The organism is Vreelandella aquamarina (genome assembly GCF_020075495.1).
GTDB lineage: Bacteria > Pseudomonadota > Gammaproteobacteria > Pseudomonadales > Halomonadaceae > Vreelandella > Vreelandella aquamarina_A.
In genome coordinates this window covers 1-459547 of the sequence record NZ_JABYQT010000003.1, presented here as the reverse complement: position 1 = coordinate 459547, position 459547 = coordinate 1, and the positions used below count along the sequence as shown (strand labels likewise).

The following is a 459547-nucleotide window of genomic DNA, read 5'->3' as shown; positions in this document are numbered from 1 at the left end:
ATATTCAGGCAACCCTCTACGGCGGGGAAATCCAGCTCGACGTGCGTCTTGACCCGGCCCGCGACGAACTCGAGCTTAGCCTGCTCGAGCGGTTCATTCCGCTCAACACCCCGGTGCTGGGCATCTGCCGGGGTGCCCAGTTGATCAACGTACACCTGGGCGGCACCCTGGACCCTGATATCTACACCACCCACGAAGGGTTGAAGCGCAGGCGCACGGTACTGCCCCGCAAGACGGTGGACATTGTCGGCGACAGCCAGCTCTATCGGCTGCTGGGCGTGACCTGGTGCCGAGTCAACAGCCTGCATCACCAGGCGGTCAATGAGGCGGGCCAGGGCATTGCGATCGTTGCCCGCGACCGCGACGGGCTGGTTCAGGGCATCGAATCCCGGGAACACGATTTTCTGATCGGTGTGCAGTGGCACCCCGAGTGGCTGATCTTCAACCGCCCCCAGCAGCGCCTGATTCGTGCCCTGCTGGACGCGGCCAAGCAGCGCCAGAGAAACGCTAGGCGTTGAGGGCCGCAAGCGCGGCATCGTAATCGGGCTCGTTCTTGAGCTCGCTGACCAGCTCGCTGTGCAGCACCCGGTTATCGACATCCAGCACGACCACGGCGCGGGCGCAAAGCCCCTCCATGGGGCTGTTGCATAGTGCCACGCCCCACTGCTTTTGAAACTCCCGGTGGCGGAAGGTCGACAGCGTCTTCACGTTATCAAGCCCTTCTGCCCCGCAAAAACGCTTGGCCGCAAAGGGCAGGTCCGCCGATACCACCAGCACGACGGTATCGGCAAGCGTGGATGCCAGTTCATTGAAGCGGCGCGTGGACATTGCACAGGTGGGCGTGTCCACACTGGGAATGATGTTGAGCACCTTGCGCTTGCCGGCATAGGTATCAAGGGTCACATCTTGCATATCGCTTGCGGTCAACGTCATGGCCGGCGCGGTTTCGCCCTTGGCGGGCAGCAGGCCATCGACATCCATCGGCTCGCCGGCGCGGGTAATTTGCTGCATGAAGCCTCCTCACATGGTATAGGTGATAACTCATCAAAGCGCACTGAACGACACAATTCCTCCCGCGTAGCGGGCGTGTTTCCTTCATTACCAAGAGTATGCCATGCCGTCAGTATTGATCGTAAAAACGGGCGATGCTTTTCCAGAGGTCGCTGCAAAACACGGCGATTTCGGGGTCCTGTTCGAACAGCCCATGAAGCGTGTCGTACCCTATACCATCATCACGGTATGGGACCCGCGCGCCGAGTCTGATGCACCGGCTCTTGCTGGCCTGGATGGCATCATCATTACCGGTTCCAACAGCATGATCAGCAACGCTGAACCTTGGAGCGAGGCGCTCAAACCCTGGTTAAGAGAGGCTCGCAAACGCAATATTGCCATGCTGGGCGTGTGCTATGGGCACCAATTGATGGCAGAAGCTTTCGGCGGTTCAGCAGGCGACCATCCCGATGGCCGGGAGGCAGGCACTTTCGAAGTGGAGCGTACGCACGCGGCCGATAGCGATCCACTGTTCAGTCAGCTTCCTACGCGGTTCATGGCGCATCTAACCCACGGCCAGTCGGTACTGATCAAGCCATCTGACGCTGTCGTTCTGGCTTTCAATAGCCATGATCACCATCAGGCGCTGCGCTACGGCCCTCGTCAGTGGAGCGTTCAATTTCACCCGGAGTTCAATACCGATATTCTACGTGCCTACATCGAGCGCATGGAAGATGCGCTGATCGAACAGGGTGAGGACGTCAGCGCCTTGATCAAAAAGATAGCGGAGACACCCCACTCGACCAGCCTGCTTGAGCGGTTCATGACGTTCTTGTAGCCCTTTCCCGGCGTTTCTCGACGCGCCGGGAAGCCAGCCGGTCCGCCAGGCGGGTGGGCTCGGGCAGCTTGGTTCGCCCAAGGCACTGCATGACCCAGCTAAGCGATGTTTCAAGCGACATGCGGTGGCCTGGCGATACAAAGATAGGCTTCACCTTTTCCCGGGAGCGTAACACCGCACCGATCGTTTCTCCCCGCGCGGTGAGCGCCGTCCAGTCACCGCGGCGCTCCCCCACTTCTTCATGCTTGCCGTACAGTCGCGACTTGGCGACCCCGATCGTGGGCAGGTCGAGCCACAGCCCCAGGTGGGCGGCGATCCCGAGCCTTCGTGGGTGGGCGATTCCCTGGCCATCGACCATGACCAGTTCGGGCCTTGTGCTGAGCTTTTTAAACGCCCCGAGCGCGGCCGGAATCTCACGAAACGAGAGTAGCCCCGGAATATAGGGCATACGCGTGGGTTCGCGGTGGACGATCTGTTCGACGACAGCGAGATCCGGCGCCGTGGCCGGGTCCCACTTGAGCAGCACGACCGCTGCGCGCGTCGTGTCTCCATCATCTTCAAAGCCGATATCCATACCGGCAATATGGGTGACCGGATCGATACGATCGGTCAGTTCCAGACGCTGGGCAAGCTCTTTTTGCAGGGCAATGGCCTCCTGAGGGGCCAGATTCCATTCGTGTAGCGCGCTGTTCATCGTCGACTCCCTGTCGTGATATGACTGAATGCTCTTCAGGGTAGCAAAAAAATGCCCCCGCACCGTTTCCGGGCGGGGGCATCGGGCGCGGCGAGTGCCGCTAGCCAGCGTCTGGGCGCTTACGCTTCGCGACGACGAACCGGCGCATCGCCATCATCACGGCGGCGGCGCGGGGCGCGCTCAGGGCCGCTGTCTTCGCTGATTTCCAACGGACGGCCGGCCACACGGGCGCGCGCCATCTTGGTCAGGATCGTGGCGGGCAGACCGCTTGGCAGTTCAACGACCGAGAAGGCGTTACGGATATCGATACGGCCGATACGCGCACCTTCGATACCGCCTTCATTGGCCAGGGCACCAACCAGCTGGCCTGGCTTGACGCCGTCTTTATGGCCAACGGAGACGCGGTAGCGGGTCATGCCTTCGCTGGGTGTGCGCGGGCGCTCGCCACGCTCACGACGCGCACCCGGCCGGGCGCTGCCCCCATCACGCGTAGAGCGCTCTTTGCGCGGTGCCTGCAGGCGGCCAATCGGCGCCTCGTCAGCACGTGCCATGGCAGCAAATGCACAGGCAAGCTCGACCGCATCGTGGCCTTCTTCCACCAGACGCTCGACCAGCGCACGCTGCTCTTCGGCACCTTTGGTCAACGCCGCCACTACACGATGATGAAACACTTCATCGCGATGGGCGCGAATGGCCGCTTCGTCAGGCAGCGGCATTTCGGTCATTTTCTGACCGGTTGCCTGCTCGAGCCAGCCGATCTTGCGGCCTTCACGGAAACCTGCAAAGGTGATCGCCACGCCGCTGCGTCCCGCACGGCCCGTACGACCGATACGGTGCGTGTAGGCTTCGGAATCCTGGGGCAGGTCGTAATTGATAACGTGCGTGATGCGCGGCACGTCAAGACCACGGGCGGCAACGTCCGTTGCAATCAACACATCGACCTTGCTGCGCTTCAGGCGCGTGATCGTACGCTCACGCAGGCTCTGATCCAGGTCACCGGACAGGCCGGCTGCATTGACACCACGCGCAGTCAGCTGCTCGACCAGGGTGGTACACGCAGCACGGGTACGTACGAAGACGATAGCGGCATCGACCGGCTCGACTTCAAGAATACGTGCAAGGGCTTCCAGCTTGGCGCCGCCATCGACGCGCACGATGCGCTGTTCGATGTTTTCACCGGTGGTGGTGCGCGACTCGATTGCCACCTTGACCGGATCGACCAGGTAACGATTGACGATACGCTCGATTTCCGTCGGCAGTGTGGCCGAGAAGAAGACACGCTGAGCATCTTTCGGGGTATCGGCGACCACGCGCTTGACGTCGTCGATAAAGCCCATGCGCAGCATTTCGTCGGCTTCGTCCAGCACGAGTGCGGACAAGCCATCCAGCTTCAGGCTGCCACGATCCAGGTGATCGATGATACGGCCGGGAGTACCCACGACGACCTGGGCACCGCGCTTCAGCGCGCCCAGCTGCTCACGGTACTCTTGACCACCGCACAGGGTTGCCACTTCAAGGCCCTGCAGGTTTTGACCATACTTGCTGAATGAAACGGCAACCTGCTGAGCAAGCTCGCGGGTCGGCGCCATGACGAGTACCTGGGGTACGCGACGCTGGATATCCAGACGTGACAGTAAAGGAAGCGCAAAGGCAGCGGTCTTGCCCGTACCCGTTTGCGCCTGGCCCAGCATATCGCGGCCTTCCAGCAGCGCAGGAATGGTTTGCGCCTGAATCGGCGAGGGAGTTACATAGCCCTGTGCTTCAACAGCAGACAGAACGGCAGGCAATAGAGCCAGATCGCCGAAGCTCGGCGAGGCGACAGAAGTCGAGGTCATTAATCACACCTTGGTAGGCCGGCAGTACCGGCAAAAAGCATCGTAAGCGTCTCTGACTCTGTTATCGCTGCATAAAAAGCATCAATAAACAGACTCCGCCAGGCGGATAATGTCATCAGTGGAGTCGGAGACGCCGGTCGCACCTGGCATCCGGTCGGCAAACCTCTATATTTCAAATTCATAAAGGGCCAACCGCTGTGGCGACCTTCTGCGCCGATTTCACCCGTTTGGTGAAATGCTGGAGGCGCGCCATCTTCACAGCAATGAACATCTGCAGTTGGCTAGATGTTCCCGCAAGCCTTCCTACGTATCTGCAGTGAAACTATTTCATGATGAAACTATTTCACAATAAAACTACGTAGCTAAACGCTTATCGTCGTGATGGAGGGGTCAACACATGCGAGGAGCGCGCATCCTACCACCGCCTCAGCAGGAAAACCAGCCTTTTTACTTAACCAATAGTAAACTTTTTGGCTTGCAGCTGTGTAAATATAGTCTAAGTTAATAAATGTCCTTATACGTTCAGCAATGCAAGGAGCACCACATGAACTGGGATCAAATCGAAGGCAAATGGACCGAAGTGAAAGGCAAGGCACGCGCCAGCTGGGGCGAGCTGACTGACGATGAACTTGATCAGATTGGTGGCAAGAAGGACCAGCTGGTGGGCAAGCTCCAGCAGAAATACGGCCTTGAGCGCGAACAGGCGGAAAAGCGGGCCGACGATTGGGCTGACGGCCTGTAAGTTGCGCGTCAATCATATTGAGTACGTCATGCTCGATTGGTCTTGATCGGCATGAAACCATCGAATGTGGTGGCCTGTTCACCCTTGGCCACCACATCGTCAGTCACAGGGAGAGACGCTATGCGCAAGTCAATGCTTACAACTGCCATCGGTACCGTTCTGCTCGGTAGCCTCTCATTGGGTGTGCAGGCGGCAGAGCAGGAGCCACAAGGCATGTATTCTGCCGACGATATCCTCGGTGCGGATGTCTACTTTGCCAACGGTTCCGGTGATGAAATTGGTGAGGTAGACGATATTCTGTTCGATGAAGACATGCGTATCAGCGCCTTGGTAGTCGAAAGCGGCGCCGTGCTGGGCCTTGGCGGACGCGAACTGGTGGTCGGTACGGATTACTTCTCGCTCGAGACGCATACCGAAAGCGATGGCGATACCGAACACCGCATCATTCTCGATGCAACCACCGAGGAAGTGGCCGCCTTCCCTACCTATGATCGCGACTGGTGGGAACAGACTAAAGCCAACGCCCGCGACGCATGGCAAACCACTCGGGATGGGGCACAAAGCGCCTGGCAGTCCACGCGCGATGCCGTTACTGACAACCACCAGTAACCCCTTGGTGTCTCTCATGAAGCGTGTTTGACTACCTGCTGTTGATCGCAGCCTTGAGCAGGCCGCCCCACCGGGCGGCCTGTTTGTTTTTGGGTTTACTGGTGCGAGTTTACGCTTGGCATCACCGCTGCGCGTTACGAATGCCCTGCCCGCTCAGACGCTCACGATCATGGGGGCGATCAAAGTCGAGCCACGGGCCAGCCGGCACGATACGCGTCGGGTTGATCGTATCGTGGCTGTAATAGTAGTGGCGTTTTATATGATCCATATTGACCGTTTCCGCCACGCCCGGCCACTGATAGAGCTCGCGCAGATAGTTCGACAGATTGGGAAAATCCTCGATGCGCTTGTAGTTGCACTTGAAGTGGCCATAGTAGACCGCATCGAATCGAACCAGGGTGGTGAACAGGCGAATATCCGCCTCTGTCAGCCATTCGCCTGCCAGATAACGCTGATGTGACAGCCGTGTCTCTACTCTTTCCAGCGCTTCGAACAGCGCGTTGACATGCTTTTCGTAGACATCCTGCTCCGTGGCGAACCCCGTCTTGTAGACGCCATTATTGATATGGTCGTATACGTCGGCGTTGACGTCATCGATCACGTCGCGCAGATCATCCGGATAGAAGTCCAGGCGATTATCGGTCAGCTCGTTGAAGGCGCGGTTCAACATACGTACCTGGTCGGCCGACTCGTTATTGACGATCGCACTGCGTTTTCTGTCCCACAGCACCGGTACGGTCACTCGCCCCGTATAGCTCGGGTCCGTCATGGTGTAGAACTGGTAGTGATAGTCGACGCCGTTGAGCGTATCACCGCTAGAGCCTTCATCGCGGTTGTACGTCCAGCCTTTATCCAGCATCAAAGGACTGGTGTGCGATACCTCTATGAAGGACTCCAGCCCTTTCAGCTTGCGCATGATCAAGATACGGTGTGCCCAAGGGCAGGCAAGCGAGACATAAAGGTGGTAGCGGTTCTTTTCCGCCGGATAGACGTTGCCATCGGTTTCCGGCGCGCCACCTATCCAATCGCGCAGCTGCGCCGATTCACGCACGAACTCTCCACCGCTTTTTTTGGTGTCGTACCACTGATCATGCCATTTTCCGTCAACGAGCAGGCCCATCGGTCCATCTCCTGAAGCGTAAGAAGTATCAAGCATTTGCAACTGATATCAGCATAAGCGGATAGGCTGATTGCTCAAGCGGATGTTTTACCGGCTTTCATTCGAGAGAATCGAACTGTTGGGCGTGTTCCTCGTTCACGGCCTGTTTCAATGCCGCCGCCATGGCGTGGGCGGCAGGGCCTGCGCGATCACGATCACGGAAGATCATCTGAACAGGCACTTGGCGAATGCCACCCGCGGCCAGCGGCAAGGGTTTCAGATGACCGGCTTGAATCTCGTCGGCAATACGTGTTTCGGGCATCCAGGCAAATCCGAGTCCTCGCTTGAGCATGTCCAGCGACGTGTTCAGATGGCCCACCGTCCAGCGCTGTTCCGCCTTGAGCCAGCCGGCGTTGGCCGATTGACGCAGTGCAGAGTCACGCACCACCAGTTGGCGGTACTGGGCAAGATCGCGCAGGTCCAGGGCGCGCCCCAGCTGGTGAAGCGGATGCTCTGGGTGAGCCACCGCGATAAAGCGCACGGAAACCAGTGGCTCGCCCAGAAAACCTTGAGCTTCGATACCTGAAATCACAAGATCTGCACGTCCGTCGTAAAGCATCTCGATACCGCCGTTGAGGACGCTTTCATGCAGCTGAACGCGCACCTGGGGGTACATCTCCGAAAAGCGTTCGAGCGCCTTGGCCTGAGCGGACGCCGGAAAGACCTGATCGATCGCCAGCACTACTTCGGCTTCGAGACCAGCAGCCAGACGGCTTGCCACATCCTCAAGCGAGGCGGCGCTTTCGATGAGCTGGCGCGCACGACGCAGCAGCAGCTCACCGGCTTCGGTCAAGCGTACCTGGCGGCCGACTGGCTCGAGCACCTCGACCCCCAGTTGCTCCTCCAGCTTGTGCACTGCATGGTTCAGCGTGGAGGGACTTTTGTGTATGGCCTCTGCCGCGCGGGCGAATCCTCCATGATCAACCACCGCTGCCAGCATTTGCCATTGTGCAAGTGTTACCCGGGACATTTCGATTTCCTCGATGCTTTACAGCCACACGAGCCGCTTGATTTTCGAAAACATCGCTAGGATGCCAGCATTTTGCTGCGAGTACCGCATAGCGTGCCATATTTCTGATGTCCCGCTTGTCGCTCACGGCTGAATGATGCCTTCCAGGCGCTGTGCACACTCGCCACGCACCCACGCTGGATGGATGCTGCTCTGCGCAGGTGGCAACGTGAAGCGGCGTTTCCAGACCATTTTAACTTTTTGTTACAAAAATATGGGCGTCTTGGCTACGCGGCTTAAGTATGAGAGACACTTAGCGTCCTTAGGTTTATGCTCGGTCCGCGGTCAACAAAACTTGATCAACATCAAGAAAAATTCAAGTCGTTGTTTCGAATAACAAAAATAATACAAACTGCCGAGCCCCCTGCAGCTGTCTTTTACTCAAGCGTTATACAACCTTTACACGAAGGCGATATTGTCTATGATTGGGTCAGTAAATAGGCCATTATCAGCGCTGACGCTTGCTTTTTCATGCCTCCATCAGGCGACACTGCTGAGCGGGATCGTTTACTTTAGTTAGCAAACAGTGTTCAGAAATAGCATTCTTCTCTAGGGGGCTTCTACTTTTTACGTAGCCGCCTGGCGGGTGTATGGATATACAGTCTATGCACCCCCTGTTTCATGGGGTATGGTTCCGGGGTTTGCTCACTTTCAAGTTACTTTTTGATCACGAACTCGGCGGCCTATTTACCCATGTTGCGAATCCTTCATTCGCTGCCCCGCACGCATAAATTATTACTGTTACCCGTGGCCACGATGGTCACTGTGCTGGGCGCACAAAAATTAATTACAACGTATCAAGATCTGAACCAACCCCAAACTCCGCTTGAGAGCGTGCTGGTACCGCTTCCAAGCGACTCGGCTCCCGGCATCCCATCGCTTCATCAAGAGCGCACGCCGGTCGCCGACGCCATCAACCGTGCCTCCCGCGCGATCGATGCCACCCGCGATCATATCCCGCTCAGCGACCTGACGGCCAAGGAGATCGTTGATCTGGACGTTATTTCCAGCGCTGAAGCCTCCCTTGCCGACTATCCACCACCAAGCACCATGCTCGATCATGGCGCCCTGCACATGGCAGTGGTTGTTGGTACGCTGACAAGCGGCATGCTCGATGTCGACCCGACTTCTTCTGTCGAAATCGCCGATGCCACTTCCTACGAAGACTACGGAATCGACCTGTTCGATGACGTTTCCTTTCTCGAGCTCGAGCTTGCCGCCGAAGAGCCGTTCGTGCCCGAGTGGGAGACGCATATCGTCGAATCTGGCGAAACCTTCGCGGTGCTGGCCCAAAACGAGCTGGGGCTAGGTTACAGCGAAGTGCTGGCACTGCTGGACGACCTGCCCGAGCCGCGCATGCTGACCAACTGGCGCGCAGGCCACAGCTTCGACTACCAGCTGGACGAGAACGGTCGTCTGATGGCGCTGCGCATGATGAAAAACACCCGCGACGGCGTTATGATAGAGAGCGACGCTGACCATTTCGCCGTTACCGCCATCGAGCGTCAGGGCGAGCCGGTTCAGCGCCTCTATGCAGGTAGCGTCAGCGGTAGTTTCGCCCGCTCCGCCCAGGCCACCGGCTTGAGCAGCAGCTCGGTTACCGAGCTGACCAAGCTGCTGGAGAAGAAGCTGGACTTCCGGCGCGACAGCCGCCGCGGTGATGAGTTTCAGGTGCTGGTCGAATCCGACATGATCGATGGTGAAGCCCTCGATTCGCGCGTGCTGGCAGTCAAGTACAACGGCGAGCGCATGGACCTTACCGTGGTGCGTAACGCAACAGACGACCACTTTTATACGCCGGAGGGCAATAGCCTCGATCCTTCCTTTGCGCGCTACCCGTTTGAAGGCAGTTACCGCTTGAGCTCGAACTTCAACCCGCAGCGCAAGCACCCGGTGACCGGCCGCATCAGCCCGCATAACGGCACCGACTTTGCCATGCCGATCGGCACGCCGGTGATTGCCCCCGCCAATGGTCGGGTCGAGCGGGTGGCCAATCACCCTGCCGCCGGGCGCTACATCGTGATACGCCACGACAACGGCTACCGCACACGCTACCTGCATCTTTCCCAGCCGCTGGTCAGCCAGGGCGAACGCATCACCATGGGCGAGCGTATTGCGCTTTCCGGTAATACCGGCCGCAGCACCGGGCCTCACCTGCACTATGAAGTCATCGTCAACAATTCGCCAGTCAACGCCATGACCGTCGACTTGCCGGAGAACATGGGGTTGAGCGGCGATACGCTGATTGCCTTCCAGCGCCAGGCCGAGCCCATGCTGGCTGCCCTCGATAGCGGTGAGACAGGCACCATCAGCGTTGCAGACTACCGACCAGAGAGCAGTGCCGATTGACAGGTAATCGCCTCATCAAACAATAACGCCGCCCCATGGGGCGGCGTTATTGTTTTGAGCCAATAGCCTTGGCGGTATCGATGTTGGCTGCAGACTACACCGAGCGCTGCAGCGCGGCGAGCAGTGACGCATCGCGGTGGTAGATATCCGAGCGGAACTCCACCTCGCCTTCGGCATTCGGCCAGGCCGTGAGATAGTGCAGGGCCACCGGAATACGCTGAGGCAGGTTGACGTTGCGATCGCTGCCACCGCTATTCAACAGCGAGCTCAGCTGATAACGGCTGCCGCTATCCTGCAGCAGCAACTGGGCAAATTCCCGCACCCCTTCCACCCGCACGCAGCCGGAGCTCAGGGCCCGCTGGTCACGCTGAAAAAGCCCCTGGGCCGGGGTATCGTGCAGGTAGATCATGTCATTGTTGGGAAAGCGTACCACGACCCTGCCCAGCGGATTGCCGCCTCCCGCTACCTGACGCAGCATGACGCTGCCGGGGCGCTGCCAATCCACCTCGGCAGGGTCCAGCTGGGCACCGGACATGTTGATGACCTGCATGTTGTGCTGGCTCAGGTAATCGGTGTTCTGGCGCACCCTGGGCAGAACGTCTTCCCGCATGATAGTGGGCGGAATGGTCCAGCTGGGATTGACCGTCAGATGGCTGATGGAAGAGTGGATGATGGGCGTCTCGCGGCGCGGGGAGCCCACCACCACGCGCGCATTCCACTGCTGACCGTTTGGCCGGATGTAGTGCAGCTTAAAGCCAGCGATATCCACCCAGACTCGCGGTTCATTGGCCTGCAGCGGAGTAATCCAGCGGGCGCGCTCCAGGTTGACCCGCAACTGGTCCACCCGGGAAGCAACTGGCGCGTTGATCGCCAGGCGGGTCTTCTCGCCCACTATGCCGTCATCTGTCAGCTGATGGCGCCGCTGGAAACGTTTGACCGCCCGTTCAAGCTCGGCATCGAAGGTCCGCCGGTCGCCGGCAACCTGAACGCCGATCATCGGGTAGGCGCTGCTGTCTGCCGGCAGCAGGCCAGGCTCGCCCCATAGCGTCAGCCGCTGGCGCAGAATGGCCACGTCGTCATCCACATCCCCCGGACGCAACGACTCCTCCCGTGCGCCAAGATAGGGCGCGCTGCCCAGGGTCGCAATCTGACGGTAATGGCTGAGCGCGTCGCGTAGCTGCTGGTATTCGCTTGAAGAGGGCCTTGCCAGTGCAAAGGCACGCTCCAGGTCGTTGTCATCCACCGCGTGGACTACCCGGAGCAGTGAATAGCCGCGCTCGGGGCGCGCCACGTCCCAGTTGGGTTCCACATCACGCGGGTTCACCTTGCCGCGTTCCAGATGATCCAGCGCCAGCAGCAGCGCCTGAGTCGCCTGGATATCGAAGGCGGCCTGGGCGGAATCACCGTCGCGCTGGCTGCGCTGAAACTCGCCCACCAACCGGTCGGCACGGTAGTCAGCGGGATTCAAACCATCGTTTTCCAGCGTCTCGAGCGCAGCTACCAGCCCCTCGACGGCCGACTCGCTCTGCCACGCCGGTTTTTCGCTACGCAACCGATAAAATTCTTCCACCGGCAGACGTCCACCACGTTCTGCGCTCAGGTGCTGCGCAAGTGCCTGTTGAAGCGGCGCACTGTCCGCATATGCCGGTAGTGTACCGAAGGGCATTTGGGACAGCGTCAGACCTAGAGCGGCCCCTATCGCCCAATGTCTTAGTGTCTGCTTCTCGTTCATCGCCCTCTCCTTGCGTTACCATGAGTTCCCATTCGCGGCATGCTTACTTCTATCATAGCCGTTTACTTTTTTCCGTCGTTGCTATCGTCGGCAGGATTGCTCTTTATGGTAACCCGTTTGCGTCCTTTACCCCTGGTGTGCGGCCTGTCTTTCGCATTTGCCAGCCTCCCTGTTCAAGCCAGTAGTTTCTTTGCCAGTGTTGCGTCCACCCCGCCGCCAGGCGTCTCTCCCCTTCAGCATCAGCTGCTGCAACTGGCCCCGACCGCCACCCCCGAAGCATTGCGGCTCGCTGCCCAGGCGCTTAGCTGCGCAGACCCAAACGCCGAACGGCTGGCCGTGATCGACTACTCGCTGCCCTCTACCGAACCGCGCCTGTGGGTATTCGACCTGCGCCGCCATGAGCTGCTGTTCGAGGAGCTTGTCTCCCACGGACAGGGCTCCGGGGACGCTTACGCCGACGTATTTTCCAATACCCCCGAAAGCTATCAATCAAGCCTTGGGCTGTTTCGCACCATGAACAGCTACTACGGGCGCAATGGCTATTCGCTGCGTCTCAACGGGCTGGAGCCTGAGGTCAACGATCTGGCCTACGAGCGTGCCATCGTGATTCATGGTGCCGACTACGTCAGCGATGCGTTCATCGCCCAGACCGGTCGGCTTGGACGCAGCCACGGCTGCCCGGCGGTGCGCCAGGATATTACCTATCCGCTGATCGACAGCCTGCGCGAAGACCAGTACGTGTTCGCCTACTACCCCGACCAGGAGTGGCTTGCCACTTCGAGCTTTCTGCGCTGCAACGCCGGCGCAACGCACCTGGCGCAGCGCTAGCGGTCTCACTGGTTTGCAGGTCGCGGGGGCATTCTTGTGCCATGCTGGGTAAACGTCGCAGTGCAGCATAGTACCCATCTACTCAGGATGAGCGCCCATGACGCAAACCAAGAAGCTGGATCTCGCCTTGCAAGGGGGCGGCGCCCACGGCGCCTACTCCTGGGGCGTGATTGACCGCCTGCTCGAAGACGAGCGTATCGAGATCGAAGGCATCAGCGGTACCAGCGCCGGCGCCATGAACGGCGTGGTCATGGCCGATGCCTTTACCCGAGGCGACAAGACCCTTGCCAGGCAGGCCTTGAAGGCGTTCTGGCAAGCCGTCAGCCGCGCGGGAATGGCAAGCCCCATACGGCGCTCTCCCGTGGATATCTGGACCGGCAACTGGAGCCTTGATGGCTCGCCCGGGTATCTGGCCATGGACATCATGACCCGCCTGGTATCGCCCTACCAGTTCAATCCGATGAATATCAACCCGCTGCGCAAGATCGTTGAAGCCCATATCGATTTCGAGCGCGTGCGCCGCTGCGATCAGCTGAAGCTGTTCGTCACCGCCACCAACGTACGCTCCGGCAAGCAGCGCGTCTTCCGCCGTGAGGAGATGAGCCTGGATGCGGTCATGGCATCAGCTTGCCTGCCGCAGATCTTTCAGGCCGTCGAGACCGATGGCGAAGCCTACTGGGACGGCGGCTACATGGGAAATCCGGCGCTGTTCCCGCTGTTGGAGGAGTGCAGCGCACGCGATATCCTGCTGGTGCAGATCAACCCCATCAGTCGCGATACGGTGCCCACCTCGGCGGCAGCGATCATGAACCGGCTCAACGAGATCACCTTCAACTCTGCGCTGATCAAGGAAATCCGCATGATCGCGCTGCTCCAACACGCCCTGCAAGAGCAGGGTATCGAAAACTGCTACCAGCAGGCCCTGTTTCACCGTATCAGCGGCGAGAAGGCGCTGGAGGAGCTTTCAGTGTCGAGCAAGCTCAACTCGGAGTGGGCATTTCTCAGCCATCTTTTCGAACAGGGACGCGCCGCCGCCGGGCGTTGGCTTGAGGACAACTTTTCCGCCATCGGTCAGCGCTCGACGCTCGACATCGACTCGGTCTACCTGCACGAATAAACGGCACTCATCTGATGCATGTTGGCGCCCCGGCGCTCGTCCATGGCGCGCCGGGGCGCGTCTGCGCCCATGCCTGCCCACCCTTCTCATACCTAACCAAATGAAAAGAAAGATAAAAACATCCTCTGGCGAATTAATTGCTTGATCAGGTCTTGAAGCGGTAGGCGTGGACCAGGCCCGGATGGGTACGAGTGCGTCGAGCCTGACCTTCAACGACGAAGGCATGTTCTCGTAAACACGTGGCGCGACACAGCGGTTCGGCGTTACGTGATGCTCAACTGGTTCCCCATGAGGCCTTTCCATGGACATACGTAACAAAGCCAATCGTATTCGGTTGTTCAACTTCTCGACGCCACACATGCGCGCCTTCCATTTGTCGTGGTTTGCTTTCCACGTCTGCTTTTTCGGCTGGTTCGGCATCGCGCCGCTGATGGCAGTGGTACGCGAAGACCTGTCGCTGACCCAAACCCAGATCGGCAACACGATCATCGCCTCGGTGGCGATTACCGTAATGGTCAGGCTGCTGATTGGCCTGCTGTGTGATCGCCTGGGTCCGCGCAAGACCTATACCGGCCTGCTGGTGCTTGGCTCGATCCCGGTCATGGGCATTGCCTTTGCCGACAGCTTTGAAACCTTTCTGCTGGCGCGACTGGCCATCGGTGCCATCGGCGCTTCTTTCGTGATCACTCAGTACCACACCACGATGATGTTTGCCCCCAATGTCGTGGGTACTGCCAATGCCACCAGCGCCGGTTGGGGCAACCTGGGCGGCGGCACGACACAGATCCTGATGCCGCTCATCTTTTCAGGGCTTTTGATGCTTGGCGTCAGCGAAACACTAGGCTGGCGCCTGGCCATGGTAGTGCCTGGCGTCGTGCTGTTCGTGACCGGTATCGGCTACTGGTTTCTCACCCAGGATGCGCCGGACGGCAACTTCAGCGACCTGCGCGCCCGGGGCGAGCTGCCCGAGGCCACGGGTGAAAACGGCCCCATGCACAGCTTTCTGGCAGCGGCGAAGGACATTCGCGTCTGGGCGCTGTTCATCGTTTACGGGCTGTGCTTCGGCGTCGAGCTCACGATCAATAACATCGCCGCCATCTACTTTTTTGACCACTTCGAGCTGAGCCTGGCCACTGCTGGAATGATTGCCGGGCTGTTCGGGCTGATGAATATCTTTGCCCGCACGCTGGGCGGCGTGTTCTCGGACCTGTTTGCCAGACAAAACGGATTGAAAGGACGCGTACGCTGGCTGTTCATTGCCCTGGCTTGTGAAGGCATCGCACTGATCGCGTTTTCGCAGATGCACGTACTGAGCCTCGCCATCGGCATCATGCTGGTGTTCAGCCTGTTCGTACAGATGGCCGAAGGCGCCACGTTCGGCGTGGTGCCATTCATCAACAGAAGCGCACTGGGCGCCGTTGCCGGCATCGTGGGCGCCGGCGGCAACGTGGGCGCCGTCTTGGCCGCGTTTTTGTTTCGCAGTGAAAACCTGAGCTATCAGCAGGGCCTTTTCTATCTGGGGTTGACCGTACTGGTACTGGCCTCCTGCGTGCTGGTGGTTCGCTTCAGCGATGCCACGGAAGCTCGCGAAGCTCGTGCCTACCGCGATGCCGCAGGCAGTGACACAGGTTCAGGAGCGCTGTCATTACGTTAATGCCAACCACGACATAACACGCCCGCCCTGACCCGCGGCACGCTCGCCCCGGCCGCTTTGCGTGTCGGGGCACAGGGGTCACGGCGGCGAGCAGGAGGAAAACGCCATGTCACCCGCGCAAAAGCTGCTCTTGACCGCCATTCGTTGCGACATAGATAGCCTCACTCATTTGGCCACGACGTCGGAAATCGTCGGCGACATCAGCCGCTTCATTCATGGGCTTCAACGCGAGCGCGGCGCCTCGACGGTCTATCTCGCCTCGCAAGGCCAGCGTTTCCAAGCCCGCCGCCAGGCCTTTCTCAAGCACAGTCAGGAGGCCGAAGCGCTGATGCGCAAGCGCCTGGAAGCATTGAGCGAAGAGGCACGCCCCCAGGCCGCCGCCCGCCTTTTACGTCGCATTGCGGCGGTGTGGCGCGCCCTTGATGACCTGGGCGCTCTGCGCGGCGCCGTGGATGTATTTGCCATTTCCCCGGATGCAGCCACCCAGGCCTTCAATCACTTGATCAGTGGTCTGCTGGCCGTCGTGTTCGAAGCCGCCGATACCGCCGACGACCCGGAGATTACTCGCGCCCTGGTGGCCATGTTTCATCTGATGCAGGGCAAGGAGCTGGCGGGCCAGGAGCGAGCCTGCGGCGCATTCGGCTTTACCCTTGGACATTTTGATGACGCACACCGCAAGCTTCTGAACCAGCTGGGCGAGGATCAGCAGCGCTGTTTCGATACCTTCATCGAGTTTGCCACGCAAGAAGCCGAGCGCGACTGGCAACAGGCGGTTTCGAGCAGCACGCTGACCGGCATTCATCAGCTGCGCGAGGCGGCGTGCCACCCCGCCTATCGGCAAGCGGGTTCCAGCGCGCTGGGCGATACCTGGTATGAGCTGACCACACTGCGTATCGATGCGATCAAGAGCGTTGAAGAGGCTCTCCACAAGCAGCTCATCACCCTTTGCTACCGCAAGATCGCCAAGGCCCAGGTCGCCCTCGAGCAGGCCAGGACCCAACCACCTCACCACACGGGGACGCCCTGTGAACAGCTGCTCGCCCTGAGCGATGCCAGAGACGCTACCAAGGACCACGCTCAGCCGCTAGGCGACTTGACCGCCAGTGCGCTGACCTCGCCACTTGGCCGCTCGCTGATCGCGCTGACCCAGGCGCAGTCCAGCCGCCTGCGGGGACTGAGCGATGAGCTTGAAAGCACGCGCAAGGCGCTGCGCGAGCGCAAGCTGATCGAACGCGCCAAGGGATTGATCATGGCGCACCAGGCCATGAGCGAGGAAGAGGCCTATCGCTTTCTGCGCAAGACCTCCATGGATCAGAGCAGAAGCATGGCGGATATGGCCCAGGCGATTCTCGATCTTTCGCCCATTCTCGATAAAACGGCCTCAAGCGCCCGTCAGGCGGGCTGCTGATGCCGGACCCGGCGTATCACCGCTGGTTTGCAAGATCGCCCTGTATTAGCCATTCTGAAAGTTCATGTCTATGGCTTAGCAAGGAGTGCAACCATGCAACACGGCGTGTTACTGATTACCGGCGCCTCGAGCGGCATTGGTGCAGCTACCGCACGTGCCGCCGCACGAGAAGGTTATAAACTGGTGCTTGCCGCCCGCTCCATGGACAGGCTCGAAGCGCTTGCCCAGGAGCTTGGGCCGGAAAACGTCCTGACCTGCGAGCTTGATGTCACCGACATGAACCAGCAGCAGGCAATGATCGACCAGACGCTGGAAACCTTTGGTCGACTGGATGCCGTGTTTGCCAATGCCGGGCGCGGCGGCTCACCGGGTGGGTTCAGCGGCGCTGATCACACCGCCTGGCGAGACATGATCCTGACCAATATCTACGGCGTGGGCCTGACGCTTCAGGCAAGCCTTCCCGCGCTCAAGCGCAGCAAGGGCCATGTGCTGATGACAGGCTCTGCCGCAGGCCGCACGACCATTCCGGGCTCCATGTACAGTGCCACCAAATGGGCAGTGACCGGCATAGGGTATAACCTGCGTGAAGAGCTGCGCGGTTCTGGCATGCGCGTCACACTGATCGAGCCTGGCATGGTGGACACGCCCTTTTTCGACGACCCGCCGGAGCATGCCCTGGAAGATCGCGATATCGCCAATGCGGTGGTTTACGCGCTTGCCCAGCCGCCCCATGTCGATGTCAACGAGATACTCATTCGCCCCACTCCGCCAGGCGAGTGAGCTTTACGCACCAGAAAGTGAATGAGCCAGCCCGCGGTCGGGCTGCGCCTTGTATTTCACCTTTCCTGCCCGCATAAACGGGTTACCAAGCGTGCTAACCAACCACGCCGATGCGGTATCGCCCTTGCTGTCTGTTTTTTTATTACATTGCCTCGGCGCTGTATCCGGCACGCACTCTCCTTTCCACGAGCAGGTGAATCATGAGCCAACTAGCCTCTACGGCGCTTTCCGTTCTCGACCTTGCCCCCATTCGCCAAGGTTCAAGCGCTGCTGAAACGTTTCGCGACAGCGTTTCTCTGGCCCAGCGGGTCGAGCAACTGGGCTATACCCGTTACTGGCTCGCCGAGCACCACAACATCCCGGGTATCGCCAGTGCCGCCACGTCTGTGCTGATCGGCCACGTGGCCGGCCATACCTCGACACTGCGGGTAGGCAGTGGTGGCATCATGCTACCCAACCATCCGCCGCTGGTGATTGCCGAGCAGTTCGGTACGCTGGAAACGCTCTACCCTGGGCGTATCGACCTTGGCCTTGGCCGCGCGCCGGGTTCAGACGGCGTCACCATGCGCGCCCTGCGGCGCAGCGCCCACGCTGGGGTCGATGACTTCCCCGAGCAACTGACCGAGCTGCGCCGCTACCTGGGTGACGCCGAACCCGGCCAGCAAGTGAAGGCCGTTCCCGGTCAAGGTACCCATGTACCTATCTGGCTGCTGGGCTCCAGCGGCTACAGCGCGCAGCTGGCAGCCAGGCTCGGCCTGCCGTTCGCCTTCGCCGCCCAGTTCGCCCCGGGTTACCTGTTCGAGGCGCTACGGCTGTACCGCGACAACTTCCGCCCCTCCGAGCATCTGGACAAGCCTTACGCCATGGTCGGGCTGCCGGTCATTGCAGCCCAGAACGATAGCATGGCGCACTATCTGGCCACGTCGGCACAGCAGAAGTTTCTCAACCTCATCCGCGGCAAACCTACCCAATCGCAGCCGCCCGTCGAGCAGCTCGACTGGTCGCCCATGGAGCAGTCGCAGGTAAACCAGTTCCTGGGGGCGGCAGTGATTGGCGGCCCGGAAACCGTTAAGGCCGGGCTAGAGGAGTTTCAGGCGCGTACCGGAGCGGATGAGCTGATGATCAACAGCGATTTCTATGACCATGCGGACCGGCTGCGCAGCTACGAAATCGTGGCAGACGTGGCGAGATGAGCGCAACGCTTGACGCTCACAGAACGCTCATCGACTAGCGTGGCTCTGCTTGGCCGGGCGTTGGGCCTGGCGTTTGCCGCGCTATGGACTCTTTTGATATTGATCAGGTACTGCGCATGTCTGAACTCAGTTTTACGCCCATGACCGCTGATGATTTCGAGCTGTTCTGGCCCACTTTCAAGGCAATCGTATTAGAGCAGCACACCTACGCCATCGACCCGGACATCAATTACCAGGCAGCTTACACGCTGTGGTGTGAAGTCCCCCGCACGACGTTTGCCGTCAAGGATTCAGCCGGTGAGCTGGTGGGAAGTTACTACCTGAAAGCCAACGCGGCAGGCCCTGGGGACCATGTATGCAACTGTGGCTATATGGTGACCAGTGCCGCCCGGGGCAAGGGCGTGGCCCGCGCCATGTGCGAACACTCTCAGGAGATCGCCCAGATGGCCGGCTTTGAGGCCATGCAGTTCAATGCCGTGGTAAGCACCAATGAAGTCGCCGTGGCACTCTGGCAGCGACTGGGGTTCAGCATCGTCGGCACCGTCCCGAAGGCGTACCGCCATGCCTCGCTTGGGCGGGTGGACACCCACGTCATGCACAAAATTCTATAATTCATGATTTTTTCCTAAATCATTTTCGCTCCGCGCCGATAGAGTAGCTAACGCAGTGAACTAACGTGTTCATTGCGTTGGTCTTTTCCTACCTTCTGCTCCTTCTGTGCGAGATGTCGAGATAATGAAAGATTTACCTGTGAAATATGCCCTGGCTGGTGCATTAGGCTTGCTGGTGATAATGCTGATGGTCATAGCGGCGCTTGGCATACAAGCAGAACGGAATGCGGTCAAGAACCTGACCGCGCTGGATGAAGTGGCAGCCAGGCAGGTAGCCTACATCAATCGTGCCGAAGTCAACCTGATGGAGATTCGGGTACGTCTTGCACGCTATCAGGACTATACCGCCCAGGGCGATTCAGCGCTGGCCGCACAGTCACTGGAACTGGCCCAGGCAGCGTTGACGCGGGCCGATAATCGGTTCAACGAGTTCCGCTCGATTTCCATCCCTGGCGATTCGCCCCGCGCGCCGCTGGTGGCCTCGCTTGTCAGCGAGTACGAGCGGCTGATGACGCCGGCGTTTCACACCGACCTGCAGCGTGGCAACTTTACTGCTCTGATGGTTCATCGCGAACGCCTTAATGCAGATTTCGATGCATTCACGCAAGGCGTGCGTAACTTCAACGCCTACGCTCAGACGTTTGCCCAGGCGACCGCCTCCCAGGCCCAGTCCACGCTTAATCGCGATATGTTGATAAGCGGTACCTTGATCGCTATAGCATTGATCATGTACCTGCTGGTCCAGCTGGGCATCAATCGCCTGGTAGTCACTCCCCTGCAGCGCGCCGTCACGCTTTGCGAGCGAATTGCCCAGGGCGATTTGACCAATGATATCGAAGCACGCGGACGCAACGAGATTGGCAGGCTGTATAGCGCCATGCGCGACATGCAAGCCCAGCTTCAGCAGATGATTGCCACGCTTGGCCACAGCAGCCGGGCCGTGGCGGCAAGTTCCCAGGAAATCGCCAGCGGCAGCCAGGATCTTGCCTCGCGCACCGAACAGCAGGCGGCCGCCATTCAGCAGACCGCGGCAAGCATGGACGAGATTTCCTCCATCGTGCGCCAGAACGCCGATACGGCCACCCAGGCGGAAAAACTGACGGTAAGCGCCGCGCAAAAGGCAGAACAGGGCCAAAACGAAGCCCAGCGCTCCGGCGAGTGGATGCGTGATCTCGAGAAGGATTCGCAGAAGGTTCATGACATCGTTCAGGTGATTGATTCCATCGCCTTCCAGACCAATATCCTGGCGCTCAACGCTTCCGTAGAAGCCGCTCGGGCCGGTGAACACGGCCGTGGCTTTGCCGTGGTGGCGAGTGAAGTTCGCTCGCTGGCCACCAAGACCTCCAACTCGTCGAAGGAAATTCGCACGATGATCGAGGACATTGCCCAGCGCATTGCCGAAGGGGCGAGCCAGGCCATCCATAACGGTGAGAGCATGGGTCAGGTCAACACCGCCATTCGCCACGTGACGGACATGATGCAGGAGCTGGCGTTGGCAGCCAAGGAGCAGGAATCCGGAATTGCACAGATCAGTACGGCGATTGCCCAGATGGATTCCGTTACTCAGGAAAACGTCTCGCTGGTAGACGCGACCAGCACGGCCTCCGCCTCGCTTGAAGATGAAGCGACGCGGCTGGCGCAGCTCGTGGGCGCGTTCAAGCTGTCCCACGCCGGGCAGCCTGTCGCGCTAAAACCGGCTCCCGCCATCAAGCCGACCGCCACCTCACCACGCGGCAAGCCTGCCGCGCTCAGCAAGCCCGCAACGTCAGAGCCTGAGTGGGAAGCATTCTAGATTTTCCGGTAGTGTCAGCCCGGGCGGCTTGGGCTGCCCGGTGCCAATGCCTGGATATCTCCATCCTTTCAATCTTTTGGTACGCCCTGGGCCAGGGCGTCCTGCAAGTAGCGCTCGGCCTCATCGCCCCCCATGGCGGTCAGGTGTTCGATATTGCGCTCAGGAATCGCCGACGTGTCGCCATAGAATTCGATGGCCTTCTCCACGCTGGCCTCGCGCAATAGATGCACCATGGCGTAGGGGGAACGGTTGGTGTAGTTCGAGGCGTCGTCGGGTTCTGCTCCGTCGAAGCAGTAGTCAGGATGGAAGGTCGCCAGCTGGTAGATACCTTCATAGCCCTGCTCGACCAGGATGCTTTCAGCCAGCTCAACGTAATCCAGATAATGCTCGAAATCCCTGAACAGGGTAGGAAATACCAGCAGCGTGGTTTCGGTTTCAGGATGCTCATCCAGCCACTGAACTTCCGCCATCAGCTCTTCGAGCGCAACCTCGAGTTTCTTTGAACGCACTACTTCCACGCGAATGGCGCCGCGCTCGACTTCGCGCTGGGCAAAGGGGCAGATGTCGTGCGCCACGATAAACCTGCGCACCCAGCTCAATGTCTGCTCGGCCACTACCTCATCTGAATATTGCATTACGCCATACGCTCTCTATCGGGTTGGATGCGCGCCAGTGTACACCTTTCGACAAGCGTAACGCCCGAGCCGGTGCTCAGCGGCTGTGTGACAGAAAGCACTGCAGCGCCACATCGTAGGACGTGCGAATATGATCATCCAGTAGCGCCCGAGCGGCCTGGCCATCGCGTTTCATGGCAAGCGCTACCAGCTCGTGGTGCTGCTGGTCGAGCTCCTGGCGCACCGTGGGCATCCTGGGGCCCAGGCGGCGATAGCGATCAAACTGATCGTGAAGCTGTTCGATGAACCGCAGCAACCAGACAGACCCGCAAGGGGCCACCAGGGTGCGATGGAACTGGGTATGCAGGCGCTCCCACTCGTCATCCTTGTCGAGCGTCATGTCAGCGCACTTCAAACGGTGTTCGGCGGCGAGCAGGTCGGCCTCCCAGGCAGCATCGCCATGCACGATGGCTTGTTCGAACGCCATGCCTTCCAGCGCCAGGCGCATCTGGGCGATGTCATCGAGTTCATTGCGTGAAAGCGTCGGTACTCGAAAGCCACGCTGATTTTCCTGAATCAGCAGACCGTAGGCGGCAAGCTTGTTCAAGGCCTCGCGTAGCGGACTCAACCCTACCTGATACTGTTCCTTCAGGGCATTGATCGCCAACTTTTCGCCAGCGGCAAAGCGCCCTCCTACCAGATCCTTGCGTAAAATATCATAAATGCGACTCGATGCCGTGCTGGTAGGGGGCTGGATATGCTGGGTCATGATAGGGTCCTTTCGTCCACCTTGCGCGCCTGTAGATTATTCAGTGTTGACGCCGGCTAGCGGCCTCACCTATATTCTACGCCAAGTAAATAATCGATTTTTTACTAAATAAACGATAAAAGAGAAAAAATATGTTTTCCCTTCCGCTTAGCATGGGTGTATCGCACCAATGAAACAGACTTCCCTGTTCTGGGCTTTCTTTCGTGTCGGCATCTTTGGATTTGGAGGCGGCCCTTCGATGATACCGCTGGTACATGCCGAAGTCGTCGCTCGCTACAAGTGGCTCAACGACGAAGAGTTTGCCGATATCCTGGCCATCGGCAACACCCTGCCCGGTCCGATTGCCACCAAGATGCCCGGTTACATCGGCTATCGCGTGGGCGGCCCTCTGGGCTGTGTCGTTGCCGTCACGGCGGTCGCACTTCCCATGGTAGTAGCCATGATCATCATGCTGGGCATTTTCAGCCGCTACCGGGATGTTGCGTGGATTCGCGGCATGGGGCAAGCCGTGGTGCCGGTGGTAATGATCATGATGGGACAACTGGCATGGGATTTCTTCGATAAATCACAAAAGGCACTGGGCTGGCTGGTCAGTAGCCTCATGGCCGTTGTGTCAGGCGCACTGATTTACTGGCTGGGCGTTCATCCGGGCATCATCATCGGCGCGATTCTGATTGCCGCGTTCATCCCCTTCTCCAAACTCAAGAAAGCGGAGCGCTCGGCATGATCTACTGGGAGCTTTTTCTGGCGTTTTTCATTCCCAATATCGTGGGTTACGGTGGCGGCCCGGCCATCATCCCGTTGATCGAGGCAGAAGTCGTCGGCCGTTACGGCTGGATGACCTCGCAGGGCTTTGCCGAAACCCTGGCGCTCGGCAATGCCTTGCCAAGCCCCATTGCCACCAAGATGGCCGGCTACGTGGGCTATGAAGTGGCGGGCATTGGCGGTGCCTTCGTAGCAATCGCTGCAACCGTGGTGCCATCGCTTTTGCTGATGATTGCCGCTCTCGGGCTCTTGTATCGTCACCGCGAATCCCCTCAGGTCAAGCGCATGAGCCAGTGGGTGCGCCCGGTGATCGCCATGATGATGGCCTGGCTGACGCTTGGCTTTCTGCTCGAAGGCGTCAACGGTGCCGGCTGGCTGCACACGGTGATCATTGGTGTGATCGCCGCCATTGCGCTGGTGCGTTTCAATATTCACCCGGCCTTTGTGGTCATGGCAGCGCTTGTGTACGGCGCCTTTGTCATTGCCTGACCTGCGTTGCTGATGCCCTGCTGACTGCCGACAACTTCACATCGGCAGTCAGGCTGGCTATCCACGCCTTTCCATCGCATCATGGCACTCCCCTTTTTCTGGATGCCGCTTAGCCACGCCATGCAACCTCCCTCCCCCCACTCAAGCTCCTCACCGCTTAGCGGCTTTTTCAGCGTTTTTCGCTACAGTCAGCGTGCCCTTGGCCTGGTGTGGGAAACCTCGCGCTGGATGATGTTTGGCCTCGCCTTGTGCACGCTGGTGGCAGGTGTACTGCCCGCGGTGGCGGCCTGGGTGGGCCAGTTGATCGTGGATGGTGTGGTCAGCGCCATGGCGGCGCACCAGGCGGCAGAGGCCCCCAATCTGCTGGCCTCCATCACCCCGGTACTGAAGCTGGTGGGGGCCGAGGCATTGATCATTGGACTCATTGCCCTGGCCCAGCGCGGCCTTTCCGCCCAGCAGGCGCTGCTGCGCGCGCTGCTGGGACAGAAGGTCAACGTCATGATTCTGGAAAAGGCCGGCACGCTGTCGCTTGGCCAGTTCGAAGACTCCGAGCTTTATGATCAGCTCACTCGCGCCCGCCGGGAAGCCTCCACCCGGCCGCTGGCGCTGGTCAATAAAACCTTCGGCCTGCTGCAGAACGCCATTTCGCTCGGCAGCTTCAGCGTGCTGCTGATCCAGTTCTCGCCCTGGGCGCTGCTGATACTGATCATTGGCGCTTTGCCGGTGTTTATCTCGGAAGCCAAGTTTTCCGGCGATGCCTTTCGCCTGTTTCGCCGCCGCTCGCCGGAAACCCGCATGCAGGGCTATCTGGAAACCGTGCTGGCGCGTGAAGACAGCATCAAGGAGGTCAAGCTGTTCGGCCTTGAAGGGCTTTTTCTCCAGCGTTACCGGGATATCTTCACCCGCCTGTTTGCCGAAGACCGCCGTCTGACTCTTCATCGTGAAAGCTGGGGATTCGTGCTTGGCCTGCTCGGCACGCTGACGTTTTACGCCGCCTACGCCTGGGTCGTGATCGAAACCATCGCCGGTGCGCTGACCCTTGGCCAGATGACCATGTACCTGATGGTGTTCAAGCAGGGCCAGTCGGCGCTTTCGGCAAGTTTGACCGCGATCAGCGGTATGTACGAAGACAATCTCTACCTCTCCAACCTCTACGAATACCTCGAGCAACCCACCGAGCCCGAAGGCGGTAGCCTGACCCAGGGGACATACCCAGGCGACGGGCTGCGCTTCGAGAACGTAAGCTTCGCCTACCCGGGTGGCAAGCAGGTACTTCAGAATATTTCCCTGCACCTGGCGCCGGGTCAGAGCCTTGCGCTGGTCGGGGAAAACGGCTCGGGCAAGACCACCCTGATCAAGCTTCTGACGCGACTTTATCAGCCTACCCACGGACGCATCCTGCTGGATGGTACTGACCTGCGCGACTGGGAAACCGGCGCGCTGCGCAGGCGCATCGGGGTCATCTTTCAGGACTTCGTGCGCTATCAGCTGCAGGTGGGCGAAAATCTGGGGGTGGGCGATACCCATGCGTTCAATGATGAGACACGCTGGCAGCAGGCGGCCCACTACGGCATGGCGGATAGCTTTATCGAAAGGATGCCCAAGGGCTACCACACTCAGCTTGGCCGCTGGTTCAAGGATGGTCAGGAGCTTTCCGGCGGCCAGTGGCAGAAGATCGCGCTCTCCCGCGCGTATATGCGCGAAGGAGCCGATATCCTGGTGCTGGATGAACCCACCGCCGCCATGGACGCCGCCGCGGAAGCCGACGTGTTTACCCGCTTTCGCGCACACAGCCGTGACAAGATGACGATTCTGATCTCCCACCGTTTCTCGACGGTGCGCAGCGCCGATATGATTCTAGTGATTGACCAGGGGCGCGTGCTGGAGCGCGGCACGCACGAAGCGCTTCTTGCGCTTGACGGCCGCTACGCGGCGCTTTTTCGACTTCAGGCGCACGGCTACCGCTAGAACAGCAAGTGAGCCATACGAGCTTGCAGAGGCATTGCCAAAGCGCCATATCAGGCGGCTTGGCGATACCCCCGCAGGGCCTTTTTCCCTTTGCGGGAGTAGCTGCCTTTTCCCTTCTTGGGCGTTTGCTGCTGCATCTTGAACATGGGGGTGCGCAGCTGCGCCTTGAGCGCGTTATCACGAACCTTGTGCGATTTCATGGTGACTCCTTCAGGGCGTTTTTCACGAAAGAAACGGCGCCTGCAAAGGCAGGCGCCGATTACGACCCGTAAACCCCGGCGGGGTTCCTGAGCGTTAAACAATATTACTCATCCCAGGCCGGGGCGAAATCCGGGTTGGCGATGCGCTCGCCGCGCTCGAGCCTGGCGATGTCCGCCATTTCGGCGTCGCTCAACGTGATCTCGAAGGCCTTGATGTTGCTTTCGATATTGCGCGCCTTGGTGGATGACGGAATGGTGATCATGTCGCGCTGCTTGATCCAGGCCAGGGCGACCTGCGCGGGCGTGACCTCATGGGCCTTGGCGATATCCTGGAGCACCGCGTCGTCCATCACCTTGCCGACGGCCAGCGGCATGAAGGCAGTGACCGCAATGCCCAGCTTTTCACAATGTTCGGCGAGTTTGCGGTTTTGCAGGAAGGGGTGCACCTCGATCTGGTTGGTGAGAATTTCCCCCTTGCCCAGAATCTCCACCGCCTGGTCGAGCTGGGCAATGGTGAAGTTGGAGACACCGATGTGGCGCGTCTTGCCCAGTTTCTTCAGTTCCTTGAGCGCCACCAGGTAATCCTTCATCGGCACTTCGTCATTCGGCGACGGCCAGTGGATGAGCAGAAGATCCACGTACTCGGTGCCAAGCTTTTCGAGGCTCTCGTCAACGCTCTCTTGCAGGCGCGTGGGCTCGAGGTTATCGAACCATACCTTGGTGGTCAGAAAGATCTCGCTTCGCGGCACGTCGCTGTCGCGGATGGCTTCACCGACGCTTTTCTCGTTGCCGTAGAACTGGGCGGTATCGATATGGCGATAGCCCGCCGCCAGCGCCGCATGAACGCTCTGCTTCAAGGTGGCGCCTTCAAGACGATAGGTACCAAAGCCGGGGTTGGGAATCGTGTTGTGCATCGTCAGCATCCTTTCCAATGAATAGCGTGTTAATCAACATGGGGTATGATGAAGCCTTCTTCAACCGCGGGCTTGAAACGCAATCGCCGGTTTTCGCCAGTTTGCGCTTTTAACCGTGTGTGACGCTATCAACGATAGTATCGTTACCATTTGCCTGCTAACAAAGACTCCTCGCCATGTCTCAAGTTGCACCGACGTCTGACGCGCCGCTAGTCCCCATTCATCGCCAGCCGGGGTTTTTGAGCTTTCTGCTCTCGCGCCTGGCGGCGGTCTTTGCCATGCAGATCCAGGCCATCGTGGTCGCCTGGCAGGTGTATGCCATCACCCGTGACCCGATGTCGCTGGCCTATGTAGGCCTTGCCCAGTTTCTGCCCATGGTGGTGCTGCTGTTGCCGGCAGGTGATGTCGTCGACCGCTTTCCACGCAAGCGCATTCTTCAACTGAGCTGGGCGGTTCAGGCGCTCTGCAGTGCACTGCTGTTGATGCTGGCCCAGGCCAATCACGGCCGTGTGACGGAGTTTTACGCGGTGCTGGCGCTGTTCGGCTGCGCCCGCGCGTTTACCGGCCCGACCCTGCAAAGCCTGCTGCCCAACATCGTGCCTCGCGCCCAGCTCGCCCAGGCCATTGCGCTTAACAGCTCGATCATGAAAGTGGCGGTCATCAGCGGACCGCTGCTGGGTGGCGTCCTTTACGCCCTGGGTGGCGGACGCCTCGCTTACAGCGTGTGCCTGGGCTGTTTTGTCATTGCGCTTGCCCTGCTGGTACTGGTGCCGGTGCGCTACGTCGAGAAGGCCAAGGCGCTTGAAAGCACGGCCTGGAAGCGTTTCTCTGCCGGCATTCGCTATATCCGCTACCAGCCGATCATCCTGGGAGCGATTTCGCTGGATCTTTTCGCGGTGCTGCTGGGCGGGGTGGTAGCACTGCTGCCTATTTACGCGCAGGAAGTGCTGCACGTGGGCCCGGAAGGGCTGGGCGCCTTGCGCAGCGCCATTGCGGTGGGGGCGCTTCTGATGGGGCTTTACCTGGGGGTTCGGGGTATCAAGCGCCGCGCCGGGCACGTGATGTTTGCCGCGGTGGCCGTGTTCGGGGTGGCGAACCTGGTGTTCGCCTTCTCGACGCTGTTCTGGGTATCGATGATCGCCATGCTGGTGGCGGGCGCGGCGGACATGATCAGCGTCTATGTGCGTACCACCGTGATCCAGCTGGCAACGCCGGATGAAATGCGCGGCCGGGTCAACGCGGTCAATATGCTGTTCATCGGCTCGAGCAACGAGCTGGGCGAGTTTCGCGCGGGCAGCATGGCCGCCGGAGTTGGCGTAGTGCCCGCCGCGGTGATTGGCGGCGTGGGCACGCTGGCGGTAGTCGGCCTGTGGATGCGCCTGTTTCCCTCGCTACGTCAGGTCGACCGCTTCGATGATGCTCGCTAGGCCGCTGGCATTGGCAGGACTCTGAGCCACCAGATTGACCACGCTGCCTACCAGAATGACGCAGGGCGAAGGCAGCGGGTGCTCGGCAAGGCGCTTGGGCATATCGGCAAGCGTGCCCACCAGTGCCTGCTGTTCGGGCAGGCTGGCCTTGGCTACCAGCATGATCGGCCAGTCATCGGGAAGCCCGGCCCCGCGCAGGCCTTCGCAGATGGCATCCACCTTGGAAAGCCCCATGTAGAACACCAGCGTTTCATCGCGCCGCGCCAGGGTCTGCCACTCCGGCGCCCCGCCTTCACGGCAGAGCTGGGCGGTAATGAAGCGCAGCTGCTGGGAGTGGCCCCGATCGGTCAGCGGAATGCCGAGGCTCGCCGCGGCAGCGGAGGCCGCCGTGATGCCGGGCACGATCTGGGCGGGCACGCCAGCCTCGGCCAGGGCGGCAAGCTCCTCGCCCATGCGTGCAAAAATTCCCGGATCACCGCCTTTCAAGCGCACCACCGACTTGCCGGCGGCGGCCAACTTGACCATCAGCGCACCGATATCCGCCTGAGGCATGCTGTGGTGCCCGCTGGCCTTGCCCACGTAGTAGCGCTCGGCAGAAAGCGGGATCAGCCCCAGCACGTCGTCGCCCACCAGGCGGTCGTACACCACGGCGTCGGCCTGCATCAACAGCCGTGCGGCCTTGAGCGTCAGAAGCTCCATGTCACCGCTGCCGGCGCCTACCAGGTAGACCTGACCGTGACGGCACTCGCCCTTGAGCTGCAGCGAAGGCGCGCTGGATGAGTGGCGCGGCGCACGCTGAAACGGCACGCAGCGCTGCACGAGGCGCATCACCACCTCAGGCCACTTCTGTGTAAGACGCTTGCTTGGCACGCGCATGGGAGCGCTCCTCTTCAATCAGGGATTTCAGTTCAGGCAGGCAACTGCCGCATTGGGTTCCGCAGGCAAGCCGTGCCCCCAGCGCCTCCACGCTGTCATCGCCCGCGCGAATGGCGTTCATGATGACGCTCTGGCCTACCTGATGGCAGCTGCATATTACCGGGCCAGTGTCGGCACCACCGTCATCGCTGCCTGCCAGCAGCCGTCTTCGGTGCGTATCGCTCAGCCGGGTATCATTGAACCGCGCCTGAAGCCAGGCAAGCCCCGGCAACTCACTCGGCGGGCCGACCATCAGCCACCAGCACAGCTTGCCCTGCGCCACCGCGGCGGCGCGCAGGCGGCCATTACCACCATCTTCACACCACAGCGTGGCCTGTTCCGGCAACCACGACGCCATCTGCGCCAGCCAGTCATCTATCGGCTGACGACCGGCAAGCTGCCAGCGCTGGCAACCCTGCATGGGCACCCGCGCCCAGTACTCGTACCGACACCAGGGAGGCGCGCCCACCGGGCTATTATCCCCCACCGGCTGAGCAATCAACAGCGTTGCCTCCCAGGCCGCTGCCAGCGGCGCCAGCGCCACCGCACCGTGCTTGGCTTCCGGCTGGCCCGACACCGGGTCGGTAATCGCGGCAAGCATCGCCCCACTGCGCCCTGCGTTACTGAAGACGTCCGTCCAGTGCATGGGGATGAACACCTCGCCCCGGCGCTGGGCGTTGGAAATGCGCGCCCGGCCCCGGTACTCGCCGCTCGGGGCGGACAATACTGCCAGCTGCTGCGCCTCAATACCATAGCGCTCGGCATCATCCGGGTGGAGTTCGATGAACGGTTCAACGCGGTGATTCATCAACCGTGGTGCCCGCGCCGTGCGGGTCATGGTGTGCCACTGGTCGCGGATACGCCCGGTATTGAGGCGCAGCGGAAAGGCCGCGCTCAGCGCCTGCTCCGGGAGGCGCGGCGTGACGGCAATGAATCGGGCGCGCCCGTTGGGCGTGGCGAAGCGACCCTCTTCAAACAGCCGCGCCGTTCCGTGAGGTGCTGAATACGTCACCGGCCACTGAATTGGCGCCAGCGCGTCGTAACCTGCCCGTCCGAGCCCCGCAAGCCCCGAGATATCGAACAGCCGCTTGCCCTCTCCTTCATTTTCGTAGCCCGAGAGCCTGGCGTGCTCGTCGAAGATGTCGTGGGGGTGGGTGTAGGCGAATGCCTCCCCAAAGCCCAAGCGTTTGGCGGCTTCGCAGATGATCCACCAGTCGTGGCGTGCCTGCCCCGGGGCGGGCAGCAGGCCGCGCTGGCGTGAAATACGCCGTTCGGAGTTGGTCACCGTGCCATCCTTTTCCGACCACCCGGTGGCGGGCAGAATGATATCGGCGTAGGCCAGCAGGTCAGTATGAGCGGCACATTCGGAAACGATCACCAGCGGGCATTTTTCAAGCGCACGCCGCACGCGGGCGGCGTCCGGCAGGCTCACCGCCGGATTGGTGGCCATTATCCACAGCGCCTTGATCTCGCCACGCTCGATGGCCTCAAACAGCTCGATGGCCTTGTAGCCGGGCGCCTCGGGCAGCCGGGGAGTCAAGGTGTCCATCGCCCAGAAGCGCGTGACCCGTGCCAGCGCGCCGGGTGAGTGGTAATCCATATGCGCGGCCAGCTGGTTGGCAAGCCCCCCTACCTCGCGCCCGCCCATGGCATTGGGCTGGCCGGTGATCGAGAAAGGCCCCGCCCCCGGCAGACCGATCTTGCCACCTGCCAGGTGGCAGTTGATGATCGCGTTGCACTTGTCCGTGCCGCTGGACGACTGGTTGACCCCTTGGGAGTAGAGGGTGACCACGTGCAGCTGGCTTGCGAACCAGTAGTAGAAGGTTTCCAGACGCTCGGGGTCGATATCGCAGATGGCCGCCACGCGGTCGAGGTCAGTGTCGCGGGCGGTGGCCAGCGCGTCGTCGAACCCTTGCGTATGGCGCGCCAGATAGACGTTATCCAACTTGTGGTTTGCCGCCATCCAGGCAAGCAGGCCGTTGAACAGCAGCGCGTCGCTACCCGGCGCGATACCCAGGTACAGGTCGGCAATCTCGCAGCTGTCGGTCACACGTGGGTCGATCACCACCACGCGCATCAGCGGATTGCGCGCCTTGGCGACCTTCAGACGCTGATACAGCACCGGGTGGTTCCAGGCCAGGTTGGAACCGACCAGCACCACCAGCTCCGCCTCTTCCAGATCCTCATAGTTGCAGGGCACCGCATCGGCGCCCAGCGAGCGCTTGTAGGCCGCCACGGCAGATGCCATGCAGAGCCGCGAGTTGGTATCCAGGTGCGGCGTGCCCAGAAAGCCCTTAAACAGCTTGTTGGCCACGTAGTAATCTTCGGTGAGCAGCTGCCCCGAGAGGTAGGCGGCCACGGATTCAGCGCCGTAAGCCGTACGGGTTGCCTGCAGCCGCTCGGCAAGCGTGTCGAGTGCTGCCTCCCAACTGGTTGCCTTCCCATCTACCCAGGGCGTGGTGAGCCGGTCATGGTGGCCCAGGGTTTCGTGCAGCGCGGAGCCCTTGACGCAGAGCCGCCCGAAATTGGCCGGGTGGTCGCGGTCACCCTCGATACCGAGCGTGCCATCCTCGTTAAGCGTGGCGTTCACACCGCAGCCTACCCCGCAGTAGGGGCAGGTCGTGGCGGTACACGTCGAGCCTGTGGCCTGGGGCATACTGATTTCCTCCCGCTTAAAACGCAAAAGGCGTCCAAGCGAGCCTCATAAGAAGCCAGCCTGGACGCCGTTGTCTCAGGGACACCTGCACCGGTGCCAAATTTCGCACAAGCGGGGTCGGAGCACATTTGTTGATGGCATGTTGTCCCGGGGCATTAGCGTTGTTGTTTGCCCGTCAGACGCAATGATCACGTGTTGTTGTGCCGCTGAACCTGTCTGTGCCTTGTTGCTTGTTACATGACTAACTGCAAAGGCTGCGCCAACACTCGAAAATTGAAAATAAAGTTCAATATAAACATGGCATTAATCTTAAATAACTTTACGCCTACTTCCTCTTCAAGCCCCTCACCCTGGTGGTACTGGCTACTCACGGTGCACCCTTGCCCCCTAGCGCACCATTAGCGTGCGTCAGGCGCGTGGCGTCTTGCAATGCGAGCACTTGACCGCTCTGAATATTTACAACAAGCCTTTGATATGAATTGATAATTCAAGCAACCGCCGAACCTTGGCCAATAAATTGCCCCCTATAAAGTAGATAGGCAGGAGAGTAGATAACTTCAGCGTAGCGGGCAGCCAACGGTGGCTGTTCTGCGTTACCCCCCACAGGCGGGGTTGAGCTCAGCTGCCGGGCAATGGAGCCCCTGCAGGAATATTCAGGCGATACAGTCGCCCGGCTATCCCTGCAGGGGCTTTTTTGTCTGGCATTCCCGACGGCATAGCGGCTTGCATGGCCGCCGCGCAAAGAAGAAAGGAGCGACCCATGGAAACGACTTCCCGGTGCTCATCCCAAGACCACCTGGTAATCATAGGCAACGGCATGGCCAGCCATCGTCTGCTTGAGCAGGTGGTGAAAGCGCCCAACCGTCCTGTCCGTATCAGCGTGATGGGCGCAGAAACGTCGCCGGCCTACAACCGCATTCTACTGTCGCCGCTGCTGGCAGGCGAGATACAGCCTGAGGCGCTTTCACTGCGCGAGGCGGCCTGGTACGCCGAGCACGGCATCACGCTGTATCTGGACGAACGAGTCACTCATATCGACCGGGTTCGTCAGTGTGTAGTGACCTCTCGACGCACGCTCGCTTTTGATCAGTTGGTGATCGCCACCGGCTCCCGCCCTGCCCTGCCCGATGTGCCAGGCATGGCTCTAGAAGGCGTGCACGGGTTTCGCACCCTGGAAGATGCCGACACGCTTGCCGATATTGCCACTCGAGGTGGGCAGTGTGTGGTGATAGGCGGCGGCCTGCTGGGCCTGGAAGCCGCCGAAGGGCTTCGAAAGCGCGGCGCTGATGTCTGCGTCATTCAGCGCGGCAGGCAGTTGATGAACCGCCAGCTCGACGGCACCGCTGCCCGGATGCTGGAAGCTGCGCTGACCAGACGCGGTTTGACGATTCATACCCAGGCGCAGCTCAGCCACCTTGAAGACGACGGGCACGGCCATGTAGGCGCGGTGGTCCTCGAGGATGGGCGGCGCCTGTCCGCCCAAAGCGTGGTCGTGGCCGCGGGCATTACACCCAATGCGGAACTCGGCATTGAAGCCGGCCTTGAAACCCGCCGCGCCATTCTGGTGGATAACACCCTTGCCACCTCCGACCCGCGAATCCATGCCATCGGCGAGTGCTGCCAGTTCGAGCAGCACACCTACGGGCTGGTAGAGCCTATCTGGCGCCAGGTGGAAGTACTTGTCGATGTCCTGTGCGGTAAAGGCCGTGCCCGTTACCGCGAGGCGCCCACCGCCACCAAACTCAAGATAAGCGGTATTGCCCTTTACGCGTTTGGCCCCACCGAAGCCAGCGCCGAGCACGAGGTGCTTAGCTACCGCGACCCGGAAAGCGGCGACTACCGGCGCCTGCTGCTGCGCAACGACCGGCTGGAAGGCGCCGTGCTGTACGGCGATACCCGCATGGGGCCGTGGTACTTCGCCCAGGCGCTGGCAAACACCGATCTCGAGGCCTGCCGTCAGGCACTGCTGTTTGGTGAAGCCGATGCCGATGCCCTGCTCCATCCTGATACCCCGCCATCCCCCTCAACGACGCTGGAGGCAGCTTAGCCATGTCCACTTCTTCTAAACGCCACGTGGTGATTGTCGGTAACGGCATGGTCGGCCACCACCTGGTCGAACAGTTGATCGAAAGCGGCGCGCTGGCGCAGATGGATGTCACCGTGTTCGGCGAAGAGCGCCACCGCGCCTACGACCGCGTGCACCTTTCCGAGTACTTCAGCGGCCGTGATGCCGAAGCACTCGCCCTGTGTGACGCCGACTACTACGCAAACCACGGGGTAACCTTCAACAGCCGCGAAGCGGTGACATCCATCGACCGCGCGGCCAAGACCCTGACCACCGAGCGGGGTGACTACCCCTACGACCAACTGGTGCTGGCTACCGGCTCCTACCCGTTCGTGCCGCCCATCCCTGGCAACGACCGCGACGGCTGCCTGGTGTACCGCACCCTGGACGACCTGGATGCCATTCGCGAGGCGGCGCAACGTGCCGCAACCGGCGTGGTGGTGGGCGGCGGCCTGCTGGGTCTGGAGGCAGCCAATGCGCTGCGCGGCCTGAATCTGGAAACCGCCGTGGTCGAATTTGCCTCACGCCTGATGCCCATGCAGGTGGATGCCGAGGGCGGCGAGCTGTTGCGCGAGAAAATCGAGGCCCTCGGCGTGCAGGTACTGACCGAGCGGGCTACGGCGCGCATCGAGGATGGCGACGCCAGCCGCCACCGCATGGTGTTTCAGGATGGCAAGGTGCTGGAAGCCGACCTGATCGTGTTCTCGGCGGGCATTCGTCCCCGCGATCAGCTGGCCCGGTCCTGCGGCCTGGACGTCGGCGAACGCGGCGGTGTGGTGATCAACGACCAGTGCCAGACCAGCGACCCGGACATCCTCGCCATTGGCGAAGTTGCGCTCTGGAGTGAGAGCATTTTTGGCCTGGTGGCACCGGGCTACCAGATGGCCAAGACCGCGCTTTCGACGCTCACCGGCGGCGACGCTGCCTTTGCCGGCGCCGACATGAGCACCAAGCTCAAGCTTCTAGGTGTGGATGTAGGCTCGATCGGCGATGCCCACGGCAATCAAAATCCCGGTGCGCGGATGTTTCGCTATCTGGACCCGCTGACCCAGGTCTACCGCAAGATGGTGGTTACAAGCGACGGCAAAAAGCTCCTGGGCGCCATGCTGGTGGGTGATAATAGCGCCTACGATACCCTGCTTCAGTACTACGCCAATGGTATCGAATTACCCAAGGAGCCCGCTTCGCTGATTCTGCCGCAAAGCGGCGCGGCCCCCACACTTGGCCCGGACGCGCTACCGGCCACCGCCATGATCTGCTCGTGCCACAACGTTACCAAGGCCAGTATCTGCAGCGCCATTGAGACAGGCGCCAGCAACTTGGGCGCGGTAAAAAGCGATACCCGCGCCAGCACCGGCTGCGGCGGCTGCGCTTCGCTTTTGAAAAGCGTGGTGGACCATGAGCTGACCGCCCGCGGTGTCGAGGTGGACACATCCCTTTGCGAGCACTTTGCCTATACCCGCCAGGCCCTTTACGACATCGTGCGTGTAGAGGGTATCAAGACCTTCAGCGAACTGATCGAAAAGCACGGCGCGCCGGGGGCTCACCACCTGGGCTGTGATATCTGCAAGCCTGCCGTGGGCTCCATTCTTGCCTCCTGTTTCAACGAGCCGATTACCGACGCCGCCCATATTCCGCTGCAGGATACCAACGACACCTTCATGGCCAATATGCAGAAAAACGGCACTTATTCGGTGGTACCGCGCATTGCCGGGGGCGAAATCACGCCGGAAAAACTCGTGGTGCTTGGGCAGGTAGCGCAGAAGTACGACCTGTACACCAAGATCACCGGCGGCCAGCGGATCGACCTGTTCGGTGCCCGGCTCGAGGATCTGCCGGATATCTGGGGCGAGCTGATCGACGCCGGTTTCGAAACCGGCCACGCCTACGGCAAGTCGCTGCGCACGGTGAAGTCCTGCGTGGGCAGCACCTGGTGCCGCTACGGCGTGCAGGACAGCGTGGGCATGGCGATCAAGCTCGAGAATCGCTACAAGGGCCTGCGCGCACCGCACAAGATCAAGTTCGGCGTTTCCGGCTGCACCCGCGAATGCGCCGAAGCGCAGAGCAAGGATATCGGTATCATCGCCACCGAGAATGGCTGGAATCTCTACGTGTGCGGCAACGGCGGCATGCGCCCGCGCCACGCCGAGCTCTTCGCCACGGATCTTGACGACGAAGCCCTCTACCGCACCATCGACCGCTTCCTGATGTTCTACGTGCGCACCGCCGACCGTTTGCAGCGCACGTCCGTCTGGCGGGAAAACCTCGACGGCGGGCTGGAGTATCTGAAAGAGGTGATTCTCGATGACAGCCTGGGCATGGGCGAGGAACTGGAGCGCCAGATGCAAACCGTGGTGGATAACTATCAGTGCGAGTGGGCAGGCGCCATCAGCGACCCGGACAAGCTCAAGCGTTTTAGAAGCTACGTCAACAATGCTCGTCCGGACCCGGCCATCATCATGACCTCCGAGCGCGGCCAGCGTCGGCCGGCCTGACCACACCCACCTGAGGACACCTCATGACCGCTACCGCAATGAAACACTCCTCTTTCACACACGAAGGCCAGCAGGCCAGCCAGAAACTGTGCCGCAAGGCCGACCTGGTCGCATTTTCCGGCGTTGCCGCCTGGCTGGAAACGCCCAAGGGCCCGAGGCAGATCGCGCTGTTTTACCTGCCGGGCTACCCGCGCGAGCTGTATGCCATCGACCACCACGACCCGTTCTCCAATGCCAACGTGATTGCCCACGGCATAGTGGGCGATATAAAGGGCGCCGCCGTGGTGGCCTCTCCGCTCTACAAACAGCACTTTCGCCTGGAGGACGGCCAGTGCGTGGAAGACGACAGCGTCACGCTATGTACCTGGAGAGCTGAATTCAAGGGCGACGCCGTGTGGATCGTGGGGTAGGTGGTTTGCCCCGTTGCCATCAGGCGGCGGGGGCAACCGATGCGCCCTGAATGGCGTGTTTCTCCAGCAGGCGTGCCACTTCGCCCTCGGCCTTCATCTCTTCAATGAATGCCGAGAGAAACGCCGCTGCTTCCGGTGGCCGGTTCTTCGGCACGCCCATGGCCTGCTGAATGGTCATGAAGTGACCGGGTAGCAGCCTCATACCGCCAAACGTCTCGATGCCCGCCTCCAGCTGCTGCTTGACGCCGGCGGCGATATCCAACTGATGTTCCCTGAAGAACTCCACCACCTCTGGCGACGTGGGTGCGCGCACCAGCTCGGCGTGTTGTATGGTGCGGCTCAGGTAGAGATCATAAGCGCTGCCCTTGCCCACCACGATGCGCTGCCCCGGGCGGTCGACCTCTTCTTGATCGGTAATTGGCGACTCCTCGCGCACCAGATAGTAGCCTTCGATCAGCACATAGGGCGCCGTAAACTCGATGCTCTCGCCCCGCTTAGGGTCGAGCGCAAAAAATCCCATGTCGGCCTTTTCACCGCTCACGACGTCGACGGCCTCGCCGGCGGACGCGTATACCTGCAGTTCGAGTTCGACTTCCAGTCGCTGCGCAATCCGTTTTGCCAAGTCGACCGACACCCCATATGGCTGCTGCTCGGCGTCGAGCCCTGCCAGGATCGGATTGCCGACATTGATGGTAGCGCGCAGCACGCCGGTGGGGGCCATTATCTTTCTCATCATTGATGCTTCGCTCATCTATCTGCTCCCTGAAACGCGCGGTAACGCCTTGTGTGCGGGCTTAAAAAAACGCCGCCCAAGGGCGGCGCGACTGCAAGGGTATCGGTCAATCAGTCTTTGAGAAAATCGATCAGCGCCTGGTTGAACTCCTCGGCGTGAGTGGCGTTGATCGCATGAGGGCCGCCCTCGATCACATGCGTCTGAGCCTTGGGCAAAAATTCGGCGGCGCGCTTGCCGCTGACGTCGAACGGCACGATCTTGTCACCATCGCCATGAAGAATCAGGGTCGGCACGTCGATCTTGGGCAGGTCTTCGCGGAAATCGGTATAGCTGAAAGCCTTGACGCACTCGTAGGTGGCCAGGGGCGAAGCGAAAGCGGCAATATCGCGATGGTAACGCCGGTTTGGCTCGCTGATCAGGTCGCTACGCGACTCGGTCGAGAAGAAATCCTTGGTAAAGTCTTCCAGAAAGGCAATACGGTCGCCGCTGACGCCGGCCAGAAAACCCTGGATGGTGTCGTCATCCAGCCCCCCGTCCGGGTTATCGTCTGCCTTGTAGAGATAAGGCGGAACGGCGGCAGCAAATACGCCCTTGGTAACCCGGCTAGAGCCGTAACTTGCAAGGTAGCGTGCCACTTCACCGCCGCCCATGGAGAAGCCCACCAGCGTCGCATCGTGAAGATCGAGCGTATCGATCAGCTTTTTCAAATCGGCGGCCAGCGTGTCGTAGTCGTAGCCGCCATCTGCCTGGGTGGACCAGCCAAACCCGCGGCGATCATAGGTAATGACCTTGTAGCCCGCTTTTACCAGGGCAGGTACCTGCTTTTCCCAGGAACGGCCGCTCAACGGCCAGCCGTGAACCAGCACCACGGGCTTGCCTGCTCCATAGACCTCGTAATAAAGCTCTACCGGCGTACCCTGCTCCGTGCCGACGCTCAGCATAGGCATCGTTAAACCCTCCTGTTGGCTTAATGATTATCAATGACCTGCCTTGAGGTTAGTACAGTACAGCGGCAGGTACCAAACTCACCTGGCCGCTTGACTGGCCTGGGCGTGCATCATGCGCACTCCACTTCCTGTCTCAATACGCAGCGGTACACCAGACAGTCCAGACGCCTATCGGCGACCCGAGCATGGTCTGGAAGCTTGTCCACCGCATCAAACCCCGCCTTTTCGAGCACTCTTCTGGATGCCTGGTTCTCCACGGATACGACCGCCGTCAGGGTCTCCAGGCCATACATGCAGCGAGCTTCTTTCATTAGATGCTTGAGCGCTTTCTGGGCGATCCCCTGCCCACAGGCACACGCGGCCAACCGATAGCCGATACTGGCATTTTCACCATCGATATCGCGCAGATTGGCCCGGCCGATCAATACGCCCTTGTGCCGAATCAGCAACGGGCTCATACGCCCCTGGGCGTTCAGGGCCAGGCAGTCGATGATGTGTTGGGACACACCATGAGAAGAGTAGAACTGCTCCTTGCGCGCCTCGATATGCTGCTCGAACCATGCCCGCTCTGCCGTCTCGAATGCCAGCAGCTCGAAGGCATCTTCCGGTGTCAGCAGGCTAAAGGTTAAATCCCTGCCGTGGCGGTTACGTTCATCTCTGCGTGAATACATCGCCGTTCGTCCTTGTTGGCGCCACTATCATTAGTGAATGGGTCGTCAATATTGCTATGCTTTTGCGCTCGACCAATGGCGGCGGAGCCACCTTTCATGAAAACAGAAACACGTACGCTGGCCTTTTCCGCCCTCATGGCGCTCATGATCGGCAGTGCGGGTATTATCGCGACGCTCGCTTCCCACTCCCAGGCCATCTTGCTGGATGGTTTATTCAATCTTATATACTTTAGTGTAGCGTTGGTGACTATCAAGGTCAGCAAGCTGGCGAGCCGCCCGGATAGCGAATCCTACCCGTTTGGTTACAGCTATTTCGAGTCGCTGGTCAATCTATGTAAAGGACTCTTGATTCTGGGGGTCTCGCTCTTTGCTCTGGTGGACGCCATCGTTGCCCTGCTTACCGGCGGTCGCGAGATTGCCGCTGGCGTAGCGGTGATCTATGCGCTGTTTGCAACACTTGCCTGCTCGCTCACCGCCTGGGTGATGCATCGCAGCCAGCGCTATGTGCAAAGCCCCCTGGTAGCCGCCGACAGGCTCAACTGGATGGTCAACAGCCTTATTTCCGCCGCCGTGCTTGTCGCCTTCTGCCTGGTCATGCTCTTTGAGAAGCTGAACTTCGTTTCGCTGGTACCCTATATCGACTCGATGCTGGTGGTCGCGGTGGTCCTGCTGTGCCTGGGTGTTCCCGTGCGCATGGCCTCTCAGGCGCTGAAAGAGCTGCTCAACAAGACGCCCGAAGAAGCCATCGCGGTGCCCGTCCGCGAAGCCATCAAGCAGGCGCTGGCCGACACGCATACCCTTGAAGTGCGGGTACGCATGGTGCGCCCTGGCCGGCTTCTGTATGTCATGGTGCACGCGGTAATGCCCGAGGGCAGCGCCTGCGATTCGCTCAAGCGCCAGGACGCGCTGCGCGCACGTATCGATGATGAAGTGCGCCGCTGCCACTCGCCGGTGGTGTGCGATGTAGTGTTTACCGCCAGTACCCACTGGGCAGCGCCTTCCTGCGGGCTCTTGATCGATCAGCACACAAGTACTGCCTAGCAGCTGCTCTCACTGGCACGCCGCCCATACACGTATCGGGTTTAAAAGCAGAAGGACGCCCACGGGCGCCCTTCTTGCTACAACGCATGCCCCGACGCATTCAGGCATCATCTGGCTCCAGCCGATAGACACCGCCATCCTCTTCATCCGTGACTAGATAGAGAAAGCCATCGGGGCCTTGTCGCACATCGCGAATGCGCCCGATGGTATCTGTCAGCAGCATTTCTTCGTGGGTGACGCTGTCACCGTCAAGTACCAGGCGGTGCAGTTGCTCACGCTTGAGGGACCCCACGAACAGGTTGTTCTGCCATTGAGCCACGCCGTTGCCGGTATAAAACGCCATGCCCGAAGGAGCAATGCTCTCTTCCCAGACATGGACAGGCGGCGTTATACCGGGCGCCTCGGTACCCAGGCCGATATGGGCATCGGTAGTGTATTCCGTGCCAAAGGCAATCATGGGCCAGCCGTGGTTATTCCCCGCCTCTACATGATAAAGCAGGTCGCCGCCGTTGGGGCCATGGTCCACCGCCCACAGCTCTCCGGTTTCAGGGTGAAGCGTCAGCCCCTGGTTGTTGCGATGGCCGTAGGAGAAAATTTCCGGGCGCAGATTGCCCGGCGCAATACCGATAAACGGATTGTCAGGGTGGGCGCCGCCCTCTTGCTGAAGCCGAATCATCTTGCCACCCGGGTTGGTCAGATCCTGAGGCAGGTTTTGTACGTTTCTATCGCCAATGGGGAAGATGATCTCGCCATTGCCGGGAAATACGATACGCGACCCGTAGTGCGCGCCTGGATGGGTGCGCGGGACCTGCGTATACAGCGTTTCGACATCGCTCAAGGCGCCGTTTTCGACATCGATGCGCGCCCGCCCCACGGCAAGGCCCGTGCCGTAATCCGGCTCGTAGGTGCTGAATGCACGCGGGTCGCCCGGGCTTGAAAAGGTGAAATAGATCCAGCCATTGTCTTCGTAGTCAGGGTGAACGGCGACATCAAGCAGCCCGCCCTGCCCGCCTCCCTCCACCGGCGTTTCATCGTTGGCCGAGCTGGCGATATTGGGCAGATTGCCAAGCTCCATCACCTCCTGGTCATCGATCAGGTGCAGGCGCCCCGGGCGCTCGGTCACCAGCATTCGGCCATCGGGGAGCCAGGCCACGGCCCAGGGATGTTCAAGACCGGATACCACCCGTACGACCTTCAGTCTGGCCTCTTCGCTTTCGTAGCCATCTTCGATGACATCGCTGCCTGCCTGTACATCGGCATACGTGGCACCGGATACGCCCAGTAGCATGGCGGCCCATGCGCCACGGACAAGAGGTTTTGGAAAAAGATTGGCTTGTATCTTCTGCACAGCTGCACTCCTCGCTTGGCAATCACGTTGACGCTGGCTTACCGCCTCCTTAATCCAGATTAGAAGGATTAGAGGAAACGGCAACAGAATGCAGAACTTTATTGCGCAATTTATTTATAATAGCGTGTTTATTAGCTATTTAACGAATATATTAGGTTGATTATAAACTTAAGCTTCTTTTCATTAGTATATTATTGTGAGGAGCTTGAGTGGCTTGGTATACCGATTGTGCTGACAGGATGCCTTTACTTTAAACCTTGGGTTAGTGTCTTGTGATTGCCAACAGGAGTATATAAAAGCCCGATTATGAGCCCATGTATACGTTTTTCAGGTTAACACAAGCATCATTACCTCTTCGTTTATTGTGACGTCATTTACTTATTGGTTTAAAACGAAGATAAATCAGTTAATTGCTCACCTGGCTGAAAGCTATCAGGCATTGGTCCTGCCGCGCCATCCTTGACCTTACGGCAGAGTGAACATTAAAAAGACACCAAAAATTACATATGCTATGTCTGATTGCGGTATTGGGCGTAGGTATCCCTTGCCCGGCTAAGATGCTGGTGCATCTTTTGTCGGGCGGCATTTGCGTCTCTTGCCAGGATGGCTACAAGGATGTCAGCATGCTCTTCCTGCACCCGCTTCAAGTAACGTTGAGACGAAAGTGGATTGATATCATTACTCATCAGCTTAGCGCGAGGAATTACGTTATGGCTCCACTGCTCGTAGAATGATTTGAAAAAAGGGTTCTTGGTCGCTTGTGCAATGGCGAAATGAAAAGAATAGTCTTCCTCCCTTGCTTGGGCGTTTGCTGTATAAACCTTTATGAATTTCTGATGCTGAAGTTCCAGATTCTCTTTATCCTGTGCATCATATCGCAAAGCAGCAAGCTCCGCTGCTGCTGGCTCCAATGTTAGGCGTAACTCCAGAAGATAGAGAATGTCCTCGACAGTTGTGGGATTAACTCGTTCCGCCGGACGTGCTTCCACTTTAGAGGCGCGTAAAATTGTCGTTCCCACTCCACGACGTGTCTCTACCAAACCCAATGATTTGAGGTGCGTAATCGCTTCACGTATGACCGTACGGCTGACGCCAAAAGATTCGCAAAGACTGTTCTCGGTCGGGAGCTTATCACCTACGGCCACATTACCTTGAGTAATCAAGGTTTCAAGTTGATCAGCCACATGTACAGACAAGCTACCTGGTTGAGAAACCCTGTTTATCTTAAAAGGTATTTCCAGAGGCGTTTGAGTAGTCATTCCAAAACCCTTAATGAATATTAAACATGAAATTCTTATCGATAAAATTGATTGCAATATCGACAAGTAAAGATTGCAAGCCCACTAGCGATTCATAAAAAAAACAATATTTATATATTCCTTGCATTCCCAAGCGTCATAAAATCAAAGTCAATCAAAGGATTCGCAGACAGCCCTGAGACGTAAAACCTTTTTAAGGTCTTGATGCAAACAATTTAATCAAACCAATTACATTTACACTGGTAGAACTATTTAGCAAGTTCAAGAATTGCCTGCCATTGATCGTCGTCAATATTTATGGGCTGAGGACTTCGACGATCGTGAAACGTCGACTCTCCAGGCCAACGAACCGTCCGATGCCGATCAGCGGGTTTGGCTTCTTTAAGATGAGATTGGATTCCCTCGACAATAGCATCGCAGGCTGCTTGACCACCGAGCTGCCTTGGATCAAATACCATGAAGATTTGACAGCTACCGCCACCGCTCCCTTGTTGCACCTTATCAATCTCATGACTTGCGCGGCCCTGAGCCAGTAGTGCTGCCAGCGCATCCAGTAGTATGGCTAACCCTGAACCTTTCCAATAGCCGGCTGGCAACAGACGGCGAGTAGCCGCGATAGCGGCTGGATCACGACTGAGTTCTCCATGCTCATCGAACCCGCCATCAACCGGCAGCTTTTCCCCCTTCAACAGGGTGGTCTGAAGCTTCCCGTAAGAAAACTGAGACATCGCCATATCGAGCACTAGCGGACCCTCGCTATGAGGAACGCCCATTACCAGAGGATTGTTTCCGATAGATTGAGAGCTAGCCCCCCAAGCCGGCATGCACGATTCGGTATTAGTCCACATTATAGTAGCAAATCCTTGCTCTACGGCATGCCAGCCATAGCTTCCCCCGCGCATCCAGTGAGTGGTATTGCGCAAAGCCACCAACCCCATTCCATGCTCTCTCGCCAACTCAATGGCACGCTCCGTGGCATGAAGTGCATTAATGATGCCAATTCCCATATTGCCATCCAGAACCTCAATAGCTCCTAACGACTGAACAGGGGTGGGTAAAGCTTCAATATCGATGAAGCCTCGTTTCACGAAATCGATAAACCTCGGGGCTCTTCCTATACCATGAGAATGAACACCATCGCGCGTACTGTCAGCATGAATACGCGCGCAGGTTCCGGCGCGCTCCTCGCTCAAGCCGGCCTTTAAAAACGCTTTTTCGATGGTCCTACATAATGTTGCATGATTGACTTTAACCATAGCATCACCCCAAATATCATACATATTATTTTAAATTTAGTTTTTAGACATGCACGCTGCTATCCGTCTTTCGTCGCTAGCACTAAAAAGCCACCCGTAGGTGGCTTCTGTAGCAGTCATGCCGTTTTCGCAAACCGCTTACTGCTCGCGCTTGCCATCGACCAGACGACGCAGCTTCAGCGGATTATCGTTCTTGATCGCCTTTGGAAGCAGCGCCTCGGGCAGGTCCTGGTAACATACCGGACGCAAGAAACGATAAATCGCTGCGGTACCTACGGACGTCGTGCGCGAATCGGAAGTGGCCGGGAACGGGCCGCCGTGAACCATGGCATCGCAGACCTCAACGCCTGTCGGCCAGCCGTTGATCAGAATACGGCCTGCCTTGCGCTCGAGCGTCGGCAGCAGGTTACGCGCCGCTTCCAGATCGGCATCGTCCATCTGCAGAGTGGCCGTCAACTGCCCTTCGAGGTGCTCGGCGACCTGCTTGAGTTCTTTCTCGTCGGCGCACTCGATCACCAGCGACGTGGAACCAAACACTTCGTCCTGCAACGCTTCGTTATTCACGAAGTCCTGCGCACTGGTCGTGAACAGACCGGTCTGGCACTGGTTCGGCGTTTCGCCTACTTGCCCACGCGCCACTTCTTTTGCCTTGCCGCTCTCCTGAAGATTCTTGACGCCGCTTTCATAGGCCTCAAAAATTCCCGGTGTCAGCATGGTTTGAGCCGGGCTCTGCTTGACGGCGTCGGCGGCCGCCTCGATGAAGGCATCCAGACCTGCGCCCTTGATGGCAATCACGAGTCCCGGGTTGGTACAGAACTGGCCTGCGCCCATGTTGAGCGAGCCAACGAAGGCCTTGCCCATCTCGGCACCGCGCGTCTTGAGCGCTTCGGGTAGCGGGAAAACCGGGTTGATCGAGCTCATTTCGGCGTAGAACGGGATCGGTTCCGGGCGAGACTGGGCGGCATTCCAGAGCGCCATACCGCCGCTGCGCGACCCGGTGAAACCCGCTGCCTTGATGCGCGCATCCTTGACCAGCGCCGTACCGACTTCGCGACCCGAACCGAACATCAGTGAGAACACGCCTTCCGGCAGGCCACATTTTTTAACCGCGGCCTGAATCGCGCGGCCGACCAGCTCGCCGGTACCCGGGTGAGCGGCGTGCGCCTTGACGATGACCGGACAGCCCGCGGCGAGCGCAGACGCCGTGTCGCCACCGGCAACGGAGAAGGCCAGAGGAAAGTTGCTGGCACCGAAGACCACGACCGGGCCCAGCGCGATGTGGCGCTGACGCAGATCGGCGCGCGGCATCGGCTGACGATCCGGCATGGCCGGGTCGATGCGCACATCCAGCCACTCGCCGGCGCGAACGGTCTTGGCGAACATGCGAAGCTGGCCGCAGGTACGCCCACGCTCGCCCTGAATACGCGCCTGGGGCAGGCCTGATTCGGCGACGGCACGTTCGATCAGCGCATCGCCCAGCGCTTCGATTTCATCGGCGATGGTTTCGAGAAACGCCGCGCGATCTTCAAGTGACGTTTCGCGATACGTATCGAAAGCGTCCCACGCAAGCTGGCATGCCTGATCCACCTCGGCCTGTGTTCCGCCAGCATAAGCGGGTTCCAGACGCTCGTTGGTAGCAGGGTTGATAGCCTGAACAGCGTCACGAGAGCCCTTGACGGCTTTCTGTCCAATGAGCATTTCACCTGTAAGATTCATCTTGCCTCCTGCGATGCGAGTGGTTTATCTGGCTACCTGACCTCAAGCAGGCAGCCCCTGCGAGCTTTCGCTCCCCCTTGCGCCTTGAGGACACAAGTCGAACTCGATACCAATGGCATGTCACCAGAAAGGTTAACACACCACCGGGGGGGCTTTACGAGACCTAAGCGCTGCCCTCATCGGCGGGCGTGCGCTGCTGGTTGGAGCGGTAGTTCTGCCAAAGAGTCAATGCAAGTAGCCCAAAGGCTACCACCAGAAAGGCTACGCTGATCGGTCGGGTGAAAAAGGGTGTCCAGTCGCCCTGAAACGATTGCAGACCCCGGCGCAGGTTCGCCTCGGCGATCGGCCCCAGAATCAGACCCAGAATGACGGGGGCGGTGCCAAAGTTGTAACGGTTGAGAAAATATCCCAACACACCAAAGCCCAGCATCAGGTAGAGGTTGAAGACATCCCCATCGACCCCGTAAACGCCGATGAAGCAGAACACCAGAATGGCCGCTAGAAGCTGCTTTCTCGGCACCATCAATACACGGATGAACAACTTGATACCCAGGCACATGATCAAGAGCATGAAGATGTTCGCCATCAGGTAGGCGAGAAAAATGCCGTAGACCGTGCCGCTTTGATCGGCGAAGAGCAAAGGCCCGGGCGTGATACCCTGAATCATCAAGCCGCCCAGCAGTACGGCCGTTGCCGCCTCGCCGGGAATCCCCAGGGCAAGCGTGGGAATCAGCGCGCCGCCTAGTAATGCGTTATTGGCACTCTCTACGGACACGATACCCGAGGCGTGGCCTTTACCGAACTTTTCGGGTGTTCGGGAGAAGCGCCGCGTTTGATCATAAGCGACCAGCGAGGCAATACTGCCCCCGGCGCCGGGAATGGGCCCCACGACCGACCCCGACACCACCCCGATCACGACGGCCTTCCAGTGCCTGAGAGTCTCGATAAAGCGCGGGCGAGCAATATCGATACGATGGGTGCTCTCCTGCATGCGCTCGCTCGGGTCGTACTCGAAGGTATCCTTGAGCACTTGCGCCACCGCAAACAACCCAATGAGCGCCGGCAACAGATTGACGCCGGTCAAAAGCGACAACTCATTGAACGTAAAGCGGTCGACCCCCGTGATCGGATCGGTACCGATCGTCGAGATAAAAAAACCGATGATACCCGCGATGAGCCCCTTGATGAGCGACTTGCCGGCCACCGAGGCAATGATGACCAGACCGAAAATACTCAGGGAGAAATATTCGGCCGGGCCGAAGCGCAGGGCAAATTCGGCAATCGGCGGTGCGAGCAGGCTAAGGATCACCATACTAGCGACGCCACCGAAGAAAGAAGCAACGATGGCAAGGCCGAGCGCGCGTCCCGCCTCGCCTTTCTGCGCCATGGGAAAACCATCGAAGGTGGTGGCCACCGACGAAGGCGTGCCGGGAATGTTCAACAGAATGGCGGGGATCGAGCCACTGGCACCTGCGCCACACAGCGCGCCCAGCAGCATACCGATACCCGCCACGGGGGGCATACCGAAAGTCACGGGCAAGAGCAGCGCAATCGCCATTGCCGAGGTCAACCCCGGCAGCGACCCCATGACAATACCTAACAGCGTGCCGCCGGCAATCGCCAACAGGGTACTTAGCTGTAGCACCATTCCCAAGCCGTCGAGATAACCGGAAATCATGTAAGCCTCCTGAATATCAAATCAAGGATGTCCGGTCACGTCGGGAGCGGAATTTGAAAGAGATCGGTGAACACGTAAAAAATGGCGCCCGCCAGCACTACCGAGAAAACAAGCGCAAACAGGAGAGACAACCCTTTCTGGGCGGCCGATAGAGTCGACCACGCCCCACTAATGAGCGCCAGCCCCATCACACAGAAAAAGGTAAAGAGCGCCGTGCTGGCGATATACCCCAAGCGCTCGAACGCGTAGATATAAGCGACGAGCAGGACAATGGCGAAGCACCACTGAGCGATACCGCGCACCGGATTGACGGCGGCCGCTTTACTGCCCTCGCTACCGGCACGCCGCCACTCCTGCAAATCCTTGATCAGGCATGGAATGGCCAGTATGAAAACGAGCCCCGAGAGCAGTTTTGGAAAAAAGGCGGCGGAAAGATCGCCGGGTATTTCGATGTTGGGTAATGCAGAAGCCGCTACGAACGCGCTTGCTGAAGCAATCAACAGGAAAAGATTGAATAAAGGCTTTCCAATATCACGTTCCATACCAGTACCTAGTAACGTTTGTAGCTAAATGGAAGCACCGAGAATGACGGCCCTGCCAGGCACGCCGCGCCTGACAGGGCCGTCGTACCACCCTTATTTGGCCAGATCACCCGCCGCTTCACGCATGACCGCGGCCGACTCGTCGATGAAGGCATCGAGCTCTTCACCATAAAGCGGTGCCAGCTCCGTTCCCAGATTGTTCGCCGTTTGCTCGTAGGAGCCGTCTTCGACGATTTGCTGGATCGCGGCGACCCACGCCTCTTTTACTTCCTCGGGCAGGCCTTTCGGACCCACGATGCCGCGCCAAACGGTCAGCGTCAGATCAAAACCGGACTCCTGGAACGTCGGCACATCCGGCAGGTTTTCGCTACGCTCGGCGTAAGTCGTGGCAAGCGCGTTCAACCGGCCCGAATCGAGCGCCGAGCGAAGTTCGGCGCCCCCCAGAACGACCGCTTCGACGTGACCACCCATGGCAGCGGAAATCGCCTCGGACCCGCCCGGGTAGGGAATCAGGTTGAAGGTCGCCCCGGTACGGTTGGCAATGGCGTTGGCCGTGATGTAAGCCGAAGAGCCGACACCGGAAGACCCCACACGAATGGAGTTGGACGACGCCGCTTCGATCAGGCTTTCGATATCCTGATAGGGGCTGTCGCTACTCACGGCGACCAGATAGGGCTCCTCGACGATTTTAGCAATGAAATCGAAGTCGTCGTGGGTGAACGCGACGTTACCCATCGCCTCGAGGGTCAGCATCGCGTTGCTGGCCGCCAGCAGCGTGTAGCCATCGGCTGGCGAGGCAACGGCGCGCGACATACCGACCGCGCCACCGCCGCCGGCGATGTTACGAATGACCAGCGTACCATCCAGCTGCTCTTCGACCAGCGGCTGAAGCGCGCGCACGAACGTATCGTTACCCCCACCGGCCGAGAACGGAACGATCATGCTGATATTCTTGGTCGGGTAATCGGCAGCTGCCTGGCCTGCGACGACCATGCCAATGGCAAGCGTCAAACCACCTAGTAGCTTTTTCATTGTTCGTGTACCTCACACTCGGGTTCAGGAATCCGGACATCGAATTGGCGATATCCGGCGTAGCGCCGGTTAGCGAACCAGCGCGGGGCGCTTGGGATCGAACGTCCAGCCATCGATCAGATACTGCATGGCGGTCGCGTCGTTACGCCCGCCAGCGGGCAAGCTGCGATAGAGCGCGTGCGCCTTTTCGATTTCGGCCATATCGATCTCGACACCCAGCCCCGGGGCGTCGGTTACCGCCACCTTGCCACCGACGATTTCCGGCGGATTGTGCGTCAGGCGAGCATCGCCTTCCTGCCAGATCCAGTGCGTATCCAGCGCGGTCGTGCGCCCTACCGCGGCGGCACCGACGTGCGCGAACATGGCAAGCGAAATATCGAAATGGTTGTTGGAGTGGGAGCCCCAGGTCATGCCGTGATCCTGGCAAAGCTGTGATACGCGAACCGCCCCCGAAAGCGTCCAGAAGTGCGGGTCGGCCAGCGGAATGTCGACCGAGCGCAGCATCAGCGAGTGCGCCATTTCGCGCCAGTTGGTCGCGACCATGTTGGTGGCGACCGGCAAACCGGTGGCGTGACGGAACTCGGCCAGGATCTCGCGGCCGGAAAAGCCCTGCTCTGCACCGCACGGGTCTTCGGCATAGGCGATCACACCGTGCAAATCCTTGCACAGGCGGATGGCCTCCTGAAGCGACCAGGCACCGTTGGGGTCGATCGTGGTACGCGCCTCGGGAAAGGCGTTGTGAAGCGCCGTGACCGCCTCGATCTCCTGCTCGCCGGGAAGCGCCCCACCCTTGAGCTTGAAATCCTTGAAGCCGTAACGGTCGTGGGCCGCCTGGGCAAGCTCGACGACACGCTGCGGCGTCATGGCCGCCTCATCGCGCTGGCGATACCACTCATGGCTCAGGCCGTCGGTGCCGCGCCGGAAATCCAGCGGCGTTTGATGCCCGTCACCGATGAAGAAGAGATAGCCAAGCACCTCGACGCTATCGCGCTGTTTGCCATCGCCCAGAAGATCGGCAACGGGCACCCCCAGAAACTTGCCCATCAGATCGAGAAGCGCCGCCTCGAGCGCGGCCACGGCGTTGACCCGCAGCTCGAACGTCCAGGACCCCTTACCGAAATCCTCGAAGTCTGCACTCTGGCCTGCACGACTCAACGAACCCACTACCGAACGAAGCTTGCCGATGGACTGCCCCACGACCAGCTCGCGCGCCTGCTCGAGCGACGTTAGAATGGTGTCGCCACCGGGCGCCTCACCAACGCCAGTATTACCCGCGCTGTCCTTCAAAATGACCAGATTACGGGTGAAATAGGGCGAATGGGCGCCACCGATATTGAGCAACATGCTGTCACGCCCGGCAACGGGAATGACGCGCATGTCAGTAATAGTGGGCGTGTTGGGACTTGGCATACACTTCTCCATCAGTCTATCGACGCATAGACCATCATGTTCACGCGCCGGGCAACGCCGAACGAAAGGCCTTACCCGGCAAGGTGCTTTAAAGCGCTTACAACGACTTGGCGTTCTCGACCAGTTGTTTCAGCTGGTTCATCTGCTCGCTGGTGGGCATGGTCAAGGGCGCGCGCACGCTGCCGCCAGGATAGCCCACGATGTCGGCGCCGGCCTTGACCAGGCTCACCGCGTAGCCGGGGGTCGTGTCGCGCAGCGTTACAAAGGGAATGAAGAACTCACGAGTGGCCTTGCCAACGAACTCGCTGTCGCCCTGACGAAGCGCCTTGTAAAACTTGACCGCCATGTCGGGCACGAAGTTGAAGACCGCAGAAGAGTAGGTGCTGACCCCGATCGCCAGGTAAGCTTCGGCGATGATTTCGGCGGTCGGTACACCACCGACGTAGCCAAGACGGTCACCCAGAGTCTTGATGGTGATATTGAGCGACTGCATATCGCCCTTGCCATCCTTCAGGCCGATCAGGTTGTCGCAACGATCGGCAAGTGATTTGACCGCGTCGACATTGAGATAACCGTTGGCACGGTTGTAGTAGATGATGCCCAGATCGGTGGACTGGCAGACGCTGGCCGCGTACTCGACGATGCCTTCTTGCGAGCACTCGGTCAGGTAGGGAGGCATCAAGAGGATACCGTCGGCGCCCTCTTCCTGAGCGATGCGGGCGTGCTCCCTGGCAAGCTCGGCGCTCTGACCGGCGCTGGCGATGATGGGCACGTGACCGCCGATGGTGTCGACCGCGACCTTCACGATGTTACGGAACTCTTCCAGCGTCAGGTTGAAAAACTCACCCGTGCCGCCCGCGACGAACAGCGCGGAGACTTCGTACTCTTTCAACCAAAGCAAGCGCTTGCGATAGCTTTCGGCATCGAACTTGCCGTTGGCATCGAAATCGGTAACGGGAAACGACAGCAGTCCATCGGTAATGGACGCCTTGAGCTCTTGTTTGGAAAAGTTCATCTTGAATTCCTCTTGTTCGATTAACGGACCATCGTGACTGGCAGCGGCATACGAGAGTGAATACTGAATGACAGCGATACTCGCGATATGCAGATGATATTGTCATACATCATACAAAGGCGCTTCTAGACTTTAGGCTAAGCAAGAACGCGCTTCTGAAACGGCCTCTCGCATATATACGAGAGATCGATGCAGCCAACCTGATAATTGATTCGACCGGCGATCAAATCAGAATCGTTGCGGCGCTTTCATCAAAACTCCTTTGCTACCGCTACCCGCTTTTTCCTGATCGCCGAATAGATCGACCACACGACCAGCGCCGCGATCATGGCGAAGAAGGTGGCGCTCACGGGCCGTTCCAGAAACACCATCAAATCGCCCCGGCTGAGCAGCATGGCGCGGCGAAAGTTCTCCTCCATCATGGGCCCCAGGATGAACCCCAGGAGTAAAGGCGCCGGCTCGAAGCCCAGCAGCAAAAACAGGCAGCCGATGGCGCCAAACAGTGCTACCAGCATGATATCCATGTCGGAGTAGTTGATGCTGTAAACCCCGATCACGATAAACAGGATGATCGACGGATACAGAATCGGATACGGAATCTTCAGCAGCCGCACCCAGAGCCCCACCATCGGAATATTGAGGATCAACAGCATCACGTTACCGATCAGAAAGCTGATGACCAGCCCCCAGAAGAGATCCGGGTTATCGGAAATCACGTTGGGTCCCGGCGTGATACCGTGGATCAAGAGCGCGCCCAGCATCAGCGCCATGACCGCATCGCCGGGAATGCCGAGCGTCAGGGTCGGAATGAACGCCGATTGCGCGGCGGCGTTGTTGGCGCTTTCGGGGGCAGTGATGCCTTCGATGGCGCCCTTGCCGAACTTTTCGGGATTTTTCGAGACTTTCTTCTCGACCGCATAGGCGATGAACGAGCCAATCGAGGTCCCTGTCCCCGGCAAGACACCGATACCGGTTCCAATCCCCGTTCCCCTCAGCATGGGGAAGATGCTCTCCTTCAAGTCGCGCCTGGTGGGCAAAAGTGACCTGAACGTGATCTTCTGATCATTCTTGACCTGAACCACCTTGCCCACGTTGGCGACCACTTCGGTGACGCCAAATATGCCCATCGCGATCGCCACGATGTTGAGACCATCGTAGAGAAACGTTAAGCCGAAGGTGTAGCGCTGTATCCCGGTGCTGACATCGGTTCCCACGATCCCCAGCAGTAGCCCGAACACGACGGCCGCCAGCCCCTTGGCCGGGTTGCCCTGAACGAGTATGGCGGCGGCCACGAGCCCCAGGAGCATCATGGAAAAATAGTCGGCGGAATTGAACGCGATCGCGAAATCCGCCAGCGGCGGCGCGAAGGCGGCCAGGACGATCACGGTAATGAAGCTTCCCACGAACGACGCAATCGTGGTCATGAACAGCGCCACGCCGGCACGCCCCTGCTTCGTCATCGGATAGCCGTCGAGACACACGACCGATGACGAGGGCGTGCCGGGCAGGTTCAACAGTATCGCCGCGGTCGACCCGCCGTACTGGGCGCCGTAGTAGATACCGGCCAGCATGACCAGCGCCGTGGTCGCCGGCACGTAGTAGGTCAAGGGCAGCAGCATGGAGATCGCGGCTAGGTGCCCTACGCCGGGAATCACGCCGATGAGCATGCCGATCGTCACACCCAACGCGCAGTACATGAGATTTTCGATCGTGAACGCGACCGACACGCCCAGCGCCAGGTTATCGAGAATCTCCATTAGAAGCTCCAGGGAAAGAGGCGAATGGGCATGTTGAGGCCCAGGATGAAGATGAGATACGACATCACGCACAACGCCAACGCCAGAGCGCCAAGCTTCACGGGCCTGAACCGACGCTCACTTAGCCCGCAGATATAGACCAGGGCGATGGTCGCCAGAAACAGCCCGGCCGGGCGCATCAACAGCGCAAAGGCGATGATGCCGACCGTAATGCACACCAGCGCCCGGTAGTTGAGCACCGGAAACGCGGTCGCCGTTTTGGCCGAGAAAACCATGGTGATCGCACCCAGCCCCGCCAGTGAAATACCGAGAAACCGCGGTAGATAGCCAGGCCCCATGTTCCTCAAGGTGCCCATGTCATACGCGTACGCCTGCAAAAGCACCAGCGCCGCGATGACCAGGCATAAAAGCCCCGCCAGAAAGTCTCGATTGATGATTCTGTGCATGGTGTCTGTCTCATATCGTCAATGAGAACGTCCCGCCTTGAAAAAAGCGGGACTTGCTTTTGGACTCATACGGTGGAGTGGCGGCTGCGAGGTTACTGGCTGATACCGGCGCTTTCGATAAAGCTTGCCAGCTCGCTTTTCTGTTCGGTCATCCACGCGCGCAGCTCATCCGGCGATGCGGAAGGACGAGCCTGACCGCCCTGCTCGGCGATTTTTGCCTGAATGTCGTCCGTCGACAGAATGCTGGCAAGCTCGGTTTGCAGGCGCTCGACGACTTCGGGCGGGCTGCCAGCGGTGACCAGGATTCCCTGGTAGGTGCCATCGAGCTCGCCGGGCAGGCCCAGTTCACGGAACGTGGGCACATCGGGCAGCTCATCGAGGCGCTCCTCGCCGGTCACGGCCAGTGCGTTCATCTGGCCGCTCAATACGAAAGGCAACGAGGCCGTGGTGCCGTTGAGCAGCATGTCGCTTTCGCCGGAAACGACGGCCCGGGTGGCATCGGAGCCGCCACGGTAAGCGATGACGGTCCAGTCCACGTCCTGGTCCTGAATCAGGCGCTCGGTGGTAATGTGATTATTGGCCCCCACCCCGGAGGTCGCGACCGACAAAAGGCCCGGATTCTCACGCGAGTACTCGATCAGCTCATCGAAGCTCTCGAATTCGTTGCGATTCGACACCCCCAGCACGTAGGGCGAGTAGGACACCATCGTGACCGGATCGAGATCGCTTTCGATATCGTAGGCCACGCTCGGCAGCACGCTTGGCGCAGCCAGAAGCGCGGTGAGGTCGGAAAGTAGCAGCGTATGGCCGTTAGGGTCGGCCTTGGCGACGAAATCCGCGCCGATATTACCACCCGCCCCCGCCTTGTTTTCCACGATGACGGGCTGGCCGATGGCATCGGAAAGCTCCGGTGCGATGTAGCGCGCCAGAATGTCGGAGGTACCGCCTGGAGCAAACGGCACGACGATCCGGACAGGGCCTCTGAACTCCTGGGCCAGGGCGATGTTACCCGCCAGCAGAAGGGAAATCGACGTGGCGCCCACGAACAGCTTGTTGACCTTTTTCATTGTTATTGCCCTGATTGGTTGATGGCTATTCAGAACCGCTCTTTCCAAGAGAGTAAAAAGTCATATGTATTTCGTCATACATCTTTAAATTAGCCGTCACCGCCTGGATTGAACATACGACAAAGGTCCATACGTTTTGAACAATCGCTTTTTTAAGCTTTTGTATTAAAAGCTTAAAAGGCAGAAGGCTAATTAAAAGCCGACATATTCATGAAAGCTTCAAACGACAGGCAAGGACTCGAGAACATTCGAACTCGACGTCCTTGCCAGTGAAGGAGGGAATAATGGGTAGGCTTAACGCGCCAGCGCCGGGCGCTTGGGATCGAACTCCCACCCGGGTACCAGATACTGCATCGCCATCGCGTCGTTACGCTGGGTCACGTCCAGGGACTTGTAGAGGCGGTGCGCCTCCATCAGCTTCTCTTCATCGAGCTCGACGCCGAGTCCCGGCGTGGACGGTACTTTCAGCTTACCGTCACGAATCAGGAACGGCTCCCTGGTGATGCGCTGACCGTCCTGCCAGATCCAGTGGGTATCGATCGCGGTGATCTCCCCCGGGCAAGCCGCGGCCACGTGGGTCATCATGGCAAGCGAGATATCGAAGTGGTTGTTGCTGTGCGACCCCCAGGTCATGCCCCACTCGTTGCAAAGCTCACCGACCATGACCGCTCCCTGCATGGTCCAGAAGTGGCAGTCGGCCAGCGGAATATCCACCGCGTTGAGCTGGGCGGCGTACTGCAGCTGTTTGAAATCCGTCGCGATCATGTTGGTCGCGGTAGGTAGGCCGGTGCGCTTCTTGAACTCGGCCATGGTTTCGCGCCCGGAGTAGCTCTCCTCCTGGCCGCAGGGGTCCTCGGCGTAGCTCAAGAGGTTCTTGATCGGGTCGAGTACGCGCACGGCTTCGTCGAGCTTCCAGGCGCCGTTGGGGTCCAGCGTCAAACGCGCCTCGGGGAAGGCCTCGTGCAGCGCGCGAATGCAGTCCGCCTCTTCCTCGCCGCGCAGCACCCCGCCCTTGAGTTTGAAGTCCTTGAAGCCGTAACGCTCATAAGCTGCCTTGGCCAGGTTGGCGACCGCATCCGGCGTCAGCGCCTCCTGATAGCGCACTTCGTCCCAGGCATCCTTGGGGTCGGTCGCTTTCGGGTAAGGCAGGTCGGTCTTGCCCGGGTCGCCAAGCAGGAACAGGTAGCCCAGCGCCTCTACTTCATCGCGCTGGCGGCCGTACTGACCCAGCAGATCCGCCACCGGAAGTCCCACGGCCTGGCCGTATAGATCCAGAAGCGCCGACTCGATCCCGGTGATGACGTGAACCGCCACGCGAAGATCAAACGTTTGCCGGCCGCGCTCTTCGCGGCCGTTTTTCGAAAGCGCCACGCGCGCGCTGTTCAGCGTCTGTTTGAAGGCGTTGACGGTCGAGCCTTCGACGATGCCGCGGCACTGCTCCAGCCCCTTGAGAATGCCTTCGCTCGACGGGATCTCCCCCACTCCCTTGTTACCTGCGTCGTCTTCGAGAATGACGACGCAGCGAATGAACCAGGGCGCGTGGCCGCCGCTCAGGTTGAGCAGAAAACCATCGTAGCCGGCAACGGGAACGACTTTCATGGAGGTAATCTTGGGGAACATGGCGATTGACTCTCTTTGTTTAAAAACCAGATGAAACGATAAAAAGGCGCTAGGTCACGGGTGCCGGGTTGAACAGCACCAGATCGTTATGAATACCCAACCGGTCGGCAGATGCCTGCTTGCGACCGCTGGCGATATCGAGGATCAGGTGGAAAAGCTCCCAGCCAAGACCTTCGATGCTGGCCTCGCCGGTAGCGATACGCCCGGCATCCAGGTCGATGATGTCGTGCCAGCGCTTCGCCAGGTAGGAGTTGGTCGCCACCTTGAGCACGGGCACCATCGCAAGGCCATAAGGCGTGCCGCGCCCGGTGGTGAACACCTGAAGGTTCATGCCGGCAGCCAGCTGCAGCGTGCCGCAAATGAAGTCGCTCGCGGGCGTGGCTGCGAAGGTCAGCCCCTTGCGTCGCAGCCGCTCGCCCGGGCCGATGACATCGACGATCGGCGAGTTGCCCGACTTGATGACCGACCCCAGCGCCTTTTCGACGACGTTGCTCAACCCACCCTTCTTGTTGCCTGGCGACGGGTTGGCACTGCGGTCGGCCTGCCCTTGCATCAGGTAGTCGTCGTACCAGGCCATCTGATCGATCAGTGCCTGGCCTACCTCGCGGTCGATGGCTCGCGGGGTCAGCAGGTGGATCGCATCGCGCACCTCGGTGACTTCGGAGAACATGACGCTGCCGCCGGCGCGCACGATCAGATCGGTGGCAAACCCCACCGCCGGGTTGGCCGTGACGCCCGAGAAAGCATCGCTGCCGCCACACTGCATACCGACCACGAGCTCTGAGGCCGGGCAGGTTTCGCGCTGGCGCTGGTTCAAGCGCTCGAGATGACGCTCGGCCATGGCGAGAATGCCCTCGACCATGTCACCAAAGCCTTCGAAGCTCTCGTCTTGCAGGCTCAACACGTTGGCGTCCGGGTCGGCGGCCTCGGTGTTCTCGTAGATCTTCACCGGGCGGTCTTCGAGCAGCGTCGATGGCTGCAGCTTCTCGCAGCCCAGGCCGATCACCATGATCTCGTTGCCGAAGTTCGGGTTGAGCGCGATGTTCTTGAGCGTGCGAATCGGCACGACCGCCGCCGGCGCGTTGATCGCCACGCCGCAGCCGTAGCTATGGTTGAGGCCGACCACGTCATCGACATTGGGAAACCGCGGCAACAGCTCACGCTTGATACGCCCGACCACGTACTCCACGGTACCGGCCACGCATTGAACGCTGGTGGTGATACCCAACACGTTTTTCGTACCGACGCTGCCGTCCGGATTGCGAAAGCCTTCAAACGTATAGCCTTCGAGCGGCGCTTGCTCCGGCGGCTGACGTGTCGCCAGCGGCAGTTCTTCAAGCGCCGGGGCGGTCGGGAGTTGCACGTTGTTTTCGTTGACGTGCGCGCCCCGCTCGATCGCCACCAGTGCCGTACCGATCACCTCGCCGTAGCGAACGATCGAATCGTTTTCTGCGATCGGCTTTAGCGCCACCTTGTGCCCCTGAGGAATCGGCATCGTCGTGGTGCATTCGTCGTTGATCGTCACACCCGCCTCGAGGCCGCCGTGCTCGATCACGATGGCGACGTTGTCGCTCGGGTGTACCTGAATGACGCGGGAATTAGTCGTTACGTGAGTCATGGTGCTTTCCTGAGGCGGTGTGCGAAGGGTCGTGCATTTGACTCAGCTCCATCTTCTGACGCGCCCGTGACTTGAACCCCATCGCGATGGCAAACACCACGGAGGCGGCGATCAGTGCCCAGAGCACCAGCGCGATCGGGCTCTTGGTGAAGAAAATGCTATAGGTACCGAAGGATTCGAGACTCTTGACGAAGTAGACTTCTGCCTGGCTTCCGAGAATGAACCCGATGATCAGCGGCGCGACCTCGAGCCCGATCTTTTGAATCAGATAGCCCAATACCCCGAAGATCAGAAGCGTCCAGACGTCGAACATGATGCCGTAGTTGATCGCGTACGCCCCGACCACGCACATCATCACAATCAGCGGGTACAGGATATGCTTGGGCACCATGACCACCTTGGCGATGTGCTTGATGGCAAAGAACATCAGCACGAACATCACGAAGTTGGCCAGCACCAGCGCCGTCATCATGACGTACCAGGTGTCGTGGTTTTCCGGAATGAACAGCGGCCCGACCTGAATGCCCTGCAGCGTGAAGGCGCCGATCAGTACGGCGGTGGTGGAGTCGCCTGGAATACCCAGCGACAGAAGCGGAATCAAGGCGCCGCCGGTCAACGCGTTGTTGGCCGACTCCGAGGAGATCAAGCCCTGCGGGGCGCCCTTGCCCATTTGCGAGGAGTCCTTTGCAAGGTTTTTCTCCTGGGTATAGGCGAGTACCGAGGCCGCACTCCCCCCCACGCCCGGCAGCATGCCAACGAAGGTGCCAATGAACGAAGAGCGCGTGAGGTTGGTGAAGCTGCCCTTGAAGATCGAAAACGAAAAGGCGCTCTCCTTGCCGATCTTGACGCGCTCCCCGGCAACATCGCGCTTAACGCCTTTTTCAGCCTCGAGCAGGATGGTGGATATACCGAAAATACCGATCAGCACGGGCAGCAGCGAGAAGCCCTCGAACAGGTACGGCTCCATGAAATCGAACATCAGACGGGTATGGCCATTGCCGCCGTCGGAAATACTGTAATCACCGATCAGACTCAGCCAGACGCCGATCACGCCGCTGAAAATACCGATCAGCATGCTATTGGAAAGCGACGCGATGACGGAGAGCGCCAGCAGGATGATCAGAAACTTCTCCACGTAGGAGAACTTGATCGAAAAATCCGCCAGCAGCGGCGCGAACAGAAAGAGAACGGCCGCACTGACCAGCCCGCCCACCAGCGAGGCGATGACACAGATACGCAGCGCTTTTTCGCCCTCGCCCTTCTGGGCCATGGGGTAGCCATCGAAGGTGGTGGTGATCGAGGAAGGCGTGCCGGGTATGTTCAGGAGCACAGCCGGCACCATGCCGCCGGAGATGCCGCCGACGTAGAGGCCAAGCAGTAGCGCAAGCCCGTGATTCAAGCCCAGCGCGTAGGTCAACGGCAGGCACACGGCTACGGCCATGGTCGCCGTCATGCCGGGAATGGCGCCAAAGATGATACCGACCAGGGTACCGAATCCGACGAGCAGGAAAAAAGAGAGATCGAGGAACGAGAGAAATTCCATGGTGCTACCCTCGGGTCACGGCAAGGTGATAGTGAAGAGCTTGGCGAGCACGAACCAAACCAGCGCAGGCGCGACAACGGCGTTGACCGCGACGATCACGAGGGTTTTTCGGGTCCACTTGTGCAGATACAAAAGCGACATGAGCAGCACGAACGCCATCGAGACGAACAGAAAGCCGTAGCCCGTATACGGAAACAGATTGCCGACCACGTCCATCAGGTAGAAGTAGGCGATGATCAGCGCGAAGGTGCCAAAAAAACGCTTGTTGTCGCGGGATTCACCGATGATCGGCAGCGTACGCTCGCCTCGTCTGACCGCCGCCATGAAAGGTACCACTCGCGTCAGCAGGATCACGGCAAACAGAATTCCCAGAATCCAGTGAACGAGAGTGGGGAAATACAGGTGCGATGTTTCGAAATCGATCGAAACACTCAACAGATCTGACGCCATATCTGCTCCAGACGCATGAACTTGGCCTCCCCATCGACGTCGCCGGCAGACGCGTCAATGAGGATGCCCGGATAGTGAGAAGCTGGCGACAGTGAGCCGCCAGCGTCCAGCCGCTTAGTTGATGTTGGTGATGATCTCTTCGTAGCGCGACATCTTCTCTTGCAGGTACTCGGATGCTTCGGCAGACGGCTTGAAGTCGGGGATGAAGAACGCGTCCAACTGGGCCTGCTGGATCTCGCCCTCTTCATAGATTTCGGCCAGCGCCTCGTCGATCTGATCGACGATGCCCTGATCCATGTCCTTGTTGTAAAGGAAGAAGAATTCCTTATCGAAGGTGAAGCTCTCGTCGCCGCCCATGGTGACGTTCACGTTGGGCTCGACGTACTCGAGAAGCTGCTCGCGGGTGGTCTGACCAAGGCCCTCTTCCGGTGCCTGCTCGATGGTGTCCTGGCGCGCCGTCAGCCAGATGAAGCGCATGGCTTTCTGGTCGCTTTCGGGCAGGCGGGTATACTGCTCGTTGGCCTGTACGCTGCCGTTGATGACATCGGCCTGGCCGTCGAACAGCTGCTGGTTCTTGTCGGACTGAGAGCCGGTGTTGATCGCGACCAGGTTCTCTTCCTGGCCCGGATGTTCGATGGCGATCGCGTTCTTGAGGGCACTGTAGCCGATCTCGGAAACGCCGCCGGGCTGGATGGAGACGCGAATGGTTTCACCGTTGCCTGCGGCTTCGATAATGTCATCGAGCGTCTGGTACGGCGAATCCATGGGCACCAGGTAAGCGTTGCCGGGGTTGATGGCGATCGTCGGTCCGATGGTGTACTTCTCGAAGATGTCATCGTAGCCCTGAACGCCGTAGAGGTACCCAAGATAGGACTGATCGTGGAAGATCATCAGGGTGTTACCGCGGGAGTCCCGATCCAGCGTGCGAAACGCCGAGCTTGCGCCAACGGCATCCACTTTCATGTTCACACCAAGATGCTCTGTAAGGCGGTCGACCACGATGCTGGCATTTTGATACGTATCACCGCCGGTAGAGGTCGAACCGATCACGACGCGAACATTGCCGCGCAGCTCGGCGTTCTGGGCCATGGCGTAACCGGAACCTAAAGACAGCCCCGCCATGACTCCGGCGACACTCAAACTCATTAGCGTTTTCTTGGGTAGCATCATGGGTTCACCTTTGGCAGTCGTTATAAGTTATCGCTTTAAAGAGAACGTTTCTTTCGAGCAGGTTATACGAGTGCTCGGAAGCACTCTTGGCATGGCTTGATGCCTTACTTTAGAAGCTGTTTATAATACATCATACAAACAAGAGATTAAGAACAAGCGTAAGGCAGGACAAGACTACAAAAGTAGAACAAGACCAAAGTTCAAGTAGCAAGAAAAAAGAAAACTTTGGCTTCGCAGCTTACAGCCGAGCTGGCGGGCAAGTGAATGAAAAGACACTGGATTAGATCGTGATCGTCAAGTCTTCACGAAAACGGTATCGGCCGACTTCCTCAGGATAACCGCCCGGATTGGCCACGACCCGCGTGCCGTTTTCCTGCAGATCCACCGCTTCATGCACGTGTCCGTGGATCCATAGATTCATCCGGCCCATCAGGTAAGGAAGATGCGAGGCAAAGGCCGGGGAAAGTATGTCGCCCACGTAAGGCAAGGGAATGCACTCGCGAAGCGGGGCGTGATGGCTGATGACCACGGTAGGGCCGTCGAAGGGTTCATCCAGCGCCATGACCAGCCAGTCGAGCGCCTCGCGGTGCAAGGCCTGGCTCGCTCGGGGAGTGAAGGCCTCACCGTTCGCGTCGGTGATGATCTGAAAATCCGGCATGACGCGGACCGCCTTGTCCATGCTCGCCTGTGGAACGCAACCGGGGCTGCCGACGTAGAGCTGGAAATCGGTCCAGAGCGTGGTACCCAGAAAGCGCACCCCGCCCAGCATGACCGCGCGATTGTCTAGAAGCTCGATATCCAAACGTTCGGCCTCCAAAGCCAAGGCGCGGCGGTGCTCAGGCAGGCAGGTGCCGTAGAACTCATGGTTGCCGGGCACGAAGAGAATCGGCCTATCCGGAAAGCGCGCCCGCGCCCAGCCAAGCCCACGGGTGGTTTCGTGAATATCGCCGGCCAGCACGAGGGCATCTGCCTCGACATCGGGCAGCGCGCGCCCCTCGGGAAAGTGCTCGAGGTGCAGATCGGAGAGTACATGTAGGCGCATCGTCCTGCCCTTTTTTAATCCATTTTGAAAAGTTCAGCGCTTCAAGAAGTTGCTCTTCACCAGATGAACGACTTCATCCATGCGGCCGCTCAACACCGCCTTGGCTGAATACAGCGCGGTAGACGCCACCTGGCCGGCTTCCACCTTGGGCGGCATGACCAGCTCCATGGGGTTGGTCATCACGTCCAGCAGCGCAGGACCCGGCTGGGTGAGCCATTCGGTGATGGCAGCCTCAAGCTCATCCTCGCGTTCGACCCGCTTTCCCCACAGGCCCATGGCGCTGGCCACGTCGCCGAAGTTCGGGTTCTGCAGCTCGGTATAGGCGTCCAGCAGCCCTTCCACCTTCTGCTCCAGCTCCACGAAACTGAGCGACTGATTGTTGTAGACCACGATCTTGAGCGGGATCTTGCGTTGCACCAGGGTCAACAGATCGCCCATCAGCATGGAGAGCCCGCCATCCCCGCACAGGGCAATCACCTGCCTTTCGGGATAGGCCAGCTGAATACCCAGTGCCTGCGGGTAGGCGTTGGCCATGGTGCCATGTTGCAGGCTTGCCAGGGTGCGACGCTGGCCGCCGGCTTGAACATGGCGCAGCATCCAGACATTCACGCTTCCCGTATCCGCCGTGAACAGGGCGTTGTCTGCTGCCAGCCGGTTAATGGCCAGCGTCAACTCCTGAGGATGGATCAACGTGTCATCGCGGCTCTTGTGCGCTGATTTCTCCAGCGATTTGGCGTAGTGCTTGCGACACTTCTCCAGCCAGCGTGATCGCGGATTGGCTTCGACTACCTGGCAAAGTGCTTCACAAGTATCGCGTACGCTGCCGATGATGCCGACGTCGACCGGATAACGCTTGCCGATCTGGCCGGGGTCGCTATCGACCTGGATGATGGCGGCATCTTCAGGATAGAACTGCTTGAAGGCGAAGTTACACCCCAGCATCAGCAGCGTGTCGCACTCGGCCACTGCGTGATAGCCGCCTTCCAGACCGTACACCCCGGTCATGCCGACCTGATAGGGATTGTCGTGTTCGATAAAGTCCTTGGCGCGCGATGTCCAGGCGATGGGTGCCTGAAGCTTTTCAGCCAGCGCGATCACTTGCTCGCGGGCGTCACGGCAGCCTGAACCAGCAAAGATGGTGATCTTGCCCCCCTTGTTGAGCTGCTTGACCGCAGGTACGAACGATTCGGCGCTGGGGCGCAGCGAGTATTCGAAACGGTGGGCGCGAAATGCCAGCTGACTCTGCGGCACCTGCTTCATGACATCGCCGGACACGATCAGTACCGCCACACCGCCTTTGGCAAGTGCCGTCTGCGCGGCAATGGCCGTCATGCGCCGCGCTTGCTCGGGCGAGGCAAGCGTCTCGCAGAATACGCTGTACTGCTTGAAAATCTGTACCTGATCGACTTCCTGAGGAAAGCTGCCCCCGGTTTCTGCCAGCGGCACTTGCGTGGCGATCAACACGACCGGGGCGCCATTGCGATGGGCCTCGAACAGCCCATTCACAAAGTGGAGACTGCCTGGACCGCAGGAGCCTGCACAGAGTGCAAGCTTGCCGGTGAGGTAGGCTTCGCCGCCAGCAGCAAATCCGCCTACCTCCTCATGGCGAACGCCGATCCATTCGATATCGCTCTGGCGCAGAGCATCCGTAAATTGATTGAGCGTATCTCCGACAACGCCGTAACAGCGCTTGGCGCCGGCATTTTGCAGGGTATCGACCATGATTTCGGCAACAGTGGCGCTCATACGCGACTCCATTCGCAGAGGAAAAAAGCTCTTCCTAAAGCCTAGCGGGTTATACGGCTTCCTGCGTCATCCATTTCCAGCGTATGCAAAGACGCTCCATGCACCGCGCCTCTTGAGACGCCGCAATTCTTGCTGCAGCGCAGCGAAAAGCCACTATACTGACGTGTGTGTCCCAACAGGAGGACCACTCAATGCCTCTACAGCTCCCTCCCTACGATTGTGATTGCGACGTTCTTCGTTTCTGGTTCTTTCAAGCGCACTACCAGCGTGTCGCCATGGATACGCTAGCCAGCTACCTGGAATAATGAGCATCTTGCTGTCTTTTACATGTAAATAGCCTGTAAAGCCGGAGAACCTTCTGGCTTTATTTACTACCCATTTACTAACCGGAAATGCATGCTTATTCAATTAGCTAGATAAGCAGGTGCGCGCGCGTAAGCCATGGCTGACAGGGCGTGGCGATTTTCCTACATCTTTATGACTAGAAGCGAACTGAAAAAGCGCCTACCATTGGGCAGCGTCGCATTTTGCTGCGACGCACAACAAGACTTCTCATAACAACAATCACTACCTCTGACCCATAAGACAGGAGTGCATGCCATGCAACCCTCATCGTCTCTCTACCCGGCCATGCGTGACGATGTCATGCAGGTCTGGGCGCAGCGCGCTCTGCAACAGCGCGCGGCGTTCGACGCCTTGGCCAGCTACATGTGCAAGCGTTAAGGCACCCAATCTCAAGCTGCCATCTGGCAGCCCTGATCAGCGCCTCATGCTGAGGCGCTGTTTCCCCATGGCGTCAAATCCGCCGCCCTTCATTGCTTGTTCCTTTCCTTTGTCATTTTAGCCAATAGCCAGCATGGTATGGAGTTACGCAAAGTTTTCATCTAACATTAATTAGGCTAATCAGCGTATCTTATTAAACGCGCAAACCTTTCAGGTTATGCGCCGATGAATCAAGGAATCGATCATGCAACTCTCTTTTTTGGGGCGGAAAACATCCTGCGTACTTGGTCTGGCAGCCACGCTGGCGGTCAGCGGCTGCCAATCCGGTGCGGACCTGGGCGGCCTGATGTCTGCCGGAGCAGGCATGGCCGGCGCTGCAACGATGTCTGATCAACAGATGCAGCAGTTAGGCGACCAGACCATTGCCCAGCTCGATAGTGAAAACCAGCTGGTAGCCTCAAACAGCCAGTATGCACAGCGTCTGGAAGACCTCACTCAGGGCTGGGAAGTGGTCGATGGCAACACGCTCGACTTCAACGTCTACCAAGTTCCTGAAATGAATGCCTTCGCCGTACCCAACGGGTCCATTCGCTTATATAGCGGCTTGATGGATGAGATGACAGACGATGAAGTGCGCTATGTCATCGCGCATGAAATTGGCCACGTGGCGCTTGGTCACTCCAAGCGGGCCTTCCAGGTTGCCTATGCAGCCTCTGCGGCGCGTGAAGCCGCCGCTGCCAGCGGAAGTTCAACCGCCGCTGCGCTCTCAAGCTCCGAGCTTGGCGACTTGGGCGAGAAACTCGTCAACGCCCAGTTCTCCCAGCGCCAGGAGAACGAAGCCGACGATTACGCCATCGAGCTTCTAAAGGAGCACGATATGGATGCCGAGACTTCGATCACGGCGCTTCGTAAGCTCGAAGCCAAATACGGCAACGACAGCAGCTTCTTCTCCAGCCATCCGGCAGCCGGTGACCGTGCCAACCGCCTGCAGTCCACGCTCAACTAAAAGCTACTGCATGACCCGATAGCCAGACATCAAGCATAACCAGCGTTACGCCTGCCAACTGCCCTGCAGCTGGCAGGCATTACTTCATGATGGATGGCCCGATTGCCTGCCGGGCGTAAATGCAGCTTACCGGCAGGCGTCTGGCAGCCGTGGGGTCATGCCAGGTATAGGTGTGCAGGTTTCTGAAATACGTAGCGCCTGTTCCCCTTCGCGTCATCACTTGCCCAACTGAGCTAGATACGTCTCCTGCAGAATGTACATCCGCTTTACATCACGGTACTTGCCGTTAATGAAGAACTCCTGAACCAGATGTCCCTCTTCGATGAATCCGCTCTCTTCGTAAAGATGAATCGCCTTGACGTTCTCCACGGCCACGATTAGATACACCTTGTGAATATTCAGAATGGTAAACGAGTAGTGCAAGGCCTGGCGGATCAGCGAGCGGGCAAACCCCTTGCCCTGGTGGTCCGGCGTGATGATGATCTGGAATTCGGCGCTGCGATGGATGTAGTCGATCTCGATCAGCTCGACCAACCCGATAGCCGCGCCTGAACTATCTTCTGCCACGAAACGCCGTTCGGCGTTGTCATGGATATGCTTGTTGTAAAGCTCTTCAAGTTCATCAAAGGATTCGTATGGCTCTTCGAACCAGTACGACATGATGCTTTGATTGTTGTTGAGTTCGTGCACGAAACGCAGATCGCTGCGCTCCAGTGCACGCAAGTAAAGTTGATGCTCCATGGATACTGCTCTCGTTTTGCAGCAGGCGAGCGTAGCAGGGCTCGCTAGCCCACCGCAGGATTAAGCCCGGCGTTCAAAGGAAAACAAGTCTGCCAGTGGGTGCTTTTTGCCTTCGATCAGCGCGCGCACCAGTCTGGCGCCTATCATACTGTAGCTGATGCCGTTACCACCGTAGGCCATGGCAAAGTGTACGCGGTTACCGTGCGCTTCGTGAGGCCCGAAATAGGGCAGCCCATCTTCTGTCTCGGCAAAGGTACCGCCCCAACTGAACGTAGGGTTGATGGTCAGCGACGGCCAGAGCGTTTCCACCTTTTGCGCCAGCCCCCGGGCTTTTTCGAGCACCTGCTCGTCGCGGCGGCCTGGAATGTCCAGATCATCGTCATCACCGCCTATCAACAGCCGGCCATCCTGCGTTGCACGCAGGTAAAGGTAAGGTCGTGCCGACTCCCAAACCAGCGTTCGCTCAAGCTCACCCAGCATTTCAGCCGGTAGCGGATCGGTAACGAAAGCGTAGCTGCTGCGGTTTCTGGCGATCGTTTCAGGCAGCCATGTCTGGGACTCGTAGCCTGCGGCCATGACGACCTGGCGACAGGTGAGCGTAGCGCCGTTGGCCAGCGTCAGCACCATGCGCTCGCCGACCTGGACCATCCTTACTACCTGGGTGCGGTCATACACCTCGCCCTGGCGGCTTGCCACCTTGTTGAACAGTTGATAAGCCATTCGATAGGGATCAACGCTTGCGGCCAGTTCGGTCAAGATGGCACCGGGGGCCTTGAAGCCGTAGCGTGCAACCAGCGTCTCCTGCTCAAGCCAGCTGGCCTCGAAGCCGTTTTTCTGGCGCAGGGCGAGTTCCGCTTTCAAACCGGCCACGTCTTCTTCGCTACTGGCGAAGTAGAGGCTCTTTTGCCGCTCGAACTCGACATTGCCCAACTCACCGGCCAGGGCTTCAAGCTCCCGTATCGCGTCGGCGCACGCCTGGTAGGCAAGCACCGCGTTTTTCTCGCCATAACGCGTGGCAAGGTCGGTCAGGTGAGTATCGATTTCATACTGCAACAAGGCAGTGCTGGCCGACGTGCTCCCCCAGCCGATATCCCGTCGCTCGAGCACGATCACGTGATGGCCGTGTTCGCTCAGTTCGTTGGCCATCAGCGCGCCGGTAATCCCGCCGCCAATCACTGCTACGTCGCATTGATGGTCATGGGTGAGCTGTGGGAAAGTAGTCAATAGCCCATTTTTTACCGCCCAAAACGGATAGCCACTCTTTAAGTCCATTCCACTGCCTATGCTGGGTTGCTCATCACGTGTTTTAACAATAGTGAATTATCAGCGACCTGCCCGGCTTATCACAGATTATAAAAGGAAATGACATGATTGATTTGCGTAGCGATACGGTGACCCGGCCAAGTCCCGCCATGCTGGACGCCATGATGTCCGCTCCCTTAGGTGATGACGTCTGGGGCGATGACCCCACGGTAAATGCCTTTCAGGAGCACCTGGCCACACTGGCGGGCAAGCAGGCCGCGTTACTCTTTCCAAGCGGCACCCAAAGCAATCTGGTGGGTTTGATGGCGCACTGCGAACGCGGTGATGAGTATATCGTCGGCCAATCCGCCCACACCTACCGTTATGAAGGGGGTGGTGCTGCCGTGCTTGGCAGCATTCAGCCGCAGCCTATCGAAAACGCCAGCGACGGCAGCCTGCCGCTGGAGAAGATCAGCGCAGCGATCAAGGCCGATGACTTTCACTTTGCGCGTACGCGACTGCTGGCACTGGAAAATACGATTGCCGGCAAGGTATTGCCAGAAGACTATGTCCATCAGGCAACGGAGTTCGCCCGTTCACGCGGCTTGACAACGCACCTGGATGGCGCCCGGCTGTTCAATGCCGCCGTGGCAAGTGAGGTACCGCTCGAGCAGCTCTGCCGCCCGTTCGACAGCGTTTCCCTGTGCTTCTCCAAAGGTATGGGCACGCCGATCGGCTCGGCGCTGGTCGGCACGCGCAGCTTTATCGAACGCGCCCGCCGCTGGCGCAAGGTGGTGGGTGGAGGCATGCGTCAGGCAGGCGTTATCGCAGCGGCCTGCCAGTATGCGCTGGATCACCATGTCGATGACCTCGCGCTCGATCATCGCCGGGCGGCGCGCCTGGCAAAAGGCCTGGCCGCCCTGCCCGGCATACAGGTTACCTCCCAGGCAACCAACATGGTGTTTGCCCACGTGCCCGATGAACACCTGCGCCCCCTTTCCACCTGGCTCAAGGAGCACGACATCCTGATCGAGCTTTTATATGCCACGCGCCTTGTGGTGCATCGCGATATTGATGATGCCGACATCGACAAGGTGCTTGACGTGATGGGCGCCTATTTTCAGCAGCACGCCGCCTGATACAAGGCAGTGGCGCCTGCGGTATCCGGCCTACAGCCGTCGCAGGCCCCACATGAAATAAGCTCCGCCAATCAGCGATGCCACCAGGCCTGCCGGTATCTCGTAGGGGAACATGACCTGCCGCCCTGCCCAGTCGGCCAGCACCATCAGCAACATGCCGATCAGTGCCGCCCCTACCAGGTGCTCGCGGGCGCGGGAGAGCCCTGCAAGGCGCGCCATGTGGGGTGCCAGCAGGCCGACGAACGAAAGCGGCCCGACCACCAGCGTCGCGCAGGCGGTCAGCAGGGCCACCAGCAGCAGTAACCCAAGCCGCGCCTGAGTCAGGCCTACCCCCAGGGACTTCGCCATGGGCGCGCCCAGAGGCAGGATATCCAGCCAGCGAGTAAACGGCAGCGTGGCAAGGGCAAGCCCCGCCGCCAGCGCTCCCACCACCAGCGCACTGGTCATGTCCACGTGGTAGGTCGAGCCCGCCAGCCACGCGATGACCTGCTGACCGCGCGGGTCGCCGCCCGCAAGCAAAATGCTGCGCACCGCATCAAACAGCGCAGTGATTGCCACGCCGCTCAGCAAAAGCCGCTCGGGCACGAAGCCGCTGCGCCGGTTCAAGGCTACCAGCCCCAAAAGGGTCACCAGGGCCCCCGCGGTGCCGATACCGATCAGCGCCGCATTACTGGGGGCGGGCAGTAAATAGATACCCAGAATCAGCGCAATGGCGCAGCCCCCGCTGATACCCAGCACTTCAGGGCTTGCCATGGGGTTGGCAGAGAGCCGCTGCAACAAGGTTCCGGCGATGGCCAGCATCAAACCGCTGGCCGCGGCGGCCATGACTCGCGGCAAGCGCCATTCGGTAACGCTCCACTCAAGCGGATTGATCCAGGTCCAGCCACCGCCACCCTGGCCGACAAAAAGTCCCAGACAAGCAGTCAGCAACAGTGCCAGGAAAATCCCGGCTGCCAGGCGATAGGGCGCCGCGTGGCGGCCAGCCAGCAGGCTGGACGCCTGGGGCGGTCGGTCGCCCTGGAGCTTCAAACGGGGAATCAGCCATAAAAGCAGCGGCGCCCCCAGCGCGCCGGTCACCGCCCCGGTGGGAATCAACGTCGCCATCATGCCGGAAAATCGCTGGAGTAGAAGGTCCGTCGTGGCCAGCAACACCGCGCCAAGCAGCGTTGACCAGAGCAGCCGCGTTCCCAGCCGTCGCGCACCTGCCATCCGCACGATATTGGGCGCCGCCAGGCCGATGAACCCGATGATACCGACTACGCTGACCACGCTGCCGGTGATGAATACCGCAAGCCCCAGGCCTGCAAAGCGCAGATACTTGAGCGACACCCCAAGGCTTTTGGCGCTGGCCTCGTCAAGTTCGAGCACCGCCAGCGGACGCAACAGCAGCCAGGCCGCCAGTGCGCAGAGAGCAAGACGCGGCGCCAGGGCGGCAGCACCGCCCCACCCGTTCTGAGAAAGCGAGCCAGCCCCCCAGATGAGCAAACCCGCCAGGGTTTCATGGTTGAAAAGCAAAAGTGCCGTTGACAGCGCACCCAGGTAGAGATTGACCACCAAGCCGGCCAGCACCACCACCACCGGCGCAAGCCCGCGCCGCCAGGCCAGGGCAAACACCAGCCCCATCGCCACGGCGCCGCCGGCCAGGGCGACCCACTCGCGCCCCACGACCAAAAGCCCCGGCGCCATCAAGGTGGCGGCCATGAGTGCCAAGTTGGCACCACTTGCCACCCCAAGCGTGGTGGGCGCAGCCAGCGGATTACGCAGCACCTGCTGCATCAGCACACCCGCCAGGGCGAGCCCGCCCCCGGCCAGCAGCGCAACCGCCAGCCGCGGCCACCAGGTAAAGTGCAGCAGCAGCTCATCGACCTGGGTAACGTCCGGTCGCAACAGTGCCTGGAGGCTCTGCCCCAGGCCCCCTTGTGCCTGAAAACTCATTATCAGGAGCACGACCAGCGGAAGGCTGAGCAACAGACACACTTTGGCGGGAGACATGCCGCCTATCTTCTGAGCCAAAGGCACGCTGCCTGGCATGGTAGATACCTTACTGTATGGACGAAATAACGCAGTGCGCGTCTGGCACCAGCACAAGAGGGAATTTTTCAGTCCGGCAAAATAGATAGCGGTTGCATTGAAGCAAAATATTTTAAATGATAACGATTAACACTACAATTAAGCCTTTGACCTAACAGTGTTATAGGCGCCGCAAGGCAGACTGGCCAACCGCCGGGTATCCTGCCGAAACGGCGTTACCGCTCGGCCAAGACCGCTGGTAACGATTACCCGTATGGGTGATTGGCATTAAGCCAGATCAAACCACTAGAGACGAAAAACGATGCCCCTTATCACCAACCAGGCCTCTTTGACAGACACCCGCCCTTACTGGCGAGATAGCGCTACCCATTATGGCGTGATCAGCCGCGCCCTGCATTGGTTGACGGCGGCTATCGTGCTGTTTCAGTTCAGCGTAGTGCTGGCATGGCGCGGAGTTGGCGAAAGTGAATTTACCCTGATGCTGTCCAGCATAGGCCCGCACGGCACCTTGGGCATCTTGCTGCTGGGCATTACGGTGCTGCGCGCGGGCTGGGCCTGGCTCAATCGACATCAGCGGCCTTCACCCGCCGCTGGGCTGAATGGCGTGCTGGCGCGCGGGGTTCATATGACGTTTTATGCGTTGTTGATCGCCTTGCCTGCTTTGAGCATCTTGCGTCAGTACGGCAGAGGCGGTGCACTGGATGTCTACGGCATACCGCTACTCAGCGCGGCCGAACGCGATATTCCCTGGATGATCGAGCTGGCGAACCTGCTGCATAGCCCGCTCGCCTGGCTGCTGCTGACCCTGATAGGTGGGCACATCGCCATGGCACTTGTGCATCACTTCGGGTTCAAGGATAAGGTGATATCGCGCATGGCAGGCCCTGTCAGACCTTAGATGATGATAGCCTTATTCATTTCCGCATGACGATCAGGAGTTCCGCATGTTCGAGGTTAAAGGCGCTACCTTTGCCATCAACGGCAAACCGCTTTTGCAACCCATTGAGCATACCTTTCAAGAAGGCAAGGTCTACGGCCTGATCGGTCACAACGGCTCGGGAAAATCGACGCTCATCAAGCTGCTTGCCCAGCAGCAGGCGGTCAGTGAGGGCGAGATTCTTTTTGATCGGCGCCCGCTCGGCGCTTGGGGGAATCGGGAGTTCGCTCGTCAGGTAGCCTACCTGCCCCAGCACCTGCCAAGCGCTGAAAATCTCACCGGGCGCGAACTGGTCGCGTTCGGCCGCTACCCGTGGCACGGCCTGCTGGGGCGGCACAACCAGCAGGATACCGCGGCGATTGATCGGGCCATTGCCCTTACCCATACCGAAGCGTTTGCCGACCGGCTGGTGGATACACTTTCCGGGGGTGAGCGCCAGCGGGTGTGGCTTGCCATGCTGATTGCCCAGGGCAGCCGCTTCCTGCTGCTCGATGAACCGCTGGCCGCGCTGGATATCGCGCATCAGATGGAAGTGCTGGCCCTGATTCGCAAGCTCTGCGATGAGCTGGGCCTCGGGGTGATCATCGTTTTGCACGATATCAACATGGCATCACGCTACTGCGATGAGCTCATGGCCCTGCACAGCGGGCGGCTGCTGGCGCGTGGAACGCCGGATGAACTGATGTGCGGTAAAACACTCGAAGCCATTTATGGCCTTCCCATGCAGGTAATGCAGCACCCAAACGGTGGCCACCGAATCGCTGTGGCCCAGTAGGCTGTGCTGTAAAACGGACTTGTTCGCAACTAACACTTCAACTGATAAGCATTATCGATTAAGCTGAGGTGACCACTTTCAACCTGTGCTGTACCGGCGTATCACCATTGCCGATGTGCAGGTGTGCTTGAGCCGCCCATGGCTCACGTTCGGGAGTTCCGTTATGCCGCCGCTCGCGCTAGATCATTCAGCCAACGCCCCCACGCTTGCCGATTGCTATCAAGGCCAGCTGGTACTGTTTACGCCCCCGTTGATCGGCGGTACACCGCCAGCGGGAGCGGTCAAGGCGTCGCGCTGGCGTAATACCGTACTTCTGGAACAGGATCTATCACGCTACGCCGGGCGCTACCCGGGTGGCGACAAGCGCGCCATTACGTCGCTGTGGTCGAAGTGGCACTTCAGCGCGCTGACCGTTCCCACCATGGTCTCTCACCTGCTGCTCAATCGCGACTTGCCGGTGGAGCTCGATGAGGTGCACGTCATCCTCAACGAGGAAGGCTGTACCCAGCGGCTGTGGCTGCCTCATGAAGGCAAGCCGATGGGAACCGAGGCAGGCAGTGAACGTTTCGCCAAGCTGATCGAGCAGCACTGGGCGCCGCTGATCGAGCGCCTGGCAGCCATTTCCGGCGCAGCCCCGCGCGTGTTCTGGAGCAACGCCGGCGGCTACCTGGATTACTACGTGAATCTGCTGGCCGAGCACCCCGACGTCAATCATGAGGCGCTTGAAGCCGCCCGGGCGCTGTTGGAGTCACGCCACCTTGGCGGGCAGCGCAATCCGCTTTTCGAGCCGGTGCGCACCTACACCCCTGACGGCAGCGATGAAGAGAAGCGGGTACGCAAGCTCTGCTGTCTGCGCTACCTGCTCGATGAGTTCAGCGTATGCAGCAACTGCCCGCTGGAAGGATGTGACCGGGTGGCGCGCAAACGCGTCCCCTGATATCGCCTGTCGAGCTGCCTGGCTACTCAAGCACCAAGCCTGACGACTCAAGCACCTGGCTACTTCTCCTATCAAGTATTGATCCGGGCAACGGCGTCCTGGCTTGCCAGGTCGCGCTGGTCTCCGGTCAGCTCTCGGAGCTTGCCCTGAGACATCTCTAAAAGCCGGTCCGCGTGGGCGAAGTAGCTGTCGTCGTGGCTGATCGCAAAGACCGTCTTGCCCATATCCCGCAGGTGCGGCAGAAGCTCACGATAGAAAAGCCGCCGGAACTGCGGATCCTGGTCCGCCGCCCACTCATCGAGCAGCAGGATATCCCGCTCTTCGGCAATGGCGAGTAAAAGTGCCAGGCGCTTGCGCTGCCCCTGGGAAAGCTGGGTATTGATGATTCGGTCGCCTTCCCACTGCAGTTTCTGCTGCATCTGCAGCCGTTCGAGCCAGGTGGCGACCAGCGCAGGATCGGCTTTTTGCCCCTTCGGGCCCATGGCCAGGTCAAACTGATGAAAATCGGTGAACACACTGGCGAAATGCGCCCGAAAATCCTGCCACTGCGCCGGAGAGAGGACCTGGCCATCCACCTTGATCTGCCCGCTCTCGGGCCGATAAAGACCGCTCAACAGGCGCGCCAGGGTCGATTTACCACTGCCGTTGCCGCCGATCAGAAATATCTGCTCGCCGCGCGTGAGCGTCAAATTGATGGGGCCCACATGAAAACTTTCCCCCTGAGCGCTTTCCGGGTAGTGATAGGTCACGTCAACCAGTTCCAGGCGCTGCCAGTCGGGAAAGCTGTCCTCGACCCCAAAGCCCGGCTGATACTCGGCAAGCTCGAGGCTTGCGAGCTTGTCGAATGCAACCTGAGCGCTGATCAACGTGGGCCAGGCACCAATCGCCTGAATGAGCGGCGTGCGCAGGAACAGCAGCGTCAAAGCGAAGGTGGCCGCTACGGCAGGCGTGGCCCAGTTCAGGCCGTTGGCCATGAAGAACACCACGCCAATGGCGCCCAGCATCATGATATTGGACCAGTTGCCGGCGCTTAGATGGTAAGTATCGGCACGAATGATGTGATAGCGATACTCCCGCGCGTTCGCCGTGTAGGTGTCATCGAAGAAGCGTTGCGCCCGATCACGGTTGAGTGCCAGCTCCTTGCGCCCCTCGATTGCCGACTGGTAATCCTTGTAGAGGCGATCCTCGCTCTCGCGCACCAGGTTGAAGTGCCGGTACACCCGCGATACCAGTACCCAGCCGACCCACATGGTGAACGCGATCCACACCAGCGTGACCACCACCATCTGCGGGGAAAGCCAGGCCAGATAGGCAATCGAGGCCAAGGCGAGCACGACGCCCTGAACGAGTTCGGGCAGGCGCACGAAGCCGATGGTGATATTGCGCACATCGCTTGAAAGGCTTGCCAGAAGCGTGGCGTTGCCCAACTGCTCAAGGCGTTCGATGTCGGTATCCAGAATACGCTTGACAAGCCGCGAGCGCAGGTCAAAGACAAAATGGTGGCCAAGCAGGGTAAGCGCAAGCTGCGTGCCCAGCGTTACCGCCAGCAACACCGCCAGCAGGCCGAGAAACTGCGGCAGCGCAGAAAGCGGGCTGCCCACCTCGATCAAACGCTGGTTGATAAAGGCAATCACCCCGACACCTAGGCCCGCACTCAACAGGCTCAGGCCGATAGCGCCCAGAAACGGCCAGCGATAATGGCGAAAGACGACCTGCAACAGCTCCATGTGCATTTCCCTACGGCGTTGATAGGCGGGGAATTGTGACGCACTAACGTCCCAAGTCAATAAACATAGTGATTTTCATTTACCTTGAAACGTCTATGGTTCGGCGAAGACCAGCAGCAAGGTGCAGCCCACAACCCCCAGCGCGAACGGCCAGAACTGGCTGCGGCGATCCTCCGGCAACTCCTCTTTCAGCACATTCAGCACCACGCCGCCGGCGACAAAGGCATACAGCAGACCAACGAAGGCCTCGGTGACCTCAACGGCCACCCCCACCAGCCAGCCAATGATGACCGCGCCTGCCAACACCCACCGCCCGCGGGCCAGATAATGCTCGCGATGATGACGCACCAGCGCCTGGTCATTGACCAGAAAGTGCGCGCTCATGGCCAGAAAGAAGAACACCACGTCAGGAAACTGGTTGTCGCGATACACCAGCAGATAGCCAATCAGCGCGTTATAGAGCGAAAAGGAGCCTACGTGGATCCAGAAAACGCCTTCGAGCCTTTTGAAACGGGTCTTGGTGCCCTCGCGAAAAGGCTCTGAATGGTGCGAAGCCACCTGCTCGAGCCCGTAGAACACCGCCAGGCCGATGAGTGCAACGATATAGGCATTGTGCTCAAGCACCGCCAGCAGGCCATGCGCGTCGATCGTTTCGTGGGCCCTGCTCAGGGCCGGGAACACGTGAATGAACACATAGGCGACCGAAATACCGCCCGCCAGCGACAGCCAGGCGCTGCGTGGCACGGCGCTCAGCCTGCGAAGCTTGCTGGCGTACACGTGAACAGCAGCCAGGCCAATGATAAACGCTATTTGCTGGAGCATGGCGACGTTACTCCCTGCGCGCCGTACTGGTGATGTTTACAACGCGCCAGAAAGCGCCTGCTCAATCGAACAGGCTCATGCGCTTGGTAACCGTATCGTGCTTGATGCGCCAGTGAAACAGTGCACCTGCCACATGCAGCGCGGCCAGCACCACGATGGCCCAGCCAACGCGCCCGTGCCAGACATAGAGCTGGCTGGAAAGCGCAGGCCGTTCGTCTATAAGCCCCGGCAGGTGCCAATGGAAGAACTCGATGGGGTATCCGCCGGTAGCGGTGGCCGCCCAGCCAAGTAACGGCATGATGATCAGCGCCAGATACAGCAGGTGGTGCACGCTGGTACTGACGATACGCTCGAAGGCATTCAAGGGCGGATCATGGTCTGGCACCACGAAGGCGAGGCGGGTAATGATGCGCAACGTCATCAACAGTAAAAGGGTGATACCCAGCGTTTTATGGCTGGTGTACAGCAGGTTCGTCAGCGTATTGCCGAACAGCTCCAGCGTGCGCGCATACCCAAGCGTACCAAAGGTAAACCCGCTGGCAAGCGCCAGCAGCACGCCCCCGGCTACCAGCCAGTGAAGCACCCGGTGTGGGTAAATGTAATGGTCCAGCTCGTGCATGCAGCGCTCCTAGGGCAACGTTATATGGCGTTCAGTCTAGTGTAGTCGGGTCAAGGTGTGGCGCCGGGCCTCTCAACGATAGGCCGCTCGACACCGGGTATCGGGCAGTCTAGCCTCTCCTGGCGTTAGCTCATACCGCTTCGCTGGGTGCGGCCAGCTGCTCGCGGATCAGCTCACCGAGCCGTCGGGCGGGCTCCGAGGGCCGGTGAGGCGCGCGGTGAAGCGCCAGCTCGATCATGGGCAGCGCCGGCAGGCCGCTGCTTTCATCCAGCGGGCGCAGCGATGGGGTAAGCATGCTGCGCGTCACCACCACGACCGCCAGCCCGGCGATCACGATAGGCGCAAGCCCGGCCATCGACTGGCTGGTATAGGCCACCCGCCAGTTGCGCCCTGCCCCCTGCAGCGCCTGCTCGGCCACTTCTCGAAAGACGTCGGCGCCGGGTGAATAAAGCGCCAGGGGTATCGGGTCGCTCAGAAGCGGCTGCTGATTGACGCCCACGGCCCAGACCAGCGGTTCGCGGCGGATCACATCCCCCCCTGGGGAATTGCGCTGGCGGGTAACCAGCGCCAGATCAAGCTCGGCGGCCTTTACCTGCTCGACCAGATGAGCGCTCGTGCCGCAGATGACTTTCAATCCCACCGCCGGATAAAGCTGGTGAAAGTAGGCAAATACCGAGGGCAGAAGCGAGGCGTAATCCTCGGGTATTCCAAGCGTCAGGTCGCCGGTGACCTGCTGGGCCTGCATATCGCCCCAGGCTTCGTCATTCAGCGCCAGAAGGCGTCGCGCATGGGTCAGCAGACGTTCGCCGTCAGGGGTAAAACGCAGCCGGCGCCCGTCGCGTTCGTGAAGGCTTAACTCAAGATGCGCTTCCAGGCGCTGCAGCTGCATGCTTACCGTGGACTGCGTATAGGACAGACGCTTGGCCGCCGCAGTGACGCTGCCCGTATCGGCAATTGCCACCAGGGTCCGCAGCAGAGCAAGGTCCAGAGTAGGGGCGCGCATATATCACCTATCGTGATCAAAGTTATCAATAAAGATCGATATTGTGATGTTTTGTTGATGAGTATGCTGCCTTGTACATGTTCCAGGCAAGGAGACCGCTCATGCAACGCACTCACTCCCCTATCGTGTCCCCTCGTTGGTACAGCGTCGGTGCCGCCTTGGTGGCGGTCGTGCTGTGGAGCGTGGCGCCGCTGCTTGCCGAACGAGCCCATACGTCCTCGCCACTTCAGTTGACCGCCCTGACACTCCTGGCAGGTGCCCTGGCCACCATGCCGCTGAGCCGCCGCGTCAGCGTGGCAAGCTGTCGTCGCGGCTGGCAGCTGGGCATCTGGCTGGGCATTCCCCTGCTTATCCTGGGCGCGGTCAGTACCTATTTCATCGGCATGCGCCTGGCACCTGCTGCAGAAGCCGCGCTGATTACCTATACCTGGCCGGTGCTGTTCGTGCTGCTGAGCCAATGGAGTCGTTTCGGCAGGCTGCGCCTGGCAGGCGTGACGGGAGCGCTGATAGCCTTCTCCGGCGCGGCGCTGCTGCTGGTGCCACAGGCGTTGAGCAGTGGACTCGGTGGCGCAACCGTGGGTTACGGCCTTGCGCTGCTGGCGGCCTGCTGCTGGGCACTCTATTCATGGGTAAGCCAGGCGGCACCGGTTTCCATCACGCCGCTACTGCCGCGGCTGCTGTTGATTGCCTGCGCCATGACGACACTGGCAAGCCTGGCATTTGAAGGACGCCCGATATTGCCAAGCACCGAAGCGTTGCTGGCGGGGGTAGCATTGGGCCTTGGCCCCTACGGTATCGCCATGGTGGCTTGGGACAAGGCCCTGCGCTGGGGACATGCCAGCCTGGTGGGCAGCCTGGCCTACGGCGTCCCCATCCTGGCCGGTCTTCTGCTGGTATTGGCGGGCGTCAGCGTGCTGGATTGGCGCCTGCCAACCGCCGCGCTGCTCGTCGTGGTTGGCTGCCTGAACGCCGGCCGATAAGCCAGGCCTGAACACCACATTACCCGCGCTATCGGGCGCTACTGCCCCAGATAGCGCGGCTTGGCAACACCTTCAAGCTCTTCAAGGGGGATGAAGAGCTCCGGCTGACCAACCGCGTAAGGCGCAATTTCGTAGACGTTGAACTTCACCACCCAGCTATCTTCCAGCGGCGCCACGTTACGGCTTTCACTGAGCGGCCAGTTGATCACATACTGGTCGTCGTAACCCATTTCAGCCATCCACCGCCTGTGGGCCTGAAGCAGCGCTTGCTGAAACGCGCTTTCCTGGCCATCCAGCAGCATGTCATCCAGGCTTACCGCTCGCGACTGGCGCTCATCAATGACCATGAAGGCTGTTGAAGGCAGCCCGTGAGCCTGCCCCGCGTGATAGACATAGCTTGTCAGTTCGAGTACCAGCAGGCCGTCGTGCTGGGCGTATACGCTAGTCTCCATCTGCGCTTCGCTGGCCATGAACTGGGGCAGCATGTCGCTATCCTCGTCAGCTCTGGCAAAAAACGCTTCAGCATAGTCATCCCATTCTTGCGGAGGTACGGCTGCTGTGTCGGTCATGTCCATGGCAAGCGCCAAGAGGCGGCGTTGCAGCTCGTCGCTCAAGGCCGGGGCGTCGGGGAAACCGAGCGATGACACCTTCACTTCGGAGCAGTTTTCACGCTGACATCCAGGCTCCACATAGTGCTTTTCAAGCGGCTGATAGGCGAGTGAAGGCGGGGTGACCCTTTCCGCTTCGGGCGACTGACAGCCGCTGAGCACCAGCGCCGCGACAACAGCGCTACTTGACTTGCCATACATCATTTTTTGTCTCCCTGTCATACGGCTCGCGCCGCTCCTTGATCATTGAGCGTAGCCAAACATAAACGCCCCTGCCCACTATCGTGGGCAGGGGCGGTCAGGCAAGGCTGAAAGAATTACATGCTGGGCTGCATCTGGGTGGATTCAGCACTCACTTCAAGCTCGAACAAGCCGCTTCCCATCGCGCTGAATCCTCGCGCGATCACGTGATAAGTGCCGGGCAACAGCTGCTCTTGAAGACGTGCATCGGTGCCAGCGCCGCCGTCATCGTCGCTGAAGGCCACGCCTTCGCCTTCCAGTTCAAGGTAGGCATCGAAATCGCTGGAGCGCATATCGAGCGTCACCAGCGAGCTTTCCTCGAGTGCAAGCTCATAGACCAGCGGTTCACCGCTGTACCAGCCATTGAGGGTCTCATCCGGCGTGATGGCGCCATCATTGCGCAGCGTCACGTCATCGGGCAGCGCATGGGGCGCCATGGTGAGCGTAAACAGGCCACTGTCAGTTCCGTAAGCGGTACGTGCCGTCAGCTCGTAGGTGCCGGGCTCCAGGAAGTCGGCAATGCGCGCATCCAGATTGTCTCCACTGTCGTCATCTTCACGGTAGTAGCCATTGGGGCCTTCAAGCACCAGATAGGCATCCACTTCGCTTGACGTCATGTCGATCTGATACAGGCCGGCATCTTCGATCTCGACTTGATAGGTCAGGTCCTGGCCACTGTACCAGCCGTTCAGTGAATCGTCGGGCGCCAGGGCGCCGTCGTTGCGCAGCTCGCCATCACCAGGAAGCTCCCGCGGCTCGGCAGTCAGCGTGAAAAGACCGACGCCTTCACCGTAAGGCGCTCGTGCCGTCAGCGTGTAATCACCGGGGGCCAGGAAATCGGAAATGCGCGCATCCAGATCGCCGGCGCTATCGTCATCCTCGCGGTGGTAGCCATTGGGGCCATCAAGCTCCAGGTAAGCATCGAACTCATCGGAGCGCATCTCCAGCTGGTACATGCCCGCTTCTTCGATGGTCAGCGTAAATTCGCTGGGCGAACCGTCTAGCCAGCTGTCCAGCGGTGCATCAAGGTTCAATACATTATCGTCGCTGAGTTCGATGACCCGGCTGTTCAGCGTGTAGGGGCCGTAGCTGCTGCCGTCGGCGCCGCTGACCACCACCATGTAGTCGCCGCTTTCCTCGATGCGGTGCCGCGCGGTCGTGGCGCTGTCCAGGAACTGGAGCTGATCGTCATAAAGCGCGATGATGCCATTCAGCGCCCCGCGCAGGCTGAATTCGACCAGATCACCCTCTTCAAGACTGATCACGTAGCGGTCGTAACGGCTGCCGTCATTGCCATTGAGCATATCGCTCGAGGTGATCTCCCCGGACAGGCGCTCCCCCAGGGTGACGCTGTCAAGGCCTGCCAGCGCACCCGAGGCGTTGTCAGGTGCGGTAGTTTCAGTATTCGAGGCGGCAGAAGCGGTCGCGGTGGGCAGGGCCTGGGCCGTCAAGAAGCCGACAACGGCGCCGCCGATCGCCACCAGTACCAGTGCAAAGGGAGAGGACTTGGCCATGAGTACGTCCTTGATTCAGTGCATGAGAAAGTCAGGTCCAGAATCGACCGACAACGCTCAATAATAAGTAAAAGCGCTGATGAATGACATCAATTTAGTGTACCCGGCGCCGCCATGACAGGCCGCAGTTACGAGGCGCTAACCTCCTGAAATCCAAGGCCATAACTCAAAAGTTAAAAAACACGCAACTTGGGGCCTAATTGCGCCGAACGTCTTAAAGCTTGCTGCCCCTTGCTGAGCGCGTTACCATCCTCTCGCCTATATGGCACCTCATGGATGCTTGCGAGACTCTCGACACGAATAACTGAGGTACTCCAATGGGAGCCCCTAGACGACTATTGCCTAAACAACTGCTTCGAACGAGTTGTCTGGCCGTACTGTGTGTACTGTTTACGGCCAATAACGCGTTTGCCAACGATATTGATGCACAGGAAGGCGTTGCCTCCTACTACAGTGACCGCTTTCAAGGCGCCCTGACGGCCAGCGGAGAAGCCTTTGATCAGCAGGCACTCACCGCCGCCCACCCTAGCCTGCCCTTCGGGTCGAAAGTGCTGGTGACCCGCGCGGATACCGGTCAGGAAGTGGAAGTACTGATCAATGACCGCGGCCCTTTCGTAAACGGGCGCATCATTGATCTTTCAAAGCGCGCAGCACGCAAGCTCGGCATACTGCGCAGAGGCACGGCCCCCGTCATGGTCACGTTGCTGAATTAACGGATAACACACCCGATGAGTGTGGTACCCCTTAGCCGCTCAACGCCATTGCGGTCACTTACTACGTCCACTTCCAGATACGCACAAGACCCAATGGGGCGCTCGATCCAGAGCGCCCTATTTTTTTGTGCCGTCACGCGTTTAAAAAAGTAACGAACTTGCAAGCACGTTAATGATCTCTATGCTGCAAGTACATTGATCAGTCATGGCTTTGCAGGAGGCACCCATGCAATCACGTTATTTTACGCTTACCGACTACCCCAACGGCCTGCCGAAGCGCGAGCTGTTTTCCCTAAGAACCCAGGAACTCCCCGAACTCAATCCAGGCGAAGTGCGCATTCGCAACCGCTGGCTTTCCGTGGACCCCTACATGCGCGGGCGCATGAGCGGTCAGCACACTTACGTTGCTCCCTTTCGTCTTGACCAGCCCATGGAGGGCGGCGCGATTGGTGAAGTGATCGCCTCGAACGACGAGCGCCTGAAAGAGGGTGACATCGTAAGCCACATGGGTGGCTGGCGCGATATCGCGCAGATTTCAGCACAAGGCGTCTATCCACTGCCCAATGCCGAAGTACCCGAACAGGCTTATCTGGGCGTGCTGGGAATGCCCGGCATGACGGCCTGGACGGGTCTTAACCTGATTGCCGAATGCCGCCCCGGCGACAACGTCCTAGTCAGCGCCGCCAGCGGCGCGGTCGGCTCGCTGGTGGTTCAACTGGCCAAGGCCAAGGGATGCCATGTGGTAGGTATCGCCGGGGCGGCGCACAAGCTTGCCTGGCTTGAGTCGCTGGGCGTCGAGCCGGTCACTTATAAAGACCGTGGTGCACAGGAGCTAAGTGATGCCATTCGCCTGGCAAGCCCCGAAGGTATCGATGTGTATTACGAAAACGTAGGCGGCATCTGCCTGGAAGCGGCGCTGAGCCAGCTCAACGAAGGCGCACGCATTGCCGTTTGCGGCATGATCGACACCTACAATGCCGAAAAACCCGCGCCGGGGCCCAGCAACCTGTCACAAATGGTGGTTCGCAAGGCCAGGATGCAGGGCTTCATCGTGGCGGATCACTGGGAGCACTATCCCGAGTTCTTGAAGGAGGTGACTCCTCAGGTAGCGGCCGGTGATATCGACTACAAGGAAACGGTCAAGGAGGGGCTGGAAAGTACGCCCGATGCGTTTCTGGAACTGTTCGAAGGCGGTAATACCGGCAAGATGCTGGTCAAGTTGTCCGACTGACTATCGGCTGATAACGCCCCATGCGTTGACGTGTCATGCGTGAGCGCATGCCCCTCCCTCACCTTTCAGGGCCGTTTTACCTTTGTAGGGCGGCCCTGCTTTTTTGATTAATTTCCTGATATCCATTCGACCAAAAACGAATTGATTATTAAAATAAACTTCTTTCAATGTGTTTTAACCCATCGTTTGTACTGATCGATGGGTTAAAACACGTTACGACAGCTAGTCTGCAGGGTCTGCACCTAGCGTTTGATACGTTGCCAACAGGGGAACCCCATGGAAAAGAACACACGCGCCCACAGCAAGTGGCCAGCCATCGTGCTCGGCCTGCTGCTGGTGGCTGCCGGCCTTGCGCTCGCTATCGGCGGTGGCAAGCTGATCAGCCTGGGCGGTAGCGCCTACTACTTGATTGCCGGTATTGCCGTGGTGGTGGCCGGCATACTGCTGGCCCTGCGCAAGGGGGCCGCTTTATGGCTCTATGCGGCGATACTTTTTGCCACATTGGCATGGGCGCTATGGGAAGTGGGCCTGGACTGGTGGCAGCTGGTGCCCCGCGTGGCGATTCCCTGCCTGATCGCGATCATCATGCTGTTGCCCTGGTGGCGCAAACCGCTTCACTCGCGTGGCGGGAGCCTGGCGCTGACAGCCAGTATTGCCGCGGCGATCATAGTGGCCATTGCCAGCCAGTTCGACGACCCGGCCCAGATAGAGGGCACCCTGGCCGAAAACCGTGCAAGCGGTGAAGTGAACCCGGCCCAGGTGGCAGGCGATGACTGGCCAGCTTACGGCGGCACCAACGCGGGCACCCATTACTCCTCGCTCAGCCAGATCACCCCAGAGAACGTGGGCGAGCTCGAGGAAGTGTGGCGCATTCAAACCGGCGACGAGCCCGGCCCTAACGCCCCGCCCGAGATCACCAACCAAAATACGCCCCTGAAAGTCAACGACAGCCTCTACATCTGCACCTCGCACAGCCGTGCCATGGCGCTTTCGCCGGAAACCGGCGAAACCTTGTGGGAATTTGACCCCGAGATCAGCACCCAAGGCGCCGAGGACTTCTCGGGCTGGGCGCACATGACCTGCCGAGGGCTGGCCTATTACGATGCGGCCAACTACGCGGGTGATGCTGCGGATAGCGAAGATGACAGCGCCGATACCGCCGCTGCACCGTCACCGCTGTTTGCCGACAGCGACGTCTTCGCCATCGACGTATCCCTGCTGGAAGGTTTCGAGACTACCGCCACGGATACGGGTGAAAACGCTCCCTCGGCAATCATCAGCCAGACCGATGTCATGTGCCCGCGTCGCCTCTATCTGCCTACTGCCGATGCGCGCCTGATTGCGCTCAATGCCGACACCGGTGAGCGCTGCGCCGGGTTTGGCGATAACGGCGAGGTGGACCTGACGCGCAATATCGGTGGCTTCGATCCCGGTGGCTACTACTCCACATCGCCCGCCACCGTGACCGAAAACCTGGTGATTCTGGGCGGCCACGTGACCGACAACAGCTCGACTGACGAGCCTTCCGGCGTCATCCGCGCCTTCGATGTGCGCACCGGCGAGCTGGTCTGGAACTGGGATAGCGGCAACCCGGAAGAAACCGAGCCGCTCGCGGACGATGAAACCTATACCCGCAATTCGCCCAACGTATGGCCGCCGATCAGCGTAGATGAAGACCTGGGATTGGTTTATTTGCCCATGGGCAACGCTACGCCGGACCAGTGGGGCGCCGATCGCACCGAAAACGATGAAACCTACAGCGCCGGACTCGTCGCGCTCGAACTCGAAACAGGCCAGGTGGCCTGGGTCTACCAGTTCGTTCATCACGACCTGTGGGACATGGACATGCCGGCCCAGCCGGTCTTGATCGACCTTGCCACCGATGAAGGCACGCAGCCCGCGGTGATTCAGCCGACCAAGCAGGGTAGCCTGTACGTGCTGAACCGGGAAACCGGCGAGCCGATCGTGCCCATCGAGGAAATTCCTGCTCCGCAAGGCGCAGTGGAAGGTGACTGGACCGCAGAAACCCAGCCACGCTCGGCCCTGAACCTGCTGCCACCGCCGCTCACCGAGCGCGACATGTGGGGCGCATCACCGTTTGATCAGATGATGTGTCGTATCCAGTTCAACTCGCTGCGCTATGACGGGCAGTACACGCCGCCGTCGCTGGAAGGCAGCATCATCTACCCGGGTAACGTCGGGGTAATGAACTGGGGTGGCGTGGCGGTTGATCCGGAGCGCCAGGCACTGTTCACCGGCGCCAAGTATCTAGCCTTCGTTTCACGTCTGATTCCGCGCGACGAAGTGGAAGAGGGCCAGGGCTCGGCCAGCGAACAGGGCCTTCAGCCCAACGCCGGCGCACCCTATGCCGTCGAGCTTGGCCCGCTGCTCTCGATCTTCGACCTGCCTTGCCAGGCGCCCTCCTGGGGCGACGTGGCCGGCATCGATTTGCAGAGCGCTGACGTGGTCTGGAAACACCGCAACGGCACCACGCGTGACAGCATGCCGCTTGGCCTGCCCATTGGCCTGCCCGTCGGCGTGCCGGCGCTTGGTGGCCCGCTGACCACCGCAAGCGGTATTACCTTCATGGGCGGCACGCTGGACCAGTACCTGCGCGCTTACGACATCACCACCGGCGAAGAGCTTTACAGGGCACGCCTGCCGGCAGGGGGTCAGGCCACGCCCATGACCTATACCGGCGCTGATGGTCGCCAGTACGTCGTGATCACCGCCGGGGGGCACGGCACCTTTGGCACCAAGATGGGTGATTACGTGATTGGCTATGCACTGCCGGAGTAAATAGCGCCAAGGCAGCATGAAAACGGGCAGCCCATGGGCTGCCCGTTTCTTATGACCACACCGATGACGTCACGCGTTAAAAGCGCACCTCTACCCCACCGTAAACGCTGCGCCCCGGCGCTGGCTCGTAGTAGCGGCCGAAGGTGCCGTTCAGGCGCACGTTGGCGTAGTGATCCTCATCCAGCAGGTTGCGCACCCCGACATAGGCGTTCAAGCGCGTATCGCCCCCCAGGCGCCAGCCATCCCCTGCCCGCAGGTTGACCAGCCAGTAGCTGTCGATATCGGTTTCATTGGCATTGTCGGCCACCATGTCGCCGATATACTCGGTTTCGAGCGTTGCAAAGCGCTCGGACGCTCCCTGCCAGGTCAACCGGTTGATCCAGGTCTGCTCGGGCAGTCCGGGAATGCGATTGCCGTCAAAACGCTCGCTGGGGGTGGAGAAGCGGTCGAACTCGTAGCGCGCCAGCGTCAAGGCGCTGTTCAAGCGCCACTGGTCGGCAAGCTGCCAGCCCAGCGACAGTTCAAGACCGTCGCGGTCGGTATCACCAGCGTTCTGATAGAAGGTACGTCCACCATCGTCGTAGGGCACCAGCTCATCGCGCACGCGTACCGAGAAGAGCGCCAGCTCGTAATCCATGGCCAGGGGCTCGATATAACCGCGCATGCCTACTTCACGATTCCAGGCTTTTTGCGGCTCTATAGACGGATTGAAACCGCCGCCAGCCGGGTTGGCGAACTCGGCAAACGTCGGGGTTTCAAAGGCAGTACCGGTATTGACATACACCTGGTGCTGCGGCCGATAGCGGTAGCTAAGCCCGGCCGAGCCGCTCCACTCGGTAAAGGTTCGATCACCGCTTTGATCACCATCGGCCAGGTAGCGGTCATCCACGTCCAGATCGACCCGGTCGAACCGCGCGCCCAGCGAAAGCGTCAGCTGCTCGGTCAGTCCCAGATCCCCTTGCCCGAAGACCCCGGCCGAGGTTGCCTTCTGGGTTTCATCCGCCAACTGCTCGCCCACGCCCCCCTGAGCGTTGACCCGCCGCCGGAACCGGTCATCGTCCTGGCGGGCAATGTCCACCCCTGCGACATAGTCAAACGGCAGCTCGCCGAGCATGATGCCCTGATGATACTCGCCGCTTACTCCCATGTAGTCGCGCTGATAACCCAGGCGGCTGTCACCCACATACGGCAGTTGCTGCTCGAAATCGCGCCGGGCGATGAACCCCTTGAGGTAGAGTTCACCAGGGCCTGCCGCCAGGTCTTCATATTGCAGCCCCAGCAATTGCTGATCGACCTTCTGGCGAGCATCCAGCGCAAGCGAATTCGGGGCAGCCTGATGCCGTCCGCGCGCTACTTCACCGGCATTCAACGCACCGGGGTCCTCCGAGCGCGGGTTCTCCAACAGGTTCACGATCGCCGTCAACGCCCGTTCGCTGCCAAGCTCCCGACGCAACTTGGCATTGAGCAGGTACTTTTCCGTGGAACTCTGGTCACGATAGCCATCTACGTTCAGCGCCGACAGGCTGACGTGGTGCGACCAGTCGCCATTCTGGCCGCCGTTTTGCAGCGAAAGCTTCTGATAGCCATCGCTGCCCGCCTCGACGCGCACGCGGGAGCCTGGGTCGCTGCGCCCGTCGGCGGTGGTGATATCGATCACCCCGCCGGCGGCGTTGCCATAAAGCACCGATGCCGGGCCGCGAATGACCTCGATACGCTCGGCACTATCCAGGTCGATGGCATCCAGCTGCGCCTGACCGTCAGGTAGCGTATAAGGAATACCATCCACCATCACCGTGATACCGCGCACGCCAAACGGCGCCCGGGCACCAAAGCCGCGAATGGCGATGCGCTGCCCCTGAGCAAAGTTGTCGCGATTTTGCAGGAAGACCCCGGGCACTCCTGTCAGGGATTCATCAAGACGCACGCGCTGCTGGCCCTGGGCGATGGTGTCGCGGTCTACGGTGGACACCGCCGCCGGCGTGGCATAAAGCTCACGCGCCAGACGCGGTGCGCTGACCTCAACGGTCGGCAGCGCCTCGGCGGTGGCTGGCGGCGCGTTCTGCGCCCAGACTGATCCCGACATCGCCCAGCTCGCCAACATCAGCGAGGGTGGCAGTAGTTTGTACATGGTGTCCCTTTCCCCTTGTTTTGATAAAAAATCGACTGCCGATGAACTCGACGTGGATGCCAGTTCAGTCGCAGTGGCAGCGGTTCGCTAAGTTTGAACCCTGCAACTACACTTGCAAGTAGTAACGTACCAATCAAGCAAAGGAGGCTTTATGGCACTTACTGCAACGGATCCAATCAAGATGATTTTTGCCATCATCCTGCCGCCGCTCGGCGTATTTCTGGAGGTGGGCCTCAAGAGACATTTCTGGATCAACATCATCCTGACCCTGCTTGGCTTCATCCCCGGCATCATTCACGCGTTCTATGTCATCTTGAAGTATTAGTTGAAGTACTAGGGCTCTTTGCTCGGGCTGTCTGCATGGAAAAGATGGTAGCGGCTCAAGCCAGCGCATCTTCATTGGCAGCCCGGTCATCGAGCTGCTAGCCTTCGCTTCGGGCACATACCGTGGCGATCATGATGATTCCCGCCCCACAACATCATTCAGATAGCCACCGTTGGCTGGATTCAGATAGCTACCGTTGTCCGGCGGGCAAGCAACGCTTTGCTTCAAGGCCTGTTCTACAGATCGAACACCAGTGAATGGTGCGCTGCCTGACCTGCCAAGGTACCATCGCTGACCGCACGCGCCAGATTGCCCACGGGCATTGCAATGTCACCACAGGCGAAGATGCCGGGTACGGAAGTCGCCTTGGCAACGCTGGTCTTGATGGTACGTCCAAGCGGCGAGACCTCAAGCTCGCATCCCAGCTGCAAGGCCAGCGCGTTGGGCGCGGTCTGGGTGACGATAAACAGTCCCTCCAGCGCAAATACCCGGCTATCTGCCATTACCAGGCTCAAACCGTCGCCGGTCAGGCGTTCGACCGCCCCGCGTTCGACATGGGTGTCGCGTTTGGCGAGCTTTTCCAGCTGCTGGCGGTCAGGCTCGAACGCGTCGTTCAGAAACAGCGTGGTCTGCCCCCAGTCGGGGAGCAGCAGAGCCAGATGCATGGCCGCCTCAGAGGTGGCCAGTACGCCGATGCGCCCACGCTCGAGATCGAAACCATGGCAGTAAGGGCAATGGAAAACGGATTTTCCCCATCGCTCCTCCAGCCCAGGCAACGACGGCAGTTCATCTTTCACGCCCGCCGCGAGGATGACTCGGCGAGCACGAAGCGGCGTGGCCGATGCCGGTGACTCGGCAAGCGTGAGGGTAAAATTATCGTTTTCACCCGCCACCGCTGCTACGTTGCCTGGGCACCAGTCAACCGTCGGGTATTGAATGAGCTCAGCCTGGCCCACCTTCTCGATGTCATCAGGGGCATGGCCATCCTGAGTCAAAAAGCCCCGTGCACGGGCAGCGAAGCGATTACGCGGCTTGCCTGCATCGATGACGACCACCTTGCGCCGCGCCTGGGCCAGTTGCAGCCCAGCAGCCATCCCTGCGTAGCTTCCACCTACGATGGCAACGTCGTACATCACTTGCTCTCTATCCATTGAGCGCATATCGCGTATTTCCTTCAGGTATGAAAACCTTGCCGACAGTGTAGGTCAGCGTGAAGGTAACGCGGCAATAAGCCTAGAAATACAACATAGGTAGAAATACAACACAGGTAGAAATATGACCTAGATAGAAATACACCATGGATACTCCCGTCTGTAAGGATTGGCCTGTCTATAAGGCGTCTTCTTGCGGCACGGGCGAAGATGCCTGAAGCCATTGGTCGAAGGCGGTTTCTTGCGTCTTGCTGGCCGCGTAGTAGACCAGACGCAGGTGGCGGTCTTCGTCGATCATCAGCGAGACATGCTCAAAATCGATCGACCCCAGCGACGCCAGGTGAAGATGGCGAACCCCATGGCAAGGCCCATGAATATCCTGCCCGGCCCACCACGCCTTGAAGTCCTGGTCGACTTGGCCAAGCGTCTTGATCAATGCATTGATCGCCGCGTCCTCCGGTGCACGCGCTGCATCGCGCTTGAAACTGCCAAGCATCTGCTGCGCCTGCGCTTGCCAGGGGTCGAAAAGCGCGCGCGTAGCCGTATCCGTAAACAGCAGCCATAGCAGATTACGCTGCTCCGGCGGATGTTTCGAAAAACCAAACAGTCTGTCGGCGGCGTGGTTCCAGGCCAACACGTCCCAGCGCAAATTCAAAACGTATGCAGGCCGCGTGGGCAGGTCGCTCATCAGACGGTGCACCAACGGTGGCACGCTGCACCAGGTTTTGCCCGGTTCGGCGGGAAGGCGCTGATGCGCCAATAGAAACAGGTGGCGTCGCTCGGTAGCATCGAGTTTCAGCGTGCGAGCCAGGCGATCGAGAAAATCCGCCGAGGCGCGAATGTCACGCCCTTGTTCCAACCACGTATACCAGGTCAACCCGACCCCCGCGAGCGCCGCCACCTCCTCGCGCCGAAGCCCCGGCGTGCGACGCCGCTTACCTGCAGGCAAGCCGACCTCTTCAGGCGTTACCTGCTCACGCCGGCTGCGCAGGAACTCACCAAGCTCAGTGCGGGTGCGTTTCAACGAACGCTCTGACGCCATCTTGTTGCCTTTAGTAATAGTATAAAGGGTTAAATTGTACCCCCTCTGAACCCTCTCCAGAATAGCGCTTTCACCTCTTGGCAGTGCCTTTATCAACCAGCGCTGCCAAGCCGATCGCGAAACTGACTGGAGAACCTGATGGCGTTTTCTTCCCGACTGTCGATTTATCTCATTGCCCTGGGCGCCTTTTCATTAGGAATGGCTTCTTATGTCACCGCAGGGCTTATTCCCATGGTGACGTCGGCGTTTTCGGTATCCGAAGCCGTAGCGGCCCAACTGGTAACCGCCTTTACGCTGGCCTACGGTCTTGGCTCACCGCTCGTGGTGGCGCTGCTTCCCGGCCACCGCCAGCGAACGGGGCTGCTCGCGGCGCTGACCGTGTTCGTCATCGCCAATGCGCTGAGCGCCCTTGCCGACAGCTTTGCGGCACTGGCCGCCTGGCGGGCTGTCGCCGGTGTGGGAGCGGGTGTATATCTGGCGCTGGGGATCGCCGCGGCAACCGCGCTTGCTCCAAACGGTCAAGGTGGCAAGGCCATCGCCATTCTCATGGGCGGCATGGCCAGCGGCACCGTGCTGGGCGTACCGCTTAGTCTGCTGCTGGCCGAGCAGTTGGGTTGGGCATCGGCCTTGTGGCTCATTGCCGTGCTGGGCATGGTAGCACTTGGCGGCCTTGTTTGCCGACTGCCGCCCCTTCCCGCCGCCCCTTCCCTGCCATTGAGGCACAAGGCAACGATGCTGAAACATCCTGCCACCGTTGCCATCCTGAGCGTTTCGCTTTCAGGGGCCATTGCAAGCCTTGGCATGTACACCTTCATTGCCCCCTTCATGGCAAGCCCGGCCTTCGAAGGCGCGCCCCCCGTTGCGCTCTATCTATGGGTATGGGGGCTTGGCGGCATTGCGGGAAGCTTCTTGATCGGCCCGATGGTAGACAGGTGTTCAGCACCACGCGTAGTGATCGTCATCATGGCACTTCTTGCGATATCGCTTGGCGGGCTGCCCCTGGCCGCCTCCCTGCACCCCTGGCTGGCGCTTGTGCCTATCGCCCTCTGGGGTGCGGCGGGCTGGGCGCTGCAGGTGCCCCAGAACAGCGAACTGATGCGGGTGCGCAAGCCCCATGGCGATGGCAACCTGGCGGTTGCCCTCAACGAATCAGCGCTCTATCTGGGCAGCGCCCTTGGCGCGGTAGCCGGCGGAGTTATCATTTCCGGTACTTACCCCCTGTGGCTGCTCGCCGTCAGCGCCGCCGGGGTAGCCGTCCTTGGAGCACTGGTGCAGCTTATAAGTCTACGCGTGCCTGCCCGGCAAAGCCCCTAACGGGAAGGGGCCGAGCGTACGGACGCCTCTGCCCAGTAAATAAATGCAGAAAGCCTTTGACGTGTACGCTCAATCGTGACACTGTGGCGTCAGTTGGTTAGCAAGCAGCATGGTTTCAGAAGCGTACGATCTTTTTCGGCAGCCTGATATTGTATTCCTTGTTTCACCCGCTACTTAAATCTGGGTAATACCAGGAACTTCATGACAGCGCATCTGCGCGAAAGGATCTACACATGGCAACTGGCACAGTTAAATGGTTCAACGATACTAAAGGCTTCGGTTTCATCGCACCTTCCGATGGTAGCGACGACCTGTTCGCCCACTTCTCCGAAATTCAAGCCGACGGCTTCAAGACCCTGCAGGAAGGCGCTAGCGTCTCCTTCGACGTTACCCAGGGCAAGAAAGGCCTTCAGGCGTCAAACATCAAGCAAACTTCTTAATCTTGTAGATTAACAGTTTGTGCGGGCTCTAGCCCGCCCCACAAGGCCCGCTCATGCGGGCCTTGTGGCGTTTAGGCGTAGGCGAAAACCTGCCTGGCGTTCAGAAGCGACTGGGCTAGACGTTCCGAACCCACTTACTTAGCTTTACCTCTATGGTCACGCTCAACGTCTCGAGGGTGGCCGCCCGTGCTCGGCCCTCGGCCGTTGCCCGGTAAAGATGCGGCGTCATGGCCAGCAGATCGGCAATGGCGGCGTTACCTTGCAGTGCCAACGTGTAACGCAGCGTTTGCGTTGCGGACTGGGTAAACCCTGCGGGCACGGGTGCGTCATTGACGCGCTCGGGCTTGAGCGTCGGATAGATGATCTCGCGAAGCTCTCGCAGATGATTCGGCCCGGCTTCTACCTGCAGCCAGATACCTCCTGGCTTGAGTACCCGAGTGAACTCCTCCACTACCGGAAAGCCGAACATGCACAGCAGCCGGTCAAGCGAGCGCGCCTGCACCGGCAGGTTGGCATTGCTGCCGACGACCCAGGCCGCCCCAGGCAGGCCCTTCTGCCCGGCAATCCCCTGCCTGGCCGCCGCCTGTACTGCCCATTTGGAGATATCCAGGCCCAGCAGCTCAAGCGGGGCCGGGCCGGCCATCGCGGCCAGCTGACGCAGGTAATAGCCTTCCCCGCAGCCGGCATCCAGGCACGCAAGCGGTGTGTGTTCAGCACTGTCCTCAAGCACGGCGGCGCTTACTGCCTCGGCGATCGGCTGGTAATACCCCGCGTTCAGAAAGCGCTGGCGCGCGGCCACCATGGCCTTGCTGTCACCCGGATCACTTGAGCGCTTGCGCTGCACCGGCAGCAGATTCACATAGCCGTGGCGTGCAATATCGAAACTGTGCCCCGATGCACAGCGCCAGGCGCCCTGCTCTTGAGTGAGCGGGGCGCCATCGAGCGGGCAGGCAAGGGCGTCAAACGGGTGACTATTCATAAACGGCGGCAGGCTGAAGGGCGCGGTGGCAAATCATGAGAAATCTCAAGCATGGGTAAGAGAAATGGATAACGGTAAAGGCCTGTTCCACGGGCCGGGCCAGAGCGTACTAAAACACACACGCCCCCACTACCCTTCATTGCGTTATTTTTGCGGCGGCCGCGCGTAATCCTTGAACAGGCCATGTTGCCACTGGCGCACGGCCAGTACGGAAGTAGTACCAAAGCGCTGGGTGATGGGCAGCGCGCTTTCCCGCTCGCATAGCTCGTGAAACTCCTTGGCCAGGCGCTGCATGATCTGCTGCCACTCATCGTTGCCCGCTCGGGAGAGCAGGCCATTGAGCACCAGCAGCTTTTCGCTTTGGCTGTCAAAACGCGAGCGAAAGAACTCGTTGGCAATATACTGTTGGAAGAACTGCTGTATGGGCCCGCCAGGGCGCCAGCGGAAATTGGGCGCCACCCGCCGCCGAATCCGGTTGCCGGGCAACAGCTCGATCAGCGCCAGCCGCTCGAGCTTCAACAGCTGACGGGTACACTCGGCTTCGCTTAACCGGTACTGGCGGTGAATATCGGCAAAGCTGTAGCCGTTGAGTACGCATACCGCGACCAGAAACAGCTCATGATCGTCGGCGATGCTCTGCTCCTGGGCCTGTGTAAGCTCCTGCAGGCGCCGCTCGTCGGTCTGCATGGTCTGGACGAGTTCGGCAAATTCGATGTCGAGCCGCTCACAAATGCGTTCAAGGCGTGCTAGCGTGATATGACGCTCGGCAAACATGCGCTTTACCGAGGCTTCGCTTAGCCCAAGCCATTGGGCCACATCGGCATAGGTGTAGCCCTGAGCGCGAAGCTGGCGTTTCAGGGCAGCGAGCAGCGAGCCGGTTTGAGACACAGTGACCTCCTGGCTAAAGTATCCTATAACGATACTTTACCGCACGGATAACGCAACTTGTCTTGCGAAGGTTGCGCGAAATGCAGCCTTCACGGAAAGTCCTTCTGACTTCAAGACAACCACAAGGCTGACGACTCATGCAACGACTGCTCCGTACGCCGGGCGCCTGGCCCTATCTGATCGCCATTTTCCTCAACGCCTTCGTTGACCTGGGCCACAAGATCGTCATTCAAAACACGATTTTCAAGAGCTACGAGGGCACCACGCAGATCGTGCTGACCGCGCTGGTGAACGCCCTGATTCTCTTGCCGTTCATTCTGCTGTTCACCCCCGCGGGGCACGCGGCCAATGCCTACCCCAAGGTGCGCATCCTGCGTCTTTCCGCCTGGGCGGCGGTCGGCGTCTCGCTGGGTATTACCCTTGCCTACTATCAGGGGCTGTTCTGGCTGGCATTTGCCATGACGCTGCTGCTGGCTGTGCAGTCGGCATTCTACTCGCCCGCCAAGTACGGCCTGGTCAAGGGGCTGTTTGGCAAACCGCGCCTGGCCGAGGCCAACGGGCTTATCCAGGCAGTCACCATCGGCGCCATCCTGGCGGGAACGGTCGTCTTTACCGCGCTGTTCGAGCACTGGGTCATCTCGTTCGAACAGACGCCGGGCCAGATGCTTGGCCACATCGCTCCGCTTGGCTGGCTGCTGGTGGCCAATAGCCTCGTGCAGGCGCTCTTGCTGTATCGCCTGCCGCTGGACCAGGCGGCCACGACCCGGCAACCGCTTGCCTGGAAGCACTATTGGCGCGGCCAGACCGCTCGCAGGAACCTGGGTATCGTGGCTCGCCAGCCGGTGCTCCGCCTGTCGATCATTGGCCTGGCCACCTTCTGGTCGGTGGGCCAGGTGCTGCTCGCGGCATTTCCGGCCTATGCCAAGGCTACGTTGAACATCGACAATACGCTGGTCTTGCAAGGCATTCTGGCCGCCAGCGGTGTGGGAATCGCGCTGGGCTCGATGCTGGCCAGCAAGTTCTCGCGCAATCGCATTGAAACCGGGCTGATCCCGGTAGGCGCGCTGGGCGTGGCCGTGGGCCTTGGATGCTTGCCGCTGTTTTCCACGCCGCTGACCCAGGCACTCAATTTTGTATTTATCGGCCTGATGGGCGGGCTGTTCATCGTCCCCTTGAACGCCTTGATTCAGTTTCACGCCGCCGAGCGGGAGCTGGGTACCGTACTGGCCGCCAACAACTGGGTGCAGAACCTGGCCATGCTGGGCTTTTTGATCGTGACGGCGCTTTTCGCCCTTGCCGGTGCCGACAGCCGCTACCTGCTGGCCCTGATTGCGGCAGTGGCGCTGGTGGGCGGCGCCTACACCGTGATCAAGCTGCCTCAGAGCCTGGTGCGCTTTCTGCTCAGCTTCCTGCTCACCCGCCACTATCGGGTGGATGTCCACGGGCTCGAGAACCTGCCTTCCCAAGGGGGTGTGCTGCTGCTGGGCAACCACATCAGTTGGGTGGACTGGGCCATGGTGCAGATCGCAAGCCCCCGCCCGGTACGCTTTGTGATGCTCAAGAGCGTCTATGAGCGCTGGTACCTGCGCGGTTTTTTCAAGGCGCTGGGCTGTATCCCCATCGAACGCGGCGAAAACGCACGCCAGGCGCTTGAAGCCGTGGCCGAGCAGCTCAATGCGGGGGAAGTGGTGTGCCTGTTTCCCGAAGGCGCGATCAGTCGTACCGGCCAGTTGGGCGAGTTTCGCAACGGCTACCGGCGTGCCTGTGAAATGGCCAATCCGGATGTCAAGATCGTGCCGTTCTATCTGCGCGGCCTGTGGGGCAGCCAGTTTTCACGCTCCTCGAGCAAGCTGAAGGCGCTGCGCAATGCGCCGCTGCACCGCTCGGTCATCGTCGCCTTTGGCGAGCCGCTGCCCAAGGAGACACCGGCGGACGTTCTCAAACGGCGCATCTTCGAACAGGCCACGCGCTCCTGGCAGCACGCCATGGATGATTTGCAAACCCTGCCCGATGCATGGATCAAGAGCGTCAAGCGCCGCCCTGGGGAGCTGGCCCTGGCCGACTCGCTCAGCCGCCCGCTCAAGGCCGGTACGGCGCTTGCCGCCAGCCTGCTGATGGCCCGGCGAATCCGCAAGCTCAGCCCGGCGCAGAACGTCGGTCTGCTGCTACCGACCAGCAGTGCCGGCGTGCTTGCCAATATGGCGACACTGCTGGCGGGCAAGACAGTGGTCAACCTCAACTACACCGCCAGCCAGGAGGCACTGGCATCGGCCCTCTCCCAGGCCGAAATCAGCACCGTCTTCACCTCTCAGCGTTTTGTTGAAAAGCTTGCCCAGCGCGGGCTGGCAGTAGACGCCCTGTTGGCCAATCATCACGTGGTCTACCTGGAAACCCTGCAGGCCTCGATTGGCCGTGCCGAGCAATTGGCCATGTGGCTGGCCGTGCGCCTGCTGCCTACAGGAGTACTGCGCCGCTGCTTCAGCCATTCGCATCGTGGCGAGGCTACCGCGGCCATCCTGTTCTCCAGCGGCAGCGAAGGGGCGCCCAAGGGCGTCATGCTGAGTCACCACAACCTGATGGCCAATATCAAGCAGACCTCCGATGCGCTGAATACCGAGCACGACGATGTCATGATGGCGTCGCTGCCGCTGTTCCACGCCTTCGGGCTGACGGTGACCCAATTCCTGCCGCTCATCGAGGGTCTGCCGCTGGTGTGTCACCCGGACCCCACCGACGCCACCGGCATTGCCAAGGCCATTGCCAAGCACCGCGCGACGATCATGTGCGGTACGTCAAGCTTCCTGCGCCTGTTCACGCGCAGCCCCAAGGTTCACCCACTCATGCTGGACAGCCTGCGCGTGGTAGTGGCCGGGGCAGAGAAAGTCGATGACAGCGTACGCGACGCCTTCCAGAGAAAATTCCACAAGCTGATCTTCGAAGGCTATGGCGCCACCGAGACGGCGCCGGTGGCGGCGGTCAACCTGCCGGATGCCCTGGATATCAACTATCTGCAGGTACAGCGGGGCGCCAAGGTAGGCAGCGTCGGCATGCCGCTCCCCGGCACCAGCGTCAAGATCGTCGACCCGGAAAGCTTTGAGGAACTCGCCACCCATGAAGCCGGCATGGTGCTGATCAGCGGCCCTCAGGTCATGCAGGGCTACCTGGGCGATGACGCACGGACACACAGCGCGCTGCGCGAATTCAACGGCCAGCGCTGGTATGTCACGGGTGACAAGGGGTATCTGGATGACGACGGCTTTTTGACCATTGTCGACCGCTACTCGCGGTTTGCCAAGATTGGCGGCGAAATGGTGGGCCTGGCCTCGGTAGAACAGGCAGTGAAAGCCACGCTGCCAGACCCGGATACCCCGGTCATGGCCGTCAACGTGCCCGATGCCATCAAGGGCGAGCGTATCGTGCTGCTGTCCGAAACCCCGCTGGATACCCAGGCAACGCGCACGGCCATGCTGGAAAACGGCGCCTCGCCGATGATGGTGCCAAGCCACTGGTTCAGCGTTGAAGCGCTGCCCAGCCTGGGCTCAGGCAAACCTGATATTGCCGGGGCCAAGCGCCTGGCCCAGATGAAGCTTGCCGAAAGTACTGCGCCATCCGCGTCATGATAAAAATGGCGCTCTTGAAGCGCCATTTTGCTGGCCGTTTTCAGCAAAACTTGAGGCATGGAGACAAGGATTTTTTTTCACTTGAAACGCTGACATTTCTCCATGGTTTCCTTGCCCAAAGTAGTTTAGATTTTGCATCAATCCTGAGAGTCACTTTCTTCAGGGGTGATACCAACTATCGAGGAGGCGCTTGTGCCGAACTCCGCTATCAATATCTACAAGCAACGCCGTAGCCAGTACGTCATTGGCAAGGATCTTCCAATCAGTTCGACGGTGGTAACCGCGCTTATCAAGGAAGCAGTCAGACAGGCGCCGTCCTCTTTCAACTCGCAAAGCTCGCGGGCAGTGATCCTGTTCAACGACCAGCATGAGGCGTTCTGGCAACTGGTGATGGACACTTTGCGCAAGATCGTCCCGGCCGACGCTTTCGCCGCCACCGAGCAGAAGATCAACAGCTTCGCCGCCGGTGCTGGCACCGTGCTGTTTTTCGAAGATCAGGACGTGATCAAGGGACTGCAGGAACAATTCCCGCTCTACGCCGACAACTTCCCCGTCTGGTCAGAGCATTCGACCGGCATCGCCCAGTTTGCGGTGTGGACAGCACTCTCCGAGTCGGATATCGGCGCCAGCCTGCAGCACTACAACCCGATCATCGATGAAGCGGTCTTCCAGACCTGGGATCTGCCGGCGTCCTGGAAACTGCGCGCCCAGATGCCGTTCGGCTCTCACGAAGCGCCGATTGGCGAGAAGAGCTTCATGGACGACGAAGAGCGCTTCCGCGTTTTCTCTTGAGGCCCTGTTGAGGCCAGCACCGCACGCCAGCACTGTCTGACGCGGCGGGCAGCGGTGCAAACCTCGGCGGCTCAGCGGTTGGATGACGTGTCGTCATCGTCATCCGCCCGTTCGGGCTCGGCTTCTTGATCGTCGGTACTTGATGTTTTGCGCGCCTCGTCGTCGGCTTTCCCGCCGTCGTCGGGGCGCGTTTCCTTGGAGTGTTCGCTGTCTGAATGCTCGCTGTCTGCGTCATCCGAGTCCGCATCTTCCGAGTCCGTGTCTTCCGAGTCCGTGTCTTTCGATTTCGTGTCTTCCGAAGCCCTGGTGGTTTTGGGATTGTTCGTCCCATGGCCTTTAGCAACATCGCGATGGCTGATCACCATGACCTCGCGTGGCCACCACTCGGGATAATGGTCGCGAATGAACGCCATCAGCTTTTCGCGGACGTTCATTTCCGCCGCCCAGCCGGAAAGCGGGTCAGAGGTCATCAGGTAGCCGGTAACCGTTTGGGCATGGGCAGTCTGCCCGGTGACGTAAAGAAGCAGCTTGTGGTGCTCGACCACGCAGTCCTCCTGCTTGGCATACTCCAGAAACTTTTCCCGAATAAGCGACACATCCGCGCTCAGATGCACGATCAGTTCGAGGCTTCGATACATCTTGGCGCTTTTCACCGAGAGGTTTTCAAAGGGCTTGGAGGTGAAGTACGTCACCGGCACGACCAGGCGCCGGTCGTCCCATACCCTCAACCGGATAAACGTGTAGAAGATGCCTTCCACATAGCACCACTGGCCTTCGAATATCACCAGATCGCCGATCCGGATAGGCTTGGCCAGCGAGAGCTGAAAAGACGCCAGGATATTCCCCAGCACCGCCTGCCCCGCGATACCCACGAGCACGGCCAGTACGCTGGCCGAGGCCATGATCGACAGGCCCAGGGTTTCAAAGAGCTGGATCTGGCTGAGCACATAGACCGACACGCCAATGACCGTCAGCAGGATAATGCCGCGGCGCAGCGCATACAGCGTGGTCAGCAGCTTGCGCTCGTCCTTGGGCTTGGTGTCGTCGATTTCCCCCACCAGCCGGCGCGTCATGCGCAGCATGATGGTATCGACCAGACGCAAGGCGATCGTCCCCACCCCCCAGGCCATGATGGCAATCAGCACGACACGAAACGTCGTCGTGGCCACCGCCGAGAAGGACACGACATAATCCAGCAGCGTCTGCGTTACCAGCGACATGACGATCAGCGCCACCGGCCCCTTGATCCGGGCCGTGAAGATACTTCGCGCACCGGAAGGCACCACCTTCGCCACCAGCCCGACAAGGCTGTATACCGTCCATCCGATAAAGGAGATGAGCAGCACGAATACCGGAATGGCGATCCACTCCCAGAGGTTGAGCATGCCAAACGAGACCTTCAGGCGCTCGGGAATGTAAGACTCCAGCATGGAAGGCCCATACTCGTCATACAGCAGTGGAATGGCGGAGACGCTGTCCGGCATGACCAGCCAGATAGGATCATCATCCGCTACCCGGTAACGACCCAGGCGAATATCGTAGGCCTGACCTTCCGCCTCGAGCGATGCCACCTGGATATCACGACGCGGCTCGCCGGCCCGCGGGTCCTGGCCTGAAGGGTCTTCGATCGCCGCATCCTGGCGCCCGGAAAGATTCGAGGCATTCAGCCACTCGCCCCGCCGAAGCACCTCGGCAAGCTGCCTGGCAAGCTCTGTCCCCTGCTCCTGCTGCTCGCTGCTGGAAAAAGCGGAAAGATTGAGTACGTGCGCGGCGGCGGCGAACTCCTCGTCATCCGTCAGTTCCAGAAAGTTGCGCAGCGTTTCACGCGGCGTCGAGAGGCTCATGTCATCGGGCGCGGCGCCCAACCCTTCGTTGATCGAATCGACCGTGAACCAGCGAGTGTCATCGCTCTCTTCATCCTGAGCCTGCGCCAGGCTCAGGCTGGCAAAGCCGAGCACTAACGCGAAGACAATCCTCCAACATCGAGCACTGATTACGTTCATCATCCTGTATCCATATCCCTATAGTGCATTGTCAAGATACGCCACGTCCTCTGCGCATGCTCTCCGGGCTAGCCGTCTGTTTCTTTTCAACTCGCCAAAAGTGGCCCGGCCAAGGAAAAGACACAGTACAGCCTACCGCCACCAAGGACGCAAGGCGCAAAACCTGTCCGCCCGCATCGCATCCAGACGCTGGCTATCAGGGTAAACTGATGGGCAGCTGTGCCGGTCAAAAAACCTGACCATTTGAAAGATAACCGGCTACCCTTGTTTTTATTGTTACTAACGGCCACTTAGGAGCGTCATGGGCCTTCAGGAAATTACGTTCGGGGGCATTTTTCTCAGCCCGCTGCTGATCTTTGCCCTGCTTGGCTTCATCGCCACGCTGGTCATTCGCACGTTGCTGCACTGGCTTTTAGGGCAGCATACGCTGTGGTACGCCGCCTGGTTCGACCTGTCGCTGTTCGTCATCCTCACAGCGGGCATTACCTTCATGTTCACCATCGTGCTCGCGGGTTCTTGAATCAGCCTTTGAAAACGCCCTTAAGAGAGAACTTCAGATGCGTCATTCGCTTCGTATCCTGCTAACTCTGGTCATTGTCGCGATTGCCATTGCCGCCGGTATCTGGCTATGGCGCTACTACCTCTATACTCCCTGGACGCGGGATGCTCGCGTACATGCCGACGTCGTCACCATCGCCCCGGACGTTTCCGGCTGGGTGCGCACCCTCAACGTGGCAGATACCGACTACGTCGCTCAGGGCGACACGCTGTTTGAAATCGACGATGCGCGCTATCAGGCGGCGGTAGACAAGGCCCAGGCCACGGTGGGACATCGCCAGGCGACGCTGGAACTCAACCGCGCCGAAGAGGGCCGGCGCAACCAGTTGAGCAGCAATCGGGCGATCAGCGCCGAGGACCAGCAGATCGCCCAGGTCAATTCGCGCATTGCCGCCGCCGACCTGCAGCAGGCCGAGGCTGACCTGGCCAGCGCCCAGCTTGACCTGGAGCGCACCCAGGTTACTGCCCCCGTGAGCGGCCACGTGCTCAACGTGCAGTTTGCCGCCGGCAACTATGTCAATCGCGGCACCTCGGTACTGGCGCTGATCGCCGATAACTCCTACTACGTGGTGGGCTATTTCGAGGAAACCAAGATGGCCACGATCAGCGTCGGCGACCCGGTGGATGTCGTGCTGATGAACGGCGATACGCACTTGAACGGCCACGTGGCGGGCATTGGCCGGGGCATCGCCGACAGCAACACCAGCCTGAACCAGCAGTTGCTGCCTCAGGTAGCGCCTACCTTCAACTGGGTACGCCTGGCACAGCGCATTCCGGTGCGCATCGCGCTGGATGACCTGCCGAATGACACCCTGCTCAGCGTGGGCATGACGGCCACGGTACGCGTGCGCCCCGCCGCGCAACCCGAGTAAGCCATGCCGCCGCTCGTTCAAACCTACCTCATGCCCAGCGCCACGGCGGTCAAGTTTGCCATCAAGACCACCCTGGCGATGATGCTCGCGCTCTATGTAGCGCTCTGGTTTGATCTGGAGCGCCCCTACTGGGCGCTGATGTCCGCCGCCTTCCTGCAGGTTCGCCCGATGAGCGGCATGGTGATCGAAAAAGGTATCTGCCAGCTGGGCGGCACCTTTATCGGCGCCGTGGCGGGCATCGTCATCATGGCGCTGTTCGCTCAGGCTCGCATACCGGCGCTGATTACCCTGACGCTGTGGATCATGCTGTGTACCTACGTGGGTTCGCTGTGGCGCAACAACTACACCTACGGCTGCCTGATGGCGGCGGTAACCGCGATGCTGATCGTGGTGATCTCCAGCAACAGCACCCCGGCCGGCATTTTCGAGATTGCCGCCGCACGCCTTTCAGAGCTGGGGCTGGGGGCCATTTGCGCCATGCTGGTCAGCTCGCTGTTATGGCCAAGCCGGGTCGGCACCCACCTGGCGACCCAAGCCGACACGGTGATCAACCAGGCGTTCGAACACGCCGCCCTGCGCCTTGAAGCCAGCGACGATATTCCCGCCATGCAGGCGGCACTGCGCGAAAGCCTGGGCCCTTTGACGCTGCTGGAAACCGACAGCCAGGCGGCCCGTTTTGAAGGCCCCGAAGGCCCCGGCCGGGTGCGCGCCACTCACGTACTCACCCGACGCACGCTGCGCTTTTTTGCCAATCTCCAGGCGCTGCACCAGCTGATGCACGACCACGCCGACCGGCTCGACCCGCAGAGCCTCACGCTTGCCTGCCAGGTAGCCCAGGGCTTTCGCGAGGCAGAACATGTCAAAGGTGTAGCGGACGCCCGCAAGGCGCTTCAGGCGCTGCGCCACCAGGTGCACGAGTGTGATGATCAAGGCGCGCCCGCCCCGCTCGACCGGCGGCTGCGCCTGGGGCTGCGCGAATCCATCGGCCACGCCATGGTCATGCTCGATGCCCGCGAGGCGATTGCCTCCCCGGCCAGCCACACGCTTCGCTCAGCGCCACTGGCCTGGCACCGTGACCGCTTGAGCGCCAGCATCAACGGCCTGCGCGCGGGTATCGTGTTCGGCGTGCTGGCCGTGTTCTGGATCGTGACCGCCTGGCAAAGCGCCATGATTGCCATGATGCTCGGCACGCTGTTCTCGGCGTTCTTTGCCAGCCGTGAAAACCCGGTTGCCATCACCATGATGTTCTACAAGGGCATGCTGGCGGCCATTCCCAGCGCGTTTCTGTTTGGCCATGTGCTGCTTTCCCAGGCCCACGGCTTTCCCCTGCTGGCGATGATCTTCGGCGCGCCGCTGTTTCTGGGGCTACTGGGGGCCACCAGCCCGGCCACCATGGGCTACTGCCTTGCCTTTGCCATCTTCAACATTCTGCTGACCATGCCCGGCAACGGCATGGATTTTTCCTTCGACAGCTTTGCCAATCGGGTAGTCGCCGTCGTGATCGGGCTGACCTGCGTGGTGATGGGCTTTCGCCTGCTGCCCGGGCCCGGCGTACGGCTTCGGCGGCGGCGCCTGATCAAGGCAATTTCCAAGGATATTCACATGCTACGCAAACGCTCGATTCGCGCCGCCGACACCCGCTTCAGCGGCCATATGGCCGACCGGCTGCTGCAACTCGCCCAGCACGACGACATGCTGCCCGATGAACAGCGCCACCTGTTCATTCTGGGCCTGACCGGGCTGGACCTTGGCACCGCCATTCTACGCCTGCGCGACCGCCTGGACGATGCCTCTCACCCGCTTGTCCAGCGCGCCCATCAGCAACTGCTGCGCACCCTGGCCGAAGGCTTCGAGCAGAGCGCCAACGGCCAGATGCCCCAGGGCATTCACGCAGCGGGCCAGCAGCTGGATGAAGCCATCAAGGCCCATGGCAACGTCCCCGCCGACCGTCGGGTCCTGCTGGAAGGCCTGATCGAGCGCCTTGAGCTGGCGCTTGAGCGCCTGGCACGCATCATGGCAGAGCGCCCCAATCGCGTACCGGAAAAGGCAGCTAAAACCCAGGCCTTGTCGTGAAGGCAATCCCGGTGCGCAAGCGCTTACTTACCTAGATATCTACCTTGAGCGCTTCAAGCCGCTCTTCATCGATCTCGATACCCAGCCCCGGGGCGCGTGGCAATGCGAGGCGGCCTTGGTCGAGGCTTAAAGGTGAGGTCAACAGCGCTTCGCGCAGAGGGTTGTTTGCCGATACGTCAAACTCGACCCAGGTCGGCGTATGGTGGCGGTCGGGGTGTGGGTGCGGCGGCAGCGCGGCGGCGAAGTGGGCGGCGGCCATGATGCCTACCGCGCTCCCCCATACGTGGGGCGAGACTCTCAAGCCGTTCAACTGAGCCATATCGGCAATGCGCAGCGCTTCCACGTAACCGCCACACAGGTTGAGGTCCGGCATCAGCACATCGACACCGCCGGTGGCGGCCAGCTCGCGAAACTCGACCGCATTGACCGAGGCTTCCCCCGCCGCAATACGCCCCTCGCGGCGCGACGCCAGGCGGCGGAAGCCGGGAAGGTCTTCCGGCGCTACCGGCTCCTCGATCCAGTAAGGGCGCAGCGGTGCCAGGGCGGCCATGGACTCCAGGGCGATATCCGCCGTGTAGGCGCCGTTGATATCCGCCATGATGGCCACGTCGTCGCCCAGAATACGCCGGGCGCTCTGCATGCGCTCGATATCGCTTTGGATGCCGTGGCCAATCTTGATCTTGTAGCCGTCGAACTGCCCCGCCACGCGCTCGAGCTGCGCTTCCAGCGGCAGTGCCGCCGGCTCATGGAAATAGCCACCAGAGGCGTAGACCTGAATTGATGCCTGCTCCTCCCCGCCCAGAAGCCGGTAAATCGGCAGCCCCAGGAGCTTGCCGATGCCGTCATGAAGCGCAATATCCAGCCCGCTTATCGCTGCGGCAAGCTGGCTCTGGGCGCGCACGTGGTAGAGCACGTTGGTCATTCGCCGCCAGATCACTCGATGGTCGAAGGCGCTCTGCCCCACGTAGGCCTCGCGCAGAATATCCAGATAGGCAAGCGTGGTCTTGGGCGGCCCGTAGCATTCGCCAATACCGATAATGCCGGTGGCAAAGCGCACGAACACCAGGGTAGCCATACGCGCATGGCCAATTTCCCGCGCGCTGCCGTAGCCGCCGTCTGCCGGGAGGTAGCTGCCGATGGGTACCATGTCGATAGCCTCGATGATCGCATCGTGGGCAACAGAACGGTCATTGTGCAGATGATTCATGCAACTAAGTCTCCAGGCTAGATCAGGCTAGGCAGCCATAGCGTCAACGCGGGAATAAAGGTGATCAACAAAAGCGACACTAAAAGCGCGGCGATAAAGGGCAGCGTTGCCTTGACCGCTCGCGGAAACGAGATATCGCCAACACGGGCCAGAATAAACAGCACCAACCCCACCGGCGGCGTCAAAAGCCCGATCATCAGGTTCAGTACCATGATGATGCCGAACTGAACAGGGTCGACCCCGGCCTGTACGGCCAGCGGCAGCAGTACGGGCGTCAGGATGGTGATCGCGGCCACGGTTTCCATGAAGCAGCCAACGATCAGCAGAATCAGGTTGATCAGCAGCAGAATGACAATCGGGTTGTCGGCAACCGCCATGACCGCCCCGGCAAAGGCCGTCGGCACGCCTTCACGGGTGAGAATCCAGGCAAAGATCGAAGAGGCGGCCACGATCAGGAGTACCACCGAAGTCATTTCGATGGTTTCACGAAACACCGCCATGATCTGGCGCCAGCCGGCGCTGCGGTACACAAGCGTCGCCAGTACCAGCACGTAGGCCACCGCCGCAATGGCGCTTTCGGTGGGCGTAAAGATGCCCAGCACGATCCCGCCCACGATGATCACCGGAATCATCAGCGACAACGACGCGTGCATGAGCGATGACAGCAGACACGCCACCGAGAAGCGCTCGCCGATCGGATAGCCGCGCCGGTGGGAAATGACCGCCACCATCAGCATCAGCATCGCCGCAATCAAAAGGCCAGGCACAATGCCGGCAATGAACAGCTGGCCAATCGAGGCCGAGGCCACCACCCCGTACACCACCAGCGGCAGCGACGGCGGAATGATCGGCCCCACCGTCGAAGAGGCGCCAGTAATCCCCACGGCAAAATCGACGTCATAGCCCTGGTCGCGCATCGCCTTGATTTCAACGGCACCCAGCCCGCCGGCATCGGCAATGGCCGCGCCGGACATGCCGGCGAAGATGACCGAGGCGCCAACGTTGACGTGCCCCAGACCACCGCGGGTCCATCCGACGATCGAATTCGCAAAGCGGAAGATGCGCTCGGTCACGCCGCATACGTTCATCAGGTTGCCCGCCAGAATGAAGAACGGCACCGCCAGTAGCGGGAAGCTATCCACCCCGCCTACCATGCGCTGAATCAGGATAATGTCCGGAATCTTGCCCGAGACGAGCAGGTAAACCAGCGACGACCCGGCCAGCGCCACTGCAACAGGTGCGCCCACCAACAGCAGACACCCCAGCGCCACAAACAGCAGAATGATCATCCCCCCTCCTTGCCGCGCCAACAGGCAATGCCCTGGCGCGCCATACGAAATGCCATTGCCGCACAGGCCACGGCGATCACGGTGTAAAGCCACCCCTTGGAGATCGGCAGCGTGCTCATGCTGGAATTCCACACCCGCTGCCCTACCTGCCAGGCAAGCCAGGCCACGTAGCCAAAGAACGCGGCGCTCAGCAGGTTATTGAACCCGCGCAGCCAGCGCTTGGCCCTGGCGGGCAGCATCAGTTCGAGAATCTCGACGTTGATATGCGCGCCTCGCGAGGCAGCCCCCGCCGCGCCGATGAACACCAGCAGCACCAGCAGCATGCGGGCGCCCTCTTCGGTCCAGCCAATCGAGTGGTTGAACGCGTAGCGCGACAGAAACTGCGCAAACACCACACCACCCAGCAGGATCATGACGCCAAGCGCTATGTGGTCTTCGAGAACCCACTTCGGCGCCGGCGTAGTGTCACTCGCGGTGGGCGATAACCCGGATTCATCCCCGGCCGCACTTTCACGGCCGGGAGATACCGACATCGACGTCATCGCATCCCGACGCGTGTCTTTATCGGTTTGCATTACTCGATCGCCTCCAGGCGTTGGTATTGATCGGCGCTCCAGCCCACGTTCTCGCCAGTCAGGCTCGGCCTGACCTTTTCAGCGAACGCATCACGGTCCACTTCGTGCACTTCGGTACCCTGCTCCTGGAACCAGGACACCAGATCGAGCTCCTGCTGGTGAATATCCTGGCTGCCCTGCTCGGCCGCTTTCTGAAAGACACTGCGGAACAGCGCCTGATCCTCTTCGGAAAGCTGCGACCAGCTATTGCCTCCCATGATGATCGGCTGGCTGTCGAAGATATGGCCGGTCAGGGAGATGTCCGACTGCACCTCTTCAAACTTCATCGCCTTGATGATGGGCAGCGGGTTTTCCTGGCCATCCACGACGCCCTGTTGCAGCGCCAGATAGACTTCCGAAAACGCGATTGGCGTCGGGTTGGCGCCCACGGCTCTGGGGAACATCAGCAGCAGAGGGGCATCCGGCACGCGGATCTTCATGCCCTGCATGTCTTCCGGCGTGAGAATCGGCTTGTTGGCCGTGACGTGGCGCTGGCCAAAATAGATCAGACCCAGCGGTACATGGCCGGTGGTGTCTTCGTAGCCTTGGGTAAGCTCCTTGAACAGATCGCTTTGGGAATAGGCGATCCAGTGGTCGAAGTCGCGGAACACGAACGGCGCGCTGCCCAGCGCAATCGGCGGGTAGGCGTTGCCCGCAAAGGCGTTGCCGGTATAGATGATATCGACCGTGCCCAGATCCAGCCCTTCGTTGAGTTCAACTTCGTTACCCAGCTGGGAAGAGGGAAACACCTCGATATGGTGGCGGCCTTCGCTGCGTTTTTCGATCTCCTCCGCCGCCCACAAGGCCCACTTATGGTGGCTGTGGCTGGCCTCGTAGATATGCCCGAAAACGAAATTATCTGCCTGAGCGAAAGGGGTGATGGAAAGTGCCAGAAGCAGCGTGGTCAGTTGATGGCGAGCGCGCATTGTTGTCTCCTTATTGAGTGCTTGAACCAACCACCTCAGTACACGCTGGCCAAACAAATTTATCAATTTGTTTGGAATCAACTTTGCAAAATAACTTCAACAAATTGTTTTTAAATAAAAAAATACCAAATAGAGAGTTTGACAACGTGACAACAAAGACAAAGGTCGAAAAGGCGAAAGACCTGTACGACGACATGCGCAACTGGATTCTTCGCGGCCAGTATCTTCGCGGGGCCCGCTTGCCTACCGAGGCGGAACTGGCAAACCGTTACGCGCTCAGCCGCAGCGCGACACGCCAGGTGATTGCCCAGTTAAAGGACGAAGGCCTGGTAGTCTCCCGCCAGGGCTCCGGACTGTTTGTCGTCGCCCGGCCCACCACCGCGCTGGATGCGCCCAACTTCGTCAACAACTTCAGCGACCTTATCGCCCTGTTTGATTTCAGAAGGCTGATTGAAACGGAATCCGCGGCGCTGGCGGCAGCAAAACGCAGCGACAGTGATATGCAGCGCCTGGAAGAGAAGAGCCGTATTCTAAGAAAAGTGCATCAAAACGGCGGGCAAGGTACCCAGGAAGATTTCGATTTTCACGTTCAGATCGCCAAGATAGCCGGCAACAAGTTTTTACTGAGCTCGGTGCTGGCCCTGCAAACCGGCGTGGTCTTCTCGGTCAAGCTGGGGCAAAAAACCTCGGATCTTCCGCGAATACTGCAGTCCAGACAGGTCACGGAAGAGCATAACGCCATCACCGACGCAATTCGTGACGCCGACATCGACAAGGCCAGAGCGGCCATGCAGCGTCATATCGAGTCATCACTTTCACGCATTCTGCACGGTGATTCGTGAACGGCGCGCCCTTCACGCTATTTTCCGCGCTTGTTCTGAAACGCGTCACTAAACGCCGCCGCCAGAATGCCGGTAGGCATGGCGATAAGTCCAATGCCCGCCACCGCGGTTATTCCGGCAGACAGCTTGCCAAGGGCGGTCACTGGGGTGACATCGCCGTAGCCGACGGTAGTAAGCGTGGCGATGCTCCACCATAACGCCCGGGGAACGCTGCCAAAGGCATCTGGCTGCGCGGCGGCTTCCACCACGTAAAGGCAGCAGGAGGAAAACAGCAGCAATAGCCCGGCCACGCCGGCGCTTAGCCACAGCTCGTGGGAGCGGGATTTCAAGGCATCGGCCAGCGCCGACCACGCCTGACTGAACCGGCCCAGGCGAGCAAGGCGCAGCATGCGCGCCAAACGCAGCAGGCGAAGTAGAAACGCGTTGTTGTGGCTTAGAAAGCCCAGGAAATAGGGCAAGATAGCAATCAGATCCACCAGCGCCCAGAAGCTGAAGATATAGCGAATCCGCCCCTTCAAGCCGCGGTAGCGCGGGTCCTCGCCGACGGCATAAAGCCGCAGGCCATACTCCACGGTGAAGAGCGCCACAAACAGCGTTTCCAGTGCCATGAAAAGCCCAGGGGTGCGATCACGAAGTGTAGGCTCGGTTTCAAGAATAGCGGTCAGCGAGGCAAGCAGAATCAGCGCGCAGATGATCCGGTTGACCACTGAAAGACCAATCTGCTCACGCGCTTCCGGTGCCAGTTGCTGGTAAAGGCGGGCTCTTTTCATGACTTGCATAATCTCTTGTAAAGCTGCGTGGCCGCCAACACCATGACGCCCCCCCATGTAATGGCTGCCCATGTTAGAGCAATCCGCGCTTTATAGTGAGCCGGCAGTGGGGCGTCATGGTCTCATGACAATCGTGCCATCAAACGGTCGGCATCGCTTGGGCAAGGCCGCTGTGCCTCAACTATACTCCGCCCGAATGCTCATGGTTTTGCAGCTTATAACGGCGCGAAACTTCGCTTACTCAGCAAGGGAGAGAGCCTGCCATGGTGGCAACTACCGATCGCACCTATCGACGTGCGCTGCATCCGATTCACGCCGTACTGCTTGCAGGAACCCTGCCGCTTTTTCTGGGCGCCCTGTTAAGCGATTACGCCTACTCCACCAGCTACCATATTCAGTGGAGCACCTTTGCTTCCTGGTTGATCGCCGGCGGCCTCGTGTTTACGGGCCTTGCCCTGCTGTGTGCGGTGATCGGCCTGATTCGCGCCCACCGACGCGGCGTGCTCAGCTGGGTCTATCTGCTGCTGTTGCTGGTCATCTGGGCACTGGGGTTCATCAATGCACTGGTTCACGCCCGCGATGCCTGGGCCATGATGCCAACCGGCCTCATCCTTTCCGTCATCGTCTGTGTACTCACCTTCGCGGCCATCGTGACTGGTTTCGCCCGCCCCACTGCCGGAGGTAAAGCATGAAGCTTTCTCGCGTTCGTTATCTCACCCCGCTTTCCCTGCTGCTGGTAGCCGGTGGCGCCAGCGCCCAGCAGCTCTACGGCCCCAACCCGGACCTGCCCGAGCCCCAGCGCGGGCTGTTGCCGGAAATGACAGTGCCCGAGCCCGCCGAGTGGGGCGACCGCATGCCTACCGTGCCTGAAGGCTACTCCATCAGCATGATTGCCTCTGACCTCAAGGTGCCACGCCAAACCATCATGCTGCCCAACGGCGATATCCTGGTGGCCGAAGGCAGCGGCGGCAACGCCCCGGCGCTGAAACCCAAGGACGTGATTGCCGGCTACATCAAGGACCAGGGCAACACCGCCGTCGAAAGCGGCGACCGCCTGACCCTGCTGCGCGATGAGAATGGCGACGGCAGCTACGAACAGATGATTTTCGCCGAAGACCTGAACGCCCCCTACGGCCTGGCGCTGGTGGACGGTAACCTCTACGTGGCCAACCAGGATGCCCTGGTGCGCTTTGACTACGAAGAGGGCCAGACCGAAGCCAGCGGCCCACCGGAAGTGATTGCCCAGTTGCCGGCCGAGATCAACCACCACTGGACCAAGGCGATGACCGCCAGTGCCGACGGTGAGTATCTTTATGTGGGTATCGGCTCGAACAGCAACATCACCGAGCGCGGCATGGAAGCAGAAATCGACCGTGCGGAAGTATGGGAAATCAACGCCGAAACCGGCGCCTACCGCCCCTACGCCACCGGCCTTCGCAACCCCACCGCCCTGGCCATTCAGCCGGATACCGACCAGCTATGGGCGGTGGTGAACGAGCGCGATGAGCTGGGTCCGGACCTCGTACCCGACTACCTCACCTCGGTTCAGGAAGGCGGCTTTTACGGCTGGCCCTACAGCTACTGGGGCCAGCACGTCGACCCGCGGGTACGTCCCCAGGACCCTGAAAAGGTCGAAGCCGCCATTGCTCCGGATTACAGCCTGGGCTCCCACGTGGCGCCGTTGGGCGTGGCTTTCTCCACCCCGGCCATGGGTGAGGAGTACGCGGAAGGCGTGTTCGTGGGTGAGCACGGCAGCTGGAACCGCACCGACCCGGTCGGCTACAAGGTAAGCTTCATTCCGTTCAGCAACGGCCAGATTTCCGACGGCGACCCGATCGATTTCGTCACCGGGTTTCTGACCGATGACGACCGCGCACTGGGCCGCCCGGTCGGCGTGACCGTCGACCCACAAGGCGCGCTGATCATCGCCGACGACCTGACCAACGCCATCTGGCGGGTAACGCCGGATAACCCGCCGGCAGTGCAAGCCGATACTGCTGACAATGAAGCAGACGCGCCCGTCGAAGACACTGAGCAACCTTCAGACACCTGATAGGCTTACGCGCAGAACGCCGGGGGAATCGTCTCCCGGCGTTTTACGCTCTGTCGGTTTTACTGGAGAGAAAGGAGCAGCACATGATCGAAACAAAAGAAGAACTCGACGAGATCAAAAAGACCTGCCGCAGCATGGTCACCCGCAGTTCGAGCCTTTCGGCCGGGGCCGCCGTCGTGCCCGTTCCCGGCGTGGATGTCGGGTCGGACGTGGCCATCCTGTTGCGGCTGATCCCCAAGATCAACGAGAAGTTTGGCCTGACGCCGGAGCAGATCGACAGCCTGGACACGGAATCCAAGATCATGGTGATGACCGCCATCTCGAACGTGGGCAGCAAGATGGCCGGCAAGTACATCACCAAGAAGCTGATCGTCATGCTGCTGCAGAAGATGAGCGGCAAGATAGCGGCCAAGAACGTCACCAAGTACGTGCCGTTCATCGGCAGCGCCGTGGCGGGCGGTATCAGCTTTACCGCGATGAAGTACATGGGCAACAGCCATATCGATGACTGCTATGACATCGCTCTGGCCGCCATCGAAAGCAAGCAGCTCCCTTCGGCAGTTACACCTGCGTCCAAGCCTTCAGCGCTTGAGTAGCCCGCCTGCCTGCAGGTCAACCGCTAGCGCTGTTTCCCAGCCCTTCGCCTTTGCCGCTCGCCCACCCAGGGAGCGGCCTTGCCATTACCCCAGCCATAAACACTAAACGTTCTCAAGCGCATTTACATTTAAGAATCACTTTTATATGATCCTTGGCTATCAATATGCATAAAACTGCCAATTAGCGCGAGCTCAGCGCACCTCAAGGGATCTTATGAAAACGTCACCACATCATGTCTTGAACATGGCGCGCCACGCTGCGCCTGACCATGCGGTTGTTAGCGGCTCTCTCTTGGTACGGTGCGTGACGCTGACCGCCCTGGCCTCGGCCTGCGTGCTTGCATCAGGCAGCGCCTTGGCACAAACCACTGATTCTCGCGCCCAGACGCTGGAAACAGTGACCGTTACCGGCACCAACCTGTACGACAACATCGGCTATACCCGGCGCAGCACCAGTGCCGGCACCGGCCTTACGCTGACCCAGAAAGAGCTGCCTCAGGCGATCAGCATCGTCACCGAGCAGCGCATCCGCGACCAGAACCTGGACTCCATCGAAGAGGTGCTGCGCAACACGACCGGCATCTCGGCGCGCAATATCGATAGCGAGCGCGTCAGCTTTGAATCGCGCGGCTTTCGCATCAACAGCTTCCAGTACGACGGCATCCCCACGCTCAACCGCGATGGCCGCTGGTACTTCGGCGAAGGCCGCCTGAATACGGCCATTTATGACCGGGTCGAGGTGATTCGCGGCGCCAACGGCCTCGTGACCGGCTCGGGCAATCCCGGCGCCTCGGTCAACTTCGTGCGCAAGCGCGCCGACAGCCGTGAGTTCACGGGTTCCGTCTCCGGCACCCTGGGCAGCTGGGACAAGCGCGGCACCACCGTGGACCTCTCCACGCCGCTTTCCGCCTCCGGCGACGTGCGCGGGCGCTTTATCGGCGGTTACGAGGAAGGTGGCGCCCATCTGGATCGCGAAGACAAACGCCGCACCTTCGGCTACGGCGTGATCAATGCCGATGTGACCGACGCCACCACGCTCTCGCTGGGTTTTGATTACCAGGACAGCCACACCTCCTCGCCCACCTGGGGCGGCCTGCCGCTATGGTTCAGCGACGGCACGCCGACCAACTACTCGCGCTCGTTCAGCGTCGCGCCGGACTGGTCCTACTACGATTTCGAGTCCGAAAAGGTGTTTGCCGAAATCAGCCACCAGTTCGACAACGGCTGGCAGGCGCGCCTCGTGGGCACCCATGAAGAGACCGACATGGACGGCAAGCTGGCCTACCCCTACGTGGAAGGCGCCTTGCCCGACCGCGCGGATGGCAGCGGCGTGTTCTTCTATACCGGCTGGAACCGCGGGCACCGCGAGGTCGACTCCGTGGATGCCCAGGCAAGCGGGCCGTTCGAACTCGCCGGACGCGAGCATGAGCTGGTCATCGGCGCAAGCTACAGCGACCAGAGCAACGACTACGAGAACACCTTCATCGATGGCTTCCAAGTCGATGACTTCAACCATTGGAACGGCGCGGCCCCCAACGAAGGCTGGGCGCCCTTTACTCCCTCGGAAGCCTCCAGCACGCGGCAAAAGGCGGTGTACTCCGCCGCCCGCTTCTCGCTTGCCGACCCGCTGACGCTGATTGCCGGCGCACGCTATACCGAGTGGAACGGCATGACCGAGTTCCGCCGCCTGGATCGCCAGAGCCAGTATGAAGTCACGCCCTACGGCGGCCTGGTATTCGATTTCAACGACACCTACTCGGCCTTTGCCAGCTACACCGAAATCTTCGAGCCGCAGGATTATCTCGATATCAACGGCCGCTATCTGGACCCGGTAGTAGGCAAGAGCTACGAGACCGGCCTGAAAGCCGCCTGGTTCGACGGTCTGTTGAACGGCTCTTTCTCGATCTTCCGCATCGAGCAGGATAACGTCGCGGCAGCCCTGCCCTGCCGGGCGCGCCAGGCCAGACCGAAACGCTGTATACCGCCGCCGAAGGCATCAAAAGCGAAGGCTTCGAAGTGGAGCTGAGCGGCGCGGTCACCGACGACCTGGACATGACCGTCGGCTACTCCCACTTCACCGCCAAGACCGATGACGAGACGCTCAACATCAACCAGCCGCGCTCGCTGTTCAACCTGTTTGCAAGCTACAGCGTGCCCCAGCACCGCGCGCTGACGCTGGGCGGCGGGGTCAACTGGCAAAGCAGCCTGTTTGCCAACAACTTGACTACTCCAGCCGGCCTCCCCAGCGAGTTCGAGCAGAGCGACTACACACTGGTCAACCTGTTCGGGCGCTATCAGTTCACACCTGAACTCAGCCTGCAGGTCAACGTCAAGAACCTGCTGGACGAGAAGTACTACAGCAACGTGAATGGCTACGGTGTGTACGGCGAGCCAGCCAGCATCTCATCGACCCTGCGCTATGAATTCTGACACCAGGCGCTGGAATCGCTGACAAGACCGCCTCCCTTCGGCATTGGCCAGAGGGAGGCGCTCACTTCTTGAACGGGAGAACACGATGACCTGGCTGCCTGATCGTAAAACGCTCTGCCATACCGCGCTTGCCGCCCTCTGCCTTGCGCCGCCCCTGGCCGGCGCGCAGCAATTTCCGCTGGAAATCGAACACGCGCTTGGCACCACGGTCGTGGCTGAAAAGCCCGAGCGTATCGCGACCGTCGCCTGGGCCAATCATGAAGTACCGCTGGCACTGGGCGTGGTGCCGGTGGGTTTTGCCGCCGCCAATTTTGGCGATGAAAACGGCAATGGGCTGCTGCCTTGGGTAAACGCCCAGCTGGAAGCGCTTGGCACCACCGCCCCGCCGTTGTTCGATGAAGGTGACGGGATCGATTTTGAAGCCGTGGCCGCAAGCCAGCCGGATGTGATTCTGGCCGCCTACTCAGGCCTCAGCCAATCCGACTACGCTACCTTGAGCCAGATTGCCCCGATAGTGGCCTACCCACAAGGCCCCTGGGCCACGGATTGGCGCGACATGATTCGCCTGAACAGCACCGGCATGGGCATGGCGGAAGAGGGGCAGGCGCTGATCGAGGATATCGAAGCGCAGATTGCCGACACCGCCGACAACCACCCCGAGCTTGCGGGCAAGACCGCCATGTTCGTCACTCACCTCGACCCCACCAACCTGGGGCGTATTGCGTTTTATACCGACAACGACGCACGGGTTCGCTTTTTCCACGATCTAGGCCTGGTGTCGCCCGAGGTGGTCAAGCAGAACTCCACGCCGGGCAAGTTCTCCGGCGAGATCAGCGCCGAGCTGATCGATGAACTCGACGATGTGGATATTCTGGTCACCTACGGCGGCCAGGCGTTGATCGATCAGCTCAATGCACACCCGCTGACTTCCCGGCTGCCGGTGGTAGAGCGCGGCGCGATCGTGCTGCTCGGCAATACACCGCTGGGCACGGCGGCCAACCCCACGCCCATGTCGATTTCCTGGCTGCTGGACGATTATGCCGACCTACTCTCCGAAGCTGCACGTCAGTAACCGCAGCACAGCGTTTACTGGCGCAGCCATTGCCGCCCTTAAACAACACGCCGCGCGCCGGATGGCGGGCGGCGCAGTGCTGCTGGGGCTTCTGGCCCTGGCCGCCATGCTCTCCGTGGCGCTGGGTGCACGTAGCGTAGGCTGGGCGGAAATTACCGCGGCGCTGAGCGGTCAGGTGGACACCATGGGCGATGCCGCTGTGGCCAGCCGCCTGCCGCGCACGCTGCTGGCCATGCTGGCCGGGGCCGCACTCGGGGTTTCCGGCGGTGTGATGCAGGGGCTGACCCGCAACCCCTTGGCCGACCCCGGGCTTCTGGGTGTCAATGCCGGGGCAGCGCTTGCCGTGGTGATAGGCATTGCCTGGTTGGGTATCGACGAGCCGCAACACTATATCTGGACCGCCATTGCCGGCGCGGCGGTGGCGGCCTGCGCGGTTTACGCCATTGCAAGCCTGGGCCGGGGCGGCGCCACGCCGCTGCGCCTGGCCCTGGCGGGGGCGGCGATCACCGCCGCCCTCAGTTCGCTTACGACCGCCGTGGTACTGCCCCGGGGCGATATCGGCGGGCTGGTGCAGTCCTGGATGGTAGGCGGCGTAGGCGGCGCCACCTATGACCAGCTGCTGCCGGTACTGCCGTTTCTGGCAACCGGGTTGGTGATCAGCCTGCTCGCCGCACGCAAGCTCAACATGCTGGCCCTTGGCGACGACACCGCCGCCGGGCTGGGGGAAAAGGTCGCCACGGCCCGCGCCCTGTCGGCGGTAGGTGCTGTGCTTTTGTGCGGGCCGGTGACCGCCGTGTGTGGCCCGATTGGCTTTGTGGGGCTGGTCGTGCCCCACGCCTGCCGCCTGCTGGCCGGTAGCGACTACCGCTGGCTGCTGCCTTTCTCCGCGCTGGGCGGCGCGGTGCTGCTCACGTTTTCCGATGTCGCAGGCCGCCTGGTAGCCCATCCTGCCGAGCTGGATGTAGGCATCGTCACCGCCTTTATCGGTGCGCCGGTCTTTATCTGGATCGTGCGTAACCGCAAGGTCGGCTCGCTGTGAATACCTCCTCCTCCCCCTCTTCCTCCGGCGCAGCAGCCAGCTTCCGCCAGATACGCCGGGCAAATGCCCGACGCCGCGCCAGGATGATCTTCGTGCTCATGGCCTGCCTGATGGCGGGGGCCGCGCTTACCCTGATGCTCGGGCAGTCCTTCACACCGCTTACCACCGTGCTGCGCGTGCTGAGTGGGGCCGACGTGCCGGGCGTGGCCTTTACCGTGCGCGAGCTGCGCCTGCCACGAGCCGTGGTGTGCGTGCTGGTGGGCGCCTGTTTTGGCCTTGGCGGCATTGCCTTTCAGACCCTGCTGCGCAACCCGCTGGCAAGCCCGGACATCATCGGTATCAGTACCGGCGCCAGCACCGGCGCCGTGTTTGCCATCGTGGTGCTCTCGCTCAGCGGCCCGGCGGTTTCGCTGGTAGCCATTGGCGCGGGGCTGGGTGTGGCGCTATTGATCTACACGCTCTCCTGGCGCCAGGGCGTAACCGGCGCCCGGCTGATCCTGATCGGCATCGGCCTGGCCGCCATGCTGCAAAGCGTTACCGCTTACCTTCTGATGCGCGCGCCCAGCTGGACGCTGCAGGAAGCCCTGCGCTGGATCACCGGCAGCGTCAACGGTGCCCAGCTGGGCCAGGCGCTGCCGCTGTTCGCGGCCCTTTTAGTGTTCGGCGGGCTGCTGCTGAGCCGCCGCCAGGACCTGGAAACCCTGCGCATGGGCGACGACCTGGCCGCCGGGCTGGGGGTTCGCCTGGGCGTCACGCGAGTGGTAGTGATCATCACCGCCGTGGCGCTGGTGTCGTTTGCCACGGCGGTTTCCGGGCCCATTGCGTTCGTGGCGTTTCTCTCTGGCCCCATTGCCGCGCGGCTGATGGGCCGGGGCGGCTCGCTGCTGCTGCCTTCTGCCCTGGTAGGCGCCCTGCTCGTTCTCTGCGCCGACTATGCAGGCCAGTTTCTGCTGCCCGCCCGCTACCCCGTCGGTATCGTGACCGGCGTGCTGGGCGCGCCTTATCTTGTGTATCTCATCGTTCGCGACAACAAGCCCCGAGGCACCCTATGAGCGCTTGCTCACTACTCGCCCAAAACCTGCTGGCAGGCTACGGGGAACGCACCATTCTCGATGGCGTCAGCCTGAACGTACCCGCCGGCCACACCACCGCTATCGTCGGGGCCAACGCCTGCGGCAAGTCCACGCTGCTGCGCGTGCTTGCCCGCCTGCTTGCTCCCGCCAAGGGCAGCGTACTGCTCGATGATGCGGACATTCACCAGCTGCCCACCCGCCGCCTGGCCCAGCAGCTGGGCTTTCTGCCCCAGTCGCCCATCGCCCCGGAAGGCATCAGCGTGCTGGAGCTGGTCAGCCGTGGCCGCCACCCGCACCAGGGGCTATTCAAGCGCTGGAGCAAGGCAGACGAGGCGGCCGTGGCCGATGCCCTGGCCGCCACGCACATGAGCGAACTGGCCGAACGCCACGTGGACGAGCTTTCCGGCGGGCAGCGCCAGCGGGTGTGGATCGCCATGGCGCTTGCCCAGCAGACCGACGTGCTGCTACTCGATGAACCCACCACCTTTCTGGATATCAACCACCAGGTCGACGTGCTCGATCTGCTCACCGACCTCAACCGCGAACGCGGCACCACCATCGTCATGGTGCTCCACGAGTTGAACCTTGCCGCCCGCTACGCCGACCAGCTGGTGGCCATGGCGGGCGGCAAGGTATACGCCGCCGGCCCGCCGGAGCAGATTCTGACCGAGCGCATGGTACGCGACGTGTTCGGCCTGCAAAGCCGAGTGATAGAAGACCCGGTCACCGGCAAGCCGATGATGATACCGCTGGGGCGACATGGTGGCGGGAGAGCGGCTCAAAGAGGCTGATTGTCTTCAAACCCTCTTCCCAAGCCTATTGGTACGTCTTCCAAACGCAAATTGCGCAAATCCGCAAAGCATACAATTATTGTAAATCACGTGTATCGGAAGAGATTTGCCATGGCGGACTTCAAGCAGCGCGAATGGGTAAAGTGGAAATGGGGCGACAACTGGGCCGAGGGCCAGGTGACCAAGAAATTTCAGGAGACCGTCACTCGCAAGCTGAAAGGCAGCGAAGTGACTCGTAAAGGCAGCGAGAAGAATCCTGCCTACCTGATCAAGCAAGAAGACGGCACCCGGGTCCTGAAACTGCATACCGAGATCGAGAAGGCCTAGCCGGAGGGGAGCGAAAGTAGCTGCGAAAGCACTGCTCAAAAGTGCTACGCACAAGCACTGCTCAAAAGCACCGGGCAAAGGTACGTCGCAACGCCACAGCTTCTTTTTTTAACGAAGGATTTGCGTCACTGCCGGGTGTCCTTCACCCGGCGCACTCCGGCAGCAAGATGGTCCCTTGTAGATAGGGTGCTACGCGCCCCTTGATCACCACGCGCTCGCCTTCTACCCGGCAGCTCAGTTCACCTTGACGAGCGCCGCCCTGGCGAGCTGTGAGCAAAGGCTTGCCCAGGCGCTTCGCCCAGTAAGGCGCCAGCGATGTATGCGCCGAGCCGGTCACTGGGTCTTCCTCCACGCCGACCTTGGGGCCGAACCAGCGCGAGACGATATCGACATCCTGCCCCTGGGCCGTCACCGCGATGCCACGGCCAGGCAGCGCTTTCAACGTCTGCATGTCAGGGGCAAGTGTGGCGATCAGCGCTGCGTCCTTCACTACCGCCACGATATCATCGGCTATCCAGAGTTCTTCGATCTCGATGCCGCCAAGGGCCTCGCTCACCTCGTTGTATTGCTCCAGCGGCGCCAGTGCCTTCGCGGGGAAATCCATGGCAAGCTCATCCCCTTCGCGGCGCACCGTCAGCACGCCGCTGCGCGTCTCGAAATGCAGGGCATCGGCGCTATCGCCAAGCCGGTTGAAGATTACCCAGGCAGCGGCCAGCGTGGCATGGCCGCACAGGTCCACTTCCACGGAGGGCGTGAACCAGCGCAGGCGATAGCCTGCTTCTTCCGGTACGAAGAAGGCGGTTTCGGAAAGGTTGTTTTCCGCGGCGATGGCCTGCAGCCGCCCATCCTCCAGCCACTCATCCAGCGGGCATACCGCTGCCGGATTGCCCTCGAAGGGCCGGGATGCAAAGGCATCCACCTGATAAAGATCGATTTTCATGGGAACACCCGAAACACGAAGGAACAAGATTCAAGCACTCAGGGCGCCTCGACCGCGGCCCGCCCCTTGATGATCGAGCGGGCAAGCAGCAGGTATGCCACCGACCCGCAGGCGGCCATGGCAAGCACGACGGCTTCCAGCGTATGCGGCAACAGAGCGGAAAGTGCACTCAATATGCCGGCGATGCCGAACTGGGCCGCCCCCAGAAGGGCAGCGGCCGTGCCACCGCTGGTGGGAAAGAATTCCAGAAAGCAGGCCTGGATATTGGGTGAGATCGCCCCGACGGTGCCGATGGTCAGCATCATGGCGGCCAGGAACGCGTACAGCGGCCACTCCAGGAACGCCGCCATCAGCAGCAGCAAGATGCCGAGCGCCTGGCACCCCGTCGCCAGTTGAAGAATGCGCAGCGACGGCAGGCGGGAAAGCAGTATCCGGTTGAGGATGTTGAAGAACAGCATGGCAACGATGTTCGCCGCAAACAGCATCGAAAAGCTCGACGGCGACTGCTCGAAGTGCCCCTGATAGATAAACGACGCATAGGTGATGAACATCATCAAGGTAGAAAAGGACGCGGCCTGCCAGGCAATGAACGGCAGCGCCGGCTTGGTCGAAAGCACCAGCTTGTAACGCGCCAGGAGGCTCATCTGTGGGCTTTTCGCCCGCGGCACCCGGCCCTTGCCCGTAAACAGCACGCGTATCAGCAGCGGCACCAAGAGCACCGCGTAGGCCGCCAGAACGAAGAAGATATAGTGCCAGGAGCCCAGCGACAGAATCGCACTGCCCACGCTTGGCGCAATGCCCGGCGCCAGCACCATGATGAAGCCCATCATTGAAAATAGCTTCGCCGCGTCACGACCCGACACCCGGTCGCGCACCAGCGCCGGCACCGAAACAAGCGTCAACCCTGCGCCAATCGCCTGGATTGCCCGCCCGCCGAGCAGGGTGTTCAAGGAGTCCGCCATGCCGATGGCGATGCTCGAGAGCGCAAAGATCGCCAGCCCGCTCATCAACACCCGCTGGCGGCCGAAGCGGTCGGACAGCGCCCCGCCAATCAGTTGCCCCAACGCCATCGCAAACACGTATACCGACACGCTCAGCGATACCGCCTGCTGAGACACGCCCAGCGACTCACCGATGGCCGGAAAGGCCGGCAGATACGTATCCATGGAAAACGGGCCTAGCATCATGGTCAATGCCAGGCTCAGCACCACAATAAAAGGCGTTTTAGATTGGGTCATGAGAGCTCGCGGAAAGTAGCGTAATGAGGGACAACATCATCAATATGATAACGATTGTCGCCATTTTCGGCCAATGACCACCGATTTAAACCCAGATCCTTCGCGTATTGGCAAGCTCGGCTATGCTGAAGACGATGCCGAAAACCCTGACGAGGAGGCCAGCATGTCGACCTTAACGCCCGAAACCCTTCTGCTGGAGTGCGACGAATCCAGCGGCTATCCCAACTCTTCTTTGCCCGTGCTGATTTACCGCAAGGTGCTCGACACCGCAAGCCCAGACGAGCGCGCTGATGCCTTCGAGCGCCTGTTCCAGCAGCATGGCTGGCCGCCAGCCTGGCGCTACCACCTTTACGACTTCGATCACTTTCACTCCACCGCCCACGAGGCACTCGGCATCTTTCGTGGCCGGGCCCGAGCGCGGCTGGGCGGCCCTGACGGTCGCGAGGTCATGCTCAACCCCGGCGATGTACTGGTGCTGCCCGCCGGGGTCGGGCATGCCAGCCTGGAAGCGGACGACGACTTCTGCATGGTAGGCGCCTACCCACCGGGGCAAGACCCGGAAATCGAGCGCGGCGACCCGCAAGCGCTCGACGCTGCCCAGGCGCGGGTGGCCAAGGTGGCTATTCCCGAGACCTGCCCGGTGGGCGGCCCGCTCGAACCGCTGTGGCCTGGAAATTGACGCCTGCTAGACGACTGGTCTAATCAAGCGTAAGCTATGGGCATGAACACGACACCAGTTACCGGCGATGTCCGGCAGCGCATTCTGCATACCGGCCAGCTGATCATCGCGGGCCGAGGATTCACGGCGGTAGGACTCAACGAGATTCTCAAGGCCGCCGCGGTGCCCAAGGGCTCCTTCTACCACTACTTCGGCTCGAAGGAAGCGTTCGGTGAAGCGCTGCTGGAAGACTACTTCACAGGCTATCTTGACCAGCTCGACGAGCGCCTGGAACAGGGCGCCTCCCACGCCGAGCGGCTGATGAGCTACTGGATCCACTGGCGTGACACCCAACATCACGGCGACCCGCGCGGTAAATGCCTGGCGGTCAAGCTTGCAGCGGAAGTCAGCGATCTTTCCGAGCGCATGCGCCAGGTGCTGAAACGCGGCACCGAGCAGGTCATTGCCCGGTTGGCCCAGGCTATCGATGCCGCCGTCGAGGATGGCTCGCTTCCGGGCTTGACCACGACCCAGGGCAGTGCCGCCGAGCTTGCCACCACGCTCTACCAGCTGTGGCTGGGCGCCAGCCTGCGCGCCAAGATCACCCGCGACCGGGTGCCGCTGGATGCGGCGCTCAAAGCCACCTACGCTCTGTTAAATCTCTCTGCCCAATCCACCCAAGAAAGGACGCCAGCATGAAAATTCTTGTCGTAGTAACCTCGCACGACCAACTTGGTGATACCGGCAACAAGACCGGCTTCTGGCTCGAAGAGCTGGCCGCGCCCTACTACACCTTCCTCGATGCGGGCGCCGAACTCACTCTGGCCTCGCCGGAAGGCGGCCAGCCGCCGCTGGACCCCAGCAGCAACGCGCCAGACGCCCAGACCGAGGCCACCAACCGCTTCCAGGCAGACCTCGACGCCCAGAAAGCGCTGGCCAACACGCACAAGCTTGCCGACATGAACATCGCCGAATTCGACGCGGTATTCTACCCCGGCGGCCACGGCCCGCTGTGGGACCTGGCGGAAAGCGCCACCTCCGTGCGCCTGATCGAAGACGCCCTGGCCGCCGGCAAGCCCGTTGCCGCGGTCTGCCACGCCCCAGGCGTACTGCGCCACGTGAAAGGCAGCGATGGCAAACCGGTAGTGGCTGGCCGCAAGGTCACTGGTTTCAGCAACAGCGAAGAAGAGGCCGTTGGCCTGACCAAGGTAGTGCCGTTTCTGGTCGAGGACATGCTCAAGGAGAACGGCGGTGAGTACAGCAAGGGCGACGACTGGAGTTCTTACGTGCTCGTTGATGGCCTGCTGATTACCGGCCAGAACCCCGGCTCGTCCGAAGCCACTGCTGACGCCCTGCTCAAGCAACTCGCCTAAGGAGGCGCTCATGCCCGCTTATGTCGTACTGACCCGCGAACGTACCCACGACGCTGACGCCTTTTCGCGTTACGCCGAAAAGGCCAAGGCCGCCCGCGAAGGCCACGACCCCAAGCCGCTCGCTTTCTACGGCGACTTTGAAGTGCTGGAAGGCAGCGACATGGAAGGCGCAGTGATTCTGCGCTTCCCGGATATGGCCGCCGCCCGCGCCTGGTATCAAAGCGACGCTTACCAGGAAGCCCGACAGCACCGCTTCCAGGGCGCCGACTACCGCGTGTTCATCGTGGATGGGGTGGAAGAAGCGTAAGGCGCCTGTTTCGCACTGCACCACGTAGTAAAAAGGGCCGCTTGGTTGATGAGCGGCCCTTTTGCGTCATGCTTCCCTGCCCCTTATAAACCCCTACTGCTCGACCAGAGTAGACGCCCCCAGATAAGGCAGGAAAACCATCCGGTTACGCCCACCCGCCTTTGCCTGGTAAAGCGCCTGGTCCGCACGCTTCAACAGATGATCAACCCCGTGCCGGTTGAGATCCGGGCTGAAGTGATCGATCCCCGATACCCCGACGCTGATGGTGACACACGCAGCGGTGACCGACTTCTCGTTGGGAATGTTCAGGCCCTCGACCGCCTGGCGCAACTTTTCACCGATATAACGGCTCCCCGCCTGATCGGTGCCGGGCAGCACGACTGCAAACTCCTCTCCGCCATAACGCACCAGTAAATCGGAAGGCCGCGAGAGTACGCCTTGCAGCGCCGCGGTAATCTCGCGCAGGCAGCGGTCGCCGCCATCATGGCCGTAGTGGTCATTGAACAGCTTGAAGTGATCCACATCGCACATGATGACGCAAAGCGCACCGGGCCAGCGGGCCAGGCGGGCCCACTCCTGCGCAAGCGTTTCATCCAGCACGCGCCGGTTGGCAAGGCCCGTCAGGGGGTCGGTGTTGCTCAATGTTTCCAGATGCTGGTTGGTGCGCGTCAGCTCGTCTTCCGCCTGATCGATCTGCTTGCGAAAGAGGTAGAGAAAGACCCCCAGCAGCGCCAGCGCACCCGTCACGCTGCCGGCATACATGATATCGATCCAGGGTGAAGGCACCGGCGCCGGCACGGAGCCCGGCGAAAACAGAAAATGGGCACTCAAATAGAGCACGCCCAACAGCACCATCATGGGAACATACGTCGTTACGCGCAGGCGCTTAAAAAGAAACACCAGGATAGAGGCAATGGTGAAGTAGAACAGGTGTACGCCCGCACCGGCGCTGATGAAGAACGTCACCACGAACAGCTGACTGCACACGTTCACCAGCAAGACGTTTCTGGCCGCCCGGTGCCACCGCCAGTGATTCAACAGAAGCACCACGAGATAGACCGTCATGAAGAGCAGATTGAAAAGAAACACCCCGCGGTAAAGGGCGAAATCGTAGAAAAAGTAGAACAGCTGGTAAGGCGTGGTAGCAATGGCCCCGAACAACCCGACCTGATTGCAAAGCTCTATCTTTCGACGCAGCCTGCTCGGGTTTCCCGCAACGCCGGGCGACCAGGATCGTTTTATCACATTCAGCATCGACGGCCCTTTTTGCAATTTTAGAAAGGATAGCCCCCTTTTGACCCACTTACAGCGACCGCTCACCGGCGTTGCTGAGCGGATGATACGTGATATTCAGCGTTGGCAGACAACTGCCTTGTTCACGGTGAGGTTGACGCGAATCGGCCAGGCCATTTTGTCGGCCAATGCAGCCGGTCACGATGGACTTTCTGATCAGCATCGACTTCTTTCTGAGCCTGCTGGCCGTGGTGGGTTATGTGGTGGGGCTTTTGCTGATCACCCTGCTTATAGGTAAAGTGATCCGAGCGCTGCGCCGGCGCTTCGACCCAGGGTTCGATGAAACGCCGCACGAGAAAAGGTTGAGAGGGTAAGCGGTGGCGGCTGGCCATCATGACCCAAAAATCTCTTTCAGCTAATCTTTTGCCACTAACAAGGAGCCCTGCTTGAGCAACCACTCCCGCCCGCTGACCGCCCTGGAAAAGCACCACGCCCGCACGGTTTACCTGCGCGTGGTGTTCTTCAAATGGCTGCTGGTGCTGTTGGGCATCTTCTTTCTCGTGCTCAGCGTCGCGCTGCCGGTGGCATTCGTGATGGATGATATCCGCGCGCCGGTACTGCTGATCGGCTTTCTGATCGTGCTGGATCTGGTCGTCGCGGTACTGGGCGTCTTTTTCATGGCGCATGGCCTGGAGCGAGCCACCACGCTCCGGCACACGACGACCCAGGTGCGCGGTCGGCTGATCGAAGAGAAACGCACGGGCACGGCGGGCAACGGTGGCGGGCGTTATACCGTGTACACCTATTTCATCGATGACGTGAGGCCTGGACGGGCTCTGGCTGAATGCCGGCGTTGCCCGCCTTGGTCACGCCGAAGAGGTCACGCCGGCGGCGTTCGACCAGATCATCGGCGCCAACCTGAAAGGCCCGGTACTTCAGATGGCTACGCTGGCGAATCACCTGCACGAGGGCGCCTCGGTCGTGGTCACCAGCTCCACCTCCGTTTACGAAGGCGCCCCCGCCACGAGCCTTTACGCCGCGGCCAAGTCGGCCCTGGTCGCCTTGGTACGCGGCTGGGCCGCCGAGCTGGGAGCAAGGAACATTCGAGTCAATACGCTGATTCCCGGCCCCATAGACACCCGCTTTCGCGATTTCATGCCGGCTGCAGTGGCCACCTTCCTGCTTTCCGACGACGTCTCTTTCGTGACGGGCAGCCAATACGTGGTCGATGGCGGGCTGCTAAAGCGGTAACCGTGCGGCCGGCTTCACGGGCGGGTTACGGTCATGTCTCGGCCTCGAGGCCGGTCGCGAGAGTTCTCTGCGTTTCAAACACCTGAAACATGGCGAATAAAGCGCTCTTTGCCCGTTCCAAGCCGGGAGGCCCGATACCACCAGGCGCTGGCAGGGTGAGGCACCCCGCTCGAGGCGATCTCAAGATGCTTGCTCAAATGTCTTTTCGCTTTCGTGGAGACGAAGATCACGCGATCAGGCTCGATGATATCGATCACCCCATTGAGCGTCTGCCTGGCAACCTCCAGATCCTCTGGCTGGACGTTCAAGCTCTTTCCGGTGACGGCAGGTCGCTGAAACCCGTTCATGAAGGCAACGTATCGGAATAGATTGCCGTCTCCTTCATACCCCGCCTCCCCCAATGCTCGATTCAAGCGACGGTAGATCTCGTGTCCTCTCGCGACCCATTGGCCGTGCTCTTTATCGATGATCTTGCGGGTATATATCCAGCCAGGCTGATCATCGGTGCCAAGATCCGCTTGCGATCCGGCATACCAGCGTTGGGCGTCCAGGTGAAGCGAACTCTCCGGTGGCAGGTAGTGACTTTCAGCCACCAATAGAATCTTCGGGCCACAGTGGCCGTAGAGGCTCCCCACGAAAGGCGCCATACGCGGATAAGCCTTATAATGAGGCAGCTGCTCGAAAGTGTTATCGAACTGCTGTTGATGATGGTAAAACTCGGACATGGAACCATGACCCTTTTATATATAAAAAGAGATTAGAAGATGGTGCTATTCAATCACGGTATGTCAGATAAATCTTGCGAAGACCGGCAATGAAGCAACTAACCGGTGGCTGCCTGTGCGGCAAGGTGCGGTTCACAGCCAGTGGTGAATCACGGGGGGTGGGCATTTGCCACTGCATGGATTGCCGCAAGCACCACGGCACTCTTTTCTACGTCGCGGCGGACTATCCCAAGGGTACCGTTACCGTCGAAGGTGAGCCGCATAGCTATAAAGGGCGCTACTTCTGCCCGACCTGCGGCTCGTCGGTGTTTTCGGAAAGCGAAGACGAAATCGAGCTATACCTTGGCGCCCTGGATGAGCCAGACCAGCTAAAGCCAACCTACGAGCTCTGGAACATTCGTCGCGAGCAGTGGCTACCGCCCTTTCCGGTTGCGGAGCGCCATGATCGGGATCGAGAAGATTGACCACCCGGGACGTCAACGCTTGGGTCAGCTATTCTAGTTACCGAACGGTAACTTATGGATCAATCTTATCAGATTTGGCCTCACGAATTACCGCTCGGTAATCATGAAAGGCTCGCCAGGACAAAGAATGGCGCTTCTTCATACTCCAGCACTCGCCCAAGCGATGAGCCTGGCCAGTGGTGCGCCAACACCACACCGGTCAGGGCTTGCTGCAGATAGATCTGACAAGTATCGCCGGTAGAAGCGCAAGGCGAATCGTGCTCATCGCTCAACAACCGATGAAAGTTGATGAGCAAAAAGTTATTATCCCGCTAAATATTTTTTTTGCTGAAGTCATGCGCTTCAAGATTCTCTCACTGGACACCCCATGCATAATCTATGGATTCCCGTCGTCGCCATTTTTGTCGTGGCGGGTCTGATATTCGGCGGCCAGGCCTATTCCGAGGCCCAGCGTGATGCCCACATCGCCGAGACGATAGCGAAACGGCTCGATAGCCAGGCATTGGTCGAAATTTCCCACCTGAGGCAAGTCAACAAGGGCTATGGGGTGTGCGGCGACTATGCGCTTTCAGGCGCCGAGTCCGGGCGCTTCTACTACAACAGCAACACCAAGCGGTTGGCGCTCGGCACCGATGCCCCGCTGTATCGCGATAACTGCAAGCGCGGTTCTTATTGACCCCTTAGCATCTGGTCACGCGTTGTTAACCAGGCATGGGATTGCGCCCGGCGCTGCGCGGATTGTCGAGCAAATGAAGTTACGGCCGCCCCTATGCCGAATGCGTCTTCTTGGCAGGAATGAAGTGCAGCACACCCACCACCACCGAGCCCACCAAGAAGCCAATCACCGCTGAACACAGCGTATTGAAGCTCCAGCCCAGCACACCGCCCAAGGTGCCGGTTGCCTCGGCAATGCCGTGCTCGATATGGTGAACCCACTCATAGGGGGCGTTGAACCACCCCGTGCCATCCGCCCCCAGGTTGGCCATCAGGATATGCCCACCCACCCAGAGCATGGCCACGGTGCCCACTACCGAGATGGTCGCCAGCACCTTGGGCATGGCCGTCACCAGGCTACGGCCCAGTTTCTGTAGGCCCGAACTCTCCTGCTGGGCAAGTTTCAGGCCGATATCATCCATCCTGACCAGCAGCGCCACCACGCCATACACCAGCAGGGTGATGACAAACGCCACCACCACCAGGCTCACCAGCTGCGACCAGAACCCCTGATGAGAAACCGTAGAAAGCGCAATCACCATGATTTCAGCAGACAGAATCAGGTCGGTGCGCACGGCCCCACTGACGATCTTTTTCTCGGCTTCCGGCCCCTTCTCGACCGCCGGCTTGTCGTCATCATGCTTACCGGAAAGCTTGTGCCAGACCTTCTCCGCGCCCTCAAACGCCAGGTAGGTGCCGCCCACCATCAGGATGATCGGCAACAGCGTGGGCAAGAAGTGATTCAGCAGCAGCGCCACCGGCAGGATAATGATCAGCTTGTTGCGGATAGACCCCAGCGCGATCTGCTTCACGATCGACAGCTCACGCTCGGCCGTTACCCCTTGTAAATATTGCGGCGTTACCGCCGTATCATCCACCACCACCCCGGCCGCCTTCGCCGTCGCCCGCCCGGCGGCGGCGCTCACGTCGTCAAGCGATGCAGCGGATAACTTCGCCAGGGCGGCAATGTCATCCAGCAATCCAATCAAACCGCCTATGGCCATGGGGTTTTCTCCGTGAAGGGACGTTGCTGATAGTAAAGCACATAGCGGGTCGGGCGGATGCCCTATTTAGAACCAAGGGCACTGCCAAAAATCTCTCACTAAAAGCGATCCGCTTCGAGTAGATATGTGCCACTGACTGCATTGTCGCAAGCATCACGGAGCGCCTTTCTACGCGGCGACGGATTCCCCCCAGCAAGTCCTCACTATCGAAAATGGAAGGCGCAATCTCAGGGTTATGTGCCGCGCTGCGGCAATGACCACAAGGCGGACTGCGTTCATTTGAACACCCAGGAAGCCGTCGCCTTTTCTGCCAACTGTCGGGTCCCGTATGATTGACAAATCTTTTGTTAAACAACTCCGGCCGCCTGGTGCGACAACTACGCCCCGAGCAAGGCTTATTGCAGATTGATCTGGCGGGCCTTGCGGGCATCGGCAACCGCTTCATCGTAGTTCTGGAACGCGGCAAGCCTACCCTGCAATTACAGAAGGTACTGGACGTGCTGGATTTAATGGGGCTCGAAGTGGTGGTTAAACGCAAAGGGGTCAAGCGTCATGTCGGGTGATACCTGATCGGCTGGCTCTTCTTCAATCTATTGATTAAAGGCGTCTCACTCGCGCATTACATCAATGAATGCTCGCAGGCTGGGCGGCACATGCCGGTTGTTGGGGTAGTAAAGATGCAGGCCGGGTATCTCGGGGCACCATGCCTCCAGCACCGTCACCAGCATGGCATCACGCAGGTAAGGCTGGGCGTAGGGCTCGGGCACGTAGGCGATGCCTAACCCATCCGCTGCCGCTTCCACCATTAACTGGCTACTGTCCAGCGTCATCGCGCCCGGCACATCGACCGCCACTTCCTGTCCATGTAACTGAAACTCCCACCGGTACAGCTTACCGCTGGGCAGCCGCTGGCGAATGCAGCGGTGCATGGTGAGCTGTTCAGGGGTTTCGGGTATCGGCTTGCCCTTAAGGTAGTCGGGCGAGGCCACGGCGAGAAACCGCATGCTGCCACCTACGGGTATCGCGACCATGTCCTTGGGTACCGCTTCTCTTAGCCTGATGCCCGCGTCAAATCCCTGCTCGACGATATCCACCAGCCTGCTCTCCGCCACCAGATCCAGCTCGACACCGTTGTGACGTGCCAAAAACGCTGGCACCACACGTTGCAGTAATAAGCGAATGGCCGCTTCGCTGCCGTTGATGCGTAATCGCCCTGTCAGCCTGCCTTCAAGGCTTGAGGCCTCTTCCAGCAAGGTATCCAGCTCGCCCAGCAGCGGCCCCAAGCGCATGAGTAAGCGCTCACCACTGTGAGTCAGCGAAACGCTGCGTGTGGTGCGGTGTAAAAGCCGCGTGCCAAGCCGACGCTCCAGGCTTCGCAGCGTGTGACTTAATGATGATCGGCTGACGCCCAGCAAATCCGCTGCTCGACGAAAGCTCTGATGCTCGGCCACTGCCTTGAAGGCCTTAAGATCGGTAAGGGTCGGCTTACTCATTGGTGAATGCTCTTCACTGCCTCATCCCGATTGTTGAGTATTCTCTAAACAGTATTACTGGCCTAGCCTACTTCCTGCAACGCTCAACCACGTAACGGGAGAACCTCATGGCGCAAACCTGGATGATTACAGGCACCTCGACCGGCCTCGGCCGCCTGCTGACCGAACAACTCCTTAAACGCGGCGATCATGTAGTGGCCACGCTGCGGCGCAACGGCCCCTCGTCGACCTGCTCGCTCAATACGGCGAGCGCCTTCAAATAGTGAACTTCGACATAACCGACACAAGCGCCATGCGTGAAGCGGTGGCGCAGGCGTTTGGCAAATCGGGCCGGATCGATAGGGTAGTCAGTAATGCAGGCTACGGCGTGTTTGGCGCCGCCGAAGAGGCTACGGACGAACAGATCGAGCGCCAGATCGCGACCAACCTGACCGGCTCAATCCAGTTCATTCGCGCAGTACTGCCACACCTTCGCGCTCAGGGCGGTGGGCGTATCGTACAGGTGTCATCGGAAGGTGGGCAGATCGCCTACCCCTGCTTCAGCCTCTACCACGCCAGTAAATGGGGAATCGAAGGGTTCGTCGAGTCGGTCGCGCAGGAAGTCGCGCCTTGGGGCATTGATTTCATCCTGGCCGAACCCGGCCCCACCGCCACCTCGTTCGGCGACGCGCTGAATCACACCGAACCGATGCCAGAATATGAATCGACACCCGCCGGCGAGCTTCGCCACGCATTGGCCACGGGCGCGTTTACCGTCAAGGGTGATGCGCTGAAAACCGTCAATGCCATCATCGATGCCGCCGACATGGCCAAGCCTCCGCTACGCCTGGCGCTAGGCAGTACGGCGTATCACTCCATTCATCAGGCGCTGACAAACAGGATGAATGAATTGGAGGTACACAAAGCGGTTACGCTCGCGGCTGATAGTGATGCGTTTATCGAATAACCCGCGCCTAGCCCACGACGATGCTCATGAGCCGATTGCCTCACCTATTCAAATCAATTTATGAGCCGATTATGGTTTACCTTCGGCTCACGACTAGCAGCAAATGACCAAAGCGAGATGGGAGAGGGGTATCGCCTAAATCGAATCCAGAGAAGGAGACATGTCTAGCCCGACACGAATCCCCTCTCTCGGTTACACTAGCGCGACCGCCTCCCAGCCCCTTCCCGACCGGTGATGCATCCCATGTCCATTTCCCAACGCCCTTCGAAACTGAGCCTGCCTCAGGCCAATCCCGGTGTGTCGACGGTGCTTGAGTATCTGCTGCTCACGTTTCCGGCCATCAATGAGGCGACATGGCGTGAGCGCATGGCCACCGGCAAGGTGCATCGCGAGGACGGCACCTGGATTACGCCGGCCTCATTCTTCAAGCCCCATCTTCGCGTGTTCTATTATCGCGAAGTGACAAGCGAGCCGAGCATTCCCTTCCCAGAGCATACTGTCTATCGCGATGAGCACATTCTGGTGGCCTACAAACCGCACTTTCTGCCCGTCACGCCCGGCGGGCGCTACGTCAATGAGTGTCTGCAACAGCGTCTGCGTCAAAGCACGGGGATCGAAGCGCTGCAGCCGGTGCATCGTCTGGATCGAGTGACGGCAGGGCTGGTGCTTTGCTCACTGAATCCCGAGACCCGCGCGCTGTATCACCAGCTGTTCAAGTCACGACAGATTCACAAGACCTATCAGGCCATCGCCGAGGTAGACGGCGATACGTTATGGGTGGGTCGAGAGTGGGAGGTCAAGAATCGCATCGAGCCAAGCGAGCAGCGCTTTCGCATGCGGGTCGCCGAAGGCGCCGCCAACAGCCACTCGGTGATCCGCTGCGTGCAGCAAACCGACATCCAAGCGCTGTTCGAATTACACCCCGTCAGCGGGCGCCGCCACCAGCTTCGCCTGCACATGCAGTCACTCGGCTGGCCGATCTTGAATGACCGCTACTACCCGGTGCTGCAGCCGCTCTCGCCGGATGACTATACGCGCCCCTTGCAGCTGCTCTCCAAGGGCTTCGAGTTCATCGACCCCGTGACACATGAGTATAGGTGCATTGAATACGATGGCGTCCTGACGCTTGAATAGAACGGCGCCGGACTGTTCGCATTGGCATGCCTAAAGGGGGGCGGCCCTTTCGCGCCATATTATTGTTCTGGTTAACTATCCCGGGCCCTCATACTGCTTAATCAAGAGCGATACTGTCTGGTGCGGTACGATCATTCCCTTGCCAAACGTGCGGTGGTATAGGCATGCGATAATGGCGGCAGGCGGTGAGGAGAATAGGGAGCAAGCCTACTTTTACAGCACTTACTCGCTCATGCAGTGGATGCTCTTTAATTACGCGATTGATTAGCTCAAAAATGGCTTCGAGCGACTCGTTGAGCGGCAGACCTGGTACAGATAGACCATGTTCTTGACCACCACCCCAAAAGACCTCATCCGTTTGTCCATCAGGAATCCAGATTTGGTGTGTCATGTGAGGAGCGTGTTCAAGCAAAGTACTGCGCAGGCGCTCTGAACGCTCCTTATCTCCAATAATTTCAAGCCAAGCAAGTACGAAGATGTAGAGAATTCCCGCACGCGTATTCTCTTCGAAGTATGCGTCACTGCGATCTCCAGGATGGGCGAGGACACTTCGATAATCTGTAGTCGGCATAGGATAGTACTTGCGTGCTATAAGTCCGTTGCACAGGTGTTCGGACATGCCACGTATATAGTCGATAACGCTAAGAAGACGACCACGCACTGCCGCGAGACGCATGAACAAGGCTAGCTCAATAGCAAAATCGTCGCGTATAGGGAGGCAAAGCACCGGGTTTGCGTTAAGCATCTTAATCGCTATATCGAGCACATTATCCGCTTTTTCGCCCATTTCTTGCGCAAACACTTTGCCTTGCGTGGTACTGAAGGTATCTAACCATAGGCCATGAAGAGACAATCGCCCTAACGTCTCGAAAAGCGAGATGTTGATATCGACTGAATTGCGTGAATTGACGGCCATTGAAAGCGCGTAATGCTTATCGGCGAACGGCCCAATCTTTTCGACGAGAAGAAGATGAGCGATAATGATATGAAGATGTAAGACTTGGTCAAAATGAGTCATCCGCTCCTGTTGCGTCGCCCCCTTGCGTAGGCGGGTCATATCGCAATGCGGCCAGCTACGTAATAGTACCAGCTCAGATACTCGGTAAGCCGCATCAAGGTTGCCCGCATCACGAGCCCATACGAAAAGAATCCAGAGACAAAGATAGGCCTTGCGTAGCTGACGTGTACGTTCTGCGTGGTTCTTGGGCTTGTCGAATATTACATTCAGCAAGCTGCTGAAATGTCGATATGCGGCGTCGGGATGATCAAGCATCGCTAGTGCCTTCTGGAACATCCCCCTGCCCTCACCCTCAATTAATTCTGCACGCAGAACGCCGCTAAGGATCAAATCCGCGAGATGATCTCCATTCCACTCGGCGAAGTGCACCGTAGGCTTCTCGTTCATCCGGCAGAAGCCACTCCACTGGGCTCGAACATTCTCACGCATCTCGCCACCCATGCAGACACAAACGACGATGGGCAGATCCGATAGGTGGGGCGGGATGCGGTTCGGGATATAGTCATCCAGAACCTCGTTAAGTGACGGCCGCACGGCCTGCTGACCGGTATCCCAATGCTCTCGCGTCAAATCACCGGACTTGATTGTAAAGAGGAACAAACTTCGAACATTATCGCGATCAGGATTGGGTCCGATTGCAGCGACGTCGACACCGGCTTGCCCCGTGCCACGGCGTGGACGTGTTAGAACTTCGAACCCACTCTCAGCCAAAAGATCGGGCAAAATAGCGTCGAGTTCGTCGCGTTCGCGCAGCGAGCGCAGATAGTGCGTCAAGACAAGTTTCATCGCTGTGCTCGCGGTTCAAGCTTGAGGTGAACAAGTAAGTGGTCGAGACCGATCGGGTCAACAATGTTGAGGAAAGGCAACTCGGACGATATCGAGAACGATTTCATTTCGTTCTGGGTGAGATGAGTGGCACCCTCACCGGTATGAATCGGTGTCAGCGACGAGCGACCATACAGGATGTATTGTTTGGTGAAGAGATTCCCAAATATAGATTCCCGCTCCCCCTGTTCCATGCCCCTCTCCATCTGCTCGTTCCACTGAACACGCTCTGTCTCGCGCTGCCTTTCACTAGGGTGCAATTCGACCAAATATTCAATGCCTTCCATTGCGTCATTGAATGCAGACTTTCGTGCAAGCAGTTCCGTAATACCAGACCCGTTCGCTCCCCCGCTTTCAACGTAGCGCTCAAGGTAATCCTTCAACTTGCCGCCATAGCTCAGGAGCAGGGGGGCGTAGATCAGATTGAGGACTTCACTGGCGATATCCTGGCAGCCATCGCGAAGTACCGATAATGGTATGGCAACCGCTGCCAGCGGATCGATGAAGAACCATCCGACAGCCTTACGGCAAAGGAATAGCTGATCTGATGAGTCCGTGGGAAGAGAGGTCTTGGGAATTGAGAAAGGTGGGCCATCGTTCCCAACGCTACACACTTCATTCGCCACGCATTTACGAGTGTATACATCCCCATTGAGCAACCAATACACAACTGCACTACCAAGCACGTCAGAGCCTGCATGCGTCAACGCATGGTACGTACTTTGGAAGGCATCCAGCGTAATGCGCCCCTTTGAACGATCAATCAACTCGCCAAGTAGGCGGATCACCTGTTCAGCACGCCCATCCTTCACAAGTTGATATGAGGCATGATCGATGTGCGAGATGGTTCCAGTATTGTCTGGATCAACATCTGCAACGGCATAAAGACACAGATCTATGGCGTTTTCTGTGAGGCCTTCTCGATAACGCCACAGGAGATCTGCCGCCAAATGAATCGCGTATGGGCTGAGTGTCCGAAGGACGCGTTCGAGGTGTTCGTCGAAACTGCCTGGTGCATATACTTTTCGCTTTGCAGCAGCTCGGTAGGCCGCCTCAAGGAATCGAAGAGCAACGCCATCATCGTCGCTAGACGCTCCTTGGAGAAGTGTGTCGAGTACCTCACTGTAGCGTTCACCTAGTTCCATGGCGCCCAAAGCTGAGATGGCTGCGAGTTTCGCTTCCTGTTGGTCAGCGCGCACGAATATTAGGCTTTCCTCGACATCAGCATTCATTAGGAGAACTGTGAATATCTGACGAACAGCGAGGTTGTCACCGGTACGTGCTGCTTCATAGACCTTGGAAGATCTAGCAGGGTCCTTCTTCGTCCATTCCCCAAAAGCTGTACTCGGGCCACCAGCAGCCAGGTCATTGCCGCCTGTATCGAGCAGGCGCGTGATGAAGGCAAGAAGGACATCCAGGTCTACGTTCAGAAGAGGTATCAGATCGCATAGAACATGCTGGGCGAAGAAGAAGCGCGGTCCCTCCAACTCTGTCAGCGCGTCATCGATATGGAGGTCAATCGGTGGTGCATCGGTAGCGTTCAATATGGTTGCGAGAGTCTCAATCAACTCAGAACGGTTATCGTCTAGACGCCGCCTCCCCCGATCCGCAATAGTACGGATCAAACCGCGTGTACGAAGCTGAGTAGCTAATTCCGTCTCGTCTACGGGTGTTCTCTCAATTGCCATTAGTCTACCTATTTGCTTCTTCATTCCCAAAAGAGCTTACAAGATTCTCAGAGTCGATGGAATTTCCCAGCTTTGCAAAAAAGTTACTATATAATAGACTGACACTCGATTATAAATAAACAGCACCACGTACTCGCGCATGCCGAAATTCAGCGCAGACTAGCCTACTAACAGCTTCTTAATTCTCATTCCTAGAATCCGCGAAAAGAGTCGGCAGTAGAAAGCTTAAGTCGATTTTTTTGCTCCAGTAACCTCTATAGCTGCCACATCTTCAAAAGAGCAGCTTTCAGATATGTAACAACCTCCCTCTTTCATGAGGGTACTGATTGTGCATTTGGAGCCTTGGGTTTCCGGTTTCGGTCTTCAGCCGCCGTAACGATGGCTTGAGCAGACAATGAACACCACTTCTGATATTTAAAAAAGACAAGTAGCTAAGTCACTGCTTGTATCGCCCCTTATATTGACGACTGCATGCTAAATTAATTTTTATAATATTATGCCCTATTTAACCGTCTTTCACGTGCCCTTTTAGCCTTAGCTATAACAGCAACATATCCTACCACCAATTCAATACCTAATTCCCTACTAGAAATTTCTAATACATGCTTCCCTATCAACTCGGGGTCAAAATTTGATTTTATAGCATCCTCCGTCATTTCATCTAAACTCTTGGGGCATTCTTTAAAAGAGTTAGAAAAAAGCTCTCCTGATTTTTCAACTTCGCATTCACTTTCAACTAAAGAAGCACTACCATTTTTTTGTAAAGAATCGTCAACTATAAACCCAGATCGGACTTTACACAAAACACTTTGACCAAAAGGTAAATTAAACCATCGCCAAACTGCACCTTTTTGGTTTGATTGAAAAACTTCACTTTTTTCTTTTAAAACACCAAGCCCTAAAAGATGCAGCCCATCTGGAGATTTTTTTACTGCGTCAATCGCACTTTTTGGCCCTTCCCAATATAGTAAGTCTGGGTATTTAAATCCTGCAACTAATTCACCGAGACTGATTCGATAGCAACGCTCAGCTTCTGATATAAGGTAGTTTTTATCTTGTAAATCCTTGTCAAAAGTCTGGTAATTATTTAAATTAGCTCCCAACAAAGCACCAGCCATTGTAGCAATAGTATCAGTATCACTACCGAGCTGGTTTGCCATTAAAATTAGAGCATTTTCAATTCCATTTTTTTCTAGCAAGGATGCTCCTGCTAAAGAAAAAAGCGCACTCTTTAACCCTGAGCCTCTCTCACTTGAATTCATACCACCTAGAGCTTTTAATATTTCTTTATACGTACCTACTTCACTCTCGCTATAACACTCTAGTGATATCCCTACCAAGTCCGCCCATTCTTCCGCAACTTCTTCAGCAGCAGAAGAAAGGGTGAGATTGCTCTTTTCTTCCCAAACAGGTTTCCAAAAGATTGAGAGATCATAATCATTATCTATTATACTTGGTATTTTCTCAATAGCTTGGGTAAAATCTAACCACTCTTCTGGGGGTGGTATTTTATTGTACCGCATAACATAAATTAAGCACATTGCGTGCACTACAGCACCTGCTATTCCACGCAAGTGTCCATGTGTACATATCGAATTTCTGATAACGTCAGAGAGAATAGTATTTATATCAGTAAGATCAACAGCAGACCAAACATGGGGCTGTATACGCATTGCTGCACCATTACCACCACAGCTCACATAATCTACTGATTTATTTTTAAAAAAATTAGTGTACCAGTTAGTGTTTTTATTTGACAGCTCACTCGCTGCAGCTTTACTGCCTCGGCCAGCGCCTAATGCATAATTTAGCCAAGTAGGAAGCTCCACTTTAGCGAAGGACTCAACATCAAAACCTCCTTTAGAAGTTAATGCTCTAGAAGTAGCCAGTCTCAACTGAGTATCATCTGAATAAGCACCAGCTGGAAGTTCTGCATTTGCTCCAAACTTCCCACCTACTAGTCGCTTCCAAGGCTGTGTTGTTTCAATAGCGATTTGCCCAATACGTTTTTTTAAAGTATATTCGCTTGCCAATTCTGTAGGAAAACCTAAAGCATCACCATATGCAGCCCAAAGCGATGACGATAATACTTGATTAAACCGTTCTTTATTCATAATTAAAATCATCCCTAGAAGTTGCTTAATGTTGTCTAAACATAGAAGGAGCTACTTCAATCTCCACATCTACATGATTTACTGCTCTAATCTGGGCAAAAAGCTCATCAGCATGACTTTCTCCAGCAACATAAATTTTTGTTAAATATTCTGTGCTAAGCTTTTTAGGATAAAGTATTTCAGCTTGTTCACAAGTAGTAAAAGATTCATCGAGCTGAGCGCTCCTTCTAACAACATTACCACTCCACCGAGTGATACTATCACAAAACATATTTCTCAAGCCATCTTCACCAGTACAGCGCTTAACACTCGTATAAATATTATTTGTAGTAGTAAAGTAAACACCTGGATGCTCTAAAATATGCGGCGAAAAAGCAAAAATACACCACCAATAATCCTCATGAACATGCCACTTCTCGGAACAGATACTAAAAAAGCTAAGGTTGATTTTTGAAACTGATAGATTCACATAATCTAGCCATGCTAAGTCTTTATCTCTATTGCCAGCATTAGGCTTAAAAACATGCTCAAGCCTCTCGTCTGTATTTAGCCTTTTCCTCGATTTAACACATCTGCCGTCCAGGATCCCTAACGCACCTTTATTAGTGGTAAAGTGTAAAATTTCAGCAATACCTCTATTATTTATTATTTCTTTTATATTCACAAAACCACCTTCTCACACATATCCTTTTTAAAAAAATCAGCAATAACAGGTGGATCTTCAGGTTTATAACCAATAATTACGTTAGTCCTTGACCTACCTATAGCCATAGCAACTAACCGCTGAACCTTTTGTAAAAATTCATTTTCTTTACCAACCTCAAATTGTTCAACAGGTAAAGATTCATTATTCAAACCTAAAATGAACACATAATCAAACTCCAGACCTTTAGCCGAATGCATAGTACTTAGTGCAATATTTTCTTTCCCAGAAGGCCATGTTGAAAGCTTGGTTAAATCAATAAAATCAAGCTTCCTACGATCTAGTTCTTTCTTTAGATCTTTAAACCACCCCCCTCCTTTTGCTTGTAAAAAAGCAACTGACTCACTGTCCAAATCAATATTATCGTAAATAAATTTCAATGCATAACTTAACTGACTTGAGTAATTTCCTTCTAATATTAAAGGAAGATTCCCTTCTCGACTTGCTGTAGAAAAGTCAGGTATAGTTGTATCACTACCTGGACTTATCCCATCAAGAACAGAGGCAGCAAGCCTAGCAATTTGTTTAGTATTCCTATAATTCTTCACCAACTTGTAACTATTCTCAGGCCTAACTATTAATCCAACCTCGCTCCATGTAAAACTTCTAGCATAGATCCTTTGAGCGCCATCGAGTACAAAGCTTACTGTGTGTCCTTCAGACAACTGGTTCATAACAGCACGTATTTCATTTGCAGAAAAATCTTGGGTTTCATCTACAACTACTACATCATATGCAGCTTTTTTTTCATTAATCAAAGGAATAGCATTATCATGCCAATCAATGACATTTAACTTTTTCTTTAAAGCCAAATAAGGAAATATAACTTCTTTCAGAAGTTTTTCCCTAGTAGGCCTTTCCATTCTAGGAACACTCCCACGTCCATCTCTTCTGGAGTCCAAATAATCATCAAGATTTTCTTCTAAATATTTCCCTAGCACATAAGAAACTTCTTCTAATAAAAAATCCTGTGAGAGGGAGATATTTGAGCAAAGCTCTTTTATATATTTATTTGGGTAAGCAATATATTCACTATCACTTTCATTCAATGTACTTGCCCAACTTGCAAAAGTACTTACAGTTAAATCAATTTCACCACTTTTGCCTATCTGATTTCTGGCAAGCTCTTGAACATAGCCCCGTAATGTACGATTAAAGGTAAGAACTAAAACCTTCACTCTCTTATCATTATTATTTCTTTTCGATCTATTGATATAAAAGCCAACAGCTGCTCTTAATTTAAGTATTGCGGTTGTTGTCTTTCCACTTCCTGCCGCGCCTCGGATTACCTCAACACCAGAGCGAATCCTAGAGAATAGAGCAAGCTGCTCAGGTGTAGGTGTCACATCAACTAAAGCTTTCATAGTTCCCCTTGTTCAATTTTATAATACCCTAACCAAATTAGACTTTTTATAAATATCATTATGGCTAAAGTTGAACCTTATGAATAAGACAATTTTAATCAAAATTAACATAAAAAAGCCTACCATCGTAGGTAGGCCTATCAAAAAAACAAAATATCTAGGTAGTTGCTAGGTCACTCCCACTCAATAGTAGCCGGTGGCTTGCTGGAAACATCATAAGTCACCCGCGAAACCCCTTCCAACTCATTGATTACCCGGTTAGAAACCTTCTCCAGCAGCTCATAGGGCAGGTGCGCCCAGCGGGCGGTCATGAAGTCGATGGTTTCAACAGCGCGCAGGGCGATGACCCATTCGTAGCGGCGGCCGTCGCCGACCACGCCCACTGACTTGACCGGCAGGAACACGGCAAACGCCTGGCTGGTTTTTTCGTACCAGCCGGAGGCGCGCAGTTCTTCGATGAAGATGGCGTCGGCTTCACGCAGGATATCGGCGTACTCTTTCTTCACTTCGCCCAGAATACGCACGCCCAGGCCCGGCCCCGGGAAGGGGTGGCGGTACACCATGTCGTAGGGCAGGCCGAGTTCGAGGCCGAGTTTGCGTACTTCGTCCTTGAACAGTTCGCGCAGCGGCTCGACGAGCTTGAGCTTCATGGTTTCCGGCAGGCCGCCCACGTTGTGGTGGGATTTGATCACGTGCGCCTTGCCGGTCTTGCTGGCGGCGGATTCGATCACGTCCGGGTAGATGGTGCCCTGGGCCAGGAACTCGACGCCTTCGATCTTGCTGGCTTCTTCATCGAACACGTCGATGAAGGTGTTGCCGATGATCTTGCGCTTGGCTTCCGGGTCTTTCTCGTCTTTCAGTTTTTCCAGGAACAGGTCTTCGGCGTCTACGCGGATCACCTTCACGCCCATGTGCTTGGCGAAGGTTTCCATGACCTGGTTGCCTTCATCCTTGCGCAGCAGGCCGTTATCCACGAATACGCAGGTCAACTGGTCGCCAATTGCCTTGTGCAGCAGTGCGGCGACCACGGAGGAGTCCACGCCGCCGGAGAGGCCGAGCAGTACGTGGCGGTCGCCAACCTGTTCGCGAACGCGCTGTACCTGGTCTTCGATGATCTGGGCAGGCGTCCACAGCTTCTCGGCCTTACAGATATCCAGCACGAAGTGCTCGAGCATGCGCTGGCCTTGCAGGGTGTGGGTCACTTCCGGGTGGAACTGCACGCCGTAGAACTGCTTCTCTTCCCACACCATGGCGGCAATCGGGCAGCTCGGGGTGGAAGCCGTTACGGTGAACGCGGCGGGCGCCTGGGCCACCTTGTCGCCGTGGCTCATCCATACGTCCAGCAGGCCCTTGCCGGTTTCAGCGTCTACATGATCCTTGATGCCGTTGAACAGGGCGTTGTCGGCATCGATGCTGATCTGGGCGTAGCCGAACTCGCGCTTGTTGGAGCCTTCCACCTTGCCGCCGAGCTGCTCGGCCATGGTCTGCATGCCGTAGCAGATACCAAATACCGGCAGGTTCATCTCGAACACGCACTGGGGCGCACGCGGAGACTCAAGCTCGGTCACGGATTCCGGGCCGCCGGCCAGGATGATGCCGTTGGGGTCATACTCGCGGATCTCTTCTTCGGTGATATCGAAGGCACGAACTTCGGAGTAGACGCCAATTTCGCGCACCCGGCGGGCGATCAGCTGGGTGTACTGCGAGCCGAAGTCGAGAATCAGGATCTTGTGAGCGTGGATATCATTCATGGCGGTATCTCGATTGAGCCGTATGAAGGCTGCTGGTAAGGCTGAAAAGCAAGCGGCGGGAACAGTACCCGCCGCCGTTTAACTTTGAAACCTCTGATTAACTATTGCGCTTGGCCATACGGCGTTAAAAATCAACTCAAAATGCTCATTTACAAATTGTAAACTCCGCTTTTTCGTTGATTTTTGCCTTGTCTGGCCTGCGCTCATTACGTTAATCAAAGGCTTCATAATTCGCTGCCGGTTAGCTCACCCGGTAGTTGGGCGCTTCCTTGGTGATCTGCACGTCGTGTACGTGGGATTCGTTGAAGCCGGCGCCGGTGATTTGTACGAACTCCGGCTTGGTGCGCATTTCTTGCACGTCGCGGCAGCCGGTGTAGCCCATGGAAGCGCGCAGCCCGCCCATCAGCTGGTGAACGATGGCGCTCATCATGCCCTTGTAGGGCACGCGGCCTTCGATGCCTTCGGGCACGAGCTTCTCGGCACCGGCGTTCTTGTCCTGGAAGTAACGATCTGCACTGCCCTGGCTTTGCGACATCGCCCCCATGGAACCCATGCCACGGTAGGCCTTGTAGGTACGACCCTGGTAAAGCTCGACCTCGCCCGGCGCTTCTTCGGTACCGGCCAGCAAACCGCCCACCATCACGGCACTGGCGCCTGCGGCAATCGCCTTGGCCAGGTCGCCGGAGAAGCGCACGCCGCCGTCGGCGATCAGGGGAATGTCATACTCCTTGAGCGCGGCGGCCACGTTGGAAACGGCGGTGATCTGCGGCACACCCACACCGGCCACGATGCGCGTGGTGCAGATGGAGCCGGGGCCGATACCCACTTTCACACCGTCGGCACCCGCTTCGGCCAGCGCCTTGGCGGCGGCGGCGGTGGCGATGTTGCCGCCGATCACCTGGATGTTCGGGTAGTGCTCCTTGATCCAGCTGACGCGGTCGATCACGCCCTGGGAGTGGCCGTGGGCGGTGTCCACGATGATTACATCAACGCCGGCTTCGGCCAGGGCGGCTACGCGGTCCGGGGTTTCCGGGCCGGTGCCGACGGCCGCGCCTACCAACAGGCGTCCGTCGCTGTCTTTCGCGGCCATCGGGTAGGTGCGGGCCTTTTCGATATCCTGGAAGGTGACCAGGCCACGCAGGTGGAATTCGTCATCCACGATCAGCATCTTCTCGATGCGGTGTTCGCGCATCTTGGCCTTGCTGACTTCAAGCTCGGTGCCTTCGGCAACCGTTACCAGACGCTCACGCGGGGTCATGATATCGGCCACGCTGTCGCCCACGTTGGGCTGGAAGCGCATGTCACGTTCGGTCACGATGCCCACCAGCGTCTCGCCTTCCACCACCGGGAAGCCGGAGAAGCCATACTCTTTGGCCATGTTGAGCAAATCTTCGAGCTTGGCCTTGGGGCTGACGGTGACCGGGTCCTTCACGATCACGCTTTCGTGCTTCTTGACCTTGCGCACTTCCCCGGCCTGCTGGGCCATGGTCATGTTCTTGTGAATGATGCCGATGCCGCCTTCCTGAGCCATGGCAATCGCCAGACGCGCTTCGGTCACGGTATCCATGGCGGCAGAGACGAGCGGAATGTTGAGCGAGAGATTGCGGGTCAGGCGGGTTTTGAGGCTGACATCCTTGGGAAGAACGTCGGAGAAGCCAGGAACGAGAAGAACGTCATCGAACGTAAGCGCTTCTTGGGCCATACGTAGCATAGCGGCAACACCCAATATGATGTGGGAAGAAGGGGCGAGAAAAATTAATCCCCCATTATAGCGTTTTGAGGGCCGAGCCAGCAATGTAGGCATACGACCAATTATCCCTACCGCGTTGGTGGTAGGCTAGGCAGGCCACTTTCCTGCTGCTCCACCTGAGGGGATTTCCATGCCAGACGCCACTACCGCCCTTTCCGTCAGCGACCTCAACAAGCGCTCGCGCCAGGCGCTCGAGCGCGACCTGGGCGAGGTGTGGGTCGAAGGCGAGCTTTCCAACGTTTCCCGGCCCGCCTCGGGGCACATCTATTTTACCTTGAAGGATGACCGCGCCCAGGTGCGCTGCGCGCTGTTTCGTCAGCGGGCGCGGTTCGTATCCGCCCCCATGCGCAATGGCGACCAGGTCAAGCTGCGCGGGCGGGTGTCGTTGTTCGAGCCGCGCGGCGATTACCAGTTGATTGCCGAAGCGGTGCAGGCGGCGGGGCTTGGGGAGCTGCTGGCGGCGTTCGAGCGCTTGAAGGCCCAGCTGGAAGGCGAAGGCGTGTTTGCCAATACCCGCCCTCTGCCCTTCCCACCCCGCAAGCTGTTGATTCTAAGCTCTGCCACCGGCGCGGCCATTCGTGATGTGCTGGCGGTGCTGGCGGCGCGCTGGCCGCTTGCGGACGTGACGCTCATCCCGGTGCCGGTGCAGGGGGCGGAAGCGGCACCGGCAATGATTGCCGGGCTTGGGTTACTCAACCGCCAGGCAAGGCTGGACCCTGAACGCGATGTGGTGCTGATTACCCGGGGCGGCGGCAGCCTGGAAGATTTGTGGGCATTCAACAACGAGCATTTAGCGCGGGCGATCTTTCATTCCCGCCTGCCGGTGATGTCGGCAGTAGGCCATGAGGTGGATGTCACGCTTGCCGATTTTGCCGCGGATGTTCGCGCCCCTACCCCGTCAGCCGCCGCCGAGCGTCTGGTGCCGGATCAACACGCCTTGAAGCGCCAGCTGGCTGACCAGCAACACCGCCTGCACCGCGCCATAGAGCGGCGCCTGGAGCGTGATAGCCAACAGCTGGATAGCCTGCGCGCCCGCCTGCGCCATCCCGGCGAGCAGCTGAACCGTCAGCGCCAGCACGTGGCAACACTTACTCAGCGTTTAAACCGTGCCATGCAGCAAACCCTTACCCAGCAGCAAACACGGGTAACGCAGTTGGGCAGGCGCCTGGCGAGCCAGGACATGGCGCGCCTGTACCGCGCAGAAAACGAACGGGTTAGCCAGTTGAACCGCCGCCTGCATAACGCCATGCAGCGCCAGCTTCAACGCCAGCAAGCCCGCTTGACCAGCGCCGCGCGGGAGCTTAATGCGATAAGCCCCTTGGCCGTGCTGGGCAGGGGCTACGCGATTGCCCAGGATGACAAGGGTCAGGTGGTTCGCCGTGCCGATGAAACCCAGCCCGGCCAGAAGCTCTCGCTGCGTTTGGGTGAAGGCAGGCTGAGTGTCGAGGTAAAGCGGCGATTTAAGTAGGAATGCACTGAAGATATCTACGTGAGTGACTGCGTGGTATCGATCAGCCCGTAGCGGGGGTCTTTCGCCAAGGCCGGAAAACAGCTCCCGGCGTTTCCGGCATTCCCGCCATCCATGGCGGTCAGATGGCGAAAGTAGCGTCCAGGGAAGGGTTCACAGCGCCCCCGCGTAGGGCTGTTCGAGACCTTAGCTTGCTATACAGGCGGCGGCGTTAGTGAAAACAGTTCTGAGTTAGACCAGGCTTCTGCCTGAATGGCCTCATCAATCGGCGTGTCATAGGTCTTGAGTAAATAGCCTAGCACCGAGTAGAACCCCACCATCGCGATCAGGTCGATAACCGCGTGGCGCCCAATGGCGTCGGCAAGCGTTGCTTCCTGCGCTCGGGTTAGCTGATGCGTATCGAGCAGCGCATCCACCGCGTTGACGATCAGGCCATCAACGCCATTGCTTGTCTCGGGCACACCACGCACTGCGTTGATTCGCGCCTCGGAAAACCCGAGCGCCAGCGCACGGCTGACATGGTGTGCCCATTCGTAGACAGAGCCCAGGCGAAAACCGGCACGCAAAATCACCACCTCGGTCAATTCAGGCCCCAGGGCGTTGTCCTTTACCACGTGCTGGCGCAGAGGCGCCCAGGCGTTCAACAGAGCAGGATGATGCGCCATGGTGCGGTAGACGTTCAGCGCACCGGCAAAACCTTCGCGTAATTGCGCGATGTCATCCGGCCACTCGGCATCGGTGATCGGCGGGCAAGGAGATGGTTGCATGATGATGGCTCCTGTCATTCGGCAATCGCGGCGTCAATCGCCTGGGCAATCCGCTCGACCATCAGATCGATCTCAGCGGCATTGATGATATAGGGCGGCGCAAGCAGCACGTGATCGCCGTACACGCCATCGATGGTACCGCCCATGGGATAACTGATCAGCCCTCGGGCCATGGCTTGGCGTTTGATTTTGGCGTGAATCTTTCGGGCAGGATCGAAAGGCGTTTTTTGCTCGCGGTCTGCAACAAGCTCGATGCCACGGAAAAGGCCCCGTCCGCGAATATCGCCGACATGCGGTGACTCCCCCAGCGCCGCTTCAAGGCCCTGCTGCAAGCGCGCGCCCATGGCGTTGACGTTGGCAAGCGTCTCGGGTCGCGCAATGATCTCCACCACCTTGTTGGCCGCGGCCGCCGCCACCGGGTGGCCAAGGTACGTATGCCCGTGCTGGAAAAGGCCGGAACCGTTGGCGAAGCTTTCATAAATGGCGGATGACAGCATCACGGCGCCAATCGGCTGATAGCCGCCGCCCAGGCCTTTGGCAATAGTGAGAATATCGGGCGTGATGCCATCCTGCTCGCAGGCGAACATGGTACCCGTACGCCCCATTCCGCACATGACTTCATCAAGAATCAACAGCACGCCATGCCGATCACAAAGGCTGCGCACCCGTTTGAAGTAATCCGCTTCAGAAGCCACCGCACCGAGGGTCGCCCCCACCACAGGTTCGGCCACGAATGCCATGACGTTGTCAGGGCCCAGTTCGATAATCTTGGCCTCGAGTTCATCGGCAAGGCGCGCGGCGTAAGCTTCCGGAGACTCATCGCTGCCTTTATCCCGGTAGGCATAGCAGGGCGAGACATGATGCGTTTGGGGTAAAAGCGGCTGGAACTGCGCTCGCCGCATGGCGTTGCCACCGGTGGCAAGCGCTCCCAGGGTATTGCCGTGATAGCTCTGGCGCCGGGCAATGATATGCCGCCGCTCTGGCCTGCCGGTTTCCACGAAATACTGGCGGGCCATTTTCAACGCAGCCTCGACCGCTTCCGAGCCGCCGGATACCAGGTACACGTAATCCAGGCCTTGGGGTGCCAGGTTCACCAGCTGTTCGGCGAGCGCCTCTGCCGCATCGGTGGTGAAAAAACCGGTGTGCGCGAAGCAGACATTGTCGATCTGCGCGCGCATGGCGGCCAGCACTTCCGGGTGGCCGTGCCCCACGCTCGTCACCGCCGCCCCGCCCGAACCATCCAGGTAGCGGCGCCCCTGGGTATCCGTGATATACACGCCCTGCGCTGACGCCGCATGCGGCAAGGCCTGGCCAATATTGCGATGAAGAATACGCGCCATAGTACCTGTCTCTCCCGAACGTATTTTGAACGCTCTTTTGCAAGCCGCTGGAACCCACCTTGATTGAGTACAAGAGTAACACGACTTTACTCACTATCGCAACAATACAATCATTATATTAAATATTAAAACAAATGGATCATTGTTTTCAGTAAAATGCCGCGTTTACACTCATGCACCACCATTTCCAGCCCATGGCGCTTCAAGAGGCACTTTCCTATGTCCCAGAGCGATCCGCTAAGAGAGCAGATCATTGCTCGGTTCGACAGCATGTCTGCACAGCTGCAGCAGGCGGCGCGCTACGTGCTCGAACATCCAGAAGAAGTGGCCTTGGTGTCGATGCGCGAACTGGCGCGCTTGGCCGCGGTTCAGCCGGCGACCATGACGCGGCTTGCCAAGGTGCTGGGCTTTCAGGGCTACAATGACATTCGCGCCCACTATGCTGAAGCGGTGCGAAGTAAAAACGATGGTTTTGCGGCCAAGGTTCGCCAACGAGACGTTGAGGCGATCGATTCGCCGGGAAGTGACATCGCCTACCAGATGCTGCATGGGCTAAGCGCTCAAATGGCGGCTCTCTGTAAGCCAGAGCCGCTCGAGCGCCTGACGGCCATGGCCGATAGGCTCGCGGCAGCCAAAAAAGTCTATGTATTGGGGTTACGCTCGAGCCATGTGGTGGCCTGGCATTTTCATTACGTCATGTCGCTGTTAGGCGAGCGCTCAGTGCATCTGGATGGCCCGGCCGGAACGGGTGGCGATGCCTTGATGCGTGCCAAGCCGGGTGAGGTGATGCTCGTCGTATCCATCAAGCCCTACGCGCGCGATACATTGAGATTGGCGCAGTTGGCAAAAAGTAAAGGCCTGGAGATTCTCTCGATTACCGATAGCGAGGTATCACCGCTGGCAGGTATTTCCGAACATACGATTTATTGCCCCACGGAAAGCGACAGTTTCTTTCATACCCTGGCCCCTGCTCTGGCCATCTCGGAAGTGCTCTGCACGTTGCTGGCCGAGCATGACCGTTCTGCCACCTTGAACGCCTTGCAGCAGGCCGATGACCATCACTTATCCCTCGATACCTACGCGAGCACGCTTGCTCGGCGAGTGTGACCCATACAGCGCCAGCGCTAAGCAAACGTCATAAAAAAGTGCCCGACCAAAGCCGGGCACATGCCATTCATCGGTTAACGCTTGGGCGGCTCCAGCGTGTCGTCGCCTTGGGTGTTGCCAGAAGGGGTATTCGAACTCGCCAGACCCGGCGACCGGTTACCTACCGGCGGGTTAGCGACGGGGTTGGTGCTCGAGCTGATGCCGGAAGCCGAATTGTGCCCGGGGACCTGGCTACCGCTTGCAGGATTGTCGGGCGTCGGGCGAGCGCCGGATGAATGCGTGTCATGCGACGATGAGTGCTTATCATCACCATGCGTGTCGTTTTTCATATGCTCCGCCTTTTCATGAATTTTTTGCTGGGCTCTGTCCACCTGCTCATGGCCTGTCTCGGCGGCCTTGTGTAATGCGCGGTCGCGATATTCACCCAGGTACTCATCTTCCTTGCGCGTGGTCGGAAACAGGCTTGCCAGCGCGGCGCCCAGGGCAACGCCCAGCGCCCCTACGACCAGTGGATGCTCCTGGATGAAATCGCTTGAGCTGCTGCCCATGTGGCGGGCGCGGTCGGAAAGGTTATGCAGGTGATCCTGCGTGCCGTGCTGAAGATGAGACGTGGAATCGCGCATGCTACCTCCCATGTGGTGAGCCTTGTCGCCAAGGTTATGCGCTTTATCGCTTAGCTGATGCGCAACATCCTTGGCTTTTTCGCCGAACTGCTGGGCCTTGTCTTTCGCGCCCTCTGTCATGCTGCTCATACGGCCCTGATGGCTGCCGTGTGCTTGTGTACTGCCAGGTGACTGTGTACTGGTGTGTACCTGTGCGCTGCCCGGAACGTACCCCGGCGAGCTGGTGTAGCCCGGCGCGCTGCCCTGAGCATGCGTGCCTTCATGCACGGGAATGCCCGGCGTGCCGTGCGAGCGGCTGTAATGACCGGGTGCACGCGAGGGCTGCTGGCTGGAACCAGGATGGCGCTGGGCAAGCATCAGCCAGCCCAGGCCCGCGGTGGTCACCAGAAACGGCAGCGGGTTCTGCTTGATGGTAGTGCCCAGGTTCGAGACGAACTCGTTGGCACCGCCGTGGCGAATGTAGTCGTAGGACGTATTGAGCAGCTGCTGCGGGGAGAAACGCTCCTCGATCTCGTGCAGCGTGGAATCCAGGCGCTCGCGCGAGCGATGGATATCCTTCTCGATCTCTTCGGCACTGCGATGATCGTGCTGATCGTGATGGTCCGTCATTTCAACTCCTCCTTGACGTTATGCTGGTGCTCCTTGGCGAGCTGCTTGTCGGTCTGCAGGCTGTTCAGGGTACGGTTGGGCACCAGATTACGCGCCTGCAGCTTGGCAAGGGCAGCCTTGAGCATCACGATGCCGATGACCGTTACCACCACACCGACGATGATGGCCGAAAGCCAGGGCGTCATCTCCGGCGGCAGCACTTCGTTGAGCACGAACACCAGCGCTGCCAGCAGGGTAAGAAAGCCACCCAGCAGTATGGCGGCCGCCACCCCGATGGCCGCAAGCGCCAGCATGGCCTGGTGGGTCTTTTCCGACATTTCGGTCTTGGCAAGCTCGGCCTCGTTGCGCACCAACGAGGTGATTTCCTGCATCACGGTGGACAACAGCGAACCAACGGATGCGCCCTGCGATGACGCGGGCTGTGACGGGGTCGTATTGTGATCTGAATCCATTCCTGGCCTCCCTGCCCTTGAAGGGCTCTAATCTCTGCCTGGCCCGGTTACCCGCGCCAAGCCCTTTATGCATCGAGCGCCAACCAGCGCAGCCAACGCTCTACAGCGCCGTGCTGGCCGCTGACTCAGAGACGGCCAGGGCCGCCTGGCTTGTCTATCGAGCCCGCACCACCGGGGCTGCTGCTCGTGCCGGGCCGCGAAGACTCGGTGCCCGGCGTGCCCGTGCCCAGCGTACCGGAGCCGGTACGGCCTGAGCCGGACGTGCCCGTGCCTGGCGTACCTGAACCAGGCGTACCAGAACTTGGTGCACTAGAACCGCCTGGGCGCGTCGGGTCTTGCGTTGCGCTTGCTGGTGAGCCCTGCATGATGCCGTCGGAGGGGTTGCCCGGAGTAGGCGATGCCTGGTTGGAGTAAGCACCCGATGGCTGGTACGGCTGCCCCTGAGCAGATGAGTGCCCCTGCGAGGAGTGCGAGTGCTGGTTCGAGCTGCGCAGAAAGCGCGTTGCCAGAAAGCCTGCGGCAATCGCCCCGCCAAAGAACAGGGCCGGCTCGCGGCGGCTGAAGCTCTGGGCTTCCTGCCACAGGCTTTTCAGGTCCTGGTCGCGCAGCTTGCTGGAGAAGCGGTCGGTCGTGTCGGCCAGCCTTCTCGCCTGCTGGGAGAAGTAGGGCTGCTCTTGATCGTCGAACTCGTCCGCCATCTTGTTGATGACGCTTGAAAACTTGTGCGTCTGGTCGGCGGCGGTGTCGCGCTGCTGCTTGTAGAGGTTTTCCGCCTGCTGCTGCGCCGCTTCGCTGACATCGTGAACGGCATCCCGCCCCTGCTGCTTGAGATGCTCGGCATCCGCTGAACCTGAAGACGTCGCGCCTTGATGGGATGTGGAACCTGGGTCAGCCTGTTTTCCATGATCATTCATCTGTCATTTACTCCTTGTCGTTTCACGCGTTTCAGCATTGATAAATGCGTACTTGAAGTGAAACAAAACGAACTGGACCGCCAAGAATCAAACGTAATGGAAAAGCGATAATCGATCATCGTTATTACGACTATCCTTGTTTACGCTTAATATAAATCGCTTTTTCACTATAGTGTGCCTTACTACCTTGTCAATTTTCTCACGCCAGGCCGTCTGCAGGCGTCAGGAGATTTAATCAATATCAATTGAGCGCCAGTAAAAAACATTAAACGTGGCAGTATTTTTTTATTTCCAGCGTTTGCGCATCGCAGATGAAGCCACTACGCCCAGCGCCTCCTGCCTGCAGGTCTGGCACCCGAAGTAGCCCCACGAATCGCAACATAACAAGCGCATTAAATTCGCCCACCTTGATATAAAACGAACTTTTCAAATTATTTAAACTGCAATTAAGCGTTTTCTTTAAAAGCGACAAAGCATGTTTCAATTAATTAAAACTCATTAGTCGACTTATTCAGGCATGGAAGGTTTGGCTATCGTTAACAATTTAAATCAACAAGCATGAAAAGATAGGGCTAACAATGAAACTCTGGGGGCGTTACCAGTTTGGCCCTGGCAGGCTGCGTAGGCTAGGGTTAAGAGGCGAAAACGGGCGGGCGTTTATTTTCTCGCCCGCCTCATGAAGGATTAACGTGCCAACAAGGAGTCACTGCACATGAGCGAGCAACAGCAACCGCCCCAGCACCAGGAAAAGCAGCCGGGCGATGAGCATGAAATGCACCCGGAACCCGAATTTATCCGCACGAGCTACAAAGGCACCGAAAAGCTTCTGGATAAAGTCGCCATCATTACCGGCGGCGACAGCGGCATCGGCCGCGCCGTGGCGGTTCACTACGCCCGCGAAGGCGCCGACAGCGTGATCGTCCACTTGAAAGAGGACGAGGACGCCGAAGATACCAAGGCCCTGGTAGAAGCCGAAGGCCGCCGCTGCCTGGTGCTCAAGGGCGATGTGGCCGAGCCTGCCTTCTGCCGGGAAGTGGTGGACAAAACCGTTGAGCATTTCGGCAAGGTCAATATCGTGGTCAACAACGCCGCCGAGCAGTACGACTGGAGCGATCTGACCGAAATCCCCGATGAGCAGATCATGCGCACCTTTCAGACCAACATCTTCAGCCATTTCTATCTGACCAAGGCCGCGCTGCCGCACCTGCAACAAGGCGACACGATTATCGAGACATCCTCGATCAATGCCTTCAAGGGTAACGATACGCTGATCGATTACAGCGCCACCAAGGGCGCCATTCAGGGCTTCATGCGCTCGATGGCAATGTCCTTGATGGATCGCGGCATTCGTGTGAACGCCGTCGCCCCTGGGCCGGTATGGACGCCGCTGATTCCAGCGAGTTTCGATGACGAGAAGGTCGCGTCCTTCGGCGGGCAGGTGCCCATGAAGCGTGCCGGCCAGCCAAGCGAGATGGGCCCGGCCTATGTGTACCTGGCAAGCGAAGAGTCTTCCTACATGACAGGCCAGACCCTGCATCTCAACGGTGGCGTCATTTTAAACACCTGACGCCCTCAGGCGGGGCGGCTCGGGCCGCCCCGCCGTTTACTCGCCTCGCTTGCTCGTCGTTACGGTCTGGCACCGCCCTCGCCTGCCAAGGTCTTCATCAACACCTTGGATTTACGCGCGTGGTTGTAGGCTTCCCGCTTCAACGGCGGCAGGTCGTCGAGCGTGGCGGGCTTGAAGCCGTGCTCCACGAACCAGTGCGCGGTGTGGGTGGTGAGCACGAAGATGGCGCTCAATCCGCGCTTGCGGGCGCGGCGCTCCAGAGCTTCGATCAGCCGCTCGCCACGCTCCCCGCCGCGGTAGTTGCCGTGTACCGCCACACAGGCAAGCTCGGCCACGCGGGAGTCGGGGAACAGGTGCAGCGCAGCACAGCCGATCACCATGCCGTCACGCTCGATCACCATGTAGTCATCGATCTCGTGCTCCAGCCGCTCGCGGGAGCGGGCGACCAGCATGCCGCGCTGCTCAAGAGGTTCGAGCAGTTCGAGCAGGCCGGCGATATCGTTGAGCTTGGCCGAGCGCAGCTGCTCGTAGCGGTGCTGGGTGATCATGGTGCCCACCCCGTCGCGGGTGAACAGTTCGCCCAGCAGCGCATCGGGGTTGCGCCAGGAAAGCAGGTGGGTACGGGCCACGCCTTCGAGCGCTGCGTTGCAGGCCGCGTTCAGGTGGCGGGCAAGCTCGCTGCCAGGCTGGGCGCTGGCAAGCCGGGGGTCGGCCTCGGCCGGGCTTAGCTGGCGCAGCAGTTCGCCCTCGTCGTCCTCAAGCCCTTCTGATTCACCCAGCAGAATCAGCTTGTCGGCCTTGAGCGCCACGGCGGCGTGCTGAGCGACTTCTGCCGCATCCAGGTCGAACACCTCGCCGGTGCTGGAAAAGCCCAGCGGCGGCAGCAGTACCAGCGAGCCCTTGTCCAGAAGCCCTTGAATGGCGTCCGCCCGCACACGACGCACCTCGCCGCTGTGGTCGAAATCCACCCCTTCGCGCACGCCCAGGGGCTTGGCTGTAACCAGGTTGCCGGAAATCACGCTAAGTTCCACGCCGTGCAGCGGCGTGCTCGGCAGGCCAAGCGAAAGCCGTGCTTCGAGCCACAGGCGCTGGTGCGCCGCCACCTGCTCGACATGAGCCATGACGGCGCGGTCGGCCACCCACTTGCCGTTCACCCGAGTGGGCTCGACACCTGCCAGGCTCAGCGCCTCGTGCACCTGCGGGCGCGTGCCGAATACCACTACCAGACGCACACCCAGGGTGTGCAGCAGGGCCAGATCCTGAACCAGCTGCTCCCCGCGGCCGGACGCCATGGCTTCGCCCTCGATCAGAATGACGAAGGTTCGCCCCCGGTGCGCATTGATATACGGGGACGCGTTACGAAACCAGTCAACAAAAGGGAAGTGCTTATCCAAGGCCGCTCTCCGGCAGCAGGTGAAAAGAAGGCATCCGGCGATTGCCTCGCCGTGCGGGCTACTTTACCAGAGCATAAAAAACAGCGGCACCTTGCATTGCACGTTGTCGTTGCCAACCTGCATGAAGGTGCCGCTATGGGGCCAGGCGTTCAACGCGCTGGCTGGCGCGCGCTTGTCAGCCGAACATGCCCTTGAACATGAAGAAGAACACGATGGCAAGTCCCGCGCCGGCGGGCAGCGTGATCAGCCAGGAGAGCACGATGGTGCCGATGACACGCAGGTTGAGCGCCGCCATGCCGCGCGCCAACCCTACCCCCAGCACCGCGCCCACCAGCGTATGGGTGGTGGAGATGGGCAGGCCGGTACCAGAAGCCACGACCACGGTGGTGGCAGCGGCGAGCGTGGCCGCAAAGCCGCGGCTCGGGGTCAGTTCGGTAATCCCGGTGCCCACCGTGGCGATCACCTTGTGACCATAGGTGACCAGGCCAAACACGATACCGCTGCCGCCCAGCACCAGCACCCACCAGGGGACGAGGGCAGCGCTGTCGATCATGCCTTCACTGCGCACCACGCTGATGACCGCTGCCAGCGGGCCCACCGCGTTGGCCACATCGTTGGAGCCATGGGCAAACGCCATGGCGCAGGCGGTGAAGATCATCAGCACGCCGAACACGCGCTCCACGTTGGCATAGCCGAAATGGTCGTTGGCGCTCTTGGTGTACTTGATACGCTGCTGCATCACGAAGCCCAGCCCCATGATGATCACGCCGATCAGAATCGACAACAGCAGGCTCTGGCTGAAGGTCAGGTGCAGGCCAACGTGGGAGAGCCCCTTGGTCAGCGTGACCATGGCAACGATGAAGCCGACCAGGAACACATAGCCCGGCACGTAGCGCTTGGCGGCGGCAAAGGGGTCCTTGCTTTCAAAGATCAGGTGCTGCACGGATTTGAACAGTACAAAGGCGATGGTACCGGCCAGCAGCGGCGATACCACCCAGCTGGACGCGATCTGGCCGACCTTGCCCCAGGCCACGGCCTCGACGCCCAGGCCCACGGCGGCAAAACCGACGATCGCGCCTACAATGGAGTGGGTGGTGGAAACCGGCCAGCCGCGCGCCGAGGCCACCATGAGCCAGATACCCGCGGCCAGAAGTGCCGAGAGCATGCCGTACACCAGAAACTGTGGGTCGGCTTCGAGCAGGTTGGCATCAATGATACCGCCGCGAATGGTGGCAGTGACCTCGCCACCGGCAAGCCAGGCGCCTAGAAACTCGAAGATGACGGCGATGATGATGGCTTGCTTGATGGTGATCGCCTTCGATCCCACGGACGTTCCCATCGCGTTGGCCACATCGTTGGCGCCAACGCCCCAGGCCATGAAAAAGCCGAACAGGCAGGCCAGGATGATAAAAATCTCACCGTGCTGGGCAATAATTTGCATGGGGTTCCCTTAGCGTGCGGTCAAAATCTGCAGGCGGCTGCCCACGCGCTCAGCGCGGTCGGACACTTCACCCACCCATTCGATGATCTTGTATAAAAAGATGACATCGACCGGTGGTAATTGGCTTTCAAGCTGAAACAGCTGGCGACGAATCGCGACTTGCTGGCTATCGGCCTGATGTTCAAGATTATGCAGTTCGCGGATCATGTTCTGGATTACATCGGAGACGTGGCGGCCAAAGCCGGACTCCAGCAGCTCCATCAGTTCCTCGAGTGCCTGGCGCGCCTGGGCGACGCACGCCACACTGGTGGTCATGTAGTCGCGCATGGGTTCGGCCAGCTCGTCGGGCACGCGCATTTTACGTCCCAGCATGATGCCGGTAATGTCGCGTACCTTGTTGGCGATCTTGTCCTGAACGCTGATCAGGTCGAGAAGATCCGACCGGGAAACCGGCAGGAACATGGTGTTGGGCAGGTTGAGCCGCAAATCCGTCTTCAGTACGTCCGCCTCGTGCTCCAGGCGGGTGACGTTTTCGCGCAGCGCCGTTGCTTTGTCCCAGTCACCGGCAAGCGACGCTTCAAAAAACGGCAACAGCTGGTCGGCGCATTCATTGGCCTTGACGATGTGGGCCAGCAGCGGCTGGAATGGCGAGCGGCCGAACATCGCAGAAAAAGGGTTGGAGGTAACCATAAAGCCTTTAAGCCTGTTTTCGGGAAGCCTGGAAATGGCGACGCCAGTATAAAGAGTGCGTTCGCCGCCGTCATGAAAAGTTCATATCGGTACCGAAAAATTCATCAACACGTCATCATCTAAGGGTGGCTATTGTCATGGAAAATGCAACACCTATCGAAGTCGAGCTCAAGCTGGCGCTCGCGCCAGGCGGCGCCGAGGCGCTGATGCGCCACCCGGAGCTCATGGATCACCCGCCGCTTGTCCAGTCGCTGGCCAACCGCTATTACGATACGCCGGACGACGCCCTTGCCCGCGCTCGCATTGCCCTGCGTCTTCGCCAGGTGGATACCCAGGTGCTGCAGACGGTAAAGACCGCAGGCCAGGGCGGCGGCGGGCTCTCCAGCCGCCAAGAGTGGGAGTGGCCGGTCGAGCGTACTGAACTCGACCGGGAGGGCCTGGCCGCCCTGCCGCCTTTCAAGGGCGAGCTTGGCGGGCAGCTCGAACGCCTGGCTCCCCGGCTGCGCACCGATTTCACCCGGCACAGCTGGCAGCTTGAGTGGCAGGGTAGCCATATCGAGCTGGTACTGGATCAAGGCGAGATCGAGAGCGGCATGTACACCACGCCCATCTGCGAAGTGGAGCTTGAACTGAAAGCGGGCGCTCCCGAGGCACTCTGGTCGCTGGCCCTGGCGCTTGCCGAGCGCGTGCCGCTTCGACCTTCGGATAGCAGCAAGGCGGCGCGTGGGGCCGCACTGCGCGCCCAGCAGTGGCCGCTGCCGGACGCCCGCTCGCCAGGCCAGTGGCTGCATCGCGCCACGCTCGCCCTGGATGCCTTTCACGACAGCCAGCATGCTACCTACCTGCAAGACGCCCGCGAGGCGCTCGAACAACTGGCAGGCCACCCCGAGCTTGCCGATGACCTGAAGGCCCAGGCAAGCTGCCTGCCTGCCGCGCTCGATGACGATGGCCAGCCAGGTACTGCCTGTGGCGTGACGCTGCTCACGCTTTCCCATCGTTTGGCGCTGCAAAGCGCGCTAAGCTAACGCGGTCTTGACTCGCTGCCGATGCGTTTTCGGCCACGCGCTTGTCGGCACCGTACGCCGCAAAGGTAGACGTATTTCCATTTCGCCAGGACCCTTATGAGCTTTCATTTGACTCCGGCTGCCGAAGGACTTCGTACGCAGCTGTTTCACATCATTTTCGAATCCGATACGCCGGCGGCCAAGGGGTTCGATATCGCGTTGATCGCCATGATCCTGGGCAGCGTGGGGGTGATACTGCTGGGCAGTGTACAGGCGGTTTCCCAGGAGTATGGCTGGCTTTTCTACTATCTGGAGTGGAGCTTTACCATCCTGTTCACCGTGGAGCTTGCGGTCCGCATCTACTGCCTCGAGCGCCCTGCCCTGTACCTGAAGAGCTTTTATGGCGTGGTCGATCTGATTTCGATCCTGCCGGCCTGGCTGGTCCTGCTGGTGCCCGGCTTCCATGCGCTGGTGATCATCCGTTTTCTGCGCGTGCTGCGTATTTTCCGCATTCTGCGCCTGATGGAGTTCGTCGGGGAAGGACGCCTTCTGATCGAGGCGCTCAAGCGCAGCGTGCGTCAGGTACTGCTGTTTTTCTGCAGCATTTTCATGGTGGTCACCATGTTCGCGGCGCTCATGTACACCATCGAGTCACCGGAAACCGGGTTCACCAGCATTCCCATGTCGATCTACTGGGCGGTGGTCAGCGTGACCACCGTGGGCTATGGCGATATCGTGCCGGGTACGCCCCTTGGCAAGGCGATTACCGTCATGCTGATGCTGATCGGCTACTCGATCATCGCCGTGCCCACGGGCATCTTTTCGGCCCAGGTGATCCGTTCCATCCGTGAAGACCGCTACTCTGATGAAGCCTGCCCCGGCTGCGGCCATGACCGCCACGAAAAACGCGCCCGCTACTGCCTGCGCTGCGGCACCTGGCTGGATGAGAACAGCGAAGACCCACGCAAGAAGGACCAGGCAGACAAGAAGGACCAGGCAGAAGAGACGTGACGGCGCCAGGCACTTGATGCCCGCCATGCCCTTGCGGTCAAGGGCATGGCGGGGGGGTCAGCTGGCAAAGGGGGTGGTATCGCCGCGCCCTTCGCGCACGATTTTCGGCGGCAGCTCGCGCAGGTCGATCACGCTGGTAGGGTCCAGGTGGCAGGCGCCACCGTCGATGATCAGATCCAGGTGCGCGGCAAAGCGCTCGCGGATCTCTTCGGGGTCGTTCATGGGCAGCGTCTCGCCTACCGGAATCAGCGTCACGCTCATCAACGGCTCGCCCAGTGCTTCCAGCAGCGCATGGGTAATGCGGTGGTCGGGCACGCGCACGCCGATCGAGCGGCGCTTGGGGTGCAGCAGAAGGCGCGGCACTTCGGTGGTCGCGTCCAGAATGTAGGTGTAAGGTCCCGGCGTGTGCGCTTTGAGCATGCGGAAAATGGCGTTATCCATCTTGGCATAGGTGCCAATTTCCGAAAGGTCCGAGCACATCAGGGTGAAGTTGTGCTTGTCATCCAGCGAGCGCAGCCACTTGATCTTCTCGATGGCCTTTTTCTCGCCCAGATGGCAGCCCAGCGCATAGCCGGAATCCGTGGGGTAGGCGATCACGCCTCCCTGGCGGATGATCTCGATGGATTGGTCGATCAGGCGCTTTTGCGGGTTGTCCGGATGTATCTGGAAGTACTGGCTCATTGTCTGCTCCTGGCCGTCGGTACGTTTTCGTCCATTACATGGTACTTCTCATACCATAGCTGACATGGCGGCCAATGGCCCGGGCGGAGCGTCGCGCAGGTGCTCAAGGCGCGGATGCTGCCAGATGGGCGGCGCGGCGGTGCGCGGCACCACGCTCATGCTGCCGGGGGCAGCGTGGCTGCCCGGGAAGTGGAAATCGCTCCCGATCGAAGCGTAGAAACCGCGCTCGACCAGCTGGCGGGCAAGGTCGCGCGTGCTGTCCGGATTCTGCTGGCCGCTGACCAGCTCCGCCGCTTCGCCGCCGGCTGCCTGAAAATCATCCATCAGCAGCCCGCGCTTGCGCCGGGTCAGCCCGTAGCGCAGCGGGTGGGCGATGACCGCCACGCCGCCTGAGTTCACCACCCATTTGACGGCCTCGCCGATTTCCGGCCAATGCGCCTTCACGTCGCCCTTCTTGCCGCTGCCCAGATAGCGCTTGAACGCTGTGGCCCAGTCGGACACCAGGCCGTCGGCGACCAGTGCCCGGGCAAAATCCGGCCGCCCCAGCGGGCGGTCACTGCCCGCCTGCTGGCGGGCTTTTTCCAGAGCGTTTTCAAGGCCGGCCTTCTCCAGGCGCTCGGCAATCACGTTGGCGCGCTGGATACGCGCCTGGCGCTGCTGTTCGAGCCCCTCTATCAGGGGGCCTTGAACGCCGCCGGGCACCAGGGCGACGACATGAATGTTGATGCCTTGCCAGCGGGTGGACAGTTCGCAGCCGGGCACGAGGCAAAGCCCCGCCTGGCGTGCCGCCTGCCCGGCTTCATCGATACCCGCCATGGTGTCGTGGTCGGTCAGCGACATGTGGGTAAGGCCGCGCGCGGCGCACAGCGCCACCAGCTCGCCAGGCGTCATGGCGCCATCCGAGGCGGTCGAGTGCATGTGCAGGTCCACCGGATAGCGCTGGTCGGCATCGAACGTGGCGGGAAGTAACGTTGGAAATAGGGGCATGGGCATGACGCCGTGTGGCGAGTTTGTCAGAATAGGCGGGCCGCCCGCGCAGCGCGATGATACCGAACGCCGGGCGATGGCCGAATGCCCGCCATGGTGCGCGCTTATGCAGGTGCGGTCAATGCCGTACAAAGCGCTTTACCCTGTGTTCCAAAGGAGTTATCCCCATGCTGTATGCAATCATGAGTGAAGACGTGGCCGACAGCCTTGAACGGCGCATGGCCGCGCGCCCCGATCACCTGGCACGCATTGAAACACTGCGCGATGAAGGCCGCCTGGTGCTGGCAGGCCCCCACCCGGCGGTGGATACGGAAAACCCGGGTGATGCGGGATTCAGCGGCAGTCTGATCGTGGCTGAATTTGACAACCTCGAGGCCGCACAGCGCTGGGCGGACGCCGATCCATACATCATTGCAGGCGTGTATGCCAAGGTAATTGTGAAGCCGTTCAAGAAAGTTTTGCCTTGACCAGGGGGGGCGACTGTGGAGGGTCCGACGGCTTTTTCACAGAGCCTGTGGAAAACTCTGTGCAAACCCGGCGGACGCTTTTCGCTAAGCCAGAGATAGCGCCCTGATTAACAGATTGGCTATTTTTTAACCACCTCTATCACTACGGATATCCGCGTGACCCAGCGCCCGACTGCTTTGCCCCCGTTAACGGCGCTAAGCGCGCCATCGCTCACCTGGAGCGACACTTCGCCACACTCTGACGCCTTCGATGACGTCTACTTTTCCCGCGAAGATGGCCGCGCCGAAACCGAACACGTCTTCCTGAATGCCAACCGCCTGCCCGAGCGTTTCGCCGGCTGGGAAAACACACGTGCCTTCGTGGTGGGCGAAACCGGATTTGGCACCGGGCTCAACATGCTTTGCGCCTGGGCCTGCTTCGAGCAGCACGCCCCCAAAGGTGCCCGCCTGCATCTTTTATCCACAGAGAAGTACCCGATGACGCGGGCATCGCTTGAACGTGCCCTGCGTGCCTGGCCATCGCTGGCGAGTTATTCACAGGTGCTGTGCGCGCAGTGGCCCGCGGCGGTCACTGGCATTCATCGCCTGCACCTGAGCCCGCGCGTGACGCTGGATCTGCACTTTGGCGACACCACCGAGCGCCTGGCACTGCTGGATGGCCAGGTGGACGCCTGGTTTCTGGACGGTTTCGCGCCTTCAAAGAACCCGCAGATGTGGCAGCCAGAACTCTTTGAAGCCATGGCTGCCCGCTCGCGCCCCGGTGCCACCTTCGCCACCTTTACCTGCGCCGGGGTGGTCAAGCGCGGCTTGAAGGCGGCGGGTTTCAGTTGGAAGAAGGTGCCGGGGTTTGGGCGCAAACGGGAAATGCTGGCCGGTGCGATTGAAACACCGCCTGTGGATACGCGCCGCGCCGCCACGCCATGGTTTACGCCTCCCCAGGCGCTTCCCGCCCGCCACGTAGCGGTGATTGGTGCCGGCATGGCCGGGGCCAGCGTGGCGGCGGCGCTGGCCCGGCGCGGCATCAAGGTCACCGTCATCGAGCGCGACGCACCGGGGGCGGGGGCGTCGGGCAATCGCCAGGGGGCGCTTTATGTAAAGCTTGCCGCCGACACCAACCATCAAAGCCGGTTTTACCTTGGCGGGCTGCTGTACAGCCAGCGCTGGCTCGATCAGTTGAACGCCCCGGCGCTATGGCAGCCCTGCGGCGTGGTGCAGCTTGCGCTCGACGACAGGGAAACACGGCGCCAACAGCGCTTCATCGCCCAGCATCCGCTGCCGGATAACGTCGTTCGCCCGCTCAGCGATGAGCTGGGCGATGCCGTCGGCGTCGCTGTCGAGGCACGGCACGGCCTGCTCTATCCAGCGGCTGGTTGGGTACGCCCTAAGGCCCTATGTGAGCACTTACTTCAGACCCCCAGTATTACCCTCGAGCAGGGCAGCGTCTCCCGGCTCGTGCGTGAGGATAACGCCTGGCAGCTGCATCTGGAGGATGGACGCATGTTCGAAGCCGACCAGGTGGTGATTGCAAGCGCTCACTACGCCAACGCCTTCGAGCAGACGGCAAGTCTGCCGCTGCAGCAGGTGCGCGGCCAGGTCAGTGAAGTGAGGCTTCCCGACGGCGTGGAAGGGCCAAAACGCGTGGTGTGTGCAGGCGGTTACGTGTCACCGGCGCTTGATGGCGTGCTCACCTTTGGCGCGAGCTTTATCCCCAACAGTGCCGATACTGCGGTGACCGCCGAGGATCACCAGCGCAATGTGGATGAACTGCGCCAGACGCTGCCCGCGCTGGTGGCCGAGATGGAAAGCGCAGGGCTGGATGTGACCCCGGCGGCGCTTGAAGGCCGCGCCGCAGTGCGAGCGGCCAGCCCGGACAAGACGCCCTACGCCGGCCCGGTGCCCGACGCGCCCGCCTGGAACACGGCCTACGCGCGGCTCAGCAAGGATGCCTCGAAGGTGCCCAGCACGCCGGGCGAGCATCATCCGGGGCTGTGGATATCTACCGCCCACGGCTCGCGAGGGCTTTCGAGCGCTCCGCTGTGCGCCGAGCTGATCGCCTCACGGCTGTGCGACGACCCCATGCCGCTGGAAGCGCCGCTGGTGGATCATCTTCACCCGGGGCGGCGCATCATCAGCGCGCTGGTACGCGCTCAGTAATCGCCCTCTTCCTCGTCATCTGCCAGGTCGCGGCCAAAGGAGCGCCACTGGGCCAGGGTCATGACTTCGGTCATCTCGAGCTTCAGGTCGTGGGCGATGATCAGTTCGTTGCGCGCCAGCTGTTTCTTGAGTTCTTCCACCCACCCGGCCATGCCCGCGCCGGTGTCGGTGGTGTCGTAGCCCTGGCGGGTAACGAACGCTTCCAGCAGGGCATTCAGCGTTTCCGGCGGCAGCATGCGCGCCGGCACTTCGATGAATCGGCTCATTGACTCTGCTCCCATTGGTTCAGGCGCTCGATGAAGGTGGCTTCATCCACCACCTCGACGCCCAGCTCTTCGGCCTTGGCAAGCTTGCTGCCCGCTGCCTCGCCGGCCACCAGGGCGGTGGTCTTCCTGGAGACGCTGCCTGCGACCTTGGCGCCCAGCGCCTGCAGCCGCGCCTTGCCCTCATCCCGGGTCATGCTTTCCATGGCGCCGGTGAGTACCCAGGTCTGGCCCTCAAGCGGCGTGGGGCCTCGCGCCACTTCCGCCTCCTCCCAGGTCACGCCTGCCGCGATCAGAGCAGCAATGGTGTCCTTGTTGTGCGGCTGCTGGAAGAAGGTGTGCACGTGGGCGGCAACGATCGGGCCGACGTCGTTGACGGCTTCGAGCGTGGCCTGTTCGGCGGCCTGTAGCGCCTGCAGCGTGCCGAAGTGGCGGGCCAGGTTGGCGGCGGTGGCCTCGCCCACCTCGCGAATGCCGAGCGCGTAGATGAACCGGGCAAGCGTGGTGGCCTTGGCTTTCTCCAGCGCGTTCACCAGATTGATCGAGGACTTCTCGCCCATGCGCGGCAGCCCCTGCAGCTGGGCGGCGCTCAAGTGGAAAAGCTCCGCCGGGGTCTTTACCCAGTCAAGCTCGACCAGCTGATCAATCAGTTTGACGCCCAGGCCGTCCACGTCCAGCGCCTTGCGGCTGGCAAAGTGCTTGAGGGCTTCCTTGCGCTGGGCAGGGCAGAAAAGCCCGCCGGAGCAGCGCGCCACCGCCTCGCCTTCCACGCGCTCGATATCCGAGCCGCATACCGGGCAGTGCTCAGGGAACACGATCTCCCTGGCATCTTCCGGCCGCTTCTCCTTATCCACCCGGACTACCTGGGGGATGACATCGCCTGCCCGGCGGATGGCGACGGTATCGCCGATCATCACGTCCAGCCGGGTAATCTCGTCGGCATTGTGCAGCGTGGCGTTGGAGACTGTCACGCCCGCCACGCTGACCGGTTCCAGGCGGGCCACCGGGGTAATCGCGCCGGTGCGGCCTACCTGGAACTCGACATCGTTGAGCGTGGTGACTTGCTCCTGGGCGGGATACTTGAACGCCGTGGCCCAGCGCGGGGCGCGGGCCACAAAGCCCAGCTCGCGCTGGTAGCGCAGCGCATTGACCTTGATCACCACGCCGTCGATGTCATAGCCGAGCCGGTCGCGCTTCTCACCCAGCTGCTCGCAGTACTGGGCCACGGCTTCAGGGCCGGTGAGCACTTTCAGCTCTGCGCTCGAGCGAAAGCCCAGCTTGATCAGCCGGGCCATCAGTTCGCTGTGGGTAGCGTCGCCCAGGTCCGGCTCCAGGCGCGCGGCCTGGTAGGCGTGAAACTCCAGCGGGCGGGTGGCGGTCACTTTCGGGTCCAGCTGGCGCAGGCTGCCCGCCGCGGCGTTGCGCGGGTTGGCAAACACCTTGCTGCCCTCTTCCCGGGCGCGCTCGTTAAGCGCCTCGAACCCGTCGTGGCGCATGATCACTTCACCACGCACTTCCAGAAGCTCTGGAATGTGCTCGCCCATCAGCTTCAAGGGCACCGAGCGCAGCGTGCGCAGGTTGGAGGTGATGCCTTCGCCGGTACGCCCGTCGCCGCGCGTGGCGCCGCTTACCAGTACCCCCTGCTCATAGACCAATGACACTGCCGCACCGTCGAGCTTGGGTTCGCAGGTGAACTCCACCTCGTCGGCGGCGCACTCCAGACGCTCGGCCACACGCTCGGCAAAGGCGACGATATCCTCGCGGCTGAAAGCGTTATCCAGCGACAGCATGGGGATGGCGTGGGCCACCGCAGGAAAGCCATCCGCCGGGGCCGCGCCTACGCGCTGGGTGGGCGAATCCGGCGAGACCAGCTCGGGATATTCGGCTTCCACCTGCTTCAAGCGCTGCAGCCGCCGATCATAGTCGGCATCGGTCAACGTCGGCTCATCCAGCACGTAGTAACGGTAGTTGGCTTCATCAAGCTCGGCGCGCAGCTTGGTAACCTCTTCCAGCAGGTGGGGGTCGGGCTGACTCATGACGTGGTTTCCATCGTACTGACTAAAAAGGGTATCTATTAACGAAAACACCCGCCCTCTGCAAGAAGGCGGGTGTTCGAGTACAGGCGTTACTCAGTGTGCGTGTACATGCCGATGCAGGCGATGGCGACGCTCGAAATCATGCACCCGCTGGCGGGCGAACTCGATGGTCTGGGCGGTCATGACGCTGCGGTGTTCATCCTTCAACTCGCCGCCCATATGACGCACCACGACCATGGCCGTTTCCACCATGGCCTCAAAGGCCGCGGAGCTGTCCACCGCGCCCGGCAGCGGCATCAGGAAGGTCACTCCCGGGGTCACGAACTCGCTCATTTCCTCGATGGGGAAGGTACCGGGCTTGACCACGTTGATCATCGAGAACTGCAGCTCGCTGTCGGCACTCTCGGTTTCAAACCGGTGGAAAACGCCCATCGGACGGCTATAGCGCAGGCCGCAGGCCATGATCAGATCCAGCAGCTTGCTGCCGTCGAAACCTTCCGGGTCGCGAGAGAGCACGCTGATGACGATCACCTCATCGGCATTCGACAGCGTCTCCTTGGCATGCTCGCCGGACACGTCGTGGCGCAATGCCTTTTCAAGCGTCGGATGGGCGCGTACTACCGAGTCCTGGGCATAGCTTGCCGGTGCTTCGTCATAATCGTGCTCAGCGTAAGCGGCGCGATCATCGTAGTCATCGGCGGCATAAGCGGGGGCTTCGTACGCCGGTGCTTCATAGCGCGGCGCGGCGCGCTGGGCGTCGGCCGCCAGGGCTGCCTCTTCGCGGGCGTTCGCCTGCTCCTGAGCAAGGCGAGCCTTTTCCGCCTCGGCGGCCTCTTTGGCTTCGCGGCGCTGCTGCGCCTCGAGGGCCTTGCGTTCGGCTTTCAGCTTGGCTCTCGCTTCGGCCTGCACGGCCTTTTCCGCTTTCTTGCGGGCTTTCTCCTTGCGACGAATGATCAAACGGCGCTTGAGTGAACGGCCCATGCCTTCAAAATCGACCAGCCGATACTCATCCACGGCGTCGTCATCGAGGTCGTCGTACTCACCGGCGATATCGTCACGCAACTGGCGGCGCTTGGGAGCGTCCTGCTTGGCAAAGACCGCATCTTCGGGCTCGGCGCGAAGCACAGGCTCGGCTTGTTCGGAATTGGCAGCAGGCTCGGAGGCGGCCGGCTCGATGTGACTCTCCTTATGCACCGCCGCATCATCGGCAGTGGATAGGGAGATGGACGGCGCATCCAGGGGCCGTTCACTCGGGGCAGGCGTCTTGTGTGCGGTATCGGCTGGCGAGACACTTTCGGTCGTGCGTGCAGTAGCGCTTGGTTGCTCGGCAGCAGGCGGCTGTTGAGCCGGCGCACCGGGCGCATCAATGCGGGAGGCAGCAGGTTCACCACCCAATGAGAAGCTGGGTTCGCGACGCTCCGGTTCAACAGCCGGAGATGGCTTGGCAGCGGGTTTCGCGGCGGGCGCTACCGGGGCCGTGGTGGGTTGCGGCTTGGCGGCTACCGGTTCGACAGGCTGTACTTTACGCTTGGGTGCCGCCTTGGCAAAGGTACGGCGAAATTCGGAAAGCACGCGCGATGGGCCGGGGTGCTCCTGACGCTCCAGCTTGGGCTTTTTCCCCAGGCCGCTGTAGTCGGCAGGCTTGACCACACGCGCGCCACCGTTGGGCAGTTCCCAGTTGATTTCGGCTTCCTTGGCCTCATCGTCGAGGTCGGTAGCCTTTGCTTCGGGGAGATCCTTGACCGCCTGATCCAGACGGGGTACACGTCGCTGGCGCTGAAGTCTTCGCACACCGTCAATGACGATCAGCGATACCAGCGCCAGCCCTAAAATGATTAGCCACTCTCTTAATTCCATGTTGAACATTCCATGGGTCATCTTACCGGTTGCCAAGGCACCATGCTTAAGCTCGAGTCCTTACAGGCGACTACACGTCACCAAGCATGGCACGGTTGCTACGAAAAGGGCCGTCCTGTGCCGTTTTTCAGGCGTTAGCCGATCTTCCAACAATTTTAAAAGCCGATGTTCGGCTGGCATGGTCACTAGACCGCTGACGTTTACTGTCAGTGCCATATATTTTCAGCTCAAGCGCACTGCAAGGCACTACTTTTTAAAGTCGCCATTTACACTTGCCATGCTCACTTAACTTGCCATGTTTACTTAAACAGTTGCCCAGGACCGAACCTAACATCGACAAATCAATACTGTACAAAAACTCAGTCAACTGTTTAACTGTGTTCGAGTGCCCTGCTCTACCATAGCATCAACCACAATCTTATAATGATCAATATAGATAAGTTGAGTCCTTTTACACATTTTTTTATTAATTTGACCGCCTTTGTTAACGCTTGTAGCGATTATCGAATCACCCTTCTGCCAGCCTTTTCCAGAACGCATCAGCAAGACCGTTGACCGCCCCCTTGGCACGCGTCAGGTGAATTTCAAGGGGTATGTCCCAGGTTCTTTCGAGCCCGCGCACCAACCTTCCTTCTGCAATCTCCTGTTCTGCAAGACTTCTAGGTAGCCAGGCGAGCCCCTTGTTCTCCATCGCCATGGACATCAGCACGGCGGCCAGATGGCTTTCGAAATGAGGCGCGCGAGGTGTGGCCACCGCGTTTTCATCAAGCCAGTGGCTGACCACCCGGCCAAGCCCGGATGCCTGGGTATAGGCCAGATACGGCATCGTCTCAAGACCTTGCGTTGAAAGCTCTCGGCCAACCAGCGGTATCAACGTATCCTCGCCTACTTTCAGACTTTCAAACTGCTCGGTCGATAGCGGCGAGGGCACGGCCACGTGGCGGTGGCAGAGCAGAAACTGGCAATCGCCGTGTAGCAGCAATTGCTCGCAGGCGGCCATGGTGTCTGAGTGAAGGCGCAGGGCCTCCATGGGTGTGCCTTGTTCGAGCCGACGAATCCAGCGCGGAAAGAACGTGAACGACAGCGAGTGAGTGGCGGCAAACTGCAGCGTCCTGGCTCCCTTGCCCCCGATTTCCTGCGCCTCGGCGCGCAGCCGGTAAAGCTGACCTGCCGCCTCCACGGCTCCTGCATGGATATGCCGTCCGGCGTCGGTCAGCGCGGTGCCCTGCGGGGTACGAACGAACAGGCTGACGCCCATCCACTGCTCTAGTGCGCGAATGCGGCGGCTGAACGCGGGTTGGGTAATATGTCGAGCCTCTGCTGCGCGCACGAAGCTTTTATGTTCGGCAAGTGCGGCGAAGTCTTCAAGCCAGACGAGTTCCATAGGGCAATGCCGTTTTTGCATGGGGTGGCGAAGTAATAGCATTGGGCAGCGGCGTTTGCCACCCTTAGGGTAAGGCTTAGTGATCCAGCGATTCCCAAGACCCTCAAGGAGTGTGCCATGCGCATTGTCGAGATTCGTGAAAAGACCGTTTCCATTGCCTCCCCCATTGCCAACGCCTATATCGATTTTTCCAGGATGACCTGTTCGGTGGTGGCCGTGGTCACCGACGTGATCCGCGACGGCAAGCCGGTGATCGGTTACGGCTTCAACTCCAACGGCCGCTACGGCCAGGGCGCGCTGATGCGCGACCGCTTTTTCGATCGTATCAGCGAGGCAGACCCGGATAGCCTGATTGATCAGGCACGCGACAACCTGGACCCGTTTGCCATCTGGGACACCCTGATGAAAAACGAAAAGCCCGGCGGTCACGGCGAACGTTCGGTGGCAGTGGGTACCATCGACATGGCGGTGTGGGACGCGGTGGCCAAGATCGAAGGCAAGCCGCTCTATCGCCTGCTGGCCGAGCGTTACAAGAACGGCCAGGCCGACGACAAGGTATGGGTCTATGCCGCTGGCGGCTACTACTACCCCGGCAAGGATCACACCAAACTGCAGGAGGAGATGAGAAGCTACCTGGACCGTGGCTACAACGTGGTGAAGATGAAGATCGGCGCGGCCCCGCTCGACGAGGACCTTCGCCGGATCGATGCGGTGCTCGAGGTGGTGGGCGACGGCAGCCGCCTGGCGGTGGACGCCAACGGCCGATTCGATCTAAAGACCGCCATCGCCTACGCCGAAGCGCTCAAGCCTTACCAACTTTTCTGGTACGAGGAAGCCGGCGACCCGCTGGATTACGCGCTTCAGGCAGAGCTTGCCAATCACTATGCGCTGCCCATGGCCACCGGCGAGAACCTGTTCTCCCACCAGGATGCGCGCAACCTGTTACGCCATGGCGGCATGCGCGCCGACCGGGATTTCGTGCAGTTCGACTGCGCGCTCTCCTACGGGCTGGTGGAGTATCTGCGCACGCTCAAGGTAATGGATGAAATGGGCTGGTCGTCACGCCGCGTGGTGCCCCACGGCGGCCATCAGATGTCGCTCAACATCGCCGCTGGCCTTCACCTGGGCGGCAACGAGTCCTACCCGGATGTCTTCCAGCCCTTTGGCGGCTTTGCCGACGGCATCCAGGTGGAAAACGGCTACGTCGGCCTGCCGGATATCCCCGGCGTAGGTTTTGAAGCCAAGTCGAAGCTGTATGCGGTGATGCGCGAGCTGGGCGAAGGCTAGACACCGCCCGCCTTTCGCCTCAGTCCACCAGCGCCGCGGCTTCATCGATCCCCACGGATACCAGGCGTGACACGCCGGGCTCCTGCATGGTCACCCCCATCAGGCGCTCGGCGGCTTCCATGGCGATCTTGTTGTGGGTGATGTAGATGAACTGGACGTTTTCCGACATCTCCTTCACGAGCTTGGCGTAGCGGCCCACGTTGGCATCATCCAAAGGCGCGTCCACCTCGTCGAGCATGCAGAACGGTGCCGGGTTGAGCTGGAAGATGGAGAACACCAGTGAAAGCGCGGTAAGCGCCTTCTCGCCACCGGACAGCAGGTGAATGGTGCTGTTCTTCTTGCCTGGCGGCCGCGCCATGATGGCCACGCCGGTTTCCAGCAGGTCATCGCCGGTCAGCGTGAGCCAGGCTGCTCCGCCGCCGAACACACGTGGAAAGAGCTCCTGCAGCCCGCCATTCACCTGATCGAACGTCTCCCGGAAACGCACCCGCGTCTCCTGGTCGATGCGCTTGATTGCCCGCTCCAGGGTTTCCAGCGCTTCGGTAAGCTCGGCGTGCTGGGCTTCCAGGTAGTTGCGCCGCTCGGCCTGCTGGTCGTACTCCTCGATGGCCGCGAGGTTGATCGCGCCCAGGCGGCGGATCTTGTCGCCGGTACTTTCCAGCCGCTCCTGCCAGACTTGCTCGCTGGCCTCACCCGGCAGATTTTCCGCCAGGGCCTCGGCGTCATGGCCAAGTTCCGCGAGCTGCTCGTCCTGGGTGGCCGCCTTCAGGGCCAGCGCTTGTACGTCCATGCGCCGCTGCTGCAGCTGTTCCCGGCTCTGCTCGAGGTTGCGTTCGTGCTGCTGGCGGGCCAGCTCGTCGTTGCGCAGCTGTTCGGCCAGCCCCTGGGCCTGCTGGCGGGTGTCGTTGAGCCGTCGCTCCTGCTGCTCGCGCTGGTGCAGCAGCTCTTCGAGCTCTTCGCCGGCCATCTCGTCGGGCTCCAGCAGCGTCTCGCGCGCTTCTTCAAGCTCGGCGATGCGCAGCGCCAGGCGCTCTTCGCTGTCGCTTGCGCGGGACTGCTGCGAGCGCAGGCTATCGCGTTCGGCGGTCAAGCGTTCGCGCTCAAGGGCCAGGGTCTGCTGGCGGGCTTTCAGCGGAGCGTGTTCGCGAGTCAGCTGATCGCGCTGTTCGCGCAGGCGGCCGCGCTGCTCGCCGGTGGTCTCTCGAGCCTCGGCGGCGGCTTCCAGGGTCTCCATGGCGATATGCCAGCGGGCGCGCTGCTCTTCCAGGGTGAGCGTCAACGCCGCCTCATCTTCCTGCAACTGGCTGAGTTCGGCGTCGAGCTCCGTGGCCCGGCCCTCCAGATGCTCGAGCTTCTGGGCGGCGCTGCGCTCCTTGATCGCCAGTTGCTGAAGGCTGGCCGCATGACTGCGCTCCTGCTCGGCCTGCTGCTCGCGGGCAAGCTCCAGCGTCTCGATGGTTTCGTTTGCGCTCTCGCACTGCGCATCAAGCAGTGTCAGAGCCTGCTCGTCCGCTTCGCGCTGGGCGTCCAGCTCGTTGAACCGGCGGCGGGTCACCAGCAGGCCATCGACACCCTGGCCGTTGGCCTGCTGGTGCAGCCAGCCACGCCCGCGCCATACGCCGTCGCGGCTGACCACGCTCTCCCCGGGTGCCAGGCGCGCCGCCAGCTGCTCGGCCTGTTCGGCGGTTTCCACGACGTGAATACTCGCCAGCCACCCCCCCAGCGCACCGGCACCGCTTACTCGCGAATCCAGTCGCTGGTCGTTGCCTGATACAGCGGATGCGGCGGCATCGATCAAGCGCCAGTCGATGGCCAGCGCCTCGGGCAGCGCGGCCAGTTGCTGGCTTGATACCAGCCGGGCATTCAGCCAGGGCGCCAGCAGCCAGGAAACGACGGTTTCCCAGCCCGGCGTGACGTCCAGCACCTCGCCCAGGCGCGGGGCGGTGTTGAGCCCCTGGGCGTCGAGGGCGGCGTCGATATCCGGGTCGTGATCGGCCAGGGCTGCATCCATCAGTGCCTGCAGCGAGGCGAGCTCGCCCTGGCGCTGGCTCAGCTCGGCGCGCTTGTCATCGCGCGTGCGCGTGGCCTGCTGGTAGGCGTTCTTGGCATCAGCGTACTGTTGCTGCCACTGTTCGCGGGCCTGGGTAAAAGCCTCGGCGCGCTCTTCGGCCTCTTCGAGTTGCGCCTGGTACTGCTGGTGCTCTTCGCGCAGGGCGCCAAGGTCTGCAAGCTCTCCGCGCTGCTGGCGGCGGCGCTGACCTTCGGCCTGCAGGCGCGTAATGCGCTGCTCCAGGTCGCGCAACTGGTCCTGGCTGCGCTCGGCTTCACGGCTCGAGTCCCGCCAGCGGTTTTCCGCCTCTGTCCACTGCTGCTCGGCGGCCTCCAGGGCGGGCGTGACATCGGCAAGCGCCTGCTCAAGCGCCTCCAGCTGCTCTTCGAGGGCTTCATGCTCCGGGCCAAGGTCTTCAAAGCGCTCGTCGATGGCGGTCAGGCGTTCGCGGTCGCCTTCGCTGACCCGGCGCTGCTCATCGAGCTCGCGCCGGGCGGTGGCGATATCCGCGGCCAGCTGGGCGTCGCGGCTCTTGCGGTGGGCCTGGTCCTGCTCGAGCCTTGCGATGTGCGTGGTGGTCTCGAAGAACTGCTGCTGGTGGCGTTCGAGCACTTCCGCCAGCTCATCGTGCTGCTCGCGAGCCTGCTCCAGGCGGGTTTCGCAGGCGCGCACACCGAACACGTCTTTTTCAACGGCGGTTTCAAGCTCGCGCACCCGGCTCTCCTGCAGCGACTGTTCGGCGCGCAGGGTGCGCCCGCGCAGCAGGGCAAGTTCACCTTTGAGGCGGTACTCCTGCTGCTTGAGTTCCTGGTAGCGCTTGGCCGCTTCGGCCTGGCGCTTCAGGCGCTCTAGCTGCTTGTCCAGCTCCTCGCGAATGTCGTCCAGACGCTCCAGGTTCTCCTGGGTGCGGCGCATGCGGTTTTCGGTTTCCCGGCGGCGCTCCTTGTACTTGGAGATGCCCGCCGCTTCCTCCAGTGTGGAGCGCAGATCGTCCGGGCGCGCTTCGATCAGCCTCGAGATCATGCCCTGACCGATGATCGCGTAAGAGCGCGGCCCCAGGCCCGTGCCCATGAACAGATCCGCAATATCCCGGCGGCGGCACTTCTGGCCGTTGAAGAAGTAGTTGGACTGGCCGTCGCGGGTGACCAGGCGCTTGACCACGATTTCCGCGTACTGGGCATATACCCCGCCCATGGTGCCGTCACGGTTGTCGAACTTGAGCTCGATGGAGGCCTGCCCCACGGGCTTGCGTCCGGTGGAGCCATTGAAGATGACATCCGCCATGGACTCGCCGCGCAACGTCTTGGCGGAGGATTCGCCCATCACCCAGCGCACGGCGTCGATGATGTTGGACTTGCCGCAGCCATTGGGGCCGACGATCGCGGTCATGTTGCCGTCGAAGGGCACCGTGACCGGGTCGACGAAGGACTTGAACCCCACCAGGCGAATGGAGGTTAAACGCATGCTGGACCTGCAGGACGGCGGTTCAACATAGGAAGCTTACTCGGATACACGATCAGTCACGGCCTCGGCGGCATTATTTCGGTTGGGTCGGAGCGCTCGGCCGCGGGGGCGCCTTCCAGGCGCTCCTGGGCCACGCGAATGCCTTCGCGCAGCGACTCTGCCATGGCGTTATCGCTGGTTGCCAGCGCCCGGCGCCAGCGCTCGATGGCGCCAGCGTAATCGCCTTCATCGAAGGCGTGAATGCCGAGCAAGCCTAACACCGTTGGCTGACGCGGGTCTTGTGCCAGGGTTTCATCCACCAGCGCCTGCACGTCGGGGGCCAGCTCGCGGTCGGCCATGAAAAAGCGAAGCTGGGCAAGCTGGGCAAGCACCTCAGGCTGACGCCCTTCCAGAGTCATCAGCTGCTCAAGGGCGTGTACCGCCCTGGCCTGCTGGCCGGTATCGCGGTAGAGCGGGAACAGCGCCGCCCAGACGTTGGGGTTGCCGGGCTGGCGTGCCGCCTGCGCTTCCAGGCGGGCAATATAGGTGGTGGCCGTGGCGCTGGGGTCTTCCAGCAGCTCTTGCTGCACGCGATAAAGTGCAAGGTCGCCCTCGGCGCCCTCCTGCAGGTACCAGAACAGGCTGATGGCGGTAACCCCCAGAGCGACCAGCGGCACGGCCAGGCGCCCGGCGCGGGGCGATTGCAGCGGGCGCGTGCGCTGGTCAGCAGTGTCATCCAGCAGGTTGCGCTCAAGCTCGAGCTGGCCCTCTGCACGTTGCTCGGTGTCGATATCGCCCCGCTCGTGGGCGGCGTTCAGCGAGGCCAGGCGGCGCTTGAAAATCGCCACGTTCTGCTCGGTGGCAGCGTCGTCTGCCTCGAAGGCCTGCTGCTGGCTATAAAGGGCGCGTGCCGAGCGCAGCGGCGCAAGCAGGCAGACAAGCGCCGGCAACAGCATCAGCGCCAAGGCGATCCATAAAAGCGTCATGAGGGCCTCCGGTCGATCAGCGCATCAAGGCGGGCACGTTCGTCGGCGCTGAGTGCCTTGGCCGACGCCTTGCGGCGGGCGCGTACCACCAGCAGCACGATCATGAAGCCAACGATACCCAGGCCAATGGGCAAGCCCCACAGCAGGTAGGTACGGCGCTCCAGGCGCGGGTTATAGAGAATGTAGTCGCCAAAGCGTGCCACCATGTGATGGATGATTTCGCTGTCTGACCGGCCTTCCTGAAGCATCTGGTAGACGCGCTCGCGCATATCCGCCGAAATCGGCGAATCGGAGTCGCCAATCGCCTGGTTTTCACACAGCGGGCAGCGCATGGACGCCGTCAAGTCATGGTAGCGCTGGGCAAGTACCGGGTCATCGAACTCGCGTAGCTCGATCCCCCCGGCCAAGGCGCTGGCCGCCAGGACACCAAGCGCCAGGGCCACCAGGCAGCGCGGAAGCCACGCTGCCTTGAAACATCCTGTCAACGCCATTTGGCCACCTCCGGCAGAATGCGCTGGGTCACGTCCTCGGGTGAAATATAGCCTTTGTGGTGATAGCGAATGACGCCACCGGCATCGACCAGAAAGGTTTCCGGCGCGCCGTATACGCCCAGATCAAAGCCCAGATCGCCCTCGGGATCGAAGATATTGACCTCGAAGGGGTCGCCATACTCGCCGAGAAAGCGCATGCCCTTTTCACGCGTGTCGCGGTAGTTCACTCCCACCATGCGGATACCGTGGTCGGCAAGCTCGAGCAGTTGGGGCATCTCCTGCTTGCAGGCCGGGCACCATTCGCCCCACACGTTGACCAGGGTGACCTCGCCTTCCAGCAGGCCTTGGTCGATGCGGCGGTTTTCGTCGCGCAGCGTGGTAGCCTCGAAAGCCGGAAAAGGCCTGGCCATCAGCGCTGAATCCCGCGCGGAGGGGTCGTGTTGCAAGCGCTGATACAAAAACATCGCCACGATGAGAAACCCCAGCGGCAGAAGCAACAGCAGCAGTCGGCGACTCATGGGACAACCTCCTCATGTGCAGTACGCGAAGCCTTCGCGGGGCGCCGGTAGCGTTTGTCGATAATCGCCAATACGCCACCCAGCGCCATCAGCAAGCCGCCCAGCCAGAGCCAGCGCACGAAAGGCTTGTACTGGATACGCATGGCCCAGCTGCCGTCGTCGAGGTCTTCCCCCATGGCGACATACAGGTCGCGGAAAAGCCCCGGGCGCAGCGCCACCTGGGTCATGGGCATGCCGGTGGCCAGATACAGGCGCTTTTCCGGACGCATCATGAAAGGCCTGCCGGATGTCACCCGCTTCACCTCGAGGACGGCAGTATCGGCAAGAAAGTTGGCCCCGCGGCGGTTGATCAGCTCCTGCAGGGTGAACTCGTAGCCGGCAACGTCCACCGTGGTGCCCGGCGCCATGCGCACGGTACGCTCGACGGCGTAGTTGGACACCACCGTCACCCCCACGATCGTGACCGCCAGGCCCAGATGCCCAAGCACCATGCCCCAATAGGCCAGCGACAGCTTGCCAAGCCCGCCAAGCCGCGTGGCGCCATGGCGCGTCTTGTCGAAGACATCGCGCACCATGGGCAGCACGATCCACAGCGCGGTGACGATACCCAGCGATACCCACAGGTTCCACTCGCCCCGGTAGACCAGCGGCAGCACAGCGCCAAGCACCAGCGCCGCGCCCCCGGCAAGCCACAGCTTGGCGATTAGCTCACCGGATGCCATGCGCTTCCAGCGGGCCACCGGGCCAAGGCCCATGAAGATGCACATGACAACCGTCAGCGGCACGAACAGCGCGTTGAAGTACGGCGGGCCTACGCTGATCTTGCCAAGCCCGAGCGAGTCCAGAATCAGCGGATAGAGCGTGCCGAGCAGAATGGTCACGGTCATGATGACCAGCAGGATGTTGTTGATCAGTAACAGCGCATCCCGCGAGAGCCAGGTGAAGCCGACGTGATGACTTACCCGCGGCGCACGCAGGGCAAAGATGGCCAGAGACAGCGTGACGGTAATGCCCAGCAGCACCAGGATGAACAACCCGCGCGAGGGGTCGTTGGCAAACGCGTGCACCGAGGTAAGCACGCCCGAGCGCACCAGGAAGGTGCCCATCAACGAAAGCGAAAAGGTGAAGATGGCCAGCAGCACGGTCCAGCTCTTGAACGAGCCGCGCTTCTCGGTCGCCGCCAGCGAGTGGATCAGCGCCGTGCCCGTCAGCCAGGGCAAGAGCGAGGCGTTCTCTACCGGGTCCCAGAACCACCAGCCGCCCCAGCCAAGCTCGTAATAGGCCCACCAGCTGCCAAGCGCGATGCCCACGGTCAGAAAGGCCCAGGCAAGGTTGGTCCAGGGCCGCACCCAGCGCGTCCAGGCGGCATCGAGCCGCCCCCCCAGCAGCGCGGCGATGGCAAACGCGAACGCTACCGAAAACCCCACGTAGCCCATGTAGAGCATGGGCGGATGGACGATCAGCCCGATATCCTGCAGCAGCGGGTTGAGATCCGCGCCATCGCCCGGCACGTTGGGCAACAGCCGCGTGAACGGGTTGGAAGTGAGCAGGATGAACAGCAGAAACCCCACGCTGATGAAGCCCATGACGCCCTGCACGCGGGCCAGCATGTCCCGCGGCAAACTGGCTGAGAAACGCGAGGCGGCGTAGCCCCAGCCGGCCAGCATCAAGCTCCAAAGCAGCACCGAGCCTTCGTGGTTGCCCCATACCGCACTCAGCTTGTAGTACCAGGGCAGCATGGAGTTGGAGTTGTTGGCCACGTTCGCCACGCTGAAATCATCCAGCGCGTAGCTTGCCGTCAGGCACAGGTAGGCAAACGCTATGAACAGGAACTGACCCACGGCCATGGGGTGGCCGTAGGCCATCCACAGCGGCCTTCGCGTGGCGGCACCGGCCAGCGGCATGAGCGTCTGCACCGCGGCCATCAAAAGGGCAATGATCAGCGCGAAATGGCCAAGCTCAGGAATCATTTTTACCAACATCGACACTCTACCCTTCGTTTTCCTGCCGCCTGAGGCGCTCGCCTACCTCGGCCGCCTTGGCCTGATAGTCGGCCGGCGAGTAGCCTGCCTCTTGCAGCGCCTGAGCGACTTCCGGCGGCATGTAGTTTTCATCGTGGCGGGCCAGCACCTTGTCCGCCACGAACTGCCCATCGGCTGCCAGCTTGCCGACCACCACTACGCCCTGCCCTTCGCGGAACAAATCCGGCAGGATGCCGTTGTAAGCCACGCCAAGCTCGGCCACGTAGTCGGTAATCTGGAATTCGACGTTCAGGCTTTGCGGGTCACGAACCACCGACCCCTCCTTGACCATGCCGCCGGCGCGAATGGTCCGCTCGATGGGCGCATCGCCCTGGGCAATCTGCACCGGACTGAAGAACAGGTTGATGTTGGCGCGCAAGGCGTAGAGCGTAAGGCCCACGGCCACGCCTGCAAGCGCCAGGGCGCCCAGAATGACCAGCAGTTTCTGGCGGCGTCTAGGGGTCATCGGCATGACTCGCTTGATGGGGTTGAGAAGTACTGCCACGCCGAGCGCGGCGCATTAACAGCCGGGCCAGCTGGCGGCGTTCGAGGCGCGCGTGGATAACGCAGGCAGCCATGAGCAGTGCCGTGACACCCCAGGCTGCCCATACGTAAGGGCCGTGCCCGCCCATGGCGAAAAACGCGCCCAGCGATGCAAAGGCCATCAGCGCATCTCCCTGGCGAGGTCGATGACCCAGCGCTTGTTGATCTCGCGGCGCAGGATTTCACTGCGCGTACGCATCAGCGTCAGGGCAATAAAGAAGCAGTAGAAACCCAGCACCATGATTAACAGCGGCAGCCACATTTCCACAGGCATGGCCGGACGCGACGTGACTGAAAACGTGGAGGGCTGATGGAGCGTAAACCACCAGTCCACCGAGTACTTGATGATCGGGATATTGATGACGCCCACCATGGCGAGCACCGAGGCCGCCTTTGAACCACCGTCGCGACTGGCAAAGGCGCCACGCAGGGCGATGACGCCCAGATACAGAAACAGCAGGATCAGCATGGAGGTCAGCCGGGCGTCCCACATCCACCAGGTGCCCCAGGTGGGCACACCCCACACCGCGCCGGAGAACAGCGCCACGAAGGTCATCACCGCCCCGAACGGTGCCATTACCGTCGCCGCCATGTCGGCCACCTTGATCTTCCAGACCATGAAGACCAGGCTCGCCGCCGCCATCGACACGAACACCGACTGGGCGAGAAAGGCGGCGGGCACGTGGACGTAGATGATTCTGAAACTATTGCCCTGCTGATAATCCGCCGGGGCGAAGCCCAAGCCCCACACTGTCCCCAGTGCAATCAGCATCAGTGCGGCCGCCCAGCACCAGGGCTGCAGCCTTGCGCTCATGGCATAGAACCATTTGGGCGAGCCCCATTTATGAATGAAGGTCCACATGAGGTGTTCTGTCCTTAACCGTTGATGCTGATGCGTAGCGAGGCGGCAATCGCCCAGGGGGCCAGCAGGAGCGATGCGGCAAGCAGAGCGCCCAGCATGGCCAGGTGCGCGGCGACCCCTTCACCGATGATGGCAGCCTGTACCGCCCCGACGCCAAAAATGAGCACCGGGATATACAGCGGCAATATCAGCAGCGACAGCAGCACGCCCCCGCGGGCAATGCCGACCGTGAGCGCCGCGCCAATCGCCCCCATCAGGCTCAGGCTGGCACTGCCCAGTAAAAGTGCCAGCACCAGCACCCCATAGCTGCCTGCCGGCAGCGCCAGCATGACACCCAGAAGCGGCGCCACCAGCGCCAGCGGCAGGCCGGTCAACAACCAGTGGGCCACCACCTTGGCAAGGCCGAGCGCGGCCAGCGGTTGAGGGGCCAGCAGCATCTGCTCCAGGCTGCCATCGTCGTAGTCGGTGCGAAACAGGCTATCCAGTGACAGCAGCGCTGCCAGAAGCGCAGCCACCCATAAAAGCCCGGGGGCGATCAGCGCCAGTACCTCGCGCTCGGGTGAAATGCCGATCGGAAACAGCGTTATCACCAGCGCAAAGAAGACCAGCGGATTGATCAGCTCGCCGCGGCGCCTGAACATCAGCGTCATGTCGCGTTTGAGCGTTGCCGTGAAGGCAATCCACAGCCCCCCTGGCCGCGCTGTTTCAGCGATTGCCGGGGTAGCCTTTTGCCCTTGCGTCATCACCTATCCCAATTGAATGCAGCGCACGGCAGAAGACGCGCTCAGTGCATGGTGCGTGGTCACTACCACACTGCCTCCGGCAGCAGCGTGGGCGGCAAGCTGCGCTTCGAGCGCGGCCACGCCCTGACGGTCGATGGCGGTAAACGGCTCGTCCAGCACCCACAGCGCGCGGCGCGTAAGCGTTAACCGAGCCAGCGCGACACGCCGCTGCTGACCTGCGGATAGCTGCCCTGCCGGCACGTCTTCGAACCCTTCAAGCCCTACCTGCTCCAGAGCGCTCAGGCGCTGCGCTTCGCTGCCTCGCTCGCCGCAGAGCGCCTGGTACCAGGCCAGATTCTCGAGCGGTGAAAGCCCCGCCTTGATACCCGGCGAGTGCCCCAGATACAGCAAGTTGGCCACAAACTGTTCGCGCACCTTGCCAAAAGGGACGCCCTTCCAGAAAAGCTCGCCGTGGTAATCGCTCAACTGGCCTGCCAGAAGCTTCAACAGGGTGGTCTTGCCGCTGCCGTTGGGGCCTTCGACGCGAAGGATTTCACCGCTGCGAACCACGAGGTCGAGCCCTTCGAACAACCAGCGCCCTTCGCGCTCACAGGCCAGCTGTCGTGCTTCAAGGCACAGGCTCAAAGGTCTCTCCTGCCGTATTGATAGAGGGCGAAACTCTACACGTAAAGCCGATTCATCGCCAGCCGATGAAACCGCCCGAGGCGCAAATCAAGCGTGTAGGCGATGCCACCGTTTCGGAGTTCTCACTGCGCTTCGTCAAAAACAGCACTATCACTGTATGCAAGAACAGCTGTATACTGAAACCACTGTATGAAAAACCATATCAACAACCATACCGGTCTATCACGATCACCTGCCTAGGGAGAGGGCGCTGCATTGGAGAATTCCCCATGACCATGTCGATGTCAGCACCATCACGTGCAAGCCGCTCATCGCTCGCCACGGCTTCCTGCCCTTCCAAGAACCTGCAGTCGGCACGTGCCTTCAAGGCGCCGCGCATGACCAGACGCAATACTTATGCCCTCAAGGTACGCGGCAACCGCATGCGCGATTGCAACTTGTTCGATGGGGATGTCATCATTATCCGGCGTTTTCAGCACGATACGCATGAAGAGACCGCCGTGGCCCAGATCAATCATCAGGAATTTGCCCTGAAGCACCTGTCGATCAACCGGTTTGGCGTGCACCTGTGGCCTGCCGATGCCCACACGCCGGACCTCTTCTTGCATAATCGCGATATTCAAGTATTGGGAATGGTCATGGGTGTGGCCCAGCACGACCGGGAAGGCCTTGCAGCCAATGCCCATGGGCCTCTGGAGCACTGATTGCGTTATCGAGTCCCTGATTTACCTGCCGCGCAGTGGCATAGCGCCGAGATCGACGTGGAAAAGAGCCAGTTTATCGCCTGGCTTTGCCATGCACCGAACGTTGGCGCGTTCGGCGCGCTGCTCGAGGCGGCCAGAGCCGCCCACCCGAGCGCCAGCCACCACTGCACGGCCTATATTGCCGGCCCGCCCGGCGAGCAGAACCAGATCGGCTTTTCCGACGATGGCGAGCCGGGCGGCACGGCGGGCCGGCCCATGTTTCAAGTGCTGCAAGGCAGCCAGCTTGGCGAGGTGGGTTGCGTGGTCATCCGCTATTTTGGCGGTACCAAGCTCGGCACCGGCGGTCTGGCCCGCGCCTACGCCCAGGCGGTCAGCCACGCGCTGGAAACCCTGCCCACGCTCGAGGTGATCGAGCGCGATGCCTACACCCTGCACCTCGCCTTCGCCAACGAAGCCGTTGCCCGCACCTGGTGCAGCGAGCAAGCCATCCCCGTTGAACGAGTAGACTACGACAAGGACGGGGTACAACTGACCATCGGCTGGCCGCGCGACCAGGCGCTTGACCTTGCTCCGCTTGAAAATCGCTTGAAGTGCGCGCTGGATATCACGCCGCTTGACACCCTGCCTTGACCGCTGCGCACAAAAAAGCGGCTTGCGGTAACCCGCAAGCCGCTGGCTGGCCAACCGCGTTTCTACATTAGCCCAGGTACTTGATCATGACCCCGGCGGCCACCGCCGAGCCGATCACCCCGGCCACGTTCGGCCCCATGGCGTGCATCAGCAAGAAGTTATGCGGATTGGCTTCCAGGCCGACCTTGTTGGCCACCCGAGCCGCCATGGGCACGGCCGACACACCCGCCGCCCCGATCAGCGGATTGATCGGCATGCGGCTGACCAGGTTCATCAGCTTGGCCATCAGTACACCGGCGGCGGTGCCGATGCCGAAAGCCACGATGCCCAGCCCCAGAATGCCCAGGGTCTGCACGGTCAGGAAGCTGTCCGCCATCAGTTTGGAACCCACCGAAAGCCCTAGAATGATGGTCACGATATTGATCAACGCGTTCTGGGCGGTATCGGAAAGCCGCTCCACCACGCCGCACTCGCGCATCAGGTTGCCAAAGCAGAACATCCCCAGAAGCGGTGCTGCATCGGGTAGAAACAGCGCGACCAGAATCAGCAGCATCAGCGGGAACACGATCTTTTCCAGCTTGGACACAGGGCGCATCTGCGTCATGGTGATCTGACGCTCTTTTTCCGTGGTCAACAGACGCATGATGGGTGGCTGAATCAGCGGCACCAGCGCCATGTAGGCGTAGGCCGCCACGGCAATCGCTCCCAGAAGCTCCGGTGCCAGAACGCTCGAGACATAGATCGAGGTCGGCCCGTCGGCGCCGCCGATGATGCCGATGGCCGCGGCCTGGTTGAGCGAGAAATCCATCACGCCCATGGAGGTCAATAGCACCGCACCAAACAGCGTGGCGAAAATGCCGAACTGCGCCGCCGCGCCCAGAAACAGCGTGCGCGGATTGGCAAGCAAGGGGCCGAAATCGGTCATTGCCCCCACGCCCATGAAGATCAACAGCGGCGCCACGCCCGAGCCGATGGCCACGCGATAGAAGTTGTAGAGCATACCGTCGCTGTAACCCACGCTCAGCGCGATATCCTTGGCGGCACGCAGCTGATCCGGTGCCACGTCGCCATGGGCCAGCACGTGCAGCGTCTCGCGCCAGACCGCTACGCTGGCCAGCGGATCAAGGGTGGTGCCAAGCGCTGCGCTGATCTGCTGGAGCACCGCGGGCCTGGCCACCTCGATGGCCTGGTCGAGCGCCGAGATGGCAAGCCCCGCTTCGGGTATGTTGGCCAGAATACCGCCGAAACCGATAGGCACCAGCAACAGCGGTTCGAACTTCTTGTGGATCGCCAGATAAAGCAGCAAGAGCCCCACCAGGATCATGACCGCCTGGCCAAGCTCGAGGTTATAAAGCCCCGAGCCTTCCCACAGGGTGATTAGTTTTTCCATGCCGGGTGCCCTTAAAGCTCGATCAGTGCGTCACCGACAGCCACGCTGTCGCCTTCGCTGACATTGACTTTCGAGACCGTACCGGCAGCGCTTGCGCGAATCTCGGTTTCCATTTTCATCGCTTCAAGGATGATCACCACATCTCCTTCGGCAACCTGGTCGCCCGGACGCACGTTCACCTTGAAGATATTGCCGGCCAGCGGCGCGGCAATGCTCTCGCCGCTGCTGGCAGCCGGTGCTGGCGCTGGCGCAGCACTGGCGGGCTGGGCCTGCTCTTGTACCTGGCCGATATCACCGCCTTCGGAGACTTCGACCACAAACGCCTTGCCGTTGAGCTTGACGGTATAGGTTTCCGGGCCACGGGCGGGTGCCGGAGCGCTCGCGGGCTTTTCGGGCACCGCGGCCGCTTCGCTACCTGAAGCCGTCGGGGCGGGCTCGAAGGCATCGGGGTTGTCGCGGTTTTTAAGAAACTTGAGACCAATCTGCGGAAACAGCGCGTAGGTCAGCACGTCGTCCTGCTCGCGCTCACCGTCGGCCAGGCGTATCTTCTCGGCACCGGCCTTATCTTTAAGCTCTGCGGCAAGGCGCTGCATTTCCGGTTGAAGATTATCCGCCGGGCGGCAGGTAATCGGCTCGCCGCCCTCCAGCACGCGCGCCTGCAGCTCCTGGTTGAACGGCGCCGGCGCGGCGCCGTACTCACCTTTCAGAAGTGCTTGCACTTCCTTGGAGATCGACGCGTAGCGCTCGCCCATCATCACGTTCATGACCGCCTGGGTACCCACGATCTGTGAGGTAGGCGTCACAAGCGGAATGAATCCCAGGTCTTCGCGCACGCGTGGAATTTCTCCCAACACGTCGTCCAGCTTGTCACCGGCGCCCTGCTCCTTGAGCTGGCCCTCCATGTTGGTGAGCATGCCGCCGGGCACCTGGGCGACCAGAATACGCGAATCGATACCGCGCAGAGAGCCTTCGAAGGCGGCGTATTTCTTGCGCACTTCGCGGAAGTAGCTGGCAATGTCTTCCAGAAGCTCGAGATCGAGCCCGGTGTCGCGGTCGGTATCCTTGAGCATGGCCACGACCGATTCCGTCGGGCTATGCCCGTAGGTCATCGACATCGAGGAGATGGCGGTATCCACATTGTCGACGCCTGCTTCCACCGCCTTGAGAATGGTCGAGGTGGAGAGGCCTGTGGTGGCATGGCAGTGCAGGTGAACGGGAATGGAGAGGGTTTTCTTGAGTCGGGTCACCAGGTCGAAGGCGGTATAAGGCGTCAAGAGCCCCGCCATATCCTTGATAGCCAACGAGTCTGCTCCCATTGCCGCAATGGTCGAGGCAAGGTCGACCCAGCTATCCAGGGTATGGACCGGACTTACCGTATAGGAAATGGTGCCTTGAGCGTGGCCGCCAGTCTGACGTACCGCCTTGATGGCACGTTCCAGGTTGCGCGGGTCGTTCATGGCGTCAAATACCCGGAAGACGTCGACCCCGTTGGTCTTGGCACGCTCGACGAATCTGTCGACCACGTCATCGGCGTAATGGCGATAGCCGAGCAGGTTCTGGCCGCGCAGCAGCATGGCCTGCGGCGTATTGGGCATGGCTTCCTTCAGGGCGCGAATACGCTCCCAGGGGTCTTCACCCAGATAGCGGATGCATGCATCGAAGGTGGCGCCGCCCCAGGTTTCCAGCGACCAGAAACCGACGCGGTCCAGCTTTTCGGCAATCGGCAGCATGTCTTCAAGGCGTAGACGGGTGGCAAACAGCGACTGGTGGGCGTCGCGCAGCACAACGTCGGTAATTCCCAGCGGGCGTTTTGTCTCGTTCATGGCGATAGCTCACAGGTTGAAATTATAGATATGTAGTAAAACTAACAAAAAAAGACGTTTGAATTGTCGTAGCCAACAAAGTGCGGGTCGTTTAATCCCGCCGCGAAGAGCGATAACGATGCACTGCAGCACTGATCACTGCCTGTACGTCGGCATCCGTATCCGCCCCTGCCGGGGCATGCCCGCCCGGCGAACCTGCCGTGGCCGGTGCCGGTAGCGGCTGAAAACGCCCGATCAATTTTGACATCAGCGTTACGCTGACAACCAAAACCGTAAGAAAAACAAAAACAAACCCCATACCCAGCCCCATGATGGCCAGTCCTTCCTGGAGCAGTTCAGAATCCTGCATGCCTCCCCTCCCGTTATCAGGTACTCATCAAGCACTCACGCGCTATAAAAGCTTCTTGGCGTAATGAAAGTAATACACTAACCTGCCACACCCAGCATAGTTTGCAATCGCGCCATAGTGGAAGTCATGGTTGTTAATTTACTACAAAACGGAAAGATTGGTCTTGCCCCGATGGAGGGCGTCATCGATGCGCTCACGCGCGAGCTGTTGACGCGACAGGCAGGATTCGATTGGACCGTGACCGAGTTTGTCCGCGTGGTGGATACGCGTTTACCGCCGCGCGTGTTCTACCGCCACTGCCCCGAGCTTGCCCAGCGCCCGGTGGCGACCCCTAGCGGCGTCCCCGTGCATTTGCAGCTGCTTGGTTCCGACCCTGAGGCGCTTGCCGAGAACGCCCGCCAGGCGCTCTCCTTGGGCGCGCTGAGCGTGGATCTCAACTTCGGCTGCCCGGCCAAGCTGGTCAACCGCCACGATGGCGGCGCCTCGCTGCTGCGTCGCCCCGAGCGCGTCTATCGAGCAGTAAAGGCGGTTGCCGACGCACTGGCGGGTGAGATACCGGTGACGGCCAAGATTCGCCTGGGCTTTTCAGACCGCCGCCTGGCGGTCGCCTGTGCCCAGGCAACCCAGGCAGGCGGTGCGGCGCGCCTGGTGGTACACGGTCGCACACGTGACGAAGGCTACCGCCCGCCGGCCCATTGGGAGTGGATCGGCCGCATTCGCCAACAGGTATCCATACCGGTGGTTGCCAATGGGGATATATGGACGCTGGAGGCCTACTGGAAGGCGCGCACGCTATCGGGCTGTCGCGATGTCATGCTGGGGCGCAGCGCCCTGGCCGACCCCTGGCTTGCGCCGCGTATCCGCCACTGGCAGCAAACCGGCGAGCGGCTGCCGGAAACCACCTGGGAAATGCGTGCCGGCGTGCTCAAGGAGTATGCCGACCTGCAGCGCCAGCACCTACCGGATCGTGTCGTGGTCTCGTTGGTGAAACAGTGGCTTGCCCAGATGCGTCAGGGCAATGCAGAGGCTGATCAGCATTTTCAGCGCGTAAAGCGTCTGACCGACCTGGAGACTCTGCTGGACAACCTGGTAGTAGACAACCTGGCGGTGGACAACGTGGCCGGTGCACCCGCCTGAGCGCTTGAGTTGGCCAAAATGAGTTGGCCAAAATGAGTTGACCAAAAAAAAGCGCCCTCGCAACGTGCGGGGCGCTCTAAACGATCCAAGACCGAGACGCGAGCCATCTCGATCAGGCTAGAAAACAGAAAACCCGCTCTCGTTAAGAGAGCGGGTTTGGAATCTGGCGCGCCCGGGAGGATTCGAACCTCCGACCACCTGATTCGTAGTCAGGTACTCTATCCAGCTGAGCTACGGGCGCTTTAACGATGTAAAATACCTAGTCGAACATCAATCAAGTACTTTAGGGCTTTCGCCTGGCATCGACTTAGAAGATGGCGCGCCCGGGAGGATTCGAACCTCCGACCACCTGATTCGTAGTCAGGTACTCTATCCAGCTGAGCTACGGGCGCATCTTCTAATGTGCGGCTGGCGGAGAGGGAGGGATTCGAACCCTCGATAGGGCTATAAACCCTATACTCCCTTAGCAGGGGAGCGCCTTCAGCCACTCGGCCACCTCTCCTCAACAGCACGGCGCGAATGTTACCGATTTCAGCGGCTGGTGTCCAGCCCTTTGCCGATTTTTTTTCGCGCCGTCCTTACGTTACCGTTTAGACGCCCTTTAATGGGCGTGATGTAAGCGGCCATTTACTCGGTTTCACTTTCACTGCTACTACGCTCGCGCTGAATGCGCTGATAAATCTCTTCCCGGTGCACCGCTACGTCCTTAGGCGCGTTGACGCCTATACGTACCTGATTACCTTTCACACCTAGCACTGTGACGGTGATCTCATCACCTATCATCAGCGTTTCGCCGACACGGCGGGTCAGGATGAGCATGGCTGATCTCCTTTTCAGACGTTTTATTACAACGGGTTGTGTCCACCAGAGGCGCCACCACGCCATTATGCGGCATAGTGGCGCTGGCACCAATGCCTCTGAGTCCATGACACTTAAACCTCCCGTTGAAAGAAAGCCCACCACCAACGGCAGCGAGTACCTTTTCAGCGTAGAAGGTTTAAGGCATAAATGTTATTCGGATTCTACATTTACTTTATCCAGGCCAAAGGCCTTATGCAGCGCGTTCACCGCCAGTTCCATGTGTTTTTCGTCAATAACCACGGAGATCTTGATTTCCGAGGTAGACACCATACGGATGTTGACGTTCTCGTCAGCCAGGACGCGGAACATCTTGGAAGCAACGCCTGCGTGCGAACGCATGCCGACGCCTACCAGAGAAACCTTGGCAATATTGTCGTCACCGCGCAGTTCTCCGCCGCCCAGATCCGGGATGACCGTTTCCTCGATCAGCTTCTTGGTGGCCTTGTAATCGCCTTTTGCCACGGTGAAGGTGAAGTCGGTGTAGTCACCCGCCGGGGCTACATTCTGCACGATCATGTCGACTTCAATATTGGCATCGGCGATAGGGCCAAGAATGCGAGAGGCCACGCCCGGCACATCAGGCGTGTGCAGCAGGGTCAACTTGGCTTCGTTCTTGGTAAACGCGATACCGGAGATCAGCGGTTCTTCCATGGAGTCCTCGTCTTGGTCAGCATCTGCAACAATTAGGGTACCGGGGCCATCTTCGAAGCTCGACAGTACCCGCAGGGGAACGTTGTACTTGCCTGCAAACTCGACCGCGCGAATCTGCAGTACCTTGGAGCCGAGACTGGCAAGCTCCAGCATCTCTTCCACCGTGATGCTCTCAAGGCGCTGCGCCTTGGTGCATACGCGCGGGTCGGTGGTGTAGACGCCGTCCACATCGGTATAGATCTGGCACTCGTCGGCACCGAGAGCCGCGGCCAGCGCCACGCCCGTGGTGTCCGAGCCACCGCGGCCAAGCGTGGTGATATTACCGTTCTCGTCAACGCCCTGAAAACCGGCGACAACGACGACCTTGCCTGCTTCGAGGTCGGCCTTGAGATCATCGGTCTCGATACGCTGGATACGGGCTTTGGTGTAGGCACTATCGGTATGAATACCCACCTGGGCGCCCGTGTGCGAAGTGGCGGATACGCCAATCTGCTGGAGCGCCATGGCAAGCAGGGAAATGGTTACCTGCTCACCGGTCGAGAGCAGCATGTCCATCTCGCGCGGAGCGGGGTCTTCATTGAGCGCGTTGGCCATATCGGTCAGACGGTTGGTCTCTCCGCTCATGGCAGAGACCACGACCACGACCTGATGCCCCTGGTCGCGAAAGCCCTTGACCTTTTCCGCCACGGCCTTGATACGGTCAACCGAACCTACCGAGGTGCCACCGAACTTCTGTACGTATAATGCCATATGCCGTTTTTTCCTATTCGTTCGGGAATGGAAGATGAAACGTGATTTATATTAAGTTGGCAAAAGGCCGGTTGCAGATAATGCCACCGGCCCTTTTGTTTAGCTAAGTATATTTTCAAGCCACGCGGCAACGCTGCCCAGCGCCTCGGGCAGCGCCTCGGGCTGGCTGCCTCCGGCTTGCGCCATGTCCGCGCGGCCACCGCCCTTGCCACCCACTTGCGAGGCCACGTGGTTGACCAGCTCACCGGCCTTGACGCGCCCGGTCAGGTCCTGAGTGACACCGGCAATCAGGCTGACCTTGCCCGCAGCCTTGTCGGCCACGCCAAGAATGATCACGCCAGAGCCGATCTTGTTCTTGAGCTGGTCGAGCATACCGCGAAGATCCTTGCCTGAAACGCCTTCAAGCTCGGTGGCCAGAAGCTTCACGCCGTTTACTTCACGAGCCTGGCTGAGCATGTCGCTACCCGCAGCGCTTGCCAGCTTGGCCTTGAGCTGTTCAAGCTCCTTTTCCAGGCTGCGGTTACGCTCGATCAGCGACTCGACGCGGGTTTCGACCTGCTCGGGTTTGGTCTTGAGACGCTCGCCCAGGCGCTGAACACGCGCTTCCTGCTCACGGAAGTAGGCCAGCGCATTCTCGCCGGTGATCGCCTCGATCCGACGCACGCCGGAGGCAATGCCCACTTCGCTGACCACATGGCAGCAGCCGATGTCGCCGCTTCTGGCCACGTGGGTACCACCACACAGCTCGATAGAGAAGTCGTCGGCACCAATGGTGAGTACGCGCACGTTGTCGGCGTACTTGGCCTCGAACAGCGCCGCTGCCCCCTTGGCCTTGGCCTGTTCCAGGCTCATCTGCTCGACACGGGTCGCCGCGTTGGCCAGGATCTGCTCGTTCACCAGCCGCTCGACCTCTGCCAGCTGCTCGGCGCTCATAGGCTCGAAATGGCTGAAGTCAAACCGCAGGCGCTCGGCATTCACCAGCGAGCCCTTCTGCTGGACGTGATCGCCGAGCACCATGCGCAGCGCCTGGTGCAACAGGTGGGTAGCCGAGTGGTTGCGGATCGTGGCGGCACGCAGGCTCGCATCCACTTCGCCACGCACGTTGGCGCCCACTTCCAGCATCCCTTCCACCATCATGCCCTGGTGAAGGTGATGGCCGCTCTGCTTTTGCGTATCGGTTACCTGGAACCGCCCGCCCTCTATATACAGATAGCCGGTGTCGCCCACCTGGCCACCGGATTCGCCGTAAAACGGCGTGCGGTCCAGCACCACGGTGCCCTTCTGGCCCGCTTCCAGAGCGGCCAGGGCATTGCCTTCGCCATCCACCAGCGCCACGACCTTGGCCTGATCTTCCAGACGCTCGTAGCCGGTAAAGTCAGTGGTGCCGTCAAGCTCGATATTGGCGCTGTAGTCGGCACCAAACTGGCTGGCCGCCCGGGCGCGCTCGCGCTGGGCGTCGAGTTCACGCTGAAAGCCCTCCTCGTCGAGCGTCACGCCGCGCTCACGGCAGACATCGGCGGTCAGGTCGAACGGGAAGCCATAGGTGTCGTAAAGCTTGAACACGGTTTCGCCGGACAGCACCTTGCCATCGAGCTCTTCGAGGGCAGCGTTCAACAGGCCCATGCCATGATCCAGCGTGCGCGCAAACTGCTCTTCTTCCTTCAGCAGCACGCGGGCGATCTGGCCGCGCGCCTCGCGAAGCTCCGGGTAGGCCTCACCCATCTCGGCATCCAGCGCGTCCACCAGGGTATGAAAGAACGGCTTGGTGGCGCCCAGCTTGTGGCCATGACGAATCGCCCGGCGAATGATACGCCGCAATACATAGCCTCGGCCTTCGTTGGAGGGCAGCACACCGTCGGCAATCAAAAAGGAGCACGAACGGATATGGTCGGCAATGACGCGCAGTGATGGGGCGGCAGTATCGCCGTGGCCGGTCGCCTTGGCGGCCGCTTCCAGCAGGTTCTGGAACAGGTCGATCTCGTAGTTGGAGTGAACGCCTTGCATGACCGCGGCGACGCGCTCCAGGCCCATGCCGGTATCGATGGAGGGCTTGGGCAGCGGGTTAAGTGTGCCCTGGGCGTCGCGATCGAACTGCATGAACACCAAATTCCAGATCTCGATATAGCGGTCGCCGTCCTCGTCGGCACTGCCGGGAGGCCCGCCCCATACCTCGGGGCCGTGATCGAAGAAGATTTCCGAGCTGGGGCCGCAGGGGCCGGTATCGCCCATCTGCCAGAAATTGTCTTCGTCCAGGCGGGAGAAGCGCTCGGGGTCGATGCCGACCTCCTCTTTCCAGATGCGCTCGGCTTCATCGTCGCTGATGTGTACCGTGACCCAGAGCTTCTCCTTGGGCAGGCCCAGGGTTTCGGTCAGAAAGCTCCAGGCAAAGCGGATGGCATCGCGCTTGAAATAGTCGCCGAAGCTGAAGTTGCCCAGCATCTCGAAAAAGGTGTGGTGGCGCGCGGTATAGCCGACGTTGTCCAGGTCGTTGTGCTTGCCGCCGGCGCGTACGCAGCGCTGGGCAGAGGTCGCACGTACGTAGGGACGCGGATCACGGCCCAGAAAAACATCCTTGAAAGGCACCATGCCCGCATTGGTGAACAGCAACGTAGGGTCGTTACCTGGCACCAGTGAGCTGGTCGGGACAATGGTATGTCCCTGCTCTTCGAAAAAGGATAAAAAGGCCTTTCTGATCTCTGCGCTTTTCATAGGGTATCCGTAACAAGAAAGCATGATGCCCCAGGGCGCTGTCGCCGCTACCCGCTGGGGTCGCAAAAGCGCCATTATAGCGCAGTTGGCAAATGACTAAAGCGGCAGTTAGCGGCTGAAAGCTCAGGATGAAGGAAGTCACCGAGCCTTAATGGCGGGGAAAGAAGGCGTTACAGACAGGAAAGCGCATAGCGAATCTGTTCGAAATCGAACCCGCGCGCAGCGAGAAAGCGCTCGCGCCGGGCACGCTCTTTAGGGGTGTCCCCCGGGGAAGAGAAGCGGCGTGCCAGGGTATCCCTGGCCAGTTCGAACCAGTCCACATCTTCGCTGGCTTCCACACTGGCAAGCGCTTCGCTCATGGTGTCCTGGTGGATGCCGCGCTGGCGAAGCTCGCCCTTGATGCGGATGATGCCCTGCCCGCGCAGGATACGCGAGCGCACGAAGCTTTCGGCAAAACGAGCGTCGGACTGCAGCCCCTGTTCGGCAACGGCATCGAGGCACTCCTCGATAGCCGCGCTTTCGAAGGCTTTCTGCCTGAGCTTCTGTGCAAGCTCGGCGCGAGAGTACTCGCGCCGGGCCAGCAGCTGTATCACTATCTCGCGTGGCGTTGCATCACGTGAGGTGCCGAACATGGGCGTTACAGCAGATCGTCATCGGCATCGGCGGCGATATCTGCCGCTTGAGCCTCTTCCTTCTTCGGTTCGGCCTTGGCCAGCAGCTGGTCGCGAATCTGGCTTTCGATCTCTTCCATGATCTCGGGATGCTCTTCAAGGTACTGGGCAGCGTTCGCCTTGCCCTGGCCAATCTTGCTGCCCTTGTAGCTGTACCAGGCACCCGCCTTGTCGACCAGATTGCACTGTACGCCGAGGTCTACCACCTCACCGGCATGGTAGATGCCCTTGCCATACAGGATCTGGAACTCGGCCTGACGGAACGGCGGTGCCACCTTGTTCTTGACCACCTTCACGCGGGTCTCGTTACCCGTGACTTCATCACCGGCCTTGACCGAGCCCGTACGGCGAATGTCCAGACGCACGCTCGAGTAGAACTTCAGTGCGTTACCGCCGGTAGTGGTTTCGGGGCTGCCGAACATGACGCCGATCTTCATGCGAATCTGGTTGATGAAGACAACCAGGCAGTTGGCGTTCTTGATGTTACCGGTGATCTTGCGCAGCGCCTGGGACATCAAGCGTGCCTGCAGGCCAACGTGAGAGTCCCCCATCTCGCCTTCGATCTCGGCACGCGGGGTAAGGGCTGCCACGGAGTCGATGATGATGACGTCGACACCGCCGGAGCGAACCAGCATGTCGGTAATCTCGAGCGCCTGCTCGCCGGTGTCCGGCTGGGAGACCAGCAGGTCATCCAGGTTGACACCGAGCTTTTCGGCATAGCTTGGGTCGAGGGCGTGCTCGGCATCCACGAAGGCACACACCTTGCCCTGTTTCTGGGCCTGGGCGATCACCGAGAGCGTCAGGGTGGTCTTGCCCGAGGATTCCGGACCAAAGATTTCCACCACCCGACCAAAGGGCAGACCGCCAATGCCAAGCGCGATATCCAGCCCCAGCGAACCGGTGGATACCGACGGCATGACGACGCGGGGCGCATCGCCCAGGCGCATTACCGTGCCCTTGCCGAACTGGCGATCGATCTGGCTAAGTGCAGCGTTCAACGCTTTCGTACGATTGTCATCCTGAGCCATGCAAACACCCTCATAACAGACTGTATAATTAACCAGTATTATGCCAAAAATTCGTCGCTAAACAAATCCTCAACGCGGTTTTTGACGATTATTTCGCGGCTCGCGCCTCCACCTAGCTATCCAGGCGTGCCACGAGCCCCGCCAGCGCCTCGCGCACGGCCTGTTCACGCACGGCCTGGCGATCACCGGGGAAATGGAAACACTCGGCCTCCTGAACGCTGGCATCGCCCCAGGCAAGCCATACCGTGCCCACCGGCTTCTCCTGCGTGCCACCATCAGGGCCGGCCACGCCACTGGCGGCCACGCCCAGCTGGGCGCCGCTGTCCTGGCAGGCGCCGGCCACCATGGCCTTGACCACGGCTTCACTGACCGCGCCATGCGCTTGTAGTGTAGCCTCTGGCACACCGACCAGCCGCGTTTTTGCCGCGTTGGCGTAAGTGACGTAGCCGGTGGTGAAGTATGCCGAGCTGCCTGGCGTCGACGTGATGGCGCTGGCGATACCACCACCGGTACACGACTCGGCGGTAGTGATTTCCAGGCCACGCTTGCGACAAAGCTTTCCAAGCCGCTGCGCCAACAGGGAAAGATCGAGATTCTTGAGACTGGAAACGCTGGGCGTCATGGCCACTCCTTCATGTAAGATATCAGTCAGCGTAGAATACTGCGTTCAGCTTTCTCAACGAAATTGCTCAGCGAAATTGCGCAACGCATTTGCCCAGGAACATGCCGCAAGCCGAAAGGGCTTGCGCGACGCTCAATCAGGACGCCCATGTCACAGGCCATTCCCGCCAACACGCCGATGATCACCCAGTATCTCAAGATCAAGCGCGAACATCCCGAAGTCCTTCTGTTTTATCGGATGGGCGACTTTTACGAGCTGTTTTTCGATGATGCCAAGCGCGCCGCGGCGCTTTTGGATATCACCCTGACCCAGCGCGGCCAGTCCGGCGGCAAGCCCATTCCCATGGCGGGGGTACCTTACCATAGCGCCGAAGGCTACCTGGCCCGCCTGGTGGCGAGTGGCGAATCGGTCGCCATCTGTGAGCAGATTGGCGACCCGGCCACCAGCAAGGGCCCGGTGGAGCGTCAGGTCGTACGTATCGTCACGCCCGGCACCCTGCACGACGAAGCGCTGCTGGACGCACGACGCGACAACGTGCTGGTATCCCTGGCGCCGGGCAACGATCGCTGGGGGCTCGCCTGGCTCGAGCTCTCCAGCGGACGTTTCAGCGTACTGGAAGTCGAGAGCGAAGCCGAAATGCTGGCCGAGCTGACCCGCCTTTCACCCGCCGAACTGCTGGTGCCGGAAAGCCTTTCACTTCCGGATACGTGGGCACAAAAACGCAGCCTGCGCCGCCAGGGCGAATGGCTGTTCGACCTGGAAAGCGCCAACCGCAGCCTGTGTGACCAGTTCGAGGTCAAGGATCTGCGCGGGTTTGGCTGCGCCCATCTTTCCACGGCGCTGGTGGCTGCCGGTGTGCTGATCGACTATGCCCGGGACACTCAGCGCTCGCGCCTGCCTCACGTTACCGCCCTCAGTGTCGAGAACCGCGATGACGCAGTGGTCATCGATGGTGCCAGCCGTCGCAACCTGGAAATAGACATCAACCTGGGCGGCAGCACGGATAATACCCTTGCCAGCGTACTGGATACCTGTACCACCGCCATGGGCTCGCGCCTTCTCAAACGCTGGCTGAACCGGCCCCTGCGCCAGCGCGACATCGTTCAAGGCCGCCAGGCCGGGGTCGCCCTGCTCGGTCTGGATATGGCGTACCTGGCACTGCGTGAAACGCTCAGCGATGTGGGTGATGTCGAGCGTATTCTTGCCCGGGTCGCCCTCTACAGCGCCCGCCCACGGGATCTGGCGCGTCTGCGCGATGCCTTGAACACGCTGCCTGAACTCGAGCAGTTGCTGGGCGGCATCGAGCACGGCAGCGCACTGGACAACCTGCGTCCGCATATCCGCCCTTACCCCGAGCTTGCCGACACGCTCAGCCGCGCGCTGGTCGAGAACCCGCCCGTGGTGATTCGCGACGGCGGCGTGATTGCCGATGGTTTCGATGCAGAGCTCGACGAGCACCGCGGCATGGCCGAAAATGCCGGCAGCTACCTGGTACAGCTGGAGCTTCGCGAACGCGAACGCACCGGCCTTGCCAACCTGAAGGTCGGCTACAATCGCGTACATGGCTACTTTATCGAGCTGCCACGCGCTCAGGCGCAGCAGGCACCGGCAGACTATATCCGCCGCCAGACGCTGAAAAACGCCGAGCGGTTCATCATTCCCGAGCTCAAGGAGTTCGAGGACAAGGCGCTGTCCGCCAAGTCTCGTGCCCTCACCCGGGAAAAATGGCTGTACGACCGCCTGCTCAGCGAGCTCAACGGGCTGCTTGGCGAGCTTCAGAGCACCTCGCGCGCGCTTGCCGAGCTTGACGTGCTGTGCGCCTTTGCCGAACGCGCCGAAGCACTCAACTGGGTACGCCCCAGGCTGAGTGACGCCACCGGCATCACCATCACTGCCGGGCGCCACCCGGTGGTCGAGCAGGTCAGCGACAAGCCGTTCGTGCCCAACGATGTGATGCTTACACCGCAACAGCACATGCTGGTGATTACCGGTCCCAACATGGGCGGTAAATCGACCTACATGCGCCAGACGGCCCTGATCGCCCTGCTGGCCCACAGCGGCAGCTTCGTGCCTGCCGAGGCCGCCGAGATCGGCCCCATTGATCGCATATTCACCCGGATTGGCTCGTCGGATGACCTGGCGGGAGGACGTTCGACCTTCATGGTCGAGATGACCGAAACCGCCAACATCCTGCACAATGCCACCGAGCACAGCCTGGTGCTGATGGACGAGATCGGCCGGGGCACCAGCACCTTCGACGGACTCTCTCTTGCCTGGGCCAGCGCTGAGCATCTGGCCAAGGCCCGTGCGCTGACCCTGTTTGCCACCCACTACTTTGAAATGACGGCTCTGCCGGAGCAGGCCGAGGGCGTGGCCAATATTCATTTGACCGCCACCGAGCATGGCGACACCATCGTGTTCATGCACCGCATCGAGGCTGGCCCGGCAAGCCAGAGCTACGGCTTGCAGGTCGCCCAGCTGGCCGGGGTGCCTGGCCATGTGATCAAGCGCGCACGGGAAAAACTGATGGCGCTCGAACAGCGCGACGTGGACACCCACCAGGCGCGCCCTGCTGACCATGAGCGCGCGCCCTCCCCCACGGCGCCTCAGCAGAATGATCTGTTTGCCAGCGCCCCGCACCCGGTGCTCGAAGCGCTCGAACGCGCCGATGTGGATGACCTGTCGCCCCGCGAGGCGCTGGCACTGATCTACCAGTGGCGCGATCTGCTGTAGCAGCATCCGGCAGCGATCTGCGGTAATTGGGCCAGAAACGGGGCAAGAGCTTGCCGTGAGGTATGGGCGCTACTAGAATACCGCCCATACTTTTTAGCTTATAAAAAACGGCTGTTTTATAACCATTCACGATTGACCATGACCGGGACGCACCCCCGGTCCCGCAAGAGGGATAGCGCGATGACGTTTGTCGTTACCGAAAACTGCATCCAATGCAAATACACAGACTGTGTAGAGGTTTGCCCGGTCGACTGCTTTTACGAAGGCCCCAACTTCCTGGTGATCCACCCGGACGAGTGCATCGACTGCGCCCTGTGCGAGCCTGAATGCCCGGCAGAGGCGATATTCTCGGAAGACGAGCTGCCAGATGGTCAGGAGCCGTTCATCGAGATCAACGCCGAGCTTTCAGAAGTGTGGCCCAACATTTCCGAAAAGAAGGACGCCCTGCCGGACGCCGAAGAGTGGGATGGCAAGAGCGGCAAGCTCGAGAAGCTGGAGCGCTGAAAACGGCGCAACCACACTCCCAAGAACCAGCGTCCGCGCTGGTTTTTTTCTGTCTTGCCCAACGCCGGTCCCTGAACGCACAAGCGCCCCCAACCGGGGGCGCTTGTGCCTTGCATGAGGTGCCGCTGGCCTAGGCGGTTTTTACCTCGCCCAGCTCGTCGTCGCTGGAGTCGAAGACCGCACTGTCGTGCTGGCCAAGCAGTCGACTGGTCACTGTGCCCGCGGTCATCGAGCCATTGACGTTGATCGCCGTGCGCCCCATGTCGATCAGCGGCTCGATGGAGATCAAAAGCCCGGCGAGTGCAATTGGCAGATCGAGCGTCGAGAGCACGATGATGGCGGCAAAGGTCGCCCCGCCGCCGACACCGGCGATGCCGAAGGAGGCAAGCGTCACTACCAGCACCAGCGTCGCCAGAAACTCGAACGACAGCGGGTCGATCCCCACGGTCGGGGCAATCATCATGGCCAGCATTGCCGGATACAGGCCGGCACAGCCGTTCTGCCCGATGGTGGCGCCAAAGGAGGCGGCAAAGTTGGCAATGGCGGGGGGCACGCCGATGCGGCTTACCTGCGCTTCGATATTCAAGGGAATCGTGGCAGCGCTCGAACGCGAGGTAAAGGCAAAGGTAAGCACCGGCCACACCTTCTGGAAGTAGCGCCGCGGGTTGACCCCGGCGCCCAGCAGGAACAGCGCATGCATGATCAGAATCAGCGTCAGGCCTACGTAAGAAGCCACCACGAAGCCGAGCAGGCCGAGAATGTCGCCTAGATCGGAGGTCGAGACCACCTTGGTCATCAGCGCCATGACACCGTAAGGCGTCAGGCGAATGACCATGCGAACCAGACGCATGATCCACTTCTGCACCAGATCGATGCCCTCGATCAGCTTGTCACCGAGAGCAGGGTTTTCCCGCTTGATCCCCAGCGCCGCCATGCCCAGAAAGGTGGCAAAGATCACGACGCTGATGATGGATGTGGCGCGTGCGCCGGCCAGATCCTGGAACGGATTGGAGGGAATGAACGAAAGCAGCAGCTGCGGCACGGTCAGATCCGCGACCTGTGCGCTGCGCTCGACGATGGCCTGCCCACGCTCGAGCTCGCGAGCGCCCTGTACCAGCCCTTCGGCGGAAAGGCCGAACAGTTGCGTCATGCTGATACCGATGACGGCGGAAATCGCGGTGGTGAGCATCAGCATGGCCAGCACGCCCAGACTGATCTTGCCCAGCGCACTGGCATCGTGCAGCCGGGTTACTGCCGAGAGAATGGTCACCAGTACCAGCGGCATGATGATCATCTTCAGCAGTTGAACATAGCCACCGCCGACCAGATTGACCCAATCGATGGTGCCTTCGAGCACCGCTGAATCCGCAAACAGCCACTGCAGCAGCGCGCCCAGGCCAACACCGGCCACAAGCCCCACCAGCACTACCTTCGAAAGGCTTGCGCCGCTTCGCTGCCAGCGCGCCAGCAGCGCGATGGCCAGCGCAAAGATCAACACATTGATCGTAACCAACCCAAGCATATTTACTGTCTCCCTTAACTAAAAAAACGGCACATCAAAGATGTACCGCTGTCGTCAGCCTGGCGTAAACCTAGCCTGCTAACGCTTGCGCGCCATGGTAAGTAATAGCAGCGAGGAATAAAAATGTATTTTACTTATAACCTAATAATATTTTTATAAGCCTCTGCTTTTCAGGCATAAAAAAAGGCGGCCCGTAGGCCGCCCGCTCCAAGCACTTCCTCTGACCACTCCCTGTGTCAAACTCCTCAGGCAACTTCCCTACCAAGGCTCACGTCAATGTGGCACCCGGCGCACCTGCCTACACCCCGTTGCATTGCATCCTGTCTAAAGCATCCCTGCCTCCCCTGTCCTGTGTGCATTGTGGCAGATACCGGCATCTTCTCAAGGCGTGCAAAATGCAAAAAAGCGAGCCCGGGGGCTCGCTTTTTTTAGAAAAACGAAATAAAAATCAAAAACTTAAAGTTTAACTAATCTAAAATTTCGTTATTTCTTACCCCAAACCGAGCGATTTTCGTCGGTATTTGTAAGAAATGTCTTACAAATTTTTGAGATATCTCTTACAAAGGGATCAATAAAGACGCGTTACTGGCCCTTGATCGCCTGACGTCCCGGGTAGGCAACCTCGCCTAGTTCCGCCTCGATCACCAGCAGGCGGTTGTACTTGGCAACCCGGTCGGAGCGGCACAGCGAGCCTGTCTTGATCTGGCCGGCACAGGTGCCCACCGCCAGGTCGGCAATGGTGGTATCTTCGGTTTCGCCCGAACGGTGCGAGATGACCGCGGTGAAGCCGGCGTCCTGAGCCATCTTGATCGCGTCCAGGGTTTCCGACAGCGAGCCGATCTGGTTGAACTTGATCAGAATGGAGTTGCCGATCTTCTCATCGATACCGCGCTTGAGGATTTTGGTGTTGGTCACGAACAGATCGTCGCCCACCAGTTGCACCTTGTCGCCGAGCTTGTCGGTGAGCGCCTTCCAGCCGTCCCAGTCGGACTCGTCCATGCCGTCTTCGATGGAGACGATCGGATACTCGTCGCACAGGCCCGCGAGGTAATCGGCAAAGCCCTGAGCGTCGTATGTCTTGCCTTCGCCGGACAGGCTGTACTGGCCATCCTTGTAGAACTCGGAAGACGCACAGTCGAGCGCCAGGGTAATATCCTGGCCCAGCGTATAGCCGGCATCCGCTACGGCCTGCTTGATGACCGCCAGGGCATCGGCGTTGGACGCCAGATCCGGCGCGAAGCCGCCTTCATCGCCAACGGCTGTCGATAGCCCCTTGGCAGAAAGGACCTTTTTCAGCGCGTGGAAAACTTCCGCGCCCATGCGCAGGCCTTCACGGAAATTCTTGGCACCCACCGGCTGCACCATGAATTCCTGGATATCCACGTTGTTGTCGGCGTGCTCGCCGCCATTGATGATGTTCATCATGGGCACCGGCATGCTGTATTGGCCCGGCTGGCCGTAAAGCTCGGCAATGTGCGCGTAAAGCGGCACCCCCTTGGCGTTGGCAGCGGCCTTGGCCGCGGCCAGAGAGACTGCCAGAATGGCATTGGCGCCCAGGTTCGCCTTGTTCTCGGTGGCGTCGAGAGCCAGCATGGCATCATCCAGGCCACGCTGGTCACGTGCATCCATTCCCAGCAGCGCATCACGGATCTTGCCATTGACCGCATCAACCGCCTTCAGGACACCCTTGCCAAGGTAGCGCGCCTTGTCGCCGTCACGCAGCTCGAGCGCCTCGCGTGAACCGGTGGAAGCACCGCTTGGCGCGCAGGCCTCGCCTACTGCCCCGCTCTCGAGGCACACGCGCGCCTGTACCGTCGGGTTACCGCGCGAATCGAGTACTTCCAGTGCACTGATATCTACAATTTTGGTCATGGCAGTGTCCTTGGTTGTCGGTCTAATAGAAGATTGAGTGCCGCTAGGATGGCCGCGATCAGTTGATGGTCAGCGGCGCGAAATTCTTCACCAGTGAATCCAGTTGGGAAAGTTGGGTCAAGAACGGCTCGAGCTGGTCAAGCGGTAGTGCACAAGGGCCATCGCACTTGGCGTTGTCCGGGTCCGGGTGGGCTTCCAGAAAGAGCCCCGCAAGCCCTACGGCCACCCCTGCCCGGGCAAGCTCCGCCACCTGGGCACGGCGGCCATCGGCACTGTCGGCCCGCCCGCCTGGGCGCTGAAGCGCGTGGGTGACATCGAAAAACAGCGGGTAGCCGGTCTGCTTCATGTCGCCAAAGCCGAGCATGTCCACGACCAGGTTGTTGTAGCCGAAGCTCGAACCGCGCTCGCAGAGCATCAGGCGGTCGTTACCCGCCTCCTGAAACTTCTGGATGATATGGCGCATCTCGTGCGGGGCGAGAAACTGCGGCTTCTTGATATTGATTGCCGCCCCCGTCTTGGCCATTGCCACGACCAGATCCGTCTGGCGGGCCAGAAAGGCGGGCAACTGGATGATGTCGGCCACTTCTGCCGCCGGTGCCGCCTGCCAGGGCTCGTGAACGTCGGTGATGACCGGCACCCCGTGACGCGACTTGATATCGGCCAGCATCTGCAGGCCCTTCTCGATGCCAGGGCCGCGGTAGGAGTTGATGGAGCTGCGGTTGGCCTTGTCGAAGCTCGCCTTGTACACGTAAGGCATGCCGAGCTTTTTTGTCACCTCGACATAGGCACTGGCCACCTCACCGGCAAGCTCGGCGGACTCCAGCACGTTCATGCCGCCAAGCAGCATCAGCGGCAAAGAATTGCCGGCGGTTAAGCCGGCAATGGTGACATGACGCTCTTGGCAAGGTACTTGAGACGGTGCTTGAGACAGCACTTGAGACGGTGCTTGAGAAGCCATCGGCTCTCCCCTTATTCCTGAGGTGACGCGTGGGCTCGGGCGCGTGCCGCCTTGTGCTCGAGCGCGGCGTTGACGAAGCCCGAGAAGAGCGGGTGTCCGTCACGCGGAGTAGAGGTAAATTCCGGGTGGAACTGACACGCCACGTACCAGGGGTGGTCGGCAAGTTCGATCATCTCGACCAGCGACTGATCCACACTCTTGCCCGAGATTACAAGGCCCGCCTGCTCCAGCTCGTCGATGAACTGGTTGTTCACCTCGAAGCGGTGACGGTGACGCTCGACGATTTCATCAGAGCCGTAGGCTTCGCGCGCCTTGCTGCCGGACTTCAGGTGGCACAGCTGGCCGCCAAGACGCATGGTGCCGCCCAGATCGGATGCCGCATCGCGCAGCTCGATCTTGCCTTCCTTGTTGATCCATTCGGTAATCAGGCCGACCACCGGGTGCTGTGTATCGTGGGTAAACTCGGTGGAGTTGGCATCTTTCCAGCCGGCCACGTTACGCGCAAACTCGATCACCGCCACCTGCATCCCGAGGCAAATGCCGAGATAAGGCACGTTGTTTTCGCGGGCGAACTGGGCGGTGAGAATCTTGCCTTCCACGCCGCGCTCGCCAAAGCCGCCGGGGACCAGAATGGCGTCTTTACCCGCCAGGCGCTCGGTGCCGTGGCGCTCGATGTCCTCGGAGTCGATATAGTCGACGTTGACCTTGATGCGCCCCTGGATACCGGCGTGAATCAGGGCTTCGTTGAGCGACTTGTAGGCATCCAGCAGCTCCATGTACTTGCCGACCATGGCGATGCTCACCGACTTCAGCGGGTTGAGCTTGGAGTCCAGCACCTTCACCCATTCGGCAAGATCTGCGGGCGCGGCATCAAGGCGCAGCTTGTCGCAGACGATGTCGTCCAGGCCATGCTCGTGAAGCATCAGCGGAATGCGATAGATGGTGTCGGCATCCTGAAGCGGCACCACCGCACGCTCTTCGACGTTGGTGAACAGGGCGATCTTGCGCCGCTCGCTCTCTTCGAGCTCGACTTCGCTGCGGCAGATCAGGATATCCGGCTGGATACCGATCGAGCGCAGCTCCTTGACGCTGTGCTGGGTAGGCTTGGTCTTGGTCTCGCCCGCCGTCTTGATGTAAGGCACTAGCGTCAGGTGCATGAACAGCGCGCGGTTGGCGCCCAGCTCGCTTCTGATCTGGCGGATCGATTCCAGAAACGGCAGCGATTCGATATCGCCCACGGTACCGCCAATTTCCACCAGCGCCACATCGAAGCCTTCGCCGCCGGCGTAGACGCGCTGCTTGATTTCATCGGTGATGTGCGGAATCACCTGCACCGTGCCGCCCAGGTAGTCGCCGCGGCGCTCCTTGCGCAGCACGTGCTCGTAGACCCGGCCGGTGGTGAAGTTGTTGCCCTGGGTCATCTTGGTACGAATGAAGCGCTCGTAGTGGCCAAGGTCCAGGTCGGTTTCGGCGCCATCCTCGGTGACGAACACCTCGCCGTGCTGGAAAGGGCTCATGGTGCCCGGGTCCACGTTGATGTACGGGTCGAGCTTGAGCATGGTGACCTTGAGACCGCGGGCCTCGAGAATCGCCGCCAGCGAGGCCGACGCGATGCCCTTGCCAAGAGAGGACACAACGCCGCCGGTCACGAAGATATATCGTGTCATGGAAAACCTGTCGAAACGTGATCAAAAGGCGTAGCAGAAAGCCACACCAGGATGGGACGACAGAATAGCAGACTACGCCTTGCGGCTCAATTTGAACTGCCACGCCGTTGTCTCGACGTACACTGAGCAAGCGGCTGCCCCGGCATCAGGCCGTTGCCGGGGCAGACCTGGGCGCTGAACGAATCAGACGCCCAGGTAGTTCATGATGCCTTCTGCTGCCTGGCGGCCTTCGTGAATCGCCGTGACCACGAGATCCGAGCCGCGCACCATGTCGCCGCCGGCAAAGATCTTCTCGTTGCTGGTCTGAAAGGCGTACTGGCCGTGCTCGGGGGCTTTCACCAGCTCACGCTCGTCCAGATCGATTCGCGAGCCTTCGAACCATGGCGCCGGGCTTGCCTGGAAGCCAAAGGCCACCACCACCGCATCGGCGGGAATGATCTCTTCGGAACCGGGCACCACTTCCGGGCGCTGGCGCCCCTTTTCGTCGGGCTCGCCCAGGCGCGTGCGCACGACTTTCACGCCCTCGACCTTATCATCGCCCACCACCGCCACCGGCTGGCGGTTGAACAAGAACTCGACGCCCTCTTCACGCGCGTTGGCTACTTCGCGGCGCGAACCGGGCATGTTGCCCTCATCACGACGATAGGCGCAGGTCACGCTCGCCGCGTGCTGACGAATGGAGGTACGGTTGCAGTCCATGGCCGTATCGCCACCGCCGAGCACGACCACGCGCTTGCCTTCCATGGAGATATAGTCGCTTGGGTCCTTCTCGAAACCCAGGCGGCGGTTGACGTTGGCAATCAGGAAATCGAGCGCCTTGTAGACACCGGGCAGGTCTTCACCGGGGAAGCCGCCCTGCATGTACTTGTAGGTGCCCATGCCCAGAAAGACCGCGTCATACTCCTGAAGCAGGGTGTCGAACTCGATATCGGTACCGATTTCGGTATTCAGCCGGAACTCGACGCCCATCTCCTCGAATACCGCGCGGCGACGCTCCATGACACTCTTCTCGAGCTTGAACTCCGGGATCCCGAAGGTCAAAAGCCCGCCAATTTCCGGATACTTGTCAAACACCACGGGCTTGACGCCGTTGCGCGCCAGGATATCGGCGCAGCCCAGTCCTGCCGGGCCTGCACCTACGATGGCGACTTTCTTGTCGGTCCATACCACCTTGGACATGTCCGGGCGCCAGCCCATGGCAAAGGCGGTATCGGTGATGTACTTCTCGACCGAGCCGATGGTCACCGCCCCGAAGCCGTCATTGAGCGTACAGTCGCCCTCGCACAGACGGTCCTGCGGGCAGACGCGTCCGCACACTTCCGGCAGCGAATTGGTCTTGTGGGAAAGCTCGGCGGCTTCGATGATGTTGCCTTCCACCACCAGCTGCAGCCAGTTGGGAATGTAGTTGTGAACCGGGCACTTCCATTCGCAGTAGGGATTGCCGCAGTGCAGGCAGCGGTGCGCCTGGCTTGCCGCCTCCGTGGGTTTGAAGGGCTCGTAGATCTCGGCAAATTCCTTGGCACGAGTATGGGCTGGCTTCTTCTGCGGGTCCATGCGCCCCACATCGACGAACTGGAAGTCGTTGTTCAAACGGTTAGCCATGTCTTTTCTCCTCTCAGCGTAGGGTCACGGGCGGTTATTGCGGCTGACGCCGAGATTGATCCAGAAGACTGCCAAGGCTTGCCGCTTTTGGCTTCACCAGCCAGAAGTGACGCAGGTAGTCGCCGAAATCTTCCAAAATGGCCGCCCCGCGGCTGGAACCGGTCTCTTCCACGTAAGTGGTAAGCAGCTCGCGAAGGTGGCGGCGATACGCCTCCATGGCTTCGGTACTGACGCGATGAATCTCGACCAGCTCGTGGTTGTACTTGTCCACGAAGGTGCGATCTTCATCCAGCACATAGGCAAACCCGCCGGTCATGCCCGCGCCAAAGTTGACCCCTGTTTCGCCCAGAACGCACACCAGGCCGCCGGTCATGTATTCGCAGCAGTGATCGCCTGCGCCTTCGATGACCGCCGTGGCCCCGGAGTTGCGCACCGCGAAGCGCTCGCCGGCGGTGCCTGCCGCCATCAGTGTGCCGCCGGTGGCGCCATACAGGCAGGTGTTGCCGATGATGGCCGTCTTGTGGCTCTCGAACTGGCTGCTCTTCGGCGGAACGATCACGATGCTGCCGCCGTTCATGCCCTTGCCCACGTAGTCGTTGGCATCGCCTTCGAGATACAGGTTCAGGCCACGGGCATTCCACACGCCGAAGCTCTGCCCGGCCACCCCGGTAAAGCGCGCGGTGACCGGCGCGCTCTCAAGGCCCTCTTCGCCGTAGCGCTTGGCGATGGCACCGGAGGAGAGCGCGCCCACGCTGCGGTCGCAGTTGGTGATGGTAAAGCTGAAATCGCCACCGGACCGGTTCTCGATGGCCTCCTTCAAGGCCGCCAGCACTTCCTGGTTCTTGGCGCCCGGGTCGTGGGGCACGTTGCGGCTCACGGTGCAGAACTGCGGTGCATCCGCCGGCACGAAGTCGTTGGCCAGCAGCGGCATCAGATCCAGCTTGCCCTGGCTCTGCGTCTTGCCCTCGAGCACGTCCAGCAGGTCGGTACGCCCGATCAGGTCGGTCAGTTGGCGCACGCCCAGCAGGGCCATCAACTCGCGCACTTCTTCGGCGATGAAGCGGAAGTAGTTCTTGACCATGTCCACGGTGCCGCGGAAGTGCTCGCCGCGCAGGAAGTCATCTTGCGTGGCCACACCGGTGGCGCAGTTGTTGAGGTGACAGATGCGCAGAAACTTGCAGCCCAGCGCGACCATCGGCGCGGTGCCAAAGCCAAAGCTTTCCGCGCCCAGGATCGCCGCCTTGATGACGTCGAGCCCGGTTTTCAGGCCGCCATCGGTCTGCAGGCGAATCTTGTCGCGCAGGCCGTTGATACGCAGTGCCTGATGTACCTCGGGCAGGCCCAGCTCCCAGGGGGAGCCCGCGTGCTTGATGGAGGTCAAGGGGCTTGCCGCGGTGCCGCCGTCGTAACCGGAGACGGTGATCAGGTCGGCATAGGCCTTGGCAACACCGGTGGCGATGGTGCCGATACCCGGTTCGGAAACCAGCTTGACCGATACCTGCGCATCCGGGTTGACCTGCTTGAGATCGAAGATCAACTGAGCCAGGTCTTCAATCGAGTAGATATCGTGGTGCGGCGGCGGTGAAATCAGCGTGACGCCAGGCACTGCATAGCGCAGACGGGCAATCAGCGCATTCACCTTGCCACCGGGCAGTTGACCGCCTTCGCCGGGCTTGGCGCCTTGGGCCACCTTGATCTGCAGCACTTCGGCATTGACCAGGTAAGCCGGCGTGACACCGAAGCGGCCCGAGGCGATCTGCTTGATCTTGGAGCTGCGAATGGTGCCGTAACGGGCCGGGTCTTCGCCGCCCTCGCCGGAGTTGGAGCGTCCGCCGGCCTCGTTCATGGCCTGGGCCAGCGCTTCATGCGCCTCCGGCGACAGCGCGCCGAGCGACATGCCGGCGCTGTCGAAACGCGGCAGCAACGCTTCGACCGGCTCTACCTCCTCCAGCGCGATCGGCGTTTCGGCAGGCTTGAGAACCAGAAGGTCGCGAATGGTGGCTACAGGACGCTCGTTGACCAGCTGAGCAAATCGCTTCCACTTGGCGTAGCTGCCCTCCTGCACGGCGGCCTGGAGTGCCTTGACCACATCGGGGTTGTAGGCGTGATACTCATGGCCATGCACGTACTTGAGCATGCCGCCCTGGGAAATACCCTTGCGGGGTATCCACGCATCCTTCGCAATCAGCTCCTGCTGCATCTGCAGCTCACTAAAGCCCGCCCCCTGGATGCGTGACGCCATGCCCACAAAGCAGGTGTCCATGACCTCATCGGCGAGACCGACCGCCTCGAACAGCATCGAGCCGCGATAGGAGGCAAGCGTTGAGATACCCATCTTGGAGAGGATCTTGAACAGCCCTTTCTGCAGCCCCTTGCGATAGTTCTCGCGACCATCGGCCGGGTTGCCGGTCAGCTCACCCACGCGGTGCATGTCCGCCATGACCTGATAGGCAAGCCACGGATAGACGGCGGTGGCGCCCACGCCGAACAGCACGGCCATCTGGTGGGCGTCTCGGGCGTAGCCGGTTTCCACGATGATGTTGGCGTTCGGGCGCAGCGTCAGACGACCCAGATGGGTGTGCACCGCGCCCACGGCCAGCGCCGCCTGAATGGGAATCTGCCCCTTGGGCAGATCGGCATCGGTCAGCACCAGAATCACCTTGCCCGCCTTGACCTGACTCTCGGCTTCCTGGCAAAGCGCGCTCAGCGCCTGCTTGAGACTCTGCTGCTCCGGGTCGTAACCCATTACCAGCGTATGGCTGGCAAAGGCCGGGTCGTCCTGGCTGACCAGCGCGGTAAACTTGCGCGGCGAGAGGACGGGCGTGGTCAGAATCAGGCGATGCGCGTGTTCCGGCGTTGCCTTGAACACGTTGAGCTCCGCCCCGCAGCAGGTTTCCAGCGACATCACGATCGCTTCGCGCAGCGGATCGATCGGCGGGTTGGTGACCTGGGCAAACTTCTGGCGGAAGAAATCGGTCAACAGACGCGGACGGCTTGAAAGCACCGCCATCGGCGTGTCATCGCCCATCGAGCCTACCGCCTCCTGGCCGCTTTCCGCGAGCGGGCGCAGCACCTGGTCACGCTCTTCGAACGTTACCTGGAACATCTTCTGCTGCACGTTGAGTGCGTCGGTGTCCATGGACTGAAAGCGTGCAAGCTCGGTGAGCGCCGACTCGAGGTAGTTGGCTTCCTGCTTGAGCCAGCGCTTGTAGGGGTAGGCGGACTTCAGACGGTCGTCGATATCCTGGGTATGCAGCACTTCGCCGGTCTGGGTGTCGACGGCCAGCATTTGCCCCGGGCCGACGCGGCCCTTGGCCACCACGTCTTCGGGCTTGTAGCCGTAGGTGCCCACTTCCGAGGCAAGCGTAATATAGCCATTTTTGGTGATCACCCAGCGCGCCGGACGCAGGCCGTTGCGGTCGAGCATGCACACCGCCTGGCGGCCGTCGGTCATGACCACGCCGGCAGGGCCGTCCCAGGGCTCCATGTGCATGGAGTTGTATTCGTAGAAGGCGCGAAGCTCCGCGTCCATGGTCTCGACGTTCTGCCAGGCCGGCGGCACCATCATGCGCACGGCGCGGTGCAGCTCCATACCGCCGGTCAACAGCACTTCGAGCATGTTGTCCATGCTCGAGGAGTCGGAGCCGGTGGTATTGACGATCTCGTCGAGCTTGTCGATATCCGGCAGGCGCTCGCTTACGAAGTTGGCCTTCCTCGAGTTGGCCCAACCGCGGTTGGCCTCGATGGTGTTGATCTCGCCGTTGTGCGCCAGCAGGCGAAACGGCTGGGCCAGCGGCCAGCGCGGCGCGGTATTGGTCGAGAAGCGCTGGTGAAACACGCAGATCGCGGTTTCCAGACGCGGATCGTTCAGGTCCTTGTAAAAGGCCGGCAGGTCTTCCGGCATCACCAGACCCTTATAGGAGACGACTTCCGAGGAGAGCGAAGCCACGTAGAAGTCTTCTTCGCGCTTCAGCGCCTGCTCGGCATAGCGGCGAGCCATGAAGAGATCCACGGTGAACTGCTCGCTGTCACCGGGCTCGACAAAAATCTGCTCGATACGCGGCAGGCAATCGAGCGCCATGGGGCCACAAACGCTCGAATCGGTGGGCACCACCCGCCAGCCCGCCACCTGCAGGCCGCGCGCGCTCAGCTCGCGCTCGACGGTGTCACGCGCCTCGGCGGCCCGGGCATCATCGTTGGGCAGGAACACGACGCCCACCGCGAACTGCTCGCCAAGCGCAGCACCCAACGCTTGCTGGGCCGCTTCGCGCATGAACTGGACAGGCATCTTGAGCAGCAGTCCGCAACCATCCCCGGTCTTGCCGTCGGCGGCGATACCGCCGCGGTGGGTCATGCAGGTGAGCGACTCAATAGCCGTTTTCAGCAGATCATGGCTGGCCTGCCCTTCCATATGAGCGATAAGGCCAAAGCCGCAGTTATCGCGAAACTCGCCGGGCTGATGAAGACCTCTATTCATGGGCGTGCCTCTAGTCAAGGTGTTTTATTGACAGCGTTCTTATGGTTTAATAACAGGTTTTTCTTTTTTTATGGCCTTTTTAGCCTGTCAGGAATAGGGCGCTAGCCCGGCCCGCTGCCGTAGTAAAATGGTTGCTCAGCATAGCGATTCGCCCACCTGTCGCGCAATCACCTGGCCCACCACACTGCCAGAAACCCTTTTCAAATCCAGCATTTGCATCACCCGGCCTGATAAAAAAGACATACAGTTCAAGCACTTGCATAGTGATAAAACGCTATTTCAACGAAAACACAAGAGAATTAAACTTTAGTCTAATGATGCCTGAAATCCCCATGCCGATAGCGCATAAGTCATGCTGATTACATCATGATCAATTATCTAACACTGTTCTAAAAACGAAAAAACCCGCCGGAAGGCGGGTTTCATGCAAGCAGGCTGATCTTGCAAGCGGGTTACGTGCGCGGGTAGCTATCGATAAGCTCACGCAGCAAGGTGTCGGGTGTCGTGTCATCGATGCAGGCATCGCCAATCGCGCCAAGCAGTATCAGGCGCAGCCGAGCATCCAGGTTCTTCTTGTCCAGGCGCATGCGCGAAAGAAAGTCATCGCTGTTCATGCCTGCCGGAGCCGCCAGCGGAAGCCCGGCACTTTCGATCACCGCGCGGGCGCGGTTCAGATCGGCGGTACTGATAAAGCCCAGTCGCTCGGAGAGCGTTGCCGCCATGGCCATCCCGGCGCCCACTGCTTCACCATGCAGCCAGTTGCCGTACCCCTGGTGCGCCTCGATGGCGTGGCCAAAGGTATGCCCCAGGTTCAAAAGCGCGCGCACCCCCTGCTCGGTTTCATCGTCGGCGACAATATCCGCCTTGATCTGGCAACTACGCGCGATGGCGTCGATCACGGCCTCAGGGCTTATCTGCCGCAGTGCCGCCATGTTCTCTTCAAGCCAACTCAAAAACGTCTCGTCGCGTATCAGCCCATACTTGATCACCTCGGCAAGGCCTGCCGACAGCTCGCGGTCCGGCAGCGTGGCAAGCGTTGCGATATCGATCACCACCGCCCGGGGCTGCCAGAACGCGCCGATCATGTTCTTGCCCAGCGGGTGATTCACACCCGTCTTGCCGCCGACGGAGGAGTCGACCTGGGAAAGCAGCGTCGTAGGCACTTGAATAAAGGCCACGCCACGCTGATAGGAGGCGGCGGCATAGCCAACCATATCGCCGATGACACCACCACCCAACGCGACCAGCGTACAGCGCCGGTTGAAGCCCGCTTCCAGCAGGGCATCCCAGATGCGCCCGACCTGCTCGATACTCTTGTACTGCTCGCCGTCCGGCAGCACCACGGTGCGTACGTCGAACTCATCAGGCAAGGTAGCGCACAGCGCCTCCAGATAAAGCGGGGCGATGGTTTCGTTGGTGACGACCATGACCTGCTTGCCCGCCAGATAGGGCACGAGCGCCTGCGGGTCGCTCAAGAGGCCGGTGCCAATATGGATCGGATAACTACGGTCGCCCAGCGCTACATCGAGCGTACGCTGGGCCGTGGCGGGTCGAGTCATGGAGATACCTTTGAGTTGGGCGCATCGACGCTTTCCAGCGGGTCGATCAGCCGGTGTACCCGACGCAGGATTTCGTTGACCACGGCGCGCGGACTGCGGCGGTCGGTGCGTACGGTAATATCGGACGTGGCGCGGTAGAGCGGGTCGCGGGCGGCAAACATGTCGTTCAGCACCTGCTCGCGGTTGGCGCACTGCAGAAGCGGCCGGTTGCGATCCTTCGCCGTGCGCTTGAGCTGCTGGTCCACGGTGGTCATCAGATAGATGACCGTGCCGCGCTCGCGCAGCGCCCGGCGGTTCTCTTCACGCAGCACTGCCCCGCCGCCGGTAGCCACCACGACGCTTGAAAGACGGGTTAGCTCGTCGATCATCTGGATTTCGCGCTGACGAAAGCCGCCCTCGCCCTCTACATCGAATATCCAGGGAATGTCCGCACCGCAGCGGTCCTGAATGGCGTGGTCGCTGTCATAAAACGTGCGCGCAAGCTCACCTGCCAGCAGGCGGCCTATCGTGCTTTTACCAGCCCCCATGGGGCCGATCAGAAAAAGGTTGGGTAAATCCTGCATCAGCGAACCGCCAAGCCGTCGTCAAGTAGTCGTGGAGTGATAAAGACTAACAACTCTACCTTCTCATTGCTCTCTTCGGTATACCGAAACAGCTGTCCAAGCCAAGGAATATCACCCAGAAACGGTGTTTTGGCCATCTGACTGAGCTGTTCGGTGGTCAAGATGCCGCCGAGCACCACCGTCTGGCCGTTGTCCACCAGCACCTGGGTCTCGATCTGGTTGGTGTCGATAGGCGGCTCACCGCCGAACCCGGACTCCCGAAAGCTGTCATTGGTGATCATCAGATCCATGATGATACGGTTATCCGGCGTAATCTGCGGTGTTACTTCAAGTGACAGCTCCGCCTCCTTGAACTGTGTGTCCGGATTGCCCTGTACGTCCACGCTTTGAAACGCCCGCTCCTCCCCCTGGCGAATGATTGCCGTGCGCTGGTTGGCGGTGATGACACGAGGCTGCGAAATGGTCTGGCTCTTGCCTTCACTTTCCAGCGCCCGAAGCTCCAGGTCGAGCAGGATGTCGCCTGACAGATAGCCAAAGCTGAAACCGGTGCTCGCCCCGGAAGACGAGCCCAGATCGACGGCCAGCCCGCCGCGCGCCCTGTTCAAGCCAGCCGGGTTGATATTGCGCGGGCCGAAGTTGCCGTTCTCCGCTGCCTGAAAGCCACGCGTACTGGAAGCCCCCCAGTTGACGCCAAGCTCCCGCGAGGCAGTATCCCGGGCAATCACGATGCGCGCCTCGATCTGTACCTGTCGCACCGGCACGTCCAGGCGCTCGAGGGTGCGCTTGATACGTGCTACCTGCTCGGCGGTATCCTGAATCAGCAGTGCATTGGTTCTAGGGTCCACGCTGATTCTTCCGCGCTCGGTCAATAGCCCAAAGCCATCTCCACCGCGCACCAGTGGCGCCAGCTCCTCGGCGCGCGCGTATTTGATCTCGATCAGTTCGTTCACCAGCGGCGCAAGCGCCTGGGGCTGACCCAGGGTATCGGCTTCTTGACGTTCGAGCCCGGCAAGCTCCCCCGCCGGGGCCACCAGAATCACGTTGTCATGCTCACGGCTGGCAAGCCCCTGGGTCTGCAGAATCAGCGCAAGCGCCTGGTCCCAGGGCACTTCGTTCAGGTTCAAGGTAATCCGTCCGGTCACGCTGTCGCTGGCAATCAGGTTCATGCCGGTAAATTCGGCCAGCCTTGCCAGCACGGCACGTATTTCCATGTCCTGCACGTTCAGGCTCAGCTTCTCGCCATTGAACCGCGCCGGCTCGGCAGCCTCTATCGACGAGCGAGGGCCTTGACCGGACGGACGCCGGGACAGCGCCGAAGAGGACTCACGCAGAGTAACCTGCAACTGGTCGCCCACTCTCTGCGTGGTGTAGTCCAAGGGCCTGGTCAGCCCCACGACCAGCCGGGTGCGACCACCCCCTTCCAGCACGCTGATACGCCCGACGCCCGCCTGCCCCACGCCGATATGCCGCTGGCCCAGGCCGTTTTGAGTATTGGCCAGATCCAGCATCAATTGCGGCGGGTCCTGAAGACGATGACTCTGGAGCGCCGCCACTTCACCGCTGAACTGAAGATCCAGCCTGACCTCATTATCGCTCTGCCGGTGCACATCGAGCGCGGTGAGCACTGAGGCCATGGCCGCGCAAGGCATCAGCAGCAAAACCACCAGCGTTACTCGCTTCATCAATACAGCCATGGTGGACTCCGTTACATTGAGGGGGTGCGGCGTGGCGCGTCCAAAGAGAGCGACACTCGCTGCGTCTCTTCCGTTACCGAACCAGGCTGGGTAATGTGCACCGCCTGCGCGGTTATTTCTTCAATGCGCCCCTTTTCACTACCGATGTAGCCACCTTCATGGGCGCTCACTACCTGTCCGTCCGGCATCTCGATCAAGGCAACGCGTTGCCCGCCCATGGCCAGCGTGCCCACCAGCCGCAGCTCGGCAAGCGGGAAATCTTCCAGCGGTTCGGGCGTGCGTGCAGGATCCGGGATTTCCGTTGGTCCCGCTGTCATGTCCGCAGGCTGGAAAGGGCTCGGGGCTTTGGCATAGCGATATACGGGCGTGGCAACCGCCGGCAGCGGCTCGACGGCTTCGGACGCGTAGGGTCCCGCCTTTTCGCGCAACGCGGCCAACGTGGCGTCCAACTGGTCGAGCTCGGGCTCGCCGCAGCCTGACAGACCAACCGTCAGTACGCTGACTACCGCCAACCCCACCCTCATGGCGACACCGCTGCCGGTGACAGGTCGTCATGCTCGCCTGGCTCTTTCACGTCATAGGCGCGAGCCGTCAAAGTCAACCGCAGGCTGGCGCCTGGCGATGCACTGGGTTCGAGGGTAAACGCATGGAGGCTGAGCAACTGGGGCAAGCGGCTGATATCGGCAACGAACTCGGCAATGTCGTGATAGCCGCCCAGCACCTCGATCTTTAGAGGGTATTCGGTATGAAAGGCGTGGCTGACACTCGGTGGCTGGTGCAGGGCATCGACCGCGAGGTGATTCGCTTCGGCAGCGTGCACAAGACTTTCCACCAGGGCAGGCATGCCTGCAAGAGGCGTCAGCAGGCCACGCACCTGGGTCATTTGAGCGTCAAGCGCCGCCCTGTGCGCACGCGCCTGGCCAAGCAGCCCTGCGGCGTGCACGCTACTGCGGTAATCGTTGAGCAAGCGCGCCTCTTCTCTCTGGGCCCCCTTCAGGGCCGAGCGGTCGTCATTTGCCCACCACCCGCCGACAAGCGCCAGCGCGACAATGAACACCAGCACGCCGCCCAGCACCTTTATCGACCAGGGCCAGTTGCCCGCCTCACCAAGGTCCAGCTCCCGCCAGTCAAGCGCCTGCAAGCGTTGCCACTCCTTTTGCCATTGCGGCCTCATGGCGCCTCCTGTTCATCAGAGCGCGGCGGGGTGATCTCGAAACTGACGTAGCGCTGGCCGTGCTGTCCGCGGTCAATAGCGGTGCGTATCGGCTCCTCGAGTCCTGGCCGCCGCGCCAGGCGGTGCAGATGCTCGGCCACCTGATTTTCGCTCTTTGCTGCCACCGTGGCACTGAGCTTGCCATGGCGGCGCTCGAGGCGTTGATAGGTCACGCCTACTACCTGGCTTGCCGCCAGGTCATTGAACAGGTGAAGCGTCTGGGGGCGCGCCTCAATCAGACGCCTGAACAGGCCCAGCTGTCGCTCGAGCCGCGCAATCGCCTGGTGATGGCGCTCGGCTTCGTCGATTTCCTGTTCGAAGAGCGCTATCTGGCTCGTGAGGTGAGCGTTGCGCGCCTGCTGGTTGGCAAGCATGTGCTGATAGGCATGGACCATCACCCCGCCGACCGCCGCTCCCAGGGCACCGACCAGCAGCATGCTGCAATAGAAATGGCGCGTGCGCTGCCTGCGCCGCGCTTCGCGCCAGGGCAGCAGGTTGATCATGACGCTCATGGCACCACCCGCAGGGCAAGCCCGCAGGCCGTCATCAGGCGGGCCGAATCCTCTGCCAATGCCTGATGCTCCCGCCGCTGCGTCAGCTGCTTGCTTGACCCCACGGCGCCAAGCGGGTCGCCCAGGATTACCTCGATGCCGCAGGCCTTGGAAAGTTGCGCGGCCAGCCCCGGCGCTGACGCTCCATCGCCGACCAGTACCAGGTGGGTGGGGGCAAGCGCGTCTTGCGTGGCGTAGTAAAGCCGCAGCGCGCGGTTGACCTGCTGGGCCAGGGAGTTGCTCCAAAGGGCTGAAGGCATTCGCGCCATATCGGCCAGGCGGGCAAGCCTGCTCTCCTGGGTATAGACGACCTGCCCCTCATGAAGCACATGAAGCGTCATCGTCGCCTCGCGTTGCGCACCCAGCGTCACCTCCACCAGCCCCGCGCAGGTAGCACTGCCGTCATCAGGGCCCGAAGCGCCCAGTACGCTAAACGCGCGCGCCAGTGCAAAGGTGCTTATATCGACGGCAACCGGGTCAAGCCCTGCCCGCGCCACAACGCTGGTCCAGGGCCAAAGGTCCTGCTGTCGGCAGGCTACCAGCAGAACCTGCTGTAAATGCGGGGCGCCGGGCGCGGGGTCCTGAGTAACGAAATCAAAGGCGACATCAGTGAACGGAAAGGCAAGCGGGTGGTCTGACTCGGCCAGTAAACGCTCCTCGATCGCCTGCTCATCGAGTTCTGCAGGGAAGACTAGCGTTTGGGTGATGGCCAGATGCGCTGGCAAGGCGATAGCGGCCTTTCGGGTAGCGGGCCTCGCCTCATCGAGCGCCTGAACCAGGGCTTGCGTGACGTCATCGGCGTCTTCGATGTGGCCGTCGACGACGGTGCCCTTGGCAAGCGGGCGAATCGCGTAGCTTTCGACCCGGTAGGTGCCACGGCTTTTTTTAACCTCCAGCAACTTGACGGCGGTCGAGCCAATATCGATGCCAATCAAGCTTTTACTGGCTTTGATCAAGCGCATGGTGGGTTTCTTCCTGCCTTCTTGCGTGGCGGCTGCGCGGTGTTACGCCTCGTCAATCCTGTAACGCGCGGCTGAATTTACGGCGTATCAGCACTGGTGGCCGATGCCTCGCCTTCCTATAATGGCTGCCAATTGCGCGATACGGCCGTTTAAACGCCGATCCTATTCTTCTTATCATGGGTGCCCCCTGTTCATGACGTTTTTGCGAACCCTCATCCTGTCGCTGTTCTTTCTTGTCGTTTCGTTAGTCGGTGCCGCCGCGCTTGCCGTGGTGGGGGCTGCTATCTACTTCTCTCCGGGCCTGCCCGATGTACGCCAGTTGCAAAACTTCGAGCTGCATTCGCCGCTGCGCATCTTTACCAACGACGGCAAGCTGATTGGCGAGTTCGGTGAAGAGCGCCGGGTAGTGGTGGATTTCGACGAGATCCCCCAGGACATGGTGAACGCCCTGATCGCCGCCGAAGACACCAACTACTTTGACCACGCGGGCGTGGATCCTCGCGGGCTCGCCCGGGCAGCCGTCGAGCTTGCCCAGAGCGGTGGCGCCATCCAGTCCGGCGGCTCGACCATTACCATGCAGGTCGCGCGTAACTACATGCTGACCCTGGACCAGACCTTCACACGTAAGATCCGTGAAATCCTGCTTGCCCTGCAGATGGAGAAGGTACTGAGCAAACAAGAGATCTTCGAACTTTACGTTAACAAAATTTTCTTAGGGAATCGAGCCTACGGCATCGCCGCGGCGGCTGATACCTATTACGACAAACCGCTTTCCGAACTCACCCTGGCGGAAACCGCCATGATCGCCGGCTTGCCCAAGGCACCGTCGGCGTTCAACCCGCTGGCCAACTCCGAGCGCTCGCTCATTCGCCGCAACTGGATCCTGTTTCGCATGCGCGAGCTTGGCTATATCGATGACAGCCAGTACCAGGCCGCGGTGCAGGAGCCGGTCACTGCACGCCGCCACTACACCCAGACGGAAGTCGACGCCTCCTACGTGGCGGAAATGGCCCGTCAGTACGCGGTCGAACGCTTCGGCGACACCGCCTATACCGCTGGCTACCGCATCTATACGACCCTGGATAGCGAGCTGCAGCCATTTGCCCGCGACGCGCTCGCCAACGGGCTGCTCGAGTACGACCTGCGCCACGGCTGGCGCGGCGCCGAGCAGCACGATATCGCCCCGAGCCTTGTCGAAGCCCAGGAACGCACCGCTACCCAAGGCCTTGAAGAGGAGCTTTCCGAGTCGCCGGAAATCCGCCAGACCGCCCGCCAGGCCGCCGAGCGCAGCCAGACGGAGATTGCCGGTATTGAAGGTGACGTGAGCAACTGGATTCAGGTACTGGAGCGCACGCCCAACTATGGCCTGCTTCAGCCGGCCATCGTGGTGCAGAGCAGCGGCCGGGAAATGCAGGTGCTGACCCGCGGCGGAGAACTCAAGACCATCGGCTGGGACGGTTTGAGCTGGGCACGCGCGTATCAAAGCCCGCGCAGCCGGGGTGGTGAGCCAAGCTCTGCCGACCAGATCGCCGTGCGTGGCGACCTGGTGCGGATCATCGAACCCTCGAATGGGGCCGTGCGTCTTTCCCAGCGGCCGGATGCCGAAGGCTCGCTGGTAGCGCAGGACCCGCGCACCGGTGCCATCCTGGCCCTGCAAGGCGGTTTTGATTTCAACGCCAGCAAGTTCAACCGCGCCATTCAGGCTCAGCGCCAGGCAGGCTCCATCTTCAAGCCGTTCATCTATCTGGCCGCGCTGCAGGATGGCGAAATGAACGCGGCAAGCGTGGTCAACGATGCCCCGGTCGTGCTGAATGACGGCAGCAACTCGCTGTGGCGCCCGGTCAACTCCAGCCGCGACTTCCAGGGCCCCATGCGCCTGCGTCCGGCACTCGCCCGCTCGCGCAACCTGGTCACCATCCGCGTGCTGCAGACCATGGGCCTGGATCACACGATCAACTACCTGGAGGGCTTCGGCTTTGCGCCGGGCCGTTTGCCCCATGGACTTTCGCTTGCCCTGGGTAGCGCCAGCCTGACCCCCTTGGAGATGACCAACGCCTATTCGGTGATCGCCAACGGCGGCTTCCAGGTCGCCCCGTGGTTCATCGAGCGCGTTACCCGCAACGACGATCATGAACTCATCAACGAAGCCAGCCCCAAGGTAGCCTGCCCCAGCTGTGAAGAGGGCCAGGAGTTCGTCGAGATCGATGGGCGTGAATATCCGGTTGCCGAGCGCGTGGCGGATGCCGCCGCCGTGTACATCCTGCGCGACATGCTGCGCGACGTTATCACCTCGGGCACCGGGCGTGGCGCGCTGAGCCTCAACCGTGACGATATCGTGGGCAAGACCGGCACCACCAACAGCCAGCGCGATGCCTGGTTTGCAGGTTTCAACAGCAACCTGGTGACCACCGTATGGGTCGGCAAGGACAGCAATGAAACCATTGCCGAATACGGCGCCAACGCGGCACTGCCTATCTGGACGGCGTTCATGGGCAAGGCGCTGGAAGGCACGCCCAGCGCCTTGCCGGAGCGACCTGCCACGGTCGTGACCGCCCAGGTAGATCCCAATACCGGGCGCCGCCTGCAGGAGGGCCAGGGCGGTGGCATTACCGAGTTCTTCCACCGCGACCACCTGCCCGACTACCAGCCCCGCGGCATCAGCCGTGAACTGGAAGAGGCCAGCGGCTCGCAAGGCTCAGGCACGGCCGAGTCGATCTTCTAAGCGCCAAAAGCCCGGAAACCTTGCGGTTTCCGGGCTTTTTCATGGCAGCCCCCCTGCTGGGTGCCAGCCGCCTTACGCCACGCCAGCAGGCACTTCGCGCCTGCTGGCACTCCAGTTCAGACCAATCACCACCACCATGACCACCACACCGAGCACTTCGGTCAGAAGGCTTGGGTAGAAAACGCCGACGATAGCGGCAGTGATCGCCAGACGCGGCAGCCACGCCATGCGGGTAAACAGATAGCCCTCGAGGGCGGCGGCAAAGGCGCACAGCGCCAGAATAGCGATGAGTGCGTTCCAGGCCACCACCAGTACCGGCCCGCCCACGATGATTTCCGGATTGAAGACCATGAACAGCGGAATCAGGTAGAGCCCCTTGGCGAACTTCCAGGCCTGGAAGCCGGTTTCCATGGGTTTGCTGCCCGCAATGGCCGCCCCGGCAAAACCGGCAAGCGCAATGGGGGGCGTCACGTTGGAGTCCTGGGAGTACCAGAACACCACCAGGTGAGCGATCAGCAGCGGTACGCCAAACTCATTGGTCAGCGCCGGGCCCACCAGCACGATCAGCACGATATAGCTTGCCGTCACCGGCAGCCCCATCCCCAGTATCAGGCTTGCCAGCAGCACCAGAACCAGGGCCAGTACCAGGTTACCGCCGGAGAAGGCCAGCATCATCGAGGAGAATTTGAGCCCCAGGCCGGTAAGCCCCACCACGCCAACGATGATCCCCGCCACCGCGCACGCCATGGAAACCGCCACGGCGTTGCGTGCACCAAGCTCGAGCCCTTCCACCAGCTTGACAAGCCCTGCCCGGATAACGCCTTTGGTACGCTCGAGCGTGACCGGCTGGCCTTGCGCCGGGGCAACGAAGAAGTACCACAGTGCATAGCGAATCACGGCCACGGCGACCATGGTCACCACGGCGTAGTAGCCTACCCGCATGGGCGAGAGGCTCATGGCCAGCAGCCAGACCAGCACGGCCAACGGCAACAGAAAGTGCCAGCCATCCTTCATGACCTGGCGCATCTTCGGCAGCTCGGCGCGAGCCATGCCCTGCATGCCCTGCTTCAACGCGATGATGTGCACGAACAGATACACCGTGGCGAAGTACATGATCGCCGGCAGGATACTGATCTTGACGATGTCCAGGTAGGGCGTGTTGGTGTACTCGGCGATCAGGAAAGCGCCGGCGCCCATCAGCGGCGGCATGATCTGCCCGCCGGTAGAGGCTGCCGCCTCAATGCCGCCGGCCTGCTTGGGCTGATAGCCCAGCTTTTTCATCAGCGGAATGGTAAAGGCGCCGGTGGTCACCACGTTGGCAATGGCGCTGCCCGAAATGGACCCCATGCCGGCCGAGGCCAGCACAGCGGCCTTGGCCGGGCCGCCGCGCTGACGCCCGGTGGCCGCGTAGGCCATATCGATAAAGAACTTGCCCGCGCCGGTGCTTTCCAGAAAGGCCCCGAACAGCACGAAGATGAAGATATAGGTCGCCGCCACGCCCAGCGGCAGGCCGAAGATGCCCTCCTGGCCCAGGTACAGCTGCCCGGCGACCCGGTCAAGCGAGTAGCCGCGGTGATTCAGGATCCCGGGCAGCCATTCGCCGAGCCAGGGCAATTCCCCACGCGGCCCGGCAAAGGCGTACACGATGGCCAGCACGCCGATGATCGTCATGCCAAGCCCTACGGCACGACGGCTGGCTTCCAGCACCGTGACCGTGGCAATGCAGGCCACCAGGATGTCGGTGTCGTTCCAGAAGCCGGCCCGGCTGACGATATCATCCAGAAAGAGCACCAGGTAGCCACCGGTAATCAAGGCCCCGGCGAAGAACACCAGATCAATCGACCAGCCCAGCACCCCGCGCTTGCGGTTGGGCCCGAAGGCAGGAAACATCAGAAAGGCCAGCAGCATGATCAGCGCCAGGTGAATACCGCGCTGGTAAAAAAGCCCCAGCGGCTGAATGCCCGCCGAATAGAGCTGAAACAGGGAAAGCGCGACCGCCACGATGGTAATGCACCACAGCACCAGACGCGGCTGAATCGCATTACCGCCCGGCATGAGGACCGGCGGTGGGTTGGATTCGTTCATGAAGTCCTCGGAAAATGTTGTCTAGCTTGTTTTTGATGACACGTACTACCCTGGCTCTCGCGGCTCAGGTTATTGGCATACTTCAGGTTATTTGCTTACTGCGCACTGTTTACTGACTTATGGAGTGTGCTGATGGCGCTGTCAGTTGAATCGTCACTCGTTGCCCGGCCGCGTGCTCGCTCAGGCTTGTGTCCGGGTGCTCGCCGCCCGGCCATACCACCTGGTGGTTGACCGCTGGCGCGCCGACCCGAAGCACATAGCGATTGCCGGGCACCGGCTCATCGATGGCGTTGATCCAGTAACCGCCCTGACCGTCGGACACCTGCTCACCCCGGCCCACGATATGCCCAAGTCCGGCGGCAAAGTCGGGCTGGTGGCTGCGTTCGAGCTGCATGATGCCGCCCACATTGCGGTAGCAATCCAGCACCGTGAAGTGTTCGACCGAATGCTTCCACTGGATACACCAACTCGTCCCGTTGGGGGCCGGCGCATCCAGCAGCGTCTCCCCCTGCTGGGTAGTCACCACCAGATACGCCGACGCCGAGGCAGGAGCAGCCCCGGCCTCGGCGAGCGGTAAACCGACCAGCAGAAGCATCATCAGCGTTCGTTGTTGCCACTGCATGACAGATGCTCCGTCAGAAGGAGATCATTCCGGACGCAGGCGGTCCGGAATCTCGGCACCCACTTCCTCGAAGTAGCGGATCGCGCCCGGATGCAGCGGTACCGGCGTGGAGTTCATGGTGAACTCGATCGTGGTGTCGTTGGCCGCCGGGTGTACGGCGATCAGTTCGTCGATATGCTCGAACAGCAGCTGGGTCAGCTGGTAGGCAAGGTCTTCATCCATGTCGGCATTGACCACCAGGACGTTGGGAATGCCGATGGTCTGAACGGCTTCATCCATGCCGTCGTACATGCCGGCGGCCAGCTCGTAAGGGGCGAAGACCGCCTCTTCTTCCTGAGCGTTGGCAATCTCTTCATCCGACAGGCTGATCAGGCGAATATCGCGCGTGGCGGCGAGGTTGAGAATCGAGCTGGTGGGCGGGCCGACGCTCCAGAAACCGGCATCGATATCGCCATCACGAATGGCATCGGCGGTTTCGTTGAAGTTGAGACGCTGGGGAGTAAAATCCCGGTAGCTGATGCCGTTGGATTCCAGCACGGCGCGGGCGTTGAGCTCGGTGCCGCTACCCGGCGCACCGACGGATACCCGCTTGCCGGCCAGGTCGCTGATGCTTTGGATATCGGATTCCGCAAGCGTCACCAGCTGCACCGCGTTGGGATAGATGGAGGCGAGTGCACGGGTGTTCTCCACCTGGCGGCCTTCGAAATCGCCGGTGCCGGTGTAGGCCTGATACACCGTGTCGGCAAGCGCCGTGGCAAGGTCGGCATCGCCACGCATGATCAGCCCCATGTTCTCGACCGAGGCACCGGTCACCTCTGCCGTTGCCTGCGCCCCTTCGATGTGCTTGTTGATCATTTCGGCGAGGCCGCCGCCGATGGGGTAGTAAACGCCGCCGGTGCCGCCGGTGGCGATGGAGAGCTGCTGGGCGCTGGCAGGCAGTGCTACGGCCAGCATGGATGCGGCGACAGTATATTTGAGTGTGCGCATGCGTAGTGCCTCCGTCCTGTTTGGACTTGTGTAATAGGGTTGACAAAGGAGGTGCAAGTTTCCGATTCCCGTTCGTGCAGAAGCGGTAGCCAGACGTTAGCACGGCTTCTGCGCGGAGGCTATTGGGACAATAGTGCCATGACCTGCCGGGTGATATGCGCCCCGATAGGCAGCGCCGAAGTGGCCGCCGGCGACGGCGCATTGCCCACGTTCACGGTGCGCCGGGTGTTCACGAACACGAAATCATCCATCAGCCGGCCCTGGCGCGAGACGGCCTGGGCGCGTACACCCGCCGGGTAAGGCAGCAGATCCTCAAGCGTCAGACGGGGGCAGTACTTGCGCACCAGTTCCAGGTAGCCGCGCTTGTAAAGCGAGTTCTTCATCTCCCCAAGGCCGGGTTTCAGGTGCCGGCCCAATACCTTCAATACGCCCGGGTGGGTAAACATCCCGCCCATATCACGCAGTGACATATCCTGCTTGCGATACCCTTCCCGCTTCAGTGCCAGCACCGCGTTGGGCCCGACCGTGACGCTGCCGTCGATCATGCGCGTCAAGTGAACGCCCAGAAACGGCATGGCGGGGTCCGGAATCGGGTAGATCAGGTGATTGACGATCTGATCATGATGTGAAGGCAGACGGTAGTACTCCCCCCGGAACGGACAGATCGTGAAGCCTGGGTCCTGGCCCAGCATGCGAATCACGCGGTCCGCCATGAGCCCGGCGCAGGTCACCAGGTAGCGGCTGCTGAACGTGTCCTGCGTGGTGCTGATCACGACTTCCGCCCGGCGCTCTTCAAGCCCCGTGACCTTGACGCCATAGCGGATGCTGCCGCCCAGGCTCTCGAACTCGGCAGCCATGGCGCGCGTGACCTCAGCGTAGTCGACGATGCCGCTTGAAGGCACGAAAATGCCCGCTTCACCGCGAATATGGGGTTCGCGCTCCTTGAGTGCTTCGCCACTCAGCCACTCCCGTTCAAGCCCATTGGCCGCAGTGCGCTCCCAAAGCGCCCGCATCCGCTCGGTTTCAAGTGCATTGGTGGCCACCAGCAGCTTGCCGCAGGTGGTGTAAGCCACGCCGTGCTGGTCACAAAATTCCCGGGTTGCCCGGTTGCCTTCAAGGCAGAACCTGGCTTTCAGACTGCCCGGCGTGTAATACACCCCGGCATGGATGACGCCGCTGTTGTGGCCGGTCTGATGCTGGGCGGGGCCGCTCTCCTTCTCGAGGACAAGCAGACGTTTTTCGGGGTAAGCCTTCTGCAGCTGCATGGCGGTGGACATGCCCAGGATACCGCCACCAATAATGATGAAATCCCACATGAATCCCCCCTCTTGTGCCAAATTGTTAAAATTTATTGATAATAGCCGTTATTCTATCTTCGCCAGTTCTATCTTCGCCTGTTTGCCGCCATCTCACCAGGGAGCCGCGCGTTAGGGGGATTGTCATGGAAACCGCCAGGGAGATTGCCATGGAAACAGAAGCGCCGCGCCAGAACCTCGCCATCAACGCTTACCGCACGCTCAAGCACGATATTATCCGCGGCCGCTACGCGCCGGAAGAGAAGCTTTTGATGAGCCGCTTGAAGGAGCGCTACGGCGTCAGCACCGGCCCACTGCGCGAAGCGCTTTCCCAGCTGGTGGCCGACCGTCTGGTAGTGGCGATCAGCCAGCGGGGCTATCGCGTGGCCGCCATGTCGCTTGCCGAGCTTAACGATATCTACGACGCCCGCGCTCAGCTCGAAGGGCTGATTCTGCGTCTGGCCATCGAGCGCGGTGACGACGACTGGGAAGCCGCCGTGGTGGCCACCGCTCACCGGCTTGCCAAGGTCACCGAGATAAGCTCGCCAGACGAGCTGCTCGATGGCTGGGATTTTCGTCACAAGGCGTTTCATACCGCCATCGCCAGTGGCTGCAACTCCCCTCACCTATTGCAGATGCGCGACACCCTGTTCGACCAGGTGGAGCGCTATCGCCACCTGTGGCTGCAGGAGACCGTGATGTCCTCGGATGCGCTCGAACTCAAGCGTCAGGAGCATGCTGCCCTGGTCGAGGTCATTCTCGCCCGCGACGCCGAACGGGCCGCCGTGCTGATGCGCGACCACCTGATGACACCAGTACCCATCATTACCCGGGTGCTTGAGGCCCGGGGCATGCGGTAAATTCTGCATTTTAAAAAAATGTAGATATTTTAAAATAACGGCGATACATTGACTTTACTTGAAGAGTAGATCGATGGCTCGTCGTGGGCGCCTGTGTGTCTACGCGAAACGCTTTCTCAAACACAATAGTCAAGAACCGCCAGGAGCTTCGAAATGACACATTTCAACTGGGATGACCCGCTACTGCTGGAACAACAGCTCACCGACGAAGAGCGCCAGATTCGCGACGCGGCCCACGACTACTGCCAGGAAAACCTTCAGCCCCGCGTACTCAGCGCCTTCCGTGAAGAGCGCTTCGACCGCGAGATCATGTCCGAGATGGGCGAGCTTGGCCTCTTGGGCGCCACCGTCGCCGAGGAGTACGGCGGTGCGGGCGTCAATCACGTGGCCTACGGGCTGATTGCCCGCGAGGTGGAGCGCGTCGACTCCGGCTACCGCTCGGCCATGAGCGTGCAGTCGTCGCTGGTGATGTATCCCATCGAGACCTACGGTTCTGAAGAGCAGAAGCAGAAGTACCTGCCCAAGCTTGCCAGTGGCGACATGGTCGGCTGCTTTGGCCTGACCGAACCGGACCACGGCTCGGATCCGGGCTCGATGATCACCCGCGCCGAAAAAGTGGACGGCGGCTACCGGCTCACCGGCGCCAAGATGTGGATCACCAACAGCCCGATTGCCGATATCGCCGTGGTATGGGCCAAATCCGCCGCCCACGACAACCAGATCAAGGGCTTCATCGTGGAGCGCGGTACCGAAGGCTTCTCCACCCCCAAGATCGAAGGCAAGGTGTCGCTGCGCGCCTCGGTGACCGGCGAGATCGTGCTGGATAACGCCTTCGTGCCTGAAGAGAACCTCTTGCCCAACGTCAGCGGCCTGAAAGGCCCGTTTGGTTGCCTGAACAAGGCGCGCTACGGCATCGCCTGGGGCGTGATGGGTACGGCGGAGTTCTGCTGGCACGCCGCGCGCCAGTACACCCTGGATCGCAAGCAGTTCGGCCGCCCGCTGGCCGCAAACCAGCTGATCCAGAAAAAGCTCGCCGACATGCAAACCGAGATCGCCCTCGGCCTTCAGGCCGCGCTGCAGGTGGGTCGGCTGATGGACAGCGGCAACTGGACGCCGGAAATGGTGTCGCTGATCAAGCGCAACAACTGCGGCAAGGCGCTGGATATTGCGCGGGTTTCCCGGGACATGCACGGCGGCAACGGCGTGTCCGACGAGTACGGCGTCATCCGTCACATGGTGAACCTGGAATCGGTCAACACCTACGAAGGCACCCACGACGTGCATGCCCTGATTCTGGGCCGCGCCCAGACCGGTCTGCAATCGTTCTTCTAGGCACTCACCCGGCAGGCCAAAGGAGTCACCATGAGCACACCTTCAAAACCGCTGGCCGGTATCAAGGTACTCGATATTTCCCGAGTGCTGGCAGGGCCGTGGTGCGGCCAGATGCTTGCCGACATGGGCGCCGACGTGATCAAGGTAGAGCGCCCGGTAGCGGGCGACGACACCCGCCACTGGGGCCCGCCCTGGCTTGAGGGCACGGCGGAATCGGCCTACTACCTGTGCGCCAATCGCGGCAAGCGCTCGGTCACCATCGACATGGCCAAGCCCGAAGGGCAAGCGCTCATCCGCCAGCTGGTCGCGCAATCCGACGTGCTGCTGGAGAATTTCAAGGTGGGTGGGCTCAAGCGTTACGGGCTGGATTACGCAAGCCTCAAGACGCTCAACCCACGGCTCGTCTACTGCTCGATTACCGGCTTTGGCCAGGAGAGCCCCTACGCCCACCGTGCGGGTTACGACTTCATGATTCAGGCCATGGGCGGCATCATGAGCCTGACCGGCAAGTCTGACGATGAGCCCGGCGGCGGGCCGGTGAAAAGCGGCGTGGCGTTTACCGATATCTTCACCGGGCTGTATGCCGCCAACGCCGTGCTCGCCGCGCTCTACCAGCGCCGGGATACGGATACGGGTTGCCATATCGACTTGGCGCTGATGGACGTTCAGGTGGGCGTGCTGGCCAATCAGGCGCTCAACTATCTGACATCGGGCAAGGTGCCGCAGCGTCTGGGCAACGCGCATCCCAATATCGTGCCCTACCAGGCGTTTGCCACCCTCGATGGCCACATGATTGTCGCGGTAGGAAACGATGAGCAGTTCCGGCGCTTTTGCGAGGTGCTCTCCCTGAGTGATCTGCCCGCCGATGCGCGGTTTGCCACCAACGGTGCCCGGGTCCATCAGCGTGGCATCCTGGTGCCCATTCTCCAGGCGGCGATTGCCCAGCGCACCACCGATGAGTGGCTGGCCGCCCTTGAAGCCGTCGGCGTGCCCTGCGGGCCGATCAACACCCTGGACCGCGTCTTCGATGACCCTCACGTCAAGGCGCGTGGCTTGAAGCAGACGCTTCCTCACGCCCAGGTCGGCGAGGTCAACCTGGTGGCCAACCCCATTCGTATGAACGGCAAGTCCATCAGTGCGCCTACTGCCCCGCCACGGCTTGGCGAACATACCGCCGACATTCTCGATGAAATCGGCATCAGCCCGGCACAGCGCCAGGCGCTGCATGACGCTGGCATCATTTAATTCACCGCGCGTGAGCCCAGCACTCTATACTCCATTCCCTGCGCCCGGCCGGGCGCTTTTACCACCCTCCACCCTATCAAGAGCGCGCCACGGCCAGTACGGCGTCACGCCACTTGATAACCTGGCCTATTATCCAAGCACGCCATAGCCGCTACACTTAGCGATGTACTGTTTCGATGTGTCCGCTTGTAGACGATGAGCGTTTGCAGCAAAGGAATGTGCGGACACATCAAGTAAGGAGGCTTTATGAGTCATTGCGCACGCGTCAACGGGCGCTGTAAACGCTGTGAAGGGGAGCTGCCGTTCGCCTTCACCATGGCATTCCAGCCTATCGTCCATATCGAGCATGCCAGGATACATGCTTATGAAGCCCTGGTTCGCGGGCCGGACGGCGAGTCTGCCTGGAGTGTTCTCTCCCAGGTCACCGACGATCTGCTTTACCGCTTTGACCAGGCCTGCCGCGTCAAGGCCATCGAAATGGCAAGCGCGCTGGGCATGCAGACCAGCCTGTCGATCAATTTTCTGCCCAACGCGGTTTACGAGCCCGAGGCCTGCATCCAGGCCACACTTGAAACCTCGCACCGTGTCGGCTGGCCCGCCGAACGGCTCATTTTCGAGGTGACCGAAACCGAACGCGTCAAGGATCGCCGGCATCTGCGCGATATCATCGGCGCCTATCGCTCCATGGGGTTCAAGACGGCGCTGGACGATTTCGGCAACGGCTACGCCAACCTCGACCTGCTGACTGACCTTACGCCGGACAAACTCAAGATCGACCGCGAGCTGGTCATGAACTGCGACCATCATCCGCGCCGTCAGGCACTTCTTGGCACCCTGGTATCCCTGGCCCGCCAGCTGGGCATCACCTTGATTGCCGAAGGTGTCGAAACCCGCGCCGAAGCACTCTGGCTTGCCAGGGCGGGTATCGTCCGCCAGCAGGGATACTACTTTGCCAGGCCCGTGGTCAATTCATTGGGTGACGACCTGACGCCCCGGCTCGCCGCCCTGCGCGACGAAGCCCTGCTTACGACACTCGCAGGTAGCCCTCATGATCGATAAGGGCCTGGATAACATCTATCAGCTGTTCACCCGCACAAGGCGCAATACCGAGAACATCATCAAGACGGCCCCCGTGGGTATCTGCATTACCGACCCCGACGGCTGCTTCGAGATGGTCAATGCCGCTTACTGCCACTTTTACGGGTACAGCGAAGAGGAACTGCTGGGCAAGCATTTCTCCATGATGATTGCCCCCGCCGACCGTGACGCGTTGACGAGACGGCACGACGAGTTCATCAAGGGCGACAGCATTCAGGATTTTCGCCAGGAGTGTGAAGTGCGCGACAAACAAGGCGATGTCCACACGATCATCGCCGAGGCGGCGCGCATCGAAGGCGACGATGGACGGCCTCGCCAGTTAACGTTCATCGTCGACATAACCGAGCGCAAGCAGCTCGAAGAGCGGCTGAAACAAGCCAATGAACGCCTCGATCACCTGGCCCATCGTGACGAGCTGACGGGGTTGTTCAATCGCCGCGCCGGCCTTCAACGCCTGGGAGAAGAGGAGCAGCGCTCGAAGCGCTACGGCAATGCGCTCAGTATTGCCATCTTCGACCTGGATAGCTTCAAGGCCATCAACGACACCTACGGCCACGGCATTGGTGACGACGTGCTCAGGGAAGTCACGGCGCTGGTCGGCCAGACCCTGCGCAGCACGGATATTCAGATGCGCCTGGGTGGTGAGGAGTTTTTGATCATCATGCCGGAAGTGGACACTCAGGCCGCCGAGCGGGCCATGGAGCGGGTATGCGAGGCGATAGCGGACGCACGGTTTACCTGCCAGCAGATACACGTCACTGTCTCGGCTGGCGTTGCCTGCTACGCTGAAACCATCCACCGCTGCATTCTGGACCGGGCCGACGGCGCCATGTACCGCGCCAAGGAGGCCGGCGGCAACCGGGTGGTCGTCGCCTGACGGGTTGCACAGGCAAACACGATGTCATCACTACTCTTTACCAGGAGAAGTCGAGCCATGAACAATGCTGAGCTGAACGCCCTAAAGCGTAAATACGTGGCCAACGGTGCGGCAAGCCCCGCCACCGCCTTTGCCAACCATGCCGAAAACGCCGAGGTGTGGGATGCTGACGGCAACCGCTTCATCGATTTCGCCGGCGGGATTGGCGTTCTCAATATCGGCCATCGCCACCCCAAGGTGGTCGCCGCCGTCAAGGCGCAGCTCGACAAGGTGATGCACACCTGCCAGACGGTGATGCCCTACGAAGGCTACGTGCGGGTGGCGGAAAAGCTCAGCCACTTGGTGCCGGTACGTGGGCATGCCAAGGTAATGCTGGCCAACTCCGGTGCCGAGGCGCTGGAAAACGCGGTCAAGATCGCCCGCGCCGCCACCGGGCGCCCCAACGTCATCTGCTTTGATGGCGGCTATCATGGCCGCACTTTCTTCACCATGGCGATGAACGGCAAGGTCGCTCCCTACCAGACCGATTTCGGCCCCATGCCCGGCACCGTATTCCGCGCGCCCTACCCGGTGGATTACCACGGGGTAAGCGAAGACGAAGCCATTCGCGGGCTGATGATGGCGCTGAAAACCGACGCCGGCCCCACCAATACCGCCGCCATCATTCTCGAACCCGTACTTGGCGAAGGCGGCTTCTACCCCGCGCCGACCTCCTTTCTGGAAAGGATCCGCGCCATCTGCGATGAGCTCGGCATTTTAATGATCATCGACGAAGTGCAGTCGGGCTTCGGGCGCACCGGCAAGCTGTTCGCCATCGAACACAGCGGCGTCGAGCCCGACATCATGACCATGGCCAAGAGCATGGCCGACGGCATGCCGATCTCCGCGGTGGTGGGGACCGACAAGGTGATGGACGCCTCCGGCCCCAATTCGCTGGGCGGCACCTACACCGGCAGCCCCACCGCCTGCGCTGCTGCCTTGGCGGTTCTGGACGTATTCGAAGAAGAGAACATTCTGGAAAAGAGTGTGGAGCTGGGCGAGAAGCTCGCCAAGCGCTTCAACCAGTGGCAGGCACGCTACGAGTGCGTGGACAACGTCCGTCACCTGGGCGCCATGGCCGCCTTTGAACTGGTATCGGATAAACACGCCAAGACACCCAACGCCGAGCTGGCCGGGGCACTGTGCAAGAAGGCTCGCGAAGAGGGCCTGATCCTGCTCTCCTGCGGCATGTACGGCAACACCATCCGGTTTCTGATGCCCATCACCATCGACGACAGCGTGCTCAACGAAGGGCTGGATATCATTGAATCCTGCCTGGAGTCGCTGGTGTAGAAGCAGCCAGGCTTTCAAAGGAAACGCCGCTCGATCGAGCGGCGTTTTCAGTCAACAGAATCAACCTCGCGGCCGACGGTCGCCTTCCAGAAAGTTGGCCACGAACACCGCCTTGCCATGGGTTTCGAAGGACCACTTCATGACATCAGCCAGTGCGGCCATGACCGCATCGAACTCGCCGAATACCTGGGTGCTCATGCGGTTGGGGTAGACTTCGAGTCCCGAGGCTTCCAGGCGTTTGACCACCTCTTTCACCACTGGCTTGAAATCATCAGCGAGCGGGTAATAGCTAAGCTGTACGGAAAGGTACATGACGCCTCCTTACGCGGTGTGTGATGGCCTGGCTGACGCGTGCGACAAGCGCTGCCAGGCGGCCAGGATGGCGGCGCGGGTCTCATCCGGATGCTCCATGGGGAACATGTGCGTGCCGGGCACCTCTTCTACCTTCAGGCCGTTGCGCCGTAGCCGCTTGATGCGCGAGGCGGTCAGCAGGTGCGATTCCTGCCCGGCCACCAGCTCGAGCGGCACGCCTACCCGGCGGGGCAGGCGGGAGAGGTGGTCCGGCAGGTGGCGGAAAATCTCCACTTCGATACGTGGATCAAAGGTGAGTTCGGCGCTGCCATCCTCCAACACTCGGGTGCCTGCTTCAATGTAGTCGTTGAGTGCCTCCGGGGTAAAGCGGCGAAACAGCCCGCGGCGGCTTAAGTAGGTGGCCATGACCTCGCGGCTTGGCCAGATACTGCGCCGGCCTTGGGTCTTGCCTGCGGGCGTGATGCGGTCGATGAAACCGAACCGCTTGGCAGCCTTCATGGCCCAGGCATCTGGCCCCAGCATCAGTGGCGGGTCGAGCATGATCACCCCGCAAAAGCGCTCGGGCTGCTTGTCGGCGGCCATGGCCATCAGTGTACCGCCCAGCGAGTGACCAACCCCCAGCAGCGGCACATCAGATTCCGGCAGGTAGCTCAGCAGCTCATCGACCAGATTGGCCCAGTTGTGGTTTACCGGGTAGTCGGGATGGTGGCCCAGACGATCCAGGGGAGTCACTTCAAAGGTATCGGCCAGCGGCGCCAGCAGGCTCCTGTAGCTCAGGCCGGGGAACCCGTTGGCGTGAGCAAATACCAGCCGAGGGCGCGAAGCGGTGGTTGTCGTTGTTGGTGTCGTTGCTGATGTCATGGCGCAGCTCTTGTGATGGCGCAGCTCTTGTCGTGGCGCAGCTCTGGAACCTTTGCTTTTTTCGTCTGGCCTCAACAGCCGTTGCAGGTGCCGAGCCAGCAGTAATCGATCTATCATACGTCTGTTTTAGCGCCCGCCTGTGAGTGCGTCAATCGACATAGGTATTAACAGGCTAACGAAAATATCTAAAACAGCGACAGTTGCTCGGCCGGCGCGGCTTCTGCCAGGCGATACCCTACCCCCAGTAGACGCACCGGACGCTCGCCCCGCGCCCAGCCCACGTTCAATAGCGTTTCGAACTGCTCGAGGTTGGGCGCCGGGTCGGCGTGTTCCACGGTGGTCTGGGTGAAGTCGTTGAACTTCACCTTGACCATCAGCCCCCTGACCCCGGGCGGTGGGTCGAGGCGTGCATAACGGCGCTCCAGGTCTTCGAGAAGCGTGGGCAGCTCCGCACGGCATGCTTCGAGCGAGGGTAGATCCTTGGCGTAGGTCTGCTCAGTGCTTACCGATTTGCGTTCGCGATGGGTTTTCACCGGACGGTCATCGTGGCCAAAGCTCAGCTCGTGCAGGCGTTTGCCAAAGCGGCCAAAGTGCTCCACCAGCTCGGTCAGCGAACGGGTACGTAGATCAGCGCAGGTATGAATATCCAGCCGCGCCATCTTTTCGGCGGTGCGTGGTCCCACGCCGTGAATCTTCTTCACTGGCAGCGCCTGCACGAAGTGCTCGACCTCGTCCGGGGTAATCACACACAGGCCATCGGGCTTGTTCCAGTCGCTGGCGATCTTGGCCAGAAACTTGTTGGGCGCGACCCCGGCGGATACGGTAATGCCCACTTCGCGGCTGACGCGCTCACGGATCATCTGGGCCATGCGCGTGGCACTACCCTGATGAAGGGTGACATTGGAGACATCCAGAAACGCCTCATCCAGCGACAGCGGCTCGATAAGCTCGGTCACCTCGCGGTAGATGGCAAACACCTGACGAGCCACGTCCTTGTATTTCGGCATATCGCCGCGAATCAGCGTGAGGTGCGGGCAGCGCTTGAGCGCCTGGGCCATGGGCATGGCGGAATGGATGCCGAACTTGCGCGCCGGGTAGTTGCAGGTCGCGACCACCCCGCGCTGCTCGACACTTCCGCCAATGGCGATGGGGATCTCCCTGAGCGCGGGGTTATCGCGCATTTCTACCGCCGCATAAAAGCAGTCACAGTCGCAGTGGATGATTTTGCGCACCGGCCACCTGCCCTACCTGTAAAAAACCACAGTTTATCACAGACATTTCATGTTCAGGTGCCGCAGAACGTCCTCAACACCTGTTCGCTGCTGGTTGCAGGCGCTGCCAGGCGGCGCGCCTCGGTCGAGTCATCAAACGGATGAGTCACGACGTCAAGCAGCGTATGAAACGGCGCAAAATTGCCATCATAAGCGGCGGTGATGGCTTCCTGTACCCGGTGGTTACGCGGAATGATGATCGGGTTGGCGCGGCGCATGGCGTCAAGCCGCTCGCTCTCCCTGCCCGCCATCACCACGACCTGCCAGGCCTTCAGCCACGCTGCCAGCTCCTCGGGGTGAGTGGTCAGCGCCAGCAGCGCCGCATAGCGCTCGTTATCCGGCGAGGCGGCGTACTGGGTGAGCGCATCGAAGGTGGCGGTCATGTCCATCTCGCCCTGATGCATCTGGATTTCCAGCCCGTCCATCAGGTCGTGGGCCTGTTCGCTATGCGCTTCAAGGCCCAGCTTGTCTGCGTGCAGGCGGCGCTGCTCAGTAGCGAACACGTCGCTAAAGCGGCGGATGGCGTCGGTGGCCTGGGCAATCAGCTCATCGCCCTCGGCCTGCATCAGCGGCAGTAGCGTTTCGGCAAAGCGGGCCAGGTTCCACTGGGCGATGCCCGGCTGGTTCTCGAACGCGTAGCGCCCGCCCTGATCAATCGAGCTGAATACCTTGCGCGGGTCGAACTGCTCCATGAAGGCGCAGGGGCCGTAGTCGATGGTTTCCCCGGCCACGCTGGTGTTGTCGGTATTCATCACGCCGTGAATGAAGCCTAGGCTCATCCAGCGCGCAATCAGCGCCGCCTGGCGAGTCACCACGGCGTCGAGCAGGGCCAGGTAAGGGTCTTTCGCCTCGGCCGCTTCGGGGTAATGGCGCTTGATCACGTAATCGGCCAGCGCCTTGAGGGTCTGCTCGTTGCCGCTGGCGGCGGCAAACTGGAAAGTACCCACGCGCACGTGGCTGCTGGCCACGCGGGTAAACACCGCGCCGGGTTCCAGCAGCTGGCGGCGGACCTGCTCGCCGCTGGCCACCGCCGCCAGCGCCCGCGTGGTGGGTACGCCGATGGCCGCCATGAACTCGCTTACCAGATACTCGCGCAGCACCGGGCCCAGTGGCGAGCGGCCATCGCCGCCGCGTGAAAACGGCGTGCGCCCGCTGCCCTTGAGCTGAATATCCCGGCGCTGGCCGTGCGTATCCATCACTTCGCCCAGCAGCAGCGCCCGGCCATCGCCAAGCTGCGGCACAAAGTTGCCAAACTGATGGCCCGCGTAACCCAGCGCTACCGGGTCGGCACCCGGCGGCAATGTAGTGCCACCGAACCACTGCGCCAGTGTCTCGTCATCGGGTATATCCGTTGCCCCCAGCGTGCCCGCCAGCGCCCGATTGAAGGCAATCAAGGTGGGCGTATCGACCGGGGTGGGCTGGCAGGCGGCCCATAGTGGCGCGGGCAGGGTCTTGTAGTCGTGTTCGAAGGTCAGCATGGTGATCTTCCTCTTTCATTCGGTGGCGTCTACCCCTTACCCTAGCAGCTCACTCAAGTATGCGGCGAGATAATGTCACCCCTGCCTGAACGCTCCCTGCCTCCCCTTTCCCGCGACTTCTACCGGCGCGACACGCTGGCCGTTGCCAACGACCTGCTGGGCTGCTGGCTGGTACGCGAACTGGACGGCACCTTGATGGCGGCACGCATCGTGGAAACCGAAGCCTATTGCGGCGCCCACGACTCCGCCTGCCACGCCCACAGCGGGCTGACGCCGCGCACGGCGGCGATGTTCGGCGAGCCCGGCCACGCTTACGTGTACCTGGTGTATGGCATGCACTGGCTGCTCAATATCGTGACCGAGCCGGAAGGCTCGCCTTGCGCGGTACTGATTCGCGCCGTAGAGCCCGTGCTCAACGAAGAGGCGATGCGCGAGCGGCGCAGCATGGTGGGAAGAGCGCTGAGCAACGGGCCCGGCAAGCTCACCCGCGCGCTTGGCGTGGACAAGGCGCTTTATGGCCACGACATGACCCGCGCCGAGAAACTATGGGTAAGCGAGGAGCGCCATCATCTGCCGATTGCCAGCGGCCCCCGAGTAGGGATCGACTATGCCGAACCCGAAGACCGCGATGCCCCCTGGCGGTTCTGGCTGGCGGACAACCCTTGGGTATCCAAGGCGCGCTGAGAGGCTGCAAGCAGCTCCACGGCATGGGCCAGCACCGGGGTCAGCGGTGCTCGCCACTGGTGGGCAAGCAGCGCATCCGCCCGGGTAACGCCCAGGGAAAGCGAAGCAATGGGCAGGCCCATGGCGTGGGCTTCCCGGCAGAAGCGATAGCCCGAGAACACCATCAATGAAGTGCCCACCGCCAGCACCGCCTGGGCATTCTTGAGCCCCGCTTCTGCCGCCAGCCGACGCTCTACCGGCACCACATCGCCGTAATAGACCACGTCGGGCTTTAGAATGCCGTGGCAGCGCGGGCAGTCGAACACGCGAAAGGTACTGAAATCGGTTTCCAGGTCGGCATCCCCGTCCGGGGCGTGGGTAGCGTCAAGGGCAGCGAAGGCCGGGTTCATGCGTGCCATTTCGCTGTGCATGGCGTGGCGCATCATCTGATAGCCGCAGCTCATGCACTTTACCAGATCCGCGCGGCCATGCAGGTCGATCACCCGGCGCGAGCCTGCGCGCTGGTGCAGGCGGTCCACGTTCTGAGTCACCAGCCGTTCGATAAACCCCATGGCTTCGAGCGCCGCCAGCGCCTTGTGCGCCCCGCCGGGTCGGGCCTCACGCAGCGCCTGGAACCCGACCAGCGCCCGCGCCCAGTAGCGTTGGCGCACGCTGGGCGAGGCCATGAAATCGCCGTGCTGCACCGGCGGCGGCCGCTTCCACTGTCCCGCTTCATCACGGTAGTCAGGAATGCCGCTGTCGGTACTCACGCCCGCGCCGGTAATCACCCATAGCCTTGGATGCTGCTCGATAAAGAGGGCCAGTTCCGAGCCCGCCTGGGCCACCCTTTTTTGCATTTCCACGGCCTGCGTCAATTGTTCACCCTAGGCAAGTTTCCCCTATCTCGACGATACTGTAGGACATTCCAGGCACATGCAACGAACCGATAGGTGCCGACGACGCATTGAAGGAGCACCTCATGCAGCAGGATCACGATATCATCATTGTTGGCGGCGGCATGGTCGGCGCCGCGCTGGCCGCCCGCCTGGGCAACGCGGGCTTCTCGATCGGCCTGATCGAACGCGGCGACGCGCCGGAACCCGCCAGCGGCGACTATGACCTGCGCATCTCGTCACTCAATGCCCGCTCGCTGGCCTTCGTCAAGCTGAGCGGCACCACGCTTCCCGAAGAGCGCTGCTGCCCGTTTCGCCATATCGATGTCGCCAACCAGGACGGCACCGGCCACAGCGTGTTCTCGGCGGCGGACAGCGACATGGATAACTTTGGCGTGTTCATCGAAAACCGCGCGCTGCAGCACGCGCTCTGGGAGCGCTTGGAGGAGCTTCCCAGCGTGACCTGCTACACCCGGAGCGCGCCGACGGGCACGCACGCCACCGATGCAACCCGCCGAGTAGAGCTCGATGACGGCAGAACGCTCAGCGCCCGGCTGGTGGTGGGGGCCGATGGCGCTCGCTCCACCTTGCGCCAGCTGGCCGGCATCGGAACCACGAGCTACGACTACCACCAGCGCGCCATGATCATCAACGTGGAGACCGAGCTGCCCCAGCAGGATGTCAGCTGGCAAGTGTTCACACCTACCGGCCCGATGGCCATGCTGCCGCTGCCCGGCCATCGTGCCTCGCTGGTGTGGTACGACACGACCAGCAACACCCAGGCGCGTGAACAGCTCGACGACGAAGCACTCAAGGCAGCAATCGAGGCGGCTTTTCCCAAACGCCTGGGCAACCTTATCCGAATCGTCGCCCACGCCAGTTTTCCCATCAAGCGCCAGCATGCCAAACGCTACATCGGCAAGCGCCTGGCGCTGATGGGCGACGCCGCCCACGTGGTGCACCCGCTGGCAGGCCAAGGCCTGAACATCGGCCTGCACGACGCCGACACCCTGGCAGAGATCATCATCAAGGGCCGCGACCCGGGTGATTACCTTAACCTGCTGCGCTTCGAGTGCCAGCGCCGGGCGGCCAACCAGGCGATGATCGCCGCCACCGACAGCTTCCACCACCTGTTCACCGGCGCCAAGCCGCTGCGTCAATTGGGCGACTTGAGCCTGCACCTGGCCGAGCGCTTCCCGTTTGCCAAGCGCATGATGATGCAGCAGGCCAATGGGCTGAATCCGTTCAAGATGTGGTAAACCGTGCGCCAATGGGTATCCGTTGGCCGCCTCTTCTTCTCTTGATAGCCGGTGGTATCCGTCATGTTAAAAAGAGCCTTGGCGTTAAGCGCCACGATACTGATCAGCGGGTGTAGCCAGGAAAGTACGACGACGGCTTCCGATGAGCCCGCACCGGATACCGCGGCGCAGGAAAGCGCGCCCCATCAGATGACTGATCACTGGATTGGCCGATGGGTCGGCGTGGAAGGGTTAGTCCTGGAGATCCGCCACAAGGATTCCGCTGGGCCGGGCAATTACCTGCTTGAAATGCAGTACGGCCTGGACGCCGATCAGCGCGGCACCTTCGAAGGACAGGCAACGGCCGAGGGCATCCGCTTTACCCGTGAAGATGGTGAACAGCTGCTGCGCAAGGCTGACGGCGAAGCTACCGGATTGAAATGGCTGGCAGACAAGGAAGACTGCCTGATCGTACAACCCGGCGAAGGCTACTGCCGCGATTGAACGGCGCGGTGAAGCGGTTTACTCATCCGCCACTTCACGAAAGTGGCCCGATTTATCCAGAGTAAATTCGAGAAAATCCCGCGCCAGATAGAGCCTCCCTGAGTAGACACTCTGCGCCTCCGCGCGAAAACCTTCAATCGACGGCGTGGCACCCGAGCTGAGCGGATAGCGCGGGCTGAAGTGCGTCAGCACCAGATTAGGCAACGCGACCGATTCAGCAAACTCCGCCACCCGCCGGGCGTAGCTGTGCCCCACCTCACCGGCCTTCCCGGCCATCTCCTGGGTGTAGGTGGCTTCATGCACCAGCACCTGGGCCTCCACGCAGGCCTTACCCAATAACTCAGGCTGGGCGTTGTCTCCGGCGATGACCACCTTGCGCGGTGGTTTCTTGATAAACAGGTAGTCGTGGCTTTTCAGGATTTCTCCCTCGAACTCGATATCGAAGCCCTGTTTCAACTGCCCCCATAGCGGCCCTCGCGGCACGCCCTTCTGGACCAGTTTCTCGACGTTCAGCTCGGCATCGACTTTACGCTCGGTAAACGCGTAGGCGTAGGAAGCGACCCCGTGAGATAGGCCAAAGGTAGCCACCAACATGTTCGTAAACTCGACACTTGGTAGCTCATCGGCGCAGATAAACTGAAGCTCGAAGGGCAAGCAAAGCTGCGTGGCCTCAAAAGTAGCTTCCAGCCATGCCTTAATACCGGCGGGCGCCACAATGGTCAGCGCCTCCTTCCTGCCGCCCATCGCCGCACTCGCCAATATGCCCGGCAGCCCATAGCAGTGGTCACCGTGCACGTGGGTAATCAGGATGGCTTTGAGCGAATGAAACGACAGCTTGGTGTGCAGCACCTGATGCTGCGTCCCCTCGCCACAATCGACTAGATACCAGCCTTTGCCCTTGCTCTCGCGCAGGGCAATGCCGGTGACGTTGCGGGTCTTGGTGGGTACACCGGCGGAGGTGCCCAGGAAGAGTAGGTTCATAAATTGCTCGTCATCTTCTGTATGCTCGTTTGTGACCAAGATGCGGGGCGGGCAGCTAGTCAAACTAACATGTTACGGCGTCAAACCATCGCAGGCGCACAATTAACATAAATGACTACACTGTTTAGGCAACTCATTCTATGTATAGGAAATATCCGCCATGGAAGCCACGAACGAGAAAGTCTTCATCAGCCCTGCCCGTTACGTTCAGGGTGAAGGTGTTATCGCACGGGCCGGTCACTATGTCTCGGTGCTAGGGAAAGCGGCGCTGCTGATCGCCGACGACGTGGTCTGGGAGATCGCGGGCAAGGAGCTCAGCGCCAGTCTGGAAGGCGAAAGCGTCAGTTTCGAGCGCGCGGTGTTCGAGGGTGAGGCGTCTAACCGCGAGATCGATCGCCTCGTCGAGCTTGGTCGCAAGCAGCAGGCCGAGGTCGTCATCGGTTTTGGTGGCGGCAAGGCGATTGATACCGCCAAGGGCGTGGCCGAGAAGCTCGAAGCGGCCTGTGCTGTACTGCCCACCACCGCTTCTACCGATGCCCCTACCAGCGCCCTGTCGGTCATCTACAGTGACGATGGCGAGTTCGATTCCTACCGCTTCTACAGCAAGAACCCCGATCTGGTGCTGGTCGATACCGGCATCATCTGCAAGGCGCCGCCGCGCTTTCTCGCCTCGGGCATCGCCGATGCGCTGGCCACCTGGGTCGAGGCCCGCGCCGCCATTCGCGCCAACGCCAACAACATGGCTGGCGGCAAGGCAACGCTTCTGGGCGCGACCATCGGCGAGAAGTGCGAAGAGATCCTGTTCGAGCACGCCATGCTGGCCTACCAAGCGAACCAGGCACAGATCGTCACGCCCTCGTTTGAAGCCGTAGTGGAAGCCAACACCCTGCTGAGCGGGCTGGGCTTCGAAAGTGGCGGCCTGGCCGCAGCGCATGCCATCCACAACGGTTTTACCGCCCTGCACGGCGAGATTCACGACCTCACCCATGGCGAAAAAGTGGCCTACGGCACCGTCGCCCAGCTAATTCTGGATCAGACGCCCCAGGCGGAGCTGGAAGAGTATCTTGATCTCTACCTGGCGCTGGGCCTACCGGTGACGCTGAAAGCGCTCAAGCTCGAAGACGCCAGCGATGAGGATCTGTATCGCGTGGCGGAAGCCGCGCTGAAGGAAGGCGAATCGAGCCACAACCTGGCCTACGAGCTGACGCCCAAGCAGATCGTTCACGCTATCAAGGCGGTGGATGTGCATGCGCGGGCGTTTATGGAGAAAGTGGGGGTGAGCGAGTAAAATCGGCTAGAGGCGCGCCGTAACGCGCGCCTCTCGATAGCTTCTTGCCTTTACTGCATCGCTGCAGCTCAATCAGCCGTCCCATTGATCTTTCTGACCGGTATGCCCGCCAATACTTCACTATCCGCCATGCGCATATTGATGGCTATGATGTCTTCATCGCATTTAGCGGTGGTGCTGTAATGCGTCACGCATCCACAGCGATGGGTAGCGGTGAAACTCGGCCTCTTCATCGACCCAGAGGTAGAACGCCGTCGTCTCTTTGTTCTTTATGGTTACTTGGCCCGGCGAATAGTAGGCCCAGAGCGCTGCATATCGCCGACAAATCGAACAATGGCACTCCGTCACCTCTTTCGGAGCATCCGCTTCGATCTCAACATTTCCACAATGACAAGCGACTTTCACGTCGGCTCCCTTGTTCAGCGCCCGCCCACCAGGGCTGGCGGGCCAGGGTAGGATAATGGGTAACAGGCGAATTCATGAGCCCGCCACTGGCTTGACCATGAAAATGGCACCCGTCTTCGCCCTGCCGTTAGGTTCGAAACCCAACGACTGATAAAGGTGAAAAGCAGGGACGTTCGACTCAAAAACCTTGAGCGTAAACGCTTTGACCTGTTGCTTTGATGCGCCCTCTTCCATCAGCGCCGTGCAAAGCGCCCTGCCCATGCCCTGTCCTCTCAAGGCGGGATCGACCACCAGCCGCGCCAGGTGGATAACACCACCTTCGCGCCGCAGTAATTGCCCAAATGCTGCCATATCCCCGGTAGCATTGAGCAAAACACGAGCATTCTGCTCGCTGGCATCGAGGTCTGACCACGCGCTTTCAGGCGTTGCCGGGTAGCGTAGTGCAGGCCCTGCCCACATACGGAATGCGTGCTCGGTGGTAAGCCAGCTCAAGACCGTTTCGAGGTCTGCTGGCGCTGCCAAGCGTAGTGTCATCTGGACTATCCTTTAGCGGCTGCCCCTGCTGTAACGCATCAGCGGTTAGCGTTTTCCTCGGCCACCTGACGCAGGGCATCCACCAGTACATCCGCCGGTTGGGCGCCGGAAATCAGGTAGCGTCCATCGAGGATGAAGCCCGGCACCGCGCTTACGCCGGCCTCCATAAACTTCTGTTCTGCTGCGCGAACATCGTCCGCGTACTCATCGGAGCGAGCGATGGCCTCGGCGGCATCACCATCAAGCCCGGCCTCGATTGCCTTTTCGCGTAGCACCTGAGGGTCGGAAGGGTCTTTCGCCTCGCCAAAGTAGGCATCGAACAGAGCCAGCTGCAGCGGCGTCTCGCGGTGCTGGGTGGCGGCCCAGGCCAGCACCCGATGGGCATCGAAGGTGTTGGTCGCCCGGCGTTCAAGCGCACCGCTGAAATTCAGCCCGAGCTGCTCGGCCACGGCCACGATCTCGGCCTGAGACTGCTCCATGGTGGCCGCATCCTTGCCGTACTTGCGGCACAGGTGCTCCAGAATCGGCTCGCCTTCGGGCGGCATATCCTGGTTGAGCTCGAAGGGCTGCCAATGGAGTTCGACGTCAATTTCACCTTGCAGGATTTCCAGCGCCTGCTCCAGCCGCCGGTAGCCGATGGCGCACCACGGGCAGGCGACATCGGAGACCAGGTCGATTCTTACTTTTTGCATGCTGTATATCCCTTTGGCATATCCCAAAATTCGATCAAACTATAGCAATCATGCTACGTGCATATCTCAAGTAACGACAGCACTGAAAAGGAGGCGGCCATGGAAAAAGCAGGGGGTGTTTAAAAGTAATCGCAGCCAAGCGGTTCGCATGCCTAAATCTTTAGCGCTACCGGAGGGCGTTACGCGCGTTGATGTGATTGCAGTGGGTCGCGCGCGCTTGATTACACCCGCAGGTGAAGCGTGGGATAGCTGGTTCGACGGCCCGAGCGTCACCGCAGACTTTATGGATGAACGCGAGCAGCCCGCAGAGCAGAAACGCGAGGCGTTTGATGCTCAAGTACATGCTCGACACCAACACCTGCATTTTCGCCATCAAACATAAACCTCGCCACGTCCGTGAGACCTTTAATCATCATACCGACCAGCTCTGCATCAGTAACGTGTGACACTCATGGAGCTGGTGTATGGTGCGGAGAAATCCGCTTCGCCCGAGCACAACCTGAGCGTGATTGAAGGATTCGCCGCCCGGCTGGACGTACTCGACTACGACGCCAGCGCCGCCTACCACAGTGGCGAGCTTCGCAGCGAGCTGGCCAAGGCGGGCACGTCCATCGGCCCTTATGACCAGATGATTGCCGGGCATGCTCGCTCAAGAGGGTTGATCCTGGTGACCAATAACCTGCGAGAACTTAATCACGTGCCCGGGCTTCGAGTGGACGACTGGCTTTGATGGGTTGACTCATGACGCAATCCGGGCCGTTTTTTAACGCGTGCTGGCAGCAAGCCTGACGCCCAGCGCCACAAACAAGGCCCCGAGCCCGCGATCCAGCCAACGCCCTAGCGTCTGATTCTGCTTCAAGAACGCCCCCAGTCGCGCGCCCATCAGCACCAGCGGTGGCTCGATAAACGCCGCCACCAGAATAATCAGACTGCCGTGCAAAAACAGCTGCGCGCCGGTAGACCCGGGCCCGGGCACTACGAACTGGGGCAGAAAGGCGAGAAAGAAGATCGCGACCTTGGGATTGAGCGTGGAGATCACCACGCCCTGCCAGTAAATGGAAAGGCTGTGCTGCTGGCTCGCCGGTTCACTCCCGACAAGCGATTCCCCGCGGGAGAGCAGCATCTTGATCCCCAGCCAGATCAGATACGCCGCGCCCAGCCATTTGATGATGGAAAACGCCAACGCGGACGTGGCAAGTATCGCCGACAGCCCGGCGGCCGCCATGACCACATGCACCCAAGCGCCGGTCCAGATACCCAGCATGGCCGCCAGCCCTTGCCGCCGCCCGCCACGCAATGTCTGGCCCAGAATAAACGCAATATCCGGCCCGGGCGACAGGTTCAACAGAACGGCGGCCGACAGAAAGGTCATCCAGTGGAGGATGGTGTAATCGAACATTTAAGGCTCCCGGCGGAGTTACATTGGAGATGGCAACCAGCATGCTGACCACGCCTCGTCTGTTTTCTCGATGTTACCAAAACTTGGGCGCCAGTGGAGTGCTTCTTCATCCTCAACGCCCGCCATAAACAGCGCGAGGAACGAGCGCCCGGCGACCGAATGACGCGCATTTAATACCTGTGTTAGGTGGCAGTTGCACGACCTATCCCAATGGTTATTAGGTATTCCGAGTACTGCCTTGAAAAGCTTTTTGGTGCATCGTTTCTCGACGTTTGTAAATGACACAAAAGCCCCGCGGAAGTGCTTAGATCCAACTTTCCATACAGGCAAATCGGAATTTCCTTATTGTCTTTGAAACGACGATCTGGGCCTCCACGCTTGTTGGCATATTTCCATGTGGTATCGACAATGTCGGAATCCGACGGAACCGGACCGTCTTCGATGAAGCGCTCAACACTTGTGGAAAATAAAAGTGATGCGTGCTCGATACAGCCAACTCCAGAGCTGTCATAAACAAGTATGCAATCAGGCATGAAATACGCAGTAATGCCCCTCGCTTTCAGCGTGGGGATAGTTATATTGGTTTCGACCCAGGGTGGTGTTCCAGTGCCCGCTGAGGCAGCCTCTCTTTTTACAAGACTGGACGCACCCGCATTAATTTTCGACTGATGGACAGACGTTAAATCGCGTGAATCAACGTAAGTCCAAAGTCGTTTGCATTCAGCAATATGATTAACAGCCTGCACGAGCTTCGAAAAAGAGACGTATCATTTTCTTCGAAATCGTAGAAAATCTTGACTGTTCGGCGACGTGATTCGAATACTGACGCGGCTATACCAAAGACGATACCGGCTCCACCAGCTATAGCCATTCCAAGCTGACTTCCATTGAACAAAGCGGCCACAAACGCTACGACGGCAACCACGAAAACAAAATAGTCTAGTCTGAAATCTTTATAGGACTTGTTAAGGCGATCAATCAGCTCTTTTCTCCCAGGGCTCGTTAAATCGCGCGTACTTACCGCATCAAACTTTTGGGAAGGAGGCAGCTCTTCGAGTCGAGAAGAGACCGGTTGATTCCCACCTCGACGTCCTCCAACCTCTTCACGCAGATACAAGCCATGCCGACCTGCATGGACATATGAGGACCCATCCGGGCGCATGCCGATACGGAATCCTGTCACTCCCAAAGAGGCACCAACACCACTCTTGGATAAGTTGAACCTGATCGGGCCAACTGACACCGACTTTCTCAGATACCAAGCCATTCATCCCCCTCCTTTCATTCTTGGCACTTAGCTTACCTGCTACCTAAGAAGGCTGTAGAAAATCCGATTTCGACCCGTCTCCATGGCCTGTGGTCCTTATTCATTTACCCAGCCAGCTATCTGGCTGAATCAGTTGGATACCGGCATTAGCCACTCGAGCGCTCAGTTTAATACTGGGTTTAAAAAACGACGTACTTCGCTCTTGGCGCTTCGTGACGCAACCAAGGGACCATAGATTATCAACTTCTCATATTGATCACCGCAAGTTCAAAATGTCGAGCTGGAGCTGATCCTGGTAGTTGATCACCACCATGGCGTTCTGATCGTAGTTATAAGCCTTGAAGCGCGGGATGCTGACCACTCCTCGTTTGTTTTCTCGATCCTACCAAAACTTAGCCGTCAGTGGGGTTTTTCTACAGGCTCAACGCTGAGCACAGTTGCAAAAATATATGGCGCTACATTTTGGGTACCAAATTTCGTGACATGTGTTTTTGTCAATTGATGCGACTTGTTAGGCTATGACAAGTACGAAGCAATACCTAACTCTGGTTGTTTTTCTGCTTTAGCTTGCATTTCAACAGGAGAAAAGTCATGCCAATACAACTTACTTTCGTATGGTGAGAATACCCAAGGGTTATCTAAGGCTTCATATTTACCTAACTCACGCCCGCGAAGATATATTTTTTGCTCTTCGTGCAAAGCATTTGGCGGCCAATAAACTGCTACATGTTGCTGATTCATGTTTTGATATAGCTTCATAATTTGTGGAGAGCCACCGATTTCCCTGTACTTTCCAGATAGCAATACTTTAACGAACGCTTTTGATGGTTCCATGTCTAGTTTGAACTCCAGTCCTTTAAAGCTTTTTTCTTTCTCGGAAAGAATACGATAAATAGCCTTTTTGGGTCGTTCATCGCCAATCATGGTTAACAGCTCACCATTGACTCTTTTTGGAGGTCTTTTTTCAAATGCTTTATTTTTGGAGTTAAAAACGATTTTGTTAATCATAAACTCCTGCTTTCGTGCGGAATAACCAGAAAATATAAAGGTACAATCAGGCTCTTCGAGAGACTCATCAACAGAATCAGAAACGAAGTTTAGAGAGTCATTTAACATTCGAATTATTTTTTTCTGTGCATCAACAAAATCTACGGCACGCTCTCTTAAGTTTACGAACGACTCAACATATGATGTTACCTGTGAAATCAATGGATAAGCCCATGCTGTGTCGCCAGCAAAAGCTATAACCGCATCACTTCTTCCTATGCTGAATACTTTAGGACCATAATCCCAGCACTTGCCTCCACTAAGTCGACTATCAGACATAACCCATAACTCACGCCCGGTTTGAGTTTTTCTTGTCCAAGAAACTACTACAGTCATAAGTACCCTTTATTCTTTTTATCTATACAGAAGTCTGACAAATAGCCTAACGCCCAAAACAGCGGCAGCTTTAGCTGTCCGACTGATTTTGCTTGTTAAATGCAGATTTGACGGATTCCTCCAACCCTTCCGAGAGGCGATCCAGCATTTTCTTTTCTTGCGTTTTCCAAAGATCAGGAGCTAAGTATCCGATAACTACAGCAACTACAATCAGTTTTGCAACGGCACCTTGTTCCATTTTAATTGCACTTACCATAAGCAGTGCGTACATAAGGCCAGAAAATGCACCTAATAAGCATCGGGAAAATACATTTGAAAATGCGGCACCCCAATCCTTCGCCTCAAACTTTTCTTGAAGATGGTGTGGAACATCAAAATTATAAGAGATTACAAGTGATTTTATAAACCCACCGATTGCCGCTGCCATTGCACAATACATAAGCAACTGAAATTCTTGTTTCGTAAATATCTCAGTGAGTAAATCCAATGTTTGAATCTCCTTTGGCATTTAACAGTGATTATATAGTATAGTCGGCAGCATAACCTCAATAAACGCGCCAGCAGGTTCATTGAGGTTATGCTGCCGCAGAAATTAACTTTACCTCATCGCTTCTGCTAAGAGCAAAGCAAAATTTGCCAGCATATCCAATATTCGCGTATATGCGCGCTTTGCCGGTTTTCATCATACTGACGCATGCGTATCACTCGGCAGTGCGCCTGAGTTTGAAGGGCCCAATAGAGGGGCCGCCCGATAAATAGATAGACCATTACGCTAGCCTCACACCGACTACCTCCCCCTCAAACCATTGCTGCCGCAGCCCTCTGTTCTGCTCCAACAGCGCCAGATAGGACGCGAGCGGGTGCTGTGGCGTCAGGCTCACGTGCAGTTGACGCAGCCGCCGCTGAAACTCCAACTGCTCAGCGGGTTGGTGAAGCGCCGTGGCGTGCTGGGTGAGCCAGTCAATCTCGGGGAGCAGCAGGTGGGTGGCGCCGGTGTCCAGTGCCAGCGTGACGCCCTTGGCGTCGAAGTCGCCAAGGTAGAGGGGCGGGCGGCGGGTCTTGGGCCACGCTTCAGCGAGTTTGGCGAAGCCGCCGCCGTAGTGGTGGTCGCCGCGGTAGGCGATGAGCGGTTGGGCGAAATCTTTTAGCGCGGCGAGGTTGGGGGCAAAGGCGTAGAAGCTGTCGAGGTTTTCGACCTGGACGAGGGCGCCGAAGGTGCCGAGGAAGAGGCTTCGCAGGTCGACGTCGCGGATGCTGCGCGGCTCAAAGCTGACGCCCGGCGTGGGCTGGGGGGCGCTGGTCAGGCCGCTGATCGAGCGGCCCAGTGGGGCCAAGTGGGCGCTTTCCAGCACCGCGTCGATCTCGGCGAGCAGCGCGGCGTCGAAGCGCAGCGCTCGGCTGGTCAGCCGCGGGCCCAAGTCGATATCGTGCTGGTGGCACCAGGCGATGACGTCGTCCACCCACTGGCGGCGGGGCCGTTCAAGGCGGTTCTGTTGACGCAGCAGGCGCTGCACCTCATTCAGCCCCGCGCGGGCGCGGCCGGGCAGGTTCATTGGGGCTGCACCAGCTGTAGCGAGACGTCGCGGATCAGGCGCACGTCGTTGTAGTCGCCGGCCTTCTTCTCTTCCTGGTCAAGAATAAAGGCCTGCTGCTCGCTGCGCGGCAGGCCCTAGAACTCGGCGATGACCTCGAACAGCCAGATTTCGTGATTCCAGGTCAGCCCGCTTTGCTCCAAGTACTCCAATGCGCTGACCGGCTGAGGCGCGGCGGCGCTGAGTCTATCGATCAACCTTCCGGAAAGAACGGCCATATCATCGGTAGCAGGATGACACAGACGAGATACCCAACGACCACCAACGGCAGCCCCGCCTTGGCGTAGTCGTTGAAACGATAGCCACCGACACCGAGCACCATGGTGTTGGCCGGCATACCCAGCGGCGTGGCATAGGCACAGGAGCCACCGATGCAGATCGCCATCAGCACCGCACTCGGGTCAGCCCCGATACCCAGCGCGATCGCACCGCCAATGGGAGCCAGCAGGGCCGTCGTCGCCGTATTGGACATGAACTGGGAAAGCCCCGCCGAAATAAGGAACAGAACGCTCAACAGCAGTCGCGGCGATGGCGCTTCGCCCAGGAAATTCATGACAGTCTCGGCCATCAGGCTACCCAGGCCTGTCTTCTGCATGGCGGTAGCCATCGGCAGCATGCCCGCAAACAAGAAGATGACACGTGAATCAATCGCGTCCAGCGCCCGACGCTCGGTCATCACGCCGGTCAGTACCAGTACAAGCGCACCGGTGACGCCGACGATGTGCATGTCGAGGCCAATCACGTCATCGAACACCATGGCGAGAATGGTCGCGACAAGAATCCCTAACGCCAGATACTGCTTCCAGCGCGGCGCTTCCACCGGAGGCTCGTCATAGATTTCGGCCCCACCTACGCCATCTCGATCTGGCAGCAACTTGTAACCGATGGTGAGAAAGTAGACCAGCGCAACAGCCATCAGCGGCAGGCCGATCAGCGCAAAGGAGAAAAACCCGAAAGAAGTGGCACCATTGGTCATGTTCTCGAGCGTACCGTTGACGATCAAGTTACCCGGCGCACCGATCAAGGACAGATTTCCTCCCATTGCAGAAGCAAACGCCAGTGGCATCAGAAGCTTGGAGCGACGAATACCCGAACGGCTGGCAATACCGATGACTGCCGGAATGAGCACCGCCGCGGTACCGGTATTGGATAGAAACCCCGACAGCACGGCGGTGACCAGCATGATCGCCAACAGCAGTTGGCGCTCGGTCTTGGCGAAATGGGTCACCACCCCGCCGATCTTGTTGGCCATGCCGGTTTCGAAAAGCGCCCCACCCACCACGAACATGGCACAGAACAAAATGACGTTACTGTTGATGAAGCCGGTGAAGGCTTCAGCAGGCGTAAGTATATTGGTCAATACGAGACTGATGAGTACCAGCATCGCTGTCACGGCGAGCGGGATACGCTCGGAGACGAACAGTACGATCGCGATAAAGAGAATGATCAGTGTGATAATTGGCGCGTCCATCTTCATTATCCTTGTTGAGTCGAGAGGACGGATTCCCAGAAAGAACAGGGGCGGGTCAAGGCCCGCCCCTGTTCTTTCTGGTTGAGTACCTGCGGCCTAGGGTGGCGCACGGATCAGGCGGCAACGCTCGCCTTTTCGCGAATGGAGGCGCAGACCGCGTCGGTAATCTCACGCGTAGTGGCCTTGCCGCCCAGGTCCGGGGCCTGCAGACCAGAACCGATTACCTCTTCCACCGCGGCCATCAGCCGCTCGGCGAGCGTTTGCTCACCCAGATGCTCGAGCATCATGACCGCAGTCCAAAACGCACCAATGGGATTGGCAATGCCCTTACCGGTAATATCGAAGGCGGAACCGTGGATCGGCTCGAACATGGAAGGAAACTCACCAGACGGGTTGAGATTGGCTGTTGGCGCGATACCCAAGCTTCCGCTCAGTGCTGCAGCCAGATCAGAAATGATGTCGGCATGAAGGTTGGTGGCCACGATCACATCAAGCCGTTCGGGCTTGAGCACCATGGTGGTAGTGACGGCATCAACCAGCTCGCGGTTGATCTCGACTTCCGGGTAGTCCTTGGCTACCTCGAAGAAGATTTCGTCCCACAGCACCATGCCATGACGCTGTGCGTTTGATTTGGTGACGAGCGTAAGCTTCTTGCGCGGACGAGACATCGCCATGTCGAAAGCGAAACGGTGAATGCGCTCGATGCCTTTGCGAGTGAACAGCGAGACCTCAGTGCCAACCTCATCGGGTAATCCTTGATGGACACGTCCGCCGTTGCCGGAGTACTCACCTTCGCTGTTTTCTCGAATGATGACCCAGTCGATCTTGTCAGCATGCTGCAAACGACTCGTCACGCCCGGCAGCACGCGCGCCGGGCGCACGTTGGCGTATTGATCGAAGCCTTGGCAGATCTTGAGGCGCAAGTCCCAAAGCGAGATATGATCCGGCACCTCTTCGCTGCCAACAGCACCAAAGTAGATCGCATCGAAGGTTTTAAGCTCCTCGATGCCTCCATCGGGAATGTACTGCCCCTTTTCCAGATAGCGTTTCGAACTCCAGTCGAAGTCCTTGAACTCGAAGCCAACACTTGGATAGCTCTCGACCAGTGTCTCCAGCACTTTCTTGCCGGCGTCGATCACTTCCAAACCGATACCGTCTCCAGGAATAACGGCTATACGATGCTTTTTCATGGCAGTCTCCAGCGCTTTTACAGATGATGGGCGAAACAGAACGACTCCACTCTATTCAGCCGAAGACGGCATAAGCAATACACTATAATTTGAAACACTTTTAACCCTGGGCTATCTAATGAGCACTCTCAAGAACCTGGATTTTTTTATTACGTTATGCCGTGCGGGTAACATGTCCAACGCTGCTCGCGAGCTGGACATTTCACCTGCAGCCGTAAGCAAGCGTCTTTCTAACCTCGAAAAAAGCACTAACATTCAGCTCTTTAATAGAAATACACGCACAATGAAACTCACGGCGGAGGGACAGATATACTTGACCTACGCCGAACAGGCGTTGGCCTATATTCATGAAATGGAGGAGCAGATCGCCCAGAGAGGAGGAGAAGTGAAGGGCCTTTTGAAAATCAATGCCCCTTTGGGTTTTGGACGAAAGTATATGGCGGACGCCATTGCAGCCTTTCTGGATAGCCACCCTAACGTCGAGGCTAAACTGCACTTATCGGATCATCCGTTGAATCTGGCAGAAAACGCCTATGATATCGGCATACGCTTTGGGGAACTTCCAGACTCCAGTCTTCATTCACGCATGATCGCGACCCATCGGCGTATCGTCTGTGCTTCGCCTGAGTATATCGCACGCTACGGCAAGCCTCTGACGCCCGATGCGCTGGCGCAACACAACTGCATTACGTTGCAGCAGAACAACGATGCCTGGAGCGTGTGGAAGTTCTATCGCGGCACTCGAAGCTATAGTGTCCGCGTCGCGGGGACGCTCTCCGCCAACGATGGCGAGAGCGTGACAAGATGGGCCCTAGAGGGACGCGGTATCGTGATTCGTGCCGAGTGGGATTTAAAGGATCATCTCGCTGCCGGCCGACTGGTGCCACTATTGACAGGCTACTCAACTCCAAATGCAGATATCCATGCGGTGTATCAGCACTATAACGTCATGCCCGCGCGCATTCGTCTGTTCATTGAACATCTGCGGGACTTCATGACGCGAACGTTCGGCGCCAGATAATCATCGTTTCATTACTCAACCGATACAGGATTCACATACTATCCAGTCGCGTTAAAGTAGTGGCCGACTTTTTCATTTCTATTCAGGACATCGTCATGCCCCGTTACCCCACCCATTTACTCGACGACGGCCCCGCCAACCCCTTTCCAGGCATCAAGGCGCTCGAACGGCGTATTGGCCGGGAAATCCCCCACCGGCTGGGTTCCAACGAAGGCCTGGATATGCCCCACCGGGCGCTGCGTGCGCAGTTTGGCGATGCGCTGGCCGAGCACGCTTACGCCTACGGCGATGCCGAGGCTATGGGCGTGCGTACCCGGCTGAGCGCCCTGCTGGGTACGCCGCTGGATCACCTGCTGGTGGATGCCGGAGCGGACAGCCTGATCGCGCTTGCGCTGCGCACCACTTGCGAGGCCGGGGAAACGGTGGTTGCCACGGCGGGCACCTACCCCACCTTTGGCTACTTCGCCAAGGGCCAAGGCTGCCGGCTGGTGGAGCCTGGCTACCATGAAGCGCCCGGCGTACTGGCGCCGGACCTGGAAGCCTTGGCGTCAGCGGCGCACGCTGAAAACGCTCGCCTGGTGTACCTGGCCAACCCGGATAACCCCAGCGGCCACCTGCACGATGACGACGCGATTCTCACCCTGCGCGCGGCGCTGCCCGACACCTGCTGGCTGTTGCTGGATGAAGCCTACGGCGATTTCCGCGATGACGCCGGCAGCGAATTCGCCGCCCGCTCACTGCCTGGGGTGATTCGCCTACGCACGCTCTCCAAGGCCCACGGTTTGGCCGGGCTGCGTATCGGCTACGCAATTGCCGAGCCTCCCGTGCTTGCTATGATGATGAAGGTGCGTATCCACTATGCGGTATCGGCAATCGCTCTGGCCGCCGCTGAAGTGGTGCTGGATAACCTGGAAGAGGTGCATCAGCACGTGGCAGATGTGAAAGCCCGCCGCGAGCAGTTGGCCGAGCACTTTCGCGCGCTGGGCGCCGATGTGCTGCCGAGCGCGACGAACTTCATCGGCATCCGCCTGCCAAGCGTTGAGCTGGCGGCGTCGGTTCATCAGGCACTGCTGGCCGAAGGCGTGCTGGTGGCACGGCTGGCGCACCCGGAGCTTGCCAACGTGATTCGCATTACCGCCGTGGCGGATGCGCTGGTGCCCGGGCGGCTGGCGGTACTGGAAAGGGCCGTCACAGAGCACGCCGAGTAAGCCAGCCTCCCTTTTACGCATACCCCGGCCTCGCGGGTCGGGGTTATGCCTTGTCAGCCTCTCGATCACTCCCCTCGATCAGCGCAAAGCTGCCGTAATTTGATACGTATCAACCTAAAGAGAACGGTCTACTTGCCGATAGTATCTTGCCCCACATAGTTAGGCCACTAACAACCCCTGTTAGGTTACTAACCATCTACTCCCCTCCTACCCTAGAGTTGATCAATGAACATCAAGAAGGAAGTGTCGGTAAAAACGGTATTTCTTGCGCTCTTCTCGATTGTGGTCATGATTTCGCTGCTTGTCCTGGCGGCGTCTTTCATGACGAAACAGCAGAGCGTGAAAGTGGATACCGCGAACAAGGATCGTTATGAATCGTATCTACTGGCCAGCGAATTACGTCAGAACTCCCTCACGCTGACGAGGCTTGCCAGAAATTATGTAGTGACCGGCGATGCAACATGGGCGGATCAGTATCAGGAAGTGATCGATATCGCGAGCGGTACGGCGCCACGCCCCCGGTACTACAATAGAATCTATTGGGAATTCCGGGCTGCCGGCTTGGACCCTGCCGAGGGCTTTGATGAGCCCAAGGCGCTGCTCGAGCTGATGCGCGAGCTAGGCTTTACCGATGAAGAGTTCGCGCTACTCGCTGAATCCCAGCAGCGCTCTCAAGACCTTGTGGTCATGGAAACCCGCGCCATGGAATTGACCGAGCAAGCCAATTCCCTGACTGGGGAAGCCAGCCAGGCGGCACGCCAGCAAGCCATCGATTTGATGTTCAATGCAGAATACAACCGTAACGCCGCTCATATCATGGAACCCATCGATCAGTTCTACGCCCTGCTCGATGCGCGTACCGATGGCGCCATCGTGGAGGCTGAAGCATCGCGGAATTTCTGGTCAGGCGCGGTGCTTTTCCTGTCGGCGCTGCTCAGCGTCACGGTTGGCTTGCTGCTGTGGTGGGGCTATCGCGTCATCATCGGGCAGTTGGGTGCCGAACCCGCCGAGGTGAGAGCCTTGGTAGATCAGGTCGCCAAGGGCGACTTGTCCGAAGACTTCGGCTTGCGCAACATTCGGCCGAACAGCTTGATGGCGTCTCTGGCACACATGCAGGATTCGCTGAGCGATGTGGTCAACACGGTGCGCACCAGCAGCGAAAACGTGGCGACCGGGTCAAGCCAGATCGCCTCGGGCAACACGGACCTGTCTCAGCGTACCGAAGAGCAGGCAAGCAACCTGCAGCAGACCGCCGCGGCGATGGATGAAATTTCAAGCGTGGTCACGAGCACAGAAGAAACGGCGAAAGAGGCCGTCAGGCTCGCTCTGGGTGCCAGCGATGTGGCCACCCAGGGTGGCGAAGTGGTTGGGCGTGTCGAAACCATGATGGCCGACATACAAGCATCTTCGCGCAAGATTGCCGATATCATTAGCGTCATCGACGAAATTGCGTTCCAAACCAATATTCTGGCCTTGAACGCCTCGGTCGAGGCAGCCCGCGCCGGCGAGCAGGGGCGCGGCTTTGCAGTGGTTGCCGGTGAAGTGAGGAACCTGGCCCAGCGCAGTGCCTCTTCTGCCCAGGAGATCAGAACGCTGATCACCGATAGCGTGGCGAAAATCGAATCCGGCGGAAAACTGGTCAACGAAGCGGGCGCGACCATGCAGGATATCGTGTCCCACGTGCAGAACGTGACCAGCATGATGAACGAGATCAGCGCCGCGGCCACCGAGCAGACCACGGGCATTCGCCAGATCAGCGACGCCATCGTGCAGCTCGATGCGGTGACCCAGCAGAACGCGTCGCTGGTGGAAGAAGCGGCAACAGCGGCTGACAGCCTGGATCACCAGGCAAACCAGCTCGTCACGGCGGTCAGTATCTTCAAATTGAAAAAAGATGCTGACGAAGCCTCCACTACCCGCTCCGGGCTACTCTTGAACTGAGTCAGCCATCAGACAAAAAGCGGCCACCCCTGGTGGCCGCTTTTGCATGTCAATCGTCCTTGAAACCAGCGCTAGCGCTTATCGCTCATGCCTCGGGCAGTGCGGCAATCACCATGATTTCCACTTTCCACTCGGGCTTGGCAAGCTTGGCTTCAAGCGCGGCCCGTACCGGGGTGCGCCCGGCCACTACCCACGCTTCCCAGGCGGCGTTCATCTGATCGAACTCGGCCATATCGGTCACCCACACCTGAGCACTGATCAGATGCTCCTTTGACGTGCCGGCCTGGGCCAGCAGCTCATCGATACGCGTCAGGACCTGTTCGGTCTGGCCGCGCATATCCGCCGTGGCATCGGCGGGCACCTGGCCTGCCAGGTAAACGGTGCCGTTGTGAATGGCCACCTGGCTCATGCGGGCATTGCTTTCTTGATAGGTAACGCTCATGCCGCTCTCCTGTAAGAAGTGGCTCTGCTGAGATAAAAGGTTGTTTTGGCTATTAAAGCGCTCAGCAGCCAATTATTGGTTTCAAGATCATGCAGAGAAATCATTCAAAGCACAAGATACGGTGTTTACCTCATGTCTAAACCAATATCACTCCTGAAAAACCAGATAGCGGCCACAAAAAAGGGCCCAGCGATAAACGCTAGGCCCTGAAATTTGGTGCCGGTGGCCAGACTCGAACTGGCACACCCGTAAAGGCGGCGGATTTTGAATCCGCTGCGTCTACCAATTCCGCCACACCGGCAATGGCTGGGCATTATACGGGGAATCATCGGTAGGTCAATCACATTGACTGACTTTGAGCCCACAAAGCGCTATCCTATGTCGCCTGTTTGACCACCGTTAAGAGCCAACCCATGCAGCGCGCGGACTTCCATTTCGAGCTACCCGATGAGCTAATTGCTCGCTACCCTTCAGAACAGCGCAGCGACTGCCGCCTGCTGTGCGTGGACGGGCCAAGTGGAGAGCTTGCGCATCGCCGTTTTCCCGACCTGCTCGAGCTGCTGGCGCCCGGTGATCTGCTGGTGTTCAACGACACCCGAGTGATCCCCGCCCGGCTGCATGGCCACAAGGCCAGCGGCGGCAAGGTGGAGATGCTGCTTGAACGCCCGCTGGACAGCCACCGCGGCCTTGCCCACATCCGCTCGAGCAAGTCGCCCAAGCCCGGCACCGAACTGATCTTCGAGGGCGATATCCACGCCGTGGTGGAAGGCCGCCAGGATGCGCTTTTCGAGCTGCGTTTTCTGGGCGAGACGCCCATGATTGCGCTTCTGGAGCAGCACGGCCATATGCCGCTGCCGCCCTACATTACCCGGGAAGACGAGTTGTCCGACCGCGAGCGCTACCAGACCGTCTACGCCCGCCGGGACGGCGCCGTGGCCGCGCCTACCGCCGGGCTGCACTTCGACCAGCCGCTGCTGGATGCCCTGGCGGAAAAGGGTATCAACAGCGCGTTTGTGACCCTGCACGTGGGCGCTGGCACCTTTCAGCCGGTGCGAGTGGACAACATCCTCGAACACCACATGCACAGCGAGTGGATCGAGGTCACGGAAGCCACCTGCCAGAAGGTGCGCGATACCCAGGCGGCAGGCAAGCGGGTGATTGCGGTAGGCACCACCAGCGTGCGTTGTCTGGAGAGCGCCTGCCAGAAAAGCGGCGACGGCAAGATCGCCCCTTACAGTGGCGATACGGATATCTTCATCTATCCGGGCTATGAGTGGCGCTGCGTGGATGCGCTGATTACCAACTTCCACCTGCCGGAATCGACGCTCTTGATGCTGGTCTCCTCCTTCATCGGTTACGAGCACACCATGCGCGCCTATCAAACGGCTGTCGATGAACGCTACGCCTTCTTCAGCTATGGCGATGCCATGCTCCTGACCCGCTAGCGCGCTGATACTACCCTGAGCGCTTTACCGACGATTATCTGACGAGTACGACAATGCGAAACGAATGCTTTATGCGCTTTGAGCGCCTGGCCGACGATGGCCGCGCTCGGCGCGGTCGCCTTCACTTTCCCCGCGGCACGGTCGAAACCCCGGCGTTCATGCCGGTCGGCACCTACGGCACGGTCAAGGGCATGACGCCGGACTCCATCAAGGAGATCGGCGCCGAAATCATTCTGGGCAACACCTTTCACCTGTGGCTGCGCCCGGGGACCGAGGTCATCGAAGCCCACGGCGACCTGCACGACTTCGCCCAGTGGGACAAGCCGATCCTCACCGATTCCGGCGGCTTTCAGGTGTTTTCCCTCGGCGAGATGCGCAAGATCACCGAGGCCGGCGTGCACTTTCGCTCGCCGGTGGACGGCAGCAAGGTGTTCATGGGTCCGGAAGAGTCCATGGCCGTGCAGCGCTCGCTGGGCTCTGATGTGGTGATGATCTTTGACGAGTGCACGCCCTACCCGGCCACGTTCGAGGAAGCCGAAAAATCCATGGAGCTGTCGCTGCGCTGGGCCAAGCGTTCGCGCGATGCCCACGGCGACTCCCCCTCGGCGCTGTTCGGCATCATCCAGGGCGGCATGCACCCCGAATTGCGCGAGCGCTCGCTCAAGGGCCTTCTCGAGATCGGCTTTGACGGCCTGGCGATCGGCGGGCTCTCCGTCGGCGAGCCGAAGGAAGAGATGATCAAGGTGCTCGATTATCTGCCCACCTGGATGCCGGACGATACCCCGCGCTATCTGATGGGCGTGGGCAAGCCCGAAGACCTGGTGGAAGGCGTGCGCCGCGGTGTGGACATGTTCGACTGCGTGATGCCGACCCGCAACGCACGTAACGGCCACCTGTTTACCGCTGACGGCACGGTCAAGATCCGCAACGCCAAGCATCGCCACGACACCAGCCCGCTTGAAGCAGAGTGTGACTGCTATACCTGCAAGAACTTCTCGCGCGGCTATCTACACCACCTGGATCGCTGCAACGAAATGCTGGGTTCGATGCTCAATACCATCCATAACCTGCGCTACTACCAGCGCGTCATGGCTGATTTGCGCGCGGCAATCGAAGCGGGTACATTGACGACCTTTGTGGAAGGCTTCTACGCCCGGCGCGGCCTGCCGGTGCCTCCCCTGGCCGAATAGTCATCATCCGCGTTGGCGGGTGAGCCAAGAGGCGCTCACGAACGACATCGTTGATCGGCGCCTCTCCTAACTCTTTCACCCATTAGGGTCTTAACCTAGGAGTTCTCTGCAATGCTGGATTTCTTCATCTCACCAGCCCACGCCCAGGAAGCAGCGGCGGGCGGTGGCATCGCGCAAATCGTCATGCTGGTCGGTTTCGTGCTGATTTTCTACTTCCTGCTGTGGCGCCCGCAGGCCAAGCGTGCCAAACAGCACAAGCAGCTTGTCACCAGCCTGGATAAAGGCGATGAGGTCGTGATCGGCGGTGGCCTGGTGGGCCGTGTCACCAAAGTCAGCGATGAGTTCCTGACCCTGGAAGTCTCTGAAGGCACCGAAGTCAACGTGCAGAAGAATGCCGTTGCTGCCGTACTGCCGAAGGGCACAATCAAGTCCATCTAACGCTTAACACATCCCTGCCGATTCAGTGCCAGCCACCCCGGCAGGGGTGCCATGGTAGATACGATGGTAAATTTTGCTGTGCGTGGATCTCCGCGCACAGCAATTCCGTTTGTAATTGAAGGCAGGGCTTGCATGCTCAACCGTTACCCCCTGTGGAAGTATCTGCTGATACTGGTCGTCCTGGTGGTTGGCCTTATCTATTCGCTTCCCAACTTATTCCCCGCAGATCCCGCAATTCAGCTGAGCAGCGCCCAGGGCGAGACGCTGGAGTTGCGCCAGGTTCAGCGCGTTGAAAGCGCACTTGAAGAGAACGGCATCGCCGTCAAGGCTTCAGAGCAGGAAAACGGCCAGTGGCTGATTCGCCTGCGCAGCGACGAAGATCAGCTGAGCGCCCGCGATATCGCCGCTGACGTGCTGGGCGGCAACGCCACCGTCGCGCTCAATCTTGCCGAAGCCACCCCAGGCTGGCTGCAGGCATTTTCGGCATCGCCCATGACGCTGGGTCTTGATTTGCGCGGTGGCGTTCACTTCCTGCTGGAAGTGGATATGGACGCAGCGCTCGCCCAGCGCCTGGAAGTCAATGCCAGCGCCATGCGCGAGCTTTTACGTAGCGAGCGTATCCGCTACCGCAACACCGATGTGGAAGGCCGCACGCTGTCGATCGACTTTGCCAGCTCCGAAGACCGCGACAACGCCCGCCGCCTGATCAGCCGCGACTTCCCCAATTTCGACTATGCCAGCGAAGGCAGCGACCGCGCCTCAAGGCTGGTGATGACGCTGAGCGATCAGACCGTAAGCGAAATTCAGGACTACGCCATCAACCAGAACTTGACCACCCTGCGTAACCGGGTGAACGAGCTGGGCGTGGCCGAGCCAATGGTTCAGCGCCAGGGGCCAAGTCAGATCGTGGTCGAGCTGCCCGGCGTTCAGGACACCGTGGCCGCCAAGCGCATTGTCGGTGCCACGGCCAACCTCGAGTTCCGCCTGGAAGCTCGTAACGACACGCCGACGGCTGAAACGGAAACTCACGTGTTCCGCAATGATTCGGCACGCTCGGCGGAGTTGATGCGTGACGTGATCATTACCGGCGACAGCGTCTCGAGTGCGAGCAACAGCTTTGATGAAAATGGCCGCCCCCAGGTCAACATCAACCTGGACGGCACCGGCGGCACGCTGATGAACCGTGCCACGCGCACCAATATCGGCCGTAACATGGCGGTGCTGTTCATCGAGCACAAGAGCGAGGACACCGTGGTCACTGACCCGGAAACCGGCGAAGAGACCATCGAGCGCGAGCCTTACGTGGAGCGTGGCTTGATCAGTCTGGCCACCATTCAGAGCGCGCTGGGCAACAGCTTCCGGATTACCGGCCTGGATTCGCCGACCGAAGCCGCCGAGCTTGCCCTGCTGCTGCGCTCGGGCTCGCTGGCCGCCCCGATCTACTTCGTGCAGGAGCGCACCATCGGCCCAAGCCTGGGGGCTGAAAACATCGAACGCGGCCTGCTGTCGGTGCAGATCGGCCTGCTGCTGGTCGTACTGTTCATGCTGGCGCGCTACAAGGTGTTCGGTATTTTCGCCAACGTTGCCCTGGCCTTGAACCTGACGCTTCTGGTCGCGGTAATGTCGATGCTGGGTGCAACGCTGACGCTGCCGGGCATTGCCGGTATCGTACTGACGCTGGGGATGGCGGTAGACGCCAACGTGCTGATATTCGAGCGCATACGCGAAGAACTTCGAAACGGGCTGTCGATTCAGCAGGCCATTCATGCAGGCTACGAGCGCGCCTTCACCTCGATCGTGGATGCCAACATCACCACGCTCCTGGTGGCGGTGATTCTGTTCTCGATCGGCACCGGCCCGGTGAAAGGCTTTGCTGTCACGCTCTCTATCGGCATCTTGACGTCAATGTTCACCGCGCTGATGGTGACGCGCGCCATGGTCAACCTGACCTATGGCAGCAAGCCCGTCAAGAAGCTGTGGATTTAAGAACATGCGTTTGAACCATGCGCTCAGCCCCGAATTCAAGAGGTGGCAATGAAACCCCTATCACACCTGCAAATCGACTTCATGGGACGACGCAAGCTTGCGTTCATCGTCTCTGCGTTAATGCTGATTGTGTCGATTGGCGCCCTCGCGTTCCAGCAGCTCAACCTGGGGCTCGACTTCACCGGCGGCACGTTGATCGAGGTGCGCTACGGCGCCGCACCCTCGCTGGATGCCATTCGTCAACTGATGGTGGAAAGCGGCTTCCGGGATGTCTCGGTACAGACCTTTGGCGCCTCGACGGAAGTGCTTATCCGCCTGCAACAGGCCTTCGACCCGGATGTCGGCAGCGATGTCGTCAACCTGCTGCGCACCAGCGGCGAGAGCGTCAACCTGGTACGCGCCGAGTTTGTCGGTGCTCAGGTAGGCGATCAGCTGCGTGACCAGAGTGGTCTTGGCCTGATGGTCGCGCTCGGCGTAGTGATGCTGTATGTCGCCTTCCGCTTTCAGTACAAGTTTGCCATCGGCGCACTACTGGCCCTGCTCCACGATGTGATCATCGTGGTGGGCATCTTTGCACTGTTCCAGCTGGAGTTCGACTTGACCGTGCTGGCCGCCATTCTGGCGGTTATCGGCTACTCGCTGAACGACACCATCGTGGTGTACGACCGCATTCGTGAAACGATCCGCACCTCGCATATCGACAACATGCCGCAGATCTTCAACGAAGCGATCAACGCCACCCTGTCGCGCACGCTGGCTACCTCCGGCACCACCATGCTGGTGCTGGTCGCCCTGCTGCTGCTAGGCGGCGACATGATCGAGAACTTCGCCATTGCTCTGCTGATCGGCATTGGCGTGGGCACGTTCTCCTCCATCTACATCTCGGGCGCGCTGCTGCTGCCGCTCAAGCTTTCCCGTGAGGACTTGATCCCCACCCGGAAGGTCGTGGATGAAGAGGAAGAAGAGCTGCCCTGATGAAGCATTGAAGCACCGCCACAAAAAAGGCCCTGCCGGTTTTCCGGCAGGGCCTTTTCAATTCGTCAGTGGCAGACGGCGATCGCGACGACCTTCGTCTCAACCTTCATCGATCAGAAATGCGGTGCCAGCTGCTTGATCAAGGCCTTGTAAAGACGCGGGCCGGCGGCCATCAGTTGGCCTTCCACCTTGACGCTTGGCTGGCCGTCGGGCGTGCCCATCAGCGCGCCGGCTTCTTTCAGAAACAGCGTGCCCACCTGCATGTCCTGCTCTTCCATGCCCATCACGAACACGCTGTCGACACGGCCAGCGGCCAGTTCGCACATGTCGAGCAGGCCGCTGCCGGTCGCCACCAGGGTATCTACCTGCGGGGCAAGCTGTTGGGTGACGGTGAGATAAGCCGGCAGATGACTTGGGCGCTGCCACGCTTCGGGCAGGCTCATGGCCAGGCGCGTACCGGTAATGGTGGTGGGTTTGCTGACCCGCATACGCTTGCCATTGTGCTGGGCGCCACGGCCACGGCTGGCAATGTATTCATCATCGCCGAACGGCGCGATGATTACCGCGTGTTCCGGGCGGCCCTTGACAAGACACACCACTGAGAGAGCAAAGCCTTTACCCGCTACCGCCAGATTGGAGTAGCCATGCATGGGTTCAATCTTCCAGACGATCTCTTCCCCTTCGCCTTCGCCCGACTTATGGGGCGTATAACGGCCGGTAACACCGTGCTGGGGGTAGCCGCGCTCCAACTGGTGCACAATGGTCGCTTCGGCCTTGCGCGCCGTATCTTCGAGCAGGCGGTCGAGGTTGGATTCTTCATGGGCGTTTTCGATACGCTCACGAACGCGCTGAAATTGTTCAACGGCGCTGCGCGCCGCGCGCAGCGTAAATTGGACCATCGGATTCATGATCGGGCCTTGTCACAGTGATGTTAAAGAACGTTAGGCGCTGGATTGCCTATGGCGCGCAATTCTAGCAGACCCCTGTCGGGCATGCTATCGACTCGTGCTAAACTGCGCATTTCCCGATTTTGCTCATCCAGCATCGCCCGTTTGGCAGGTGCTGCTGACCGAGCCCCGTTTACCGAGTTCTATCATCATGCTTGAGCGTATTCGTATCGTCTTGATCGGTACCAGTCATCCCGGCAACATCGGCGGCGTCGCCCGTGCCATGCACAATATGGGTCTGGCGGATCTCGCCCTTGTGGCCCCGCGCTGCGAGGTGATTACCCAGGACAGCATTTCGCGGGCCTCCGGCGCCGACCACCTGTTGCATCAGGCCAGTATCCACGCAACGCTGGAAGAGGCGGTGGCCGATTGCACGCTCGCCGTGGGCGCCAGCGCCCGCTCGCGCACCCTGCCCTGGCCGATGATCACCCCACGCGAACTGGCTGACCGCTTGCCGGGCGAGTGCCTGCAGGCGACGTCAAGAGTCGCCCTGGTGTTCGGTCGGGAAGATAGTGGCCTGACCAACGCCGAGCTTCAGCGCTGCCACGCCCACGTGCATATTCCCACCAACGCTGATTTCAGCTCGCTCAACCTGGCGGCAGCTGTCCAGGTACTGGCCTACGAGTGCCGCATGGCGTGGCTGAGTCAGGCGGATGCCGCGCCAACCCCGGCGGATGACGACGAACAGGCCACCCACGAAGAGCTCGAGCGTTATTTCGAGCATCTGGAGCGTGCGCTTATCGCCATCGAGTTCCACGACCCGGCACAGCCCAGGCAACTGATGGCCAGGCTGCGCCGGCTATATCTGCGCGCCCGCCCGGAAAAGATGGAGATGAACATTCTGCGCGGCATTCTGTCGGCCACGGAAAAGGCCGCAGGCAGCAGGCCCAACAGCGCCTCCTGACCTAAAGACCTGTGGCAGGTGCGGAGTCGTCGTGCTTGTTGCAGGCTCTGGCACTTGCCTGCGTGCTTGACCCGTGCGGTTTATGTTCTAATTTTCTTGCTCAACCATTCCAGCCACTGCTTTCAGACACTATTTTCACCACTGTCCGACGTGCCTGCCCTTACAAGGACTTTCCATGTTCCAACGCCTACGTGAAGACATCAACAGCGTATTCGAACGCGACCCGGCCGCTCGTAACTTCCTGGAAGTGCTGACCAACTACCCGGGCCTGCATGCGCTGCTGCTGCATCGTGGCGCTCACTGGCTGTGGAAGAAGAATCTCAAGTGGCTGGCGCGCAGTATCTCCACGTTCGGGCGCTGGCTGACCGGCATCGAGATTCACCCGGGCGCCACCATCGGCCGGCGTTTCTTCATCGACCACGGCATGGGCGTGGTAATCGGTGAAACCGCTCTCGTGGGTGACAACGTCACGCTGTATCAGGGTGTGACGCTCGGCGGTACCAGCTGGAACAAGGGCAAGCGCCATCCCACCCTCGGCGATGGCGTGATCGTTGGTGCCGGTGCCAAGATTCTCGGCCCGTTCAGCGTGGGCGCCGGCGCCAAGATCGGCTCCAACGCCGTGGTCACCAAGGAGGTGCCGCCAGGCGCCACGGTGGTCGGCATTCCGGGCAAGGTGGTCAAGCGCACCGAGCCGGATGTCGAAGAGGCCCTGGAAGTAGACCCGGCGCGGCGCGAGGCGATCTGCCAGAAGTTTGGCTTTGACGCCTACGGCGTCAGCCAGGACATGCCCGACCCGGTCGCCCGCTCCATGCAGGCGATGCTCGACCACATGCATGTGGTGGACGAGCGCATCGAGCGCATGTGCTCGACGCTTCGCAAGCTGGATGCAAGCTACCGCGAAGGGCGCCTGCCGGAGCTGCGTGACGAGGACTTTGCCGGCATGCTGGATGAAAGCGACACCGGCTGCGCGGGGCTTGGCAAACCGCCGGCGGCGGCCAGCGCGCCGGGTGACACGCCTGCCGATGACACCCGCCCACCGGGTAAAGGTTGACCAAACTACTCAGGCTTTCCCATAATGGCAGCACATTTGCCGGGAGCACGCTGACCCAGCGTCGAGGTGCCTGTCATGCGTTTGACTACCAAAGGGCGTTACGCCGTTACCGCCATGCTTGACCTGGCCTTGAACGGCCAGTATGGGCCGACCTGCCTTTCGGACATTTCCAAGCGTCAGGAGATTTCGCTCTCCTACCTTGAGCAGCTGTTTTCCCGACTGCGCCGCTCGGGCCTCGTTCAGAGCGTGCGTGGCCCGGGTGGCGGCTACCTGCTGGCACGCCCGGCGGAGGACATCAGCGTCTCCCAGGTCATCGACGCCGTGGATGAAACCGTCGATGCCACGCGCTGCCAGGGCCTGTCGGACTGTCAACAGGGCAGCACCTGTCTGACCCATCACCTGTGGTGCGAGCTGTCCGGCCAGATTCGACACTTTCTCGATGACGTCACCCTTGCCCAATTGATGCAGCGCCCCGATGTACTACGTATCGCCTCACGGCAACGAAATCGCGTTGAAGCGGGTATTCTCGCCTCATCACCGTAATGGCCCGGCGTGTGAACATCACCTCCTGGCGCATTTGAATTAAGCGGGTTCCCATGACGACAACCACTCCTTCGCTTCCCATTTACCTGGACTACGCCGCTACCACGCCGGTAGATGCCCGCGTGGCCGAGGTCATGCAGCGCTACCTGACGGTGGACCAGCTGTTTGCCAACCCGGCGTCACGCAGCCATATGCTGGGCTGGCAGGCCGAACAGGTGGTCGAGCAGGCGCGCCGCCAGGTAGCGGATGCCATCGGCGCCGACCCGCGTGAAATCGTCTGGACCAGTGGCGCCACCGAAGCCGACAACCTGGCGTTGACGGGTTACATGCGCGCCAACCGCGAACGCGGCCTGCACCTGGTGACCTCGACCATCGAGCACAAGGCCGTGGTGGATACCGCCAAGGCTCTGGAGCGCGAAGGCTTCGAGGTCACCTGGTTGACGCCGGGTGAAGATGGCTGCATCACGCCCGAGCAGTTGCGCGAGGCCATGCGCGACGATACCGCCCTGGTATCGCTGATGGCAGTGAACAACGAGCTTGGCAGCATCAACGACATTGCCGCCCTGGCAGCAGTGGCCCATGAGTTCGGCGCGGCCTTTCACACCGACGCCGCCCAGGCCGTGGGACGCATTGCACTCGACGTCGCGGCGCAGCAGGTCGATCTGATGTCGCTCTCCGCGCACAAGGCCTATGGGCCGAAGGGCGTGGGGGCGCTCTACGTCAAGCGCCACCCGGACATTCGCCTTGAGGCGCTGATTCATGGCGGCGGGCACGAGCGCGGCATGCGCTCCGGCACCCTGCCAACGCATCAGATTGCCGGCATGGGTGAGGCGTTTGCGCTGATGCGGCAACAGCACGCACAAGACCAGGCGCATATCGCCAAGCTTCGGCAGCGCTTCTTGAAAGGGCTCGAAGAGCTCGATGGCGTGGTGGCCAACACACCGCTGGAGCAGGCAGTTCCCAACATCGTGAATCTGGCGTTCGAAGGCACCGACGGCGAGGCGCTGCTGATGGCGCTGCGTGATGTGGCGGTGTCGACCGGCTCGGCCTGCAACTCGGCAAGCGTTGATCCCTCTTATGTACTGCTGGGCGTCGGCGTTCCACGCACGCTGGCACTATCCTCGCTACGCTTCAGTTTCGGGCGCTTTACCCGCGAAGATGATATCGATCACGCGCTGACCCTTATCCGCCATGCGGTGCGCGGTCTGCGCACCCCGCCAGGCTAAGCGGCTGGCGCTTTTTTTAAGGAGGACGCCTCATGGCAACACTCAGCATTACCCCGGCTGCCGCACAACAGATCCACCGCGTGCTCGATGAACGCGGCCAGGGCTTGGGCCTGCGTGTGTCGGTCAAGCCCAGCGGCTGCTCGGGCTACAGCTACGTACTGGATTTTGCCGATGACGTCGGTGACGACGAGATTCGCTTCGAAGATCACGGCGCCAGCGTCTACGTAGCCCCTGACGCACTCGAGATGCTCGACGGCAGCGAAGTGGATTATGTCAGTGAAGGATTGAACCGATTTTTCAAGTTCAATAATCCCAACGTCAAGGACCAGTGCGGCTGCGGTGAGAGCTTCACGGTCTGAACCAGTGGGTCTGGCGCGTTTCACCGGTATTCAACCCCGGCACGAAGCGCTATAATCGCGCCCACTCGGCAACCGGGAAGCGCTTTCATCACCGTGCTTCTGCCGAAACGCTTTTCCTTCGCCGCCCCGGCTTGCCAGGGCGGCAATTTCTGCTTTATCCCTTTGTGAGGAGATTTTGACATGGCGACTGAACGCACTCTTTCCATCATCAAGCCCGATGCCGTTGCCAAGAATGCTATCGGCGACATCATCGCGCGTTTCGAAAAAGCTGGCCTGCAAGTCGTTGCTGCCAAAATGACCCACCTGTCTGAAGAGAAAGCGGGCGGTTTCTACGCCGAGCACAAAGAGCGTCCTTTCTTCAAGGATCTGGTTGGCTTCATGACCTCTGGCCCGGTCGTGGTACAGGTATTGGAAGGTGAAGGCGCCATCGCCAAGAACCGTGACCTGATGGGCGCGACCAACCCGAAAGAAGCGGCACCGGGCACCATCCGTGCTGACTTTGCGGAAACAATCGACGCCAACGCTGTCCATGGTTCCGATTCTGCAGAAAGCGCCGAGCGTGAAATTAGCTACTTCTTCGGTAACGACGAAATCTGCCCGCGCTAAACCCTAGCGCCGCCGTTTCAACGTTCGTTGCCGGCCATTTTCGCGGGGGTTCTGCCCCCGCCCCTTTCCAGAACGCTGACCGCCATGACCACCACCGTACACCATACGCCTGCCCCCCAATCGTCTCCTGATGACACGTCGTCAGCGGCCAACGCCCCTGCGCGTCAGAACCTGCTCGGCATGTCCCGCGAGCAGATGGAAGCGTTCTTTTTGTCGATCGGCGAAAAGAAGTTTCGCGCCGCCCAGTTGATGAAGTGGATTCACCAGGAAGGCATCGACGACTTTTCCGTCATGACCAACCTGTCCAAGCCGCTGCGCGACAAGCTCGCTCAGGTGGCCGAAATCCGCGGCCCCGGCGTAGTGTACGAGGGAACCTCGAGCGACGGCACGCGCAAGTGGGTGCTGGAAGTGGAAGACGGCAGCTACGTCGAGACGGTGCTGATTCCCGCCGAAAACGGCAAGCGTCGCACGCTGTGCGTCTCCTCCCAGGTGGGCTGCTCGCTGGATTGCAGTTTCTGCTCCACCGGCAAGCAGGGCTTTCAGCGCAACCTGACCGCCGCCGAGATCATCGGTCAGGTATGGGTCGCCCAGAGAAGCGTAGGCCCGCGCCGCGATACCGCCAATCGCCCGGTCACCAATGTGGTCATGATGGGCATGGGTGAACCCCTGCTCAACTTCGATAACGTGGTGCCTGCCATGAAGCTGATGCTGGACGATAGCGGCTACGGGCTCTCCAAGCGCCGCGTCACCCTGTCCACTTCCGGCGTCGTGCCCATGATCGACAAGCTGGGCGATGAAATCGATGTGAGCCTCGCCATTTCGCTTCACGCCTCAACCGACGAGCTGCGCAACGAGCTGGTGCCCATCAACCGCAAGTACAACATCCAGTCACTGCTGGATGCGTGCCACCGCTATCTCTCCAAGTGCCCAGACAATCGTCAGGTCACCATCGAATACACCTTGATCAAGGATGTAAACGACCAGCAGGTACATGCCGAGCAACTGGCCGCCCTCTTGAAGGAGCTGCCTTGCAAGATCAACCTGATACCGTTCAACCCGTTCCCCAACTCAGGTTACGAGAAGCCCTCGCGCAATCAGGTCATGCGTTTTCAGCAGTGGCTTTACGACCTGGGTTACAACGCAACGGTACGCATCACCCGGGGTGATGACATCGACGCCGCCTGCGGTCAGCTGGTGGGTCGTGTGAAAGACCGCACGAAACGCAGCGCGCGCTATATTCAATCCGTACAGTTGGATGCAGACTAAACGGTGCTTGTCTTGACTTCCGGCCAGCACGGCGCTTTGATGGACACGTTTTTTCTTCGTCGTGTCGACGGTTAGCTGGCATTTTTACCATGAGGGCAACCATGATCTGTCACTGCAGGCGCTTCGACCCGTTTAGGGCGCCCATACTGGCTGTGCTGTTGAGCAGCGTATGGCTAGCCGGCTGTGCCACGTCCTCCTCATCCCCCGTCAAGGCAAGCGACGATGCCACGGACGCCTACACCCGTCTAGGCGTCGCCTACCTTGAGCAGGCCAACCTGCCGCGGGCGCATACCGCCCTGACCCGGGCGCTCGAGCTCGACCCGCAGCACGCCAAGGCGCTGCAGGCCCTGGCGCTTGTCTACCAGCAGCAGGGCGATGTCGAACTCGCCCACGCCTATTTTTCAAAGGCGTTAGACGCCGAGCCCGATTTTACTCGTGCCCGCAATAACTATGCGGCGTTTTTGTATCAGCAGGGGCAGATTTCGGCCGCCTGCGAACAGTTGGAACTCGCATCCGAAGATACCCAGTACGCCAACCGTGCCCAGCTATTTACCAACCTGGGCCAATGTTATCTGGCGCTGGATGAAATTGATAAGGCGCGCGGCCATCTCGCCCGCGCGCAGAGAATCGACCCGCGGGACCCGCGCGGGTATTTAACCTTGGCCGAACTGGAATTTTCACAGGGCAATTACGAAAGCGCGCGGCCGCCACTGCAAACCTACCTGCAGCTGGCCGGCCCGAACCAGGCAGCGCTGGAAATGGCGAAGGATATCGCCCGCGCCACAGGCGATGACGCCTTGGCAGCCGACTACCAGCGTCAGCTTGGCGCTTATTGATCGATGTCCTGATCACCTAATTATTTAAGGATGCTCAGCCATGAGCGACACACCGTTACAAGATAGTGCCACTGTTTCTCGTACTCATGCCTCTCCTGGCGAGCTGCTTTCGCGTCAACGTGAACAGCTCGGCGTGCCGCTAAGCGATGCTGCCCGCGCGCTCAACCTGCGCCCGGCCGTAGTCGAAGGACTCGAACAAGACCGCTATGACGAGATCCCGGTCACTACCTACCGGCGTGGCTACCTGCGCGCCTACGCCAAGTACCTGGGCATGGATGACCGACTGATACTGGACGCCTACCAGGAGCGCTATGGCGCCGCAGATGCCGAACGCAAGGTAACGCCGGTAACCGTCAATCGCCCACCGTCCAAGCTGGGTGCCTGGCTGTTCAGACTGGTGACGGTACTGGTGATCGCTGCGCTGATTGGCCTGACCGTGATGTGGTGGCAAAGCCGTGGAGGCAGCGAGCCGCCACGTTTCGATGGAGGCTCCATGGAAGAGGAAGGCGAACTGCCGCCAGCTGCTGAACAAGGCGCCGAACCCGAGCCGCCCACATCGCCCGCCCTCTCGACCGAGCAGCCTGCCGCACCGCAAGGTGACGCTGCTGCCGGCGGCACCGATGACCCTGCGCCGGTCGAGGACACCGCAAGCGATGAGCCTGCCGCCACGGTCAACGATGTGGCAGCCCTCGATGTCGCGGCCAACGCCGAAGATGCCGACACCGATGAAGAAGCCTCCCAGACGACTGACGCGCCCACAGGCAGCGCCAACCATCTGGAGCTTACCTTCAACGAGCAGTCCTGGACGGAGATCTTCGATGCCAACAACCAGCGCGTGTTCGTTGGCCTGCAAACGCCGGGCACCACCGCGACAGTGGAAGGTGAGCCGCCGTTTCGTTTGACCGTAGGAAACGCCACCGGCGTCGAGCTGCGTTATCAAGGTGAGCAGGTCAATCTTGTGCAACGTGCCGGCGCCAATAATGTTGCCCGATTTACCCTGGGAGAGTGACCCGTCCTATGCACGCCCCTTCTCCGATAAAGCGCCGCCAGTCCCGCCAGATTCACGTAGGCAAGGTGGCGGTGGGCGGAAATGCGCCTATTTCCGTACAGAGCATGACCAACACCAACACGCTGGACGTGGAGGCTACCGTCGGGCAGATTCAGCAGCTGGAAAAAGCCGGTGCTGACATCGTGCGCGTTTCCGTGCCGGACATGGACGCCGCCGAAGCCTTCGGCAAGATCAAGCAGCGCGTCGATGTACCCCTGGTCGCCGACATTCACTTCGACTACAAGATCGCCCTGCGCGTGGCGGAGCTGGGCGTTGATTGCCTGCGCATCAACCCCGGCAACATCGGCCGCGAAGACCGCGTGCGCGCGGTGGTCAGCGCCGCGCGTGAACACGGCATCCCGATTCGCATCGGCGTCAACGCGGGCTCGCTGGAAAAGGACCTGCAGAAGAAGTACGGCGAACCCACGCCAGCAGCCCTGGTGGAGTCGGCCATGCGCCATATCGACCACCTGGATCGGCTCGACTTCCAAGAATTCAAGGTCAGTGTCAAGGCTTCTGACGTGTTCATGGCCGTGGCCGCCTATCGTGAGCTTGCCACGCGCATCGAGCAACCGCTCCACCTGGGGATCACCGAAGCTGGCGGGCTTCGCTCGGGTACGGTGAAGTCATCGATCGGCCTTGGCATGCTCTTGATGGATGGCATCGGCGACACCATTCGTGTTTCGCTGGCCGCCGATCCGGTGGAGGAGATCAAGGTCGGCTTCGACATGCTCAAGAGCCTGAAGCTGCGCGCCAAGGGGATCAACTTCATCGCCTGCCCCAGCTGCTCGCGCCAGAACTTCGACGTCATCAGCACCATGAACCAGCTCGAAGAGCGCCTGGAAGACGTGATGACGCCGCTGGATGTCTCGGTCATCGGCTGTGTGGTCAATGGCCCCGGCGAAGCCAAGGAGACCGACATCGGCCTGACCGGCGGCAGCCCCGCGAACCTCGTGTATATCGACGGCAAACCGGCCAGCAAGCTGCGCAACGAGCACCTGGTGGATGACCTGGAGCAGTTGATCCGCGAAAAAGTGCGTCAGAAACAGCAGCAGGAAGATGACATGATTGCCCGCAGCGTCTAACCGCCGGGAGCGTGCATCAGCCAGGATGCAGAACAAGGAGTTTTCATTGAGCAAGTCCGCCGCTAAAAAGATTCAAGCCATCCGTGGCATGAACGACCTGTTGCCCAGCGATAGCCCTCGCTGGCAATTTTTTGAGGCCAAGGTGCGCAAGCTTTTGCTGCGCTATGGCTTTGACGAGATTCGCACGCCCATCGTCGAGCAGACGGCACTGTTTGCCCGCTCCATCGGCGAAGTGACCGATATCGTCGAAAAGGAGATGTATACCTTTGACGACCGTAACGGCGACAGCCTGACCCTGCGCCCAGAGGGCACCGCCAGCTGCGTACGCGCGGCCATGGAGCACGGCCTGCTGCACAACCAGACCCAGCGCCTCTGGTACCAGGGCCCGATGTTTCGCCACGAGCGTCCCCAGAAGGGCCGCTACCGCCAGTTCCATCAGGTGGGCGTCGAAACCTACGGCTTCGACGGCCCGGATATCGATGCCGAAGTCATTCTGCTCTCGGCCCGGCTGTGGAAAGAACTGGGGCTTTTGGAGCACGTCACGCTTGAGCTCAATTCGCTGGGCTCATCCGAGGCACGGGCGGCTTACCGCGACAAGCTGGTGGCCTATTTCGAACAGCACCGCGACGTGCTGGACGAAGACTCCCTGCGCCGCCTGACCAGCAACCCGCTGCGCATTCTGGACTCCAAGAATCCCGCCATGGCCGAGATGCTCGACGGTGCCCCACAGCTGATGGATCACCTGGATGACGAGTCCCGCGAGCACTTCGAGCAGATCAAGACCATGCTCGATGCCGCAGGCGTGCCGTTTGTGGTCAATCCGCGGCTCGTGCGTGGGCTCGACTACTACTGCCGTACGGTGTTCGAATGGACCACCACGGCGCTGGGCAGCCAGGGCACGGTATGTGCCGGTGGCCGCTATGACGGTCTGGTCGAGCAGCTGGGCGGCAAGCCCACGCCCGCCGTCGGGTTTGCGATGGGGATCGAGCGGCTCATTTTGCTGCTGGAAACCCTCGACCTCGTGCCTGACGAAGCGCTCGGCGGCTGCGATGTCTATCTGGTGCCCATGGACGACAGCGCCACCGTTGCCGCGCTCACACTTGCCGAACAGCTGCGTAGCGAGCTTCCTGACCTGCGCCTTCAGCTGCACTGCGGCGGCGGCAGCTTCAAGAGCCGCATGAAAAAGGCCGACAAGAGTGCAGCGGGCATTGCCATCCTGCTGGGCGAGGATGAGATGGCTCAGCAGCAGGTAACGCTCAAGTTCCTGCGCGATGACCGCGAGCAGCAGCGTGCCAGCCAGGCCGAACTTGCCATGACGCTTGGCGAACTGCTGGCTCGCTGAGCCACTGAACCGGCGCTGCGCGCCTACCAATCAACGATCGACGCTATGAAGCGGCGATGTCATGCAATAGGAGACCGCCCGTGGCGGATCGAAGCGAAGAAGAGCAGCTGGATGTCATCAAGCGCTGGTGGAAAGAGAACGGCACCTCGCTGATTGCCGGTGCGGTGCTTGCCGCCGCGGGTGTGTTTGGCTGGAACGCTTGGCAGAACTATCAGGAAGGCCAGTCGGAAGCCGCCTCGGTCCGCTATCAGCAGCTGGTCAGCATCGCTACCGCCGATGAGCTGGACGAGCAGCAGGCCGCCGGCGCCCGCGAACTGATTGCCGAACTTACCGACGATTACGGCAAGACGCTATACGCTGATCTGGCTCTGCTGCTGGATGCCCGAATTGCCGTACAGCAGGACGATCTCGATGCCGCTCGCGAAGCGCTCGAGCAGGTGGCCGACGGCTCATCGCGCCGCTTCGTGCAAAGCCTCGCTTGGCTGCGCCTGGCGCGCCTCGAAGTGGCGAGCAACAACCCCGATGCCGCTCTCGAACTGCTGGACGAGCCGATCAGCGACTCCCTGGCCGCTCAGCGAGCCGATGTGCGTGGCGATGCCTTCGCAGCGCTTGGCCAGACCGAACAGGCCAGAAGCGCCTGGCAGGAAGCAGTGACACTTGCTCAGGAGCAGGATCAAACGCTTTACGGCGTGCAATTAAAGCTTGACGATCTCGGCGCCGAGGAGGCGACTCAATGATGACTCTGCGACTTTCCAAACAGATCATGCGCGTGACCTTAGGTGCTGCCGCCATTGCCCTGCTGGCCGGCTGTGCCAGCAAGGGCGAGCCCGCCTACACGCCAAAAGAGCTGCGTAGTTTCAATGAAACCGCCACGCTCGACACCCAGTGGCGCCAGAACGTGGGCAACGGCCTTGGCCGCGCGCGCTATCCCATCGCCCCGGCCCGTGAAGGCAATACCGTTTTCGCGGCCGATGCTGAAGGGCTGGTCATGGCGCTTGACGCGAATAACGGCGACCGCGAATGGCGGGTAGAGCTTGATACCCCCGTTTCCAGTGCTCTGACCGCCATTGCCGGCAAGGTTTACCTGGGCACGCGCAACGGTGAAGTGATCGCGCTTGACCAGCGCGACGGCAGCGTCGACTGGCGTGCCCGGGTCTCCAGTGAAGTGCTGGCCGCCCCTCAGGCCAACCAGCAACTGCTGATCGTTCAGAGCGTGGATGGCCAGGTAACGGCCCTGGACCGCGCGACTGGCCAGGAGCGCTGGGTCTACACCAGCTCCCAGCCTGCGCTTACCCTGCGTGGCACCGGCACCCCCATGGTGATCGACCCCGTCACCTTCGTGGGCCTGGCCAATGGCCGCCTGGTAACACTGGACAATCGCAGCGGCCAGCCGCTTTGGGACCTGCAGATTGCCACGCCCTCCGGTCGCAGCGAAGTCGAGCGTCTGGTGGATCTTTCCGGCCAGCCGCTGATCACCCCGGATGGCCGCCTGTTCGTCACCAGCTACAACAGCCGCGTCGTGGCGCTGGAAGCCACTCAGGGAAGCGTTATCTGGGAAAGCAGCCTCTCCAGCCGCAAGACACCGCTGATGGTGGGCGACTATCTGTTCGTGGTGACCGACGACAGCCAGGTGGTGGCGCTTGACGCCGGCACCGGCCAGGAGATCTGGCGTAACGACGACCTTGAGGACCGCTGGCTGACCGCCCCGGCGTTTGCCGACGGCAACCTGGTATTTGGCGATTTCGAGGGCTATGTCCACCTGATCGATGCGCGTAGCGGCGACCTTGCCGGCCGCGCCCGGGTTCACAAGTCAGGTATCAGCGTGGCCCCGGTTACCGAAGGCAACACCATTCATGTCCAGGCCAACAATGGTCGCCTGGAAACCCTGGAAGTCACTCCATGACACCCGTCATTGCTTTAGTCGGTCGCCCCAATGTGGGCAAGTCGACGCTGTTCAACCGACTGACGCGCTCGCGCGATGCGTTGGTCGCTGATTTTCCCGGCCTGACCCGTGACCGCAAGTACGGTAACGGCATGCTGGGCAACAAGAGCTACACCGTCATCGACACCGGCGGCATCAGCGGTGATGAAGTGGGCATCGATGCGGCGATGGCCGAGCAGTCGCTTGCCGCGATTGATGAAGCCGATATCGTCCTGTTTCTGGTGGATGCCCGCGCCGGGCTGAACGTGGCCGACGAGGCTATTGCCAATCACCTGCGCGTCAACCAGAAGAAGACCTGGCTGGTGGTCAACAAGACCGATGGCCTGGAAGAGCACTCGGCCATGGCCGAGTTCTGGAAGCTGGGCCTTGGCGATCCGTGGCCGATTGCCGCCGCTCATGGGCGCAATGTCTCCACGCTGATGGATACCGTGCTCGAGCCGTTTCCCGACCGCGATGCCAGCATCCCGGCAGATACCGGCAGCAAGGGGATTCGTATCGGCGTCATCGGCCGGCCGAACGTGGGCAAATCTACCCTGGTCAATCGCCTGCTCGGCGAAGACCGCGTGGTGGTGTTCGATGAAGCGGGCACCACCCGTGATGCCATCGAGATTCCCTTCGAGCGGCGCGGCAAGCCCTACGTGCTGGTCGACACGGCCGGCGTGAGACGGCGCAAGAACGTCAGCGAAATTGCCGAGAAGTTCTCGATCATCAAGACGCTGGATGCCATCAAGGAGTGCCATGTCGCGGTGATGGTGCTGGATGCGCGCAACGGCCTGGTCGAGCAGGACATGCACCTGCTCGATTACGTGTTGACCACCGGGCGCGCGCTGGTGCTGGCCATCAACAAGTGGGACGGCCTGGAAAGCGACGCCAAGGAGAAGATGCGCTCGGACATCAAACGCCGCCTGGGCTTTGCCGACTACGCCGAAATGCACTTTATCTCGGCGCTGCACGGCACGGCGGTGGGCGATCTTTATCCCTCCATCGAGCGGGCGTTCAACGCGGCCAACGCGCACTGGTCCACCAATCGCCTGACCACGCTGCTTCAGGATGCGGTCAGCCAGCATCCGCCTCCCATGGTCAATGGGCGGCGCATCAAGCTGCGCATGGCGCACCAGGGCGGGAGCAACCCGCCGATCATCGTGGTCCACGGCAACCAGACCAGCGCCCTGCCCGAGGCGTACCGCCGCTACCTGACCAATACCTTCCGCAAGGTGTTGAAGGTGCGCGGCACGCCCATGCGCTTCGAGTTTCGCTCCGGCGACAACCCGTTCGACCACATGGCCGGCGCCAGCGATAAAGAGAAAGCCAAGAAGCGCGAGCTCAACCGCACCAAGGAAGCGCGCCAGAAACGCCGCTAGTACCGCGTATTCTTGTCCCATGAAAAAACGCCTGCCCTCACCGGCAGGCGTTTTTCGTTCTACGCTGGGCTTTTTATTCTACGCTGAGCACAGGGAGGTAAATTTCCTTGACAGAAACTCGTGCCGGCCCTCAAATAGCCGCGCTTTTAGCCCACCGCTGCTGGCGTTTACCAGCACTTGCCCTTCCCGGGAGAGAATCTATGCGTTATGCCGTTCGTTACTGGCGCTGGCTGGTAACCCTGGGGCTGGCCAGCCTGTTGACCGGCTGCCTGGCCTTGCCGCAAACGGGGCTGTTCGCCTTTCGCCTGGCGGTGACCTCGCTGGGTGTCGAGGATGTGCGCATTGGCCCCTACAACATCAATGCGGGCCTGGACACCAGCGACTTGACCAGCCTGCTGGCTTCGAGCCTTGGGGCGGGCAGCCTGCCGGTTCAAGCGACCCTCGCCATGGGGCTGGGCCTGCCGCCGGGCATGCCGGCCGTGGCCATGTCCGGATTCAACTGGACGCTGAACATGCCGGGCGTCGATCCGGTGAAAGGCCAGTACTCCCAGGACGTGGCACTGACGCCTGGCGATGACGCCAACCTGCGCCTGCCGCTGGCCTTCGATGTGCTGGGCACCGACACCCAGAAGATGGCGCCCATGATCAACCTGGCCAAGCAGCTCGCCGCTCAGGGCGAACTGCCGGCGGGCAGCGAACTGGCCATTACCCCGGGAGATCTACGCGGGCTGGGCATGACACTGCCCGCCGGGCTTTTGACGCCCACCATTCGCCTCAACGTGGGCCCGGATGGCCAGTTGATTCCGCAGCGCTAGCGCTGCGCCTTGAGGCGTTTTCGGCCCACGAAGGCGGTCGCAAACTGCCAGGCGGTACGCCCACTGCGCCCACCGCGCAGCGTGGCAAACCGCACGGCTTCGGCACGCGCGTCCGCATCCCAGTCCTCTGCATTGCCTACCTTCCGGACCCAGTGCTCGCATACGTCAAGGTACGTTGCCTGGTTGAACGGGTGAAAGCCCAGCCACAGGCCAAACCGGTCCGAAAGGGAGATCTTCTCTTCTACCGCATCACCGTGATGCAGCTCCTCGCCGACCAGCCTCGATCCGCTGTTATCGTCCATCGACTCCGGCAGCAGGTGGCGCCGGTTGGAAGTTGCATACAGCAGCACGTTCTCCGGCGGGCCGGTCAAGGCGCCATCCAGCACGCTCTTGAGCGCCTTGTAGGCATCGTCATTGCCTTCGAAGGAGAGATCGTCGCAGTACACCACGAACCGATGCGACACATGGCGCAGCTGTTCGATCAGCAGCGGCAGACTCGCCAGGTCGTGGCGGTCGACCTGGATAAGCCGCAGCCCCTCATCGGCCAGCGAATTGAGCAGCGCACGCACCACGGAGGACTTGCCGCTACCGCGCGAGCCCCACAGCAGCGCGTGGTTGGCCGGCAGGCCCTGCAGAAACGCTCGCGTATTGTCCATAAGCGCAAGCTTTTGCCGTTCGATGCCCAACAGATCGTCCATGGTCATGGCATCACGCGGCGGCACCGGCACGAGCCGTCCACCCAGCGGATGGCGCTGCCAGATGGCCGCCACATGGATGCCCCAGTCGACCGGGGTCGGGGCCGGGGGCAGCCACTGCTCCAGGTGGTCGAGTAGCGTGGTCAAACGTTGGCTCAGTTCAGCGTCCATACCTTTCCTCTGGCAAGCAGGGTTACAATAGGGAGATTGATTTACCGCTCTTAGTGGTTATCTTGTGTGCAGGGAACTCATCCGTCTAGAAGGAAACCATCTCATGCGTTGGCTTCGTCCATTTGCGGTTACCGCGCTGTGCGCCTCGCTGGCCGCGTGCTCCACCTCGCCCACCGGGCGCTCGCAGCTTCTGCTGCTCTCCGATGATCAGCTCAATGACATGGGTCAGCAGGCGTTTGCTCAATACCAGCGGGACATTCCCACCGCCGGGCAGGCCAGCCACCGCTACGTGCAGTGCATCACCAACGCGATTGTCGATGTCCTGCCCAGCGAGCAGCGCAATCTTGACTGGCAGATTCGCGTCTTCGAATCCGAACAGCCCAACGCTTTTGCCCTGCCCGGCGGCTACATGGGCGTAAACACCGGCATGCTCAACGTGGCTACCAACCAGGACCAGTTGGCCGCGGTCGTGGGTCACGAGATTGGTCACGTGCTGGCTCGTCACGCCAATGAGCGCGCCTCCACGCAAAGCGCCACCTCGCTGGGCCTCTCGGTGATTTCCAGTGCCTCCGGCATGCAGACCCCGGGCGGCCAGCAGCTGATGGGCGTACTGGGCATGGGTGCGCAGTACGGCATCGCTCTGCCCTTCTCCCGCCGCCATGAAAGCGAAGCCGATATCATCGGCCTGGATTTGATGGCTCAGGCAGGTTTTGACCCACGCCAGAGCGTCACCCTCTGGGAAAACATGCAGGCAGCCTCCGGCGGCAGCGCTCCCCCGGCGTGGATGTCGACGCACCCCAATCAAGGCCAGCGTATCCAGGGCCTTCAAGCCAACATGGATAGCGCACTCGCCACCTATGAGCAGGCGCGCAGCAGCGGGCGAGCGCCCAACTGCCAGCGCCCGTGACGGGCCGATTTTCTCGGCTGACCGTCATCAGGCAATACCGAAAACAAGCGAACAGCCAAGGGCCGAGTATCTCGGCCCTTGGCTTGCGAGGCTTCTATCAATGCTTTCGGTAGCCTATCAGTGGGCGGCGTTCAGCATTCGCCTGAGTGTCTGACGCACCTGGGTGGTATCCGGGCGAACGTTACGCCATAAAAAGAACGCCTCCGCTGCTTGCTCCACCAGCATGCCCAGCCCATCCAGGCGTCGGGCACCGTGGGTGCCGGCCCACTTCAGAAACACGGTCTGGTCAGCGCCGTACATCATGTCGTAGGCCCAGGCGCCGTCGGCAAACAGGTTACCGGGCAGCGGCGGCAGGTCGCCGGAAAGGCTGGCGCTGCTGCCGTTGATCACCACATCGAACGGCCCCTTGGCAGACTTGAACCCGCCGCCGTGCAGCTCGCCCAGGTCGGAAAAATCCTCGGCCAGTTGATCGGCCTTTTCCGCGGTGCGATTGACCACCATGACTTCGCCAGGCTGCTCTGCCAGAAGCGGCTCGAGAATCCCCTGCACTGCGCCGCCTGCGCCCACCACCAGAACGCGCTTGTCAGCAAGCGTTACGCGGTGGTACTTCAAATCCCGGATCAGGCCAACGCCATCGGTATTATCTCCATAGGTCAGGCCGTTCCCCCCGACGATCAGGGTATTGACCGCCTTGGCACGCTGGGCGCGCTTGCTCAGGGTATCGCACAGCGCGTAGGCATCGTTCTTGAAGGGCACGGTCACGTTGGCCCCTCGGCCACCGTGCTGGACGAAGTCGCGCCAGGCATTGGCAAAATCGTCCCGGGGCGCTTTCTTTGCCGTGTACTCCAGCATCTGTCTGGTCTGCTGGGCAAACTCGGCATGAATCAGCGGCGACTTCGAGTGTTCGATGGGATTACCGAATACGCAGTAAAGATCGCTCATTGGCGCTCCTGTGCTGTGTTTACATGGCCATGCGGGCGTTGCCGCTCAGCAGTCAGGCCGTGAGACATTACTCGATACCCAGCCAGTCGCGGGCGATTAGATAGTCGTTCAGCCGCGACTCGGCGCTGTCCGGCGCTGGTGTGTAGGCATACTCCCAGCGCGCCAGGGGAGGCATCGACATCAGAATCGATTCCGTACGCCCGCCGCTTTGCAGGCCGAACAGCGTCCCACGATCCCACACCAGGTTGAACTCGACGTAACGCCCGCGCCGATAGAGCTGGAACTCGCGTTCGCGCTCGCCCCAGGCATCATGCTGGCGGCGCTTCACGATCGGCAGGTAAGCATCCAGAAAGCTGTCGCCCACTGCGCGTTGAAACGAGAAACACTCCTCGAAACTGCCTTCATTCAAGTCATCAAAGAACAGCCCGCCGACACCGCGGGTTTCATCGCGGTGCTTCAGGTAGAAGTACTCGTCGCACCAGGCCTTGTAGCGCGGGTATACCTCTTCGCCGAAAGGGTCGCAGGCGCGCTTGGCCACCTGGTGCCAGTGCGTCACGTCCTCGAGCACCGGGTAGTAGGGCGTCAGGTCGAAGCCGCCGCCAAACCACCATACCGGCGCCTCGCCCGCCTTTTCGGCGATAAAGAAGCGCACATTGCCGTGGCTGGTAGGAACATGCGGGTTTTCCGGATGCAGTACCCAGGAAACGCCGACGGCGTGAAAGCTCCGCCCGGCGAGTTCCGGACGGGCCGCGGTTGCCGATGGCGGCAGCTGCGCGCCGTAGACATGTGAGAAGTTGACACCGCCCTTTTCAAACACGCCGCCGTTTTCGATGACCCGGGAGCGCCCGCCACCGCCCTCTTCGCGCTGCCAACGGTCCTCCTTGAACGTCGCCACGCCGTCCGCTGCTGCCAGGCCCTCGCACAGCCGGTCCTGAAGGTCGAGCAGGTACTGTTTGACGTCGTCTAGATGCTCGTGGGCCACGGTATCTCCAACATTGTGTCCAGGGTGTAGATAATAATAGTACGGCGTAAGCACCAAGGGGTGAAGGGCCGATTGGCAAAAGCCCGTTTGGCGCAGGCCCATCAGGGGCGCTTCTGAAAGCGCGCCAGCGCCCGGTGGTAGGCGCCGCTTCGCACCGCCCGGCTGATCACCGGCATGGCGCTCTTGATGCCGGCCCGCACCAGCTTGCGCTGCCCCCAGGGCATGTTCAACTCAAGCTGATTCGCTGCCCACTCCGGAAGCAGATCGATACCCGCGCGCATGAACAGCGCCCCGGCCGGGCGAACGATCAGATGCCGCGGCGGGGCGCTCAGCAGCACCTGAACCACTTCACGGGTGCGCTCATCGCAGACGAGCTCGCACCGCTTTGCGTCAAGGTACGCCTCGACGGCCGCGCAGCTGTCCGGCACGTTGCGTGCCCCAAGCGCCTCGGCGATACAGGCGGTCTCGAAAAAGTAACGATCCTGATGCTCACGCTCGAGGTGGGGGTTGCGATAACGCAAGTGGGCGGCCATGAAACGGCTCATCTCGGCGACATGCACCCAAGTGAGAAGCGCCGGGTCATCCGCCGAGTAGGCGCGCCCATCGGCGGTGTGGCCACGTACCATGGCGTGAACCCGGCGCACCCGGCTGATTGCCGCCTCGGCCTGCTCGAAAGTGCCGAAGCTGGTGGTGGCGATAAAGTCGCTGGTACGCCGCAGGCGCCCGACCATGTCGTGGCGGAAGCTGGAGTGGTCCCACACCCCGGCCAGCGCCAGCGGATGCAGCATCTGCAGAAGCAGCGCGCTGATCCCGCCGCACATCATGGGAGTGAAGTCGCCATGAATGTTGCGCACCAGGCCATCCAGCGGAAAGGGGCCGGGATATTGCGCGGTGCGCGCTTCGCCCAGACGCGCCATCATGGCGTCCTGCAGATAGGCAGGCACGGCTAGGCGCGCATCACCTTGCCTGTCACCAGGTCGCGAATGGTGCTGGGGCGCTCCTGCCCGCCCAGCTCCCCGGCCAGGATGGCGCCCAGCTCCTCGCCAAATATCTCATTCACTTGCGCAGCGCTCATGGCCGGCGGCTCTCCGGCACGGTTGGCCGAGGTAGACACCAGTGGCCCGCCAAACGCTTCGCACAGGGCTTTCATCAGCGGGTGGTCAGTCACGCGCAGGGCCACGCGCTGGTGTGCACCGCGAACCAGCGCATGGCTGCGGCCATTATCCGGTACCAGCCATGTATTGGGGCCGGGCCAGCTGGCTGCCAGCGGTGCATGCAGCTCCAGCGGAAGCTGGTTCAACCAGGGCTGAAACTGCTGAATGTTCGCCGCCACCAGAATGACGCCCTTGGCCGGGTCACGGTCCTTCATGCGCATCAGGTGGGTGAGCGCTTCGTCGTTATCCGGATCACAGCTTAACCCCCACACGGCTTCGGTGGGGCAGGCGATGACATTCCCTGTCTGTAGCGCCTTGACGGCAGCTTCGAGGTCGATGGCCGATTTCATGGCAACTCCTGCTCTATTGAAGGCGACGAACGATGGTACATCTGCGCCTATTTTATCACGGCCTGGGCAAGCGCACCCAACCGCCCGCCTGCTGGGCGACCCAGCCATCTAGCTCCAGCATCAGCAGCCGCTGCTGGCAGCCACTCACGCTTTCACCACTGGTCTGCACCAATACATCGATGGGGGTGGGCGTTGTTGAAAGCGCGTTGAGCAGCGTATCCGGTACCGCTTCGTCTGGTGCTTCCACGGCGCTTGAGGCCGGCGGTTCCGCGCCAGGCTCCGATAGACCAGGCCCCGATAGATCAGGTCCCGGTAGAAAGGTGCTTGCCCACTGCTGCAGCTCTTCGAGCATGTCGTCGACGTGGCGCACCAGGGTAGCGCCATTGCGCAACAGCTGCAGACACCCCTGAGCCTGCACGTTGTGTATCGACCCCGGCAAGGCAAACAGTTCCTTGCCCTGCTCGAGAGCCAGGCGCGCACTCACCAGCGAGCCACTTTTCTCGGTAGCCTCGACCACCAGCGTACCAAGCGCCAGACCGGTGACGATACGGTTACGCCGCGGAAAGAACGCCGGCCGGGCAGCGGTTCCCGGCGGGTGCTCGGAAAGCAGCAGCCCGCCCGGCGCCTGGCTAAGCTGCTCGTGCAGCTCGCGATGCCGGGCGGGATAGATGACATCCACGCCGCAGCCCAGCACGGCGATGCTGCTGCCCCCGGCGGCCAACGCGGCGTGCTGAGCAATGCCATCCACCCCGAGCGCCATGCCACTGACCACGCACCAGCCACGGCGAGCAAGCTCGCGAGCAAACCCCTGAGCGTTGGCACGCCCGTCCGAGGTGGGTTTGCGCGTCCCCACCATGGCAAGCTTTGGGCCTTTGAGCGCACGAAGATCGCCCTGGGCCCAGAGTACTGCGGGCGGGTCATCTATTTCATCGAGAAGCGCGGGCCAGGCCGGGTGGTGGCGATGCAGGAGATGCCGGTTGGGCGCGCCCTGCTCCCAGGCCAAAGACGCCTTGACCGTTTCTTGAAGCGGGCTGCGTTCAGGATGCTCGAGCCAGAGCCGCAATGCGCTTGCCGCGTTGCTGGGCAGCGCGGCAAGCCAGCCCTCCGGCCAGCGCGGCTTGCGCCTTGCCAATTGGTGAATGCGCAGTGCCCCCATTCCCGGCAGGGCGTTGACCGCCAACCACTCCCTGGCTTCCATCCGCTCTCCTCAGCGCCTGTCAGAAGGCGCGTTGGTTTAATGAATCGGGCTGACCACGCGGTCACCCACCTCCAGCACGTGAGACGCCTGCGTCACCAGGGCATAGCTGACCCGCTGGTAAGGCTTGATCACCAGGACCTGGCCTGCGGGGGTATCCGGCAACCGAGCCTTGGCACCGGTGTGCGGGTCGTCAATCAGTGCGCCGGCCTGGTTCACCTGAAGCATATGCCCCGGCTGCAGGCCATCCTGCGTGCCTACATCCAGCGTAATGACCTGCAGGCGGCCAATGAAACGCAGGCCGCCCGGCACGGCCAGGATGCGCCCGGCAACCGCTGCCGCAGCCGGGTGCGGTGTCAACGCCCGAGGCGGCAATGGCTGCTCGAGCGGCAGCACAAGATCATTGCTCAGCACCTCCCGGTGCGCGCTCAGTATTGCCAGCTGGCTGATATCGCCCTCGCCGTGCAGCCACCGCGCTTCGCCTATATAAAGAAGTTCATGCCCCAGCAGTACGCCCTGCTCATCGTGGTAGCGGGCCCCTGGCCGGTAAATTCCGAGCCGGGTATGGGGCGGTACATGCCCGCGCGCATATAGCGTATCGCCTGCGCCACTCATCAGCCGTTCACGCTCGCCGGCCAGCACGTAAGCCTGCGCCGGCAAGGTGTCACTGGGCTCCACAATGCGGTGGCCACGCAAGAACGCCTCGATCACCGAAGGAGATACGTCTTGCGCGCTGACCGGTTGAAACGCACCTGGCTGAACCATGCCCAGCAGCAGGCTCAGGATCAGGGTGCTTTTCAACCGGGCACGCCAAGCGCCGGCGGGTGTCCTGGCAGGTATTGGGGTGCGTAGCATCATGCGGTTTTCCAAGGCTGATGAGTCGCGCGGTTTAGCGTTTTCCAGGCCACGCAGCAATACCCAGAGCAATGCCCAGAAGGGTAGCCTGCGTGCTATAGTATCCGGCAGAAAAGTACCCGGCCGCGGTTACCCGGCCTTTACTCCAGATTCAGCAGAACGGTGATTGTAATCCCATGGCCAAACTACCTATTCTTGAATTCCCCGACGAGCGCCTGCGCACCAAGGCCGTCGCGGTGGAAGCCGTTGACGACGAGGTCAGAAAGCTCGTCGACGATATGCTAGAGACCATGTACGACGCCCGCGGCATTGGCCTTGCGGCTACCCAGATCGACGTCCACCGCCGCGTGGTGGTGATGGATGTCAGCGAAGACAACTCGCAGCCGCTGGTACTGATCAACCCCCGTTACACGCCCATTGGCGACGAGAAAGCGCCGCTTTCCGAGGGTTGCCTGTCGATTCCCGAGTACTATGCCGAAGTACCCCGCTATCTCAAGGTCAAGCTGAATGCCCAGGATCGCAACGGCGAGGCTTACGAGCTCGAGGCCGATGGCCTGCTGGCACACTGCATTCAGCACGAGTACGACCACCTCGAGGGCGTGCTGTTTGTCGACTACCTCTCGCCGCTGAAGCGCGACCGCGTCATGAAAAAGATGCAGAAACGCCACAAGCAGATGCAGGATGACGCATAGCGCTCAACGCGTTTTAGCACAGTTTACTTCGGTTTTGGTAGTCACCCGGATAAAAAGTGCGGCGTAAAACGCACAAGGTCGAGAAGCCCGGCGATCACAACAGTCGTTGTATGCCTTTGCTTCTCGGCCTTTATTGTGGGTTTGAGCCCTCTCTTTTTCAGCCAGCAGGTATCTATTGTCATGTCACAGTTGCGCGTTGTTTTTGCGGGCACCCCCGATTTCGCAGCCTCTAGCCTGGCCGCCCTGCTTGAGAGCCATCATCAGGTAGTGGCGGTGTATACCCAGCCCGACCGCCCCGCCGGTCGCGGACGCAAGCTCACGCCCAGCCCCGTGAAAAAGCTGGCGCTTGAGCATGAGGTGCCGGTCTATCAGCCGCAGACGCTGAAAGACGCCGAGGCCCAGGCCGAACTCGCCGCCTTGAACGCCGACATCATGGTAGTGGTCGCTTACGGCCTGCTGCTTCCCCAGGCCGTGCTGGATATCCCCAGGCTTGGCTGCATCAACGTGCACGCCTCGCTGCTGCCGCGCTGGCGCGGCGCCGCGCCGATTCAGCGCGCCATCGAAGCCGGCGATTCCGCCTCGGGCGTTACCATCATGCAGATGGATGCCGGGCTCGATACCGGCGATATGCTGCACGAAGTGCGCACGCCCATCACGCCGCGCACTACCGGCGGTGACCTTCACGACCGCCTGGCGATTCAGGGCGCCCATGCGCTGGTCAGCGTGCTGGACGAGCTTGCTCAAGGCAAGGCAAGCGCCACCCCCCAGCCTCCTGAAGGCGTGACTTACGCCACCAAGCTGAGCAAGGCCGAGGCCGAGCTCGATTTCACCCAGCCGGCTGAAGCGCTTGCTCGCAAGATCCGCGCCTTCAACCCCTGGCCCGTGGCGTGGTGCCAACTGGGCAACGACCGCCTGCGCCTGCTGATGGCAAGCGTGGAGTCCGGCGAGCACGCCCCGGAACCACCCGGCATGCTGCTTGCCCACGGTGATGACCACCTGCGCATTGCCTGCGGCGCTGAAGGCCGCGAGGTGCTGTGCGTAAGCAGTGCCCAGCTGCCGGGCGGCAAGGCCATGGCGGTACGTGACCTGCTCAATGCCCGCCACGCGCGCCTGACCACCGGCACGCGCCTTGGTCAGCCTGAATCCCAGCAAGGAGACTCCCTATGAGCCAGCAACGCCCCGCGCAGAAAGGCCGCACTTCAGGCAACAGCGGCCAGGATGTTCGCGCCGCTGCGGCACGTGCTTTGGCGCCGGTCATCGCCCAGCAGGGCTCTCTGGCCAATCTGGACGAGCACAGCGTCGTCGCCCGTGACCGGGGCCTTCTGAAAGAGCTCTGCTACGGTACCTGCCGCCAGCTGCCGCGTCTGGAAGCGCTGGCCAATACCTTGCTCAAGCAGCCGTTCAAGAAGCGCGACGGCGATATTCACGCCCTGCTGCTGGTGGGCATCTATCAGCTGCTGTACATGCGCATCCCGGCCCACGCGGCGGTAGGCGAAACCGCAGGGGCTGCGCGCCTGCTGGGCAAGGAGTGGGCGACCCGCGTGCTCAACGGCTGCCTGCGCAGGCTTCAGCGCGAATCCGAAGAGCTTCAGGCAAGCGTCGATAAAGATGAAAGCGTGGCGCTTGCCCATCCTCGCTGGTTGCTGGATACCCTGCGCAACGCCTGGCCCGAACAGTGGCGCACCATCGTCGACGCCAACAATCAGCCCGGCCCCATGACGCTGCGCGTCAACCAGCACCACAACGACCGCGAAGCCTATCTGGAGCGCCTGGTCGAGCAGGGGTTGAGCGGCGCGCTGTGCACCCACGCGCCGGACGGCATCACGCTCGAGACGCCATGCGATGTCACGGCGCTGCCTGGCTTTGCCGACGGCCACGTCAGCGTGCAGGATGAAGCCGCACAGCTCTCGGCGGCACTTCTGGGCCCGGCCCTGGCGCCGCGTGCAGGTGCCCACGTGCTGGATGCGTGCAGCGCCCCCGGCGGCAAGACCGCCCACCTGCTCGAGCAGTTCGATATCGCGCTGACCGCTCTGGACAGCGACAATCAGCGCCTCTCGCGAGTAGAAGACACGCTCACGCGTCTGGGCCTGTCAGCGGTCTTGCAGCACGCCGATGCCAGCCAGCGCGACTGGTGGAACGGCACGCCGTTTGAAGCTATTCTGCTGGATGCGCCCTGTTCCGGCACCGGCGTCATTCGACGCCACCCGGACATCAAGACCCTGCGCCGCAAGGACGATATCCGCAAGCTTGCCAAACTCCAGCAGCAACTTCTGGATAACCTTTGGCCTTTGCTGCGCGAAGGCGGCACGCTGTTATACGCCACCTGTTCGGTACTGCCCGAAGAGAACGCCAGACAGATCGATGCCTTCCTGGCGCGCACGCCGGACGCTCGGGTCACCACGCCCAGCGATGTCGCCTGGGGTGTACCAAGCGGCCATGGCCGCCAGCTGTTTCCCGAAGCGGGGCGTCACGATGGCTTTTTTTATGCCAGACTAGAGAAGCGTACTGCCTAGGTTCATCGAACGCCGTGGCAGTGAATTCATGACTAAGGATGGAGATACCATGACTCATCACACCTACAAGCACGTAGAGATTACCGGCTCTTCCGAGAAAGGTATCGAGGAAGCCGTGCAGAACGCACTCGCCAAGGCATCGGAAACCATTCAACACATGCGCTGGCTGGAAGTGACCGACACCCGCGGGCATATCGAAGATGGCCGTGTCGCTCACTGGCAGGTCACCGTCAAGGTCGGCTTCACGCTGGAATAAATCCTCACCTGCTTTTCGACGGCGGCTGGTTTACACTGGCCGCCGTCTTTATTGCAGCGCACTACGTAATTGCAGCGCACTACGTAGCCCTTACGTTGCCCACTGCGCTGGCGCTTTTCATGGAACCGATGCTCAGTAATGAAAATCATCATTCTCGGCGCCGGCCAGGTCGGCGGCACCCTGGCGGAGCACCTCGCCCGCGAGGAGAACGACATCACCGTGGTCGACACGGACGCCAATAAACTGCGCGAGCTGCACACCAAGCTCGATATCCGCACCGTGACCGGCGCCGGCTCCTACCCCATCGTGCTGCGCCAGGCTGGCTGCGAAGACGCCGACATGCTGATCGCGGTCACCAACACCGACGAAGTCAACATGATCGCCTGCCAGGTGGCGCATACCCTGTTTCGCACGCCCACCAAGATTGCCCGCGTGCGCGCCACGCCCTATCTCACCCGCAAGGGCCTGTTCGCCCACGAAGCCATTCCCATCGATGTATTGATCAGCCCCGAGCAGGTGGTCACCGACCACGTGCGCCGTTTGATCGAATACCCCGGCGCCCTGCAGGTGCTGGATTTCGCGGGCGGCCTGGTGCAGCTGGTGGCGGTCAAGGCGGTGTTCGGCGGGCCGCTGGTGGGCCAGGACCTGGCCTTTCTGCGCCGCCATATGCCCAACGTGGATACGCGCGTGGCGGCCATCTACCGGCGCAACCGGCCGATCATCCCGCGCGGCGACACGGTGATCGAGGCCGACGACGAGGTGTTCTTCCTCGCCGCCCGGCGAGATATTCGCGCGGTCATGAGCGAACTCAGGCGCATCGAGCGGGGCTTTCGCCGAGTGGTGATTGCCGGCGGCGGCAACATCGGCGAGCGCCTGGCGGAGCATCTCGAGCATACCCACCAGGTCAAGATCATCGAGCACAGCCTTACGCGCTGCACCACGCTCTCCGAGCGGCTCGACCGCACCGTGGTGCTTCACGGCAGCGCCACCAGCAAGCGGCTGCTCGAAGAGGAGAACATCGAGGAGTGCGATATCTTCTGCGCGCTGACCAACGACGACGAGGTCAACATCATGTCGTCGCTGCTGGCCAAGCGGCTCGGCGCCAAGAAGGTACTCACCCTGATCAACAACGCCGCCTACGTGGACCTGGTTCAGGGCGGCGAGATCGATATCGCCATCTCCCCCCAGCAGGCGACCATCGGGAGCCTTTTAACCCACGTGCGCCGGGGCGATATCGTCAACGTGCACTCGCTGCGCCGAGGTGCGGCAGAGGCGATCGAGGCCATCGCCCACGGCGACAAGCAGTCATCCCGCGTAGTGGGGCGCACCATCAGCGAGATCCACCTGCCCGAAGGCACCACCATCGGGGCGATCGTGCGCGGCAAGGAGGTCATCATCGCCCATGGCGACGTGCTGGTGGAGAGCGGCGACCACGTGATCCTGTTCGTGATCGACAAGCGCCGCATCCGCGATGTGGAACGTCTGTTCCAGGTCGGCCTGACGTTCTTTTAGGAGCATGCACCAACCATGAGTCTGCGGGTCATTCTACGCATTTTAGGGCTGCTGCTGATGCTGTTCAGCCTGACCATGCTCCCTCCCATGCTGATTTCACTGTGGTTTCGCGATGGCGTATGGCACGCCTTCATGATCGGCATCGCCATCTCGGTGGTCACCGGGTTATTGCTGTACTTGCCAAATCACAAGGCGCGCAAGGAGCTGCGCATCCGTGACGGGTTCTTGATCGCCGCCATGTTCTGGACGGTTCTTGCCCTGTTCGGCTCGCTGCCGCTGATGCTGTTCGGTGATACGGCGCTGGACATCACGGATGCCGTGTTCGAGTCGTTCTCAGGGCTTACCACCACGGGTGCCACGGTCATCACGGGCATCGACTTTCTGCCCGAATCGATCCGCTACTACCGCCAGCAGCTGCAGTGGCTCGGCGGCATGGGGATCGTGGTGCTGGCCGTGGCGATTCTGCCCACCCTTGGGGTCGGCGGCATGGCGCTTTACCGCACCGAAATTCCAGGGCCGCTGAAGGACTCCAAGCTGACGCCGCGAATCACCGAAACCGCCAAGGCGCTTTGGTATATCTACGCCACGCTGACCATCGCCTGCATGGTGGCCTACATGCTCGCAGGCATGAACTGGTTCGACGCGCTGGGGCACAGCTTTTCCACCGTGGCAATTGGCGGTTTTTCCACCCACGATGCCAGCATCGGCTATTTCAACAGCCCCTCCATCGAGCTTATCTGCGTGGCCTTCATGCTGATTTCCGCGTTCAGCTTCAGCCTGCACTTCATGGCCTGGCGTGAAAAACGCCTGCTGCACTACTTCCAGGACCCGGAAGCGCGCTTTCTGATGCTGTTCTTGGGCGGGCTGGTCACCATTGCCGTGATCACCCTGTGGCTGACGCAGACCTACGATACGATGAATGGCTTGCGCTATGGCCTGTTCGAGGTGGTGTCGGTGGCGACCACGGCGGGCTTTTCGGTGGCCGACTTTTCGGCCTGGCCCGGTGCCCTGCCCTTTCTGCTGTTCATTGCCGCCTTTGTCGGAGGGTGTTCGGGCTCGACCGCGGGTGGCATGAAGGTCATCCGCATCATCCTGATTCTCAAGCAGGGAATGCGCGAGGTCATGCGCCTGATCCATCCCAACGCGGTGATTGCCGTCAAGGTCGGCAAGATGAGTGTTCCCGACAGCATCGCCCAGGCCGTGTGGGGCTTTTTCTCGGCCTACGTCATGCTGTTCTTCCTGATGATGGTAGGCGTCATGGCCACCGGGGTCGATCAGGTAACCGCCTGGTCATCGGTGGGCTCCGCGCTTAACAACCTCGGGCCGGCGCTTGGTGAGGCCAGCAGCCACTACGGCGAGCTTCCCAACCTTGCCAAGTGGATTCTGGTACTTGCGATGCTGCTGGGCCGCCTGGAGATTTTCACGGTACTGGTACTGTTCACGCCGGCTTTCTGGCGCCGCTGATACGTTTTTCCAGTACGTTTGCCGTTTCATATTCGAGTCGAGATACAATGAGCCAAGACGAAACCACCCCGCTGAGCGTACCACCAGCCGCCCTGCCGGCCACCAGCGGGCCGCTGAAAACGGTGACCGTTGGCGACACCACCTATACGCTGCTGGGCACCGCGCACGTCTCGGCCGAAAGCGCCGAGGACGTTCGTCAGCTTGCCGACAGCGGCCAGTTCGATGCCATTGCCATCGAGCTGTGCGATGCCCGCCACCACAGCATGAACAACCCCGATGCCATGGGCGAGCAGGACCTGTTTCAGGTCTTCAAGCAGGGCAAGGCGGGCATGGTGGCGGCCAGTCTGGCGCTGGGTGCCTTCCAGCAGCGCATTGCCGAGCAGTCCGGCATCGAGCCGGGAGCGGAAATGCGCGCCGCCCTTGAAGAGTGCCGCTCGCGCAACCTGCCGCTTTTGCTGGTGGACCGTGACGTGGGCGTGACCTTGAAGCGCATCTACCGCAACGTGCCCTGGTGGCAGCGCTTTTCGCTTTTCTCGGGCCTGATCGGCAGCGTGCTGTCGCGCCAGGACGTCTCCAGCGAGGAGATCGAAAAGCTCAAGGAGGGTGACATGCTGGAGGCGACCTTCAGCGAGTTTGCCGCCGAATCCGAGGCGCTCTACACCCCCTTGATTCGCGAGCGCGACCGCTACATGGCGCTGCGCCTTGCCGAACAGGCCCCGCCCGGACGCTTCAAGAACGTGCTGGTCGTGCTGGGTGCCGGGCACCTGAAAGGCACCATCGAACATCTTGAAGCGCCGCTGCCCGAGAATCCGACGGTCGAGCGCGAAGCGCTGGAAGCCACGCCGCCGCCTTCCAAACTATGGAAAGCCCTGCCCTGGCTGATCACCATCCTGGTGATTACCGGTTTTGCGATTGGTTTCTCGCGCAATACGGACCTTGGCTGGCAGCTGGTGCTGGAGTGGTTCCTGATCAACGGCATTCTATCCGGTGGTGCGACCATCATTGCCATGGCCCACCCGGTCACGGTGATTGCCACCTTCTTTGCCGCCCCGCTTACCTCGCTGAACCCCACCATTGGCGCAGGCTTCGTCGCGGCCGGGGTAGAGCTTTACATGCGCAAACCCAAGGTGCGCGACTTCTCCTCGCTGCGCAAGGATGTCACCCACCTTAAAGGCTGGTGGAAAAACCGCGTATCGCGCACCCTGCTGGTGTTCATACTCGCCACGCTCGGTTCGGCAGTAGGCACCTGGGTGGCGGGTTTCCGCATCGCCGGGGCCCTGTTTGGTGGCGCAGCCGCGTGAGCACGCTGACGCGCGCGCCCTGGCAGGCGGATGCCCTGCTGCTGCTGGTGACCGTACTGGCAGCAGGCGGCTGGATCTTCTCCAAGGAAGCGCTGGCGGGCATGCCGCCACTGCTGTTCATCGGTACGCGCTTTCTGCTTGCCGGATTGATTCTGCTGGGTTTTGCCTGGCCGACCCTGCGTCGCATGCCTGCGCGGCGTATTCGGCGCGGCCTGTTCGTCGGGCTGCTGTTCAGTGTGGCGATTGGCTTCTGGATCGTGGGGCTCGAAACCTCGAGCCACCTGGGCGAAAGCGCGTTTATCAACAGCCTCGGCATCCTGCTGGTGCCGGTGGTGGCCAGGCTCTTGTTCGGTGACCGGCCGCCGCGCTCTACCTGGGTTGCCCTGCCGGTGGCGCTCATGGGTTTTGCACTGCTGTCACTCAATGCCGGTTTTCGGGTGGAAACCAGCCAGCTGCTGATGGCCTGCGCCGCGCTCTGCTTTGCTTTCCTGATCAACGTCAACACACGGGTGGTACGCAACGTTCCTGCCCTGCCGCTGACCACGCTTCAGCTGCTGGGCGTGGGCGGCGTGTTGACCCTGACCTCACTTGCGTTCGAGCGCCAGCCCGTGGCGCTGGATACCTCCATCCTCGGCTGGTTCCTGGCAAGCGCCCTGCTGGCAAGCGCGCTGCGCTTTTTCCTGCAGATCACCGCTCAGGGCATGACCACACCTAGCCACGCCTCGGTCATTCTGATGCTCGAAGCGGTGTGGACGGCGCTGCTGGCCGCGCTGTGGTTTCGTGAAACCATGGAGCCGCTGCAACTGCTCGGCTGCGGACTCATCTTCACCGCCCTGCTGATCAACCGCTGGTACTGGGTACGCAAGGTGATTCTGCGCTGGCTGCCGGGGGCGGCGCGCTAGGCGTCGCTGTCAGGCGCCTGTCTTGCCAACAGCCGCTGCATCGCCTCGGTGGGTTCGTCAATCTTGTGATAGAAGCGGCTGGCGGCGTAGCTGTCATTGAACACGTCAAAGTAGTCATCCAGCACCGCCGCCGCCGTCTCATCGCCTCCCTGACGCAGCAGCTCAATCGCCACTTCTGCCGTGCATAGATGCGCCTTCGAGGCTGGCTTGCGCAGCCGATAGCGGGTTTCACGCTCGGTATGCAGCGGCAACACCGGCAGCGTATCCAGGTAGGCACTCTTGCGAAACATGCGCCGCGCCTGGCGCCAGGTACCATCCAGAATGATGAATACCGGAATGCGCGACTGCTCCTTGGCACGGTGCACGGCGTCCATACCCACCACGCGCTCGGCATAGTCGGGCTGGTCATCCGGAAAGATCACGAACGGCACGTAGCGCGGGTCGTCCAGCAGCGCCGTCAGCGCAGCATCCGGCGCCGTGCGGTACCAGGTGAATACTTGCGTCTGCGCCAGCACATCGCCGATCAGCCGCCCGGTATTGGTCGGCTTGTAGTGCTCCAGTGGATGGGTCAAGAGCCACACCTGGGCATGACTCTCCGCCTTTACCTGATAAGGGCAGAGGCAGTTCAGCTCGGGCAGGTTGCAGCCTTCACAGCGGCGCACAAAGCTGCCCCGCGCCTTGAACTCGCGCCGCGGCGGGCGAGGATGGCCGGTTGCCGGATCACACTCAGAGGAAGTATCAGAGGCAGACATCCGCGCTCCAGAGAGAAGAAAAGGGCGCAGAGTATAAAGCAGCGTCCCCGGAATGACGAACCCCGCTATGTAAACCATAAAAATCTCTCAAGTTGACATGGCGCGCTTGACGCCGATAGAGTCTGGTCAACCTATCAAATCAAAATGGTTTACTGATGACTGCGACTGCTGCCCCCCGTCATGACTGGACGCTGGATGACATCAATGCGCTGTTTGCGCTGCCGTTCAATGATCTGCTGTTCAAGGCCCAGCAGATTCACCGGGCGCATTTCGATGCCAACGCGGTGCAGGTATCCACGCTTTTATCGATAAAGACCGGCGCCTGTCCGGAGGACTGCAAGTACTGCCCGCAGTCCGGCCACTACACTACGAAGCTCGAAAAAGAGAAGCTGCTGGAGATTGAAAAGGTCGTCGAACAAGCCCGGGCAGCAAAAGCCGCCGGCGCCAGCCGCTTCTGCATGGGCGCGGCGTGGCGCAGCCCGCGTGACAAGGACCTGGTGCAGGTCGAAGAGATGGTTCGCCAGGTAAAGGCCCTGGGGCTTGAAACCTGCATGACGCTGGGCATGGTGGATGGCACGCAGGCCAGCCGCCTGGCAAGCGCGGGGCTCGATTACTACAACCACAACCTGGACACCTCGCCGGACTACTACGGCGAGATCATCACCACGCGCACCTACAGCGACCGCCTGGAGACCCTGGCGACGGTGCGCGAAGCGGGCATGAAGGTCTGCTCCGGCGGCATTTTAGGCATGGGTGAAGACGCCCAGGACAGAAGCGCCCTTCTACAGCAGTTGGCCAGGCTCTCCCCGCACCCGGAATCCGTGCCGATCAACATGCTGGTCAAGGTTCCCGGTACGCCGCTTGAAAACGCCGAGGACCTGGACCCTATCGAATTTATCCGCGCCATTGCCGTGGCCCGCATCATCATGCCACAGAGCCACGTGCGCCTCTCTGCCGGGCGCGAGCAGATGAGCGAATCCACCCAGGCGCTGGCGTTTCTGGCAGGCGCCAATTCGATCTTCTACGGCGACAAGTTGTTGACCACCGGCAACCCCCAGGCCGACCGCGACCGCGCCCTGTTCACCAAGCTGGGCCTGCATCCAGAGCAGCGCGAGACCTGCGAACGTACCGATACCCAGGCCGCGCGCCTTGCCCAGCAGGCGCAGCAGCAGCGGCTCGACGAGCGTGCCGCCGAGCTTGCGGTAGATGCCGGTGTCTGATGGATCAGCCTAGGGTAGCGCCAGCGTGCCCCGCGCCTTCCACTGCGCGACCAGTGCCGGTACGCCCTCCCCGGCGGTGGCCTTGATGGCCGCCACGCCGGGCGGGCTCAGCGCCTCGGCGTCGGGGTCTATCAGCGCACAGGGCGTGTCGTAGTCGATGTAGGAGAGCAGCGATGCAGCCGGCATGACCGCAAGTGAGGTGCCCACGACCAACAGGAAGTCCGCCTGGGCGGCGATCTCGCAAGCCTCTTCAAACAGCGGCACGCTCTCGCCGAACCAGACCACATCCGGACGCAGCTGGCTGCCCTTGTCGCACATGTCGCCAAGCGCGATGCCTCCCTTGGACAGCGGGTAGCGCATGCGCTCATCCACGCTTGAGCGGGCGTTGAGAATCTCGCCGTGCAGGTGAATCACTTCGCTTGAGCCTGCGCGTTCGTGCAGGTCGTCGATGTTCTGGGTAATGATGGTGACCTTGAACCCCGCCTGTTCAAGACTTGCCAGGGCGCGGTGCGCCGCGTTGGGCTTGGCCTTGCGGATCTGCTCGCGGCGCTGGTTGTAGAATGCCAGCACCCGTTCGGGGTTACGCTGAAAACCTTCGGGGGTCGCCACCTCTTCCACCGGATGGTCTTCCCATAGGCCGTCGCTGGCGCGAAAGGTCTTGATACCGCTTTCGGCGCTGATCCCGGAGCCGGTAAATACCACCAGATGGCGCGCTGTCGTCATGGTTGCCTCTGTTTCAACGTGTTGAGGGGTCAGCGGCTACAAAACGCTGCTCGTTACCATAAGGGTACACGTCAATGATGCGACCATCGACAATGGCCTGCTGCAGACCCTGCCAGTAGCCGACCTCGAACAGCTCCGGATGAAACGTCCTGAACAGTTGCAGCCGCTCCGGGTTGGCGAACATGAACGGGCCGAACTCCTCGGGAAAGATATCGTTCGGGCCGAGGGAGACGCTTTCGTTTCCCCCGCTCAGGTAGTCACCACCGCTTGTAGCGGGCATGGCGCGAAAACGGCACTCGGTGAGATAGCACACCTCATCATAGTCGTAGAAGATCACCCGCCCCTGCCGAGTGACGCCGAAGTTCTTCAGCAGCATATCGCCAGGGAAGATGTTGGCCGCGGCCATCTGCTTGATGGCATCGCCGTAATCCCTGAGCACGGCCTGCTGCGCATCCTGGCTGCACTGCTCAAGATAGATATTGAGCGGTGTCATCATGCGCTCGGTGTAGCAGTGCCTGATGATCACCTTGTCATCCTTGAGGGTGACAGTGGCAGAAGCGACGTCCAGCAGGTGCGCCAGGCATTCGGGGTCGAAATGATCCTTGCGGACGATGAAGTTGGAAAACTCCTGAGTGTCGGCCATGCGCCCCACCCGGTCGTGGCGCTTTACCAGCCGGTACTTTTCGCGCACTGCCGCGTGGGTCACGTCCTTGGCCGGGTCGAACTTGTCCTTGATGATCTTGAATACCGTACGAGCACTCGGCAGCACGAACACCGCCATCACCATGCCGCGCACCCCGGGTGCGATCACGAACCGATCCTCGCGTCTGGCGACCTGCCGATTCAGGGCACGGAAGAACTCGGTCTTGCCGTGCTTGAAAAAGCCGATGGCCGCGTAGAGCTCTCCGGCAGGCTTGTGCGGCATCAGGGTCTGCAGGTAATCGACGAACTCACCGGGTACCGGCACCTCGACCTGGAAGTAGGCACGGGTGAACGAGAACACAATCGCCACGTCGTCGGGGTCGATCAGCACGGTATCCAGGTGCAGCCCGGGGTCTGCTCCCGCCTGCTCGTCAAAGCGTTCGCTGTGGCGAATGGGCAGCACCAGAGGCACGTGCCGACCACCACCACTTATCCGCCCTACCAGGTAGGCGCCCTTGTTGCGGTAGAAAACGCTGTTGAGCAGCTCGATGCTGGCGTCCTGAGCGTGGGTGATAGCACTCGGCAAAAGCCCCGCCAGCCGCTTCGCGCCCAGGCGCGTGTCGCGATTCATATCGGCAAAGGGGTTTTCCAGCTCGGCGCCGTGAAGCGCCCATTTCAACGCCTTCTGCCAGTTGCCATTTACCCGGTGGCGCCGGCACAGCTCGATGCCCGAGCGGTGTGCGGCACGGGTGCGCGAACTCTCGACAAACATCCAGTCGTTGCGGATATGGCGGTGCTTGAACACGGCGCAGAACAGCGAATTGAAGAAGGTTTCAGCCAGCTCGAAATCCAGCCGTTGGCTGATCAGCTCGGCGTAGTGGCCGCGCGCCTCCCGCCAGAGTTCGCAGTGGGCCAGCATGTCCTCGGAAAACGCCTGCCTGAGGCTTGAAAGCCCCTCGTCTACTTTCTGCTGGTAGAGGTTGATGCGATCAATCGAAGCCTGCTGCCCTTCACGCCAGGCTCCCTCACGAAACCGCCGGCTGGCGTCCCGGGTAATCGCTTTGAAGCGCGTACGATACGCATCAAACCCATGCAGAAGCGTGGCGGCCAAACGGTAGGCGGGCGTGGTTTTCACAGGCAAGTCTCTTGGCGTTTTCCCCCAGCCTATACGATGCCAAGCCCCCGGGCTATCGAGCACGGGGGCTTTACAAGAAAGGCGGGCCTCGTTACCCGTTGGCGCCTGACACTGCCGGTTCGGCGATCACCAGCGCAAACTCCTCCTCGGCGTTTTTCGCCACCAGTGTGTTCTTGCTGTAGAGGAAGAAGTAGACCACCCCGGCAATGGACAGCATGAGGGTGTAGTTGAACGCGCGCGGATCAAACGCGTAAACGCCGGTGAGGGCGACCAGCGCCAGCACCAGGGCGATGGAAGACGTGACGATCCCCCCGGGAGTTTTATAAGGGCGCGGCAGGTCTGGGCGTTTAAGACGCAGCAGGATATGGCTAAGCGCCATCAGTGCATAGGAGAGCGTGGCGCCCACCACGGCCATTGCCAGGATCAGATCGCCCTCGCCGCTTAACGAGGCCAGAAAGCCGAATATCCCCGGAACAATCAGTGCCAGATAAGGCACTTTTCGACTGCTGGTCAGCGACAATCGTTTAGGTAGATAGCCTGCGCGGGAAAGCGCAAATACCAAGCGGCTATAACCATAAATAATCGAGAAGAATGAGGCGATCAGCCCCGCCAGCCCCAGCACGTTAACCAGCGTGGCAAGCATCGGGCTGCCCGCTGCATTGAGTGCATCCACCAACGGCACACCGCTTTGGCCGATCATTTCAGCCCCGGCGGCCCCGGCCAGCAATACCACGACCAGCAAGGCCGTGAAGAGCAGAAACAGCATCGCGCCAATGATCCCTGTGGGCATATCGCGGGCGGGATCTTTGGCCTCTTCCGCGGCAAGCGGCACGCCTTCCACGGCTAAGAATAGCCACATGCCAAACGGCAGTGCCGCCCAGATACCGTACCAGCCATAGGGCATGAAGGTGCTGGCGCCTGCCGCGTCAGTGGGCGCAATATCGAATAGATTGTCCGCATCAAAACTGCCGATCAGCGCCACCGCCGTGGCCAGAATGGCAAACACGGCCAAGCCGCTGATCACCATCATTACCTTCAGCGCTTCCCCGACCCCTGCCAGGTGAATGCCGATAAAGACCGCGTAAAACAACAGATACACCAGCGGCCCATCCAGGCCGGTGAGGGCTTCCACCGCAGAGCCAATGAAAATCACGATCGCAGCGGGCGCCAGAGCGTACTCGATCAGTACTGCCAGCCCGGTTAAATAGCCCCCGGCAGGCCCCATGGCCTGGCGGGCAAAGCTGTAGCCACCGCCAGCCGCGGGAATCGCGGCGGACATCTCGGCAAGCGACAGCACCAGCGCCAGGTACATCAAGGCCATTAAACAGGCAGCAATCGCAAACCCGCCCCACCCGGCTTCGGCGATGCCAAAGTTCCATCCCGCGAAATCTCCCGATATAACGTAGGACACCCCAAGCCCCGCCAGAAGTAGCCATCCCGCGGTACCTTTACGCAACTGGCGCTTGGCCAGGTACGCCTGATCAACAGAAGATTGTGTCATTGTCTTGCCCTTTTAGTGAGGAACGAAGCGAATGTCAGCGGCGTGCTGTCAGGCTGTAATGCCAAGTCCTCTATTGTTATTAGCAGTGGTACACCTTTTGTTATTAGCAGTGGTACACCTTTTGTTATTAGCAGTGGTACACCTTTGAGTTTAATCAGCAACCAGAAAATTCCGGGGTGAGCCTGTTGCGGCTGCATCGCCGTCCAGTACGTTATCCTCGCTGCGATCCTTGAGTTTGACGCCGGAAAGCTTTTTCTGACGCGCCTCTTTCAAGAGTAGAAATAGCCGTCTGGCGGCTTCACCCATTTGCAGCCCGCCCGGACGCACGTTGGAGATGCAGTTGCGCCGGTCGTCCTTGAGCCCCGGCTCGGGCGCCCAGGTCATATAAAGCCCCAGGCTGTCCGGCGAACTGAGCCCAGGGCGCTCGCCGATCATCACCACTACCGCATCGGCATTGAGCAGCGCACCAATTTCATCGCCAATCGCCACCCGGCCCTGCTCGACAATAGTGAGCGGTGCCAGCTGCCACTCGGCACTATCCTGCTCAAACTGTTGATAGAGCGCTTTCAAGAACGGCTGGCTGTTCTGCTGGACTGCCAAAGCGGAGAGCCCATCGACGACCACCACAGCCAGGTTCACACGGGATTGCGATGCTGCGGCCTTTTGCAAACGCTCACGCGAATCGTCATTCAAACGGCGGCCAAAATCGGGGCGCTGGAGATACATGGCCCGGTCCTCCACTTGACTATGCAAGCGAAGCGGCTCATGTTCAAACGCAAAGGCTTCTTGCAGCTGCTGAGCCAGCGCCTCGACATCCAGCGGGCAATGCACCGCGTCCTGTGCCTGGGCGTGGGCCAGTTGAAACTCCAGCAGCTTGCCGGTGGGCAGGCTGACACCAGCCCGGCCCAAGCCAATGCGCGCATCGGTAAACGCGCGCAGCCGCTCCCAGGGGTTTTCAACCACGATAGGCTTGTCAGACGTCATGACGCGGCTCCCTGGGCAGGTGGCGCAGACTATTGGCAAACGCGGCGGGCAGCTGGTCGTTTAGCCGGTGCGTTTTCACATCTTGGAAAATCTGCATCTCGGTAAGCCAGCGCTCGAACTCAGGCGCGGCCTTGAGCCCGAGCACTCGACGAGCGTAGAGCGCATCGTGAAACGAGGTGGTCTGGTAATTGAGCATGATGTCGTCAGAACCCGGGATGCCCATCACGAAATTGCAACCCGCCACGCCCAACAGGGTCAGCAGGTTATCCATATCGTTCTGATCGGCCTCGGCGTGGTTGGTGTAACACACATCACAGCCCATGGGCACGCCCAAAAGCTTGCCGCAGAAATGATCCTCGAGCCCGGCTCGGGTGATCTCTTTACCATCGAATAAGTACTCGGGGCCGATAAAACCGACCACCGTATTGACCAGCAGCGGGTTGAACTTGCGCGCAACCGCATAGGCGCGGGCCTCACAGGTTTGCTGGTCAAGCCCCTGATGAGCATCAGCAGAAAGCGCGCTGCCCTGGCCGGTTTCAAAGTACATGACGTTGCGCCCCACCGTACCCCGGTTAAGCGACTGGGCCGCCGCTTCGGCCTCGGCCAGAATACTTAAATCGAATCCAAAGCTGCGGTTGGTCGCTTCAGTGCCGCCAATCGATTGAAACACCAGATCCACCGGGGCGCCCTGCTCGATAGCCTCTAACGTATTGGTCACATGGGTAAGCACGCAGGACTGAGTGGGTATCTGGTACTTCTGGATCACCTCATCCATCAGGCGCATCAGCTTCACGCTCTGGGCGACGTTGTCGGTAGCCGGGTTGATGCCGATCACCGCGTCACCGCTGCCGTAGAGAAGCCCATCCAGAATGCTTGCCGCGATGCCGGTGACATCATCGGTCGGATGATTGGGCTGAAGACGGGTGGAGAGCCTGCCGGGAAGGCCGATGGTGTTGCGAAAGGCGGTGACGACCCGGCACTTCTTGCCTACCAGAATCAGGTCCTGGTTGCGCATCAGCTTGCTCACCGCTGCGGCCATCTCCGGGGTGATGCCCGCGCGCACGCTTTGCAGCACCTCGGGTGTGGCGTGGTCGGACAGCAGCCAGTTGCGGAAATCACCCACCGTCAGATGCTTGATGGGCGCAAATGCCTCGATGTTGTGGTCGTCGATGATCAGCCGGGTAATTTCGTCATCTTCGTAGGGAATCAGCACTTCATTCAGAAAGGTGGCCAGGGGCAGTTCCGCCAGCACCATCTGCGCGACCACGCGCTCTTCGGCGCTTTCGGCAATGACACCCGCCAGCCGGTCGCCGGAACGCGGCGGGGTCGCCTTGGCCATCAGTTCCGCCAAGTTCTTGAAGTGATAGTGTCGGCTTCCCACGGTGGAGTGATAGGTCTGAGCCATGGAGATTCCTTGTATTTATTTTCCCAACGCCAAGCATTGCGAAATAGAAAGTTACCGGGTTTAACCTTAGCGCCTTTCAAATAGCCACGCCTAACGTTCAGGGCCTACGCCCCGCCCCGCATATTCTATAAGCATATTTCGCGCCAATTTCGAGAACACCTCAACAACACGATGCTTGTGTTGCCCTGTAGTGAAGGCCTTATGCCTCCGCTTATTGATTGACGTCGCCGCAACGCCTTTCTAATTGCCGCCAAATTGTTATATTATTACATAACATAAAACCCTTTAGAGGCGCTCTGGCAATGACTGCGTTTTCTCCCCTGCCCGTTACCGTGCTGTCGGGCTTTCTCGGTGCCGGCAAGACCACCGTGTTGAATCATATCCTCGCCAACCGTGAAGGCCTGCGCGTGGCGGTGATCGTCAACGACATGAGCGAGGTGAATATCGACGCCGCGCTGGTGCGCGGTGGCCCCGGTGAATCCACTCTGGATAACGACGTGGCGCTCAACCGCTCGGAAGAGCGGCTCGTTGAGATGAGCAATGGCTGCATCTGCTGCACGCTGCGCGAAGATCTGCTGGTCGAGGTCGGCCAGTTGGCCCGTGAAGGCAGGTTTGACTATCTGGTGATCGAATCCACCGGTATCTCCGAGCCGTTGCCGGTGGCGGAAACCTTCACCTTTGAAGACGAAAGCGGTCAGAGCCTTTCCCAGGTGGCGCGGCTGGATACCCTGGTCACCGTGGTGGATGGTGCCAACTTCATGGCCCAGTACCGCGAGGCGCAAAGCCTGGCGGAAGCGGGAGAAAGCCTGGGCGAAGAGGACGAGCGTAACGTGGCCGACCTGCTGGTCGATCAGATCGAGTTCTGCGACGTCTTGCTGATCAGCAAGACGGACTTGATCAGCGACACCGAGCTTGCCTCTCTGAAAGCCATTCTGCACTCGCTCAATCCCGAGGCGGAGCTGGTGCCGATCCGCCAAGGAGGCGTACCGCTTGATAAAGTGCTGAACACCGGCCGATTCGACTTCGAGCACGCCCAGCAGGCGCCAGGCTGGCTCAAGGAGATGCGCGGCGAGCATGTGCCGGAAACCGAAGAGTATGGCATTGGCAGCTTTGCCTACCATGCACGCCGCCCGTTTCACCCCGCGAAGTTTTTTGAGCTGCTTCATTCAGAGTGGTTTGGCGAAGGCCTCTTGCGCTCGAAAGGCTTCTTCTGGCTGGCGACTCGCCCCCAGTGGGCCGGACAGTGGAGCCAGGCCGGCGGCATCGCCCACCACGGCGTGGCCGGCATGTTCTGGAAGGCGATCCCGGAAGAGCGCTGGCCGGAGGACGCAGAGTATCGCGCCTTCATTCTGGAGAAGTGGGAAGAGCCGTTTGGCGATATGCGCCAGGAGCTGGTATTTATCGGCCAGCACCTGGATCAGGCGCGGATGCGTCAGGCGCTGGATGACTGCCTTTTGACCGAGGACGAACTGCTCGCCGGGGCCGAACACTGGAAAACGCTGCCGGACCCCTTTCCTGCCTGGGAATAAGTGACCGCCCCCACCGAAGGCCCCGGATAACGATCCGGGGCCTTTTCTGTTACCCCTTGATAGCCGCGCGTCAGACGCTTTGCCGCTTTCGAGAGACGGCCCAGCGCAGCGCATCAATGAGCACGATGACGACCAGGCTTCCACCCAGTACCGGCAAGGCGATGCCCAACAGTACCAGAACGATGAGCAGGCTTGCCTGAATGACCAGAGGTAGCATGACGAACAGCGCCGTCAGGGTCTGTGCCTGATTGACCGTGACACTCTTGATGCGCTGCCACCACATCCAGTAACCCCACACGATCAAAAATACCAGCGCGGCGGCCAACAGGGCCAGCACCAGCTGGTTCACCAGCCCGAACAGCACCCCCATATGTAAATCGACGCCCCAGCGCGTCAGCTTTGCCGCTAGTGGAAAAGTGGCAAAATCCGTTTGATCGAGAATCCGCATATCGCCGGGGTTCAGAGCAACCTGATCGACCTGGGTAGGCCAGCGGCGATCGATTTCAGACACACGCCACGCCCGGCCCTCATTGGCGGGCGGCTCTATCTGAAGCCTGTCGGCCAGCAATCCGGCGCCTCTTGCCGCTGCCAGCGCCTGATCAAACCCTTCAGCGCTTACCCCGGCTTGTGGCGCACTGCTCACGCCATGCTCGGCATGCATGTCGTGATGATCGTGGGCACCATGAATCGACGCATCGCCGGGCATCGGAAGCATGGTAGACACGCTGGGTGTGCCCCAGCCCCAGGCTTGCCTTAACTCACCGATATTGCCGCCAGCCCACTTTGACCAGGTAAGCCCGGTGGCTGAAAAGAACAATAGCCCGACCAGTGCCAACGCCCCCACAGTGGCATGATGGCGCCTGGGCTTCATGCGCGGGCTGGTGCAGTTGAGCGCTTTACGCCGCGCCACCCAGAGCACCAGCCCCAGCAGCGCGATAATCCATAGCCAGGAGGCAGCAAGCTCGCTGTAGAGCCGGCCGGTATCGCCGAGCAGCAGGCCGCGGTGGAAGTGATCAATGGCGGTACGAAACGGCAGGATACCGCTGGTGCCGTATACCGTCATGTCGCCTTTCACTTCAAGGGTTGCCGGGTCAATGAAGATAGCGCGATGTTCGGATGGCCCAAGGGCCGTGTCGGCAAACATCACTCGCGTGGTGCTGTGCGCATCCGGCGCGGGGCGAACCGCTGCCGGCAGTACGTCTTGCCCTGTTGCAAGCCGGGCGGTGTCGACTTGCCGGGCAAGCGGCTGTGGCGCACCTTCGACGCTTGCGGTCAACGCATCGCGGTATAGCCAGGCCTCAACCGAAGGCGTCAATACATAAACCATGCCGGTTAGCGCCGCCACCAGTATAAAAGGCCCTACCAGTAACCCTACGTAAAAGTGCATACGCATTAGTAGGGCAAAGAGAATCTTTCCGCTTCGTCTGGGCGGTGATAATCCAGCTTTTTTCGATGGCATGCTCTATCTTTCCTGAGAAGTATTTCAAGAGACGCTGATATGCATCTATGGTATAAAATAATTAAAGAAAACATTAACTATCGGTAATGCACCAGTAGCCTTTTTAAAATAACGATCTGCATCATGGTAAAAGAGAAATATCGAGTGTTGTAAACTTCCTCTCATTTACTTGATGATGCGTTTCCAAGGGTTAGGGCAGCCGCAAGGAGGCTGCTATAATCCTCCTCCGTGAAGGTTTCTTGAAACCGGTTGTTCGATGCCACTGTCCCGCTCAGCACGCATGTTCTACTACCGCTGCACGCTCGCGATGGCGTGGGTGGCGATGTGCCTGTTGTTTGCAGGGCCGGTCATTTCTCAGTTCCAGGCCGCCCCGCATCCTCAAGATTCCCATTCCGCCCACACTGGCCACCACCACCATCTCGTCTCCGCTATAGACCCCTTGGGTCATTCCCATGATACCGCGAGTGAGCCCACAGCTTTCGGTGCTCTGGCGAACTGGCATACGCAGTGCGGCTACTGCGAACTATGGCAACACAGCCCTTCGCTCTCGACAGCGTTGCCTGCGATTGCCCAAGGCGCCCTGGTCACTTCTGACGACGTTACGCCTGCGCCTCACATCGGTGCGGTTTTCCACTACAACTATCCGCATTCGTTAACGCGCGGGCCTCCATCCTTATCTAGCGCTCATTAAAACTCTGCGCAGTTGCTTTTATAGTAACGCGTAAAACAGAAAATCAAATAGGGCGATTATGCTTTTTTCAAGCATAACAGCGCTCGGAACAACTGCGGCTTGATCGTTATAAATCACTCTTTAAAATGGCTTAAATAATCGAAGTACAAGCCCAGCGATAAAGTCTTAGTTGATCGAATATTTGTAGATCAGCAGCCAAGGCACGATAACTAATCGAATACCTTGAGGCTTTCGAAGATTTTTTGCTCGACTAACGCAACCAACTCGACATTGATGGCGTTGATGGCGGGCTCGAGATTCTTTTCCAGCGGCAGAATGATCTGAAAGTCATAATACAGATCAAAGCCGAGCGGGCGAACCACCACGCCCGCTCGCTTGGCGTCGCTGGCCGACACGGCGTTCAAGACGGCAAGGCCTGCACCATTCGCCACCAGACGAATTGCCATTTCTCCCAATGAGACGGTCCATATTTTGCTGGGCGAGACGGCATGCTTCGCCAAGCGCTGGGAAATCAGATGGCGTCCTTGTTCCTTGGGCTCCCCACAAATCAGCGTTTCGTCGGCAAAATCCTTGATGTCGATAAACGCCTTGGCCTCCAGCGGATGCCCCGAGGGAATAAGACACATACCGGGCAGAGAGTATTGGAAACTCTGATAACGCGGATCGACACGAGTATCACTGGTAATACCGAAATCGAAACGCTGGGCCACCATGTCATCGGGTATCTGGCTTGAGCGATAGGAGTAGAGACTGATCTCCAGCTCGGGAAACTGCTCGGCCAGCAGCGTTGCGGCGTCCGGTACCAGACTCATGGCGAACGAGGGCATGCTGACCACCCTCAGCTGGCCAGCCGCCTGATCTTTAAGCCGTTCAGCAAACTGACGCAGATGGTGCAGCCCCACATAAACCCGTTCCACTTCGTCATAGAACAGCGTGCCACGCCGGGTCGGCAGCAGGCGGTTGTTATGGCGCTCAAAGAGATCGAACCCGAGCCTTGCCTCCAGCTGTTTTATCAAACGGCTGATGGCCGGTTGCGAAATCAGCATCTTGCTGGCGGCTTCCGTTGCGCTTCGGGTTTTCATGATCCACATGAAAGCTTCTATCTGACTATCCGTAAATCCTCGATAAGCCATAACATTTCGTCATCCTTCGATAATCAAAAATCAATATAACTGCTCAAAAGAGCCAGTATACAGTTGAATGAAGCTAAAAAAGATGCATCCAGCTTCACGACATAATATTTGGCTATCGCCTGATAAAATCAAAAAGGATTGACCATGATCGATGAAATCTCCGCTAACAATGCCCTGTTTACCGCTTGGCGCCACGATATCCACCAGCATCCCGAGCTGGGCTTCGAAGAGCAGCGTACTGCCAAGTTAGTAGCCGACCGGCTGACAGAGTGGGGGTTTGACGAAGTGCATACCGGGATCGCGACGACCGGCGTTGTGGGTGTGCTGCGGGGCAAGACGCCAAGTTCTCGCACTATCGGGCTGCGTGCCGACATGGACGCCCTTGCCATGACAGAAAACAATCAGTTCGGTCATGCATCACTCACCCCAGGCAAGATGCACGGCTGTGGTCACGATGGGCATACCACGATGCTGCTGGCCGCCGCGTGGTATCTGGCCAGGCATCGCGACTTTTCCGGTACCGTGCACTTCATCTTCCAGCCTGCTGAAGAGGGTCTGGGCGGCGCCAAGGTCATGGTGGACGAAGGTCTGTTTGACCGATTCCCTTGTGACCGCATCTACGGCATCCACAATATGCCGGGTATTCCTCAAGGCGAATTCTGGCTTCGCGAGGGCGCGCTGCTGGCCAGTTCCGACCGCTTCACCATCGACATACACGGCAAGGGCGGCCACGCAGCCATGCCCCAGCACGTTGTCGACCCGATGCTGATCGTGAGCGCCATCATCAGCGGTGCGCAATCCATCGTCAGCCGCAATACCTCCCCGCTGGATGCGGCGGTGCTCTCGTTTACCGACCTGCACGCAGGCTCTGGCACCTTCAACGTCATACCCGACAACGCTACCATGATGGGCTGCATCCGCTCTTTCAACAACACCGTTCGCGAGCATGCCATCCAACGGTTGAAGCAGCTGGTGGAAAGTACCGCGGCCGCCTATGGCGCCACCGCAACGCTCGCCTTTCGCCCCGGCAGTTATCCGGCCACGGTCAACGACGCTCATGCCGCGCAGTTGGCCGCCGACGTTGCCCGAGACGTGGTAGGCGATGCCAAGGTGAACAAGAACTGTCAGCCGGTTTCCGGCAGCGAAGACTTCTCTTTCATGCTGCAGGCTGTTCCGGGCTGCTATGTATTTCTGGGCAATGGTGTGGAAGGCGAAACCGGGGGTGTCAGCGTTCATAACCCAAGCTACGACTTCAACGACAGCATCATCCCGGCAGGCGCCTCCTACTTTGTCCAGCTCATCAAGCGCGAACTCCCCGCTCACTAAGCAGTTGACCCATAAAGCTTTTAAAAGGCACTTCCTCGTATAAAGCGGAGAACAATATGGAAGCCAGTAAAAATCAGATTTCCGGTGGCAACACCGGAATCATGCACCGCATTGCGCGTATCGCTGATGCTCTGCCCCACCCCTTTATCATGTTCCTTGTTCTCTTTCTCGTCACGCTGGGCCTGTCCGCCGTGATGAGCCAGTGGGTCGCCCCGGTTCGCCATCCTGCTACCGATGAACTCGTACAGGTTCGCTCCCTGCTTAGCTGGGACGGACTGAGATTCATGGTGACCGGCGCGGTGACCAATTTCACCAGCTTCCGCCCGCTTGGCCTGGTACTGGTAATGGTGCTGGCGCTGGGGCTGATTCAGAAAACCGGCCTTGCCGATGCGACCATCCGGCGCATGCTTAGCAACGTGGCACCGTCGCTCATTACGCCGGCGGTGATTGTCACTTCCATCCTCGCCAATCTGGTATCGGATGCCGCTATTTTTCTTATTCCGCCGCTTGCAGCTCTCATGTTCAAAACGGTCGGCCGCAACCCGATTGCCGGTATTATCGTGGCATTCATCGCTGTCTTTGCCGGTTTCAGCGCCAACTTCTTCATTGCCGGAACGGACCTTCTGATTTCTGGAATATCGACCGAAGTCGTGCAGAGCGTTCGCCCGGGCTATGAAGTCAGCGTTGTGTCCAACTGGTTTTTCATGTGCGCGTCGGTACCGCTGATCACGCTTATCATTACGGTGATGAATGACCGGTACGTCGAGCCAATGCTGGCACGTTTTGAAGATCAGGGCACCGAGGAAAAAGGAGAGCAGGATATACAGCTAACCGACAGGGAGCGGCGTGCGCTGCGCTACACCGGCCTCGCGGCCTTGGCATATATTGCGGCTGTCCTGCTGCTGATCCTGCCCGAGAGTTCCGGGCTGCGTAATGCTGAAGGCGGCCTGCTGCCCTCACCGTTCATGAGCGGCCTGGTCCCCATCATCGTGCTGTTCTTCAGCCTGTGCGGCATCGTTTACGGTATTACCATCGGCAAGATCAAGCAGGCAAGCGACGTGCCGCGCTTGATGGAAAAAGCGATGCGCGACATGTGCGGGTTTATCGTCATCGTGTTCATGGTGGCGCAGTTCATTGCCATCTTTAACTGGTCGAATCTGGCCATCGTCAGCGCGGTCAATGGAGCCGACTGGCTGTTGAGTATCAACATGCCGACGCCGATGGCCTTGTTGTGTTTCATTCTGCTGGCAGCGGTTGTCAACCTGTTTCTGTACAGCGGCTCGGCGCAGTGGGCATTGATGGCACCGATTTTCCTGCCCATGCTGATGCTCGTGGGACTTGAGCCGGAAGCCATCCAGGCGGCTTATCGGATCGCGGATTCATCGACCAATGTCATTTCACCCATCAATCCCTACCTGCCACTGGTGCTGGCGGTCATTCATCTCTACAACAAGTCGTTTACGCTCGGTCACCTGCTGACCATTGCCATGCCCTACTCCCTTGCCATTCTGGCTGGCTGGAGCAGCCTGTTCTTCCTCTGGTATCTGCTGGAATTACCCTTTGGTCTGTGAGCATTATTTATAATCACCCGATAGACCAGACCATGCATGAAAAAGAGAGAGGCCGAGGCCTCTCTCTTTTGTTGTTGCCATTTAAACCATTAGCGCACCATGCCGGGCAGCCACGTTGCAAGGCTTGGAGGACGACCAGCAGCGCCACCACGCCTGACCACACCAGATCACCAGACGCGGGCGCTTACCCCCCATGGCTAGGCGCTGTCTGATGTGTTTGCCACTGGCGGGCGAGAGCGCCGCGGCGCTTTTAAAGCTTAACCTTCACTCCGGCGTACTCCCTTGACGTCATATGGCAAAAGCCCCGCCAGTGGGGGCTTTTGCTAAGCACTTGAATTCGTGGTTTGCTTGCACGTCTTGAAGCCGCCACCACGAGAACCGTTCATGTTTCACCTGCTCCTCGCCCTGCCCTGCCTGATTGTGATCCTACGGTTTCTGATACCGCTGGCCTGGCCTTTGTGGGTGACCTGCGTAGTAAGCGCCGCGCTGTTGCTCGTCTCACAGCACCACCTGCTCACCCTGTTCGCCTTTGGCAGCATGTTTTCCCCGGAAGTCCCGCGCGCGGTGATACTGGTAGTGAATACGCTCTTCGGCGCCATGATCTTCCTCGCCTTGATGCAGTTGGTGACCGATACCATCACCCTGCTGCTGGCACTGGCCAGAAGACGCAAGCTGTATATTGCCGCTTCGCTGCGTTACACCTTGGCGGTCGTGGCCATCGGGCTTGCCGCCTTCGGGGTCAGCCAGGCGGCCCGGTTGCCGCCGCTGAAAGAGGTCGAGATCACCCTTGCCGACCTTCCCGAGGCTTTCGATGGCTATGAGATCATTCACCTGACCGATTTGCATATCAGCCGTCTGTTCGAGGCCCCCTGGGTCGAGAGGATCGTCGTGAAGACCAACGCGCTGGCGCCGGACGTGATTCTGATCACCGGTGATCTGATCGACGGCGCGCTCGACGCCCGCCGCGACGCTGTCGCGCCGCTGCAAGCCCTCACGGCACCAGATGGCGTTTATGTCAGCCCCGGCAACCATGAGTACTACTTCGGCTACGAGGAGTGGATGGGGCATTATCAGTCGCAGGGCATGCAGATCCTTGCCAACCAGCACGCGGTGATAGAACGCGACGGCACTGCGCTGGTGCTGGCCGGTGTAACGGACGTTTCTGCCGAGGACGATGGCTACCCCGCCCCCGATATTACCCAGGCGCTGGAGGGCGCGCCGGATGACGCGACCGTGATCCTGCTGGATCATCAGCCCAGAAATGCACGAGAAGCGGCGGCGCAAGGTGTCGATCTACAGCTCTCCGGCCACACCCACGGTGGCATGATGGTCGGCTTCGATCACATCGTTGCCCGCGCCAACAATGGGTTCGTGTCGGGGCTTTACGATCTCGGCGGCATGACGCTTTATGTGAACAACGGCACCGGCCTGTGGCCCGGCTTTGCCCTGCGCCTGGGCAAGCCCTCGGAGCTTACCCGGATCACGCTGCGCCGCGAATAGACTAGCCCCACTTCGCTCCGCCCAGTGCGTCGAGGGGAATCTTCAGGTAGCGCTTGCCCTTGGCCTCAGGCTCAGGCAGGCGCCCACCGCAGGTGTTGACCTGCAGCGCATGGAGCATCAGCTTCGGCATGGGCAGTTCCTCATCACGCTTGTTGCGCAGCGCCACATAATCCGTCTGATGCTTGCCTGCCAAGTGGGGGTTGCTTGCCCGCTGCTGGGCGACGCTGCTCTGCCACTCGGGCTCGCGCCCGTCTGGCATGTAGTCATGCCCGGTAAACAGGCGAGTAGTATCCGGCAGAGAAAGGATGCCCTGGATGGAGTGCCAGAGTGCCTCGGCACTGCCCCCGGGAAAATCCGCCCGTGCAGTCCCGAAATCCGGCTGAAACAGCGTATCGTGAATAAACGCGGCGTCGCCGATCACATAGGTGATCGAGGCCAACGTATGGCCCGGCGAGAACATTACCCGACCTTCCAGCTCGCCAATCGCGAAGGTATCGCCCTCGGCAAACAGGGTGTCCCACTGGCGGCCATCTGTTGGCATGTCCGGCCAGTGATAGATCTCTTGCCAAAGCGCCTGCACCTCGGTCACGCGCTGACCGATCGCCGTCGGCGCGCCGGTTTTCTGCTTCAGGTAGTGAGCGGCGGAGAAGTGATCCGCGTGAGGATGGGTATCCAGTATCCACTCGACGCGCAGGCCATGTTCGGCCACATAGGCCAGCAGCTCGTCGGCATGGTGGGTGGCCGTGGCGCCGGACTTCTCGTCGAAATCCAGCACCGGGTCGATGATGGCGCACGCTTGCGTAGCGGGGTCGCTGACGATGTACTGAACGCTGAAGGTCCGCGGGTCGAAAAAGCCCGCGACATCCGGCGTACCCTTGCCCGTACTTGCGGAACGTGCAAACGTTTTCATGCTGCTTCCCTCATGGCCTGTGAGTAATGGTTCAATAGCCTATCACGCTTTCAAAACCGCTATAATCATAGGCAACAAAGGAATATCTCACTAAAAAGACCTGGAAAAACCAAGCTGGAACAGCCGCTAAAACGCCTTTTCAAGCGCAAAACGCGGCTGACTGTGGCCCTCTATGGTGACGGTTTCCATAAACATCTCAAGCGGGCGTACCCATAAGCCGTACTCGCCATACAGGGCGCGGTAGACCACCAGCGGTTCTTCGGTTTCGCTGTGCTGGGCGGTGCCGAGCACTTCGTACAGTGCACCTTTATAGTGGCGGTAGATGCCCGGAGCGGGGGCGTTCATTGGCTTTCCTCCAGTGGGACTGGTTGATGGGCTTTCTTGGTCAGACGTTCGAGCACCTTGGAAGCCGCCACAAAGCCGAAGGTGCCGGTGACGAAGGTGGCGGCGCCAAAGCCGGAAGCGCAATCCAGGCGGGTGGCGTCGCCGCTGCCGGGCTTTTGCAGGCACACTTCGCCGTCGGCTCCCGGGTACACCAGCTGCTCGTCAGAATAGACGCACTCCACCGAGAAGCGCCTTTTGGGGTTGCGCGAGAAGTGGTAATCCCGGCGCAGGCGCGAGCGCACCTTGGCCAGCAGCGGGTCGTGCTCGGTGCGGGTCAGGTCTGCCACCTGAATGCGTGTTGGGTCGGTCTGCCCGCCGGCGGCACCGGTCACGGTAATCGGGATCTTGCGCCGCTTGCACCAATTGATCAGCGCGGCCTTGGCGATCACGCTGTCGATGGCGTCCACTACGTGGTCGGCGTCATCGGGAATGCGCTCGAGCAGATTGGTAGGCGTGACGAATGCCGTGTCGGCATGGATCTCGATCTCCGGGTTGATCAAGCGGCAGCGTTCGGCCAGGACATCCACCTTGGGTCGGCCGATAGTACCATCGAGCGCGTGCAGCTGGCGGTTGACGTTGGAGACACAGACGTCATCCAGGTCGATCAGGGTGAGCTTGCCGATGCCCGAACGGGCCAGCGCCTCGACCGCCCAGCTACCGACACCGCCCACGCCGACCACGACGACGTGAGCATGACGAAATGACTCAACGGCGCGCTGGCCATAAAGCCGGCGGATACCGCCAAAGCGGAAATCATAGTCACTGGTAGCAGGTGACGTAGGTATAGAAGGTGTCGTCGACATGAACCTCTCCTTCAAGGCGTTTGAAGAGCAGACGCTGCATCCAGTGGCAGCGCCTGCACGCTGTCGAGCGGCAGGTGGCCGGCCCAGCCTAGATGACCCAGCAGCGCACTCATGGTGTCATCCAGGCTGCAGCTGATGGTTAGCCGCACGGCCAGCAGGGGATGATCAAAGGCCAGATGCGTCGCCGCCAGTAAAAGCCGCGGGGCGCCGAGTTGTTCGGCAAAGAAACGGTTGTGGATACTTTTACCGTGCTTGGCATCGCCAATGATCGGATAGCCGCGCCGGGAAAGATGGCGGCGGATCTGGTGGCGCCGTCCGGTCAGCGGCCGGGCCTCCACCAGTGAATAGCGCGCGCTCGGGTAGCGGTCTACCTGCACCGGCAGCTCCACGCTGTCCAGGCGGTGAATATCTGTCGTGGCAGGCATGGCCGGCATCTCTGCCTTGGGGCGCGTGCCGTCCTCCTCGCGCAGCGGATAATCCAGACGTGCCTGCGCCGGGGCCTTGCCCCGCACCACGGCAAGATAGCGCTTTTCCACCTGACGTTCACTGAAGGCTTCGCTCAACCGCGCCGCCACGCCTGCAGAGAGCGCCAGGACCATCACCCCGGAGGTGGGCCTGTCGAGCCGATGCACGGGGTAGACCCGCTGCCCCAGCTGGTCGCGCAACTGCTGCACAAGAAACTGCGTTTCCCCGCGCGCCAGTGCCGAACGATGCACTAACAGCCCAGAGGGCTTGTGCACCGCGACGAGATGCTCATCCTGATAGAGGATATCGAGAGGCGCCATAGAACTTCCTGGGGAAAAAAGAGGCGCTATTGTCGCGGCTCGCTAGAGGGTTGTCACCTGAGTTGTGCGATTGGCCAAGGTACTGGCGTACCCGCCTGCAAGCAGCTACCTTTTGAAAGGCACCCCTTCGGGGCTTCCATGGAACAGGAAAGGAGAAGAAATCATGCGTCTAGCAACGTCCTTGACCGGTATTGCAGCAGCCCTTCTACTGGCGGGCACCGCTCATGCTCAGACCAGCGACTCGCTGGAAGTCAACATGCATGAAGTCAATGCCGATGGCGTCGAAGAAGCGCTGGGTACCGTGACCATCGAAAGTTCGGAGTTCGGCGGTGTACTCCTGACACCTTCCATCACCGGCCTTGAGCCCGGCATCTACGGTTTTCACCTGCATGAAAACCCGAGCTGCGAACCGGCTGAAGATGACGACGGCGAAATGACCGCTGCCCAGGCCGCTGGCGGCCATTACGATCCGGACGATACCGATACTCACCAGGGCCCTTATGGTGAAGGCCACTTGGGTGATCTGCCGGTGCTGACCGTCAATGAAGACGGTGAAGCCAACCTGCCGGTGCTGGCTCCGCGCCTGAGCATGGATGACATGACCGACCGCGCCCTGATCATCCACGAAGGCGGCGATACCTATTCGGATGAGCCGCATCTGGGCGGTGGCGGTGCACGCATGCTGTGCGGTGTAACGCCTGCTTCTTGATATCTCGGGTTCATGAAGCGCATGACGGGCAGCCAAGGGCTGCCCGTTTTCATGGGGTGAAAAGAAAAGTGGGCCTGCAGGAAACTAAAGTCGTAGAGCGGTTTTTGACATGAGCCGGTACATTCAGCCGAGTTCAACCGGGTTTAAGCTTTCGCGCTTGCAAGTGGTTACTTCTTCTACGACTAACCTACATCGAGTACTCCCATGATTACCTTCCTCGTATCGATACTGCTACTAATAGTGGGTTACTTCACCTACGGCAAGTTCGTCGAACGCGTCTTCGTGACCAATCGAAAGCGCCAGACGCCAGCATTCAGCATGCGTGACAACATCGACTACGTGCCGATGAATACCACACGCAACTCATTGATCCAACTTTTGAACATTGCCGGCGTCGGGCCTATCTTCGGGCCGATCCTGGGGGCGCTGTACGGGCCTGTGGCGTTTGTCTGGATCGTCATCGGGTGTATTTTTGCAGGCGCGGTGCACGACTACCTGACCGGCATGATCTCGATTCGTAACCACGGCGCTCACCTTCCCCAACTGGCAGGCAAGTTTCTTGGCAAGGCCATGAAGCACGTGGTGAACGGCTTTGCCATCCTGCTGCTGCTGTTGGTGGGCACGGTGTTCGTCACCTCGCCCGCAGCGCTTTTGAACAACATGATGCCGTTCTCGCTGACCGTGATCATCCTGGCCATCTTTGCCTACTACCTGGTTGCCACGCTGCTGCCCATCGACAAGGTGATTGGCCGCATCTACCCCTACTTCGGCGCACTGCTGCTGTTCAGCGCGGCGGGTATCGGTATCGGCATGGTGGTCACCGGCGCACCCATTCCTGAGCTTTCCTTCCAGAACATGCACCCGGAAGGCGCGCCCATCTTTCCGCTGCTGTTCTTGACCATCTCCTGCGGCGCACTTTCAGGCTTTCATGCCACGCAGACCCCGATCATTTCGCGCACCACGGAAAACGAAACCAACGGACGCAAGATCTTTTACGGCATGATGATCACCGAAGGTGTCATCGCCATGATCTGGGCGGCGGCGGCCATGAGCCTGTTCCACGGTGACCAGAGCCTTTCCGACGTGCTGGCAGCAGGTGGGCCGGCGGCCGTGGTCAACGAAGTGGCCACCACCATGCTGGGCGCCGTCGGCGGCACGTTGGCGGTACTGGGCGTTATCGTTCTGCCGATCACCTCCGGCGATACCGCGTTTCGCAGTGCGCGCATGATCATCGCTGACTACCTGAAAATCGATCAGCGTCCGATCGTCAAGCGTATGGTGATCGCCCTGCCGCTGTTTGCGATGTCCTATATCCTGACCCACATGGACTTCACCCTGCTGTGGCGCTACTTCTCCTGGGCCAACCAGACGACCGCCGTCATCGCACTGTGGGTGGCTACCATGTACCTGGTGCTGTCACGCAAGCCGTACCTCATCACCTCGATTCCCGCGGTGTTCATGACCATGGCCACGTTTACCTACATCGCCTACGCGCCGATCGGCTTCGGCCTGCCGCTGCAGTGGAGCTACGCTGCGGCAGCCCTTGGCACGCTGGTCTGCATTGCGCTGTTCATGAAGCGCGTAAGGCGTTTGAGCCGCGCCACCTTTGCCGTGGATGAGCCAGCCAACGACTTTGGTGAAGAAGCACTGGCCACAGCCAGCAAGTAAGTAAGTCTCCATCGCCAGGCAGCAGAGCTGCCTGGTCGCTTCAAAGCGCTGAGTCTTCAGCGCTTTTTTTGTGCCCGCACGTTGGCACCCGTATTGCTGATCACATTAAATACGTTATATCATAACTATTATTGATGAACGGTAATCAGCTTGAGATGTTGTCCATGTGCAGCGACCCCGTGTTATCCGTGCGTGATCTGCGCATTCAAATTGGCCGACAGGCCGTGGTCGATGGCCTCTCGTTTGACGTCATGTCCGGCGAGCGTATCTGCCTGCTGGGCGCGTCAGGGTCGGGTAAATCCTTTACTGCCAATGCGGTGCTCGGGCTGTTGCCGCCGGCGGCCACGGTGCAGGGCAGTATCCGTCTTCACGGCCGGGAAATCATCGCGACGCCGGCCGCACGGCGAATCAACGAAACACGGGTGGCCATGGTGTTTCAGGACTCGCTGTCGGCGTTGAACCCGCTAGCCTCCATTGGCTCTCAACTGTGCGAGCCGTTTATCCGCCACCACGGCCTGTCGCGCAAGAAAGCCACTGCGGCAGCGGTTGCCCTGCTTGAAGCCATGAAGCTTCACGACCCGGAGCGCCTTGTCAAACGCACCCCGGCGGAGCTTTCCGGCGGCCAGCGCCAGCGTGTATGCATTGCGCTGGCCATGGCCTGCAAGACATCACTGATGGTCGCCGATGAACCGACCACGGCGCTGGATGTAGTGACCCAGGCCCAGGTGCTGCGCGCCCTGCGTGAGCATACGGATGCCGCCCGGACCGCCCTTCTGTTCATCACCCACGATCTTCACGCAGCGGCGCAGCTTTGCCAGCGGGCGGTGATCATCGAGCGCGGCGAGATGATCGAAAGCGGCCCGCTCGATGCCCTGATCACTGCACCCAAGCACCGATTCACCCGCGAGCTGGTCGCCGCCGCGCATAGTGTGCAGCCTTCGCTGGCACGCCCTGCTGAGGCACTCCCTGAATATACTCCACACGACCTGTTGCAGAGCGCCTAGATGCAAAGCCTACTTTCGCCGAAAGACGACACCGCATTTCTCTCGACACGCGGCCTCTCTAAAAGCGTCACGCTGCCGCGTGACGTATTCTGGCGGGCGGGGGAACGCAGGCCGGTCATGAACGATATCGACCTTGCACTCTACCCTGGCGAGCGTGTGGGGCTGGTAGGCCTTTCAGGCTCGGGCAAGTCCACCCTGCTGCGCGCACTACTGGCCATCGAATCACCGGATAAGGGTAGCGTTGCCTGTCAGGGTAAAGTCGTGCGCCCGGCCTCGACAGCGAAGCTGCGCTGGTATCGCCAGGCGGTTCAGTATATTCCCCAGGACCCGGCCTCCTCGCTGGACCCACGCATGAGCGTACGCGCGCTGGTGGCCGAGCCGCTGGTCCGGCTGCGCGTTGAGTGTGACCCTGATGAACGTGCCAGGGAGGCGCTGGAGCAGGTAGGTCTGGGCGGGGCGTTTCTGGCGCGCAAGCCCCATGAGCTTTCCGGCGGCCAGGCCCAGCGGGTAGCCATTGCCCGAGCCATCGCCACCCGGCCGCGCTTTTTGCTGGCCGATGAGCCGCTGAGCGGCCTGGATTTGCCGGTGCGTACGCAGGTGATCGACGTGCTGCGCACGCTTTGCGAGGAGCGCGGCACCGGGCTCTTGCTGGTTTCCCATGATTTAGCCGTCGTCACCACGCTTTGCCGGCGTACCCTGGTGATGGATAACGGCCGGATCGTCGAAGACAGGCCGACCGCCGAACTATGGCGCGCGCCGGAGCACCCCGTCACACGAGACTTGATCAGTGCCGTTTCACAACTGCCCACCTGCGCCTACCCTCACTGTAATGCCGCCGAGGTAGTTCCGCTTCTGTAATGCCCTGGAGCACCGATTCAAAGCCCAATGCCTCCGGCGCCTTTCGCGCCCAGGTAACGATCTGCCCCATTACCCACGTACTCACAGGACGCTTTACCATGCTGCATCGCCCGCTTCGCCTCTCCCTGCCCGTTGCCCTTGTGGCGCCGCTGCTGCTTGCCGGCTGTTTTGACGAGCAGCGCGACACCGCGTCATCCGAGATGGGTGAGCGCCTCAGCGTGGCCATGCTGCAGCCGCCGCGTTCAGGGCTGACACCACTTTCCGATGATGCCTTCAAGCTATCGCGCTGGAGTGCTGCGGAGACGCTGATCCGCCTGGATGCCAACAGCGATCCTCAGCCGTTCCTGGCCACCGGGTGGGAGCAACTGGATGCCAGGACCTGGCGGTTTGTCGTGCGCGAAGGCGTGACGTTTCACGATGGCACGACGCTGACGGCCAGCGATGTAGTCAACTCGCTCACGGCGGCAACCCAGGCCATCCCCAAGCCGCGCATCCTCGATGGCGTCAGCATGACCATCGAGGCTGATGGGGACGATGCAGTGATCGTGCGTACCGAAAAGGACGACCCGCTGATTCCCAACCGTCTTTCCAGTCCGCAGTTGGCGATTCTGGCGGCCAGCGCCTACGGTGACGATGGCCGGATCAACCCTGTTGAAGCAGGTACCGGGCCATTTGTACTCAAGGAGATCAATGGCGTCACCAGCGCGCGTCTTGACCGCTTTGATGACTACTGGGGCGAGCCCGCCGCCGCGGCCGGCATCGATGCTGACTACGTATCCGACGGCACGGCTCGGGCAGCGGCGCTGCGCACCGGTGCAGCTGACGTGGTAGAGGCCGTTCCGGTCTCCCAGGTGGCGCTGCTCGATCCTGCCCTGATACACGAAGTGCCCATGCCACGCACCAACACGCTCTACCTGAATACGGCCAAAGGACCGATGGCAGACCCCAGCATCCGAGCGGCGGCGCGCGAAGCCATTGATCGCGCCGCTCTCGTGAATACGGTCTACGAAGGCCGCGCCGATACTGCCGAGGGCCTTTTGGGCCCGGCGCTGGCCTGGGCCAGCGACTACCGCGCACCGCTTGAAGCCCCCACCGCGCCCGGCGCACCAGATGGCGCCGAAATCACGTTGGCCACCTTTACTGACCGAGCCGAACTGCCCGAGGTGGCCGTACTGCTGGAACAACAACTGACGCGGGCAGGCTTCAGGGTCAATCAGGAGGTCCGCGAGTACGCCCACATAGAGGCCGATGCGCTGGCGGGCGAGTTTGACGCCTTCATCCTTTCCCGTGCCACGGTACTCGACTCCGGCGACCCGGTGGCTTACATGTTCAGTGACTTTGCCTGCGCGGGCTCGTTCAACATCGCGCAACTGTGCGACCCGGCGGTTGATGAAGCGCTCGCCTACGCCGCCGAACAGCCTACCGGCGAAGGGCGTCGTCAGGCGATCATGGCCGCCGAGGCCGCCATCCTGCGCACCGACGCGGCCGTCCCCATGCTGCATGAACGGGTGATTCAGGGCGAATCGGCTCGGATAGCGGGCGCCGAGCGCGACCCCCGCGAGCGGATGTTGATCACGGAAAAGACGGCCATCAATGCCGAAAGCGAGTCCTGAGGATAAGCGGCCATGATGACCACGACTGCCCGGCGCGGGAGGCATCACCTGCGCCTTGCGCCTTTCATTCCGCTGCTCTCACGCCTCGTTACCCTGGCCGGCGTCGTGGTGCTGGTCGGGCTGTTGCCGTGGCTTTCCGGCCGCGACCCGGCGCTCAGCATCTTGCGGGCGCGTTCGGCGGAGCAGGAGGCCACGCCCGAGGTGCTGGCCGCGATTCGCGCTCAGCTGGGCCTGGCGCAGGGCCCGCTCGATAAGCTCATGAGCTGGCTTGCAGGGCTACTGCACGGTGATGCGGGCAACTCCTGGGTCTCCGGCGCTCCGGTGCTGCCAGGCATGCTGAAAAGTGCCCAGGTGTCGATCACGCTGATGGCGTTTGGCATGCTGGTGGCCGTCATTGTCGCTGCGCTGATCTGCCTGCCGGTGGTGCGCCGTGGCGTGAACGGCCGCGTCAGCCGCTCCTCCGGGGCCGTTGGCGCCACCTTGACCGCACTGCCCGAGTTTCTGCTCGCGGCCGTGCTGCTGGTGGTGTTTGCCGCCTGGCTCAACTGGTTGCCGCCCTATGGCTGGCGCGGCCTGAGCCATGTCGTGCTGCCCGCGCTGGCACTCGGCCTGCCCGCAGGCGGCTTGCTGGGGCGGCTATTCAGCGACGGCCTCTCGGCAACGTTCACCGAACGCTGGGTAGCTACCTGGAGCGTGGCCGGCTTTTCACGCTGGCGCATCGCTCTGGCGGCGCTGCGTCGGACCCTGCCCAGCTTGATGCCTCAGGTGGGGATGGTCATGGTCGGACTGACCGGCGGCGCGATTGCCGTGGAGCAGGTGTTTTCCATTCCAGGCCTTGGTCGGGCGACCTTGGGCGCGGCGTCTGCTCAGGATATGCCGGCGCTGCAAACCGGCATCCTGATTCTGCTGATCATTGCCATCGTGCTGGGCAGCCTTGCCAATATTATCCGCGCGCTCCTGCTGGGCCGCGCATTCCGGCTAGGCGCCCTGCCGGTAGCACACGAGGAGCACAGCGTTCGGCGCCGCTCATGGGCGGTGCCTGTGCTGGCGATGATCCTGCTTCTGGTCCTGGTGGCAGCAGGCATTACCCGCGACCCGTTCAGCTCGGCGTTCATGCGCCTGGAAGCGCCCAGCCTCGCCTTGCCGCTGGGTGCCGATGGCACCGGGCGGGACATTCTGGCGCGTGTGGCTCACGGCGCCCTCTCTACCATGGGCATGGCCACGGTGGTGGTGTTCTTCTCGCTGGTGCTGGGGCTTCTGGTCGGCCTGGCCCCACGCCTTGCCACCGGCCCCATCGAGATCACCAAGGCGACCCCGCCCACCATCGCCGGGCTGATCGTGGCGGGCTTGATGGGCCCCAGCACCAGCGGCGCGATCATTGCCGTCACGGCGGTGGCCTGGGCGCCCCTGGCGGCGCATACCGCGGCGCTGGTTGCCGAAGTGAAAGCCCAGCCCCATGTGCGCATTACACCGATTCTGGGTGTCGGGCACGTTCGCCTGATGCAACGCTACATCTTGCCGGCAGTGCTTGGCCCGGTGTTTCGCCACGCCATGCTGCGCTTGCCGGGCGTAGCGCTGGCCTTGGCGGCCCTTGGCTTTCTGGGATTGGGACCACGCCCGCCTTCACCGGAGTGGGGGCTGGTACTTGCCGAAGGCATGCCCTATATCGAACGCGCCCCCTGGGCGGTGCTGATTCCAGCCTTGGCGCTGGTGCTGCTGTCCGTGCTGGCGGTGTCGCTTTCGAGCCTTGCAGGCTCAAGCAGGGCATAAAAAAACGCCCCCGATCTCTCGGGGGCGTCGCGTCTTGATGGGCAAGGGCTTACTCGTGATCGCCTGCCATCTGCATCTGGCGCAGCATGTAGTTCTGAATGCCTACCTGCTCGATCAACCGCAGCTCGGTTTCGATGTGATCAATGTGATCTTCTTCATCGGCGAGCAGATCGCGCAGCAGGTCGCGGGAAACGTAGTCTTTCACGCTTTCGCAGTAGGTGATGGCTTCAATGTAGTCGTTGCGGCCGTCGTGCTCGATGCGCAGATCGCTCTCCAGCATCTCCTTGACGTTCTCGCCGATATGCAGCTTGCCAAGATCCTGCAGGTTGGGAATACCTTCCAGAAACAGGATGCGCTCGATCAGCTTGTCAGCGTGCTGCATCTCTTCGATGGACTCGTCGTACTCCCACTTCGCCAGTGCCTTGAGGCCCCAATCCTTGTACATCTTGGCATGCAGGAAATACTGGTTGATGGCAATCAGTTCGTTACCCAACGCCTTGTTGAGATACTGAATTACCTTGGGATCACCTTTCATGACGTCACCTTTTCGTTGTAATGCCGGCAATTGATTCGATCAATCAAGCAGTTACGCTAGGGAAGGAGTATAGGCCACTCAAGGGTATACTCCCGGCTTTTCGAGAGTATAAACAAGCAATCAAAAAGATCAAATAAATCAGTTATTTGCTAACGATAACCCTAACAAGAGTGATTCGCGTCACACGGCATAAGCAAGACTCATGTCGGCTTGCATGCGCGCCTGTTGCAGCGCTTCTTTCGTCAACGATTTGGCAAAGCAGGCGCACTTGCCGCACTGGGTAGCACAGCCGGTGGCTTCGCGTACTTCTCGCCAGCTGCGCGCTCCGTCGCTCACCTGCTGACGTATCTGATGGTCGGTTACTCCCTTGCACACGCAAACGTACATGGCGACACCTCATGAATCACATGAGGCGAATGTAAATGATTCGCATACGTCTTATCAAGTAAAAAAAGATACCACTTCGTAGCGATTCCCTTTCAGCCATGACCTACCTGATGCAATACAGATGCTTAGGCTTTATTTTCACGCTAGCTAATACATGCTCCCTATAACGGATGCCGGACATCAGCACGTCGGTAACACGACCGTGCGGGTATCGGAAGCGATATCCGGCCAACTGCGGTGGTGGCGGTCGATGATCACCCACCAGTAGCCAAGGCCCAATGCCATAAGGGAAATCCAGGCCACGGTACAGCGTATCAGGCACTGCCGAGTGCTTGGTCGCTTGCCTTCTACGCTCTGCACACGCAGCCGCCACGCCTGCATGCCGAGTGTCATGCCGGCGCGGCGCCAGAAAAAACAGAAAAACAGCGTGGTGGCGGCAAGCAGCAGCAAGCGCAGGCTCCAGACGAACATAGCCGACGCCCCGACCGTCTGCACTGGCGGGCTGACGACCAGCTGGAAGAGCGCCAGATGCAGCGTGGCCATGATCAACCAGAGCGCCAGCACCAGCACGCCATCGTAGGCAAGTGCCCCTAGCCGGCGCGCCAGGCCGGCTGGTTCAGCCATTGCGGCGCAGGAACATGATCCCGACGCCGGCACACACCAAGGTGGGCACCAGCACCGCCCAGATGGGCGAAAAGCCAAAGATGGTGGACGCTGGCGCCAGCAGGTCCTGGACATACTTGAAGGAGAGCCCGGTCACGACGCCGTAGAATACCCGCGTGCCTGCCGCCACGGTGCGCAGCGGGCCAAACACGAAGGAGGCGGCAATGAGCACCAGAGAGCCCATGGTGAGCGGCATCAGCATCTTCTGCCAGAAGTAGAGAAGCGGCCTGTCTGCGGTAAGCCCCTGGGCCTGAAGATAGTTGGCATAGGCCCACAGCTCACTGGGCGCCTGGCTTTCGATATCGCGCAGCAGGCGCTCGAGCTGGGTAGGGGTAATATGCGTTTCCCAGAAGGCGCTTTCCTGAGTATCCGATTCGGTATAATCATCATAGATGCGCGTGGTGGTAATGTTTTCAAGCCGCCAGGCGCCCTCTTCCCAGTGCGCGCGCGAGGCGTGAGTCGCTTCCACCAGGCGGCGCTCGTCAAACCGGTAGCGGGTCAGATCAAGTACCACATCGTCGGCCCGAATGGCGCCAAACCGGTACACGCTGTCGCCCTCGAACTGCCAGCCGCTGCGGCTGGCGGGCTGGGCACTTTCCCCCTGGCGCTGCTCGAGACGCCACGCCTCGGCAAACTGCTCGGTACGCGGGCTGACGAATTCAGCCACCAGCAGCACGGCCACGACCACCACCAGTACCGGCTTCATCACGCCCCAGACGATACGCGCAAGCGAGCGGCCAGCGGCACGCATGACGGTCAGCTCGTTGCTGGATGCCATGCTGCCAAGGCCAATCAGCGCACCAATCAGCACCGCGACCGGGGCGTACTGATAAAACCGCCAGGGCGTGCGCATCAGCAGGTAAAACAGGACGTCCAGCGCCGAGTAGTTCGCCTCTACATGGCTCAGCTCGCCGATGTAGGCAATGGTGATATCCAGGCCCAGCAGGACGAACTGCACCACGACAATGGCGCCCAGCACGTTGCGGGCAATATAACGATCCAGACGATCGGCCAGTGTCAGCATTAACGCATCCCCTTGCGTTGTGAGCGCCATAAAAGCAGCAGACCCAGGGCGAAGAACAGCAGGTGAACCGGCCAGACACCTATCACCGTTGGCAGGGTTTGACTGCCAATGGCATCTACCGCTGCCAGCAGCAGACTCAAGTAGGCAACGTACAGAAAGACGGCGGGCAACAGTTTACCGAACCGGCCCTGGCGCGGGTTCACCCGAGAGAGCGGCTGGGCCAGCAAGGCCAGGATGAACACCATCAGCGGCAGGCCAGCCCGCCACTGAAACTGTGCCTGAGCACGCGGATTGGGGTCATCCCACAGCTCGGGGGTCGTGGCGTACTCCAGCGAGTCAAGCTCCTGAAGGCTGCGGCTCAAGCCAAGGCGCATGGTGTAGCGTTCGAAGGTCAGCCGCTGAGCGTCGTTACGCCCCGGCACCACGCCATAACGCTCGCCGTTTTCCAGCACCAGAAAGCGGCTGCCCGTTTCCATCCGAGTTTCCTGATACCCCGAGCCTGCCCGGGTAACGAAACTGTGCGGGCTGTCAGGACCGGGCTGCTCATGCACCAGCACTTCCTGCATTTGCGTGCCATCGCTGCTGAAATCGCTGATATAAGCCGTCCGCCCGCCGCCGAAGTCCTGAAACCGCCCTGGCGCCAGCACCGATACGTCAAGCCGGCTGCGCTGCTCCTCCAGGGTAGCCGCCGTCTGCAGCGCCCCGGCCGGTGTCAGCCACAGGCTGCAAAGGCCTACCAGTACCGCCACGATGGAGGCGGGCAGCAGCGTGACCCGCAACAGCCGCGTAGGGCTCATCCCGCAGGCGACCATCACAGTGATTTCACTGTTCATGTAAAGCTGGCCGTAGGCCAGCAGAATGCCCAGAAAGAACGCCAGCGGCAGCACCAGTTCCATGAAACCGGGCAGGTGAAAGAGCATCAGGCTGCCCAGGATGGTGACGGGAAAATCGCCCTCTGCAGCATCCGAAAAATAGCGGATAAACCGGCTGCCCATGATGACCAGCAGCAAAATGCCGGCGACCGCCGACATGGTGAGTAACACTTCACGAGTCAAGTACCGAAATAAAATCAATGCCCTCTCCGGCTAATCATGCAGGATGCCATGCAATGCGCGTATGGCTTGGGTACACTAAACGAACGCCCAGTAAGGGACATTATCCCGAATCCCTCGATGCTTGTCTTGTTGGAGACGTCATGGAATTTTCCGTTCAGACCGCCAATCCGGCCAAAGCCGAAACGGCTTGTCTCGTCATCCCCCTCTTTAAAGATAGTCACCTACTGCCCACCGCAGCCAGTCTGGACGACGCCAGCGAGCGCCTGATCGGCCAGTTGCTCGAGCGTGGCGACTTCGACGCCGGCCTTGGCAACGTGCAGATGATTCCCTTCGCGCCGGGCCTTTGCGCCGAGCGGCTTCTGCTTGTAGGCCTCGGCGAGCGCGAAAAGTGCCAGGAAGCGGCTTTTTTAAAAGCGCTGGACGCGGCCATGGCGGCGCTGATCAAGTTACCGGTGGATGAGGCAGGCATCGCGTTCAATGACGTTCCGCTGGAAAGCCGGGACAGCAGCTGGAAAGCCCGCAAGGTGCTGGAGGCCGCCGAACGTGCGGTCTATCGCTTCGACCAGTTCAAGTCACAGCCCGCCCCCTCCGCGCGTCTTGAAGCCATCACGCTGATCTGCGAACCGGAAAGCGCCACACTTGCCAAGCAGGGGGCTCGCATTGGCGCCGCCATCGGTCAGGGCATCAACTACACACGCACCCTGGGCAACCTGCCGGGCAATGTATGCACCCCACGCTACCTTGCCGAGCAGGCCGAGGAGCTGGGCCGGACCTCCAATGGCGCGCTGGACGTCGAGATACTCGACGAAGCGGCACTGGAAGCGCTCGGTGCGGGCTCGTTGCTCTCGGTCGGCCGGGGCAGCAACGAGCCTAGCCGCCTGATCGTCATGACGTACAACGGCGCGGCAGACCCTGACGAGGCGCCCCACGTATTGGTGGGCAAGGGCATCACCTTCGATACCGGCGGCATCTCGCTGAAACCCGGCGAAGGCATGGACGAAATGAAATTCGACATGTGTGGTGCCGCCAGCGTATTCGGCACCGTGAAGACGATGCTGGCCATCAAGCCCAGGCTCAACCTGGTATTCATTGTCGCCGCCGCCGAGAACATGCCGGATGGCCTGGCCACCAAGCCTGGCGATATCGTCAAGACCCTCAAGGGCCTGACGGTCGAAGTATTGAACACCGACGCCGAAGGCCGCCTGGTACTGTGCGATGCGCTGACCTACGCCGAGCGTTTCAAGCCGGCAAGCGTTGTCGATATCGCCACCCTCACCGGCGCGGTGATTATCGGCCTTGGCCATCACGCCACCGGCCTGCTCTCCAACGATGACGACCTGGCGCTTGACTTGCTGGAAGCCGGCGAAGCCGCCTGGGATCGCGCCTGGCACCTGCCGCTCTGGGATGAGTACCAGGAGCAGCTGGAATCCAACTTTGCCGATCTGGCCAACATCGGCGGGCGCCCGGCGGGCACGATCACCGCGGCATGCTTCCTGTCACGCTTTGCCGACCACTTCCCCTGGGCACACCTGGATATCGCCGGCACCGCCTGGCACTCGGGCAAGCAGAAAGGCGCCACCGGGCGCCCGGTAGGCCTGCTTTCCCAGTATCTGCTGGACCGCGAATCCGAAGCAGAGGTAGAAACCGGCAGCGCTTGACCCCGTTCAAGCACACAATGGTTGCCTTTGTGCGCTGCAACCGTTAAATCTGAACGCATTGGCGTGTGCCAGTCCTTCATGGCGCACGCTACCTCTAACGACACGCTCATGTTCGCCCTTCGGGGCCTGGCTCTAGCGGAGAAAACACGCCGTGCCCACTAGCTCTACATCTTTCGAGATTTTGCCGTCCAACCAGCCGACGGCCGACAGTATCCGTGACAACATCCTGGCCAGCCCAGGCTTTGGCAAGTACTTCACCGACCACATGGTCAATATCCGCTGGACGGTGAACGCCGACTGGCATGGCCACCAGGTGCGTCCCTACGGCCCGCTGACGCTGGACCCCGCGGCTTCGGTACTGCATTACGGCCAGGAAATCTTCGAGGGCATCAAGGCCTACCGCCATGCCGATGGCTCGGTCTGGACCTTTCGTCCGGAAAAAAACGCCGAGCGCCTGCGTAAAAGCGCCCGCCGCCTGGCTCTGCCGGAGCTAAGCGATGACGATTTCATCGGCTCTCTCAAGTCACTGCTGGCGCAGGATCATGCCTGGGTACCCGCACCGCAGAGCGACGCCGATGAGTGCAGCCTCTACCTTCGCCCGTTCATGATCGCAACAGAAGCCTTCTTGGGTGTGCGTCCGGCGCACGAAGTGGACTACTACGTGATCGCCTCCCCGGCGGCGTCCTACTTCAAGGGCGGCGTAAGCCCAGTGTCCATCTGGCTCTCCTCCCACTACAAGCGGGCCGCCGCCGGTGGTACCGGCTTTGCCAAGTGTGGCGGCAACTACGCGGCATCACTGGCGGCACAGAAGGAAGCCGAAGCGCACGGCTGCGGCCAGGTGGCGTTTCTGGACGCTGCGGAAAGCAAGTGGATCGAAGAACTCGGCGGCATGAACCTGTTCTTCGTCTTCAAGGATGGCCGCCTGGTAACCCCGCGCCTGACGGATACCATCCTGGAAGGCGTGACCCGCAACTCGGTACTCACGCTTGCCAAGGACATGGGCCTGACCCCGGAAGAGCGTCCGATCAGCATCGACGAGTGGCGCGAGGGCGCGGCATCGGGCGAGATCACCGAAGTCTTCGCCTGCGGCACGGCTGCGGTCATCACCCCGGTGGGCGAGCTGGTCACCGAAAACGAGCGCATTCGCGTCAACGGCGAGGGTGGCTGTGAAGTAGCCATGCGCATTCGCAAGACGCTTCTGGATATCCAGTACGGGCGCAGCGAAGACAAGCACGGCTGGCTGACCCAGCTGGTGTAACGCCTCTCGCCGCCGCTTACCGCGGCGGCGAGCGTTTTAAAGAGCTGGAGCCGCCATGGCGCGCATCGATTTCTATATCCTTCCCGACACCACCCTTGAAGCACGGCTGGCGTTTGCCTGCAAGCTGGCGGAAACCATCTGGCGCAAGGGCTATCGGCTGCACCTGCACTGCGAAGACAAGGCCCTGGCCGAACAGGCCGACGAGGCGTTGTGGAATTTCCGTGAAGACGCCTACCTGCCCCACGCCCTGGAAGGCAGCGAGCTGGCCGCAAGCGTGCCGGTCATCCTGGGCTGGCAGCAACTCCCGGTGCCCAGCGAAGAAACCGCGCTCTTGAACCTGCACCCCGAGATTCCTGATGGCGTCGAGCGCTACGCACGCATCGCCGAAATCATCAACCAGCACCAGGACGTGCTGGTCGCCAAGCGCGCCTGCTGGCAGCGCTACAAGGAGCTCGGCCATGACGTGGTGCCGCACAAGCTTGGGTAGCCAACACGAGTTTCCCTATGGACGATAAACCTATTTCAATGACACCACCGCCGGAAGGATACGCCGACTGGCTGGCTGAATTGAAGGACCGCATTCATAACGCCCAGCAGCGGGCGACACAAGCCGTCAACCGGGAGCTGGTGCTACTCTACTGGCAGATTGGGCAGGATATTCTCCGCCGTCAGGCCGAACAGGGCTGGGGCGCCAAGGTAATAGATCGATTGGCGCATGATCTGCGTACGGCCTTTCCTGAAGGGAAAGGGTTTTCCAGAGCAAACTTGATGTATATGCGCGCGTTTGCCGAGGCTTGGCCAGACGCCGAAATTGTCCAACAGGCTGTTGGACAATTACCCTGGGGTCACAACCTGGCGCTGTTGAGCAAGCTAAAAGAGCCCGCCGAACGCTTGGCTTATGCACACGCTGCTTTGGAGCATGGGTGGTCACGCAATGTACTAGTGATGCAGATTGAAACCCGCCTGCTGGAGCGCCAAGGAGCTGCGATTACCAATTTTGATGCCCGCTTACCCAAGCCACAATCTGATTTGGCACGCGAGTCGCTGAAGGATCCTTACCGGTTTGATTTTCTGGGGCTGGCTGCCGAGTCGCAGGAGCGCGAAGTGGAAGAGGCTTTAGTGCGCCATGTCACGGAGTTCTTGCTGGAGCTAGGGGCGGGCTTTGCCTTCGTCGGCCGGCAGGTCATATTGGATGTGGGCGGCGAAGAGTTTTTCATCGATCTGCTCTTTTATCATCTCAAGTTGCGTTGCTATGTGGTCATAGAGCTGAAGACCGGCAAGTTCAAGCCCGAACACCTGGGACAACTGGGCTTTTATCTTACGGCGGTTGATCGCCAGCTAAAAGCTGAGCAAGACAACCCAAGCATTGGCCTGCTGCTGTGCAAGAGCAAGAACAAGGTGGTGGCGGAGTATGCGTTAAGCGACAAATCCCAGCCAATGGGCATTGCCGAATACAAGCTACTGGAATCGCTGCCTTCCGAGTTGCAGACCGGCCTGCCTAGTATTGAACAGATCGAGCAGGAGTTGGGCGAGACAAAAGGCTAGCTAAAGCATTGCCGCACAAACTGGACCGAAACATCTGCCCCTCCCAGGCCAAGAGGCTGATAATAACTAATTAGTATAAGGGGTCATGATGTCTACCTCCGTTCTCACCCGCTACCCTCTCGCCGTGATCGTCATCGCCCAGCTGTTCGGCACCTCGCTGTGGTTCAGCGTCAACGGCGTGGGCCTGGCGCTGCAGGAGGCCGTGGGCCTTGGCGAGGGTGATCTGGGTATGCTCACCATTGCCGTTCAGGCCGGGTTTATCAGCGGTACGCTGCTGATTGCCACGACAGGCCTTGCCGACCGCGTGCGGGCAAGCCACTTGTTTGCGCTCTCCGCCGTGCTTGGCGCGCTCGTCAATGCCGCGTTCATTGGTGTCGTTGGCAGCGTGACGCTGGCCGCCGTGGCCCGATTTGCCACCGGGCTCTGCCTTGCAGGTATCTATCCGCTGGGCATGAAGCTGGTGGTAAGCTGGACACCCAGGCACGCCGGGGCCGCGCTTGGCTGGCTTGTCGGCATGCTGACGCTCGGCATTGCCTCGCCCCACCTGCTGCGCGGCTTGACGCTGCACCTGCCCTGGCAGTGGCCGCTGCTGCTGGCATCGCTTCTCGCCCTGCTGGCCGCAGCGCTGATCCTGCGCCTGGGCGTTGGCTCTCACCTGCCCGCCAGAGCCACCGGTGGCCGCCCCTGGGACGGGCTTGCGGCCTTCAAGCAGCGCGCGTTTCGCCAGGCCTCACTTGGCTATTTCGGCCACTGCTGGGAGCTTTACGCCTTCTGGGCCCTGGTACCCTTTCTGGTGGCTCGCGAGCTTGGCAGGCTCGATCTCTCGGCAGGGCTTCAGCCGTGGCTCAGCTTTCTGGTGATTGCGCTGGGGCTGCCTGGCTGCGTATGGGCAGGAAAGTGGAGCCGCCAGGCCGGCAGCGCACGAGTCGCGTTTGTGGCACTGCTGACCTCCGGTGCGCTTTGTCTGGTGTATCCGCTGTTGGCTGGTGCCTCGCCTTGGCTGCTGCTGGTACTGCTGGGCGTCTGGGGGGTGAGCGTGATTGCCGATTCGGCGCAGTTCTCCGCGCTGGCCTCGGCCTACGCCCCGCCCGAGCGGTTGGGTGCGGCGCTTTCGATGATGAATGCCATCGGCTTCGGGCTGACCATTCCGTCCATCGCGCTGGTCACCACGCTATGGACGAGCCAATCGTTGATGGTCATCTGGTGGCTGCTGCCGGGGCCGGTGCTTGGGCTGCTTGCCATGCGAGAGCTGAATCGCCGCGCAGCCAGGGCCTGACGCCTTGCGCCTTATCGCGCTATACTTATCGCCATTTTTTTCGACCCTATTTTTATGAATTCCCTGCTTTCCTCCGGGAAGCATCGATGCGGTGAGCCAATCCATGGAAAAGACCTACCAACCCGAACAGATCGAAACCCGCTGGTACCAGCGCTGGGAAGCCGATAACCGCTTTGCCCCGTCGGGTAAGGGCGCGCCTTTCTCCATCATGATTCCACCGCCCAACGTGACCGGAAGCCTGCACATGGGTCACGCCTTCCAGGACACCATCATGGATACCCTGACGCGCTGGAAGCGCATGCAGGGCAACAACACGCTGTGGCAGGTCGGCACCGATCATGCGGGGATCGCCACGCAAATGCTGGTCGAACGCAAGGTCGCTGCCGAAGAGGGCAAGACGCGCCACGACCTGGGCCGTGAAGCCTTTACCGACAAGATCTGGGAGTGGAAGGCGGAGTCCGGCGGGCATATCACTCGCCAGCTGCGCCGCATGGGCGCCAGCGTCGACTGGTCCCGCGAGCGCTTCACCATGGACGACGGTTTCTACAAGGCCGTTCAGGAAGTCTTCGTGCGTCTGCACGAGGAGAATCTGATCTACCGCGGCAAGCGCCTGGTCAACTGGGACCCCACCCTGCACACCGCGATTTCCGATCTGGAAGTCGAGAACAAGGAGCAGCAGGGCAGCTTCTGGCACTTCCGCTACCCGCTGGCCGATGGCGTCAAGACCGCTGATGGCAAGGATCACATCATCGTGGCCACCACGCGTCCGGAAACGCTTCTGGGCGATACCGGCGTGGCGGTCAACCCGGAAGACGAACGCTACGCGTCACTGGTCGGCACGTTCATCGAGCTGCCGCTGGTCGGCCGGCGCATTCCGGTGGTCGCCGATGAACACGCGGACATGGAGAAAGGCTCGGGCTGCGTGAAGATCACCCCGGCCCACGACTTCAACGACTACGAGGTCGGCAAGCGCCAGAACCATCTGTTGATCAACGTCTTCTCGAAAGACGCCACGATTCTCGAGCGTGCAGAGATCTTCGATCTCAAGGGTCAGCCCCAGCCGGAGGAAGACGCGAGCCTGCCCGCCAAGTACGCGGGCCTCGACCGTTTCGAGGCGCGTAAGCAGATCGTCGCCGACATGGACGCGCTCGGCCTTCTGGTCGAAGTCGAAACCGTCAACAACACCCTGCCCTATGGCGACCGCTCGGGTGATGTCATCGAGCCGCTTCTGACCGATCAGTGGTTCGTGGCGGTCGAAAGCCTCGCCAAACCGGCGATCGAGGCGGTGGAAAAAGGCGACATCCAGTTCGTGCCGAAGAACTACGAGAACATGTACTTCGCCTGGATGCGCGATCTCCAGGACTGGTGTATTTCCCGCCAGCTCTGGTGGGGCCACCGCATCCCCGCCTGGTACGACGAGCAGGGCAACGTCTATGTGGCGCGTACCGAGGAAGAGGCCCGCGAGAAGCACGGCCTTTCCGCCGACGTCACCCTGACCCAGGACGACGACGTGCTGGATACCTGGTTCAGCTCGGGCCTCTGGACCTTCGGCACGCTCGGCTGGCCGGAGAAGACGCCGGAACTCGAGACCTTCCACCCCACCAGCGTACTGGTGACGGGCTTTGACATCATCTTCTTCTGGGTCGCCCGGATGATCATGCTGACGCTCAAGTTCACCGACCAGGTGCCCTTCAAGACCGTCTACGTGCATGGCCTGGTGCGCGACGGCCAGGGCCAGAAGATGTCCAAGTCCAAGGGCAACGTGCTCGACCCGATCGACCTGATCGATGGCATCAGCCTAGAGGCGCTGCTGGAAAAGCGTACCGGCAACATGATGCAGCCCCAGAAAGCCAAGGCGATTGCCAAGGCGACCAAGGAAGAGTTCAAGGACGGCATCGAGCCCCATGGCACCGACGCACTGCGCTTTACCTTCCTGTCCCAGGCGACGACCGGGCGTGATATCAAGTTCGACATGAATCGCCTGGAAGGTTACCGCAACTTCTGCAACAAGCTGTGGAACGCCTCACGCTACGTACTGATGAACGCCGAGGGCGAGGATTGCGGCACCGACGGCAGCGAGGTCGAGCTTTCGCTTGCCGACCGCTGGATCATTTCCGAGCTGCAGAAGACCGAAGCCCAGGTAACCCGCGCGATGAACGAGTACCGCTTCGATCACGCCTCTCAAGCGCTTTACGAGTTCGTCTGGAACGAGTACTGCGACTGGTACCTGGAGCTTTCCAAGCCGGTGCTGTGGGACGAAAGTGCCACCATCGAGGCCAAGCGCGGCACCCGCCGCACGCTGGTACGCGTCCTCGAAACCATCCTGCGTCTGGCGCACCCGATGATGCCTTACATCACCGAAGAGATCTGGCAGCGCGTATCGCCCCTGGCCGGCACCTTCATGGGCGAAGGTGCCTCCTTGATGCTGCAGGCCTGGCCGGAAGCCGACGAGAGCAGAATCGACGAGCAGGCCAGCCGCGATATCGAGTGGCTGAAAGGCGTGATCATCGCCGTGCGTAACATTCGCGCCGAGATGAACATCGCCCCGGGCAAGCCGCTGGACGTGCTGCTGACCAAGGGCCAGCCCGAGGACGCCGAGCGGCTCGAAAGCAACCGTCGTTTCCTGGCCAAGCTCGCCAAGCTGGAAAGCGTCACCTGGCTTGCCAACCCCGCTGATGCCCCGCTTTCTGCCACCCAGCTGGTGGGTGATATGGAAGTGCTGGTGCCGATGGCGGATCTGATCGACAAGGACGCCGAGCTTGCCCGCTTGACAAAAGAGATCGAGAAACAGGACAAGCTGATTGGCGGCATCGAGAAGAAACTGGGCAATGAAGGCTTTATCGCCAAGGCCCCGGATGCCGTAATCGAGAAAGAACGCGGCAAGCTTGCCGAGTTCCAGTCCGCCAGGAAACTGCTCGAAGAGCAGAAGGCCAAGATCGAAGCGCTCTAGGTCCGCTGGAAACAATGACCTGCTACCAACGCCACCTCAGGGTGGCGTTGGTGTTTCAGGCGCCCACGTCATCAGTGGCGGAAGACATACTCCGAGCCATCGGTGAAGCGGCTAAAGCGATAGATAGAGGGGTCGCAGGTGGTTGATTCCCCGGCGATCATTTCGGCGAGCATTTCGCCGGAGGCTGGCGCCGTGGTCAGGCCATTGCCGGAGAAGCCGGTGATCACGAACAGGCCGTCGTTGTCCGGCACCTCGGAGATCACCTGGGTAGAGTCCGGGGTCGCGTCGATCATGCCCGCCCAGCGTTCGCGCACCTCGGCGTTTTCATACTGCGGGTAGGCGCGGCGCAGGTTCGTCAGGGCCGTTTCCACCTCCTTTTCGTCCACGTGCCCTGAGAGCATGCGCACTTGCTCGAAGGGCGTGACCTCGTGGGCGGACCATGTCGAGGCCATGTTGAGCGAGGCGAAGAAGTCGCTCGACAGGCGCACCTTGAGCAGGTCGCCGGAGTGCTTCAGCGCCGGGATGAAATCCAGCAGCATGCGGAAGCTGTCGGTGGTGATGGGCGCGACGTTGGTCGACACGCCCACGGCGGTTTCGCCGGTGTCCATCTGGCGCCAGGCGAAGTCCGGCCCGTAGCCGGCGCCGGGCAAGGCGTTGTCGATCCGGCTCAAACGCTGCATGGACGACGCAATCGTGAGTTGCGGCAGATGCACGCCCAGGTTGCCGGCAAACAGCGACGACCAGGCCCCACCCGCCAGCACGACCCGGGACGTTCTGATATAGCCCTGCTCGGTATGCACGCCGACGATCCGGCCGCCCTGGCGGTCGATGGTGCGGGCCGCACAGGGCGAGATGATCCGCACCCCTTCATTCATCGCGCCCCGAGCGATACGCGAGACCGAGTAGCGCGGCTCGGCGGTGCCGTCACTGGGCTGATGGAGCACGCCGGCGTACTGCTCGGCGCCCTGAGGCAGGAGCCGGTTCAACGCGGCGCCGGTGACCAGTCGTGCATCGGTCTGCGGCTGAATCTGCTTCGCCTCGGCAAGCCACTCACGGCTCGCGCTCACCTCATCGTCGGTGGCCAGGAGTGAGTAGTTGCCGGTCTGACGAAAGCCGATGTCCTCACCAAAGCGCTCGGCAAACCCCGCCCAGATCGCCTTGGAGCGGTTGGCGAGCTCCAGCTTGCCCAGATCCCAGTGGTTGGAGTAGACCCAGCCAAAGGCGCGGCTCGACTGCTCGCCGGCCACCACGCCCTTTTCAAGCACCACCGTATCGAGCCCCTTCTGGTTGAGAAACAGCGCCGTGGAAAGCCCGGCGATGCCGCCGCCGATCACTACGACATCGGCTTCCGCGGGCAAGGTGTCCGAAGTGGTGACACCTTCCGCGCGAGGGATCTGCGACTCCACACGCCAGCCGGGCCGGGCGCCGTAAGTGGCACCCAGAAAACCGCCCAGCACACCGCCAGCAACGCCCGCGCCAGCCGTCAAAAGAAAGTTGCGTCTGGATAACTTCATCGCAAATAAACCCTCGTATCTCGTGAAAAAGCGGCTCAGGAGAGGCGCTCAAAAGTCGGGGCGGGATTATGACTGCTCAGTCGGAAAATAAAAAGTGGGCTTTTTTGGCGTGATCGATCAATGCAGTGAAACGAAGAAAGCAGGCATAACCGCTGCGGAAGGCTTTCGGGCGCAATACGGTGTGCATGAGGTAAAATGACGCTAGATTCATCAGCGCCGTTGCTCATGCACGCAGAGCAGTTGTCAACGCAATAGAGAGTCCTATGGCACGCAAAAAAGAGATTTCACTCGACCGCATTCTGGATGCAGCCGATGCCATCATCATGGAGAGCGGCGGACGTCAGTTCACTCTCGACGCCGTGGCCGAACGAGCGGGTATCAGCAAGGGTGGCCTGGTGTATAGCTTCGCGACCAAGGACGACCTGGTCGCGGCTGTCTTGCAACGTGAAATCGACCGCGTGCAGCACGCCGTTCAAACGCGAGCGGGAAGCGACTGGCAGCATAAGCATAAGCGTCTGCTGGCCTACCTGGATGAGGCACTCACCGAGGATGATCGCCTTATCCGCCGCTCCGCCTTCCTCATGACGGCGCTGCTTCAGTCGCCGGAGAAATCACGCCCGGCAAGAGACTACTACCGCTCGATTCTGGATCTTTTCGACGGTGACAGCACAATGAGTAAAGAGATTCGCCAAGCCGTTCTCGCCATGGAGGGGCTGTTTTTATTACGCGGGCTAGGCTTGGCAGATCCATCCCCGTCCGAGTGGCGTTCCGTGCTCGCCCACGCCCGCGCAACTGTCGCCAATGCCATAGCCTCGAATAGTTCGACCTAGTGCATTTGCCACTATTTCAATCTCTCTTTGCTGTCATTGACGGCAGGGCTAGTTACGAAACACTGTTCATTAACAGGCTAATTAATTAGACTACCACCGTCTATCTGTTAAGTCCGTGAGAGTGTTGCCATGCAAATTCGTCGTATTCTGTTTTATAACCTGCTGGGCTTGGCCCTGATTCTCAGCTGGTGGCTGCCGTCCGTGCTGTTCTGGACCAAGCTGGATGATGACGTCTTCTTCTTTTTCAATCAGTTTATCAGCCCGGTATACCCGCGCTGGGTCGAGGCGCTGGCTCTGCTCAATACTCGCGCCTTTGACAAGGTAATGTTCGGCGTACTGCTTGTGATGCTGTTTTTTGCCATGCTGCGCGATAGGAACGGAAGCTGGCCCAAGTGGCTGGCGATCGGCTTGATCATGTCGGCAGTGGGTGCGCTGCTGGGCGAGATGCTGCACATGCACCTGTTGATGGCACGCCCAAGCCCTACCCTGTGGCACGATGGCGTCAACCTTCTCAACGACTACACCTACCTGGACGCCAAGGCGACCGCCTCCAACAGCTTTCCCAGCGACCACGGCCTGCTGGCCATGATATTTGCCAGCTTCATGCTGCGCTTTGCCGATCGCCTGATCGCCTCGCTTGCGGTAGCGGTTGCCATCTTTGTGACGCTGCCGCGCATCATGGTGGGTGGTCACTGGGTAAGCGATGTCTACTTCGGGGCGCTGGCCATCGCGCTGGTCGTGCTTCCCTGGCTACTGTGCAACTCCTACATCACCCGCCTGATCGAGCGGATGGCGGCTTTCTTCGATAGCGCCTTTGGCAGGCTCGTACGCCATTTTTGAGACTCTTGAGCCGATAAAAAACCCTCATGCCCATTAGGGTCATGAGGGTTCCAGACGGCAGGTAACCACCGTGCAAGGCAGATGGTCTGGGGAGGGAGCGCTATGCCTTGCCGGTTTCACCGGTTGCATACGCCCTGACGAATGTCTCCAGCACCTTGCGCACTACCTTGCGCTGGGCAATGGGCAGGCTTCGATACAGCGATAATATCTGCCGCTCTTCATTGGTGAATGATGCCTCCAGAGGGGAAGAGGGCTCACAGGCGTTGTTGGCACTCCCTTCGCCGTAGCGTAAATAGTGAGGATCAATGCGCAGCCACTTTGCCAGAAGCTGTAGCTTGTCTTGATTAGGGATCGAGTCACCGCGCAGCCAACGTCTGACGGCCTGGAAGGTGATCGGTTTTCCCCAGTAGCGCAGGTTGAACTCCCGCTCCAGCGTTGATGGGCGAACATCATAGCCGGCGGATTCCATGGCTGTTTTTAAGCGCTGCGCAAACATAATTTTTTCATTCATGCCCCCAATGTGAATCGATTCTTCAACGATGGTTGAATAGCGGTTCACTTTTTGATTGAATCGAAAATTCAATGTAAAGTCGTATTTTACACTTCACGCTTCTCGAAGCTGAAAGTGCAGGACTTGATGCTGAGCTGGAGGTTCAAATGAGTGAAATATCTTACCTACCGGATTGGCGTTCTGAGAATTTTCACGACCAAGGCTTTTTACTCTTGTCGGCCTCCGGCCATGACGAACTTTTTGAGCAACTAGTCAAAGCGCTTCACGCCCTCGTGAACGATAAAACCCATCCGATCGTCATCTATCAATGTCTTCCCAAAAAGCGATTGGAACTGGTTTACCACTCCCCTTTGAAAAATATAACTAAAACGGATCACCAACTACTTTCCGTCTGCAGCGTGCAGGAGCTGATCGATACGTCGCTCGCTTATCGTACGCTAAAAGACAAACATCAGGTACTGGCTTATGTCGGTTACTCGCCTGCAGCGAAGGCAGAATCTGCGCGTGACGTCGAGGCATTGATGGAGATAGCCACCCATCAGTGGCGGCTGCTTGATGCCAGGCGAATGGCGGATCAGCAGGCCTGCCTCAAGGCGATACACTCATTAATTATCCATGACATTCAAAGACTTGAATCCATCAGCCAGATAATGGAACGTTACGCAGAACGCTGGCTTGCTACCTGCCAGGCCAGCGGAATGTGCCTTTTCTACCAGAGCGATGTTCATCGTCTTGGCACCTGCCCATCCAAAGATGAGCTGCGCGCCCTGCTCCCCTTGTTAAAGGATGAGAGCGTCAAGCCAGACATTAGTGAAGAGGTAATTTACTATCAGGATACGCTAGCAGTTCAGCTAAGCGGTACTGGCCAGGATGACGGTTGGCTGTTGCTATTTCGAGCACGTACATTGATGAACCAGATGGCGGACGGAATGGAACCGCAACGGTTAAGCCATTGGTTGGCCTGCGAAACTGATATGGCATTAACGCTTGCCAGAAGTTTAAGCACGGCAATAATTAAATTAGAAAACACTCATGAAAATCCGCCATTCATTGGCACTCGTTACTCTTTTAATGATGCCAGCTAGGCGCCTGGGCTGATCATTTAAGACATCGCGATATCTAAAACAGGTGATCCACAGCACGGCATAATGAATGTTTCTTTATTAACATTGCTATCCAGCACGCCTGAAAATTAATCTAGATCAAGCGTTATTATGGTTAAAAATAGCCTGCTGAGCGGTTGCCGAGGAGCTTTGCCTATCAGCAGGCCTGGTGCTCGAGAGAAAGCAGTCTATTTACCCTCGCGCCAGCCGCCAAGTACGCGGCTGTCGGGCCCGAAAAAGACCAGACGGTCATGATCGATCAGATAGCGGTAGGCGCTGTCCAGCATATCCGTGACCCGCTTGGCGTCTGCCAGGTTCGAGCACGCCATGCGCGTGGTGGCAAGGCCTTCAAAATCGATGCGCTGGCTTTCGCCTAGACTGACGTGCCCGGTGAAGCGGTTGCAGCCATCAAAGCCGGCTACCTTGCCGTCGCGTGAGATGGTAAAGAACGGCGCTTCTGCAAACGATAGCCGCTCATCGGTGCCTACCAGCAACAGATTCCAGCGCTGCTCCACCACCGGCCCCGAGAGGCCGGAGCTTTGTGGCGTACCGTTGAGCTGCGGTTCCTGCGGCGTACTGCTGCAGGCACTGAGCATCAAGGCACTGAGTGCCAGCAGCAACAGCCGCCGGCAAGCGTGTTTTCTCATGGGCATCTCGCTTCCCCTTACCAGCTACCGCTGTTTTCCATGGACGCCCACGGCTCCTGGGGCGGTAGTGCATCGCCTTTCTGAAGGAGTTCGATGGAGATACCGTCCGGCGATTTGACAAACGCCATATGGCCATCGCGAGGCGGCCGGTTGATGGTTACGCCATTATCCTGAAGCTTCTGGCACAGGGCGTAGATATCGTCGACGCGGTAGGCCAGATGACCGAAATTACGCCCGCCGGTGTACTCCTCCGGATCCCAGTTGTAGGTCAGTTCAAGCTCGGGGGCCGTCAGTCGGGTCGAGCGCTCCTCATCGTCCGGCGCAGCCAGAAAGATCAGCGTAAAGCGGCCCTTTTCGCTCTCCTTGCGACGCACTTCCTTGAGCCCCAGCAGGTCACAGTAAAAGCGCAATGAGGCGTCTATATCCGTGATGCGCACCATGGTGTGTAAATACTGCATGCCAACTCCTTGTCTAGACGATCGAGGTCGATTCAGCGCTCATCATAGCGTGGGAAGAGAGGCATTGCCCAGCAGCCAGCCTCACGTACCTTGCCCGGATCATGCACTGCCTATTTACAGATATGTGACAAGGAGGAACAAAACCCAAAACTCTGTATAATAAAAATCAAGAGGTCATGCTGACGGGGCACCCCCAAGGAGAAACCAGTGGACTCAATTACACAGGCGGCACTGGGCGCTGCGGTGGGGGGCGCGGTATTGGGCCGTCGCCTGGGACGCAAGGCCGTGCTGATTGGCGCCCTGCTCGGCACTCTGCCTGATCTTGACGTGGCGCTGGATTACGGCGATGCCATTGCCAACGTGACAGAACACCGCGGCTTCTCCCATTCGCTGTTCACGCTGACCGGCCTTGCCACGCTGCTGGCACTGTTGTGCAAGCGCTTTGCCCCTAGACGGGATATTGCCCTGATTCACTGGTGGAGCTTCTTTACCCTCTGCCTGGTCACCCATCCACTGCTGGATGCCTTGACGACCTACGGCACACAGCTTTTCTGGCCACTGGATATACCGCCCTCTGCCTGGCCGATCATCTTTATCATCGACCCGGTATATACCCTGGCACTGCTGATTGGCCTGGGCACGGCGCTTGCATCAAAACGAGTCCGCAAGTACTGCACATGGGGGCTTGTGGCGTCGAGCTTTTACCTCGTACTGGCGGCAGGAGCAAAGTGGCATGTAGAGCAACGCCTTGCACCAGCCCTGGCGGCACAAGGGCTGAGCCAGTCATCGGTATTGATTCAGCCAACGCCGTTCAATATCCTGCTCTGGCGCGCCACCGTGGTGAACGATGACCTCTACTACGAGAGCTTGATCAGCGTACTGGATACACCGCGCTTGCCCCAGCTGGAGGTGCTGTGGCGCAATGCAGGGCTTGAGGAAGATGCACTCGCCGGCCCGCTGGGTCAGCGTCTGGCGTGGTTTAGCGGGCCGTTTCTGCGCTACGACGTGCATCTGATCGATGGCCGGCAGACGCTGGTGGCAACCGATATCCGTCTGGGCTTTCCAGGCTTTCACCCCTTCAGCTTCACCCTGGCAACGCGTGAAGATGGCCGCTGGGTACCGGTAGCCACCAGCGAGGCGGTCGAATCGCCTCGCGGCATCAGCCTGGCAACGCTCTCACGACTTGCCGAGCGCGCCACGGGTAACGTCACGGCACTCTGCGCAAGTGACTTTGTGGCGTCGCACTGGCGGGTCGAGCGCTTCTCCTACCGCTGCTAGGTGTTGATCAAACCTACGGCTGGATACTATGAATACTAAGGTGCGATCCCCTGCCCGCAGCCGCTGTACTGTTCACCGCCGTAGCTGAGGGTAACGCGCGACGGGAATGGCTGTCCGCTCAGGGTATCAAAACAGGCGGCGGCTTCGATGCGCAGCCGGAAGAAAGGCTCCACCCGGGCATTTTCAAGCACGACCCGGCCTGCATCGTTATCCATGACGCTGATGATATAGGGAAGCTCGATACGCTCGTCATCATAGTCGAACGCCATCTTCATCGTGGGCGCATCGTGGGCGAGCGCAACGGTCCAGCCGGGTTCGTTGCCCTGGCCAAAGAACATCACCCCCGGCTTCTCGCTGCGCGTGAGCCCCTTTCTCTGCTCGCCCAGCGTGCACTGCAACTGGCCTCGCGGGGTTTCCACCATGGCTTGCTCACCACGGTTCCAGAAGCTGATCTTGCCATTCTGGTAGCGGGCGCCGCTGGCAACCACGGCCTGGGGCAGACGCCAGGCGCCGTGCAATGACCACAGGCGCAGATCCTGTGCGTTGGTGGCACTTACCAGATGCTGATTGGCTGGCGTACAGTGCCACCCCTGAAAGCGCTCGGCGGTGCCTGCAAACAGCATCGAGGGCAAAAGCGGTGCGCTGCTGTTCACCGTGGTCTTGACGGGTGCGGCATCCGGCGCCTGATTAGCGGCACAGCCAGCCAGCGCCAAAGCCACCATGCCCGCTCCCATCCATTGAATAAGGTGTAACCCCCGCGTCATTCCCTGCTCCCTATTACCGATAATTCATTTTTTTGATGTCGTGTCAGCCTCAGCTTCGCTTGAAGGCGTGCAGATCCTGCGGATCGAAGCGCTCGACCTGCGCCGGTAGCCCAAGCGCCTCACGCTTTTCGGCCAGATATGTTGCTTCGGCAATCCAGGCAGCATCCTTGGGCGGCGTGCGGCCATTGAGCGTGGCCAGCTGCGCTACGCCCGCATGGTAGAACGTCACGATATCCAGTGCGGCGCGGTTATCCTCTTCCATCGCGCCGCGCAACGTGGGCAGAAAGCCGCTGATCTGCGCCAGATGCTGCCTGAGTTGCCACACGTAGCGCATTTCTGCCATCCACGGGCGCTCGCGCAGTACCGCAAACAAGGCGCTGGTGGCGAGCAGGCCCAGCACGATCCCCAGGGCGTAAAGCCACGGGCTGCTGCCAAAGGTCGAGGTCAGCAGCATCGAGAACAGCATGCCGAAAATGACCAGCTGGCCCGCCATGGCGATACTGATCATGCGCGCCTTGCGACGGTAGTTGTGTGACGCTTGCTGCTCCAGGGTAAATACCATGACCCACCTCTTGCCTGACGTATATGCCAATGCTGCCTATGATACGGGGCTGGCCGGGGCAGACAAGCCTTCCTTTGGGTATCAGCCCAATCGCTCGGCGGCGCTTTTCAGCAGTCGCTCGGTGGCTTCCCAGCCGATACAGGCATCGGTCACGGATACACCGTAACGCAGCGCGGCGGTATTCAACGGCTGCTTGCCCTCGAACAAGTGGCTTTCCAGCATCAGCGCAACCAGATTGGCGTTGCCGGCCTGGCGCTGGGCCAGGACATCGAGCATGACGTCATGCTGACGACGGTGATCCTTGCGCGCGTTGGCATGACTGCAATCGACCATCAGGCGGGGGTTCTGGCCTGCCTGAGAAAGCGCCTTGACAGCGGCCTGCACGTGGCGGGCCTGATAGTTTGGCTCGCCATGCCCGCCGCGCAGCACGACATGGGTATGCGGGTTGCCGGCGCTTTGCTGCATCACCGGACGCCCATTGGCATCCTGAGCAAAGCGCTGATGGCCGTGCGCGGCGGCCTGCATGGCGTCAATGGCGACTTGTACATCGCCGCTGGTGGCATTCTTGAAGCCGACCGCCGCCGCCAGATCGCTTGCCAGCTCGCGATGCAGCTGGGACTCGGTGGTGCGCGCGCCGATGGCGACCCAGCTCAACAGATCATCCAGGTAAGGCGCGAGCATGGGCTGTAGAAGCTCGGTGGCCACGGGCAGACCGCGGGCGGCCACGGCGTGCATCAGTTCCCGCGATAGCGTGATGCCCCGAGCCATGTCGCCGCGACCGTCCAGGTCCGGGTCGTAGGCAAGCCCCTTCCAGCCCACGGTGGTGCGCGGCTTTTCAACGTAGACACGCATCACCGGCAGCAGCCGCTCGCTTATCTGCTCGCCAAGCACCGCCAGGCGGTCGGCGTACTCGAGCGCTGCGTCCGGGTCATGTATCGAGCATGGGCCCACCACCACCAGCAGGCGATCATCCAGGCCGTTCAGAATGTCGTGCACCGCCTGGCGCTGGCTGGACACCTGCCGCGCAAGCGCAGCATCTATTGATACACTCTGGCGCAGCTGGGCAGGGGTAGGTAGCGGTGTAGTAACACTGGCCGTGGGGGTAGAGGCAGTAGGTTTCATGTTCAGGGCTGGGCTTGCTGGGGCATTCATGAAGGATTCTCCGGACTCGCGTGACATCGTTGACTGGCATTACCACCCAGGCAGGCGCGGTCGGAGGTGGCAGCTGGCACCGACCGCGCGTCGCTAAATCGCCAGCCATAGCCCACATAGCCGGTTGCAGTAGCGTATTGATAAGCGCGATAAGTCATGGTGCCGCTCCTTGATGACGTTTCTATGGCGTTGAATAAGGCCGATAGCATTGAACAAAAGGTGCTGAACGCAAAAACCCCGGCTGGGTTACCAACCGGGGTTCAGACATTCGGCAGGCAACCTAGTGGGTGTGCCTGGTGGCGCGACGTCAGACGTCGGCCGCGGGCACACCGCCGCTAAACCAATATCCAAAATAGGCAACACCACGCGTGCTCGCGCTCACCGCCACCAAGGGCAGGCATTGGGCACAGTGAGCAAAGGCGAGTGTTGGCATGTCGATCCTGGTTATTGGCAGGCCTGGGCGCTGCGAAAACAAGCGTTCAACGTGACGTTTGATGCCACGTATTTGTAAACCGTTGCTTTATCCTGCCTTCAAGCGTGACAAATGGCAACTGTTCGTCGCGAAACAGTTGCCGTTTTCGTCTTGGCCAGAAGGTTCGACGCTACCCGCGCGAAGGACGCGGTGCGTAGGCAAACACATCCGAGAAGATGCGCTCGGCCTTCGCTCCCTTGGCTTCCAGAACGTCCAGGCAGGCATATACCATGCCGGGTGAACCCGACAGGTAGATATCGTGGTCACCGAACGCAAGCCCCGATTTTTCCAGCACCAGGTCTACCCGGCCCTGGCGGTGATGAATGCGCTTACCGCTTGCCAGGGGTTCGGTCAGGGGGAACTCGGTCACCGCCTGAAAACTAACCTGGGGATAGCGCTGGGCCCACTCAGCGGCCAGGTGCTCGGCGTAGAGGTCGCGATGCTCGCGGGCCGCCCACCAAAGCGCGATGGGCCGCTCGGGCTGGTCGCGCAGCGTAGCCTCGATGATGGCTTTCATCTGCGCAAAGCCGGTGCCGGCGGCAATCAGTAAAAGCGGACGCTCGCTTTGCGGGTCCACGACGCACGTGCCACTTGGCAGGCGAAGGGTCAACTGGTTGGCCACTTGAAGCAAATTGCGCAACCGTACCGAGTTATCGCGCTCGGGCCAGTGCTGGATATGCAGCTCGATCACGCCGTCGCCTTTCTCGGCGCTGGCAATCGAAAACGGTACCCAGGTGTGTTCGTCCAGCTGAAGCTCAAGGTACTGGCCGGGTGCATGGGCCATCGCCTCGGCGCGACCTTCCAGGGTGACACCAAATATATCGGGACTCAGATCCTCAACGGCCGTTACCTGGCAGGTCAACGTCCTGCACGGGGCAGTCTCTAGTAACGTCCTTGCGCTCATGAAAGCCTCTTTATCAAAAATCGATCCGCGTGGGCGGCCGCGTTAGCCGCCGTGCCGGGGCGCAGGCAGCGGGATATCGATGCCCAGCTCCTCCCAGCGCTCGTTCACACGGTTTTTTACCGCTTCGTCCATCACGATGGGAGTCCCCCACTCGCGATCGGTCTCCCCCGGCCACTTGTTGGTCGCATCCAGGCCCATCTTGGACCCCAGCCCCGACACCGGGGAGGCGAAATCCAGATAATCGATAGGCGTATTCTCGACCATGACCGTATCCCGAGCCGGGTCCATCCGCGTGGTGATGGCCCAGATCACGTCTTCCCAGTTGCGCGCGTCCACGTCGTCATCCAGCACGATCACGAACTTGGTGTACATGAACTGACGCAGAAAGCTCCATACCCCCATCATCACGCGCTTGGCGTGTCCTGGGTACTGCTTCTTCATGGTGACGACGGCCATGCGGTAGGAACACCCTTCCGGCGGCAGGTAGAAGTCGACGATTTCGGGGAACTGCTTGCAGAGAATGGGCACGAACACTTCGTTCAACGCCACGCCCAGAACCGCCGGCTCATCCGGGGGCCGGCCGGTATAGGTGGAGTGGTAGATGGCATCTCGGCGCATGGTCATGCGCGTGACGGTAAACACCGGGAAGTGATCCACCTCGTTGTAGTAACCGGTGTGATCGCCGTAAGGGCCTTCCGGTGCCATATCGTCAGGATGGATAAAGCCTTCCAGGATGATCTCGCTGGAGGCGGGGACTTCAAGGTCTGCATGACCACACTTGACGAGTTCGGTGCGCGAGCCGCGCAATAGCCCGGCAAACGCATACTCAGACAGCGAATCGGGAACGGGGGTCACGGCGGCCAGGATGGTAGCGGGGTCCGCCCCCAGGGCCACGGCGACCGGGAACGGCTCACCGGGATGGGCCTTCTGAAATTCCAGAAAATCCAGCGCCCCGCCGCGATGGGAAAGCCAGCGCATGATCAGACGATTCTTGCCGATCTTCTGCTGGCGATAGATCCCCAGGTTCTGGCGCTTTTTATGCGGCCCGCGGGTAATGACCAGAGGCCAGGTGACCAGGGGCGCGGCGTCACCGGGCCAGCAGTGCTGAATGGGCAGAAGGTCAAGATCGACCTCATCGCCCTCGTACACGACATCCTGCACCGGGGCGCGCTTGACGCTTTTCGGCCCCATGCTCAGCACCTGCTTGAAGATCGGCAGCTTTTCCCAGGCGTCTTTCAGACCCTTGGGCGGGTCCGGCTCTTTCAGAAACGCCAGGAGCTTGCCCACCTCACGCAGCGCCTCGACCGACTCCTGCCCCATCCCCAGTGCCACGCGTTTCGGCGTACCGAACAGGTTGCCCAGAAGCGGCATGTCGTGACCCTTCACGTTCTCGAACAAGAGCGCCGGGCCACCGGCACGCAGCGTGCGGTCGCAGATTTCGGTGATTTCCAGGTAAGGATCGACTTCGACCTGGATACGCTTGAGCTCACCGCGCGCCTCCAGCGCCGCCATGAAATCGCGCAAGTCGTTATACTTCAAGACATACTCCCCGGTAGGCCGAGGCCGCAACGCCGGAGGCGTCAGCGGCGCTTCATCGCATCAAAGAACTCAAGGTTCGTCTTGGTATCCTTCAGACGATCGATCAAGAATTCCGTGGCAGCCGTATCTTCCATGGGGTTCAAGAGCTTGCGCAGAATCCACATGCGCTGCATCTCGTCTTCCGAGGCCAGCAGATCTTCACGGCGCGTGCCGCTTCTACGAATGTTGATCGCCGGGAAGACGCGCTTTTCAGCAAGCTTGCGGTCAAGGTGCGCTTCCATGTTGCCGGTGCCCTTGAACTCCTCGAAGATGACTTCGTCCATCTTGGAGCCGGTGTCGACGAGCGCCGTGGCGATGATCGTGAGACTGCCGCCCTCTTCGATGTTACGTGCCGCACCGAAGAAGCGCTTGGGCTTCTCGAGCGCGTGGGCATCGACACCACCGGTGAGCACCTTGCCGGAGCTGGGCACTACGGTGTTGTAGGCACGCGCCAGGCGGGTGATGGAGTCAAGCAGGATGACCACGTCCTTCTTGTGCTCGACCAGACGCTTGGCCTTTTCGATGACCATTTCCGCCACCTGAACGTGGCGTGCCGGCGGCTCGTCGAACGTCGAGGCAACCACTTCGCCACGCACGGTGCGTGACATTTCGGTCACTTCCTCCGGGCGCTCGTCGATCAACAGTACGATCAGGTGGCACTCGGGGTTATTGCGTGTGATCGAGGTGGCGATGTTCTGCAGCATCAAGGTCTTGCCCGCCTTGGGCGGCGACACGAGAAGCCCACGCTGGCCCTTGCCGATCGGCGCGGTCAGGTCGATGATACGGGCGGTCAGATCTTCCGTGGAGCCGTTGCCGATCTCCATGCGCAGACGCTCATCCGGGAACAGCGGCGTCAGGTTCTCGAAGAGAATCTTGTGCTTGGCGTTTTCCGGACGGTCGAAGTTGATCTGGCTGACCTTGAGCAGCGCAAAGTAACGCTCGCCTTCCTTGGGGGGGCGGATTTTGCCGGAGATCGAGTCGCCTTTACGCAGATTGAAGCGACGAATCTGTGACGGCGACACGTAGATGTCGTCCGGCCCGGCAAGATAGGAGCTGTCGGCGCTGCGCAGAAAGCCAAAGCCATCCTGGAGAATTTCCAGCACACCGTCGCCGTAGATATCCTCGCCGCTTTTGGCATGCTTCTTGAGGATGGCAAAGATGATGTCCTGCTTGCGCGAACGGGCCAGGTTGTCGATTCCCATCTCGCGGGCGATATCGAGCAACTCGGGAACGGATTTTTGCTTGAGTTCAGTGAGATTCATCGGTGTGTTAGAAAATTGCTCTTGGAAGCTAGGCGCGAAGCGCCGGAATAAGACAGGAGGCGTTAGCGCATGAAGAAAGGGCTAGGCGCCGTGTGATGCGTTCAGACCCCGATAAGGCACGTACTCGAACAGGCCACTAGGCCCCGATTGACTCATGACGGCATACAGTAAGGCGATGAGTATTACTCGGCTCGAGGGTGCTGGCAGTTGCTTGCTCTGATTGGCAAAGGAAAGAACCAATCAACGGGTCATCTGACGACTTGGAGTTCTGGCTGACGCTATCTGGATAGGGACTGTTCAGTCAACACTAACGTTGGCCGACACTCACTATTCAAGCGACATCGAATCATTTCAATGACACGGCGCAAGTGTCGAACATGCAGAAACGCCTGAAACTGATGCGCCCGCCCTCTATAGCGATGCTATTTTAAAAAGATGATTTTAAAATGACAACTCAGCGCGACAGGTTGAATCAAGCCAGTAGCCCGATGTTAGTCAAGCGCTGCCATAAACGCAAGCCTTTGCCAATTGACAATGACTACACCGCGCCGCAACCTTGGCATAGCCAATACGAAGGATAGCTCATGCCCAAGGACATTTCGCCCTCTCTTACCCCCCCGGCCAGCGAGTCAGAAGGCGCCACACCCCAGCGTCTGGCCGCCATTGACCTGGGCTCCAACAGCTTTCACCTGCTGGTGGCCAACTACCAGAACGAGCGGCTTCAGGTGGTCGCGCGGCTGGGCGAAAAAGTCCAGCTGGCGGCCGGCCTGGACGAGGAAGGCAAGTTAAATGAAGCCGCCATGCAGCGTGCGCTGGACTGTTTGGGCCGCTTCGCGCCCTTTCTAAGCGATATCGAGAGCGCCAACCTGCGGGTAGTGGGCACCAACGCGCTGCGCGATGCGGCGAATAGCCAGGCCTTCATCGAGCGCGCCGAGACGCAGCTGGGTCATGCCATCGAAATCATCGCCGGCCGCGAAGAGGCTCGGCTTATCTACCTGGGGGCGGCGCACGCGCTGGCCGAAAACGGCCGCCGCTTGATTGTCGATATTGGCGGCGGCTCGACGGAGTTCATCATTGGTGAAGCGTTTGAACCCAAGGCGCTCGAGAGCCTGCGCATGGGCTGCGTGACCTTTACCAGCCGCTTCTTCGCCGATGGCGAGCTGTCTGAAAAGCGCCTGCGCCGCGCCGAGCTCGCCGCCCTTTCAGAACTGGCCAATATTCAGCGCCCCTACCAGCGTCTGGGCTGGGACGACCCGGTCGGCTCCAGCGGCACGATCAAGGCGGCGGCCAGCGTGCTGCTGGCCTACGGCGATACGCCCAGCGAAGGGGTGATTACCCGCAGCGGCTTGAAGAAGCTGCGCGAGCGGCTGCTCAAGTGCAAGCATCTGGACAAGGTGGAACTGGACGGCTTGAAGCCGGACCGTGCGCGGGTATTCCCGGCCGGCATTGCCATCTTGAGTGCCGTCTTCGAAGCCTTCGAGCTCGAGCAGATGCGCTTTGCCGACGGCGCCCTGCGCGAAGGCGTGCTCTACGACATGGCCGGGCGCAACAGCGCCGAGGACACCCGCTCAAAAAGCCTCGACGTCTTGAAGCGCACCTACGACGTGGACACCCGCCAGGCGGATAACGTGGCAGATACCGCCAGGCGCCTGTTTCAGCAGGTCAAACGCGCCTGGTCGCTCACCCAGGAACACGGCCACTACCTGCAGTGGGCAAGCCACATGCACGAAATTGGCCTGGCGATCTCCCATAGCCAGTTCCATCGTCACGGCGCCTACCTGCTGGAACATTCGGACCTCGCCGGCTTTTCACGCCCCGAGCAGCACCAGCTTGCGTTTCTGGTGCGTGCCCACCGGCGCAAGTTTCCGCTCAAGGAGTGGCAGGCGCTGCCCAAATCCCAACAGGCCCATACCGCCAAGCTCGCCCAGCTGCTGCGTCTGGCGGTGCTGCTCAACCATTCGCGGCCCGAGAATGCCCCAGCGCTCCCCAAGATCAGTGCCAGTGCCACCGACCTGACGCTGGCCCTGCCCGTCAGCGAAGAGCCGACGCTACTGAGCACCGATATCGAGCAGGAGCAGGCCTATATGGCCGCGGCCGGGTTCACTCTGAACGTCGTGCTGGAGAACGATACGGCTGACTCGTCGCCCGTGCGATGACCACGCCAGCCGCCTGCCACAGCACCCGGGCAGGTGGCTGGATGACCCCCAGGCACGCCTCCCCCTGCATGATCACCATCAGTCGCTCGCGCTCCCAGGGTGGGATACCGGCTTCCTGAAGCAGCCTTTTCACGTCGCGCCGCCCCCGCCTGGCCAGCGCGATGACCTCCCCCCCCTGGCGCCAGCGCAGCGTCAGCGGTGTGCTGGCGTTCATGCCCAGCGCCAGCTCGCCGAGCGGGGTGGCAAGGCCCGGCTGGCCGTCCCAGCTGCTCTCCCACGCCGTTACCGGCGCAAGCGGCGCCAGCAGGTAAAGCCGCTGGCGCCATACCCTGGCCTCGGCGCCTGGCCAAGCAACGCGCACGCCGGCATCGGCGGCCGCGTTTAGCTGCGCAAGCAGGGCCTCCAGGCGTCGGCGCGGCGGTGTCGGCAGGTGCAGCGTCTGGCAGAACGTACGCACCAGTAAGCGCTGGCGAGGCAGAGAGCGGGCCAGCAGCGCCTCCGCATCCAGATACTCGCTACCCAGGCGCAGTGACGCAAGCTCGGCGCTGGCATACTCACCAAGCAGCGTATCCGCCTCACCCGCATAAGCCGCGCTTTGGGCAAGCGCCTCGCAGGCCTGGGGCCAGCGCGCCTTAAGCGCGGGCATGACCTCATGCCGCAAGCGGTTACGGTCAAAGGCGAGGTCACGGTTGGTGGGGTCTTCGCACCAGGAGAGCTCAAGCGCACGGGCGCAGGCTTCAAGCTGAGTGCGGCCGGCCGATAGCCAGGGGCGGATAAAGTGGCGTCCTTCTGAAACGCGCCGATAAGGCATGCCCGCCAACCCGCGGATACCGCTGCCCCGTAGTGCGGCGAGCAGCAGCGTCTCGGCCTGGTCGTCCTGATGCTGGGCAAGCCAGATGACGTCACCTTCGGGCACGTGGGCACAAAACGCGGCATAGCGCGCCTCGCGGGCAGCGGCCTCGAGGCTCTCCCCAGCTGACTCGACGCTTACGTGCACTACCGAAAGCGGCACCTCAAGCGCCTTGCACAGTGCCTGGCAGTGCGCTGCAAAGTCGTCGGCGGCCCCTTGCAGGCCGTGATGAACATGAATCGCCTGAAGCGTGCGGCCGGCGGGCCGACAGACGCGGCTTGCCAGCAGCAGCAGCAGCGATGAATCCAGGCCGCCCGAAAGGGCCACCCAAATAGAGCGCCCCGGCGGGGTATCCGCCAGGGCGTCGTTCAACAAGCGTTCAAGCGGCTCAGGCGGCCGGAGCGCCATAGCTCATCAGGCGCTTGTAGCGGCGCTCGAGAAGCGCCTCGGTATCCAGCGCCTGCAGACGCTCGAGGCTCGCCGTCAGGGTATCTCTGATGCGCTCGGCGGTGGTGATCGGATGGCGGTGTGCGCCGCCCAGCGGCTCCTTGATCAGCGTATCCACAAAGCCCAGCTCCTTGAGGCGTTCGGCGGTAATCCCCATGGCCTGGGCGGCGTCCGAGGCCTTCTCGGCGCTTTTCCACAGAATCGAGGCGCAGCCTTCTGGTGAAATCACCGAATAGGTAGAGTACTGCAGCATGTTGAGCTCATCGCATACGCCAATCGCCAGTGCGCCGCCGGAGCCGCCCTCGCCCACCACGGTGGAGATGATGGGCGTCTTGAGGCGAGACATGACCGCAAGATTGTAGGCGATGGCCTCGCTCTGGCCGCGCTCTTCGGCGTCGATACCCGGATAGGCGCCGGGCGTATCGATGAAGGTCAGGATGGGCATCTTGAAGCGCTCGGCCATTTCCATCAGACGGCACGCCTTGCGGTAGCCCTCCGGGCGCGGCATGCCAAAGTTGCGGCGCACCTTCTCCTTGACGTCGCGTCCTTTCTGATGGCCGATCACCATGACCGGCTTGTCGTTCAGGCGCGCAATGCCGCCAACCAGAGCGGCATCGTCGGCAAAGTTGCGATCACCGTGCAGCTCGTCGAAATCGCTGAACACGTGCTCGAGGTAGTCCAGCGTATAGGGTCGCTGTGGGTGACGCGACAGCTGGGAAACCTGCCAGGGCGTCAGATCCTTGAAGATCGATTCTGTCTGCTTGCGGCTCTTCTCCTCCAGCCGGGATATCTCATCGGAGAGGTTGACGCTGTCGGAGCTGACCAAACGCAGCTCCTCGATTTTTGCCTGAAGTTCGGCAATGGGCTGTTCAAAATCGAGATAATTAGGATTCATCGGCTTTGCCTGTAAGCTGCCTATTAAAAAAAAGCCTGCGAAACGCGCATCAATTGGCGCGTATTATCGCACCCTGGCCCTGCCACGCAAGTCAAGGCCCGTTCTATTCATCGTCCAGGCGCCCGGCTAGCGATAGCGAAGCTGAACCCCTGCCTGCCCTTCCACATCGCGAAGGGCCAGCAGCAGGTCATCGCTGGGCGCCACCTTCCACTCGTCAGACAGCTCAAGCCAGCCCACCGCCTCGACATGGCGGTACTGCACCCGCACGGGCAGACCTTCGCTATCCCGGTAGGGCGTCAGACTGTCGCGCAGGCTTTCGACCAGCCGCCCGTTGATCTGTCCGGCATCCAGGGCCAGCTCCACGGCCTGGCCGTAACGGGTGCGCGCGGTCACCATGGGCGTGACATCCTTGCCGCGCAGCTTGAGCCCACCGGAGAAGTCGTCACTGGAGACGTCGCCTTCCACGATCAATACCTGATCCGAGGCTATCTGACCGCGCAGCTGCTCGAACATTTCACCAAACAGCGAGGCTTCGATACGCCCGGTGCGGTCATCCAGGGTAATGAACGCCATGGTATCGCCGCGCTTGGACTTCATGGTGCGCATGGCCACCACCAGCCCGGCTACCCGCTGGGGCTCGCGGGAGGGTTTGAGGTCACTGATTCGGGTCGAGACGAAGCGCTTCAGCTCACGCTCGTACTCATCGATCGGATGCCCGGTGAGGTAAAGGCCAAGCGTATCCTTCTCGCCGGAAAGACGCTCACGGTCGGTCCATTCGCGCACGCCCCGGTACTCGGCGTAGACATCGTTATCCTCGACCTCGGCAAACGCCTCACCGAACATGTCGAGCATGCCCAGGTTCTGGTTGGCATGATTCTGGGCGGCCGCCTTCAGGGCGTCCTCCATCGAGGTGGCCAGCACCGCCCGGTTGGGGCCGAGGTTATCCAGTGCCCCGGAGCGAATCAACGCCTCGAGGGTGCGCTTGTTCATGCGCTTGGGATCGAGCCGGCGACAGAAATCGAACAGGTCAGTAAACGGCCCGCCGGTTTGGCGCGCCTCGACGATCGCCCCGATCGGGCCTTCGCCGACGCCGCGAATCGCGCCCAGGCCGTACACCACGCGGCCTTCAGTATCCACGGTGAACTTGTAGCCCCCCACGTTGACGTCCGGCGGCGTGACGGTCAGCTTGAGGTTGCGACACTCCTCGATCAGCGGCACGACCTTGTCCAGGTTGTCCATTTCGGTGGACATGACCGCGGCCATGAAGGGCCCCGGGTAGTGCGCCTTGAGCCAGGCGGTCTGATAGGAAACCAGCGCGTAGGCGGCGGAGTGCGACTTGTTGAAGCCGTAGCCGGCAAACTTCTCCACCAGATCGAAGATATTGCCCGCCAGGTCCTTGTCGATGCCGTTGGCTGCGCACCCCTCCATGAAGCCCGAGCGCTGCTTGGCCATCTCTTCGGGCTTTTTCTTGCCCATTGCCCGGCGCAGCATGTCCGCCTGGCCCAGGGTGTAGCCCGCCATCACCTGGGCAATCTGCATGACCTGCTCCTGGTACAGGATGATCCCGTAGGTCGGCGCAAGTACCGGCTTCAACAGCTCGTGCTGATAATCCGGGTGTGGATAAGAGACTTCCGCGCGACCGTGCTTACGGTTGATGAAGTCATCCACCATGCCGGACTGCAGGGGTCCGGGGCGAAACAGCGCCACCAGGGCGATCATGTCGTCGAGCGAATCCGGCAGCAGGCGCTTGATCAGCTCCTTCATGCCGCGGGATTCGAGCTGGAACACGGCGGTGGTTTCGGCGCGCTTGAGCATCTCGAAGGTCTTGCCGTCATCCAGCGGAATGGCGTCGATATTCAGCGGCGCCTGGCCCTGGACGTCGCGCACCTTGTCGACCATCTCGAGCGCCCAGTCGATGATGGTCAGCGTGCGCAGCCCGAGAAAGTCGAACTTGACCAGCCCGGCGTCTTCGATATCGTTTTTATCGAACTGCACGACCAGGCCGTTGCCGTTTTCATCGCACAGCAGCGGCGAGAAATCGGTCAGCTTGGTGGGCGCGATGACCACGCCCCCGGCGTGCTTGCCGGTTCCCCGGGTGGTACCTTCGAGCTTGAGGGCCATTTCCCAGATCTCTTCGGCTTCATCGTCATTCTCGATGAACTCCTTGAGTGCTGGCTCCTGCTCGATTGCCTTGCCAAGGGTCATGCCCACTTCAAAGGGGATCAGCTTGGAAAGCTTGTCGCCCAGCGAGTAAGGCCGCCCCTGAGCACGGGCCACGTCGCGCACCACGGCCTTGGCGGCCATGGTGCCGAAGGTGACGATCTGGGAGACGGCGTCACGCCCGTAGCGCTCGGCCACGTACTCGATGACACGGTCGCGTTTCTCCATGCAGAAATCGACATCGAAGTCGGGCATGGAAACACGTTCAGGGTTCAGAAAGCGCTCGAACAGCAGGTCGTAGCCGATCGGGTCGAGGTCGGTGATCTTTTGCGCGTAGGCCACCAGGGAGCCCGCGCCGGAGCCACGCCCCGGTCCCACCGGCACGTTGTTGTCCTTGGCCCACTGGATAAAGTCCATCACGATCAGGAAGTAGCCCGGAAACCCCATCTGGATGATGACGTTGAGCTCGAAATCCAGCCGCTCGCGGTAGCGCGCGTCGATGGCCTTGTACTCATCGCTGTCACGGGGGTAGCGATCAGCCGGGAACAGAAAATCGAGGCGATCCGTCAGGCCGTCGTGGGACACCTTGCGAAAGAACTCGTCCTGGGTCATGCCGTCGGGAATTTCGAACTCGGGCAGAAATATCTCACCCAGGCGCACATCCACGCTGCAGCGCTCGGCAATCATCACGCTGTTTTCCAGCGCCTCGGGAATATCCGAGAACAGCGCGGCCATTTCCTCGGGGCTTTTCAGGTACTGCTCTTCGGAATACCGCCGTTCACGACGCGGGTCGTCCAGCGCCTTGCCCTCACCGATCGCCACGCGTGTCTCGTGGGCCCAGAAATCATCACGCTCGAGAAAGCGTACGTCGTTGGTGGCCACGACCGGTGTGCCGGTTTCAAGGGCCAACTTGACGCTGGCGTGCACGCACGCCTCCTCCAGCGGCCGGCCGGTACGAATGAGTTCCAGATAAAAGCGCTCGGGGAACGCCGTTTGCCACTCCTCGAGCAGCAGGCGTGCTTCGCGAACGTGATCGGAGAGCAGGTGGCGGCCTATATCGCCCTCGCGACCGCCAGACAGCGCAATCAGGCCGCCGCTCTGCTCGAGTACCCAGCGCTTGTCGAGAATCGCCCGCCCCTGGCGCTGCCCGTGGGTCCACCCCTTGGAGATCAGTTCGGTCAGGTTACGGTAGCCCTCGGCATTCATCGCCAGCAGCGTGATGCGATATGGATGAGCATCATCGTGGGGGTTGGCAAGCCAGAAGTCGCTGCCGATGATCGGCTTCAGCCCGGCGCCCTGGGCTCCCTTGTAAAACTTGACCAGGCCGAACAGATTCGTTTCATCAGTCAACGCCAGCGCCGGCATGCCCCGCTCGGCAGTGGTACTGACCAGGGACTTAAGTTTTACCAAGCCGTCGACCAGGGAGTATTCACTGTGCAAACGTAGATGAACAAACGGTACCGTCATGACACTCTCGGTAAAATCTCGGTAAAAGGGAACGCGCTTACAGCAGGGCCAACTGACGCTGAACCGGTGCAAAGCTGCGGCGGTGCTCGGCCAGCGGTCCGTGCACCGCCAGCGCTTCAAGATGCTGCTTCGTGGGATAGCCCTTGTGGCGCGCAAAGCCATACTCAGGATAGCGTATATCCAGCGCCATCATCTGGGCGTCGCGAGCTACCTTGGCAATGATCGACGCGGCGGCAATGGCTGGATGGCGGGCATCGCCCTTGACCACGGCCTGGCCGGGCAGCGAATGCCCAGGCATCCGGTTGCCATCCACCAGCAGGTATTCCGCGCCAGGCATCAGGCCATCGATCGCCCGGCGCATCGCCAGGTGCGTGGCGTGGTAGATATTGAGCTGGTCGACCTCGGCGGCGCTGGCCTCGGCCACCACAAAGGCCAGTGCCTGTTCGCGAATCAACCGATCCAGCGCTTCACGCTTGCGCGCGGTCAGCTTCTTGGAGTCGGTCAGCCCATCGATGGGGCGCTTCGGGTCCAGAATCACTGCAGCCGCTACCACGCTTCCAACCAGCGGCCCGCGGCCCACTTCATCCACGCCAGCCAGACGCTCGCCGGCATAGGCGATTTCCAGCGGCGGATAATCCAGTGACGAATTGTCAAGCGGCTTACTCGCCATGGTGTTGCTCCAGCGGCTGGCCGGCGGCGATGGCCGTAATGGCTTCGGCAGCGCGGCGGCTGGCATCACGCTGAAGTCCTGCGTGCATGGTGGCAAAGCGTGCCTCAAGCGCGGCGCGGGCGGCCTGATCGGCCAGCAGCCGGTCCAGCTGGCCGGCAATCGCCTCCGGTGTGGCCGCCTCCTGAATCAGCTCCGGCACCATGCTCTCCTGGGCGATCAGGTTAGGCAGCGACACCCAGCGCGTCTTGACCAGTCGCCTGGCCAGCCAGTGAGTCGCCGGGGCCATCTTGTAGGCCACCAGCATGGCGCGATGGCACAGCATCGCTTCAAGAGCCGCCGTACCCGAGGCCAGCAGCACCGCATCGCTTGCCACCATGGCCTCACGCGCCTGGCCATCGAGCAGGCGCACTCGCGCGGCCAGTGCCGGGTAGTCGTTCAATAACGCTTCGATTTCCGCATGGCGCTGCGCCGTAGCGGCCGGTATCACCACGCTCAAGGTGGCGTGACGCTGACAGAGCTGCTCGGCGGCGGATAAAAACGTCCGGCCCAGAAAGCGCACCTCGTTGCCGCGCGACCCCGGCAGCATGGCGAGCACCGGTGCATCCGGCTCGAGCCCCAGCGCCTGGCGAGCGGCCAGCCGGTCGTTCTCGAGCGGCAGTTCATCGGCAAGGGGATGGCCTACAAAGGCAACAGGCACCTGATGCTTGCGATAGAAGTCCGCTTCAAACGGCAGCAGTGTCAGCATGCCGTCCACCGACTGGGCAATCCCCTTCACCCGGCCCTGACGCCACGCCCATACCGAGGGGCTTACGTAGTGTGCGGTCTTGATGCCTTCACGGCGCAGCTGCTTTTCCAGGCCAAGAGTGAAGTCCGGGGCGTCGATGCCCACCATGATGTCCGGCTGCCAGGCAAGTGCCTCGCGGCGCAGCGTACGGCGTACGCCCACCAGTTCAGGCAGATGCTTGACGACCTCGACCAGCCCCATCACCGAAAGCGTTTCCAGTGGAAAGCGGCTCTGCATGCCTTCAGCGATCATGCGTGGTCCGCCAATGCCCCGAAACTCGACGTCGGGATGATGTACCTTGAGTGCGCGCATCAGGCCCGCACCGAGAATATCTCCCGACAGCTCCCCGGCGACGAGGTATACGCGTTGCAACGTCATGGAAACAGCACGCCTAGCGGATGATGCCGCGAGTTGAACGCTCGATGGAAGCAGCAAAGTGGGCCACTTCTTCCAGATCAAAACGGGCGCGCATCTCGCCAAGCGCCTGCTCGACGGTCAGCCCCTGGCGATAGACCATCTTGTAGGCAGCGCTCAGCGCATTGATGGCTTCGCGGCTGAAGCCACGACGCTTGAGGCCGACCAGATTGAGGCCACGCGCCTCGGCGGGGTTGCCGTTGATCATGATATAGGCCGGCGTATCCTTGGTGATGATCGAGCCACCACCGGCCATGGCGTGCTCGCCGAAGTGACAGAACTGGTGCACCGCGGAGAGCCCGCCCAGAATGGCATGATCGCCAAGCGTGACATGACCGGCGAGCGTTACCTGGTTGGCCAGGATGCAATCGTTGCCGATCACGCAGTCATGGCCGACATGGACATAGGCCATGAACAGGTTGCGCGAACCGATGGTGGTTTCGCCGCGATCCTGAACGGTTCCGCGATGCAGCGTGACGCCCTCGCGCACCACGTTGTCATCTCCCATCACCAGGCGCGTCGGTTCACCGGCGTACTTCTTGTCCTGGCAATCCTCGCCTACGGAGGCGAACTGAAAGATACGCGTGCGCTTGCCAAGCACCGTGGGGCCCTTGATGACCACATGGGGGCCAATGACGGAACCTTCGCCGATCGTGACGTCTGGCCCTATGACGCTGAAGGGGCCAACCTCGACGCCGTCGGCAAGCCGGGCTGCCGGGTCGATCAGTGCAGTAGGGTGTATCAAGCAACCTTCCTCTCGGCACAGATGATTTCCGCTTCGCAGGCAAGCTCACCGTCAACGGTGGCGCGACAGGCGAATTTCCAGATACCGCGCTTGCCGCGGATCACGTTGGCTTCCAGCGTCAGCTGGTCGCCAGGCATGACCGGGCGCTTGAAGCGCACGTTGTCGCTGCCTACGAGATAGTAGACGTAGCCGTCGGCGGGCAGCTTGTTGACCGTCTTGAACCCCAGGATACCGCACACCTGGGCCAGCGCTTCCACGACCAGCACGCCCGGCATGATGGGATGATGCGGGAAATGCCCGTTGAAAAAAGGCTCGTTGATGCTAACGTTTTTAAACGCAACGATGGATTCACCTACGGTCAATTGCGTTACTCGATCCACCAGCAGAAACGGATAGCGGTGGGGCAAGTATTCGCGAATTTCGTTAATATCCATAACCATCGTAACGACCTCAAAAATGAAAAACGCCTGATCGGCATCAGGCAAATACCAGCGCCCCGGCTGGTTGAAGGGCGGGGATTATAACCCGCGGCGATGACGCCTCAAGCTACCTACCCAGCAAATAATGTGACCTTTATGTATCACTGGTGTTTTTTTCCAGCCGCGACAGGCGCTTGGCAATATCGTCGAGCTGTTTGAAACGTACTGCATTCTTACGCCATTGGGTGTTGCCCATGGCGCCGGTACCAGAGGAGTAGACCCCCGGCTTGTGAATCGAGTTGGTAACAAGGCTCATGCCGGTTACCTGCACGCCGTCACACAGCGTCAGATGCCCGGAAAGCCCCACGCCGCCGCCCAGCATGCAGTGCCTGCCCACCCTGGTCGAGCCGGCAATCCCCACACACCCCGCCAGCGCGCTATGCGCGCCTATCGTCACGTTATGGGCAATCTGGACTTGGCTGTCGATCTTGACATCATCGCCGATCACGGTATCGCCAAGCGCGCCCCGGTCAATGCTCGAACAGCTGCCGACTTCCACGTCATCACCCAGCACCACGCCACCGAGCTGGGCGATCTTGTGCCAGCCTTCGCCGTCGTGAGCAAACCCGAAACCGTCGCCACCAATCACGCAGCCGCTTTGCAGGATGACACGCTTGCCGATCACGACGCCATGACACACGGTAACGTTGGCATGCAGTCGTGTGCGCTCCCCGATGATGCAGTCGGCACCAATCACGCTGCCTGCGCCGACCACGACGTCATCCCCCAGGGTCACGCCCTCTTCCACGACGGCGTGCGCCTGAATGGATACGTTCTTGCCCAGGGTAACGCCCTTCGCTACCACGGCGGTGGGATGAATGCCGGGCTTGTCACGCGCGGGCAGCGGGTCGAATAGCTGGGAGAGATTGGCGTAGCCCAGGTAGGGGTTGTCGATCTCAAGGCGCGGCACCGGGCAGTGCTTGGCGTGCTCTGGATGAAGCAGCACGGCTGCCGCCCGGGTCCTGGCCAGGTCCTTCAGGTAGGCCCGGTTGGCCAGAAAGGCCACCTGGTCAGGCTCGGCTTCCTTGAGCGTTGCCAGGCCACGGATGGGCTGGTCTGCATCACCTTCGAAAGTGATGCCCAGATGGCGAGCGATGTCCGCAAGAGTGAGGTGGTGAGGTGCGTGCGTCATGGGAGCCCAGCAAACAGTGGTGCGACAGCGCCGCACCGGCAGTCATTGAAAATTAATTACATCGAGTCAAAGAGTTGCGTAACCTCTTCGGTTACATTGGGCAAATCCATTGACGAGTGCAGCACGCCTTGCGGCTCCACCAGCACATCGATGTTGTGGCGCGCCAGCACCTGTTCGACAGCCTGTTCGAGCTTCGATTCAGCGCTTTCCAGGAACTGCTGCTCGGAACGCTGCTGGGCCTGAATCACTTCACGGCGCAACTGCTCGAAGCGGCTGCCCTTCTCCTGAAGCTCGGCCACCAGCGAGTCGCGCTCGGATTGGGCCATGCTCTGGCCGTCACGCTGCAGACGCTCCTGCAATTGCTGCAGCTCATTTCCCAGGCCCTGGGCTTCGCGCTGCTGGCTACCGATCTGGCCTTCCAGCTGGCTTAGCGAAGATTGAGCGGACTGGGTATTCATCAGCGCTGCACGCCAATCCAGCACCGCTACTTCCGCGGCCTGGACGGCATGAGCCGGTAACACCATGGCACCGAAAAGGCACACCGCCGCTGTCAATTTACGCATCGAGTCAACTCCTTGTCATTCAGGCTAAAGCGCACGCTCGCGTGCGCTTGCTGGCAATATTAGAACGTCTGGCCCAGAGAGAACTGGAAGAACTGCGTATCGTCACCACTTTCATCATTGAGCGGTTCGGCGATGCTGAAGGTCAGCGGCCCCACCGGGGTCAACCAGGACAGGCCGATACCCACACTATACCGCAAGTCGCCCAGGTCCACGCCGGAGCTGCAGCGCTGACGACCCTGATCGGCTTCCAGCACATCGTAGCAGGAACTCAGGAAGGTGTTACCCGCATCCAGAAACAGCGACGGCTGCACCGAGCGCTGATTCTCGACAAACGGCATCGGGAAGATGATTTCTGCACTGCCTTCTACCTGAACGTTACCCCCCAGGGTACGGTCACGACCGCCTTCCACCGAGGGCGTGGTGCGCTGGCCCAGCGTATTGGAGGTAAAGCCGCGCACCGAGCCCAGACCGCCCGAATAGAAGTTCTCGTAGAAGGGGTAAGGGTCACTCGAGTTCAGCGTATTGGCATAGCCCAGGTTGCCACTGAATTTCAGCGCCCAGGTTTCATCGTCATTGATCGGGAACAGCTGCTGTGCCCGTGCGCGCAGCTTGTAGTACTCGGCATCGCTCCCCGGCACGCCGGTTTCCAGCGAAAGGCGCTGATAGTTACCGGCCGTGGGCATGACACCCCGGTTGAGGTTGTTGCGCGTCCAGCTGGCGGTCAGCTTCAGGCTCTGCGCGTCTGCGCCCTCGTCTTCGACGTAACGACGAATTTCCGAGGCCGTATCGTTGTAGGTCTTGACCGAAATATCTTCGATGCTCGCCCCGAAGTTGAGCCTTGAAAGCTCGCTGACCGGGTAGCCAAAGTTGATGCCCGCGCCATAGGCGTCGGTCGAGTAGGTCGAGATATCGGAGTCGGCATAGTCGGTTTCGCGATAGAACAGGTTGTAGCCGCGAGAAATACCGTCGAGCGTCCAGTAAGGGTCGGTAAAGGCAAAGTTGATGCTGGTGAAGGTATCACTGCGCTGAGCGCCGACATTCACGCGATTCCCCGTGCCCAGGAAGTTGTTCTGGGCAAGGCCCACCCCGTAGATCACCCCGGCGCTTTGTGAAAAGCCCACGCTTGCCGACACCGAGCCCGAGGGCTGCTCTTCGACGTTGTAGGTTACATCCAGCTGGTCGGGCTGCCCCGGCACCTGCTGGGTATCCACCTCGACCTGGCTGAAGAAACCCAAGCGCTCCAGGCGCTGGCGGGACTGGGTGATCGAGTCGGTAGACGCCGGCGCGCCCTCCATCTGGATCATTTCACGACGCAGCACTTCATCCTGGGTCGTGGTGTTGCCGTAGAACTCGATACGCCGCACGTAGGTGCGCTGGCCTGGATCAACGGCAATGACCAGGTCAACGGTTTCACCATCATCGGCCATTTCCGGAATGCCCTGAATGTCGGCAAAGGCAAAGCCTTCTGCGCCCAGGCGTAGCCGCAGCGCTTCCGTGGAGGCATTGACCTGCCCGCGCGAGAAGATATCGCCACTCTTGATCTCGAGAAGCTCGCGCGCTTCGCTTTCGCTGATCTGCAGGTCGCCGACAAAGCGCACGTTGCCCACCCGATACTGATTGCCCTCATCGACGTTGAGCGTCACGAAGATCTCGGACTTCTCAGGTCCGATGGATACCTGAGTGGAGGTCACGTCAAAGTTGACATAGCCGCGATCAAGGTAGAAAGAGCGCAGACGCTCGATGTCCCCGGCAAGCGCCTCGCGCGAATACTCATCGCTCGAGAACCAGCCGAAGAAGCGTCCGGGCCGGTCATTCAGCTCGAAGACCTCGCGCAGCGTTTCATCGTCGAAGTCCTCGTTGCCCACGATGTTGATCTGGCGGATCTTGGCCACTTCACCTTCATTGATGTTGATGTTGACCTGAACGCGGCCCTCATCGATCTGCTCGACGTTGGTCGAGATGCGGGCGCTGTAGCGGCCCTGGGACTGATAGACCCCTTCCAGCTCGCGCTGGATCTCTTCAAGGGTCGAAAGCTGCAGTACCTGGCCTTCGGAAAGACCGGACTGGCGAAGACCGTTGCGCAGGTCTTCTTCCTTGAGCTGCTTGTTACCTGTGAGGTTCAGTCGGGCAATGGTCGGACGCTCCACGACCTGGATCACGAGGACGTCGCCCTCGCGAGCAAGCGATACGTCTTCAAACAGACCGGTGGCAAACAGGTCGCGGGCGGCAGACGCTAGCTGCTGTTCGCTAACGCGGTCGTTAGCACTGACAGGAAACGCATTGAAGACCGAGGCGGCGGATACCCGCTGTAGTCCTTCCACCCGAATGTCCGAAACATCAAAGGATTGTGCCTGGGCGCCGCCGGCAGCCGCCAGCAAGAGTGCCGCCATTCCAAGGGTCTTGATTTTCATGCAGTCAGTTCGCTCGCGTTGGTCTGCCTACCGTTTCAGATAGGCACCATATACATTTGTGCAGGCAGATGACAAGGCATCCTGCGCGCTACACGCGTCATTACCAAAGGCGCATCAGATCGAAATACAGAGCCATCGCCATCAAACCGCCTACCATGGCAAGCCCGATGCGTAGCCCGATTGCCTGGGTTCGTTCAGAGACCGGCCGCCCACGCACGATTTCTACAAAATAGTAAAGTAAGTGTCCACCATCGAGCACCGGAATGGGCAGTAGATTAAGCACCCCGAGGCTGATGGAAAGATAGGCAAGAAAGCTGACAAACGCCTCGACCCCTGCGCGGGCTGAATCACCGGAAACCTGGGCAATGGTGATCGGACCGGACAGATTGGAGGGCGAAATCAGCCCCACCAGCATCTTGCGAATCGCGTCTACGGTCAACACTACCATATTGCCGGTACGCGAAAGCGCCTGGCTTGCCGCCTCGATCGGCCCATAGCGAATTTCACGCTGCATCGACTCAGGCCAGGAAACCGGCTCGACACCGGCTCCAATGTACCCAACCTCACCGCCGCTCTCCAGCAGATTGCTGGCCGGGGTCAGCGAAAGCTCGCCCCGCTCGCCGTCGCGCTGGTAGGTAACCGACAGCGTTTCGCCAGCACTTCTGCGGATCAGGGTGACGAATTGCATCCAGTCTTCCACCGGCGTTTCGTCGATGGCAAGGATGCGATCCCCGGCCTGCAAGCCGGCGCTGGCCGCCGCTTCGCCCTCCACCACCTGCCCCAGCACGGCCGGGAATGCCGGCTGCCAGGGCGTCACGCCCAACGTTTCAAGCGGCTGTGGCGGGTCCTGACGAGCCAGATAGTTATCGACCTCAAGAGCATAGCTGCGTTCACTGCTGCTGCCTTCTGGCAGGGCGTTGATGGTCAGCGTGCCGCTGAAACCGATCATGGAAACCAGTTTCAGGTTGATGTCTTCCCAGGAGCGCACCGGGGCGTTCTGGATCGCGGTGATTTCATCGCCATGGGCCAGGCCTGCCTCGGCTGCCGGCGAGTCGGGCAACACATCCCCCACCATTGGAATGATCGTGGTCGTGCCGTAGATGAACAGCGCCCAGTAGGCGACGATGGCAAGCAGGAAGTTGGCCAGCGGACCGGCGGCGACAATCGCGACACGCTGCCAGACACTCTTGCGATTGAAGGCCTGGTCGAGCTGATCATCCGGCACCGGCGCTTCGCGCTCGTCGAGCATCTTGACGTAGCCGCCCAGCGGAATGGCCGCCACGGCGTACTCCGTTCCCTGACGGTCCACGGTCGACCACAGCGGCTTGCCGAAGCCGACAGAGAAGCGCAGTACCTTGACTCCGCAGCGGCGTGCTACCCAGAAGTGACCGAACTCGTGAAAGGTGACCAGAAGCCCCAGCACGACGATGACCGCTAAAACGTTTTGTAACAGGCCCACACTGAACTCCTTGGCACTATGCCTACCCGCCGCCGATGCTTAAGCGACCTACCCTTGTTCGTCTAGAGACCGCGCATGCTTGCTCAGCTGCTCAACCGCCTGCTGACGCGCCCACTGATCGGCTGCCAGTACATTCTCGATCGAGTCTGCATCCCCGGCGTAGGGCAGCGCCAGCACCTCGGCCACAACCCTGGCGATCGCCTCGAAGCCAAGCGTGCCGGCCAGAAATGCCTCGACCGCTATCTCGTTGGCGGCATTGAGAATAGCCGGCGCGGCGCCGCCTTTCTGCATGGCCTCTCGGGCCAGGCGCAGGCAGGGAAACCGCACCTCGTCCGGCGCTTCGAAATCCAGCCGTGCCACCTGAAACAGATCAAGCGTTTCCACGCCGGCATCGATACGCTCGGGCCAGGCCAGTCCGTAGGCGATCGGCGTGCGCATGTCCGGATTGCCCAGCTGGGCGATGACCGAGCCGTCAGCGTAGGCAGCCATGGAGTGAATCACACTCTGCGGATGAACAACCACCTCGATTTGTTCGGGCGTGGCGTCAAACAGCCAGCACGCCTCGATCAATTCAAGCCCCTTGTTCATCAGGGTGGCGCTGTCGACGGAAATCTTGCGCCCCATCGACCAGTTGGGATGGGCGCAGGCCTGCTCCGGCGTGACGTCGGCAAGCGCCGGCGCGCTCCAGGTGCGAAATGGACCGCCGGAGGCGGTCAGCAGCAGCTGGCGAACGCCATAACGCGCAAGCCCGCCACGGTGCTGGGTCGGCAGGCACTGGTAGATGGCGTTGTGCTCGGAATCGATGGGCAGCAGCGTCGCTCCCGAGCGTGCAACGGCCTGCATGAACAGCGCGCCGCTCATCACCAGCGCTTCCTTGTTGGCCAGCAGCACGCGCTTGCCGGCCTCGGCCGCTGCCAGCGAGGGCATCAGGCCAGCTGCGCCGACAATGGCGGCCATCACGGTATCCACGCACGCCTCACGGGCTACCTGGCAGAGTGCTTCGCGCCCCGCCCGCACGTCCGTTGCCTGGCCGGCGTCAGCGAGCGCCTGACGAAGCCATTCAGCGTCGACCTCGCCATCGAGGACCGCCACCTGGGGGCGGTGAGCCAGACATTGAGCCAGCAGGGCTTCTTTCGAAGTGTGCGCGGTCAACGCATAGACTTGATAGCGCTCGGGATGGCGGGCAATCACATCCAGCGTGCTGACCCCGATAGACCCCGTCGAGCCGAGTACGGTCACCCACCGGCGTGAAGACGTTCTCATAGCGGTGTCACCTGTGCTTGAAGGATCAGCAAATAAAGCAGTGCAAACAGCGGGATGGCGGCGGTAAGGCTATCGATACGATCCAGCACGCCGCCGTGGCCCGGCAGAAGCTGGCTTGAGTCCTTGATGTCCCGATAACGCTTGAGCATGCTTTCGAGCAGATCGCCCAGCACTGAGGTAAACGTCACCACGACCGTCATGACCACCAGGGCAGCGCCGCCCGTGAAGCCCAGCGATTGCCAGAAGGCAAAGACCACCGCCAGAAGCGTAGTGGCCACCAGCCCGCCTATCACGCCCTCCCAGGACTTGCCGGGACTGACGCGTGGCGCAAGTTTGCGCTTGCCAAAGCGGCGACCGGCAAAATAGGCGCCGATATCCGCCGACCACACCAGAAGCAGCACGAACAGCAGCCATACCGCCCCGCTTTCACGCAGGACATTGAACCCTACCCAGCACGGCAGCAGCACCCAGAGCCCCATTGCCAGCCGGCGCGACGTTGCCTGCCACTGGAGGCCCTTGTTCGGGTACTGGGTCACCCAATAAAGGTTGAGCAGCCAGCCAAGGGCCGCACACCACAGCGGCCACATGGCAAACGCGGCGCCCGAGAGCCACATCAGCAGCATGATGGCCGCAAGTGCGGCCACCAGCTGCAGGCGTGCTCCCTGGCGCAACACACCGGAAAGATTCGTCCACTCCCAGGCGCCGAGCAGCACCATGACAGCCGTGAAAAGCGCAAACGCGCCACCTTGCAAACCAAACAGGCCAGCCAGCACCAGGGGTGCCAGCCAGGCTGCGGTGATGATCCGCTGTCTAAGCACCTTGCGCCTCTATTTGTTGGTCGGTCATGCCAAAACGCCGGCGCCGCTTGCAGAAATCGTTTAACGCCACGTCCAGGGCTTCGGCGCCGAAATCGGGCCAGAGTAAGGGCGAGAAGTGCAGCTCGGCATAAGCCAGCTGCCACAGCATGAAGTTGGAAAGCCGCTGCTCGCCGCTAGTTCGAATACACAGATCAATGGGCGGCACGTTGCGGCTGCCCATTGCGTCATCAAAGCAGGCTTCGTCGATCTCGTCAGGTTTGAGCTTGCCCTCGGCCACCTGCTCGGCCAGCGTTTGCGCTGCCCGGGCGATATCCCACTGCCCGCCGTAGTTGGCGGCAATTACCAGGTGCATGCCAGTGTTATCGGCGGTCAGCGCCTCTGCACGGTGAATGTACTTCTGGATCGCGTGGGAAAAGCCGCGCTGCTCACCAATGATCGACAGCCGGATATTGCGCTCGTTGAGCTTCTTGACTTCGCGCTTGAGCGCCATCAGAAAAAGCTCCATCAGCGCGTTGACTTCAGCGGCGGGGCGCCGCCAGTTTTCGCTCGAGAAGGCAAACAGGCTCAGGGTCTTCACCTGCCGCTCGGCAGCACGTTGAATCACCGCCCTGACGGCCTCGACTCCCGCGCGATGACCGCGTACGCCAGATAGCCCGCGGGCACGTGCCCAGCGATTGTTGCCGTCCATGATGATGGCAACGTGCGACGGCATGACTTCCCCTGCAGTGAGAGGTGGCGTGCTGGCGTCGCTCGGCTGTTCTTCGGGAAACTGCGGTGACGTCATGAGGTCTCGCACAAAAGCTCAGTCATAATAAAGCCATAGGCCCAGCGGGCAGCCAGGCTGCCCGCTGCCAAGTGGACAGGTAGCTTATACCTGCATCAGATCCTGCTCTTTTGCGACAAGCGCCTTGTCGATCTCGGCGATATACTTGTCGGTCAGTTTCTGAATGTCATCTTCGCCCTGACGCTGATCATCTTCGGTAATCTCCTTGTCCTTGAGCAGGCTCTTGAAGTCACCGTTGGCATCGCGACGCACGTTGCGCACGGCCACGCGGGCGTGCTCGGCTTCAGAGCGCGCCTGCTTGATGTAGTTCTTGCGCGTCTCTTCGGTCAGCATGGGCATGGGCACACGGATGACGTTGCCCGCGCTTGACGGATTCAGGCCGAGATCGGCGGTCATGATGGCCTTTTCGATCTTCGGCACCATGCCCTGTTCCCAGGGCGCCACGGTAAGCGTGCGCGCATCTTCGACGTTCACTGACGCAACCTGATTGAGCGGCACCTGGCCGCCGTAGTACTCGACGGTCACCGCATCCAGGATGCTCGGATGCGCCCGCCCGGTACGAATCTTGTTGAAGTTGTTTCCCAGCGCTTCAACGCTTTTCTTCATGCGAGATTCAGCATCTTTCTTGATATCGTCGATCACGTTATAACCCTCTGTCTATCAGCGTGCCTTCCTTGCCCCCTACTACCAGATTCAGCAGGGCGCCAGGCTTGTTCATATCAAATACCCGCACCGGCATATTATGGTCACGTACCAGGCAGATAGCGGTCAAATCCATGATCCCCAGCTTCTGGTCCAGGGCATCATCGTAGGAGAGCTGGTCGTATTTTACTGCATCGGCATGCTTGACCGGGTCCTTGTCGTAGACGCCGTCCACCTTGGTGGCCTTGATGACGACATCGACATCGACCTCGATACCGCGCAGGCAAGCGGCGGAGTCGGTAGTGAAGAAAGGATTGCCCGTGCCTGCCGAGAACAGTACCACGTCTCCCGACGTCAGATAACGGATGGCGGTACGGCGGTCATAATGCTCGACCACGCCGCTCATGGGAATCGCTGACATGACCCGTGAGCGTATGTTGGAACGCTCGAGGGCATCGCGCATGGCAAGTGCATTCATCACAGTTGCCAGCATTCCCATGTGATCGCCTGTCACCCGATCCATTCCGGCCTCGTTCAGGGCAGCGCCACGGAACAGGTTGCCGCCACCGATCACGATGCCCACCTGAACGCCAATGCCTACCAGCTGGCCAATTTCCAGCGCCATGCGGTCCAGCACTTTCGGGTCGATACCAAAATCATGCTCGCCCATCAGCGCTTCGCCGGAAAGCTTCAGCAGAATACGCTTGTATTTCGACTTGGACTTGCCGATCTGGTTTGCAGCAGCAAGGGGGGTAGGCTCTTGAATATCACGTGACATGGCATCTCTCCTGAGGCAGACCTGGACACAGGCGGACGAAAGCCCCACGTTTGACAGGGGCCGGATACACGAAGGCGTGCGCTTTCGCGCACGCCATCTTCTGACTGAAACGTCTGACCTTAACGACGGCCAGCCTGTTCCATAACTTCCTTGGCGAAGTCGACTTCTTCTTTCTCGATACCTTCGCCCACGACAAAGCGCGTGAAGCTGACCACTTCACCACCGGCTGCCTTGACGAACTCGGCAACGGTCTGGTTCGGGTCCTTGACGAACGGCTGCTCGGTCAGGCTGTTCTCTGCCAGGTACTTCTTCAGACGGCCTTGAACCATTTTCTCGGCGATCTGCTCGGGCTTGCCCGCCATGTCCGGCTGCGCCAGGATGATGGCCTTCTCTTGATCCAGCTGCTCTTGCGGCATCTGCTCAGGATGCGCAACCGCCGGATTGATGGCCGCCACGTGCATGGCAACGTCCTTGGCCGCTTCTGAAGTACCGCCTTTCAGAACGGTCAGAACGCCGATACGGCCGCCGTGGACGTATTCGCCCACCAGACCGCCTTCCGCTGCATTCACGACCACGGCACGACGCACGCCGATGTTCTCGCCGATCTTCTGAACCAGCTGCTCGCGCGCGGATTCCAGCTCGCCTTCCATGACCGACGCCACGTCTTCACTCTTGGCAGCAAAGAAGGCATCGACGACTTTCTTGGAGAAGGCAACGAAGTTGTCATCGCGGGCAACGAAGTCGGTCTCGGAGTTGATCTCGACCATTACACCGTAGCTGCCGTCTTCGGCAACGCGCGTCACTACTGCGCCTTCGGCAGCGGTGCGGTCGGCTTTCTTCGCGGCCTTTAGGCCCGAGCTCTTGCGCAGGTTTTCGATCGCGACGTCGATATCACCGTTGGCTTCGGTGAGTGCCTTTTTGCACTCCATCATGCCCAGACCGGTACGCTCGCGCAGTTCCTTGACCTGAGAGGCGCTGATAGCTGCCATGAGAATTCACCTCTGAAATGGTTCTATGAGAGTTAAACGCCCTACAGAGTATAGGCATGACAGATGACCATCATGTATCACTCCGAAGGCCGCTTGCCGGCATCTGATACCCGGCGTAATCGGCCCGCCGACGGGTTCACCCCAGGCGGGAAAAAAGGGGGCACAGGCCCCCTCTTGTCACGATGCGGCCCAACTGCCCGCCGCATCCACTGCCACCTTACTTGGCCGCAGCGTCAGTCTCGGCAGAAGCAGCCTCGTCGGTCACTTCAACGAACTCGTCCGGACGACCTTCCTTGGCGCGACCGCACGCGTCGGCAATCGCCTTCACGTAGATCTGAATCGCACGGATGGAGTCGTCGTTACCCGGGATCACGTAATCAACGCCATCCGGGTTCGAGTTGGTATCAACCACGCCAATGACCGGGATACCCAGCTTGTTGGCTTCGTTGATCGCGATGCGCTCGTGGTCGACGTCGATCACGAACAGTGCGTCCGGCAGGCCGCCCATGTTCTTGATACCACCGATGGAACGCTCGAGCTTCTCTTGCTCGCGAGTCGCCATCAAGACTTCTTTCTTGGTCAGCTTCTCGAAGGTACCGTCTTCGCGCATGGTTTCGATATCACGCAGGCGCTTGATGGACTGACGAATGGTCTTGAAGTTGGTCAGCATGCCGCCCAACCAGCGATGGTTGACGAACGGCTGGTTGACGCGATTGGCTTCTTCTTTGATGATCTTGCTGGCGCTGCGCTTGGTACCAACAAACAGGATCTTGTTGTTGGATGCCGCCATCTTCTCGACCACGTCGATCGCTTCGTTCAGCGCCGGCAGGGTGTGCTCGAGGTTGATGATGTGAATCTTGTTGCGCGCACCGAAGATGAACTTGCCCATCTTCGGGTTCCAGTACTTGGTCTGGTGGCCGAAGTGAGCACCTGCCTTGAGCAGGTCACGCATGTTGACGTGAGACATGGTAAAACTCCTGAAACTCGGGTTAGGCCTCCACGCACCCCATGGATCCGACCGTTGACCGCGTCAAGCGTGGCCCTCGGCACCCGGGACCATGTGCCGGTGCATGTGTGTTTTCAAGGCTTGCTATTAAGCAGCGCGTCTCAAAGACGCACTGCAGGTGGTTCGCCTTGCCATGACCGCTCACTCACATTAAACAAGCAAGCGAGCGATTGCAGGAAAGCGCGCGGCTTTATACCATACATCCTTGCCAAGATGAAGTCACAGCCCGTATCACGCGCAACATTTGCGCCACGATACGACAGACCGGGCGGTTACTTGCCGACTGGTATTCACTACCTGTCATGTATGACGACAGTCTGAATCTGAACCCATATCGAGAATTCATGAACGTTCCTATCAAGACACCTTCAGAAATCGAGAAAATGCGCGAAGCCGGACGCCAGGCCGTCAGTGTGTTTGAAATGATCACGCCTCATATCCAGGCAGGCGTCAGCACCGGCGAGATCGACCGACTGTGTCATGAATACATCGTCAACGTGCTGGGCTCGACCCCGGCACCTCTCAACTATCACGGTTATACCCACGCCACCTGCATCTCCTTGAACCACGTGGTGTGTCACGGCTTCCCGGATTTCAATAAAAAGCTCAAGAATGGCGACATCATGAACCTGGATGTCACCGTCAAGACGCCAGATGGCTATCATGGTGATTCCAGCATGATGTTCATCATTGGCGAAACCATTCAGGGTGAGCGTCTGTGCCGGGTTACCCAGGAGTGTCTCTACAAGAGCATTGCGCTGGTCAAGCCTGGCGTGCGCCTGTCCGAGCTTGCCCGTGTCATCCAGAAGCACGCCGAAGACCACGGCTACTCGGTGGTTCGTGACTTCTGCGGTCACGGCATCGGCGCCAACTTCCACGAAGAGCCGCAGTTTCTGCATTACGATGGCTACGCGCCCGATGCCGATATCGCGCTCGAAGCAGGCATGTGCTTCACCATCGAGCCGATGATCAACGTGGGCGGCTACAAGACCAAGGTGCTGCGCGATGGCTGGACTGCCGTCACCAAGGACAAGAGCCTGTCGGCGCAGTGGGAACATACCCTTTTGGTGACCGAGACCGGGGTTGAAGTGCTGACGGCGCGTAGCGATGAAGACTTCAGCTTCCTAGACGCCTGATGCTGCTCCACCATCACCGGTTCGAGCCGGACACGTCGCTTTACGACCTCGACGCCTTTCGTGAGGAGCTTTCCGGTTCGCGCTCGCCCATTGCGCCGTTCAAGACGGCGCTGCGCGAACTGCAGGCCCGCCTCGACGAGCGTTTTCGCGCCGGTGCGGATATTCGCGACCTGGTGCGTGGCCGCGCCTGGTACCTGGACCAGCTGCTGGCCATTGCCTGGGCGCACCACGCCTGGCCGGATGATGGTATCGCGCTGGTAGCGGTAGGCGGCTATGGCCGCGGCGAGCTGCACCCCCACTCGGACGTGGATCTTCTGCTGCTGCTTGAAGATGACGACGACACCCCCTACCGCGAGCCACTCACCGCCTTCATCACCTTTCTCTGGGATATCGGCCTTGAGATCGGCCATAGCGTTCGCTCACTGAACGACTGTGAGCGTGAGGCGCTGGCGGATGTCACGGTGATTACCAACCTGCTGGAATCACGCCTGATTGCCGGCCCCCCGGCGCTGCGCGAAAAGATGCGCGAGCGTCTGAGCGCCGAACACGTCTGGCCGGCCGACCGCTTCTTTGAAGCCAAATGGCAGGAGCAGATCAGCCGCCACTACCGTTACAACAACTCCGAATATCATCTGGAGCCCAATCTCAAGAGCTCGCCTGGCGGGCTGCGCGATATCCAGATGATCGGCTGGGTGGCGAAACGCCACTTCGGCACCGAACAGTACGCCGATATCGTGGCCAACGGCTTCATGAACGATGCCGAACTGCGCATTCTGAGTCAGGGACAGGCGTTCTTGTGGCAGGTGCGTTACGCCCTGCACATGCTCACAGGCCGTGCCGAAGACCGCTTGCTGTTCGATCATCAGCGCACCATCGCCGAGCTGTTCGGCTTTCGAGACACGCCGGAGCGGCTGGCCGTCGAACAGTTCATGAAGCGCTACTACCGCCATGTCACGGCGCTTGCCGGGCTCAACGACATGCTGCTGCAGCACTTTGACGAAGTCATCCTGCGCGGCAAGGAGGCGCTCGAAACCGTTCAGCTCAACGAGCGCTTCGAGATGACCGGCGGCTATATTCAGGTCCGTTCACGCTCGCTGTTCCGCGAGCAGCCGGCAGCCATGCTGGAGCTTTTCCTGCTCATGGCCCGCCATCCTGACATTGAAGGCGTGCGCGCCGATACCATTCGCCTGATTCGCGATCATCGTCACCAGATCGACGACCACTACCGCGACGACCCGCTCCATCAGCGGCTGTTCATGGAGATCTTGCGCGCACCCGGTAACGTGCCGCGCCAGCTGCGGCGCATGAACCGCTACGGCATACTGGGCAAGTACCTGCCGGAGTTTGGCCGGGCGGTGGGGTTGATGCAGCACGACCTGTTTCATATCTACACCGTGGACGCCCACACTCTGCGGCTACTCAAGTTCCTCCACGGCTTTCGCAAGCCCGATGCCAAGGATGAGTTCCCGGTCGCCGCCGCGCTGATTCACCAGTTGCCCAAGCTGGACCTTCTGTGGATAGCCGGTCTTTTTCACGATATCGGCAAAGGCCGTGGCGGTGATCATTCGGAAATCGGCGCTCGGGACGTCGAGCAGTTCTGTCAGCGCCACCATGTTTCCACACACGATACGCGACTGGCCAGCTGGCTCGTCGAGCATCACCTGCTGATGTCGATGACCGCGCAGAAGCGGGATATCAGTGACCCCGACGTGATTCGCGACTTTGCCCTGGTGGTGCGCAACGAAGCGCGTCTTGATTACCTTTACGTGCTTACCGTGGCCGATATCAATGCCACCAACCCGACGCTCTGGAACGGCTGGCGGGCGTCGCTTTTACGCCAGCTCTACGCCGAGACCAAGCGCGCCTTGCGCCGCGGCCTAAAGAATCCGCCGGACCGCGACGACTGGGTGCGCGAAACCCGCAGCGAGGCGCGTTCGCTTCTGAGGAGTATCGGTATCGGCAGCGCCCAGATCGATCCTCTCTGGGAGTCGCTGGGGGAAGATTACTTTCTGCAGTACGCGCCCAGTGAAATCGTCTGGCAGACTCAGGGCATTCTGGCCCATGACGCCTCGCCGCTCCCCATGGTGCTGATCAGCGCGCCCACGCTAGACATGCCCGAAGGCGGCACGAAGGTCTTTATTCATACCCGCTCGGTAGATGACCTGTTCGCCGCCACCGCCGCGGCCATGGAGCAGCTGGGGCTTTCGATCCACGATGCGCGTATCGTCACCTCCCACAATAACTGGACGTTGAACACGTTCATCGTGCTCGATAGCCAAGGCCAGCCCATTCGGGACCCGGAACGCATCGAGGAGATGCGCCGCCACCTTGTCGAGGAGCTGGATGACCCGGACGACTACCCCGAGATCGTCACCCGGCATACCCCGCGGCAGCTGAAGCACTTCAAGGTTCCCACCGAAGTGCTGATCGAACAGGACCCGGCCAATGACCGCACCCTGCTGGAGCTGACCGCGCCTGACCGACCCGGCCTTCTGGCCCGCGTCGGGCGCATCTTCATGGAGCAGGATATCGCGCTCTCGACGGCCAAGATCGCTACCCTTGGCGAGCGCGTGGAAGACGTGTTCTTCATTACCACCAAGGCGGGGGAGCCGCTGACCGATCCCATGCGTCAGCAGCAGCTGCGCGAACGGCTGATCGAGGTACTTGGCGTGTGAGCCGCGCATGATGGGGGTCTTGCTGCTCTGGGTGCTGGCCTGCGCCTTTCAGGACCTGCGCCAGCGGCATATCAGCAACCGCCTGCTCTATCCGCTCATGCTGCTGGCGGCAGCCTGGTTGCCGGCAACCTCTCAAAGCCTTGCCGGCGCCTCCATCTCGAGCGCCCTGACAGGCGCAGCCCTGGCGCTGGCGCTGACCATACCAGGGCATATCAAAGGTGTGCTGGGTGGCGGCGATGTAAAACTGATGGCAGCTGTTGGCCTGTGCACAGGTGCCATGGCAACGCTGGTACTCACCGCCCTTGCTGCCTTGTGGCTGGTTGTCTGGGCATTGGCAATGGCGCGTTTACCCACCCGCGCGTGCGGGTGGCTACAACGCCATGCGCCAGGGCTTGTCATCCAGAGAGGCCAGTTTGCCTACGGGCCGTTCGTGTTTCTGGCGCTTGGCAGCCTCCAGCTGCTGGCGCTGCTTTACGGTGCTTGACCAGCGGCTTCGAAAGAGGGTCACTCCTGACCGAAACTGTCAGCATCCTCGCGCTTGAAAAAATCCGGAATCGGGTGGGTAAAGCTGTCCAGCCAACGCTGACTGGCACGCTCCTGCTCGGCGGCGGAGAGCCGCTGTTCATGGGGTGAGGCCTGGCTGCCCTCCCGCTGCACCTGCAACCAGGCATCGGCGCTGGTACTGCCCTTGCCGAGCATACGTGACTGGGCCGCTTCGCCTGGCTGCCCAGCCGGCTGGGCACACCCGGCCATGCCACCTGCCAGCAGGGCGCCTAGCGCCATCAGGCCAATCAAGCGATATTCCCTCATCAAACGCCTCCTTGTTCAGCATTGCTGTTGATGGGCGGGTAGGCTTGCTCGTCTTCTTGCTTGAGCCTGCGTGCCCGTGCGTCGGCGCGCTGGTACTGCAAGGCCGTGGCTCTGCCCTCGCGTAGCAGCACGTTGTACTCCTGCTGCTTGCCTTGATAGAGCAACAGCGTCAGCAGATTTTCCATCGGCAGCGCATCGTCATGGCTCAACTCGAGCGCGGTCATGAACTCGAACTGCGCCTTGTCGAGTTCCCGGTGCTGCAGATATACAAAGCCCAGGTCGTTACGAATCGTGAAGCTTGAGGGGTTGAGGCTTGCCGCCTTCTGCATATGCACACGCGCCTGGTCATAGCGGCCATTGACCGCCTCGATCTGGCCAAGCCCATGATAGGCCTCGGCCGCTACACAGCCATTCAGAAGCGATGTGTAAAGTGCGTAAGCGTCCGGGTGCTCCAGCCGGCGCAGTATCGTTGCCTTTTGCAGGCGTACGTCCGGCAGGTTTCCCGGCAACTGTTCCAGGTGGGCAAGCGCTGCATGCAGGCGCCCCTGGTCGGCCATATCCCTTGCCAGTTGAATGGCCAGCTGCTGCTCCTGCTCGAGCGGGGCGCACTGAGCGGCCTCGCGGGAGGTGTGGCTGCCCGGTGCGGCACAGCCAGCCAGGGCAAGCGTCATCCCCAGCAGCACGGTTCTTAGGGCATCGTTCATCATGGGCTCATCCCTGACAAGGCACCGAAAATGGCAATGAAGCCGGGGCCGGCGAGAATGATCAACAGGGCAGGAAAGAGAAAGGCCACCATGGTGGCCGACATCTTGGCAGAAAGCTTGGACACCTTCTCCTGCAGAGTGGTCATTCGCCGATCATCGAACAGCTGCTTGAGCGAGATCAACGATGCCACCGCCCCACCACCCTGGCGAATCAGCTGCTCGAGAATCACCACGCAGTCGGTTACTTGATCGATGTCCAGGCGCTCGGCCATGCTCGTCAACTCACTGGCCAGGTCCAGCCCCACATCCACACGGGTAAGCACCCGCTTGAACTCGACGGAAAGCTCCGGAAGGATGTACTGCCCCTCCTGGGTAAGTGCGCGCAACGCCTGCTCGACGGACATGCCCACTTCAAACAGCATGCGCAGCAGCGGCAGCATGGTGGAGACCTCCTCGGCAATTCTTTCACGCCGCTTGCCCACCGCCCGCCTGAGCCAGCGCTTGGGCAGCAGAAACCCTATCCCGAAGCAGGCCAGTGCGGCCAGAAACGACGGCTCGCCCCGCCAAAGCGCGCTGACCGCCATGGCCAGCACGGCGGCGATCAGCGGTACCCCCATCTGAATGGCGTAATAGCGGGCGCGCTGCTGAGGCGAGCGCCAGCCCAGCTGCTCCAGTAGCCTGGGCAGCTCGGCGTCTATTCTGCCGTCAAGCTGCTCCAGGCCCTCGAGCAGCGAGCGACGCCGGTTGGTTGCCAGCCCCACCCCACCCAGCGTGGAGATCCGCTGGCTGATGATGGCCGCGTTGCGCTGTTGTTGCAGCATCGTCCAGACCACCAGAGCGGCGGCGGCCAGCAGCAGAACGGCACTCATGATCAGTAGCCACATATCAGATACTCTTTTTAAATACTCTTTTTAAATACTCGTCTTTAAATGCTCTTCAACATCCGCCAGAGGATGAAACATCCGGTGAACTGCAGCACCAGGGAGATCATCAGCATCACCCTGCCCGCCGAGGAGGCCCACATGGTGAGCAGGAAATCGGGATTGCTCAACAGGATATAACCACCCAACCCCAGCGGAAGCCCGGCCAGCACCACGGCACTGATACGCGTCTCGCCGGTCATGGCGCGCAGCTGGCGGCTGGCCCGCTCGCGATCGCGAATCATCGCCATCAGGCTTTGGAGCATGTCCGAGGCGTTACCGCCATAGCGCTGGTTGATGCGCATGCCAAGCGCCAGGATATGAAACTCCTCGCGCCGATAGAGCGAGGCAAACTCCAGCACTGCCTCGGCCATGGGCATGCCAAGCTCGATATCCTTGCGCACCGGCGCCATGGCCCTGTTCAGCGGTTCTGGGCTGCGTTGCATGGCCAGCAGCATGGCATCGCCCACGGTGCGCCCGGACTTGATACTGCGCACCATGTGATCCAGCAGGCCAGGCATCTGTTCGATCATTCGGTCCAGGCGCTTCTGGGCACGCCACTGGCCGACCAGATAGACCAGCAGCGCCATACCCGCAAGCGCCAGCAGCGGCATGAACCAACTGACCTGCAAGAGCATCAGCAGCAGTATCGCGAAAAGCCCCGCGAGCAGTGCACTCAACCAGGCAGGCAGACGAATGCCCGCCTGGCGCAGCCATAGCGATAGTCCGCGCCGCTTGCGCACCCTTGGTTCGACCCGCACGCTGTCACGGTTCAGCCGCTCGTTGATACGCTCATCGACCGCCCGCCGCCGGCTGGCCTGAAGCATTATCCAGGCGGCCAGCAGGAAGGCCGCACTCATGCCGAACAAGGCGTAGGCGGTGGCGTTCACCCAAGGCCCTCCTGGCTTGCCTCGAACACGCCGGCAAGCTTTTCGTTGAACACCTGATGGTTCTGCTGGATAAAGGTGTTGCGCAGGCGGTCATGGCGAAACAGCACGTTGGTCAAGTACTCGCCCTGGCGCATTTCACCGATTTCGAGAATCTCGCTGATGCAACGCAGCCCCGACGGCAGGCGCACCAGTTGAACGATCACCTCAAGGGCCGAGGAGATGGATTGACGCATGGTCTTCTCCGGTACCGGCACGCCGGAGAGTCCGACCAGGGTTTCCATCCTCAACAGCGAATCGGCCGCGCTGTTGGCGTGAATAGAGGTCATCGAGCCTTCATGACCGGTGTTCATCGCCGAGAGTACATCGAGCACTTCGACGCCACGGGTTTCACCCAGGATGATGCGGTCCGGGCGCATGCGCAACGCGTTGCGCACCAGGCTGCGCGCGGTGACTTCACCATGCCCATCAGCATTGGGTGGGCGGGTTTCCAGGCGTACCACATGGCCGTGCTTGAGCTGCAGCTCGGCGGTATCCTCGATGGTGACCAGCCGCTCGCGATGGTCGATCATGCTGCTCAGCAGGTTGAGCATGGTGGTCTTGCCGGTACCGGTACCGCCGCTGATCACGATATTGCAGCGATGCTTCACCGCGTATTCCAGAAACGCGAGCATCGCCTCGCTGAGCGCGCCGGAGGCGACGAGATCGTGGCTTTGCAGCATATCCTTGCGAAACTTGCGTACCGAAAGGCAAGCCCCGTCCAGCGCAATCGGCGGGATGACCGCATTCACCCGGCTGCCGTCGGGCAGGCGGGCATCCACCATGGGCGAGGATTCGTCCAGTCGCCGCCCCAGCGGCGCGATAATGCGCTGGATCACCCGCTGCAGGTGCTGATCGTTGACGAAGTGCAGGTCGCTGACCGACAGCACGCCGCGGCGCTCGATAAAGATATGGTCGCTGCCGTTCACCAGGATCTCGGTCACGCTGGGATCATTCAGCAGTACTTCCAGGGGCCCGAACCCGGTGAGTTCATCCAGCATCTCCTCGGTCAGACGGTCTATCTCGTACCCCGAGATGGCCAGCTGCTGCTGGCGGGTGAATGTCTGGATATGCGAGGCGACAAAACGCTTGAGCTCCGGGCGGCTACCCTCGATCAGGTTGGTCGTTTCATCGCCCAGTTGATCGATCAGGTAGCGATGCAGCCGCTCTTTCAAGTGGCTGAGCTGAATGAGACCACCGCGCTCCATACGTCCCCCTTATCGAAACAGGCGTTTTAGCACACCAGGGCGTTTTTCAGCCGCCGGCCTGGGCAGCACATCACCGGCAAGCTGCTGCAAAGTGCGCGTCAGCTCATCCTTGGGCGCAAGCTTGTAAAGCGGCACGCCCTGGTTCAGGCTATTCAGGCGCTGGTGCGGCTGCCCCGCCAGCGTCGCTACCAGCGGTATACCGAACATCTCGGACAGTACCGAAGGCTCCGGCGCCAGCCGTGCCGTGTAACGGTCCACCAGCAACCCGACGTTATTCAAGGCAACCCCCTCGGAGCGCCAGCGCTGCAGGCAGTGAAGATTGCGCCGGCTACTCGGCACACTCTGATACAGGTACCACAACAGCTGATCGGCCGTGCTCACCAGCGCGCGAACGAAGCCACCGTCTGGCTGGCCGCAGGCGTTGACGATCACGCAGGCAAAATGCTGGCGCAGCACGCCCAGCAGCAAAATGGTATCGGCATAGGTGTAGGCTTCGGGGTAGCGGTCATCCTGCAGCAACGGCAGCACGTAAAGGCCGCTCTCATGCCGGCTGAAGGCGCTCTCGATTACCGCGGAGTCCAGCCGCTGGGCGGCACGCATGGCGTCTTCGAGCCCAAAGGAGCACTTGAGGCTCAGCAGGGCTTCAAGCTCACCGTGGCCGGGAGCTATATCGACCAGCAGCACCTGGGATTGGGTTCGGGCGAGTTCCAGCGCGACGTGGCCGGCGATCAGCGTGGTGTCCGACACCACATCGGTGCCATAGAGCACCACGAGCCGAGCGCGCTGTCCGCTGAATGCCGCGTTCATTACAGGCTGCTTGCGCCCGAGTCGGCGTATCAGACTCTGCACTTCGCTGCCGCGCTGCCCCACGGTCAGAAAATCCTTGGCACCGGCGCGCATTCCCCCCAGTACCAGCTCGCTATCCGTTCCATCACCGATGGCGACGACAACCGCATTAGGGCGAGATTCGCTAAGCCCTTCGATGAGGGAAAAGGCGCTGTCATACCCCTTGCGGTCAACGCACACAAAGACCGTACCTACCTGCATCTGGTCGATCAGTCCGATAATGGCTTCCAGCTTGCTGCCGACCGGCACGATCCGGCCCTGCTCTGACAGGGTGGATTCGAGCCAGGTGATGTCGGCATCCGAGCATCCGGTGACCAGAAACGTCTGCATGGCATCTCCTTAGCGCGAAAGCCCGGCGGTGCGGTCAAACGAGCCGTCTTCGAACAACAGCAGCTCATGCACGCTGGGGTCATAATTGCGCACCGCTTCGCCGGGCAGCGGGGGCAACAGGGCATCAGCCGCGAGAGGCTGCACCAGGTGTGGAGTCACGATCATCAGAAGCTCGCGCTCCTCTACCCGGGTCCGGCTGTTGCGAAAGAATGCTCCGATCACCGGCAGGCTGCCCAGCCCCGGCAACTGGTTGACCTGGGCACTGCGGTTGGTGCTGATCAGGCCACTGATGATGAAGCTCTCGCCGCTGGCCAGCGAAACGCTGGTATCCGAACGACGTACCGACAATGCCGGCACCGTGGTGCCCTCGATGGTAATACCGTTGACGAAGTCGAGCTCACTGACCTCCGGCGCCACCTTGAGCGTAATGCGCCGCTCATCGATCACCGTGGGCGTAAGCGTCAAGCGCACCCCGAACTCCTTGTACTCGATGGACACGCTATCACTGCCTGCGCTGGGCACCGGAATGGGAAACTCTCCCCCGGCCAGAAAGCTCGCGCTCTGGCCGCTGAGGGCGACCAGGCTTGGCCGCGCCAGGGTATAGGCGAAGCCGCTGCTTTCCAGCGCGCTGAGCGCGGCCAGCACCCGGCTGCTGCCACCGCCCACGACCAGGTTGAAACCGCTGCTGGAAAGCGGCACGTTGGCCCCTGGGGTCAGGCTTCCGATATTACCCACCCCGACCCCGCCTGGCCCCACGCCCGGAGAGGCAAACAGGTTGTTATTGGAGCTGCCAAACAGCGACACGCCGATCTCACGCAGGCGCGTACGGTTGACCTCGACAAACCGGATATCGGTCTGCACCTGGGCCGGCACGGCCGGGATGCTTTCGGGGAAGCTGCCAAGTGCCTGGCTGGCAGCGCCTGTGACCATCAGCGTGATGTCGGCTGGGCGCTGCGAGCAGGGGGTCCAGATGGTGACGTTGGTGGCCCCCTGCTCGACCGGCGAAATCAGAAACCCCCGCTCCGAGGTGAGCTGTACATCTGCCACCGCCGGATTGCCTACCGCCAGCCGCTCGATCTCTACCGGCAGCCGTATCTCCCGGTGCATGCCAGGTGTCAGCTCGAGCGCGGGAGGCAGGCGGCGAAGCTCGTCGCACACTGGCTGGGCGTGGGCCACGAGGGGCGCCATGACGCTGCTCAGCACTACCATGCCACCACCCAGCAGAAGCCCCCACCGTCGCGTCACTCGATTCATTCCGTTCCCCTGTTGTTGTGTCGTTAGTCGGGCATGGCGCCTAAGGCGTTTCAAGACTGATGGTTGCCCCGCGGATCACGGGCACGCCGCCTGAAGAAGGCACCGCTGACGGCACGGTCGTCTGCTGATTCAGGTACTCGGGCACGGCCTGCCTGCGCGTGGCGCCGCCCTCCACGAGGCCGGGCTGAGGCCGCGTGGCCTGGCTCAGGGCAAATTTTTCGAACTGGAACAGCTGCTGGTTGAGTGCCTCGGTGGCAGCCTCCTCACGGTAGTAGCTTTCCAGGCGCTGTTCGGCAGCAGAGCGCAGTGCCAGGCGCAGGCTCCCCGCTTCGGCAGCCAGTGCAAAACGCGTCAGCAAGGCATCAGGTACGGCCAGGACAACCGTTTCAACCTGGCCCATCCCCGGCATCATGCTCAAGCTGCCTGAACGGCCCTCGGCCACCGCCGGCTCGCCGGAAAGCGTCAGGCCAAGCGCATCGCCCACGCTCAGAACGCGCAGGGCCGGAACGGCCACCTGCACGGTACGGTCGGTGTTGATGGCGTCTTCAGGCAGGTACAGCAGCACATCGACATAATCACCAGGGGCCAGATTTCCGGCCCCGCCCAAGGCATGCTCAAGCTGTACGGCCAGCGCTCGCTCATTGGGGCGAATCATCTGAGCCACGGGCCCGCCGGCAGTAAAGCTATGCTCGGTCAGAATGCTGCCCGCCGAAAGCGCGCGCCAGACGCGCCGCCCCACCAGCGCATCAGGGTCGCTGAAGCTGCCGGGCGGCATCAAACGCAATTGCTCCACCTGCAGGTCGTCGGGTTGCACGGTGTGATGGGCAGGCAGATCACGGGCAAGCACGACGACGGGCTGATGCAGCTCGATATCGTCACTTGCGTCGATCGGGGGCATCGCGACCGTCTCGGGCGTTTCGTCCACATCGAGTGGTGGCAAGGCTTCCTCAGGCTCTGTCATGTTCACGGGACTGGGGTCGCTCTTTCCAATGGAGATACCCAGATACCCCAGCACCAGCGCAGCAACCACCAGTACGCCTGCAAGGATCATCATCATTCGACTGTTCAAGACCACGTCCCCTTTCCTGTGGTGTCAAAACGTCTACCGGCGACGCCAGGAGCAAGGTTGCTTGCCAAGGCACCCACAGGGTGACAGCCATACCTAACCAGTTAACTTAAAAGCATTTAAGCAACCACTCTGCGTTCAGTAAAAACCATCTTTTCAACTATTACCATCATCAATAACGCCAACGCCCATACTTGATCTTTCGCATTAACCACGATCTTGACGGACACTAGACTCTTTGCAGAAAAGTCAGCTAAAAAACAATTCAATAATCTTCAATGGCTTATAAATCAAATTATGAATTATCAATAATCATTGTTAAAAAAATCCTAACTTGAACTAGGCAGCCTGGGATTTTGATTCTACTATCGAAATAAAGCGTCATCCAAGCCGAACAATAAGTTGGCAGACTCTTTACTTCTCAACTACGCAAGAGGATCAAACAATGAGAATATTTTTCTTGATTTACAGCTATTTAATAACTATCAACAAGGATACGAAAGGCGCCTCGGCGATCGAGTACGCCATCATTGCCGGGCTGATCGCGGTAGCCATCATCGTGGCAGTAACCGCGCTTGGCGGGGGCATTGGCGCCACGTTCCAACGGATAACTAACGCACTTTCCGGTGTCGGAGGAAGTGGAACTTGAGACATCGCCGCTTTTGACAAGAACACGTTAATGTCAATCAAGCCATTGAGGCATTAATCCCTAAACAGCCAATTCGCCACTAGCCATGTTTTATGGATAGCCATGATATTGCTCACGTCACAGCGGGGTGCGGCCAGCATCGAGTTTGCCTTGAGTTTTATCATTTTACTGATGCTGTTCTACGGCATGGCGGGCTTTACCATGCCGCTTCTGATGAGCGCCAGCTATCAGCAATTGGCTTCTGATACGTTACGCGCAGGGCTCGCCTGGCAGCACTACCAGCACGCCTCTGATCGTGATGTCGAGCGTTATGTGGCCGGTTTGATCGATGAGGCCTGGATGCCGCCGGCGTGGGCGACGCCCTGCGCCGACAGAACGCATTTCTTGACCATCGATTCGCAGACCGGCTTGTGGCAGGTGTGCCTTCGCCACCCTTCGCCCAGTACCATCTTGCCACCGATAAGACTTCTTGGCTGGGAGTTCCCGCCACTACCCGATCAGATCGTTGGCTCCGCCATACTGCATACCCGCGAAGTCGCGCCTTGATAGACCGCTACTCGCCGCATGAAAAAGGTAGGCCAGCATGCACGCTCGTACACACGGCTCGTTAGGCCTGGCCAGCCAGCGAGGTATCGTCAGCATCCTGGCCGCGTTTCTGCTGGTGCTGTTGATCAGCGTGCTGGCACTGGTGGTGGATACTGGCCGCCTTTACCTTGAGCAGCGCAAGCTGCAAAAAGTCGCGGACATGGCCGCACTCGACGCCATTTCCCGTCTGCCTCGTGGCACCTGCGCGACCAATCCTGCGCGGGCAGGACAGTTCGCGGCAGAGTCTGCCGCGCTCAACGGGTTCACTCCCGGAACGCATCAGACCCTTACCGTTCAGTGCGCCACCATTGCCAGCCAGAATGGCTTGCGCAACGTCACCGCCGCCTCCTCCGGCGCCGGTGTTCGTGTCGAGGTCAGCCATCAGGTACCCGCCAGTCTGGTCATTCGTGGTGGCTCGTTATTCAGCGACGCCTTCAGCGGCCATATCACTCTGCGCGCCCATGCCGCAGCCCAGCGTAATGCCCCGGTTGCGGCGTTTTCTGTCAAGACTCACCTGCTGAGCCTGGATAACACGCAGTTGATGGGATCCCTGCTGAGAAGTGCCGGAGTCGATACGACAAGGCTTGGCGTGCTGAACTCGAGTGGTGCGCTGACGACCTTCATCACTGCCGCGGAACTGCTGGCCGCCCTGGGTATCAACGTCAGCGTCGATGACGCAGGCAGGATTGCACCCGCCTCTATCGCGGCGGCCAGAGGGGTGCGCGTCAGTGACGTAGTGCGCGCCAGCGCGACGCTTGCAGGCAACAGCACCCTGGCCACGACGCTTTCTGGTCTTGCTACCCACCTTTCCGCCTCGACCCTGACCAGTATCGATCTTCTGGGCAGCACCGGCTTGTTCCAGCTGGAGGGCCCGGGGCGGCCCAGCACCCTTGCCGCCTTGCAGGCCGAGCTGGCCTTGGGCGAAATGCTGGGACTGGCGATTGTGGCAGGGTCAAGGAAAAAGAGCGTTTCTACACCGGGTATCAACCTGCTGGGCCTTGCTTCCGCCACCGGCGTCATCGATACGCCGACACTCGCCGCCGGCACCGTCGGCTCGGTCGCCCGCGCCGGCCAGACCCGGCTGCATCTGGATATCGACAGCCAGAAGATGGTCAGTCTCAACCCGCTCACCGGGCGTATCCACCTTCCCCTGACGATGGACCTTGCCAGCGCCACCGGCGAGCTCACCAGCATCCAGTGCAACACGCCCATACCTACGGTGGATATCGCGGTCTCCTCATCGCTTCTCGATGCCTGTCTTGGAGACATGTCCGCCTCGGCGCTTTGGGAAAATTCTCAAAGCTGCGCCGTCACGGCGACCGACAGTATCTTCGCCGCCCTCATGCGTACTCCTCCGACGACGCTGCTGGGCCCAGGTAAACGAGCCTTCGCCGGGCAGAAAAGTGGACCCCAGCCATTTGCCCGAATGGCCGCGGGTGAAAAGCGCTCTTACCAACCCCTGGCACTGCCAACCATCAGCAGCCTGCTGACAACGCTGCAGGATGGCATGTTCGGCATACTCAATAGCGCCACCTCCTCGGCAAACACCCAGATGCTGCGACAAGTGGCAAGGGATTATCTCGACGCCACGAGTGTCAGCAGCGGCCGGTACGACCCCGCCAGAGCGGCCAGTCTCGTATTGAACGGGGGAACCGGCAACAGTGGCAGGACCTACCCAAGACTTGCCTCTACCAACTGGACGGTGGCCAACTATAAATGCGCCAACCTGCTCTGCACCTCTCTTGCCAGTGCGCCGTTTTCCACCGCTTTTGTCGACCTTGCCAACAATGGCGGGCTTCTGGGCACCAGCCTGTTGCCGGTGGCGCGCAACGGCTATCAGGCCTGCGGCGGGCTGCTGCTCAATCTGCTTTTCTACAGCAGCTACAACAGCTGCGTGGAAGAGAACCTGATACTGATGCTGCAGCGCAAGCCCGGCGGGCTGGAAATTCCCTTCCCCGGCAGCGGCGCCGATTCAGGCGGACCGGCCAACTGCCAGGAGGTAATATGCCGGCTGGTGAGGATTCCGCTTAACAGCACGATGAGAGCCCTTGGCACGCTGATCACCAGCGACCTGGGCCTTGATCTTGGGCGCATCGATGTACGCGTCGAGTCCATCACCTGTGGCGATGTCACCTTTGTTCAGTAAGCGCCACCAGCAGGGGGCGGTGGCGATAGAGTTCGCGGCCATCTTTCTGCTGTTCTTTACCCTGGTGTACGGCATCATCGCCTTCAGCCTTCCCGCCGTTGTGCGCCTGGCGTTTCAACACTACTCCACCGAAGCGGCCCGGGCGGCGGTCAAGGTCGACCCCAGCGTGGAGAGCGGACGCTTTGCCCAGCTGGTCAGCCAGCAGGTAACCCGCGAAATCACCTCGAGCTGGCTGCCGGCGGCGTGGCGCGATAGCTGCCCCGCCCCTAATGACGGCACGACCTGGGCGGCGCTCCCTTCCCATGCCGGCCAGCCCTCCTACGGCTACTGGCAAGTCGAAGTTAATGCTCGCCCCGGTCGCACGCCCCGTTACCGTCTGTATGTGTGCCTGCAGACCCGGGGCTCCATCGTGCCGCAGATCCGGCTTGGCGATATCGAGCTGCCGACGCTGCCTCGCGACACTACGGGTCGGCCAGTCATACGCGGCTACACCCTCACCACGTTTTGAAGCGGTTGCTTTCACAGGTTTGAGCAGACCCGTGCGGTTGCTATAATCGGCGCTTTACGCCTGCCGTTCTGAACACGCTTTGCAGGGCACGCTATCCAAAATGCGCTCAACGGACACACTATGAATCCTGATCTCGCCGCCCTTCACCCCTATCCGTTCGAGAAGCTGGCCGCCCTCAAGGCTGAACTGACTCCTCCGGCGGGCCTTGAGCATATTCCGCTGACCATTGGCGAGCCCCAGCACGCTCCCTACCCCGCGGCGCTAAAAGCCCTGACGGCCCATCAGCAGGAGATGGCCCGTTACCCGGCCACCAACGGCCTGCCCGCCCTGCGCGACACCCTGGCCCAGTGGGCTACCCGGCGCTTCAACCTGGCGGGCCTTGATGCCGAACGCCAGGTGCTGCCGGTGAACGGCACACGCGAGGCCATTTTCGCATTCGTGCAGGCCGCGCTCGACCGTACTCGCCCCGCCAAGGTTGCCGTGCCCAACCCGTTCTACCAGATCTACGAAGGCGCTACGCTGCTGGCCGGTGGTGAGCCTCTGTACCTTGACTGCGCTGCCGAAAACGGCTTTCGCCCGGACTTTTCCACGCTCAGCCCGTCCATCTGGCGCGATGTACAGATCGTGTTCATCTGCTCACCGGGCAACCCGACCGGTGCGGTGACACCAGTGGACGAGTTCAAGCAGCTGATTGCCCTGGCCGACGAGCACGACTTCATCATTGCCTCGGATGAGTGCTATTCGGAGCTCTATCTGGATGAGAGTGCGCCGCCGCCCGGGCTCTTGCAGGCTTGCGCCGAGCTTGGCCGTGACGACTACCGCCGCTGCGTGGTGTTTCACTCGCTCTCCAAACGGTCTAACCTGCCGGGGCTGCGCTCGGGCTTCGTGGCCGGCGATGCGGATATCCTGGCGCCGTTCAAGCGCTATCGCACCTACCACGGCTGCGCCATGTCGCTGCCGGTACAGCATGCCTCCATCGCCGCCTGGCAGGATGAAGACCACGTGCGCGCCAACCGCGACGCCTACCGCGAAAAGTTCAGCGCGGTAACGAAGGAGCTGGCGCCGGTAATGGACTTTCCCGTGCCCGAGGCGAGTTTCTACCTGTGGCCTGCGGTGCCCGACGGCGACGACATTGCCTTTGCCCAGCGGCTTTATACCGAGCAGCACGTAAGCGTACTACCAGGCAGCCTGATGGGCCGGGCCGACGCTCAGGGCACCAACCCGGGCACAGGACGATTGCGTCTCGCGCTGGTGGCCGAACTGGCGCCAACGCTCGAGGCGGCCCGGCGTATCCGGCAACTGATCGAACACGGCTGACCGAAACGGACGACTCCATGCACTTGAGCCATGCCGCTGACGGCACACAAAGCGAGTGAGGTTATATGTTCACGCTGTACATCATCGACACCTGCGATACGTGCCGCAAGGCGCGTAAGGCGCTGGAAGAGAATGCCATTCCCTTCAAGACCCACGACCTGCGCAAGGATGGCCTGTCAGCCACCCTGCTTGAGCATATTCTGGAGCGCGTACCGCTGGTGGAGGCCATCAACAAGCGCAGCAAGACCTGGCGCGATCTTTCCCAGCAAGAGAAGGATGGTCTGGATGCGAACTCAGCTCGTCGGCTGCTCATCGAGCACCCGACGCTGCTCAAGCGTCCGCTTCTGGACATGGGGGGCAACGCCATCAAGGTGGGCTACCGCGACGGCGATTACGATAACCTGAGCGCCTGATCGGGCGCTTTTACCTGTTTGACTGCCATACACGGCTGGGCACTGTTGATGCACCGGCTGACAGCGCCATTAACCATAGGATGAGATGTTATGCTGAGCTTTGCGCTTGGAATCGGCACGCAGAATACCCAGGGCGACTGGCTGGAAATCTACTACCCGTCCCCCCTTTACAATCCCCAGGAGAGCCTGGTGAGCGCCGCTCGCGATGCGCTTGGCGCGCCTGCAGGCAATGCCGCGGTAAGCTTTTTGCCGGAAGACTGCACTCGCCTTGCCAAGGCGCTGGAAGCCGCCGGCCACGGCGAGCAGGCCGAACTTGCCGAATCGCTGGCAGAAAGCCAGCGTCCGCTGGTCGCCATGTTCCTGGAAAGCGACGAAGCGCCGCAGACCGCGCCCGAGGTCTACCTCAAGCTGCACCTGCTCTCGCATCGTCTGGTCAAGCCCCACGGCGTCGATCTGACCGGCATGTTCGGCCTGCTGCGCAACGTTGCCTGGACCAGCGAAGGCGCCATCGATATCGAGGAGCTGCCCGCACGTCGCCTGAAAGCGCGTCTGGCAGGTCGCACGCTGTCCGTCGACTGCGTGGATAAATTCCCCAAGATGACCGACTACGTCGTACCGACCGGAGTGCGCATCGGCGATACCGCGCGGGTACGCCTTGGCGCGCACCTGGGCGAAGGCACCACGGTGATGCACGAAGGTTTCGTCAACTTCAACGCCGGCACCGAAGGCCCCGGCATGATCGAAGGGCGTATTTCGGCAGGCGTCATGGTCGGCAAGGGGTCGGACCTGGGCGGCGGCTGCTCGACCATGGGCACGCTCTCGGGCGGTGGCAATATCGTGATCAAGGTGGGCGAAGGCTGCCTGATCGGCGCCAATGCGGGTATCGGCATTCCGCTGGGCGACCGCTGCACGGTCGAAGCAGGACTCTACGTCACGGCGGGTACCAAGGTGACCCTGCTGGATGACAAGGGCGATGAGGTCAAGACGCTGGCGGCACGCGACCTGGCGGGGCAGGACGACCTGCTGCTGCGTCGCAATTCGCAAAATGGACGCATCGAGTGCCTGACCAATAAAAGCGCCATTGCGCTGAACGAGGCGCTGCATGCCCATAACTGAGCCTGACACGCTGTCGCCTACGCTGCAGCTTGCCTTTGCGCTTTTAAGCCGCCCATCCGTCACGCCGGACGATGAAGGCTGCCAGGACGTCATGATCGAGCGCTTGCGTGCGCTCGGTTTTCATATCGAGCGTATGCCGTTTGGCGATATCAAGAACGTCTGGGCGGTGCGCGGCCATCATGGCCCGGTCATCGCGTTTGCCGGGCATACCGACGTCGTACCCAGCGGCCCTCCGGCGGGCTGGGAGTTTCCGCCGTTTTCACCCTGCATCGACGATCACGGCATGCTCTGCGGACGCGGCGCGGCGGACATGAAGGGCAGCCTGGCGGCCATGGTCACCGCCGTCGAGCGCTTTGTTGCCCGCTACCCGGACCACGACGGCCGCATCGCCTTTCTGATCACCTCCGACGAAGAAGGCCCGGCGGTGGACGGCACCCGGGCGGTGGTCGAACAGCTTCGCGAGCGCAATGAGCGCCTGGATTACTGCATCGTGGGCGAGCCCTCTTCTACCGAGCGGCTGGGTGACGTGATCAAGAACGGCCGGCGCGGATCGCTGGGCGGGGTGCTGCATGTTCGCGGTGTTCAGGGTCACGTGGCCTATCCGCACCTGGCGCGCAACCCCATCCATCAGGCGATGCCGGCGCTGGACGCACTGGTCAACGAGCACTGGGATGCAGGCAACGACTTCTTCCCGGCGACCAGTTTCCAGATCTCCAATCTACGCGCCGGCACCGGGGCCACCAACGTGATTCCTGGTGACGTGGAGGTGGTCTTCAACTTCCGCTTCTCGACCGAAGTGACCCACGAACAGCTCAAGGCACGCACGGAAGCCATTCTGACCCAGCATGGCCTCGAGTATCAGCTGGACTGGACGCTGAACGGCGAGCCGTTCTTGACCGCTGAAGGCGCGCTCGTGGAAGCGGCCATACGCGGCGTGGAGGCAGTGACCGGCAAGCGCCCGGCGCTTTCCACCAGCGGCGGCACTTCTGATGGACGCTTCATTGCCACCCTGGGCGCTCAGGTGGTGGAGCTGGGGCCGCTCAACGACACCATACACAAGGTGAACGAGCGCGTGCGCGCCAGCGACCTGGATGATCTGAGCCGCATCTACGAGGCAACGCTTCAGGCACTGCTGACAACCGACGAGGTATGCCTATGATGGATCGCTATCCGGATATTGAAGTGTATGTGGCAAGCGTTTCACACGAGGCGCTCAACGTCTGGCTTGCCGAGGCACTGCTGGCGCCGCCGCTCACTCCGGCGGGCAAGGGCAAGTGGAAGACCCGCGGCACGCACCAGGGCGAGGACGTCCCGGTACTGCTGGTGGAAAACGCCGCCGACGGCTTTTCAAGCCTCTGGTTCGATAGCCCCGAGACCCCCTGGATGACCGACCAGGAGTGCGCCCAGCATGCCGCCGCTGCCCTGCAGACGGAGATCCGCTGCTCGCTTGGTGGTTGGCACCCCGGAGCGGACCCTGATCGTTTCTGGCAGGTACTGCCGGATGGCCGTGAAGGCGCTATCGAGTGGCCGGATTCGGGCCGCTGATGGACTGAACGCAATCGACCCCGCCGGGGCGGGGTCGATTGGTGTTACGCCAGAGACGCGTTTGGACGTAGCGATTTCTACTCGATGATACTGACGTCATCCGCCTGCAGACCACGGTCGTTCTTGATGACGTGGTAACGCACGATCTGCCCTTCTGCCAGCATGCGCGGGCCACGGCCGCGAATAGCGCGAAAGTGAACGAACACGTCTTCGCCGTTATCGCGGGTGATGAAGCCGTAACCCTTGTTGGTGTTGAACCACTTCACTTCACCCTCTTCCCGACCGTCGTTGGGATCGATGATGTCTTCCTCTTCATCGTCCAGTTCATCGACCGGCTGAGGACGAGGCGCTGCCTTGGCACGAGCAGTATCTGAACGCTCGACGCCGGCCGTGACGACCATTGGCGGCGCCAATGCAGCAGAGGCCAATGTACCGATACACAAAACGATAAAGCTTCCCAAGGCGACGGCGATATAGATGCCGCTGACACCACTGATGGCCAGTTCAGCCTGCCACAGTTCCGCCAGGGGGGCGTTGGTTAAATGAACAATCCCCGCCAGCAGAAGCGGCGTGGGGGCGGCTAGCAATACACTGATCAATAAACAGCGAAACACAACTTTTGGATTCATAGATGATAAAAGCTCTCTTGTTGTATGGGTAACAGACGAAGGACAATACCCGAACCGCCAGGCCCATTCCCGACAGTACCGGACATACTACACAAGGTTGCCATGTTACCATGACACAAGACTTTTCTCCTGCCGAGCTGACGCAACACCTTGAAGCGCTGGAAAGCCGCCTCGCCTACCAGGAGCACTGGCTGGATACCCTTGATCAGGCGGTGGTCCAGCAGGAACGCCGGCTTGAAAAACTCGAGCAGCTAAGCGCCTTGATGCGCGAACGCCTGCGCGAGCAGCACCAGGCCCTGCAGGATAACGCAAGTCAGGGCGCAGGCCGTCCGGAAGACGACGTGCCCCCTCACTATTAGAACAGACGGCTTCAACGTCAAGTATTAGCCAAGGGCACTTGCCGGGTCGTGGCACTCAAGGCCAAAGGCCCTTGCCACTGCCGGGTAGGTGATTTTTCCTGCATGCACATTGAGCCCCGGCAGAAAGTGGCGATCATCCCCCAGCGCCTGTTGCCAGCCCTTGCCGGCAAGAGCCAGCACAAAGGGCAGCGTGGCGTTGGTCAGCCCAAGCGTCGAAGTGCGCGCCACCCCACCCGGCATGTTGGCTACGCAGTAGTGCACAATGCCATCCACCATGTAAGTAGGCTCAGCGTGGGTGGTGGGCCGGCTGGTTTCAAAGCAGCCGCCCTGGTCGATGGCCACGTCTACCAGCACGCTGCCAGGCTTCATGTCGGCCAGCATGGCGCGAGTGATCAGCTTGGGCGCGGCGGCGCCGGGAATCAGCACCGCGCCAATGATCACATCGGACTCGCGCACGGCGTGATCCAGCGCATCTGCCGTGGAGTAGACGGTCTTGATACGCCCCTGGTAGCGGTCATCCAGCACGCCCAGGCGCGCCAGCGACTTGTCCAGAATGGTCACCTCGGCGCCCAACCCCAGCGCCATGCGCGCAGCGTTCTCGCCTACCACGCCGCCGCCAATCACGGTGACCTTGCCAGGCGACACGCCTGGCACCCCCGGCAGCAGTACACCAGAGCCGCCTTGGGCCTTCTCCAGGCTATGCGCTCCCGCCTGCACCGCCATACGTCCAGCCACGGTGCTCATGGGCGCCAGCAGCGGCAGTCCGCCCTGGGCATCGGTGATGGTTTCATAAGCAATACAGGTCGCTCCGCTCTCCATCAACCCACGCGTCAATGTCTCTTCAGCCGCTAGGTGCAGGTAGGTAAACAGCGTATGCTGCGGCGTTAGCCGGGCAACCTCTTCCGGCTGGGGTTCCTTTACCTTCAGAATCAGCTCGGCACCTTGCCATAGCGCGTCGATATCGCCTTCGATCCGCGCGCCGGCCGCTTCGAAATCGGCGTCGTTGAAGCCTGCGCCCTCACCCGCCCCGGCCTGTACGGTCACCGCATGGCCCTGGCCGACAAGTTCGCGTGCCCCGGTGGGGGTCAGCGCCACACGGTACTCGTGGTTCTTGATTTCCTTGGGAACGCCTATCTGCATAGTGATCTCTCCTGAGCCAGCATATAAGTTCATCTAGCATTACAGCACAGCGAGAGAGCACCGCTGAGGCATAACCTTAAAACAGAAAAAACGCCTATAAAGGCGTTTTCATACAGCGTTATTTATCGCATTGGCGAACCTTAACAGACTTTTAGCTTGTCTCTTTCACCAGTACTGCTCCGTAGATTTTCTGATACTCATCGGGCAGGCGCTTGGGCCGCCCGCTGGAAAGCGCGATGCAGGCAAACCGGGTGCGCGCGTTCAGCAGGGTCTTGCCATCCTCGCGCCGCTTCAATTGAAAGCGCCGCGTCAGGGTGAAGCGACCATCACATCCAACGATCCAGGTGGCAAGCGCCAGTTCGTCACCGGCAAAGGCCGGGGCCAGGTAGTCTAGCTCATGACGGTGCACCGCCATGGCGCGATCCAGCTCGCGGTAGCGCTCGATACAGAGCCCCAGCGCTTCAGAGTGGGCCCAGCTGATCTGCTCTACCCAGCGCAGATACTCGCTGTTGTTCACGTGCCCGTAGGCATCGATCGAGGCACGCTCGACGTGAATATCGATCACGTAGGGATCTGGCAGTACCCACTCCATGAGGCTCTCCTTTATCGTGCGCTCGTCCAGGCTCACGCTGACTTGGGCTACTTAATCGCGAAACACCCGAACGCCCAGCGCTTTCAGGTACGCGGTTTCCGGGATCGCCGGGTGTACCGGATGGTCCGGCCCCTGATGGCCCTGGAAGATCACCTGGCCGTGGCGGTCCTGGTGGCGCACCGCGCCGCGTACGACATCCACCAGGCGGTCGGCTGCCAGATGCATGGAGCAGGACGCCGAGAGCAGCAGGCCATCGCGGCCCAGCAGGCGCATGGCTTCACGGTTCAGGCGTGCATAGGCACGCTCGCCGTTGGGAATATCCTTGCGCTTCTTGATGAACGCCGGCGGATCCAGGATCACCACGTCGAACTGCTCACCGTCGGCCTTCAAGGCGGCCAGCGCCTCGAAGGCGTCGCCTTCGCCAATCGCCACCTGTTCGGCCACGCCATTGAGCTCGGCGTTGCGGGCGACCCGCTCCAGCGCCGGGCCGGAGGCATCGATGCACAGCACCTCTGAGGCGCCGCTGGTCGCGGCCTGCACGCCCCAGCCACCCACGTAGCTGAACACGTCCAGCACGCGCTTGCCGGCGACCTGACTGTTCAGCCATGCCCGGTTTTCACGGTGATCGAAGAACCAGCCGGTCTTCTGGCCATCGAGTACCGGCACCACGAAGCGAGTACCGTTCTCTTCGATCACGACGTCATCAGGCAGTGTGCCCTTGACCACGTCGACGTGGGCCTCGAGGCCTTCCTGGCGGCGCCCGCCGGTGTCGTTACGGAAGACGATTACCTCGGGCTTGATGACCTTTTCGAGCGCATCGACGATTTCATCAGCCAGGGCCTGCATGCCGGCAGTGTTGAGCTGCACGACCAGCACATCGCCAAACCGGTCGATGACCAGGCCCGGCAGTAGATCGCCCTCGCCGTGAATCAGACGATAGAACGGCTTGGCATAGAGACGCTCACGCAGGGCCAGCGCCTGGTTGAAGCGGTGGACGAACAGCGAACGGTCAAGGCGCATTTCCGGGTCGCGGGACATCACGCGTCCGGCAATCAGCGAATGCGGGTTGATGTAAGCCACGCCCAGGGTTTTACCGTTGGACGCTTCCACCAGCGCAGCCTCGCCGGCGGTAAAGTTCTTGAGCGGCGTCTCCTTGATATCCACTTCGTTGGAGTAGATCCACAGATGGCCGGCCTTCAGGCGGCGATCAGCATTTTTATTCAAGCGCAGGCGTTGGGTCACAACAGTCTCCAAAAGCGTAGACAACAAGATAGAGAGGGCGGCCAGCGCTCATCGCTGGCAGACAGGGCAAAACACGCTGGCCCGCTGGCCAAGCGTAATACGCTGAAGCTCTGCTCCACAGCGTAGACAGGGTTCGCCCTGGCGCCCGTAGACATTCAGCCGCTGGGCAAAATAACCCGGCTCGCCCTGGCCGCTGACAAAATCGCGCAGGGTGGTGCCGCCCTGGGTAATCGCCGCCGCCAGTACTTCCTTGACGGCGGCGGCAAGCGCCTCATAGCGCGCCAGGGAGATACGCCCGGCCGCGCGGCGCGGGTCGATCCCCGCCATGAACAGCGCCTCCGACGCGTAGATATTGCCCGCCCCGACGACCACGCGGTTATCCATCAAAAAGGGCTTGACCGCCATGCGCTTGTTGCGGGAAAGCGTATACAGCCAGCGGCCGTCGAACGCATCATCCAGAGGCTCCGGCCCCAGGTGCACCAGACGGCGGTCTGCCGTGCCGTCGCCCAGTTGCCAGTCGACGAAGCCAAAGCGCCGCGGGTCATGATAGCGCAGCACGTGTCCATTGGCGGTTACCACGTCAATATGGTCGTGCTTCCTGGGCATATCGCCCACCTGAGCGATCCGCAGGCTGCCCGACATGCCCAGGTGCCACAGGAGCGTGGCGTCCTCGCCTGCCTGGTGCACCGGTATCTGAAGATACTTGGCGCGCCGGGTCAGGGTACCGATGCGCGCGCCGATCAAGCGCTCGGCCAGATCATCAGGCACGGGAATACGCAGCCGCGGCTGGCGAACCAGCACCTCGGTGATCTCCTGGTCTTCAAGGTAGGGGGCGACGCCACGCTTGGTGGTTTCGACTTCGGGCAGTTCGGGCATGAAGGGGACCTGGTAACGATATCAGTACGCGCAGGATGGGCAGGCACGCCAAGCTCTTAAAAAAGGTACTTAAAAAAATGCCCTTACGCAAAGCCCATACATGCAAAAACCCGGCGAGAGGCCGGGTTTTCAACAGGCGCTCGCCTGCGGTGAAAGCCGATCATCGCTTGCGCGATTACTTGATCTTGGCTTCCTTGTAGATAACGTGCTTGCGGACCACCGGGTCGTATTTCTTGAATTCGAACTTGTCCGGGGTATTCCGCTTGTTTTTATCCGTGGTGTAGAAGTGGCCTGTACCGGCACTGGACACCAGCTTGATCTTATCGCGCATGGTTTAACTCTCCCAATAATGCTGTCTTAGATGGCGTCGCCGCGCTTACGGATATCAGCCAGAACCGTCTCGATACCTTTCTTGTCAATGATACGCATGCCCTTGGAGGAGACGCGCAGCTTGACGAAGCGGTTTTCGGATTCAACCCAGAAACGATGGGTGTGCAGGTTCGGCAAGAAACGACGACGTGTCTTACGCTGGGAGTGTGAAACGTTGTTACCAGTTACCGGACGCTTGCCGGTAACCTGACATACTTTGGACATGAGAGCCTCCAACCGCTTGGCCAGGGTATAAGCCTGAGTGTTCAAAACTGTCGGGCAAACCGGAAGAGAGGGAGTCGACGCCGTTAACCGCCTAGCTGTGCCCAAATCCGTTATTCAACCCAAGTTTAAAGGTGGCACTTTATACCAGAGCACCCGACCATCGACAAGCAAAACCGCCCAAAAAGGCTAAAAAAAGCCGTTTTGAAGGCATTTCATCTGTAAAGCCAGCGCGATACGCCTGCTTTTCATCCACTGCTCATAGCCAGCCGCGCTCGGCAAAAGAGACCACGTCTCCATCCCCCACCACGAAATGATCCAGAACGCGCACCTCAAAAAGGCCGAGGGCATCTTTCAAGCGGTCGGTAATACGACGATCGGCATCGCTAGGCTCAGCCACGCCGGAGGGGTGGTTATGGGCCAGGATAACGGCGCCGGCGCTAAGTTCCAATGCGCGCTTGGCAACTTCGCGGGGGTAAACGGATGCGCTGTCTAGGGTACCGCGAAACAGGGATTCATAGCGAATGATTCGATGCTGTGTGTCCAAAAAAATTACCGCGAACTCCTCATGTCCCAAGTGGCGCAGCTGGGAACTCAGGTAGTGGCGCACCAGCTCCGGCGAGGTCAGCGCATTGCCACGAGCCAGCTGGCTCGCCAGATGACGCCTGGAGATTTCAAGCGTGGCCTGAAGCTGCGCGAACTTGGCACTGCCAAGCCCGCGGGCGGCGCAAAAGCTCGCCTGGTCGGCTTCGAGCAGCGGACGCAGGCCGCCAAAGGTGCTCAGCAGGTCACGCGCCAGGTCGACCGCCGAGCGCCCCTGCACGCCCACGCGCAGAAAAATCGCCAGCAGTTCGGCATCCGACAGGGCCTGCGCACCCATGGTCAGAAGCTTTTCTCGTGGCCGCTCACCCTCCGGCCAGTGATTGATCCCCATCTACCCTCCTCGCTGCATGAAAGCCCTTGAAGCTCAGTAAACCTAGCTTAACCGTTATGGGCTTCAACATGCCAAACTGGCAAAACGGATGGTATGGTAGGCCTTTCAAAGAACGCTCATGTGGACTTGCTGCCATGGTTTCTGACACTCCCTCGATATCGACGCTTGCCGGCAAGCGCATCCTTCTGGGCGTAAGCGCCGGTATTGCCGCGTACAAGAGCGCACTGATCGTGCGCCTGCTCAAGCAAGCCGGCTGCGAGGTCCGCGTGGTGATGACCGATGGCGCCCAGGCGTTCATTACGCCGTTGACGCTTCAGGCACTTTCCGGGGAAGCCGTGCGCACCTCGCTTCTCGACCCGGAAGCCGAAGCCGGCATGGGCCACATCGAGCTTGCCCGCTGGGCGGACCTGGTGCTGATTGCGCCCGCCACCGCCGACCTGATCGCCCGGCTGGTCAACGGCATGGCGGATGACCTGCTCACCACGCTGTGCCTGGCCTGCGAAGCGCCCAAGCTGATTGCGCCGGCGATGAACCAGGCCATGTGGCGCCACCCGGCCTCCCAGCGCAACGCCCAGCAGCTGGCGCTGGATGGCTGGCAACTGATCGGCCCGGCCTCCGGGGACCAGGCCTGTGGCGATGTCGGCCCCGGGCGCATGAGCGAGCCCGATGCCATCTTCGAAGCGGTGGCCGCCCATTTTGCCGGTACGTTTACGCCCGGCCATGGCCCCCACGTAGTGATTACCGCAGGCCCTACCCGTGAGCCGCTGGACCCGGTGCGCTATCTCTCCAACCACAGCTCGGGAAAGATGGGCTATGCCCTGGCCGCCGCGGCCGTGGCTCAGGGCGCCCGGGTAACGCTGATCAGTGGACCGGTAGCGCTGCCCACGCCCCTGGGCGTGACGCGTATCGATGTTGAATCCGCCGCCCAGATGCATGCCGAGGCCCTGCGCCTGGCGCCGCAGGCGGCACTGTTCATCGGCTGTGCCGCGGTCGCCGATTACCGCTCGGCGTCTCCTGCAGAACACAAGCTTAAAAAACAGGATGATAGCGACACCCTGACGCTCACATTGATCAAGAATCCGGATATCATAGCCGAGGTCGCGGCGCTGCCCGCGGGTAGCCGCCCGCGGGTAGTCGGATTTGCCGCCGAGACCCGACAGGTCGAGCGCTACGCCGCTGACAAGCTCGACCGCAAGGGCCTGGACATGATCGTCGCCAACGATGTCTCTCGAGCTGGCCTTGGCTTTGGCAGCGACGAAAACGCGGCGCTGCTGCTGTGGCGTACCGCCGCGGGCATCGAACAGCGCAGCGAGCCCCCTCAGCCGAAAACCCAGCTGGCCCAGGGCATCATTCGCCAGGCGCTGACGCTGCTCTCCGTTTAACCTTTTGATGAACACCTCTTCAACGCTGGAGCCCTTCATGACCACCCGCCCCCGCCTGCAGTGCAAAGTGCTCGATGAGCGCCTGCGCGATTACATGCCGCACTACGCCACCGAGGGCTCCGCCGGCATGGACCTGCGCGCCCTGCTCGATGAACCCCTGACGCTGTCGCCCGGCGACTGCCAACTCGTACGCACGGGGCTTGCCATCCACATTGAGGACCCCGGGCTTGCGGGCATGATCCTGCCGCGCTCGGGCCTGGGCCACAAGCATGGCATCGTGCTGGGCAACCTGGTCGGCCTGATCGACTCGGACTACCAGGGCGAGCTGATGATATCGGTCTGGAACCGTGGGCAGGATGCCTTCACGCTCTCGCCCTTCGAGCGCCTGGCGCAGTATGTACTCGTGCCCGTGGTGCAGGCAGAACTCGACATCGTTGACGCCTTTACCGACTCCACCCGGGGAAGCGGCGGCTTTGGCAGTACCGGCCGCCAGTAGCCAGGTATCATTACGCCACGTTTGACAGGACACAGCCCATGGACGTACCTGCTTCGATTTTTCGTGCCTACGATATCCGCGGCATCGTGGACAAGACGCTGAGCGAATCCACCGCCGAATGGATCGGCCGCGCCATCGGCGCCGAGGCCGCGGCCCGCGGCGAACAGAGCGTGATTGTCGCCCGCGACGGCCGCCTCTCGGGACCCTCCCTGCAGGCGGCGCTCATCCGTGGCTTGACCGCCGCCGGGCGCGACGTTATCGACATCGGCATGGTACCCACCCCGGTGCTCTACTTCGCCACCCATACACTGCCCGAGAGCCGTTCGGGCGTGGTAGTCACCGGTAGCCACAACCCGCCGGACTACAACGGCTTCAAGATCGTGCTGGCCGGCGAGACGCTGTCCGGCGAGGCGATCAGAGCACTCCTTACGCGTATCGAATCAAACGACTTGACCAGCGGTCAGGGCAGCGTGCGCACGCTGGACATCCGCGAGGCCTACCTTGCCCGCATCCTGAATGACGTTCACGTCAAGCGCCCCTTGAAGGCGGTGGTGGACTGCGGCAACGGTGTAACAGGCGAGCTTGGCCCGCAGCTGATCGAACAGCTGGGTGTCACCACCACCGCCCTGTTTGCCGAGATCGACGGCCGCTTTCCCAATCACCACCCGGACCCCGGAAAACCCGAAAACCTCAAGGACCTGATCGACAAGGTGCAGGCAACCGGCGCCGATATCGGGCTTGCCTTTGACGGCGACGGCGACCGCGTAGGCGTTGTCACGCCGCGCGGGCGGATGATCTACCCTGACCATCTGCTGATGGCGTTTGCCACGGACATGCTCTCGCGCACCCCGGGCGCCCGGGTGATCTTTGATATCAAGTGCACCGGCAACCTGGCCCGGGTCATTGCAGACGCCGGCGGTGAACCTGAAATGTGGCGCACCGGCCATTCGCTCATCAAGGCGCGTATGCAGGCGACCAATGCACAGCTTGCCGGGGAGATGAGCGGACATATTTTCTTCAAGGAGCGCTGGTACGGTTTTGATGACGGCCTTTATGCCGCCGCACGTCTGTTGGAAATATTGGCGCTTTACAATGAAGATGCCGATGCGTTTTTCGACCGCTTCCCCCAGGACCCCAGCACGCCGGAAATCAATATCCCGGTCAGCGACGAGGAGAAGTTTGGCCTCATTGAAGCGCTTGCCCGCGAGGGCGACTTCGGCGAAGGTATCAAGACCACCCTGGATGGCATCCGGGTCGATTACCCCGACGGCTGGGGTTTGTGCCGGGCGTCCAACACCACCCCGGCCCTGGTGCTCCGGTTTGAAGGCAAGAACATCGACGCCCTCACGCGTATAAGGGAGCGCTTTGCCACCGCGCTGGCACGCGTGGCGCCATCGCTTGCGATTCCCGCAACGCCGATCCAGGCGCCAGCCACGCGACGATAACAAGCGCCGTTCGCCGCGCGCCCTCCGGGTAAAAAGAAAACACAAGCAAGGGACAACATCATGAATTCAGCCAGTCGCGACCCCAAGGTCGTTGTCGAAGTGCTCTCTGAAGCGCTTCCCTATATCCAGCAGTTCTCCGGCAAGACCGTGGTGGTCAAGTATGGCGGCAACGCCATGACGGAGGACACGCTGATCAACTCGTTTGCCCGCGACATCGTGCTGATGAAAGAGGTCGGCATCAACCCGATAGTGGTGCACGGCGGCGGCCCGCAGATCGGCAGTCTGCTGGAGAAGCTGAACATCGAGTCACGCTTTGTGAACGGCATGCGGGTGACCGATTCGCAAACCATGGACGTCGTGGAAATGGTGCTTGGCGGCCTGGTCAACAAGAGCATCGTGAACCTGATCAACCAGAGCGGCGGCAAGGCCATTGGCCTGACCGGCAAGGATGGCGCCCAGATCCGTGCCCGCCAGCTCAAGGTGGAGCACCAGAGCCCCGAGATGACCGTACCCGAGATCATCGATATCGGCCATGTCGGCGAAGTGGAGTCGATCTCCACCGACCTGATCGAGATGCTCGCTGCGCGCGATTTCATCCCCGTCATCGCGCCGATCGGCGTGGACGGCGAAGGCCACAGCTACAATATCAACGCCGACCTGGTGGCCGGCAAGCTTGCCGAAGCGCTGGGTGCAGAAAAGCTGATGCTCCTGACCAACGTGGCGGGTCTGATGAATGGCGAAGGCGAGGTGCTCACCGGTCTCAGCACGCTCCAGGTGGACGCCTTGATTGCCGACGGCACCATCTACGGCGGCATGCTGCCCAAGATCCGCTGCGCGCTCGATGCGGTGAAAGGCGGTGTCAACAGCGCGCATATCGTGGACGGGCGCGTTCCTCACGCAGTGTTGCTGGAAATCTTCACCAACGCTGGGGTAGGCACTCTCATCACTGACGCGAGCTGACCACGACGGAGGGTTAACGTCATGAGTGACGACCGTAAACCTCGCCGCCGCGAGCAGATTCTCCAGGCGCTGGCCTTGATGCTGGAAGAAGACAGCGGGAAGCGCATCACCACGGCGGCCCTGGCGCGCCAGGTCGGCGTTTCCGAAGCTGCGCTTTACCGCCACTTCCCCAGCAAGGCGCGCATGTTCGAGGGTTTGATCGATTTTATCGAAGAGAGCCTGTTTGCGCGCATTACGCGGATTCTGGAAGACGTGCCCGACGCCACGGCACGCTGCGGCACGATTCTGGCGCTGCTGCTGGGCTTTGCCGAAAAGAATCCCGGCCTTGCCCGGGTAATGGGCGGCGATGTGCTGACCGGCGAAACCGCCCGCCTGCGCCAGCGCGTCCATCAGCTGTTCGAGCGCATGGAGATGCAGCTCAAGCAGATCATTCGCGAAGCCGAATTGCGCGAAGGCCGCCGCCCGAGCATCCCCGCCTCGGCGGCGGCCAACCTGCTGATCGCCCAGGCCGAAGGACGCATCTCGCAGTACGTGCGCAGCGACTTCAAACGCGCCCCCACCGAGCACTGGGAAGCGCAGTGGGCGCTGCTGGCCGGGCAGCTATTGCGCGAAGCGCCCCAGCCAGCCTGAACCGCCAGGTGGCCGACAGGGGTTGGCCACCTGGCCTATTCTGGCATCCTGAGCCAAAGGACGGCGCGTTTGAACATTACCCACCTTGAACACACGATCATCGCCCTGCTTTTTCAAGCCCTGCTTTGGCCATTTGTCGGCCGCTGGGTGGCGGGGTCGTTGATTGTCGCGGTCTTTCTCGGCCGCGAAATCGCACAACACGAGTACGCCGGCGGCGGTCCCAACGAGGTATGGTACCTCTATGGGCTGTTCAACCACTGGTCGCTGGATTCCGTTCTGGATGTGCTCACCCCGGCCGTTGCCTGCACGGTGCTGGCGCTGCTGATGCCCGGCAGCACGCTGTGGAAACGATTCAAGGCGCCCCGCTAGGCGTTCAGGTTATAAAAAAACCGGCGCTGCCAAGGCGGCGCCGGTTTTTGAAGAGCGTGCGTCGTACTCAAGCCGCGAGAGCGTCACCCATCTTCTGGCGCAGCTTCTTCATGGCGTTCTTTTCAAGCTGACGGATACGCTCGGCGCTGACCCCGTACACATCGGCCAGATCGTGCAGCGTGGCCTTGTCATCGGTCAGCCAGCGGCGCTGGAGGATATCCCGCGAACGCTCGTCCAGCCCTTTCAGTGCCAGCTGCAGACGGCGCGTCGAATCCTCTTCGAAGTCACTGTCTTCGAGCTGAGTCGCCGGGTCGGCAGAGGCATCGTCCAGAAAGTAGGCCGGCGCCTGGTAGGTGCTCTCTTCATCATCGCTTGGCGAGGCGTCGAAACCGGCGTCGTAGGCCGAAAGACGCCCTTCCATGTCGCGCACGACCTCGGGTTTGACGTCGAGGTCCTTGGCAATTGCCGCGACTTCATCGTTATTCAACCACGCAAGGCGCTTCTTGGCGCTGCGCAGGTTGAAGAACAGCTTGCGCTGGGCCTTGGTGGTGGCAATCTTGACGATGCGCCAGTTACGCAGCACGAACTCGTGAATCTCGGCCTTGATCCAGTGTACCGCAAAAGACACCAGACGCACGCCCTGGTTGGGATCGAAACGCTTGACCGCCTTCATCAGGCCGACGTTGCCTTCCTGGATGAGATCCGCCTGGGGCAGACCGTAACCGGAATAGCTGCGCGCGATGTGAACCACGAAGCGCAAATGTGAAAGCACGAGGCGACGCGCGGCCTCCAGGTCGCCATCATCGTACAGGCGGAACGCCAGTTCGCGCTCTTCTTCGACGCTCAGCACCGAAATGCCGTTGACTGCTTGAATATAGCCCCCCAGGTCATGGCCTGGAGAAAGCTGTCCCACCGGTAGAAGACTAGTGCTCATGTGCAAACGGTCTCCCTTTTGATCTGCCGTGATGGGCGAACGTGGTTGAAAACACACATTTCGCCTCCATTGATCTCTAAGACTCTGCCTGCCAGACAAGGTTCACTCGTTTGCAGGCTTACTGGTTACATCAAATGCTGGTTTTATCCACTGCGCGTTCAGGCGCCACCTCTTGTCCAGTCTAAACGCTTGCCCAGCCTAAACGGATATTGTTACCGTTAGCGGACACGCCAGGTGACCTAACGCGGGCGAATGCTCGTAAGATGACGCGTGACCGCAAGCCAGGCACCCAGCCAGCCCAGCAGCGTACTGCAGGATAGCAAAATTGTAGCGCCTGTCATATCCAGCTGCGGCAATGAGAAGCTCGCGCCGTAGCTTGCTGCCAGTGCAGCCACGGGCAGCGACAACCAGTGATTGCCCAGCCCAAGCAGGCCAAGGGCCAAGAGGCCCCCACCCAGGCCGTACCAGGCACCGCTGTACAGAAACGGACGCCGCACGAAAGCGTGGGTGGCACCAATCAGCATGACCACCTCGATTTCCCGGCGGCGACTCTCGACTGACAGACGAATGGTATTGCCGACCACCAGCAGCACGCCAAGCCCGAACAGAACGCCCAGCGCCAGGGCCACCCGCCGCCCGAGCGCGGCCAGATGGCGCAGACGCTCGACCCAGGCCAGATCCACACGCACTTCATCGACGCCTGCCAAGGCCTCAAGCGTACTGGCCAGCTGCTGCATGGCGAGGGGTTCCACGCTGCGGGGGCGCACCACGATGCTGGCAGGCAACGGATTATCGGCAAGCCCGGCCAGCGCATCGTCCAACCCCAGCGATTGCTGGAACTCCACCATGCCCTGCTCGGCGCTGATCATGCGGGTGTCGAGCACCGCCTGCTCGGCGCTCACCGCCTGCTCGATGCGCTCAGCCTGGGCGGTATCCACGGAGGTTTGCAGATACACCGTGAGCGTGGCGCTCTCGTCCAGTTCGGCATCCAGAAGGCGGGCGCTGTCCAGGGTCAGCCACAGGGCAGCGGGCAGCACCAGAGCAATCGCGATGGCCAGCATGGTCAGCAGATTGCCCACCGGGTGGCGCACCAGACGGTAGAAGCTGTCCCAGCTCATGGCCCGATGATGACGGCCCCAGGCACGCAGCCGGCTTGAAAAGCGCGTCTGGTGACTGTTGGCGCCACCGCGCGACTTGGGCTTGGGAGATTCTGGACGCGCAGGTGCACGCGCCTTGGTTCTGGACACCTTGGGCGCGGCCCCCTTGGGGCGTCTGGGCGTGGCAGAAGGCTTCATACGGCTCCCTCGTCGGCCACCAGTCGGCCATCGCGCAGGCGCAGGATACGGTGGCGCAGGCGGGCAATCAGCGCCAGGTCGTGACTTGCAATCATCACCGTGGTGCCGATGCGGTTGAAGTCCTCGAAAAGCCCCATGATGTCGGCGGAAAGCTGCGGGTCCAGGTTGCCCGTGGGCTCGTCGGCGAGCAGCAGCGACGGCTTGTTGACCACCGCGCGGGCAATGCCCACCCGCTGCTGCTCGCCGCCGGAAAGCTCCACGGGCAGCGCCTTTTCACGGTGCAAGAGGCCGACCTTGTCCAGCGCGGCGCGCACCCGGCGCGCCGTTTCACGCGGCTCGATCCCCTGAATCTCGAGCGGCAGCGATACGTTGTGGAACACGCTTCTATCGAACAGTAGCTGGTGGTCCTGAAACACCACGCCGATCTGGCGGCGGTAGAACGGTACCTGGCTGGCGTGCAGTTGGGCAATGTCGTGCCCGGCGACCACCACGCGTCCACGGCTGGGTCTTTCAAGGCGCATGATCAGGCGCAAAAGCGAGCTTTTGCCTGCCCCGGAGTGGCCGGTCAAGAACACCATCTCACCGCGCTCGACGCGAAAATTCAGGTGGGCCAAGGCTTCAAAGCGTCCGCCGTAGCGCTTGCCGACGTGCTCGAAAGCGATCATGCGCGGCCGTCATCCCCTTGGCGGTCGAACAGCGCGTTGACAAAGTCTTCCGCCTCGAAGGGCCGCAGGTCATCCAGGCCTTCGCCCACGCCGATAAAGCGAATGGGGGTATTGAGCTGCTTGGCCAGGGCAAAGATGATGCCGCCCTTGGCGGTACCGTCGAGCTTGGTCAGGGTGATGCCGGTCACTGGCACGGCTTCGTTGAAGGTGCTGGCCTGGGAGATCGCATTCTGGCCGGTGCCCGCGTCCAGCACCAGCATCACTTCGTGAGGCGCAGTGTCGTCGAGCTTCTTCATCACCCGATGGACCTTTTTCAACTCCTCCATCAGGTGGCTCTTGTTGTGCAGACGCCCGGCGGTATCGGCGATCAGCACATCCACTCCACGCGCCTTGGCCGCCGCCACGGCGTCATAGATGACCGAGGCACTGTCGGCGCCGGTATGCTGGGCGATGACCGGTACCTTGTTGCGCTCGCCCCACACCTTGAGCTGCTCCACCGCCGCGGCGCGGAAGGTGTCGCCGGCGGCCAGCATGACGCTCTTGCCTTCGCGCTGAAACCGCTGGGTGAGCTTGCCGATGGTGGTGGTCTTGCCGACGCCGTTGACCCCGACCACCAGAATGACGAAGGGGCCGTCCGCCTGGCGGTTCAGGTCCAGCGGTGTGGCCACCGGGCCCAGCATGGCCGCAAGCTCTTCCTGCAGGCCGCGGTAGAGCGCCTCCGGGTCGTTGAGCTCCTTGCGTGATACCCGCGCCTCGAGGCGCTCGATGATCTCGCTGGTAGCTTCGATACCCACATCCGCCATCAACAGTTGGGTTTCCAGGTCTTCCAGTAGCTCGTCGTCGATCTGCTTCTTGCCCAGAAACAGGTCGGCAAGGCCGTCGGTCAGGTTGGCGCGGGTCTTGCCAAGGCCTGATTTGATACGCGCAAACCAGCCTTTCTTCTCGCCCTTCTCGGCAACCGGTTTCTCCTGCGGGGCCGGCCTGGGGTCGGTGTTCTCCACCAGCACGGGGGCAGGCTTGAGCTCCGGCTCGGGGTCGGGCGTCGGCGCTATGTCCGCATCCGATTCAGCTTCAGGTTCGGGTGTCGGCCTGGAGTCAGTTTCGGGCGCGGTCTCGGGCTTGAAGGCAGGCTCGCGCTCAGGCTCAGGCTCGGGCGCCGGTGTGACGTCGGGTTCGGGCGCCGGCTCAGGGGTTGTCTCAGGCTCGGGCGTTGGCTCAAGTTCGGGCCGGGGCGCCTTTTCGGGTTCGGCTTGCGACTCGGCGAGCGCCGGCGCCTCCTCAGGCACCGAGGCGGGCAGCTTTTCACTCGCTGGCGCTTCAGGCTGCTCCTCGACCGCTGGCTGTTGCGACTCCTCTTTGTTCAATTCTTCCTGGGAGTCATGCTTTTTCTTACGCTTGAAAAAACCAAACATGGGGGTCATCCGACTAAAAAGGTGAACATTGTGACCATCCTACCACCGCCAACCAAGACTTTGGATAAGTAGCCCGCTACAATCCGCGATATGACACGACAACGCTCCTCTCGCTCTTCATCTCGCTCACGCTCTGGCCCGGCGACTGCCGCTGGCGGATCCACCAGGCCGTCGGGCAAGCTCCGTATTATCGGCGGTGACTACCGGCGCCGCCAGTTGCCCGTGCTCGATCGTCCCGGCCTTCGTCCGACGCCGGACAGAGTACGTGAAACGCTGTTCAACTGGCTGGGGCAGGCGCTTTACGGCCAGCGCGTGCTGGACTTGTTTGCCGGTACCGGCGCACTCGGTATAGAAGCTCTCTCGCGCGGGGCCGCCCGGGTCGATTTTATCGAACGCGACAGCAGCGTGGCGGCGTTTATCACCCGGAATCTGGCCACCCTTGGCGCTGACCGCGGCCAGGTAGCCACCGGTGATGCGCGTGCGTTTCTGGAACGAGATGCTACCCCTTATGACCTGGTATTTCTGGATCCGCCCTTTCATCAGGCGCTTGCCGAGCCCTGCTGCAACGCGCTGGAAGCAGCCGGGTGGCTTGCCCCGGACGCCATGATCTACCTGGAGACCGAGCGCGCGCTCACCCCTGTGGTGCCCGCCAATTGGCAACTGCACCGTGAAACCCAGGCAGGTGAAAGTACCGCCCGCCTCTACCGGCGGCAAACACCCTAAACAGCGCTTGCCGACAGCCGCTGCGAGCGTTACGCTCGCCTCATTCGCGCGGTGGGCGCCTTAATTGTTCGTTTTTCAACCCTGGAGGTTTACATGAGCCTGGAACTGTTCAATCAGCTCGAACAGAAAGTCACCGATACGGTGGAAGCGCTGGAAATGATGAAGCTTGAAAACGAAGAGCTGCGTGATGAGAACGCCACGCTCAAGCAGGAGCGCGAGGAGTGGGAGCGCCGCCTGAACGGTCTGTTGAGCAAGTTCGAATCCAGCGACACCGGCAGCAACGCTTAATCCAGCACTCGCGACATCAGTAACGCATCTTCACGCCCGGCGGTTGAAGCGACTGCCGGGTAGTAGCCCTTGCGCAGCCCATCCTGAGTGAAACCGAAGCGTCGATAGAGCGCAATCGCGGCCTGGTTTCCGGCTCGCACCTCGAGCAGTAAACGCTCGCTTTGCCACTCGCTCGCCTTTTTCAACACGGCCTGCATCAATGTACCGCCCACCCCTTGATGACGGCAGCCTGGCAGCACGCCAATGGCCTGAAGCTCCGCCTCGAAAGGCAGCCGCGCCAGCAGGGCGTAACCCACCAGCGTTTCTTGCTGAAAGCACCCCAGCACATAGCCATCGCCGGACGTCAGCGCATCGGCAAGCAGGCGCTCGCTGGCGCCACTCTGCGCCTGGGCTTCAAGCGCCTCCAGCCGGGGGTAATCGCACAGCGAAAGCTCAATCACCATGGGGGCCGTCTTGCCCTGCATCTGCCTGCCACTGCTGGGCCAGGGCGTTCAACATGGGCCAGAGTGCGCGCTTGGCCTTGCCACTTTGCAACAGACGTTCAAGCGTAGGCCCTTGCCATAAGGGCAGCGCCAGGGTCTGGCTATGCGCACCCTGGACATTCAGCACGCGCTGCATATCGGCCAAGCTCTCGTCCTCTGCCTCTGCCCACCAAAGCACACGCTCGAGGGTCCACTGCTTGCGGCTGGCACTGCCGGCAATAAACGCCGAAAGCCCTTCACGAGCCTCTTCGAGCGGCTCATCCACAGCAAAGGCGTTGGCCATGGGCGGCCATTTGAACAGCGTGACCTCCGCCACGTTCTGCTCGATACCTGCCGCAAACAGCAGATTGCCCAACAGGCGCTGCGCCTGAGGCGTCAGCTCGCCAGGGTGCAGGCTCAGCCAACGGTTACCGATACACACGCAGGAGAGCGTAAAGTGCAGCGGCGCGGCTGGAGCCGCCGGTGAAGGGTTGGCGACCGGCTCGGTAGGCGGTTGCGTCTCTAGCGGCGCTGGCGCACTGGGTACTGGCTGACCAAGCAGCGCACGCACCGTCGCGGGGGCGGCCTTTGCAGGCGACTCGGCCTGCAAAGGCGGAGCAGGTTCGGCACGCGGGGCCGGGGTGTCGTCCAGAAGCGCCTGGAGACGCTCACGCGGGGGCGTGGCCGCCGGTGGTGCTTCATCCCACTCACAGGCCTCGGTCGGCCGCGCATTGGGCAGTTGATAGCGCGCCGCCCACCCGGTGATGCCCATGGCATCCAGATAGTGGCGCCTTGCAACTTCCGGTGTCACTGGCCGCCGCCACGGCAGTTGGGCGAGTCTGGTCGCTGTCCCCCCCGCGTCTGCCACTCACTCGGCGTATAGAGGTGCAGCGCCAGAGCGTGTACCGGGCCCGACAGCTCATCGGCCAGCAGGGCGTAAATCTTCTGATGGCGCTTGACCGGCATCAGGCCGTCGAAGCTCTCGCTGACCAGCGTCACCTTGAAATGGGTTTCGGAGTTGGCGGGCACGTTGTGCATATGGCTCTCGTTCTCCACACGCAGCACGTCCGGCGCCAGCGCCGTCAACTTCTGCTCGATCTGTGCTTGCACTGTCATGCAGATTCTCCTCGACATTCAACGTTGTCATTGTACGCGCTTACTTGCCGCCAGACGATGCCCGGCGTTCGACAAGGGCGCGCCTTGCAAGCGGCATTCTGGAAAGACTGGCCAGCAGCGCAAGCCCTGACGTGGCGGCGCCCAGCCACAGCGTGACCTGAACCGCCAGACCAAGGGCCAGGGCCGCGCCGACCAGCGCCACGCCAATCGACTGGCCGACAGTGCGCACGGTGCTCATCACGCCGGAGACATTGGCGCTGCGCTCGGGCGGCAGGCTACTCATCATTTCCCGGTTGTTGGGCGGCTGGAACAAGCCAAAGCCGATACCGCACAGTGCCGTGCGCCACAGGCTTTCAGCGACGCCCATGGATTCATCCACCAGCGCCAGGGCCACCAAGCCCGCAATCAATAACCCAAGCCCGACACTGGATAAGGTGCTTGGATTGATGTGATCGGCAAGCCGCCCGGCCAGCGGCCCCACCAGCATGATGGCGAGCGGCCAGGGGGTAAACAGCCACGCGGTTTCCAGAGGCGTGAAGCCCATCTGCTCCTGATAGAAAAACGACAGTGCCACGAAGGTCAGGCCCTGGCCGATAAACGCAAGCCCCGAGGCGGAAACGGCCAGGGTAAAGCGTTTTTCGCCGAATACGCTAAGCGGCAGCAGCGGATAGGGCGCGCGACGCTGGCGAGCAATGAAGCCTGCGCTGCTTGCCACGCAAAGCACGACCCAGGCGCCCACCTGCCAGAGCGGAGCGGCGTGCCCCACGGCGTCCATGGCCAGAAAGAAACTTGCCAGCATCAGCATAGAAAGCAGCGCACCTGCAACATCGAAGCTTCCCTGGCGGGGCTTGTCCCGGGGCAGCGCGCGGTGGGCAAACCACAGCGAGCAAAGCCCGAGCGGCAGGTTGAGCGCAAACAGCCACGGCCAGTTCACGAAGGATAAAATCACGCCGCTCAGCGTAGGCCCGGCTGCATAGCCGCCCGCCACGACCAAGGCACTCAATCCCAGGGCACTGCCCAGCAGGCGCGATGGAAAGATCGCGCGGTACAGCGATGGCCCGATGGAGAGCGTGGCTGCCGCGCCAAGCCCCTGCAGGGCACGAAACGCCAGCAACACGTCCAGGTTGCGGGAAAGCGCGGCGCCCAGCGCCCCCAGCATGAAGGTAGTCAGCCCGAACAGGTAGATACGCCGGCGGGTAGCAAGCTCGCTGATACCAGCAAACACCAGCAGAAAGGCCGCGCATACCACCTGGAACATGTTGGTGATCCATACCGCCCGCGCGGGGGAGGCGTTCAGGTCGGCGGCGATGGTGGGCAGGGCCAGGTTGATCATGGTGGTATCGACCACCGCCATCAACGTTCCGGTAATCAGGGCCAGCACGGCCAGGGCACGCTTTGGCCCGGGCAGGCCGTCGTCACCAGGACGAGTTTCAAACAGTCGCATGGGTGGGGTGTTCCTGAACGAAACGGCTAACACGTTAAAACCGGCCTGGGCCGGTTTTAACGTGGACTAACCTGACAAGCGCCGAGGCGCCAGGCGTCACTCCTGCTCGTTGTCGAGCAGGAGTGCGTCATCGACATCGGAAATTTCCAGTGCCGTCTCGTCATCAAGGTCGATGGCCAGATAGCTGTGCTCGACGCGCAGAAAGTGCTGAAACAGTGCCCAGTCAAGGGAGTCCGGCCACTGACGCTCGTCCTCTTCCCAGGCGCGCAGCTCGGTTTCAAGGATGTCGACATGCCGGTCACGCACAAAGGTTTCGAGCGCCTCCGGGGTATCCATTTCAGGAATCAGGTAAATGGTACTTTCACGTTCGACGTCGTCCAGGGTCAGGTCGTCGTCTCCCATGGTGGGTTCCAGCGCGTTGATCCAGTCCACGAAGGGCTGGGTCGGCCTGACGCTCAGAGCGGAGCGGTTAAGCAGTTTCATGGGATTCTCCTCGCCGTCGAAACGTTGACCATTATGGGCGCTAAAACGCGCCCTTACCAATTTTTAGTCTACCTCTTTCACGCTAGCACTTTTTCAGACGAGCACGTTTGCACGCGGGCACGTCATTCGACTTCAGGACGCATCGCCGGGAACAGCAGTACGTCACGGATGGAGGCGCTGTCGGTAAACAGCATGACCAGCCGGTCGATACCGATGCCCTCGCCCGCCGTGGGCGGCATGCCGTACTCGAGTGCCCGCACATAGTCGGCATCATAGTACATGGCTTCCAGGTCGCCGGCGTCCTTCTCGGCAGCCTGGGCGCGGAAGCGCTCGGCCTGGTCTTCGGCGTCGTTGAGCTCGGAGAAACCGTTGGCGATTTCGCGTCCGCCGACAAAGAACTCGAAGCGGTCGGTAACGAACGGGTTGGCGTCGTTGCGCCGCGCCAGCGGGCTGACCTCGGCCGGGTATTCGGTAATGAAGGTCGGCTGGTCGAGCTTGTGCTCGGCCACTTCCTCGAAGATTTCCGTCTGGACCTTGCCCAGGCCCCAGCTCTCCTTGACCTTGATGCCCAGCTTCTCGGCCGTCGCGCGCGCCGCTTCAAGGCTATCCAGATCGGCCTCAGTGATGCCGTCGCCGTGTACCAGAATCGACTGCTTGAGCGTCAGGCGCTTGAACGGCTGGCCGAAGTCGTAGCTTGCCCCCTGATACTCAAGCGTCGTGGTGCCCAGCACTTCCTCGGCGGCGGTGCGCAGCATCGCCTCGGTCATGTCCATCAGGTCATTGTAATCAGCGTAGGCCCAGTAGAACTCGACCATGGTGAATTCAGGGTTGTGGCGCGTGGAAAGCCCTTCGTTGCGGAAGTTGCGGTTGATCTCGAAGACCTTCTCGAAACCACCCACCACCAGGCGCTTGAGGTAAAGCTCCGGGGCAATGCGCAGGTACATGTCCATGCCCAGCGCGTTGTGATGGGTCACGAACGGACGCGCCGTGGCCCCGCCGGGGATCGGCTGAAGCATGGGCGTTTCCACTTCCATGAAGCCGCGCTTCTCGAAAAAGCGCCGCATGGAGCCGATCACCGCCGCCCGGATCTCGAACGCCTTGCGCGCCTGGGGGTTCATGATCAGGTCCACGTAGCGCTGGCGATAGCGCGCCTCCTGGTCGGTCAGGCCGTGAAACTTGTCCGGAAGCGGGCGCAGGCTCTTGGTCAGAAGCTCCGCCTCGACCATCATCACGTACAGATCGCCCTTGCCGGATTTATGCACCGGGCCGCGGGCGGCCACGATATCGCCGATATCCCAGCCCTTGACGTCGTCGAGCACGGCTTCGGGCAGGCCTTTCTTGTCCACGTAGAGCTGGATCTGGCCGGCCACGTCCTGAATCACGATGAACGGGCCACGCTTTCGCATGATCCGTCCGGCCACCGAGGCGTGGTGGTCAAGCGCCTCGAGTTCGGCCTTGTCCTTGTCGCCGAACTGCTCCTGCAGCTCGACGGTCAGGCTATCGCGGCGAAAGTCGTTCGGGAAAGCGCTCTTGCCCTGCTCTGCTGCCCGCTCACGACGCGCGGCAAGTTTGGCACGACGTTCGGCGATAAGATGGTTTTCGTTGTCCGGAGAAGACACGTCTTGATTGGCCATGGGGCACCCTGTTGCTGTTCGAACGCTAAAAGATTACAGACCCTGCTTGAGGCTGGCGACGATGAACTGGTCCAGATCGCCGTCGAGCACCTTGTCGCAGTTGCTGGACTGAACGCCGGTACGCAGATCCTTGATACGCTGGTCATCGAGCACGTAGGAGCGAATCTGGCTGCCCCAGCCGATATCGGCCTTGGAGTCTTCCGCTTCCTGCTTGGCGGCGTTGCGCTTTTGTATCTCGTGCTCCCAGAGCTTCGCCTTCAGCTGCTTCATGGCGAAATCCCGGTTGGCGTGCTGGCTCCGCTGGTTCTGGCAGGCCACGACGATGCCGGTGGGCTCGTGGGTGATCCGTACCGCCGAGTCGGTGGTGTTGACGTGCTGACCGCCGGCACCGCTGGAGCGGTAGGTATCCACGCGCAGGTCGGAGGGGTTGATCTCGACCTCGAAGCTGTCGTCGATTTCAGGCGACAGAAACACCGAGGCAAACGAGGTGTGACGACGGCCGCCGGAGTCGAACGGGCTCTTGCGTACCAGGCGGTGAACGCCGGTTTCGGTGCGCAGCCAGCCAAAGGCGTGATCGCCCTGAACATGGATCGACGCCGACTTGATGCCCGCCACTTCACCAGCGGACACCTCGATGATTTCGGCCTTGAAGCCGTGGCTTTCTGCCCAGCGCAGGTACATGCGCAGCAGAATATTGGCCCAGTCCTGGGCTTCGGTGCCGCCGGAGCCGGACTGGATATCCAGATAGGCGTTGTTTTCGTCCATTTCGCCGGAGAACATGCGGCGAAACTCGAGCTTCTCGAGGGAGGCCTGCATGCCGTCGAGCTCGCGCTTCACTTCCTCGACCGTATCCTCGTCCTCTTCCATCTCGGCGAGTTCCAGAAGGTCCCGGCTATCGCCGAGGCCCTGGTCCAGCTCGTCGATGGTGGCCACGATAGCCTCGAGGGAGGAGCGCTCACGGCCCAGTTTCTGGGCGTAGTCCGGGTCGTTCCAGACATTCGGGTCTTCAAGCTCGCGGGAGACTTCTTCTAGCCGATCCTTCTTCTCGGCATAGTCAAAGATACCCCCTAAGAACGTCTGTCCGCTCAGACAGGTCCTTGATCTGGTTGTGAATCGGGTTGGTTTCCAACATGGGTCGCCCTAGCCTTGGTCAGTGCCGCACGGTTCAAAAGAGAGACGCGCCGCTGAGGTGACAAGGCTTGATGACCAAGCCCGTACCCCAGCGGCGAAATTCCAGACGCGTATTGTAACGAAACCCCGCGCTTCTCGCACGCATCCAGCGCGCAGCTCCAATGCATGAACCCGGCTTCTGCCGGGTTCATGGGGATCATGAGATCAACGTGGGTGAGCTTTTCGAAACGCTCAGGGCGGGCCTAGAAACGGTAGGTCAGCTGGGCACCAAAGCCGTGGGCTTCGTTCTTGTAGTCAGCCGAGTAGGTGGCGCCACCGACCGGGCGACCGCCGGTGGCCGGGCTGGCCAGCAGGTCGCTGCGCTCCTGCTCGATCGAGGTGCTGCGCTCGGTCAGGTAGGAGTAGGCAAAATCGAGCGTCAAGTCAGGGGTCGGGCTCCAGCCGGCGCCGATCGAGAAGATGCGGCGGTCGTCGGACGGAATCCGCACGCTGCGGTGCTCATCATTGGTCGGCGTGTAATCCAGAGTAACGCCAGCGCGCAGGGCAAGCGCGGGGGTCAATTGATACTCGCCGCCGGTCGCGAATGCCCAGGCGTTGGAGTACTCCTGCTGCTCGTCGGTAATATTGCCCAGCTGATCACCGATCACGCGGATTTCATCGAAGTGGCTCCAGCGTACCCAGGAAGTACCGAACATCAGCTTCAAGCGATCGGTCATCTGCTGGGTCAGCGAGAAGTTGACCGTCTCCGGCGTGGTCAGCTTGAGGCTCGCGCTATCGTCGGCGCGCACTACGTTACCCGCCGGGTCGCGCGCCACGAAGCTGCCTTCCAGGGTGTAATCAACCTTGGAGCGGTAGGTCAGGCCGAACGTGGTTTCCGGCACGGGCTGATAGATCACCCCGAGGTTATAGCCCCACGCATCGTCATCGCCTTCGACCCGCGAATCGATATCCGTGGCGGGATTGAAGCCGGCGCCGGAAGGAATTTGACGGCGCAGCTCGCCATCCACCTTGTTGTAGGTAACGCCAGCACCCACGGCCCACTGATCGTTCAGTCGATAGGAGACCGTCGGCTGGGCGGAAACCACCTTGACCTCGGTATAGTCGCCAAAGTAACGCCCCTGGAAGTCGTTTTCATACTCGGTCTTGGAACCAAACGGCGCGTAAACCCCGAAACCAAAGGCCAGGCGGTCCGTTACCGGCTGGGCGTAAAAGGCGAACGGCACCAGCGTACCGGGCACCATGTCGCCCTCGTTCCCGCCCGGAATGCCACCGACCGGTACTTGCACGCCAGCGGGCGCGCCGCCTGTCGCCACTCCTGCATCCAGCGTACGATTCGCCTGGACATTGTCGATGTCCGTATTGACGTTCAGATAGGTGCCGCCCACGGTTACCTGAGCACGATCGAGAAACGACATGCCCGCCGGGTTACCGTAAACGATGGTGGCATCATGCACGTTGGAGCTGCGGCCCGCGTGCCCGTACCCCTGGCCGCTGACGCTCTGCTCGTTGACCTGATAGCCACCGGCATTGGCCGTACTGGCGCCTACTGTTGCAAAGACAGCTGCCGAAACCGCCGCTGCCAGAGTGAGCTTGTTGAATTTATTATTCATGGTCAGCCTCTTGTCCCGTTGATCCCGCGGATAGGTGTATCCGCCGTCGATTTTTTATCTCACGATCCCACCCTGCAGTTTTCGCCCAATGTGGCCCGGGGTTCAAGAGGCAAACGAGCGTTTTATTTTATTTTCTGCTTATACATTAGTCGCACGAGCGTTTTAACGCATTGTTTTGATCGTATTAAGTCTTTTTTGGCCATTGCCTCGCTTGACCTATGTGTAACCCATAGGTTTTACACTGAGGGCATTGCAGACGGCCCTACGGGAGAGCGCGATGAAAGTCAGTGAACTTGCCAGACGCGGCGGTGTGACCGCAGAGACAGTGCGTCATTATACCCGCGAGGGGCTGCTCTCCCCGGCGCGCCATCCGGATAACGGCTACCAACTCTTTACGAGCGCGGATCTCGAGCGGCTGCATTTCATACAACGGGCGCGCAAGCTCGGCTTCAGCGTTGGCGAAATACGCGACATCCTGCTGCATGCCGACCACGGTGACTCACCCTGCCCGCTGGTGCGCGACCTGCTGGCCACGCGGCTGCCACAGATCCGTGCGCGTATCGAAGAGCTTGAAGCCCTGGCCCAGCGCATGGAACAGGCGCTCGAAAGCTGGCAGCACATGCCTGACGGCACGCCGGACGGGCACAGCCTGTGCCGCCTGATCGAAAGCTTTCCCGATGACGCATCGCCCAAGGAGGTGTCATGAGTACCGCCCACGCACCCCGTCATCTCATTGCACGCACCGTCACCGGCATGAACTGCCAGGGCTGCGTCAAGCGCATGCGCGAGGCCATTCAGGCAGACGACCCGACGGCCGAGGTCACCGGCACTCCCGCCGAAAAACGCCTTGAGGTGATCACTTCGTTGAATGAGGCGGCGCTGGATGAGGCGCTGGTCAGAGCGGGTTACCCGGCGGCTGGCGCCAACGCAGCGCCAGCGACGCCAGACGAATCCACCACGCAGCCGCCAAGCCCAGCACCCGCCGCCAGCGCACCATCTATGCGCCTGGCCATCAGCGGCATGACCTGCGCGGGCTGTGTCAAAAGCGTCCAGAGCGCTCTGGAGCAGACTCAAGGCGTGGAAGCGGCCAGCGTCAACTTCGCCACTCACATCGCCCAGGTATCGGGCAGCGCCGAACAGCAGGCGCTGATCGACGCCGTGGCTTTCGCCGGTTACCGCGCCGAGCCGATCATGGACATGCGTGAAGCCGAGCGCGTGCGCGCCGAGCAGGACGCCATTACTTACCGCAAACGCCTTCGGGGCAGCGCCGCCGCGCTGGCGCTTGCCGTACCGCTGATGCTCAGCATGTTTATCTATCACCCGCACCCGATGGGCACAGGGCGGCTTTACTGGCTGGCAGTGGGCCTTCTTGCGCTTGGCGTGCTGGCCTTTCCGGGGCGCCACTTCTTCGTCAACGCCTGGCAGAGTCTGAAGCGCCACCAGGCCAACATGGATACGCTGGTGGCCATAGGTACGGGCACCGCCTGGCTCTACTCCATGGCGGTGGTGGCGTTTGCCCCCTGGCTGCCGGAGACGGCTCAGGGTATCTATTTCGAAGCCTCGGCCATGGTGATCGGACTTGTCCTGCTGGGCAACGCCCTGGAGCTTCGCGCCCGGGGGCGCACCAGCAATGCGCTGAAACGCTTGCTCGACCTGCAAAGCCGTACGGCACGGGTCATCCGTGACGGCATCGAGCAGGAGATCGACGTGGACGAGGTACACGCAGGTGACCATATCCGTGTACGCCCCGGCGAGCGCCTTCCCGTGGATGGCGAGGTGACCGAGGGCCAGAGCCATATCGATGAGTCCATGCTGACCGGCGAACCGCTGGCCGTGCGCAAGCAGACGGGCGACGAGGTCAGTGCCGGCACCGTGAATGGCAAAGGCGGGCTTGTCTACCGCGCCACCCGCGTCGGCAGCGACACTCGCCTTGGGCAGATTACCGAGCAGGTGGCCAGTGCCCAGAACTCGCGCCCACCGATCGGCGAGCTGGCCGACAGGGTATCCGGCATCTTCGTGCCCGCGGTGATGATCATTGCAGTTCTGGCGGCCCTGGTGTGGTTCAACGTCGGCCCCGAGCCTCGGGTCATTCATATGCTGGTCGCCGCGACCACCGTGCTGATCATCGCCTGCCCCTGCGCGCTGGGCCTGGCGACGCCGATTTCCACCATGATCGGCGTGGGCAAGGCGGCCGAGCACGGCGTACTGGTGAGAAGCGGCGAGGCGCTGCAGCGTGCCAGCAGGCTCACCACGCTGGTGGTGGACAAGACCGGCACGCTCACCGAAGGCAAGCCTCGCGTTACCGATGAACACCTGTTTGGAGAGAGCCAGGCCAGCGTTCTGGGCTGGGTACACGCGCTGGAGCGCGGCTCTGAACACCCACTGGCAGCAGCCCTGATGACCTACGCTGAAGCGCAAGGCGTCGCCCCGGCCGAGATCAAGGCGTTCGAAAGCGTGACCGGCGGCGGCGTCAAAGCCAGGACTCGCGACGACAAGACGCTGCTGCTGGGCAACGCCCGCCTGCTCGAAGACGCAGGAGTGGACCTGGGTGCGGCGATGGAAGGAGCAAAGGCACTGGAGGAGCGGGCTCGAAGCCTGGTATACCTGGCCGTGGATGGCCGCTTGGCGGCGCTGTTCGGCATCAGCGACGCGCTGCGCGCGGACGCCGCCGCGGCGGTCAGACGCCTGCAGGCAGATGGCCTGAACGTGATCATGCTGACCGGCGACAACGCGCGTACCGCCGCCGCCATTGCCCGTGAGGTGGGTATTACCACGCTCAAGGCGGGGCTGACGCCGGATGACAAGCACGCGGAGGTCGAGCGTCTGCAGACGGCGGGAGACGTCGTCGGCATGGTGGGTGATGGCATCAACGACGCCCCGGCCCTGGCCCGCGCCGACGTCGGTTTTGCCATTGGCCAAGGAACCGATATCGCCATCGAGAGCGCGGGCATGACGCTGATGCGCGGCTCGCTGCACGGGGTAGCGTCAGCGATCGAGATAAGCCGCGCCACGCTTGCCAATATCAAGCAGAACCTGGCAGGCGCCTTTGGCTACAACGTGCTGTGCATCCCCATCGCTGCCGGGCTTCTATACCCGCTAACCGGCATGCTGCTGTCACCGATCATCGCCGGGGTTGCCATGTCGCTCTCCTCCATCACCGTGGTCAGCAATGCCAACCGCCTGCGGTTATGGAAACCTGCCCAACGGGAGAAAACCCCATGAGCCTGCTGGTGAACGTGGCCGGACTTGGCCTGATCGCACTGATCGTCTGGTGGTTCTGGCTGAGCTAGCTTACGCCAATATAGCGCCCCGGCTTGTGGTTGAGCGCAATGATCAGATTGAGCGTGAGCGCCCCCAGCACCGAGTAGCCGACTCGGTCGAGCGGTAGCTGGGTGAGCGCGAGCAGCAGGATCAGCCCGTCGATGCCCAGCTGTACGTAGCCGGCGCGCAGGCCGTGACGATCCTGCAGGTAGAGCGCCAGGATGTTGATGCCGCCAAGGCTCGTGCGATGCCGAAACAGCATCAGCATGCCAATGCCCATCAGCGCCCCACCCATCAGCGCCGCATACAGCGACGGCACGCGCTCGAAGACGACCCAGCCCTGGGTCAGCTCGGAAAACAGCGACACCAGCCCAATCGCCACGAAGGTGCGCAGCGTGAAGCTGATTCCCATGCGCTTGATCGCCAGGTAGTAAAACGGCAGGTTGATGGCAAAGAACCAGAAGCCGAAACTCCACTGCGTCACGTAATTGAGCAGCAGCGCCAGCCCCGCGGTGCTGCCGGTCAACAACACCGCCTGGGTATAGAAGGTGACGCCGAGGGCGACAAACAGCGTGCCCAGCAGCATGGCCATTACGTCTTCGTAGGGGCGATGCCGATCCTTGGGTAACTCTTCCACACGCATGACGTGTCCTTACTCGGGTTATTGAGCCTGTCGCGCGCCTGGTCAGACGGCGCTGGCATGCTCGATCATCAGTTGCAGCGACTCACGCCCCCGCCAGCGGTTGCGATTGAGCTTGTAGGCGCAGTGCAGCGTATCACCGATGGCGAAGGCGGGCAGCTCGCCCGGCGTCAGGGCGCGAAACCAGATCGCCTTGCAGGTCATGGCGCCCATGGAGAGCTCGAGCATCAGGTGCGCACCATCGGCGCCCACCGGACGCAGCGCCTCCACGATGAAGCGCCCCTCGAACAGCGGCGGATCGAACTCCCGCCCGTAAGGGCCGAGCGCGTCGATCTCCTCAAGCGTGGTCAGCGAGAGCTGTGCGCTAGAGAGTTCGCCGTCGGTCCACAGGCGCGGGTAGAGCTCGCGGCCGTCAAGCTGCTCGGCAACCGCGGCGAGAAACGCCTGCTTGAACGTATCGAGCTGCTCGCGGGGTACGCCCACACCCGCTGCCCCACCGTGCCCGCCAAAGCGCGGCAACGCCTCGGGCGCCAGCTCGAAGGTGCGCTGCAGGGCATCACGCAGGTGCACCCCGTCAATCGAGCGGCCCGAGCCGGTCAGCATGTTGGGCGCGGCGGCACGGGTGAGCACCAGCGCGGGTCGACCGTAGGCCTGCACCAGACGTGACGCCACGATGCCCTGAACGCCAGGATGTCCATCTTCCAGCAGCACTACCACGGCAGGCTCATCGGCCGTCAGCGCCCCGGCGGCAAGCGAGCGCGCCTCTTCAGCCATGTCGGCTTCGATCGCCTTGCGCGACTGATTGTCCTGGTCGAGCACTTCCAGCTGGCGATTGGCGACACCATCGCTTTCGGCCAGCATGAAGTGCAGCGCGGCGTATGGGTCATCGAGGCGCGAGCGCGCGTTGATGCGCGGCCCCATCTGAAAGGCGAGCGTTTCGGCATTGAACGGCACGCTGTCTGCGCCGAGCCGCGCCGCCATGGCCCGCCAGCAGGCAGCGTCCATACGGTTGATCAAGGTCAGCCCGTAGCTCACCACGGCGCGGTTGGCGGGGCTTGCCCCCAGCGACACGCAGTCCGCCACGGTACCCAGCGCCACATAAGAGAGCCAGGGTGAAAGCTTGGGGGTTGCTTCGGGCAGCACGCCCCACTCCACCAGCACGCCACGCGCCAATGACATCACAAGCCAGGCCACCATGCACCCGGCAATGGTCTTGTCCGGATAGTCGCAGTCCGGGCGGGTCGGGTTCACACAGGCGTACGCCGACGCCGGCGGGCCTTCCAGCGGCAGCGCGTGGTGATCACTGACCACCACATCGATACCCGCCGCTTTCAGGCGCGCAATACGCGGCTCATCGGAACTGCCGCAGTCAGCGGTAATCACCAGGGAAGGCAGCGGCTTGAGCGACAGCGTACGCTCGACCAGCGGCAGGCTGATGCCGTAACCGTCGTGAATCCGGTGGCCAATCAGGCTGTGCAACCTGTGCTCGGGCACGCCAAACAGCTCCACCAGCGTGCGCCGGATCACCACGTGGGAGGTAATACCGTCCACATCGTAATCGGTCAGGATGCCAATGGACTCCCCTTCGGCCACCGCCTGGGCAATCCGCTCGGCAGCGCGGCGGCCATCGGCAAGCTTCTCCGGGTGGGCCAGATAACGCAGGCTGGGACTTACCAGCGGGGCGAGCTCATCCTGATAGCCCGGCAGTCGCGAGGCCAGAAGCCTCGCCTGCAGCTCACTCAAGCCTTCTGACTGGGCACGCGCATAGACCGCCTCGTCCAGGGGACGAGGCTCCAGTCTTGGCTGGGTGGCCCGTTGAGGCATCGCATTTCGAGTAACAGCAAGCAAGGCGACTATCCCGGGTTAACGGCGGTTGTCCGCAACGAACTGCTGAACAGCGCTCAGCTCGGCGGGCAGCACCGTATAGCGCTCTTCACGCTCCAGCAGATCATCCATGTGGGTAGGCAGCGGTACGCCCTGGAAACCGGCCTTCACCACGGCTTCGGCGAACTTGGCCGGATGCGCGGTCGCCAGCGTGATCATCGGCGTGGTCTGATCTGCGCGAGCGCGCTCGGCTGCCCGGTAGCCGGTTGCCGTATGCGGGTCGAGCATCTCGCCGGTGCGGTGGTGCGCTTCGCGAATGACTTCCAGGATGGTCGCGTCATCCACACTGTGGCTTGCGAACTTCTCACGCAGCCTTTCAAGCGGCGCATCCGCAAGCGCGGTGGGCTCCTGCTGAAAGCGCTCCAGAAGGGCAGCCACGGCGGCACCGTCACGCTCGTAGGCATCGAACAGCAAACGCTCGAAGTTCGACGACACCACGATATCCATGGAGGGCGCAAGCGTGGCCTCGAGCTCCTTTTTCGAGAAGTCGTTGGCGGCGAGGGTGCGGTGGAGAATGTCGTTGGCGTTGGTGGCAATGATGAACTGCTTGACCGGCAGCCCCATCTTGTACGCCATGTAGCCGGCAAAGACGTTGCCGAAGTTGGCCGACGGCACGCAGAAGCTGACCTCGCGGTGCGGCGCACCGAGCGCGACGCCGGCGGCCACGTAATAGACGATCTGGGCCATGATGCGCGCCCAGTTGATCGAGTTGACCGCGACCAGGCGCGTGCCGTTCAGGAAATTCTGATCGGCGAAGCTTGCCTTGACCATGGCCTGGGCGTCGTCGAAATTGCCTTCGATGGCGATGTTGAAGACGTTGTCGGCCAGCACCGAGGTCATCTGACGCCGCTGCACCTCGGATACCCGCTGATGCGGATGCAGAATGAAGATATCCAGGTTGTCACAGTGACGGCAGCCCTCGATCGCCGCCGAGCCGGTGTCGCCGGAGGTCGCGCCCATGATCACCGCGCGCTCGCCGCGCTTTTTCAGAAAGTGATCGAGCAGGCGCCCCAGAAGTTGCAGCGCCACGTCCTTGAACGCCAGCGTCGGGCCGTGGAACTGCTCGAGCAAAAAGTGGTTGGCGTCGAGCTGCTTGAGCGGCACCACCGCATCGTGGGTGAAGGTGGCGTAGGCCTCGGTCACGAGGGTGCGGAAGGTGTCGTCGTCGATCTCGCCATTGACGAACGGCTTCATCACCCGAAAGGCGATCTCGGCATAGGAGAGCCCGGCCATCTCGGCCAGGTCCTCTTTGGAAAGCGCAGGAATCTCTTCGGGCACGTAAAGACCGCCGTCGCTGGCCATGCCGGTCAATACCACTTCTTCAAACGAGAGCGCGGGCGCCTGCCCACGCGTGCTGATATAGCGCATCTGGGTTACTCCCCCTCGTCCAGGCTTTCCACGCGAATGCGCGTGACAGGCCCGGCGATATCGGCCATGGCTTCGATTTCACGAATGGCTTCGTTCATCTGCTTCTCCTTGGTGCGGTGAGTCAGCAGGATGATCGGCACCAGCTCGCCTTCGGTCGCTTCTTTCTGGATCAGCGCTTCGATGGAGATGCCCTGCTCGGCCAGGATGGTCGCCACGCGTGCCAGCACGCCGGGGCGGTCCACCGCCAGCAGGCGCAGGTAGTAGGCCGTGGTAATGTCTTCCATCGGCATGATCGGCAGTTGGCTGACATCTTCGTCGATGCCGCTGAACGCCAGGTAAGGTACGCGGTAGTGATGGTCGGTGGAAATATCACGGGCCACGTCGAGCAGATCCGCCACCACGGCAGACGCGGTGGGTTCGGCACCGGCACCAGCGCCGTAGTAGAGCGTCGGGCCGACGGCATCTCCCATGACGGCGATGGCGTTCTTCACGCCGTGCACGTTGGCCAGCAGACGCTCCTTGGGAATCAGGGTGGGGTGAACGCGCAGTTCAAGGCCCTGGTCGGTACGCTTGGAAATGCCCAGGTGCTTGATGATGTAGCCCAGGTTGTCGGCCTGCTCCACGTCTTCGGCGGTAATCCGCGAGATACCTTCGGTAAAGGCTTTCTCGAACTGCAGCGGCACACCGTAGGCAATCGAGGCCAGGATGGTCAGCTTGTGGGCGGCGTCGATACCTTCAACGTCAAAGGTGGGATCGGCTTCGGCGTAACCCAGCGCCTGGGCTTCGGCAAGCACGTCCTCAAAGGCCCGGCCTTCGTCACGCATATGGGTCAGGATAAAGTTGCCGGTGCCGTTGATGATGCCCGCTACCCACTCGATACGGTTGGCGCCCAGACCCTCGCGCAGCGACTTGATGACCGGGATACCGCCAGCGACTGCCGCCTCGAAGGCCACGATCACGCCCTTCTCATGGGCGGCCTTGAAGATCTCGTTGCCGTGCACCGCAATCAACGCCTTGTTGGCAGTGACCACATGCTTGCCGTTGGCAATCGCGGTCAGTACCAGCTCACGCGCCAGCTCATAGCCGCCGATCAATTCGACCAGCACGTCCACGTCAGGGTTGGTGGCCACGTCAAACACGTCGGTGGTGGCATTGATACCGGTAATGTCGCAATCGGGGTGAATGCTGCGGTGGGCGACCTGCTCGATCACAATGGGACGGCCTGCACGGCGTGCAATATCGTCAGCGTTACGCGTCAACACGTTGAAGGTGCCGCCACCTACCGTACCTAGCCCGCAAATGCCTACTCTTACCGGTTTCAAAATACATCCCCTTTCGTGGTGGGCGCGTTTCGCGCCCGGTCTTGAATTCAGTGTTCCAGCGTCACCGCCCAGGCGGTAATGTCTATCGATTGGCACTTGTTTAGCGTGCCTTGTCGGGTCGCGCTTACGCGTCGCCCAAGCCTAACATGGCAGCCAGCCTTTCTGGCGGTACATAACCCGGCACCAGCTGGCCGTCGGGCAGAATGATCGCGGGCGTACCCTGAACGCCCAGCGCCATGCCCAGATTATACTGCTCGGCGACCGGGTTATCGCAATCTGCCGGACCGGACAGCGGCTGGCGCTGCTGGGCACGGGTCATGGCTTCGCTGCGGTTGTCGGAGCACCACGCCTGCTGCATCGACCTTGCGGCATCACTCTCGATACCCGCTCGCGGAAATGCCAGGTAGTGTACCGCAATCCCGCGCTCGTTAAGCTCGGGCACGGCTTCATGCAGCCGCTCACAGTAAGGGCAGGTAGGATCGGTGAACACCACGACGGTCGCCTTGGGTTCATCCACTCCGCGGTAAACCACGCGCTCGGACTCCGGTACGTTGGCAAGTGCCGCCACGCGCTCCTGGTTCTTGGCCTGCTCGGTCAGGTTGACCAGGCCGGTCGAAGTATTCTCGAAAAGGTCGCCCACCAGAAAGTGGCTGCCGTCGGCATTGGAGTAGAACGACTCGCCGCTTTCCAGGCGCACGTGGTAGATACCCTCCATCGGCGTGGCGCTCACCTGCTCCACCGGCATTGACCGGCCGTTGACGCTGAGCGACTCGCGCAACTGGTCTGCCGTGGTGTCTGCCTGAGCGGCGAAAGGCAGGATGCTGGCGACGGCCAGGGTGAGTAAGGCAGAGCGTAAAGCGGGAGTAACCGTACGTTGACGCATTCTTTCTTCAACCTCGCGGATGATGTTCAGCATGCAGATTTTCCAAGCGCGCTTGGGCAACATGCGTATAAATTTGGGTCGTGGATAGATCGCTATGGCCTAACAGCAGCTGTACGACCCGTAAATTGGCCCCATGATTCAATAAATGTGTCGCAAACGCATGGCGAAGCGTGTGTGGCGACAGCGGACGTGAAATGCCGGCGGTGATGGCATGGGCCTTTATACGGTGCCAGAAGGTCTGCCGGGTCATGGCCTTGTCACTGCGGCCCGGGAACAGCGCAGGCCTGGTCGGGTCGCTCATCAGCGCCACGCGCGCCGTGGCCATGTAGTGGGCCAGCCAGTCGGCAGCTTCTTCGCCCATGGGCACCAGACGGTCCTTGTCGCCCTTGCCGCGCACGCGTACCACGTTCTGGCGCAGATTGACCGCGTCGCCGGTCAACGAGACCAGCTCCGAGACACGCAGCCCGCAGGCGTACAGCAGCTCCAGCATGGTGCGGTCGCGCACGCCAAGCGGTGTATCGGTATCCGGTGCCAGCAAGAGACGTTCGACCTCGTCCTCGTCCAGCGTATTGGGCAGCCCGGGCGTTACCCGCGGCAGCTTCACCTCGGCCAGCGGGTCGCTTTTCACATGGCCCTGCAGGCGCGCCCAACGGTAGAAGCTGCGCAGTGTGGACAACAGCCGGGCATTGCTGCGCAGCTGATAGCCCTGCTCGCGGCGCACATCGAACCAGGCAGCCAGTCGCTCGGGTGCCGGAGTGAGCAGATCCTCGCCATGGCCCTCCAGATGCTGCTGCCAGGCGGCGAGATCGCGCCGATAGGCCGCTAACGTATGATCACTGGCACCCTGTTCAAGCCACAGGGCGTCTAAAAAAGCATCCATCATGCTCATACGTTAACCGTCTCAGGATAGTGTCAATCGTCTTGAAATAGTTTCTAGACGCATAAACAAAACCCCGCCCCGCAAAGCGGTGACGGGGTCCTGGTATCCGGGCACCACGCGCATACAGCGCTGCGCAGGCCCGCGAAAAGTGACGCTTAGGCCAGCTTTTCCTTGATACGCGCAGACTTGCCGCTACGCTCACGCAGGTAGTACAGCTTGGCCTGACGCACGTCACCACGACGCTTGACTTCGATAGAGTCAACCAGCGGGCTGTAGGTCTGGAAGGTACGCTCGACGCCTACACCGTGAGAAATCTTGCGCACGGTGAAAGCGGAGTTCAGGCCACGGTTACGCTTGCCGATCACCACACCTTCGAAGGCCTGCAGACGCTCGCGGGTGCCTTCCTTGACCTTTACCTGGACGACGATGGTGTCGCCCGGAGCAAAGGCAGGAATTTCCTTGCTCATCTGCTCGTTTTCGATCGCCTGGATCACCTTGTTCTTGCTGCTCATCTTCATGCTCCTAAATAACGTAATGGCTTGCCACGCAGTTGTGGAAGGGGCAAACCGTGATCCCGGCGCTCGAAACGAGCTTCGCGGGAGTCGTTATGGGTGACGCAGGTGCGTCTTGCGCCCTGCACCGCCGCCCTGGGCTACCCGTCAGCCTGGGCGTGTTCCTCGATGAACTCGTTCAAAAGCCGCTGCTGCTCGGTATCGAGCGTACGCCCTTTCAGAAGGTCCGGGCGGCGCTGCCACGTGCGGCCCAGCGACTGCTTCAAGCGCCAGCGCTTGATGGCGGCGTGATTGCCGCTTAACAGCACGTCCGGCACGCGCTTCCCGTCGATCACTTCCGGACGGGTATAGTGCGGGCAGTCCAGCAGACCGTCGTTGAACGAGTCTTCGATAGCGGAGTCCTGATGCCCGAGTACGCCGGGTACCAGCCTTGCCGCCGCGTCGATCAGTACCATGGCAGGCAGCTCACCGCCACTGAGCACATAGTCGCCAATCGACCATTCTTCATCGATGTCACTCTCCACCACGCGCTCATCGATACCTTCATAGCGTCCGGCAACCACCACCAGGGGGCCTGCCGCCGCCAGTGCCTGCGCGCCTTTTTGATCCAGCTTGCGCCCCTGGGGCGAAAGGTAGATCACGGTCGGCACAAGGCCGGTGGCCTGATGTGCACGCTCGCGGGCGTCACGGATTGCATGGCGTAGCGTATCGACTTTCATCAGCATGCCCGGGCCACCGCCGTAAGGGCGGTCATCCACGCTGCGATGGCGGTCGGTGGCGTAATCTCGCGGATTCCAGAACTCCAGTGAAATACGCTGTTTCTCGACTGCCCGACCCACTACGCCTTGCTGCGTCAGGGCATCGAACATTTCGGGAAACAACGATACCACGCCGATCCACATGGCGGGCGCATCCCCGTTACTGCCAGTTCCCGGTGCTTGCGCATCGCAGGAGATGTCACTGTTCAAAACTCAGAATCCCAGTCAACGACCATGCGGCCATTTTCAAGGCTGATGTCGACAATCACATCATCAGGCAGAAACGGCAGCAGCCGCTCGCGCTTGTCGATCGCGTTCTCGTCGCCGCGAACCACCATGACATCGTTGGCGCCGGTTTCAAACAGGTAGCTTACCCGTCCCAACCGCTCGCCGGCTTGAGTGAAAACCGCCAGGCCTTCAAGCTCATGCCAGTAATACTCATCGGCGTCGAGTTCGGGCAGTGCACTCTTGGGCAAAACGATATCCGCCTGGGCCAGTGCTTCGGCCGCATCGCGGTCATCCACGCCTTTCAACTGCACCACAAGGCCCTTGCCCTGCCGACGTCCCTGAACAATGGGCATGGGCGTCAGGGTTTCTCCCTTGCGCACCCACCATTCGGGGTAGTCCAGAATGCTGTCCATGGGGTTGGTGTAGGAATACACCTTGAGCCAACCTTTCACCCCGTACGGGCTAGTCAGCTTGCCTAACACCACATGCGTGTCGTCCGTATGGCTTGTTTCTAAACGCGTCATCGACGACCTCGACTTACAACATCAGACTCTGGTGAACAGACTTACGCCTGCTTACGTGCTTCTTTGACCAGCTCGGCAACGCGACCAGACAGCTGGGCGCCCTGGCTCTGCCAGTGAGTAACACGCTCGAGATCAACGCGCAGACGCTCTTCCTGACCACGGGCAACCGGGTTGAAGAAGCCGATACGCTCGATGAAACGGCCGTCACGGGCGTTACGCGAGTCGGTAACGGTCAGGTGGTAAAAGGGACGCTTCTTGGCGCCACCACGTGCCAAACGAATGGTAACCATACGATAACTATCCTTCGGTTGAGGTTACGAGAGTGGGAAATGGCGCACATCGCCATCAGAACACTCATCATGCTGTTTTCTGGGTACTTCTATCGCTTGCAGGCAAGCCATGGAGAAGTACTTCAAGCGCTTCAAGGGTGGATATCACGGCGATGGCTGTACACAGATCGCCAACACCCACGCATGAAGAGGCCGCATTCTACGCAAATGTGCCCGGCTTGGAAAGCCTGACAGCCAGAAAACTCACAATACGTCAACCGCCGCGGCACGCGGATATACGCCGGTCTTTCGCCACCGATGCTAGGCACTGATGCGTTCGATGAGCGCAACATCCACTCTCACCACCTGAGCCGCCAGCCCCGGGGTCTGCAGCCGGGCGTTCAGCAGGCGAAGTGCCGCTTGTGCCGTCTCATTCACCGGGTTGCGTATCGTGGTAAGCGCACAGCGCCCCAGAGCCGCGGCGGGTATGTCGTCGAACCCGGTCACCGCCAGTGCGTCCGGCACATGAATGCCGCGCTGGGCGGCAGCGTCCAGCACGCCGAGCGCCATGGCGTCGTTGGCACACAGGATGGCGTCCAGGTCGAGTCCGGCATCCAGCAGCCATCCGCCCTCTTCCACGCCGCTTGCCTGCGAGAAGTCTCCCCGCCGCCGGGCCGTGAGCGTCAAGCCGTGGTCCAAAAGCGCGGCTTCGAGCGCCTGGTCACGCTCCTGGTCTGAAAAGGTGTCCGGCGTGCCGCCCAGCCAGGCGAGTCGCCGACGCCCCTGCCCGGCCAAGCGGGCAGCGAGCAGGCGCATGCCTTCTCTATTGTCGCAGCACACCGCATCGATACCGCCCTGGTCGAGCACCCGGCCGATCAGCACCAGCGGCGCGCCTGAGGCGCGACACCTGTCAGCAATTTCCCGGCTGACCGACCCGGCGGCAACGATGGCGCCGTCCACCTGATAGGCCAGGGCGTGATCGAGCATCTCGGTCAGATTGGCGCCTTCGACCGCCAAGAGCAGCGGCTGATAGCCGTGCGCACTCAGCGCCTTGACCAGATGCTCCAGAAGCCACGCCTCGTAAGGCCTGGATATCTCCCCCACCACCACCGCGATCAGCCCGGTGCGCTGACCGGTCAGCCCACGGGCGATCAGGTTGGGCCGATAGCCAAGTGTCTGAGCCACGCGGTGCACGTGCTCACGCTTTCGCACCGAGATCGAGGCGCCGGGCGTGAACGCGCGCGACACCATGGCCCGTGACACTCCAGCGGCGCGAGCCACGTCATCCGCCGTTACCCGCATGGGCATCGCTTATCTGCCTTGAAGGGTTCAAGCATCGTCGCGCGCTCTTTTAGCTTGATAAGGCTGCCATCCTAGCACTCCTTCTGTGTTCAAGAAGTGTTTTTGGAAGTGTTCTTGGAAGTGTCTTGAGCGTACATCAAAACGTCATCCAGGCGCTCTAGGATACGCCCATGCGCATTTTTGCACGCGCTTTCAAAACGACCTTATCCCATGGAGCCCGCCTATGAGCACCGAAGCGCTGACCCTGACTGATGTGACGGTGGATCTGGGCCGGCAGCGTATCCTGGATGGCATCCGTCTTGACGTGGCACCGGGAAGTTTCACCTGCCTGCTCGGGCCGTCGGGATGCGGCAAGACCACACTGCTGCGCGCGATTGCCGGCTTCACACCGCTGCGAGGCGGCGAGATTCGCCTGGGTAGCCGTACCCTGACCCACCTGCCGCCGGAGAAGCGCGAGACGGCAATGGTGTTTCAGTCCTACGCGCTCTGGCCGCACATGAGCGTAGCGGAGAACCTCGGCTACCCGCTGAAGCTTCGTGGCGTCGCGCGCGCCGAGCGGGCGCGCAAGGTGGCAAAGACACTGGAGCGCCTGGAGCTTGCCGGCTTCGAGGAGCGTGCGGTCACAGAGCTCTCCGGCGGGCAGCGCCAGCGAATCGCGCTGGGGCGTGCCCTGATCATCGACCCGCCGCTTCTGCTGCTCGACGAGCCACTTTCCAACCTGGATGCCGCCATTCGGCGCAGCCTGCGCAGTGAGCTGCGCCGCCTGCAGAAGTCGCTGGGGATCACCACCATCATGGTGACCCATGACCAGGAAGAGGCCCTGCAGATGGCCGACCAGATCGTGCTGATGCGTTCGGGCAAGATGGTCCAGGTCGCCGCCCCGCAAGCCTTGTATGAGCAGCCGGCCGATCTTGGCGCGGCGCGTTTTCTCGGTGTCGACAACACCGTTACCCGCCATGCGCAGGATCCCGTGGTGGCCAGTCAGGCGGTCACTTTCGGTTTTCGCACCCGCGATGCGCGCATCAACGAACCCGTGCGCCCGGCAGCGCTTACCCGCAAGGGTCGCGTTATCGAGTGCGTGTATACCGGCGACGGCTACCACGTCTCGATCGACACCGTCGATGCCGAACTCTTCGCCACCTCCGCGACATCGGTTGCACCGGGTACCTTTGCCGTTCTCCAGGTGCCCGAATCGGCCCTGATTCCTTTCGGGCCGGATGACCGGCACCTGCCGCCACTTGATCGACACGAGGATATTGCATGAAACCCCTAGCCCTTGCCCTTGGCCTGCTGACCAGCGCCATTGCCGCCCCGGCCATGGCCACCACAACGCTCAACGTGTTCACGGCGGGCGATGACAACATGGTCGAGTACATCAACGAGTTTCTCGCCCCGCGCTTTGAGGCCGCCCATCCGGACGTACGCGTTCGCGCCCTGGGCACCGGCCCCGGTGATGCCGGCAGCCAGGCCATCTACGAAACCCTGAGCGCCCAGCGTGAAAACGCCACCTGGGGCGTGGACGTGGCGGTCATTCACCAGCGCATGGCCGGGCAGATGGCCGAAGAGGCCCTGCTGAGCCGCTATGTGGATGATCTGCCGACAGGCGCGCTTGCCAGCGCCGGGAGTGCGCGCAATGCGCTGGGCATCGATGTGGAAGGCTATGTGATGCCCATGTTCCAGAGCCAGATTGCCATCGCCTATAACCCGGCGCTGCTCGAACAGCCGCCCCAGAGCTATCAGGCGCTGGCCGAGTGGGTCGAGGAGCATCCGGGGCAGTTTGGTTACAACGGCATTACCGGCGGCATGGCGGGCGTGGGTTTCGTGTTCGGCTGGATGTACGCCTTCACCGACATGATGGACACGCTGCAGAACGGCCCCTGGGAAGAGGGCGCCCCCGAGCACTGGGCGCAGGCACTCGATCAACTGCGCACCTTCAACCAGCACGTCACCCTGACGCCCGGCAATGCCGGCACCATGGACGCCATGAACCGTGGCGAGATCGCCATGGGGCCGGTGTGGATGGACATGTACTACACCTGGATGGCCGATGGCCGCTTGAACCCTGACTTTCGCCTGCTGCTGCTGGAGCCCGGCATGCCGGGTCAGCCGATGTACTACGTGATTCCCGAGCGCGCCGAACACGCCGAGCTTGCTGCCGAGTTCATCGCCCTTGCCACCAGCCCCGAGGTTCAGGCAGAAGGCATCGTCGGCCGGTTCAACTGGTTCCCCGGCATCGACGCCGAGCACGTGCGCGATGAACTGAGCGACGCACAGTGGGCACAGCTCTACTCGGACGTGACGCCGGAGACGCTGGCCGAGCGCGGTTTGTCCATGCCCCAGGCCGACTACTTCCGCGCCATTCTGGAAGCCTACGAGCGCCATGTCAGCCACTAGGTGACAAGGCACCACCCGCGATGCTCCATTCGGGAGGGCCTTGCGCCCTCCTTTATTACGGAAGGCTCTCATGACGACGTCGTTCTCTCACGCCCCCTCGTTGCCGATACCCGGCCGGCGCCTGCCTCGAATAAGCCTGGGCCTGCTGCTGGTTTTGCCGGCGCTGACGGCCATCACGCTGCTGTATGCGCTGCCGCTGATACGCTCGCTGGTCACGGCCTTTCGTGACGGCAGCGGCGCCTGGACTACCGAGCACGTGGTACGCGCGTTTTCGCTTTATGGTCGCGACATGCTGTTCTCGCTGGGCGTGGTATCGGCGTCACTTGCGCTTATCGCGGCCATGTCCATCGCGATTGCAGGCTATCTGACGCTGGGCGCGACTCCCTGGGCGGTGCGTGCGTTGCGCTGGCTGTACCGCTGGCCGCTGTTCATTCCGTTCGTGGTGACCGGGCAGCTTGCCCGGTCGTTTCTGGCCACCAACGGCATGATGAATAACGTGCTGGTGGAAACCGGGCTGATGGCCTCAAGCAGTGCCCAGAGCTTTCTTGACTGGCGTGGCCTGGTGCTCACGTTCGCCTGGAAGCAGATTCCGTTTGTCACGCTGCTGCTGGCCGGCGCCATGGCGGCGGTCGAGCAAAGCCATATAGAAGCTGCGCGTAACGCCGGCGCCGGCCGCCTGCGCTGCCTGTTCCAGATCGTGCTGCCCCAGGCCGCGCCCACGCTGTGGGTGGGGCTGATTCTCTCGCTGGTCGCCATGCTCTCGGTGCTGTCGGTACCCATGATGCTGATTTCAGGCAATCCCACCATGATGACCTCGATGATGGCTCACCGTATCACCTACTACGGCGACTACGGCATCGCCAACGCTCTGGGGCTTTTCTCCTACGCGCTGACCGCCGTGACGGCGTGGTTCTACCTGCGCCTGACCCTTCGCCGGGAGGCCACCCGATGATGACGTCGCGATGGCTTACCCGACTGGGCCTGGGCGCGGCGCTGGGCCTGATGGCGTTCATCGTGTTCGGGCCGCTTCTGAACCTGGCCATGTGGGCGTTTGCCGAGCAGTGGTTCTACCCCAACCGGCTGCCCACGGGCTGGGGATTCGCTTTCTGGGAGCGTGTATTTCGCCCCCGCGCCGGCGCCTGGACGTCGCTGTTCAATACCGTGCTGGTGGCCTGTTCGGCCGTATTGCTTTCCATGGCACTGGCCATCCCTGCCGGCTACGCCCTGGCGCGTCAGGCGCTGCCGGGGCGCAGCGTGATCATGCTGGTGTTTCTGCTGCCCCAGGCATTTCCTAACCTGCCGATCTTCGTCAACATCGCGGCGATCTTCTACCAGTGGGGGCTCAACGGCACGCTGGTGGGCGTGGTGCTGGTGCACTCGCTACCCGGGCTTGTGTATGCCGTGTGGATCGCCACCGCGGCGTTCTCGGCCGTGGACCGCTCACTGGAAGAGGCCGCGCGCAACCTCGGGGCATCGCCTCTGCGCAGCTTTTTCGATGTCACCCTGCCCCAGGCGCTGCCCGGGCTTCTGGCCGCGTCGATCTTCGTGTTTCTGGACAGTATCGATGAGTTTACCGGCACCTTCTTCGTGGGTGCGCCGGAAATCACCACGCTGCCGCTTCTGATGTTCAATGCCTCCATGGGCGGCAACTACCAGGTCGCGGCAATTACCGCGCTGATTCTGCTGATTCCCTCGGTGGGATTCATGCTGGTGATCGAGCGCTTTCTGAAGGCCGATGTTCTCTCCCGGGTCGGCCGTTGAATTCTTCAAGTGAGTCCTGCATCGATGCTGATTGCCCATTTATCCGATTTGCACCTTTATACCCAGCGCTCCGAAACCGGCCAGGCGCCCCGCGATATCTGCCTAGTCGTCGAGCGGATCGCACGCGATTTACTGAGCCTTGCACCGCGGCCGGACCTGGTCGTCATCAGCGGGGATCTTGCCGACGGCGGCACGGAGGAGGACTACCGGCAGATCCGCGAACTGCTGGAACCATTGCCCATGCCGGTCCTGGCCGTGCCCGGTAACCACGACCGGCGAGAGGCCATGCGCTGCGTGCTGGGCGAGCGGCTTGCGGGGTTGCAGGAGGGCGAGTTTCTGCACTCGCGGGTGGACATGAGTGGCGTGACACTGCTCGGCCTGGATTCGGTCGTGGCTGGACGTCCCGAAGGGGCGCTGTGTGGCAAGCGCCTGGACTGGCTCGAGCGCGAGCTTGAAAAGACGCAGCCGCTGGTCTTTCTGGTCATGCACCACCCGCCCTTTTCGACGGGCAATCCGCACTGGGACGCCTATAGCCTGATCGAGGGCCGTGAGCGCTTCACGGCGATCATCGACGCCTCGCCCAAGCGCATACTCTGCGGACATATCCATCAGCCGCTGCACATACATTGGGGGGCGCACTACGGCGCCATCGCCGGCAGCCCGGCGTTTCAGTACCACCTGGTGCCCGGTAGCACGGCCGCGCCTACTGAAAGTCAGGTGAGCTACTCCTACCCGCTGCACTACTGCCAGCCGGACGGCAGCGTGCTGGTCCACCTGCGTCATATCATGTAAAAGCCAGCACCCGAGGGTGCTGGCTTTCAGAGCGCGGGCCTTGCCGGCCCGCCACGGGGGATAAGCGTACGCCTAGCGCCAGGGCAGGCCGCCCGGGCCACCCATGCCGCCTCCGCCCATGCCGCCCATACCACCGGGGCCACCAGGGCCACCGCCGCCCATCATGCCGGACATGCCGCGCATCATCTTCTGCATGCCGCCTTTCTTGCCGGCTTTTTTCATCATCTTCTGCATCTGCTTGTGCTGCTTGAGCAGGCGATTGAGATCCGGCACCTGAAGGCCGGCGCCAGCCGCGATGCGGCGCTTGCGCGAGCCGTTGATGATATCCGGCGCGCGGCGCTCCTTGGGCGTCATGGAGTTGATCAGCGCTTCGAGCTTGCCAAGCTCCTTTTCCGGGCCCGGGCCCTGGGCCAGCTCGGCCATCTGACCCATGCCGGGCAGCTTGCCCAGAAGCCCGCCCATGCCGCCCATCTTCTTGAGCTGCTGGAGCTGGTCGCGGAAGTCTTCAAGATCGAAGCCGTCACCCTTCTTGACCTTGCTGGCAAGCTTGGCGGCCTTGTCCTTGTCGACCGTACGCTCGGCTTCCTCGATCAGCGAGAGCATGTCGCCCATGCCGAGGATGCGCGACGCGACTCGGTCCGGGTGGAACGGCTCGAGAGCGTCGACCTTCTCGCCGACCCCCATGAACTTGATCGGCTTGCCGGTAATGTGGCGAACCGACAGCGCCGCACCGCCGCGGGCATCACCGTCGGCCTTGGTGAGAATCACCCCGGTCAGCGGCAGCGCATCGTGAAACGCCTTGGCGGTATTGACGGCGTCCTGGCCGGTCATCGCATCGACGACGAACAGCGTCTCCTGGGGCGAGATCGCCTTATGCAGCGCCTGGATCTCCGCCATCATGGCGTCATCGATGGCCAGGCGGCCGGCAGTATCCACCAGCACCACGTCATGGAACTGGATCTTGGCGTGCTTGATGGCCGCCTCGGCGATATCCACCGGCTTCTGGTCGGAGCGCGAGGGGAAGAAGTCGACCTCGACCTCCTTGGCGAGCGTCTCCAACTGATCGATGGCCGCCGGGCGATAGACGTCTGCCGACACCACCAGGACCTTCTTCTTCTCGCGCTCGCGCAGGAAACGGGCGAGCTTGGCTACCGAGGTGGTTTTACCCGCCCCCTGCAGACCCGCCATCAGCACGACCGCCGGCGAGCCCTTGAGGGCCAAGCCTTCGTTGGCCTCGCCCATGATCGTCTCGAGCTCCTGCTGGACGATCTTGACGAACTGCTGGCCCGGAGACAGGCTCTTGGAGACTTCCTGCCCCACGGCCCGCTCGCGCACGCGCTCGATGAAGGCCTTTACCACTGGCAGCGCCACATCGGCTTCGAGCAGCGCCTTGCGCACTTCGCGCAGGGTGTCCTTGATATTGTCATCGGTCAGGCGCGCCTGACCCTTGATCGACTTCAGCGTCTGGGAAAGACGCTCACTGAGATTCTGAAACATGGGGCCTCTGCCTCCGTCGCTGTCGCCGGGCGCCTGCGCCTCTGGACTGATGTGCATGGATTATACGCGCTCAAGCCAGGAGTCTCCATGGCTGAGCGCATTGGCTAACGATGGCTGTGCGATACGGCCTCGATTGGTTATAGTAGTCAGAACTACTCTAACGTGACTGTTTTCACTGCAACGCGCGGCCTCGCGCACGGATAGCATCATGCAGGCGCTGCCTTTCGCCACCATCGCTTTTATACTCTACGTTGCCGCTGCTATCTGGCAGGGCATGACGCTTTTCCGTCGCGTACCGCCTCGCCAGGGCATGGTGCGCCTGCTTGGGGCACTCGGGCTTCTGCTGCACATTCCGGTGGTGGTGGAGCTGATGACCCAGGCCCCGGGCCTTCTGCCTGGATTTACCACCAGCGCGACGCTGTTCATGGCCGTGGCCGTCAATGTGCTGCTGATTGCAAGCCTTTTCAAGCCGGTACTCAACGCCAGCATCGTGCTGTTTCCGCTGGCGGGGGTGGCGCTGATCAGTGCTACCTGGCTACCCAACCATGCCGGCCATACGGGCCTGACACCCGGCATTCTGCTCCATGCCGTAAGCTCGGCGCTGGCCTTTGCGATGCTTGCCATCGCAGCTGCCCAGGCAGTGCTCGTGGGCCTGCAGAACCAGGCGCTGCGCCATCATCATATTCGCGGCATCGTCCAGTCGCTGCCGCCGCTCACCACCATGGAGCGTGTGCTGTTCGAGCTGGTATGGGCGGGTGTCGTGCTGCTCACGCTTTCGATTCTGAGCGGCTTCATCTTTCTGGATAATATCTTTGCCCAGCACCTGCTGCATAAAACCGTACTGTCGCTGGCCGCCTGGGTCATCTTCACTACACTACTGATCGGTCGTTACCTTTTCGGCTGGCGCGGCATGCGCGCGGTACGCTGGACCCTGGGCGGCGGCGCGCTGCTGGTCCTGGCCTATTTCGGCAGCAAGTTCGTGCTTGAAATTCTGCTCAATCGTTAAGATGTATACCCGGCCATGGTGGTCTTGACAGGCCACCCCCTAACTTCTACAAATCGAGCTTGATACGGCATAAAGGAATTTCGACTTGAGCGATGACTTCCCTCTGGGGTTACTGTTCGGCCTGCTAGGCTTGCTTGTACTACTGTCTGCCTTCTTCTCCAGCTCTGAAACCGGCATGATGTCGATCAACCGCTACCGCCTGAGTCATCAGGCCAATAGCGGCGACCGACGTGCCAAACGGGTCATGCGTCTTCTGACCCGGCCGGACCGGCTGATCGGCGTCATTCTGATCGGCAACAACTTCGTCAACAACCTGGCTGCCTCGATTGCCACCATCATCGCCATTCACTTTTTCGGCGATGTCTCGGGCCCGGCCATTTCCACGGCACTTTTGACCATCACCATCCTCATCTTTGCCGAAGTCACGCCGAAGACCTATGCGGCGATCAAGCCCGAACGCATCGCCTATCCCACGTCCATGGCCCTGGAGCCGCTACTCAAGCTCTTGTATCCGCTGGTCTGGCTGGTCAACATCATTTCAAACGGCCTGCTTCGAATACTCGGCGTGAAAAGCGTGGAGAACGGCGGCGACAGCCTGACTCGCGACGAGCTGCGCACCGTGGTGCACGAAGCGGGCACGCTGATTCCCTATCGCCACCGGGCGATGCTGCTGTCAATCCTGGATCTCGAGAACGTCACGGTCAACGACATCATGGTGCCGCGCCACGAAGTGCTGGGCATCGACCTGGATGACTCTCTGGAAGACATTCTTACCCAGATCCGCACCAGCCAGCATACGCGCCTGCCCGTCTACAAGGGCGATATCAACAACATCATCGGCATGCTCCACCTGCGCAATGCCGCGCGTTTTCTATCCCGCGACGAGGTCACCAAGGCGGCCATCGTTCAGGAAGCCCGCGAGCCCTACTTCATTCCCGAATCCACGCCGCTGCATACCCAGCTTTTGAACTTCCAGAAGCAGAAGCGACGTATCGGCATCGTGGTGGATGAGTATGGCGATGTGGAGGGTCTGGTGACGCTCGAGGATATTCTGGAAGAGATCGTCGGCGAGTTCACCACCGATGTTTCCGAAGATGACGAGATTCACCAGCAGGATGACGGCAGCCATGTCATCGAAGGCACCGCCAATATTCGTGAGATCAACAAGATGCTTGGCTGGCATCTGCCCACCGATGGCCCGAAAACGCTCAATGGCTTGATCCTTGAACATCTCGAGGCCTTCCCGGAAGGCCCTGCCTGCCTGCAGATCGGCAATACGCGAATGGAGATTCTGGAGATTCGCGACAACCTGATCACCTCCGCCCGCTGCTGGCAGAAAATCCGCCTGCCTCGGCGCCCCTAGTCGGCAGGGCGGTGGCCGATATCCTGGTCGGCGGCCGCCTTCAGGTCACGCACCTGCTCCTCCAGATAACTGCGCAGCGCCACGCCCTCGATCATCTGCCTGTTGATCGGCGGCCCGAAGTGCAGGCTCACCGGCGCCCGAAAGCGGCTGGGCCACTTTTTCAGCGCCTTGCCGTTAAAATGCGATGTCCATGATCCCCAGAGTCCGGCAAGTCCCGCGGGAATGACCGGCACGTCATCCCGCGCCAGGATGGTTTCCAGGCCGCGCCGGAACGCATGAATCTCACCGTCTGGCGTCAACCGGCCTTCGGGAAACACCATGACCACCTCGCCTTGCTGAAGGGCCCGGCTGACGTCATCGAGGGTACGGCGCAAGGCACCGGGGCTGCGCCGCTCGGACTCGATAGGAATGGCACCGACCAGTTGGAACCACCACTTGAGCCCCGGCGAATCAAAAATCGGCTGGTCCATCACAAAGCGCAGCGGCCTGGGGCTTGCCCCACCCAGCACCAGTGCATCCATGAAGCTTACGTGATTGCACACCACCAGGGCCGCGCCCTGCCTGGGTATGTGATGGCTGCCACGAATGCGCAGGCGATAGCATGACCGCATGGCCACATAAATCAGCCAGCGCAGCGCGTGCCGGATCGCCTTGACTCCCCCTTTCACGCTGTCGGCTCCCGCTGCCTGAGTCCGGCCAGCACCGTGCTGACCAGTTGATCCAGCAGCTCGTCCACCTTTAGCTGCTGGCCCTGCCAGTAGCCCAGCCGCTCGTTCAACCCCAGCTGCACCAGCCCGTGCACGCTTCCCCACAGCGTGCGCCCAAGCCGGCGCGCCTCAAGGTCATCCAGGCTTGGCTGATACTTGGTCAGGGAGGTTTCCACCTGGGTGAACAGTGCTTCGATCAGGTCGCTCTGGCGCTGATCGAGCTCACCTTCCTGGGCCAGGGGGTAATCGAACAGCAACTGCCAGCGGTAACAATCCTGCTCGGCGAAGTGCCAATACGCGTGCGCCAGCGAACGCAGCCAGGGTTCGGGGTCATCCTCGGCAAGCGACGCGATGGTATGCTGCAAGCCAGCCAACGTTTCAACATTGACGTGCTGCAACAGATTGTTGAAGCTGCCGTACAGTTTCAGCAGCGTGCTGGGCGCACAGCCGACCTCTCTAGCCAGGGCACGCAGTGACAGACCATGGACTGGCTGCTTGGCCAGCCATTCATCACAAGCGTGCATGACCTGCGCATGGAGGGCATCGGGCGCATGCTGTCTAGGACGAGCCATGGCGATCTCTTCAGGTCAACGGCAAACAGATAAGAATGCCTCACCGCGCTTTAGCGTGAGCAAGGGGTAATATAGGATACCTTACATCGAACACTGTTTTCGATACTAAAGCGTTACATTTCGTGCATTATTGTGCGCCATTTACCCGCTCATTGCATGATGATGCCGATTCTGCTCAAGGAGGCAGGCATGACAGGACGCCTACACGTGCAAAACCTATCGCTTGCGCGTCTAGTGCCTTCGCTCGAGATCACGTCACCGCTGATCGAATCGCCCAATCTGGCGCCTCGCCAGCCGGTATCGGCCATTCGCCTGGCTCAGGGCGACTATCAGCTACAGCCGGTTTTCTGGGGGCTGACGCCGCCCTGGCTCAAGGTACTGGATCACGCCCCCCACTGTGCCCGGGCCGAAACCCTGGGCTCGAAGGCCATGTTCCATGAGGCCTTTCAGGCAAGGCGCTGCGTGATTCCGGTCAGCGGCTTTTATATCTGGAAAGTGTCGCTGCGCAACAAGCAGCCCTACCTTGTCACCCAGGTGAGCCGTGCACCGCTGCTGCTGGGGGCGCTGTGGTGCCGCTATCACACCACGCTGACTGCCTTCACCGATTCAATGGCCTTGATCAGCGTGCCGGCCAACGCCTGCCTTGCCCCGCTGAGCGACCGCTTGCCGGTCGTGATTCCCGAGCACGCACTTCATACCTGGCTTGACCCGCAAAGCCCTGTCGATGCGGTGAATGCGCTGTTGACGCCTGCGCCTCTGGAACTGTTGGGCGCTTTTCCGGTATCTAAGCATGTCAATAATCCTGCCTATCAATCCGCCGCTTGCGCCCATCCGATCGGGCCCATGTTGCAGTGGTCCATCTCACAGGAGCCATGATGTTACGACCCAAGAGTATCGTCTCTGAACACGCCTTCTATCCGCACCTGGTCATGGTCGCGACCCTGAGTACCCTGGGGCTCGCCTCGAGCGCCCTGGCAGCCAGCGATGATCCGGTGGAAGAGGTGGTAACACCGATCGCAAGCCCATTCGATAGTCGCGACTACCGCGTGCTGACCCTTGAAAACGGCCTGCAGGCGCTGCTGGTCAGCGACCCGGAAGCCGACAAGGCCGCCGCCTCGATGAATGTCCGCGTGGGCAGCGCCCAGGACCCGGACGATCTTTCAGGGCTTGCCCACTTTCTCGAGCACATGCTGTTTCTGGGCACCGAACCCTACCCGGAACCGGACGCCTACCAGCGCTATATTTCCGATCATGCGGGCTCGCACAATGCCTTTACCGCCCAGCAGGACACCAACTACTTCTTCGATATCGAGCCTTCCGCCCTGCCCGGTGCGCTTGACCGGTTCAGCGAGTTCTTTCTTTCGCCGCTGTTCAATGCCGACCACCTGGAGAGCGAGCGCAATATCGTCCACTCCGAGTACATGGCCCGCATCCGCGACGAGTCGCGGCGCGAAAACGATGTGCTCGATCAGCTGCTCAACCCGGATAACCCGACCACGGGCTTTGCCGTTGGCAGCCGCGAGACCCTGGCCAATCCACCGGAAGGCGAAGCCACGCTGCGCGAACGGGTGATCGATTTCTATCACGATCACTACGATGCCAACGTGATGAATCTGGCGGTTGTTGCGCCCCAGCCGCTGGATACGCTGGAAGCGTGGGTGGTTGAGCGCTTTGCCGATATCCCGGATAACGGCCTGGATGTACCTGTCATCGATGCCCCTTTGGTGGATGCCAGCACGCTGCCGCGCTACGTGGAACGCCAGTCGCTGCAGGACCGCCGCCAGCTGCGCTTCTACTTCCCGATTCCCGACCCCACAGACGAGTACCGCAGCAAGCCTACCCAGTTGATCGCTCACCTGCTGGGTGATGAAGGTGCGGGCAGCTTGCTGGCGGTACTGCGCGATGCGGGCCTCGCCGACGGGCTCTCCGCTGGCGTTGGCCGCGGTGACGGCAAGGATGCGCTGTTTACGGTGTCCATCAGCCTGACGCCGGCCGGTGCCGAGCGTCTGGATGATATTCAGGCCACGCTGTTTGCTGCCATCGAGCAGATCCGCAGCCAGGGCCTGGACGACTGGCGCTACGCCGAGCAGCGCGATCTCAGCGAGCAGGCCTTCCGTTTCCAGCAGCACGGCGCGCCCCAGCAGGAAGCGACCCGCCTCTCCATGAGCCTTTCGCTCTATCCGGTGGAGGACGTGCAATACGCGCCTTACCGCATGGACGCACCGGACCGGGAGCGCGAGCAAGCCTACCTGGATGCCCTGACGCCGGACAACATGCTGCGCTTCTACTCCGCGCCGGATATCGAAAGCGAGACGATCTCGCCGTGGTTCAATACACAGTGGCGCGAGCAGCCTCCGACCGGGGCAGGCCAGGCGCTTACCGGGCTTGCCCTGCCCGAGCCCAACCCGTTCATTGCCAGCGACCTTGCCCTGGTAACGGGCCAGGACGAGCGCCCTCGCCAGTTGATCGATACCCCCTCGTTCAATGCCTGGCACATGCAGGATTCACGCTTCAACACGCCCAGCGTCGAATGGCGCCTTAGCCTGCAGTACCCGGACGCCAGCTATTCGCCGGAAGAGGTGGTGCTGACCCAACTGCTGGCGGGCTGGCTCAATGACAGCCTGAACGAATCGCTCTACCCCGCCAGGCTTGCCGGGCAGTCGTTCAGTGCCTACCCTCACGCCCGCGGCATGACGCTGTCGTTTTCCGGCTGGCGTGATGGTCAGACGCCGTTGATCGAACGAGCACTCCAGCAGCTTGAAACCGCCGACATCAGCGAAAGTGCCTTTGAACGCGTGCGCTATCAATTGCAGCGTGAATGGCGCAATGCGCCGCAGTCCGCGCTTGCAAGCCAGGCGAGTCGCACGCTGGGCGAAGCACTGCTGACACCGCAATGGTCCACCACCGAGCTTCTGGCCGCCAGCCAGCGCCTGGAGCGCCACCATCTTGAGGATTTCCGCCAGCGTTTCCTGGGCGGGCTTTATGCTGACGCCATGGCGGTAGGCAACCTGGATGCCGAGCTTGCCCGGGAACAGGCGGATATCATGCGTAATCAGTTGCGCCCGCGCCTGACACGCGCCGACATCCCCCAACTCACGCCGCTGGCGGTCAGCGACACGCTCCGCGTACTCAATCCGCAAAGCACGCGTGAGGAGTCGCTGGTGCTGCGCTATCTACAAGGCCGCGATCAGAGCCTCAAGGAGCAGGCGGTCGTCAGCGTCATCGCCCAGTGGCTGGAAACACCTTTCTACCAGCGCCTGCGCACCGAAGAGCAGCTTGGCTATATCGTCAACGCGGGCTACTCGCCCCTGCTGCAAGCGCCGGGCATTGCCCTGCTGGTTCAGTCGCCGGACGTGAAGAGTGACGAGGTAGCCGCCCACATGGATGCGTTTCTGGAAGAGGCTGGCCAAGCGCTTGACCAGCTGGATGACGAAGCCCTCGCACCCTATCGCCAGGCCGTGCATGACCGCCTGCGCCAGCGCGACACCAGCCTTGCCGGCATGGCCAACCGCTACTGGCAGGCCACCGCACTTGACGAGATACGCTTTGACCGTCGGGAAGCGCTTGCCGAGCTGGCGCTCGAAGTGAGCGCGGAAGATATTCAAGCCGTATGGCCTGCGCTGCTTGGCCACCAGCTTGACGTGCGCTATAACCCCGGCGACACGCCAAGCCCGGTGGCACCTTACCGCGAGGGGCTCGCGCCGCTGGCCAAGGCAGCTGACTGATCGCCTTTCACCCGCTCAGGCGTCAAAGGCCTGAGCGGGCATCATGGCCTCCACGTACATCACCAGCTCTTCGAGAATCTGGCGCTCGCGGTCATCGAGCGTCTGCTGGTTGTAGCGCTCGATCTCACGGGCAAACGCCTTGAGCGTAAAGCCAGTGAGCGCCGGGTCGTTGATGCGCATCCAGCGAAACGCCTCCCACTGCTCGCGCTCTTCACCTTCCAGCGTCTCTGGATAGCTTCGTGCGCGAAAGCGAAACAGCATCTCTTCAAGGCGCGCATCCTGAAAGGCGAACCGCTGCCCCACCAGATCCCATGGATCCATGTCGCGCACGCGATCCATCTGCTGGCGGTCCGCCGCTGAAAAGAAACGACCGCTGTAGAGCATCAGGTCCGGGTCCTGGGGGGCATCTTCGAAGCCTGACGTGAAAACCTCGGCCACCTTGGCCGCCACGCCGCGCGCTTCTCGCAGGGTCTTCCAGTGCTGGCGGCAGGTCACGATATCCAGCCCCAGGCGCTCGACAATCGTGCCGTAACTGCCCTTTTGCGGGCCGTCGACATCCTTGAGCACGCTGGCCGGAAAGACGACCGGGCAGCGGTTGATATGAATCACCTTCAGCGGAATACGCGCTTCGCCTTCCGAGAGGTCCTGCTGACTGACGAACACGCGCTTGCGGATTTCCTCCGCTGACAGCGCCATCAGATCGGCGGGGTCCACGCTCAGATCGTAGACGATCACCCCGTTGGGGTTGGTGGGGTGCTCGGCCAGCGGCATGACCAGGGCGCTACAGCCGCGACTTGCCGGGTAGCGGCGCGAGATATGCAACAGCGGCTTGGCGTTGGGCAGGTCCAGCTGCTGGGCAACGGCGCGTTTACCACGCAGGCCCAGCAGGTAGTCGAACAGCTTGGGATTACGAGCCTTCAAGAGGCGCGCCAGGGCAATGGTGGCGCGCACGTCGGCCACCGCGTCGTGAGCGCCTTCGTGGGCGATCCCGTTGGCCTGGGTGAGGTCCTCGAGCTTGAAGCTCGGGGCGCCATCTTCCTTGAGCGGCCACTCGATACCTTCAGGGCGCAGGGCATGGAACGCGCGCACCACGTCGATCAGGTCCCAGCGGGAGTTGCCGTTTTGCCACTCGCGGGCGTAGGGGTCCAGCAGGTTGCGGTAAAACAGGTGGCGCGAGACTTCATCGTCAAAGCGCAGGCTGTTGTAGCCGGCCACACAGGTACCGGGCTCGCTCATGTGACGCTGCACTTCGCTTGCGAACTGCGCTTCCGGCAGACCGTGGCGCTGAGCCTTTTGCGGAGTGATACCGGTAATTAGACAGGCAGCCGGATGCGGCAGGTAGTCGTCTGCCGGCTTGCAGTAGAGCTCGACCGGCTCGCCGATCTCGTTGAGGTCCGCATCGGTTCGCAGGGCGGCAAACTGAGCGGGCCGATCCCGTCGTGGATCGGCCCCGAACGTTTCATAATCATGCCACAAGAAACTGGCAGGGGCGGCATTGGATGGCGCCATGAACAAGCACTCCGCAGGGCAAAAACACCAAGCCTAGCACACCCGTTGCGTATCTCGCCGCCCCGTTTCAGCGCGGTTGCTAGCTCTTGGGCAGCGTCACGTTCAGCTCCAGTACCGAGCAGTTGTCTTCGCTGTCCAGAGAAATCTGAATGGCGTTGTCGTCGACATGTACATAACGACGAATGACTTCGAGCAGTTCGCGCTCAAGCAGCGGCATGTAGTCAGGCTGGCCGCGCTGACTGCGCTGATGCGCCACGATGATTTGTAACCGTTCTTTGGCCACCGAGGCGGATTTCTTGCGCTCACGCTTCAAGAACTCCAGGAGTTTCATCGACGGCTACCTCCAAACATGCGGCTCAGCAGGCCTTTGCGCTGCACTTCGTGGAAACGTAGCGGAAGCTCTTCACCCAGCAGACGCGACACCGTGTCGCTGTAGGCCTGGCCCGCATCGCTTGCGGCATCGTGAGTCACTGGCACGCCCTGGTTCGAGGCACGCAGCACGGCTTCTGATTCGGGAATCAGGCCAAGAAGGTGGACCGAGAGAATTTCACGAATGTCTTCAAGGGTCAGCATGTCCCCCGTGGTCACCCGCTCGGGGTTGTAACGGGTAATCAGCAGGTGCTCCTTGATCGGGTCGCCACCGCGCTCGGCACGCTGGGTCTTGGACGCCAGCAGGCCCAGGATACGATCGGAGTCACGCACCGAGGAGACTTCCGGGTTGGTCACCACGATCGCCTCATCGGCAAAGTACATGGCGAGCTGAGCACCACGTTCGATACCGGCGGGGGAATCGCAGATAATGAAATCAAAGTCTTCCTTGAGCTTTTCGAGAATTTCCGCTACCCCTTCCTGGGTCAGCGCATCCTTGTCGCGGGTTTGCGAGGCCGGCAGGATGTAGAGGTTTTCGACGCGCTTGTCGCGGATCAGCGCCTGGTTGAGCCCCGCCTCGCCCTGGATGACGTTGACCAGGTCATACACGACCCGGCGCTCGCACCCCATGATCAGGTCAAGGTTTCGCAGACCCACGTCAAAATCGATTACCACGGTCTTTTTACCACGCAGGGCAAGCCCGGTTGAAATCGCCGCCGCACTGGTGGTTTTGCCGACCCCCCCTTTACCTGAGGTCACCACAATAATTTTAGCCAAGATTCACATCCTTCTTGAAATCGTTCATCGCGAGCACTGGAGGCTGAACGAATAACGGAAACATCAATGTTATAAATATGCCTTACTGTAACGGATAGACAGCGCAACGTCGCCAGACATTACGCATGGTCGCCGAGCCATCAGCCAAGCGGCTTGATCTCGAGCTGCTCTTCGGTAAAGTGAACTTCAGCGGCGCACCCCAGAAGCTTTGAGTCGATATCTTCCAGCCGCTTGTAGTTCCCTGCAACGGACAGCAGTTCCGCTTCAAGCTCGCGGCAGTAGATACCCGCATGGGTATTGCCATGAATGCCTGCCAGCGCCCGCCCCCGCAGTGCGCCGTATACATGAATACTGCCCGCCGCCAGCACCTCGGCGCCTGCGTTGACGGCCCCGATGACCACCAGGTCGCCGTCAGCGGCACTGACCTGCTGCCCGGAACGTACGGTGCCGCGATAAAGGCGCGTCACTCCCGTAGAGCTCTCTATCTTACCGCTGGCCACTTCGTCCTGGCTGGCCTCATCAATCGTGGGTGCCGGCGTGGGGCTGACGCTCTCAAGCGCTCGCGCCCGGCCCTCCTCGACGGGTGCAAACCAGCCAAGCCCCAGCGCCCAGGCGGACTGGCGAACGGGCTCTGCACCACCGCGCACGGCCACCGGCAGGAGCTTGTGGTCCCGGCAGACCGCGCAGATCCTTTCCAGCGCCAGGTGCGGCTCATCAAGCTTTTCCACGCTAAGCACAACCGGTGTATGCTGAAAGAAGGCGGGGGATTGAGACAGTTTACCGGCCAGTTGCCGACGGATATGCTCGGGGTCGGCGCTTGTCAACTCCATGACGGTCATCGGCAGCATGCCGCCTTTGAAGGTAAACGCCACGTCGGCACTATCGGCGTTGAGGCTCATAGCCGAAACTCCATGTCATGTTCAGGTAAGATAAAGGTAGCCCAATTTGGCGCCTTTTAGGGTAAAGAATCAATGTCTATCACACCCCGCTAAGGCAAAGCTAAGCGACAGCGCCGGTGACTGCAACCGCCGGTTCAACAACCGCTGTTTTTTTCATGCCATGCACCGTTAAGCAGGATGATTCATGCACGGACTGTTAAGACGCCTGTTCGCCCCCCGGTGGCAGCACCCCGACCCGCAAGTGCGCAAGCAGGCCCTCACTCGGCTCGACCCGACCCACCCTGAACAGCGCGAAGCGCTGCAGGCACTTGCCCGCGACCATGATGCGAGCATTCGCCTGGACGCCCTCCTGGCGCTTGATGATCTCAAGGCGCTGGTGGAGGCGTACGCCGAACATCGCGAGCAACAGGCGTGGTTCGACGCCGTATGTCAGCGGCTGAGCGGCACCCAGGGTGGCACCGATCTGCATCAGCGTCTGGCCCTGATAGAGCATCTGGACGAACCGCGCCTGCTCAACGCCATCGCCCTTCAAGGCGACAATCTCGACTTGCGCCTGGCCGCACTTGCCCGACTCAGCGATGACCACGACTTGATTTATCAGGCGTGCCATAACGGCGTTGCCACGGTTCGCCATCGCGCCGCCGAACGTATCGACAGCGAAGAGAGCCTGAAGCAGCTTTTAAAGCAGGCCCGAAGGGATCGCCAGGTAACACGCATCGCCCGCGAAAAGCTGGGGCAAAAGCGCAGCGATGCCGAGTGGCTTGCCCGCCAGCAAGCCCAGCGTGAGCACATCCTTCAACAGCTGGAGCAGCATGCGCGTGCGCCTTGGGAGCCCCTGTATGGCGGCCGCCTGCGCCATCTGGAGCGTGAATGGCAGCATCTTTCGCACCCCCCCAGCGCCGAGCAGGAACAGCGTTTCTACCAGGCGACACTAAGCTGTCGCAAGACGCTGAATGACCACGACGCCCAGGAACAGGCTCGCCAGCAACGCCTTGCTCGCCGCGACGAGGCCGATGCGACTCGCGACCAGTTGCTCGCAGGGCTTGAAGAGACCCTGGATAGCCTGCGCCATGCGAGCGAACTGACGAGCCAGGATATCGACAGCCTGCGCGCCCAGCGCCAGCTGCTTGGCCAGCGCTGGCAGGCGCTTTCCGATGTCCACCCACCCAACGAAGCGGCCCGCCAGCGCCATACCCGGGCGATCACCGAGTACGAGCAGTGCCTGGAGGCCTGGCAGCGCTGGCGGGGTATCAGCGCCCCGCTCGAAAGGGCGCTGGCCGATCACGATCACGCTACCCTGTCGCGTCTGTTGAAAACCTGCGCCTGGCCGAAAATGCTGACACCCCCGGCCTTGATGCAGCGGGCACAGGCAATCCTGGCCACCGAGGCATCCGTCACTCCCGACGCGGGCAACGCCACGGCATCGCTGGACACTCTCGAAGAGGAGCTTGATAGCTTCGAGCAACTGCTGGAGCGCGGCGCGTTTAAAAGCGCAAGCCACCTGCATCAGCGTTTGAAGCCCCAGGTTGACGCGCTGCAAGCCCCCCAGGCCAAACCGCTCAAGGCACGACTGAAACAGCTCGGCGCACGCCTGGCCGAACTGCGCGACTGGCGCGGTTTTGTGGCAGGACCCAAGCGCGAGCAGCTATGTTCGAGTATTGAAGCGCTGGCCGAGGATCAGCATATGGCCGAGGAGGCGCTCGATCGCCACCACCGCCAACTGGTCAAGGAGTGGAAATCCCTGGGCGATGCGGCGGCCAATCGCGAACAGTCGGCGCGCTTTCGCGCCGCCTCCGACCAGATTCACGAACGCCTGGCGCCCTGGCGAGCCCAGCTTGGCGAAGAGCGCAACGCCAACCTGCGCGCCCGTGAGCAGCTCTGCGAACAGCTTGAAACCCTGCTCGCTCAACCCGCCGAGGATGCCGACCCCGACATGCTGCGCGAGATCCGCGACAAGGCACGCCACCAGTGGCGTCACTATTCGCCGGTTCCCCGCGAGCACGCCGAGGCGGTCGGTCAGCGCTTTGGCCGGATTCGCCACCAGCTCCAGGCGCTGATCGATCAGCGTGCCGAACAGATCGCCTCGCAAAAGCAGGCCATGATCGAAGAAGTGCAGGCGCTGAGGGGCGATGAACACCAGCCGCTGGCGGCACGTATTGCGCGCACCAAGCAGCTTCAGCAGCGCTGGCGTCAACTGGGTCGAGCCCCTAAAGGCGCCGAGCAATCGCTGTGGAAAGCGTTTCGCCATGAATGTGATCACGTGTTTGCCCAGCGCGATGCGCACAAGAACGAGCAAGCAGCGCGCCAACAGCAGCAGCTTGACGCCCTGCAGGTGCTGATCGATGAGATGGACAGCTGGCAGCCGACAACAGCGGCAGATGCCGACACGCTGGACCGTTTCATGGCGCAGATCGAAAAGCTCGAGCCGCTGCCCCGCAACCGGCGTAGCGAAGGCATGCAGCGTCGCCTCGAGGGTATCGCTCGCGCCCGACGCGAACGTTTGAGTCGTCTGAAAATTGCCGACACGGTTCAGCAGTGGCATCGCGCCCTGCCACTGATCAATGCTCATCTGGCTGCCGACCAGCGCTGCCTGGCTGGAGAGGCGGTTGAAATCGTCAACATCCATGACGTCATCGATACACCGCTGCCCGCGGCTTTCGTCGAGGCGCACCACGCGCGCAATCGCCAGCGGCAAAACGTTGCGCTTCCGCTGACCGATAACGATCAGGCAGCACTTGAAACGTCGCTTTCCAGACTGCGGGTGCATCTTTCGCTGCTCACCAGCGGCAGCGTCCGGCAAAGTGACGAGCCTTTACGCCTGGCGATCCAGGTCGAGCGGCTCAATGAGGGAATTCGTCAGGAAAAAAGCCGTAGCGAGGAGATTATCGACGTACTGGCCGCCCTGCTCGCGCTTGGGCCACTCACCGCCGCGCAGTGGGAGCAGGAAGTGAAGGCGTTCGATAACCTGCTGGAGGATCTGGCCAACGCTCACCTTGACTGAAACTGGCCCTGGCAAACATACAACGGGAGGCGATCAGCCTCCCGTTTGCATTGTCGACAGGTGATAAAACTACCGGCCTAGCCCATGAACTGGCCACCGTTGATATCGATGTTTGCCCCCGTGATGAAACCGGACTCCTTGTCGGCAAGAAACGTGACCAGCCGGCCAATCTCTTCCGGCGTGCCGTAGCGTTTTACCGGAATCGTTTCACGAATGGCCTCGCGCACCGGCTCTGGAATCTTCATGATCATATCGGTGGCGATATAGCCTGGTGACACGGTATTGACCGTGATGCCCTTGGTGGCGGTTTCTTGCGCCAGCGACATGGTCAAGCCGTGCATGCCCGCCTTGGCCGCGGCGTAGTTGACCTGACCAAACTGCCCCTTGCGACCATTGATCGAAGAGATATTGATGATGCGCCCGTAGCCGTTTTCGAGCATCATCTCGATGACGCTGCGGCAGGTATTGAAGACGCTGTTCAGGTTGGTATCAATAACCTGATACCACTGGTCGTAGGCCATCTTCTTCATGGTGCCGTCTCGGGTAATGCCGGCACAGTTTACCAGGACGCTGATGGGACCGTGCGTTTCGTGAATCTCGCGCGCGGCTTTCAGACACGCTTCATGGTCGGAAAGATCCACCCCCAGGGTAGTGATGCTTTGGTAGCCATCAGCCTGCTGAGCTTCCAGCCAGGTCCTGGCCTTATCGGGATTGTTGTACCCCGCTACCACCAGATAACCCGCATCCGCCAACGAACGGCAAATTGCCGTGCCTATTCCACCAGTTCCACCAGTTACCCAGGCGACGGGCGCTTGATTGGCCATTGACTACCTCCCTGATATGACAAATGGCTTGGCCTTTGAGCACTGCTATGGCGCTGCAAGCCATTTCGAATAAGCGCTACGCGCTTTTATCATTCACAGCACGCCACCGCTCTTGTTGTCAGGTGGCCCACCGACCGTAAGCTTTTTATTAAGGCTACTGAAAGCATAGCTTTACTCCTGGCATATTGCAGTACGATGAATTCCACGTTTCTTGCAAAGCAGTTTTCTACTAAAGGTTGACGTGGCGTAAAAAATCCGTAGAATACGCCTCACGTTGATGCGGGGTGGAGCAGTCTGGTAGCTCGTCGGGCTCATAACCCGAAGGTCATCGGTTCAAATCCGGTCCCCGCTACCATCTTCTACAGAAAAGCCGTTACCGAAAGGTAGCGGCTTTTTTGTACCTGACAGACAACCCAGGGCGGCAACGAGCGCTCGTCGGACTCATAACACGTAACACGAAGGTCATCGGTTCGCTGTTGTTTCAAGATCGGCGGTCCCCGCTACCATCTTCTACAAAAAAGCCGTTACCGAAAGGTAGCGGCTTTTTTGTGTCTGCGTTTTGCACCGTCACCTGTCGGGCCTGCGCTTGTCTGCTCTGTTCAACAATACTCCGCCGGCGGCTTGAATATGGCAGCGGCTGCCTGCATATCAGGAGAAAGTCTCTTTTCATTCTTGGATATCGGGTTGCCCATGCAGATTATCGATCCCCGTTCAGGTAAGCCGCTCACGGCGGATACCGGAAGCGACAGCGCTAGTACCTCTGATACCCCGCGCGCGGCGGTACGCCCTGAAGACGTCATCATTGAGCTCGATGCCAGCAATATTCAGCAGGTGCTGGAAGCCTCCATGCAGGTGCCGGTTCTGCTGGGTTGTTACTCGCCGGCGGACACCAGTTGCAACACGCTCCTGTCGGTGCTGGAAAAACTGGCACTGGAGTACGCAGGCACTTTCCTGCTGAGCAAGCTGAACGTGGATGCCAATCCGGAGATTTCCGCCCAGCTTGGCGTGCGCGCAGTACCGGACGTGAAGCTGGTCAGCCAGGGTGGCCTGGTGGACAACTTTCAGGGCGCGCGGCCTGAAAAAGAGGTGCGCGAGTGGTTGGGCCGCTACTTCCCGGCGCCTGCCGAGGCGCCTGAAAGCCCTGAAGAGCAGGCTGAAGCGGCGCTTGCCCAAGGCGACGCCGCCACCGCGCGGGAAATCTATCAGGATCTGATCACTCAATACCCGGAGCACTACGCCTATCAGGTGGCCTTGGCGCGCACGCTGGTTGCCGAAAAGCGCAGCGACGAGGCACGCAGCGTACTGGATAACCTGCCTCCGGAAGAACGCGATGCGCCAGCCGCTCGCGGCGTGCGCGCCAGTATCGAGTTCAGCGAGCGGGCGCTGTCTGCCGATGAGATTGCCGCCCTTGGCGAGCGTGACGACAGCGAAGCGCAGTTTCAGCGCGCGCTGCGCCTGGTAGCCGATGGTCAGTACGATGCCGGGCTCGAAGCGCTGTTGACCCTGATGAAACAGGACCGCGCCTATGACGACGACGCGGCCCGCAAGACGCTGCTTCAGGTATTCGACGCCCTTGGCGCCGACCACCCCTTGACCGTTGCCTATCGGCGCAAGCTGTTTGCCCTGCTCTACTAGCAGCCTGTCTTTTTCAAAAGCTTGTCCATACGCGCTAACGCGGCGTCCAGCTGGGACGCCGTAGTGCCGAAATTGAGCCGTACAAAGCCTGGGCAGCCAAACGCCGCTCCGTCGGAAAGCGCCACACCCGCCTGCTCCTTGATCGTTTGATAAGGCGTCTCGCCCAACCCCGCCTTGCGCATATCAAGCCATGCCAGATACGTCGCTTCAGGCTCGCTGAGCGTTACACCGGGCCAGCTGGCCACGTGGGCCTCAAGCGTGGCGCGGTGCTGACGCAGCTCTTTCAAGAGCGCCTGCCGCCAAGGCTCGCCTTCGCGGTAGGCGGCTTCGGCGGCAACCAATCCCAGCACGTTGACCTCGGGCAAAAGCCCCTTACAGGCATCGGCGAACCGGGTACGTACATCAGGGTCGGGAATCACCGCACAGGCGCTGCTCAGCCCTGCCAGGTTGAAGGTCTTGGACGGCGCCCAGAGGGTAATGGTGCGCTTGGCAAGCGCGGGAAACATCGCCGCCAGCGGCCGGTGGCGAGCGCCCTCATCCAGCAGCAGATCACAGTGCAGCTCATCCGAGACTACCCATAGATCGTGCTGCTCTACCAGCTCGGCAAGCGTGGCAAGCTCTTCATGCCGCCAGACCCGACCGGTGGGATTATGCGGATGGCACCAGAGCAGCAGACGCGTCTGCGGCGTAATGGCCGCCTTGATGGCCTCGATATCCAGTTGCCACGGCTCACCGGGGCTCTTGGGTGCGCCCAGCATGGCCTGCTGGGGCAGACGCCCGGTACGTTTTGCCACGGCCAGAAATGGCGGATAAATGGGAGCTACGGTCAACACACCATCGCCGGGCTGGGTAAGCGCCAACGTGGCAAAGTGCAGTGCCGGCACCACGCCCGGCAGCCAGTGCTGCCATTCAGGCTCAATGGGCCAGTCATAGTGCGTAGCACTCCAGTCGCACAGCGTTTGCTTCAGCGACGCCGGTACTTCGCCGTAGCCGTACACGCCATGGGCTACCCGCGCCTCGAGCGCTTCTATCACCGCCGGCGGCGAGCGAAAATCCATGTCGGCGACCCACAGCGGCAGCACATCCTCAGCGTAGCGGTGCCATTTTTGCGATGCGTAGCCCCCTTCAGGGTGGCGCCGCTCGACAGGCGTGGCAAAATCGAATGCCATAACACATCTCACTTATTCAAAAGGGTGGTAACGAGCATGCCGCAAGACGACTTTTATACCCAAGTGCGCGCGGGCCTTCCGGCGCTATTGCGGCAGTGGCAGGCTCTTGGTCGAGGGAACACCGACCAGCTGGCCCTCATATTGGCGGAGACGGCCAGGGTTGCCAAGCTGGGCCAGCCTGACGTTACACCGGATGGTGCCACGCTTGCCCACTGGAGCCGGGTCGAGAACGGCGAACTCCCGCTCTGGGCACCGCGCACGGCGGTGTTTCTGCTCAACCAGATGCCTGCCAAACCGACTCCGCAAAGCAGTGCCGAAGCCTGCGCCTGGGCTTACTGCTGGCTGCGCAACCGCGACTTTGCTTCGCTTCAAGCCGCGCATGATGCCTTGCCTGCCCACCTGAAGGAACCACTTGCCAATGCCCTGGAAGCCGCCTGGCGCGATCAGCAGGGGCTGCGCCTGGTGTGACTCCTGACTATCAGCGCTTGGGCCGGCGGGATTTTGGCTTGAAACCTGCAGGTTTCCTGGCAAGCCATTCGACGAAATGGTGTACTTCCTCGCTCGCCAGCAGTGCCTCACGGCTGGCAAACTGGTCGGCCAGCTCACGCTCGCTGTAGAGCCTGTGAATGTGCCGATGGCAGGCGTGACAGAGCCATAAGATGGCGGTCAGCCGCTCTTCACGCGAGTAGCGCTTTCGATAGCGCGGCTTGTTATGCAACGCCCGTGGTATCAGATGGTGCTTGGTCAACGGCGCGGCGCGGCTGCAAAGTTCGCACTGTTCAGGCCTGGGTGGGGGCGAAAGCGTATGCCTTGATGGGTAAGCAACATCCACAAGCTCTGCTCTCCTGAATAGAGTGGCAAGACAACGACGACAGCGTTAGATCAATTATAAGGATAGTCATTCATGCTGGAAGTTCCGATTAGCTGGCAGCTTGCCAAAGGGGCGGTATCTGTCGCCATGGTGCTGGGCCTTGGGGTGATTGCGGTGCGAGTCAGCCCGCGGGTGGCGGGGCTGCTGGCGGGCTATCCGCTGGGCACGGCGCTGGCGCTTTTCTTTATCGGCCTTGAGATTTCGCCACTGTTCGCCGCCCAGAGCGCCGTGCATACGCTCGCCGGTTTTACCGCCACCATGGCGCTGGGGGCAGGCTACTGGCTATGTGGTCGCAGGCCCGGGTTGCCGGGGCTTCTAGCCGGCACCGCCGGCGGCCTTGTGGCCTGGTTTGGCGTCAGCCTGGTGCTGGCTCAGTTCGACTTCACTCGACTGACGGGCACGCTGGTAACACTTTGCGCCATCGTGCTGTTCACGTGGCTTTTCCGCCGTATTCCCGAAAGCCTGGCCACCACGCGCGCACCGTTTTCCTGGGGCGCACTGCTCATACGCGCCCTGCTGGCGACAATGATCGTGTTCGCGATCACTACGCTTGCTCACTGGGTTCCCTCTGCCTGGGCGGGCACCCTGGCGGCCTTTCCGATCACCATGCTGCCTTTTCTGCTGATTCTGCACTTGAGTCAGGGGCCGGCACCGACGGCCACGGTCATCAAGCATTACCCGATGGGCCTTGGCTCACTGCTGTGCTATGCGCTGTGCGTTTCGTATACCTATGCAAGCTGGGGGCTTGCGCTTGGCACGTTGGTGGGATTTGGCGTAGCCACGCTTTGGCTTATCGGCTGGATGCAGGCGCAGCGCTGGTTCGCTCAACGGCGAGTGGCCCACGGCCAAACCACTTGACCGAGCGCTTGCTTGGGGTAATCCTGAATACTCGACCAACCACAAGGCACCGACCATGTTCACCCGTATCATTGAGCCCGCTTTCTACGATACCGATGCGCTGGGGCATATCAACAACACGCGCCTGCCGGCCTGGTTCGAGCTTGCCCGCAACGATCTATTCAAGTTGTTTACGCCGGACCTGGATCCTAAAAAGTGGCGCTTGATGATGGCGCGCATGGAAATCGATTATCGGGCTGAACTGTTTTACGGGCACGATATCGAACTGCGTACCTACCTGACGCGCCTGGGCAACAGCTCGTTCACGGTTACCCAGGAAGCGCGCCAGCACGGCAAGCTGACCAATGTCGGACACACTGTCATGCTGCAGTATGACCACCAGGCAAAGCGTGCCGTACCGATCGAAGGCGAGCTGCGCGATGCGCTGTCGACCCACCTGCAGGATGCGCCCGCCTGACACATCGCCCCGCAAGGGGTTACCAGGAGCATCCCATGGCCATTCGCTACAATCTCTGGCTGGACCCTGACAATACCACCCAGCACCGAGCCGTCGAGGCCGACCTTGAGCGCTACTTCATGGAACGCTTTGCCGACTACCCGCATATCCGCTTGTTCGGGGCGGACCCTTACGATTATGATGCCCCGTTCAACCGCCTTTATGACGCGCTGATAGCGCGAGCCGCCGAGTACTGCGAGCGAACGTGGTGCTATGTGGCTTCCCCAGAGCAGCTCAACCGCTGTTTTTTCCGTGCTGTTGGCCGCTCCAATAAATTTGTTCAAGATGACCGTTCGTGAGAGACCAACCCAATGGTGATTCGTACCGACCAGGCGCCCGATGAGCGCCAGCTGGCGATTATTGCTCAGCAGCTAGGCCGCGCGCCGCGTGGCATCGAAGCCGTTGCCGCCACTGATGGCCAGGGTACGCCGCTGGTGCTGCGCATGGCGCCAATCGTGGATGGCAAGCCCTTCCCCACGCTTTACTGGCTGTGCTCCGATGTGCTGAAAGTGGAGATCTCGCGCATCGAGGCGGTGGGCGTCATCAAGTCGCTGGAGCAGCGCCTTCAGAAAGAGCCTGATTTCCTGGAAGCCTATCAGCAGAGCCATCGCGATTACGTGAAGGCCCGCTGGGACTACATGAGCGATGCTCAGCGCGCCGAAGTCGACCGGCTGGGATACAGCGATGTGCTGACCGAGCGCGGCATCGGCGGTATCAGCAACTGGCAGCAGGTGCGCTGCCTGCATACCCAGTACGCCCACCATCTCTGTGGTAACAACGTGATTGGCCAGTGGATGGACGAGCATCATCAGGTCGACCGCTGCCTGCCATGACCCATTCGACTCACTGATATCAAGGAACCAATCGATGTCTCGAATCTGCGTTTATCTTGGCTCACGCGAAGGCAACAGCCCGGCCTTTGGTCAGGCGGCCCGTGCGCTGGGTACGGCGCTGGCCGTGCGTGGGCATACTCTGGTGTATGGGGGCGCGCGAATTGGGCTGATGGGCGAACTTGCCAACGCCGCCCTTGCTGCCGAAGGCCGAGTGATCGGCGTCATGCCGGATCACCTGGTGGAGCGAGAACAGGCTCACCTTGGCCTGACCGAGCTTATTCGCGTTGCCAACATGCACGAGCGCAAAGCGACCATGGCAGCCAACGCCGATGCGTTCATTGCCATGCCGGGCGGTATCGGCACCTTCGAGGAACTGTTCGAGATCTGGACCTGGGGCTACCTGGGCCTGCATGAAAAGCCCATGGGGCTTTTGAATGTCGAGGATTTCTACGGCCCGCTGATGACCTTTCTGGACAATACCGTTGCGCAAGGCTTTCTGGCCCAGCCAACGCGTGACATGCTGCAGGATGCACAAACGCCCGAGGCGCTGCTGGAGGCGCTGGAAATACAGCTACAGGGAGAAGTCGCGTAGCGGCGGGGCTCGGCGTGGCTAACGCGTGATCAACTGGCGGGTGCGCTGGTAGGTCAGCTGCAGCAGGCGAGCGTCTTCTCCGGCGCGATGGCGGCTGATCGAGCACTCATCGATCATGCTCTCCTTGGTGTCGCTCCAGAGTGCCTGCTGCTCCTCGCTGAGCAGAATGCGCAAGGCTTCCAGGCGAAAGCGCGGCAGCATGCCGGCATGGTAAAACAGAAGCGACAGCCAGGTATTGTCATATCCCCAACTGTCGCTGTAGGCCTTGCCCAGGCTGCTCAGCTCGTCGTTGAGCCACTGCGCTACCTGGCGTACCGGATAGCCTTCCTGAAACAGTCGCTCGCGGGATATGCCATGCAGCAGTTCGGCTTTCGGGTCCCAATGCGTCCACTCCCGCTGAGGCTGAACAAGAAACGCGCAGCAGCTTCCGTCGGCACGCGCGATGCCGACTTCAATGGGATAACTGCCGCGCCCGAATCCGGACGCTTCGATATCTAATACAGTGGGTAGCGTCTCGGACACAGACTTCCTCATTCAATCCTCAAGCATCTCATCTCGTCACTCAGCGGTGCATTACGCCACAGCCGCGCTTGTTTTCCTGCGCTCGGCCATGCGCTGCCAGTAAGCCGCCTGGCCGGCATCGGCAGTCAACCCAAGCTCGCCTAACCGGTAGGCGCAGGCCAGCCGTTCGGCGGCCGGTTGATGGCCTGACTGTGCCGCTCTTGCATACCACGTTACCGCATAATCTTCGCGGCGTGGGTACTGAGCACAGCCATGTTCGTAGATCTGAGCGACCTGATACTGCGACTTTACATCCCCGGACTGGGCGGCTTCGACCACATAGCGTGCGCCACGCGCCTTGTCCTGAGGTGACAGGCTGCGATGAAACAGCATGTGCCCATAAACCGATAGCGCATCCGGATGCCCCGCATCCGCACAGCGCTTGAACAAGCGCATGGTGAGCCGCTGGGTACGCGGAGAACGCGGCAGCAGCCAACGGTTCTGAAAAAGCCGTTCGGCCAGGCGAAATTCTAGCCGGGTAAACAACGATGATGCCTGTGGCATGGCAAACCACCTTGCCCGTTTGTTGAGACCTTTGATCGGCATTCACGCGTGTATTTTGTGTGCCGACCACACGAAAAACCGGCATCTGGCCGGTCAATGGGCTGGCAAGCATACGCCTGCCTTTGCGACGACTCAACCCCATTGATTTGCTGCTTTCAAACAGCCTCGCTAACATGCCCCTCATACGCCGCAATCACCCACCACAATAAACAGGCACGACTGCCTTAACGAGGAGATCAAGATGCAAACGCGCCCACTTGGCCGAACGGGGATCGAGGTCAGCCGCCTCTGCCTTGGCACCATGACCTTTGGCGAGCAGAACAGCGAGGCCGAGGCGCATGAGCAGCTCGATCGTGCCGTTGCCTTCGGTATCAATTTCATCGATACCGCCGAGATGTACCCCGTACCGCCCAAGGCCGAAACGCAAGGGCTGACCGAGACCTATATCGGCAGCTGGCTGAAGCAGCGCGGTGAGCGCGACGATGTCGTGATCGCGACCAAGGCCGTAGGCCCTGGCCCGGCGCATATACGCGGCGGCCCGCGCATGACTCGCGCTCATATCCATCAGGCCATCGACGAGAGTCTCGCCCGCCTGCAGACCGATTATGTGGACCTTTACCAACTTCACTGGCCGGATCGCAACACCAACTTCTTCGGCAAGCTGGGTTACGTGCATCAGGATGATGAAGACGCCACTCCGCTGGAAGAAACCCTGTCTGCACTGAAGGAGCTGGTAGACGCCGGCAAGGTACGCTCGATCGGCCTGTCCAACGATACGCCCTGGGGCGTGATGCGCGCGCTCTATCTGGCAGAAAAAATGGGCCTGCCGCGCGTGGCGTCCATCCAGAATCCTTATAACCTGCTCAACCGCTCGTTCGAAGTTGGACTGGCCGAGATCGCCCACCGCGAAGACGTCGGCCTGTTGGCCTACTCGCCGCTGGGGTTTGGCGTCCTTTCCGGCAAGTACTTGAACGGCGCCTGGCCGGAAAAGGGTCGCTTGACACTTTATGAACGCTTCAAGCGCTACACGTCACCTGAAGCGGAGGCCGCCACGCAGGCGTATGTGGATCTGGCCCGCGAACATGGACTGGACCCGGCGCAAATGGCGTTGGCGTTCATCAACTCACGCAGCTTTCTGACCAGCAATATCATTGGCGCCACGACCATGGACCAATTGGAGAGCAACCTGGAAAGCGAGAGCCTCAAGCTTGATGAGGACGTGCTGGATGCCATCGACGACATCCACCGCCGCATGCCCAACCCCTGCCCCTGAAGGCGCATAGACGCACTATCAAGGCGATAGCCTCGGCCTGCGCCGAGGCTTGGTATACTGTCGGCCATTCACTTTCATCATGTTACGTCGGCCGAAGGAGCTTTCCATGCTGAGTGTCATTTCACCTGCCAAAACGCTGGATTTTGAAACGCCCTCCACGACCCGCCAGGTTACCCAACCAGACTTCCTGCCCCATAGCCAAGTGCTGATCGATATTCTGCGCGACTACTCCCCTTCGCAGCTCAGCGAGCTGATGGGCATCAGCGACAAGCTCGCCGGCCTCAACGCGGCACGCTTTGCCGAGTGGGAGCCGCCCTTTTCGCTGGATAACGCAAAGCCCGCCGCCCAGGCCTTTCAGGGCGACGTTTATAGCGGGCTTGAAGCAGAGACGTTCACCGAGACGGAAAACCGCTTTGCCCAGACTCACCTGCGTATCCTTTCCGGCCTGTATGGCCTGCTGCGTCCGCTGGACCTGATTCAGGCTTACCGCCTGGAAATGGGAACACGGCTGCCCAACCAGGCGGGCAAGGATCTGTACGCTTACTGGAAGCCAACGCTTACTCAAGCGCTCAATGAGGCCATTACTGCCAGCGGCTCGAAGGAGCTGGTCAACCTGGCATCCAATGAATACTTCAAGGCGGTGGATGCCAAAAAACTCGATGCGCGCATTATTACGCCCGTCTTCAAGGATGAAAAGAGCGGCACCTTCAAGATCATCAGCTTCTACGCCAAGAAAGCCCGGGGGCTGATGAGCGCCTGGATCATTCGTGAGGGAATCAATACGCCAGAAGCCCTGAAAGAGTTTGACGTGGCAGGCTACCGGTTTGATGCCCAAGCTTCCGAATCCGGCACGCTGGTATTCACTCGGCGCGAAGCAGAGCGCACCTGAGGGCAGGCTGAGCTTCGGCTCGACGCTGTCAAAAAAACGTCAGCGTGCGCGCCGAACGCGGTTTCAAAAAGCGTTGGTGCGCCTCCCTGAACAGGTCTGTATCACACTGGCGAAGCCATTCGTAGGCCACCATGTCCGCCGAGACGGATACCGCGCCGTGGTGGCACGCTCGCTCTCGGGCAAGTGCTGCCTCTTCACGGCGGCGGCTGGCGGAGGCTTCGCTCAACCAGTACACCTGATAACCAGCCTCCAGCAGGCCAAGCGCACTTTGCAATACGCAAATATGCGCTTCCGCGCCGCAGATCACGATCTGCCCTTTGCCAGCCTCACCCAGTGCATGCGAGAAATCGGTATTTTCCATGGCGTTGAAGTGCTTCTTCTGCCAACGCCGATACTCCGTCAGCGACTCAAGCAGGGTAGGCGCCGTCTCTCCGAGCTTTTCCGATGACTGCTCGGTGATCCACACCGGCACATCCAGGCGTTCGGCCACCTGGGCAAGCCAGTTGGCCTCGGTGACCGCCTGTCGCTTGCCGTCGATCACGGGCAAGAGTCCCAACTGCAAATCGACGATCAATAGCAGGCTCTTTTCTCGGTATAAGCGCATACTTTCCTCATGGTTGTTATTTTAGTCAGGTGTCATCACTAGTTTCCCACCCACTTGCCAAGCGTAAAGGCTAAGATACTCACTTCACAACACTACCCGAATAAATGACATCACCGAGAAGGGAGCACGCCATGCTACGACAACTCTTTATCATGCTGCTGGTCAGCACGCTGGGCTTTGGCCTGGCCATTGAATCTGCAGATGCGCGACGCATGGGCGGCGGCAACAACATGGGCAGCGTCTCGCGCTCGGCTGACCGCCCGGCGGCGCAGCAGACTCAGAGCACACCGCAAACGCAAGCAGCGGCAGGCGCGCGCCGTGGCGGTATGGGCGGCATGATGGGTGGCCTGCTGGCCGGGGGCCTGTTGGCCGCGTTGTTCTTTGGTGGTGCCTTCGACGGTCTGCGCATGATGGACATCATCATGATCATCGGCGTCGCTGCCCTGGCATTCCTGGCGTTTCGCGCCATGCGTGCCCAGCGCCCGGCAACAGCGAGCCAGGGCCATCATCAGGCGCGCACGCAAGTCCAGTCACCTGCCTCCATGGCAGGAGGCAGGGTTGCCAACCCGCTTGCCAGCACGCCGGCCTGGTTCGACAAGGAGCGTTTTTTGAGCGGTGCCAAGGAACACTTCATGACGCTTCAGCGTGCCTGGGACAATAACGACTTCAGCTTGATTCAGGAGTACGTGACCCCCGAGCTTTACAACCTGCTGCGTGAAGAGCGCGCCCTGCAGCCAGCCAACAACCGAACGGATGTCGTACGCCTGTTTGCCGAACTGGGCGATGTGACAGAGCTTGATGGCCGTGCCGAAGCAACCGTCATTTTCCACGGTATTCTGGAAGAGAACGACGAGCAGACCGAGTTCAACGAGACCTGGCACCTGACTCGCGCCCTGCGCGATGACGCTCCCTGGTATCTCCAGGGCATCGAGCAGAACCCAGGCGCTTGAAGGTGGTATTCGGTAGGCACCTTTAGCCCCTGAACGCAAAACAGCCGCTAAGCAATCAGCGGCTGTTTTTCCAGCACTCTACCAATCCTGGGCCAGTTAACCTTCGGCGGCATTCTGCATGCTTTCTCCAGCCTCTTCAATGCTTTCACCTGCGCTTTCAATGCCTTCATCGATGCGTTCACCTGCGCTCTGCGCAGGGCCTTTATCGTTATCGCAGGCCGCCAAACCGCCAGCCAGCAACGCTATAAAGCCGACCATCGATAATAGTTTCAGCAGTTGTGCTCCCATTGCTCTTCTCCTTGCAAGATAACGCTCTTGGTCCCTCGGTATCATAGTCTTTCTTTCGCGCATAAAAAAATCCCCCGAGGCGAAGCCCCGGGGGATTTTTCACAATAAGTGCCTGACGATGACCTACTCTCGCATGGGGAGACCCCACACTACCATCGGCGCTAAGCGGTTTCACTACTGAGTTCGGCAAGGGATCAGGTGGTTCACGCTCGCTATGGTCGTCAGGCGTA

General features: G+C 60.7%; 427 protein-coding genes, 5 tRNA genes and 1 rRNA gene. 186 read left to right on the top strand and 247 right to left on the bottom strand.

Annotated features, from left to right (window positions below):
* Nucleotides 1–518 (top strand): gamma-glutamyl-gamma-aminobutyrate hydrolase family protein (locus HW452_RS07545; protein WP_224105482.1); only part of this gene is annotated, 518 nt, incomplete at its 5' end.
* Here HW452_RS07545 and tpx read toward each other — a convergent pair.
* Complete coding sequence (gene tpx, locus HW452_RS07540) at nt 508–1011, bottom strand: thiol peroxidase (protein WP_224105481.1); 504 nt, start codon at nt 1009–1011, stop codon at nt 508–510. The genes HW452_RS07545 and tpx overlap by 11 nt on opposite strands.
* Nucleotides 1012–1114: 103 nt before the next feature.
* Here tpx and HW452_RS07535 point away from each other — a divergent pair, with 103 nt between their 5' ends.
* A complete protein-coding gene (locus HW452_RS07535) occupies nt 1115–1828 on the top strand; it encodes a glutamine amidotransferase (RefSeq protein ID WP_224105480.1) in 714 nt (237 codons plus the stop codon).
* On the opposite strand, the gene nfi is transcribed toward HW452_RS07535, so the two are convergent.
* The gene (nfi, locus tag HW452_RS07530) at nt 1812–2522 is read right to left on the bottom strand and encodes a deoxyribonuclease V (RefSeq protein ID WP_224105479.1); all 711 of its coding nucleotides are present in this window, start codon (nt 2520–2522) and stop codon (nt 1812–1814) included. The two genes, HW452_RS07535 and nfi, sit on opposite strands and share 17 nt — an antisense overlap.
* Nucleotides 2523–2641: 119 nt before the next feature.
* Nucleotides 2642–4357 carry a DEAD/DEAH box helicase gene (locus HW452_RS07525; protein ID WP_224105478.1) on the bottom strand — a complete coding sequence of 572 codons (1716 nt, stop codon included), beginning with the start codon at nt 4355–4357 and terminating at the stop codon, nt 2642–2644.
* A gap of 544 nt (nt 4358–4901) precedes the next feature.
* Here HW452_RS07525 and HW452_RS07520 point away from each other — a divergent pair.
* Together HW452_RS07520 and HW452_RS07515 are read left to right on the top strand one after the other, a co-directional pair.
* Nucleotides 4902–5099: a CsbD family protein gene (locus tag HW452_RS07520; protein ID WP_224105477.1), complete on the top strand. Its 198-nt coding sequence runs from the start codon at nt 4902–4904 to the stop codon at nt 5097–5099.
* Between the two features lie 120 nt (nt 5100–5219).
* Entirely contained in the window at nt 5220–5708 is a 489-nt protein-coding gene (locus HW452_RS07515; protein WP_224105476.1) for a PRC-barrel domain-containing protein, read from the top strand.
* A gap of 121 nt (nt 5709–5829) precedes the next feature.
* On the opposite strand, the gene HW452_RS07510 is transcribed toward HW452_RS07515, so the two are convergent.
* Both HW452_RS07510 and HW452_RS07505 read right to left on the bottom strand, forming a co-directional pair.
* A complete protein-coding gene (locus tag HW452_RS07510) occupies nt 5830–6828 on the bottom strand; it encodes a glutathione S-transferase family protein (protein WP_224105475.1) in 999 nt (332 codons plus the stop codon).
* 97 nt (nt 6829–6925) lie between these two features.
* A complete protein-coding gene (locus HW452_RS07505; RefSeq protein WP_224105474.1) occupies nt 6926–7837 on the bottom strand; it encodes a LysR family transcriptional regulator in 912 nt (303 codons plus the stop codon).
* A gap of 732 nt (nt 7838–8569) precedes the next feature.
* On the opposite strand from HW452_RS07505, the gene HW452_RS07500 reads away from it, so the two are divergent.
* The gene (locus HW452_RS07500; protein WP_224105473.1) at nt 8570–10225 is read left to right on the top strand and encodes a peptidoglycan DD-metalloendopeptidase family protein; all 1656 of its coding nucleotides are present in this window, start codon (nt 8570–8572) and stop codon (nt 10223–10225) included.
* Between the two features lie 94 nt (nt 10226–10319).
* On the opposite strand, the gene HW452_RS07495 is transcribed toward HW452_RS07500, so the two are convergent.
* Nucleotides 10320–11957, bottom strand: a complete 1638-nt coding sequence (locus HW452_RS07495; RefSeq protein WP_224105472.1) for a L,D-transpeptidase family protein — start codon at nt 11955–11957, stop codon at nt 10320–10322.
* Between the two features lie 105 nt (nt 11958–12062).
* Here HW452_RS07495 and HW452_RS07490 point away from each other — a divergent pair, with 105 nt between their 5' ends.
* The 5 genes from HW452_RS07490 to HW452_RS07470 all read left to right on the top strand — a co-directional run bounded on the left by HW452_RS07490 (nt 12063) and on the right by HW452_RS07470 (nt 17744).
* Nucleotides 12063–12785 carry a murein L,D-transpeptidase catalytic domain family protein gene (locus HW452_RS07490; RefSeq protein WP_224105471.1) on the top strand — a complete coding sequence of 241 codons (723 nt, stop codon included), beginning with the start codon at nt 12063–12065 and terminating at the stop codon, nt 12783–12785.
* 97 nt (nt 12786–12882) lie between these two features.
* Nucleotides 12883–13902, top strand: a complete 1020-nt coding sequence (locus tag HW452_RS07485) for a patatin-like phospholipase family protein (RefSeq protein ID WP_224105470.1) — start codon at nt 12883–12885, stop codon at nt 13900–13902.
* Nucleotides 13903–14203: 301 nt separating this feature from the next.
* Nucleotides 14204–15556, top strand: a complete 1353-nt coding sequence (locus HW452_RS07480; RefSeq protein ID WP_224105469.1) for a NarK family nitrate/nitrite MFS transporter — start codon at nt 14204–14206, stop codon at nt 15554–15556.
* Nucleotides 15557–15662: 106 nt separating this feature from the next.
* Nucleotides 15663–16964, top strand: a complete 1302-nt coding sequence (locus HW452_RS07475) for a nitrate regulatory protein (RefSeq protein WP_224105468.1) — start codon at nt 15663–15665, stop codon at nt 16962–16964.
* Between the two features lie 93 nt (nt 16965–17057).
* On the top strand, nt 17058–17744 hold the full coding sequence (locus HW452_RS07470; protein ID WP_224105467.1) for an SDR family oxidoreductase: 687 nt from the start codon (nt 17058–17060) through the stop codon (nt 17742–17744).
* Between the two features lie 3 nt (nt 17745–17747).
* On the opposite strand, the gene HW452_RS07465 is transcribed toward HW452_RS07470, so the two are convergent.
* The gene (locus HW452_RS07465; RefSeq protein WP_224105466.1) at nt 17748–17915 is read right to left on the bottom strand and encodes a hypothetical protein; all 168 of its coding nucleotides are present in this window, start codon (nt 17913–17915) and stop codon (nt 17748–17750) included.
* Nucleotides 17916–17944: 29 nt separating this feature from the next.
* Here HW452_RS07465 and HW452_RS07460 point away from each other — a divergent pair, with 29 nt between their 5' ends.
* From HW452_RS07460 to HW452_RS07450, 3 genes are all read left to right on the top strand, one after another.
* Nucleotides 17945–18937, top strand: a complete 993-nt coding sequence (locus HW452_RS07460; RefSeq protein WP_224105465.1) for an LLM class flavin-dependent oxidoreductase — start codon at nt 17945–17947, stop codon at nt 18935–18937.
* A 116-nt stretch (nt 18938–19053) separates the two neighbouring features.
* On the top strand, nt 19054–19548 hold the full coding sequence (locus HW452_RS07455) for a GNAT family N-acetyltransferase (protein ID WP_224105464.1): 495 nt from the start codon (nt 19054–19056) through the stop codon (nt 19546–19548).
* Nucleotides 19549–19672: 124 nt separating this feature from the next.
* Nucleotides 19673–21340 (top strand): methyl-accepting chemotaxis protein, encoded by a 1668-nt coding sequence (locus tag HW452_RS07450; protein WP_224105463.1) that lies wholly within the window; start codon nt 19673–19675, stop codon nt 21338–21340.
* A gap of 68 nt (nt 21341–21408) precedes the next feature.
* On the opposite strand, the gene HW452_RS07445 is transcribed toward HW452_RS07450, so the two are convergent.
* The gene (locus HW452_RS07445; RefSeq protein WP_224105462.1) at nt 21409–21975 is read right to left on the bottom strand and encodes a DUF1415 domain-containing protein; all 567 of its coding nucleotides are present in this window, start codon (nt 21973–21975) and stop codon (nt 21409–21411) included.
* A 76-nt stretch (nt 21976–22051) separates the two neighbouring features.
* Nucleotides 22052–22723 carry a GntR family transcriptional regulator gene (locus HW452_RS07440; protein ID WP_224105461.1) on the bottom strand — a complete coding sequence of 224 codons (672 nt, stop codon included), beginning with the start codon at nt 22721–22723 and terminating at the stop codon, nt 22052–22054.
* Between the two features lie 169 nt (nt 22724–22892).
* Here HW452_RS07440 and HW452_RS07435 point away from each other — a divergent pair, with 169 nt between their 5' ends.
* From HW452_RS07435 to HW452_RS07425, 3 genes are all read left to right on the top strand, one after another.
* The gene (locus HW452_RS07435; protein WP_224105460.1) at nt 22893–23450 is read left to right on the top strand and encodes a chromate transporter; all 558 of its coding nucleotides are present in this window, start codon (nt 22893–22895) and stop codon (nt 23448–23450) included.
* On the top strand, nt 23447–23977 hold the full coding sequence (locus HW452_RS07430; protein ID WP_224105459.1) for a chromate transporter: 531 nt from the start codon (nt 23447–23449) through the stop codon (nt 23975–23977). The genes HW452_RS07435 and HW452_RS07430 overlap by 4 nt, the downstream gene beginning before the upstream one ends.
* A gap of 120 nt (nt 23978–24097) precedes the next feature.
* The gene (locus HW452_RS07425) at nt 24098–25945 is read left to right on the top strand and encodes an ABC transporter ATP-binding protein (RefSeq protein ID WP_224105496.1); all 1848 of its coding nucleotides are present in this window, start codon (nt 24098–24100) and stop codon (nt 25943–25945) included.
* 50 nt (nt 25946–25995) lie between these two features.
* Here HW452_RS07425 and arfA read toward each other — a convergent pair whose 3' ends face one another.
* On the bottom strand, nt 25996–26145 hold the full coding sequence (gene arfA / locus HW452_RS07420) for an alternative ribosome rescue factor ArfA (RefSeq protein WP_224105458.1): 150 nt from the start codon (nt 26143–26145) through the stop codon (nt 25996–25998).
* 104 nt (nt 26146–26249) lie between these two features.
* Nucleotides 26250–27068, bottom strand: a complete 819-nt coding sequence (dkgB, locus tag HW452_RS07415) for a 2,5-didehydrogluconate reductase DkgB (protein WP_425348095.1) — start codon at nt 27066–27068, stop codon at nt 26250–26252.
* A gap of 167 nt (nt 27069–27235) precedes the next feature.
* On the opposite strand from dkgB, the gene HW452_RS07410 reads away from it, so the two are divergent.
* On the top strand, nt 27236–28486 hold the full coding sequence (locus HW452_RS07410) for an MFS transporter (RefSeq protein WP_224105456.1): 1251 nt from the start codon (nt 27236–27238) through the stop codon (nt 28484–28486).
* Here the strand turns inward: HW452_RS07410 and cobA are convergent.
* Complete coding sequence (cobA, locus tag HW452_RS07405; protein ID WP_224105455.1) at nt 28451–29362, bottom strand: uroporphyrinogen-III C-methyltransferase; 912 nt, start codon at nt 29360–29362, stop codon at nt 28451–28453. The two genes, HW452_RS07410 and cobA, sit on opposite strands and share 36 nt — an antisense overlap.
* Nucleotides 29322–32057 (bottom strand): nitrate reductase, encoded by a 2736-nt coding sequence (locus tag HW452_RS07400; RefSeq protein WP_224105454.1) that lies wholly within the window; start codon nt 32055–32057, stop codon nt 29322–29324. Before HW452_RS07400 ends, cobA begins: the two co-directional genes overlap by 41 nt.
* A gap of 760 nt (nt 32058–32817) precedes the next feature.
* Here HW452_RS07400 and HW452_RS07395 point away from each other — a divergent pair.
* The 3 genes from HW452_RS07395 to nirD are packed head-to-tail and all read left to right on the top strand — an operon-like array spanning nt 32818 to nt 37027.
* The gene (locus HW452_RS07395) at nt 32818–34104 is read left to right on the top strand and encodes an NAD(P)/FAD-dependent oxidoreductase (protein ID WP_224105453.1); all 1287 of its coding nucleotides are present in this window, start codon (nt 32818–32820) and stop codon (nt 34102–34104) included.
* Between the two features lie 2 nt (nt 34105–34106).
* Complete coding sequence (gene nirB / locus HW452_RS07390) at nt 34107–36617, top strand: nitrite reductase large subunit NirB (protein ID WP_224105452.1); 2511 nt, start codon at nt 34107–34109, stop codon at nt 36615–36617.
* Between the two features lie 23 nt (nt 36618–36640).
* Nucleotides 36641–37027: a nitrite reductase small subunit NirD gene (nirD, locus tag HW452_RS07385; protein WP_224105451.1), complete on the top strand. Its 387-nt coding sequence runs from the start codon at nt 36641–36643 to the stop codon at nt 37025–37027.
* 19 nt (nt 37028–37046) lie between these two features.
* Here the strand turns inward: nirD and HW452_RS07380 are convergent, their stop codons facing one another.
* The 3 genes from HW452_RS07380 to HW452_RS07370 form a co-directional block, all read right to left on the bottom strand.
* Complete coding sequence (locus HW452_RS07380) at nt 37047–37778, bottom strand: ABC transporter substrate-binding protein (protein ID WP_224105450.1); 732 nt, start codon at nt 37776–37778, stop codon at nt 37047–37049.
* 92 nt (nt 37779–37870) lie between these two features.
* A complete protein-coding gene (locus HW452_RS07375) occupies nt 37871–38707 on the bottom strand; it encodes an alpha/beta fold hydrolase (RefSeq protein WP_224105449.1) in 837 nt (278 codons plus the stop codon).
* A gap of 110 nt (nt 38708–38817) precedes the next feature.
* A complete protein-coding gene (locus tag HW452_RS07370) occupies nt 38818–39378 on the bottom strand; it encodes a GNAT family N-acetyltransferase (protein WP_224105448.1) in 561 nt (186 codons plus the stop codon).
* A gap of 96 nt (nt 39379–39474) precedes the next feature.
* Here HW452_RS07370 and HW452_RS07365 point away from each other — a divergent pair, with 96 nt between their 5' ends.
* Nucleotides 39475–40419, top strand: coding sequence for a cation diffusion facilitator family transporter (locus HW452_RS07365; protein ID WP_224105447.1), 945 nt, complete (start codon nt 39475–39477; stop codon nt 40417–40419).
* Between the two features lie 100 nt (nt 40420–40519).
* Here HW452_RS07365 and HW452_RS07360 read toward each other — a convergent pair whose 3' ends face one another.
* The 19 genes from HW452_RS07360 to HW452_RS07270 all read right to left on the bottom strand — a co-directional run bounded on the left by HW452_RS07360 (nt 40520) and on the right by HW452_RS07270 (nt 64134).
* Complete coding sequence (locus tag HW452_RS07360) at nt 40520–41767, bottom strand: PQQ-dependent sugar dehydrogenase (protein WP_224105446.1); 1248 nt, start codon at nt 41765–41767, stop codon at nt 40520–40522.
* 509 nt (nt 41768–42276) lie between these two features.
* Nucleotides 42277–43026 (bottom strand): FadR/GntR family transcriptional regulator, encoded by a 750-nt coding sequence (locus HW452_RS07355; RefSeq protein WP_224105445.1) that lies wholly within the window; start codon nt 43024–43026, stop codon nt 42277–42279.
* 248 nt (nt 43027–43274) lie between these two features.
* Entirely contained in the window at nt 43275–44282 is a 1008-nt protein-coding gene (yiaK, locus tag HW452_RS07350) for a 3-dehydro-L-gulonate 2-dehydrogenase (RefSeq protein ID WP_224105444.1), read from the bottom strand.
* Between the two features lie 138 nt (nt 44283–44420).
* Nucleotides 44421–45998, bottom strand: a complete 1578-nt coding sequence (locus HW452_RS07345; RefSeq protein WP_224105443.1) for an aldehyde dehydrogenase (NADP(+)) — start codon at nt 45996–45998, stop codon at nt 44421–44423.
* A 163-nt stretch (nt 45999–46161) separates the two neighbouring features.
* The gene (locus tag HW452_RS07340; protein WP_224105442.1) at nt 46162–47676 is read right to left on the bottom strand and encodes a tripartite tricarboxylate transporter permease; all 1515 of its coding nucleotides are present in this window, start codon (nt 47674–47676) and stop codon (nt 46162–46164) included.
* 35 nt (nt 47677–47711) lie between these two features.
* Complete coding sequence (locus HW452_RS07335; protein ID WP_224105441.1) at nt 47712–48218, bottom strand: tripartite tricarboxylate transporter TctB family protein; 507 nt, start codon at nt 48216–48218, stop codon at nt 47712–47714.
* A gap of 93 nt (nt 48219–48311) precedes the next feature.
* Nucleotides 48312–49250 carry a tripartite tricarboxylate transporter substrate binding protein gene (locus HW452_RS07330; RefSeq protein ID WP_224105440.1) on the bottom strand — a complete coding sequence of 313 codons (939 nt, stop codon included), beginning with the start codon at nt 49248–49250 and terminating at the stop codon, nt 48312–48314.
* Between the two features lie 69 nt (nt 49251–49319).
* The gene (locus HW452_RS07325; RefSeq protein ID WP_224105439.1) at nt 49320–50660 is read right to left on the bottom strand and encodes a glucarate dehydratase family protein; all 1341 of its coding nucleotides are present in this window, start codon (nt 50658–50660) and stop codon (nt 49320–49322) included.
* A gap of 97 nt (nt 50661–50757) precedes the next feature.
* Entirely contained in the window at nt 50758–51675 is a 918-nt protein-coding gene (gene kdgD, locus HW452_RS07320) for a 5-dehydro-4-deoxyglucarate dehydratase (protein ID WP_224105438.1), read from the bottom strand.
* 251 nt (nt 51676–51926) lie between these two features.
* On the bottom strand, nt 51927–53432 hold the full coding sequence (locus HW452_RS07315) for a tripartite tricarboxylate transporter permease (protein ID WP_224105437.1): 1506 nt from the start codon (nt 53430–53432) through the stop codon (nt 51927–51929).
* Nucleotides 53432–53878, bottom strand: coding sequence for a tripartite tricarboxylate transporter TctB family protein (locus HW452_RS07310; protein WP_224105436.1), 447 nt, complete (start codon nt 53876–53878; stop codon nt 53432–53434). The genes HW452_RS07315 and HW452_RS07310 overlap by 1 nt, the downstream gene beginning before the upstream one ends.
* A 92-nt stretch (nt 53879–53970) precedes the next feature.
* Nucleotides 53971–54945, bottom strand: a complete 975-nt coding sequence (locus HW452_RS07305) for a Bug family tripartite tricarboxylate transporter substrate binding protein (protein ID WP_224105435.1) — start codon at nt 54943–54945, stop codon at nt 53971–53973.
* A 294-nt stretch (nt 54946–55239) separates the two neighbouring features.
* Nucleotides 55240–56565, bottom strand: coding sequence for a glucarate dehydratase family protein (locus HW452_RS07300; RefSeq protein WP_224105434.1), 1326 nt, complete (start codon nt 56563–56565; stop codon nt 55240–55242).
* A gap of 49 nt (nt 56566–56614) precedes the next feature.
* Nucleotides 56615–58183 carry a galactarate dehydratase gene (garD, locus tag HW452_RS07295; RefSeq protein ID WP_224105433.1) on the bottom strand — a complete coding sequence of 523 codons (1569 nt, stop codon included), beginning with the start codon at nt 58181–58183 and terminating at the stop codon, nt 56615–56617.
* Nucleotides 58164–59726: a tripartite tricarboxylate transporter permease gene (locus HW452_RS07290; RefSeq protein ID WP_224105432.1), complete on the bottom strand. Its 1563-nt coding sequence runs from the start codon at nt 59724–59726 to the stop codon at nt 58164–58166. The genes garD and HW452_RS07290 overlap by 20 nt, the downstream gene beginning before the upstream one ends.
* Nucleotides 59727–59741: 15 nt before the next feature.
* On the bottom strand, nt 59742–60176 hold the full coding sequence (locus tag HW452_RS07285) for a tripartite tricarboxylate transporter TctB family protein (protein ID WP_224105431.1): 435 nt from the start codon (nt 60174–60176) through the stop codon (nt 59742–59744).
* A gap of 114 nt (nt 60177–60290) precedes the next feature.
* The gene (locus tag HW452_RS07280; RefSeq protein WP_224105430.1) at nt 60291–61322 is read right to left on the bottom strand and encodes an ABC transporter substrate-binding protein; all 1032 of its coding nucleotides are present in this window, start codon (nt 61320–61322) and stop codon (nt 60291–60293) included.
* 304 nt (nt 61323–61626) lie between these two features.
* Nucleotides 61627–62388: a metallophosphoesterase gene (locus HW452_RS07275; protein WP_224105429.1), complete on the bottom strand. Its 762-nt coding sequence runs from the start codon at nt 62386–62388 to the stop codon at nt 61627–61629.
* Between the two features lie 33 nt (nt 62389–62421).
* Nucleotides 62422–64134 (bottom strand): thiamine pyrophosphate-dependent enzyme, encoded by a 1713-nt coding sequence (locus HW452_RS07270; RefSeq protein ID WP_224105428.1) that lies wholly within the window; start codon nt 64132–64134, stop codon nt 62422–62424.
* A gap of 600 nt (nt 64135–64734) precedes the next feature.
* Here HW452_RS07270 and HW452_RS17570 point away from each other — a divergent pair.
* Together HW452_RS17570 and HW452_RS07265 are read left to right on the top strand one after the other, a co-directional pair.
* Nucleotides 64735–64857 (top strand): hypothetical protein, encoded by a 123-nt coding sequence (locus HW452_RS17570; protein ID WP_263433574.1) that lies wholly within the window; start codon nt 64735–64737, stop codon nt 64855–64857.
* A 244-nt stretch (nt 64858–65101) separates the two neighbouring features.
* On the top strand, nt 65102–65863 hold the full coding sequence (locus tag HW452_RS07265) for a M48 family metalloprotease (protein WP_224105427.1): 762 nt from the start codon (nt 65102–65104) through the stop codon (nt 65861–65863).
* A 216-nt stretch (nt 65864–66079) separates the two neighbouring features.
* Here the strand turns inward: HW452_RS07265 and speG are convergent, their stop codons facing one another.
* Together speG and HW452_RS07255 are read right to left on the bottom strand one after the other, a co-directional pair.
* A complete protein-coding gene (speG, locus tag HW452_RS07260) occupies nt 66080–66604 on the bottom strand; it encodes a spermidine N1-acetyltransferase (protein WP_224105426.1) in 525 nt (174 codons plus the stop codon).
* A 60-nt stretch (nt 66605–66664) separates the two neighbouring features.
* On the bottom strand, nt 66665–67876 hold the full coding sequence (locus tag HW452_RS07255) for an NAD(P)/FAD-dependent oxidoreductase (protein WP_224105425.1): 1212 nt from the start codon (nt 67874–67876) through the stop codon (nt 66665–66667).
* A gap of 95 nt (nt 67877–67971) precedes the next feature.
* Here HW452_RS07255 and ltaE point away from each other — a divergent pair, with 95 nt between their 5' ends.
* Nucleotides 67972–68985 carry a low-specificity L-threonine aldolase gene (gene ltaE / locus HW452_RS07250; RefSeq protein WP_224105424.1) on the top strand — a complete coding sequence of 338 codons (1014 nt, stop codon included), beginning with the start codon at nt 67972–67974 and terminating at the stop codon, nt 68983–68985.
* Between the two features lie 30 nt (nt 68986–69015).
* On the opposite strand, the gene fhuB is transcribed toward ltaE, so the two are convergent.
* Nucleotides 69016–70977, bottom strand: a complete 1962-nt coding sequence (gene fhuB, locus HW452_RS07245; protein WP_425348094.1) for a Fe(3+)-hydroxamate ABC transporter permease FhuB — start codon at nt 70975–70977, stop codon at nt 69016–69018.
* A gap of 340 nt (nt 70978–71317) precedes the next feature.
* Between fhuB and HW452_RS07240 the strand changes: the two genes are divergently transcribed.
* The 3 genes from HW452_RS07240 (at nt 71318) to fhuF (ending at nt 73665) form a co-directional block, all read left to right on the top strand.
* Nucleotides 71318–71914: a cytochrome b gene (locus tag HW452_RS07240; RefSeq protein ID WP_224105422.1), complete on the top strand. Its 597-nt coding sequence runs from the start codon at nt 71318–71320 to the stop codon at nt 71912–71914.
* A 46-nt stretch (nt 71915–71960) separates the two neighbouring features.
* The gene (locus HW452_RS07235; RefSeq protein WP_224105421.1) at nt 71961–72728 is read left to right on the top strand and encodes an ATP-binding cassette domain-containing protein; all 768 of its coding nucleotides are present in this window, start codon (nt 71961–71963) and stop codon (nt 72726–72728) included.
* A gap of 163 nt (nt 72729–72891) precedes the next feature.
* On the top strand, nt 72892–73665 hold the full coding sequence (fhuF, locus tag HW452_RS07230; RefSeq protein ID WP_224105420.1) for a siderophore-iron reductase FhuF: 774 nt from the start codon (nt 72892–72894) through the stop codon (nt 73663–73665).
* Between the two features lie 71 nt (nt 73666–73736).
* On the opposite strand, the gene HW452_RS07225 is transcribed toward fhuF, so the two are convergent.
* From HW452_RS07225 to HW452_RS07210, 4 genes are all read right to left on the bottom strand, one after another.
* A complete protein-coding gene (locus tag HW452_RS07225; protein WP_224105419.1) occupies nt 73737–75392 on the bottom strand; it encodes a multidrug ABC transporter permease/ATP-binding protein in 1656 nt (551 codons plus the stop codon).
* Nucleotides 75393–75485: 93 nt separating this feature from the next.
* Nucleotides 75486–76214 carry a hypothetical protein gene (locus HW452_RS07220; protein WP_224105418.1) on the bottom strand — a complete coding sequence of 243 codons (729 nt, stop codon included), beginning with the start codon at nt 76212–76214 and terminating at the stop codon, nt 75486–75488.
* A gap of 61 nt (nt 76215–76275) precedes the next feature.
* Complete coding sequence (locus HW452_RS07215; protein ID WP_224105417.1) at nt 76276–76833, bottom strand: cytochrome b; 558 nt, start codon at nt 76831–76833, stop codon at nt 76276–76278.
* A gap of 130 nt (nt 76834–76963) precedes the next feature.
* Nucleotides 76964–77836, bottom strand: a complete 873-nt coding sequence (locus HW452_RS07210; RefSeq protein WP_224105416.1) for a LysR substrate-binding domain-containing protein — start codon at nt 77834–77836, stop codon at nt 76964–76966.
* 101 nt (nt 77837–77937) lie between these two features.
* On the opposite strand from HW452_RS07210, the gene HW452_RS07205 reads away from it, so the two are divergent.
* Nucleotides 77938–78816 (top strand): DMT family transporter, encoded by an 879-nt coding sequence (locus HW452_RS07205; RefSeq protein WP_224105415.1) that lies wholly within the window; start codon nt 77938–77940, stop codon nt 78814–78816.
* A gap of 38 nt (nt 78817–78854) precedes the next feature.
* Here HW452_RS07205 and HW452_RS07200 read toward each other — a convergent pair whose 3' ends face one another.
* Nucleotides 78855–79628, bottom strand: coding sequence for an RsiV family protein (locus HW452_RS07200; protein ID WP_224105414.1), 774 nt, complete (start codon nt 79626–79628; stop codon nt 78855–78857).
* 113 nt (nt 79629–79741) lie between these two features.
* Nucleotides 79742–81178 carry a hypothetical protein gene (locus HW452_RS07195; protein WP_224105413.1) on the bottom strand — a complete coding sequence of 479 codons (1437 nt, stop codon included), beginning with the start codon at nt 81176–81178 and terminating at the stop codon, nt 79742–79744.
* A 338-nt stretch (nt 81179–81516) separates the two neighbouring features.
* Between HW452_RS07195 and HW452_RS07190 the strand changes: the two genes are divergently transcribed.
* The 3 genes from HW452_RS07190 to HW452_RS07180 all read left to right on the top strand — a co-directional run bounded on the left by HW452_RS07190 (nt 81517) and on the right by HW452_RS07180 (nt 85921).
* Nucleotides 81517–81891, top strand: a complete 375-nt coding sequence (locus tag HW452_RS07190; protein ID WP_425348093.1) for a septal ring lytic transglycosylase RlpA family protein — start codon at nt 81517–81519, stop codon at nt 81889–81891.
* Nucleotides 81892–82117: 226 nt separating this feature from the next.
* Nucleotides 82118–83122 (top strand): NADP-dependent oxidoreductase, encoded by a 1005-nt coding sequence (locus tag HW452_RS07185; protein ID WP_224105411.1) that lies wholly within the window; start codon nt 82118–82120, stop codon nt 83120–83122.
* Nucleotides 83123–83398: 276 nt separating this feature from the next.
* Nucleotides 83399–85921 carry a glucose/quinate/shikimate family membrane-bound PQQ-dependent dehydrogenase gene (locus HW452_RS07180; RefSeq protein WP_224105410.1) on the top strand — a complete coding sequence of 841 codons (2523 nt, stop codon included), beginning with the start codon at nt 83399–83401 and terminating at the stop codon, nt 85919–85921.
* A 76-nt stretch (nt 85922–85997) separates the two neighbouring features.
* Here the strand turns inward: HW452_RS07180 and HW452_RS07175 are convergent, their stop codons facing one another.
* Nucleotides 85998–88049: a TonB-dependent receptor family protein gene (locus HW452_RS07175; RefSeq protein ID WP_224105409.1), complete on the bottom strand. Its 2052-nt coding sequence runs from the start codon at nt 88047–88049 to the stop codon at nt 85998–86000.
* A gap of 151 nt (nt 88050–88200) precedes the next feature.
* On the opposite strand from HW452_RS07175, the gene HW452_RS07170 reads away from it, so the two are divergent.
* Nucleotides 88201–88374, top strand: coding sequence for a YqaE/Pmp3 family membrane protein (locus HW452_RS07170; RefSeq protein ID WP_224105408.1), 174 nt, complete (start codon nt 88201–88203; stop codon nt 88372–88374).
* 236 nt (nt 88375–88610) lie between these two features.
* On the opposite strand, the gene HW452_RS07165 is transcribed toward HW452_RS07170, so the two are convergent.
* Nucleotides 88611–89534 carry an NAD(P)/FAD-dependent oxidoreductase gene (locus HW452_RS07165; protein ID WP_224105407.1) on the bottom strand — a complete coding sequence of 308 codons (924 nt, stop codon included), beginning with the start codon at nt 89532–89534 and terminating at the stop codon, nt 88611–88613.
* A gap of 169 nt (nt 89535–89703) precedes the next feature.
* The gene (locus HW452_RS07160; RefSeq protein ID WP_224105406.1) at nt 89704–90567 is read right to left on the bottom strand and encodes a helix-turn-helix transcriptional regulator; all 864 of its coding nucleotides are present in this window, start codon (nt 90565–90567) and stop codon (nt 89704–89706) included.
* Nucleotides 90568–90705: 138 nt separating this feature from the next.
* On the opposite strand from HW452_RS07160, the gene HW452_RS07155 reads away from it, so the two are divergent.
* Nucleotides 90706–91881: an MFS transporter gene (locus HW452_RS07155; RefSeq protein WP_224105405.1), complete on the top strand. Its 1176-nt coding sequence runs from the start codon at nt 90706–90708 to the stop codon at nt 91879–91881.
* A 233-nt stretch (nt 91882–92114) separates the two neighbouring features.
* Nucleotides 92115–92321, top strand: a complete 207-nt coding sequence (locus HW452_RS07150) for a cold-shock protein (protein WP_224105404.1) — start codon at nt 92115–92117, stop codon at nt 92319–92321.
* Between the two features lie 115 nt (nt 92322–92436).
* Here HW452_RS07150 and HW452_RS07145 read toward each other — a convergent pair whose 3' ends face one another.
* Both HW452_RS07145 and HW452_RS07140 read right to left on the bottom strand, forming a co-directional pair.
* Complete coding sequence (locus HW452_RS07145) at nt 92437–93300, bottom strand: putative RNA methyltransferase (protein WP_224105403.1); 864 nt, start codon at nt 93298–93300, stop codon at nt 92437–92439.
* Between the two features lie 144 nt (nt 93301–93444).
* Complete coding sequence (locus HW452_RS07140) at nt 93445–94188, bottom strand: helix-turn-helix domain-containing protein (RefSeq protein WP_224105402.1); 744 nt, start codon at nt 94186–94188, stop codon at nt 93445–93447.
* Nucleotides 94189–94325: 137 nt separating this feature from the next.
* Between HW452_RS07140 and HW452_RS07135 the strand changes: the two genes are divergently transcribed.
* Together HW452_RS07135 and HW452_RS07130 are read left to right on the top strand one after the other, a co-directional pair.
* The gene (locus HW452_RS07135) at nt 94326–97808 is read left to right on the top strand and encodes an acyl-[ACP]--phospholipid O-acyltransferase (protein ID WP_224105401.1); all 3483 of its coding nucleotides are present in this window, start codon (nt 94326–94328) and stop codon (nt 97806–97808) included.
* Nucleotides 97809–98000: 192 nt separating this feature from the next.
* A complete protein-coding gene (locus HW452_RS07130) occupies nt 98001–98600 on the top strand; it encodes a nitroreductase family protein (RefSeq protein ID WP_224105400.1) in 600 nt (199 codons plus the stop codon).
* A gap of 71 nt (nt 98601–98671) precedes the next feature.
* Here HW452_RS07130 and HW452_RS07125 read toward each other — a convergent pair whose 3' ends face one another.
* The gene (locus HW452_RS07125; RefSeq protein ID WP_224105399.1) at nt 98672–100603 is read right to left on the bottom strand and encodes a mechanosensitive ion channel family protein; all 1932 of its coding nucleotides are present in this window, start codon (nt 100601–100603) and stop codon (nt 98672–98674) included.
* A 301-nt stretch (nt 100604–100904) separates the two neighbouring features.
* Here HW452_RS07125 and HW452_RS07120 point away from each other — a divergent pair, with 301 nt between their 5' ends.
* The 3 genes from HW452_RS07120 to HW452_RS07110 are packed head-to-tail and all read left to right on the top strand — an operon-like array spanning nt 100905 to nt 104106.
* Complete coding sequence (locus HW452_RS07120) at nt 100905–101123, top strand: DUF1656 domain-containing protein (protein WP_224105398.1); 219 nt, start codon at nt 100905–100907, stop codon at nt 101121–101123.
* A gap of 37 nt (nt 101124–101160) precedes the next feature.
* A complete protein-coding gene (locus HW452_RS07115; protein WP_224105397.1) occupies nt 101161–102033 on the top strand; it encodes an efflux RND transporter periplasmic adaptor subunit in 873 nt (290 codons plus the stop codon).
* A 3-nt stretch (nt 102034–102036) separates the two neighbouring features.
* The gene (locus HW452_RS07110) at nt 102037–104106 is read left to right on the top strand and encodes an FUSC family protein (protein WP_224105396.1); all 2070 of its coding nucleotides are present in this window, start codon (nt 102037–102039) and stop codon (nt 104104–104106) included.
* Between the two features lie 31 nt (nt 104107–104137).
* Here HW452_RS07110 and HW452_RS07105 read toward each other — a convergent pair whose 3' ends face one another.
* From HW452_RS07105 to HW452_RS07090, 4 genes are read right to left on the bottom strand one after another with little or no spacing between them, the layout of a single operon-like run.
* A complete protein-coding gene (locus HW452_RS07105; protein ID WP_224105395.1) occupies nt 104138–105313 on the bottom strand; it encodes a mandelate racemase/muconate lactonizing enzyme family protein in 1176 nt (391 codons plus the stop codon).
* Between the two features lie 17 nt (nt 105314–105330).
* Nucleotides 105331–106602: a TRAP transporter large permease gene (locus tag HW452_RS07100; RefSeq protein WP_224105394.1), complete on the bottom strand. Its 1272-nt coding sequence runs from the start codon at nt 106600–106602 to the stop codon at nt 105331–105333.
* Nucleotides 106599–107177 carry a TRAP transporter small permease gene (locus HW452_RS07095; RefSeq protein WP_224105393.1) on the bottom strand — a complete coding sequence of 193 codons (579 nt, stop codon included), beginning with the start codon at nt 107175–107177 and terminating at the stop codon, nt 106599–106601. The genes HW452_RS07100 and HW452_RS07095 overlap by 4 nt, the downstream gene beginning before the upstream one ends.
* Complete coding sequence (locus HW452_RS07090) at nt 107177–108142, bottom strand: sialic acid TRAP transporter substrate-binding protein SiaP (RefSeq protein WP_224105392.1); 966 nt, start codon at nt 108140–108142, stop codon at nt 107177–107179. The genes HW452_RS07095 and HW452_RS07090 overlap by 1 nt, the downstream gene beginning before the upstream one ends.
* An 83-nt stretch (nt 108143–108225) precedes the next feature.
* Between HW452_RS07090 and HW452_RS07085 the strand changes: the two genes are divergently transcribed.
* Nucleotides 108226–108984 (top strand): FadR/GntR family transcriptional regulator, encoded by a 759-nt coding sequence (locus HW452_RS07085; protein ID WP_224105391.1) that lies wholly within the window; start codon nt 108226–108228, stop codon nt 108982–108984.
* A gap of 17 nt (nt 108985–109001) precedes the next feature.
* Here HW452_RS07085 and HW452_RS07080 read toward each other — a convergent pair whose 3' ends face one another.
* Nucleotides 109002–109754, bottom strand: coding sequence for an ion transporter (locus tag HW452_RS07080; protein WP_263433573.1), 753 nt, complete (start codon nt 109752–109754; stop codon nt 109002–109004).
* Between the two features lie 263 nt (nt 109755–110017).
* Between HW452_RS07080 and HW452_RS07075 the strand changes: the two genes are divergently transcribed.
* From HW452_RS07075 to HW452_RS07035, 10 genes are all read left to right on the top strand, one after another.
* Entirely contained in the window at nt 110018–110446 is a 429-nt protein-coding gene (locus HW452_RS07075) for a DUF2231 domain-containing protein (protein WP_224105390.1), read from the top strand.
* Complete coding sequence (locus HW452_RS07070; protein ID WP_224105389.1) at nt 110443–111807, top strand: PQQ-dependent sugar dehydrogenase; 1365 nt, start codon at nt 110443–110445, stop codon at nt 111805–111807. The genes HW452_RS07075 and HW452_RS07070 overlap by 4 nt, the downstream gene beginning before the upstream one ends.
* A gap of 83 nt (nt 111808–111890) precedes the next feature.
* Nucleotides 111891–112403 (top strand): hypothetical protein, encoded by a 513-nt coding sequence (locus tag HW452_RS07065; RefSeq protein WP_224105388.1) that lies wholly within the window; start codon nt 111891–111893, stop codon nt 112401–112403.
* A 304-nt stretch (nt 112404–112707) separates the two neighbouring features.
* Entirely contained in the window at nt 112708–114429 is a 1722-nt protein-coding gene (locus HW452_RS07060) for a TonB-dependent siderophore receptor (protein ID WP_317986326.1), read from the top strand.
* The gene (locus HW452_RS17565) at nt 114420–114833 is read left to right on the top strand and encodes a TonB-dependent receptor domain-containing protein (protein ID WP_317986325.1); all 414 of its coding nucleotides are present in this window, start codon (nt 114420–114422) and stop codon (nt 114831–114833) included. The genes HW452_RS07060 and HW452_RS17565 overlap by 10 nt, the downstream gene beginning before the upstream one ends.
* 85 nt (nt 114834–114918) lie before the next feature.
* Nucleotides 114919–115905: an iron-siderophore ABC transporter substrate-binding protein gene (locus HW452_RS07055; RefSeq protein ID WP_224105387.1), complete on the top strand. Its 987-nt coding sequence runs from the start codon at nt 114919–114921 to the stop codon at nt 115903–115905.
* Nucleotides 115871–116944: a FecCD family ABC transporter permease gene (locus HW452_RS07050; protein WP_224105386.1), complete on the top strand. Its 1074-nt coding sequence runs from the start codon at nt 115871–115873 to the stop codon at nt 116942–116944. Before HW452_RS07055 ends, HW452_RS07050 begins: the two co-directional genes overlap by 35 nt.
* On the top strand, nt 116941–117996 hold the full coding sequence (locus HW452_RS07045) for a FecCD family ABC transporter permease (protein ID WP_224105385.1): 1056 nt from the start codon (nt 116941–116943) through the stop codon (nt 117994–117996). Before HW452_RS07050 ends, HW452_RS07045 begins: the two co-directional genes overlap by 4 nt.
* Complete coding sequence (locus HW452_RS07040) at nt 117993–118808, top strand: ABC transporter ATP-binding protein (RefSeq protein ID WP_224105384.1); 816 nt, start codon at nt 117993–117995, stop codon at nt 118806–118808. The genes HW452_RS07045 and HW452_RS07040 overlap by 4 nt, the downstream gene beginning before the upstream one ends.
* A gap of 111 nt (nt 118809–118919) precedes the next feature.
* The gene (locus tag HW452_RS07035) at nt 118920–119135 is read left to right on the top strand and encodes a DUF2945 domain-containing protein (RefSeq protein ID WP_224105383.1); all 216 of its coding nucleotides are present in this window, start codon (nt 118920–118922) and stop codon (nt 119133–119135) included.
* A 142-nt stretch (nt 119136–119277) separates the two neighbouring features.
* Here the strand turns inward: HW452_RS07035 and HW452_RS07030 are convergent, their stop codons facing one another.
* Complete coding sequence (locus tag HW452_RS07030) at nt 119278–120075, bottom strand: PhzF family phenazine biosynthesis protein (RefSeq protein ID WP_224105382.1); 798 nt, start codon at nt 120073–120075, stop codon at nt 119278–119280.
* A gap of 38 nt (nt 120076–120113) precedes the next feature.
* A complete protein-coding gene (locus HW452_RS07025; protein ID WP_224105381.1) occupies nt 120114–121313 on the bottom strand; it encodes a multidrug effflux MFS transporter in 1200 nt (399 codons plus the stop codon).
* A 163-nt stretch (nt 121314–121476) separates the two neighbouring features.
* Here HW452_RS07025 and HW452_RS07020 point away from each other — a divergent pair, with 163 nt between their 5' ends.
* The 4 genes from HW452_RS07020 to HW452_RS07005 are packed head-to-tail and all read left to right on the top strand — an operon-like array spanning nt 121477 to nt 123651.
* Complete coding sequence (locus HW452_RS07020; RefSeq protein WP_224105380.1) at nt 121477–121992, top strand: cupin domain-containing protein; 516 nt, start codon at nt 121477–121479, stop codon at nt 121990–121992.
* A 42-nt stretch (nt 121993–122034) separates the two neighbouring features.
* Nucleotides 122035–122670 (top strand): TetR/AcrR family transcriptional regulator, encoded by a 636-nt coding sequence (locus HW452_RS07015; protein ID WP_224105379.1) that lies wholly within the window; start codon nt 122035–122037, stop codon nt 122668–122670.
* Nucleotides 122667–123344, top strand: coding sequence for a type 1 glutamine amidotransferase domain-containing protein (locus HW452_RS07010; protein WP_224105378.1), 678 nt, complete (start codon nt 122667–122669; stop codon nt 123342–123344). The genes HW452_RS07015 and HW452_RS07010 overlap by 4 nt, the downstream gene beginning before the upstream one ends.
* Before the next feature lie 10 nt (nt 123345–123354).
* Complete coding sequence (locus HW452_RS07005) at nt 123355–123651, top strand: DUF1330 domain-containing protein (protein WP_224105377.1); 297 nt, start codon at nt 123355–123357, stop codon at nt 123649–123651.
* Between the two features lie 93 nt (nt 123652–123744).
* On the opposite strand, the gene HW452_RS07000 is transcribed toward HW452_RS07005, so the two are convergent.
* On the bottom strand, nt 123745–124905 hold the full coding sequence (locus HW452_RS07000; RefSeq protein WP_224105376.1) for a GGDEF domain-containing protein: 1161 nt from the start codon (nt 124903–124905) through the stop codon (nt 123745–123747).
* Nucleotides 124906–125027: 122 nt separating this feature from the next.
* Complete coding sequence (locus tag HW452_RS06995) at nt 125028–125600, bottom strand: hypothetical protein (protein ID WP_224105375.1); 573 nt, start codon at nt 125598–125600, stop codon at nt 125028–125030.
* A gap of 109 nt (nt 125601–125709) precedes the next feature.
* On the opposite strand from HW452_RS06995, the gene HW452_RS06990 reads away from it, so the two are divergent.
* Nucleotides 125710–126135 carry an SDR family NAD(P)-dependent oxidoreductase gene (locus HW452_RS06990; RefSeq protein ID WP_317986328.1) on the top strand — a complete coding sequence of 142 codons (426 nt, stop codon included), beginning with the start codon at nt 125710–125712 and terminating at the stop codon, nt 126133–126135.
* Between the two features lie 74 nt (nt 126136–126209).
* Here the strand turns inward: HW452_RS06990 and HW452_RS06985 are convergent, their stop codons facing one another.
* A complete protein-coding gene (locus tag HW452_RS06985; protein ID WP_224105374.1) occupies nt 126210–126860 on the bottom strand; it encodes a hypothetical protein in 651 nt (216 codons plus the stop codon).
* An 89-nt stretch (nt 126861–126949) separates the two neighbouring features.
* Between HW452_RS06985 and HW452_RS06980 the strand changes: the two genes are divergently transcribed.
* Nucleotides 126950–127324 (top strand): GFA family protein, encoded by a 375-nt coding sequence (locus HW452_RS06980; RefSeq protein WP_224105373.1) that lies wholly within the window; start codon nt 126950–126952, stop codon nt 127322–127324.
* A 101-nt stretch (nt 127325–127425) separates the two neighbouring features.
* Here HW452_RS06980 and HW452_RS06975 read toward each other — a convergent pair whose 3' ends face one another.
* Nucleotides 127426–127620 carry a hypothetical protein gene (locus tag HW452_RS06975; protein ID WP_224105372.1) on the bottom strand — a complete coding sequence of 65 codons (195 nt, stop codon included), beginning with the start codon at nt 127618–127620 and terminating at the stop codon, nt 127426–127428.
* A gap of 71 nt (nt 127621–127691) precedes the next feature.
* On the opposite strand from HW452_RS06975, the gene HW452_RS06970 reads away from it, so the two are divergent.
* Nucleotides 127692–128000, top strand: coding sequence for a hypothetical protein (locus HW452_RS06970; RefSeq protein WP_224105371.1), 309 nt, complete (start codon nt 127692–127694; stop codon nt 127998–128000).
* A 91-nt stretch (nt 128001–128091) separates the two neighbouring features.
* Here the strand turns inward: HW452_RS06970 and HW452_RS06965 are convergent, their stop codons facing one another.
* A complete protein-coding gene (locus HW452_RS06965) occupies nt 128092–129042 on the bottom strand; it encodes a DUF808 domain-containing protein (protein WP_224105370.1) in 951 nt (316 codons plus the stop codon).
* 368 nt (nt 129043–129410) lie between these two features.
* Here HW452_RS06965 and HW452_RS06960 point away from each other — a divergent pair, with 368 nt between their 5' ends.
* Nucleotides 129411–129605 (top strand): transcriptional regulator, encoded by a 195-nt coding sequence (locus HW452_RS06960; RefSeq protein ID WP_224105369.1) that lies wholly within the window; start codon nt 129411–129413, stop codon nt 129603–129605.
* A 45-nt stretch (nt 129606–129650) separates the two neighbouring features.
* On the opposite strand, the gene HW452_RS06955 is transcribed toward HW452_RS06960, so the two are convergent.
* The gene (locus HW452_RS06955) at nt 129651–130535 is read right to left on the bottom strand and encodes a LysR family transcriptional regulator (protein ID WP_224105368.1); all 885 of its coding nucleotides are present in this window, start codon (nt 130533–130535) and stop codon (nt 129651–129653) included.
* A 107-nt stretch (nt 130536–130642) separates the two neighbouring features.
* On the opposite strand from HW452_RS06955, the gene HW452_RS06950 reads away from it, so the two are divergent.
* The 3 genes from HW452_RS06950 to HW452_RS06940 all read left to right on the top strand — a co-directional run bounded on the left by HW452_RS06950 (nt 130643) and on the right by HW452_RS06940 (nt 132615).
* The gene (locus tag HW452_RS06950; protein ID WP_224105367.1) at nt 130643–130798 is read left to right on the top strand and encodes a hypothetical protein; all 156 of its coding nucleotides are present in this window, start codon (nt 130643–130645) and stop codon (nt 130796–130798) included.
* Nucleotides 130798–131481 (top strand): SDR family oxidoreductase, encoded by a 684-nt coding sequence (locus tag HW452_RS06945; protein WP_317986324.1) that lies wholly within the window; start codon nt 130798–130800, stop codon nt 131479–131481. Before HW452_RS06950 ends, HW452_RS06945 begins: the two co-directional genes overlap by 1 nt.
* A gap of 243 nt (nt 131482–131724) precedes the next feature.
* A complete protein-coding gene (locus tag HW452_RS06940) occupies nt 131725–132615 on the top strand; it encodes a pseudouridine synthase (RefSeq protein WP_224105366.1) in 891 nt (296 codons plus the stop codon).
* A 97-nt stretch (nt 132616–132712) separates the two neighbouring features.
* Here HW452_RS06940 and HW452_RS06935 read toward each other — a convergent pair whose 3' ends face one another.
* From HW452_RS06935 to guaB, 7 genes are all read right to left on the bottom strand, one after another.
* Nucleotides 132713–134419 carry a hypothetical protein gene (locus HW452_RS06935; protein ID WP_224105365.1) on the bottom strand — a complete coding sequence of 569 codons (1707 nt, stop codon included), beginning with the start codon at nt 134417–134419 and terminating at the stop codon, nt 132713–132715.
* Nucleotides 134416–136146, bottom strand: a complete 1731-nt coding sequence (locus HW452_RS06930; RefSeq protein ID WP_224105364.1) for a hypothetical protein — start codon at nt 136144–136146, stop codon at nt 134416–134418. The genes HW452_RS06935 and HW452_RS06930 overlap by 4 nt, the downstream gene beginning before the upstream one ends.
* Before the next feature lie 494 nt (nt 136147–136640).
* Nucleotides 136641–138260: an ADP-ribosylglycohydrolase family protein gene (locus HW452_RS06925; RefSeq protein WP_224105363.1), complete on the bottom strand. Its 1620-nt coding sequence runs from the start codon at nt 138258–138260 to the stop codon at nt 136641–136643.
* Between the two features lie 25 nt (nt 138261–138285).
* Nucleotides 138286–138924, bottom strand: a complete 639-nt coding sequence (locus HW452_RS06920; RefSeq protein WP_224105362.1) for a DarT ssDNA thymidine ADP-ribosyltransferase family protein — start codon at nt 138922–138924, stop codon at nt 138286–138288.
* On the bottom strand, nt 138921–140327 hold the full coding sequence (locus tag HW452_RS06915; RefSeq protein WP_224105361.1) for a 3'-5' exonuclease: 1407 nt from the start codon (nt 140325–140327) through the stop codon (nt 138921–138923). Before HW452_RS06915 ends, HW452_RS06920 begins: the two co-directional genes overlap by 4 nt.
* A 173-nt stretch (nt 140328–140500) precedes the next feature.
* Nucleotides 140501–142078, bottom strand: a complete 1578-nt coding sequence (gene guaA, locus HW452_RS06910; RefSeq protein WP_224105360.1) for a glutamine-hydrolyzing GMP synthase — start codon at nt 142076–142078, stop codon at nt 140501–140503.
* A 241-nt stretch (nt 142079–142319) separates the two neighbouring features.
* Nucleotides 142320–143789 (bottom strand): IMP dehydrogenase, encoded by a 1470-nt coding sequence (guaB, locus tag HW452_RS06905; RefSeq protein ID WP_224105359.1) that lies wholly within the window; start codon nt 143787–143789, stop codon nt 142320–142322.
* A gap of 169 nt (nt 143790–143958) precedes the next feature.
* Between guaB and xseA the strand changes: the two genes are divergently transcribed.
* Nucleotides 143959–145296, top strand: coding sequence for an exodeoxyribonuclease VII large subunit (gene xseA / locus HW452_RS06900; RefSeq protein WP_224105358.1), 1338 nt, complete (start codon nt 143959–143961; stop codon nt 145294–145296).
* Nucleotides 145297–145490: 194 nt separating this feature from the next.
* On the opposite strand, the gene HW452_RS06895 is transcribed toward xseA, so the two are convergent.
* Both HW452_RS06895 and HW452_RS06890 read right to left on the bottom strand, forming a co-directional pair.
* A complete protein-coding gene (locus tag HW452_RS06895; RefSeq protein ID WP_224105357.1) occupies nt 145491–146063 on the bottom strand; it encodes a carboxymuconolactone decarboxylase family protein in 573 nt (190 codons plus the stop codon).
* Nucleotides 146064–146077: 14 nt separating this feature from the next.
* Nucleotides 146078–147403, bottom strand: a complete 1326-nt coding sequence (locus HW452_RS06890) for an aspartate aminotransferase family protein (RefSeq protein WP_224105356.1) — start codon at nt 147401–147403, stop codon at nt 146078–146080.
* A gap of 219 nt (nt 147404–147622) precedes the next feature.
* On the opposite strand from HW452_RS06890, the gene HW452_RS06885 reads away from it, so the two are divergent.
* Nucleotides 147623–148510 carry a MurR/RpiR family transcriptional regulator gene (locus HW452_RS06885; protein ID WP_224105355.1) on the top strand — a complete coding sequence of 296 codons (888 nt, stop codon included), beginning with the start codon at nt 147623–147625 and terminating at the stop codon, nt 148508–148510.
* A gap of 74 nt (nt 148511–148584) precedes the next feature.
* Here HW452_RS06885 and HW452_RS06880 read toward each other — a convergent pair whose 3' ends face one another.
* From HW452_RS06880 to HW452_RS06870, 3 genes are all read right to left on the bottom strand, one after another.
* Nucleotides 148585–149742 carry a DUF3618 domain-containing protein gene (locus HW452_RS06880; protein ID WP_224105354.1) on the bottom strand — a complete coding sequence of 386 codons (1158 nt, stop codon included), beginning with the start codon at nt 149740–149742 and terminating at the stop codon, nt 148585–148587.
* Complete coding sequence (locus tag HW452_RS06875) at nt 149739–150194, bottom strand: phage holin family protein (protein ID WP_224105353.1); 456 nt, start codon at nt 150192–150194, stop codon at nt 149739–149741. Before HW452_RS06875 ends, HW452_RS06880 begins: the two co-directional genes overlap by 4 nt.
* Before the next feature lie 125 nt (nt 150195–150319).
* The gene (locus HW452_RS06870) at nt 150320–151108 is read right to left on the bottom strand and encodes a hypothetical protein (protein ID WP_224105352.1); all 789 of its coding nucleotides are present in this window, start codon (nt 151106–151108) and stop codon (nt 150320–150322) included.
* Between the two features lie 712 nt (nt 151109–151820).
* Between HW452_RS06870 and HW452_RS06865 the strand changes: the two genes are divergently transcribed.
* Complete coding sequence (locus HW452_RS06865) at nt 151821–152675, top strand: SDR family oxidoreductase (RefSeq protein ID WP_224105351.1); 855 nt, start codon at nt 151821–151823, stop codon at nt 152673–152675.
* 59 nt (nt 152676–152734) lie between these two features.
* Here HW452_RS06865 and argA read toward each other — a convergent pair whose 3' ends face one another.
* From argA to HW452_RS06850, 3 genes are all read right to left on the bottom strand, one after another.
* Nucleotides 152735–154069: an amino-acid N-acetyltransferase gene (gene argA, locus HW452_RS06860; RefSeq protein WP_224105350.1), complete on the bottom strand. Its 1335-nt coding sequence runs from the start codon at nt 154067–154069 to the stop codon at nt 152735–152737.
* Between the two features lie 175 nt (nt 154070–154244).
* Nucleotides 154245–155510 carry an inorganic phosphate transporter gene (locus HW452_RS06855; RefSeq protein ID WP_224105349.1) on the bottom strand — a complete coding sequence of 422 codons (1266 nt, stop codon included), beginning with the start codon at nt 155508–155510 and terminating at the stop codon, nt 154245–154247.
* Between the two features lie 9 nt (nt 155511–155519).
* Nucleotides 155520–156200, bottom strand: a complete 681-nt coding sequence (locus tag HW452_RS06850; protein WP_224105348.1) for a TIGR00153 family protein — start codon at nt 156198–156200, stop codon at nt 155520–155522.
* 137 nt (nt 156201–156337) lie between these two features.
* Between HW452_RS06850 and HW452_RS06845 the strand changes: the two genes are divergently transcribed.
* Together HW452_RS06845 and HW452_RS06840 are read left to right on the top strand one after the other, a co-directional pair.
* Nucleotides 156338–157225 (top strand): CYTH domain-containing protein, encoded by an 888-nt coding sequence (locus HW452_RS06845; protein ID WP_224105347.1) that lies wholly within the window; start codon nt 156338–156340, stop codon nt 157223–157225.
* Between the two features lie 96 nt (nt 157226–157321).
* The gene (locus HW452_RS06840) at nt 157322–158215 is read left to right on the top strand and encodes an ion transporter (protein WP_224105346.1); all 894 of its coding nucleotides are present in this window, start codon (nt 157322–157324) and stop codon (nt 158213–158215) included.
* A gap of 57 nt (nt 158216–158272) precedes the next feature.
* On the opposite strand, the gene HW452_RS06835 is transcribed toward HW452_RS06840, so the two are convergent.
* Nucleotides 158273–158896, bottom strand: coding sequence for an L-threonylcarbamoyladenylate synthase (locus HW452_RS06835; RefSeq protein ID WP_224105345.1), 624 nt, complete (start codon nt 158894–158896; stop codon nt 158273–158275).
* Between the two features lie 48 nt (nt 158897–158944).
* Entirely contained in the window at nt 158945–159883 is a 939-nt protein-coding gene (locus HW452_RS06830) for a PHP domain-containing protein (protein ID WP_425348092.1), read from the bottom strand.
* Nucleotides 159884–160050: 167 nt separating this feature from the next.
* Between HW452_RS06830 and HW452_RS06825 the strand changes: the two genes are divergently transcribed.
* Nucleotides 160051–160350 (top strand): YciI family protein, encoded by a 300-nt coding sequence (locus HW452_RS06825; protein ID WP_224105343.1) that lies wholly within the window; start codon nt 160051–160053, stop codon nt 160348–160350.
* A gap of 156 nt (nt 160351–160506) precedes the next feature.
* Nucleotides 160507–162504 carry a bifunctional tRNA (5-methylaminomethyl-2-thiouridine)(34)-methyltransferase MnmD/FAD-dependent 5-carboxymethylaminomethyl-2-thiouridine(34) oxidoreductase MnmC gene (gene mnmC / locus HW452_RS06820; RefSeq protein WP_224105342.1) on the top strand — a complete coding sequence of 666 codons (1998 nt, stop codon included), beginning with the start codon at nt 160507–160509 and terminating at the stop codon, nt 162502–162504.
* On the opposite strand, the gene HW452_RS06815 is transcribed toward mnmC, so the two are convergent.
* The 4 genes from HW452_RS06815 to HW452_RS06800 all read right to left on the bottom strand — a co-directional run bounded on the left by HW452_RS06815 (nt 162498) and on the right by HW452_RS06800 (nt 168044).
* Complete coding sequence (locus HW452_RS06815) at nt 162498–162770, bottom strand: YheU family protein (RefSeq protein ID WP_224105341.1); 273 nt, start codon at nt 162768–162770, stop codon at nt 162498–162500. The genes mnmC and HW452_RS06815 overlap by 7 nt on opposite strands.
* Entirely contained in the window at nt 162767–164803 is a 2037-nt protein-coding gene (gene ligA / locus HW452_RS06810) for an NAD-dependent DNA ligase LigA (RefSeq protein WP_224105340.1), read from the bottom strand. Before ligA ends, HW452_RS06815 begins: the two co-directional genes overlap by 4 nt.
* Before the next feature lie 93 nt (nt 164804–164896).
* Nucleotides 164897–166660 (bottom strand): cell division protein ZipA, encoded by a 1764-nt coding sequence (zipA, locus tag HW452_RS06805; RefSeq protein ID WP_224105339.1) that lies wholly within the window; start codon nt 166658–166660, stop codon nt 164897–164899.
* A 508-nt stretch (nt 166661–167168) separates the two neighbouring features.
* A complete protein-coding gene (locus HW452_RS06800) occupies nt 167169–168044 on the bottom strand; it encodes a LysR family transcriptional regulator (RefSeq protein WP_224105338.1) in 876 nt (291 codons plus the stop codon).
* Nucleotides 168045–168161: 117 nt separating this feature from the next.
* Here HW452_RS06800 and HW452_RS06795 point away from each other — a divergent pair, with 117 nt between their 5' ends.
* Complete coding sequence (locus HW452_RS06795) at nt 168162–169331, top strand: mandelate racemase/muconate lactonizing enzyme family protein (RefSeq protein WP_224105337.1); 1170 nt, start codon at nt 168162–168164, stop codon at nt 169329–169331.
* Nucleotides 169332–169350: 19 nt separating this feature from the next.
* Here the strand turns inward: HW452_RS06795 and smc are convergent, their stop codons facing one another.
* Genes smc through ccmA form a run of 10 tightly spaced genes read right to left on the bottom strand, consistent with a single transcriptional unit; the run spans nt 169351 to nt 179612 of the window.
* Complete coding sequence (gene smc / locus HW452_RS06790; protein ID WP_224105336.1) at nt 169351–172845, bottom strand: chromosome segregation protein SMC; 3495 nt, start codon at nt 172843–172845, stop codon at nt 169351–169353.
* A 56-nt stretch (nt 172846–172901) separates the two neighbouring features.
* Complete coding sequence (ccmI, locus tag HW452_RS06785; RefSeq protein ID WP_224105335.1) at nt 172902–173810, bottom strand: c-type cytochrome biogenesis protein CcmI; 909 nt, start codon at nt 173808–173810, stop codon at nt 172902–172904.
* Nucleotides 173807–174301 carry a cytochrome c-type biogenesis protein gene (locus HW452_RS06780; protein WP_224105334.1) on the bottom strand — a complete coding sequence of 165 codons (495 nt, stop codon included), beginning with the start codon at nt 174299–174301 and terminating at the stop codon, nt 173807–173809. The genes ccmI and HW452_RS06780 overlap by 4 nt, the downstream gene beginning before the upstream one ends.
* A complete protein-coding gene (locus HW452_RS06775; protein WP_224105333.1) occupies nt 174292–174819 on the bottom strand; it encodes a DsbE family thiol:disulfide interchange protein in 528 nt (175 codons plus the stop codon). The genes HW452_RS06780 and HW452_RS06775 overlap by 10 nt, the downstream gene beginning before the upstream one ends.
* Nucleotides 174816–176801: a heme lyase CcmF/NrfE family subunit gene (locus HW452_RS06770; protein WP_317986323.1), complete on the bottom strand. Its 1986-nt coding sequence runs from the start codon at nt 176799–176801 to the stop codon at nt 174816–174818. Before HW452_RS06770 ends, HW452_RS06775 begins: the two co-directional genes overlap by 4 nt.
* Before the next feature lie 7 nt (nt 176802–176808).
* Complete coding sequence (gene ccmE, locus HW452_RS06765) at nt 176809–177306, bottom strand: cytochrome c maturation protein CcmE (protein ID WP_224105332.1); 498 nt, start codon at nt 177304–177306, stop codon at nt 176809–176811.
* The gene (gene ccmD / locus HW452_RS06760; protein WP_224105331.1) at nt 177296–177505 is read right to left on the bottom strand and encodes a heme exporter protein CcmD; all 210 of its coding nucleotides are present in this window, start codon (nt 177503–177505) and stop codon (nt 177296–177298) included. The genes ccmE and ccmD overlap by 11 nt, the downstream gene beginning before the upstream one ends.
* Nucleotides 177505–178245 (bottom strand): heme ABC transporter permease, encoded by a 741-nt coding sequence (locus HW452_RS06755; RefSeq protein WP_224105330.1) that lies wholly within the window; start codon nt 178243–178245, stop codon nt 177505–177507. The genes ccmD and HW452_RS06755 overlap by 1 nt, the downstream gene beginning before the upstream one ends.
* Nucleotides 178246–178259: 14 nt before the next feature.
* The gene (ccmB, locus tag HW452_RS06750) at nt 178260–178988 is read right to left on the bottom strand and encodes a heme exporter protein CcmB (protein WP_224105329.1); all 729 of its coding nucleotides are present in this window, start codon (nt 178986–178988) and stop codon (nt 178260–178262) included.
* Between the two features lie 3 nt (nt 178989–178991).
* On the bottom strand, nt 178992–179612 hold the full coding sequence (ccmA, locus tag HW452_RS06745) for a cytochrome c biogenesis heme-transporting ATPase CcmA (RefSeq protein WP_224105328.1): 621 nt from the start codon (nt 179610–179612) through the stop codon (nt 178992–178994).
* A 269-nt stretch (nt 179613–179881) separates the two neighbouring features.
* On the opposite strand from ccmA, the gene HW452_RS06740 reads away from it, so the two are divergent.
* Nucleotides 179882–180316 carry a LexA family protein gene (locus HW452_RS06740; RefSeq protein WP_224105327.1) on the top strand — a complete coding sequence of 145 codons (435 nt, stop codon included), beginning with the start codon at nt 179882–179884 and terminating at the stop codon, nt 180314–180316.
* On the top strand, nt 180317–180946 hold the full coding sequence (locus HW452_RS06735) for an IMPACT family protein (protein ID WP_224105326.1): 630 nt from the start codon (nt 180317–180319) through the stop codon (nt 180944–180946).
* A 67-nt stretch (nt 180947–181013) separates the two neighbouring features.
* Here the strand turns inward: HW452_RS06735 and HW452_RS06730 are convergent, their stop codons facing one another.
* From HW452_RS06730 to HW452_RS06720, 3 genes are all read right to left on the bottom strand, one after another.
* Nucleotides 181014–182336, bottom strand: a complete 1323-nt coding sequence (locus tag HW452_RS06730; RefSeq protein WP_224105325.1) for a sodium ion-translocating decarboxylase subunit beta — start codon at nt 182334–182336, stop codon at nt 181014–181016.
* Nucleotides 182337–182347: 11 nt separating this feature from the next.
* The gene (oadA, locus tag HW452_RS06725; RefSeq protein ID WP_224105324.1) at nt 182348–184159 is read right to left on the bottom strand and encodes a sodium-extruding oxaloacetate decarboxylase subunit alpha; all 1812 of its coding nucleotides are present in this window, start codon (nt 184157–184159) and stop codon (nt 182348–182350) included.
* Between the two features lie 91 nt (nt 184160–184250).
* Nucleotides 184251–184508 (bottom strand): OadG family protein, encoded by a 258-nt coding sequence (locus HW452_RS06720; protein ID WP_224105323.1) that lies wholly within the window; start codon nt 184506–184508, stop codon nt 184251–184253.
* Between the two features lie 126 nt (nt 184509–184634).
* Here HW452_RS06720 and HW452_RS06715 point away from each other — a divergent pair, with 126 nt between their 5' ends.
* Nucleotides 184635–185645, top strand: coding sequence for a tRNA dihydrouridine synthase (locus HW452_RS06715; RefSeq protein WP_224105322.1), 1011 nt, complete (start codon nt 184635–184637; stop codon nt 185643–185645).
* A 164-nt stretch (nt 185646–185809) separates the two neighbouring features.
* Here HW452_RS06715 and HW452_RS06710 read toward each other — a convergent pair.
* From HW452_RS06710 to HW452_RS06670, 9 genes are all read right to left on the bottom strand, one after another.
* A tRNA-Arg gene (locus tag HW452_RS06710) sits at nt 185810–185886 on the bottom strand.
* 74 nt (nt 185887–185960) lie between these two features.
* A tRNA-Arg gene (locus HW452_RS06705) sits at nt 185961–186037 on the bottom strand.
* 17 nt (nt 186038–186054) lie between these two features.
* A tRNA-Ser gene (locus HW452_RS06700) sits at nt 186055–186147 on the bottom strand.
* A gap of 125 nt (nt 186148–186272) precedes the next feature.
* A complete protein-coding gene (gene csrA / locus HW452_RS06695) occupies nt 186273–186464 on the bottom strand; it encodes a carbon storage regulator CsrA (protein WP_224105321.1) in 192 nt (63 codons plus the stop codon).
* 192 nt (nt 186465–186656) lie between these two features.
* Nucleotides 186657–187907, bottom strand: coding sequence for an aspartate kinase (locus HW452_RS06690; RefSeq protein WP_224105320.1), 1251 nt, complete (start codon nt 187905–187907; stop codon nt 186657–186659).
* A 99-nt stretch (nt 187908–188006) separates the two neighbouring features.
* Nucleotides 188007–190616 carry an alanine--tRNA ligase gene (gene alaS, locus HW452_RS06685; protein ID WP_224105319.1) on the bottom strand — a complete coding sequence of 870 codons (2610 nt, stop codon included), beginning with the start codon at nt 190614–190616 and terminating at the stop codon, nt 188007–188009.
* A gap of 170 nt (nt 190617–190786) precedes the next feature.
* The gene (locus HW452_RS06680; RefSeq protein WP_224105318.1) at nt 190787–191248 is read right to left on the bottom strand and encodes a regulatory protein RecX; all 462 of its coding nucleotides are present in this window, start codon (nt 191246–191248) and stop codon (nt 190787–190789) included.
* A 5-nt stretch (nt 191249–191253) separates the two neighbouring features.
* Nucleotides 191254–192315, bottom strand: a complete 1062-nt coding sequence (gene recA / locus HW452_RS06675; protein ID WP_224105317.1) for a recombinase RecA — start codon at nt 192313–192315, stop codon at nt 191254–191256.
* Nucleotides 192316–192427: 112 nt separating this feature from the next.
* Nucleotides 192428–192937 carry a CinA family protein gene (locus HW452_RS06670; protein WP_224105316.1) on the bottom strand — a complete coding sequence of 170 codons (510 nt, stop codon included), beginning with the start codon at nt 192935–192937 and terminating at the stop codon, nt 192428–192430.
* A gap of 147 nt (nt 192938–193084) precedes the next feature.
* Between HW452_RS06670 and mutS the strand changes: the two genes are divergently transcribed.
* Together mutS and fdxA are read left to right on the top strand one after the other, a co-directional pair.
* Complete coding sequence (gene mutS / locus HW452_RS06665) at nt 193085–195670, top strand: DNA mismatch repair protein MutS (RefSeq protein WP_224105315.1); 2586 nt, start codon at nt 193085–193087, stop codon at nt 195668–195670.
* 180 nt (nt 195671–195850) lie between these two features.
* Complete coding sequence (gene fdxA / locus HW452_RS06660; RefSeq protein WP_224105314.1) at nt 195851–196174, top strand: ferredoxin FdxA; 324 nt, start codon at nt 195851–195853, stop codon at nt 196172–196174.
* A 130-nt stretch (nt 196175–196304) separates the two neighbouring features.
* Here fdxA and HW452_RS06655 read toward each other — a convergent pair whose 3' ends face one another.
* From HW452_RS06655 to pilM, 13 genes are all read right to left on the bottom strand, one after another.
* Nucleotides 196305–197696, bottom strand: coding sequence for an L-cystine transporter (locus HW452_RS06655; RefSeq protein WP_224105313.1), 1392 nt, complete (start codon nt 197694–197696; stop codon nt 196305–196307).
* A 582-nt stretch (nt 197697–198278) separates the two neighbouring features.
* On the bottom strand, nt 198279–199568 hold the full coding sequence (gene eno / locus HW452_RS06650) for a phosphopyruvate hydratase (protein WP_224105312.1): 1290 nt from the start codon (nt 199566–199568) through the stop codon (nt 198279–198281).
* Between the two features lie 58 nt (nt 199569–199626).
* Nucleotides 199627–200526 carry a 3-deoxy-8-phosphooctulonate synthase gene (gene kdsA, locus HW452_RS06645; RefSeq protein WP_224105311.1) on the bottom strand — a complete coding sequence of 300 codons (900 nt, stop codon included), beginning with the start codon at nt 200524–200526 and terminating at the stop codon, nt 199627–199629.
* Between the two features lie 11 nt (nt 200527–200537).
* A complete protein-coding gene (locus HW452_RS06640) occupies nt 200538–202193 on the bottom strand; it encodes a CTP synthase (protein ID WP_224105310.1) in 1656 nt (551 codons plus the stop codon).
* A gap of 183 nt (nt 202194–202376) precedes the next feature.
* Nucleotides 202377–203795, bottom strand: a complete 1419-nt coding sequence (locus HW452_RS06635) for an FAD-dependent oxidoreductase (protein ID WP_224105309.1) — start codon at nt 203793–203795, stop codon at nt 202377–202379.
* A 34-nt stretch (nt 203796–203829) separates the two neighbouring features.
* Nucleotides 203830–208272: a glutamate synthase large subunit gene (gene gltB, locus HW452_RS06630; protein WP_224105308.1), complete on the bottom strand. Its 4443-nt coding sequence runs from the start codon at nt 208270–208272 to the stop codon at nt 203830–203832.
* Nucleotides 208273–208724: 452 nt separating this feature from the next.
* On the bottom strand, nt 208725–209831 hold the full coding sequence (aroB, locus tag HW452_RS06625) for a 3-dehydroquinate synthase (protein ID WP_224105307.1): 1107 nt from the start codon (nt 209829–209831) through the stop codon (nt 208725–208727).
* Nucleotides 209828–210394, bottom strand: coding sequence for a shikimate kinase AroK (gene aroK / locus HW452_RS06620; protein ID WP_224105306.1), 567 nt, complete (start codon nt 210392–210394; stop codon nt 209828–209830). The genes aroB and aroK overlap by 4 nt, the downstream gene beginning before the upstream one ends.
* On the bottom strand, nt 210394–212088 hold the full coding sequence (locus HW452_RS06615; RefSeq protein ID WP_224105305.1) for a type IV pilus secretin PilQ: 1695 nt from the start codon (nt 212086–212088) through the stop codon (nt 210394–210396). The genes aroK and HW452_RS06615 overlap by 1 nt, the downstream gene beginning before the upstream one ends.
* An 11-nt stretch (nt 212089–212099) precedes the next feature.
* Complete coding sequence (locus HW452_RS06610) at nt 212100–212612, bottom strand: pilus assembly protein PilP (protein ID WP_224105304.1); 513 nt, start codon at nt 212610–212612, stop codon at nt 212100–212102.
* Nucleotides 212609–213262, bottom strand: a complete 654-nt coding sequence (locus HW452_RS06605; RefSeq protein WP_224105303.1) for a type 4a pilus biogenesis protein PilO — start codon at nt 213260–213262, stop codon at nt 212609–212611. The genes HW452_RS06610 and HW452_RS06605 overlap by 4 nt, the downstream gene beginning before the upstream one ends.
* Nucleotides 213259–213813 carry a PilN domain-containing protein gene (locus HW452_RS06600; protein WP_224105302.1) on the bottom strand — a complete coding sequence of 185 codons (555 nt, stop codon included), beginning with the start codon at nt 213811–213813 and terminating at the stop codon, nt 213259–213261. The genes HW452_RS06605 and HW452_RS06600 overlap by 4 nt, the downstream gene beginning before the upstream one ends.
* Complete coding sequence (pilM, locus tag HW452_RS06595; RefSeq protein WP_224105301.1) at nt 213810–214814, bottom strand: type IV pilus biogenesis protein PilM; 1005 nt, start codon at nt 214812–214814, stop codon at nt 213810–213812. Before pilM ends, HW452_RS06600 begins: the two co-directional genes overlap by 4 nt.
* Nucleotides 214815–215007: 193 nt before the next feature.
* Between pilM and HW452_RS06590 the strand changes: the two genes are divergently transcribed.
* Nucleotides 215008–217536: a penicillin-binding protein 1A gene (locus tag HW452_RS06590; RefSeq protein WP_224105300.1), complete on the top strand. Its 2529-nt coding sequence runs from the start codon at nt 215008–215010 to the stop codon at nt 217534–217536.
* Nucleotides 217537–217608: 72 nt separating this feature from the next.
* Here the strand turns inward: HW452_RS06590 and HW452_RS06585 are convergent, their stop codons facing one another.
* The 4 genes from HW452_RS06585 to lhgO all read right to left on the bottom strand — a co-directional run bounded on the left by HW452_RS06585 (nt 217609) and on the right by lhgO (nt 222546).
* A complete protein-coding gene (locus HW452_RS06585) occupies nt 217609–219621 on the bottom strand; it encodes a TRAP transporter permease (protein ID WP_224105299.1) in 2013 nt (670 codons plus the stop codon).
* 109 nt (nt 219622–219730) lie between these two features.
* Complete coding sequence (locus HW452_RS06580) at nt 219731–220243, bottom strand: DUF1850 domain-containing protein (RefSeq protein WP_224105298.1); 513 nt, start codon at nt 220241–220243, stop codon at nt 219731–219733.
* A gap of 24 nt (nt 220244–220267) precedes the next feature.
* Nucleotides 220268–221230, bottom strand: a complete 963-nt coding sequence (locus HW452_RS06575) for a TAXI family TRAP transporter solute-binding subunit (protein WP_224105297.1) — start codon at nt 221228–221230, stop codon at nt 220268–220270.
* A 119-nt stretch (nt 221231–221349) separates the two neighbouring features.
* Nucleotides 221350–222546: an L-2-hydroxyglutarate oxidase gene (lhgO, locus tag HW452_RS06570; RefSeq protein WP_224105296.1), complete on the bottom strand. Its 1197-nt coding sequence runs from the start codon at nt 222544–222546 to the stop codon at nt 221350–221352.
* Between the two features lie 149 nt (nt 222547–222695).
* Between lhgO and csiR the strand changes: the two genes are divergently transcribed.
* The 6 genes from csiR (at nt 222696) to gabT (ending at nt 229269) form a co-directional block, all read left to right on the top strand.
* The gene (csiR, locus tag HW452_RS06565) at nt 222696–223385 is read left to right on the top strand and encodes a DNA-binding transcriptional regulator CsiR (RefSeq protein WP_224105493.1); all 690 of its coding nucleotides are present in this window, start codon (nt 222696–222698) and stop codon (nt 223383–223385) included.
* A 153-nt stretch (nt 223386–223538) separates the two neighbouring features.
* Nucleotides 223539–224717: an acyl-CoA dehydrogenase gene (locus HW452_RS06560; protein ID WP_224105295.1), complete on the top strand. Its 1179-nt coding sequence runs from the start codon at nt 223539–223541 to the stop codon at nt 224715–224717.
* A gap of 30 nt (nt 224718–224747) precedes the next feature.
* Complete coding sequence (locus HW452_RS06555; RefSeq protein WP_224105294.1) at nt 224748–225962, top strand: CaiB/BaiF CoA transferase family protein; 1215 nt, start codon at nt 224748–224750, stop codon at nt 225960–225962.
* A 246-nt stretch (nt 225963–226208) separates the two neighbouring features.
* Entirely contained in the window at nt 226209–227021 is an 813-nt protein-coding gene (locus HW452_RS06550; RefSeq protein ID WP_224105293.1) for an EAL domain-containing protein, read from the top strand.
* Nucleotides 227011–227937 (top strand): GGDEF domain-containing protein, encoded by a 927-nt coding sequence (locus HW452_RS06545; protein WP_224105292.1) that lies wholly within the window; start codon nt 227011–227013, stop codon nt 227935–227937. The genes HW452_RS06550 and HW452_RS06545 overlap by 11 nt, the downstream gene beginning before the upstream one ends.
* A 57-nt stretch (nt 227938–227994) precedes the next feature.
* Nucleotides 227995–229269, top strand: coding sequence for a 4-aminobutyrate--2-oxoglutarate transaminase (gene gabT / locus HW452_RS06540; RefSeq protein ID WP_224105291.1), 1275 nt, complete (start codon nt 227995–227997; stop codon nt 229267–229269).
* Between the two features lie 60 nt (nt 229270–229329).
* Here gabT and HW452_RS06535 read toward each other — a convergent pair whose 3' ends face one another.
* The 4 genes from HW452_RS06535 to HW452_RS06520 all read right to left on the bottom strand — a co-directional run bounded on the left by HW452_RS06535 (nt 229330) and on the right by HW452_RS06520 (nt 233191).
* Nucleotides 229330–229581 carry a YkoF family thiamine/hydroxymethylpyrimidine-binding protein gene (locus tag HW452_RS06535; protein ID WP_224105290.1) on the bottom strand — a complete coding sequence of 84 codons (252 nt, stop codon included), beginning with the start codon at nt 229579–229581 and terminating at the stop codon, nt 229330–229332.
* A 9-nt stretch (nt 229582–229590) separates the two neighbouring features.
* Entirely contained in the window at nt 229591–230442 is an 852-nt protein-coding gene (locus tag HW452_RS06530) for an alpha/beta fold hydrolase (RefSeq protein ID WP_224105289.1), read from the bottom strand.
* A 185-nt stretch (nt 230443–230627) separates the two neighbouring features.
* Nucleotides 230628–231674: a DNA polymerase IV gene (gene dinB, locus HW452_RS06525; protein ID WP_224105288.1), complete on the bottom strand. Its 1047-nt coding sequence runs from the start codon at nt 231672–231674 to the stop codon at nt 230628–230630.
* A 53-nt stretch (nt 231675–231727) separates the two neighbouring features.
* A complete protein-coding gene (locus HW452_RS06520) occupies nt 231728–233191 on the bottom strand; it encodes a protein adenylyltransferase SelO (RefSeq protein WP_224105287.1) in 1464 nt (487 codons plus the stop codon).
* A gap of 72 nt (nt 233192–233263) precedes the next feature.
* On the opposite strand from HW452_RS06520, the gene HW452_RS06515 reads away from it, so the two are divergent.
* Nucleotides 233264–233875: a DNA-3-methyladenine glycosylase gene (locus tag HW452_RS06515; protein WP_224105286.1), complete on the top strand. Its 612-nt coding sequence runs from the start codon at nt 233264–233266 to the stop codon at nt 233873–233875.
* Here HW452_RS06515 and HW452_RS06510 read toward each other — a convergent pair.
* Nucleotides 233797–234711: an NAD-dependent protein deacetylase gene (locus HW452_RS06510; protein WP_224105285.1), complete on the bottom strand. Its 915-nt coding sequence runs from the start codon at nt 234709–234711 to the stop codon at nt 233797–233799. The genes HW452_RS06515 and HW452_RS06510 overlap by 79 nt on opposite strands.
* Before the next feature lie 122 nt (nt 234712–234833).
* Between HW452_RS06510 and HW452_RS06505 the strand changes: the two genes are divergently transcribed.
* Both HW452_RS06505 and HW452_RS06500 read left to right on the top strand, forming a co-directional pair.
* The gene (locus HW452_RS06505; RefSeq protein ID WP_224105284.1) at nt 234834–236006 is read left to right on the top strand and encodes a UbiH/UbiF/VisC/COQ6 family ubiquinone biosynthesis hydroxylase; all 1173 of its coding nucleotides are present in this window, start codon (nt 234834–234836) and stop codon (nt 236004–236006) included.
* Nucleotides 236007–236069: 63 nt separating this feature from the next.
* Nucleotides 236070–236489, top strand: coding sequence for a hypothetical protein (locus HW452_RS06500; protein WP_224105283.1), 420 nt, complete (start codon nt 236070–236072; stop codon nt 236487–236489).
* 18 nt (nt 236490–236507) lie between these two features.
* Here the strand turns inward: HW452_RS06500 and HW452_RS06495 are convergent, their stop codons facing one another.
* Nucleotides 236508–237470 carry a ribonuclease Z gene (locus HW452_RS06495; RefSeq protein ID WP_224105282.1) on the bottom strand — a complete coding sequence of 321 codons (963 nt, stop codon included), beginning with the start codon at nt 237468–237470 and terminating at the stop codon, nt 236508–236510.
* A 160-nt stretch (nt 237471–237630) separates the two neighbouring features.
* On the opposite strand from HW452_RS06495, the gene HW452_RS06490 reads away from it, so the two are divergent.
* Nucleotides 237631–238758, top strand: a complete 1128-nt coding sequence (locus tag HW452_RS06490) for a glycerol dehydrogenase (protein ID WP_224105281.1) — start codon at nt 237631–237633, stop codon at nt 238756–238758.
* Between the two features lie 477 nt (nt 238759–239235).
* On the opposite strand, the gene HW452_RS06485 is transcribed toward HW452_RS06490, so the two are convergent.
* Nucleotides 239236–239697 carry a GNAT family N-acetyltransferase gene (locus HW452_RS06485; RefSeq protein WP_224105280.1) on the bottom strand — a complete coding sequence of 154 codons (462 nt, stop codon included), beginning with the start codon at nt 239695–239697 and terminating at the stop codon, nt 239236–239238.
* A 38-nt stretch (nt 239698–239735) separates the two neighbouring features.
* Entirely contained in the window at nt 239736–240389 is a 654-nt protein-coding gene (locus HW452_RS06480) for a DsbA family oxidoreductase (protein ID WP_224105279.1), read from the bottom strand.
* Nucleotides 240390–240504: 115 nt separating this feature from the next.
* On the opposite strand from HW452_RS06480, the gene vapB reads away from it, so the two are divergent.
* Nucleotides 240505–240771, top strand: a complete 267-nt coding sequence (vapB, locus tag HW452_RS06475; RefSeq protein WP_224105278.1) for a type II toxin-antitoxin system VapB family antitoxin — start codon at nt 240505–240507, stop codon at nt 240769–240771.
* A gap of 69 nt (nt 240772–240840) precedes the next feature.
* Nucleotides 240841–241119 (top strand): tRNA(fMet)-specific endonuclease VapC, encoded by a 279-nt coding sequence (gene vapC / locus HW452_RS06470; RefSeq protein ID WP_425348096.1) that lies wholly within the window; start codon nt 240841–240843, stop codon nt 241117–241119.
* Between the two features lie 33 nt (nt 241120–241152).
* Here the strand turns inward: vapC and HW452_RS06465 are convergent, their stop codons facing one another.
* From HW452_RS06465 to HW452_RS06435, 7 genes are all read right to left on the bottom strand, one after another.
* A complete protein-coding gene (locus HW452_RS06465; protein WP_224105277.1) occupies nt 241153–241788 on the bottom strand; it encodes a LysE family translocator in 636 nt (211 codons plus the stop codon).
* Between the two features lie 679 nt (nt 241789–242467).
* Entirely contained in the window at nt 242468–243055 is a 588-nt protein-coding gene (locus HW452_RS06460) for a DUF4236 domain-containing protein (RefSeq protein WP_224105276.1), read from the bottom strand.
* Nucleotides 243056–243571: 516 nt separating this feature from the next.
* Nucleotides 243572–244438 carry a hypothetical protein gene (locus tag HW452_RS06455; RefSeq protein ID WP_224105275.1) on the bottom strand — a complete coding sequence of 289 codons (867 nt, stop codon included), beginning with the start codon at nt 244436–244438 and terminating at the stop codon, nt 243572–243574.
* A gap of 70 nt (nt 244439–244508) precedes the next feature.
* On the bottom strand, nt 244509–244925 hold the full coding sequence (locus HW452_RS06450) for a hypothetical protein (RefSeq protein ID WP_224105274.1): 417 nt from the start codon (nt 244923–244925) through the stop codon (nt 244509–244511).
* 280 nt (nt 244926–245205) lie between these two features.
* Nucleotides 245206–245991: a DUF7281 domain-containing protein gene (locus tag HW452_RS06445; RefSeq protein ID WP_224105273.1), complete on the bottom strand. Its 786-nt coding sequence runs from the start codon at nt 245989–245991 to the stop codon at nt 245206–245208.
* Nucleotides 245992–246223: 232 nt separating this feature from the next.
* The gene (locus HW452_RS06440) at nt 246224–247501 is read right to left on the bottom strand and encodes an SLC13 family permease (RefSeq protein ID WP_224105272.1); all 1278 of its coding nucleotides are present in this window, start codon (nt 247499–247501) and stop codon (nt 246224–246226) included.
* Nucleotides 247502–247614: 113 nt separating this feature from the next.
* Nucleotides 247615–248691 carry a tartrate dehydrogenase gene (locus tag HW452_RS06435; RefSeq protein ID WP_224105271.1) on the bottom strand — a complete coding sequence of 359 codons (1077 nt, stop codon included), beginning with the start codon at nt 248689–248691 and terminating at the stop codon, nt 247615–247617.
* A gap of 118 nt (nt 248692–248809) precedes the next feature.
* Between HW452_RS06435 and HW452_RS06430 the strand changes: the two genes are divergently transcribed.
* The 3 genes from HW452_RS06430 to HW452_RS06420 all read left to right on the top strand — a co-directional run bounded on the left by HW452_RS06430 (nt 248810) and on the right by HW452_RS06420 (nt 252861).
* Nucleotides 248810–249712 (top strand): LysR substrate-binding domain-containing protein, encoded by a 903-nt coding sequence (locus tag HW452_RS06430; protein ID WP_224105270.1) that lies wholly within the window; start codon nt 248810–248812, stop codon nt 249710–249712.
* A 95-nt stretch (nt 249713–249807) separates the two neighbouring features.
* Nucleotides 249808–250920: a pyridoxal phosphate-dependent aminotransferase gene (locus HW452_RS06425; RefSeq protein ID WP_224105269.1), complete on the top strand. Its 1113-nt coding sequence runs from the start codon at nt 249808–249810 to the stop codon at nt 250918–250920.
* 225 nt (nt 250921–251145) lie between these two features.
* Nucleotides 251146–252861 carry a methyl-accepting chemotaxis protein gene (locus HW452_RS06420; RefSeq protein WP_224105268.1) on the top strand — a complete coding sequence of 572 codons (1716 nt, stop codon included), beginning with the start codon at nt 251146–251148 and terminating at the stop codon, nt 252859–252861.
* Between the two features lie 85 nt (nt 252862–252946).
* Here HW452_RS06420 and HW452_RS06415 read toward each other — a convergent pair whose 3' ends face one another.
* Nucleotides 252947–253303, bottom strand: a complete 357-nt coding sequence (locus HW452_RS06415) for a RidA family protein (protein ID WP_224105267.1) — start codon at nt 253301–253303, stop codon at nt 252947–252949.
* 214 nt (nt 253304–253517) lie between these two features.
* Nucleotides 253518–253604 (bottom strand) — tRNA-Leu (locus tag HW452_RS06410).
* Between the two features lie 112 nt (nt 253605–253716).
* On the opposite strand from HW452_RS06410, the gene queA reads away from it, so the two are divergent.
* The 5 genes from queA (at nt 253717) to secF (ending at nt 259337) form a co-directional block, all read left to right on the top strand.
* Nucleotides 253717–254748 carry a tRNA preQ1(34) S-adenosylmethionine ribosyltransferase-isomerase QueA gene (gene queA / locus HW452_RS06405; protein ID WP_224105266.1) on the top strand — a complete coding sequence of 344 codons (1032 nt, stop codon included), beginning with the start codon at nt 253717–253719 and terminating at the stop codon, nt 254746–254748.
* A gap of 71 nt (nt 254749–254819) precedes the next feature.
* Entirely contained in the window at nt 254820–255938 is a 1119-nt protein-coding gene (tgt, locus tag HW452_RS06400; RefSeq protein WP_425348091.1) for a tRNA guanosine(34) transglycosylase Tgt, read from the top strand.
* A gap of 111 nt (nt 255939–256049) precedes the next feature.
* Nucleotides 256050–256376: a preprotein translocase subunit YajC gene (gene yajC / locus HW452_RS06395; RefSeq protein ID WP_018918121.1), complete on the top strand. Its 327-nt coding sequence runs from the start codon at nt 256050–256052 to the stop codon at nt 256374–256376.
* 132 nt (nt 256377–256508) lie between these two features.
* Nucleotides 256509–258362 carry a protein translocase subunit SecD gene (secD, locus tag HW452_RS06390; RefSeq protein ID WP_224105264.1) on the top strand — a complete coding sequence of 618 codons (1854 nt, stop codon included), beginning with the start codon at nt 256509–256511 and terminating at the stop codon, nt 258360–258362.
* Between the two features lie 48 nt (nt 258363–258410).
* Entirely contained in the window at nt 258411–259337 is a 927-nt protein-coding gene (gene secF, locus HW452_RS06385; RefSeq protein ID WP_224105263.1) for a protein translocase subunit SecF, read from the top strand.
* 113 nt (nt 259338–259450) lie between these two features.
* Here the strand turns inward: secF and HW452_RS06380 are convergent, their stop codons facing one another.
* Nucleotides 259451–260245, bottom strand: coding sequence for an inositol monophosphatase family protein (locus HW452_RS06380; RefSeq protein ID WP_224105262.1), 795 nt, complete (start codon nt 260243–260245; stop codon nt 259451–259453).
* Nucleotides 260246–260435: 190 nt separating this feature from the next.
* Here HW452_RS06380 and HW452_RS06375 point away from each other — a divergent pair, with 190 nt between their 5' ends.
* The 15 genes from HW452_RS06375 to HW452_RS06305 all read left to right on the top strand — a co-directional run bounded on the left by HW452_RS06375 (nt 260436) and on the right by HW452_RS06305 (nt 274668).
* Complete coding sequence (locus HW452_RS06375; protein WP_224105261.1) at nt 260436–261188, top strand: RNA methyltransferase; 753 nt, start codon at nt 260436–260438, stop codon at nt 261186–261188.
* Nucleotides 261189–261363: 175 nt separating this feature from the next.
* Nucleotides 261364–262239 (top strand): serine O-acetyltransferase, encoded by an 876-nt coding sequence (cysE, locus tag HW452_RS17645; RefSeq protein ID WP_340162676.1) that lies wholly within the window; start codon nt 261364–261366, stop codon nt 262237–262239.
* Nucleotides 262240–262314: 75 nt separating this feature from the next.
* The gene (gene iscR / locus HW452_RS06365; RefSeq protein WP_224105260.1) at nt 262315–262782 is read left to right on the top strand and encodes a Fe-S cluster assembly transcriptional regulator IscR; all 468 of its coding nucleotides are present in this window, start codon (nt 262315–262317) and stop codon (nt 262780–262782) included.
* A gap of 53 nt (nt 262783–262835) precedes the next feature.
* Nucleotides 262836–264008, top strand: a complete 1173-nt coding sequence (locus HW452_RS06360) for an aminotransferase class V-fold PLP-dependent enzyme (protein ID WP_224105259.1) — start codon at nt 262836–262838, stop codon at nt 264006–264008.
* A gap of 32 nt (nt 264009–264040) precedes the next feature.
* Complete coding sequence (locus HW452_RS06355; protein WP_224105258.1) at nt 264041–264367, top strand: HesB/IscA family protein; 327 nt, start codon at nt 264041–264043, stop codon at nt 264365–264367.
* Nucleotides 264368–264547: 180 nt separating this feature from the next.
* A complete protein-coding gene (gene ndk / locus HW452_RS06350) occupies nt 264548–264973 on the top strand; it encodes a nucleoside-diphosphate kinase (protein WP_106374271.1) in 426 nt (141 codons plus the stop codon).
* A gap of 84 nt (nt 264974–265057) precedes the next feature.
* Nucleotides 265058–266239 (top strand): 23S rRNA (adenine(2503)-C(2))-methyltransferase RlmN, encoded by a 1182-nt coding sequence (gene rlmN / locus HW452_RS06345; RefSeq protein ID WP_224105257.1) that lies wholly within the window; start codon nt 265058–265060, stop codon nt 266237–266239.
* Nucleotides 266240–266340: 101 nt separating this feature from the next.
* A complete protein-coding gene (gene pilW, locus HW452_RS06340) occupies nt 266341–267075 on the top strand; it encodes a type IV pilus biogenesis/stability protein PilW (RefSeq protein ID WP_224105256.1) in 735 nt (244 codons plus the stop codon).
* A gap of 40 nt (nt 267076–267115) precedes the next feature.
* Nucleotides 267116–268084 carry a RodZ domain-containing protein gene (locus HW452_RS06335; RefSeq protein WP_224105255.1) on the top strand — a complete coding sequence of 323 codons (969 nt, stop codon included), beginning with the start codon at nt 267116–267118 and terminating at the stop codon, nt 268082–268084.
* 8 nt (nt 268085–268092) lie between these two features.
* Nucleotides 268093–269208: a flavodoxin-dependent (E)-4-hydroxy-3-methylbut-2-enyl-diphosphate synthase gene (gene ispG / locus HW452_RS06330; protein ID WP_224105254.1), complete on the top strand. Its 1116-nt coding sequence runs from the start codon at nt 268093–268095 to the stop codon at nt 269206–269208.
* Between the two features lie 46 nt (nt 269209–269254).
* Nucleotides 269255–270550, top strand: coding sequence for a histidine--tRNA ligase (hisS, locus tag HW452_RS06325; RefSeq protein ID WP_224105253.1), 1296 nt, complete (start codon nt 269255–269257; stop codon nt 270548–270550).
* 80 nt (nt 270551–270630) lie between these two features.
* Nucleotides 270631–271287, top strand: a complete 657-nt coding sequence (locus HW452_RS06320; protein WP_224105252.1) for a YfgM family protein — start codon at nt 270631–270633, stop codon at nt 271285–271287.
* Nucleotides 271284–272453 (top strand): outer membrane protein assembly factor BamB, encoded by a 1170-nt coding sequence (gene bamB, locus HW452_RS06315; protein ID WP_425348090.1) that lies wholly within the window; start codon nt 271284–271286, stop codon nt 272451–272453. The genes HW452_RS06320 and bamB overlap by 4 nt, the downstream gene beginning before the upstream one ends.
* Nucleotides 272450–273853, top strand: coding sequence for a ribosome biogenesis GTPase Der (gene der, locus HW452_RS06310; protein ID WP_224105251.1), 1404 nt, complete (start codon nt 272450–272452; stop codon nt 273851–273853). The genes bamB and der overlap by 4 nt, the downstream gene beginning before the upstream one ends.
* Nucleotides 273854–274053: 200 nt before the next feature.
* Nucleotides 274054–274668, top strand: a complete 615-nt coding sequence (locus HW452_RS06305; protein WP_224105250.1) for a hypothetical protein — start codon at nt 274054–274056, stop codon at nt 274666–274668.
* On the opposite strand, the gene HW452_RS06300 is transcribed toward HW452_RS06305, so the two are convergent.
* Nucleotides 274665–275534 (bottom strand): ATP-binding protein, encoded by an 870-nt coding sequence (locus tag HW452_RS06300; protein ID WP_224105249.1) that lies wholly within the window; start codon nt 275532–275534, stop codon nt 274665–274667. The two genes, HW452_RS06305 and HW452_RS06300, sit on opposite strands and share 4 nt — an antisense overlap.
* Nucleotides 275535–275637: 103 nt before the next feature.
* Between HW452_RS06300 and HW452_RS06295 the strand changes: the two genes are divergently transcribed.
* Nucleotides 275638–276441, top strand: a complete 804-nt coding sequence (locus HW452_RS06295) for a M48 family metallopeptidase (RefSeq protein WP_224105248.1) — start codon at nt 275638–275640, stop codon at nt 276439–276441.
* A 117-nt stretch (nt 276442–276558) separates the two neighbouring features.
* Here the strand turns inward: HW452_RS06295 and aroE are convergent, their stop codons facing one another.
* The 6 genes from aroE to HW452_RS06265 all read right to left on the bottom strand — a co-directional run bounded on the left by aroE (nt 276559) and on the right by HW452_RS06265 (nt 281922).
* The gene (gene aroE / locus HW452_RS06290) at nt 276559–277383 is read right to left on the bottom strand and encodes a shikimate dehydrogenase (protein ID WP_224105247.1); all 825 of its coding nucleotides are present in this window, start codon (nt 277381–277383) and stop codon (nt 276559–276561) included.
* Between the two features lie 67 nt (nt 277384–277450).
* Nucleotides 277451–278365 (bottom strand): oxygen-dependent coproporphyrinogen oxidase, encoded by a 915-nt coding sequence (hemF, locus tag HW452_RS06285; RefSeq protein ID WP_224105246.1) that lies wholly within the window; start codon nt 278363–278365, stop codon nt 277451–277453.
* A 101-nt stretch (nt 278366–278466) separates the two neighbouring features.
* The gene (locus HW452_RS06280; RefSeq protein WP_224105245.1) at nt 278467–279309 is read right to left on the bottom strand and encodes an oxygenase MpaB family protein; all 843 of its coding nucleotides are present in this window, start codon (nt 279307–279309) and stop codon (nt 278467–278469) included.
* 2 nt (nt 279310–279311) lie between these two features.
* Nucleotides 279312–279869: an L-threonylcarbamoyladenylate synthase gene (locus HW452_RS06275; RefSeq protein WP_224105244.1), complete on the bottom strand. Its 558-nt coding sequence runs from the start codon at nt 279867–279869 to the stop codon at nt 279312–279314.
* Nucleotides 279870–279924: 55 nt separating this feature from the next.
* Nucleotides 279925–281067 carry a DNA-processing protein DprA gene (dprA, locus tag HW452_RS06270; RefSeq protein ID WP_224105243.1) on the bottom strand — a complete coding sequence of 381 codons (1143 nt, stop codon included), beginning with the start codon at nt 281065–281067 and terminating at the stop codon, nt 279925–279927.
* Nucleotides 281068–281103: 36 nt separating this feature from the next.
* Nucleotides 281104–281922, bottom strand: coding sequence for a peptidoglycan-binding protein (locus HW452_RS06265; RefSeq protein WP_224105242.1), 819 nt, complete (start codon nt 281920–281922; stop codon nt 281104–281106).
* A gap of 173 nt (nt 281923–282095) precedes the next feature.
* Between HW452_RS06265 and def the strand changes: the two genes are divergently transcribed.
* From def to HW452_RS06225, 8 genes are all read left to right on the top strand, one after another.
* Nucleotides 282096–282611, top strand: a complete 516-nt coding sequence (gene def, locus HW452_RS06260) for a peptide deformylase (protein ID WP_224105241.1) — start codon at nt 282096–282098, stop codon at nt 282609–282611.
* A gap of 180 nt (nt 282612–282791) precedes the next feature.
* On the top strand, nt 282792–283778 hold the full coding sequence (gene fmt, locus HW452_RS06255; RefSeq protein WP_224105240.1) for a methionyl-tRNA formyltransferase: 987 nt from the start codon (nt 282792–282794) through the stop codon (nt 283776–283778).
* Complete coding sequence (gene rsmB / locus HW452_RS06250) at nt 283775–285124, top strand: 16S rRNA (cytosine(967)-C(5))-methyltransferase RsmB (protein ID WP_224105239.1); 1350 nt, start codon at nt 283775–283777, stop codon at nt 285122–285124. The genes fmt and rsmB overlap by 4 nt, the downstream gene beginning before the upstream one ends.
* 49 nt (nt 285125–285173) lie before the next feature.
* Entirely contained in the window at nt 285174–285380 is a 207-nt protein-coding gene (locus HW452_RS06245) for a dodecin (protein ID WP_106374252.1), read from the top strand.
* Nucleotides 285381–285518: 138 nt separating this feature from the next.
* Entirely contained in the window at nt 285519–286892 is a 1374-nt protein-coding gene (gene trkA, locus HW452_RS06240; RefSeq protein WP_224105238.1) for a Trk system potassium transporter TrkA, read from the top strand.
* A gap of 15 nt (nt 286893–286907) precedes the next feature.
* Nucleotides 286908–288356: a TrkH family potassium uptake protein gene (locus HW452_RS06235; protein WP_224105237.1), complete on the top strand. Its 1449-nt coding sequence runs from the start codon at nt 286908–286910 to the stop codon at nt 288354–288356.
* A gap of 47 nt (nt 288357–288403) precedes the next feature.
* Nucleotides 288404–289657: a TraB/GumN family protein gene (locus HW452_RS06230; RefSeq protein ID WP_224105236.1), complete on the top strand. Its 1254-nt coding sequence runs from the start codon at nt 288404–288406 to the stop codon at nt 289655–289657.
* Nucleotides 289654–290559 carry a DMT family transporter gene (locus tag HW452_RS06225; protein WP_224105235.1) on the top strand — a complete coding sequence of 302 codons (906 nt, stop codon included), beginning with the start codon at nt 289654–289656 and terminating at the stop codon, nt 290557–290559. Before HW452_RS06230 ends, HW452_RS06225 begins: the two co-directional genes overlap by 4 nt.
* Here HW452_RS06225 and HW452_RS06220 read toward each other — a convergent pair.
* Nucleotides 290556–291311 carry a tRNA-uridine aminocarboxypropyltransferase gene (locus HW452_RS06220; RefSeq protein ID WP_224105234.1) on the bottom strand — a complete coding sequence of 252 codons (756 nt, stop codon included), beginning with the start codon at nt 291309–291311 and terminating at the stop codon, nt 290556–290558. The two genes, HW452_RS06225 and HW452_RS06220, sit on opposite strands and share 4 nt — an antisense overlap.
* 155 nt (nt 291312–291466) lie before the next feature.
* On the opposite strand from HW452_RS06220, the gene bioB reads away from it, so the two are divergent.
* The gene (gene bioB, locus HW452_RS06215; RefSeq protein WP_224105233.1) at nt 291467–292531 is read left to right on the top strand and encodes a biotin synthase BioB; all 1065 of its coding nucleotides are present in this window, start codon (nt 291467–291469) and stop codon (nt 292529–292531) included.
* A gap of 9 nt (nt 292532–292540) precedes the next feature.
* On the opposite strand, the gene HW452_RS06210 is transcribed toward bioB, so the two are convergent.
* From HW452_RS06210 to HW452_RS06190, 5 genes are all read right to left on the bottom strand, one after another.
* Nucleotides 292541–293254, bottom strand: coding sequence for an SIR2 family NAD-dependent protein deacylase (locus HW452_RS06210; protein ID WP_224105232.1), 714 nt, complete (start codon nt 293252–293254; stop codon nt 292541–292543).
* 13 nt (nt 293255–293267) lie between these two features.
* The gene (gene aceK, locus HW452_RS06205) at nt 293268–295031 is read right to left on the bottom strand and encodes a bifunctional isocitrate dehydrogenase kinase/phosphatase (RefSeq protein WP_224105231.1); all 1764 of its coding nucleotides are present in this window, start codon (nt 295029–295031) and stop codon (nt 293268–293270) included.
* A gap of 91 nt (nt 295032–295122) precedes the next feature.
* A complete protein-coding gene (eat, locus tag HW452_RS06200; RefSeq protein WP_224105230.1) occupies nt 295123–296532 on the bottom strand; it encodes an ethanolamine permease in 1410 nt (469 codons plus the stop codon).
* Between the two features lie 150 nt (nt 296533–296682).
* Nucleotides 296683–297516, bottom strand: a complete 834-nt coding sequence (eutC, locus tag HW452_RS06195) for an ethanolamine ammonia-lyase subunit EutC (protein ID WP_224105229.1) — start codon at nt 297514–297516, stop codon at nt 296683–296685.
* The gene (locus HW452_RS06190; RefSeq protein ID WP_224105228.1) at nt 297506–298921 is read right to left on the bottom strand and encodes an ethanolamine ammonia-lyase subunit EutB; all 1416 of its coding nucleotides are present in this window, start codon (nt 298919–298921) and stop codon (nt 297506–297508) included. The genes eutC and HW452_RS06190 overlap by 11 nt, the downstream gene beginning before the upstream one ends.
* Before the next feature lie 302 nt (nt 298922–299223).
* On the opposite strand from HW452_RS06190, the gene zigA reads away from it, so the two are divergent.
* Entirely contained in the window at nt 299224–300450 is a 1227-nt protein-coding gene (zigA, locus tag HW452_RS06185; RefSeq protein WP_224105227.1) for a zinc metallochaperone GTPase ZigA, read from the top strand.
* Between the two features lie 70 nt (nt 300451–300520).
* Here zigA and HW452_RS06180 read toward each other — a convergent pair whose 3' ends face one another.
* Entirely contained in the window at nt 300521–301837 is a 1317-nt protein-coding gene (locus tag HW452_RS06180) for a PepSY-associated TM helix domain-containing protein (protein WP_317986327.1), read from the bottom strand.
* A gap of 328 nt (nt 301838–302165) precedes the next feature.
* Here HW452_RS06180 and HW452_RS17690 point away from each other — a divergent pair, with 328 nt between their 5' ends.
* Nucleotides 302166–302600, top strand: coding sequence for a DUF2946 family protein (locus tag HW452_RS17690; protein WP_425348089.1), 435 nt, complete (start codon nt 302166–302168; stop codon nt 302598–302600).
* 209 nt (nt 302601–302809) lie between these two features.
* Here HW452_RS17690 and HW452_RS06170 read toward each other — a convergent pair whose 3' ends face one another.
* Nucleotides 302810–303733 (bottom strand): LysR substrate-binding domain-containing protein, encoded by a 924-nt coding sequence (locus tag HW452_RS06170; protein ID WP_263433572.1) that lies wholly within the window; start codon nt 303731–303733, stop codon nt 302810–302812.
* A 144-nt stretch (nt 303734–303877) separates the two neighbouring features.
* On the opposite strand from HW452_RS06170, the gene HW452_RS06165 reads away from it, so the two are divergent.
* The 3 genes from HW452_RS06165 (at nt 303878) to HW452_RS06155 (ending at nt 308130) form a co-directional block, all read left to right on the top strand.
* Nucleotides 303878–305059, top strand: a complete 1182-nt coding sequence (locus tag HW452_RS06165) for a M20 aminoacylase family protein (RefSeq protein ID WP_224105225.1) — start codon at nt 303878–303880, stop codon at nt 305057–305059.
* Between the two features lie 56 nt (nt 305060–305115).
* Nucleotides 305116–306630 (top strand): AbgT family transporter, encoded by a 1515-nt coding sequence (locus tag HW452_RS06160; protein ID WP_224105224.1) that lies wholly within the window; start codon nt 305116–305118, stop codon nt 306628–306630.
* A 384-nt stretch (nt 306631–307014) separates the two neighbouring features.
* Nucleotides 307015–308130, top strand: a complete 1116-nt coding sequence (locus HW452_RS06155; RefSeq protein ID WP_224105223.1) for a metallophosphoesterase — start codon at nt 307015–307017, stop codon at nt 308128–308130.
* Nucleotide 308131: 1 nt separating this feature from the next.
* Here HW452_RS06155 and HW452_RS06150 read toward each other — a convergent pair whose 3' ends face one another.
* From HW452_RS06150 to HW452_RS06135, 4 genes are all read right to left on the bottom strand, one after another.
* The gene (locus HW452_RS06150; protein ID WP_224105222.1) at nt 308132–309040 is read right to left on the bottom strand and encodes an MBL fold metallo-hydrolase; all 909 of its coding nucleotides are present in this window, start codon (nt 309038–309040) and stop codon (nt 308132–308134) included.
* Nucleotides 309041–309166: 126 nt separating this feature from the next.
* Nucleotides 309167–309385, bottom strand: coding sequence for a DUF1653 domain-containing protein (locus tag HW452_RS06145; protein WP_224105221.1), 219 nt, complete (start codon nt 309383–309385; stop codon nt 309167–309169).
* The gene (gene tcdA, locus HW452_RS06140; RefSeq protein WP_224105220.1) at nt 309382–310227 is read right to left on the bottom strand and encodes a tRNA cyclic N6-threonylcarbamoyladenosine(37) synthase TcdA; all 846 of its coding nucleotides are present in this window, start codon (nt 310225–310227) and stop codon (nt 309382–309384) included. The genes HW452_RS06145 and tcdA overlap by 4 nt, the downstream gene beginning before the upstream one ends.
* A gap of 11 nt (nt 310228–310238) precedes the next feature.
* Nucleotides 310239–311012: a pseudouridine synthase gene (locus HW452_RS06135; protein WP_224105219.1), complete on the bottom strand. Its 774-nt coding sequence runs from the start codon at nt 311010–311012 to the stop codon at nt 310239–310241.
* A 163-nt stretch (nt 311013–311175) separates the two neighbouring features.
* Here HW452_RS06135 and sodC point away from each other — a divergent pair, with 163 nt between their 5' ends.
* From sodC to HW452_RS06105, 6 genes are all read left to right on the top strand, one after another.
* Nucleotides 311176–311721, top strand: a complete 546-nt coding sequence (sodC, locus tag HW452_RS06130) for a superoxide dismutase family protein (protein WP_224105218.1) — start codon at nt 311176–311178, stop codon at nt 311719–311721.
* Nucleotides 311722–311925: 204 nt separating this feature from the next.
* Complete coding sequence (locus tag HW452_RS06125; protein WP_224105217.1) at nt 311926–313389, top strand: carbon starvation CstA family protein; 1464 nt, start codon at nt 311926–311928, stop codon at nt 313387–313389.
* A gap of 164 nt (nt 313390–313553) precedes the next feature.
* Entirely contained in the window at nt 313554–314393 is an 840-nt protein-coding gene (locus tag HW452_RS06120; RefSeq protein WP_224105216.1) for an ATP-binding cassette domain-containing protein, read from the top strand.
* Nucleotides 314394–315251, top strand: coding sequence for an ABC transporter ATP-binding protein (locus HW452_RS06115; RefSeq protein WP_224105215.1), 858 nt, complete (start codon nt 314394–314396; stop codon nt 315249–315251).
* Entirely contained in the window at nt 315251–316864 is a 1614-nt protein-coding gene (locus HW452_RS06110) for an ABC transporter substrate-binding protein (RefSeq protein WP_224105214.1), read from the top strand. The genes HW452_RS06115 and HW452_RS06110 overlap by 1 nt, the downstream gene beginning before the upstream one ends.
* Nucleotides 316865–316876: 12 nt before the next feature.
* Nucleotides 316877–318634 carry an ABC transporter permease subunit gene (locus tag HW452_RS06105; protein WP_224105213.1) on the top strand — a complete coding sequence of 586 codons (1758 nt, stop codon included), beginning with the start codon at nt 316877–316879 and terminating at the stop codon, nt 318632–318634.
* A 49-nt stretch (nt 318635–318683) separates the two neighbouring features.
* On the opposite strand, the gene bfr is transcribed toward HW452_RS06105, so the two are convergent.
* From bfr to lptF, 5 genes are all read right to left on the bottom strand, one after another.
* Nucleotides 318684–319169, bottom strand: coding sequence for a bacterioferritin (gene bfr / locus HW452_RS06100; RefSeq protein WP_224105212.1), 486 nt, complete (start codon nt 319167–319169; stop codon nt 318684–318686).
* 180 nt (nt 319170–319349) lie between these two features.
* On the bottom strand, nt 319350–319556 hold the full coding sequence (locus HW452_RS06095; protein ID WP_224105211.1) for a (2Fe-2S)-binding protein: 207 nt from the start codon (nt 319554–319556) through the stop codon (nt 319350–319352).
* A gap of 180 nt (nt 319557–319736) precedes the next feature.
* Nucleotides 319737–320180 carry an RDD family protein gene (locus HW452_RS06090; protein WP_224105210.1) on the bottom strand — a complete coding sequence of 148 codons (444 nt, stop codon included), beginning with the start codon at nt 320178–320180 and terminating at the stop codon, nt 319737–319739.
* Nucleotides 320173–321243: an LPS export ABC transporter permease LptG gene (gene lptG, locus HW452_RS06085; protein ID WP_224105209.1), complete on the bottom strand. Its 1071-nt coding sequence runs from the start codon at nt 321241–321243 to the stop codon at nt 320173–320175. The genes HW452_RS06090 and lptG overlap by 8 nt, the downstream gene beginning before the upstream one ends.
* A complete protein-coding gene (gene lptF / locus HW452_RS06080) occupies nt 321243–322316 on the bottom strand; it encodes an LPS export ABC transporter permease LptF (RefSeq protein ID WP_224105208.1) in 1074 nt (357 codons plus the stop codon). Before lptF ends, lptG begins: the two co-directional genes overlap by 1 nt.
* A gap of 122 nt (nt 322317–322438) precedes the next feature.
* Here lptF and HW452_RS06075 point away from each other — a divergent pair, with 122 nt between their 5' ends.
* From HW452_RS06075 to HW452_RS06050, 6 genes are all read left to right on the top strand, one after another.
* The gene (locus HW452_RS06075; RefSeq protein ID WP_224105207.1) at nt 322439–323956 is read left to right on the top strand and encodes a leucyl aminopeptidase; all 1518 of its coding nucleotides are present in this window, start codon (nt 322439–322441) and stop codon (nt 323954–323956) included.
* A 151-nt stretch (nt 323957–324107) separates the two neighbouring features.
* Nucleotides 324108–325214 (top strand): branched-chain amino acid aminotransferase, encoded by a 1107-nt coding sequence (locus HW452_RS06070; RefSeq protein WP_224105206.1) that lies wholly within the window; start codon nt 324108–324110, stop codon nt 325212–325214.
* 55 nt (nt 325215–325269) lie between these two features.
* The gene (locus HW452_RS06065; protein WP_224105205.1) at nt 325270–325701 is read left to right on the top strand and encodes a DNA polymerase III subunit chi; all 432 of its coding nucleotides are present in this window, start codon (nt 325270–325272) and stop codon (nt 325699–325701) included.
* A 17-nt stretch (nt 325702–325718) separates the two neighbouring features.
* Nucleotides 325719–326759 carry a PDDEXK nuclease domain-containing protein gene (locus HW452_RS06060; protein WP_224105204.1) on the top strand — a complete coding sequence of 347 codons (1041 nt, stop codon included), beginning with the start codon at nt 325719–325721 and terminating at the stop codon, nt 326757–326759.
* A gap of 88 nt (nt 326760–326847) precedes the next feature.
* Nucleotides 326848–328035: an MFS transporter gene (locus HW452_RS06055; protein ID WP_425348088.1), complete on the top strand. Its 1188-nt coding sequence runs from the start codon at nt 326848–326850 to the stop codon at nt 328033–328035.
* Nucleotides 328036–328138: 103 nt separating this feature from the next.
* Nucleotides 328139–330985 (top strand): valine--tRNA ligase, encoded by a 2847-nt coding sequence (locus HW452_RS06050; RefSeq protein WP_224105202.1) that lies wholly within the window; start codon nt 328139–328141, stop codon nt 330983–330985.
* Between the two features lie 71 nt (nt 330986–331056).
* On the opposite strand, the gene HW452_RS06045 is transcribed toward HW452_RS06050, so the two are convergent.
* Entirely contained in the window at nt 331057–332499 is a 1443-nt protein-coding gene (locus HW452_RS06045; protein WP_224105201.1) for an NAD(P)/FAD-dependent oxidoreductase, read from the bottom strand.
* Nucleotides 332500–332762: 263 nt separating this feature from the next.
* Here HW452_RS06045 and HW452_RS06040 point away from each other — a divergent pair, with 263 nt between their 5' ends.
* Both HW452_RS06040 and HW452_RS06035 read left to right on the top strand, forming a co-directional pair.
* Nucleotides 332763–333329: a TetR/AcrR family transcriptional regulator gene (locus tag HW452_RS06040; RefSeq protein WP_224105200.1), complete on the top strand. Its 567-nt coding sequence runs from the start codon at nt 332763–332765 to the stop codon at nt 333327–333329.
* Between the two features lie 129 nt (nt 333330–333458).
* The gene (locus HW452_RS06035; RefSeq protein WP_224105199.1) at nt 333459–334169 is read left to right on the top strand and encodes a phosphatase PAP2 family protein; all 711 of its coding nucleotides are present in this window, start codon (nt 333459–333461) and stop codon (nt 334167–334169) included.
* Nucleotides 334170–334269: 100 nt separating this feature from the next.
* Here HW452_RS06035 and HW452_RS06030 read toward each other — a convergent pair whose 3' ends face one another.
* Nucleotides 334270–334752, bottom strand: a complete 483-nt coding sequence (locus HW452_RS06030; RefSeq protein WP_317986322.1) for a transcriptional regulator — start codon at nt 334750–334752, stop codon at nt 334270–334272.
* Between the two features lie 74 nt (nt 334753–334826).
* Here HW452_RS06030 and HW452_RS06025 point away from each other — a divergent pair, with 74 nt between their 5' ends.
* A complete protein-coding gene (locus HW452_RS06025) occupies nt 334827–335765 on the top strand; it encodes a hypothetical protein (RefSeq protein ID WP_224105198.1) in 939 nt (312 codons plus the stop codon).
* Between the two features lie 206 nt (nt 335766–335971).
* On the opposite strand, the gene HW452_RS06020 is transcribed toward HW452_RS06025, so the two are convergent.
* A complete protein-coding gene (locus HW452_RS06020; protein WP_224105197.1) occupies nt 335972–336436 on the bottom strand; it encodes an META domain-containing protein in 465 nt (154 codons plus the stop codon).
* Nucleotides 336437–336447: 11 nt separating this feature from the next.
* On the bottom strand, nt 336448–336888 hold the full coding sequence (gene gloA, locus HW452_RS06015; protein ID WP_224105196.1) for a lactoylglutathione lyase: 441 nt from the start codon (nt 336886–336888) through the stop codon (nt 336448–336450).
* A 207-nt stretch (nt 336889–337095) separates the two neighbouring features.
* Here gloA and HW452_RS06010 point away from each other — a divergent pair, with 207 nt between their 5' ends.
* A complete protein-coding gene (locus tag HW452_RS06010) occupies nt 337096–338166 on the top strand; it encodes a metal-dependent hydrolase (protein ID WP_224105195.1) in 1071 nt (356 codons plus the stop codon).
* Nucleotides 338167–338201: 35 nt separating this feature from the next.
* Here the strand turns inward: HW452_RS06010 and HW452_RS06005 are convergent, their stop codons facing one another.
* From HW452_RS06005 to rho, 6 genes are all read right to left on the bottom strand, one after another.
* Nucleotides 338202–338930 carry an MliC family protein gene (locus HW452_RS06005; RefSeq protein ID WP_224105194.1) on the bottom strand — a complete coding sequence of 243 codons (729 nt, stop codon included), beginning with the start codon at nt 338928–338930 and terminating at the stop codon, nt 338202–338204.
* Nucleotides 338931–338979: 49 nt separating this feature from the next.
* Nucleotides 338980–339492 (bottom strand): DUF3087 family protein, encoded by a 513-nt coding sequence (locus tag HW452_RS06000; protein ID WP_224105193.1) that lies wholly within the window; start codon nt 339490–339492, stop codon nt 338980–338982.
* A gap of 81 nt (nt 339493–339573) precedes the next feature.
* Nucleotides 339574–340644, bottom strand: a complete 1071-nt coding sequence (locus tag HW452_RS05995) for a 3-deoxy-7-phosphoheptulonate synthase (RefSeq protein ID WP_224105192.1) — start codon at nt 340642–340644, stop codon at nt 339574–339576.
* 602 nt (nt 340645–341246) lie between these two features.
* Nucleotides 341247–342020 carry an FAD-binding oxidoreductase gene (locus HW452_RS05990; protein WP_224105191.1) on the bottom strand — a complete coding sequence of 258 codons (774 nt, stop codon included), beginning with the start codon at nt 342018–342020 and terminating at the stop codon, nt 341247–341249.
* A gap of 42 nt (nt 342021–342062) precedes the next feature.
* Nucleotides 342063–343559, bottom strand: a complete 1497-nt coding sequence (gene ubiD, locus HW452_RS05985) for a 4-hydroxy-3-polyprenylbenzoate decarboxylase (protein ID WP_224105190.1) — start codon at nt 343557–343559, stop codon at nt 342063–342065.
* A 41-nt stretch (nt 343560–343600) separates the two neighbouring features.
* Nucleotides 343601–344860 (bottom strand): transcription termination factor Rho, encoded by a 1260-nt coding sequence (gene rho / locus HW452_RS05980; protein ID WP_106375708.1) that lies wholly within the window; start codon nt 344858–344860, stop codon nt 343601–343603.
* Between the two features lie 584 nt (nt 344861–345444).
* Here rho and ppx point away from each other — a divergent pair.
* Nucleotides 345445–347016 carry an exopolyphosphatase gene (gene ppx / locus HW452_RS05975; protein WP_224105189.1) on the top strand — a complete coding sequence of 524 codons (1572 nt, stop codon included), beginning with the start codon at nt 345445–345447 and terminating at the stop codon, nt 347014–347016.
* Here ppx and tilS read toward each other — a convergent pair.
* From tilS to rpsB, 18 genes are all read right to left on the bottom strand, one after another.
* On the bottom strand, nt 346961–348274 hold the full coding sequence (gene tilS / locus HW452_RS05970; protein ID WP_224105188.1) for a tRNA lysidine(34) synthetase TilS: 1314 nt from the start codon (nt 348272–348274) through the stop codon (nt 346961–346963). The two genes, ppx and tilS, sit on opposite strands and share 56 nt — an antisense overlap.
* The gene (gene accA / locus HW452_RS05965) at nt 348255–349208 is read right to left on the bottom strand and encodes an acetyl-CoA carboxylase carboxyl transferase subunit alpha (RefSeq protein ID WP_224105187.1); all 954 of its coding nucleotides are present in this window, start codon (nt 349206–349208) and stop codon (nt 348255–348257) included. The genes tilS and accA overlap by 20 nt, the downstream gene beginning before the upstream one ends.
* 126 nt (nt 349209–349334) lie before the next feature.
* A complete protein-coding gene (gene dnaE, locus HW452_RS05960; protein WP_224105186.1) occupies nt 349335–352835 on the bottom strand; it encodes a DNA polymerase III subunit alpha in 3501 nt (1166 codons plus the stop codon).
* Between the two features lie 37 nt (nt 352836–352872).
* Nucleotides 352873–353505 carry a ribonuclease HII gene (rnhB, locus tag HW452_RS05955; RefSeq protein WP_224105185.1) on the bottom strand — a complete coding sequence of 211 codons (633 nt, stop codon included), beginning with the start codon at nt 353503–353505 and terminating at the stop codon, nt 352873–352875.
* A complete protein-coding gene (lpxB, locus tag HW452_RS05950; RefSeq protein WP_224105184.1) occupies nt 353495–354667 on the bottom strand; it encodes a lipid-A-disaccharide synthase in 1173 nt (390 codons plus the stop codon). The genes rnhB and lpxB overlap by 11 nt, the downstream gene beginning before the upstream one ends.
* A gap of 13 nt (nt 354668–354680) precedes the next feature.
* Nucleotides 354681–355448: an acyl-ACP--UDP-N-acetylglucosamine O-acyltransferase gene (gene lpxA / locus HW452_RS05945; protein ID WP_224105183.1), complete on the bottom strand. Its 768-nt coding sequence runs from the start codon at nt 355446–355448 to the stop codon at nt 354681–354683.
* Nucleotides 355445–355888: a 3-hydroxyacyl-ACP dehydratase FabZ gene (gene fabZ, locus HW452_RS05940; RefSeq protein ID WP_106375814.1), complete on the bottom strand. Its 444-nt coding sequence runs from the start codon at nt 355886–355888 to the stop codon at nt 355445–355447. The genes lpxA and fabZ overlap by 4 nt, the downstream gene beginning before the upstream one ends.
* A 133-nt stretch (nt 355889–356021) precedes the next feature.
* Nucleotides 356022–357059 (bottom strand): UDP-3-O-(3-hydroxymyristoyl)glucosamine N-acyltransferase, encoded by a 1038-nt coding sequence (lpxD, locus tag HW452_RS05935; RefSeq protein WP_224105182.1) that lies wholly within the window; start codon nt 357057–357059, stop codon nt 356022–356024.
* A gap of 56 nt (nt 357060–357115) precedes the next feature.
* The gene (locus HW452_RS05930) at nt 357116–357622 is read right to left on the bottom strand and encodes an OmpH family outer membrane protein (RefSeq protein WP_224105181.1); all 507 of its coding nucleotides are present in this window, start codon (nt 357620–357622) and stop codon (nt 357116–357118) included.
* 59 nt (nt 357623–357681) lie between these two features.
* Complete coding sequence (gene bamA, locus HW452_RS05925; RefSeq protein WP_425348087.1) at nt 357682–360033, bottom strand: outer membrane protein assembly factor BamA; 2352 nt, start codon at nt 360031–360033, stop codon at nt 357682–357684.
* 100 nt (nt 360034–360133) lie between these two features.
* Complete coding sequence (rseP, locus tag HW452_RS05920) at nt 360134–361492, bottom strand: RIP metalloprotease RseP (RefSeq protein WP_224105180.1); 1359 nt, start codon at nt 361490–361492, stop codon at nt 360134–360136.
* A 48-nt stretch (nt 361493–361540) separates the two neighbouring features.
* Nucleotides 361541–362755 carry a 1-deoxy-D-xylulose-5-phosphate reductoisomerase gene (gene ispC / locus HW452_RS05915; protein ID WP_224105179.1) on the bottom strand — a complete coding sequence of 405 codons (1215 nt, stop codon included), beginning with the start codon at nt 362753–362755 and terminating at the stop codon, nt 361541–361543.
* Nucleotides 362752–363573: a phosphatidate cytidylyltransferase gene (locus tag HW452_RS05910; protein WP_224105178.1), complete on the bottom strand. Its 822-nt coding sequence runs from the start codon at nt 363571–363573 to the stop codon at nt 362752–362754. Before HW452_RS05910 ends, ispC begins: the two co-directional genes overlap by 4 nt.
* A complete protein-coding gene (gene uppS / locus HW452_RS05905) occupies nt 363566–364357 on the bottom strand; it encodes a polyprenyl diphosphate synthase (RefSeq protein WP_224105177.1) in 792 nt (263 codons plus the stop codon). The genes HW452_RS05910 and uppS overlap by 8 nt, the downstream gene beginning before the upstream one ends.
* An 84-nt stretch (nt 364358–364441) precedes the next feature.
* Nucleotides 364442–364999 (bottom strand): ribosome recycling factor, encoded by a 558-nt coding sequence (gene frr / locus HW452_RS05900; protein WP_224105176.1) that lies wholly within the window; start codon nt 364997–364999, stop codon nt 364442–364444.
* 1 nt (nt 365000) lies between these two features.
* Nucleotides 365001–365777, bottom strand: a complete 777-nt coding sequence (pyrH, locus tag HW452_RS05895; protein ID WP_224105175.1) for a UMP kinase — start codon at nt 365775–365777, stop codon at nt 365001–365003.
* 119 nt (nt 365778–365896) lie between these two features.
* Nucleotides 365897–366766: a translation elongation factor Ts gene (tsf, locus tag HW452_RS05890; protein WP_224105174.1), complete on the bottom strand. Its 870-nt coding sequence runs from the start codon at nt 366764–366766 to the stop codon at nt 365897–365899.
* 217 nt (nt 366767–366983) lie between these two features.
* Nucleotides 366984–367733, bottom strand: a complete 750-nt coding sequence (gene rpsB / locus HW452_RS05885; protein WP_224105173.1) for a 30S ribosomal protein S2 — start codon at nt 367731–367733, stop codon at nt 366984–366986.
* Between the two features lie 383 nt (nt 367734–368116).
* Here rpsB and map point away from each other — a divergent pair, with 383 nt between their 5' ends.
* Genes map through HW452_RS05870 form a run of 3 tightly spaced genes read left to right on the top strand, consistent with a single transcriptional unit; the run spans nt 368117 to nt 372067 of the window.
* On the top strand, nt 368117–368908 hold the full coding sequence (gene map / locus HW452_RS05880) for a type I methionyl aminopeptidase (protein ID WP_224105172.1): 792 nt from the start codon (nt 368117–368119) through the stop codon (nt 368906–368908).
* Nucleotides 368908–371583: a [protein-PII] uridylyltransferase gene (locus HW452_RS05875; protein WP_224105171.1), complete on the top strand. Its 2676-nt coding sequence runs from the start codon at nt 368908–368910 to the stop codon at nt 371581–371583. Before map ends, HW452_RS05875 begins: the two co-directional genes overlap by 1 nt.
* Nucleotides 371584–371590: 7 nt before the next feature.
* Entirely contained in the window at nt 371591–372067 is a 477-nt protein-coding gene (locus HW452_RS05870) for a prepilin peptidase (protein WP_224105170.1), read from the top strand.
* A 20-nt stretch (nt 372068–372087) separates the two neighbouring features.
* Here HW452_RS05870 and HW452_RS05865 read toward each other — a convergent pair whose 3' ends face one another.
* The 8 genes from HW452_RS05865 to cpaB are packed head-to-tail and all read right to left on the bottom strand — an operon-like array spanning nt 372088 to nt 379656.
* The gene (locus HW452_RS05865; RefSeq protein WP_224105169.1) at nt 372088–372393 is read right to left on the bottom strand and encodes a DUF3613 domain-containing protein; all 306 of its coding nucleotides are present in this window, start codon (nt 372391–372393) and stop codon (nt 372088–372090) included.
* Nucleotides 372393–373100, bottom strand: coding sequence for a tetratricopeptide repeat protein (locus HW452_RS05860; protein ID WP_224105168.1), 708 nt, complete (start codon nt 373098–373100; stop codon nt 372393–372395). The genes HW452_RS05865 and HW452_RS05860 overlap by 1 nt, the downstream gene beginning before the upstream one ends.
* Nucleotides 373097–373981: a type II secretion system F family protein gene (locus HW452_RS05855; protein ID WP_224105167.1), complete on the bottom strand. Its 885-nt coding sequence runs from the start codon at nt 373979–373981 to the stop codon at nt 373097–373099. The genes HW452_RS05860 and HW452_RS05855 overlap by 4 nt, the downstream gene beginning before the upstream one ends.
* A 41-nt stretch (nt 373982–374022) precedes the next feature.
* Entirely contained in the window at nt 374023–374907 is an 885-nt protein-coding gene (locus HW452_RS17640) for a type II secretion system F family protein (RefSeq protein WP_224105166.1), read from the bottom strand.
* Nucleotides 374904–376151, bottom strand: coding sequence for a CpaF family protein (locus HW452_RS05845; RefSeq protein WP_317986321.1), 1248 nt, complete (start codon nt 376149–376151; stop codon nt 374904–374906). Before HW452_RS05845 ends, HW452_RS17640 begins: the two co-directional genes overlap by 4 nt.
* Before the next feature lie 9 nt (nt 376152–376160).
* A complete protein-coding gene (locus HW452_RS05840) occupies nt 376161–377327 on the bottom strand; it encodes a hypothetical protein (protein ID WP_224105165.1) in 1167 nt (388 codons plus the stop codon).
* A gap of 9 nt (nt 377328–377336) precedes the next feature.
* Nucleotides 377337–378581, bottom strand: coding sequence for a type II and III secretion system protein family protein (locus HW452_RS05835; protein WP_224105164.1), 1245 nt, complete (start codon nt 378579–378581; stop codon nt 377337–377339).
* Nucleotides 378582–378621: 40 nt separating this feature from the next.
* Complete coding sequence (gene cpaB / locus HW452_RS05830) at nt 378622–379656, bottom strand: Flp pilus assembly protein CpaB (RefSeq protein ID WP_224105163.1); 1035 nt, start codon at nt 379654–379656, stop codon at nt 378622–378624.
* A gap of 436 nt (nt 379657–380092) precedes the next feature.
* Between cpaB and HW452_RS05825 the strand changes: the two genes are divergently transcribed.
* The 9 genes from HW452_RS05825 to HW452_RS05785 all read left to right on the top strand — a co-directional run bounded on the left by HW452_RS05825 (nt 380093) and on the right by HW452_RS05785 (nt 387926).
* A complete protein-coding gene (locus HW452_RS05825) occupies nt 380093–380296 on the top strand; it encodes a Flp family type IVb pilin (protein WP_224105162.1) in 204 nt (67 codons plus the stop codon).
* 102 nt (nt 380297–380398) lie between these two features.
* Entirely contained in the window at nt 380399–380842 is a 444-nt protein-coding gene (locus HW452_RS05820) for a TadE/TadG family type IV pilus assembly protein (RefSeq protein ID WP_224105161.1), read from the top strand.
* 37 nt (nt 380843–380879) lie between these two features.
* On the top strand, nt 380880–383027 hold the full coding sequence (locus tag HW452_RS05815; protein WP_224105160.1) for a pilus assembly protein TadG-related protein: 2148 nt from the start codon (nt 380880–380882) through the stop codon (nt 383025–383027).
* On the top strand, nt 383017–383535 hold the full coding sequence (locus HW452_RS05810; RefSeq protein WP_224105159.1) for a TadE/TadG family type IV pilus assembly protein: 519 nt from the start codon (nt 383017–383019) through the stop codon (nt 383533–383535). The genes HW452_RS05815 and HW452_RS05810 overlap by 11 nt, the downstream gene beginning before the upstream one ends.
* Nucleotides 383536–383655: 120 nt before the next feature.
* Nucleotides 383656–384852: a succinyldiaminopimelate transaminase gene (gene dapC, locus HW452_RS05805; protein ID WP_224105158.1), complete on the top strand. Its 1197-nt coding sequence runs from the start codon at nt 383656–383658 to the stop codon at nt 384850–384852.
* A gap of 65 nt (nt 384853–384917) precedes the next feature.
* A complete protein-coding gene (locus HW452_RS05800) occupies nt 384918–385265 on the top strand; it encodes a Spx/MgsR family RNA polymerase-binding regulatory protein (protein ID WP_224105157.1) in 348 nt (115 codons plus the stop codon).
* A gap of 90 nt (nt 385266–385355) precedes the next feature.
* Complete coding sequence (gene dapD / locus HW452_RS05795; RefSeq protein WP_224105156.1) at nt 385356–386381, top strand: 2,3,4,5-tetrahydropyridine-2,6-dicarboxylate N-succinyltransferase; 1026 nt, start codon at nt 385356–385358, stop codon at nt 386379–386381.
* Entirely contained in the window at nt 386368–387540 is a 1173-nt protein-coding gene (gene dapE / locus HW452_RS05790; protein WP_224105155.1) for a succinyl-diaminopimelate desuccinylase, read from the top strand. The genes dapD and dapE overlap by 14 nt, the downstream gene beginning before the upstream one ends.
* On the top strand, nt 387537–387926 hold the full coding sequence (locus HW452_RS05785) for a hypothetical protein (protein ID WP_224105154.1): 390 nt from the start codon (nt 387537–387539) through the stop codon (nt 387924–387926). Before dapE ends, HW452_RS05785 begins: the two co-directional genes overlap by 4 nt.
* A 77-nt stretch (nt 387927–388003) precedes the next feature.
* Here the strand turns inward: HW452_RS05785 and HW452_RS17635 are convergent, their stop codons facing one another.
* On the bottom strand, nt 388004–388555 hold the full coding sequence (locus HW452_RS17635; protein WP_317986320.1) for a cold shock domain-containing protein: 552 nt from the start codon (nt 388553–388555) through the stop codon (nt 388004–388006).
* 110 nt (nt 388556–388665) lie between these two features.
* On the opposite strand from HW452_RS17635, the gene HW452_RS05775 reads away from it, so the two are divergent.
* Complete coding sequence (locus HW452_RS05775; RefSeq protein ID WP_224105153.1) at nt 388666–388914, top strand: SlyX family protein; 249 nt, start codon at nt 388666–388668, stop codon at nt 388912–388914.
* A gap of 24 nt (nt 388915–388938) precedes the next feature.
* Here the strand turns inward: HW452_RS05775 and ald are convergent, their stop codons facing one another.
* The 7 genes from ald to radC form a co-directional block, all read right to left on the bottom strand.
* Nucleotides 388939–390054 (bottom strand): alanine dehydrogenase, encoded by a 1116-nt coding sequence (ald, locus tag HW452_RS05770; protein WP_224105152.1) that lies wholly within the window; start codon nt 390052–390054, stop codon nt 388939–388941.
* A 151-nt stretch (nt 390055–390205) separates the two neighbouring features.
* Nucleotides 390206–390646, bottom strand: coding sequence for an acyl-CoA thioesterase (locus HW452_RS05765; protein ID WP_224105151.1), 441 nt, complete (start codon nt 390644–390646; stop codon nt 390206–390208).
* Between the two features lie 51 nt (nt 390647–390697).
* Nucleotides 390698–391888: a class I SAM-dependent rRNA methyltransferase gene (locus tag HW452_RS05760; RefSeq protein WP_224105150.1), complete on the bottom strand. Its 1191-nt coding sequence runs from the start codon at nt 391886–391888 to the stop codon at nt 390698–390700.
* A 48-nt stretch (nt 391889–391936) separates the two neighbouring features.
* Entirely contained in the window at nt 391937–392764 is an 828-nt protein-coding gene (gene mutM, locus HW452_RS05755; RefSeq protein WP_224105149.1) for a bifunctional DNA-formamidopyrimidine glycosylase/DNA-(apurinic or apyrimidinic site) lyase, read from the bottom strand.
* Between the two features lie 175 nt (nt 392765–392939).
* Nucleotides 392940–393095 carry a 50S ribosomal protein L33 gene (gene rpmG, locus HW452_RS05750; RefSeq protein WP_009098622.1) on the bottom strand — a complete coding sequence of 52 codons (156 nt, stop codon included), beginning with the start codon at nt 393093–393095 and terminating at the stop codon, nt 392940–392942.
* Nucleotides 393096–393121: 26 nt separating this feature from the next.
* Nucleotides 393122–393358 (bottom strand): 50S ribosomal protein L28, encoded by a 237-nt coding sequence (rpmB, locus tag HW452_RS05745; protein ID WP_038481085.1) that lies wholly within the window; start codon nt 393356–393358, stop codon nt 393122–393124.
* Between the two features lie 256 nt (nt 393359–393614).
* Nucleotides 393615–394289 carry a RadC family protein gene (radC, locus tag HW452_RS05740; RefSeq protein ID WP_224105148.1) on the bottom strand — a complete coding sequence of 225 codons (675 nt, stop codon included), beginning with the start codon at nt 394287–394289 and terminating at the stop codon, nt 393615–393617.
* Between the two features lie 134 nt (nt 394290–394423).
* On the opposite strand from radC, the gene coaBC reads away from it, so the two are divergent.
* The 6 genes from coaBC (at nt 394424) to HW452_RS05710 (ending at nt 399571) form a co-directional block, all read left to right on the top strand.
* The gene (gene coaBC / locus HW452_RS05735; protein ID WP_224105147.1) at nt 394424–395671 is read left to right on the top strand and encodes a bifunctional phosphopantothenoylcysteine decarboxylase/phosphopantothenate--cysteine ligase CoaBC; all 1248 of its coding nucleotides are present in this window, start codon (nt 394424–394426) and stop codon (nt 395669–395671) included.
* Between the two features lie 37 nt (nt 395672–395708).
* A complete protein-coding gene (dut, locus tag HW452_RS05730) occupies nt 395709–396167 on the top strand; it encodes a dUTP diphosphatase (protein WP_224105146.1) in 459 nt (152 codons plus the stop codon).
* Between the two features lie 38 nt (nt 396168–396205).
* On the top strand, nt 396206–397612 hold the full coding sequence (locus HW452_RS05725) for a phosphomannomutase/phosphoglucomutase (protein WP_224105145.1): 1407 nt from the start codon (nt 396206–396208) through the stop codon (nt 397610–397612).
* Nucleotides 397613–397672: 60 nt separating this feature from the next.
* Nucleotides 397673–398572, top strand: coding sequence for an acetylglutamate kinase (argB, locus tag HW452_RS05720; protein ID WP_224105144.1), 900 nt, complete (start codon nt 397673–397675; stop codon nt 398570–398572).
* 21 nt (nt 398573–398593) lie between these two features.
* Complete coding sequence (slmA, locus tag HW452_RS05715) at nt 398594–399202, top strand: nucleoid occlusion factor SlmA (RefSeq protein ID WP_224105143.1); 609 nt, start codon at nt 398594–398596, stop codon at nt 399200–399202.
* Nucleotides 399203–399271: 69 nt separating this feature from the next.
* A complete protein-coding gene (locus HW452_RS05710) occupies nt 399272–399571 on the top strand; it encodes a hypothetical protein (RefSeq protein WP_224105142.1) in 300 nt (99 codons plus the stop codon).
* Nucleotides 399572–399638: 67 nt separating this feature from the next.
* Here HW452_RS05710 and rpoH read toward each other — a convergent pair whose 3' ends face one another.
* From rpoH to ftsY, 4 genes are all read right to left on the bottom strand, one after another.
* The gene (rpoH, locus tag HW452_RS05705; RefSeq protein WP_224105141.1) at nt 399639–400505 is read right to left on the bottom strand and encodes an RNA polymerase sigma factor RpoH; all 867 of its coding nucleotides are present in this window, start codon (nt 400503–400505) and stop codon (nt 399639–399641) included.
* Between the two features lie 239 nt (nt 400506–400744).
* Nucleotides 400745–401800 (bottom strand): permease-like cell division protein FtsX, encoded by a 1056-nt coding sequence (ftsX, locus tag HW452_RS05700; protein WP_224105140.1) that lies wholly within the window; start codon nt 401798–401800, stop codon nt 400745–400747.
* The gene (ftsE, locus tag HW452_RS05695; protein ID WP_224105139.1) at nt 401797–402465 is read right to left on the bottom strand and encodes a cell division ATP-binding protein FtsE; all 669 of its coding nucleotides are present in this window, start codon (nt 402463–402465) and stop codon (nt 401797–401799) included. Before ftsE ends, ftsX begins: the two co-directional genes overlap by 4 nt.
* A complete protein-coding gene (gene ftsY / locus HW452_RS05690) occupies nt 402462–403877 on the bottom strand; it encodes a signal recognition particle-docking protein FtsY (protein WP_224105138.1) in 1416 nt (471 codons plus the stop codon). The genes ftsE and ftsY overlap by 4 nt, the downstream gene beginning before the upstream one ends.
* A gap of 90 nt (nt 403878–403967) precedes the next feature.
* Between ftsY and rsmD the strand changes: the two genes are divergently transcribed.
* Nucleotides 403968–404600, top strand: coding sequence for a 16S rRNA (guanine(966)-N(2))-methyltransferase RsmD (gene rsmD, locus HW452_RS05685; protein ID WP_224105137.1), 633 nt, complete (start codon nt 403968–403970; stop codon nt 404598–404600).
* A gap of 93 nt (nt 404601–404693) precedes the next feature.
* Nucleotides 404694–404888 (top strand): cell division protein ZapB, encoded by a 195-nt coding sequence (locus tag HW452_RS05680; RefSeq protein WP_224105136.1) that lies wholly within the window; start codon nt 404694–404696, stop codon nt 404886–404888.
* Here the strand turns inward: HW452_RS05680 and rimI are convergent.
* The 8 genes from rimI to HW452_RS05640 all read right to left on the bottom strand — a co-directional run bounded on the left by rimI (nt 404885) and on the right by HW452_RS05640 (nt 412767).
* Nucleotides 404885–405331: a ribosomal protein S18-alanine N-acetyltransferase gene (gene rimI / locus HW452_RS05675; protein ID WP_224105135.1), complete on the bottom strand. Its 447-nt coding sequence runs from the start codon at nt 405329–405331 to the stop codon at nt 404885–404887. The two genes, HW452_RS05680 and rimI, sit on opposite strands and share 4 nt — an antisense overlap.
* A complete protein-coding gene (locus HW452_RS05670) occupies nt 405321–406160 on the bottom strand; it encodes a hypothetical protein (protein ID WP_224105134.1) in 840 nt (279 codons plus the stop codon). Before HW452_RS05670 ends, rimI begins: the two co-directional genes overlap by 11 nt.
* Entirely contained in the window at nt 406157–406465 is a 309-nt protein-coding gene (locus HW452_RS05665) for a BolA family protein (RefSeq protein WP_224105133.1), read from the bottom strand. Before HW452_RS05665 ends, HW452_RS05670 begins: the two co-directional genes overlap by 4 nt.
* 40 nt (nt 406466–406505) lie before the next feature.
* Nucleotides 406506–407909 (bottom strand): MFS transporter, encoded by a 1404-nt coding sequence (locus HW452_RS05660; RefSeq protein WP_224105132.1) that lies wholly within the window; start codon nt 407907–407909, stop codon nt 406506–406508.
* Nucleotides 407910–408005: 96 nt separating this feature from the next.
* A complete protein-coding gene (locus HW452_RS05655) occupies nt 408006–408392 on the bottom strand; it encodes a hypothetical protein (RefSeq protein ID WP_224105131.1) in 387 nt (128 codons plus the stop codon).
* Between the two features lie 122 nt (nt 408393–408514).
* Nucleotides 408515–410026 (bottom strand): lysine--tRNA ligase, encoded by a 1512-nt coding sequence (gene lysS / locus HW452_RS05650; RefSeq protein WP_224105130.1) that lies wholly within the window; start codon nt 410024–410026, stop codon nt 408515–408517.
* 33 nt (nt 410027–410059) lie between these two features.
* Nucleotides 410060–411158 (bottom strand): peptide chain release factor 2 gene (gene prfB, locus HW452_RS05645; protein WP_340162675.1). Its coding sequence is split into 2 segments (ribosomal slippage): nt 410060–411082 and nt 411084–411158, totalling 1098 coding nucleotides; the frame shifts between segments, so codons are not numbered across the junction.
* A gap of 241 nt (nt 411159–411399) precedes the next feature.
* The gene (locus HW452_RS05640; protein ID WP_224105129.1) at nt 411400–412767 is read right to left on the bottom strand and encodes an OmpP1/FadL family transporter; all 1368 of its coding nucleotides are present in this window, start codon (nt 412765–412767) and stop codon (nt 411400–411402) included.
* A gap of 277 nt (nt 412768–413044) precedes the next feature.
* On the opposite strand from HW452_RS05640, the gene HW452_RS05635 reads away from it, so the two are divergent.
* Nucleotides 413045–413473, top strand: a complete 429-nt coding sequence (locus tag HW452_RS05635) for a MerR family transcriptional regulator (protein ID WP_224105128.1) — start codon at nt 413045–413047, stop codon at nt 413471–413473.
* Nucleotides 413470–415989, top strand: a complete 2520-nt coding sequence (locus HW452_RS05630) for a heavy metal translocating P-type ATPase (protein ID WP_224105127.1) — start codon at nt 413470–413472, stop codon at nt 415987–415989. The genes HW452_RS05635 and HW452_RS05630 overlap by 4 nt, the downstream gene beginning before the upstream one ends.
* Nucleotides 415990–416053: 64 nt before the next feature.
* Here HW452_RS05630 and HW452_RS05625 read toward each other — a convergent pair whose 3' ends face one another.
* The 11 genes from HW452_RS05625 to HW452_RS05575 form a co-directional block, all read right to left on the bottom strand.
* Complete coding sequence (locus HW452_RS05625; protein WP_224105126.1) at nt 416054–416671, bottom strand: YitT family protein; 618 nt, start codon at nt 416669–416671, stop codon at nt 416054–416056.
* A gap of 42 nt (nt 416672–416713) precedes the next feature.
* A complete protein-coding gene (locus tag HW452_RS05620; protein WP_224105125.1) occupies nt 416714–418492 on the bottom strand; it encodes a single-stranded-DNA-specific exonuclease RecJ in 1779 nt (592 codons plus the stop codon).
* Between the two features lie 39 nt (nt 418493–418531).
* The gene (thrC, locus tag HW452_RS05615) at nt 418532–419920 is read right to left on the bottom strand and encodes a threonine synthase (protein WP_224105124.1); all 1389 of its coding nucleotides are present in this window, start codon (nt 419918–419920) and stop codon (nt 418532–418534) included.
* Between the two features lie 5 nt (nt 419921–419925).
* A complete protein-coding gene (locus HW452_RS05610; RefSeq protein ID WP_224105123.1) occupies nt 419926–421242 on the bottom strand; it encodes a homoserine dehydrogenase in 1317 nt (438 codons plus the stop codon).
* 124 nt (nt 421243–421366) lie between these two features.
* Complete coding sequence (locus tag HW452_RS05605) at nt 421367–422158, bottom strand: DsbC family protein (RefSeq protein WP_224105122.1); 792 nt, start codon at nt 422156–422158, stop codon at nt 421367–421369.
* The gene (gene xerD / locus HW452_RS05600; protein ID WP_224105121.1) at nt 422133–423014 is read right to left on the bottom strand and encodes a site-specific tyrosine recombinase XerD; all 882 of its coding nucleotides are present in this window, start codon (nt 423012–423014) and stop codon (nt 422133–422135) included. The genes HW452_RS05605 and xerD overlap by 26 nt, the downstream gene beginning before the upstream one ends.
* A gap of 146 nt (nt 423015–423160) precedes the next feature.
* On the bottom strand, nt 423161–423517 hold the full coding sequence (gene rplS, locus HW452_RS05595) for a 50S ribosomal protein L19 (protein WP_224105120.1): 357 nt from the start codon (nt 423515–423517) through the stop codon (nt 423161–423163).
* A gap of 140 nt (nt 423518–423657) precedes the next feature.
* A complete protein-coding gene (gene trmD / locus HW452_RS05590) occupies nt 423658–424419 on the bottom strand; it encodes a tRNA (guanosine(37)-N1)-methyltransferase TrmD (protein ID WP_224105485.1) in 762 nt (253 codons plus the stop codon).
* A gap of 62 nt (nt 424420–424481) precedes the next feature.
* Entirely contained in the window at nt 424482–425027 is a 546-nt protein-coding gene (gene rimM / locus HW452_RS05585) for a ribosome maturation factor RimM (RefSeq protein WP_224105119.1), read from the bottom strand.
* Between the two features lie 41 nt (nt 425028–425068).
* Nucleotides 425069–425317 (bottom strand): 30S ribosomal protein S16, encoded by a 249-nt coding sequence (gene rpsP, locus HW452_RS05580; RefSeq protein ID WP_009724081.1) that lies wholly within the window; start codon nt 425315–425317, stop codon nt 425069–425071.
* A gap of 300 nt (nt 425318–425617) precedes the next feature.
* Nucleotides 425618–426604, bottom strand: a complete 987-nt coding sequence (locus HW452_RS05575; RefSeq protein WP_224105118.1) for a LacI family DNA-binding transcriptional regulator — start codon at nt 426602–426604, stop codon at nt 425618–425620.
* A gap of 217 nt (nt 426605–426821) precedes the next feature.
* On the opposite strand from HW452_RS05575, the gene HW452_RS05570 reads away from it, so the two are divergent.
* The 5 genes from HW452_RS05570 to HW452_RS05550 all read left to right on the top strand — a co-directional run bounded on the left by HW452_RS05570 (nt 426822) and on the right by HW452_RS05550 (nt 431545).
* Nucleotides 426822–427862 (top strand): ABC transporter ATP-binding protein, encoded by a 1041-nt coding sequence (locus tag HW452_RS05570; RefSeq protein WP_224105117.1) that lies wholly within the window; start codon nt 426822–426824, stop codon nt 427860–427862.
* Complete coding sequence (locus HW452_RS05565; protein ID WP_224105116.1) at nt 427859–428992, top strand: extracellular solute-binding protein; 1134 nt, start codon at nt 427859–427861, stop codon at nt 428990–428992. Before HW452_RS05570 ends, HW452_RS05565 begins: the two co-directional genes overlap by 4 nt.
* 70 nt (nt 428993–429062) lie before the next feature.
* A complete protein-coding gene (locus HW452_RS05560) occupies nt 429063–429944 on the top strand; it encodes an ABC transporter permease (RefSeq protein WP_224105115.1) in 882 nt (293 codons plus the stop codon).
* Nucleotides 429941–430753 carry an ABC transporter permease gene (locus tag HW452_RS05555; protein ID WP_224105114.1) on the top strand — a complete coding sequence of 271 codons (813 nt, stop codon included), beginning with the start codon at nt 429941–429943 and terminating at the stop codon, nt 430751–430753. Before HW452_RS05560 ends, HW452_RS05555 begins: the two co-directional genes overlap by 4 nt.
* Nucleotides 430754–430777: 24 nt before the next feature.
* Nucleotides 430778–431545: a metallophosphoesterase gene (locus tag HW452_RS05550; protein ID WP_224105113.1), complete on the top strand. Its 768-nt coding sequence runs from the start codon at nt 430778–430780 to the stop codon at nt 431543–431545.
* Nucleotides 431546–431617: 72 nt separating this feature from the next.
* Here the strand turns inward: HW452_RS05550 and ffh are convergent, their stop codons facing one another.
* The gene (gene ffh / locus HW452_RS05545) at nt 431618–433042 is read right to left on the bottom strand and encodes a signal recognition particle protein (RefSeq protein WP_224105112.1); all 1425 of its coding nucleotides are present in this window, start codon (nt 433040–433042) and stop codon (nt 431618–431620) included.
* A 208-nt stretch (nt 433043–433250) separates the two neighbouring features.
* Here ffh and HW452_RS05540 point away from each other — a divergent pair, with 208 nt between their 5' ends.
* On the top strand, nt 433251–434048 hold the full coding sequence (locus HW452_RS05540; RefSeq protein WP_224105111.1) for a cytochrome C assembly family protein: 798 nt from the start codon (nt 433251–433253) through the stop codon (nt 434046–434048).
* An 85-nt stretch (nt 434049–434133) separates the two neighbouring features.
* Nucleotides 434134–435411, top strand: a complete 1278-nt coding sequence (locus HW452_RS05535; RefSeq protein WP_224105110.1) for an HlyC/CorC family transporter — start codon at nt 434134–434136, stop codon at nt 435409–435411.
* Here the strand turns inward: HW452_RS05535 and HW452_RS05530 are convergent.
* Together HW452_RS05530 and HW452_RS05525 are read right to left on the bottom strand one after the other, a co-directional pair.
* On the bottom strand, nt 435408–436022 hold the full coding sequence (locus HW452_RS05530) for a 1-acyl-sn-glycerol-3-phosphate acyltransferase (protein WP_263433577.1): 615 nt from the start codon (nt 436020–436022) through the stop codon (nt 435408–435410). The genes HW452_RS05535 and HW452_RS05530 overlap by 4 nt on opposite strands.
* A gap of 53 nt (nt 436023–436075) precedes the next feature.
* On the bottom strand, nt 436076–436690 hold the full coding sequence (locus HW452_RS05525) for a TetR/AcrR family transcriptional regulator (RefSeq protein WP_224105108.1): 615 nt from the start codon (nt 436688–436690) through the stop codon (nt 436076–436078).
* Nucleotides 436691–436879: 189 nt separating this feature from the next.
* Between HW452_RS05525 and HW452_RS05520 the strand changes: the two genes are divergently transcribed.
* Both HW452_RS05520 and HW452_RS05515 read left to right on the top strand, forming a co-directional pair.
* On the top strand, nt 436880–437566 hold the full coding sequence (locus HW452_RS05520; RefSeq protein ID WP_224105107.1) for an SOS response-associated peptidase: 687 nt from the start codon (nt 436880–436882) through the stop codon (nt 437564–437566).
* Nucleotides 437566–440415 (top strand): insulinase family protein, encoded by a 2850-nt coding sequence (locus HW452_RS05515; RefSeq protein WP_425348086.1) that lies wholly within the window; start codon nt 437566–437568, stop codon nt 440413–440415. Before HW452_RS05520 ends, HW452_RS05515 begins: the two co-directional genes overlap by 1 nt.
* Before the next feature lie 15 nt (nt 440416–440430).
* Here the strand turns inward: HW452_RS05515 and sbcB are convergent, their stop codons facing one another.
* The 4 genes from sbcB to minC form a co-directional block, all read right to left on the bottom strand.
* Nucleotides 440431–441924 (bottom strand): exodeoxyribonuclease I, encoded by a 1494-nt coding sequence (sbcB, locus tag HW452_RS05510; RefSeq protein WP_224105106.1) that lies wholly within the window; start codon nt 441922–441924, stop codon nt 440431–440433.
* 79 nt (nt 441925–442003) lie between these two features.
* A complete protein-coding gene (minE, locus tag HW452_RS05505; protein ID WP_018918334.1) occupies nt 442004–442255 on the bottom strand; it encodes a cell division topological specificity factor MinE in 252 nt (83 codons plus the stop codon).
* Nucleotides 442252–443070 (bottom strand): septum site-determining protein MinD, encoded by an 819-nt coding sequence (minD, locus tag HW452_RS05500; protein ID WP_224105105.1) that lies wholly within the window; start codon nt 443068–443070, stop codon nt 442252–442254. Before minD ends, minE begins: the two co-directional genes overlap by 4 nt.
* A gap of 140 nt (nt 443071–443210) precedes the next feature.
* Nucleotides 443211–443969: a septum site-determining protein MinC gene (gene minC, locus HW452_RS05495; protein ID WP_224105104.1), complete on the bottom strand. Its 759-nt coding sequence runs from the start codon at nt 443967–443969 to the stop codon at nt 443211–443213.
* A gap of 184 nt (nt 443970–444153) precedes the next feature.
* Between minC and HW452_RS05490 the strand changes: the two genes are divergently transcribed.
* On the top strand, nt 444154–446970 hold the full coding sequence (locus tag HW452_RS05490; RefSeq protein WP_224105103.1) for a DUF349 domain-containing protein: 2817 nt from the start codon (nt 444154–444156) through the stop codon (nt 446968–446970).
* Nucleotides 446971–447047: 77 nt separating this feature from the next.
* On the opposite strand, the gene phbB is transcribed toward HW452_RS05490, so the two are convergent.
* On the bottom strand, nt 447048–447794 hold the full coding sequence (gene phbB / locus HW452_RS05485; RefSeq protein ID WP_224105102.1) for an acetoacetyl-CoA reductase: 747 nt from the start codon (nt 447792–447794) through the stop codon (nt 447048–447050).
* Nucleotides 447795–448072: 278 nt separating this feature from the next.
* Here phbB and HW452_RS05480 point away from each other — a divergent pair.
* Nucleotides 448073–448149, top strand: a tRNA-Met gene (locus HW452_RS05480).
* A 335-nt stretch (nt 448150–448484) separates the two neighbouring features.
* Nucleotides 448485–449429 carry a co-chaperone YbbN gene (locus tag HW452_RS05475; RefSeq protein ID WP_224105101.1) on the top strand — a complete coding sequence of 315 codons (945 nt, stop codon included), beginning with the start codon at nt 448485–448487 and terminating at the stop codon, nt 449427–449429.
* On the opposite strand, the gene HW452_RS05470 is transcribed toward HW452_RS05475, so the two are convergent.
* Nucleotides 449426–450598: a MalY/PatB family protein gene (locus HW452_RS05470; protein WP_224105100.1), complete on the bottom strand. Its 1173-nt coding sequence runs from the start codon at nt 450596–450598 to the stop codon at nt 449426–449428. The genes HW452_RS05475 and HW452_RS05470 overlap by 4 nt on opposite strands.
* Before the next feature lie 36 nt (nt 450599–450634).
* On the opposite strand from HW452_RS05470, the gene HW452_RS05465 reads away from it, so the two are divergent.
* Nucleotides 450635–451066: a hypothetical protein gene (locus tag HW452_RS05465; protein ID WP_224105099.1), complete on the top strand. Its 432-nt coding sequence runs from the start codon at nt 450635–450637 to the stop codon at nt 451064–451066.
* A gap of 10 nt (nt 451067–451076) precedes the next feature.
* Here HW452_RS05465 and HW452_RS05460 read toward each other — a convergent pair whose 3' ends face one another.
* Nucleotides 451077–451430 (bottom strand): hypothetical protein, encoded by a 354-nt coding sequence (locus tag HW452_RS05460; protein WP_224105098.1) that lies wholly within the window; start codon nt 451428–451430, stop codon nt 451077–451079.
* Nucleotides 451431–451502: 72 nt separating this feature from the next.
* On the opposite strand from HW452_RS05460, the gene HW452_RS05455 reads away from it, so the two are divergent.
* Genes HW452_RS05455 through HW452_RS05435 form a run of 5 tightly spaced genes read left to right on the top strand, consistent with a single transcriptional unit; the run spans nt 451503 to nt 454248 of the window.
* Nucleotides 451503–452327: a hypothetical protein gene (locus HW452_RS05455; protein ID WP_224105097.1), complete on the top strand. Its 825-nt coding sequence runs from the start codon at nt 451503–451505 to the stop codon at nt 452325–452327.
* Between the two features lie 55 nt (nt 452328–452382).
* A complete protein-coding gene (locus tag HW452_RS05450) occupies nt 452383–452784 on the top strand; it encodes an acyl-CoA thioesterase (RefSeq protein WP_224105096.1) in 402 nt (133 codons plus the stop codon).
* Between the two features lie 35 nt (nt 452785–452819).
* The gene (locus HW452_RS05445; RefSeq protein ID WP_106375804.1) at nt 452820–453122 is read left to right on the top strand and encodes a hypothetical protein; all 303 of its coding nucleotides are present in this window, start codon (nt 452820–452822) and stop codon (nt 453120–453122) included.
* A gap of 12 nt (nt 453123–453134) precedes the next feature.
* Complete coding sequence (locus HW452_RS05440) at nt 453135–453656, top strand: DUF501 domain-containing protein (protein WP_224105095.1); 522 nt, start codon at nt 453135–453137, stop codon at nt 453654–453656.
* A gap of 34 nt (nt 453657–453690) precedes the next feature.
* A complete protein-coding gene (locus HW452_RS05435) occupies nt 453691–454248 on the top strand; it encodes a TIGR00730 family Rossman fold protein (RefSeq protein ID WP_224105094.1) in 558 nt (185 codons plus the stop codon).
* Nucleotides 454249–454266: 18 nt separating this feature from the next.
* Here the strand turns inward: HW452_RS05435 and HW452_RS05430 are convergent, their stop codons facing one another.
* On the bottom strand, nt 454267–454770 hold the full coding sequence (locus HW452_RS05430) for a hypothetical protein (RefSeq protein WP_224105483.1): 504 nt from the start codon (nt 454768–454770) through the stop codon (nt 454267–454269).
* Nucleotides 454771–454821: 51 nt separating this feature from the next.
* The gene (locus HW452_RS05425) at nt 454822–455313 is read right to left on the bottom strand and encodes a tetratricopeptide repeat protein (RefSeq protein WP_224105093.1); all 492 of its coding nucleotides are present in this window, start codon (nt 455311–455313) and stop codon (nt 454822–454824) included.
* 241 nt (nt 455314–455554) lie between these two features.
* On the opposite strand from HW452_RS05425, the gene HW452_RS05420 reads away from it, so the two are divergent.
* Both HW452_RS05420 and yaaA read left to right on the top strand, forming a co-directional pair.
* Entirely contained in the window at nt 455555–456586 is a 1032-nt protein-coding gene (locus tag HW452_RS05420; protein WP_224105092.1) for an NADP(H)-dependent aldo-keto reductase, read from the top strand.
* 106 nt (nt 456587–456692) lie between these two features.
* Nucleotides 456693–457475 (top strand): peroxide stress protein YaaA, encoded by a 783-nt coding sequence (gene yaaA, locus HW452_RS05415; protein ID WP_224105091.1) that lies wholly within the window; start codon nt 456693–456695, stop codon nt 457473–457475.
* Between the two features lie 28 nt (nt 457476–457503).
* Here yaaA and HW452_RS05410 read toward each other — a convergent pair whose 3' ends face one another.
* On the bottom strand, nt 457504–458079 hold the full coding sequence (locus HW452_RS05410; protein ID WP_224105090.1) for an isochorismatase family protein: 576 nt from the start codon (nt 458077–458079) through the stop codon (nt 457504–457506).
* 131 nt (nt 458080–458210) lie between these two features.
* Between HW452_RS05410 and HW452_RS05405 the strand changes: the two genes are divergently transcribed.
* Entirely contained in the window at nt 458211–459029 is an 819-nt protein-coding gene (locus HW452_RS05405; protein WP_224105089.1) for a Tim44 domain-containing protein, read from the top strand.
* A gap of 96 nt (nt 459030–459125) precedes the next feature.
* Here HW452_RS05405 and HW452_RS05400 read toward each other — a convergent pair whose 3' ends face one another.
* Both HW452_RS05400 and rrf read right to left on the bottom strand, forming a co-directional pair.
* The gene (locus HW452_RS05400; protein ID WP_224105088.1) at nt 459126–459317 is read right to left on the bottom strand and encodes a hypothetical protein; all 192 of its coding nucleotides are present in this window, start codon (nt 459315–459317) and stop codon (nt 459126–459128) included.
* A gap of 110 nt (nt 459318–459427) precedes the next feature.
* Nucleotides 459428–459543 (bottom strand): 5S ribosomal RNA (gene rrf, locus HW452_RS05395).
* Nucleotides 459544–459547 lie beyond the last annotated feature (4 nt).

Coding starts and splice junctions, on each gene's coding strand:
- uppS (WP_224105177.1), bottom strand. CDS start 364,357: ATGACGTCACCGCAGTTTCCCGAAGAACAGCCGAGCGACGCCAGCACG.
- eno (WP_224105312.1), bottom strand. CDS start 199,568: ATGACCAAAATTGTAGATATCAGTGCACTGGAAGTACTCGATTCGCGC.
- HW452_RS05870 (WP_224105170.1), top strand. CDS start 371,591: ATGATGGGGGTCTTGCTGCTCTGGGTGCTGGCCTGCGCCTTTCAGGAC.
- fabZ (WP_106375814.1), bottom strand. CDS start 355,888: ATGGTTATGGATATTAACGAAATTCGCGAATACTTGCCCCACCGCTAT.
- HW452_RS07185 (WP_224105411.1), top strand. CDS start 82,118: ATGCAATCACGTTATTTTACGCTTACCGACTACCCCAACGGCCTGCCG.
- aroE (WP_224105247.1), bottom strand. CDS start 277,383: ATGAGCGATCTTTACTGCGTATTCGGTAATCCCATCGAACACTCGAAG.
- HW452_RS06155 (WP_224105223.1), top strand. CDS start 307,015: ATGTTTCACCTGCTCCTCGCCCTGCCCTGCCTGATTGTGATCCTACGG.
- HW452_RS06980 (WP_224105373.1), top strand. CDS start 126,950: ATGAAGCAACTAACCGGTGGCTGCCTGTGCGGCAAGGTGCGGTTCACA.
- HW452_RS06690 (WP_224105320.1), bottom strand. CDS start 187,907: ATGGCATTATACGTACAGAAGTTCGGTGGCACCTCGGTAGGTTCGGTT.
- phbB (WP_224105102.1), bottom strand. CDS start 447,794: ATGGCCAATCAAGCGCCCGTCGCCTGGGTAACTGGTGGAACTGGTGGA.
- HW452_RS06600 (WP_224105302.1), bottom strand. CDS start 213,813: ATGAGCGTCATGATCAACCTGCTGCCCTGGCGCGAAGCGCGGCGCAGG.
- HW452_RS05560 (WP_224105115.1), top strand. CDS start 429,063: ATGACGACGTCGTTCTCTCACGCCCCCTCGTTGCCGATACCCGGCCGG.
- fdxA (WP_224105314.1), top strand. CDS start 195,851: ATGACGTTTGTCGTTACCGAAAACTGCATCCAATGCAAATACACAGAC.
- nfi (WP_224105479.1), bottom strand. CDS start 2,522: ATGAACAGCGCGCTACACGAATGGAATCTGGCCCCTCAGGAGGCCATT.
- HW452_RS07325 (WP_224105439.1), bottom strand. CDS start 50,660: ATGCCAAGTCCCAACACGCCCACTATTACTGACATGCGCGTCATTCCC.
- HW452_RS07460 (WP_224105465.1), top strand. CDS start 17,945: ATGAGCCAACTAGCCTCTACGGCGCTTTCCGTTCTCGACCTTGCCCCC.
- garD (WP_224105433.1), bottom strand. CDS start 58,183: ATGACTCACGTAACGACTAATTCCCGCGTCATTCAGGTACACCCGAGC.
- HW452_RS06515 (WP_224105286.1), top strand. CDS start 233,264: ATGTCACCCCTGCCTGAACGCTCCCTGCCTCCCCTTTCCCGCGACTTC.
- HW452_RS06955 (WP_224105368.1), bottom strand. CDS start 130,535: ATGAGTAAGCCGACCCTTACCGATCTTAAGGCCTTCAAGGCAGTGGCC.
- HW452_RS05440 (WP_224105095.1), top strand. CDS start 453,135: ATGGTGATTCGTACCGACCAGGCGCCCGATGAGCGCCAGCTGGCGATT.
- HW452_RS06135 (WP_224105219.1), bottom strand. CDS start 311,012: ATGGCGCCTCTCGATATCCTCTATCAGGATGAGCATCTCGTCGCGGTG.
- HW452_RS07430 (WP_224105459.1), top strand. CDS start 23,447: ATGATCTACTGGGAGCTTTTTCTGGCGTTTTTCATTCCCAATATCGTG.
- HW452_RS07525 (WP_224105478.1), bottom strand. CDS start 4,357: ATGACCTCGACTTCTGTCGCCTCGCCGAGCTTCGGCGATCTGGCTCTA.
- pyrH (WP_224105175.1), bottom strand. CDS start 365,777: ATGTCACGTGATATTCAAGAGCCTACCCCCCTTGCTGCTGCAAACCAG.
- HW452_RS07160 (WP_224105406.1), bottom strand. CDS start 90,567: ATGGCGTCAGAGCGTTCGTTGAAACGCACCCGCACTGAGCTTGGTGAG.
- HW452_RS07275 (WP_224105429.1), bottom strand. CDS start 62,388: ATGCGCCTACATGTACTCTCCGATCTGCACCTCGAGCACTTTCCCGAG.
- nirD (WP_224105451.1), top strand. CDS start 36,641: ATGACCGCTACCGCAATGAAACACTCCTCTTTCACACACGAAGGCCAG.
- HW452_RS07335 (WP_224105441.1), bottom strand. CDS start 48,218: ATGGAACGTGATATTGGAAAGCCTTTATTCAATCTTTTCCTGTTGATT.
- HW452_RS06930 (WP_224105364.1), bottom strand. CDS start 136,146: ATGGCAATTGAGAGAACACCCGTAGACGAGACGGAATTAGCTACTCAG.
- HW452_RS07105 (WP_224105395.1), bottom strand. CDS start 105,313: ATGAATCATCTGCACAATGACCGTTCTGTTGCCCACGATGCGATCATC.
- HW452_RS06020 (WP_224105197.1), bottom strand. CDS start 336,436: ATGCCCATGAGAAAACACGCTTGCCGGCGGCTGTTGCTGCTGGCACTC.
- HW452_RS07475 (WP_224105468.1), top strand. CDS start 15,663: ATGTCACCCGCGCAAAAGCTGCTCTTGACCGCCATTCGTTGCGACATA.
- HW452_RS05550 (WP_224105113.1), top strand. CDS start 430,778: ATGCTGATTGCCCATTTATCCGATTTGCACCTTTATACCCAGCGCTCC.
- HW452_RS05475 (WP_224105101.1), top strand. CDS start 448,485: ATGCAGATTATCGATCCCCGTTCAGGTAAGCCGCTCACGGCGGATACC.
- HW452_RS05820 (WP_224105161.1), top strand. CDS start 380,399: ATGATATTGCTCACGTCACAGCGGGGTGCGGCCAGCATCGAGTTTGCC.
- HW452_RS06845 (WP_224105347.1), top strand. CDS start 156,338: ATGGAAAATGCAACACCTATCGAAGTCGAGCTCAAGCTGGCGCTCGCG.
- ftsX (WP_224105140.1), bottom strand. CDS start 401,800: ATGAAGCCTTCTGCCACGCCCAGACGCCCCAAGGGGGCCGCGCCCAAG.
- HW452_RS07315 (WP_224105437.1), bottom strand. CDS start 53,432: ATGGAGATTCTCGATAACCTGGCGCTGGGCGTGTCGGTCGCGTTCACG.
- HW452_RS06940 (WP_224105366.1), top strand. CDS start 131,725: ATGTCCATTTCCCAACGCCCTTCGAAACTGAGCCTGCCTCAGGCCAAT.
- HW452_RS06300 (WP_224105249.1), bottom strand. CDS start 275,534: ATGGACGCTGAACTGAGCCAACGTTTGACCACGCTACTCGACCACCTG.
- HW452_RS07100 (WP_224105394.1), bottom strand. CDS start 106,602: ATGATCATTCTGCTGTTTGTGGCGCTGGGGTGTCTGCTGTTGGTGGGC.
- HW452_RS07265 (WP_224105427.1), top strand. CDS start 65,102: ATGCAACTCTCTTTTTTGGGGCGGAAAACATCCTGCGTACTTGGTCTG.
- HW452_RS07400 (WP_224105454.1), bottom strand. CDS start 32,057: ATGCCCCAGGCCACAGGCTCGACGTGTACCGCCACGACCTGCCCCTAC.
- HW452_RS05855 (WP_224105167.1), bottom strand. CDS start 373,981: ATGTGGCTACTGATCATGAGTGCCGTTCTGCTGCTGGCCGCCGCCGCT.
- HW452_RS07040 (WP_224105384.1), top strand. CDS start 117,993: ATGAGCGCTTGCTCACTACTCGCCCAAAACCTGCTGGCAGGCTACGGG.
- HW452_RS06965 (WP_224105370.1), bottom strand. CDS start 129,042: ATGGCCATAGGCGGTTTGATTGGATTGCTGGATGACATTGCCGCCCTG.
- HW452_RS06590 (WP_224105300.1), top strand. CDS start 215,008: ATGACGTTTTTGCGAACCCTCATCCTGTCGCTGTTCTTTCTTGTCGTT.
- HW452_RS05865 (WP_224105169.1), bottom strand. CDS start 372,393: ATGAGGGAATATCGCTTGATTGGCCTGATGGCGCTAGGCGCCCTGCTG.
- HW452_RS06180 (WP_317986327.1), bottom strand. CDS start 301,837: ATGCACTTTTACGTAGGGTTACTGGTAGGGCCTTTTATACTGGTGGCG.
- HW452_RS07435 (WP_224105460.1), top strand. CDS start 22,893: ATGAAACAGACTTCCCTGTTCTGGGCTTTCTTTCGTGTCGGCATCTTT.
- HW452_RS06105 (WP_224105213.1), top strand. CDS start 316,877: ATGATGACCACGACTGCCCGGCGCGGGAGGCATCACCTGCGCCTTGCG.
- HW452_RS06530 (WP_224105289.1), bottom strand. CDS start 230,442: ATGACATCAGCAACGACACCAACAACGACAACCACCGCTTCGCGCCCT.
- HW452_RS06985 (WP_224105374.1), bottom strand. CDS start 126,860: ATGTCCGAGTTTTACCATCATCAACAGCAGTTCGATAACACTTTCGAG.
- HW452_RS07450 (WP_224105463.1), top strand. CDS start 19,673: ATGAAAGATTTACCTGTGAAATATGCCCTGGCTGGTGCATTAGGCTTG.
- HW452_RS05625 (WP_224105126.1), bottom strand. CDS start 416,671: ATGCGTGTGGAAGAGTTACCCAAGGATCGGCATCGCCCCTACGAAGAC.
- fhuB (WP_425348094.1), bottom strand. CDS start 70,977: ATGTCTCCCGCCAAAGTGTGTCTGTTGCTCAGCCTTCCGCTGGTCGTG.
- HW452_RS07145 (WP_224105403.1), bottom strand. CDS start 93,300: ATGAATAGTCACCCGTTTGACGCCCTTGCCTGCCCGCTCGATGGCGCC.
- HW452_RS06800 (WP_224105338.1), bottom strand. CDS start 168,044: ATGGAACTCGTCTGGCTTGAAGACTTCGCCGCACTTGCCGAACATAAA.
- ligA (WP_224105340.1), bottom strand. CDS start 164,803: ATGAGTCAGCCCGACCCCCACCTGCTGGAAGAGGTTACCAAGCTGCGC.
- trmD (WP_224105485.1), bottom strand. CDS start 424,419: ATGTGGATCGGCGTGGTATCGTTGTTTCCCGAAATGTTCGATGCCCTG.
- HW452_RS07025 (WP_224105381.1), bottom strand. CDS start 121,313: ATGACCCAATCTAAAACGCCTTTTATTGTGGTGCTGAGCCTGGCATTG.
- HW452_RS07010 (WP_224105378.1), top strand. CDS start 122,667: ATGAAAATTCTTGTCGTAGTAACCTCGCACGACCAACTTGGTGATACC.
- HW452_RS06555 (WP_224105294.1), top strand. CDS start 224,748: ATGAGCACACCTTCAAAACCGCTGGCCGGTATCAAGGTACTCGATATT.
- HW452_RS07090 (WP_224105392.1), bottom strand. CDS start 108,142: ATGCGCGCTCGCCATCAACTGACCACGCTGCTTCTGGCACTTTCCATC.
- speG (WP_224105426.1), bottom strand. CDS start 66,604: ATGGAGCATCAACTTTACTTGCGTGCACTGGAGCGCAGCGATCTGCGT.
- HW452_RS05840 (WP_224105165.1), bottom strand. CDS start 377,327: ATGCAGACGTTTCTGGTCACCGGATGCTCGGATGCCGACATCACCTGG.
- HW452_RS07445 (WP_224105462.1), bottom strand. CDS start 21,975: ATGCAATATTCAGATGAGGTAGTGGCCGAGCAGACATTGAGCTGGGTG.
- aroK (WP_224105306.1), bottom strand. CDS start 210,394: ATGCAGGATTTACCCAACCTTTTTCTGATCGGCCCCATGGGGGCTGGT.
- HW452_RS06445 (WP_224105273.1), bottom strand. CDS start 245,991: ATGAACCTGCCCGGCCGCGCCCGCGCGGGGCTGAATGAGGTGCAGCGC.
- HW452_RS07165 (WP_224105407.1), bottom strand. CDS start 89,534: ATGCGCTCAATGGATAGAGAGCAAGTGATGTACGACGTTGCCATCGTA.
- HW452_RS05525 (WP_224105108.1), bottom strand. CDS start 436,690: ATGGCTCGTCCTAGACAGCATGCGCCCGATGCCCTCCATGCGCAGGTC.
- HW452_RS07215 (WP_224105417.1), bottom strand. CDS start 76,833: ATGCACGAGCTGGACCATTACATTTACCCACACCGGGTGCTTCACTGG.
- HW452_RS06585 (WP_224105299.1), bottom strand. CDS start 219,621: ATGAACGAATCCAACCCACCGCCGGTCCTCATGCCGGGCGGTAATGCG.
- xerD (WP_224105121.1), bottom strand. CDS start 423,014: ATGAGCATGATGGATGCTTTTTTAGACGCCCTGTGGCTTGAACAGGGT.
- HW452_RS05835 (WP_224105164.1), bottom strand. CDS start 378,581: ATGAATCGAGTGACGCGACGGTGGGGGCTTCTGCTGGGTGGTGGCATG.
- HW452_RS06050 (WP_224105202.1), top strand. CDS start 328,139: ATGGAAAAGACCTACCAACCCGAACAGATCGAAACCCGCTGGTACCAG.
- mutM (WP_224105149.1), bottom strand. CDS start 392,764: ATGCCCGAACTGCCCGAAGTCGAAACCACCAAGCGTGGCGTCGCCCCC.
- HW452_RS07135 (WP_224105401.1), top strand. CDS start 94,326: ATGCAACGACTGCTCCGTACGCCGGGCGCCTGGCCCTATCTGATCGCC.
- HW452_RS06220 (WP_224105234.1), bottom strand. CDS start 291,311: ATGTCTGCCTCTGATACTTCCTCTGAGTGTGATCCGGCAACCGGCCAT.
- rsmB (WP_224105239.1), top strand. CDS start 283,775: ATGAGCCAGCAACGCCCCGCGCAGAAAGGCCGCACTTCAGGCAACAGC.
- HW452_RS05490 (WP_224105103.1), top strand. CDS start 444,154: ATGCACGGACTGTTAAGACGCCTGTTCGCCCCCCGGTGGCAGCACCCC.
- HW452_RS07225 (WP_224105419.1), bottom strand. CDS start 75,392: ATGGAGCTGTTGCAGGTCGTCTTTCGCCATTATCGCTGGCCGTTTCTG.
- HW452_RS07195 (WP_224105413.1), bottom strand. CDS start 81,178: ATGGCCAAGTCCTCTCCCTTTGCACTGGTACTGGTGGCGATCGGCGGC.
- HW452_RS05860 (WP_224105168.1), bottom strand. CDS start 373,100: ATGATGAACGATGCCCTAAGAACCGTGCTGCTGGGGATGACGCTTGCC.
- secD (WP_224105264.1), top strand. CDS start 256,509: ATGCTCAACCGTTACCCCCTGTGGAAGTATCTGCTGATACTGGTCGTC.
- HW452_RS07495 (WP_224105472.1), bottom strand. CDS start 11,957: ATGAACGAGAAGCAGACACTAAGACATTGGGCGATAGGGGCCGCTCTA.
- ftsY (WP_224105138.1), bottom strand. CDS start 403,877: ATGTTTGGTTTTTTCAAGCGTAAGAAAAAGCATGACTCCCAGGAAGAA.
- csrA (WP_224105321.1), bottom strand. CDS start 186,464: ATGCTCATCCTGACCCGCCGTGTCGGCGAAACGCTGATGATAGGTGAT.
- thrC (WP_224105124.1), bottom strand. CDS start 419,920: ATGCGCTATATCAGCACGCGTGGGCAGGCGCCCGCGCTCTCGTTTGAA.
- HW452_RS05425 (WP_224105093.1), bottom strand. CDS start 455,313: ATGCCACAGGCATCATCGTTGTTTACCCGGCTAGAATTTCGCCTGGCC.
- HW452_RS07005 (WP_224105377.1), top strand. CDS start 123,355: ATGCCCGCTTATGTCGTACTGACCCGCGAACGTACCCACGACGCTGAC.
- eat (WP_224105230.1), bottom strand. CDS start 296,532: ATGACACAATCTTCTGTTGATCAGGCGTACCTGGCCAAGCGCCAGTTG.
- HW452_RS05630 (WP_224105127.1), top strand. CDS start 413,470: ATGAGTACCGCCCACGCACCCCGTCATCTCATTGCACGCACCGTCACC.
- HW452_RS07235 (WP_224105421.1), top strand. CDS start 71,961: ATGTTCGAGGTTAAAGGCGCTACCTTTGCCATCAACGGCAAACCGCTT.
- HW452_RS07300 (WP_224105434.1), bottom strand. CDS start 56,565: ATGTTCCCCAAGATTACCTCCATGAAAGTCGTTCCCGTTGCCGGCTAC.
- lpxB (WP_224105184.1), bottom strand. CDS start 354,667: ATGACGTTGCAACGCGTATACCTCGTCGCCGGGGAGCTGTCGGGAGAT.
- HW452_RS06640 (WP_224105310.1), bottom strand. CDS start 202,193: ATGACACGATATATCTTCGTGACCGGCGGCGTTGTGTCCTCTCTTGGC.
- HW452_RS05515 (WP_425348086.1), top strand. CDS start 437,566: ATGTTACGACCCAAGAGTATCGTCTCTGAACACGCCTTCTATCCGCAC.
- HW452_RS05725 (WP_224105145.1), top strand. CDS start 396,206: ATGGACGTACCTGCTTCGATTTTTCGTGCCTACGATATCCGCGGCATC.
- HW452_RS07115 (WP_224105397.1), top strand. CDS start 101,161: ATGCGTCATTCGCTTCGTATCCTGCTAACTCTGGTCATTGTCGCGATT.
- tilS (WP_224105188.1), bottom strand. CDS start 348,274: ATGGCGCTCCGGCCGCCTGAGCCGCTTGAACGCTTGTTGAACGACGCC.
- HW452_RS05620 (WP_224105125.1), bottom strand. CDS start 418,492: ATGCCTCAACGGGCCACCCAGCCAAGACTGGAGCCTCGTCCCCTGGAC.
- HW452_RS05555 (WP_224105114.1), top strand. CDS start 429,941: ATGATGACGTCGCGATGGCTTACCCGACTGGGCCTGGGCGCGGCGCTG.
- HW452_RS06890 (WP_224105356.1), bottom strand. CDS start 147,403: ATGGCGCGTATTCTTCATCGCAATATTGGCCAGGCCTTGCCGCATGCG.
- HW452_RS06535 (WP_224105290.1), bottom strand. CDS start 229,581: ATGTACCTTTCCGTACAGCTTAGCTATTACCCGCTCGCTGATGATTTC.
- rimI (WP_224105135.1), bottom strand. CDS start 405,331: ATGGTGATTGAGCTTTCGCTGTGCGATTACCCCCGGCTGGAGGCGCTT.
- bamA (WP_425348087.1), bottom strand. CDS start 360,033: ATGAAAATCAAGACCCTTGGAATGGCGGCACTCTTGCTGGCGGCTGCC.
- HW452_RS06425 (WP_224105269.1), top strand. CDS start 249,808: ATGCCCCGTTACCCCACCCATTTACTCGACGACGGCCCCGCCAACCCC.
- HW452_RS05785 (WP_224105154.1), top strand. CDS start 387,537: ATGATGGATCGCTATCCGGATATTGAAGTGTATGTGGCAAGCGTTTCA.
- HW452_RS06670 (WP_224105316.1), bottom strand. CDS start 192,937: ATGACGCCCAGCGTTTCCAGTCTCAAGAATCTCGATCTTTCCCTGTTG.
- HW452_RS06635 (WP_224105309.1), bottom strand. CDS start 203,795: ATGGCTAACCGTTTGAACAACGACTTCCAGTTCGTCGATGTGGGGCGC.
- gltB (WP_224105308.1), bottom strand. CDS start 208,272: ATGAATAGAGGTCTTCATCAGCCCGGCGAGTTTCGCGATAACTGCGGC.
- pilW (WP_224105256.1), top strand. CDS start 266,341: ATGATCTGTCACTGCAGGCGCTTCGACCCGTTTAGGGCGCCCATACTG.
- rlmN (WP_224105257.1), top strand. CDS start 265,058: ATGACCACCACCGTACACCATACGCCTGCCCCCCAATCGTCTCCTGAT.
- HW452_RS05575 (WP_224105118.1), bottom strand. CDS start 426,604: ATGCCCATGCGGGTAACGGCGGATGACGTGGCTCGCGCCGCTGGAGTG.
- iscR (WP_224105260.1), top strand. CDS start 262,315: ATGCGTTTGACTACCAAAGGGCGTTACGCCGTTACCGCCATGCTTGAC.
- HW452_RS06720 (WP_224105323.1), bottom strand. CDS start 184,508: ATGCAGGATTCTGAACTGCTCCAGGAAGGACTGGCCATCATGGGGCTG.
- ffh (WP_224105112.1), bottom strand. CDS start 433,042: ATGTTTCAGAATCTCAGTGAGCGTCTTTCCCAGACGCTGAAGTCGATC.
- def (WP_224105241.1), top strand. CDS start 282,096: ATGGCCAAACTACCTATTCTTGAATTCCCCGACGAGCGCCTGCGCACC.
- HW452_RS05540 (WP_224105111.1), top strand. CDS start 433,251: ATGCAGGCGCTGCCTTTCGCCACCATCGCTTTTATACTCTACGTTGCC.
- HW452_RS06095 (WP_224105211.1), bottom strand. CDS start 319,556: ATGTACGTTTGCGTGTGCAAGGGAGTAACCGACCATCAGATACGTCAG.
- HW452_RS06295 (WP_224105248.1), top strand. CDS start 275,638: ATGCGTTGGCTTCGTCCATTTGCGGTTACCGCGCTGTGCGCCTCGCTG.
- dapC (WP_224105158.1), top strand. CDS start 383,656: ATGAATCCTGATCTCGCCGCCCTTCACCCCTATCCGTTCGAGAAGCTG.
- sbcB (WP_224105106.1), bottom strand. CDS start 441,924: ATGGCGCCATCCAATGCCGCCCCTGCCAGTTTCTTGTGGCATGATTAT.
- HW452_RS07340 (WP_224105442.1), bottom strand. CDS start 47,676: ATGATTTCCGGTTATCTCGACGGCTTGGGAATGGTGCTACAGCTAAGT.
- ccmD (WP_224105331.1), bottom strand. CDS start 177,505: ATGGCCTTTGCATCGCTGGGCGCGTTTTTCGCCATGGGCGGGCACGGC.
- HW452_RS06780 (WP_224105334.1), bottom strand. CDS start 174,301: ATGGCGTTGACAGGATGTTTCAAGGCAGCGTGGCTTCCGCGCTGCCTG.
- arfA (WP_224105458.1), bottom strand. CDS start 26,145: ATGAAATCGCACAAGGTTCGTGATAACGCGCTCAAGGCGCAGCTGCGC.
- dkgB (WP_425348095.1), bottom strand. CDS start 27,068: ATGCTGACGATGCACAACACGATTCCCAACCCCGGCTTTGGTACCTAT.
- HW452_RS06925 (WP_224105363.1), bottom strand. CDS start 138,260: ATGAATAAAGAACGGTTTAATCAAGTATTATCGTCATCGCTTTGGGCT.
- HW452_RS07020 (WP_224105380.1), top strand. CDS start 121,477: ATGTCGACCTTAACGCCCGAAACCCTTCTGCTGGAGTGCGACGAATCC.
- HW452_RS06505 (WP_224105284.1), top strand. CDS start 234,834: ATGCAGCAGGATCACGATATCATCATTGTTGGCGGCGGCATGGTCGGC.
- guaB (WP_224105359.1), bottom strand. CDS start 143,789: ATGCTACGTATGGCCCAAGAAGCGCTTACGTTCGATGACGTTCTTCTC.
- HW452_RS06440 (WP_224105272.1), bottom strand. CDS start 247,501: ATGGACGCGCCAATTATCACACTGATCATTCTCTTTATCGCGATCGTA.
- HW452_RS06145 (WP_224105221.1), bottom strand. CDS start 309,385: ATGAACGCCCCCGCTCCGGGCATCTACCGCCACTATAAAGGTGCACTG.
- HW452_RS06235 (WP_224105237.1), top strand. CDS start 286,908: ATGAGTCTGCGGGTCATTCTACGCATTTTAGGGCTGCTGCTGATGCTG.
- eutC (WP_224105229.1), bottom strand. CDS start 297,516: ATGACGTCTGACAAGCCTATCGTGGTTGAAAACCCCTGGGAGCGGCTG.
- HW452_RS07345 (WP_224105443.1), bottom strand. CDS start 45,998: ATGAATCTTACAGGTGAAATGCTCATTGGACAGAAAGCCGTCAAGGGC.
- rpmG (WP_009098622.1), bottom strand. CDS start 393,095: ATGCGCGATAAGATCAAGCTGGTGTCCAGTGCCGGTACAGGCCACTTC.
- HW452_RS06335 (WP_224105255.1), top strand. CDS start 267,116: ATGAGCGACACACCGTTACAAGATAGTGCCACTGTTTCTCGTACTCAT.
- HW452_RS06840 (WP_224105346.1), top strand. CDS start 157,322: ATGAGCTTTCATTTGACTCCGGCTGCCGAAGGACTTCGTACGCAGCTG.
- HW452_RS07080 (WP_263433573.1), bottom strand. CDS start 109,754: ATGAAAAGAGCCCGCCTTTACCAGCAACTGGCACCGGAAGCGCGTGAG.
- ppx (WP_224105189.1), top strand. CDS start 345,445: ATGCCCAAGGACATTTCGCCCTCTCTTACCCCCCCGGCCAGCGAGTCA.
- HW452_RS06950 (WP_224105367.1), top strand. CDS start 130,643: ATGGCGCAAACCTGGATGATTACAGGCACCTCGACCGGCCTCGGCCGC.
- HW452_RS06485 (WP_224105280.1), bottom strand. CDS start 239,697: ATGACACTACGCTTGGCAGCGCCAGCAGACCTCGAAACGGTCTTGAGC.
- queA (WP_224105266.1), top strand. CDS start 253,717: ATGCAGCGCGCGGACTTCCATTTCGAGCTACCCGATGAGCTAATTGCT.
- dprA (WP_224105243.1), bottom strand. CDS start 281,067: ATGGAAGCCAGGGAGTGGTTGGCGGTCAACGCCCTGCCGGGAATGGGG.
- guaA (WP_224105360.1), bottom strand. CDS start 142,078: ATGAATGATATCCACGCTCACAAGATCCTGATTCTCGACTTCGGCTCG.
- HW452_RS06375 (WP_224105261.1), top strand. CDS start 260,436: ATGCTTGAGCGTATTCGTATCGTCTTGATCGGTACCAGTCATCCCGGC.
- HW452_RS05530 (WP_263433577.1), bottom strand. CDS start 436,022: ATGCGGTCATGCTATCGCCTGCGCATTCGTGGCAGCCATCACATACCC.
- HW452_RS07220 (WP_224105418.1), bottom strand. CDS start 76,214: ATGCTCCAGCAAATAGCGTTTATCATTGGCCTGGCTGCTGTTCACGTG.
- HW452_RS06870 (WP_224105352.1), bottom strand. CDS start 151,108: ATGAATGATCATGGAAAACAGGCTGACCCAGGTTCCACATCCCATCAA.
- HW452_RS07075 (WP_224105390.1), top strand. CDS start 110,018: ATGGTGGCAACTACCGATCGCACCTATCGACGTGCGCTGCATCCGATT.
- HW452_RS06115 (WP_224105215.1), top strand. CDS start 314,394: ATGCAAAGCCTACTTTCGCCGAAAGACGACACCGCATTTCTCTCGACA.
- HW452_RS06970 (WP_224105371.1), top strand. CDS start 127,692: ATGCATAATCTATGGATTCCCGTCGTCGCCATTTTTGTCGTGGCGGGT.
- HW452_RS17690 (WP_425348089.1), top strand. CDS start 302,166: ATGCCACTGTCCCGCTCAGCACGCATGTTCTACTACCGCTGCACGCTC.
- bioB (WP_224105233.1), top strand. CDS start 291,467: ATGACTGCGACTGCTGCCCCCCGTCATGACTGGACGCTGGATGACATC.
- HW452_RS05765 (WP_224105151.1), bottom strand. CDS start 390,646: ATGGAGTGGGTACTGCCAGATCCCTACGTGATCGATATTCACGTCGAG.
- HW452_RS06045 (WP_224105201.1), bottom strand. CDS start 332,499: ATGAAGTTATCCAGACGCAACTTTCTTTTGACGGCTGGCGCGGGCGTT.
- HW452_RS06865 (WP_224105351.1), top strand. CDS start 151,821: ATGAGCGAGCAACAGCAACCGCCCCAGCACCAGGAAAAGCAGCCGGGC.
- HW452_RS05405 (WP_224105089.1), top strand. CDS start 458,211: ATGCTACGACAACTCTTTATCATGCTGCTGGTCAGCACGCTGGGCTTT.
- HW452_RS05520 (WP_224105107.1), top strand. CDS start 436,880: ATGACAGGACGCCTACACGTGCAAAACCTATCGCTTGCGCGTCTAGTG.
- HW452_RS07210 (WP_224105416.1), bottom strand. CDS start 77,836: ATGCGCGCCCCTACTCTGGACCTTGCTCTGCTGCGGACCCTGGTGGCA.
- csiR (WP_224105493.1), top strand. CDS start 222,696: ATGGAAACAGAAGCGCCGCGCCAGAACCTCGCCATCAACGCTTACCGC.
- HW452_RS07240 (WP_224105422.1), top strand. CDS start 71,318: ATGCCCCTTATCACCAACCAGGCCTCTTTGACAGACACCCGCCCTTAC.
- fhuF (WP_224105420.1), top strand. CDS start 72,892: ATGCCGCCGCTCGCGCTAGATCATTCAGCCAACGCCCCCACGCTTGCC.
- HW452_RS07110 (WP_224105396.1), top strand. CDS start 102,037: ATGCCGCCGCTCGTTCAAACCTACCTCATGCCCAGCGCCACGGCGGTC.
- HW452_RS07280 (WP_224105430.1), bottom strand. CDS start 61,322: ATGAGTTTGAGTGTCGCCGGAGTCATGGCGGGGCTGTCTTTAGGTTCC.
- secF (WP_224105263.1), top strand. CDS start 258,411: ATGAAACCCCTATCACACCTGCAAATCGACTTCATGGGACGACGCAAG.
- alaS (WP_224105319.1), bottom strand. CDS start 190,616: ATGAAAAGCGCAGAGATCAGAAAGGCCTTTTTATCCTTTTTCGAAGAG.
- HW452_RS05995 (WP_224105192.1), bottom strand. CDS start 340,644: ATGAATGCCCCAGCAAGCCCAGCCCTGAACATGAAACCTACTGCCTCT.
- HW452_RS06575 (WP_224105297.1), bottom strand. CDS start 221,230: ATGCGCACACTCAAATATACTGTCGCCGCATCCATGCTGGCCGTAGCA.
- HW452_RS06935 (WP_224105365.1), bottom strand. CDS start 134,419: ATGAAACTTGTCTTGACGCACTATCTGCGCTCGCTGCGCGAACGCGAC.
- HW452_RS06465 (WP_224105277.1), bottom strand. CDS start 241,788: ATGTTCGATTACACCATCCTCCACTGGATGACCTTTCTGTCGGCCGCC.
- HW452_RS06545 (WP_224105292.1), top strand. CDS start 227,011: ATGATCGATAAGGGCCTGGATAACATCTATCAGCTGTTCACCCGCACA.
- HW452_RS07290 (WP_224105432.1), bottom strand. CDS start 59,726: ATGGAATTTCTCTCGTTCCTCGATCTCTCTTTTTTCCTGCTCGTCGGA.
- HW452_RS06000 (WP_224105193.1), bottom strand. CDS start 339,492: ATGGTATTTACCCTGGAGCAGCAAGCGTCACACAACTACCGTCGCAAG.
- HW452_RS06880 (WP_224105354.1), bottom strand. CDS start 149,742: ATGACGGACCATCACGATCAGCACGATCATCGCAGTGCCGAAGAGATC.
- HW452_RS06435 (WP_224105271.1), bottom strand. CDS start 248,691: ATGAAAAAGCATCGTATAGCCGTTATTCCTGGAGACGGTATCGGTTTG.
- HW452_RS06885 (WP_224105355.1), top strand. CDS start 147,623: ATGTCCCAGAGCGATCCGCTAAGAGAGCAGATCATTGCTCGGTTCGAC.
- map (WP_224105172.1), top strand. CDS start 368,117: ATGAACGTTCCTATCAAGACACCTTCAGAAATCGAGAAAATGCGCGAA.
- rpmB (WP_038481085.1), bottom strand. CDS start 393,358: ATGTCCAAAGTATGTCAGGTTACCGGCAAGCGTCCGGTAACTGGTAAC.
- HW452_RS07095 (WP_224105393.1), bottom strand. CDS start 107,177: ATGCAAACCGATAAAGACACGCGTCGGGATGCGATGACGTCGATGTCG.
- HW452_RS06755 (WP_224105330.1), bottom strand. CDS start 178,245: ATGTGGACCTTCATTCATAAATGGGGCTCGCCCAAATGGTTCTATGCC.
- HW452_RS05565 (WP_224105116.1), top strand. CDS start 427,859: ATGAAACCCCTAGCCCTTGCCCTTGGCCTGCTGACCAGCGCCATTGCC.
- HW452_RS06380 (WP_224105262.1), bottom strand. CDS start 260,245: ATGAATCCGATGGTCCAATTTACGCTGCGCGCGGCGCGCAGCGCCGTT.
- HW452_RS06005 (WP_224105194.1), bottom strand. CDS start 338,930: ATGACGCGGGGGTTACACCTTATTCAATGGATGGGAGCGGGCATGGTG.
- aroB (WP_224105307.1), bottom strand. CDS start 209,831: ATGACTCGACCCGCCACGGCCCAGCGTACGCTCGATGTAGCGCTGGGC.
- HW452_RS07375 (WP_224105449.1), bottom strand. CDS start 38,707: ATGCCTATGCTGAGCGTCGGCACGGAGCAGGGTACGCCGGTAGAGCTT.
- HW452_RS07470 (WP_224105467.1), top strand. CDS start 17,058: ATGCAACACGGCGTGTTACTGATTACCGGCGCCTCGAGCGGCATTGGT.
- gabT (WP_224105291.1), top strand. CDS start 227,995: ATGAACAATGCTGAGCTGAACGCCCTAAAGCGTAAATACGTGGCCAAC.
- HW452_RS07155 (WP_224105405.1), top strand. CDS start 90,706: ATGGCGTTTTCTTCCCGACTGTCGATTTATCTCATTGCCCTGGGCGCC.
- HW452_RS07125 (WP_224105399.1), bottom strand. CDS start 100,603: ATGAACGTAATCAGTGCTCGATGTTGGAGGATTGTCTTCGCGTTAGTG.
- HW452_RS07355 (WP_224105445.1), bottom strand. CDS start 43,026: ATGACTACTCAAACGCCTCTGGAAATACCTTTTAAGATAAACAGGGTT.
- rpoH (WP_224105141.1), bottom strand. CDS start 400,505: ATGAGCACTAGTCTTCTACCGGTGGGACAGCTTTCTCCAGGCCATGAC.
- radC (WP_224105148.1), bottom strand. CDS start 394,289: ATGGGGATCAATCACTGGCCGGAGGGTGAGCGGCCACGAGAAAAGCTT.
- HW452_RS07370 (WP_224105448.1), bottom strand. CDS start 39,378: ATGTATTCACGCAGAGATGAACGTAACCGCCACGGCAGGGATTTAACC.
- HW452_RS07395 (WP_224105453.1), top strand. CDS start 32,818: ATGGAAACGACTTCCCGGTGCTCATCCCAAGACCACCTGGTAATCATA.
- HW452_RS06090 (WP_224105210.1), bottom strand. CDS start 320,180: ATGGCTGAACCAGCCGGCCTGGCGCGCCGGCTAGGGGCACTTGCCTAC.
- HW452_RS06060 (WP_224105204.1), top strand. CDS start 325,719: ATGGACGATAAACCTATTTCAATGACACCACCGCCGGAAGGATACGCC.
- HW452_RS07035 (WP_224105383.1), top strand. CDS start 118,920: ATGGCGGACTTCAAGCAGCGCGAATGGGTAAAGTGGAAATGGGGCGAC.
- HW452_RS07170 (WP_224105408.1), top strand. CDS start 88,201: ATGGCACTTACTGCAACGGATCCAATCAAGATGATTTTTGCCATCATC.
- zigA (WP_224105227.1), top strand. CDS start 299,224: ATGACTGCGTTTTCTCCCCTGCCCGTTACCGTGCTGTCGGGCTTTCTC.
- HW452_RS05445 (WP_106375804.1), top strand. CDS start 452,820: ATGGCCATTCGCTACAATCTCTGGCTGGACCCTGACAATACCACCCAG.
- recA (WP_224105317.1), bottom strand. CDS start 192,315: ATGGCTCAGGATGACAATCGTACGAAAGCGTTGAACGCTGCACTTAGC.
- HW452_RS07150 (WP_224105404.1), top strand. CDS start 92,115: ATGGCAACTGGCACAGTTAAATGGTTCAACGATACTAAAGGCTTCGGT.
- HW452_RS06830 (WP_425348092.1), bottom strand. CDS start 159,883: ATGCCCCTATTTCCAACGTTACTTCCCGCCACGTTCGATGCCGACCAG.
- cysE (WP_340162676.1), top strand. CDS start 261,364: ATGTTCCAACGCCTACGTGAAGACATCAACAGCGTATTCGAACGCGAC.
- HW452_RS07330 (WP_224105440.1), bottom strand. CDS start 49,250: ATGAAAAAGCTACTAGGTGGTTTGACGCTTGCCATTGGCATGGTCGTC.
- rpsP (WP_009724081.1), bottom strand. CDS start 425,317: ATGGTTACCATTCGTTTGGCACGTGGTGGCGCCAAGAAGCGTCCCTTT.
- HW452_RS07120 (WP_224105398.1), top strand. CDS start 100,905: ATGGGCCTTCAGGAAATTACGTTCGGGGGCATTTTTCTCAGCCCGCTG.
- xseA (WP_224105358.1), top strand. CDS start 143,959: ATGCCAGACGCCACTACCGCCCTTTCCGTCAGCGACCTCAACAAGCGC.
- HW452_RS06610 (WP_224105304.1), bottom strand. CDS start 212,612: ATGAGGGTGGGGTTGGCGGTAGTCAGCGTACTGACGGTTGGTCTGTCA.
- HW452_RS06455 (WP_224105275.1), bottom strand. CDS start 244,438: ATGACTGTAGTAGTTTCTTGGACAAGAAAAACTCAAACCGGGCGTGAG.
- accA (WP_224105187.1), bottom strand. CDS start 349,208: ATGAATCCTAATTATCTCGATTTTGAACAGCCCATTGCCGAACTTCAG.
- HW452_RS05775 (WP_224105153.1), top strand. CDS start 388,666: ATGACACAAGACTTTTCTCCTGCCGAGCTGACGCAACACCTTGAAGCG.
- HW452_RS05990 (WP_224105191.1), bottom strand. CDS start 342,020: ATGAGCGCAAGGACGTTACTAGAGACTGCCCCGTGCAGGACGTTGACC.
- HW452_RS06275 (WP_224105244.1), bottom strand. CDS start 279,869: ATGAAATCGGCCATCGACCTCGAAGCTGCCGTCAAGGCGCTACAGACA.
- HW452_RS07000 (WP_224105376.1), bottom strand. CDS start 124,905: ATGCTGAATGTGATAAAACGATCCTGGTCGCCCGGCGTTGCGGGAAAC.
- HW452_RS07065 (WP_224105388.1), top strand. CDS start 111,891: ATGATCGAAACAAAAGAAGAACTCGACGAGATCAAAAAGACCTGCCGC.
- ccmE (WP_224105332.1), bottom strand. CDS start 177,306: ATGACCCCTAGACGCCGCCAGAAACTGCTGGTCATTCTGGGCGCCCTG.
- HW452_RS07410 (WP_224105456.1), top strand. CDS start 27,236: ATGTCTCAAGTTGCACCGACGTCTGACGCGCCGCTAGTCCCCATTCAT.
- HW452_RS07310 (WP_224105436.1), bottom strand. CDS start 53,878: ATGCACAGAATCATCAATCGAGACTTTCTGGCGGGGCTTTTATGCCTG.
- HW452_RS07030 (WP_224105382.1), bottom strand. CDS start 120,075: ATGAAAATCGATCTTTATCAGGTGGATGCCTTTGCATCCCGGCCCTTC.
- HW452_RS17635 (WP_317986320.1), bottom strand. CDS start 388,555: ATGAATCCAAAAGTTGTGTTTCGCTGTTTATTGATCAGTGTATTGCTA.
- smc (WP_224105336.1), bottom strand. CDS start 172,845: ATGCGTTTAACCTCCATTCGCCTGGTGGGGTTCAAGTCCTTCGTCGAC.
- HW452_RS06580 (WP_224105298.1), bottom strand. CDS start 220,243: ATGCAGTGGCAACAACGAACGCTGATGATGCTTCTGCTGGTCGGTTTA.
- slmA (WP_224105143.1), top strand. CDS start 398,594: ATGAGTGACGACCGTAAACCTCGCCGCCGCGAGCAGATTCTCCAGGCG.
- HW452_RS07205 (WP_224105415.1), top strand. CDS start 77,938: ATGCAACGCACTCACTCCCCTATCGTGTCCCCTCGTTGGTACAGCGTC.
- HW452_RS06825 (WP_224105343.1), top strand. CDS start 160,051: ATGCTGTATGCAATCATGAGTGAAGACGTGGCCGACAGCCTTGAACGG.
- HW452_RS06815 (WP_224105341.1), bottom strand. CDS start 162,770: ATGAGCCGATTCATCGAAGTGCCGGCGCGCATGCTGCCGCCGGAAACG.
- HW452_RS06360 (WP_224105259.1), top strand. CDS start 262,836: ATGACGACAACCACTCCTTCGCTTCCCATTTACCTGGACTACGCCGCT.
- HW452_RS07180 (WP_224105410.1), top strand. CDS start 83,399: ATGGAAAAGAACACACGCGCCCACAGCAAGTGGCCAGCCATCGTGCTC.
- HW452_RS06680 (WP_224105318.1), bottom strand. CDS start 191,248: ATGTTCGGCACCTCACGTGATGCAACGCCACGCGAGATAGTGATACAG.
- HW452_RS05420 (WP_224105092.1), top strand. CDS start 455,555: ATGCAAACGCGCCCACTTGGCCGAACGGGGATCGAGGTCAGCCGCCTC.
- ccmB (WP_224105329.1), bottom strand. CDS start 178,988: ATGACGCAAGGGCAAAAGGCTACCCCGGCAATCGCTGAAACAGCGCGG.
- HW452_RS05800 (WP_224105157.1), top strand. CDS start 384,918: ATGTTCACGCTGTACATCATCGACACCTGCGATACGTGCCGCAAGGCG.
- HW452_RS06420 (WP_224105268.1), top strand. CDS start 251,146: ATGAACATCAAGAAGGAAGTGTCGGTAAAAACGGTATTTCTTGCGCTC.
- HW452_RS07285 (WP_224105431.1), bottom strand. CDS start 60,176: ATGGCGTCAGATCTGTTGAGTGTTTCGATCGATTTCGAAACATCGCAC.
- oadA (WP_224105324.1), bottom strand. CDS start 184,159: ATGAACGAGACAAAACGCCCGCTGGGAATTACCGACGTTGTGCTGCGC.
- HW452_RS06040 (WP_224105200.1), top strand. CDS start 332,763: ATGGCACGCAAAAAAGAGATTTCACTCGACCGCATTCTGGATGCAGCC.
- yaaA (WP_224105091.1), top strand. CDS start 456,693: ATGCTGAGTGTCATTTCACCTGCCAAAACGCTGGATTTTGAAACGCCC.
- kdgD (WP_224105438.1), bottom strand. CDS start 51,675: ATGAACTTTTCCAAACAAGAGCTCAAGGCGTCCATTACCGATGGACTG.
- HW452_RS06740 (WP_224105327.1), top strand. CDS start 179,882: ATGACCATGTCGATGTCAGCACCATCACGTGCAAGCCGCTCATCGCTC.
- HW452_RS07505 (WP_224105474.1), bottom strand. CDS start 7,837: ATGTCCCGGGTAACACTTGCACAATGGCAAATGCTGGCAGCGGTGGTT.
- minC (WP_224105104.1), bottom strand. CDS start 443,969: ATGAGCCTCAACGCCGATAGTGCCGACGTGGCGTTTACCTTCAAAGGC.
- HW452_RS06355 (WP_224105258.1), top strand. CDS start 264,041: ATGGCAACACTCAGCATTACCCCGGCTGCCGCACAACAGATCCACCGC.
- HW452_RS06150 (WP_224105222.1), bottom strand. CDS start 309,040: ATGAAAACGTTTGCACGTTCCGCAAGTACGGGCAAGGGTACGCCGGAT.
- bfr (WP_224105212.1), bottom strand. CDS start 319,169: ATGAAAGGTGATCCCAAGGTAATTCAGTATCTCAACAAGGCGTTGGGT.
- HW452_RS06850 (WP_224105348.1), bottom strand. CDS start 156,200: ATGGTTACCTCCAACCCTTTTTCTGCGATGTTCGGCCGCTCGCCATTC.
- vapC (WP_425348096.1), top strand. CDS start 240,841: ATGGAGCTGGTGTATGGTGCGGAGAAATCCGCTTCGCCCGAGCACAAC.
- HW452_RS06770 (WP_317986323.1), bottom strand. CDS start 176,801: ATGTTGGTAAAAATGATTCCTGAGCTTGGCCATTTCGCGCTGATCATT.
- mutS (WP_224105315.1), top strand. CDS start 193,085: ATGTCACAGGCCATTCCCGCCAACACGCCGATGATCACCCAGTATCTC.
- rsmD (WP_224105137.1), top strand. CDS start 403,968: ATGACACGACAACGCTCCTCTCGCTCTTCATCTCGCTCACGCTCTGGC.
- HW452_RS06560 (WP_224105295.1), top strand. CDS start 223,539: ATGACACATTTCAACTGGGATGACCCGCTACTGCTGGAACAACAGCTC.
- HW452_RS07050 (WP_224105386.1), top strand. CDS start 115,871: ATGCCGACCTACTCTCCGAAGCTGCACGTCAGTAACCGCAGCACAGCG.
- HW452_RS07490 (WP_224105471.1), top strand. CDS start 12,063: ATGGTAACCCGTTTGCGTCCTTTACCCCTGGTGTGCGGCCTGTCTTTC.
- HW452_RS06500 (WP_224105283.1), top strand. CDS start 236,070: ATGTTAAAAAGAGCCTTGGCGTTAAGCGCCACGATACTGATCAGCGGG.
- HW452_RS06730 (WP_224105325.1), bottom strand. CDS start 182,336: ATGGAAAAACTAATCACCCTGTGGGAAGGCTCGGGGCTTTATAACCTC.
- HW452_RS06165 (WP_224105225.1), top strand. CDS start 303,878: ATGATCGATGAAATCTCCGCTAACAATGCCCTGTTTACCGCTTGGCGC.
- HW452_RS05635 (WP_224105128.1), top strand. CDS start 413,045: ATGAAAGTCAGTGAACTTGCCAGACGCGGCGGTGTGACCGCAGAGACA.
- HW452_RS05875 (WP_224105171.1), top strand. CDS start 368,908: ATGCTGCTCCACCATCACCGGTTCGAGCCGGACACGTCGCTTTACGAC.
- HW452_RS06895 (WP_224105357.1), bottom strand. CDS start 146,063: ATGCAACCATCTCCTTGCCCGCCGATCACCGATGCCGAGTGGCCGGAT.
- HW452_RS06520 (WP_224105287.1), bottom strand. CDS start 233,191: ATGCTGACCTTCGAACACGACTACAAGACCCTGCCCGCGCCACTATGG.
- HW452_RS06715 (WP_224105322.1), top strand. CDS start 184,635: ATGGTTGTTAATTTACTACAAAACGGAAAGATTGGTCTTGCCCCGATG.
- HW452_RS06875 (WP_224105353.1), bottom strand. CDS start 150,194: ATGGATTCAGATCACAATACGACCCCGTCACAGCCCGCGTCATCGCAG.
- rimM (WP_224105119.1), bottom strand. CDS start 425,027: ATGACGCGTTTAGAAACAAGCCATACGGACGACACGCATGTGGTGTTA.
- HW452_RS06265 (WP_224105242.1), bottom strand. CDS start 281,922: ATGATGCTACGCACCCCAATACCTGCCAGGACACCCGCCGGCGCTTGG.
- sodC (WP_224105218.1), top strand. CDS start 311,176: ATGCGTCTAGCAACGTCCTTGACCGGTATTGCAGCAGCCCTTCTACTG.
- ispG (WP_224105254.1), top strand. CDS start 268,093: ATGCACGCCCCTTCTCCGATAAAGCGCCGCCAGTCCCGCCAGATTCAC.
- HW452_RS06035 (WP_224105199.1), top strand. CDS start 333,459: ATGCAAATTCGTCGTATTCTGTTTTATAACCTGCTGGGCTTGGCCCTG.
- rnhB (WP_224105185.1), bottom strand. CDS start 353,505: ATGGCGAGTAAGCCGCTTGACAATTCGTCACTGGATTATCCGCCGCTG.
- HW452_RS05605 (WP_224105122.1), bottom strand. CDS start 422,158: ATGCTGAACATCATCCGCGAGGTTGAAGAAAGAATGCGTCAACGTACG.
- HW452_RS06230 (WP_224105236.1), top strand. CDS start 288,404: ATGAGCCAAGACGAAACCACCCCGCTGAGCGTACCACCAGCCGCCCTG.
- HW452_RS06510 (WP_224105285.1), bottom strand. CDS start 234,711: ATGCAAAAAAGGGTGGCCCAGGCGGGCTCGGAACTGGCCCTCTTTATC.
- trkA (WP_224105238.1), top strand. CDS start 285,519: ATGAAAATCATCATTCTCGGCGCCGGCCAGGTCGGCGGCACCCTGGCG.
- lhgO (WP_224105296.1), bottom strand. CDS start 222,546: ATGTGGGATTTCATCATTATTGGTGGCGGTATCCTGGGCATGTCCACC.
- HW452_RS07055 (WP_224105387.1), top strand. CDS start 114,919: ATGACCTGGCTGCCTGATCGTAAAACGCTCTGCCATACCGCGCTTGCC.
- coaBC (WP_224105147.1), top strand. CDS start 394,424: ATGGTTTCTGACACTCCCTCGATATCGACGCTTGCCGGCAAGCGCATC.
- HW452_RS06915 (WP_224105361.1), bottom strand. CDS start 140,327: ATGAAAGCTTTAGTTGATGTGACACCTACACCTGAGCAGCTTGCTCTA.
- HW452_RS05815 (WP_224105160.1), top strand. CDS start 380,880: ATGCACGCTCGTACACACGGCTCGTTAGGCCTGGCCAGCCAGCGAGGT.
- dnaE (WP_224105186.1), bottom strand. CDS start 352,835: ATGACGGTACCGTTTGTTCATCTACGTTTGCACAGTGAATACTCCCTG.
- ccmI (WP_224105335.1), bottom strand. CDS start 173,810: ATGACGCTTTTATGGATCGCCTTGGCGCTGATGCTGTTGCCGGCGCTT.
- HW452_RS07425 (WP_224105496.1), top strand. CDS start 24,098: ATGCAACCTCCCTCCCCCCACTCAAGCTCCTCACCGCTTAGCGGCTTT.
- HW452_RS07305 (WP_224105435.1), bottom strand. CDS start 54,945: ATGAAAAAGGTCAACAAGCTGTTCGTGGGCGCCACGTCGATTTCCCTT.
- rplS (WP_224105120.1), bottom strand. CDS start 423,517: ATGAGCAGCAAGAACAAGGTGATCCAGGCGATCGAAAACGAGCAGATG.
- HW452_RS05655 (WP_224105131.1), bottom strand. CDS start 408,392: ATGAAACTGCTTAACCGCTCCGCTCTGAGCGTCAGGCCGACCCAGCCC.
- HW452_RS17570 (WP_263433574.1), top strand. CDS start 64,735: ATGCAACCCTCATCGTCTCTCTACCCGGCCATGCGTGACGATGTCATG.
- HW452_RS06065 (WP_224105205.1), top strand. CDS start 325,270: ATGGCGCGCATCGATTTCTATATCCTTCCCGACACCACCCTTGAAGCA.
- HW452_RS06495 (WP_224105282.1), bottom strand. CDS start 237,470: ATGAACCTACTCTTCCTGGGCACCTCCGCCGGTGTACCCACCAAGACC.
- HW452_RS06210 (WP_224105232.1), bottom strand. CDS start 293,254: ATGACGACAGCGCGCCATCTGGTGGTATTTACCGGCTCCGGGATCAGC.
- HW452_RS06550 (WP_224105293.1), top strand. CDS start 226,209: ATGAGTCATTGCGCACGCGTCAACGGGCGCTGTAAACGCTGTGAAGGG.
- argB (WP_224105144.1), top strand. CDS start 397,673: ATGAATTCAGCCAGTCGCGACCCCAAGGTCGTTGTCGAAGTGCTCTCT.
- ltaE (WP_224105424.1), top strand. CDS start 67,972: ATGATTGATTTGCGTAGCGATACGGTGACCCGGCCAAGTCCCGCCATG.
- HW452_RS06605 (WP_224105303.1), bottom strand. CDS start 213,262: ATGAGGCCGCAATGGCAAAAGGAGTGGCAACGCTTGCAGGCGCTTGAC.
- HW452_RS06170 (WP_263433572.1), bottom strand. CDS start 303,733: ATGGCTTATCGAGGATTTACGGATAGTCAGATAGAAGCTTTCATGTGG.
- yiaK (WP_224105444.1), bottom strand. CDS start 44,282: ATGGTTAAAGTCAATCATGCAACATTATGTAGGACCATCGAAAAAGCG.
- HW452_RS05665 (WP_224105133.1), bottom strand. CDS start 406,465: ATGACAGTGCAAGCACAGATCGAGCAGAAGTTGACGGCGCTGGCGCCG.
- lptG (WP_224105209.1), bottom strand. CDS start 321,243: ATGCTGACACTGGCCGATCGTCTGGATCGTTATATTGCCCGCAACGTG.
- HW452_RS05845 (WP_317986321.1), bottom strand. CDS start 376,151: ATGGAGCGCGGTGGTCTCATTCAGCTCAGCCACTTGAAAGAGCGGCTG.
- bamB (WP_425348090.1), top strand. CDS start 271,284: ATGATGACTCTGCGACTTTCCAAACAGATCATGCGCGTGACCTTAGGT.
- nirB (WP_224105452.1), top strand. CDS start 34,107: ATGTCCACTTCTTCTAAACGCCACGTGGTGATTGTCGGTAACGGCATG.
- gloA (WP_224105196.1), bottom strand. CDS start 336,888: ATGCAGTATTTACACACCATGGTGCGCATCACGGATATAGACGCCTCA.
- HW452_RS07380 (WP_224105450.1), bottom strand. CDS start 37,778: ATGAGCGAAGCATCAATGATGAGAAAGATAATGGCCCCCACCGGCGTG.
- HW452_RS07485 (WP_224105470.1), top strand. CDS start 12,883: ATGACGCAAACCAAGAAGCTGGATCTCGCCTTGCAAGGGGGCGGCGCC.
- HW452_RS05570 (WP_224105117.1), top strand. CDS start 426,822: ATGAGCACCGAAGCGCTGACCCTGACTGATGTGACGGTGGATCTGGGC.
- fmt (WP_224105240.1), top strand. CDS start 282,792: ATGTCACAGTTGCGCGTTGTTTTTGCGGGCACCCCCGATTTCGCAGCC.
- HW452_RS07255 (WP_224105425.1), bottom strand. CDS start 67,876: ATGGACTTAAAGAGTGGCTATCCGTTTTGGGCGGTAAAAAATGGGCTA.
- HW452_RS07535 (WP_224105480.1), top strand. CDS start 1,115: ATGCCGTCAGTATTGATCGTAAAAACGGGCGATGCTTTTCCAGAGGTC.
- HW452_RS05465 (WP_224105099.1), top strand. CDS start 450,635: ATGCCGCAAGACGACTTTTATACCCAAGTGCGCGCGGGCCTTCCGGCG.
- ndk (WP_106374271.1), top strand. CDS start 264,548: ATGGCGACTGAACGCACTCTTTCCATCATCAAGCCCGATGCCGTTGCC.
- HW452_RS06430 (WP_224105270.1), top strand. CDS start 248,810: ATGAGCACTCTCAAGAACCTGGATTTTTTTATTACGTTATGCCGTGCG.
- minE (WP_018918334.1), bottom strand. CDS start 442,255: ATGAAACTCCTGGAGTTCTTGAAGCGTGAGCGCAAGAAATCCGCCTCG.
- HW452_RS07200 (WP_224105414.1), bottom strand. CDS start 79,628: ATGATGTATGGCAAGTCAAGTAGCGCTGTTGTCGCGGCGCTGGTGCTC.
- HW452_RS06835 (WP_224105345.1), bottom strand. CDS start 158,896: ATGAGCCAGTACTTCCAGATACATCCGGACAACCCGCAAAAGCGCCTG.
- dapD (WP_224105156.1), top strand. CDS start 385,356: ATGCTGAGCTTTGCGCTTGGAATCGGCACGCAGAATACCCAGGGCGAC.
- HW452_RS06110 (WP_224105214.1), top strand. CDS start 315,251: ATGCCCTGGAGCACCGATTCAAAGCCCAATGCCTCCGGCGCCTTTCGC.
- tgt (WP_425348091.1), top strand. CDS start 254,820: ATGCGCTTTGAGCGCCTGGCCGACGATGGCCGCGCTCGGCGCGGTCGC.
- HW452_RS05435 (WP_224105094.1), top strand. CDS start 453,691: ATGTCTCGAATCTGCGTTTATCTTGGCTCACGCGAAGGCAACAGCCCG.
- tsf (WP_224105174.1), bottom strand. CDS start 366,766: ATGGCAGCTATCAGCGCCTCTCAGGTCAAGGAACTGCGCGAGCGTACC.
- HW452_RS06120 (WP_224105216.1), top strand. CDS start 313,554: ATGTGCAGCGACCCCGTGTTATCCGTGCGTGATCTGCGCATTCAAATT.
- HW452_RS06415 (WP_224105267.1), bottom strand. CDS start 253,303: ATGAGCGTTACCTATCAAGAAAGCAATGCCCGCATGAGCCAGGTGGCC.
- HW452_RS05930 (WP_224105181.1), bottom strand. CDS start 357,622: ATGCGTAAATTGACAGCGGCGGTGTGCCTTTTCGGTGCCATGGTGTTA.
- HW452_RS05660 (WP_224105132.1), bottom strand. CDS start 407,909: ATGCGACTGTTTGAAACTCGTCCTGGTGACGACGGCCTGCCCGGGCCA.
- dapE (WP_224105155.1), top strand. CDS start 386,368: ATGCCCATAACTGAGCCTGACACGCTGTCGCCTACGCTGCAGCTTGCC.
- HW452_RS07510 (WP_224105475.1), bottom strand. CDS start 6,828: ATGGGCCTGCTCGTTGACGGAAAATGGCATGATCAGTGGTACGACACC.
- HW452_RS05680 (WP_224105136.1), top strand. CDS start 404,694: ATGAGCCTGGAACTGTTCAATCAGCTCGAACAGAAAGTCACCGATACG.
- HW452_RS07500 (WP_224105473.1), top strand. CDS start 8,570: ATGTTGCGAATCCTTCATTCGCTGCCCCGCACGCATAAATTATTACTG.
- HW452_RS06025 (WP_224105198.1), top strand. CDS start 334,827: ATGAGTGAAATATCTTACCTACCGGATTGGCGTTCTGAGAATTTTCAC.
- HW452_RS06075 (WP_224105207.1), top strand. CDS start 322,439: ATGGAATTTTCCGTTCAGACCGCCAATCCGGCCAAAGCCGAAACGGCT.
- HW452_RS05455 (WP_224105097.1), top strand. CDS start 451,503: ATGCTGGAAGTTCCGATTAGCTGGCAGCTTGCCAAAGGGGCGGTATCT.
- ald (WP_224105152.1), bottom strand. CDS start 390,054: ATGCAGATAGGCGTTCCCAAGGAAATCAAGAACCACGAGTACCGTGTG.
- HW452_RS07015 (WP_224105379.1), top strand. CDS start 122,035: ATGAACACGACACCAGTTACCGGCGATGTCCGGCAGCGCATTCTGCAT.
- HW452_RS07515 (WP_224105476.1), top strand. CDS start 5,220: ATGCGCAAGTCAATGCTTACAACTGCCATCGGTACCGTTCTGCTCGGT.
- HW452_RS06480 (WP_224105279.1), bottom strand. CDS start 240,389: ATGCAAAAAGTAAGAATCGACCTGGTCTCCGATGTCGCCTGCCCGTGG.
- ftsE (WP_224105139.1), bottom strand. CDS start 402,465: ATGATCGCTTTCGAGCACGTCGGCAAGCGCTACGGCGGACGCTTTGAA.
- HW452_RS06775 (WP_224105333.1), bottom strand. CDS start 174,819: ATGAGTCGCCGACTGCTGCTGTTGCTTCTGCCGCTGGGGTTTCTCATC.
- zipA (WP_224105339.1), bottom strand. CDS start 166,660: ATGGAATTAAGAGAGTGGCTAATCATTTTAGGGCTGGCGCTGGTATCG.
- HW452_RS06855 (WP_224105349.1), bottom strand. CDS start 155,510: ATGCAAATTATTGCCCAGCACGGTGAGATTTTTATCATCCTGGCCTGC.
- HW452_RS07520 (WP_224105477.1), top strand. CDS start 4,902: ATGAACTGGGATCAAATCGAAGGCAAATGGACCGAAGTGAAAGGCAAG.
- HW452_RS06490 (WP_224105281.1), top strand. CDS start 237,631: ATGGAAGCCACGAACGAGAAAGTCTTCATCAGCCCTGCCCGTTACGTT.
- HW452_RS06795 (WP_224105337.1), top strand. CDS start 168,162: ATGCGCATTGTCGAGATTCGTGAAAAGACCGTTTCCATTGCCTCCCCC.
- HW452_RS07455 (WP_224105464.1), top strand. CDS start 19,054: ATGTCTGAACTCAGTTTTACGCCCATGACCGCTGATGATTTCGAGCTG.
- HW452_RS06055 (WP_425348088.1), top strand. CDS start 326,848: ATGTCTACCTCCGTTCTCACCCGCTACCCTCTCGCCGTGATCGTCATC.
- lysS (WP_224105130.1), bottom strand. CDS start 410,026: ATGGCCAATCAAGACGTGTCTTCTCCGGACAACGAAAACCATCTTATC.
- ispC (WP_224105179.1), bottom strand. CDS start 362,755: ATGAGAACGTCTTCACGCCGGTGGGTGACCGTACTCGGCTCGACGGGG.
- dut (WP_224105146.1), top strand. CDS start 395,709: ATGACCACCCGCCCCCGCCTGCAGTGCAAAGTGCTCGATGAGCGCCTG.
- tcdA (WP_224105220.1), bottom strand. CDS start 310,227: ATGTCGACGACACCTTCTATACCTACGTCACCTGCTACCAGTGACTAT.
- HW452_RS06460 (WP_224105276.1), bottom strand. CDS start 243,055: ATGGCTTGGTATCTGAGAAAGTCGGTGTCAGTTGGCCCGATCAGGTTC.
- HW452_RS05400 (WP_224105088.1), bottom strand. CDS start 459,317: ATGGGAGCACAACTGCTGAAACTATTATCGATGGTCGGCTTTATAGCG.
- HW452_RS07270 (WP_224105428.1), bottom strand. CDS start 64,134: ATGAGCGCCACTGTTGCCGAAATCATGGTCGATACCCTGCAAAATGCC.
- HW452_RS06245 (WP_106374252.1), top strand. CDS start 285,174: ATGACTCATCACACCTACAAGCACGTAGAGATTACCGGCTCTTCCGAG.
- cobA (WP_224105455.1), bottom strand. CDS start 29,362: ATGCGCGTGCCAAGCAAGCGTCTTACACAGAAGTGGCCTGAGGTGGTG.
- HW452_RS07440 (WP_224105461.1), bottom strand. CDS start 22,723: ATGACCCAGCATATCCAGCCCCCTACCAGCACGGCATCGAGTCGCATT.
- HW452_RS07175 (WP_224105409.1), bottom strand. CDS start 88,049: ATGTACAAACTACTGCCACCCTCGCTGATGTTGGCGAGCTGGGCGATG.
- kdsA (WP_224105311.1), bottom strand. CDS start 200,526: ATGGCTTCTCAAGCACCGTCTCAAGTGCTGTCTCAAGCACCGTCTCAA.
- rho (WP_106375708.1), bottom strand. CDS start 344,860: ATGAATCTCACTGAACTCAAGCAAAAATCCGTTCCCGAGTTGCTCGAT.
- rpsB (WP_224105173.1), bottom strand. CDS start 367,733: ATGTCTCACGTCAACATGCGTGACCTGCTCAAGGCAGGTGCTCACTTC.
- HW452_RS06125 (WP_224105217.1), top strand. CDS start 311,926: ATGATTACCTTCCTCGTATCGATACTGCTACTAATAGTGGGTTACTTC.
- HW452_RS05640 (WP_224105129.1), bottom strand. CDS start 412,767: ATGAATAATAAATTCAACAAGCTCACTCTGGCAGCGGCGGTTTCGGCA.
- HW452_RS06615 (WP_224105305.1), bottom strand. CDS start 212,088: ATGGCTGTATTGATGAAGCGAGTAACGCTGGTGGTTTTGCTGCTGATG.
- HW452_RS07070 (WP_224105389.1), top strand. CDS start 110,443: ATGAAGCTTTCTCGCGTTCGTTATCTCACCCCGCTTTCCCTGCTGCTG.
- der (WP_224105251.1), top strand. CDS start 272,450: ATGACACCCGTCATTGCTTTAGTCGGTCGCCCCAATGTGGGCAAGTCG.
- HW452_RS06160 (WP_224105224.1), top strand. CDS start 305,116: ATGGAAGCCAGTAAAAATCAGATTTCCGGTGGCAACACCGGAATCATG.
- lpxD (WP_224105182.1), bottom strand. CDS start 357,059: ATGACGCACGCACCTCACCACCTCACTCTTGCGGACATCGCTCGCCAT.
- HW452_RS06655 (WP_224105313.1), bottom strand. CDS start 197,696: ATGCTTGGGTTGGTTACGATCAATGTGTTGATCTTTGCGCTGGCCATC.
- HW452_RS06190 (WP_224105228.1), bottom strand. CDS start 298,921: ATGGCTCAGACCTATCACTCCACCGTGGGAAGCCGACACTATCACTTC.
- HW452_RS05470 (WP_224105100.1), bottom strand. CDS start 450,598: ATGGCATTCGATTTTGCCACGCCTGTCGAGCGGCGCCACCCTGAAGGG.
- HW452_RS07480 (WP_224105469.1), top strand. CDS start 14,204: ATGGACATACGTAACAAAGCCAATCGTATTCGGTTGTTCAACTTCTCG.
- HW452_RS05450 (WP_224105096.1), top strand. CDS start 452,383: ATGTTCACCCGTATCATTGAGCCCGCTTTCTACGATACCGATGCGCTG.
- HW452_RS06305 (WP_224105250.1), top strand. CDS start 274,054: ATGCGTTATGCCGTTCGTTACTGGCGCTGGCTGGTAACCCTGGGGCTG.
- HW452_RS05825 (WP_224105162.1), top strand. CDS start 380,093: ATGAGAATATTTTTCTTGATTTACAGCTATTTAATAACTATCAACAAG.
- pilM (WP_224105301.1), bottom strand. CDS start 214,814: ATGCGCTTGATCAAAGCCAGTAAAAGCTTGATTGGCATCGATATTGGC.
- HW452_RS05410 (WP_224105090.1), bottom strand. CDS start 458,079: ATGCGCTTATACCGAGAAAAGAGCCTGCTATTGATCGTCGATTTGCAG.
- HW452_RS07365 (WP_224105447.1), top strand. CDS start 39,475: ATGAAAACAGAAACACGTACGCTGGCCTTTTCCGCCCTCATGGCGCTC.
- yajC (WP_018918121.1), top strand. CDS start 256,050: ATGCTGGATTTCTTCATCTCACCAGCCCACGCCCAGGAAGCAGCGGCG.
- tpx (WP_224105481.1), bottom strand. CDS start 1,011: ATGCAGCAAATTACCCGCGCCGGCGAGCCGATGGATGTCGATGGCCTG.